Origin of the sequence: Thermoactinomyces vulgaris (assembly GCF_003688725.1) — a bacterium.
Lineage (GTDB): Bacteria > Bacillota > Bacilli > Thermoactinomycetales > Thermoactinomycetaceae > Thermoactinomyces > Thermoactinomyces vulgaris.
Map to the genome: position 1 here is coordinate 1 of NZ_REFP01000009.1, position 445564 is coordinate 445564.

A 445564-nucleotide genomic window follows, 5' to 3' on the forward strand; every position below is an offset into this window, starting at 1 on the left:
ATCCGCAAGTGACAGCCGAAGCCGCCTTTCCCCTTTTCCCCATGCGGGGAAAAGGACTATCCGGTATTAGCCCCGGTTTCCCGGAGTTATCCCGGTCTTGCGGGCAGGTTGCCCACGTGTTACTCACCCGTTCGCCGCTGGATCCTCATCCCGAAGGATGATTCTCCCGCTCGACTTGCATGTATTAGGCACGCCGCCAGCGTTCATCCTGAGCCAGGATCAAACTCTCCAAAAAAGTTTGATGTGAACTCTCAAGAATTAACGAGTCATGTCTTCACTCTTCAGTTTTCAAGGAACACTTCATTTCACTTTGTTTGTGCCGCTCTCTCGCGGCGACAAATATGATACTACCACCTTATTAGACATAAGTCAACACCTTTTTTCGATTTTTTTATAGCCCGATAAAAATTATTTTCACGGCCACCAGATAAGCGATTCCCGGAATCCCCAAACAGCCGGTGACAAACGCCGTCCAAAGATTAATCGGAATGTGGATTTGCACATATTGCCCCAGCAAGTTCAAAACAAACAAAACCAATGCCCCCACAGCGGTCGACAACACTCCTTTTCCCAACCACACCAGCGGCTTTTTCACCGACCGGTTGATCATCATAAAAAACACCACGCCCAACAAGCCGGCAGCCATCCACCATTGATATTCCAACAAACCCATCCCTCCCCGGATCATTTTTTTCGGAATCGGAATCAAGGCAAAAAGGCAAAACAGGAATGGAAACGGGAAACACATCCAAACGCAACCGGACATCCTTACAACCTCTGACACTCCTCCCCATGGATTCCGCTGAGACGCCTCCCAAAATAAAACCGGACACAATCTCCCCTTGATCGTTTTGACGTGGTCCGTTTCGTCCCATCCGGCATTTCGGCCTGCTTTTCTGGCAAAAATAAAAGCGACAGCTTCCCGGGAAGTGTCGCTTCCATTCTATGCACAAGGTTGTCTGTTTCATGACCAATTTTTATAACTCTTGTCTGCCTTCCAGCGCTTTGGCCAGGGTGACTTCATCCGCATATTCCAAATCCCCGCCGACCGGCAGTCCGTGGGCGATGCGCGTCACCTTCAACCCGAAAGGTTTGGTCAAACGGGACAAATACATTGCCGTCGCTTCCCCTTCAATGTTGGGATTGGTCGCCAGGATCAGCTCCTTGACTTTTTCGTCTTCCAACCGCTTCAACAGTCCGGGAATATTCAAATCATCAGGGCCGATTCCTTCAATGGGTGAAATCGCCCCGTTCAACACATGATACAAGCCATTATATTCACGAGTCCGTTCCATGGCGATCAAATCTTTGGTGTCCTGCACCACACAAATGGTGGACTGGTCCCGGTTTTTATCGGAACAGATATAACAAGGGTCCTGATCCGTGATATACCCGCATACGGAACAATGGCACAAATCCCGTTGTACCCGGACCAATGCTTTGGCCAAATCCAAAACGTCCTCTTCTTCCATGGTCAATACATAAAAAGCCAGCCGTTGAGCCGTTTTGGGGCCAATCCCCGGCAAGCGCATGAATCCCTCGATCAGTTTTGAGATTGGTTCAGGCACATACAACGTTCCCCACCTCTGGTCACTTTAAAATAGTCCGGGGATATTCAAACCGCCTGTGAATTTCCCTAAATCTTTGGCCACCAGCTCCTCGGCCTGTTTCATCGCTTCATTGATTGCGGCGGTGATCAAATCCTGCAACATTTCCACATCACCCGGATCCACAACTTCCGGGGAAATCTCAATCCCCAATAATTGCTTATGGCCGTTCATCCGCACTTTGACCACACCACCGCCGGCTGTTCCTTCCACTTCCTTTTTCTCCAGTTCTTGTTGGGCTTTCGCCATTTCCTGCTGCATTTTTTTCACTTGTTTCATCATCTGATTCATGTTCCGCATCCGTCATCGCCTCCTAAACTTTCGGTTCACTCTCATCGGAAACTTTGATGATTTCTTCGCCGAACAAATCCACGGCTTTTTTCACAATGTCTTCTTGCAAAGACTCCGGTTCCGGTTGCGGGCCGCTCTTGTTACCGGAAGCCGGAAGATTCTGTGCGGAAGCTTGTTTCTTCCAATCATCCAGCATCACGGTTTTCAGTTGCATCCGTTGCCCCGTCATCTGTGAAAGAATTCCTTCAATTAAAGACTTGTTGCTTTCCTTTTCCGTCGTTTCACGGTGAATTTTGCTTTTAAAAGCAACGATCACGGCATCATCGGTGGCTCCGACCGGTTCACCGTCAATCAACCAAGCATGAACCGTGATTTTTTCCTCTTTGACCCGTTGAAGCAATTCAGGCCAGATCTTTTTGATCCGGGCTCCTTGTTTCCCGGACAGCTTCTCCAACCATTGCCGGCTGAACGCCGGTTCGGAAGATTTGACAACCGGAGAAGACGGGCCTGGACGGTTCCCGGAGGCCGGGGAAGCTTCTTCCTTCACGGCCGCGGTGTTTTTTGCCTGGCGAATCCAACTTTCCAACTTTTCGATCCGCTCTTCCAGCCTTGCCACCAGATCCGGCTCCACATTTTTTGGATCGCTTCCAAAAACATCCGCCAAACGGACCAAGGCCATCTCCAATAACACGCGGGGATGGGTCACCCATTTCATCTGCTGTTCGGAATGAACCAACACATCCAGCATCCGGGAAAGACGTTGATGTGTCAACTCCCCTGCAACCTTTTCCACCGATTTCATCCACTGTGTTCTTCCTTCGTGCTCCATCAAAGAAGGTGCGGTTTTATACATCAACAAGTCCCGGCAAACATGGATGAAATCTTGAATCAACTTTTCCGGTTCCACGCCGCTTGCAATACACTCCTCCAGCTTTTGCAAGGCGGAAGGCATCTTCTGTCCGGCCAAATCAACGAAAATTGAAAGCACCATCTCCCTCGACGCACTTCCCGTCACGGCTTGCACCGCTTCAATGGTCAAGGAATCCCCACTGAAGGCCAGCGCTTGATCCAAGAGACTCAGCGCGTCCCGCAGTCCGCCGTCGGCGGTTTGCGCAATGGAGATCAAGGCTTCTTCATCAAAGGAAATATCCATCGACCGGCAGATCGTTTTTAAACGGTTCACGATCTTTTCAAAGGAAATGCGGCGAAAAGTAAATCGCTGACAGCGGGAAATGATCGTTGGAGGAAGTTTATGCGGCTCCGTGGTAGCCAGAATAAAAATCACGTGCTCCGGAGGTTCTTCCAATGTTTTCAACAGCGCATTAAATGCTTCTGTAGTCAACATATGAACCTCATCAATGATATACACCTTGTAACGGACTTCGGTCGGCGCATATTTCACCTTGTCGCGCAGATCACGGATCTCATCCACCCCCCGGTTGGATGCCGCGTCAATTTCGACCACATCCATCAGGGAACCTTCGGTGATGCGCCGGCAAGCTTCGCATTCATTGCAAGGCTCTTTGGCCGGACCGTGAACGCAGTTCACTGCTTTGGCCAAAATCTTTGCCGCGCTGGTCTTCCCCGTTCCGCGCGGTCCGTTAAACAAATAAGCATGGGAAAGGTGTTTTTCGCTTAATGCATTCATCAATGTTTTTGTCACATGTTCCTGACCGACTAAATCCTCAAAGCGTTGCGGTCTCCAAACGCGATACAATGCCCGATAGGACACACCCAACACTCCAACTTGTTCCCCCTCAACGGGGCATATTCATGGTCTTTACTATCATACTACACTGGAAACCTTTTTTCCAAAAGAAACAACCCACTGCCTGTGGGAAAAGATCCGTCGTCTTATCGGCAGTGGGTTTTATGTTTTGATAAGCGGCAAGCAGACTTTCACCTTGGTTCCTTTCGGTCCGGACTCAATTTTGATTTCTCCGTCAATCTCCCGCAAAATCTGACGGCAAATGGGAAGTCCCAGACCGGTTCCGTTCTCTTTGGTTGTAAAAAACGGTTCATATATTTTTTCCAAAACATGAGGTGGTATTCCGGGACCGGTATCCATGATCTCCACAACCACATGTTTTCTTTTTTCATATGTTTTGAGCCGAATCGTCAGCAGGCCGCCATCTTTCATTGCTTCAATCGCATTTTTGGAAATATTGAGAAAAACCTGTTTCAACAACTCCCCATCTGCTTCAATCATCGGAATCGTCGTCAGTTGCCGTTTGGTCACCACATCAATGTTATAAAGAAGTGCTTCGTTTTTGATGATGGGCAGGATATCGTTGAAGACCTTTGTCACATTCACGGATTGGACGTTTAAATGCCGTGGTTTGCTCAGCATCAAAAATTCCCCGACAAGGCTGCTGATCCGGCTGATCTCCCTTAACATGATATCGATATACCCGTGTTCTTTCTGCTGCCCGTTCTCCTTCATTTTGTGCCCGATCACCTGTAAAAAGCCCCGGATTGCCGTGAGGGGATTGCGTATTTCATGCGCGGTTCCGGCTGCAATCTGACCGATGGTCGCCAAACGGTTGTTTTGCTGAACCTGCTGCCTCAAAAGTTGCATCTCGGTTTGGTCCTCAATCATCAAAATTTGCCCTTTCAAGCCGCTTTCACTGTCTTCAAACGTGTGAAACCGCATCAGCAGGCACCGCGGTTCTTCCCCGTCCGGGCACCAGTCCAATTCCAGCTTCCGTTTCTCTTTGCGGGAATGCAAAATCGAAAACAACCGTTCCCTGTACTTTTTCGGCAACCCCAGCTGAATCACGGCATCCCGGAACGACCGGTACATCATCTTTGACTTTTCCAGCCCCAACAGCCTTGCTGCTGCTTGATTGATTTCCACGACATTCAACCGGTCATCAACCACGATAACTCCCAAGTGGATTTTTGAAATTAACTGGACGGCCAAACGCTCATAGGGTGTCACAGGATAAAATGTGTATAAATGGATTGACCCATCTCCATTTCCTGCTAACGCCTTTGTGTTCATATTCATCATCTTCGCACCGCCACATTAAAAGCTTCCCTTCTATCCTTCGTGCTTACTTTTTGCAACGAACGATTCATTGGAATCACATGAGATCAACAAGTGAACAACTTCTCCCATCACAACCGCAAACAACCGACATCAAAATGGGAAGTTCCCATCTTTTTTGACAACAACCTGCTGTGTACGGGCAACATGCCACAAATAATTCTACCTTTTTATTCGCTGTTTACCTTTTTCTTCCTTCTTTAAGAAAAAATTTTCCATTCAAAACCTAAAAAAAACACCTTGTGCCCAAGGTGCGTTTTTCAAAGATGTCTATGTACCGCGCACCTGTCTCCGACGTGTCTTGCCCGAGCGGCCCCTGAACCATCAGCTCAGACCAGGCACCCCTGCGGCACACGACCGGTCTCCCTTAGTGCTGCTTCCGTCAGGACCTGACACGGTTCGGAAGTGATCGTTGCGCAGGACCCGGTCATCAACACGGATGATCCAGACCAGCCTCGCACAAAGCACGCCTCGGACAGGCGTCAACCCCGTTATAGCGGATTACGGGTTACAGGGCACCGCTACCTCCCCGTCTAGCGCGGTGTATTCATCATAACACAAGCTTGGCGTCAGAATCAATGGCAGGATCAGGATTTCCCGGAACCTCCCTCCTCCATTGACAAACCTGTATAGACAGGAGTACAATTTGGTTAAATGAAAGGCTTTTCATTTTTTTATATTCCCTTTCCTGTATATACAGGCGACTGATTCCAACACGGGGATAGGAGGAAAATAATGGCGAAAGGTTTCTCTTTTGACTTTTTTCAACGTGTCGGCCGCTCCATGATGGCCGTGGTTCTCATTCTTCCGCTTGTTTCGATTTTGATGGGTCTGGGCGGTGTGATTTTAAATCCCAATGTTCAAGAATTGATTCCTTTCTTGAGCAGCAACGGCTGGCAAGTCACCGGGGAATTGATGCAACGGGCAGGACAAGCCGTTTTTAATAATCTTCCCGTCCTGTTCGCCGTGGCAATTGCCATCACTTGGACCGGCAAAGGAATGGCTGGTTTCTCGGCACTGATTTCGTTCTTCATCATGCATACCACCCTCGGGGCGTTGATTGATATCACCGGAATCAACCTGAACGAAAAACTGCTGGGAACCGAACTTGGCATCGAAACCATGCAAATCGGTGTGTTCGGCGGGATCTTAATCGGTTTTTTGACCGCCTATCTTTACAATCGCTTTCATAAAGTGGAATTGCCCGATTCGATTTCCTTGTTCAGCGGAGAACGGCTGGTTCCCATTGTTTCTTCGTTCGGGGCCATCTTGTCTGCGGTGGTTCTTTACTTCATCTGGCCGCCGGTCGGAAACGGGATTTTTGTTTTGGGGAACTATATTGCCACCCATACCAACCCGTTGATTGTGGGGTTGTACGGCGGGATTGAAAAACTGCTCATCCCGTTCGGTTTGCATCATATTTACAACACCCCCTTGCTGTTCACGGATATCGGCGGCGCTTACACTTCGTTGGACGGCGCCCGCATCGTGGGGGACCAAAACGTTTATATTTCCCAAGTCATCGACAAACTGCGTGACCCGTCGATTGCCATTACCGGAGGCACCTACATCGCTGGGAAATTCATCCCGGTGATGTTCGGACTGCCGGCTGCGGGACTGGCCATCATTCACACGGCAAAACCGGGCAAAAAAACAAAAACCAAATCCTTGATCGTGGCGGCTGCCGTCACCGCTTTGTTGACCGGAATCACGGAACCGCTTGAATTCACATTCCTGTTTGTTGCCCCGGTGTTATATGCCATTCATGCTGTTTTGACCGCCATCGCTTTCGGGCTTGTCAATGCTTTGGGCATGCACGGCGGTTTTGCCGGCGGATCCGGGCTGATTGACTTCATCTTGTTCAATGTACTGCCCAACCACTCCAATGCATGGCTTGTCACCATCGGACTCGGCCTTGTCTTTGCGGTTATTTACTATTTCACGTTCCGGATTTTGATCCAAAAAATGAACCTGAAAACACCGGGACGTGAAGATGATAACGAAGAAACCCGTCTCCGCACCAAAGACGAGTTCCGCGAAAAAATCGGCATCCAATCCGGAAGCAAAGAAAAAGAAAGCACAAGCAGCCAAGCCGCTCTCATTTTGGAAGCTTTGGGCGGCAAAGATAACATTGTCAAACTGGACGCGTGCATCTCCCGCCTCCGGGTCGGGGTCAAAGAAATTGACAAAGTGGATGAAAACCGTCTGAAAGCATTGGGCGCCGCCGGTGTCATCAAAAAAGGCGACGGGATTCAGGCGGTGTTTGGAACGAAATCATCCATTATCAAGGAAGAAATCCAAGAGTTGATGTAGCTTACAAGGAGGTTTTTTTGTTGGCGGAATGGTGGAAAAAAGCTGTTGTCTACCAGATCTATCCAAAAAGCTTTTATGACACGACAGGGAGCGGAACAGGAGATTTAAGAGGAATCATTCAGAAGCTGGACTACCTGAAAGAGCTGGGGGTCGATGTTTTGTGGCTGACGCCGGTTTATGAATCTCCGCAAAACGACAACGGGTATGATATCAGCAATTATCACAAAATCCATGAAGAATACGGAACGATGGAGGATTTTAAAGAACTTCTCCATCAAGTGCACCAACGCGGCATGCGATTGATCATGGATATGGTGGTCAACCATACTTCCACCGAGCATGAATGGTTTCAAGCGTCCCGATCTTCCAAAGAAAGTCCGTACCGTTCGTATTACATCTGGAAAGACGGAAAGGACGGAAAGGAACCGAACAATTGGCAATCCAAATTCGGGGGTTCCGCTTGGAAACGGGACGAAAAAACCGGCCAATACTACTTGCACTTATTTGATGAAACCCAAGCGGATTTAAACTGGGAAAATCCGGAGCTGAGACAAAAAATTTACGAAATGATGCGTTGGTGGCTGGATCTGGGCGTGGACGGATTCCGGTTGGACGTGATCAACCTGATCTCCAAAGATCAGCGGTTCCCCGATGACGACGGATCCGTCCCTCCCGGGGACGGCCGCAAATTTTACACCGACGGGCCGCGCATCCACGAATTTATGCAGGAGATGAACCGGGAAGTCTTTTCCCGCTATGATATCATGACCGTAGGCGAAATGTCGTCCACGACCATCCCGCACTGCATTCAATACACCCGTCCGGACAACCGCGAGTTAAACATGGTTTTTCAATTCCATCATTTGAAAGTGGATTATCCGGACGGGAAGAAGTGGGAAACAGGCCAAATGGATTTTGAAGCATTAAAACGAATCCTTTCTTCTTGGCAGACGGAAATGCAAAAAGGCGGCGGCTGGAACACCTTGTTTTGGTGCAACCATGATCAGCCGCGGGTGGTTTCCCGCTACGGCAATGACGGACCATACCACAAAGAATCGGCCAAAATGTTGGCCACCGCCATGTATTTGATGCATGGAACCCCGTTTATTTTCCAAGGGGAAGAAATCGGCATGACCAACCCGGATTTTACGTCCATCGACGAGTACCGGGATGTCGAAACAAGGAATATGTATCACATTTTGCGGGAGCAGGGGAAAACCGAGGAAGAAGTGATGCGGATCATCCGGCAAAAATCCCGTGACAACGCGCGCACCCCGATGCAATGGACAGCGGGGAAACACGGGGGCTTCACCCAAGGGACCCCTTGGATTCCCATTGCACCGAATTACCGGCAAATCAACGTGGAACAAGCCTTAAAGGACAACAACTCCATTTTTCATCATTACAAACGTCTCATTCAGCTGCGAAAAGAGCACGATGTCTTGATCAACGGCACTTTTGAACCCGTTCAATTGGATCACCCGGATGTCTTTTCTTATCTGAGGCACGGCCGGAATGAAAAATGGCTCGTCATCAATAATTTCTTTGCTCATTCCACCCGTTGGCATCTGCCGTCTTCCCATGTGCCGGAAGACTGGAAAGGAGAATTGGTGCTCTCCAACTATCCGGATGCGCCGGACCATTTCCGGGAAATGACATTGCGTCCTTACGAATCCCTTGTTTTCCGTTTAACGAAAACCAATCATTGAGGGGAAACAAAGTGGGAAACATTTATCTGACCATTTACCATGAACTTGCCGAACAAATCGAAAAAGGAAAGTTAAAACCCGGAGGGAAACTTCCCTCCGAACATGATCTTTCCAAACAATACCAAACCTCTCGTGAAACGGTGCGAAAGGCACTGAACTTGTTGTCCCAAAACGGCTATATCCAAAAAATCAAAGGCAAAGGATCTTTTGTGTTGGGAATTCACCGGTACGACTTTCCGGTTTCGGGATTGGTCGGTTTCAAAGAATTGTTCTCCAAATTAAATAAACAATGGAAGACCCATGTGAAGAAATTGGAATTAAAACCGGCGGATCCGACAATCCACGCGGAACTTGGGTTAAAGCGCAAGGAACCGGTTTGGGAAGTTGTCCGGATCCGTGAAGTGGACGGGGAAAAAATCATTTTGGACAAGGATTACTTCCGACAGGCTTATGTTCCCGAGTTGACCAAAGAAGTCTGCCAAGATTCCATTTATGAATATCTGGAAAAACAGTGCGGGCTTTCCATCAGCTTTGCCAAAAAAGTCATCACCATCGAACCCATTACGGAAGAAGACCGGAACTTCCTTGACCATCAAAAAGAGCCTTATGTGGCGGTGGTCCGAAATTATGTCTTTTTGGAGGACAACACGCTTTTTCAATACACGGAATCCCGCCATCTGCCGGAAAAATTCCGTTTTGTCGACTTTGCAAGGCGTCATTAAAAAATCTGCCCGCGAGGACAGAAAATCAAAAACGGGTCCGAATAATAATATGAGACCCGAGACCTTCTCGCATCCGTCTGTGCTGCAGCAGGCGGGTTCATTATAACCCAATCCCTTTTTCACAGCGTTTTCCTACGTGTTTAGCCACTCCTCACCGGAGTGGCTTTTTGTCATTTTCCATATCTTTTTTGGATCTTCGTCAACATTTCCCGAACCGGTCCTTCATACACCGGATCGTAATCATGTCTTTCCTTTTTCCGTCCGTCACCAACCACTTCTTTGACCCGCGATACAAACCGGTCAACGGTCAGATCCTGGTTCCATTCGGACAAGGCAGCCATTTTGCCGGGTTCCACTTTGGGGAAATCCGCGCTGAAATCGCCGCCTGACGCCAAATCATAAAATTGTTTCGCTTTCTTTCCTCTTTCCTTTCCGTTTCCTTCCACCAGAACAAATGCCTGAATCACAAAGGCCCGGATCTGTCTCCGCTGGGCAATGCCGCAAAACTTCCGCCCGTCAATGCTTAAATCATAATCCCCCGGGCAGTAGGATCCTTCGATTTCCCCTTTTTCAACGGGGGGAACCAAAGGTTTTAAACACTCCCGCATCAGCTGATACATGATTTCAAAGTCTTGTTTGATTTCCACTTTTCCCCTTGGTGAAGGCAAAATCAAAGAAAGATTGACCACCCCCGGATCCAAAGGAACAGCGGCTCCCCCGGAATTTCGGACTCCCACACGGGAACCAAGTGATTCCAACCAACCGATCGCTTTTTCAGCATGAGGCAATTTCCGGTCCCGGATTCCCAGGATAAAAGCATTTTGATGCCGCCAAATATGAAGCACCGGGGGAAGATGGCCGCTTCCCACTTCCTTGCAAAGAATTTCATCCACCGCAAATGGATATAAAGCCTGGCCGGTTAATAAACCGGCAGAGGTATCGATGATTTCCCGAACCTTTTTGTACGCATTTTGTCCCATTCGCTCGTACTCCTTTTTCTTTCAACCAAAATACCATGCTTCCCATTCATGCACAGCATTCCGGTTCCCTTCGGTTATCGTTCCATCCAAATCCAACCAGCCAAAAGTATAGCCCATTCCTCCTTCCGGCGCCATGGGAAGAATGACCATCCTGAATAATCCGCATGAAGTGCCCGTCCGTGAACCTCTTTTCAACCAAGGGATAAAACCGGCAACCGATGGGAACACTAATAAAAAACCACCCTGCATTTCACAGGGCGGTGCATTCCGGGACTTCGTTTACCGGTTGGATTCCTTATCTTGATTCAATTGCTTATGCATCGAACGAAGAACTTCCCGGTATTCTTGGTCACTGTACCGGTCGGGATCCCGGGGCGGCTCTTCTTTCGTTTCCGTATCTGTTTGTTTTTTCAAGCTTCTGCGCAAGGCTTCCCGATACTCATCATCGGTCATGGTGTATCCGGAGGAATCCGTTTCTTTCCCGGTCACTTTTTTCGCCGGAGATTCATTGTTTTGAGGCGCTTCTTTTTGGGACGGGACCTCCGCGGTTCCCGCCTGCTCTTCTTCCTCAACATTTTTCCCGGCACGGGAATTGATGGCATACAACACTATTCCGCCAAGAACAATGAGCGCCCCGTAAAAAAGAATCAAAAAAGTCAATCGACTCCCCCCTTTTGTTCCGGGTTTAAAGCATATCAACTTTTTACTTCAACTTTTTCGCAACGTTGGCCACACGGCGTCCCAATGCTCTTCCGAGTGACAAGTCATTTTCGCCCGGTGAATCTTCTTCCCCATCCGTGACCGGACAAGTCACAGACAATCCGTAATAAGAGCCCAACATGACATTTTCCGGCAAATTACTCGGCAGTCCGACAATAATCATTCCATTATGAAGCATCGGCGTAATCAAATTCCACAATGTCATTTCCGCACCGCCGTGCAGGGTTGCGGTCGTGCAGAAAACCGCTCCCACTTTTCCAATCAATTTTCCGTTCGCCCACAGATGTCCCAAACGGTCAATCCATGACTTCAATCCGGAACTGATTGTTCCGAAATGGCCGGGGCATCCCCAGATGATCGCATCCACATCGTTTAACTCCCGCACATCGGCTTCATTGACGTGACGGAGGATCACCTCCGCCCCTTCCACTTCGCGTGCGCCCTCTGCAATCGATGCGGCCACTTTTTCCGTATGTCCGCTTTCACTGTCATATACCACATAAATCTTCATGAATCACTTCTCTCCCTTCCACGACATTCCGAGTAATTTCAGGAACCATTCAACCGGATACTTTCTTGTCTTTCCGCACATCCCGCAAGAAGAAACTCAAAATCAAACCAATAAACGCAAAAACGGTGGCCCAAACAAAAGCATCATTGATTCCCAAAACTGAAGCATGTTGGGCAGCTTGCCCGTACAATGTGCTGGTCATCAAACTTTGTGCTTGTTCCGCCGGCAAGCCGACAGCTTGGGCAAAACCGCTCAGTGCCGAATAAAAATGATCGCTGTAAGCCGGATCCATCATATTGGCTTGATCCGCCAGTTTCCCTAAATGATATTGGGTGCGGATGGAAAAGATCGTCGTAAACACACTGATTCCAAGTGATCCGGCGATTTGCCGTGATGTGTTGGCCATCGCCGTGCCGTGACCGTTCATCTCTTCCGGCAATTGGTTCAAACCGGCCGTCATAATCGGCATCATCAACAGGGACATTCCGAAAGAACGGATCATATAGATGATCAAGATCCAAGTATAACTGGTTTCCAGGGTTAAATGCGTAAATTCATAAGTGGTCACCGTGGTGATCAACAGCCCGATCACCGCCAGAGGACGGGGACCCACTTTATCAAACAACACACCGGAAATCGGGGACATCAACCCCATGATAATCGCTCCCGGCAGCAGCAATAACCCGGATTCGAAAGCGGTAAAGCCGCGCAGGTTTTGCAAGTAAATCGGAATCAAAAACATGCCCGCAAACATGGCAATGGTGATAATCGCATTAATCACGCTCGACAGGGTAAACATATCAAATTTAAACACGGAAAAATCGAGCAACGGTTTTTTCGAACGAACTTGCAACAGCACAAACACATAAAGGAAGAACACACCCAGCACAAGGGTGGAAACCACCACCGGATCATCCCAGTCTTTGTTCCCGGCTTCACTCAATCCGTACAGCAACAGACCGACGCCGAGCGAAGAGGTGACGGCCCCCCAAAAATCAAATTGCGGCTTGGTCTCTTTTCTCAAACCATCTTTTAAAAGGAAGAATGCAAAACCAATGACGATCAGACCAAGCGGCACCATCCCGTTAAACAAAATGCGCCAATCGTAATGTTCAATGACCCATCCTGACAACGTGGGACCAATGGCCGGGGCAAAAATCATCCCGAGCCCGAACAGCCCCATTCCTTTTCCGCGCGCCTCCGGCGGGAAAATATGAAGGGTCACCACCATCACCAGCGGCATCAGGATTCCGGCACCAACCGCCTGAATCAGACGACCGATCAACATCATGGAAAACGTGGCGGCCAGCCCGCAGATGAGTGAACCTGCTGTGAAAAACACCATCGAAGCGATGAAAAGCCGCCGGATTCCGTAACGGTCAACCAAATAAGCGGAGAAGGGAATCAAAATCCCGTTGACCAACATATAACCAGTGAGCAACCATTGTGCCGTGCTTGCCGTCACATTGAATTCATTAATCAAACTGGGAATGGCCACATTGAGCAAAGTCTGGTTCAATACCGCCAAAAACATTCCCAGCATAATCACGATCATCAGCGGCAAATGCTGTCGGAATCCGCCGCCGTCCGCTGTATTTTGATTCGCACTCATTCTTTTCCTCCTTTCCTGACAAATCTGTTTAAATCAACTTATTTATGAATGAGGATCGTTGCATTCATACCCGGCACCACGGTATCCGGATAGCTTTCCATTTCAATGACCACCGGAATGCGTTGGACCACTTTGGTATAATCACCACTGGCGGTTTGTTGCGGCAACAGGGAGAAGACGGAGTTGGTCGCTTTTCCGATTTTCTTCACCGTTCCTTTGATTTTGGTGCCTTCTTCCGCATCGATCTTAATGTCCACTTCTTGTCCGACACTTACATCTTTAATCTCGGTTTCCTCGATGTTCGCTTCAATGTAAAGTTTGTTCAAATCCACCATTTGGACCAAGGTTTGGCCTGCGGCAACCATTTGCCCCTCAGAAAAATCGCTTTTCACGATGGTTCCGTCCATCGGAGCTTGAATGTCCACGGTTTGCTGTCCGGTGTTTACTTTCCCCAGAACCTGACCGCTTTTCACTTGTTGCCCTTCTTCAACCTTCCATTCTTCCAACTTTCCGTTTCCGACCGAAGCCACCGGAATCAAATCCCCTTTTACCCGGGCATCTTCGGTTTCAATATAATTGGATTTCATATAATAGAAGTAATAGCCGCCAATTCCCAATCCCATGATAATAAGGAACACAAGCGCATTCGTCAAAACAAGACGTCCTGTTTTCATGAGCCATCACCTTTCCCCTTGATTTAAGACTGTATTTTCACCTCAGCATTCATTCCGGGCATCAAATTCACGTTGATTTGGTCATCAAAGACGATTTGTACCGGAACACGCTGAACCTTTTTATTTTCATTTTGGCTGTCCGTGCTTGCCGATGGATTGGTGAAATCCCCGGCCGTCGAACCAATCTTTTGCACTTTTCCTTTAAAAATGCGGTCTTTGAAAGCATCCACCGTAATGTCCACTTTTTTGCCCGGTTTGACCCGGTCGATTTCTGTCTCATCAATGTAAGCAACGATGTATTTGTTCGATAAATCGGCAACCATCGCAACCGGTTGTCCCGGTCTGACCACCTTTCCGGGAACGGCATTGCTTTTGACAAGGACACCCGAATATGGCGAAGTAATGGATTGTGTCAACGGAGCATCGGATTCCTCGTCAGACGGCCGGCCGGACTGCAGAAGCGTCTCCGTTCCCAGGATCTGACCTTTTTCCACGGAATCCCCTTCTTCAACCGCCCACTCTTTCAGCACACCGGCCTGATCCGGATAAACCGGAACCATCTCTGCCGTCACTTGGGCAATTTCACTGGTCACATAAAGGGATTGATTGGTAAGATAGTATCCCGCACCGATAACCATCCCCAGCACAAAAAGGACCAAAATCAAGTTGTTCACCGCACGCTTCAATGCTTTGTCCCTCCTTTCTCCAACCGGTTTTCGTGTACCCCCTCGATAAACCTTTGCATATTTTCAATGAATCGCTCCATTTCCTCAGAAGAAAGATTCAACCTTTTGACATGCGCATAAATCTTGTTTCTCTGGGAGTCGGAGAGTTCATCAATCATCTCCCGGCTTTTGTCCGTCAGCCGGATCTGTACGATTCGCCGGTCTTTCTGATCCCGTTTCCTCAAAACCATACCCATCTCTTCCAAACGCCCGATCATTCCGCTCAGTGAACTCAGCGGTATATCCAGATGCTTGCTGATCTCCACCAGCGGGGAGGCTCCTTTGACATTGAGAAAATGAAGAACCAGCGCATGGGAAAAAGTTAAATGATGTTTTTTTAATTCTTCCCGCAGCAAGAGGTGACAGAGCGCCATTATTTGGTGAAACAGGCCAATCAAATTGTCCATTTGATCATCACGAATCACAATCACCTCCCCCAGGGAAATGATGTTTCGATTATCGAATGATTAATACAATAAAATATTAACCTGCATAAGTCAATATGCGTCACAAGATGTTCAACAACCTTCCAAAATTACTTCGATGACCGAATGATTCATATCATAAAATATCAACCTTTCAAAGTCAATCTCATCATCAAATGATTTGGATCTCTTTTTTCCGGTGCCACATAAAAGGAAAAACATGGATTGGAGGAATTGTTCTCTTTTGCAGGGTTTTGTTGGAAACCACGTTTAAATATTTATTTTCTATCGTGTAATAAAAACCCTCTTTTTTATTTCTTTTCTATCCTCTCGTTTGAATCCAGTCGTTTTCTGCTTTTTTCAAAAGGAAAAGAACGAAATTAATTCATATGGAAAATTATTCAGCCACCTTCCCATCCGCTTCAATTTGTTTTAATATGAATATGAATAATTTATTTTTTATTTAACAATTTATTTTGTTTATTGTATATATTCATAATGATAAGTGAATAATCTTTGTTTTTTCGGGATAATCCGAAAAAAGAGGGAGAAATAAACCATTTCCATCCATATCAAGCATATTTTGTGCGAAAAAAACCGCTTTATTAATGGATGATCTTGGAACCTAAAAACCGAACAGCTTTCCGGTTTCATCCTCTGTACGTTGGTTTTAATTTTTAGACATTTAAATATTTAAAACACGTATGAAATAATTGTGATATAATTAAAGAATCATTGTTATGGAAAGAAATTGAAAAGCTCGCCATTCCCTTTTTTGTAACCTGATCCCCTCTTGGATTACACACTGTCAAAAAGGGGTTGTGAATCATATGGAGTTATTAACTTCTTCCAATGAAATGGAACAAACGGAAAAGCCAAAAAAGTTGATTTGGTTAAATACTATCAAAAGAATTTTCTTTATCTTGGTCGGTGCCTTATTGTTTTCGCTCGGTTTGGAAGTTTTCCTCGTACCCAATCAGGTGATTGACGGCGGCATCGTCGGTATCTCCATCATCATTTCTCATTTAACGAATTGGAATCTTGGATTGTTATTGGTCATTTTTAACCTTCCGTTCCTCTTTTTGGGGTACAAACAAATCGGGAAAACCTTTGCTTTTTCCACCATGTTCGGGATTGTTGTGATGTCCGCGTTTACCAACATATTTCATCACGTTCCGGCTGTAACCAAAGATCCGCTTCTTGCCGCCGTGTTTGGCGGAATTATTCTGGGAGTCGGAGTCGGTCTGGTCATCCGGTACGGCGGTTCCTTGGACGGTACAGAAATCCTCGCCATCCTCATCAATAAGAAAGTTCCTTTTTCCGTCGGTCAAATCGTGATGTTTGCCAACCTGTTCATTTTAAGCAGTGCCGGCTTTGTCTTCAGCTGGGATCGTGCCATGTACTCTTTGATCACTTATTTCATCGCTTTTAAAATGATAGACGTCGTCATTGAAGGTTTTGAAGAAATGAAATCTGTTTGGATCATCAGTGACAAAACCGAAATCATCGGCCAGACGATTTCCAACCGTTTGGGACGGGGTGTCACTTATTTGGCCGGGGAAGGCGGCTACAGCGGAGAAAACAAAAAAGTGATTTTTTGTATCATCACACGGTTGGAGGAAGCAAAATTAAAATCCATTGTCGAGGATATTGATCCGAATGCATTTTTGGCCACCGGAAACATCCATGATGTGCAGGGCGGTTCCTTCAAAAAGAAAGATATTCACTAAGAGGAAAAAATTCAGAGGCGATCAGGTTATTGAAAAGCGGGATAAAGAGGCGTGTCCGAAGGCACGTCTCCATTTATACCCTCCGCGGTGGATGAGCCCGGGAACTCAGGTGGTAAATTTCCGGCCCTTCCGTTAAGATGATTTCAAACAAACCGATTGGCACCAAGGTGATGGCATGAATATCATCGAGTATTATTTGTTGCTCAGACTTCAATATCAAGAGTACCGTTGTCATCAATCGTTTTATGTCAGTTTGAACGAATTGGCCCGGGTCTTGTGTTGTTCCACCCGCAACGTAAAACGGTTGTTGCGAAAAATGGTGGATGACCAACTGATCTTCTTTAAACCGGGCGGCGGGCGCGGCAAACGCTCCAAGTTGCAATTCAGACGGCCGCTACACCATGTATTCCCTTTATACATACAATTTTTGATTCAACAAGGACAATTCCGGGAAGCCGTCCGCTGGATCAAAAGAGAAGGAATCCCGGCAAAAGTGCGCGAGCAGTGCTATCGCGAACTGCTCCGTCACTTGAGCTTTCCCGGAATTCCTCTTCATGAAATCAACGGGTTTCAACAACATCCCTTTCCGGTGACACCGACCATGATCGCTTCTTCCACCGGAAAATGGTATCTGGTGGAACGAAATGATTAATCCTTAAAAAGCGGGGCCATGCGATCAATCCGGTTTGTCCAGATCCACCGGTTGTAACCTTCGGGGAGACGGTATACATCTTCGGCTTGGTCAAATCCATCTGAAAAGCCGCCGCTTCCCTTCACCAGAATCACCCGGGTGTCCACCCGGTCCATCCTTTCCAGGAACCGGTCAGGCCATCCCCACAGCCAGGGAGCGATCTCATCCGGAATATGAATCTGGGTTTGCCGGCAACTTGCCGGGACATAACCGCTCCAACCCACGGCCAGATAAGAAAGCAGGCAACTTTTCAATGATGCTTTGCTCATCGTGCGGAGCTCCGGAAGCTGTTTTTGCAATTCTTCCACCGGTTGGTCTCCGCCATACACCGCCAATTGACGGAGGCGGTCTGCAGGGAGCGATTTAAGTTTTTCTGCAAGCACGATTCCCTCTTGGGGATCATTGCTTTTCACATGAATGAGCAGCATTTTTCCGGGGAAGGCCTGAAGCACTTCGTCCAGTGACGGCATCAAGCCGACGCCTTTCCCGCGAAAGGGATGCGTTTTTCCCCCATCGGCCGTATAACCATACCCCACATCCAATTTCTTCAGTTCATCCATAGTATAATCGCGTACTTTCCCCTTGGCATTGGTCCGGCATTCCAGCATATGATCATGGAACACGGCAAACTGATGGTCTTTGGTCAGCTGAATATCCAGTTCGACCATGTCCGCTCCGGCCTGAAAAGCCGCACGCATGGAAGGAAGCGTGTTTTCCAGATAAGAATGTTCCGGCGGATGGATCCGCTCGGCGGTGCAGGTGTCATTTTCCACCCCCTCCAAGTCAAAGGTTTGTGCCAGCCCGCGATGAGCCATGAGATACGGATCGCCAGAACGCGGTTTTGCCAAAAGAGAAGTGTTGTTGACATAAACCAAAGAGACGAACAGCAAAAGAACCACAAGAATCCAAATCCATTTGCGCTTGCTTTTTTTGATTCCTGCCAATTCCCTTTCACCCTTTCATGTGCATCGGTCGGTTGAATGATTCCTTTGTTTATCATAGCCGGCCGGCTGAATAAAAAAAGATCCTTCTTTCCCCGCTTTTGTCCCCTTTTTCAAGCAAAAAGCGGAAAGGTGTTTTCTCCTTTCCGCGCACCACCTTAATTTTTCTCTTGTCTTAAAGATTTGATCAGGGAAAAACTCATCAAAATCAAAATAATGGCAAAAGGAAGAGCTGAAATCAAGGCGGCGGTCTGCAATCCTTCCAAGCCGCTGCTGATGATGAGAACGGCCGTAATGGCGGCCATCAACGTTCCCCAGATGAAGCGGCGCAGGATGGAAGGATCGGAGTTCGCGCCGGATGTCATCATCCCCAGCACAAATGTTGCCGAATCAGCCAAACTTCCCGGGCCCTCAATTTGCACCGGCAATCCCTGGTGTACCGTCTGCGCAAAATTGAATCGTTGACCGGACGGTCCCTGGAAAATCCCGATGATCTGTTTCTGCTTGACCTGAGTATCAAACTGTGGACCACGGGAATGGTTTTGAATCAGAAATAAAAAAAAGCGGCCCGTTAGGGCCACGCCATCTGCCACTATTTGATTCCAAACGAAAAAACCGTTTTTTTGCGGTAAACTTCATCCCTCTTTAATAGCACGGACGGAAACCTCTGATCATGCAAGGAGGCAGGCGATGCTTGTGTTTCAAAACAAACTCCCAAATATTTTCTCGACCATCCCCCCGCCAGCATCCGGTCCTTTTTCATCTGATTGGATGTATACAAGACCATCCCCGGCTGGTTTGTAATGATTTGCATCATCCGGCCGCTTTTTATTTCTTCGACTGACACGCATCCCGGGTTGGAAGCAAAGAAAAAATAGTGGTCATATCCGCCGCCAACCATCCGGTTTTGCGGATGGCTGCCGGTAAAACCGTCTTTCAGATTTCGTCCCTGCCCAAAATCAAACGGGGTTTGGCGGACGGAAAGGATTCTTCCCGTCGGAAGCAACGCTTCGTCCAATTCCGCAAAACGGGAAGCATTCATCCGCACCCGGTGGTTTTCAACGGTATCCTTCAAGTTCCCCGACAAATTAAAATAGGAGTGGTTGGTCAAGGTAACCGGGGTCGTCCGGTCCGTGACAGCTTGATAATCCATGACCAACTCATTTTTCCGGTTCAGCCAATAGATCACCGTTACTTTGACGTTTCCGGGATATCCGCTTTCTCCGTCTTTGCTTTCATAACACAGCTTCACGCCGACACCCTCCGGTGTTTGAAGCGGTTCCGCTTCCCAAATCACTTGGTGAAACCCCTGCGATCCGCCGTGCAAATGATTGTTCCCCTCATTTTTTTCCAGTTTAAATGTTTGATCATTCCATTGAAATTCGGCCCCTTGGATCCGGCCTGCCACCGGCCCGATCAACGCCCCCAGATAATAAGGATCCGTCTCATAATCCTTCTCCTTTTCATATCCCAAAACAATATTTTCCACTTTGCCAAAGCGATCTGGGACCATGATTTTTTGGATGATCCCGCCATAATTTAATACATGGATTTCAATTCCTTCCCTGTTTTGGAGAATGAATTTTTTCCATTTTTCGTGGAGCCGGATGGTTTGAACATGCACCGGATTCCCTCCCTCAATGATTTCGGCTTTGAATTTCCTGTCTGATTTTCGGCATTTTTTTCTCATAATCCAACAACATGAGCACCCCGAGCATCAAGAGAATGACGAGGAACGGAAAATACATAAACATCGACTTGATCGCGAAAACGGCACTTTCCGACTGGACGCCGGCATTGGCCACGTACCCTCCGATTTGCAGGGCCCAACCGACCAGAGCGGAGGTGAGTCCTTGTCCGATTTTCATGCCGGCGCTGGTCAAGCTGAAGACCGAGCCTTGAACCGGCACGCCGGATTTCCAATAAACCAGATCCCCCACATCCGCCACGATGGCACTCAGCCCTGCCTGCAAGGGAACCAATCCGATGGCGTTGATCACAATGCCGATAATCAAGGCGATTAAATTTTCGGAAAACACCATCATGATCAAGGACCCGGCGGCTGAAATCAACAACCCGTAACAGGCGCTTTTTTTCATTCCGAATTTGCCTACCACATACGGGGCAAAAAAGAGTCCTGCCAGCAAAGGAATCAATCCGGCTGTGCTTAAGACGCCCATCAGATTCGGCTGATGGAAAATGTAAGACGCATAATAAATTCTTGCCCCTGTTTCCGTTTGGCGCAGATACCACAACAAGTACAAAATCAAAGCCAGAATAAAGTATTTGTTGGTAAACAGCACCTTCATGGTCGGGAAAAAAGAGGTTTTGGTTTCTGCTTTTTTCTTTTTGGCCACATTTCTTTCTTTGACAAACCAACCGGTGATCATCAGGGGAACGGCGCACAGCATCCCGTAAATGGCCGCGGTGACGGTCCAACCTTGCTGGCCGCCGCCGAATGTTCCGACCAACACGGTGGTGAACGTGGTGATAATCCATACCGCCGCATTGGCGAAAATAAACCGGATGCTTCCCAAAGCGACACGGTCTTTTTCACGGTTGGTCATGAATGAGGTCAACGAAGCATAAGCGACATTGTTCGCCGTGTAAAAAACCGCAGAAATTAAAAGATAAACCGTAAAAATATAAGCAATTTTCCAAATATCACTGATATCATCCGGCACATGAAACAACATGAATGTCAGGATTCCGAGAACCGGAGCCGTCCAAAACACCCACGGTTTGGCTTTCCCCATTTTTGTCCGGGTATGGTCAATGATGTTTCCCATGAACAGATCCGTGAAGCCGTCAAAAATCCGGGCAATCAAAATAATCGTTCCGATCACCCCGGCTTGAATCCCCACCGTATCCGTCATGTAAATCGTGATAAACGAAGCGATGAAGGTCCAACTGAAATTGGCACCGAAATCCCCGATCCCAAACGTCAGTTTCTCCAGCATTGTCAACTTCGGGGTTTCCCCGGCCTTCGGTTTGTACTCCCTGATGTGTTCCATACAAATCCCCCAAACACTTTAAATTTTGGTTGGGACACGGAAAAGACCCGTCCGGCCTTTTCCGCGCGCAAAAGAATCACAACGTGACCTTGCCTTTGATCAAATCCCGCTCATGGCTGCTGTTTCCGATATAGACTTCATACTCCATATGCTCCAGCTCCCACTGGCGGGTTTTGGGATTAAACCACTTCAGCTTATCAACGGGGCACCGGATCTCCACTTTTTTGGCCTCTCCCGGTTGAAGGCGGACGCGTTCAAACCCGCGCAACACTTTCACCGGCCGGTCCACTTTGGCCTGGCTGAATCCGACATACATCTGGATGACTTCATCCCCCGCCCGGTTTCCGGTGTTTTTGACCGTACAGCTGGCAGTGACCCACCCGTCGCCGGCGGAAAACCCGGCATCATACAGATCAAACGTGGTGTAAGACAAGCCAAACCCATACGGCAAAGACGGTTCGACCCCTTCTTTTTCCAATTTGACATAACCATGGTCATATCCATAGACAATCTCATCGGCTTCCCAATCGACCGGTGGGAGATGGCTCTCCTTTTTGGGGACAACAAACGGCAGCTTTCCGCCGGGATTCACATCGCCGAATAACGTTTTGGCAATCGCAGTTCCGCCTTCCATCCCCGGATAATAAGCCATCAGAATGGAGGAAACGAAATCTTTCCACTCCTCGATCATGATCATGTTCCCGCCGATCAAAACGACTGCAGAATTTTGATTCACCGGCCCCACGGCTTGAATCAACCGGATCTCTTCTTCATGGAGCCCCAAGGACCGGACCCGGTCTCCGCCCACCGCATCAAACCCGGCACCGATGGCGGACAATCCGCTGTCATCCTGAGCATTGTTGATATATTCACCTTCATCATCATGGTCATAGCCCACCGCAAAAATGACCGCATCCGCCGTGGCGGCCAATTTTCGGGCCCGCCCGATGTCTTGTCCGTCATCAAAAATCACTTCGGCACCGGGGACAATTCGCCGGATTCCTTCCACCGGTGTCACCACATATTCGGGATAAACCCGGCTGGAACCATGATCGCCCGTATTTTCTTTGCTCCCCAGCCGGCCGATTACTGCGATGCGCTTGCAACGTTCTTTGGAAAATGGAAGCGTCTCATGCTTGTTTTGTAGCAGGGTCATCGACTTTTCCGCCGCTTCCAGCGCCAAAGCAACATGTTCTTTGCAGCCGACAACCTCTTCGCCGTATTTTTTTTCATCCGCTTCCGAAAAAGCCAGAAGCGTCCGGACAATGCGCACGGCGGCTTCATCGATTTTCTTTTCGGGAACTTGGCCGTTTTTGACCGCTTCCACCAATTTTTCGCCAAAGTATTTCACAGCGTTCATTTCGATGTCCATCCCGCCGTTGGCCGCTTCAACCGTATCCCGGACTCCCCACAAGAAGTCGCTGATCACAAATCCGTCAAAGTCCCATTCGCCTTTGAGCACCTGATTCAGCAAATAATCATGATGTCCGCAATACGTTCCCCGGTATTTGTTGTAAGCACTCATCACACAAGCCGCCCCGGCGTCGATCACGTCTTTGAAATGGGCCAGATACACTTCCCGTTCCGTGCGCTCGTCCGCTTTCACATTGACCGTAAACCGGGCATTTTCCATGCTGTTAAATGCAAAATGCTTGACGCAGGCAATCACGTTTTCACTCTGGACTCCTTTGGCCAGGTGAGAGCCCATCACCCCCAGATGGAACGAATCCTCCCCGTACGTCTCCTGGCTCCTTCCCCATCCGGGATGGCGCGGAAGATTGATGCAAACTCCCCCGAACAAGTTCCCGCCAAGTGCTTTCACTTCTTTCCCGATCGCCTGTCCGATTCTTTCTTCCAAGTCTTTGTCAAAGGTCGCCCCTCTGGCCATGGAAACCGGGAAACAGGTGCTTCGATTTCCCGACACCGCCCCGCGCGGCCCGTCGACAAACTTGACGGCCGGCACGCCCAGGCGTCGGTTCCCACCCGCTTCATAAGGAACTTCATTGTAGCGGATGCCTTTTTTGTCTTCCTCAACCAAGTCTTCTCTCGTCAAATTCCCGCTCATCAGATACACTTTTTCTTCCAAGGTCATTTGGCTGACGATTTCCTTGGCCTTTTCGGTGAAAGATAACCGGTATGCTTTGTCTGCCTTCACCTACGCATCCTCCTCTTTAAAAGATCATCCTCCATGGCGGAACGCCTGCAATTGACGGCTCAGTCCGCTGGTAGCCGGATAAATTTCCCGGTAGATCCGAAACAGTTGCCGGTATTTTTTCACGTTTTCCGGAATCGGCTCGTAAACCCGTTCCTCTTTGACGAATTGCTCCGCACATTCTGATAACGATTCAAACCAGCCGCATCCGGCAGCCGCCAGCATGGCCGCTCCCATCCCCGGGCCTTGTTCGCTTTTCAGTTTCACGACTTTGGCCCCGAAAATATCCGCCTGCATTTGCAGCCATGTTTCATTTTTGGCCCCGCCGCCGATGGAGATCACCTGATCCACCTTTTTGCCGTTTGCACGAAACATTTCCACGGATTCATTCAGCGAAAAGGTGATTCCCTCCAACACGGAACGGACCAAATGCTCCTTTTGATGCGAACTGTCCAGTCCGATCCAACTTCCGCGAATCAAGGCATCGGCATGCGGTGTTCGTTCCCCGGCAATATAAGGGGTAAACAGCAGGCCGTCCGCCCCGGCGGGAATCCGGTCGATCCCGTTTAACAGTTCGTCAAAATCCCCGTCGTTGGCTAAGACCTCTTTCAACCAGGACAAACTGTACCCGGCGGCCAACGTGACGCCCATGGTGTAAAACGCATCGGGGGCGCCATGGTTAAAATAATGGACTTTTCCGCCAAAGTCTTTGGTTCCGTCTTTTTCATACGTTAAAACCACTCCGGAAGTCCCGATGCTGACAAGCGTTTTTCCTTCTTTTAAAATTCCGGCCCCAATCGCGCCGCAGGCATTATCCGCCCCTCCGGCAAAGACGCGGGTCGCCGGCGACAAGCCGGTCTCTTTTGTGATTTCCGGTGTGACCGTACCGACTTCATCTACCGAGTCAATAAGTGGCGGACACAGGCGCATGTCCACCCCGACCCGTTCCCCGATTTCCCGGCTCCATGTTTTTTCCGGCACATTCATCAAAAGGGTGCCCGCCGCATCGGAATAGTCCATATGAAGTTTCCCGGTGAGCTTAAAGCGCACATAATCTTTGGGCAGGACAAAAGCGCCGGCTTTTTGATACAAATGTGGTTCATGCTTTTTCACCCAGAGGAGTTTCGGCAAGGTGAACCCTTCCAAGGCCGGGTTTTTGGTGATTTCGAGCAACCTTTCTTTGCCCACCCGCTCTTCGATCTCCCGGCATTCTTCCGTCGTGCGCGTATCATTCCACAAAATGGCGTTTCTCAGCACTTCCAGGTTTTCATCCAGCAGCACCAAGCCGTGCATCTGCCCGGAAAAACTGATCCCCTCAATGTCTTCGGGATCCCCCGCAAATTGGTGCAAAAGCTCTTTTAATCCGCTGATGGTGGCCTTCACCCAATCATCCGGGTTTTGTTCGCTCCACCCAGACCTTTCCTGAATCAGCGGATAGGATTTGGAGACTTGTAATACCACTTCCCCCGGCTTGTTGACCAGAAGAAGCTTGACTGCACTCGTCCCCAAATCGACACCGATGACATATTTCATATTGAACCAGCTCCTGTCTCCATGTTGCCTGCAGGTTTCTTTCAACCGCAAATTTAGAAAGAATATTATGCCATTTGACGGAATTTCCTGACATCCCGGAAACCTTTCCAGCCCACACTCAGCGAAACTTTGTTTAATTGTTAAACTAAGATTAACACTTTGATGAAAGCGTTGTCAATAAAAATAAGAATATATCCAAATATATAATTTCTATATATAATAAAATACAAAATCCACGGCGGTTGGCAGCATAACTTTGTATAAACCATAAACAATCATTGCGCATGAACCGAACCATGGAGTATGATAAAATTTCAACAACAGAGGTTGCAGTAAGGAGAAAAAAGAAATGAAAGCACTCAGAACCGGTGATCAAAACCTGGTCAAACAGATCAATAAATCCGTTGTTTTCCACACCATCAAAAACAAAGGCCCGATCTCCCGGGCACAAATTTCCAAAGAAACCGGTTTGAATAAAGCCACGGTGTCCACCATGGTTGCCGAATTGTTGAAAGAATCCTTCGTCAAAGAAATCGGCGCCGGCCAATCCAGTGGCGGCCGGAAGCCTGTAATGCTTTATTTTCATCATCACGCCGGTTACGCCATCGGCATGGATGTCGGCGTGAACTATCTCTCGGGAATCTTAACGGATTTAAGCGGAAATATCGTCGAAAAAACCACGAGCAAATTAAAGTCAACCCGGCTGGAAACGGTCGTGGACCAAATGACGGCCGTCACGGAGAACCTTATCCAAAAAGCTCCCGACAGCCCGTATGGCATTGTCGGCATCGGCATCGGGGTCCCGGGACTGGTTGATTCCGGGGGACAAATTTTATTCGCCCCCAATCTGAAATGGAAAAACGTGGATTTAAAACAAGTGATGGAAGAAAAATTCCACATTCCGGTCAAAATCGAAAACGAAGCCAATGCCGGCGCCCACGGGGAACAGTTGTACGGATCCGGCAAACACATTGCCAATTCAGTGTATATCAGCATCGGCATCGGGATCGGAACGGGGATCGTGATCAACCATCAACTCTATCGGGGCTTTACGGGGATTGCCGGGGAAATGGGACATATGTCCATCGACTTTCAGGGCAGAAAATGCTCGTGCGGCAACCGCGGTTGCTGGGAATTATATGCATCGGAAAGCGCCCTTTTAAATGCGGCTTCCAAACGGAACCTCCCGGAAGGACATCCGGAAGCCGATTTGGATGTTCTTTACACCGAAGCCCAAAAAGGAAACGTTGAAGTCATTCAACTGTTGAACACTTTGGGAGAATACATCGGCATCGGCCTGACCAATGTCATGAATACGTTCAATCCCGAAGCCATGATCATCGGAAACCGGATCGCCCGCTTTGAACCCTGGATTAAAAACCCCATTGAACGCGTTTTGGAAGAGCGGCTGTCCAACCATCATCCCTTCCCAACCCGCCTTCGCTTTTCCAAGCTGAAAGATGATTCGACAGCCCTTGGCGCCGCTTCGTTTGCCATTTCAGCTTTCTTTTCCAATCAAAAGATCACGGAAATGGAATCCCTCTCCTTCACCTGAAAAGCATCAAAACCGGCTTTCCCCTTTTGATGAAAGCCGGTTGAAGTCGTGACAGCCCCTCTTTTCCTCTTCACGACATCGGAAACGGACCTTGCAGTTTCAATCCTCCCCGCCGGCTTTGACAGTCTGATCGAGGATCCGGATCAGTTCCCGGCTGTATGTTTCCAAATCCACTTTTTGCATGAGACCTGAATCCAGCATGTATTCTCCGATTGATCCCTGAATGACGTGAACCATCACATCCAAATGGAAGTCTCCAAAAACTCCTTCTTTCTGCCCTTCCCTAAAAAATCAAAAAGGAACATTCCAAACATGGATCCAAAAGATATTCAAAAGGATATTTGAATCTATGCCGCTTGGTGTTATCATATAATCAAACAATCATTTGAATATTTGATGGTAAAAACCGGCCTGTCCCCGATATTTCCAAAGAAACGAGGTGCCATCGTTGAGTAAAGACCGTTGTGAAATTTATTGTTTTGATGAAGAAAAAGTCGAAAGAGCCCGGTCTTCCCTGAAAGACACAAATTTCAGCGATACGTCACAAATGTTTAAAGCTTTGGCTGACCCGACCCGCTTGAAAATCGCTTATGCTTTATTAAAGGAAAGTGAACTATGCGTTTGTGATGTGGCCAATATCATCCGGTCTTCGCCGGCAACCGCCTCCCATCATTTACGCTTGTTGCGGAATATGGGCCTGGCCAAATACCGGAAGGAAGGAAAAATGGTTTTTTATTCACTGGATGATGATCACGTCAAAGACTTGATCCGGTTGGCCTTTGATCACAGTAAGGAGTTACGCGAAAATGGAAACCAATGAAGCGAAAAAAATTTACCGTATTCACGGGTTATCCTGCGCCCATTGCGCTGCACAATTTGAGAAAAATGTTTGCAATCTGCCCGGTGTAAAAGATGCCAAGGTAAATTTCGGGGCTTCCAAGATCACGGTGCTTGGCAATGCCACCATGGAAGAAATTGAAAAAGCCGGCGCCTTTGAAAACTTGAAAATCTCACCGGAGCATGAAATCCCGGGTGAAAACCGCCTTTCATTTTGGAAGAACAAAGCGAATTATCCCGTCTTTCTCTCTGCTTTCTTTCTGATTGCCGCCTGGATCTTGAGCCGGCAATCCGGCGAAAATCTTCCCGTCATCCTCTTGTATGCGGCTTCCATCCTCACGGGAGGATACCGGTTGTTTATCCACGGTTTGAAAAACCTCATCCGATTTGAATTTCAAATGAATACCCTGATGACCATTGCCATCGTCGGTGCCGTCGCCATCGGAGAGTGGGGGGAAGGCGCCATGGTCGTTATTTTGTTCGCCATCAGTGAAATGCTGGAATCATACTCCATGGATAAAGCGCGCACATCGATTCGCTCGCTCATGGATATCGCACCGAAACAGGCCTGGATTCGCCGCAACGGGGAAGAAAAACTCATTCCCGTCCAGGAAATTGAAACGGGCGACATTATGCTGGTCAAACCCGGGCAAAAAATAGCCATGGACGGGATGGTCATCAACGGAGCTTCCACGGTCAACCAGGCCGCCATCACCGGCGAATCCGTTCCCGTGGCCAAAAGCACCGGGGATGAAGTGTTTGCCGGAACCTTAAACGAAGAAGGATTCCTGGAAGTGCGGGTGACCAAACGGGTTGAAGACACCACCCTGGCCAAAATCATTCATTTAGTGGAAGAAGCCCAGGCCGGACGGGCTCCGGCGCAAGCCTTCATTGACCGGTTTGCACGGGTGTATACCCCGGCGATACTGGCTGCCGGCATTCTTTTGGCCATCCTCCCTCCCCTGATCTTCCGGGCAGACTGGAGCGAATGGATTTACCGGGGGTTGTCGCTGCTTGTTGTCGGATGTCCCTGTGCTTTGGTCATCTCCACCCCGGTTTCCATCGTCACGGCCATCGGCACGGCCGCACGGAACGGGGTGCTCATCAAAGGCGGAATTCACCTGGAATCCGCGGCCAAACTCAAAGCCATCGCTTTTGACAAAACCGGCACCCTGACCAAAGGGACACCGGCAGTCACGGATTTCGTGCCGCTTTGTTCAAGGTCCGCAGAAGAACTGCTTGCCATTGCGGCAGCGATCGAAAAAAACTCCCAACATCCGTTGTCGTCAGCCATTCTCAAAAAAGCGGAAGAATGGAATGTTCCTTTCGGCTCCCGCGTGGTGGAGGATTTTTCCTCGCTGACGGGAAAAGGCGTGCGGGCCAAAGTGGACGGCATCCTTTACGAAATTGGAAATCCAGGGTTATTCCGTGACCGGATGCCCGATGATCTCAAAGATCGGGTCCAATCGCAACAAGCCCAAGGCAAAACCGTCATGTTGATGGGGAACGAAGAAGAAATCCTGGCTTTGATCGCTGTTTCGGATGAAATCCGGGAGTCCGGGCAAAAAGTGATTCAAAAATTGCATTCCCTGGGAATCCAAAGAACCGTCATGTTAACGGGAGACAATGCTTCCACGGCACAAGCCATCAGCCAAAAACTGGGGGTCAGCGAAGTCCGGGCAGAGCTTCTGCCACAGGAAAAATTGAAATGGATCAAGCAGTTGCAACAAGAGACCGGATCCGTCGCCATGGTGGGAGACGGCATCAACGACGCCCCGGCGCTGGCTGCATCCACTGTCGGCATCGCCATGGGCGGAGCCGGGACTGACACGGCGCTGGAAACCGCAGATATTGCGCTGATGGGGGATGATCTGGAAAAACTCCCGTTCACCATCCGACTGAGCCGGAAAGCCCTAAACATCATCAAGCAAAATATCACGCTGGCCATCGCATTGAAATTAATCGCCCTTTTGCTGATCATTCCGGGATGGCTGACACTTTGGATGGCCATTTTCGCGGATACGGGAGCCACCTTGCTGGTCACGTTAAACGGGCTCCGTCTGCTTCGCAACCAAAAATGAATAAAAGAGGCCGGATGGTCACACCCTGATCTTATTGATAGATCAGGGTTTTCTTTATGAAACATTTGTTTCTTCCCACCAGACCGAAACCGTTTACAAACCAACCGTTTCCTGGTAGGATACTTGTATACAAGTATTCAAAACCAAAAGAGGTGATGATTTGAAAGGGCTTTATCCGGAAAAAAGACTCGCAAAGTCCTCGATCGGCCAACAAGTGGCTGCCGATTTGCGAATGAGGATCCTTTCCAGGGATCTTAAAAATGGAACCGTTTTATCAGAAAACCGGCTGTCTGAGGAATACAACGTCAGCCGCTCCCCCATCCGGGAAGCATTGAGGATACTGGAACGGGAAGATTTGGTGCAATTAAACCGGATGGGCGCCAAAGTGGCCGGCATCACGGAAAAAGACATTGATGAAATTTATGATGTCCGGCTGATGATGGAATCTTTTGTTTTTAAAAACTTATTGGAGCGGGAAAATAATGATTCTCTGCTCCGGGAACTAAATAAAATCCTGGAAATGATGAAGGTTGCCATCAAATACAAAGATGCCGATGAATTTTCGTTTCGGGATATCGAATTTCATGAAACAATCATCCGGTCCATCCAACACCGGTATCTTTTCATCCTCTGGTCCAATATCAAACCGGTGATGGAATGCCTCATTTTGCTGGACATGCGGCATCGGATGAAAAACAACGATGCGGATTTTGGCCGGATTATCCAAAACCACCAACTCCTGATCCAGTCCATCGAAGAAAAGGACATGCGATTGGTTGAAGAAGCTTTTTACAAAAACTTCAGAGACGTAAAGAGAAAATCGGACGGATTGTGGACAACCCCGGAATTTTTAAAGAAAGCGAATGAGCAATATGAATGAGAACAAATGGATGATGGGTGTGGATATCGGAACCACCAGTACGAAAGCGGTATTGTACAAGGAAAACGGAGAGATTGTCGCATCGGAAAACAACGGCTATCCATTGTACACACCGGACAGCCACACTGCCGAACAAGATCCGGAAGAAATCTTTGAAGCCGTTCTCCTGTCGGTTCGCCATGTCATGAAGAAGTCGGGAATCAACCCCGAGAATTTGTCGTTTATCGCCTTCAGCAGCGCGATGCACAGTGTCATTGCCGTCGATGCCAAGGGACACCCCCTGTCACGCTGCATCACTTGGGCCGACAACCGCAGTGCAAAATGGGCGGAAACCATCAAAACCGAACGGGACGGTCATGCCATTTACCAACGAACCGGAACCCCGGTCCATCCCATGTCCCCGTTATGCAAAATCGCCTGGCTGGAACATGATGTGCCGGAAATTGCCGTCAAAACCCATAAATACATCGGGATCAAGGAATATGTGTTTTTCCGTCTTTTCGGCGAATACGCCGTCGATGTTTCCATCGCCTCGTGCACCGGGTTGATGAACCTCGAATCAATGGACTGGGATCCGAAAGCGCTTCAAGTCGCGGGCATCACGGAAGAAAAATTATCTCGGATTGTCCCGACCGGGGAAGTGTTTACCGGATGCAACCCGTCTTTTGCCGAACAAATGGGAATCCTGCCTGAAACCCCGTTTGTCATCGGTGCAAGTGACGGCGTCCTGTCCAATCTGGGGGTTGGTGCCGTCAAAAAAGGGGAAGTGGCCGTCACCATCGGAACCAGCGGCGCCATCCGGACCGTGATCGACAAACCCCAAACCGATCCCAAAGGCCGCATCTTTTGTTATGCATTGACCGAGGATCACTGGGTCATCGGCGGCCCTGTCAACAACGGCGGCATTGTGCTTCGCTGGATCCGCGAAGAACTGGCCGCGGCGGAAGCGGAAACGGCAAAATCGTTCGGCATGGATCCTTACGATGCCTTGACCAAAATTGCCGGCCAGGTCCAACCGGGAGCAGACGGGCTGCTGTTTCTCCCCTACTTGTCCGGGGAAAGGGCGCCGCTGTGGAACGCGGATGTCCGGGGCTCCTTTGTGGGTCTCACCCTCAGCCACAAAAAAGAACACCTGATCCGCGCCGCCCTGGAAGGCGTGCTATACAACCTGTACTCCGTCTTTCTGGCTTTGGTGGAAGTCATGGATCATCCCGTCACTTCCATCAGGGCAACCGGCGGTTTTGCAAGATCCGAATTGTGGCGGCAGATGCTGGCAGACATCTTTGACCAGGAAGTGATCATCCCGGAAAGCCATGAGTCTTCGTGCCTGGGGGCCTGCCTGCTCGGGCTTTACGCTTTTGGAAAAATCGACTCCTTTGACGTGGTGACTGAATGGATCGGCAAAACCCATCAGCACAAACCCGTTCCTTCCCATGTCCGGGAGTACCGCAAATGGATCCCGGTCTTCATCCGCCTTTCCCGGGTTCTGGCACCAGAGTATAACCAATTTGCCACCCTCAAACCATAACGGATGGGAGTGAAAACCAATGCAAAACATGTTGCCGCTTTTGATTGTGGCACTCGGCATCATCTTTTTGCTTGTTTTGATCACCAAGTTCAAACTCAACACATTTATTTCTTTGATCATCACTGCCTTTGCCGTCGGGCTGGCGCTCGGTATTCCATTGGGTAAAATCGTCGAATCGATTGAAGGCGGAATGGGAGCAACCCTGGGCAGTATCGCTTTGATTTTCGGACTGGGAGCCATTCTCGGAAGATTGGTCGCCGATGCTGGCGGGGCCCGGCAAATCGCCGTGACGCTCATTGGCCGGTTTGGCCAAAAACGCATTCAATGGGCAGTGGTCATTTCATCCTTTATAATTGGAATTGCCCTGTTTTTTGAAGTGGGGTTGGTGCTGTTGGTGCCAATTGTATTTCAAATCGCCAAGGAATCCAAAGTTCCCGTTTTGTATTTGGGAATTCCGATGGCGGCGGCCCTTTCGGTCACCCACGGATTTTTGCCCCCGCATCCCGGCCCGACCGTGATTGCCCGGCAGTATGATGCAAATATCGGAATGGTGCTGCTTTATGGAACCATCATTGCCATTCCGGCCGTGATCCTTGCCGGACCGTTATTTGCCCGGTTGGTCAAAAAAATCAGCCCTGATTCTTTTCATAAATCGGAAGCGGAACAAATCGATTCCCTTGTCAGCAACAAAGAAATTCAACCGGAAAAGCTTCCCGGATTCGGAATCAGTGTTTTCACTTCCTTGTTGCCCGTGATTTTAATGGCCATTGCAACCTTGGTTGAACTCCTTCAGGATTTGGGGGTGGCAGGCGACAACCTGTTCTTTGACGCCATCCATTTGGTCGGAGAACCGACCACGGCTTTATTGATCTCCGTATTGCTCGCCGTCTATACCATGGGCATCAAGCGACACATTCCGATGAAACAAGTGATGCAATCGGCAGAGGAAGCCGTCCGTGCCATCGGGATGATGCTGCTGGTCATCGGCGGCGGCGGGGTCCTGAAACAAGTTTTGATCGATGGCGGTGTGGGAGACTCGGTATCCGCACTGTTTGCCGGCAGCCACATGTCGCCGCTTTTGCTGGCTTGGTTGATCGCCGCCATTTTGAGAATTGCGCTCGGTTCCGCAACGGTTTCTGCACTGACCACTGCCGGTCTGGTCATTCCCTTGATGCAAGGAGCCGATGTGGACCCGGCCCTGATGGTTCTGGCAACCGGCGCCGGCAGCCTGATCGCTTCCCACGTCAATGATGCCGGTTTTTGGATGTTTAAAGAATTCTTCAATCTGAACATAAAAGAAACATTTGCAACCTGGACTTTGCTGGAGACCGTCATCTCAGTCACCGGTCTGGCAGGAGTCCTGATTCTCAATCTGTTTGTCTAAAGGGTGGAATTCAATGAAGAACAGCATAGGTGTTTATGGTTTAGGTGTGATGGGGTCCAATTTGGCCAGAAACATGGCCAATCACGGCGAAAATGTCGCCGTCTACAACTACACGCCGGATCTGACCGACAAATTTGTCAGCCGACATGCACACAGCCGGATCGAGGCTTATTATGAACTGGAACCCTTTGTCCGTTCCTTAAAAAGCCCGCGCAAAATCTTTCTGATGGTATCCGCCGGGGCGGCAGTCGATTCCGTCATCGAATCCCTTCTGCCTCTTTTGGATCAAGGGGACATCATCATGGACGGCGGAAATTCCGACTTCCATGATTCCAACCGGAGATACCGGGCTTTAAAAGAACGGGGAATCCATTTCATCAGCGTGGGCGTCTCCGGCGGGGAAGAAGGTGCATTAAACGGTCCGGCGCTGATGCCAAGCGGCGACAAAGAAGCTTACCGCCAAGTGGCCCCGATCCTGGAAAAAATCGCTGCACAAGTCGACGGAAAACCCTGCTGCACCTACATCGGCCCTGAAGGTTCAGGGCATTATGTCAAAATGGTGCATAACGGAATCGAATATGCGGACATGCAATTGATTGCCGAAGCCTGGCAATTCCTCCATCAAATCGTCGGGCTTTCCATCCCGGAAACAGCTGATGTATTTAAGTCCTGGAATGAATCGGAACTCAAAAGCTACCTGATCGAAATCACCGCAGAAATCCTTTCCAAAACCGATCAGGAAACGGGAAAACCGATGGTGGAAGTGATACTGGACAAAGCCGGGCAAAAAGGAACGGGGAAATGGTCCAGCCAGGATGCGCTGAACCTCGGCGTTCCCACCACCATCATGACCGAATCGGTCTTTGCAAGATTTTTATCTTCCTTGAAAGAGGAAAGAATCCAAGCCGAATCCCTTTTGGAAGGACCTTCCCCGTCGGGAGAAGAAGCCGACAAGGCATACTGGATCGAACAAGTGAAGCAAGCACTTTTCATGGGGAAAATCTGCGCCTACGCCCAAGGGTTTCAGCAATACAAAACAGCTTCCGAACAATACGGCTGGTCGCTTGATTTGGGGGACATCGCTCTGATCTTCCGCGGCGGGTGCATTATCCGGGCCGACTTCTTAAACCGCATTTCCGAAGCCTACGAGGAAAACAAAGACTTGTCCAATCTGCTTTTGGCTCCTTATTTCTTGGAAAAAACCAACCGCTATCAGGCATCATTGCGGAAAGTGGTCATCAAAGGATTTGAAAACGGCCTGCCGCTGTCGTGTCTCAGTTCGGCCCTCGCCTTTTACGACGGATACCGGTCTTCCACCGGTTGTGCCAACCTGATCCAAGCCCAACGGGACTACTTTGGTGCACACGGCTTCGAACGCACCGATCAACAAGGAACCTTCCATGCCGGCTGGATGGAACCCGGAACCGTCATCCCATCCGTTAAAGTAAACAAATAGGACGCAAAAACCCCGACCGTTTTTTCACGGCCGGGGTTTTTTACAACAGAATTTTTATTCAAAATCCGGGAGTTGCAGCGCGTTCCGGTGAAGCCTTTTCCGTTTCGTTTTTTCGTACTTGCCACAGCTGTTCCGCCAGGGATGCCAGCTCTCCTTTGATTAAAATCGCTTCTTTATATTGCGGGGGAATGGATTCAAATCCCCAGTAAAGGCCGGCAAGACCGCCGGAAATAGCTGCGATGGTATCGGAATCTCCCCCCAGATTGGCCGCCTCTTGCACCACTTCTTCAAAAGAAGAGGCATGCCACAACAGGTACAACACCCATTTGAAGGTATTTTCCACATAGCCGTTGGGCGGAACTTGGGGTTTCTCTTTGACGGCCTCAGCATATCGGGTGTCTTGAATCTCCTCTTCCAACGCCGTTTTCAGGGATTCCCCGCAAAGAACCCGGTGAGCGATGCGATTGTACAGCACACAGGCTTCTGAAGCCAAATCATCATAATGCGTCATTTTCGATTGCAAGCGGCTGATTTCCGTGATTTTGGCCGGATCACCGTACACGAGGGCAACCGGCAAACAGCGCATCAAGGTTCCGTTCCCTGCACTTCTTCCGCTTAACACTTGATGGGCCTTTTCCGCTGCTTCAAACCAGTCCCCGTCGTAACAATCATATGTTGTGCGAATGATGTTCCCGATGTCCCGGGGATTCTTTTCAACCCACTTTTTGATCTCATCGCCAATCCATCCCAACGGATTGTCCGGGTTTTTCATCAACCCGTTGGCCACGGCAATGGTCAATTCCGTATCATCGGTCGTTTCCCCCGGTTTTAGATTCAGCCATCCTCCACCGGTGATTTCGGTCAAATATCCATATTGCTCCTCAATTTCCCCCCGGCTCATAAATTCGGTGGTCGCCCCCAATGCATCCCCGATTGCCACTCCGAATAAACCGCCTTTGATCTTATCCAGCATCTTCATAACTCCCTAAGCAAAACTTAAAAGTCTCATCATTCATTTTAGCGCAGAGCGGCCCCTTCCACATGTTCATTTAGCATGAGTCTTGTGACAAATCTTTTAAATCAAAATATCCTTTTTCATCCGGACCGTTCTTAGATCATGTCCGAAAAAAGGCTCTGTGTACACTTTCACCACCCGAAACCCCTTGGCTTGATAAAAGCAAAATCCCGTTTCATTGCCGGATTCCACATCCACGAGCCACGCTTTGGCCTGTTTCAGCTTCCCAAAAGCCGATTGGAACAGCCGGGTCCCCATCCCTTTTCCTTGGAATTCAGGCAACACATAAATCGCATCAATCACCGCCATCCTCCCTTTTTCCGTCACCTGAATAAAACCGGTTGCTTTTTCTCTTGCCACGGCCACCAAAAAAATGGATTCTCCGATTCGCCGCTTCAGCATTTCATCGGAATAAGCCACGGACAGAAACTGTTGCCGGACCGGTTCCGGAATCAGGTTTTCATACGTATGATGCCAGGTAATGCGGGCAATCTCACGAATCGCGCCGATATCGGAAAAAACAGCCGGACGAATTTGAACAGCCACACTGTCACCCCCCCTAAAATTTCACCTTGGCACCAACGATGCACACACCCTGTCAACTGCAAAACCGAATAAACTTATCCCACTGGTCATCACTTAAGTAAAAACCGTCCGCTCTTTGCTCAAACGTGATATTCTTTTTCTCCATGCATGGAACATGGGCCGACAAATCCCCCCGATTGGTCATTTTTTCTTCAGAACAACCTGCCACTCCCGTCAGCAGGAACGTACATACCAAGATCATCGATACTTTTTTCAACATCACATCGTTCCCCCATGTTGTTCTCGTGAAGCTGCTGTCATCCGTCACATGATAACATACCGACGCCGGGGGAACTCCCAAGCGATCGCTTTATACAGTCACAAAGCCGCTTTTTTTCATTATGTATTCGTGAAACTCCGTAAGCCCTTGGTAATCATCAACCGGCACTGGTATGCGCGGTTCCAAACCGATGCGGATATACATGCCGTCTTCTTTTGCTTCTTCGTACGGATACCTTTTAAGCAACCACAACGCATTTTCCTTGAAATCCGCGATATCCGAAGCAAACGAGCATCCGCTGTAAATCATACCGATTTTTCTGCTTTTCATTTGTTGATACGCTTGAGTGTTTCCTTTTCTTTTTTCCCTCATCATTTGGACATAAAAACCGACAGCTCGCGGCGGGAATCCCAAAGTCATCCCCAAAATGCGGTCTGTGTCCGCTAACGAAAAAGTGCTTTGTTTCAACTCTTCTTCAAACCGGTGACGCATGAAGTCGGTTTGAAAAAACAAATAAAACCGGTTACCGGACAATAAGTCGTAATCACGATGACTCACATGCGGATAGTTCGCCAATAAAAAATTCAAGTGCTTTGTCGTCTGTTTCAAGCCGAGTATTTCCAAAAATGCAGGCTTGTATCCCTTTAAAAAAGCATCTGCCGTTTTCAATGGACTTTGACTCCTTCAATGGATGTTGCTAATACTTATTCCACAGGATCATTCTTATTACCTTGGTATAAAAAGAAAACTCCCGCTGTGCGGGAACAACTCATCCCTCATATTCTTCATAATCACATTCGTCACAAACCACATATCCGTCTATGGTTTTATGCAGCTTCCCTTCTCCACAACGGGGACATGTTTTCAAACCGGGGCTTATCTCTTGAAAACGGCTCACGCCAACACACCTCCTCCTTTATTATATATAAAATTCAATCATTTCTGTATATTATTAATAAACTTGGAGAAGATTTGAATAAGACGCGACCCAATTATCAATCTGTAATTGGTATAAAAATAAGAATAACAATAAAAATCAAATTAAATATCATCTATATAAAACTCTTGAATATTTTTATAAATCTAGTGATAATAGAATTAATTAAGTGTAAAGGAGCTTAATATATGAAAAAAATTTTTATGTTATTCACATTACTAACACTAACAATTAGCTCTTTCATTCCTTCTTACAGCCATGCAGCAGGAATTAAAATGAGTGATGCAGAGCTGGACAGTACATATGAGGTAGTTGATGGAGATGAACTAGTAACAAACTTGCCGAGCACTGGGGAAAGCCTAACACTAGAACAACTCTTTCAAAAATACAATTTAGAACCCGCAACTAATATCCCTCAAGGAACAGAAGTCATTAAATTTGATAGTGTTGAGGCAGCTGATAAATTCTTTACAAAAATCAATAAGGACGCTGAAAACCCAATAATCGAAGACTCTTCATTTAGTACCCTTGCGTTAGGAACAACTCAAGTAAGATCTGTATCGTTTGGATTCTCAAAAATTAATCTTTATGCCGATATTACTTGGAATAGTAATAAAATAATTACAAGCTGCCGTGCTTGGACAACACATACAGGTGTGACTTTTTCTCTTGGGTGGGACCAAAAATATGCTTATTGTACTCCAACAAGCGGCTCAAGAACCACTATGGTAAAAGGTGGAGGAACAGGTAAATGGGTTGTATTTGTTCAGGGAGTCGGAACCGTTTACTCTAAAGACATCAATATTCACTATGGATATACTGTACCGTAAAATTTCAATATACTCCACCATAACAAAATCAACAGGAGTTGGTTAAAATATTTAGTATCGCTACTCTTCTGTACCAGACATTGATGTTTGTATTTGGCATTGTCATCATTGGGGCCATTATTTATTGGGTGAAGAAAAAAAACAAGTAATGCTGTGTAAAGGGGATTCGTCAGAAGGAATCCCCTTTACTTTTATATATTCACCAAAAAAAGAGGCGAGCCAAAGGTCACCTGAAAGGAGGAAATGAAATCACCTGTAAAAAATCGCACTCTATGTTAACAACTAAGAAAGTATCCTTCAATCCTATACTGTCTGTCTTGTCCATTTTGAAAGCAAAACAAAAAAAGAGCTCCGCTGTTGCGAAGCTCTTGGCGTTTGGCGGAGAGGGTGGGATTCGAACCCACGGTACGGGAAGCCCGTACAGCGGTTTTCGAGACCGCCTCCTTAAACCACTCGGACACCTCTCCAAGATGATATCCTGATCATACAGTTGTATATTGTACAGGAGAAATGGATGTCTGTCAAGGGAAAAAGAGAAAGAGGAATTGCCGTGAGTTTTGTGGATATGAGCGGCAATCAGGATTTTTCCTGCATTTTTTGTTCTTTTTTCCGGCGGCGGAGTTCTTTGAAGAAAGAAGTCAGGATGGTGCTGCATTCTTCTTTCATGACTCCGGTGATCATTTCGGTTTGGTGATTGAACCGCCCGTCCTGAAGGATGTTCATCAAGGTTCCGGCACATCCGGCTTTCGGATCTTCTGTCCCGTAGACCACGGTGTCGATGCGTGCTTGGATGATGGCGCCGGCACACATGGGGCACGGCTCCAGGGTGACGTACAAGGTGCAATCATTTAACCGCCAGCTTCCCGTTTTCGCGGCGGCCTCGCGAATGGCGATCATTTCCGCATGGGCGGTCGGGTCATTTCCCGTTTCCCTGAGATTGTATCCGCGTCCGATCACTTCCCCGTCTTTGACAATCACCGCCCCGATCGGGACTTCGCCAATTTCTCCCGCTTTTTTCGCTTCGGCCAGCGCTTCTTTCATATACGTTTCATGATCCATTCCGGACTTCACCTCCTTTGTGGACCGCCCTTGCAAAAAAGGACCTGCCTTTTCTTGCAAGTCCCAACCCATCCCATTTCTCTCTATTGTGTTGTCTGCTCTCCTCCGCAATCGGAACAAATCCCGTAAATCTCGAACTTGTGTCCGGTAATGGCGAAGTTTTCCGGCTCCCCCAAAATGGAATGCATCGGGCAAAGCTGGATGGCACGGGTCCGTCCGCACTCCGTGCAAATGATATGATGATGGTGTGAATCCCGGTCACAGTGAAAACGATACCGCCTTTCCCCGCCCCATTCCGTTCCTTCGATGATGCCCAACCGTTCAAAAAGGGAAAGGTTCCGGTACACGGTGTCAAAACTGAGCCCGGGAAAATCTTCCTGCATTTGGTCCAACACTTCTTTGGCTGTTAAATAGCGTCCTTCTTCCCAAAATATATGCATCATGGTTTCCCGCTTGCCGGTATATTTATATCCATTTTTTTTCAGCACTTCCAATGCTTGTTTTAAATCCATCCCTCTCTCTCCTATTTTCCACCATTACTTTCCCTTTATTTTATAATAAATTCTTCCCGTTTTCCTCGTCATTTTTTTGAAACACAAAATAAAAAGCCAAATGATCAGCGAAACGATGACAATGGTTCCTCCCGAAGCCCAGTCCAGATAATAAGCGGCAATCAGTCCGCTGAATACGGCCAACTCCGAAAAAAGCACCGACCAAAACAATGCTTCTTTAAAGCTTTTCGCCAGTTGCAACCCGGCCGCCACCGGAAGCGTCATGAGGGCGGAGACCAATAAAATCCCGACCACCCGGATGGAAGCCGTAATCACGAGCGCCACGATCACCAAAAACAAAAAGTGCAAGGTTTTGCGGGGAATGCCTGTTAAAACGGCATGTTCCTCATCAAAGGCAAGGGCAAACATCTCTTTGTAAAAGATCAGGATGAATAAGACCACGATTCCCCCGATGGCTGCCATAAAGCCCAATTCCTCACGGGTAACGGCCAGGATATTTCCGAACAAATACCCGGCGATATCGACATTGAAACCGTCCGCCGCACTGATGAGCACGACGCCCAATCCGATTCCGCCCGACAACAAGATCGGGATGGCGATTTCTTCAAAGGATTTGTACAAGCGGCGGATTTGTTCCACCAAAACCGAACCGGCGACGGCAAAAGCCATGCCGACATAAAGCGGGTTGACCGCATAAAAAAGCGGCAGCTCTTTTTGCAACAGCATTCCGGCCGCCACCCCCGACAGTGTGATATGGGACAACGCATCGGCAATCAAAGACATGCGCCGGACCACCAAAAATACGCCGACAAGCGGTGAAATGAACCCGATGATGATTCCGGCATAAAACGCGTTTTGCATCCATTCATATTGTAAGATCTCCATCATCATAGGAAAAAAGCTCTTCCCTCCCTGTCTTTCTCCGGTCAGACGCCCATCAGTTCATATTGATAGGCTTTGCTCAAAATTTCCTGCTGTCTTTGTTGAAACTCCCCGGGATCGCCGTGAAAGATCAAGCGCCGGTTGAGGCAGGCCACCTGATCCGCCAACCCGGACACCGCTTGAAGATCGTGATTCACCATCAGCAAGGTCAAACCCTCTTCCCGGTGAAGCCGGTTTAACAAATCATAAAACTGTCCGGTTGTTTTTTCGTCCACCCCCACGGTAGGCTCGTCCAATACAAGGAGCTCCGGTTCAGCCACCAATGCCCTGGCGATAAAAGCCCGTTGCTGCTGACCGCCGGACAGTTTGCCGATGCTCCTGTTTTGGACGGACGTCAAACCGACCAGATCGATGGCATTTTCCACCTGTTCGATATGTTCTTTTTTCAGCCGCCGAAATAACCCCAGTTTTCCATACAAGCCGGATTGAACCACTTCTTTCACCGTGGCAGGAAACATCGAATGGAAACTGTTCGCTTTTTGGGAAACGTAGCCGACATTCAGCCGGTCTTGCAGTTTGGAGACTTCCTCGCCTCTTACCCGGATGCGTCCTTGCCGGGTTTTTAAAAAGCCGAGCAGGCACCGGACCAAGGTCGATTTGCCCGATCCGTTTGGCCCCACGATCCCGAGGAATTCCCCTTCCTCCACAGTCAAATGGATATCTTCCAGTACGGGTTGTTCCGCATAGGCATAATGTAAATGCTCAATTTCAATCAGAGGCGTTTTCATCTGTAGAAGAAACCCCCAATGCTTTTGCAAGGTTTTCCTTATTTTCACGCATGACACTAAAATAATCCTTCCCTTGCTTCATTTCCTGTTCCGTCAATCCTTCCAGCGGGTTTAAAACCAGAACTTCGGCTCCGGCTTCCTTTTTCACCACATTGGCAATCCGGTTGCTGACCAGGGTTTCAAAGAAAATCACATCAATGTCATGGGATTTGACTTGTTCCACCACTTGTTGAAGTTCTTTGGGGCTCGGTTCGTCGGAAGGACTCAGTCCGGAAACGGCGATTTGCGTCAGTCCGTAACGCTTCGCCAGATAGGAAAAAGAGGCATGGGAAACGGCAAACTCTTTTTTGGCGGCTTTCTCCGTCATGTCCCGGTATTCCCGGTCCAGTTGATCCAGCCCGGCGGCCAACGCTTCATAATTTTTTTCATAGTCCTTTTGGTGTTGGGGATCCAGCTGAATGAGGGCATCCAAAATTGCCGATGCCTGCTTTTTCGCCAACATCGGATCCAGCCACACATGCGGATCGGTTTGTCCCCCGTGTTGATCATCACGGAGCAGGGATATCGGTTTGGATGCTTCGACGATTTTGGTTTTCTCCGGATTTAACATCCGGCTCACCCGCTCGATCCACGGTTCAAACCCGCCGCCGTTATAAACAAATAAATCCGCTTCACTCATTTTGCTCATATCACGCGCTGTGAATTCAAAGTCATGCGGCTCAACCCCCGGAGGCACCAGATTGGTCACCACCGCATGCTCGCCGCCGATTTTTTTCGCAAAGTCGTAGAGCGGGTATATACTGGTATACACTTGTATTTTATCCCCCGGCTGTTTGGCCTCCTTTTCCGGGGTTCCCGCCGAACAGCCCGTGAGCGCAAGGACCGTGAAAAGAATCCAGCACACGGCGCTTTTCAGGTGTTTCATGTTATGGATCACCTTCTCAAGACAAAATTCGTTCACAGATCTTTTTCATTATAACCCCCTTAGACATCTATGTAAATCGTAAATATTACGATTTAAATCTTTTTCGTTCCAAAGGAGAATTCTTTTCAAAATGGATAAGTATGCGAATTATAAAGAATTGTCGGCACATCAGCAAATCGGAAAAGACTATACGATTCACATTCAGTATGCCCTTCCCGACATCGTGATTTTAGCCATTCACGGCGGGAGGATTGAAGCCGGCACCAGCGAAATTGCCCGGGGCATCGCCGGCGAAAGGTGGAGCTTTTATGATTTCCGCGGGAAAAAAAAGAAAAATAACCGGGATCTCCACATTACTTCCACCTGTTTTGACGAACCGCGCGCCTTGAACCTGGTGGCCCATGCCTCCCGTGTGGTCACGGTTCACGGAACCAAAGGCGACAAACCGTTCGTTTATCTTGGCGGCCGGGATGAGGCGTTGTTGAAAAAAACCCGGCTTTACCTGTTGGATGCATCCTTTCCGGTCGGTGTCACCCCCGGCCGTCTTAAAGGAACAGACCCGAAAAACATCGTCAATCGCGGCGCCCGTGGCAAAGGACTGCAAATCGAACTGACCCGGGGCATGCGTTCGGAGCTTTTCAAGGATTTGAGCCGGCCCGGAGGAAGTGAGCCTTCCCCCCGCTTTCAACCGTTTGTGGAAGCGATCCGTTCCGCCATTCACAGTCTTCCCCAAAAAAAGCGTCCGGATTAATCCGGACGCTTTTTTTATGCTTTGCTCCATTTTAATTTGATTTGCTGCACGCCTTTTTTCAGCAACGGTTTTCCGATTTGAAGGTGGAACTGGGTGATCACAATCGCCGCGGTCATAAACGCGAGCAAAATATACATGCAGTGTTCCACGATCTCCATGTTTCCGCTGGACAAAATCGCACGCAATCCCTGAACGGTGTAAGTCATGGGCAAATAATCGTGGATCGTGCGGAAAAACGAAGGCAACAACTCCACCGGATATGTCCCGGCACTGGATGCCAGTTGCAGCATCAAAATCCCGATTGACAGGAAGCGGCCCACATTGCCCAAAAAGACATTTAACATATGGTTCAAAGCGATAAAGGTGATCGACATCACGATACTGAACAGATAGAGCCATCCCGGAAGTTCCGGCTCGATCTTCAGGCCCCAGATGATGGCCGTGATAAGCAACACTGCCTGCCCGATGCCGATCAATCCGGCGGCCGGCACGGAAAGCGGCTCTTTGCGGTGGGAAAACACTTGATACAAATCGACCACGGTAAACAGCAACATGGCGCCCACCCAGAGCGACAAAGAGATAAAATACGGGGCAAATCCGGTTGCATAGTTCGGTACATCATGATGAACATTTTCCTTTATCTGTACCGGATCGGAAATCACTTCTTCTTTTTGTTCCGAACCTTGAAGTTGGTCTTTGGCTTTATCCACCCCGTCACTCAAGCCTTGGGCCAACTCACTTTGTCCGGACTGGATTTTGCCCAATCCTTCCGACAGTTTTCCTGCTCCCGTTTCCAGCTGTCGGATGCCGCTGACCAGCTGTTGCTGTCCGTCAGACAGCTGGGAAGTCGCCTGAACCAACTGGCTCGCTTTTCCTTTTAACTCCTTGGCTTTCGCCACTGCCTGATCCACTTTTTGTGTCAACTGATTGGCATGGTCCGCCACTTTTTGTCTTTCGTTTAAAAACTCTTTCCAATGTTTTTCCCAGTCGGGGATTTTTTGGTCGATCTCGCGGAACCGGTTCATTCCCGATACGTTGCCCGCCTCCGCTTCTTTTAAAGACTCCTTCATGGAAAGAACCGACGGGTCTTGGGCCAGTTCCGGATGTTTTTCGATCAACCGGTTTAAATCCGCTTCGGTTTTTTGCAGATCCTCCGTGGCTTTTTTCACCGACCGTTGCCCTTCCGACAGCGGTGTTTTAAGATCCGGGGGATCCTCAGGCAGCGGAATCCTGGCAAGCTTTTGAATCTCATCATTCACTTGATGAATGATTTGTTGCGCCTTTTCCATATCCTCCATCGGAATCTTGTTGATTTCCTTCTCCGCTTGGGTTGCTTTTTGATTAAACAGTTGCAAATACCCGAGGATTTTGGAGGCGCCTTGATCCAACTTGGATAAGCTGCCGGTAATGGTTTCGGAACCGGATTGGGCATCCCCGGTTTTTTCCGCCAACAAGCCGGCCCCGTTTGCCGCTTTTTGCAATTCTTCCACTGAATCCGACAGTTGCGCAAAAATTTGTTCCACGTAAATTTTGCTTATCTTTTCATCCAGGTTCATCTCCAATTCCCGTTTGATGGAATCCCCGATCGTCCCGGACAAATAGTTGTTGCTCTTATCCACGTGATACTCCAACTGCCCTTTCAGCGGTTCCGGAGAATCCACGGAAACCACGGCTTGCGAGAAGTTCTTGGGGATGACGATTCCCATGTAATAGGTCCCTTTATCCAGACCTTCCTCCAGCTTGTTCCGGTCGGTCACTTCCCATTTCACCTTGGAATCCTTTTGCAGTTCCTCCACCAGTTCATTTCCGACATGCAAGTTCTCTCCGTCCCGAACGGCTCCCTGGTCTTCATTCACCAACGCCACCGGCAGGTACTCTAAATTTTCATAGGGATCATAAAACGCCGACAGGTAAATGACGCAGTAGATCAGGGGGATCAAAAGGATCCCGACCAAACCGAGGCGCATGGGCTTGGATGCCCATAACCGCTCCAAATCCTTAAAACCGGACAAAAACAAAAATTTGTTCTCTTTCCTCCTTTTCATCATTCCCCTCCTCACAGGGATCGCAAAAACTGACTGGTCAGTATAAATGATATTATACTACTCCTATTCGCATAAACAAGTATAATTTCCTTAAAAATATGGCGAATTTTTAATACTGCACAAAACAATGTGCTGGAGACTTTCAATCATTTGCGGAACATCTTTCTCGATTTGTTCGGAATCCAATTCTTCCAAACTATACAATTTTTGTAAAACCACCACGCTGGCCGCCCCAAAAAATGCACTGGCCGCTTCCGGAACATGCTTGACACAGAATTCACCGATCTGGTTTCCTTCCTCCATCACTTTCTCAATCAACTTCAAATATTCGCCAATTTTAATCCGGAACTGATGTTGCCTTGTTTTCGTTCCGAACGCTTCGCTCAACAACAGCTTGGCCAATTTTCCGTTTTGCACATAAAAATGAACCTGATTCTCCACCAATGCCAACAATTGATCCGTCGGCGACTCGTGTAAATCCACATTCCGCTGTGCACTGTCAATCAGCTTTTGGACGCCTTCATTCATCAAACCGACAAACAGTTCTTCTTTGCTTTTAAAGTGATAATAAATGGTTCCCTTCGCAACGCCGGCCGCTTTGGCGATATCATCCATTTTCGCCTGATCAAAACCGCTTTCCGCAAACACTTCAATGGCAGCTTTAAAAATCAAATCCACTTTTTCATGACGCATAAATAAGTCCTCCCAGTTTTCTGTCAATCCGATACAAACCCATTTAAAATCAGTATACGCTAAAACAATAATATATTGAAGTAATCAAACAGAAGTTTAGAAAAAAATAGAATCCCGTCTCCATTTGCGTTATACTACAAATAGATTTTCATTTTTTATTTACCAGCCAAATAAGCTATGTCTTTTCAGAAGACTACATAAGGCAAAAAGAGTCTGTCCCCCACAGACTCTTTTTCCTGCAATCAGGGACCTTTTCATCTTGTTCCAAATCGCAAGGAATAAGGATAGAATATTCTATATAAATCATTTATACAGAACCTTTTCACAGGAGGGTGGTTGCATGTTTGACATCGCCATCGTCGGAGCCGGTCCAACCGGTGCAAGCGCCGCGATTTTCGCAGCCAAAGCAGGAAAGAAAACCATACTGATCGATCATGAAAAAACCCCCATTGGAAGAGCTTTGTTAAAAAATTATCCCGGTATCAAGGAAATCAACGGGGCTGATTTGCTGAAAACCATTCAGGAACAAGCCGTTTCGTTTGGCGCGGAATGGGTGAAAGACAACGTGTCCGACATCCGCAGAGAATCGGAATATTTTGTCATCGAAACTGATAACAGAGAACCCATCCAAGCCAAGCAAGTCATTCTGGCCACCGGAATGGTTGCCAAACTTGCCGACAAAACCGGCATCCAAACCAAGCCGGGAACCGAACCATTCATCAAAACCATCTTTGAAGTGGATGAAAACGGAAAAACCAATATTGATGGGATCTGGGCGGCCGGAATCTGTGCCGGCGCGAGCTTCCACACCGTCATTGCCGCCGGGGACGGAGCCCGGGTCGCCATCAATGTAATCAGTGAATTAAACGGGGAAAGATATATGGATCATGATGCCCTCCCCAAAAAGTAAAAACGAAAGAAGGCATCTTCCCAACCTCCCGGAAGGTGCCCTCTTTTCTTCACTTGGCCAAGTATGACGTCAGCATCCAAATGTGTTTTTCAAGGTTTGTCCGTATGTCGGTCAACAAATCGGCACTGGAATCATCTTCGGCGCGTTCCGCTTCTTTGATGCCTTTTTTTGCCTCGTCCACCACCACTTGGAAATCTTGAATCAATTGCTCCACCATTTGTTCAGCGGTTTCGTTGCCCACCGCTTCTTGGATGGTGGCATGATCCAAATACTCTTTCATGGTGCTGAGCGGAATGCCTTTGATGGCCAAAATCCGTTCTGCAATTTCGTCAATGTAAGATGCCGCTTCTTTGTAAAATTCCTCGAATTTGGCATGGAGTTCAAAAAACTTTTCTCCTTTGACAAACCAATGATAATGATAAAGCTTAAAATAAAGAACGCCAAAATTGGCCAGTTGCTGATTCAAGGTCTTATGCAATTCTTGCATCATCATCCCTCTTTTCCATGCGAAGTCCACGTCCCTATTTTTTTCAAAACGCGTTTTATTATGCATGGATGAAGGAATTTCCGGCCAAATACACCTTTTTCGGCCATCCGCAATATCTGGACATTTTTATTCCCAAACGTTATAATGAAGATTGGATCATTAAACATTGAGCGCCCGTAGCTCAGCAGGATAGAGCAGCGGTTTCCTAAACCGCGTGTCGGAGGTTCGAGTCCTCTCGGGTGCACCAAGCCGGACAGGATGCAGGGTTTCACAGTTAACCGTGAAAATTCCTGATCCGTACGTACAGCCGCCACTTTACCATGCAATTGCCGGTAAAGAAAGGCGGCGTTTTATTTTATGAGAAGCCGGTAAGCCGACCGTCTGAAGAAGAACCGATGATTATTGAAGAAAATTCGATGATATGGTATATTTAGGGTATCGAAATATTTTAACCGTGTGATTGCGGATTTTCACCCGCGTGCCGGGGGTTCCAATCCTTCCGGTGCTCCAGGAAACGCGCTGACTCTGTTGTGGAGGGCGCATTTTATTTTGCTTTAAAAAGAAGTCGCCGATCGGGGCCGGCTTCTTTTTCATTACATGATAAAGGAGTGATGGTTTTATATGGAAAATGACAAGCTGTGGACGAAAAATTTCCTTTTTTTATTTTTGTCCAATTCTTTCGTGTCCCTAATTTTTTACTTATTGATGACCACCATGGCCGTTTATGCCGTGAAACAGTATCATGCCTCCGAAAGCTCGGCCGGACTGGCTGCGGGGATTTTTGTCATCGGGGCATTGGTTTCCCGGTTGTTTGCCGGAAAATACATTGAAGTGATCGGCCGAAGACGCCTGCTTTTGGGAGGATTGTTTTTTTACCTGATTGCCACCTTGTGCTATTTTCTTGCTGATCATTTGATTTTGTTGCTGTTGATCCGTTTTCTTCACGGAGCTGCTTTCGGGTGTGCTTCGACGGCCATGCAAACGGCGGTCATGGACATGATTCCTCATCATCGGAAAGGTGAAGGCATTGGTTATTTCACCTTGAGCACCACCGTGGCAACCGCCATCGGTCCGTTTCTCGGCCTTTTCATTTCCCAACACGCGGATTACCAAGTGATCTTTGAGTTTTGTGCACTCTTTTCATTCCTTTCCTTGCTCTTCGCTTTTTTTGCGGACATTCCTCAAGTCTCCGTCACCGAGGAACAGCTGCAGGCGATGAAAAGCGGATTCAGCTTCTGGGATTTTTTTGAAAAGAAGGCTCTTCCGATTTCTTTATACATGGTTCTCATCGGGATCACTTACTCCGGCATCGTTTCGTTTATCAATTCTTATGCCATCGAAGTGAATTTGACTGAGTCTGCCGGCTTCTTTTTTATCGTCTATGCCGTCATGCTTCTGATCTCGCGCCCTTTTGCCGGGAAACTGCTGGACTTGAAAGGGGAAAACATGGTTCTATATCCGGCCATCATTTTGCATGCGCTTTGTTTCCTGTTCCTCAGCCAAGCCCGGAGCGGATCCGTTCTGCTGTTGGCAGGTGCATTGCTTGCGCTTGGGTTCGGCGCCCTCATGTCCTGTTGCCAGGTGGTTGCCATTAAAGAATCCCCCAAGCACAAAGTCGGTTTGGCCACTTCCACCTTCTATTCTCTGGTGGATGGCGGCGTGGGCATCGGCCCTTACTTGATCGGGATCGTCATCCAGTACATGGACTTCCGGAGTATGTATTTGATGCTTTCATTCCTTGTTCTCCTGTCGATTTTCCTGTATTTCATCTTGCACGGCAAAAAAGCCGCCTTAAGAAAAAAACAGCAACAACGCTCCCAACAAGCGGCCTGATCCACCCGGGGGAAACCCCGGCTTTTTTCTGCCATGGGGCTGGATCCCCGGTTCCGGTAATACACGGCTGGAGAAATTCGGGCTATCAGGGATACAAAAAAAGTGTCGCCGGAGCTGAAATACCGGCGACACTTTTTTATTGATCCGCAAGTTTTTCTTTTCGTTTCATCCATCCGTAAAACGGCAAACCGGCCAAAGCAATGAGGATGGTGATCACGGCTCCTTCCAAGTCGTGGGTCAGCATACTGAAGACCACAAACAAAGAACCGATAATCGCCAGAACCGGAGTCACCGGATAAAGCGGCACCCGGTAATTCCCTTTTTCGCGAACCCATTCCGGGTCTCTTTTTCTCAGCAAGAATACGGCAATGAAAGCCTGGATGTAGAAAATAAAAATAGCAAAAATGGCGATTTCCGACAAACGATCCGGGTCACTCAACACCATGAACAGGACAGCCAGCAGGATTTGCAACAAAATCGCGCGGATCGGCGTGCCAAATTTGGGATGTACCTGCGACAAGAAGTTTCCTCCCGGCAGCAGGCGGTCATTGGCCATGGCAAACGCAAGCCGGGGATAGCTTAAAATTTTCCCGTTTAAACCGCCAAAAATAGAAATGATAATACCGATACTGATGATTTGTTGTCCGACCTCTCCAAACAAGAGACCGGCTGCCGTCCCCGCTGCATTTTCACCCAACGCTTGAATCTGGCCGGCCGGCATGACGGAAAGCAAAGCCAGATTGACCGCAAGATAAGCGACAATAATGACTACCAAACCGAGACTCAGCGCCTTGGGAAGGATTTTCGCCGGGTTTTTCATTTCCCCCGCCACTGATGAAGCCGCAATCCAACCGTCATAAGCAAACATGGCGGCAAGCATGGCAGCCCCCAGTCCTTCTTTGCTTCCCCCGAAGGTTGCGGAAGAAAAGATGTCGCCGGAACCTTGCCACAATCCAAATGTGGAAATCAGGACAATGGGCACCAATTTGGCAATCGTGGTGATCACTTGGATGATTCCGCCGTATTTCACGCCCAGACTGTTGACGATGGTCAGAAAAAGCACGGTTCCAATGCCAATCCACAGATGCCAGGATTCAGCCAAAGATAAATAATTCCCTGTCAACAATCCGAAGTAAAGCCCCATGGATCCGATCAGCGCCGGCTGATAAATCACCGTCTGCACCCAGCCGCTTAAAAAACCGGAAAACCTTCCGTATACGTTCTCCAAATAAATATAAAGCCCGCCGGTTTTGGGAATCCGGGCACTCAGCTCGGCAATGGTCAGGCCCGCGGCCAGCATCAATAAACCGCCCAATAACCAAGCCAATAAGGCCAGAGAGGAGTCCCCTCCCACATAATCCAGCACCGTACCGGGCTTGACGAAGATTCCCGAACCAATGACAACTCCCACCACCAAGGAAATCGCAGGCCAGAAACCGAGATCCTTTTTCAACTTTGTTTCTTGATTTTGCATCGTTTCTATCACCGTCCGATAAAGTACAATCATGCTCCATCCATTATAACGCCATTGCTTTAATGAAGTAAATTATTAATATAAAAAAGAACGGTGTTATTTTATGCCAAAAAACGCGGGATTGAATTCATTCCCGCGTTTATTGGATCACCACTTTATACCGTTTCATCCATTCATTGATTTGCCACCAGTAAGCCAACAAGGCCGGCACGTTCATCAATTGACCAAACCAAGGCAAATGCAACTGGGTCAAATCCTGATTCATGAAATTTTCGACTTCCTTTGGATCCAATAATTGAAATAACGGCGCCGACGGGTCATCCAGGATTTCGCGAATTTGTTTTTTCATCAGGCGCAAATAATCGGGATGATGGGTCTTGGGATAGGGGCTTTTTTTGCGCTCAACAATGGGTTGGGGGAGAACCTCTTTCATGGCATAACGCAGTAATCCTTTTTCCCGGTTTCCATGCTTTTTCATCGACCAGGGGATGTTCCACACATATTCCACCAAATGATGATCACAAAACGGCACGCGCACTTCCAAACCGAATGCCATGCTCATGCGGTCATTCCGGTCCAGCAAGGTGGGCATCCATCGGGTTAAATTCAAATAAAACATTTCCCGCATCCGTGCTTCCCGGGTGTGATCTTCACAAAAGCGCGGAACTTCCGACAAGGCTTCTTGATACCTTGCTTCCACATATTCCAACAGATTCACCCGTTCTTTTATTTCCGGGGAAATAAAAGGAAGCCGTTTTTCAACCAAGCGCGCCCAAGGGAACGTATCGGCATTCACCATCTCTTCCCGGTGAAACCACGGATACCCGCCGAACACTTCATCCGCGGATTCCCCGGAAAGAACCACGGACATTTCTTTCTTGATTTCTCTGGCAAAAAGGAGCATGGAAGCATCGACATCGGCCATCCCCGGCAAATCCCTTGCCTCCATCGCTTGGATGATACTGCGAAACAGTTCATGATTATCCAGTAAAATGGTATGGTGCTCAGACCCGATCTCTTCCGACATCATTTTGACCCAAGGGGGATCGGCATTGGGCTGAAATTCATTGACATGAAAGTATTTTTCATTATCAATATAATCCACCGAAAAAGTATGCAACGGCCCCCGGTTTTCTTCTTTATAAACCTGTGCCATGCATGTCGCGATGGCACTGGAATCCAATCCCCCCGACAGCATCGTGCCCACAGGAATATCCGAAACCAATTGCCTTTTCACCGCATCCCGGAAAAGTTCGCGCACTTTTTCGGCCGTGGTTTCCAGATCATCTTCATGCTCGCGGCTGGTCAGCTCCCAGTAAGTCCACGTTTTGAGGCCGTTCCGGTCATAACGGAGCATCTGTCCGGGACGCAATTCATGAATGTCTTTAAACACTCCGCATCCCGGGGTTCTTGCCGGGCCTATCACCAAAATTTCGGCCAACCCTTGATCATCCAATACCGGTTCCACTTCCGGATGGGCCAGAATGGCTTTCAACTCGGATCCGAACAGAAAAGCATCTTTTGTTTTGGTATAAAAGAACGGTTTTACCCCCAACCGGTCCCTGGCCGCAAAACAAGCCTGCTTTTTTCCGTCCCAAATGACAAAAGCGAAAATTCCATTTAAATGCTTGGGACAATCTTCCCCCCATTCCAAGTACGCCGTCAAGATCAATTCCACATCGGACCGGGTCTCAAAGGTATGCCCCAATGACCGGAGTTTGAGGCGGAGTTCCTCCATGTTGTAGATTTCGCCGTTATAATTAATGACAAATTCATACCCATCCACTTTTTTCACCATCGGTTGGTTTCCGCCTTCCGGGTCAATCACGATCAGCCGCCGGTGTCCCAAAGCGGCATGTTCGGAAAACCAAAACCCTTCTCCATCCGGTCCTCTGGATTGGAGCGTTTTATTCATCCGGCGTAAAATTTCCCGTTCCCGGGTCAAATCCCTCGTAAAATCTATCCATCCGGTAATTCCGCACATGGACATCCCCCATTTTTCTGATAAAGTGTCTTCTTCTCATACTATGTAGAAACCCCGGAAAAGTGCCCATAAAAAACAGAAAAATATTCAATATCGGGAAATGTCTTATTTTGTGTTATGATATAATTGGTCTTTTTAACCAAATTCTCGCCCAAAGGAGGGATACCTGTTGATTTTCAAATCATTAGCCAGCTTGGGAATCGGAGCCGCACAAGTGGACACCCGCCTGAACCAAGAAACTTTTTACGCCGGCGATTCAGTTCAAGGCGTTGTATTTATACAAGGCGGACAAGCCGAACAACAAATTGACGATATTTATTTGTATCTGGTGATTCATTATTTAAGATACAATAAAAAAGTCTCTTACATCCTGCAAGAATACCAGTTGTCCAAATCCTTTGTCATTCAAGCCAATGAGACCAAGGAAATTCCTTTTCAGATTCATCTGCCGATTGTCACACCGATGTCCACAGGCAGTTACCCCATTTACTTAAAAACCGGATTGGACATCAAAATGGCCATCGATCCCAGTGACGAAGACCTGATTGAGGTGCTTCCCCATCCAACCGTGCAAAATTGCCTGAAACAAATCGAGGAGTCGGAATTTATTTTGTATCAGATTTATAACCAATATGATCCGGAAGCCAAGCCTTTCGGTTTTCAACAAGTATTCCAATTCCGGCCCATCGGGCGTTACCACGGTTATATCGACGAGTTGAATGTGGTTTTCAATCTCTCTGACAGCGAAGTGTTGATGAACCTGGAAATGATCCGGGCCAATCAGTCTTTTTACACCACATTGTCCTGGAATCCTCACGAACTGGGACAGGTTTATGTCAACGGACAACAAACACTGACCAACCCCACCAACAAATTAAAGGAAATCCTGAGCCGAAAATTGGTTTAACCCGCAGGGCGATGCCCTTTTACCGGACTACATCGCCCTTTTTTTCGGCGGTGTTATGTTGTTCGACCAAGATGCGGGAAATGCGCCACTGGTCCATTTCTTTGACCGTGAACACAAATCCCTCAAACTCCACTTGATCCCCGACGCTCGGCACTTTTTCCAGCTTGGAAAACAACCAGCCCCCGATGGTGTCATTATCTTCGTCCTCAATATGGATGTTAAAATAATTGTTGATTTCTTCAATCAACAACCCGGAATCAATCAGGATGCCTTGTTTTTCTTTTTGGAAAAATGGCCTTTCATCATCAAATTCATCTTGAATCTCGCCGAAAATCTCTTCGATGATATCTTCCGTGGTAACCAGCCCGGATGTCCCGCCAAATTCATCGATAACAATCGCCATTCCTGTTTTCTTTTTCTGCAATTGGCGAAGCACATCCTTGATTTCCATCGTTTCCGGCACAACGACAACCGGGCGTACCAACGCCGTTAAATCGGGCTTTCTTCCTTCCACCAGTTGCTCATAAACATCCCGGATGTGAATCAGTCCCTGGATATTGTCTTTGTCATATTTGCACAAAGGAAAACGGGTGTGATGAAACTGCTTGATGATGTTCAGATTTTCTTCGAGCGGTTTTTCCACGTACATACAATGCATTCGCACACGGGGAACCATCACTTCCCTGGCGACGCGTTCGGTGAAATCAAACACATTGTCAAACAGCTTGAGTTCGGTCTGGTCAATGAAACCGCTGCGATGGCTTTGAGCAATCAACATGCGGATTTCTTCTTCGGTATGCGCTTGTTGCGTTTCGCTCGTTCCGACGCCAAATCTTTGGAGAAACCAATTAGCGGACTGGTTCAACAAAAAAATAAACGGGCGAAACAACCTGTAAAATCCGTGCAGAAAAACAGACGTCCATAAAGTGATCCGTTCCGACTGGCGAATGGCAAGCGATTTGGGGGCCATTTCCCCGATCACAATATGCAAAAAGGTGATCAAGGAAAAGGCAATCGCAAAAGAAATTGTATGAATCAGAAGTTCCGGAATCCCGACCCAACGAAAAAAGGGCTCCAAAGACCGTGCGATCGCCGGTTCCCCGATCCATCCAAGCCCCAAAGACGCCAAGGTGATTCCCAATTGAGTGGCCGATAAATATTCATCCAGATTGGACAAAACCTGTTGTGCAACTCTTCCCCGCTTGGTGTCAATCTGCGCGATCCGGCTGGAACGGACTTTCACAATGGCAAACTCGGAAGCCACAAAAAAACCGTTTAACAAGACAAAGATGAGGACCAACAAAAGATAAAAAAGATGGCTGATAAGCTCCTGCATAACAACTCCTCCACCTGAAGCGGACCACTTTTTCTTAGTATGTCCCGTCTTTTCATAAATAAATTTGCTATCATAACAAAAGAAACGAAACGATACGGAGGGTCATCATGCCATACCATATTTTGGTCATCGAGGACGACGCTGATATTCAGGAGCTGATTCGTGAATTTTTAACGGTTCAGGATTACTATGTCGATGTGGCCGGTGACGGAAAAGAAGGAATCCAAAAATTTATGGAAACGAATCCGGACCTGTTGATTTTGGATGTCATGCTCCCGGAGATGAACGGATATCAGGTATTGAAAGCCATCCGCCGACAATCCGGTGTTCCCGTGATCATGCTGACGGCTTTGGATGAGGAAGCCGACCAACTGAAAGGATTTGAGCTGGGGGTGGATGATTACATCACCAAACCGTTTTCTTTTCATATTTTGATCAAACGCGTCGAAGCCGTGCTGCGCAGAACCTATCAGACAGCAGAGTCAACGCGAAAATTAAAGTACCAGGAAATCACATTGGATTTGGACGGCTATAACGTTTATGTCGGCAAGCATCAAAAACACTTGACGACCAAGGAATTTGAAATTTTGCAAACCCTGATGAAACACAAAGGGAAAGTGTGTTCAAGAGAGCTTTTGCTCAACAAAGTTTGGGGATTTGATTATTACGGAGATCCCCGGGTTGTCGACACCCATATCAAAAACTTGCGCAAAAAATTGGGGGTCCCCTACATACAGACGGTAAAAGGAGTGGGCTACAAGCTTGATACAGCATAAAAAAAGCATTACCCTGAAAATTTTTTGGATCACCAGCCTGCTGATCGCTCTGACCACCAGCATCCTGTTTGCTGCCTTTTATTTTTTGTTGCCTTCTTTTTATTATGAATACAAGATCAATAAATTAAACCACGGCATCGACCAATTGTTGGCCGATGTTTCGGAGGTTCCCGTTTCCCAAGCACAAAACCTTTTATACGAATTCACCCATGACTACAACATCCATTTGCTGATCCGGGATCAACAGGGAAACATGATTTCGATTCCGTCTTCCTCTTCTCCTTTGGTTAAAATCCCGTACCGTAATAATTACGAAAAGGAAACAGATGGCATCCCGCCGATCCGGATCATCGAAAAACCCATCTCCTTTCAGGACGGCCGGTTTATCGCCATTTTTGTCGCCACCTTGCAGCCTATCGATGAGGCTTCCAATGCCATTTTGATGCTGATGCCGTACATGGGTTTTTTTGTCCTGTTGATCTCCATGGTTGGTGCATTTCTCTACACCAAACTGATCACCCAACCCCTGCTTAAAATTAATCAAGTGGCCAAGCGAATGGCCAAACTGGATTTCAGCCAGAGGTTGGAAAACCGGTCCGATGATGAAATCGGGGAATTGTCCCAGAGCCTGAATGAATTGTCGCAAAATCTCAAACAAACGATGTCCGAATTGCAACAAGCCAATGCGAAGTTAAAAAATGACATTCAACGCGAAAGGGAACAAGAAGCGAAGCGGAGGGAATGGATGGCGACCATTTCGCATGAATTGAAATCACCGATCACGGCCGTGATGGGGCAACTGGAAGGCATGATCCACCAAATCGGTGTGTACAAAGACCGGGATAAATATTTGCGCCGATCCTATTCGATTATCAAAAACATGGAACAACTGGTAAAAGAAATCCTGGAAGTCTCCAAACTGGAATCGGATGCATTTCATCCGCTGAAAAAAACCGTTTCTTTATCAGGCATGATTCAATCCGTCATCAAAAGGCTGGAATTTTTCCGCGAGGACAAACAAATCCGATTTGACGTGAACATCGAGCCGGACCTGTTTGTCACAGCCGATCCCGGCTATCTGCAAAAAGCGGTGGCAAACATCATCCACAATGCCATCAACTATGCTCCTTCCGGCGAAACCGTCCGGATTTCCCTTGCACAAAAAAACTCCCATATCGAATTTCACGTACTGAATACGGGAGCCTCCATCCCGGAAGCCGAACTGCAAAAAGTCTTCGAACCCTTTTACCGTTTGGAAAAATCCCGAAACCGAAACACCGGGGGAAGCGGTTTGGGGCTTTATATCGTGAAACAGATTTTGGATATCCATTCGTTCCCTTACCAGCTGACCAATGAAGAAAACGGCGTTTTGTTTACGATTCATTTTCCTTTTCCTGAACAAAATGAATAATTCCATTCTTTCTGCCGGACCGGGGCAATGCCAAACCCGGTTGTTTTCTGCCGGCAAAGTGAGACCGGTTCCACGGAAAAAAGCCGGATGATTACAACATCCTGTCAAACCAAAAACAGTTTCAAAAAAAGCTTTCAACCTTTGAATAAACCATCTTTTCCCTTGGTACAGATTTTTTAATGCATTTAAAACAGCTGATCCCGATGCCGGCCCATCAACATATCCACAACTTTATCCACATTATCCACAACATATAGTGCAATTTCGGAACAGCATGCTTTTCAACCCCAAAACAAGAACATACGTTCCTATTTCGCCGAATATATGATATAATAATAAAACAAAACCACTTCCAAAGGAGCCGATGGAATGCATAATCCATGGCTGATCTGGGCTGCCCGTATCATTGAAGAAACCCTTCCCTTGGTCCAAGAACAACTATCCCATAATCAAAGCGTGATCTTGAAAATGGAGAATATGTTTGAGGAATTAACCTTCAAAACTTCTTCTTCCAAAAACCATCATTCATAATTATGCATGTGTCTTTTTTATGACCCTTTCCATAATAATATTTCGAATCAACCGATGATTCGTTATAATGAAAATGTAAGATTTCAACGGGATTGAATCACGGGAAAAAACCGATACCCTCCGGTGAGTCGCGCTAAAAAGCCGGCTCTTTTTTTTCATTCAGTATGTTGTATAAAAATAAAATTTATCAACATATCCACAATTTTATCCACACTATCCACAACATCTTGTGCTAATATAAATGTTAAGATTGATAAAAAAAAGAGGAGGTTTCCCCCTCCCACTTTGATCATATTCAGCTTTTTGTCGGATTGTCTCAAACTTCAACCTGAACTTCTTTCCAATTGCTTTTGTCCGTACTGATATAGAAGCGGCTGGCTTCATGTTTTTTGGGAAACAAGCGAATCAGAGATTTTATGTATTCGTTGGCGGATTCTTCGGTCTCAAATCCGGCGGGGTATTCATGCGTTTTGATTTCCCCGTTTTTTTCAGTTTCAATTTTTAAGTAGAACATTCTTTACCCTCCTTGTTTTAAATGTTGAATGAGATTTTAACATTTGATCAAATCATTGTGAAAACTATATCTTTAATTCTGAATTTACATGAATCAGGCCGTTGGTTCAATCCTTTTATTTAAGAACCCCTGCTGATGAATGTCGATTCTCTTTCTATTTGATTAATTTTTTATGTTTTTTTAATGTTTTTTTCCATGAATGATATCTTTTGTGCATGAACAACCAGCAACAACATGGATCACACATCAAACGCATCCCGTAAAAATTTAACCTGGCAGTAAAGAAAAAGGTTTCGCTTTCCGCGAAACCTTTCTGTCCATTTGGCGGAGAGGGTGGGATTCGAACCCACGGAGGGCGTGAACCCTCGGCGGTTTTCAAGACCGCTGCCTTAAACCACTCGACCACCTCTCCACAATGTAAATATTCAATTACAAAGTTATATTATACTGATTTTTTGTGCGATGTCAACCAACCTCAAAAGATAAATCCCTGCAATATCTGCAGGGATTTATTTTATCCAATCTTCTCGATTCCGCCCATGTAAGGACGCAATGCTTCGGGAATCCGGATCGTTCCATCCGCTTGCTGGTGATTTTCCAAGATGGCGGCAACGGTCCGTCCCACGGCCAGTCCCGAACCATTGAGCGTATGGACATACTCCGGTTTACTTTTGGGACCGGGACGGAAGCGGATTTGTGCGCGGCGCGCTTGGAAATCTTCACAATTGCTGCAGGAAGAGATTTCCCGATAGCTTTGATTGCTGGGCATCCATACCTCCAGATCATAGGTTTTGGCGGCAGAAAACCCGAGATCTCCCGTACACAAAGCCACCACCCGATAGGGGAGTTCCAACAATTGCAAGACCTTTTCGGCATTCTCCACCATTTTTTCCAGCTCTTCATAGGATGATTCCGGATGGACCAATTTCAGCAATTCCACTTTGTTAAATTGATGAAGACGAATCAAACCGCGGGTATCCCGTCCGGCCGATCCCGCTTCCGAGCGGAAACAACTGCTGTAAGCCGTGTAATATTTGGGCAGGTCTTCCAAAGACAAAATCTCGCCGGCATGATAGTTTATGACCGGTACTTCGGAAGTGGGAATCAAGAAATAATCCGTATTTTCCGCCAGCTTAAAGGCATCGTTCTCAAATTTGGGCAATTGCCCTGTACCGGTCATGGTGCGGCGGTTCACAATATAAGGCGGAATAATTTCCGTATATCCATGCTCCCTGGTATGCAAATCCAGCATGAAATCGATCAACGCCCGCTCCAGACGCGCTCCCAGACCCTTATAAAAGACAAACCGGGAACCCGTTACTTTGGCGGCGCGTTCAAAATCAAGCAAATCCAATTCTTCCGCCAGTTCCCAGTGCGGCTTCTGCTCGAAGGAAGGAGCGGGAACTTCCCCCCATGTGCGAACCACTTCGTTCTCTTCTTCCGACTTTCCGACGGGAACGCTTTCATGAGGAATGTTAGGAAGTTGGAGCAGGATTTGATTCATTTCTTCTTCATACCGGCGCAATTCTTCATCCAACCGTTTGATTTCCTCTCCCACTTGGCGCATTTCCTTGATTTTGTCTTCTGCATCCTCATTGTTCTTTTTCTTTTGGGAGATTTCTTTGGATACCACGTTCCGTTTGTTTTTCAATTGCTCACTTTGCTGAATCAATGCGCGTCGCCGCTGATCCAATTCCGTGAAGGCGCGGAGTCCTTCCAATTCGTCATTTCTTGTCGATAATTTTTTCTTCACATCCTCCATTTGATTGCGAAGGATTTTCATATCCAGCACTCACACACACCTCCTATAAAATAATAAACCTTCCCCCCTCATACAAGGGACGGAAGGTTCCGCGTTGCCACCCTTCTTGGCCGTGGACGCATCCACCGGCCCGCTCTGACGAGATAACGGTTCGTTCACCGAAAACACTTATGCGAACCCGGTTCGCTTCGTGCCTCGCTCCAAGGTGGATTCACTGATCATTTTGGACGGTTCGCACCTTCCACCGCCTCTCTGGATGGCAAAACAATCAGCTACTCGCCTTTTCCTCGCGGCCTGCCATTTCAAATTTTACCTTTTATTATATCCGATTGTACACCCTTTGTAACCATCCCAACCAAAAAATCCTCCCCAAAACAGGGAGGATTCCGTCAAGAATGAAAATTTTCCGTTATACTGCTTTTTCTGCCATCGATTCACGAACCATTTCAGCAAAATAAGCGTGAACCCGCGGATCTTCGGTCAATTCCGGATGGAAAGACATCGCGAGCAAATTCCCTTGCTTGGCAGCGACAATTTTTCCGTCCACTTCGGCGAAGACCTCGACTCCCGGTTCCACCTTTTCGATGTAAGGAGCACGAATAAAGACCGCCGGGTAATCATCAGCAATGTTTTTTAACGCCAGCTCCGCTTCAAAACTTTCCCGCTGGCGTCCAAACCCATTCCGCTTCACCGTGATGTTCATGATGCCCAAATGGGGTTCTTCTTCCGGCCCGATATTTTTGGCAATCAGGATCATTCCGGCACAGGTTCCGAAAATGGGTTTCCCAGCACGATGAAGCGCGAGAATCGGTTCGGTCAGTTCATATTTTTTCACCAATTTGCCAATCGTTGTGGATTCCCCGCCCGGAATCACCAGACCGTCCAGATCCGACAACTCTTCCGCCCTCTTCACCGCCACGGCCATTGCCCCGGTTTGTTGAAGCAGGCGGATATGTTCACGGACTGCGCCTTGTAATGCCAATACTCCAATTTTCATCGGATCTGTCCTCCTTATGTCACCAACCGCGCTCTTGCATCCGTTCTTCCGCACTCAGTTTGGAAATTTCAATCCCGGTCATCGCCGAACCCAGATCTTTGGAGACTTCTGCAATCAAAGCAAAATCTTCATAATGGGTGGTCGCTTCCACAATCGCGCGCGCATATTTTTCCGGGTTTTCCGATTTAAAAATACCGGAGCCCACAAACACGCCATCGGATCCCAAGTGCATCATGAGTGCGGCATCCGCCGGGGTGGCGACGCCTCCTGCCGCAAAGTTGACCACCGGCAATCTTCCGGTCTCATGCACTTCCAGGAGCAGTTCATACGGAGCCCCCAGTTTTTTCGCTTCGGCCATCAATTCATCACGGGACATATTTTGCACTTGGCGAATTTGTGCCTGCATCTTACGCATATGGCGAACCGCTTCCACAATGTTTCCGGTACCGGGTTCCCCCTTGGTCCGGATCATGGATGCCCCTTCCCCGATGCGACGCAACGCTTCCCCCAAATCACGGGCACCGCATACAAATGGAACGGTGAATTGGGATTTGTCGATATGGAACAAATCATCCGCCGGGGTTAACACTTCACTCTCATCAATATAATCAACCCCCATGGATTCCAATACACGCGCTTCGACAAAATGGCCGATCCGTGCTTTGGCCATTACCGGAATGGAAACAGCGTTCATCACTTCTTCCACCACACGCGGATCAGCCATGCGGGCAACGCCTCCTGCCGCACGGATATCCGACGGAACGCGCTCCAGCGCCATCACTGCCACCGCGCCGGCTTGTTCGGCAATTTTGGCCTGCTCGGCGTTCACCACGTCCATGATGACGCCGCCTTTTTGCATTTCAGCCATCCCGCGTTTTACCCGGTCCGTTCCTGTTTTCCGTGTTTGACTCATCTTGCTGCCTCCTCTGTGATCTTATGGATGTCTTCAACTGTGATCGTCATGGAAGGGGGGTTTCATTTTGCAAGAGAGAAAATCCCCCTTTTCCTCCCTCTTTTATTATAATTGAATGGAAGCATTTGAAAAATAATCAATCAAACCAACTTGAAATTTCATCCCCCACCGAGCGGAAAAAGAGGCGAATCCAGCTCCCTTCTTCCACGGATTGAGAAGTGACCACATTGATTGGTTTGAAGCCTTCCATTTTCTTTCCATCATAAACGACATATGCTTTTCCGACAATGGTGCCTTTCTCCAGAGGGGCTTTCACGTTGGAATCAAACTCCACTTTGATGGAATATTTGCCTTGTTCTCCTTTTTGAACCGGCAGCGACACGGCTTTTTCCACTTCCACCGGGACGGTCCGTTCCACGCCGTTAGGCAATGTCAATGATTCTTGCCCTTTTACTTTTCCGTGTTCCGGGACCAAAGTGGTGAATGAAAATTGGTCAAATCCGTAATCCAAAAGTTTTTTCGTTTCAGAAAAACGCCTTTGATCATTCGCGGTTCCCATCACGACCGAAACCAAGCGGTATCCGTTCCGTTGCGCGGTTCCCGTGAAACAATAACCGGCGGCATTGGTATGTCCGGTCTTCATTCCGTCCACACCCGGATAGGCATACACAAAATCCGGAAGCATAAGGTTCCAGTTCGTCACCGTTTGTTCCCGGTTGGTTCCGGGCCGGACCTTATATTTCGCCGTCGCCGTTACCTTCAGAACTTCGGGGTGTCTTTGAATCAACGTCGAAGCAAGAATCGCCGTGTCCCGGGCCGACATCACGTGTTTCCCGGGCACCTTGGGCGGATCGGGATACAGATGCAGATCCAAACCGGAGGCTCCTTGAAAATGGGTGTTGTTCATCCCAATTTCTTTCGCTTTTTCATTCATCCGGTCGACAAATCCTTCTTCGCTTCCGCCCACATGTTCCGCCAAGGCCACGGTCGCATCATTGGCGGAATAAATCAACATCGCTTCAAAAAGTTCCTTGACCGTGATCTTTTCGCCTTCGGTTAAATAAATTTGTGCTTCTTCCACATCGGCCGCCCGTTTGCTGACCGTCACCACATCATCCCAATGCAATTTTCCGTCCTGAATGTCATCCAAAACCACCAGGGCCGTCATCATTTTGGTCATGCTGGCCGGGGGATAAGGGGTTTCTTCATCTTTCGCGGCCAAAACCACCCCGGAATAAAAATCCATCAAAAAATAAGAACGCGCTTCCACTGGAGGAAGCTCTGCCTGCTCAGCCTGCACCGGAACCGGAAACATCCATATGAAAAAAGCAAACGCGCTTAAAAACAACCAAACTTTTTTGTCATGAAAATGATTCATCGTCGCTCATTCCCTACTTCCCTGTCTCTGTTTTGAAATCGTCCTCTACAACAACATTCGAAAAGGATGAAAAGGATGAGAATCATTTTACAAAATTGCAATAAAAAAAGAAATGGACAAGAAAAGAAAAATTTCGCATCACGAAGAAAAGCTGTTGACCGAATCAACGATCAACAGCTTGCATTTTAACGGATGGATTATAAATGATAGTTGGGCGCTTCTTTGGTGATTTGGACATCATGCGGATGGCTTTCGCGCAAAGAGGCATTGGTGATCCGGATAAACCGGCTGTTTTCCTTCAGTTCTTTCAATGTGGCCGCACCGCAGTAACCCATTCCGGCACGGATGCCTCCGATCAATTGATACACGGTATCGGCCAAAGGCCCTTTGTACGGAACCCGTCCTTCGATGCCTTCCGGAACGAGTTTTTGCGCATCTTCCTGGAAGTAACGGTCTTTGCTCCCCTGTTGCATGGCGCCGATGGATCCCATTCCCCGGTACACCTTGAACCGGCGTCCTTGGTAAATTTCTGATTCCCCGGGAGATTCCTCCGTTCCGGCAAACAGGCTTCCCAACATGACTGCATCCGCACCCGCCGCCAAAGCTTTGACGATATCCCCGGAATAACGGATTCCTCCGTCAGCAATGATCGGCACACCGTACTGGCGGGCCACAGTCGCGCAATCATAGATCGCCGTGATTTGCGGAACGCCGATGCCGGCAACCACACGGGTTGTGCAAATGGATCCCGGGCCGATTCCAACTTTCACGATATTGGCACCTGCCTCGATGAGATCACGGGTGGCTTCACCGGTTGCGACATTTCCGGCCACAATGACCAAATCCGGATACTTCCGGCGAAGCGTGTGAATGGCATCCAAAACCCCTTTGGAGTGGCCGTGGGCCGTATCCACAACAATCAAGTCCACTTCGGCATCGATCAAGGCTTGAACCCGGCGTTCCATATTTTTGGACACCCCGACAGCCGCCCCGACCAAAAGACGTCCTTGTTTATCTTTGGCCGCGTCGGGAAACTGTGTCGCCTTTTCAATGTCTTTGATGGTGATGAGCCCTTTTAAAACCCCGTTTTCATCCACCAGCGGCAATTTCTCGATTTTATGCTTTTGCAGGATTTCTTCCGCTTGTTCGAGCGTGGTCCCGACCGGAGCCGTAACAAGCGGTTCGGTCGTCATCACTTCTTGAATCGGCATGGCATAATCCCGTACAAAGCGAAGGTCACGGTTGGTGATAATGCCAACCAGTTTCCGGTTTTCATCCACAATCGGCACACCGGAAATCCGGTATTTGGCCATCAGTTCTTCCGCGTCATGGACTTTGTGTTCGGGCGTCAGATAAAACGGATTGGTGATCACTCCGCTTTCGGAACGTTTGACGCGGTCGACTTCCTCGGCTTGTTCTTCCACTTTCATGTTTTTATGAATGATTCCGATTCCGCCTTGCCGGGCAATGGCAATCGCCAGTTTGGATTCGGTGACGGTGTCCATTCCCGCACTGATCAACGGAATATTCAATTCAATTCCTTCTGCCAGCTTGGTTCCCACATTGACTTCGCGAGGCAGTACCTCTGATTTTGCCGGCAATAGCAGTACATCATCAAAAGTCAATCCTTCTTTGGCGAATTTCTGTTCCCACATAGACGTTTTCCCCTTTTGGCCTAATAATTTTAAAGCAGTTTAACAGTCTCCTGCATAACTGTCAAGATTTTTCAAGATCCAGCCATGGCTGTATTGTATTTATCCATAGATTATCCACAAAAGCCTGTGGATAACTCACAAAGGCTTGTGGATAAATGTGTTTAAGGCAACAACTTGGATACAAATTCGGCAACCAGGGGGCTCTGGATCAACTGCAAATGGTTTAAATGCCAAAAAGTTTTCACATGGTAAGCGCCGGGAAGCGTGGCTTTTCCTTCTTCCACAACCCCGTCGCTGTCTGTATGATATTTCAGGGCCAGCAAGGTCCAACCGACGGCCAATTCCCCTTTCCATCCCCGGTCGCCCCAACCGTCCGCATCCCCGGCAATCGTGTACAGTTTTCCGTTTTGATAAAACGGGCTTTTTTCCACCGGAAAGCGCCGGTTAAACCGGGCCACTGCTTCCGGCGTGACATCTTTGATCCCTTCCTGTCCGTTGACAAACATCCCCAGCCATTCATATTCTTTCGCAAGCGGTGTCCCTTGATGCGGAGTCCCGAGCGTCACCAGGTCCGCCACTTCCCCGGGCCGCATGTAAACCAAACGCCGGGCAACGAGTCCACCCATGCTGTGAGCCAAAATGTAGTAGTTTTTCCCGAGTCCGTGCCTTTCTTGGAGAATCGAAATTTTCTCGGAAATCACCCGGGCCTGCTTCTCAATGGAATCATTCCCGGCCTGATGGTTTTTCGCCCCCATCATGATCACCCGTTTTCCTTGCACCGGCATCGACCAGACTTTCATGGACGAATTGGAATACACCACATAAACATTCCCGGAGCCCCAATTCCGGGCCAAACAGTTTAAAAATTCATACCCCCATTGATGGCGGTTGTTAAATCCGTGAATCAACACCAGATCATATTTTTTCGGAACCGTTGTCTTTCCGGAACCCGGAGGCGGCAACAGTCCAAACACAAAAACCGACAACAGACAAAGGCATATAACCTTTCTTTTCATGGATGCTGCCTCTCTCCCATTGCTCTTTCTTGTTATAGCCCTTTTTATTTTGTCAAACAATAAAAAAAAAAGAAAGAAAAATCGAGGTGACGGGTGTGCCGTTTTGCTCAGACCCTTCTTCCCGTGATGGCTTCCATGCACCGGATCTTTTTTTAAAACTGCAAAATGAAGAATGGGCACGCAAATTTCTGCAGCAAAAATATCAGGATGCTTCTTTCGGGGAACCGGGAGTTTTGGCTTACAAAAATGTCCAATCTTTTGCCGCTTACATTCGCCAAGCTTGCTCCCTGTTTCAAACAGCCCGGGCATGTGACAAATGGATGCAACCCCTTTTGCTCTATTATGGGATGATGGATTTTTTCAAAGCCTGGATTTTAACCAAAGACCCCGATTATCCAAAGAACACGGCCGTGTTGCGACACGGGCTGTCGACCCGCAAACGGAAAAGGGAACCCTTTCGCTTTTCGCAGGACGAAATCCGGATCCAAAAAGAGGGACTGTTTCCGTATCTGGCTGAAATGATGAACCTTCCGGTATCTGCCGGCGATTCCTATCGGATGAAGGAATTGCTCGGCTTTTTGCCTGAACTGCAGCCGACGTACTGGACGATCTTCGGTGAGTGCACTTGGTTTCCCGTGGATTGGATGCCTTCTTCCTCCCTTATGGTCATCCCTGAAAAAATTCTGGATCAATGCCACCTTGCTACCTCATCCTTTGTGGAAAAATTAAACGCACAAAGCAGGGAAATTCAGTTTTCATTGCACCATCAAGAGGAAGGAGCGCTTTACCTGAACTGTTCCGCCTCCGGCCCGCCGCACCGGCTTCATCCTTGGATTGAAAGAAACAAAAAGGGCGACCATTACCTGTATATCGGTAATCATCGCCCTGGTCCGCTTCCGCGGGTCATTTCCCTGATGATGCTGTGTTTTTCCATGAGTATGCTGTGCCGGTATGATCCCCCCTTGTGGGAAGAAATCATGCTGGCGTCCGTTCATCAGGAACAGCTGATGTTAATCCATCTGACTGATCTGATTCTTTACGGGTTCCCCGGCTTTATGGCCCCGTTTTGGGATTGGCCGGATTAAGCATCCGATTCTTTCTCTTCTTTTTCATCGTTTTCTTCCTCGGCATGCACCCGGGCCACCGCGGAAACTTCGTCTTCATCCACCCGAATCAGACGGACACCTTGGGCATACCGGCCCATGATGGAAATATCCGCGACTTTGATCCGGATCACAACACCCGATTGCGTGGCAATCATGAGATCTTCGTTTTCCGACACCACTTTGTGCGCAACCACTTCGCCTTTTTTCTCTGTCAGGCTTAACGTTTTAATCCCTTTGCCTCCACGCGATTGAATCCGGTACTCATCGATCGGCGTCCGTTTTCCGTAGCCGTTTTCAGTCACGATCATGACGTAGCTGTCCGGAACCACAATATCCATGTCAATGATGCGGTCTCCTTCGCCCAGGGTGATTCCTTTTACCCCGGTGGCGGAACGTCCCATTTCACGGACATCGGATTCATGGAAACGAATGGACATGCCGTGCCGTGTGCCCATGATCACTTCCTGGTCCCCGTCGGTCAGACGCACGCCCACCAGATCGTCCCCGTCACGTAGATTGATGGCGAACAATCCGTTGCGGCGGATGTTTTCAAACTCGCTTAATGCGGTTTTCTTCACCACCCCTTCCGCCGTGACAAAGAAGAGGAATTGGTTCGGGGTGAACTCTTTGACCGGAATGACGGCTTCGATCCGTTCCTCTTGATCAATTTGAATCAAATTGATCACCGGTGTCCCTTTCGCCGTCCGTCCCAGTTCCGGAACTTCATAAGCTTTCAGGCGATAAACCTTTCCTTTGTTTGAAAAGAAAAGCAGCGTGCTGTGTGAATGGGTGACAAACATGTGCTGAACGAGATCATCATCACGGGTTCCCATCCCCGTGATGCCTTTGCCGCCCCGTTTTTGCGCGCGGTAGGTGGAAAGCGGCACCCGCTTGATATACCCTCTTTGCGTCATCATGATGGAGACTTCATCTTCCGGGATCAGATCCTCAATGTCGATGTTGCCTTCTTCAATTTTGATCATTGTCCGGCGTTCGTCACCGTATTTTTCTTTGATTTCAATGATTTCCTTGCGCAACACACCCCGGATTTTGTTCTCATCGGCAAGAATGGCACGCAATTTGGAGATCAGCTGTTGCAGCTCTTTATATTCGCTCTCGATTTTTTCCCGTTCCAAACCGGTTAAACGGTGCAGCCGCATATCGAGGATGGCTTGGGCTTGTTTTTCGGACAGGCCGAACCGTTCCATCAGGCCGGTTCTCGCTTCCTGCGTGGTTTTCGAGGAGCGGATCAAATCAATCACTTCGTCAATCTGGTCCAAAGCGATTCGGAGCCCTTCCAAGATGTGCGCCCGGTCTTCCGCTTTGTTCAAATCATATTGAGTCCGGCGGCGAATCACTTCGATTTGATGGTCCACATAATGTTGGATCGTCTGCTTCAGATTTAACACGCGCGGTTGTCCGTCGACCAATGCCAGCATGTTGATGCCGAAACTGGTTTGTAAGTTGGTGAATTTGTACAGGTTGTTCAAAACCACCTGCGGATTCACATCTTTGCGGAGCTCAATCACCACACGCATTCCGTTGCGGTCGGATTCATCTCTTAAATCGGTGATTCCGTCGATCTTTTTATCCCGTACCAATTCGGCGATTTTTTCGATCAATTTCGCTTTATTGACTTGGAACGGAAGTTCGTCCACCACAATCCGCATTTTTCCGTTTCGGGCTTCTTCAATCCGCGTTTTAGCCCGGATTTGAATGCTTCCGCGACCGGTGCGGTACGCTTTGCGGATTCCGTCATAACCCAAAATAATGCCGCCGGTGGGGAAATCCGGCCCTTTGATCACTTTGATCAATTCCTCAACGGACACATCCTGATTTTCCAGCAACAACAGGATGCCGTCGATCACTTCCCTCAAATTATGCGGAGGGATGTTGGTGGCCATCCCGACCGCAATCCCCGAAGCCCCGTTGACAAGGAGGTTCGGAAAACGGGAAGGGAGCACCACCGGCTCCTCTTGTTGCCCGTCGTAGTTGGGTGTGAAATCGATGGTGTCTTTTTGGATGTCGCGAAGCATTTCCAGATTGATGGCAGCCATCCTTGCTTCGGTATAACGCATGGCCGCCGGCGGGTCCCCGTCCACGGATCCGAAGTTCCCGTGTCCGTCGACAAGCGGATAACGGTAAGTAAAGTCCTGTGCCATCCGCACCATGGAATCGTACACGGCCGCATCCCCGTGCGGGTGATAATTCGCCGTCACGTTTCCGACGAGACGGGAAGACTTTTTGTACGGCTTATCCGGGGTCATCCCCAACTCGTAAAAGGTGTACAAAATCCGCCGGTGAACCGGTTTTAACCCGTCGCGGACATCCGGCAACGCCCGGCTCACGATCACGCTCATCGCATAGTCCAGGAAAGAGGTTTTCATTTCCTTACTGATATTGACTTCTTGGATACGGTTCATTTCTTCCATTGTTCATCTCTCCGTTCTACACTCGCCTAAATATCAAGGTTCGCCTGTTGTGCATACTCCTTGATAAATTCCCGACGCGGTGCCACGCGGTCTCCCATCAACATTTCAAACACTTCATCGGCATCCATGGCATCTTGCAAAGAAACACGGAGCAAGGTGCGGCTTTCCGGATCCATGGTGGTTTCCCACAGCTGGGTGGCGTTCATTTCCCCCAACCCTTTGTACCGTTGGATCTCGATTTTCCCTTTCCCTTGGAGCTCGGCCACGATTTCATCTTTCATCTTGTCATTGAACGCATACCGGATCTTTTTGCCTTGCGTAATTTTATACAGAGGCGGTTGGGCAATATAGACATATCCATGTTCAATCAACGGACGCATGTACCGGTAAAAGAAGGTGAGCAGCAAAGTCCGGATGTGGGCACCGTCGACGTCGGCATCCGTCATAATGATGATTTTGTGATAACGGGCCTTTTCAATATTGAAATCATCGCCGATTCCGGTTCCCAATGCCGTAATGATGGTGCGAATCTCATCATTGGAAAGCGCCCGGTCCAGTCGTGCTTTCTCCACATTGATGATTTTTCCTTTCAATGGCAAAATGGCTTGGAACATCCGGTCCCGTCCTTGTTTTGCGGTACCGCCGGCAGAATCCCCCTCCACAATGAAAAGCTCGCTGTCCTGAGCGCTGCGGGAGGTGCAATCCGCCAGTTTCCCGGGCAATGCACTGACCTCCAACGCGTTTTTGCGCCGTGTCAATTCCCGGGCTTTGCGGGCGGCCTGGCGGGCACGGGACGCCATCACGGCTTTGTTAATAATCTTTTTCGCTTCCGCGGGATGCTCGTCCAAATAGGTTTGGAAATGATCGGCAAAGAGCTGCTCGGTTGCGGAACGGGCTTCGCTGTTCCCCAGTTTGGTTTTGGTTTGCCCTTCAAACTGAGGATCCATAATTTTCACGCTGATAATGGCGGTCAAGCCTTCCCGCACGTCGTCCCCGGTCAAATTGCTGTCATTATCCTTCAAAAGGTTGTTCCGGCGGGCATAATCATTGATCACGCGCGTCAGAGCCGATTTAAAGCCGGCTTCATGCGTACCGCCCTCGTGCGTGTGGATGTTATTGGCATAAGAATAGATGTTGGATGTAAAAGAGTCGTTGTATTGCAAAGCGATTTCAATCAGGATGGAATCCCGTTCCCCCTGAATGTATACCGGCGGTTGATTCAACACTTCGCGATTCCGGTCCAAATGCTCCACAAAAGACCGGATTCCGCCTTCAAACTGAAAAACCACTTCTTTTTCTTCTTCGCCGCGCAAATCCTTTAAAATGATCTTTACGCCGCCGTTTAAGAAAGCAAGTTCGCGCAGACGGTTTTGCAAAATGTTGAAATCAAACTCGGTGGTTTCCGTGAAGATCTCGGGATCCGGTTTAAAGGTGATTTTGGTCCCTGTTTCCTCTGTTTCTCCGATCACTTCCAAATCCGCATCCGGAACCCCTCGTTGATAACGTTGATGATAGATTTTCCCGTCACGCTTCACTTCGACCGACAGCCATATCGACAACGCATTGACAACAGAAACCCCCACACCGTGCAAACCGCCGGAAAATTTGTATCCGTCTCCGCCGAATTTACCCCCGGCATGAAGGACCGTCATCACAACCTCCACCGCCGGACGGCCCATTTTCGGGTGGATCCCGACAGGAATCCCGCTTCCGTTGTCAATCACGGTCACACTGTTGTCTTCATTGACAATCACCTGAATGGTATCACAACGGCCGGCCAGTGCTTCGTCGATACTGTTGTCCACCACTTCCCACACCAAATGATGGAGACCGCGGCTGGAAGTGGAACCAATATACATTCCCGGCCGCCTTCGTACGGCTTCCAGACCTTCTAACACCTGAATTTGTGTTTCATCATAATTTGTTTGTTGAATGGACACTCTCGGTCACCTGCTTCCTTCTTCCATAACTGATAAACTCGGTTCTATATCTTTTGAGTCAGATCGGCCCGTTTTTTCAATGTGGTTGAAGAAATGGGCGATGCATAGATGTGATGTGTGGTGATCACATACGATTTGATTTCGTCAGGAGACAAATGTTCAATTTTCTTTTTCTGATGGCAAGCGTTCAAAAACGGTGGCGTTGCACTCTTCGCAACATTGGCGTCCAATATGGCGATCACTTCGCGAATGCAAATCATCCGGCTTCCACCCAAGTGGATAAACACTTCTTTCACCCCGATTCCGTAATCTGTCCTTGCTTCACCTGATAGATTTTGGCTCCGGATAAGATATCCGGATGGATCCCGTCCAAACCGGTGGTGGTCACAAAAGTTTGGACACGTCCGGAAATGGCCTTCAATAAATGCGTTTTGCGCATGTCATCCAATTCGGACAACACATCATCCAATAATAATATGGGATAATAACCGATTTCCTGATGAATCAATTCGATTTCCGCCAGCTTGAGCGACAAGGCGGCGGTTCGTTGCTGTCCCTGGGAACCGTAATGATGAAGATCCATCTCTCCCAGAAACAACCGGATGTCATCCCGTTGCGGCCCGATGGCGGTACTTCCCCGCATCACTTCTTTTTGGCGGTTTTTTTTCAGTTCCGACCGCAAAATCTCCGCCCATTCATCCGGCCCGGATGGTTCGGGCAAAGGAAAAGAAGGGCGGTACTTGATTACCAGCTCCTCCGGCTGTTGCGTAATGGCCTGATGAATTTCACGCGCCCATCGGGTGAGGGATTTTAAAAACTGTTTTCTTTTTTTCCATAAATGGACGGACAAAGCGGCAAATTGTTCATCCAATACCTCCAATAAAGGGGAATCCTCCTGCTTTTGCCGGGAAAGTTGTTTCAACAGGCTGTTTCTCTGCACGAGCAATTTGTTTAATTGCGACAAATCATGCACATATTGAGGACTTACCTGGCCAATCTCCATATCTAAAAAACGGCGTCGAACCTGCGGGCTTCCTTTGACCAGCGCCAGATCCTCCGGCGCAAAGAGGACGGCAGGAAGCGAGCCGATATACTGACTCAACTTCCTTTGTTCAACCCCGTTCCGACTCACTTTTTTTCCTTTGTCCGATAAACTGATTTCCAGACGCTGGATCTCATTTCCTTTTTTTACTCTGCACTTGATGAACGATGCCTTTTGGCCGAAACGGATCAGTTCTTTATGAGTCCGTGTGCGGTGTGATTTGCCAAGCGCAAGGACATAAAGGGATTCGAGGATGTTGGTTTTCCCTTGGGCATTGGGGCCGACAAAGAAATGAAGCTCCTCCGGACAATGCAGATGAAGTTTCTCAATGTTTCGGTACTGTTTCAATTCCAGGGTTTGGACACGCAAAACGAAGATCCTCCCTTACCGGTCCGACACGACCACGGACCCGAACCCGGAGATATCCACTTGATCCCGGGGATAAATTTTTCTCCCCCGTCTCGTTTCCACTTCGCCGTTGACTTTTACCGTTTCCTCTTGCAAAAAGTACTTGGCTTGCCCGCCGCTGTCGATCACATCCAGGCGTTTTAAGAGTTGCCCCAATGTGATGTACGGTGTGTCAATCTTGATGGATTCCAATCCCAATCCTCCTTTTCGGGCGTCATCCGTGCCGGTCCGTCCTAACGGGTGCGGACCGGCACGATCAGATGGAGCGAGTCATCCCGGTCTGTCGGTTGGATCATAAACGGTGTCATCGCGCCTGTGAATTGAATCCGGATTTCATCGCTTTCAATGGAGCGGAGAGCTTCCATCATGTAACGCGCATTAAAAGAGATGCTCATTTCCGGCCCGTTCACCTTGGCATTCACTTCTTCAGAGACGCTTCCAATATCCTGGGCGGTGGAGTGAACTTCCACTTTTCCGTCTTTTATAGTCCATTTTATCACATTATCCCGGCCATCCCGACTGATTAGGGATGCACGATCAACGGATTGTAACAATTCCTTGGTGGAGGAAACGAGTTCCGTCTCACCACGTTCGGGAATCACCCGGTTGGTGTCGGGATAGGTCCCGTCCAACAAACGGGAATAAAACGAGAATTCATCGGTTTTTACCAGAATTTGATTTTCCGCGATCAGGATATCCACATATCCGGAATAATCCCCCAGGGTCTTGGCCAATTCCGACAAGCTTTTGCCCGGGACAATCACATTTTTCAGTGTCACTTCCGGGGAAGCTTCCACTTGGGCCTGTTGTTTGGACAAACGGTGGCTGTCCGTGGCGATGCAAGTCAACACCCCATTTTCAAGTTGGAACAGCACTCCGGTCAATACGCCCCGCGCTTCTTTGGCGGCCACGGCAAATCCAGTTTGCCGGATCAGGGATTTGAGTGCATCGGCGGAAATACTGAACATCTGCTCTGTGGATAAGTGCGGCAAGCGCGGATATTCCACCGGATCCAGTCCGTTCAGTTGAAATTCCGCCATATCCGATCGGATGGTGGTTTGGAATTGATCATTGGTGATCCATTCCACTTCATCTCCGGGCAATTTGCGGACAAGCTCGCCAAAGATGCGTCCGGGGAGTACGATACTACCTATTTTTTCCACGAACACCTGATCCAAGTCCTCTTTTTTGACGGGAACATGCACCTGAATGGTGATGTCCGAATTGCTTCCGGTCAGAGTGAGCCCATCTTCATCCACAGCAATTTTAATCCCGGTGAGAATGGGAATGGTTGTTTTGGAAGAAACCGCTTTGGATACTTGAGAAACAGCATCAACCAATGCTGATTTGATGACACGGAATTTCATATCGATCCTCCTTGATGGTGATAGAACCAAAAATTGTTTTGGGAAAAACATGACAGGCATGCATAAAGCAGGACGCTTGTACATATATTTATTTTTTAAAATTGCAGTAGCACTAGTAGTAGGGATTGTGGATAATGTGGAAAACCGGGTTTGGACCAGGTGTAAAGCGGATTGCCGGCTGTGGAGAAAGTGTGCATAAGCTTGTACACCTTATCCACAGTTTCCACAGGCGTTGCTTTTAAGCTTTGCGTTGAAGTTGTTGTTTCAACTGCTTGATCACTTCTTTGACTTGGGGGTCTTCTTCGATCATGCGGCTGATTTTCTCATGTGCATGAATCACGGTTGTATGATCGCGCCCTCCAAAATCTTCCCCGATTTTCGGCAAAGAGAACTCTGTCATTTCCCGGCACAGATACATAGCGATCTGTCTTGGAAATGCCACCGACTTTGTTCGCTTTTTACTTTTCAAATCCTCTATGCGGAGACGGTAATAATCACAGACCGTCTGTTGAATAATATGAATGCTGAGCATTCTTGGCTTTGAATCGGGCATGATATCCTTCAGTGCCTCCAGTGCCAGATCGGGAGTGATGGGTTGATTCAAGAGAGCTGAATAAGCCACAACCCGGATTAACGCACCTTCCAGTTCACGAATGTTTGTATCCACGCGATCCGCGATAAATGCAAGGACTTCACTTGGAACATCTAAATTATCAGCTATTGCTTTCTTTCGCAAGATCGCGATCCGCGTTTCCAAATCCGGCGGTTGCACATCGGTGATCAGACCCCATTCAAAGCGTGAGCGCAAACGGTCTTCCAGCGTGGGGATTTCCTTGGGCGGCCGGTCGCTGGAGATAATGATTTGTTTATTGGCGTCATGCAAAGCGTTAAAGGTGTGGAAAAACTCTTCCTGGGTCTGTTCTTTTCCCGCCAAAAACTGAATGTCGTCGATCAACAAGATATCCACGGAACGGTATTTGTTCCGGAATTGGATCGTTTTGTTATCCCGGATCGAATTGATAAATTCATTGGTGAATTTTTCGGATGAGATGTACACCACCCGGCTGGACGGATCATGTTTCAGTACATAATGACCGATGGCATGCATCAAGTGTGTTTTTCCAAGGCCGACGCCACCGTAGATGAACAAAGGGTTGTATGCTTTGGCAGGCGCTTCGGCCACAGCCAGGGAAGCCGCATGGGCAAACCGGTTCCCGGAACCGATGACAAATGTGTCAAAAGTGTACCTCGGATTCAGTTGGGAGCCGGGGTCTTTTTCGTCTTCCACGTTTTCCGCCGCCGGTTGTTGCGGTTCTTTTAAGGATTCATGATGGTTTTTTTCCTGGGTCTGGCTGACAAATTTCACGCCAATTTTTGAACCGCCGGTCACTTCTTTCAAGGTGTCCCGCACCAAATCGGCATAGCGCGATTCCAGCCAGTCCCGGGCAAAATCATTGGGGGCACAAACGATCAGGATGTCATTTTCCATGTTGATGGCTTCAGTCGCCTTGAGCCAGGTTTCAAAACTGGGCTTGCTGATTTTGTTTTGGATGGAATCCAACGTTTGGGACCATAATTCTTGGATGTGAATCACCCAAAGAACCTCCTTCCTGACAAAAAAATGAACAATACTTATCCACAGTCAAAAGCGACGATGCATCAGAGTCTATTGCATTTATTCACATTATCCACAGGCTGTGGATACTTTTTTCCACAACTTGTGGTTAAATGATCTCCCGGATTATCCACAACTGTGGATATTCACTGCTCCGCAACATATTTATCCACAGGAAAACAAGAATAGAATATCAAAATATACCAATATTTACAATGAAAAATAGTGAGTTATCCACAATTCACAAAGCGGAAAAAACCTTGTTATCCACACCAGGGGATTTGTGGATAAATCGTGGATAATTTTGGGATTACGGGTGGATAATGAAAAATTTATCCACATGTGGATAATCAGGAGTGGATCCGGCCGGATTCTTGACAGTGATTGCCGATGCTGTCTATAATGATAGAGATTGTCCATCGGTTATTCACGGACTTGATTGAAAGAAGGGAGGTATCCTGGAACGCGGTCCTCAGCCGGCAAATTTGCCGTGGCTGAGTGATGGGGAACCAGGGGAATGAAAATGAAACGCACATTTCAACCAAGTAACCGCAGACGTAAAAACAAGCACGGTTTTCGTGCACGCATGAGCACGAAAAACGGACGTCGTGTTCTTGCAAGACGCAGAAGAAAAGGAAGAAAAGTATTATCTGCTTAATAAATGCCGGCCACGTGTTTTGTGGCCTTTTTTCCTATTTAATTCACGTTGAAAGTGTTTAATCTGCTTCTTTTTGTTTTATAATGTGAAGAAAAAACGGGGATTTTAGCGAGGAAGGAGATTTTCATTGCAGCGGGAATACCGTCTGAAGAAGAGAAAAGATTTTCGGAGGGTTTTTCAGGCCGGTCAATCTTTTGCCAATCGGCAATTTGTCGTGATCCAGTATGGCCGTTCTCCTTCCGGGCCACCGCGTATCGGCATCTCCGTGAGCAAAAAGGTCGGGAATGCCGTGATACGCAACCGGTGCAAACGTTTGATCAAAGAGGTGGCGAGGCATTGGGTTTCCCATTTGAAACCCGGAACCGATTACGTTATCATCGCCCGAAACCCCGTTGCCCAAATGGATTACAAACAGGTGAAATCCAGCCTTTTTCACGTGTTTCGCAAGGGAAAATGTTTTGTGTCAAAGCCTTCGGAATAGGGGAGGAGGAGTGGAATGAAGTGGATTGCCATCGGTCTGATTCAATTTTATCGCTATGTCATCTCACCGCTTAAGCCCCCTGTCTGCCGCTTCGTTCCCACCTGCTCGGAATACGCTTTGATTGCCTTTCGGAGACACGGATTTGTTGTCGGGGGATGGTATACGTTGATCCGTCTGTTGAAATGCCATCCTTTTCATCCGGGCGGATTTGATGATGTGCCGGAAAAAAAGAAACCGCAAACAAATGGATTCAGAGACTGAAGAGAAGATGAGGAGGAGTTATCCTTGCAAAAACGGAGGCGCGGGATTGCTGTACTCTTGCTGATGATTATGGCTGTCACCATCCTTTCGGGGTGTGCCCCCGATCAAAACCGGTACAAGATCGATTACAACAATCCCAGCTTTTTTCAACAGATCTTGGTTATCCCGATGGTCAAATTGCTGGACATCTTTAAAGATGCTTTGGGAAATTACGGATTGTCGATTCTGGTGCTGACCTTTCTCGTCCGTCTGATCGTCTTTCCGCTTACCTGGAAACAGCAACAAAGCACCCAGCGGATGCAGGAAATTCAGCCGGAAATGATGAAGATCCGCAAAAAGTACGAGAAAAATCCGCAAAAAATGCAAGAAGAAACCATGAAGCTGTTTCAAAAGCACAACATCAACCCGATGGCCGGATGCTTGCCTTTATTGATTCAGATTCCCGTTTTGTTCGCTTTTTACCAAGCGATCATGGGAAATGAGCATATCAAGGAATCCAGTTTCCTTTACCTGCAATTGGGAAGTCCGGATCCTTATTTCATCCTGCCTTTGATCGCGGCGTTTACCACGTACTTGCAGTTTATTGTTACCGGAGCGCAAAGCAATCCGCAAATGAAAGTAATGGTCTGGATCATGCCGGTTATGATCTTTTTCCTGGCCTATCAGTTCCCGTCCGCACTTTCTTTATACTGGGTATACGGGAACATCTTCACCATAGCCCAATCTCTCATTTTGCAGAAGCTGAATAAAAAAAATGAAGTAAAGGGTGCAACTCGTTGAGCAAACGGATAGAGCGGGCCCGGTCCGTTGAATTGGCGATTGAAAAAGCATGTGATGCGTTACAGGTGTCACCCGGTGAAATTGGGTATGAAGTGATCCAACCGCCCAAAAAAGGATTCCTCGGTATTTTCGGGAGACGGGATGCCATCGTGGAAGTTTCCGTCATCCGGAAGGAAAGCCCCGGGGAATATGCCTGTCAATTTTTGAAGGGGATCGTGGAGCGGATTGGTTGGCCGTGCCAAGTCGAAATGAAGGAAGAGCCGGCGGAGATTTCCTTTGTGTTGAAAGGAGAGGACTTGTCTCTTCTGATCGGAAAACACGGCCGGACGTTAAATGCAATTCAAACGTTGGTGCAAACCGTTGTCTGGCGGAAATACAATAACGGCATTCGCGTGACGGTGGATGCGGGAGATTACCGCCGTCGCCGGAAGGAGTCGTTAAAGCACCTGGCGGCGAAGATGATGGAAAAAGTCCGTGAAACGAAAAAAGAGGTGACCTTGCATCCGATGTCCGCAAGCGAACGGAAAATGATTCATCGCTTGGTACAGCGGGAAAAAGATTTAACCACATACAGTGTCGGAAAAGAACCCCGGCGCTCTGTGGTGATTGATTTAAGAAAAAACCAATAGCAGACGGCGCCCGTAAACTCCCCGTTCAGGGGGGTTTTTTGTTTCGGCGATTTTTTTGATTGAATGAATCGGATTATGCTAAGATTAAGTATTAGGAATCATGTTGGAGTGTGAAAAAATGGAGACCGATACCATTGCAGCGATTTCCACCCCCGTGGGGGAAGGGGGCATTTCGGTGATCCGTGTCAGCGGACCCGATGCCATTTCGATTGCAGATCAGATATATCAAGGAAAAAAATCTCTGGACAAGGTGCCTTCGCATACCGTCCATTACGGATATATCGTGGATCCGGAAGCGGGAGAGCGGGTCGATGAAGTGCTGGTGACCGTGATGCGCGCACCACGAACATTCACCCGGGAAGATGTGGTTGAAATCAGTTGTCATGGCGGGATGATTCCCGTTCAAAAAACGTTGGAAATCCTGTTGGATCATGGAGCAAGATTGGCGGAGCCTGGCGAGTTTACCAAACGGGCTTTTTTAAATGGCCGGATTGATTTGTCCCAGGCCGAAGCTGTCATGGATTTGATCCGCGCCAAAACGGACCGTGCCGCAAAAGTGGCTCTGTCCCAACATGACGGGAAACTTTCCCGTTTGATTCAACGGCTGAGAAGCGAAATTTTGGAAACCCTTGCCCATCTTGCGGTCAATGTGGATTATCCGGAGTATGACGCCGAAGAGATGACGGCCGGATTTTTGCGTGAGCGCTGTGTTTACATTTCCGGTGAAATTGAACGGTTGCTTCAAACCGCCCGCCAAGGGAAAATTTACCGGGAGGGAATCAAAACGGCAATCGTGGGGCGTCCCAATGTCGGCAAGTCATCGCTGATGAATGCTTTGACCCATGAAAACAAGGCCATTGTGACCGACATCCCGGGAACCACACGGGATGTGATTGAGGAATTTGTCAATGTGCGGGGAATTCCCCTCAAACTGTTGGACACAGCCGGAATCCGCGAGACCGAGGATGTGGTGGAACGGATCGGGGTGGAACGTTCCCGCCAAGCATTGAAACAGGCGGATTTGGTGTTGCTTTTGTTAAATTACGCCGAACCCCTCACCCCGTTGGACCGGGAGCTGCTTTCGCTGATTAAGGAGCACAGTTCGATCATCATTGTGAACAAAACAGATTTGCCCCGGCAAATCGAATTGGATGAAGTGAAGCGCTTGGCCGGCGACGTTCCGATTATTTCCGCTTCCGTCAAAGAGGACCGGGGAATAGAGGATTTGGAAGAAGCCATTACCCGGCTGTTTCAGTTGGGAAAAGTGGAACTTGCCGATGCCACGTATGTCAGCAATTCCCGGCATATCCACTTGCTTCGCAGAGCTTTGACAAGTGTGAAAGATGTGATCGAAGGGATTGATTCGGGGGTTCCGCTGGATATGGTGGAGATTGATTTGAAAAATGCCTGGGAATCGTTGGGCGAAGTCATTGGGGACTCCGTCTCCGAAGATTTGATCGACCAGATTTTTTCGCAATTTTGCTTGGGCAAATAAAGAGAGGTGAGCAGGATGAGGGATGCATCCCAATCCCAAAAATTTGACGTGATTGTAATCGGTGCCGGTCATGCCGGATGCGAAGCGGCCTTGGCCGCGGCCCGGATGGGTTGTTCCACACTGCTGTTGACCCTGAGTTTGGATACCATCGCTTACATGCCATGCAACCCTTCGATCGGGGGCCCGGCCAAAGGCCATGTGGTGCGTGAGATTGATGCGCTGGGTGGAGAAATGGGGAGAAATATTGACAAAACCCATATCCAGATGCGGATGTTAAATACGGGGAAAGGGCCGGCTGTTTATGCGTTAAGGGCACAAGCCGACAAAGTGCTGTATCAGCAAGAAATGAAGAAAACCCTGGAATCAACGCCCAATCTCCGTTTGCAGCAAGGAATGGTGGAAAAGCTGATTGTGGAAGACGGCGTGTGCAAAGGCGTCATCACCCGGACCGGAACCCGCTATCTGTCCGAAACGGTGATTTTGACGACCGGAACCTATTTGCGCGGCAAAATCATCATCGGGGATATCAGTTATGAAAGCGGCCCGAATAACCAACAGCCTTCCATCCAACTGGCTTATCATTTGAAAGAACTCGGTTTTGAAATGGTCCGGTTTAAAACCGGCACCCCGCCCCGGGTGAATAAACGATCCATTGACACCGGCAAGATGACCATTCAGCCGGGAGATGAGGAACCACGGGCTTTCTCCTATGAAACGACGGAATACATCACTGATCAACTGCCTTGCTGGCTGACATACACCAATGAAGAGACGCACCGTTACATCCGGGAAAATTTGCACCGCGCCCCCATGTATTCCGGGATGATTGAAGGGCGGGGGCCCCGTTATTGTCCGTCGATTGAAGACAAGATCGTCCGGTTCGCCGACAAAGGGCGGCACCAGATTTTTATCGAACCGGAGGGACGGGACACGGAAGAAATGTATGTCCAAGGGCTTTCCACCAGCTTGCCGGAAGATGTCCAGTTAAAAGTGCTTCACACCATCAAAGGACTGGAAAAGGCAGAAATGCTCCGTACCGGCTATGCCATCGAATATGATGCCATCGTTCCGACGCAACTTTGGCCTTCGTTGGAGACAAAATTGGTGAAAAACTTGTTTACCGCGGGTCAATTGAACGGAACTTCCGGTTATGAAGAAGCGGCCGCACAAGGCATCATGGCCGGAATCAATGCCGCACGAAAAGTGCAAGGCAAGGAACCCGTGATTTTGGACCGTTCGCTAGCTTACATCGGTGTTTTGATTGATGACCTGGTCACCAAAGGGACCAATGAACCGTACCGGCTGTTGACATCACGGGCGGAATACCGCTTGTTGCTCCGGCATGACAATGCGGATTTGCGTTTGACGGAATTGGGCTATGAAATCGGGTTGATTCCGGAAGAGCGTTATCAGCGGTTTGTCAAAAAGAAAGAATTGATCCAAAAGGAAATTCAACGCCTGAGGGAAACCAAAGTCCGGCCGAAACCGGAAGTCCAAGCGATCCTGAAGGAAATGGGAACCTCGGAGATCAACAATGCGGTGGAACTGGCAAACTTAATCAAACGCCCCGAATTGGGATATAAAGAAATTGCCAGCATGTCCCCGCCGCCTGAGCCGCTCCCGGCGGATGTCATGGAGCAAGTGGAAATTCAATTGAAATATGAAGGTTATATCAAAAAAGCGCTCCAGCAAGTTGAAAAAATGCGCCGTATGGAAGAAAAACGGATTCCCGATTGGGTGGATTATGACAAAATCTCGGGAATTTCTTCGGAAGCACGGGAAAAATTAAAAGAAGTACAGCCGGTTTCTTTGGGCCAGGCTTCGCGAATTTCCGGGGTGAATCCTGCGGACATATCCATTTTGATGGTGCATATCGAGCAAGGCGGAAAAGCTTATGCCATATCGGAAAATCAAGCCTGACAAGTTTGTCAGGCTTTTTTAAAGGAGGTTTCAGGGGATGCATTGGGGGAGTTGGTTGCAACAAGAAACAGCGGAATGGGACATTTATCTGTCCCATGAACAGCTCCGGCAGTTCCACCGGTATTATGAGCTCTTGGTTGAAAAAAACAAAGTGATGAATTTAACGGCAATCACGGAAGAAAAGGAAGTCTACATCAAGCATTTTTATGATTCATTAACCTTGGCCCGCGTCATTCCGTTGAATCGTGTCCGGTCCGTGATCGATGTGGGGACTGGTGCCGGTTTCCCGGGATTGGCATTAAAGATTGCTTTTCCCCATTTGCAGGTGGTTTTGTTGGATTCGCTGAAAAAACGGGTCAACTTCTTAAACGAAATTGTGGGGGAATTGGGATTGACCCGGGTGGAATGCATTCATGGACGGGCTGAAGAGTTTGGAAAGAAAAAAGGATTCCGGCAAAGTTTTGATTTGGCCACGGCGCGTGCGGTCGCCCGGTTAAATGTATTGGCCGAATATTGCCTGCCGTTTGTCAAAGTGGGGGGGCATTTCATCGCCATGAAAGGGCCGGATGTGAGAGAGGAAATGGAAGAAGCGGGCAAGGCTTTGCACACCCTCGGGAAAACGACGCTGGATGTGAAGCAGTTTCGTTTGCCGGAAGAGATGGGGACGCGCAGTCTGCTGTGGATGAAAAAGCGGGATCATACGCCCAAAGCTTATCCGCGGAAAGCAGGGACACCGGCCAAACAACCATTGGTTTAAAAAGTCTGTTTCATATATAAAAAGAAAGCCGAATGCTCTTGGAGTCAGGGAGTGATTCGGCTTCTTTAATTAACCCATATTATTGATTAAATTGTGCAATCCACGCAAAGCGATTTTTCTCTTCTCAATTTTATCGATTTCTTGGCGCTTCCGGCTGTTTTGGGAATAAGGGGTCATGATTTCTTCCCACGAACTGTAGCCACCATAAGCATCTTCAAACTCAATGTCATCCCGTTTCAAACTGGATGCAGATTCTTCACTTTCATTCGTTTGAAAAGCGGAAACCGGTTGTTGCGCCTCGATCTTGTCTTCAATCCCGAAGGATTGGACACCGGATGAACCGTTGGGAAAGATGGGGTGCTTTTCATGGGTGGCGTGTTCTTCTGAAAACAGCATTGACTGGTTTCCTTGTTGTTGATGGTTTTCCGTCAATGATTGGTTTGTTTTTTCCGCAAGTGCTCCCCGCTTTTTTTGCAATCGGCTTCGCTTTCCCTGGCGGACCCGGCGGCGCGGCGAAAAAGGCTCAAACGGGACGAGTTCGTTTGACGGGTTGTCTTTGCTTTGTTCATTTGGTTTGAAATAATCCGATGGAAGGTTATTGTCGGACTCCGCATCGAATCCGTTCGAATAAAAATCAGGGAACGAGTCGGAAGAAAACGGGTCATCCGAAGTTCCGTACGTTTCCGGCGAAAAAGAGGAACGGTCTGATTGCATCGGCGATTCCTCGGCATCCTGGTTGAATGAATGGATCCACTGATTGTTTGTCCGTTTTTTGCGAAGTTTTGGTTCCCTTTCCAGAAGCATCTCTTCTTGTTTTTCCTGATCTTCGTCGATAAAAGGCGGATTCCAGGGATCTTCCCCGTGGTTGCTTGATTCTTCCTCTTCCCCCAACTGAACCCGTTCCAAGTGGTATACCGGATATTCATCCCCTGTTTCCGATGGTTCCTGGAAATTCAACTTTTGTTTACGGCGCAAAGTTTTTTTGCGTAAAGGGCCGCGATTGGTGAAAAAAGAATAGTGGGGAGGCGCATATTCCACTTTTTGAGCTTCGATGATCTCCATGTCTTTGGCGCTGGAGCTTTGGTCGGCCTGAGACGATTCATCATAAAAAGAGTCGGTTTGATAAGAAAAATCTTCAACCGGTTTGCTTTGGAATGTATATGTGTTGGTTTCAAGATGATTAGTATGTAAGGTTTGCTTTTGTACAAAGATTTCCCCGTTTCCATGCGTATCTGTTCGTGAGGAGGGGTCGCTTGATCCGGTGGATTGCCCGACTGCTTGTTGACTGATTAACGTTGCAATCATCTCGGGTTTCAATTCGATATACAGTGCGTTTTTCCCCTTTTCTTTGAGTGCATCGGCAGCCGCTTTTCCCGAATTGCCCGTACCGATAAGAATGCAATCGAATTGGGATTCAAATTGTGACATCTACTCCACCCTCCTTATAGTCGCCTGATCCCTTCCAACCTTCTTTCTCAATTATTATCTCTTTTTTCAGCGACAATCTCTATAATTTTTTTTGTTTATTTGACAAATTTCCTCAATGGAAAGCCCATGAAAAGTTTTCCCCCAAGGATTTCCTTGGGGGGTGAATCGCTTTTTTATTTTTTCCCGGATTTCCGATCTTTCTTTTGCTGGGTGTCCCCGAATTTATCAGGAACGTTAAACTCTTGGTGAATGGAGGCTGCCGCTTCCATCATTTCTTTGGATGATGCGGTGCGCGCTTTGGATTGGGCAAATTTGCACAATCCGAAGCCGTTGGCAAATTGGGCTTCGATTCCATAGTCTTCGGAGAAGATCAGTTTATCGCCGAAGCGTTCCCGGTAAAATGGTTTGAACGGAATCGAAGCTCCGCCGGTGAGGATGATATAAGTGATGTCGTCACCATAATCCAGGCGGTGCCAGACTTCATCCACCAAAGCTTCGCCCACTTCCTTGATCGATTCCTGAACGATGGCACTGACATCATATGATTTTCCTTTGAAACTGATTTCGCCGGAACGGACGATCCTAGGCAGGCTCCATAACGGATACTCTTTTCCGTTTCCGTCTTTATCCGCGTTCCGGGTGAATTCAAGCAAGCGCTTCGTCAGGTTTTGGTAAACGCCCAACATAGCATGGCGGGAGGTGAAGCTTTGGCGTTTGATGATCGTTTCCCCGTGCAGGGTTTCGATGTCCGAAGTACCAAAGCCCAAATCGTTGATGCTCACTTTTTGGATAAACAAGTCTTCATTGAGCAGTTTTCCTTCGCGGTCCAAGGCGATGTGGAACAAGGTTGCCATGGGTTGACTGATAACGAAAAGGTTTTCCTGTTTAATTTCAAACTCGATTTTGCGCCAAGGTAAGTTCCCTTGTTTCACTTCAAAACTGTGTTTCCCGATGAGACGGCGTTTCAATTCATCTTTGTAATCGATGTAGTTGTCCGTCGGCAGGGCCACCGCAACGACCGGTTCCGTCGATCCTTGCAGCATGAGGCCGGTGCTGACACGGAACATGATCAAGTATTCTTGTTCCCGGAACCAGGTCGGGCTGAAGAGACGACGTTTGTGTGAATCGAAAAGTTCGTCATCCCCGGCTTGCTCAATGGCCAGCTTTCCGCAGAACCATTCGCGGTCCCCTTCATGTTCCCGATACATGATGTTATGGGGATCGTTGTTATAGGTGATTTCTCCCACACGGTTTGGCACAACCATGTTCCGGATGAACATTTTATAAAACTTTCCATTCGCCCGGGTCACAACTTTGGTACCATAGTATCCTTGGTCATTTCCTATGTATACAGGTACGCTCATTTTTGAAATATCCTCCTCAAGTGATGAAATCCCCTTCTTCCCACGATTCTATCAATTGTGAAGGTAAAGGGTCAACAGAATAAAGTGAATCTTCATCAGCTTATAACGGGTTTTTTAGATTTGTAAATTCTTTTATATCGAAAGGCAGGGGGAGAAGGTTTGCGTCAATGTATCAGACCTTTCATTCCGTGATAAAGTTTCCGGATTCTCCCCTGTTTTTTAACCAAATGGTGAAAGGAACGGGTTGGCCATGATAAACTTCCCTCTCATATCATACAACGAAACCGGTCATGTTCCACGTGGAACATGTGAATCTTTTTCTATAATGTTTCGGCAAAGAAGGGGGTTGAACGATCAAAGCGAAAAGGTATATTAGGTGATTCCGTGACCTGAGTTGACCGTAAGGTGGTGTCTGTGTCCATGAGACAGTCTTTCACGAGATTATTCGGTCTGAAAGAGAAAGAACAAGAACAAGAGGTTCATCCGGATCAAGTCATGCAGATTCCCGTAAATGAAATTGAACCCAGTCCCTATCAACCCCGCACGATTTTTGATGAGGAACGAATTGATGAATTGTGCCAAACCATCCGTATGCACGGGGTTATTCAGCCTGTCGTGGTGCGCCGCACCGAACGCTGTTATGAGTTGGTTGCAGGCGAACGCAGATTGCGTGCGGTAAAAAAATTGGGGCTGGACCGGATTCCTGCAGTGATTCGGGAGATGGATGATCATCAAGCGGCGGCGGCTTCCCTCATTGAAAATTTGCAGCGTGAGGAATTGACAGCCATTGAAGAAGCACATGCATATCAACGGTTGATGGAGGTTCACCAGTTGACACAGGAAGGCCTCGCGCAAAAGTTGGGAAAAGGGCAGTCGACCATCGCCAACAAATTGAGGCTTTTGCAGTTGCCGGCCGAAGTGCAGGAAGCATTGCAGAAACGGATGATCACTGAACGTCATGCACGGGCGCTCCTTCCGTTAAAAGAGGGGTTTTTACAACAACAAGTCCTGGAAGAGATTTTGGCCAAAGGGTGGAATGTAAAGCAAACGGAAGAACGGGTCAAAAAGCTTCTGGTCAAAGAAACCAATAAACAGCAAGCCAAACGAAAGTCGGTCACGCGTGATTTTCGCATTGCCATGAACACCATCCGCCAATCGGTGGATCTGGTGAAGAAAACAGGCATGGATGTCATGGTGGATGAGCGGGAACATGAAAATTTTGTTGAAGTGATCATCCGCCTTCCCAAGTGACGGAAAACGGGTTTCTGAATTTGATTTTATCTTTTTTTCTTTCTTTTTTATCATTAAAATAAGAGGAGAAATGGATGGGTCTGTGAGGCAATGATTCGCCTCATTTTCTTTTCGTACATAGGCTGGTTCGGCGGTGTGGTTCGGAAAACAAAAAGTCCGAAAATGAGGTGGGATAATGGGCAAAGTAATTGCAATCGCAAACCAAAAGGGGGGCGTTGGGAAAACGACAACCTCAGTCAATCTGGCGGCAAGCCTTGCGGCGATGGGGAAAAAGGTTTTACTGGTGGATATTGATCCGCAGGGGAACTCGACCAGTGGACTCGGGATCAACAAAGCGGACGTGAAGCAGTGTGTATATGACATTTTGGTGGATGAAGTTCCGGCAGAAAAGGTGGTTTTGCCCACTGAGGTTGAGAATTTATCGATTATTCCCGCAACCATTCAGTTGGCAGGGGTTGAAATTGAACTGTCTCAGGCCATCTCACGGGAATTGCGGTTAAAAAGAGCATTGAAAAATGCAGCCCAACATTATCATTACATTTTTATTGATTGTCCTCCGTCGTTGGGGATCATTACGCTGAATGCGTTAACAGCTGCCAAATCTGTCCTGATTCCCATCCAATGCGAGTTTTATGCTTTGGAAGGATTGGGACAACTATTAAATACAATTCGCATCGTACAAAAACATTTGAACAAGGGACTGGAAATTGAAGGTGTGTTGTTGACCATGTTTGACGGGCGCACCAATCTGTCAGTCCAAGTGATGGAAGAAGTGAAAAAGTATTTTCAACAAAAAGTTTATGAAACGGTGATTCCGCGGAATGTCCGGCTGAGTGAGGCTCCCAGCCATGGCAAGCCGATCACGATTTATGATGCCCGCTCCCGGGGTGCGGAATGTTATAATCAACTGGCCAGAGAAGTGGTGATGAATAATGAGCAATTCTAAAGGTTTGGGACGGGGATTGGGTGCGCTGTTTCAACCGATTGATGTGGAGGACGGGGATGAAACCGTTCATGAAGCGGAGATTTCCGAGTTGCGCGCCAACCCTTATCAGCCTCGTAAAGAGTTTGATCCCGACTCCCTGCAGGAATTGGCAGAGTCCATTAAGCAACACGGGGTTGTCCAACCGTTAATCGTAAGAAAAAGCATTCGCGGATATGAAATTGTGGCGGGAGAGCGTCGTTTCCGGGCTGCCCAAGAAGTCGGGCTGGAACGGGTTCCGGTGGTGGTGCGCGATTTTACCGATGAACAGATGATGGAAATCGCTTTGGTTGAAAATGTTCAGAGGGAGGACTTGAATCCCATTGAGATGGCGCGTGCCTATCAAAAATTGATGGAGCATTTATCCATCACGCAGGAAGAGTTGGCGGCGCGGGTTGGAAAAAGCCGGCCTCATGTCGCGAATTTCCTTCGTTTGCTTCAACTGCCGCCGGAGATTCAGGAGGATGTTTCACGTGGAACATTGTCCATGGGGCATGCCCGGGCATTATTGGGGATCAAAGACCGTGATTTAATGAAGAAACTGGCGGAAAAAGCAAAAAAAGAAAAGCCCAGTGTCCGCCAACTGGAGGAATGGGTGCAGCAATTGAATCAATCCGTTCCGAAAAAGGAAAAGAAAAAGAAGAAAGCGGCAGATCCTTTTATCAAACAATATGAAAACATGTTACAGCAAGTGTTCAGCACGCCGGTGCGCATTAAACACGGAAAGAAAAAAGGAAAAATTGAAATCGAATATTATTCCGAACGGGAACTGGAACGTTTAATTGAAATGTTAAACCGGGATCAGGTGATGACGGATTAACAGTCAAAGGAGAAACGAACCATGATTTATTTTGACAATGCGGCTTCCAGCTGGCCGAAACCTCCGGAAGTGGCGGAAGCTGTGCAACAAGCGATCATGCATGCGGGAGCCAATCCCGGGCGCGGCGGGCATCAACTGGCCCGAAAAGCGGAAGACATCATTGAAGGGACGCGGGGACGATTGTCTGAATTGCTGGGGGTTCATGATCCACAGCATCTGTTGTTTTGTTTCAACACCACCCATGCCATCAATCTGGCGTTGAAAGGATTATTGAAAGAAGGGGACCATTTGGTGATCACGGGATGGGAACATAATGCCGTGGCACGCCCCGCCTTTTGGTTGCAGGATCATCACGGAATCGGTGTGAGTGTGGTGGATGTGGATGCCAATGGCGATTGGGTTTCGGCGATCAAACAAGAGATTCGTCCAAATACCCGCTTGTTGGTCACCATCCATGGATCCAATGTAACGGGAGAATGCCTGCCGGTGTTGGAAATCGGAGAGTTCGCCCGTGAACAGGGGATTTATTATCTGGTGGATGCAGCCCAAACCGCCGGTTTGTTTCCGTACCAACTCGATCAAATGCCCATTGACATGCTGGCATTTCCCGGACACAAAAGCTTATTGGGACCGCAAGGAACGGGAGGTTTATATGTGGCCCCGAATGTTCCGTTAACTCCCTGGATGCAAGGGGGAACCGGGACGAAATCGGAAGAGATGGAACAGCCGCAAATCCGTCCGACGGGTTTTGAAAGCGGCACTCCCAATACCCCCGGAGTTGCGGGATTGGGAAAAGGGGTTGATTTTTTATTAAAAACCGGTGTCGAGGCGGTCTGTGAGCATGAACAAGCTTTGACCCGGCAGCTTTGGGAAGGATTGAGGGGGATCGACGGGGTGGAACTGGTGACGGACGCCCCGCCCGCTTTGCCTGTGATTTCATTTAATGTTCAGGGTGTGGACAGTCATGAAGTGGCCATGATCTTGGATCAGCATTATCAAATGGCGGTGCGCGCGGGTTTTCATTGTGCGGCACTGAAACATCGCGGTCTGAAGACGAAAACAGGAACGGTACGGGTGAGCCCGGGGTATTTCAACACCGGGGATGAAGTGGATCAACTGCTTGCTGCGGTGCGGGACATCAGTAAGGCCTATTCCCTGTAAATCTCCAAAAGTTTTGCCGTCCTGCCGCAAGAGTGTTCCGGCTGTTTTGGGAAAGGACTTTCCCACGCGTCATGCGCCGAAAAAGGCGCCTTTTTTATGGTTGCAAATACACAGGTTTTTCTTCCGACAGATTGCACACGGCTCGTCTGATGGATGAGGAAATCAGCTCGGCCATTTTCATGACCAGATTCAGCCTCGTGTTCTGCAGGACAAAGTATTCCATAAATCCTGCCACGTTGACGATGCCGGTGATATGAATCTGGCCCACTTCCGGCAATTTTTTATGGACGCCGGCCCCGGGTTTCACAGGCCCCGGCCCCGCTTGAATCCAACCCACGTTTTTCATTTGTCCGAGACACGCATCGATGCCAATGATCAGTGCATGAGGGTGAGCGTCTTTAATCTTTGAAAGGGTTTGTTTCAAATTGAGTGCATGAACGGGCGCATCCAGTGTTCCGTACACCGAAAGTGAATCGGGAAGATCTTTCTCCAAAAGGGAGCCGACCAGCGGACCCAACGCATCCCCCGTGGAACGGTCCGTCCCGATGGAGACACAGACGACTTCTTCAAATGGAAAAAAAACAGACATTAATTTTTGCAATTGGCTTGAAAATTGATGTGGAGCATACGGATCACTGTATTCCACCCGAAAAAGGCCGGGGGGTTTCGCGCTGAACCGCGGAGGCATCGTTTCTCGCATTCGAGGGATCCCTTCCTTTACTCTGAAATCTCAAATTCAGTATACGGCTGGAGAGAAGAAAATATACATGCCGAAAAGTCCCACAGGCGTAAAATAAGGCGGATTCTTTTAAAATGAAATATAAATAGATTCAGAGGAAAAGAAGAATGGATCGCTGCAAGCTTCATCGCAAGCTTTTGTTTGCCGGTCCAGCGGCCGGTTCATTTGGGATCCGGTTCCGGGAAACCGGTCTTGTCAAAAGAGGCGGGGAGCCTCCGGAATGTCCGGTTGAATTTTAACGGGTCTCTTTCTATAATGAAGCAATAAAATAGTAAAGAGAGTGATTCCGATTGCAGAGGAAGGAATTTGGCTTAGGGGACATTGTGGAGATGAAAAAACCTCATCCATGCGGAACAAATGCCTGGAAAGTGATTCGCATGGGCGCAGATATCCGGATGAAATGCACCGGCTGTGACCATAGTGTCTTGTTGCCGCGCAGCCGGTTTGAAAGAAGAATGAAGCGGGTTTTGGTTTCGGCAAAAGACTCGGAATAAGAGAACCTCTCTCCCTGAATCGGCCCGGGAGGGAGGTTTTCTTTTTGCGGATGGAAGAGACCTCCCGTTTTACGCTATAATGGACGAGGATTGACGGGGCATAAAAATCCGGTGCGAAAAACCATTTTATAAATAGCAAGGAGGAGCCGATGTGGCGTTAGCAACAGGAATCGTCGGACTTCCCAATGTGGGGAAATCCACTCTATTTAATGCCATCACCCAAGCAGGGGCTGAATCAGCCAACTACCCGTTTTGCACCATTGACCCGAATGTGGGCGTGGTTGACGTTCCGGACGAACGACTGGAGAAAATCGCAGAAATTGTGGGTCCGCAAAAAGTCATACCCACCTCCTTTCAATTTGTCGACATTGCCGGGTTGGTCAAAGGAGCCAGCCGCGGGGAGGGATTGGGAAACAAGTTTTTGTCCCACATCCGCGAGGTGGATGCGATTATCCACGTGGTTCGCTGTTTTGAAAATGAAAACATCACGCATGTCGCGGGAAAAGTGGATCCGGCCGGTGACATTGAGACGATCAATCTGGAGCTGGTATTGGCGGATTTGGAAACCGTGGAAAAGCGGCTGGACCGCGTGGCACGCATCAAGAAAAGCGGAGATAAAGAAGCGGTTTTGGAATTTGACATCCTGACGCGTTTAAAAGAGGCGTTGGCAGAGGGAAAACCGGCCCGCACGGTGGAATTGGACGCGGATGAGAAAAAAATGATCAAAAGCTTAAACCTGCTGACCATGAAAAATATGCTGTATGCAGCCAACGTGAACGAGTCGGATATCGCCGATCCGGAGAATAACGAATATGTCCGGGTGGTCAAAGAGATTGCAGCTGCGGAAGGGGCTGAAGTGGTTCCGATCAGTGCGCAGGTGGAAGCAGAAATCGCCGAGTTGGATCAGGAAGAGCGGCAATTATTCCTGGAAGAGCTGGGACTCCGTTCTTCCGGAATGGACCGGTTGATTGCGGCGGCCTACCGCCTGTTGGGATTGATGACCTACTTTACGGCGGGGGAAAAAGAAGTGCGCGCCTGGACCATCCGCAAAGGAACGAAAGCGCCGCAAGCCGCCGGGGTGATCCACTCCGATTTTGAGCGCGGGTTTATCCGTGCGGAGGTTTTGTCCTATGAGGATTTGATCCGCTCCGGATCCCTGGCCAATGCCCGGGAGAAAGGATTGCTCCGGTTGGAAGGAAAAGATTATATCGTCCAGGACGGCGACATTATCACTTTCCGTTTTAATGTTTAAGGTTGAGAAAACCGGAAAGGGCAAAAATTTCAATGCCGGATGCGCATCCCCCGTATTGATTTATGACGGTGGCTTTGTTAGAATTAAATATCGTATTGTACATGGGCGATGATACGCTCCTTGCTCTGCCGGGAAGGCAGGGCCGAAAGTCCAGAAGGAGGTGGAAAGAGATGCAACACAGCTATGAAATGATGTATATTGTTCGTCCGGATGTGGATGAAGAAACATTGCAGGCAACCCGTGATAAAGTGGCGCAAACCATCAAAGCAAACAAAGGTGAAATCACCGATACCGATGACATGGGAAAACGCCGCTTTGCTTACGAGATCAATCACTATCGCGAAGGCTATTACACCGTTGTGAACTTCCAAGCGGATGCCGAAGTGATTGACGAGCTTGATTACACGATCCGGATCAATGACAACATTTTGCGTCATTTGATCATCAATGTGGACGAGAAAAAATAATTGGAACGTTGGAATAGATTCAAAGGTTGATCACGGGAAAGGGAGAGGTTTGTCATGATAAATCGGGTCATCCTGGTCGGGCGTTTGACGCGGGATCCGGAGCTTCGTTACACTCCGAGCGGTATCGCCGTGGTGCGATTCAATGTTGCGGTGAACCGGAATTACTTGAATCAGCGCGGCGAACGTGAAGCAGATTTTATCAATATTGTCGCTTGGCGGAATTTGGCGGAAAACTGTGCCAACTATTTGCGGAAAGGTTCGTTGGTAGGGATTGACGGACGTTTGCAAACCGGAAAATATGAGAACCAGGAAGGACGGACGGTCTATACAACCGATGTCGTCGCGGAAGATGTCCGGTTCTTGGAACCGCGCAACCGGAATGCGGAATCCGGCGGTGCTTTTGGAGCTTCTGACAACAGTCGGAACGGAAACAGTTACAGCCAGAACACGCCGTTGGATGACCCCTTTGCCGATGACGGACAACCGATTGATATCTCTGACGATGATCTTCCTTTCTGAGCACAAAAACGGTTTAAGGGAGGAGGGATGGTCTCATGGCACGCCGTCGTGGGAATAAGCGCCGTAAAGTTTGCTACTTTACAGCGAATAAAATCGAATACATCGATTACAAAGATGTTGATTTGCTGCGCAAGTTCATCAGCGAACGCGGCAAAATTTTACCCCGTCGTGTAACGGGAACCAGTTCTAAATATCAACGCCAGTTGACACGTGCGATCAAACGTGCACGTCAAATGGCTCTGTTGCCATATACCAATGATTGATCGAGAGCAGGGGTGGATGACGCCCCTGTTTTTCATATAAAAAGCAGGAAAACGCGAATCATCTGTGGAAACTTCTCCTAAATATGTTGGGTTTTGGAGGAGTGCAACCAATGAGTCGGCCTGAGCGGGGGTTACAATTCGCAAAGAGCATAAAGATTGTGGATTGGTTGAAGACAGAAATCCTGGATCAAATTGCCGCTTTGTTCCGGGCGATTTATTCAGCCAATCAGCATTTGATGATAGACAGTTTGTCCAGCTTGGTGATTTCGGTGTATGTATTGGCACGGAGAATGGGTTTTTCTTTCAGTGAATTGGATCAATCGGTTTCGCAAAAGTTGCGTGAACACGCCCGGGACGGGCACCAGCTGGAGAAATGGTATGGTGATTTGTCAAAACTGGACGAGTATCTAAACAAGAGGTGACGGATATTTGCCGCAAATGGACAAAGGTTGGATAAAAGACAGCTTCCTGTACACAGGGCTGTTTCTCTTCTTGCTGGCCTCCATTCACATTCCTTTTATCCAATGGCTTGCATTGTGGATCATTCCTTTTCCTTTTTTTATGTTGCGCGTGAAACAGCCGGTCAGTGCAATGGTTGTTCCGCTATTGGGCCTCTTCATCATGTTTCTCATCGGCATTCCGCTTTGGTACATCCTGCTCGGTGTTTCGGCCGGGTGCGTCGGCGTGGTGATGGGAAGCTTATACGCCCAAACCAGGATGACCGGAACCGATGTGGTATTGGGCGGATTGGTCAGCGGATTGATCGTCTCCGTCATGACCATGAGTGTGATGCAATGGGCCTTCGGGTTCTTTGACCGGTTAAATGCCCTGTGGTTGAATGAATGGCATCAGGCCCAAAAAATTTTGCAAGAATCGGGAGTGTCGGTGCCCGGGGAAATCATCCCGCCGTTGGAAGCTTTTGTGCTCATCTTTTTGTTGATGGCTTTATTGCCCATGGTATTGATAACGTTTGCGGTCGCCAAAAGACGGCTCGTATCCAAAGGATATGAAAGCAAATCGCTCCCTCCGTTTTATGAGTGGCGTTTGCCGAAGGTATTCTTTTATTTTTTTGTCATTGTGTTGCTGTTGCAGTGGCTTGCGGTCACGGAGGAGTACGGGGAAAATTTCCATTGGATCATCAGCGCCCTGCTGATTTTGCATGTCTTGTTTTTTATCCAAGGCTTGTCATTGATTGCGTTTTTGCTGAAACAAAAAAGAAAAAGCATGGTGTGGCTGGCACCGGCGGTTTTGTTGGCGTGGTTTCCCCCGGTTTCCTTTGTTATTTTGCTGATGGGGATGATTGATACAGGAACACCCTTGCGGAAAAGAATGCAGAAATGACAACAGGTACTTTATGGAACCGCGGATGTTTCACAAGGGGAGTTGCTCCTTGTGTCAACTAGGGTAAAATAAGAAGGAGAAACGGTTGCATATTGTGATGCATCGGATAGTTTGAGGGTGTATAGGATGCCGAAGTTTGTAATACAAAGATGGCATGGCTATCACATGGTTTTTGCCATGTGTTTCAGCCTGATTTTGATTGCGCTTTTATCGACGTACAAATGGATCTATGGAGTGATCGGTCTCGTTTTTTTTACGGTGTTGGCATGGGTCTTGTACCGGGCCGAGCGTGCCTTTCGCAAGGATTTTACCGAGTATGTGCTGACGCTTGGAAACCGGGTGAAGAACGCGGGACAGACGGCGGTGGATGAGTTGCCGCTGGGGATCCTGCTTTATGACCGGGACGGAAAAATCGAGTGGCATAACACCTTTGTCGAGCGCATGACAGGGCTTGACCGAATGGTGGGCAAGGAAATTGGTGAAGTGCTTCCCTCCTTGAAACAACATGCTTCGGAAAAAGAGGGGAGCTTTACCATGGAGCTGGGGGAGCATATCTATCAAGTCACTCCCCAGTCGGAAGAACGGTTGTACTTCTTCTGGGATGTCACCGAGTTGAGCCGTTTGAAAAAGCAGTTGCATGATGACAGGGCCGTTTTGGGATTTATTCACTTGGATAACTTTGATGAAGCCGGTCAAGGTTTGACGGATCAGGAAAGTACCTTGCTGTTGTCAAACGTGACGAGTGCGATCTCAAAATGGGCACTGGAATATGATATCGCCCTCAAACGAATTGAAACGGATAAAATGTTCTTTGTCACTCAACAGAAATCCTTGGAGAAGTTGATGAAATCCCGTTTTGGAATTTTGGATGTTGTCCGGGAAATGACCCGTCAAAATAAAATTCCGATTACGTTGAGCATTGGGGCAGCCAGTGTCGGCCAAACCATGGCGGAAAGAGTCCAGAATGCACAGGCGGCATTGGACATCACGCTGGCGCGGGGAGGCGATCAAGCAGCAGTCCACGCGGGAGAGCAGATTACCTTTTATGGAGGAAAGACCAATGCGGTTGAAAAACGGACCCGCGTCCGGGCAAGGGTGATTTCCCATGCCATGAGCAATTTGTTTCGCGACAGCAAACGGGTTCTGGTGATGGGACATAAGCGCCCGGATATGGATGTGCTCGGAGCGGCCGTCGGTGTGGTCAAATTTGCCACCCTCCATGATTGTGAAGCGGCGATCGTATTGGATGAGGATGAAGACAACCTTTCCATTCAACGCTTGCTGATGGCCTTGAAAAATCATGAGTACCTGAAAGATCATTTGATTTCTCCCGAAAAAGCGATGCATTGGCTGGATGATCCGGACACTTTGTTGATTCTGGTGGATACGCATAAACCTTCGCTCGTGATGGAACCCCGTTTGTTGGATAAGGCCAAACGGGTCGTGGTTATCGATCATCACCGGCGGGGGGAAGATTTTGTTTCGGATCCGGTGCTGGTGTATTTGGAACCCTATGCTTCTTCCACTTGTGAATTGGTGACGGAGCTGCTGCAATACCAAGATGGCCGCCTGCCCATGGATACGCTGGAAGCGACCGCTTTGTTGTCCGGTATTGTGGTGGATACGAAAAATTTTGCTTTTCGTGCCGGGTCCCGCACTTTTGAAGCGGCTTCGTTCTTGCGGCGCCACGGGGCGGACCTGATGATGGTGCAGTCTCTGCTCAAGGAAGATTTGGGGCATTATGTGAAAAGAGCGGAAATCATAAAAAACACCGAAATTTATTTTGAAAACATTGCCGTGGCTCTCGGAAAGGAAGATGAGGAATATCATCAATTGCTGATTGCCCAGGCGGCGGATACTTTGCTCAATATGCAGGGAATCCGCGCTTCATTTGTGATTGGCAAAAGAGAAGACGGATTGGTTTCCATCAGTGCACGGTCTCAAGGAGAAATCAATGTCCAGGTGGTCATGGAGAAAATGGGGGGCGGTGGCCATATGACCAATGCGGCTTGCCAACTGGAACAGGTCTCTTTGGCGGAAGCGAAAGAAAAGTTGCTGAATGTGTTGAATGAAATCTTGGAGAGTGGGGGAGTGAACAGATGAAAGTAATCTTGCTGAAAGATGTGAAAGGTACCGGAAAAAAAGGGGAAGTCAAAGAGGTTGCAGAAGGGTACGCCCGAAATTTCCTGATTCCGCGGAAAATGGCGGTGGCGGCCACACAGGGAAACATGAATGCATTGAAAGACCAAAAACAAAGAGAACAAAGGCGCAAAGAGGAAGAACGGAAAGAGGCAGAGGCTTTGGCAGAAAAGCTGAACAAGATGAAGGTTTCTATCTCCATGAAATTGGGGAAAGACGGAAGGACTTTCGGTTCCATCACTTCCAAACAAATCAGCGAGATATTGAAGAAACAGCATCAAATGAATGTGGATAAGAGAAAGATCCAATTGGATCAGCCCATCCGTTCGCTTGGAGTTACGAAAGTTCCCGTGAAACTTCATCCGGAAGTGACGGCGACACTCGCCGTGCATGTGGTTGAAGAATGAGCGGAAGCACTCCATTGATCTGGAGTGCTTTTTTATGGATCGGAGGGATGTATCATGAGTGATCTTTTCGCGGACCGGCTCCCCCCTCACAACCAGGAAGCGGAACAAGCCGTGTTGGGAGCGGTTTTACTGGACCCCTCTGTGTTAACAACCGTGAATGAGCGATTAAAGCCGGGGGACTTTTATCGCCAGGCTCATCAAAAACTGTTTCAAGTGATGAATGAACTGGACGAAAAAGGTGAACCGGTTGATCTGGTGACGTTAACGGCTGAATTGAATGACCGGAAACTGCTCGACGAAATCGGCGGCGTTCCTTATTTGAACGAATTGGCCAATGCCGTGCCCACCGCGGCGAATGTGGAGTATTACGCCAAAATCGTGGAAGAAAAGGCCATTTTGCGGCGGTTGATTCGCACAGCCACGCAAATTGCCGCGTCCGGTTATTCGGGCCAAGCCGAATTGACTCAAATTTTGAATGAAGCAGAGAGAAAGATTTTGGAGATTTCACAGCGGACGGTTCGTGGGGAGGATTTTGTTTCGATCCACGATGCCTTGATGGAATCCTATGAACAGATTGAGACGCTTCATTTCAACAAGGGCGGGATCAGCGGGATTCCGACCGGTTTTGTCGATTTTGACCGGATGACTTCCGGGCTGAAAGGTTCGGAGCTGATCATTCTGGCTGCGCGTCCCAGTATGGGAAAAACGGCATTTGCACTGAACCTGGCACAAAATGTGGGGGTGCGAAGCGGAAAGACCGTGGCGATTTTCAGCCTGGAGATGTCGGCTTCCCAACTGGTGACCCGGATGTTGGCGGCGGAAGGGAATATCGATGCCCAAGCATTTAGGACCGGTAATTTGAATGAGGAAGATTGGGAAAAACTAACCATGGCGATGAGCACGCTGAGCGAAGCACCGATTTTTATTGATGATACGCCGGGGGTGACGGTGTATGATATCCGGGCGAAACTCCGGCGGTTAAAAGCCGAACACGGTTTGGGGCTCGTGGTGATCGACTATCTGCAACTGATTTCCGGCCGGGGCGGAGACAGCCGCCAACAGGAAATTTCGGAGATCTCCCGTTCCTTGAAGTTGCTGGCCCGCGAGTTTGATGTTCCGGTGATCGCTTTGTCGCAATTATCCCGTGCCGTGGAACAACGTCAGGATAAAAGGCCGATGTTATCCGATCTTCGGGAATCCGGGTCGATTGAGCAGGATGCCGATGTGGTGACCTTTTTGTATCGCGATGATTACTACAACGAGGAATCCGAAAAGCAAAATATCGCAGAGCTGATCATCGGCAAACAGCGGAATGGTCCGGTCGGAAAAGTGGAGCTCTTGTTTTTGAAGAACTATAACAAGTTTTTAAGCTTGGAAATGAACAAAACGCCAATTCCCGAATGATATTTATTTTTTATTTATCAATGTTCGACTTTTGTTTGACTCTTTTTACAGGATATTGATAAAATGTGCTTGTGCTAAAGCGATACAAAACCTCGTTTCAGGAGGAACGATAAGATGTCTACAGTGGTTGTCGTAGGTACCCAATGGGGAGATGAAGGAAAAGGGAAAATCACCGACTATCTCGCGGAAAAAGCGGAAGTCGTAGCCCGTTATCAAGGTGGAAACAACGCGGGACACACCATTGTTTTCAACGGAACCCGCTATAAATTGCACCTGATTCCCTCCGGGATTTTTTACAAAGAAAAAATCTGTGTACTTGGAAACGGGATGGTGATTCATCCCCAGGCGCTTGTCGAAGAACTGGATTATTTACACCAACATGGTGTTTCTACCGATAATCTCAGAATTTCAGACCGTGCCCATGTAATCATGCCGTATCATCTGCGTTTGGATCTGGCGAGCGAGAAACTGAAAGGGAACGAAAAAATCGGAACCACCGGAAAAGGAATCGGACCGGCGTATATGGACAAAGCCGCACGGGTGGGAATCCGCATCAGCGATTTACTGGATCCGGAACAATTTAAACAAAAATTAAAAAGAAATTTGGAAGAGAAAAACCGTTTGTTGGAACAGATTTATCAAACGGATGGATTCACATTTGAGGAAATCTACGAGTCGTATTTGGCCTGTGCCGACCGTTTCCGTCAATATGTCACCGATACCTCAGTGGTGTTAAATGATGCGATCGATCAAGGAAAACGGGTATTATTTGAAGGGGCGCAAGGCGTCATGCTCGATATCGACCAAGGAACTTATCCGTTTGTCACTTCTTCCAATCCGGTGGCCGGAGGCGTTTGCATCGGGTCCGGAGTCGGCCCGACCAAAATCCATCATGTCATTGGGGTTGCAAAATCTTACACGACGCGGGTCGGAGACGGACCGTTCCCGACGGAATTGCATGATGAAATTGGTGACCAAATTCGCGAAATCGGGCGGGAATATGGAACCACCACCGGTCGTCCGAGACGGGTCGGATGGTTTGACTCCGTCGTGGTCCGGCATGCCCGCCGGGTCAGCGGCATCACGGGCTTGTCTTTGAATTCACTCGATGTGTTAACCGGGCTGGATACGGTCAAAATTTGTGTCGCCTATGAAGTGGATGGCAAACGGATTGAAAATTACCCGGCCAATTTGTCCCTTCTTGAAAGATGCAAACCAGTCTATGAAGAATTGCCCGGATGGAAACAAGACATCACCGGCGTTCGCAGCATTCATGAACTGCCGGAGGAAACGCGGCATTATATCGAACGGGTGTCCCAATTGACCGGGATTCCGGTGACCACTTTCTCTGTCGGACCCGGCAGGGATCAAACGGTTCAAGTCCGTCCGGTTTATGCTTAAAAGACGGATCTTTGTGAAGACAGGCATATGGAACAATCAAGGACATTACATCATGTAATGTCCTTTTTGCTTTTTTTGTATTTTACTTTGATATGATTTCTATTTTAAACCCGCTAGGTACTTTTACATAGAAAGTATATCCGTGGGATTTTACGGGAGGAGTCATTTTTCAAGCGCTCACGGATTTGGTCCACTTTTTCCCTGCTTTCTTGTGGAAACCCGATATGAAACGTTTTTGGATACCGGATCTCTTTTCCTTTCATCAATGTGAGGACAAATTGGTCATCATCGAACAATTGAGAGGATTATTTTCATACCATCCCTGTATGTCATTAAATTTCTCTTTTGTTTATTTGTGATAGGTTTCTCCCCGGTTGATTTTAAAGGCCCGGTAGATTTGTTCCAGCAAGAAGACGCGGATCAGCTGATGGGGAAAAGTCATCTTTGAAAAAGAAAGGGAAAGATCAGACCGTTTCAGCACCTCGGGCGACAAACCGTAGGATCCGCCGATCACAAAGAGGATGCGGCTTTTCCCGTAGGTGGCCAGCTGATCCAGTTTCCGGGCGAATTCGGTGGATGTAAAAGCTTTTCCTTCGATGGCCAGTGCGATGAGAAAGGCATCCGCCGGACAGTGGCGCAAGATCCGTTGCCCTTCCTTCTCCAAAATTTGCTCTTTTTGTGCCGGATGAACCGGGTCACTCGCCCTTTCCTCCGCCACTTCAATGATTTCCGTTTTGGCATAGGGGGTTAATCGTTTCAAGTATTCTTTGCAAGCTTGTTGTAAGTATTTTTCTTTCATCTTTCCCACTGTGATGATTTGAATTTTCATAAGATCTCCTGCTTTTGAATTTCAAACTGATATTTCGGTTTTTCCCCGCACCATTTGCATCGCGCCCCGGCTTGTTGCGTGTCGCATGGTTCCATGACCGGCGGGGCTTGGTAAGTATCGATGAAATCTTCCATGACGATCTCTGTGTGTTCTTCACAAGCATACCAGACGATTTTTTCTCCGTCCAAAACCTTTCCTCCTTTCGACCATCGGATGAAATGAAAAATGAAACGAGTGTTTCACCCGTTTCATTTAAACATCATGGTTGGAATGATTTCGGGGCTTCCCCCAGGGCAATGGATGCGGTTTGTTTTTCGCCGTGGCGATAGTAAGTAACGTTGACTTTTTGATGAATCTCTTTTTTCGTGTACAAATACTTCCGAAGCTCGGAACTGCTCGAGATTTCCTGGCCATCCAAAGCGACGATCACATCCCGCGGCTGGAGTCCGGCTTGGTCGGCTGGGCTGCTTGGAACCACTTCGGCCACAGCCACGCCTTCACGCACGGAACCGGGCAATCTCAATTCCTCAAGGACATAAACCGGAAGGTTGGAGAGGTCAATCAGACTGAGTCCCAAATAAGGGCGTTGGACTTTTCCGTCTTTGACCAGGCTTTCAATGACCGGACGTGCTTCATTGACGGGGATGGCAAATCCCAGTCCTTCCACACCCTGGTCGGAAATTTTCAACGTGTTGATTCCGATCACCTGGCCGGCAACATTGACCAGAGCACCGCCACTGTTCCCCGGATTGATGGCGGCATCCGTTTGAATGACATCGGTCGCCATATTTGAACTGACTTCGATCGTTCGTTTCGGGGAACTGATGACTCCGACGGTAATGGAACGCCCGAGTCCCAGCGGATTGCCGATGGCAATGGCGGGTTCCCCGGCTTTCAGCGAATCGGAGTTGCCGAATTCGGCCACTTTGGTGACATATTTATCATCAATCTCCAAAACGGCAAGATCTGTATATTGATCGCTGCCAAGCAGTTTGGCATCCACTTCATGATGGTCGCCGTCTTCGCTGGAGATGTTGACTTTAAAGCTGGATCCGCCTTCGATGACATGGTTGTTGGTTACAATGAGCGCTTTGCCGTTGGCTTTTTGAAAGATGATTCCCGATCCGGTTCCTTGTTGGACTTGTTCGGTACTGAAGAAATCTCCCGAAGTTTTTAAATTAATTACGGATACAACAGCCGGCCCCACTTTGTTGACGGCTTCCGTCACTTCGGAATTGACACGGTAACTGGCTGTTTTGGAGTCGCCAAATATAGGTTCCTGTTGTTTGGAATACTCGGGAATGATTCCTTTTCCCATCAAAAAAGTAGACAGGAACAATACAACGAGCCCGCCGATGATGGCCGAAACGAGCGGAACCCATATGGTTGACGGGGAAAATTTTTTCTTCGGCGGTGGATTTTGAACATCGGATTCATCATAAAATCCCATGGCGTTCCCTCCTGCAAGTTAATATACCCAAAATGTTCTTTTTTTTAAACGGCAGTTTGCAAGATTTTCCTGTGTTTCATGGTGTTTCTGTTTTCATTCTACCGGACTTGTGTGTAGTTCATGTGAAAAAGATCAATCAAATCTGGGAACATCAGGTTCCTTCCCACGCCTGGAATTCGCCAAAATCAAAGAGGAAAACGTATGGGATGAATGGAATAGGTTTGTAAAGATTAAAAAACATTCTAAAAGTGAAGGGGAGTGTTTGGATATTAAAAACCAACGGCTTTTCCGTCGGGCTGTCACAGGGTGGATCCTTTCACTTGTTTTGGTTTGCGGTTTCCCTGTCCCGCCCGTATTTTCCGAAGAGGAACCGATGGCTCCCGTCAGTACGAAACCGTTTGTTCTCACCCGCACCGCGACGAATTTACCCGGTGAGGTGAGTAAGCTGGAAGGGGAGCTCAAAAAAAGCGGCATTCAAAAATTGCTGGATGAGGCCAATCGTGAGGCAACGCGGGGATGCAGTTCCCCGGCGCTGAACCAAGTGTCGGGTATTCTGGACAACTGGTGCTTCAACAGCGGGGACAATCAGACGTCCGAATGGTATCCGCAAGGAGTGACGGGAACCGGCGATGCCCAAGCCGATGATTATCGGGGAAGCAAACAGGCGATTTTGGTCAGCTGGTACCATTCCCAAAAAGGGGTCCGGATCAGTTTTCTGGATACGGATACGGGAAAATACCGTCATGTCTTGTTGGTTGAACCTTACACCAACTCGTATGGAAATCCGAGCTACCGGGCAGTGAAAATTCATGCCGGCGGGATCGTATGGTATGGAAACTATTTGTATGTCGTGGATACGAAAAAAGGGTTTCGCGTTTTTGACATGAGGTATGTGTTTGATTTGGGGACCAGTTCAAACGGCGATACCTCCAACAAAGATTTAATCGGGCGGCAAAACGGGGTTTATTACGGCCACGGTTACCGGTATGTGATGCCCCAGATCGGTGCCTGGACAGTTTCCGGAGACCAAACAAAAGACAATTGTGAACCTTCGGGTCCTCCCCGGTTCAGTTTTGTCGGACTGGATCGCAGTACTGTGCCTGATTCGCTGATTACCGGTGAATATTGCAATCCTCCCAATCCGGAAGAGGACCGCACATTATACGGGCGGGTGGCAAGATGGCCGCTCGATGCCTCGACCGGGCAACTGAAAACGGCAGAGGACGGGAAAGTTTATGCAAGTGAAGCATATCGTCTGCCCAAAGCCCATGCACAAGGGGCCCTGGCTTTAAACGGCAATTGGTATGCGATGACCAGTGCCGGAGAGACCAAAAACGGGAAATTGTACAAAGGAACCCCGGGGAATGCACCTTCTTCCCGTGTTGCGGGGATCGGACCGGAAGATCTGTATTACTGGCCAAATCGCGATCAGCTATGGACGGTGACCGAGCATCCCGGAAAGCGCGTGTTGTATGCCGTCCGGCCTTAAAGGAGATACGTTGACCCCATCGGTATGAGGATGGGGTTTTTTGTATGACACAAAGCTCTTTAGGAACATTCACTTCCTGATCACAATTTTCTTACTTTGACTATATAAAATAGGAAAAAAGAGGAGATGAATAGAAAAAGTAAATATGCCAGGACAGATTAGGAGTTGAGAATATGGATCAACACAGACCCAAACGGGCGAAATTTTCAGGCTCGTTGGATTCGGTTGACAAATTGGACTTGGCAGGCCAGTTGGCAGAATTGAAATTAAGCTTTTACCAGCAAAGTGTGCTGTTATCCGCGATGATGGATTTGCTGATTGAAAAAGATTTACTGCAAAAAGAAGAAATAGCTCGTATGGCGATGAAAATAGATATGGAATTGGCAAAAGATCTGTATCCCCTGGAACAAAAGCCGACCGAAGAATAACAGGGCAGCCATTCACCGGCTGCCCTGTTTTGTTGCGCTTATTTCACTTCCCGTAAAGGGGTGGGACGATCATCGTAGGTTGTCCACAAATGGACATCCCGGCCGGTTTTGAGTCCGGTCTCTTCCAAAATGTTTTTTACGGTCAGATGGGCCAGTTCACTTAAATTGTTATCTTTGCTCAGATGAGCGAGATAAACATTTTCCCCCATCCCCTTTAAAATTTCCGCCAACGCTTCTCCGGCGTCTTCGTTGGACAAATGGCCGGTGTCGCTTAAAATGCGCCGTTTGACATTCCAAGGGTAAGAACCCATCCGGAGCATTTCCACATCGTGATTGCTTTCCCAAATCAATGTATCCACGCCTTGCAAAAAGTCGATGATGCGGGAGCTGACATAACCCAGATCCGTGACGGTTGCCAGCTTTTCCTTGCCGTGGTGAATCTGGTATCCCACGGGTTCGGCCGCATCGTGGGATACCGGGATGGATTCGATGAGCAGGTCTTTAAATTCCAAAGACGCTCCTGTTTCCATCACATTTTTTAAAGGCTCCGGAATTTCGCCCACACTGGACGGCAAATGTCGCCAGGTCGGTTCGTTCATATAAACGGGAATTTGCAGTCGGCGTGCCAACACGCCCAATCCTTTCACATGATCGATATGTTCATGGGTGACAAAAATCGCCTGGATGGTCGATGCGTCAACGTCCAGTTGTTGCAGGCGCATGGTCAGTTGTTTGGCGCTGATTCCGGCATCCACCAGAATCCTTGTTTGTTCCGACTCGATATATAAGGCATTGCCTGTGCTTCCGCTTGCGAGTACACTGAATTTCATGATTCATTCGTTCCCTTGCTTTATTGGTATTTTTTCAACCCCTTCATTTTGTCCGCGGTTGTTTGCCTGAATGAGGAGATAATCCGATCCCACTTCAAAGTACCAATAGGGAAGCAGGATATGTTCGTTGTTGACGCTGTTGTACAGTTTGGACCGGTAAGCGATGTTTGCGCCATTGATTGTCGCATTGTTGTTGAATTCCCAATTGGTGATCAGGCGGTACAAGGCCGTGCGCAGATTGACCGCGGAGATTGAAGACAGCTTTTCCAAGTGATTAAAATGCAGCACACGAATCGCTTCAATTTGTTTTCCGTTTAAATGGACTTCCACTTTTCCGTTGAAAAGTGGGATTTGGTTCACCACTTGGACATAGACACGCTTTTTGTCTGATGAAAATGCTTTGGAGTAACGGAAGTCCTGAAAAAACGGAATTTGTTGATTTAAAATCCGCTCCAAATCTTGTTCATTTTTAAACTCAAGCCCCGGGGAAAAGGTTTGGATGTAGCTTCCTTGTTTTTCTTTGACCCAGGGGTTCCCCAGTTCGGAAATCATCGCTTTGTACACCGTCAGTTGCCCGGGATAATCTTTTTGTTCCAGTTGGTCCAACTTTGCGTTTACATGGACCTGATCCAGCAACTGCTCAATCTGTTTGCGGTTGATTTGGTCTTCGCGGATGATTTTGGATTGTGTTTGCATCATTTGGCTTAATTGCAAGCCGAGAAAAAGATCGAGTATAAAAAAGGTGGCGATCAGGATACTTTTGGCCCGACTCCAATCCATTTGGGTTCCTCCCTGTCATGGAGAACTAATCCATACTTGCTGTCCGGATGTGGTTTTGACCACCCAGACGGGTGTCAACCGGACTTGTTGGTTGGTTGTGACAGCCTGATATCCCGGATGGATCCGTTTCACGTTGGAAAGGGAAAGATTCTGCCTGGACATTTGTTTGATCAGGGTCTCTTTATCCGGCAAGGCTGCCTGTTTTTGTTGCGGTTCTCCTGTGAGATAAAAGAGAGAACGCTCGTATTTATTGACATTGACTGCATTTTCAACCGGATTGGTTTGTAATTTGATTTCATCAGGGTGAATAAAATTCCTGTCTTTCCAATAAACCGGGTAGCCGTTCATGTAAAGACGGAATGTGAATTCGCTAAAAGCATTCTCTTTGTCTTCCACCTGATCGAGCAGATAATTGCCGGTCCATCCATGCGGCCGTTGCACAAAGTTGTTCACAGCCGACAAACGTTGTTCCACCGGCTGGATTTCTCCGGGGGACTCTTCCACGGCTTCGCTGTAGACCATAAACCGGTTGCTTTTGTTGACGGTCATCATTTGTTCGTCATACATGTACAGATCTTCATTTTTATTGATCGGGATCGGGCGAACCTCGGGATCTTTAAATAACCAGTCAATCATCGCATCCGCAGAGATGTCTTCCAACGGATAGGTTTTTTCGCTCAGAGAGACCGGTTGGGCCGGAAGGTAAAACATCCGCGGAAAAGGTTCGTCTTGATTGGCCGGATCCCACGGTGCTTTTCCGGTTGCAGGCACCGCCTCAAGAGACGGGGACAACGGATGTTTCATCTTTGAAAGCAGGTTTTCCAAGTCAATATCCGTTTTGGCTTGGATGATCTGCTGGTCTTGATCCGAAATAAACCAGACATAGTTTTGCTTTTTTTCCGGGTTGGAAAAGAACCAGATCCGGCTCACCGAGGAAAGGTGCGATATGGAATAATGTTGGGACAAAGATTCCTGGAAAAAGATGTCGGCGTATTCCAGGGAAACATCATCCGGAAAATAAAGTTCAACCCCCGTAAACCGGGTGAACATGTTTCTCCATGTGTCCGGGCTCACCTTCCCTATTTTTTCTATGTCACTGACAGACATGGATTGCATGGATCTTAATAATTGTTCATAACCGGCTTCCTCCGGCAGCAACCAATAATGGGCTCCCTTCCGGTGGACAATCATTTGGTTGGGAGCGGCCAGTTGATAAATTTTCCGGTCGTTGTATTTTTCGTCGTAAATCGGATTGATGGTGTAAGCATCGAGCGGATTGTAGGACCGCTTTTCCCCGGGTTGATTCAACCACAACAAGCCGGTCAGCAGGAAGCTGGCGAGGACCAGGGCAATGAGGAGCCCCGTTTTGATGTGCTCCACCCATTTTTCACTCATCGTTTTTCCCTCCTGTGACAGGGGGCAAGGTAAAGGTGACTAAAGTCCCTTTTTGGTAAACACTGTCAATCTCGATTTCGCCTTCGTGATGATGAACAATCTCTTGGGCGATGGCCAGTCCCAATCCCGTTCCCCCCAAGCTGCGGGAGCGCGCTTTGTCCACGCGATAAAACCGTTCAAAAATTCTTCCCAGGTCTTTTTTGGGAATCCCGATCCCCGTGTCGGCCACTCCGACTTCCACCATTCCTTGGCGGTTGGTTTGCAGCACCAAGGCGACCGATCCTCCGTCCGGTGTGTATTTCACGGCATTGGAGACCAGATTGTCCAAAACCTGATTCAGTTTGTCCTTGTCGGCGTAGACATTGGGAACCGGCGGATGAATGGACAAAGTGAAAGAAATGTTTCTTTCTTCGCATTGTAAACGGAAACGGTCGGCCACTTCCTCAAGCAAAGGTTCCAGAGAAATGGACTGTTTGTTGAAGGTCGCCTTTCTGGAATCCAAATGGGAAAGGTGCAACAGATCCTGAATCAGACGTGTCATCCGGTCGGCTTCCTGCAGGGACACTTTCAAGAAGCGACGGGCAAGTTCGGGCTCTTCCACCGCTCCATCTTCCAGTGCTTCCAGATAACTTTTGATCGTGGTCAAGGGTGTCCGCAGCTCGTGGGAAACATTGGCCACAAAATCTTTTCGTTGTTGATCCAGTCTTTTTTGCTCGGTGACGTCCCCCAAAACGGTCACCGTTCCGTACACGTTTTCTCCCTTCAGCTTGACCGGGGTGAAAGTGGCCCGCAAAATCACGGGATCTTCCGAATCCTGCTGACGGATCTCCAAATAAGTTTGCCACTCTTGGGCGAGCGGTTTGTCCAGGGGTTGATCCAGCGGGAGAATGTGATCGATTTTTTCCCCGATCGGAATCGGACGATCCAACAGTTTTTCCGCCCATTCGTTTTTCACAATCACTTTTCCTGCGCTGTCAAAAGCGATCACACCGTCGCTCATGTTGGAAAGGACCGATTCCAGCTTCTCTTTTTCTTCTTCTTTTTCAGCCAGAGCATTTCTGAGATGGGCTGCCAAATGATTGAAGGCGTGAGCCAGTTGCCCGATCTCGTCGTGACTGCGGACGTCCACTTTCCGGTCAAAATCCCCCGCTGCCATCAACGTGGCTTGTTCGGTGATCTCTTTCACCGGAGAGGTGATGGTGCGGGCCAGAATGACAATCAAAATGCAAGTGACCACCAGCGAGATCATGGTGATCTGAACCAGGATCACACTGATGTCTTTGATGTTTTCATAAGTTTGTTTTAAAGGCGCCTCAACATAAATCATTCCCACATAGTTGCCGGCATGGGACAGGCGTTCGGTGTAGAATTGATAATCCTGGTTTGTGGCCGGGTTGGTGCGTTTCAGCACTTCCGTGGGCTGTTGGGGCAAATTATAGGTGAACGGCCGCTTTTTCAGTTTGGATTGGTTGGGCTCCGTCGAAGCGATGATAAAATTGTTTTCGTCAATGATGTGAATGGTGATGTCGGATTGTTTCAATGACGGAGCCAGTTTGCCAAGCAACGTGTTCAGGTGATTGGAGCGCTCTTCGTCATTTTGTCCTTTCGCCAATTCTTCCGTGACGCCCATTTTCTTTAAGACCTCGGCTTGGGTGCGAAGGGTCTGATTTAAACTGCTCGTAAAATGATTTTCCAGCTGACGGAAGAAATAGACCCCGATCAGCTGCATGGCCATGATAATCATCAGCAAATAGATCACGACCAGTTTCCACTGGATACTGTTAGCAAGTTGTTTCCATCTTTTCAACATCCATCACCCGGCTACTGTTTCGAATAAGGATCCCGGATCGTGTAACCGATCCCGCGGCGCGTGATGATATATTGGGGAGCGCCCGGATCATCTTCAATCTTCTCCCTCAACCGCCGGATCGTCACATCCACCGTGCGTACATCCCCGAAGTAATCATATCCCCACACGGATTGCAAAAGATGCTCCCGGGTCAAAACCTGATTGACGTGTTTGGTCAGGTAAAGGAGCAACTCAAATTCCCGATGGGTCAAATCCACGGTTTGCCCTTTTTTGGTGACGACAAAGCTGTTGGGGTCAATCGAAATTTCCCCGACATTTAATGTGCCTTTCTTTTCTTCTTCGGCATTTGCCTGCTTCAGCGTTTGCGTCCGCCGCAAATTGGCTTTGATCCGGGCTAAAAGTTCCCGGTTGCTGAAAGGCTTGGTGACATAATCATCCGCGCCCATTTCCAGTCCGAGCACTTTGTCCAATTCCGAATCTTTGGCGGTGAGCATGATGATGGGAAATTGATAACGCTGTCGCACCTGCCGGCAAACTTCAATGCCGTCGGCGCCCGGCAGCATCAGATCCAAAAGCATGAGATCCGGAGGTGAGGACAAAGCTTTTTGAATGGCTTCACTGCCATCATGAATGCATTCCACGCTGTATCCTTCTTTTTCCAGATTGAACTGGATGATGTCTGCAATCGGTTTTTCATCTTCGACGACATAAATTTTGGCGCTCAAGCCCATCCCTCCCAAGGTTTTCAGGAATCGGAGAATTTATGGTCATCCACTGGTTTCAGAAACAAAAAAGAAAAAAGTTAAAACCATTTTCCCACAATTGCCTTCATGTGTACAATTTGTTTTTATGTCTTATTTTAACATCGGAATTCAGAGAAAACAGACGAAAAGATGGAAATCCACGGAACCTTAAAAAATCTCCCGGAGACCGGTTTTACGAAAATTGGGCTTTTTATTCCTGATCCATGCGACTTTCTTTGGAATAGGATACAAAAAAAAGGGGGGGAGCGCCATTGAAACCATTGCCGTATCAGCAAGTTGCCAGCAAAAGATTGAAGACCATGGTCCTGATGAAAAACCAACGGATCCGGCCCTACATTCCGGAAACAAGACTTTTCAGTCCCCGGAACCTGATCCGGATGCTCGGCCGCCACACTTCTTTGTTTCTCAAACCGGATAAAGGAGGAGGCGGTGCAGGGGCGGTCCGGTTGTTACAAAGAGGTTGGGGGCAAATTGAGATCCGCACTTTGAACCGCAAAAAAGTGATTGAGATCCGGAAGCTTTTCCATTATTTAAACCAATGCATGCACCCCGGGAAAAACTATATCATCCAACAGGGAATCGATCTGGGGGAAATCGGCGGACGCCCGTTTGATTTGCGGGTTCATCTGCAAAAGCCTTTTCATCGTTGGCACATCACCGGAGTTTGCGCCAAGGTGGCCGCTCCCGGCAAGATTGTCACCAACCATTGCAAGGGAGGATTGCCGGTGGAAGCAAAACATGCGTTGTGTCAGGTGGCGGGGCATCCAAGCCGGACGATTCATTTAATGAATGAGATCCAGGCGCTTTCCAAAGAGACGGCCCGCACATTAAATGCGGCTTTCCCCGGTTTAAAAGAGTTGGGCATTGATCTGGGGGTGGATAAAGATTTGCGGATCTGGATTTTTGAAGTCAACACCCGTCCGGACTTTAAAATGTTCCGATCTTTGAATAATCCCCGGATGTACCGTCGAATTTTGAAAAACCATGCCATGATCGTTTAAAAATTTAAGAAGAAAAATTATCACGCAAACCATTGCGGGTTAAATGATTTGTACATGCGCAAAGCATGTTTTTTTCGTTTTCGAAAATATATAACATGTTTCGACAAAGTCTTCCCGTTGACGTTCTTGTATAACACCTGTTACCATTAATATTAATTCTAGGTATTTAAAATTTTTTAACGATTTTTTGGAGGTGTATTTATGTCTTCCATTACGGTTGGCGTATATCTGGGGAAAAAGGACCGGTTGGTTCGTTATTGGTACGAAATTTTGCCGAAAGGCCAATTCCCGATGTTGGTCAAATACTGCATCCAGTCTTATCTGAGAAACAACTATTTCCCGTTGCAATCCATTTGTGATGCAAGACAGTTGAAAGAGCAAATCCAAAAAAGAAGCGAGTATGTTCCCACCCAGCGGAATGTCACGTTCACCCCGGAAGACGGTCCGGTTTATCAATGGATCAAAGGGCTGGAAAGCGGTTACCGCAGTGAGGAAATCAAAAACATTTTGAAGGAAACGGTGGTTCACACATTGCTGAATGAACAACCGCAATATCCGCAACGTATGATGGGACAAGTCCCTTACGGCGGCATGGAGGCCCATGAAGCCCAAGGCATGTACCGCCCTTATCCGGACGACACGCAAAAATTGACCCTGCTCAAACGGGAACAGATCGCGATGGAAGAACCGTACCCGACCGAAGGGGATGCAGAGGGGAAGGATAAAGCCACCAAAGGATTCAGCCATTTGGTCAACTATCTGGGATGACAAGCGGGTTTGATGACGGAAAGATAAATGCACACAAAGATGAACGACATCATGGGAAAAAGAGGAATGACAGTGTGGAGGAAAATCAGGCAGAAGGAATGAAAGAGTCCGTTTACTGTTGAGTGCGGGCTCTATTTTATTTGGCTTGATTTCAGACAGAGGATCGAAGTTTGACAATTTTTGTCGAATAAAACAAGGTTTGAAGGATTATTTTATTTGCAAGTGGAAGAAATCAACGAAGAATAATTGCACTGGATGTAGATAAAGAATGAATTTTGACAAAATATAGCAACTAAGGGAGTGCGGATCATCGTGTTGGATTATTATGCACTGGCAGAAAAGGGTTTTTTCTATTATGAAATCCAAAAATTATTTTCGGCCTACCCCTTTTTGCATTGGATGAGTGTCGGATTGGTCACGGGATTGTTGATCTTTTTGTTATTGATTCCGAAAAAAACGATGGAACGGTTTCCGCGCTACGGATATATGGCTTCCGTTTTGTTGACCATTGCATTATTGGATTTATTTACTTTATCCATCCCGATTTTAACTGTTTACCTGATTGTATTGGGATATGTCCTGTTTCGGTCCAATGAGGAAAAAAGCTATAAAGTGGCGGTTGCCTTTTTGTCTGTGTATTTGGTCATCTCGGCGTTGACGGTTTGGAACCGGTTGATGATCATTGAGCTGATCAGCCACGGGCTTTTATTTATATGGGTCACCTGGATGGCAAATCATGTGCGGGATATATTTTTTGAATTGCAAAAACAAAGGGAAAAAATCCGTTTCCTCGTTGATCAAAAGAATGAGGCAAATCAGCGTCTCCGGGATTTCCAGCGGGAACTGGATGAGACGTATCTCCGGGATTCGCTCACGGGACTGTATAACTTTCACGGTTTTCAGGAGCAGGTGATTCGCAGTTTGTCGCGGTTTTGGCCGGAAACGGCCTATCACGTGATTTGCATTGATTTGAATTCGTTCAGGCAAATCAACATTGAAGAAGGCATTGAGACGGGCGACCGCATTCTTGTGCAGATTGCCCGTCAACTGAAAAAACATCTTCCTCCTTCTGCCAAGCTGGCCCGCTATGACGGGGATCAGTATGCGATCGGATTGATGGGGGACGAATCGGTGTTGCGTCGTCTTTTGGAGACCATTGAAGCGATCATGGCCGGCATCCGCACCGAGCAAAGCATCATTCAATATTGCGTCGGGTTTGCCAGTTATCCGCGGGAAGCCAGCACCGGAGGGGAATTGATCCGCTTGGCTGAGGAAAGGTTGCGGATTGAACAGAACCGGATTCGCCACAAAGAGGAGGAGCAAAGAAGGCATATGGAAAAATTGTCGGCGGTCGGCCAACTGGCTGCGGGGCTGGCGCATGAAATCCGCAATCCGTTGACGTCGATCCGGGGATTTGTGCAGATATCGGCGGCGGAATCGGAAGCCGTGAAAAAATGGGAGTCCATCATTTTGCCGGAGATTGACCGGATCAACGATCTTTTGAAACAGTTTTTGAACCTGAGTGAATCCAAGCCGAAACAAGTGACGCGCTTTTCTTTAAATCAGTTGATGAGTGACGTGTTAAGCTTATTGGAACCCAAATCGTTGTTGATGGGGCATGAATTGAAACAAGATCCGCCGGAGGAAGACATGGAGATCGAGGCGGATCCGGAACAAATCAAACAAGTTTTGATCAACCTGATCCAAAACGGGTTGGAAGCCCTGAACGAAAAAGGAAGGGTGGAAGTGGGCTGGAAGCGGGTAAACCAGTATGTCCTGCTCACTGTCAAAGATAATGGAAACGGAATCAATCCGGAAGATTTCTCCCGGATTTTCGATCCTTTTTTCACCACCAAAGGCGATGGAACCGGCATGGGGCTTTCCATTTGTCAGCGCATTATTTCGGAGCATGGCGGGCAAATCACGGTGAACAGCCGTCCGGGCCGTGGGACCACTTTCCAGATTTATCTGCCACTTAAACAAGCAAGCTTGTGCCAAGAAGTTGATGAAGGCCAAAACCACCATCTGGAGGCGGATCCCGATCCGGGGGCACCGGAAAGAAACGTCGTTTCCGTTCAAAAGGCGGAACCGAGGAAAGAGGAGCAAAAACAGGGGGAAGTTGCCGTGTTACAGAAGCCGGCAGCCGGCGGAAAAAAAGTCTCGATCAGCCCGGAAGTGTCCCGGAAAATTGCCGCCATGATGCAAAAAGCGGAACGCACCATCGCCTTGAAATGGAAGGAGGAAGCAAAGGTAAGCCCGATCACCGGCCATAAGCGCCTGAAAGAAGAAAACAGGGCGGATCGAAAAGGGTTATCCGAAAAAAAGAAAACCGATTTTGCCCATCGGGCTGAACGTGCTGTAAAATAAAAGGAAGGAGGATGAAGAATGGCAGACAAAAAGAAGACGCAATTTCAGATTCTCGGTAACACATCCAACAGCATCCACGGCAGTTACTATACCGGAACTTTGAATCTCAGCAATTTGTCCTCACTTCTGATTGACGGGGATGAAGTAAAAATCGATTTGGGGCTTCTTCATGCCAAAAGTGCGGTGGAGCGCGGCATCAAATTTACGGCCAATCCGGAAGAAGTTCCGGAAGGAAAGGACTATTGGGTTATCTGGGTGGCCGCCGACCGGAGCGAAAAAGGGCCTTACTATGCAGGCGTTACCGCTTGTCCGATGCGCATTGACCGGGAAAAGCGGAAAGGGTGGAAAAATCTGGCCTTTCACGTGAACCGGATGGATGATGCCCTGAAGCGCAAAATCAAAATCAACGAGTTGGGCGGCCGGGAGAGAGAAGCCCTGAAGGAATTTTTGATCCGGCATAATAAGGAAATGTGGGAAAACAGTGGGGATGAGTTGAAGGAACAATTGTCCAAAAAGTGAACGGTTCGTGAACAAATCAACATATATCTTGCCGGGGTTGACCGGCAGGGGTACACTTGATTTGTGGTTTCGGAATCTTTTGCTAGGACACGGAAATGGCGAGCATACCCGCTCGCTGTTTTTTATTTGGAAATGGATGATATTTTCGTCTCCTTTGAGTCAACATAAATGGCAAAGGAGGCGTTTTTTCATGCGTGATTTCAATTCGGTCGATCTTTTTGCCAAACACGGGGGAGTCCATTACCGGGCCAATGTCCCCAAGCAACAAATCAACTTATATGTCCGGTCCTTGCCGGAACACAAAAGACAAAGCATGTTCCAAGTGATGCAAGAATTGGAATCAGCAGGGATGATCACCATCTACAATGACGGTTTGTTTGCCGATGGAGAGGGAGAAGTGGGAGGAAGCCAAGATTGTTGAAAATACGGGAACACCCCGGCATCCATAAAGCCGGGGTGTTTTTTTATCCGTGTTTCCACCAGCGGAGGAAACGTTCCAGCATGGAAGGCTTTTTCTTCCGGGGGATATGAGACGGAGTGCAGGACACGACCGGTTCGGTGCCGGCCACAAAATACTCCAAATATGCTTGTTTACCCATGCACCCGGGGGCGGCGATGTTCCCTTCTTCCGGATTCACATAGACGGCCTTTACACCGGACGGCATGGCGAAGATACGGGCCGGTTGCTTTCCGGTTGCCTTATTCATGTACTCGGCCCAAATGTTTTGAGCGAGACGCGCTTTGTGATAAGGAAGCTTTTTCCCTTGGTCATAACCCACCCACACTGTTGTGACCAAATTCGGTGTGTATCCGGACAACCATCCGTCCCAATCGGTGGTTCCGGTTTTTCCTGCCGCGGGCTGATGGAACAGATGTCCTGCCCGGTAACCGGTGCCACCCGGTTTCAACACATTTTCCAGCAGTTTTGTCAGCACAAAGGTGTGTGCCGGAGAAGCCACCCGCTCGGGTGCGGTCTTTTCTTCGACCAGGACCCGTCCAAACGGATCGACGATTTTGGTAATCCCGATTAGCGGTTTTTTGATGCCGCCGGCTGCCAGAGTGGCATATGCTTGCGCCATTTCAAACGGGGAAACGGGATAGCTTCCCAAGGCCAGCGAAGGGGTCGCTTGAATCGGGCTTTTGATCCCGAGCCGGCGGGCGGTTTCGATCACCGGTTCGGTGCCGATTTTGGCCAGCGTTCCAACGGCATAAACGTTATCCGAACGGGCAATCGCCTCTCTCAACGTGATCAGCCGGTTCGCATAGTGCTGATGAAAATTGCGGGGCGTGTAAGTGTCCCCGCCGAATTGAAAAATGGTGGGACGGCTCATGATTTTGGACAGGGGGGTAAAACCGTTTTCCAATGCACTTAAATAGACGACGGGTTTGAAGGACGAACCGGGTTGTCTCCGGGCAAAAACCCGGTTGTATTGAGATTGTTGATAATCCTTCCCCCCCACCATGGCTTTAATGTGACCGGTCGCCGGATCCACGGAGATCAGGGCTCCTTGCAGGTCTTTGTCATTTTGGGTATGGTTTTGCACCGCTTTTTCCGCCGCTTTTTGCATGTCTGCATTCAAGGTGGTGTAGATTTTAAGCCCGCCGCTTCTGACCAGCGATTCGTCCAGCCCGTACCGGGTGACCGCGGTTTGGATAATGTAATCGCGGAAATAACTGGCTTTGGCCGGCTTGGACCGGGACAAGGGATGCATGCTGACGGCCTGGTTCTTGGCAGCTTCGGCCTCTTCCGGAGAGATGAACCGGTTTTTCACCATGAGATCCAGGATGTGATGTTGCCGCTTTTTGGCCCGGTTGAGATGGCGGTAAGGGGAATAATAATAAGGCCCGCGGGGAATCCCTGCCAAGAGGGCGGATTCAGCCAAACTCAATTCTTCCGGCTTTTTGTTGAAATACATTTTGGAGGCCCGTCCGATTCCGTAAGCCCCGTGGCCGTAATAGATCTCATTGAAATACAGTTCCAGGATTTCATCTTTTGTGTAATGCAACTCCAATTGCAACGTATAGATCGCTTCTTTCAGTTTCCGGGTCCAGGTCCGGTCATGCGTCAAATAAAGGTTTCGGGCCAATTGTTGGGTGATGGTGCTGGCCCCTTGCACCACCCCGCCCGCTTTTAAGTTGGCGAGAACGGCCCGCACGATTCCGGAAACGGAAAATCCGTGATGGCGGTAAAAATCTTTATCCTCGGCCGCCAAGGTGGCATGGATCAAAGATTTGGGAAGTTGATTCAAACGGATGATGTCCCGGGGTTCCCCGTGATCCAAAGAGCCGATCACCCTTCCACGGTCATCCAGCATCATGGAACTGGCGTATGTATCGGGAGGAGGGAGCGGGCGCCCTTTCAGGTACAGTAAGGCAAGCCCGCAGAAAAGGGAAAAAAGGATGACGCTGATGAATGCCAATTTAATCATGCGTGCAAGACGCAGGATGATTTTCGCAAGGCGGGGGACATGCCCGGGTTGGACACCGGTTGGGAAATCCTGTTTATTCACAAATAGGCTCCTTCCTTCCAACAAGTTGACAAAGGGTATTATGCGGAGCCATCAGGAAAAATATACCTGAAAAAATTATGTTTGTATTTCCCGGGAAAAATGATTGTAACCACTTAAAACATGCATTATTCTTAGTATGTTATGGATCTGGTCAGTGTGGACAGGATGAAAGGAGATTGGATGGAAGATGGACATGGAATTGTGGTATACGGAAAAACAAACCAAAAACCACGGAATTACCACAAAAATTAAGCAAACCTTATATCACGACAAATCAGAGTATCAATCTTTGGATGTCATAGATACCATAGAATTCGGCAAGATGCTGGTTTTGGACGGAATGGTGATGACCACCGACCGCGATGAATTTGTTTATCATGAAATGATCAGCCATGTGGCCATGAACACGCATCCAAAGCCGAAACATGTTTTGATTGTCGGTGGCGGAGACGGAGGCGTCGTCCGCGAAGTTTTGCGCCATCCTTCCGTCGAAAAAGTGGTTTTGGCTGAGATCGACGGAAAAGTGATTGAAACCTCCAAAAAATATTTCCCGCAAATTGCCGGCAAGTTGAACGATGAGCGGGTGGACATCCAAGTGACGGACGGCGTGCGCCATATTCAGGAGAATAAAGGAAAATACGATGTGATTATTGTGGATTCCACCGAACCGGTCGGGCCGGCGGTGGGACTGTTCCAAAAACCGTTTTATGAAGGGATTTACGAAGCTTTGAAAGAAGATGGGATCATGGTTGCCCAAACGGAATCCCCGTGGTTTAACCGGCCGCTGATCCGCCAGGTGTTCCGGGACATTTCCCAAACGTTCCCGATCGCCCGCCTTTATACGGCCAGCATTCCCACCTATCCCAGCGGATTGTGGAGCTTTACCATCGGGTCCAAAAAATATGATCCGCTCGATGTGGATGAACAGTCCATTCGCGATTTGGACACCCGTTATTATCATCCGAAAATGCATCATGCTTTGTTCGATTTGCCCCGGTTTGTTGAGGAGCTGTTAGAGGATGGGGAGGAAAACGATGCGCTTTGACGAGAAGTATTCCGGAAACGTGTTTATCGGAGCAAGCGATGATTTTGACCGGGCTCAAGCCGTGATTTATGGCATGCCGATGGACTGGACCGTCAGCTTTCGCCCGGGTTCCCGCTTTGGCCCGGCGAGGATCCGGGAAAGCTCCCTGGTTCATGAGGAATACAGCCACTATTTAAAACGCGAGTTGTCGGAAGTGGTTTATTTTGATGCCGGGGACATTCCCCTTCCTTTCGGGAATGCGGAAAAAAGCTTGCAGTGTATCAGGCAGTTCGTGAGAAAAGTTCTGGATGCCGGGAAATTCCCCTTGGGGCTCGGAGGGGAACATTTGGTGACCTGGCCGGTGGTGGAGGAAGTTTATCGGGCTTATCCCGACCTGGCGGTGATCCATATCGATGCCCATGCCGATTTGCGTACCGATTATGAAGGGGAAATTTATTCCCATGCCACCCCTTTGCGCAAAATCGCCGAGCGGATCGGGGGAGAAAATCTTTATCAGTTTGGCATCCGCTCCATGACCAAAGAAGAAGTGATGTATACCGGGGAGGCCGGGATTCATTTTTATCCGTTTGATGTGGTGGAGCCGTTGAATCAATGCCTGCCGGAACTAAAAGGGCGTCCGGTGTATGTCACCATCGATATCGATGCGTTGGATCCTGCGCACGCTCCGGGAACGGGAACGCCGGAACCGGGGGGAATCACGACGCGGGAAATGTTGCAGGCCATCCATGCGATCGCCCGGTCGGAAGTGCGTGTGGTCGGTGCCGATTTGGTCGAAGTGGCGCCTTGCTACGATCACAGTGAGCAAACCCCCATTTTGGCGGCGAAACTGGTTCGCGAAATGCTGCTCGGTTTTGTAAAATCGTAAAAAAACGTCACGTCCGGTGCCGTTTCCCCCTTATAAAGGGGGTTTTTTCATATGCTGCCTTCAAGATTGGCAAACGGCAAAAACCAGTGATAAGATACTAATATTAGACAGAAAGGGGCAGGATGATGATTCCGGTCAAGATCTATATTGAATCGGTCATTCAATCGGAACCGGACCAGGAACCGGATGTGATCAAACAAGAAGTGAACGGCCGCTTTCAAGAAAAGGAAAACGGAGAGTGGATCCTGAAATACGAGGAAAACAGCGGAACCCGGGAGGAAGTGAAAACCTCCGTCAAGTCCATGCCGGAAAGAGTCACGATCATCCGGCAAGGCGCTGTTTCCTACCGGCAAAGTTACGAACCGGGGAAGACGTTGGGAAGCGTGGTTCACACACCTGCCGGGACCACGGAAATGGAAGTCACCACGTTGGCGTATGAGCGGAAACTTAAAGGGCAGGAAGGATGGATTGATTTTTCCTTTTTATTACATATGGGTCAACAAAATTTAGGAAAATACCAGTTGAGTTTACGGTGGATGGGAGGATCATGGAATGAGTCTGCTTGAGCAGAAAAAAGAGACGTTGAAACAGGAACTGAAACAAGCGGTGATTCAGTCCGGACTTGCTGAAGAAAAAGAGATTCCGGAGATTTTGCTGGAAGTGCCGAGGGAAAAAGAGCACGGGGATTGGGCCACCAACCTTGCCATGCAACTGACCAAAGTGGCACGCAGAAATCCGCGTGAAATCGCGGCCAAAATTGTGGAACACTTGGACAAAGAGAAGAATCACATTGAAAAAATCGAGATCGCAGGCCCCGGGTTCATCAATTTCTTCTTGGACCGCAGCTTTTTGGTCGATGTTTTGGATGAGATCGACCGCCAAAAAGAAAATTACGGACAATCCCCGGCCGGGAAGAACGAAAAAGTAAATGTCGAGTTTTGTTCCGCCAACCCGACCGGTTCCCTTCATTTGGGCCATGCCAGAGGCTCGGCGGTGGGCGATGCCTTGTGCAATCTGTTGGAAGCTGCCGGATATGATGTCACCCGTGAATATTACATCAATGATGCCGGAAACCAAATCCAAATGTTGGCTTTGTCGCTGGAAGCCCGTTATCTGGAACAGCTGGGGCAGCCCGTTTCCTTCCCGGAAAACGGTTATCGCGGGCAAGATATCGTCGACCTGGCCAAAGAGCTGGTGGAGAAAGAAGGCGACCGCCTGTTAAAGATCGACCGGGAAGAACGGATTCAAAAATTGCGTGAATACGGGAAAAAGCGCCTGCTTGACAAAATCCGGGAAGATTTGGCCAAATACCGTGTGGAATTTGACGTCTGGTTCAGCGAAACCTCGCTTTATGAATCGGGTGCCGTGGAAGAAACCCTGGAGGCGTTGAAGGAACGGGGTTACACCTATGAAAAGGACGGGGCTTTGTGGCTGAAGTCCACGGAATTTGGGGATGACAAAGACCGTGTCCTGATCAAAAAAGACGGTTCTTACACGTATTTAACCCCGGATATCGCTTATCACCGCAATAAATTCCACCGGGGATTCGACCGGTTGATCAATGTTTGGGGAGCCGACCACCATGGCTATATCGCCCGGATGAAAGCAGCGCTGGCTTCCTTGGGTTATAACCCGAATCAATTGGAAATCGTGATTACGCAAATGGTGAAATTGTTCCAAAACGGTGAACTGGTCAAGATGTCCAAACGGACCGGCAAAGCCGTGACACTTGTCGATTTGATGGAAGAAGTGGGAACGGACGCCGCCCGGTATTTCTTTGTCATGAGAAGTCCGGACACGCATTTGGATTTTGACATGGATTTGGCGGTTTCCAAGTCCAATGAAAACCCGGTTTACTATGTCCAATATGCCCATGCCCGGATGATGAGCGTGTTTCGCCAGGCGGAGGCAAAAGGCATCACTCCTTCCAGAGACCGCGAAGATTTGAAATTGCTCCGGGAGGAACAGGAATACGACTTGTTGGAGAAATTGGGAAGTTTTCCGGGCGAGATTGCTTCCTCGGCCGCACAGCTGGCCCCCCACAAGTTGGTTCGTTATCTGTATGAGTTGGCTTCCGACTTCCATCGTTATTACAACGCCCATCGCGTCATCAGCGATGATGTCAACCTGTCGCGGGCCAGACTGGCTTTGCTTCAAGGCATTGCCCAAGTGATCCGGAACGGATTAAATTTGATCGCAGTGGACGCACCGGAGCAAATGTAATGTTATACTAGCTAGAGGGGGAAATCCCTTCTGGCTTTTTTTATGCCATCATCACAGGGGTATTTTTCACATGTTGAATGAATGTTTGAAAAAATGTAACATTCTATCGCTGAAAACCGAGTTTTAATAGAGATGCTCAGACCTTTTTTCGTGGCTTGGGAATGAAAGAAATGATTTGGATAATAAACACTGCGATTAAGGAGATAGAATGATTATGGAAGGAATGAAGCTGGCGGAGAGATATGAGATCCTTCACTCTCTGGGCGGGGGCGGCATGGCGGTTGTATACAAGGCAAAGGACCTGGTGATTGACCGGTATGTTGCGATCAAAGTGATGAACAATTCGCTGATTCATGACCAGGATTTTGTCCGGCGCTTTATCCGGGAGGCGAAAGCGGCCGGCAGTTTGTCCCATCCCAATATTGTCAGTGTCTATGATGTGGGGCGGGAAGGTTCCATCTATTACATGGTGATGGAGTATGTGGACGGTCCGTCGTTGATTGACCTCATTAAAAAAGAAGGTCCTTTCCCGCCGGAAAAAGCGGTGAAAATTGCTTCACAGATATGTGACGGTTTGTCTCATGCCCATCGTCACGGGATTATTCACCGTGACATCAAACCGCACAATATTCTGGTCGGTTCCGACCAACGTTACAAGCTGACCGATTTCGGGATTTCGCATTTGCCCAGTGCCGCCACCGTCAAAACCAAAACTGGTTATGTCATGGGATCTGTTCATTATTTCTCCCCGGAACAAGCTTCAGGGAGAAAGGTGGACTACTCTTCGGATTTATATTCATTGGGAATCGTGATTTATGAGATGTTGACCAAAAAAGTTCCTTTTAACGGGGACAGTTCCATCTCCATTGCCTTGAAACATTTGCACGATCCGGTTCCGGACCCGACAACTTACAATCCGGATATTTCTGAATCGATGCGGCAAGTGCTGATGCGGGCGTTGGAAAAGGATCCGGAAAAACGGTACCAAACGGCAGTGGAATTGAAACACGCTTTGCAACAAGCCCTGGAAAAGCCGGATGCTTATATGTTGCCGGTGGACCGGCCGAAGAAGAAAAAATCAACCAAATTCAGCCCCAAAAAAATCGGGATCTTGTCCGGTGTGGCGGTTGTCGGACTTTTCCTGCTGACATTCGGCATCAAAATGATCGGGGAAACCAAGCAGGAAAAAAAGCCGGATCCTCCTTCATCCTCCCCGACGGTTTCGCAAACACCGGCAAACGAGTCGCGGCCTGAATGGAACCATAAATGGTGGAAGGAAATACCCAAAGAAGAAAAGACCGAAAGCAAAATGTTTCGTGATTTTGAGGTGAAGGGAGCCGACGGCGAGTACGAGGTGACCCTCAAAGTCAACAATGACCTTAAGGGACGGACTTTTTATTATGATATTTATGTGGTGGATGGATTCAGTTCTCGGTCGGTGTTAAACGGCCGTTCGGTCACCTTTCACAAAGACAAGGATCAAGATTTTACAACGGTGGATTTTGAAGTCAACATTCCCAAAGAAGCGATCATGCCCATATCGGGTGAGGGAATTGCCAAAATCACCATATACAGTCTCGACAAGAAATCAGAGAACCGGAAAGAAAAATACACCATCGACAATTTATTGCAGATGTGGGGAACGGTCCCCGAATCTGAAGGAGAGAAAAAATCCGATTGACAGGAGGGAAATCCCCTCCTGTTTTTTGTCCGGATAATGCGGTACAATGGATAGTGATGAATTTTAAGCACAATTCTGATTATTTTTAAGCACCAACCGCGGAAGGAGGAATTTGGTCTGATTCATACCCGCTTGTCCAAAAAAATGATTTGCCGGTTTCTGGATTGTTTGAATGAAGGGGTGCATATCGTGGATGCCCGGGGAATGACGGTCTTTTACAACAAAGCGGCTTCCAAGCTGGACGGGATGGAGATTGACGAAGTCATGGGCGTCCATGTGCTTGAGGCATTTCCCTCGTTGACACAGAAAACGAGTACACTTTTGAACGTGCTGCAAACGGGAAAATCCATCGAAGAAAAACAGCAGTCGTTTATGAACCGGAGAGGACAGAGGGTGCTGACCGTCAACCGCACCATTCCGCTCCGGGTCCGTGGGGAAGTGGTGGGAGCTGCTGAAATTTCGCGCGACATCACGCAGGTCAAGGAATTGTCCGACCAGGTGATTCACTTGCAAGAAAAAATGAACCCGACGCCTCGCCGCTTAACTTCAAAAAAACAATCCTTTTACCAGTTTGCCGATATTGTGACGCAAAACCCGGTTATGCTGAAGGAAATCGAGAAAGCCAAGCGGGCTGCGCAAACCAAATCTCCCGTTTTGGTGGTCGGTGAGACTGGAACCGGAAAGGAATTGTTTGTCCAATCGATTCACAGTGCCTCCGGTCGTGTGAAGGGGCCGTTCATTGTGCAAAATTGCGCGGCGATTCCGTCAACTTTGCTGGAGGGGATCTTATTTGGCACGGTGAAAGGAGCGTTTACAGGTTCCGAAGATCGCCCGGGATTATTCGAATTGGCAGATGGAGGAACGTTGTTCCTGGATGAAATCCAATCGATGCCGATTGAGTTGCAGGCCAAATTATTGCGGGCACTCGAGGAAGGCGGTGTCCGGCGCGTCGGGGATGCGAGATTCCGTTCGGTGGATGTGCGGATAATTGTGGCGACCAACGAAGATCTGCTCATCAGCATGCAAAAAGGAAAGTTGAGAAAAGACTTGTACTACCGCATCCATGTGGTGGGAATTCATCTTCCTCCTTTGCGGGAGCGAAAAGACGACATCCCATGTTTGACCCGTTATTTTTTCAGGAAGTTAAAGGCCGAAATCGATTCGCCGGCCGGAGAAATCGACGATGAAGTGTTCCGGCTGTTCCATCAGTACCATTGGCCCGGAAATGTCAGGGAGTTGGCACATACCATTGAAGGGGCTTTGACGTTGGCGACCGAAAAAAAACTGAGCGTCGACCATCTGCCCGCCCATTTCAAAAACAGAAAATCCGATGCCGGGATCCAATTATCAACTTTATTCAAAGAAAACAGCAAGTCGCTGCGGGAAGTGGTGAGAGAAGTGGAGACCCGGTTGATCCGGCAGGCGATGAAAGAAACCGGAGGCAATGTGTTAAAAGCAGCCCGCCGGTTGGGGATTCCGCGCCAGACCCTGCAATACAAATTGAAGAAAATCAACTCGGTTTAAAAAGTGCCCAAAAATGGGCTTTTTTTTATGTTAAAAAACCCGGGATGCCCCGTGTTTTCGGTTGGCACCGGATTTGCATGAATAAAGGGCGAGAGGAGGGAACGACTTGATTTATCCGAAAGGCCACCCCTATGGTTTGCATCGTGTGATGGAACCGGCCGGCGCGTTGCCGCAACCGGCTTGGAAGCTGAATGCGGATCCGATGGTTTATGACAATGAACTGCTGATTGAAGTGGATTGCTTAAACATTGATTCCGCTTCTTTTCAGCAATTGAAAGAAGAAGCACGCCATGACGCCGGCAAGGTGGAAGAACAGATTTTGTCCATTGTTTCCCGACGCGGTAAAATGCACAATCCGGTGACGGGATCCGGCGGCATGTTGATCGGCACGGTGCAAGAGGCCGGCCCCCGTTTTCCATCCCGTGACGTCAAAAAAGGGATGAAAATTGCCACCTTGGTATCCCTGACACTGACGCCGCTTCACATCGAAAAAATCAAAAAAATACACATGGATACCGGTCAAGTCGAAATCAAGGGGCGGGCCGTCCTGTTTGCAAGCGGACCATTTGCCCTTTTGCCGGATGACATCCCGGAAAAAGTGGCACTGGCTGTGTTGGATGTATGTGGTGCCCCTGCCCAAACGGCCCGTCTGGTCCGGCCGCAGGACCGGGTGGTGGTGCTGGGAGCCGGCGGAAAGTCGGGGATGCTCAGTTTGTATCAGGCATGGAAAAAAGCGGGCAAGTCCGGGCAAGTGATCGCCATTGAGGCCAGCGAAAAGGCATGTCGGGAAATCCGTTCCCTTGGGCTGGTCCATGAAGTGATCCGGTTGAATGCCACGGATCCGATGGCGGTTTATGAGGCGGTTCACAAAGCCACCTGCGGGAAGCTGGCTGATTTGACCATCAACTGTGTCAACGCTTGTGATACGGAGCTTTCCTCCATTTTGGCCACCCGGGATCAAGGATTGGTTTATTTCTTCAGCATGGCGGTACAGTTTACCAAAGCAGCTTTGGGAGCCGAAGGAATGGGCAAGGACGTGCAAATGATGATTGGAAACGGCTATGCTCCCGGGCACGCAACGTTGGCTTTTCAGTCTCTTCGGGAATGTGACCGGTTGTTTCAAGCTTTTGCCAAACGCTATCAATGAAAGGGGTCGGAGACAGATGAGAGATTGGCGTGAGATCGAACTGTGGAAAGATGTGACGGAGGAACAGTGGAATGACTGGCTGTGGCAACTGACGCACACCATCCGCACGTTTGAAGACTTAAGCAAGGTGATCCGTTTGACGCCGGAAGAGATCGAAGGGGTGAAGATCTCCAAACAGACCATTCCGCTGAATATCACGCCGTATTATGCACTGTTGATGGATCCCGATGATCCGCAAGATCCCATCCGGATGCAATCGGTGCCGGTTTCTGCCGAATTGGACCGCACTCCTTACGACATGGAAGATCCGCTGTTGGAAGATACCGATTCCCCCGTCCCCGGATTGACCCATCGTTATCCGGACCGGGTCCTGTTTTTGATCACCAACCAATGCTCCATGTATTGCCGCTATTGTACGCGCCGCCGCTTTTCCGGGCAAATCGGGATGGGCGTTCCCAAAAAACAGATGGATGCCTGCCTCGACTACATCCGAAACACACCCGAGGTCAGGGACGTGCTGTTATCCGGGGGAGACGGATTATTGGTCAACGACCGGATTTTGGAGTATTTGCTGAAAAACCTGCGCGAAATTCCCCATGTGGAAATCATCCGGATCGGAACCAGGGCCCCGGTTGTTTTCCCGCAACGGATCACTGAAAATTTGTGCAATATCTTAAAGAAATACCATCCGGTATGGCTGAACACGCATTTTAACCATCCGAAGGAAATCACGCCGGAAGCCAAACGGGCTTGTGAAATGTTGGCGGATGCAGGGGTGCCGCTGGGGAATCAGTCCGTGATTCTGGCCGGGGTCAATGACTGTCCGCATATCATGAAAAAATTGATGCATGAGTTGGTGAAAATCCGTGTCCGGCCTTATTACATTTACCAATGCGATTTATCGGAAGGCATCGGGCACTTCAGAACTCCTGTTTCCAAAGGATTGGAAATCATCGAGTATTTGCGGGGGCATACTTCCGGTTATGCCGTTCCCACGTTTGTGGTGGATGCCCCGGGAGGAGGAGGCAAAATTCCGCTCAGCCCGAATTATCTGATCTCGCAAAGCACCGAAAAAACCGTTTTGCGCAATTTTGAAGGAGTGATCACCAGTTATCCCGAGCCGACCCATTACCAACCACATAACAAAGAAGAATGTGAATACTGCAGAGCAGCCGGGGAGCAAGTGGGAATCGCCGCTTTGATGAACGATGAACGGATCAATCTGGAACCGAAACAATTGACACGGGAAGACCGGCGTGTCCATCCGTCTTAAGGAACCGGCCATGGGCTTAAAAATAGATATCTCCTCCTTGTCTGTCATCGGACTGTCCAAAAACGCCGGAAAAACAACCGTGTTGAATGCGTTGATCCGCGATGCCCCCAAGGCCGGTGTGCTTGGGATATTAAGCATGGGCGTGGACGGGGAGAAACATGATGCCATAAGCGGCAGGGAAAAGCCTTTGATCCGGGTGAGGGAGAATATGCTGGTGGCCACTTCCGCTCACTGGTTGAACCGTCAACCGGGGCACTGGGAAGTGATTCAATCCTGCGGAATCCAATCGGTGATGGGGGAAGTGTTCATTGCCCGCGCCAAACGGGAGGGACCGGTTCTGTTGGCAGGTCTTCCTTCCAAAAGCGGGGCGGAACGGGCGATGGAGTTTTTGAGGCAGGCCGGTGCACAAAAAATCCTGTTGGACGGGGCTTATGACCGAAGATCGCCGTCCAGTCCCCAACTGACCGATGCAACCATTCTCGTCATCGGGGCTTCCCTTGATCCAAATTTTGCAGAGGTCCTCCGCAAAGCCGGGGAATGGAGCCGCTTGCTGCGCTTGAAGGCATGCAGCCATTTTCCGGAACAAAAAGCCGGAGCCTTGGCTTTGGAAAAAAAGCGGGTGGTCGGAGTTCTCCGCAACCGCATCGAACTGCTTCCTTTCACCGGTTTGTTTTCCGTCCGGGAGGACGGAGAATGGTTGCAAAAAGAATGGCAGGCACTGGCGATCAGCGGAGCGTTGACCGATCGGATGTTGCAAACTTTTCTCCGCTCCCGGAGGGCCGTCCGCATCATCGTTCCGGACATTACGCATTTATTTGTCAGTATGCCGGTGCTTCGCCGTTTTTACAAGCAAGGAGGGGAGATTCGCGTCCTGAAACCGATCCGTCTCCTTCAGGTGGCCGTCAACCCGGAATCGCCGGACGGATATTCCTTTCCCCCCGGGGAAATGAAAGAAAAAATCGGCCGCCTTTTCTTTCCCGTCCCCGTGGTGGATGTGATGAGGGACCGGCATGAGCAGGGAGTGTGGTGTGATGTTTTGTGATGAGCGTACTGCCAAAGAAATCGGCCTCTCGGTTTGCCTGGACTTGTTTCAGCCGCTCACCCCTTACGGAAGAGAGCAAAAGGATTGCCGGCCGTTTTTGCCGGGAGAGGAAGAAGCCTGGCAGCAATGTTTACAAGAGCAAGCAGAGATCAAAAAGCAATTTGACGCTTTTTCCATACGGGAACCGGTTCATGCCCTTCTCACCGAAATCCCGGACATTTCCTCTGTATTACGGAAACTGGAGGAGTTCCGGTTATTGGACTTGACCGAATGGTTCCAACTGAAAACCTTTTTATACAGCACGCAGAAGCTCCATTCGCTGTTGAAACAAACCACGCTCTTCCGCATGATTCTCAAAAACAAAGCGATGGAAAAGCGGTGCGAAAAGGCTTTTCTCCTTTTAAATCCCGCCAAAACGCACACATCTTCTTTTTGGTTTGATGATGCCTATGATGACCGTTTGAGAGAAGCCAGAAAAACGCTCAGGAAATTGCAGGCAAAAGTCAAACGGGATCAGGAACAAAAGGCGGTAAGGATTGCGGAAAAAACCGGGCAAACTTGCAACCGGTTTGGAGAATGGGTGGTGCCCCGGGATACAGAAGGGGACCGGTTGTTAAAAGAAGAGGCGGAATTGATGCTGGTTCGGCAAACGTCCCATGAATCGGTTTACCGCTTAAAAAACGAGCATCCCTTGTCGTGTGAAATTGCCGCATGGGAAGAACAGATCGCCCGGATCGAACAGGAAATCAACTGGTGGTTGGTAAAAGAACTGGTCCCGTTGGTCCCGGATTTCCGTGAATGGATGGTTCACATCACCCGGCTTGATCTGCAATGGGCCCGGATCCGGGCGGCCGAACACTGGCAAGGAGTCCGCCCGCGCTGGTCCAAAAATCAATTCCGGGTGAAAGGCGCTTTCCATCCTGCCTTGGAGCAAAAGCTGAACGAACGCGGACAATCCATGACCCGTGTGGATTGTTCCATCCGGCGCGGGGTGACGGTGATCATCGGCCCCAATATGGGGGGGAAAACGGTCGGATTAAAAACATTCGGGTTGATTGCTGTCTTGGCGCAATACGGATTTTTTGTCCCGGCTGCCGCCTGTGACATGCCTTTGTTTTCCTGGGTTGCCGGTTTGATCGGTGACGGACAGGGAATCCGGCAAGGGCTAAGCCGTTTTGGTGCAGAAATGGTCCGGTTTCGTGAGTTTTTACAGCTTCCGGGAACGGGACTGTTGTTGTTGGATGAAACGGGAAGCGGAACCAATCCGGTGGAAGGAGGGGCATTGGCCCGGGCCGTCACGGCTTTTCTTGCCAAAGAGCGGCACTATTCCGTGCATGTGACGCATTATCAGGAGGTTCTGGAAGTCAAAGGCATCCGCCTGTACCAAGTGGCCGGGATTTCCGGGCGGATGGCCGAAGCCGGTGCATTTCTTCCCGATACTCTTGAAAAAAGGATGGATTACCGGCTGATCCCGGTCAAAGAGGGACGAAAAAGCATCCCGCATGAAGCCATCCGGATTGCTGAAGCCATTGGTCTGCCTCCCGAAATCATCCGGATGGCCAAACAACAAGCGGGGGAGAAAGCGGGGGAGGAACAGTGAATAAATTGAGGCTGGATCCTGAGAAAATCGCGCGTGCGCGTCAAGCGGCCAAAAAGATCGCCACCCAAGTGGACCGGTTGGTTTCCGATCACACCACGGTTGCGGTGGAACGGACGGTTTTGCGTTGTTTTGGAATCGACGGGGTGAATGAAGATGGAGTGCCGCTGGCCAATGTGGTTGTGGATCACTTGCTGGAAAGAGGACAATTGGAAACGGGTGCCGCTTATTGGGTTTTAAATGCGATGGTGATCAACGGGTGTTCGGCGCAGTATGTCGCGGAACAAGTGGCGGAGGGAAAATGGGATTTGGTGCAACTCCGCCGTGCCCCCTTGGCTGAGATTCAGGAAAAAGGAAAGCAAATGTCCGCTCTGGCTCTGGATGAGATTTGGAAAAACCGGATGGTGCGACAGCAGTGGACCGGGAAAACCGGGGAGAGAAAAAATCCTTATTTGTATGTGATCGTGGCAACCGGCGACATCTACGAAGATGTTGTGCAGGCCAAGTCTGCGGCCCGCCAGGGGGCGGATATTATCGCCGTGATCCGCAGCACGGGTCAGAGTTTGCTGGACTATGTGCCTTATGGCGCGACACGGGAAGGGTACGGGGGGACGTTTGCCACCCAGGAGAATTTCCGGATCATGCGGAAAGCGCTGGATGAAGTCAGCCGGGAAGAGGGGCGGTATATTTATCTGTGCAATTATTGCTCGGGGTTATGCATGCCGGAAATTGCCGCCATGGGAGCGTTTGAGCGGTTGGATGTTATGCTGAATGATGCCCTGTACGGGATTTTGTTCAGGGATATCAACATGCAGCGAACCCTGATCGACCAATCGTTTTCCCGCATGATCAACAGTTATGCCGGCATCATGATCAATACCGGGGAAGACAATTATTTGACAACAGCCGATGCCGTAAAAAGCGCGCATACCGTGCTGGCGTCGCAATTCATCAATGAACAGTTGGCGCTGTTGTCGGGACTTCCCCCGGAGCAAATGGGACTCGGCCATGCGTTTGAAATGAATCCGGATTTGGAAGACGGGTTGCTGTGGGAAATTGCCCAGGCCCAGATGGCAAGGCAAATCTTTCCCAATGCCCCCTTGAAGTATATGCCGCCGACCAAACACATGACCGGAAATATTTTTAAGGGCCATATCCAAAATGCACTGTTTAATTTGGTCGGCATCATGACGAACCAAGGGGTGCAATTGCTTGGCATGATGACCGAAGCCATGCATACACCACATATCCATGACCGGCAACTGGCCATCGAAAATGCCCGGTACATTTTCCGCAATGCCCGCCATTTGGGAGAAGAAATCTGCTTCCGGCCAGGGGGGCGCATCGAACAAAGAGCCCGCCATGTTTTGGAGGAAGCGATGAAACTATTGGAAGAAATTCGTGAAACCGGCTTGTTTTATGCTTTGGAAAAAGGCATGTTTGCCGATGTGAAACGGTCAAGGACCGGAGGAAAGGGGCTGGAAGGGGTTCTCAAAAAAAGCCGTGACTATTATAACCCGATTGAAGCGGAACTCCGGTTGCGTCTCGGATTGAAACCAAGGGAGGGGGTTGGACGTTGAAGGCGGATTTGACCCGTGTGAAACCGTATGGCGACACACTGAATGACGGCATGGTCCAGCTGAGTTTCAGCATGCCGGTTCCGTATGGTGAAGAAGCCCGGGAAGCAGCCAGACAACTGGCGATGAAAATGGGGCTGGATGAACCGCAAGTGTACCATATGAAAGACCTGACGGAAGGCTTCACTTTCTTCATCGTTTACGGAAAATGCCGCCATGCCGTTGATTTCACGGCCATCCGGGTTCCGAAAGTGGACAGTGTCCGCATGGATTTTGATCAGATCAATCAGTATATCCGGGAGAACATCGGAAGGAAAGTGGTTGTGGTCGGGGCGTGCACCGGAACGGACGCACACACGGTCGGCATTGACGCGATCATGAATATGAAAGGTTATCACGGGGAATACGGACTGGAACGGTATCCGGAAATCGAGGCTTACAATCTGGGAAGCCAGGTTGAAAACGAAGTGTTGATGGAAGAAGCTTTAAAGAAAAAGGCCGATGTGATTTTGGTTTCCCAAGTGGTGACCCAAAAAGGGGCCCACATCCAAACGCTTACCGGGTTGGTGGAATTGATGGAAGCGGAAGGGGTGCGGGACCGGTTTATCCTGATATGCGGAGGCCCCCGCATTCATCATGAACTGGCTTTGGAGTTGGGGTTTGATGCCGGTTTCGGCCCCGGCACATTGGCCCCGGATGTCGCTTCGTACTTTGTGCAGGAACTGGTTCGCCGCCAAAACCGGTCCCGGATGTTGTAAAAGGCTGACGCCAGCGCCAGCCTTTTTCTTTAAAACGAAAATTCGGGAGGAGACAAGGGGATTTCATTTTCCTGGTAAACTTTTCTTACATAGACCAGATAGTAGGATCGGAACTCCTTGTTGTTTAAGGGATGAATTTCAATCAATTCTTTTTTCTCCAACTGTTCCATGGCAAAGGAAACACGCGAATAGGGAAAATCCATTTCCTTGGCCAACCGGAAATGGTTGATAATCAGCCCCCGTGGCGGAATATTCACTCTGAAAATGGTATCTTTTTTAGCGACAGGAGAGGCCAAGCGGCTCAGTTCGTAGTAAACGAATCGTTCCATGGGAGGGAGTTTGTCAACGACAGAATACGGGATTTGAAAAGAATGAGGCTTCATATTCTCTCTCTCCTATTCTATATAAACTTAATAATCAAACGGGATGCCACTGGCTTTAATCTCTTGAAAAGAGGATGGAGGTACATTTTGACTCGACAGCATCCGGGAATTTTTCACGGGAGAAAGATCTTTGGCAGGTTGCAATTGGCCCATGCAATAGGCAAACAACAGGTTTTTGACAAGTCCGGAAAAGTTGATGTCTTCCCGGTCTGCCAACTTGAGCAGTTCCAGTTCCACCGCATCTTCGGTATTAAAGGAAACTTGTCTTCTTTCCCTCTTTTTATATTCCCTCATTCACCGAGCGTCTCCTTTCCCAGTGCATAATAACCGAGTGCATTGGCATATTGCGGATTGCCAAAACTGGTGGCGTGGATGAAACCCACATGTTTGAAGGGCTCCACCAATTCCGTTGCCTTTCCGCCGATCAACTCGACCACATCGGTCGTGGACCACATTCCTCCCAAATGTCCGACGATCATGGCCGCCATTTCCTCCGGATCGGCTTCCCGCACATTATCCCATCCTTTTGGCAACGTTCCGCTCTCCCGGTCAATAAAAATCCCGTCTTTAAACGTGGCATAGTTTGTCGTCCGGGCTCCCGGATCCACGATACGCACCGTTCCCATGCGCCGGTGCACCCAATAGGCCGCTCCTCCCTCAATGGTGATCGCGGCTTTGGTGATATTGATCTTTCGATATGTACCGTTTAAGACCACTTCGTGCTCTCCCTCCAACTTGGCACGAAGCCTCGCTCTTTCTTCCTCTTTATACATGTTGATCGGCACGCCGGTGACTAATTTTACATCCCCGATCGCTCCTGCTTTAAACAAAGCCGTCAGGATCAACAATACCGTTTCCACATTGACTTTGCTTTCGGTCATCATCTGTCTTGTGAAAGACCCTTCCCGCTCTGCCAGTTGCCCGATAAAATATTCCTTCCCTTGATACCGGAGCTCGATATCTTCCTCCAATGTCTGTACAAATGTTCTTTTTCTCGCTTTTGAAACTTTACTTGGAAATGAGAATTTTTGGTTTCCCGTTACTGTTTTTACAAAGGCACGTCCTGCATCCACCGCTATTAACATAAAAACGCCTCCTGCATCATTTTTGGCAAACGGAGACTGTCGTCATGACAAGTGTCATTCAATTCGTCTGTCCGGGGACTTCAGTCCGGACAAAAGTCAACGAAATGGAAAATCAGGTTGCCGTTTGTCATGACGACAGTCTGCATAAACGGAATAGAAATGTCCATAGTCCGGACCATGGTCTATTATAGCGCAAAAAAACGGCTTGGAGCATGAAAATATGCTAAAATTGAATAAATATCCATGGAAATGGATGAAGCTGGTTTTGATAAAAATTAATGAATGACTGCTCAGTTTATGATAGAATGTAAACAAACTGAATTTAAAGTAATTTTTGTGTGTTTGCAAAATCTTTTTTCTGAATTAACATAAATAATGGAAAGGAGAGAAAAGGATGTCGATGCTGCAAATTGTGAACCTCTTGGTCTTTTTAGGAGTTACCGCTTATGCCGTATACTTATTTGCCAGTGTTGTATATCGTCGGTATCAATATGTGAAATTGGGAAAGCCGGCCGATTTGGAGGTGGATTTAAAAACCGGAATCAATCAAGTGCTGGTAAACGTTTTTGGACAAAAGAAGCTGCTCAAGGATAAAAAAAGCGGGTTCATGCATGTATTGATGTTTTACGGTTTTATTATCATTCAATTTGGAGCGATTGATTTATTCATCAAAGGTTTGGCACCGGGACATCATCTTCCCGTGCCGGCATATCCGTTTTTTCTGTTCTTGCAGGAACTGACGACATTCATCGTCTTGTTGGCCACCCTTTATGCGTTCTACCGGCGTTATATTGAAAAATTGCCCCGGTTGAAAAGAGGTTTTAAATCCGGTCTTGTGATTATTTTTCTGACCTTATTGATGTCTTCCATTTTATTGTCCGCGGCCTTTGAAAAATTGTGGGCCGGCGAGGGGGTCACTTGGTACACCCCGTTTTCTTCCATCCTTGCCATGCCGTTTATGGATTGGATGAGTGCGGAGGCCGCCAAGGTGATGTTTTACGTTTTCTGGTGGATGCATGCCTTGGTCTTGCTGACTTTCTTGGTCTACGTTCCCCAATCCAAACACTTCCATTTGTTGGTGGCGCCGGTGAATGTTTTCTTGAAACAAAAACAGAAGCAGGCACCATCCAAGTTGTCTTTAATCGATTTTGAAGATGAATCCATCGAAGAATACGGGAAAGGAAAAATTGAAGACTTCAGCCAAAACCAATTGATCGATTTGTATGCCTGTGTTGAGTGCGGGCGTTGCACCAATATGTGTCCGGCTGCCGGAACGGGAAAAATGTTGTCTCCCATGGATTTGATCGTCAAAATGAGGGACCATTTGACCGCCAAAGGGGCAGCCATTACTTCCAAAAGCCCCTGGGTTCCGGGATTTGCCTTTGCCGGGGCGAATCAACAAGCTTTAAACACCGGGGAAGTCAATCTGATCGGGGATGTGATCACCGAGCAGGAATTATGGGCTTGCACCACTTGCCGCAACTGTGAAGACCAATGCCCGGTGATGAATGAGCATGTGGATAAAATTATTGACATGCGCCGTTACCTTGTGATGACGGAAGGGAAAATGAGCCCCGAAGTTTCACGGACTTTCTCGAACATTGAACGTCAGGGGAATCCTTGGGGAATCAGCCGGAAAGACCGGGCCAAATGGATTGAAAATTCGGATGTCCCCGTTCCGACCGTCAAAGAAGAAAAAGAATTCGAGTACCTCTTCTTTGTGGGTTCAATGGGGTCTTATGACAACCGCAGTCAGAAAATCAGCCGGGCTTTGGTGAAATTATTGAATCATGCAGGTGTGAAATTTGCCATTCTCGGGAATAAAGAGAAAAACTCGGGTGACACCCCCCGCCGTCTGGGAAATGAATTTTTGTTCCAACAATTGGCGATGGACAACATTGCTTTGTTCCAAAAGCATAAAGTGAAAAAAATTATTACGATTGATCCTCATGCCTATAATGCCTTTAAAAAAGAATATCCCGATCTTGGGTTGGAAGCGGAAGTATATCACCACACGGAAGTGTTGGCCGAACTCTTGAAACAAGGACGGATCAAGCCGACCAAAGAAGTGAAAGAACGTGTGACATACCATGATTCCTGCTATCTTGGAAGATATAACGGGGTGTTTGATCCCCCGCGTTATATCCTGAATCAAATCCCGGGCATCGAACTGGTGGAAATGAAACGAAACAGAGAAAACGGCATGTGCTGCGGAGCCGGCGGAGGATTGATGTGGCTGGAGGAAACCGAAGGGGTGCGCGTGAATGTCGCCCGTACCGAGCAGGCGCTTGAAGTGAACCCGACCGTGATCGGAAGTGCTTGCCCTTATTGCTTGACAATGTTGTCCGACGGAACCAAAGCCAAAGAAGTTGAAGACACAGTGCAAACCATGGATGTTGCTGAAATTTTGGCTCTTTCCATTGAGGATGAGCCGGGAGAAGTGGCAGAAGGCGTCCATTGATCAACAACGGGAAAGCGAATATGGGAAGAAAACTTCCTGTATTCGCTGTCTTCTTCTTTTGAGGAAAAAAAAGACAGGAAAGTGAAGCACAAATGCCAAAGATTTTGATCGTGGAGGACGAAGTGGAATTGGCCGGTCTGGTTGCAGGGGAACTGCGCCGCGACAGTTATGATACGTTGGTGGCCCACACGGCCGGCGAAGGATTGGAACTTTGGAAACAGGAGCAACCGGATCTGGTGATTTTGGATTGGGTTTTGCCGGATATGGAGGGAATCGAGGTCTGCAGAAAAATCCGGCAGAAATCGGTGGTGCCGATTTTGATGTTGACGGCCCGTGGCAGCGAGATGGAGAGGATTTGGGGACTGGATGTCGGTGCGGATGATTACATGATCAAACCTTTCAGCACCGGTGAATTGAGAGCCAGGGTTCGTGCCATGCTTCGCAGAATGGTTTTGATGGAACAGGAGAAGGGAAAACACGAACAGACCTGTATCGATTACGGGTTTATCCGCTTGAATGTGGAGACCCGTGAGGTTTTTTTGGAGGATTCCCTGCTGGAACTCACACCAAAGGAATATGAATTGTTGCACTTGTTTTTGGCCCACCCGGGCCGGGTGTTCAGCCGGAAATTTTTATTGGAACAAATCTGGGATTTGACGTATGATGGATTTGACCGGACGGTGGATACGCATGTATCGCGTTTGCGAAGAAAATTGGCGCCGTATTCAAAACATATTCTGACGGTGTGGGGAATGGGTTATAAGTTTGTGTTAAAAACGGCAAATAATGATTCATCACAGGAGTGAAAAGGTCTCTGCACAGCAGATGACCTTTTTTTAAAAGGGATTCGGGGGTCTCATTCATGCAGTTGAAAAGTTTCCAAAAAGCAGGAATCAAACGGGTATTGATTGAAACCTTTGCCCCGTTTTTGCTTTTATATGTGCTGATGCTCCTTTGGCAGGTCCGTACCTTTTATGAGTTGGTTTGGATGTATATATTGACGTTTATTCCCGAGTTTTGGATGAGTGTCTGGCCGGCTTATCGTTTCAAAAAAGGAGAAAATGCCAAAGAAAGTCTGGCTTTGTGGGCAAAGTTTTTGATCCCTTACCTGACGGGGGTTTTTTGTTTTGAATGGATCATGGAATGGCTGTTGAAACGGTTGCCCGTTTTCAAAGAATATCCGGTTCTTTTGCCGGACAATCAGGAAGTTTATATGGATTATGTCTGGATTTTGGCCATTGCGCTTTTCATCCTGGTTGCCTTCCGCCTGATCTTTTTCTTCCTGGGTGCCATTTGGGAATGGGCATCCGGCCGGTTGGTGCGCCAAATCACTTTATCACATGTCAATCTGTTTCTTTTTCTGGTGTTTTCCCTGGTTTCTTCTCTTGTTTTTTATACCGTCACCACCTATATCCCGAAAGTGGTCCGGGGCGAAAATGAAACGGTTCAAGTGGCCCGTTGGGCCTCCTACATGATGGAAAACCCACGGCTTCAGTCGTCGTTGCCCGAGTGGATCCGGCAGGTGGAATCCACGGCATGGAATGATTGGATTTTCCGGTGGTCTCCTTATCAGGTTGAACGGTATTGGACCATTTACAACCAAAAAGGCGAGTTGGTGGCCGACAGCACTTATCCGTTTTTGAAAGAAGCCCTGATCTCACAAGCGGCCCATCACGAAGAAAAAGCGTTTATCCGGGAGGTGCTGAAGACGCAAAAAATGATCAGCATCCCGTTAAAAAGCGGGAGCCGGTATATGACGGCCGCTCCGATTTACGGACACGACGGGCAAATTTTGGGCGTGGTCAATCAGATGATCCGCTTTGACGATTTCTTTTACGTGGATGCAGTGGTGTTGACCATGTTCTTTTCGTTTTTGTTATCCATTCCGCTGATCCTGTTGACGGTTTTGCTCGCGTTCGTCATTGCTCTTCCGTTTTCCTATCTTCATGCCCGCTTTGTCACCCGCCGGGTCGTCCAGGTGGGGGAAGCCGCCAAAGCCTGGTCCCGGGGAGATCTTGCTTTTCGGATTCGTGACGAACAAATTGATGAGCTGGGAATCTTGAGCCGCCAATTGAATCAGCTGGCCGGATCTTTGGAGGAAACGACGCAGAAGTTGCACAATGAAAAGAGACAAGTGGAGAGTTTATTGCGAAGCAAACAGGAGTTTGTCGCCAATGTTTCCCACGAATTGAGGAATCCCCTTGCCATTATCCAAGGGTATGTGGAACAACTGCACATGCATGACCCGTGGAAGGAGACGAAAGAGGTTCAAATCTTGAAACGGGAAGTCACCCGGTTGCAAAGGATGATTGATGACCTTTTTGTCATTGCCACCGAAGATGAAAAAAAATCGCTTGCTTCTTTTTTACAGCCGGAAACAACGCAGGTGGCCGGACTCATCAAACAAAGTCATGAAACTTTTTCCCAGATCGCATGGCAAAGCAAAAAAGTAAGTATTTTATTGGAGATCGAGCCCAAATTGCCCCTGATCCGGGTGGACCGGAAGAGGTTGTCGCAAATGCTGGACAATCTGATCCGCAATGCATTGCGTTTCACCCCGAGCGGATCGATGATCAAATTATCGGCAAGGCCGGCGGGGAACCACTGTGTCATTGAAGTGCAGGATACGGGGATGGGGATTTCCGAGGATGAACTTCCGTATATTTTCGAGAGATATTACCAGGGAAAAACCGGAGGGCGCGAACACGGGGCAGGGCTGGGGCTTGCGTTGGTCAAAGAATGGGTGGAGGCCATGGGCGGAAAAATTGAAGTGGAAAGCAAGGCCAATCAAGGCACTTTGGTTCGCCTTTGTTTTCCTGTGATGGATTCCAAATAACCGCACGCAACGTGCGGATTTTTTTATAGAAAATTTTATCTATACAGAATAAAGCATTTTATGGTAATAAATAAATTCGATTAACTATTGTTAAAAATAATAATTTCCGGTAAGCTAATGAATGAAGGCGTTTTCAACCGTATGCCAGCATATCGAACGAACGCTCGATAGAGTGCCTATTTACCGGAGGTGAAGAGATTTGTCCGAATCGGTGATTTTGGGTGGTGCACGAACTCCGATCGGGAAACTCGGAGGAGGATTAAAGGACAAAAAAGCAGTGGAATTGGGTGGCACGGCCATCCGGGCCGCTCTGGACAAAAGTGGTGTGCCGGATCAATCGGTGGACGAAGTCATCATGGGGATGGTTTTGCAAGGCGGAGCCGGACAAATTCCCTCCCGCCAGGCCGCCCGGCTTGCAGGGTTGAGCTGGGAAGTGGGAACGGAGACGATTAACAAAGTCTGCGCTTCCGGTCTTCGCAGTGTGACCTTGGCGGATCAGATTTTGCGGGCCGGCGATGCCGGATTGATGGTGGCAGGCGGCATGGAGAGCATGAGCAATGCGCCTTATGTTTTGCCCGGCGCGCGTTTTGGTCATCGGATGGGCGACGGGAGATTGGTGGATTTGATGGTGCATGACGGTTTGTGGTGTGCATTTCACGATGTTCACATGATCATCCATGGAAGCAATACGGCCAAAGAACAAAACATTTCGCGGGAAGAGCAGGATGAATGGGCTTTGAGAAGCCATGAACGGGCATTAAAAGCCATTCAATCCGGCCTCTTTGCGGAAGAGATTGTTCCGGTCACCGTCAAAACCAGAAAAAGTGAACATGTCGTGGATCAGGATGAATCGGTCCGGCCGGACACCACACTGGAGAAATTGGCTGCTTTAAAGCCCGCTTACCAAAAAGACGGCACCATTACAGCCGGAAATGCCCCCGGGGTGAATGACGGTGCTTGCGCATTGGTGGTTTCCACCGCCAAAAAAGCGGAGGAACTGGGCGTAAAACCATGGGCACGCATCTTGGGGCATGCATCCGTGGCGATGGAAGCCAAAGACTTTCCCATCACACCGGCATATGCCGTCCGGAAACTGTTAAACAAGCACCAGTTGTCGCCCCAAGACATTGATTTGTATGAAATCAACGAAGCTTTTGCCGCGGTGGCCCTGACCAATCAAAAACTTTTGGGAATCGATGCGGAAAAACTGAATGTCAACGGGGGTGCCGTGGCATTGGGGCATCCCATCGGAGCCAGCGGTGCACGCATTCTTCTCACCCTGATCATGGAATTAAAACGTCGTGGCGGAGGATTGGGGGTTGCCGCCATTTGCAGCGGAGCAGCCCAAGGAGATGCCGTCTTGGTCCGGGTGGATGGATAGAAAGGGAGTGGAATGATGGAAATTAAACGGATTGCAGTGATCGGTGCCGGGCAGATGGGGAGCGGAATTGCCCAAGTGGCTGCCCAATCCGGTTTTTCCGTTTCTTTGCATGACGTGGCTGAAGAGCAGGTGAAAAAAGGACTGGCGCGGATTGAAGGTCTCTTGGAAAAAGGAGTGGCCAAAGGGAAGTGGACCGGGGAAGAAAAAGAGGCGGTGTTGTCACGGATTCAAACCACCGCGGATTTGCAGGAAGCGGTCAAGGATGCGGATCTGGTGATTGAAGCCGTGGTGGAAAACATGGAAGTCAAAACCGATTTGTTCCGCCGGTTGGACCAATACAGTCCGAAGTATGCGATTTTGGCCAGCAACACTTCTTCCCTGCCCATTACAGAAATTGCCGCAGCGACTTCCCGCCCCGAATCGGTCATTGGCATGCATTTTATGAACCCGGTTCCGGTGATGAAATTGGTGGAAGTGATCCGGGGATTGGCCACATCGGATGAAGTGAATGAAACCGTGAGGAATTTGGCGGAAAAGATGGGGAAAGTTCCGGTGGAAGTCAACGATTTTCCAGGCTTTGTGTCCAACCGCATCCTGATGCCGATGATCAATGAAGCCATTTATGCCGTGCATGAAGGCGTGGCTTCGCCCGAAGATGTGGACACTGTCATGAAACTGGGGATGAACCATCCGATGGGGCCGCTGACGTTGGCGGATTTTATCGGATTGGATACCTGCCTGTATATCATGGAAACCTTGTATGAAGGGTTTGGCGACAGCAAATACCGCCCGTGCCCTCTGTTGAGAAAATATGTGAAAGCCGGCTGGCTCGGAAAGAAAAGCGGTCGCGGTTTTTATCAATATGACAATGAAAAATAGAGAAAAAGCATCCTGAACTTTCATTTTCACGGAGTGGAGTGATTCTCATGCGGCTTTCCTTTACGGCTGAGCAAGAAATGATGCGCAAGATGGTGCGGGACTTTGCAGAAACGGAAATCGCTCCGTTGGTAAACCGCATGGATGAAGAAGACCGGTTTCCGGGAGAAATTGTCAATAAAATGGCACAACTCGGTTTGATGGGAATTCCGATTCCCGAGGAGTGGGGAGGAGCAGGAGCGGATTTTATCTCCTACATCCTTGCACTGGAAGAGATCTCGAAAGTCAGTGCCACGGTTGGCGTGATTTTGTCGGTTCACACTTCCGTCGGCACGATGCCGATTTTGACATACGGGAATGAGGAACAGAAAAAGAAATACGTTTCCCGTCTGGCTGCCGGCGAGTATCTCGGGGCTTTTGCCCTGACCGAACCCCAAGCCGGCTCGGAGGCTTCCAATCTTCGGACCAGTGCCCGGAAAGCAGGAGACAAATATATTTTGAACGGGAACAAGATCTTCATCACCAACAGTGGGGAAGCGGATGTATATGTCACGTTTGCCGTAACCGATCCCGATCAGGGTTCCAAAGGGATTTCGGCCTTTATTGTGGAGAAAGACACGCCCGGCTTCCGTGTCGGTAAAAAAGAGAAAAAGATGGGTTTAAATGGTTCCAATACGTGCGAGCTAATTTTTGAAGACGCGGAAGTACCGGCAGAAAACCTGCTGGGAAGCGAAGGGCAGGGGTATGAAGTGGCTTTGTCCAACCTGGCGGGAGGACGGATCGGCATTGCCGCGCAAGCCATCGGAATTGCCCAAAGAGCGATGCAGGAGGCACTTTCCTATGCCAAAGAACGGAAACAGTTTGGCCGGCCGATTGCAAAGAAACAGGCCATTCAATTCAAACTGGCCGACATGGCCACGCAAATCGAGGCGGCCCGTCTCTTGATTTACCAGGCAGCGGAGAAAAGGCAAAAAGGAAAACCGTGCAAGAAAGAGGCATCCATGGCCAAGATGTTTGCATCGGATACGGCCATGAAGGTGACCACCGAAGCGGTCCAAATTTTCGGCGGGTATGGTTATACGCGCGAGTATCCGGTCGAAAGATTGTTTCGTGATGCGAAAATTACGCAAATTTACGAAGGCACCAATGAAATTCAACGGATTGTCATCGCCGGCGAACTGTTAAATGGTTAGAAAACGATGATGGATGGGAGTGAAACCCGATGGAGTTTCAGTTGAGTGAAGAGCATGAAATGATGCGCAAGATGGTGCGTGATTTTGCATTAAAAGAAGTGGCCCCGTCTGCAGCCGAACGGGATGAACAAGAGAGGTTCGACCGTACCATTTTCGAAAAAATGGCAACGCTCGGACTGACGGGCATTCCCTTTCCCGAAGAATACGGCGGAGGCGGAGCGGACTTTTTGAGTTATGTGATTGCCGTGGAAGAGTTGTCCCGGGTTTGCGCGTCCACCGGAGTGACCTTGTCGGCGCATATTTCCCTGGCCAGCTGGCCGATCTTTAAGTTCGGCACCCCGGAGCAGAAAGAACGGTTTTTGCGTCCGTTGGCCGAAGGAAAGAAGTTGGGCGCCTTCGGTTTGACCGAACCGGGATCCGGTTCCGATGCGGCGGCCATGAAAACCACCGCCGTCCGCGACGGGGACGACTATGTTTTAAACGGCAGTAAAATTTTTATCACCAACGGGGGAGAAGCAGAGATTTATGTCGTTTTTGCCTTGACGGATCCGTCGCTGAAACATAAGGGAACCACGGCATTCATTGTGGAAAAGGGAACTCCCGGCTTCTCCATCGGAAAAAAAGAAAAAAAATTGGGGATCCGGTCGTCCCCGACCACGGAAATTTTGTTTGAAGACTGCCGGATTCCGGCGAGCCAGCGCTTGGGGGAAGAAGGAGAAGGATTTAAAATCGCCATGATGACGCTGGACGGGGGCCGGAACGGGATTGCCGCCCAGGCGGTGGGAATTGCGCAGGGCGCTTTGGATGAGGCGCTTTCCTATGCCAAAGAACGGCATCAATTTGGGAAACCGATCGCGAAAAAGCAAGCCATTCAATTTAAACTGGCCGATATGGCCACCCAGATTGAAGCGGCCCGCCTTTTGACTTACCAGGCTGCTTGGAGGGAATCCGAAGGCATTCCTTACGGAAAGGCATCGGCCATGGCCAAATTGTTTGCCGGGGATGTTGCCATGCAAGTGACGACGGAAGCCGTTCAAATCTTCGGCGGCTATGGATACACCCGTGAATATCCGGTGGAGCGCATGATGCGTGATGCAAAAATCACACAAATTTATGAAGGAACGAATGAAATCCAACGTGTCGTGATCGCAAACCACTTGTTAAAAGAATAAACCGTCTCCGGGAGGGGGAGTGATGGAGAGTTGGATCCAAGCCATCAGGCAAAAAAACAAGCGGAAGATTGCCCGCCTGATCACACGGATTGAAAATCAAGATCCGGATGCGGACCAATGGATGGAAGCGATTTATTCCAACACCGGAAATGCATACATTGTCGGGATCACCGGTTCGCCGGGGGCCGGCAAAAGCACGTTGTTGGACGAAGCCATCTCTTATTTGCGTCGCCAAAACTTGACGGTCGGGGTCATCTCCATTGACCCCTCCAGCCCCTATACAGGTGGGGCCATTCTGGGGGACCGGGTGAGAATGACCCGCCATTCCCTGGATGAGGGGGTTTTTATTCGGAGCATGGGAAGCCGCGGATCTTTGGGCGGCATTTCCAAATCCGCCAGAGACGCCGTCAAAATTTTGGATGCGGCCGGCTATGACCTGATTTTATTGGAGACGGTGGGAGTCGGGCAGGCCGAACTGGATGTGATGCATGTGGCCGATACCGTGTGCCTGGTTCTCAATCCGACCGCCGGGGATGTTATTCAGGTGTTTAAAGCCGGAATCATGGAAATTGCCGATTTGTTTGTCATCAATAAAGCCGATTTACCGGGAGCCGGACGCTTGGAATCGGAGATCAATGATTTGCTCGATTTGTCGAAGCAAAAGGAAGGCTGCTGGCGCCCTCCCATTGTCCGGACGATTGCGACGCGGGGGGAAGGAATTGAGAAATGGTGGGAAGCGATTGAACGGCACCGCCGCTACTTGGAAGAAAACGGGGAATTAAAGAAGAAGCGGAAAAAACAGTTGGAGCTGGAAACCCGCCAAATCATCGAAGAATCTGTCCGGCGCCTTTTGGAGAGGGCATGGAGGAGTCCGGATTGGAAAAAAGATTTGCAAAATCTGGAATCCCGTGAGATCAGTCCGCGGAAGCTGGCTGAAAAATGGATCGGGGCATTGGGGAGGGGAGTCTGTGAAGAAACATTCCAAACTGATTCCTTCGATGATTAAGAATGAGCGTTTGATCGAACAAAGGCGGGAACAGATCATCGAAGGGGCGGTTCGGTTATTCGTGGAAAAAGGCTTTCACAAAACCACCACTCGTGAGATTGCCAGAGAATGCGGACTGTCCATCGGGACCATGTATGAATACATCCAGAGCAAAGAAGACGTTCTTTATCTGGTCTGCGAGCACATCCATTCCAAATTGGAGAGCCGGTTGCTGAAAGTCATGAACGAAGAAGACACCGGAATGGAATCATTGCAAAAAAGCTTGAAACAATTGTTCCGAGTCATGGATGAGATGCGCTCCTTGGTTCTTTTGATTTATCAAGAAACCAAATCATTGCCCAAAGACAAGATGAAATATGTATTAAAAAAAGAAGAAGAGATCACCAATTTATTTTCCCGAATTTTAGAAAAAGGAATGAACGACGGAACCATCCGAATCGATCCTTCCTCCATCAAGTTGATGGCCCACAATATCATGGTGATCGGCCAAATGTGGACGTTTCGCCACTGGGCGTTGGGGCGCGAGTATGATGTGGAAGAATACACAAAGCGGCAAATGGCTTTGTTGTTGGGAGAATTTACAGCAGGAGGCGATCGGGATGCAGGGGATTAAAACCAAGTATGCCATTCGGTTTGTGACCGCTGCGAGCTTGTTTGACGGACACGATGCTTCGATCAATTTATTCCGCCGCTTGTTGCAACAGGCCGGAGTGGAAGTGATTCATCTCGGACACAACCGGTCCGTGGATGAAATTGTGGAGGCCGCCATTCAGGAAGATGTGCAGGGGATCGCGGTTTCTTCGTACCAAGGCGGGCACATGGAATTTTTTAAATATATGATCGATTTGCTCAGAAAACGCGGCGCCGGCCATATTCAAGTGTTCGGCGGCGGGGGAGGCGTGATTGTCCCGCGGGAAATCAAGGAACTGGAAGAGTATGGCGTCAAAAAAATCTTTTCCCCGCAAGACGGGAGAAAGATGGGATTGGAAGGCATGATCCAAACCATGGTGGAGACGACGGATTTCCCCACGGTTCGCGACATTTCCCGGGAAATGAGTCGTGCCAAGAAAGGGGATAAACAAGCGATTTCCCGTTTGATCACTTGGGTGGAGGATGATCCTGACCAGCGGGCAAGGCTGGGGGAACAGTTATCCAAAGAATTGCAGGGATTTGTTCCGGTCATCGGGATCACCGGGACGGGGGGAGCCGGGAAAAGTTCATTGACCGATGAATTGGTCCGGCGTTTTATCCATGACTTTGAAGACAAAAAAATTGCGATTTTGTCCGTCGACCCCTCCAAGCAAAAAACGGGAGGCGCGTTGTTGGGGGACCGGATCCGCATGAATTCCGTCCATCATCCCAGGGTTTATCTGCGAAGCCTGGCCACCCGGAAAACCCGGTCGGAATTAAGCGGCGGAATCAAAGAAGCGATTCAAATCTTAAAAGTGGCCGGATATGATCTAGTGATTGTCGAAACCAGCGGAATCGGGCAGGGAAATGCCGATGTGGTCGAAGTAAGTGACTTTTCCGTTTATGTGATGACATCGGAATTCGGTGCGCCTTCCCAGCTGGAAAAAATCGAAATGCTGGATTACGCCGACATGGTGGCCATCAACAAATTTGACAGGAAAGGATCGCAAGATGCCCTCAGAGACGTGAAAAAACAATACCGCCGCAATCATCAGTTGTTTGACGCCGATGATGAGGAGATTCCGGTTTATGGCACGATGGCTTCCCGGTTTAATGATCCCGGAACCAACCGGTTTTACCAGGAAATGATCCGGAAATTGAATGAAAAGTTTGATCTCGGTTGGGAAACCAAAGTAAAAGCCCCGGTTTCGGAAATGGACATCCATCATATCATCCCTCCGGAAAGGAGCCATTATTTAAGGGAAATTGCGTCCACCGTGCGGAAATACCATCAAGAGACGGAAGCGCAGGCAAAGCTGGCCACAAGGCTTTATCAATTAAATGGAAGCCTGCAATGCATGAAGGAAGAAGCGGCCGGGGAAGAAAGCCTGACGGAACGTTTTAAAGAGACCATTCAAAAAATTGAGGAACGCCTCACCCCGGAGAACCGGAAATTGCTGGATGAATGGGGTTTGTTGGCCGATGCCTACCGGCAGGATCGATTCACCATCAAGGTGCGCAACAAGACAAAGGAGATTCCTCTTTATACCAAAACGTTGGCCGGAAGCAAAATCCCCAAGGTGGCCTTGCCCCGGTTTGAGGATTGGGGAGAACGTTTACGCTTTTTGCGCAAGGAAAATGTTCCGGGGAGATTCCCGTTTACGACCGGTGTGTTTCCGTTTAAAAGAACGGATGAAGACCCGAAACGGCAGTTTGCGGGAGAAGGAACGCCCGAACGCACCAACCGGCGGTTTCACTATTTGTCAAAAAATGATCAGGCCAAGCGGCTGTCCACCGCTTTTGACAGTGTGACCCTTTACGGGGAAGATCCGGACGAACGCCCGGACATTTACGGAAAAGTGGGTGAATCCGGCGTCAGTGTTTGTACCTTGGAAGATATGAAAAGGTTGTTTGAAGGCTTTGACCTTTGTGCTCCGAACACCAGTGTGTCCATGACGATCAACGGGCCGGCCCCCATTCTTTTGGCCATGTATTTCAATACGGCGATTGAGCAGCAGATGGTACAATTCCGCAAAAGGGAAGGACGGGAGCCCACGGCTGAAGAGGCGGAGGAAATCAAGAATCAGGCTCTGAAAAAGGTGCGCGGAACCGTTCAAGCCGATATCTTGAAAGAAGACCAAGGGCAAAACACCTGCATTTTCTCCACTGATTTTGCGCTGAAGATGATGGGGGACATCCAGGAGTACTTTATTAAAAAAGGCATCCGCAATTATTATTCGGTCAGCATCAGCGGTTATCACATTGCTGAAGCCGGCGCCAATCCCATTACCCAGCTGGCTTTCACTCTCGCCAATGCCTTTACCTATGTGGAGTATTATTTGAGCCGCGGAATGAAGATTGATGAATTTGCCCCGAATCTTTCCTTCTTCTTCAGTAACGGATTGGATGCGGAGTATGCCGTGATCGGCCGGGTGGCGCGCCGGATTTGGGCCATTGTGATGAAGCATTTGTACGGAGCCAATGAGCGGAGCCAGAAATTAAAGTATCATATTCAAACTTCGGGCCGTTCCCTGCATGCGCAAGAAATGGACTTTAATGACATCCGGACGACTCTGCAGGCATTGATGGCCATTTATGACCAATGCAATTCGTTGCACACCAATGCCTATGATGAAGCGATTACCACACCGACCGAGGAATCGGTTCGCAGGGCCATGGCCATTCAGTTGATCATCATGAAGGAACTGGGGCTTGCCAAAAATGAAAATCCTTTGCAAGGCTCCTACATCATTGATGAACTGACGGATTTGGTGGAAGAGGCCGTCCTCTGTGAATTTGAGCGGATCAGTGACCGCGGGGGCGTGCTGGGGGCCATGGAAACCCAGTATCAACGGGGGAAAATTCAAGAGGAATCCTTGTTGTATGAAACGAAAAAACATTCCGGCGAGTTGCCGATCATCGGCGTGAATACTTTTGAAAACCCCAATCCCCCGGAAGATGTGGAAGTTCCGCTCAGCAGGGCCACCAAAGAGGAAAAAGACCTGCAAATCCGCCGTCTCCGTGAATTCCAGGAAAAACACCGGGAAGAGGCGAAAGTTGCGCTGGAGCGTTTGAAAAAAACGGCCCGCGAAAATGGAAACATTTTTGCCGAGTTGATGGAAACCGTAAAAGTGGCAAGCTTGGGCCAAATCACCCGTGCTTTGTATGAGGTGGGAGGCCAGTACCGCCGGAATATGTAAAGGTTTTCATGTCCGGGATGGAGACGGTTGTTGCTCCATCCCTTTTTTTGAGCCGTCCGGCTTTGGATGTTTATGGTTGACTTCACCTGTTTTTTGGATAAAATAGTTGTACTAGAAACAGGATATACGGTCTTCACCTCTGGATGGAAGGATGTGTCCGAATTTGAGTGACAATCTCGCTGTGGAAAGAGTGCGAGAGACTGCCATGGTTGATTTGGCTTACGACCTTTTGAAACAAAAGGGAGAAGCAATGCTGTACCGGGATATCATGGACGAAGTTTCGAGCATGAAAGGGTTTACAAAGGAAGAAGCCGAGCATTACATCGCCCAGCTTTACACCGAAATCAACATTGACGGAAGGTTTGTCTGTGTCGGCCGCAATTTGTGGGGATTGAGGGAATGGTATCCGACGGACCAAGCGACGGATTCCGCGGTTGCAGCCAACGTCAAAGAAGACGACGAATATCATGACCTTGATGAAGAACTGTTTGATGAGGAAGAAGAAGAGTTGGGCGAGATCGAAAATACGGAAGATGAATTTGCAATGGATGAGGAAGAAAATGAATTTGACGACGGGGATGAAGTGATTTAGTTGCTTGACAATCGTCATTTCCTGCGATAAATTATTTTCTGGGCTCGTTATGAACGGAAATAAAAGAGCGCCCCTTGATTGGGGGCGCTCTTTTCTATTTTGCGAAAAGAAAGGGCATCCTTGTCTATAGGAGGAAGATAAAAATGGCGAAATATATTTTTGTTACCGGTGGTGTGGTTTCTTCTCTGGGGAAAGGGATTACCGCTTCTTCCCTGGGAAGATTGTTAAAAAACAGAGGACTGAAAATTACCATCCAAAAATTTGACCCTTATATCAACGTGGACCCGGGAACCATGAGTCCTTACCAGCACGGTGAGGTATTCGTCACGGACGACGGGGCGGAAACGGACTTGGATTTGGGCCACTATGAACGATTTATCGATATTAATTTGACAAAAAACAGCAATGTGACAACGGGAAAAATTTATTCATCCGTCATTAACAAAGAACGCCGCGGGGATTACTTAGGGGGGACGGTTCAGGTCATCCCTCACATTACCAATGAAATCAAGGACCGGGTCTTCCGTGCGGCCCGTGAGACGGGCGCCGACGTGGTGATCACGGAGATCGGCGGTACTGTCGGGGACATCGAAAGCTTGCCTTTTTTGGAAGCCATCCGTCAAATCAAAAGCGATGTCGGCCGGGAGCATGTCATGTATATCCACTGCACCTTGGTGCCAATGATGCGGGCCAGCGGCGAATTGAAAACGAAACCGACCCAGCACAGTGTGAAGGAACTGCGCAGTCTCGGCATTCAACCCGATGTGATTGTTTGCCGGACCGAATATCCTCTTTCGGAAGAACTAAAAAATAAAATCGCCTTGTTCTGTGACATTGATCGTGAAGCGGTGATTGAAGTGCGCGATGCCGAAACCCTTTATGAAGTCCCGCTGATGATCCAGGAGCAGGGGCTGGATGAAATTGTGGTCAAGCGGTTGGGCTTGGAATGCGGACCGGCGGAAATGTCCGAGTGGTTGGAGCTGGTCAACAAAGTGAAAAACCTGACCCATCAAACACGCATTGCCATCGTCGGAAAATACGTGGCTTTGCATGATGCTTATATGAGTGTGGTTGAAGCATTGCGTCATGCCGGCTTTGACCGGGATACGGAGATTGACCTCAAATGGGTCAATTCCGAAGACGTGTCCGATTCCAATGTCCATGTTCTTCTCGGGGATGTGGACGGCATTCTGGTCCCCGGCGGATTTGGCGACCGCGGAATTGAAGGAAAGATCTCGGCGATCCGGTACGCAAGGGAACAGCGGATTCCTTTCCTCGGCATCTGTTTGGGTATGCAGATGGTTTGTGTGGAAGGCGCCCGGAACCTCCTGAAACTGGAAGGGGCACACAGTGCGGAATTTGATGCATCGACGCCTCATCCGATTATTGATTTATTGCCGGAACAAAAAACGATCGAGGAAAAAGGCGGCACCATGCGCCGTGGCTTGTATCCGTGCAAGTTGGTTCCCGACAGCCTCGCACATCAGGCATACGGATCGGATTTGGTGTACGAACGCCATCGCCATCGTTACGAATTCAACAATGAATACCGGAAAGCGTTGGAGGAAGTGGGATACGTGTTCTCGGGAACTTCCCCGGACGGAAGACTGGTCGAGATTGTGGAGTACAAAGATCATCCGTGGTTTGTGGCTGCTCAGTTCCATCCGGAATTTGTATCACGTCCGACGCGTCCGCAACCGCTGTTCCGTGAATTTGTAAAAGCAGCACTTCAAATGCATTTAAAGCCGCAAGTGGAAGTTTGAGGCGAAAAACCCGGCTGATTTCAGAGCCGGGTTTTTTGTATAGGGATTCGCAAACATTGGCTATTTTCTGTATAATAAAAATAATCAGATTGAAAGAGCGGGGGTGCTTCCGGTTTGAAGACACAACTGCAAAACGAAGTGAAGCCGGTCAGGCAAAAAAGTGATACCGCTTTCAAACACGTGGTTTCTTTTTTATTCATGATTGTCCTGACGGCCGTTTCGTTTCTGGCCGTGATTAATCAATGGTTCAGTTTGCAGGGAACGCTCTTTGTGATTCTTTTTTTGGCGGCTGTTCAAGTGATTTTGCAGCTTTATATTTTCATGCATCTGGATCAAAAAGGGTACGGGATGATGAGGATTTTCATCTTTTTCGGTCTGTTGTGCGGAACGGTTTGTGCCGTGGGGATTCTCCTCATGTAATGGGGGAGAAGTGTTCATAAAATGGTTAAATAAGGATTTGATTCATCGTTGTATTCGCTTTGCAGCCTGGTATAATTTTGTGTTGGAGCTGTCATGTCATATGACAGCTCTTTTTTTTCGGGACTTTTATTATTGATTTTTTTGCGCAAATTAGTGACAACAGGAGGGACAGAAATGGAATTTGCAAAATCCGTACCATCACAAACCGATGAAGTTTTCCAAGTATACAAAGAAGCCACCAAAATCATGAATGCCAATAATATTTATCAGTGGTCTGAAAATTATCCGGTACGGGAGGATATTGAAAAGGATATCCAAAGCGGAAATTTATATGTGCTGATGAACGAAGGGGAAATCGTTGCTTGTGTTGTGTTGGATCAACATCAGGAACCGGAGTATGATCACATACCGTGGGAAGATTCATCCGGGCGGTTTTTAGTTGTTCACCGGCTTTGTGTGAACCCAAAGTACCAAGGAAAAGGAATTTCGCGCACTTTGCTGGCGGAAATCGAACGATTTGCCAAAAAAGAAGGGTATGCCAGCATCCGGCTGGATACCCAGATGATCAATGAAAAGGCCATGTATTTGTATGAATCTTGCGGTTACGAGAAAAGAGGAAAATTTTATTTTCCCCGTCATGATGAGCCGTATATGGCTTTTGAAAAACGGGTGACTTAGAAACAAGCAGGACAGCAGGTTTCACGAGGTGGAGCCTGCTTTTTCTATTGACTGGATTTCTCAAGTTCTTGCTGATAAATCGACAACCTGCTGTAGACCGCTTTTATGAGCGGCAGACGGGCATCTCCGGGTGCCATTTTGAGCAAGGCCCCGTGGAAATGGTCGGATTCCACCGGCTTTCCTTTTTCCATGTCCCTCAACATGGAAGATTTCATGCTTGGGGAAAGGGATTCCATGTTGTGGAGGATTTTTCCGGCCAGGGTGGTCGGGATTTCCGGTTCCTGATGATGGGCAACCGAGACAATCTCCTCCAGCAGCTGTTGGTACATTTCTTTTCCGTAAGGTGCGGAAAGGATCGGACCGATACTGCTGTTCATCAGGCAGGTCATTCCGCTCATGGCGCTGATGAAAATATATTTTTGCCACATTTCAATCCGGATTTTTTGGCTGTATCTCGCGTCAAAACCGGCACCATCGAACAACGCTTGGATGTCAAGGATCCGTTTTGTCACATCTCCGTTTAATTCGCCGTAAACGATTTCATGTTGCGGGCTGTATTGTTCAATCTCCCCTTTGTCATTCAAGGTGGATTCAATAAAGCATAATCCGCCCAGAATCTTTTCAGCGCCGAATTCGTTTTGTAACTGCTGAATGTGAATGATCCCGTTTAACAGGGGGAGAATGGTGGTGTTTTCCCCGACATACGGCTTCAAATCATTGAGAGTCTTCGTTAAGTGATAAGCTTTAACCGAGAGGATGATCAGGTCAAAAGCGGGGGCCGGTTGTCCGGCGGTCAGGGTTTTCACTTTTAATTCGGCATTGCCGTTGACGCTTTTGATCACCAACCCGTTCTGCTCCAATTGCTCTTGTCTTTTCTTTCGCACCAGGAAGGTGACATCTTCTCCTTTTTCAACAAGCCTTCCTCCGAAATATCCGCCTACCGCACCGGCGCCAACCATCAAAACGCGCATCGTATTCCTCCTTTTGTCAAACAAAGGTCCTCTTGTAAAGCTATTGTAACAAAGGACCGGGCGAGGAACCCAGACCTTTGTCTGCCGATTAATAATGATATGTATTTTGGTTATTTTTCATTAATTGCAGAAACTGGCTTTTGACACTGTGATAGCCGATTTGGTACCATCCGTTTTTCGGATCCCACTTGCCGTATACTTGGACGGCACGCTTGATTTTATTTGCATCCTGCGGAACCAGCAGTTTCATTGTATATTCTTTTTGTGTGGGTTTGTATTTTGTGAACCGTGTTTTGTAAATGGAAAGAAAATATAAAGTTTTTTCGCCCTGGATTTTGCCTTCTTTCTCAAATTCGCTCAGGACTTTTCCCAGCATCCTGTGATCCGGATGGTAATCCTCGATGCTCATCGTCCGGAAGTGGGCGTCCGGAAAACGTTGCAAAAGCTCGTCCACAATTTCGCGAATCTCTTGTTCCTGTTCTTCAAACCGGTCGTTTTCAAGATCATAGACATGGACGTGATCTTCAGGAATCCCCAAAAGCTTGGCAGACTCTTTGAATTCCCGGACCCGGGCTTCCCCCAGATCGTCCACGGTGAGATAGAGATCCTGGTAGTGTTCTTTTTCCGGATCATGATATCGCTTGTGCAGAGGGCAATAAACCGGCGTTTTAAAGAGGAAGGGCTCTTGGTCGGAGTCTTTGAATCCGTTGATCAAAAAGCGGGCGCGGGAGTGGCCGCCGGGACTCATCAAAACCAAATGCACATCATAGCGCAAGCGGATGTGGTTGACGATGTCGACACCCATGGACAACAATTCATCATCGGCATGAGGGACCAAATACACCACTTGCGGCTGGTGAGACAGGTCGGATCCGTCCCCGCTTAACGCATGCAGTTCTTGATCCTCCAGAGCGGATACTTTGTGAAAAATGAAAAAAGCGGAGAATAAAAGGACGGCCAGCCCTGTGATGATGGGAAACCATTTCCGTTTCATGAATGTCTGCACCTACTTTGTCCAAATAAAACTCTTTTGCAATGAATTTATTATACGATGAAAAGAGTCCCTCTTTTATAAGCTCATTTTAAAATTTAAAGGAATTTTCGTGGGAGAAGGGGGTGTCGCATTTTTCGCCAAGAAGCAGGAAATAAGTGAAGGAATCGATAAATATTAGTCATAAATCCCTTTTGATGTTCGAAGATGCAAAATGGAAGCGGGGTTTGCAGGGACGGATCTGAGAGGAGGCAAGAGGTGAAATGGATAAAAAAATACTTGTGGTGGATGATCAATACGGAATCCGACTTTTGCTTCAGGAAGTGTTCTCCAAGGAAAATGTACATATTTTTCAAGCTTCCAACGGAAAACAGGCACTTGAAATCATACAAGCGGAAAAGCCGGACCTCATATTATTGGATATGAAGATGCCGGGAATGGATGGTTTGGAACTGTTAAGGCGTTTGCGGAAGTTTAACACCGAATCGAAGGTGATTATGATGACGGCTTACGGCGAATTGGATATGGTTGCCGAAGCCAGCCGACTCGGGGCGCTCACCCATTTTACCAAGCCGTTTGACATTGAAGAGCTGCGTACGGAAGTGTTAAAGCAACTGGCATCATAATGAGAATAAAGGGGATCATCAGGATGGAAGCAAAAATTCGCTTGCGGATGAGTCAGTCGGATGCACATTACGGGGGCAATCTGGTGGATGGAGCCCGGGTGATGTCTTTGTTCGGGGATGCCGCGACGGAACTGTTGATACGCCATGATGGCGACGAAGGGTTGTTTGTGGCTTATGACCAAGTGGAATTTTTGGCTCCTGTTCATGCCGGCGATTTTATCGAAGTGACCGGACGGATCGTCAAAGTGGGAAACACGAGCCGGAAAATGACCTTTGAAGCGGTCAAGGTCATTGAAGGCGGCATTGACCCCGCTTGCCCGTCCCGTGCCCGGGTGCTCAAGGAGCCGGTGGTGGTTGCCAGAGCTTCCGGAACTTGTGTGGTTCCGAAAAAGAACCGGACCGGATCATCGGTTTGAAGGAGGGAGCCGGTTTGCAAAAGCTGATCATTACGGCGGCGTTGGTGGGGGCGGAAGTGATGAAAGAGGACACCCCCCATCTTCCGGTTACGGCGGATGAAATTGCCGCTCAAGCCGAAGAAGTGAGAGAGGCGGGCGCATCGGTTGTCCATCTTCATGTCCGTGACGAAAACGGCCGTCCCAGCCAAGATCGTTCGCTTTATCAGGAAGTGATCGAAAAAATTCAAAAACGGACCGATCTCATTGTGCAAGTTTCCACGGGCGGGGCGGTGGGGATGTCTCCGGATGAGAGGTTGCAGCCCCTTTCTTTGCGTCCGGAGATGGCCACGTTGACAACGGGAACCGTCAATTTCGGTCGGGAAGTGTTCATGAATTCTCCCGCGCATCTCACCCGATTTGCGGAAGAATTTGAACGGTACGGGGTCCGGCCTGAATTTGAAATCTTTGATGTGGGAATGATAGCTAATGCCTTGAAGCTTGTGAAAGAAGGCTATTTTACCGGTCATCTTCATTTTGATTTCGTGATGGGGGTTCCCGGTGCGATTCCGGCCACGGCGGAAAACCTGCTCCATTTGATCCGCCAGTTGCCGGAAGGGGCGACCTGGACGGTGGCGGGAATCGGGAGGCACCAATTGCCCATGGCTGCACTCGGCGTGATTTTGGGAGGGCATGTACGCGTCGGTTTGGAAGACAACATTTATTACCGGAAAGGGGAACTGGCAACCAATGTCCGGCTGGTCGAGCGCGTGGTCCGGATTGCCGGGGAACTGGAGCGGAAGGTGGCAACCCCGGATGACGCCAGACAAATATTGCATTTAACAAAGAGTCGGTTTTATTAAGGAAGTGCATCTCTTTCTACCCAATCCTCCGATCAAGTGTTATAATGTCAAAATGATGATTTTTTGAACTGAAGGAGGCTACATATCATGCCACTTGTATCGATGAATGCCTTTTTGCCGCAAGCCAAAAAAGAAGGTTTTGCTGTCGGGCAATTTAATGTAAACAACCTGGAATTCGTGCAAGCCATTATCGAAGCCGGGAAAGAAGAACGTTCCCCGCTCATTTTCGGAGCCAGTGAAGGTGCCATCCGCTACATGGGGTTGAACAACGTGGTGGCATTGGCCAAAGCCGCTGCGGAAGAAGCTGATGTACCCGTCGCCCTTCATCTGGACCACGGAAGCAGCTTTGAAGTGGTGATGAAATGTATCCGGGCCGGATTTTCTTCGGTGATGTTCGACGGTTCCCATTATCCGTTTGAAGAAAACATCCGCCTGACCAAAAAAGTGGTCGAAGCTGCCCATGCCGTGGGGGTATCTGTGGAAGGAGAATTGGGAACCATTGGTGGTGTGGAAGACGATTTGAACGTTTCCGAAGAAGATGCCGCATTGGCGGATCCGGAGCAAGCCATCCGCTTCTGGGAAGAAACCAAAGTGGACGCGATGGCGATTGCGGTGGGAACGGCTCATGGCATGTATAAAGGAGAGCCGAAAATCCGCTACGACATCATTGAAAAAGTTGCCAGCCAAATTGAAGCTCCGATTGTTCTGCACGGCGGTTCTGGCGTGCCGGACGAATCCATCCAAAAAGCCGTTTCCCTGGGTGTCGGAAAAATTAATGTGAATACGGAAAACCAAGTTGCCATGGTGAAAGTGGTTCGTGAGTTGCTGGATAAAAACCCGGATATGATCGATCCGCGCAAATACCTCGGGCCGGCCCGCGAAGCCATCAAAGAAACCGTTAAAGCAAAAATGCGTTTGTTTGGAAGCTCCGGCAAAGCGTAAGCGATTGAACAATTATGGTTAGAAGGTGGTTGCGATGAAATTTTTTTTAGATACGGCCATTGTTGATGAAATTCGCCAGGTTCATGAATGGGGACTGTTGTCCGGGGTAACCACCAATCCCAGCCTCATTGCCAAATCAGGACGGGATTTTGAAGAAGTGCTCAAAGAAATCACGGAGATCGTGGACGGTTCGGTCAGCGCGGAGGTCCTCAGCCGTGACGCGCAAGGGATGATTGAAGAAGGAGAGCGTCTCGCTTCGATTTCGGACCAGGTGACGATTAAAGTCCCGATGACCGTAGAAGGATTAAAAGCCGTCAATCATTTTGCCAAAAAAGGGATCCATACCAACGTCACTTTGATTTTTTCCGCCAACCAGGCCTTGATGGCTGCCCGGGCCGGAGCCACCTATGTCAGCCCCTTTATCGGCCGTCTGGATGATATCAGCCAGGACGGAATGCAATTGATCCGGCAAGTGGCTGAGATTTTCCGGATTCACGACATTTCCTCACAAATCATTGCGGCCAGCATCCGTCATCCGGTGCATGTGACGCAAGCGGCCCTGAACGGGGCACATATTGCCACCTTGCCGTATAAGGTGTTGGAACAAATGGTTCGTCACCCATTGACGGATCAAGGGATTGAAAAGTTTGAGGCCGATTGGGAAAAAGTGAAACAATCTTGATCGCAGACGGGTTTGGCCGGGAAGGAATCTCCCGGCCGGACTCCCCTTTTAACCGGTACATTCCTATTTTTGGGATTTTTCACTCTACTGTTTTTGATAGTCATGATTTATAAATATCTTCGTCGTTCCCTCGCATTTTCTGTGCACAACCACTTTGTGTTCTCGTGATTTTCTTCACCGAAAAGGCGTTTCCTCCATCGAGATATCAAAAAATTGATCCATCCCCGTACAATCGTGTAACATATATCATAAATATGTTACTCTGATTGGGAGTTTTGTTGTCATTTTGATGTTTATTTTAAACAGGTGAGGGGATCGATCATGGAAAGAAGTTTAACGATGGAACTGGTGCGTGTGACCGAGGCGGCCGCTATTGCTTCCGCACGGTGGATGGGCTGCGGCAAGAAAGACGAAGCGGATGAAGCGGCAACAGAAGCGATGCGCAAAGTGTTTGACACGATTCCGATGCGCGGGACGGTTGTCATCGGCGAGGGAGAAATGGATGAGGCCCCGATGCTATACATTGGAGAAAAAGTGGGCTTGGGTTATCTCCCGGAAGTGGATGTGGCGGTGGACCCGCTTGAGGGCACCAATATTGTCGCTAAAGGTTTGTGGAATGCGCTGTCGGTGGTGGCGATTTCCGACAGCGGCGGATTGTTGCATGCCCCCGACATGTATATGGATAAAATTGCCGTGGGGCCGCAAGCCGTTGGACAAGTTGATATTGATGCGCCGGTGGAGGATAATTTGAAGGCGGTTGCCAAAGCAACCGGCAAGGATGTCGAAGATTTGGTGGCGGTGGTGCTTGACCGCCCGCGACATGCGAAACTGATCGAGGATATCCGCAAAGCGGGGGCGCGGATCAAGTTGATTCCGGACGGGGACGTGGCTGCGGCGATTCATACCGGATTTCCCGACACCGGGGTGGATATTTTGTTCGGGGCCGGCGGTGCTCCGGAAGGGGTTTTGTCTGCCGTTGCATTAAAATGCTTGGGCGGGGAAATCCAAGGCCGGCTGTTGCCGGAAAATGAGGAGCAATATAACCGCTGTGTTCAAATGGGGATCAGTGATCCGGGCAAAGTCTTGCGAATGGAAGATTTGGTCAAGGGGGATGATGCGATTTTTGCAGCGACTGGGGTGACGGACGGCGAATTGTTGAAAGGCGTCCGTTACAAAGGAAACCTGGCCAAAACCCATTCGTTGGTGATGCGTGCAAAAACCGGAACCATCCGTTTCATGGACGGAACGCATAAACTTGAGAAAAAACCAAATCTTATTTTATAATTTTCTCCTCTTCCTCTTTCTGATCCGGAAAGAGGAAGAGAATTTCAATAGAATCGTGTGGTGATGCGACACATGGAGCTCACGTTAAGTGATTTGGAAAATCGCCGCTTGGTGGATTTGTATAAGCTGGCGAAAGAATATCAAATTCCGTACTATTCACAGATGAAAAAGAAAGAATTGATTTTTGCGATTTTAAAAGCCAAGGCGGAAAAAGACGGATATATGTTTATGGAGGGTGTGCTGGACATCCTTTCCGAGGGATACGGTTTTTTAAGGCCGATTAATTTCCTTCCGTCCTCCGAGGATATTTACATCTCCGCTTCACAAATCCGCCGCTTTGATTTGCGGTCCGGAGATCTGGTGTCCGGTAAAGTCCGGCCTCCGAAAGAAAATGAGCGTTATTTTGGATTGCTTCATGTAGAAGCAGTCAATGGCGAAGACCCCGACATTGCTGCGGAAAGGCTCCACTTTGCTGCGCTTACTCCTCTTTACCCGCAGAAACGTCTCTTTTTGGAAACCACCCCAGATCGGATTTCAACGCGGATGATGGATTTGATCGCCCCGGTCGGTTTGGGACAGCGCGGTTTGATCGTCGCTCAGCCCAAAGCCGGCAAAACGATGCTGTTAAAAGAAATTGCCAATAGTATTACCACCAATCACCCGGATATCGAATTGTTCGTCCTGTTGATTGACGAACGGCCCGAAGAAGTGACGGACATGCAGCGGTCCGTGGATGCGGAAGTGGTGAGTTCCACTTTTGATGAGTTGCCGGAAAACCATGTTAAAGTGGCGGAGCTGGTTTTGGAAAGAGCCCAACGTCTGGTGGAACACAAAAAAGATGTGGTCATTTTGCTGGATAGTATTACACGCTTGGCACGGGCCTATAACCTGGTGATTCCCCCGAGCGGACGGACTTTGTCCGGCGGAATCGATCCGGCTGCTTTGCACCGGCCGAAAAGATTTTTCGGTGCCGCTCGCAACGTGGAAGAAGGCGGCAGCTTGACCATTTTGGCGACGGCGCTGGTGGATACCGGGTCGCGGATGGATGATGTGATTTATGAGGAATTTAAGGGAACGGGGAACATGGAACTTCATTTGGACCGCCGTCTGGCCGAGCGCAGAATTTTCCCGGCCATTGACATCCGCCGCTCCGGAACGCGCCGTGAGGAATTGTTGCTCAGCAAGACCGAACTGGAAAAGTTGTGGATGATTCGCAAGTCATTGAATGATTCTTCTGATTATACAGAAGCTATGGTGAAACGGTTGAAAAACACCGAGTCGAATGAGGAATTCCTCGCTTCGATCGAGTTCAAGTCCCATCGCACCAAGACATCGGTCTCTTAACGCCGGCTTGTTGTCATATTAAAGAAATTCCTCACATAAAGATAAAACCGGGTGAACTTCACCCCATCCATTATCTTCTGTGAGGTGCTAAAATGTCTTCAAAACGTGCCTTATTGGCTTCTTCCTTAGCCATCTGTTCAACATCGGCTTCATGGATGATGGGGACGGATAAGCATCCGGTTTATGCCCGGGAATTGGCCGATGGAGCTGATCCGGAACCGGAGAAGGAGCAGATTGCACAGGAAGCAATGTACCAATTTTTAAGCCCCATTTCTCAGGTTGCCGAGGGGAATTTGGCTGCCACGGTGGAGACAAAGCCTCTCACTTATCGTGTGCAAAAGGGGGATACGCTGTCACAGATCGGCCGATTGTTCGGAATCCCTCATCAAGAGCTGGTCCGGTTCAACCGGTTGGAAAACCCGGACTTGTTATACATTGGTCAGGAGATCAAAATTCCTTTGGCGAAAAAATGGGTTCGCTTGGAGTCCGGGGATACCTTGTCGGCTTTGGCCGAGACGTACCATACATCCCGTGAACTGTTGCTTTATTTGAACCCGAAGCTGAAGGAGGCCCCGCTCACGTATGCCGGGCAACTCATTGCCGTTCCCGAGAAATGGAGGGAAAGCATTCCGGGGTCATGGCCGAAAAAAGCGGATGCGAACAAAAAGAAAAAGAATACGATCCGGTTGGCAGACCGTGAAGGGGCTTATGTGTTCCGGTGGCCGGTCAATGGGCAGATCACCAGCAATTTCGGCTGGCGAAACGGCCGTCAGCATAAAGGGATTGATATTTGGAACGCAAAGAAAGCCAAAGCTGAAATTTGTGCATCGTTAAGCGGAGTCGTGATCCAGGCGGGTTATTCCGGATCTTACGGAAATCTTGTGGTCATTGACCATGGCGGCGGATGGGTCACTTATTATGCACATCTCAGCCAAATTTTGGTCAGCAAAGGCCAGGAGATTGAAACAGGGAACGTTTTGGGGATGATGGGACAGACCGGTCGTGCCACGGGTTATCATTTGCATTTTGAGGTTCGCAAAAACGGGAAAGCGATTAATCCCTTGCGGGTTTTAAAATAACTTGCTCTCATATTGGTTTATTTTTATGGAAGGGCACACTCTCCTGAAACCGGAGAGTGTGCCTTTTTAAACGGCCGGTTGCGACGGGGGCTGGTCTCTTTTCTTGCTTTCTCATCATCAAACGTGCTATAATACACCAGTGGTTCTAAATGTACGTATGGAAGCGGCATTAGGAAAGAGGTGAGACGAATGAAACAAGGAATTCATCCGGAATACAAATTGACCAAAGTCACCTGTGCGTGTGGAAATACATTTGAAACCGGATCGACCGTTGAAAACTTGAGGGTGGATATTTGCTCAGAATGTCATCCGTTTTTCACCGGGAAACAAAAAATGGTCAGTGCAGGTGGGCGTATCGATCGCTTCAAAAAGAAATACAACCTCAAATAATATCCTGGCAAGTCAGGCAAGCAGAAAATCGGGCTTGCCTTTTTATTTTTCATTCAGCAAACTTGAGACTGTGTATGTTAAAATAAAGAGAGTTTGCTTGGGCATCCAGAAGGGCTGGGTGCTTTTTCTTTGTGTAAAGAAATGGATTGAGCATCAATTTTTCGGGAGTTGGAGGAACAACAATGAGAGATATTCATCCATTAAGTGGTGATCACAGCGGCTGGATTGAAGTGATTTGCGGCGGGATGTTTTCCGGAAAAAGCGAAGAGTTGATCCGCCGGATCCGCCGTGCCAAAATTGCCAGGCAGAAAGTGGCCGCCTTTAAACCGGCCATTGATGACCGCTACCATCAAGAAGCGATCGCATCACACAATGGTTTGATGGCGGATGCCCGTCCGGTGAAAAGTGCAAGTGAAATTCCCGGATTGCTGGAAGAAAATGTGGATGTGGTGGCCATTGACGAGATTCAGTTTTTTGAACCCGAAATCGTCGATATTTGCCAGCAGTTGGCCGATCAGGGAAAACGGGTGATTTGTGCCGGATTGGATCAGGATTTTCGGGGAAAGCCGTTTGGCCCGACTCCGGTGTTGTTGGCTGTGGCGGAATATGTGACAAAATTGCAGGCCATTTGTGTAAAATGCGGAGGTCCGGCAAGCCGCACCCAGAGGCTGATCGATGGACGTCCGGCTGCCATTGATGATCCGGTGATCCAAGTCGGGGCCAAAGAACAATATGAAGCCCGTTGCCGGCACTGCCATGAGGTGTTGAGACAGAAAGAAGGGATTCTTGAAATATAAAAAACCCGCCGTTTGGAGACGGGGGTTAACTGCCCAACAGGCTCACGGAGATGTTATACGTCGCATGAATGATCATACATACGGTGGTGTTATAACGGATCCGTGCCCAACCCAGTACCAAGGCAAGCAACAGAACAACAAGGGAATTGAAACTGAATCCGTAGTTAGCGTGGACCAATGTAAACAACAGACTGGTGTAGACGAAGCCGAACCGCGGGAGCAATGCCCCCCGGAAAATCATTTCTTCTCCAAGAGCCGCTGCCAGTCCGATGGTTAAAATGCCGGGAATGGATGAGAGTAACGGTCCGAGCATTTTGTCCGTCAACTCATTGGCATGCACGTTCTCGGACCAATTCAGGGTCTCTGCCACCGATTGTGCGATGATCGGGGCCAAAAGCATGATCAGTCCGATACTAATGCCGGCTGCCGCCTGCTTGAGGGTGATTTTTTTCAATCCCAAGCGGTCCAAAGATTCCTTGAATGATCGTCTGGACAGCCATCCCACCCCGACCAGTCCCAAAATGCCGAACAGGATGTCTTGCGACCAGATGGAGGAAAGCGTTCCGGCTTCATCTCCGGGAACCGTCTGTTCATTGATCGATTCCAACCCGAAGCTCTGAGTGACAAAAAACTGAATAAAAACCAGCATGGAAAGGGATAAGGCGACGGCATGGACCTTGCTCCCGGGGTGAATGCGGAGAAAACGGGCACAAAACCGGCGTACGGGCGGCAACAAAACCGACATGGCGATCAAGGACGGGATCCATAGTGACATACCGACGTTTTTAACCATGTTCACTGAATACGGATCGACATCGAAATTTTGTGTCCATGGCAAGAAAGCATGGCTGTAGAAAAAAAGCAAGAGACCGATGATGAAACTGGCAAGATAACCGATCCATACGATCAAGTAACACAGAAAACCCAAAATGTTTCCCTTTATATCGGAATCGGAGTATGTATTTTCGGAATGGTTTATCAGCCAAAATAAAACAATCAAAGGACCGATAAGCAACAGATTATTGATGATGTTAAAGATGACTTCGTTCATGATCGCTCTCCTTTTATATTTTTTAACCGGTCTTCTGCTTTTTTATCATACCATTCTTTCCAATCCATTTCCTTCGCTTTCTTTCAAGGCTTGTGGTAAAATCAATTGATGCCAATTCTTGATCAATCATCATACTTATATCTTATAGTTAGCCGATATGCATGGCAAAATGATCCGATTTTACGGGAGTGAGCACAGTGTTAGATCGTCTTGAGGCGATACATCAACGTTATGAAGAGTTAAGCCGCCTGCTTTGTGACCCGGAAGTGATCAATGATACCAAAAAGTTGCGTGAATACTCCAAGGAGCAGGCCGGGTTGGAAGAAAAAAATCAAGCCTATATTGAATATAAAGAGACGATTGAGCAATTGAATGATGCGAAATCGATGTTGGAAGATAAACTGGACGAAGAAATGCGTGAATTGGTGAAAGCCGAAATCGACGAACTGAGCCGCCGGAAAGAGGAGCTGGAGGAAAGGATCAAAGTCCTGTTGCTGCCCAAAGACCCGAATGACGAGAAAAGCGTGATCGTGGAAGTGCGCGGGGCGGCAGGAGGAGAAGAAGCTGCATTGTTTGCCGCGGATTTGTACCGCATGTATACGCGTTTTGCAGAAAGACAAGGATGGAAAGTGGAAGTCCTGGAGGCAAACACCACCGGGCTCGGCGGATTTAAAGAAGTGGTTTTCTCTGTGGATGGCAACGGGGCTTACAGCAAATTGAAGTATGAGAACGGGGCACACCGGGTACAACGGGTGCCGGAGACGGAGTCCGGCGGACGGATTCACACGTCAACGGCCACGGTTGCCGTTTTGCCGGAGGCCGAGGAAGTGGAAGTGGAGATTCATGATAAAGACATTCGCATCGACACTTTCTGCTCCAGCGGCCCCGGGGGGCAAAGCGTCAACACGACCCAGTCTGCCGTACGCGTTACCCATCTTCCGACGGGGATTGTTGTTTCCTGTCAGGATGAAAAATCACAAAACAGCAACAAAGAGAAAGCGATGAGGGTGCTTCGTGCCCGCTTGTTTGACTTGAAGCAGGAAGAAGAAATGGAAAAAATGGCAAACGCCCGAAGAATGGCCGTGGGATCCGGTGACCGAAGCGAACGGATCCGGACTTACAATTTTCCGCAAAGCCGGGTAACGGATCATCGCATCGGACTGACGTTGCACAAATTGGATCTGATTCTGAACGGAGAACTGGAAGAGATTATCGATGCGCTCATTTTGCATGAGCAAACCGAGTTGTTGAAGGAGCAGGAAACAAAGACTTCCTGATTCAAAGGGTGAGTTTGATGAAAAATAAAACGATCCGGGAAGCCTGGCAAAAGGCTTCTTCTTTTTTACAGCAAAGCGGAACCGACTCTCCGCAGTTTGAAGCGGAATACATGATGCGCCGGCTTCTCGGGGTGGAGCGGGCAGCGTTTTTTGCGAAAATGGCCGATCCTTGGCCAAAGCGTCTGGAACCCAAATTCCGGGAATGGCTGAAACGACGTGGCGAGGGGGAACCGCTGCAATATATCGTGGGGGATCAGGAGTTTTTTGGGCGGGTTTTTGAGGTGAAGCCCGGGGTGTTGATTCCCAGACCGGAAACCGAATTGCTGGTGGAAGCTGTATTGCGGGAAGGGGAAAAGCTGTTTGCCGGCCGTCCGGTACATGTGGTCGATGTCGGGACGGGAAGCGGGGCGATTGCTGTCTCGTTGGCACTGGAACATCCCCACTGGCAGGTCACCGCGATTGACATTTCAGAACAAGCATTGTCGGTGGCAAGGCAAAATGCCCGGAAATTCGGGGTGAAAGAGCGGATCCGGTGGGTTTTGGGAAGTTATTTAAAGCCGCTTGAAAAGGAGCATCCCCCCATCGACATTTTGGTTTCCAATCCGCCGTATATACGTTCCGGGGAGATTGCAAGCCTTGACAAAACCGTTTCTTGTTATGAGCCCCGCCTTGCATTGGACGGGGGAGCGGACGGCCTTGAACCGTACCGTCGGATCACCCGGCAACTTTCCGGTTGGCCAAAAAGCCCGCGGCTGGTTGCTTTTGAAATTGGCGCCGACCAAGGCGAAGAGGTTTGCGGGCTGGTTCGCCAAATGCCGCGCATCACCCGCGTGGAAGTGAGAAAAGATCTGGCGGGAAGAGACCGGATGGTTTTGGGATGGTTTCAGGACGGAGAATCAATTCTGAAAAAATAAGATTAAGTTTTCTCCTCTCTGTCCATACTGTGGGTAGGGATAAAGAGGAGGAATGGGCAATGCGTAAATGGACTTATTTCATTCTTGGTATCATCGTGCTTTCCGGAGGAATCTTTTTTTACCAACGGGTTTGGGAGGATACGACCCAAACGCAAATGGCGTCATCTTCGAACCGGATCCCGGATCAGGCCATCCGCCTCAGAATTTTGGCCAACAGCGACCAGCCGGAAGATCAGTGGTTAAAACGAAAAGTCCGCGACGAAGTAATTCACGAAATGAATACATGGGTGACTCAGCCCCGTACGATTGAAGAAGCGAGAAAACTGGTGAAAGAGCACTTGCCCCGTTTTGAGGAAATTGCGCGGAAAACGGTCAGAGAACAGGGGTATGATTACGCGGTCCGGGTGGACTATGGAATGGTTCCGTTCCCGACCAAATTATACGGAGACAAGGTTTATCCCGCCGGAGATTATGAGGCGCTTCGCATCCAGATCGGAAGCGGCAAAGGGGAGAATTGGTGGTGCGTGTTGTTTCCTCCCCTGTGTTTTGTGGATATGAGCAACGGGGATGCCGTCAAGGCCAAATCGCCCGAATCGTTCTCCACTTCCATGACATCGGCGCAACCGGTTTATGCTTCGGAAGCGAAAGCACAAAAAGAAGAACAGGACAAGAAGCCCGAAGTACGGTTTTTTCTCTTGGACCAGGCAAAGAAGTGGATGAATGACTGACTCTTTGGTTCTATGAAACCTTTTTCTTTCATACCGCTAATATCAAAGAGTTTCAGCGGAATGGGGGAAAGGTATGTTTATCATCCGTCAAGCGGAGAAAAAAGATTTGTTTCAGATTCGCAAATTGCTCAAAGAAGTCGGATTAAATGACCGGGGGATCGAGGAGCACCTGGATCACTTTTTTATCGCCGAACTTCCCGGCGGAGGGGAAGGGGATGTTTCCCAAATGGTGGGCATCGTTGGCATGGAAGTGTATCCTCCGTACGGGTTGATCCGGTCTTTTGTTTTGGAGCGGGCTCCCTGGAACAGCAAAGTGGGAGTCCATATGATTCAAGTCATTCTTTCTTATGCCGAACAGATGGGGTTGTCCCGGATTTATTTGCTGGCCGGTCAATCCACGCATTTTTTCACCCGGCTCGGTTTTGTCAAGACCGGCGAAGAACATTTGCCGGAAGAGTTGCATCAATCCGCCCATTTGAAACAGTCGATCCACCGGGGGCAGCCGATGGTATACACCTGTGAGAATCCGACCTCGTTGCCGCATTGAGAAAATGTGTTATCATAAGTGGATAAAACGTGGAAAAGAAGGGAGCCAATGTTGAAAAAGACAGAACGGTTTCAACTGGATTGCGGGATGGAGGAAAAACAGCTCATTCATTCGGAAGCCATCAAACGGGCGGCGGCTTATTTGCGCCAGGGGAAACTGGTCGCTTTTCCCACGGAAACCGTCTATGGTTTGGGAGCGATTGCCACATCCCGCGACAGTGTTGCACAGATTTATGAAGCCAAAGGAAGGCCTTCGGACAATCCGTTAATTATTCATATCGGAAAAAAAGAGCAGCTGGCCAAATGGGTCCGCCGGTTTCCGGAGAATGCGCAAAAGCTGGCGGAAAAATTTTGGCCAGGCCCTCTGACGATGGTATTGCCCCACCGTGATAACCTGGCGGAAAACGTGACGGCAGGACTTTCGACGGTGGCGGTCCGGATGCCGGATCATCCGGTTGCGCTGGCCTTGTTAAACGAGGTGGACATTCCGGTGGCGGCTCCCAGTGCCAATCGTTCCGGGAAGCCCAGTCCCACGACGGCCGAGCATGTTTTAAATGATCTGGACGGAAGAATTGACGGAATCTTGGATGGAGGTCCGACCGGCATCGGGGTGGAATCCACCGTGGTCGACGTCAGCGGGGAAATCCCCGTGTTGCTCCGGCCGGGAGGAATCACTTTGGAACAGTTGCAAGAAACACTGGGGGAAGTTCGCGTGGACCCCGGATTGATGGACGCAAGCCAAACGCCCCGTTCACCCGGCATGAAATACCGGCATTACGCCCCGCAGGGAGAAATGTGGCTGGTCAAAGGGAATCCGGAAGCGGTGATTTTGTACATACAACAACAAGTCCAAGAGGCCGTCAAAAACGGAAAACGGGTCGGGGTTCTCACCACGGAAGAGAACCAAGGAAAGTATGATCGGGCGGATTGTGTGATTGCAGCCGGATCCCGCCGCCATCCGGCCAGCGTTGCCCGCCATTTGTATGGTGCATTGCGCCGTTTTGACGAACAAAAGGTGGATGTGATTTTTGCGGAAGCTTTTCCGGAACAAGGGTTGTATGCTTCCGTGATGAATCGCATGAAAAAAGCGGCCTCCGGCAACATGGTGGAAGTGTGAGCCAATAGGCCCTGAAACCAAAAAACAGCTGCAATCTTCTGCAGCTGTTTTTTTCAGTTTATGTAAAATTCATCGTGATTTCCACGACTTCCGGCCGGTTTCCGATCCGAAGAGGCGGTCCCCATGTGCCGAACCCGCAGGAGACGACGGAATAAAAACCGCCTTTTTGCAAAAGTCCCCAGTCATTCTCGTAGATCATGGCGGTGATCCAGTTTCCGGGGAAAATTTGTCCGTGGTGGGTATGCCCGGAAAGCATCAGGTCAATGCCGTTTTTTTGTGCCTGTTCCAGCTCGATCGGTTGGTGATCCAGAAGAATCAAGGGTTGGGAAGAATCGGTTCCTTTCATCAAAGATGCCAGATCTTTGCGTCCCGGTTCCCGGATCAAATGAGGGTCATCCCGGCCGATCAGGGTGAAACGGTTTGGGAATACAACCTTCTCGTCTTTTAAAACCTTTATGCCGGCTTGTTGCAACGCCTGCATCAGTTCGCTTCCCCGTTCGGCAAGATCGCGGTCATGGTTTCCGGGAACGGCATAGACGCCATACGGTGCCTTGATATTTCCCAACGCGGTGGCCAATTTCCGGTCTTCCCCCGGCGGAAGAGGACCGTTGGTGATGTCACCGGCCAACAAAACCAAATCCGGTTTGATTTGATGAATCATCTGTTGCAAGGTTTTCAGTCTGTCCGTATCGATGACGGGACCGTAATGGATGTCGGATACCATGGCAATCCGGAGTTGTTTCATTTCGCCGGCATCTTTGTTGACGTGGACGTTGTATTTTTTGACCACCGGATGTTGTGCATTCCAACTGCCGTAAGCCACGGGAACCGTTGCGAGGAGAAAAACTGCCGCAGCCAGGGAATAAGGAGTGAAATGATGATTTTTAAAGGCGGGAGGAATGAATTTGGCCAGGCGGTCGATGAAGCGGACCACATCGAGCATCAGGATCAGAAAGAACAAATATAAAACGATGATCATGGAGTGTCCTCCCCAGATGCCCAACCAGGAACCGATGCGCTCAGGCAAAAGGTTTTTTCCCAGTTCGGACAGCGGGAAAGGGACGATCAGTGCCAACAGCGCCGCGATAAAAAGGACTTTGCTTACGGGGGAATCCTTACGGATCAAATATTTCCAACCTTTGCGGCCGATGTAATAACCCATCAGGCCATACAGTGTCAAAAAAATCAAAATAACCAGACCCCACATATGGCTCTCTCCTCTTAATTGATTGAAATGGTCTGTAGATGATTTTACTACAGATTCCGGTGGCCATGGCAAGCTTGGTTCTTTTTTTCGGGATCCGGCATATGATGGAATGTGACAAGCAGGCTCAGGGGGGGAACCAATGGAGCTTACACTCATTCAATGGGGTCAAGTGATGACTTTATCCATGATTGCGGTAGCACTCGGCATGGATGCTTTTTCCATGGGAATCGGGCTGGGATTGAAGCGGATTTCCGGTTCGCAAATGACGTTGATCAGCCTGTCCGTCGGCCTTTTTCATATCATCATGCCTCTTTTGGGAATGGGAATCGGGCACTTTTTAAGTGCTTTGTTGAAAGATATTGCCGTCATGCTGGGAGGCATCATGCTTTGCTTGTTGGGGTTGAATATGCTGTACCAGGTCGTCAAAGGGGATGATTCGGAGGAACTTCAAGTTCAATCGTTCTGGCAAACATTGATGCTTTCACTGAGTGTAAGCATGGATTCCCTTTCGGCCGGATTGAGTCTCGGCTTTTTTTCGACAGACATGGTGCTCGCGGTTTTGTTGTTTGGTTTCGCCGGACTGACCATGGCGGGAACGGGACTGATGCTCGGACGAATTTTCGGGGGATGGATTGGCCGCTACGGGGAAGTGATCGGAGGGTTTATTTTGCTTTTTTTGGGAGGAAAATTTCTGTTTTGACCGCTGGCGGCAGGAACAGAGAAGATGTGGAAGCCGCCGGGGATTTAGTGGTATGTTTTTAAAAGAAAGGGGGAAAGGGTATATCATCCATCTGTTCAACGGATACTGAAGAACAGGTGAAAATTGAGGTGAACATCATGAAAAGGGTGTTGTTTGTTTGCACGGGGAATACCTGCCGGAGTCCCATGGCAGAAGGATTGTTCCGTGAAACGGCCAGGAAAAGGAACATCCCGGTCGAGGTGAAGTCCGCCGGAATTGCTGCCATCGACGGGGTGAGGCCGTCCATGCAGGCGGTGGAGGTATTAAAAGAAAAAGGCATCAACTGCAATCATCGTTCCCGTTTATTGAATCAGCAACTCGTCGAATGGTCTGATTTGATTTTGGCGATGACGGAAGCGCATAAACAATTCATCGCACAAAACTTCTTGCAAAGCAGAGAAAAAATATACACTTTGAAAGAGTATGCTTTGTGGGGAGAAGAATCTGAGCAAATCCATAAAAAGCTGGATCAATTGTATCTGGAAGCGGAAAGCATCCGGGCAAAAATTCAGGCCCAGTTTTCCGTCAAAGCGGACGAGCCTTGGCCGGACGAAGCAAAGGCCGCCCTGGAAAAAGCCCTGAAGCCGCTGAGGGAACAGGAACAACAATATCTGGAAGAGATGAATGGGACAATGGATATTGAAGATCCGGTCGGCGGCAGCGTGGAGCGGTACCGGGAATGCGCCGCGGAATTGAAAAAATACATTAACCGGATTTTAGACCGGTGGGAGCAAGAATCATGACCCGGCGGGAAGGATTGATGATGTTATACTAAGATGGATCCAAGGAGGGAGATGAAGGGATGAAGCTGATCATCGGATCCGATCACGGTGGCAGAAATTTGAAAGAAGAGATTAAAGGACTGCTTGAGGAAATGAACATTGCTTATGAGGACGCAGGTTGTGATTGCGACACATCGGTGGATTATCCCGATTATGCCAAACCGGTGGCCAAACGCGTCGCCGAAGGGGAATTTGACCGGGGAATTTTAATTTGCGGAACCGGCATCGGGATGTCGATTGCCGCCAATAAAATCAAGGGAATCCGTTGTGCGGTCGTCAGCGATGAATACTCGGCGCGGATGAGCCGTGAACACAACAATGCCAATGTCCTGGCATTGGGCGAACGGGTCGTGGGGCCCGACCTGGCCAAATCCATTGTCCGCACCTGGCTGAAGGCCGAGTTTCAGGGAGACCGTCATCAGCGCCGTTTGGATAAGATCGAGCAATTGGAAAATGAAGGATGATCATGATGAAAGAGGAAGTGAAAAGGGCCTTACGTGATTTATTGGCGGCGATGCCCTTGGATGCCGGACATGTTTTGGTTGTAGGTACGAGCACCAGCGAAGTGGCCGGGAAACGGATCGGTTCCGGCGGCAGTGAGGAAATTGCGCGCGAATTGTATGAAGGAATTTCGGAAATTCAAAAGCAAGCTGGCTTTCATCTGGCATTTCAATGCTGTGAACATTTGAACCGGGCATTGGTGGTTGAACGAAAAACCGCCGAACGTTTTGGTTGGCCGGAAGTGACGGTGGTTCCCGTGAACAATGCCGGCGGAGCCATGGCCGCATATGCGTACAGACACATGAAGCAACCGGTGGTGGTCGAACAGATTCAGGCCGATGCGGGCATTGATATCGGGGATACACTGATCGGCATGCATTTAAAGCCCGTGGCCGTTCCCGTACGCTCTCAGCAAAAGACGATCGGACAAGCACATGTCACGTTGGCCAAGACCCGCCCCAAACTAATCGGGGGAGAGCGGGCCGTTTATGCGTTGGAAAAGTAATCCGAGTCCAAAAAAGAGAACTTGTTTGATAAAATAGAGAAAATTACCGAACAGGACAAGGAGGCAAATCATGAAGCAATTAATCACCAGCGATCCGCAAGTGGCTGAAGCCATCCAACAGGAACTGGGGCGTCAACGGGATAAAATCGAGTTGATTGCTTCGGAAAACTTCGTATCCCCGGCTGTGATGGAAGCGATGGGGACGGTCTTGACGAATAAGTATGCCGAAGGCTATCCGGGAAAGAGATATTACGGCGGCTGTGAGTATGTGGATGTGGTGGAAGACTTGGCAAGGGACCGTGCCAAGGAATTGTTTGGTGCAGAACACGCCAATGTTCAGCCTCACTCCGGCGCCCAAGCGAATATGGCCGTCTATTTTGCCGTTTTGGAACCGGGAGACACGGTATTGGGCATGAATCTTGCCCATGGGGGCCATTTGACCCATGGAAGCCCGGTGAATTTCTCCGGAAAAATGTACAATTTTGTCGCCTATGGGGTGGATCGTGAATCCCACCGGATCGATTATGAAGAAGTTCGCAAAGTTGCCTTGGAACATAAGCCGAAGATGATTGTGGCGGGAGCCAGCGCCTATCCCCGGATCATCGATTTCAAGCGGTTTCGGGAAATTGCCGATGAAGTCGGTGCATATCTGATGGTGGACATGGCTCACATTGCCGGACTGGTGGCGACGGGACTTCATCCCAATCCGGTTCCTTATGCCGATTTTGTCACCACCACCACACATAAGACGTTGCGCGGACCGCGGGGCGGCATGATCTTGTGCAAAGAAAAATATGCAAAGCAAATTGACAAATCCGTCTTCCCGGGGGTTCAAGGAGGACCGCTGATGCATGTGATCGCGGCCAAAGCCGTGGCGCTCGGGGAAGCCTTGACCGATGAATTTAAAACCTATACCCAAAACATTGTCGACAATGCCAAAAAGTTGGCGGAATCTTTGAAAGAGGAAGGGTTTAACCTGATTTCAGGCGGAACGGATAACCATCTGATCCTGATGGATGTCCGCAACTTCAACCTGACCGGCAAAAAAGCGGAACATCTGCTGGATGAAGTGGGGATCACGACCAATAAAAACGCGATTCCTTTTGATCCGGAAAAACCGTTTGTCACCAGCGGAGTCCGTATTGGCACGGCCGCTGTGACCAGCCGCGGCATGGACGGAAAAGCCATGGAGGAAATCGCGCAAATCATCGGATTGACTTTGAAAAATCCGGAAGACGAAAATGCACGGGAGGAAGCCAAAAAACGGGTGGCCCGGCTGACGGAAACGTATCCCTTGTATCCACAACTTTAACGGATTCATATGCCCGATCCGAGAGGGTCGGGTTTTTGGCAATAAGAAACATATATAAAAAAGTTGTGTACACAGGGTGAATTATGGTTATAATCAGTTGGATAAAAAATAGATGAGAAAGAGGTGAAGCAAGTGGGTCGTGTACATGTATTAGATCACCCGCTCATTCAACATAAGCTGACGTATATCCGGGACAAAAACACCGGCACGAAAGAGTTTCGCGAACTGGTGGACGAAGTCGCCGCTTTAATGGCTTATGAAATTACGAGAGACATGCCTTTGCGTGAAGTGGAAGTGGAAACGCCGCTGGCCAGGGCCAAATGTCAAGTGTTGGCCGGAAAAAAACTGGGCCTCGTTCCGATTTTGCGTGCGGGACTCGGCATGGTGGACGGAATTTTGAAATTGATCCCTGCCGCAAAGGTGGGGCATTTGGGAATGTACCGGGATCCGGAAACCTTAGAAGCGGTGAAATATTATTCCAAAATGCCTCCGGATATCGGAGAACGGGAATTGATTGTGATCGATCCCATGCTGGCAACGGGCGGGTCGGCCGCAGCGGGAATTTCCGTGCTGAAAGAAATGGGGGCCAAACAAATCAAACTGATGTGTTTGATTGCTGCTCAAGCCGGTATTGACCGCGTGCAAAAAGAACACGATGATGTGGATATTTATGTCGCGGCAGTCGATCCGGTTCTGAATGAAAAAAGTTATATCATTCCGGGACTGGGAGATGCAGGAGATCGACTCTTCGGTACAAAATAATTTTGAAAAAACCCGGTGTTTCAAGCGGAGTTTTTTAAATTGCGACAATTTGTTCATAAGTGTTTTTGAGAAAACGTTGACAAAAGATAGAACGCTTCGTTACTATAGGCAGGGGGAAGGATGGAAAACTGAGAAAACTTCACTCTTGTCAATCCGGCTCCCTACGGCGAAACTTCCCCTTTGAAAATGCCAAATGTTACGGGGGTTTTAAATTGAACGGAAATGCATGGCGGTTGTTTGCCGTGATCAGTTCCATGGGAATGGAAATCGTTCTTTTGACCTTGGGGGGAGCTTGGTTAGGGAAAAAACTGGATACGGTTTGGGGAACCCGGCCGTATCTTTTGATGGCTGGAGTGTTGCTGGGATTGGGAGTGGGTTTTTTCAGTGCCATTTACACCCTGAAAGCATTGTTAAAGGAATGAACCCTCATGGATACCGTGAAGACCATTCGGAAGCGAGTGGTATCCCTCACAACCGGACTCCTCACTCTGTTATTGATCATTTGGTTTATGACTCCGCACCAACGCATTGTTGCAGGCGTTTTCCTGGGTTTATGTGTAAGTTTGTACAATGTCTTAAACTTGTTGTGGAAAATAAAAATAGGTAGGGAAAGTGCCTTTCATGCAAAACCAAGATTTCGGGGAGTTGGAATGATTCATCGTTATCTCATGGTTGCCCTCGCTGTCATGATTGCTGTCAGATTTCCGGAATGGATTGAAGTCAAGGCAATTGTCGCAGGGTTACCAGTTTGCTATATATTGTTTTATTGCACTCAGTTTATCCAAGTGATTCGCTCTTCATCTTAAAGAGAAAGGAGTGAGGGAATGGAACTTACACCGAAGCTGGGATTTGAAGTGGCCGGGATTCCGATTCAATTTGACGTCACGGTCATGTTTACAACCACGGTCGCATGCATCCTGGTTTTTGTGATCGCCATGCTTGCTGCCCGTCGCCTTTCGCTTGTTCCGACCGGCATGCAGAATGTGGTTGAGATGGTGATCGAATTTACGCAGGGAATAGTCCGTGCCAGCATCTCGGGGAAAACGGCTGAACGTTTCTTCGGCTTTGCATTCACGCTTTTTCTGTTTATCTTTATCTCCAACCAGATGGGAGTCATGTTCAATGTCGTCGCCGAGTCGCATGTATCGATTCCGTTTTTGAAAATTTGGGCGGCCGATTCAGCCGGAGAAGGGGAACATTATGCGTATGCCCTGTGGAAATCGCCCACCGCCGACATCAATGTAACCATGGCCATGGCTTTGGCCATCACGCTGGCGGCTCATTTCCTGGGCTTCAAAAAATCTCCCAAGCATTATATTTCCCACTACTTCCAGCCTTTCTGGCCGATGGTCTTGATGCATGCGGTGGATGAAGTGGCGAAACCGTTGACACACGGCATGCGTTTATGGGCCAATATCTTTGCCGGTGAAGTGTTGATCATTGTGATGGTGAAAGGCAGCTGGTTCCTGACCGGGGCCCCGTTGATAGTCTGGCTGGGTTATTCCTTGTTCGTCGGAACCATTCAGGCCTATGTCTTCACCGTGTTGGCCATGGTTTACATGGCGCAAAAAATTGAATCATGACAATCAGAATGCAGTCTGAAGTCAGTCTTGTCTGATCCGCATATGGACTATCAAAAAAATTTTGAAACGAAAACAAATCAGAGGAGGAAATATCATGGATGTAAACATTTTGGCTGGTGCATTGTTGCTCGCAGTCGCAGCGATTGCCGGAGGATTTGGAAACGCAGTGGTATACAGCCGTTATTTGGAAGGGTCTGCCCGTCAACCCGAAATGGAAGGGAAACTTTTCACCCGGGCGTTTATCGGGATTGCGTTGGTTGAGGCATTGCCGGTTATTGCCGTGGCATTTGGTGTCATGTTGTTCTTCGGTGTAATTTAATGGATCGATCCGTATGATGGAGGCGGGGATTTGACTTTAAGTCCCCGTCTGGTCGTATTGAAGAAGAAACACGATCCCGAAGGGAGTGAGTTGGATTGCTGACCATCGAAATCGGTACGATGCTGTTTCAGCTGATTGCATTTATTATTTTAATGCTTCTTGTGTCCAAGTTTGCCCTTCGTCCGATGCTGCAGGTGATGAAACAACGCCAGGATCACATCGAAGGCCAGATCAAGGAAGCGGAAGAACGCAGAAAAGAAGCGGAAAAACTGCTTGAAGAGCAACGGCAGGAACTGAAAAAAGCGCGTCAGGAAGCCAAAGAGATCATTGAACGTGCCAAAGCGCAAAAAGACCGCGAAGCGGAAGCGATCATCAAGCAAGCACAGGAACGGGCAGGGCGCATTCTGGAAGAGGCGACGAACGAAATTCAGCGCGAAAAAGAAAAAGCGTTGGCCAGCTTGCGTGATGAAGTCGGCGGGCTTTCCGTTCAGTTGGCGTCCAAATTATTGGAAAAAGAATTGGACAAAAACCGGCATTCCGATTTGGTTTCCAGCTATCTTGACGAGGTAGGAAGATTGCAATGAGTAAGACGGTAGCGAGACGTTACGCCAAAGCGCTGTTTGAAGTTGCCTCTGAACAAAAGCAGATCGATGCCGTTGAGAAGGATTTGAAGCAAATCACCGATACATTGGAAGCTTTCCCGGAATTGACGGAATGGCTCAGCCATCCTTCAATCGGGAACGGACAAAAAAAGGAACTGCTCACCAAAATCTTTGATCAGTTGAATGCTTACACCAAGAATCTGATGTATCTGTTGGTGGATCGCCGGCGGGAAAACGTTCTCTTTGATCTGTATGAAGAATACAAAAAGCTGGCAAATGAATCCAGAGGGATTGTCGAAGCTGTTGTCACGACGGCATTTGAATTGACCGAAGAGGATAAAAAACAAGTCAAAGCAACCTTTGAGCCAATGATCGGGAAAACCATGGAACTGGTTGAGAGAGTGGATTCAGATATCCTGGGCGGCGTGGTTGTGCAAATCGGCGACCGTTTGTACGACGGAAGTTTGCGAACCAGGCTGAATCGTTTCCAAGAACAGCTGAAACAAAATCAAGTTGGATAGATCACAGACGGAAAGATTGGGGTGACATTTATGAGCATTAAACCGGAAGAGATCAGCTCTCTGATTAAAGAGCAGATCGAGAATTACCGTTCCGAAGTGGAAGTGACGGATGTCGGCACCGTCATTCAAGTAGGTGACGGGATCGCACAAGTTCATGGCCTTTCCAACGCAATGGCGGGTGAGCTGGTTGAGTTTAAAAACGGCGTCATGGGAATGGTTTTGAACTTGGAAGAACACCATGTGGGGGTTATTATTTTAGGACCTTATCAGGATATTCGTGAAGGGGATCAGGTCAAACGCACCGGCCGCTTGATGGAAGTTCCGGTGGGGAAATCGCTTCTTGGCCGTGTCGTCAACCCGTTGGGTCAACCGCTTGATGGAAAAGGCCCCATTGAAACCACCGAATTCCGTCCCGTCGAATCTCCTGCACCGGGTGTCATTGACCGGAAATCCGTCCATGAACCTCTGCAAACAGGAATCAAATCGATTGACTCCATGATCCCGATCGGACGCGGGCAGCGTGAGTTGATCATCGGGGACCGTCAAACCGGGAAAACCACGATTGCCATTGACACCATCATTAACCAAAAAGATGAAGACATGATCTGTGTTTATGTGGCAATCGGGCAAAAGCAATCGACTGTTGCACAAGTTGTTGAAAAGCTTCGCCGCTACGGTGCGATGGATTACACCATTGTGGTGGTTGCCAGCGCTTCGGATCCGGCACCGCTTTTGTACCTCGCTCCCTATGCCGGATGTGCAATGGGTGAATACTTCATGTACAATGGCGGTCATGTTCTCTGCGTTTATGACGACTTGACCAAACAAGCCGCTGCTTACCGCGAGCTTTCGCTCTTGCTCCGTCGTCCGCCAGGCCGTGAAGCTTATCCGGGGGACGTGTTCTATTTGCACTCCCGTTTGCTCGAGCGGGCTGCAAAATTGTCCGACGAACGCGGCGGCGGTTCCTTGACGGCACTTCCGTTTATTGAAACCCAAGCCGGGGACGTGTCCGCATACATTCCGACCAACGTGATCTCCATCACCGACGGGCAAATTTTCTTGGAATCCGATTTGTTCCACTCCGGTTTCCGTCCGGCGATCAGTGTGGGGACGTCGGTATCCCGTGTCGGTGGCGCGGCGCAAACCAAAGCCATTAAAAAACTTACGGGAACGTTGCGTTTGGATTTGTCCCAATACTATGAGCTGGCGGCTTTTGCCCAATTTGGTTCGGATTTGGACAAAGCCACCAAAGCAAAACTGGAGCGGGGAAAACGCACCGAGGAAATTTTGAAACAGGAGGAACACCATCCGCTTCCTGTTGAGAAACAAGCGGTTTCCTTGTATCTTGTCACTAAGGGGCACTTGGATGACATCCCGGTGGAAGATGTGCGCCGTTTTGAGAAAGAATTCCACAGCTATCTGGAAACCAATGAAGAAGGCATTCTGAAATCGATCCGGGAGAAAAAAGCGCTTGAAGACGAGACCGAAGAAAAACTGAAAAAAGCAATCGAAACCTTTAAAAAAGGGTTTGCGGTTACCGAGAAATAAGCCGTTTCAGATAAAGTAGAAAAGAGTCGCTGGTCGTCAGCGGCTCTTACGGGGAGACTGGCAGCGGAAAGGCGGTGAAAACATGGGTCAATCGATGCGTGAGATCAAAAGGCGCATTCGTTCGACGGAAAAAATGAGACAAATCACCAAAGCGATGAAGATGGTTGCAGCCGCGAACTTGCGCCGTGCACAGGAAAGAGCCGAAAAAGCGCGTCCTTATGCGGAAAAAATGCGTGAAGTGATCGTAAGCATTGCCCAAGGTACGACGAATGCAAAACATCCCATGCTGGTTTCGCGCCCCGTACGTAAAACAGGCTATCTTGTGATTACGTCGGATCGCGGCCTTGCGGGAGGATACAACAGCAACCTTTTGCGGATGTTGCTTCAGACTTTGAATGAACGGCATCAAAGCAAAGATGAGTACGTATTGTTTGTCATTGGCCGGAAAGGCCGGGACTTCTTGAAAAAACGCAATTATCCAGTCATTGATGAGATTACGGGACTTTCTGATTCACCTTCTTATGATGAAGTGCAAGAAATTGCGAAAAAAGCCGTTCGTTTTTATGCAGAAGAGAAATATGACGAGCTGTACATCGTTTACAACGAGTTTGTAAACCCGGTTGTTCAGCGGCCTTTGGACAAACGGTTATTGCCGCTTGCGAGCGAGGATTTGAGCGGGCAGAAACAAGGTCCGAAAACAGCTTACGAATATGAACCATCGCAGGAAGAAGTGTTATCCGTCTTGCTCCCCCGGTATGCTGAATCTCTGATTTACAGCGCCTTACTCGACGCGAAAGCAAGTGAATTTGCTTCCAAAATGACAGCGATGAGCAATGCAACGGATAATGCGACGGAGTTGATTGATCAATTGACGTTACAGTTGAACCGTGCGCGTCAGGCTGCAATTACTCAGGAAATCGCTGAAATTGTCGGCGGTGCATCTGCGCTAAACGGCTGAGCATGATCTTTTCACAAGTGAAGAAACCAGTGCATGGCAGTTTAAGGAGGGAATTCGATGAGTTCTGGACGTGTGCTTCAGGTTATGGGGCCGGTTGTGGACGTTGAGTTTGAACGCGGACATCTGCCTGAGATTAACAACGCGATTAAAGTCAAGCGGGCGGACGGAAGCGAGCTTGTTTTGGAAACAGCTTTACATTTGGGAGATAACACGGTGCGTACCGTAGCCATGGCATCCACCGACGGTTTGGTCCGGGGGATGGAAGCGATCGATACGGGAAGACCAATCTCCGTACCCGTCGGACGTCCGACATTGGGACGGGTGTTTAACGTATTGGGAGAGCCGATTGATGAGGCCGGAGAAGTAAAAGGAGCCGAAAGACACTCCATTCACCGTCCGGCACCGAGCTTTGAAGAACAATCGACTGAGCAGGAAATGCTGGAAACGGGAATCAAAGTGGTTGACTTGCTTTGCCCTTATGCCAAAGGTGGAAAAATCGGACTCTTTGGCGGTGCGGGAGTAGGAAAAACCGTTTTGATTCAAGAGTTGATCAACAACATCGCACAAGAGCACGGCGGATTGTCGGTGTTTGCGGGGGTTGGTGAACGTACCCGCGAGGGGAACGATCTTTATCATGAGATGAAAGACACCGGGGTCATCGACAAAACCGTCATGGTGTTCGGACAGATGAACGAGCCCCCGGGGGCGCGGATGCGTGTGGCTTTGAGCGGTTTGACCATGGCGGAGTATTTCCGTGATCAAGAAGGTCAAGACGTTTTGTTATTCATTGATAACATTTTCCGCTTCACCCAAGCCGGATCCGAGGTGTCCGCACTTTTGGGCCGGATGCCGTCTGCGGTGGGTTACCAACCCACATTGGCAACGGAAATGGGTCAATTGCAAGAACGGATCACCTCCACGAAGAAAGGTTCCGTCACCTCCATTCAGGCCATTTACGTGCCGGCTGACGACTACACCGATCCGGCTCCGGCGACCACCTTTGCCCACTTGGATGCGACCACCAACCTGGAACGTCGTTTGTCTCAAAAAGGGATTTATCCGGCGGTGGATCCGCTGGCATCCACTTCCCGCATCCTGACGCCGGAAGTGGTGGGAGAAGAACACTATCAGGTTGCCCGTGGCGTGCAGGAACTCCTGCAACGTTACCAAGAGTTGCAAGACATCATTGCCATCTTGGGAATGGATGAATTGTCCGAGGAAGATAAAATCGTGGTTGCCCGTGCACGGAAAGTGGAGAAGTTCTTGTCGCAAAACTTCCACGTTGCTGAGCAGTTCACCGGTAACCCGGGAGTATATGTGCCGGTGAAAGAAACGGTTCGCAGCTTCAAAGAAGTGCTGGAAGGAAAATATGACGACTTGCCGGAAGACGCTTTCTACATGGTCGGCGGCATTGACGAAGCCGTTGAAAAAGCGAAAAAACTGGGTTATACCCGCATGGTGTAGATCCCGGCATTTTTTGCGGCGGGTTTCCGGTTGAACCGGAATGCCGATCGATGGATACACGGCTCACTCCGCAGGACAAGGAGGTGAAGCCCTGCCACATCCCGTGGTTGTTCCCGGGATCAGCAGGTCATGATGGGGAATAAAGTGCAGTTGGATATTGTAACGCCTGAGCGGATTGTTTATTCCAAGCACATTGATATGGTGGTGACAAAGGCGGCCAATGGAGAGATTGGCGTGATGGCCAAGCATGTTCCGTTTGTGAGCCCGATTATCGGGGATACCGTTCGGGTGAAAAATGACGGATCGGAAGAGACGTTTAAAATCAGCGGCGGGTTCATTGAAGTGCGCCCTGATAAAGTCACCATTCTTGCTGAATCCGCAGAGGTATAAAAACGGATCTTCAAAAAGACACCTTTTCCGAAGGTGTCTTTTTTATTTTAAGGTTTGTGAAAAATATTTCCCGCTTTTGGTGAACCATCTCAGATAAGCGCTATTTTTCTCAAGGACACGATCCTTCTCACAATTGGGAAAGTAGTGTATAATCAAACAATAGAGGAGGGGATTGCCAACTTTTTAGCACTGCTTTAAAAAAGCATTTTATTACTGAAAAATTAGTATTTCATTTAAAGAATGTAAGCGTTTTATTTTTGTATAGATCAAGATGAAGGAGGGGTTTGTTTGTCTGCCGTCAGTCACGGGATCATTGCCATCTTTTTTATTCTCGGCATTGTTCTGCACATTGTGGCGCTTTCCATTGGAAAACTGCTTCGTCCCCATCAGCCCGCCCCGGATAAGGCCATTTCTTATGAAAGCGGTGTGGATCCGACCGGGGACAGTTGGATTCAGTTTAATGTCCGCTATTATTTGTTTGCGCTCTTGTTTGTCATCTTTGATGTGGAGGCGGTTTTTTTATACCCTTGGGCAGCCGGTTACGATGTTCTGCGCTCTGAGGTGGGGCTGTTCATTCTGGTGGAAATGGTTTTGTTTGTTTTCTTTCTGATCCTGGGTTTGCTTTATGCTTGGAAAAAGAAGGTGTTAGAATGGGAGTAAATTTTGAAAAATTGGCTCTGGTTGAGGAGCAGGAATTAAAGCGCAATGTGGTGACGACGAATTTGGAACAGATCAAAGCATGGGCGCGCAGCAGTTCTTTATGGCCCCTTACTTTCGGGTTGGCATGTTGCGCCATTGAAATGATGGGCACGGGGGCCCCGCATTATGATCTCGACCGGTTTGGCGTCATTTTTCGTGCGTCCCCGCGCCAGTCGGATGTCATGATTGTCGCAGGAACCGTGACCAAAAAAATGGCGCCTTTGTTGCGCAGATTATACGATCAAATGCCGGAACCCAAATGGGTGATTGCCATGGGGTCTTGTGCTACTGCCGGCGGACCGTATGTGAAATCTTATTCTGTTGTCAAAGGCGTTGATCAAATTGTGCCGGTCGATGTCTACATTCCGGGATGTCCTCCCAACCCGGCAGCCTTGATTTACGGAATCAACAAATTGCAGGAAAAAATCCGTTATGAAGCCAAACACGGGAAGAAGGTGACGAACCGGTGAGTTCTCATGAAGAGGATCGGAAAAAATCTGAAGAAAAAGAAAAAGGACTGGAAGAGAAAAACGCATCAACTGCTGGATCAAGTCCAAATGCTTTAGAACCGGAAAAACCGGCTCCCCAATCCCCGAAACCGAAAGACAAAGCAGTTCCCCGGCGGGCAAGGCCTGCTTCCGTCCGTTCCAAACCAGCCGACAAAGAGGAGAAAAAACCGGAAGAGCCGTCACCGCTTGAACCGGTTTTAAAACGTTTTAAGCAGGAAATCGTGGAAAAAGCAGGGGAAGACGCCGTGGTTGAAGATTATATCAACCGGGCCGGCGAACATATTCCCACGTTTGTCATCGCCAGGGAAAAGTGGCTTGAGGTGGCCCGGCTTTTGAAAGAAGATCCGTTGTTTTCCTTTGATTATCTGCGCAATTTATCGGCTGTGGATTACCAAAAAGAAATCGAAGTGGTATATCAGTTTTACTCTTTCAAAAAGAAACACCAGATTGCCATTCGCGTCAAAACAGACCGGGATGAAGCCAAAGTGCCGAGTGTGGCTCATTTATGGAAAGCAGCCGACTGGAATGAACGGGAAGCTTATGACCTGATGGGAGTGGTTTTTGAAGGGCACCCGAATCTGAAACGGATTTTGTTGCCGGATGAATGGGTGGGGCATCCGCTCCGGAAAGATTACGAACCACTGGATAAGGAGGTTTAATCCTTGTGCTTAGAACGGAAGAAATGTTGCTGAATGTCGGACCTCAACATCCCAGCACCCATGGCGTGCTCCGTTTGGTCGTGAAAATAGACGGGGAAATCATTGTGGATGCCGAGCCGGTGATTGGATACCTCCATCGGGGAACCGAAAAGCTGGCGGAGGATCTGAATTATACACAAATCATTCCCTATACGGACCGGATGGACTATCTGTCCGCCATGACCAACAACTATTCCATCGTCCATGCCACCGAAAAGCTGATGCAACTGGAAGTTCCGGAAAAAGCCCAATTTTTGCGGGTGATTGTGATGGAACTGAACCGGATTGCCAGCCATTTGGTTTGGATGGGAACTTATTTGTTGGATATCGGTGCTTTAAGCCCCTTTTTATATGCATTTCGGGACCGCGAAAAGATTTTGGATCTGTTTAATGAGTTGTGTGGTGCCCGGATCACGTTCAACTATATGCGCGTGGGCGGTGTCAAATGGGATGCGCCTCCGGGTTGGATTGACAAGGTCGGGCAATTCGCGGAGGACATGAAACGGCAAATGAAAGAATACCATGATCTCATCACCGGAAATGAAATCTTTATTCAACGGACCAAAGGAATCGGGGTGGTTTCGCCGTCGCTGGCCATTGAATACGGACTGTCGGGTGCCAATTTACGGGTGACCGGCGTGGATTGGGATTTGAGGAAGAACCAGCCGTATTCGATTTATGAACGGTTTGATTTTGATGTGCCGGTCGGGAAAACCGGAGATTTGTATGAAAAATATTTGTGTCGGATGAGGGAAATTGATGAATCCTTGAAAATCGTCGAACAAGCGGTTGCTCAGTTCCCCGAAAGCGGTCCGGTCATGGGAAAAGTTCCCCGGGTCCTACGGGTTCCGGAAGGAGAGATTTATTGCGGTATCGAATCTCCACGGGGAGAGCTGGGTTGCCATATTGTCAGCAATGGGAAAGACAAACCGTGGCGGTTGAAGTTCAGGCGTCCGTCTTTTTATAATTTACAGATACTCCCGACTTTATTAAAAGGAGAGAATATATCCAATTTGGTGGCGATTTTGGGCGGAATCGACATTGTGCTCGGGGAGGTGGATTGTTGATGAATCCGTGGATGATCATCGGACCGGTTCTGCTTTTGCTGATCGTACTCGGGTTTGTGACGTATGCCATTTTGTTTGAGCGGAAAGTGCTGGGCTGGATGCAGAACCGCATCGGCCCGAACCGGGTGGGGCCCCGGGGGATGTTTCAAACCGTGGCGGATGTTTTGAAGCTGCTCATCAAAGAAGATGTCATTCCCGCAAAAGCGGATGCCGGATTGTTTAAATTGGCGCCGGCGATTGCCTTTGTTCCCGCTTTTGCCGTGATGGCGGTGATTCCTTTCACCCCTTCCATTCAGTTTTCTGACTTTGCAGTCGGTTTGCTGTATTACATGGCAGTTTCCAGCATTACCATCATCGGAATCCTGGTGGGAGGCTGGGCTTCCAACAACAAATATGCATTGATCGGCGGGATGCGTTCGGCAGCGCAAATGATCAGTTATGAAATTCCGCTGGTGATGTCTGTCGTCGGGATTGCTTTGTCGGTCGGTTCATTAAATCTGGCCGAGATTGTGGAGGCCCAAAAAGAGGTTTGGTTTATTTTTCCGCAATTTATCGGTTTTGTGGTCTTTTTGATCGCGTCGGTTTCGGAATTGAACCGGACGCCGTTTGACCTGCCGGAAGCCGAATCGGAACTGGTGGCCGGTTACCATGTGGAATATACGGGTTTCCGGTTTGCGTTTTTTATGTTGGCGGAGTATACCTACATTTTTGCCATGGCATCCCTGACGACCGTGCTTTATCTGGGCGGATGGAATGCGCCATTCGGCTTCACGTGGGTTCCGCCGGTCCTTTGGTTTATATTGAAATTTTTGCTGGTCGTGTTTTTCCTGTTCTGGTTGAGAGCCACCATGCCGAGGATTCGTGTCGACCAACTGATGCAGTTTGCATGGAAGGTGTTGTTGCCGGTCGCTCTCCTCAATATTTTGCTGACTTGTCTTTTAAAAGAAGTGCCGGTGATCGGGACTTATTATTAACGGAAAAGGATTGGAGGGGAAAATGGTGCTTGGCTTGATCAAAGGGTTGGGAGTCACCCTCAAAAACATGACAAAGCCGAAGGTCACTTACCGGTATCCGGATGAGCCGCTCGAGATGCCGGACCGCTTTCGCGGAATCCAGCATTTCGATCCGGAAAAATGCATTGTCTGCAACCAATGTGTCCGCATCTGCCCGACCGATTGCATTTCACTGACGGGGAAAAAGCATCCGGAAAAGAAAGGGAAAGTGATTGACACTTACGATATTAACTTTGAAATTTGCATCTTATGCGATTTATGCACGGAAGTTTGCCCGACAGAAGCCATTGTCATGACCAATAACTATGAGCTCGCCGTTTACGGAAGGGATGAATTGTTTAAAGATTTGGAGTGGCTCAACCAAAATAATACAAAGATTCGAAAAGAAAACAGCACCAATCTCATCAAAAAACCGGGAGGAAAAAAATAATGCCCGTAAACGCTGAATTCATTGCATTTTTTATCCTTTCCGTCATGGCGATTGGCGGGGCCGTGTTTATGATCAACTTTACAAGGGTCATCCATATGGCTTTGGCGCTCGCATTCACTTTCTTCAGTATCGCAGGCATTTATTTGCTCTTAAACGCCGAGTTTTTGGCGGTGATCCAGGTGCTGATCTATACCGGGGCCGTTTCGATTCTCATGTTATTCGGGATCATGTTGACCAAACACCGGGATGAAGAGAAAAGTTCGATTGCGCCATGGCATGCCGTGCTCGGTTTTATCACTGTCGCTGCCTTTTTTGGCGTCATGATGTGGATCATTTATCAGGTGCCGGTATGGAGCGAACCGCATAACGGTGAAGGGTGGAACGTCGTCCGGTTGGGAGAGCGGGTCTTCACTGAATACGTGATCCCGTTTGAACTGGCATCGATCTTACTCTTGGTGGCACTGGTCGGGGCAGTCATTCTGGCAAAAAGGGAGGAGAAATGAGATGGTCATCACCTCATATCTTGCTTTGTCGGCCATCTTGTTCAGTATCGGTTTGTATGGCGTGTTGACGAAGAAAAACGCCGTGATGGTCCTGTTCTGCATTGAGTTGATGTTTAACGCCGCGAATATCAACTTTGTGGCATTTTCCAAATTTGGTCTGTTTCCCAATCTGGCGGGCCAGATCTTCACACTGTTTACGATTACGGTGGCAGCGGCGGAAGCGGCTGTGGGGATTGCCATTTTGATTGCCTTGTACCGGCAGGTGTCCACGGCGGAAGCCGACCGTTATCATTCGCTGAGAGATTAGCGGAAGCAATCAAACTTCTAAAAAGAAGGAAGGGTCAGAAATGGAAGCAAACATGGCTCTGTTGATTCCTCTTTTTCCTTTCATTGCATTTCTTTTGCTTCTGTCCGGCCGTGGATTCATCCAAAGGAAAATTGCGGCCGCAACAGGAGTGACGGCAACTTTTCTTTCTTTGTTGCTGTCCGTTTACGTTTGGTTGTCCGGGGAAACCGTCACATGGAACATTCCTTGGTTGAATCTGGGGGACGTTGTGGTTTCATTCAGCATCCATCTGGGTTCCCTGCAAATCTTGATGCTTTTGATCATCAGCATCGTCAGTTTTCTGGTTCATCTGTATTCGTACGGTTATATGGAACGGGATGACCGGATCCGGGTGTTTTATGCTTATTTGGCTTTGTTCACTTTTTCCATGTTTGGTCTGGTCATGGCGGCCAATCTGTTGTGGATCTATATCTTTTGGGAATTGGTCGGGGTTTGTTCCTTCTTGTTGATCGGGTTTTGGTACTTCAAACCGGAGGCCAGGGAAGCGGCACACAAAGCGTTTGTCGTTACAAGGATCGGGGATGTCGGCTTCTTCATTGCCATTCTCTTGGTGTTTTGGCATGTGGGAAGCTTTGAAGTTTCCGATTTGAAAACGGCTGTGGTTTCCGGGCAAATGTCCCCCGGCTTGATCACTTTGTTGGCAATTCTCATCTTTATCGGAGCGGTTGGAAAATCCGGACAGTTTCCATTACATACCTGGTTGCCGGATGCCATGGAAGGGCCGACGCCGGTCAGTGCCCTGATCCATGCGGCCACCATGGTAGCCGCCGGGGTTTATCTCGTTGCCAATCTGTTTTTCCTCTTTCAGGCATCTCCTCCGGCCATGGATGTGGTGGCTTATATCGGGGGGTTCACTGCGATTTTTGCCGCAACCATCGGATTGATGCAGCATGATGTCAAACGGGTGCTTGCTTATTCCACGGTGAGCCAGCTCGGCTTCATGATGTTGGCCCTGGGTTCGGCCGGATATGTGGCCGGGGTTTTTCATCTCTTTACCCACGCTTTTTTTAAAGCGTTGTTGTTTTTGGGAGCCGGCGCGGTCATTGTTTTGCTCGCCCATGAACAGGATTTGCGGAAGATGGGCGGGCTTTGGAAAACCCACCGCCAACTCGGTGTTTGGTTCTTGGCCGGTTGTTTGTCCATTGCGGGGATTCCGCCTTTCTCCGGGTTTTTCTCCAAGGATGAAATCTTGTTTTCCGTTTACCAGGATGGAAGGACGGGGCTTTTTGTCACCGGTTTGATTGCCTCCTTCTTCACGGCTCTTTATATGTTCCGCCTTTTCTTTCTGGTATTTGCCGGGGAACCGAGGGGTCCCAAGGCAGACCGTCCGGTGTCTGCCGTGATGATGATTCCGGTGGCCGTGCTCGGGATTCTTTCAATTGGAAGCGGATGGGTCGGTTTGCTTCCCGGCGGGGGGTTTGAAAACTGGTTGGCCGCCGGCAACGGATCCGTTTCGGATGCCGCATCGGTTCCGGTGTGGTTGGCGGTCGTGACGGTTGCGGTTTCCCTTGCCGGAATCGGATTGGCCTGGCTGTTTTACGGAAACGGTAAGTTCAGCGCCTGTCAGGCGGCACAAACCGTTCCTTGGCTCCATCGCCTGGTTTTGAACAAATATTATGTGGATGAATTGTATCAGTATTTGTTTGTCTGGACGATCAAAGGAATCGGCTGGTTTTTGTCCGGATGGGACCGGTTTGTGATTGGTGGGATTGTCCGGTTTGTCAGTTGGGTCGTCCAATGGATCGGGCGTTTGGGTTCCAGGATCCAAAACGGGCAGGCACAGACTTATGTGTTGGTGAGTGTGATTGGTTTTGTCCTTTTGATGGTAGGAATGACAGCGGGGAGGTTATTTAAATGAGTCGGTTTGATTGGATGCCTTCATTGGTCACGTTTCTCCCGCTTTTAGGGGCTTTGGTTCTCATTTTTCTTCCCCGTGAGAAAGTGCGCTGGCACCGGATTTGCGGGATTTTGTCCACACTTCCGCCGCTTTTGCTGTCCCTTGTGATGTATGCGCAATTTGATCAGGGGTTGAAAGGGTTACAGTGGGTGAAATCGGTTGTCTGGTTTCAAATCCCCCTCTTACAGGGAGAACCGTGGACTTTTCATTACAGCATGGGAGTGGACGGATTATCGCTTCCCTTCATCGTTTTGACCACCCTGATCAGTGCCGTGGCTGCCGCGGCATCCGGATTCATCAAGGAGGAGACCAAAGGGTTTTACCAGCTGTTTTTGCTCTTGGAGACAGGGATGATTGGTGTTTTTTCCGCATCCAATCTGTTTCTCTTTTTCATCTTCTTTGAAGTTACATTGATTGCCGCTTATTTTCTGATCGGAAAGTGGGGATTTTTGGGCAGGGAGAAAGCAGCCAACCAGTTTTTGTTGTTTAACGGGCTGGGATCCGGATTCCTTCTGTTTGCCATGGTGGGTTTGCTGCTTCTCTTTGGCACGTTGGATTATTCGGTGTTGCAAGACCGGATGGATCAGGTGATGGGGCAATTTGCGCTGTTGCCCCCGGTTTTGAAAACGATGTTGTGGGGAACGTTTGCGGCACTGGTAATCGCATTTTGCATTAAGTTGCCCGTGTTTCCTTTCCACAGCTGGATGTTAAAAACCCACGTCGAAGCTCCCATCCCGGTGGTGATGGTTCATGCCGGGGTTCTGCTGAAGATGGGGGCTTACGGTTTAATCCGGTTCGGGTTGGGGTTGTTCCCGGTGCAAATGAAGGAAATCTCCATCTATCTGGCTGTGTTCGGTTTGATAAACATCTTGTACGGAGCCTGTATTGCCATTGTGCAAAAAGAGTTGAAGCATGTGCTGGCTTATTCCAGTGTCAGCCATATGGGGATCATTTTGTTCGGGTTGGCCGCTTTAAATACGGCCGGACTAAACGGAGCGGTTTTCCAGGCGGTGTCCCACGGGATCATTTCGGCACTGCTTTTCTTCCTTGTCGGCAGCATTTATGACCGTGCCAAAACGACGGAATTGGATGATCTGGGCGGACTGGCCAAATCGGCACCGGTACTTTCGGGGATTTTCCTCACCGGTGGATTGGCGCTTTTGGGATTGCCGGGGCTGTCCGGTTTTATCAGCGAGTTTCTGGCCTATCTCGGCGTGTTCCAAAACCATCCGGTGATTGGGGCGGTCGGGGCACTCGGGTTGATTTTCACCGTGGTTTATGCATTGCGTGCTGTGTTGAAAACGACCTTCGGACCGTTGCCGGAACGTTTTCAGGCGGTTGGCGATCTGCATTTGCGCGAAAGCTTTCCGATGTTGGTGATGGTGCTGTTGATTGTCCTGATCGGTGTTTATCCGGCCGTTTTGAGTGCGCCGATGCAAGAAACGTTAGATCTTATTGTATCTCGGATCGGAGGGTAGGGGCATGATGCAAACATTGCTGGATTTTGACCTGAGGGTGATGGCCCCCGAGCTGACGATCGTCGTTGCCGCCGCTCTGTTGATGATTTTGGATTTGTTGTTGAAAGAAACGGTGTCAAAGAAATGGATGGGCATCTTCGGGCTCATGGCCATCTTGGCGGCAGGCGTTTTTGTCGGCATGGGTTGGGGGCATGAACCGTATCAGATTTTGGGGGATTCGTACCGGATTGATCATTTGAGCTTGACACTCAAAGGCATTTTGCTTGCCGGAACGGCTTTGGTTTTCTTGTTTTCCTTCCGGAAAGACGAAGAGTTAAAAGCGGAAAGCGAATATTATTCTTTGCTTCTTACCGCTTTGCTCGGTGCCATGATCATGGTGTCGTCGGCGGAGTTGATCACATTGTTCGTCGGTCTGGAGCTGTTGAGCCTCTCATCCTACATATTGACTGGGATTCGGAAAAAACGGACTGATGCGACCGAAGCGGCATGGAAATATGTCGTTTTGGGAGGGGTTTCTTCCGCTTTTATCCTGTACGGGATGTCCTTTCTCTATGGATTGACCGGAAGTACCCACTTGTTTGAGATACGGGACCGGGTTGCGGAAGTTTCGGCAACTGATTACCAGTTGTTCCTCTTTTTGTCGTTCTTTTTAATGATGGTCGGATTTGGTTTTAAAATTTCATCCGCGCCTTTCCACACCTGGGTTCCCGATGTTTACCAAGGCTCGTCAACCCCGGTGGCGGTGTTTTTGGCTGTGGTGTCCAAAACCGCGGCGTTTGCTCTGGTGCTCCGGATGTTGCTCGGGGCCTATATTCCGCTGGTGTCAAACGGTGTCTGGAATGAAGTGATTTCCTGGACATTGATGATCATGGCAGCAGCTTCCATGATTGTGGGAAACACGGTGGCATTGCGCCAAACCAATGCCAAGCGGCTGATGGCTTACTCCAGCATCGCCAATGCCGGTTATCTGCTGGTTCCTCCCGCAACGATGGGATTTGTGGGATATGATCTGTTTCCGAGTCTGGTGTATTACCTCATCGCCTACCTGTTCATGACGGCCGGGGCCTTTGTGGTGATTGAAGTCGTGGGAAAAGAGACGGGAACCTATGATTTGAAAGCTTTTTCCGGGTTGTACCAACGTTCGCCGGGGCTGGCGGTGATCATGACCCTGTTTCTTTTGTCTCTTGCCGGCCTTCCCGTGACGGCGGGGTTTGTAGGGAAATTTTACATTTTGATGAGCGCGGTGGCCAGTTCACACAACTGGCTGGCGCTCATCATGATCATCACAACGGTGATCTCTTATTACTACTATTTTCGCATCGCCCGGCACATCTATTTTAGAAGAGCCGGGGATGATGGGAAGCTGAACGTCCCTTGGACGGTGATGGCCGTCATCGGGATCGGATGTTTGGGCACCTTTTTGTTGGGATTGATGCCGGACTACTTCTTTCAAGCCTTGGGGGATCTGGATTGGATGTCTGCGTTCTCCCAAGCTGCCAATACTTCACCATAGGCGCTCTTTTCATCAAGCGGAATCTGAAAGCATACCCCTCTTCAGAAGGGGTATGCTTGTTTTGTTCATGCATTTGCAAAAATATCTTTTGCGCATTCGCCATTTTTTTTGTACCATGGTAGCATGTGAACATATGCCTGAGGGAGTGCATATTATGGATGGGACGACGCAGCTGGCCTTGTCGGGGCTGGTGAACATATTCCTCTCGATCTTAAGCATTGCCTTTGTCTGGTGGATCTTGCTGGGCGTGCGCATCGAGCAACTTTTCAAAAAGAATCACACGGCTCAGATCAGAGCCTTGATGATCGTCTTGTCGATCATTCTCGGGCATCAACTGGCGTCCTTTTTTATTGATTATCTCAGTTGGTCCAGGCTGATCAGCCAGCTGATTCACTGACCGGCTCCACGTATATCCTTTTCCCTGAATGTGAAGAATGGGAATAATAAGAATTCAGGGAGAGGGATGGAAAATGTGGGGGATTGTGAAAAAAGTGATTCTTTTTTGTGTTTTTTTGCCTTTTGTATTCATTGGATCACAGGAACAATCCCAACCCGAAGGGCAATTGATCAAAGCGTTCAAGAAAGTCGGGGTGGAACCGGAACGATATGTGTTGCATTATGGAAACCGGCTGCACCGGGCAATGAGCCAACAAGAGATCGAAGAGTGGACACAAGCATTGAGTCGTTCATTAAATATCGGGCCGTTGGAACGCAATGATGAATTTGCCGGAATAAAATTTTCGGCGGAAGGGATCATCGAGCGAAACATTTTGGTGAAAATGGCCGTGATCAATGATGAACCGTCTGAAGAATTCATCCATCCATATTTGTCCATTCAATTGGAAGGAAAAGGAAGTGACCGGGAAAACTGGCAAGCTGCCCGCGATCATGTGACGCGTGTTTTGTTAAATCATGGCATTACTCCATCTTATCATTATTCCGTTCAGGGAAGCAGGCCGGTGCAAAACGAACAGGAGGAACATTTACTCGCGGAGATTTTCCGGCTGTTGAAAGCGGAAGAGGTGGAAGCGATGCGTACGGATCATACCGTCAGCATCTCCGCACTTTCTCCGTTGTTGCCGGCAGGCATCAAGACAAGAGGCGGCATGATGAATATGCAAGCGGCCGTTCGGATGAATCAGGATGCCCATCGCATGGTTATCACTTTAGGCACGCCAATTATCACCATCGAATATTAGTTTTTGGGGGGAAAAGCTTTGGAAAAGATCATCGTTCAAGGCGGAACACGTTTAAAAGGAAGAGTGAAAGTACATGGCGCCAAAAATGCGGTACTTCCTTTGATTGCCGGATCCATTTTGGCATCCAGAGGGGACATCAGGATTACGGATGTTCCGCTTTTGGAAGATGTGAAAACCATCACTCAACTTTTGAAACGCTTGGGGATCCAAGCCGATCTGGGTGATGACCAAATTGTGATCAATGCAGAAAAAGTGGAATCCACCGAAGCGCCTTATGAACTGGTGCGCAAGATGAGAGCTTCTGTTTTGGTGATGGGACCCCTGCTTGCCAGGAAAAAACACGCACGGATTCCTCTCCCGGGAGGATGTGCCATCGGAAGCAGGCCGATTGATCTGCATTTAAAAGGACTGGAAGCCATGGGTGCCCGGTTTGACATCGGGCAAGGCTACATTGAAGGGACCATTGACGGGCGTCTTCATGGAGCGACGGTTTATCTGGATTTCCCAAGTGTCGGAGCAACCCAAAATATCATGATGGCAGCAACATTGGCTGAAGGCCGGACAGTGATTGAAAATGCCGCTTGTGAGCCGGAAATCGTGGATCTTGCCAACTTCCTCAATGCGATGGGTGCAAAAATCCGGGGAGCCGGTACCGATGAAATTCGCATCGATGGAGTGGATATTTTGCGGGGAACAGAATACACCGTGATTCCCGACCGGATCGAAGCCGGAACTTACATGGTGGCGGCTGCCATCACCCGCGGCGAAGTTTTTGTGGAAGGGGCCATTTCCGATCATTTGGTTCCGCTGATTGCCAAGATGCGTGAAATGGGAGTCCATGTGCTTGACGGCGAAAACGGGATTCACGTTCGTGCAGACGGGGATTTGAAACCCGTGGATGTCAAAACCTTGCCCTATCCAGGATTTCCGACGGATATGCAATCACAGATGATGGCTCTTTTGCTTACCGCAAACGGAAACAGCATGCTGACGGAAACCGTGTTTGAAAACCGGTTTATGCATGTGGAAGAGTTTAAGCGGATGGGGGCGCAGATTAAAATCGACCGGCGCACCGCATTGATTGAAGGTGGAAAACCGTTGTCGGGAGCTCAGGTGAAAGCCACGGATCTGCGTGCCGGTGCGGCCTTGATTTTGGCCGGATTGGCAGCGGAAGGAGTCACCGAAGTGACGGAGTTGCATCATGTGGATCGCGGTTATGTGGACATTGTCGGGAAATTGAGAGGCTTGGGAGCCAAAATTGAACGGGTGAGCGAGGAGAAAAGTTCCAGGACGGAACAAAAATCTTTTGCATGACCAAACGAAGGTCAAGCGGCTTCTTTGAAGGGAAGCCGCTTTTTTCTTTATCAGGGAATCTACGAATTCCGGTTCTAAAAAAAGGGGTTTTTTTCATAGCTTAGTAGTGAACGCTGTGATTCAAATGGAGGCGAAGAACAGATTGCACAAAGGATTGCTGATGGTATTGTTGGGGCTTGTGGGCGTTATTCTTTTGATTCCGGTGTTTCTGGTTGCTTGGGATTCCGATGTCCCACCGGAGGCATTGGCAAAAGAGAAAGCATTGCAAAGTGAAAATCAGGATATCCGGGTTAAAGTGTACCTGACAGAGTCGAAAAAAGTGATTCAATTGCCGTTGGAAGAGTACATTTACGGTGTCGTGGCGGCGGAAATGCCGGCGGATTTCCACAAGGAAGCCTTAAAAGCCCAGGCCTTGGCTGCCCGGACTTATATCGTGGACCGGTTGGAGCGAAAAGATTATTCGGATATGTCCAAATGGGGGGAAGAAGCAAAGAAAGCACATGTCACGGACACGGTGAACCATCAGGCTTTTAAAACGGATGAAATGTTGAAGCAGGAGTGGAAAGCCCAATATGAAACCCTCCGGAATTCCATCCGGGAGGCCGTGAGGGAAACCGACGGCCAGATCATTACCTATCAGGGAAAGCCCATTTATGCTGCGTTTTTCTCAACCAGCAACGGCTATACCGAGAATTCGGAGGAGTATTTCAAACAAAAGTATCCTTACTTGCGGAGTGTGTCTTCCCCATGGGATCGGATGTCCCCAAAATATATTCACCGGCATACGTTGTCATGGGACGAGTTTGTCAGCCGACTGGAAAAGAAAACCGGACAGGCAGTCAGCCTTCCCGCCACAACCGGTACGCGTTTGATCCAGGTGACCGAGCGTACAAAAGGAAAAAGAATCGCCAAAATCAAGATTGGCGATCAGACATTCACCGGCAGGGAAATCCGGGAAGCATTGGGATTGGCTTCAACCGATTTTGATGTGGCGGTACAGGGGAATCAACTTCAAATCACCACCCGCGGATACGGACACGGCGTCGGCATGAGCCAATGGGGCGCCAATTTGATGGCAAAGCAGGGAAAAAAGGTGGATGAAATTATTCAGCATTACTACCAGGGGGTAAAGATCGAGCCTTTCTCCCCCGATCAAGTGAAATAAAGAATTTCTGCCCGGGGAAAGTAAGTGGAAATGGTGCGGTGCATGAAATCTTTGATTTCGTCCATTTGCTCTTTGGGATAAACATACTTTATCCGTCCGTAAGGGCCCCATTTTTTTCTCCGCTTTTCATCGTCCATGTCCAGCTTGGTCTTGGGATAACGTTCTTCGATGACCCGTTTGGCGCTTTGCGTGTAACGGTGGGTGATGAGTTCAAAGGTCAAATCATCCACTTCGGGAAGGCGATTGGACAATTTTTTCAATAAGGCCTGGTATTGTTCTTTCCATCCGGAAAAAGACATGATGGGAGCGATGATGAATCCGAGCGGGTAGCCGGCTTCTGCCACTTTTCCGGCGGCTTCAATCCGGTCCGGCAACGGTGAGGTTCCCGGTTCAAAATGTTTGACCACATAATCGGCATTAATGCTGAAGCGAAAACGGGTATGTCCCTTGTGGTCGGCATTTAAAAGGGATTCCACATTGGCGTACTTGGTGACAAAGCGCAAACGGCCCAACGGCTGTTTTCCCATGAACTCGATGGTTTTGTAAAGCGACCCCGAAATATGTTCGATGCCCACCGGATCGGAAGTACATGCGGCTTCAAACCGGGTGATTTCCGGAGCACGTTCTTGGATGTATTTTTCGGCTTGGGAAAAAATTTCATCCAGGTTGACATAAATCCGGATATAAGGACGTTTTCCGAGCGTTGTTTGCAGATAACAGTAATGGCAATGCCCCATACAGCCGGTGGCCAGCGGAATGGCATATTCGGCTGAGGGCTTGGATTGTTCGAATTTTAATGATTTCTTCACTCCGATGACCAAGGTCCGCTTGGCAATCCGGTATTTATCCAACGGGGTCTCTCCCGGCAGGCCGGTCACCTGGTTGTGCGAGGTTGTTGGCCGGACCGGAATCTTCATGCTTTGAAACCTTGCCACCAATTCTTTTCCGAGTGGATAGTCCAAAGCTCCGGGCTCGTAGTAGACCAGATCAGGCTCAAAGGGTTTTATCACCGTTTCACCTCCTTCTGCCAAGCCTTTTCTAAAGTATGAGCCAAAGAAATGAAGATCATGTATGTCTCAGTTTTGACTTTGCTTCGAATTTACTAAAAGTTCCCATCTGTAGGTATAAAAAGAGAGAAGCTGGTCGACAATGGTTCCTGAGGTGATTTCCATGAAATCGAAGGAACCAAATGCAAATAACCAGATTTCTTCCTTTGAAAAAGCGAAGCGACGTTTGAAATGGAAAAAGTTAATGTCCAAAAAGTGGTTTTTCCCTGCTGTCTATCTCTTTGTGGCGGCACTGATTTTAAGTGTGGCATGGTGGTATCAGGATCATCAGGTGGAAAAAGCATCCAAAACCACCAGGGATTTGGTGGAACAAAATCTTCCCCAAGAGCCGATTCCGACCAATCCGACCGATGATGACATGATATTGCCTGTCGCCAAAAATGCCCATGCCGACAAAACCATGGGATTTTATAAGCAAGAAGATCCGGAAGCGAGCCGGGAATCCTCTTTGAACCAATATGCCAATACGTTCACGCCGCATTCGGGAGTTGACTTTGCGAAAAAAGATGGAGGAACCTTTGATGTGGTGGCGGCATTGGAAGGGAAAGTGGTGAAAGTCGAGGAAAACCCGGTTGTCGGATGGCAAGTGGTCATTCAGCATGAAAGCGGCATTCAAACGGTATACCAAAGTTTGGACGATGTCCGCGTCAAAAATGGACAAACCGTCAAGAAAGGACAAGTGATTGCCAAAGCAGGACGCAATCGTTTTGAAAAGGAAGCGGGTGTCCATCTGCATTTTGAAATCCGCGACCGGGATCAGAAAGCCATCAATCCGGATGTTTATTTAAGCGGGGAAAAATAAGGAAAAAGGCGTTTCCATCCAAGGGAACGCTTTTTTTTGTTCCCGAAAAAAGAAAAATTGCCAAACATGGCTTGTCATGGCTTGTTTAGAAAGAATAACCCGCCTCTTCCCTCAATATAATGTAGCAAATGGAGAAGAGAGGAGGTTTGGCGGGGTGCATGAATATATTAAGGAACGAACATTAAAAATCGGACATTATTTTGTGGAGACGCGAAATACGGTCCGGACGATTGCGAAAGAGTTTGGTGTTTCCAAGAGCACGGTTCATAAAGACCTTACGGAACGATTGCCGGAAATCAACCCGGAACTGGCTCGTCAAGTGAAAGAGATATTGGAATACCATAAATCGATTCGCCATATAAGAGGTGGAGAAGCGACAAAGATTAAATATAAGCAAAAAACCGGAAAAAAGAAGCAAGAAGTGTCCGTGTGACTGTGAAAATGAGACGGAAGCACCGGCAGTGTTTACATAAAAACAAGATCTCCGAATCATTGCCATAATATGTATCCTTTTTCCTTTCAACCCGGTGCTTCTACTGTATAAGAAACTTTCACACTCCTATAAGCTGTAAGTATAGACTTATGTTCATAGTTGCGATATATTCTATTATGAGTAGAATGGAGCTTATTTAAAAGTAAACTTGATTTTGTTGGACGAGCTTCATGAAATAGAGAGGATCGGTAATAGAAGTTAGCCTTGGAGAGGAATGCAGATGAGTTATTCTGATAAAGAAAAACACATGGACTACCAATCAGACGATGTGGAGTCTTCAGCAGAAAAATTCAATAATCCATCGGACCATTTGACAGTGGAAAATGAAAAAGTGGATGATATCTTGCCGGTAGGCCAATTGAAATGGCGAAGAGATGAAGAAGAAGAGCAAGACACCCTCGACAGTTTGGAGGATGCCCGGAAGTTTGAGCCTGCAAAGCAAGAAGGCGACAAAGAGAAAAAAGAGGAACAGACGGAGGAGAAGAAAGACTCCGGTAACCAGTTCCATTCCCATGAGTATGGCGCACCTCCAACCTTCGAAGTGGAACAACCTTCTTCCCCGCATGAAAAACGGCAGCTTTCATTAGAAGATACGTTAACTCCCATCGATTTTAAGGAATATTCCATTGATCCGGTCATCGGAGAGAACAGCGGCGACGAGAATTTCAAAGAAGAAGTGAAAAAACCGTCTTTTGTTGCAGAACAGCCAGTGAAACCGCGGGTGGAACAACTGGACTCCACCAAAGAAAAAAAGCAAAGTGCCGCTTCCCGTAGTGAAGATGATCCGCCGATTGATGAGAAAAAAGAGCAAATTCTAAAATGGGTTAAAATTCTTTGGCTGCCTGTTTCGCTCATTGTGGCTTTGTATGCGGGATTTGTCGTTGGTCATACCATCATTGGTGATCAACCGGCCGGCGATTTCTTGAATTTTGACATGTGGGTGCATATTTATCAGCTCATTTTTGGATCATAAGTCCCGTCTGTCACTTGGATGGAAGACGGGCTCTTTCCTTTTTTATTAACCATCCGTTCGGTAAACTGTAAGAAGGGGGGTCCTGAATGAATTTGCCCAATTTCTTGACCATGATTCGCCTTTTTTTGATTCCTGCGTATTTTGTTGCATTTTTTTCGGACACGCCATGGAATGTGTACTGGGCGTTTGGGATCATTCTTCTTGCGGGGTTAACCGATGTCATTGACGGGTATGTGGCCAGAAAGACAAAGCAAGTGACCCAGATTGGAATCATGCTGGATCCTTTGGCGGACAAATTAATGATGCTCTCTGTTTTTTTATCCCTGATGATCTCCGGAAAAATCGGAGTTTGGGCTGCCTTTATCATTGTCTTGCGCGATGTGTCCATGATCCTTTTTTCTGTTTTCCTGAAGCTGAGAGGCAAACGAACGGTCCCGGCAAACATTTTCGGCAAGCTGACAACCTTTTTGTTTTATGTCGCTTTATTTTTTATCATGTTTGAATTGCCGCTTGCACAAACTTTTTTATGGTCGGTCATTATTTTGTCCTACATCACGACACTTTCTTACCTGTTGCAATTGAAAACGGTGAACGAACGGGCTATGTAGGAAGAATCGGTGACCGGATCCGGTTCTTTTTTTCGATTTGACTTCAGACGGATTAGGGAGGTTAACGGATGGTACGGAATATGACACGCAGCATTATCGTGGAAACTCCTTCAAAGCCTGGCAACCTGGGAAAAGTGACCACAGCGATCGGACAAGCAGGAGGCGATATAGGGGACATCACCACCATCAAGATCGGCCCGTTTTCCACTCTCCGGGACATCACGGTCCAGTGTGAGAGTGAAGCACATCTGGATCAGGTGGTCACCAGCATTGAAGCGTTGGGGGGCGGCATTTACGTTCATTCCATATCGGACGAAGTGTTAAGTGCCCATGAAGGCGGAAAAATCCGCATGGTCAGCAAGATGGACATCCGGTCCTTGGCGGATTTGCGCCGTGTTTACACCCCGGGAGTGGCCAATGTATGCCTGGAGATCCGGGAGAATCCGGAAAAAGCCAATTATTATACAAGCATTGGAAACACCGTTGCCATTGTGACTGATGGCACCGCCATTTTGGGGCTTGGCAATATCGGTCCGTTGGCGGGAATGCCGGTGATGGAGGGAAAGGCCGCTTTGTTTGACCGCTTTGCCGGGATCAGCGGGATTCCGATTTTGTTGGATACAAGTGATCCGGATGAAGTGGTGAACATCTTGAAACACATTTATCAGGGATTTGGAGGCATTTTGTTGGAGGATATTGGTTCCCCGCATTGCTTTGAGATTGAAGAACGCCTCAAAGAAGAGTTGCCCATTCCGGTGATGCATGACGATCAGCACGGAACGGCGGTCGTGACACTGGCTGCCGTGATTTCGGCTTGCCGTTCCACCGGGATCAACCTGAAAGAAGCGTCAGTGGGACAAATCGGGCTTGGTGCCGCGGGTTTGGCTATTTGCCGCATGTTTAAAGCTTACGGGGTGCGGGAGATTTGCGGTGCCGACCGGCAAGAAAAAGCTTTGGAGCGTTTGGAGAATTACGGCGGCATACCGGTGGGCATGGAAGAATTGATGGAACGCTGCGACATTGTGGTGGCGACAACAGGGGTTCCCGGATTGATCAAACCGGAAATGATCCGGGAAGGTCAGGTGATTCTCGCCTTATCCAATCCCAAACCGGAAATCGACCCTGAATTGGCACTCAAATCCGGTGCTTCTTTTGCAGCAGACGGGCGTTCTGTCAATAATGTCCTCGGGTTTCCCGGGATCTTCCGCGGCGTGTTGAATGCCAATGCCAAGAAAATCACTCACCCGATGTTGGTGGCCGCCGCCGAAGCCATTGCAGATTGTACCAGTCCCGGGGAATTGGCGCCGCATCCCTTGGATCCCAAAGTCCATCGGGAAGTGGCCCGCGCGGTGGAAAGGGCTGCCGCTTTGTCGTGAAAAGTCACAGGGCGCAAGCATTGACACTTTGTTAAACGGACCGGAAAGTCCGTGTAACAAAGTGTTTTTTTATTCTCCAGATTGTTAAGAAACCGCCATTTTATGACGCCCGGATGTTTGGTAATTTAAATACGGTTTCGCTATAATGGTGACAAGTGATTTCAGAAGGTGAGACGGTTTTTTGAGAGGTGGATGACGATGTTAGATGCAAAACAGATTCAAGAAATTATTCCTCACCGGTATCCTTTTTTGTTGGTGGACCGGATCACGGAATTGGAACCGGCGAAAAAAGCGGTGGGAATCAAAAATGTGAGTGTGAATGAGCCGTTTTTCCAAGGGCATTTTCCGGACTATCCTGTTATGCCGGGCGTGCTGATTGTGGAGGCATTGGCGCAAGTGGGGGCCGTTGCCATTCTCAGTGTGGAAGAAAACCGGGGCAAAATCGCATTTTTTGCCGGACTGGATAAAGTCCGTTTCCGTCATCAGGTCAAACCCGGAGATGTCCTAACGCTGGAAGTGGAATTGACCCGGGTGAAAGGAAAAGTCGGGAAAGGCAAGGGTATTGCCCGTGTCGGGGAACATGTGGCGGTGGAAGCGGATCTGATGTTTGCGATCAATGATTAAAAAATACATAAAGCGGGAAGGTCCTTGGGGATGGACCTTCCTTGTCATGTATTTATTTCCATAAATGAAAAATGCGAAGTCCGAAATAAATCAGTCCCCAAAAAGGCAAGCTGATGAGAAAGGCATTCAACATGCCGAGGAATCCGTCATAGGAGTCGCTGGCGATTCTTTGTCTTTTCATGACAACGACCTCTCCTGTATGGTGTTGTACATAGTATCACCGGTTTGGAAAATGCTATTGACAGTAATCTTTCGGAAATGAAACCGGATAAAGGAAGTGGTTTCAATGAATGGGCGTATTTTGATCATTTCGCATATGTACCCGAATCCGGTCAATCCCATGGCGGGAATTTTTGTCCATAACCAGGCAAAAGCTTTAAAAAGAGAAGGGGCAGAGGTAAGCGTGGTGGTGCCCGTTCCTTCTTTCCCCTTTTACCCGAAGTGGAAAGGGTATCGTCAATTGCCGAAAAAGACAGAAAAGGATGGAATTGCCGTTTATTATGTTCCCACGCGAATGATTCCGGGGGGATTTTTTTTCCAACGCTATGGCAAGTATTATACAAAAGCCCTGCAAAAGGCAGTGGAGGAAGTACATAAAGCGTTTCCTTTTGATCTGATTCATTGTCACACCATCTATCCGGATGGTTATGCAGGAGGGGAACTGAAGAAAATTTGGAAGGTGCCGGTGTTAAGCACGATCCATGGCTCGGACATCATGTTGTATCCCAAACGAAAGCGTTCCGTTTATGAACAGACGCTTCGTGCATTAAAGGAAAATGACCTGGTCATCACGGTCAGCGACCGGCTGAAAGAAGAAGCGGAAAAAATGCATCCCGAGCTTGCGGCCAAAACGGTTTACAACGGTTTTGACCCGGAGAAATTCCGCCCCATGGACCGTCTGGAGGCAAGGAAACGTCTGGGGTTGAACAGGGAACAAAAAATTTTGCTTTTTGTCGGCAACTTGTATCCGGTCAAAGGCGTTTCTTATTTGTTGGAGGCTTTTTCCCGGATCCGCCAAGAAAGCCGGGACATTCATCTGTATTTGATCGGGGACGGGCCTTTGCGCCCCCGGCTTGAAAACCAGGCGGAAGAATCGGGATTAAGCGAAGCCGTCACCTTTTTGGGCAAAAAGCCGTACGCTGAGATTCCCGACTGGATCAACAGTGCCGATGTGATGGTTCTCACCAGTCTGAGCGAGGGGCTTCCCTCCATATTGCTGGAATCGATGGGGTGCGGCCGGCCCATGGTGGCGACGGATGTGGGCGGAATCAAGGAAATTCTTCAAGACGGGAAGACCGGATTTCTTGTGCCGGCCAAAGATGTGGACAAAATTGCCGGTTGCTTGCGCAAAATCCTGATCGATGATCCTTCCCTCATCGCCACTATGGGGAAAAATGCGTTGGATGCGTCCCGTGCATTGACTTGGAGCGAAAACGCGCGAACTACCTTACAAATTTATACATCTTTAATAGAACGGAAAAGTTTATGACTTTTTTGATGCAGGGTACTCAAGAGATTTCATCTATGTTACATTGAACATTAGATTTTGTAATGTTACTGTAATATAGATTGGATATGAATTGACTGACTGGGTAAAAGAAGAGAGGGAGATCTTTTGATACGCTATGGAATTGTAGGTTGTGGTCACATTGCGAAAAAGCACGTGGCAGCCATTAAAGCGGTGGAAGGAGCCGAGTTGGTTGCGGTTTGCGACACCAATGAAGAGCGTCTTTCCGAGTTTGCCGTCGACGGTGTCCGTGGGTATACCGATTTGAAAGACATGCTGGCTTCGGATGTGGATGTGGTTTGCATTTGCACACCGAGCGGGATTCATGCACCGCTGACCATTCAGGCAGCGGAAGCCAAAAAGCATGTGATCGTGGAAAAACCGATGGCACTGACCTTGGAAGATGCAGACCGGATGATCGATGCCTGTGAGAAAAACGGTGTGAAAATGGCGGTGGTTCACCCCAACCGTTTCCGTCCGGCTGTCGTGGAACTCAGAAAGCAGTTGGAACAAGGGGCTTTCGGCAAAATCGGGCATGCCAACGCAACGGTTCGTTGGAACCGAAACCAGGCTTACTATGACCAGGCTCCTTGGCGTGGCACGAAAGCAATGGACGGAGGCGTGTTGATGAATCAGGCAATTCACAACATGGATCTTTTGTTGTGGATGATGGGGGATATTGAAGAGATTTCCTCTTATCACGCGACCCGTATCCGGAACATTGAAGCTGAGGACACCTCGGTGTCGGTGATCCGCTTTAAAAACGGGGCACTCGGGGTGTTGGAAGCTGCGGTCACCATTTATCCGAAAAACTTGGAAGAATCATTAAGTATTTTTGGCGAAAAGGGGACCGCGGTGATTGGCGGGCCGACGGCCAACTGGATCAAAGAATGGAAATTTGAAGGCCTGCCGGATGAAGAGGCTCAAAACACAATCCGCCGGGTGGAACAAGATCCATTCGGAATTCCGGGACATCAGTGCATCATTCAAGATATGACCGAAGCGGTGTTAAAAGACCGGAAGCCGGTCGTTTCCGGCGAAGAAGGACGCAAGGCGTTGAGCTTTGTGATCGGATGCCAGTTGGCTGCCGAAAGAAACCGGCCGGTCCGGATGGACGAATTAAACCGAAAATAAATTGAAATGATTAAAGGAGTAGAAAGCGATGAAAAAGATTCCTTTATTGGATTTAACGGCACAGTTGCAACCGATTCGGGAAGAAGTTCTCCAAGCGGTGGAGCGGGTGATTGACAGCGGACAATATATTATGGGGCCCGAAGTCAAAGCTTTTGAAGAAGAAGTGGCCAACTATCTCGGGGTGAAACATGCCATCGGCGTTGGGAACGGCACGGATGCGTTGCTTCTGGCATTGGATGCGGCAGGAATCAAAGCTGGCGATGAAGTGATCACGACACCGTTTACATTTTTCGCCACTGCCGAAACGATTTCTCAAGTCGGGGCCACCCCGGTTTTTGTTGACATCGACCCGAAAACTTACAACATCGATGTGAACCAAATCAAGGAAAAAATCAATGAAAAAACCAAAGCGATCATTCCGGTTCACATTTTCGGCCAGCCTGCCAACATGGAAGAAATTATGGCATTGGCTGAAGAACATCAATTGTTTGTCTTGGAAGATGCGGCTCAAGGCATGGGTTCGGAATATAAAGGACGGAAAATCGGAAATTGGGGTCATGCGGCCACCTTCTCTTTCTTCCCCACCAAAAACCTGGGCGGCTATGGTGACGGGGGAATGGTTGTCACCAATGATGACCAACTGGCGGAGAAAATCCGGATCTTGCGGGTTCATGGTTCCAATCCGAAGTATTACCACAGCATGATCGGATACAACAGCCGCCTGGATGCTTTGCAAGCTGCTGTTTTGCGCATCAAACTGCGCCATTTGGATGCTTGGAATGACGGCCGTCGGAAAAAAGCGGCCCTGTACAACGAGCTTTTAAAAGATACACCGGTGGTTACTCCTCATGAAGCGGAAGACCGCAAACACATCTATCACTTGTATATCATTCAGGCAGAAGATCGCGACGAATTAATGGCTCATTTGAAAGAGCAGGGAATCTCCTGCGGAGTTTATTATCCGGTTCCCCTGCATCAGCAGGAAGTGTATAAAGACTTGGGATATGAAGAAGGAAGTTTGCCTGTTTCCGAATACATGGCCAAACGCACCTTTGCACTTCCTCTGTATGCAGAATTGGAGGATGAAAACATCCGTTTTATCGCAAATACCATTAAAAGTTTTTATGCCAACAAATCCAAGTGAAAGAAGGAATAACCGTGAGTGGTAAGACTTTATTGCAAAAAATCGATGACAAAACGGCTAAAATCGGTGTTGTCGGATTGGGATATGTCGGTTTGCCACTGGCTGTGGAGAAAGCCAAAGCCGGGTTCAAAGTGATCGGTTTTGATATTCTGCAAAACCGTGTGGACATGGTGAACCGGGGAGTGAACTATATCGGCGATGTGGTGGACGAAGAATTGAAACAATTGGTGGAAAGCGGACAAATGTCTGCGACCACGGACTACTCCTTGATTCGTGAAGTGGACGCGGTGGCTATTTGCGTTCCCACACCGCTTGACAAATATCAGCAGCCCAATGTTTCCTATGTTGAATCTTCAGCAGAAAGCATTGCAAAATATTTGCACCCGGGCATGCTGGTGGTTTTGGAAAGCACCACCTACCCCGGAACCACCGAAGAAGTGGTGAAACCGATTCTGGAAAAAACCGGCTTGAAAGCAGGCGAAGACTTTTACCTTGCTTATTCGCCGGAACGGGTGGATCCCGGCAATAAAGTGTTTAATACCAAAAACACTCCCAAAGTGGTGGGCGGTGTGACCGATCAATGCACGGAAGTCGCCGGTGCTTTGTACCGCGCGGTGTTGGACGGGGAAGTTCACCAAGTATCCAGCCCGAAAGTGGCCGAAATGGAAAAAATTCTTGAAAACACCTTCCGCAACATTAACATTGCCCTGGTGAACGAGATGGCCATTCTTTGCAACAAAATGGGAATCGATATTTGGGAAGTGATCGATGCCGCCAAAACCAAACCTTACGGTTATATGGCTTTTTATCCGGGGCCGGGTCTGGGCGGACATTGCATTCCCATTGATCCGTTCTATTTGACATGGAAAGCCCGCGAATATCATTATCATACGCGTTTGATTGAAGTGGCAGGCGAAATCAACAATGAAATGCCCGACTTTGTGGTGGATCGTTGCATGAAAATCTTGAACCGCTACGGCAAATCGTTGAATGGTTCCAAAGTGGCGGTACTCGGGGTGGCTTATAAAAAGGATATCGATGATTACCGCGAGTCCCCCGTGATTCAAATTGTCGAGCTGCTTGAGAAATATCAGGCAGAGTTCACGCTGGTTGATCCGCATGTGAAAACCTTCAAAGCCGGAGGCAAAGAATATGAAACGCAAGAGCTGACCACCGAACTTCTGGAGACGGCGGATCTTGTTTTGATCACCACGGATCACAGTGACTTTGATTATGAAGAAATTGCCGATAAAGCAAAAGTGATCTTTGACACGCGGAATGCTTTGAAAGATGTCCAAAACATCAAAGCGGATTACGAAAAATTATAAGAGGATGGGTTTTTCATGAAACAATCTTTCATTCATGATTCAGTCGAAATGGGAAAGAATGTCTCCGTCGGTTGTTTCTCTGTCATTGAAGAAGGCGTGGTTCTTGGCGACAATGTGACGATCGGCAACAATGTCACCATTAAAGCAGGAACCGTGATCGGTTCCGATGTATATATCTCTGACAACTGTGTGTTGGGCCGCTGGCCGAGACCGGCAAAGTCGTCCACCGTAAAGGTGGATGCCGACTTGCCGGTGCTGGAAATCGGCGACGGAACGACGATTGGTGCCAACACCGTTCTTTACCGGGGCAGCCGTTTCGGAAAAGAGGTGATGATCGGGGATCAGGCATCGGTCCGTGAAAAATGCGAGATCGGGGACCGTGTGGTGATCGGCCGTGGCGTTGCGGTGGAAAATCAGGTGAAAATCGGATCTTTTACAAAAATTCAAACCAATGCTTATATTACAGCTTATACCGTGTTGGAAGATCATGTCTTCATTGCCCCGACCGTCACGACCACGAACGACAACTTCATGGGGCGGACCAAAGAGCGTTTCAAATACGTGCGCGGTCCGGTTGTGAAAAGAGGAGCGCGTGTGGGCGGCGGATCCATCCTTTTGCCGGGGATCACGGTGGCCGAAGAAAGCTTCATTGCCGCCGGGGCATTGGTCAATCGGGACACGGAGCCGGGCAAAGTGTATATCGGGGTTCCGGCACGGGTTTTGCGCGATGTTCCTGACCGTGAGAAATTGGAAAATCAAGAGTAACAGCCTGCAGGCAGAAGGTGTTGTTTAATCATGAAACAACTCATTAAACGGCTTTTTTCTGATTCAGCCGCTTTTGCGATTGCAACGATGGGGAATAAGGTGGTTGCGGCCATGCTTGGCCCCATCTATGTTGCTTTTTTGACCGGAGAAGGGGAAATTGCAGAGTGGGGACTCACCAACACGCTGACTCTGATTTTGACTTATCTCAGCATTTTGGGAACGGATGCGGCCATGGCGTTCTATTTTTATGACGCCAAGGATGTGACGGAACGCCGCACCTATTTTACCAATGCGGTGGTTTTCAGTGCCGGGGTTTGCCTGATATTCACCGTCTTTGCATTTTTGTTTGGAGCCCCTTTGTCCGAATGGGTCTATGAAAGCACGCGGGATTATTCCAACTTGTTGCCGGTTGCTTTTATGGCCACGTTTGGGGCGATCATTATTCAGCATATTTTGGGATATGCCAGATACAGCCGCCGGGTATGGCTGTTTAATATTTTCAGCATGGCTTATGTGATTGGTTCCAATTTGTTGAGCATCTTTTTTGTCACTGTCTATGACATGCGGGTTATGGGAATTTTTTATGGACAATTAATCGGTCAATTGACAGTGGCATTGATTCTGATTATCCTATTTCGCAAGGAATTTGTTTTTCGTATTTCGCGTAAACATTTGATGGATTTGATTCGTTACGGTGCTCCGCTGTTGCCGACACTGCTGGCTTTTTGGGTGATGACATCTGTATCCCGGCCCATTTTGTATCACATGGATTCCCAACTGAGTGCGGATATTTACGAAACCTGCATCCGGATTGCAAGCATCATTGTTTTGATCACCTCACCGTTTCAACTCGCATGGCGCCCTTTTTCCATGTCCATCAAAGAGCGGGAAGATGCCCCGCAGTTGTTCGGGCTGGTCGGTCGCGCGTTGTTGGTGGTTGGAACGCTGGCTGTCATGATTCTGGCCTTCTTCATGAAACCACTGTATCATTTGTATATTATCGGTCGGGATGATCAGTCGCTTTCATCCGGTTATATCTATGTCTGGGCTTTATCTTTGGGAACTTTATTCAATGTGTTGCATAATGTTTTTGGTGTCGGTTTGTTGATCAAGAAAAAAACCCAGGTCATTTCCTACGGATTTATGATTGCCGCCGCCATTTACCTGATCGGCAATTTGATCCTGGTGCCGGTTTTCAGCATTTGGGGCACTGTTATCATGACCGTTGTGGCTTATCTTTTTGTCATTGTTTGGGTTTATTGGAAAAATCAAAAAGAATATCCGATTGATTTCCGGTTTCGTTCCATTCTCATCTATTTGGCTGTCTTTTTCATCTCAATGACCGGGGTTACCTGGGTCCAATTAAATGAGATGGAATATGCCTGGCTCTATTATGTGCTGGCTTTTGTTGTAACCTTCGGATCTGTGTTTGCGACAGGACTTTTTTCCATTTCTTCACTGAATCGGATCGGTCACTTGTTACCCAAACTAGGAGGAAAAGGGTGAGAGTTGGTGAGTGAACTGTTGTTTTCAAAGCAGAAGCGTTTGGATATATTGTTTTATTTGATGATTGTTTTTGCGCTGATCGGCCCCTCCTTGGGTGTACCGATATCCGATGGGTTTAATCTGACGTTTTTCCGCATCGCATTTCTGTTGGTGGCGGCGGGAATCGCGCTGAGATTTGCAGCGGAAAAGAAATTGGAAACTTCCTACATGTATCCGGTTCGGTGGTATGGAGCCTTCTTTTTGTTTTGGTTTGCATACGGAGTGATTGCGTTATCCTGGTCAGCCAGTCTTTCTGCCGGGGTGCGGTATCTCTTTTTATTGGGAATGATGTTGCCTCTTGCTTATTCGTTCCCGTTTTTCCTGAAATCAACCGATTATTTTTGGAAAACCCTGCGGATTTTATTTTGGGTTTTTGCAGCCATTATTTTGTTTGCGGTTTTTGAGTCCATCACTTTGATTCATTTGCCGCAATCACGTGCATTTGGTCGGTTATCGGCTTCGGTGACATCGGTGTTTCGCAACCAGAATGATTTGGCAACCTGCATCACACTCGGCCTTCCTTTCCTGGCCAGTTCCTTTTATATGCTGGATCTGAAACGTAAACACAAATGGTTTATCTATATTATCGGTATCCTGTCCATTTATACACTGATTGCGACCGGTTCGCGCAGCAACACCTTCTTTGCCCTGCCGCTTGCCGCTTTGCCATTGGTGGTGCTGTTGCCGCAGGTGATGGACCGGAGCAAAATCACGATGAAAAATGTATTTAAAGCCATTATTGCCGTTTTGGTGGCTTTCATACTGGCCAATGGTTTGAGCATGGTTTTCTTGAGCGCTGAAGCCAGGGAACAAGCCAAAACCAAACTGTCCAGCACTTTTGGCTTCTTGATGGATGTTCAAAACAGTCCGTGGACGGTGGAAGAAGGGGGAGAAGACCCCATTGATGCGGAAACCGGCCGGAGTGCCACGGTCCGGAAGTTTTTGATCATCAACGGACTCCGCTTCCTCCATCAAAGCCATTACATGGGAGTCGGTCCAGGAAACGTTGAAGTGTACATGGACGGCGCCCCCAAAGTGGATAAAGTCAATATGCACAATTGGTGGGGCGAAGTGTTGGTCAACTTTGGCGTGATTATCTTTATCCTGTATATGTCCCTTTACTTCCTTATGTTGTGGCGCTTGTGGAAATTGGCCAGCTTGAAACACTCGCCGGAATTGAACCCGGTTTTGCGTTGGGGCGCTTACGCCACCATAGCCGCATTGACCGGTTACTTCTTCGGGGGCATGGCACCAAGCACGGCCATTCACTATACGCCGATGTGGATTTGTTACGGAATCGGCTTGGCCATCATTGCCATCGGGGAAACTTTGAAAAAGAAACACTCCGGATCGGAGCGGGAAAAAGGGTCTCTGGAGGGAGTGTGAGGAGAAAGGAGTTGCTTGTGTGTCCGCTAAAGTAATGATCTTCAGTTCGGTTCATCCTTATGATGATTCGCGGATTTTCCACAAACAAGCAAAATCACTGGCGAAAAACGGATACCGGGTGGAGCTCCACGCCATCGCCGATTTTAAAGAAAAAGTGATCGATGGCGTAAAAATCCGGGGGGTAAAGCGCGTCAACAAAAAGTGGAAACGGCTTTGGACCGGATATGAGCTTTACCGGCGCGCTTTAAAATGCGGAGCGGATTTGTATCATTTTCATGATCCGGAGTTGTTGCCGTGGGGAGTGTTATTGGCTTGGCGGACCGGGTGCCCGGTGATTTATGATTCGCATGAGGATTTGCCCAAACAGATCCAAACCAAACCGTGGATTCCCGAAAAGCTCCGTGCCCCGCTGGCAAAAATCGTCCATAAAGTGGAAAAGGGATTGGCCCGCCGGCTGTCCGCGGTCATTACAGCGACGGAATCGATTCAAAGACAGTTCCATCAAGCCAAAAGAGTCGAAGTGATTAAAAACTATCCGTTGTCGATGCCGGAGATCGAAAAAGAAGAGGATGGAGTCAACCGGATTTTGTATGTCGGGGGCGTGTCGTATCTGCGCGGTTACCGGGAAATGATACAGATGATGGATTATTTGCCGGAATCCTTGCAAGCCGAACTTCACATCATTGGTCCCCTCCAGCATATCAAACCGGAAGACCGGGACAAGTCCGCACTGGAACAGAAGAGGGTTTATTTGCATGGCCGGATTCCGTTTGATGATGTGCAGAAGTGGTTGGGAAAAGGAAAAGTGGGATTGGTTTGCCTGCATCCGGTCGAGAATTACCGGGAATCCCTTCCCATCAAGATGTTTGAATACATGGCCGCCGGATTGCCCATGGTGGCGACGGATTTTCCGATGTGGAGGGAAATTGTGGAATCCAGCCATTCCGGGCTGGTGGCCGATGCTTTGAATCCCAAGGATATTGCGCAAAAAGTGGAACGGATCTTAAGCGATGACGAACTGCGCGGCCAAATGAGCACCGATGCGAGAAAAGCCCATGAAACCCGTTATAATTGGAAGGTTGAGGAAAGAAAAGTTTTTTCTTTATATCAGGAACTGCTTCAATGAAAAGGGATCCTGTGTCCATGATCAGGGCGATTCCCCTGTCCATGGCAGGATCCTTTTAATAAAGGGTGTCAGGAGGTCGGGAATAGTTCAGTTGTTCCGCCAGGATCCCCCGGATGCGTTCGATTTCTTCGGGTGACACCCGGAAATAATAAATGCCGTCAATGGTTGCATCTTCCCCTTTGAACCGGACCGTTTTGATATTTTCCCGTGAAAGATTGGCATAGCGGTTTTGCAGTTGCAAAAGCTGAAAGGGGGAAATGTCGGTTTTGACATTGGAGCCGAGTTTTTCCATGACCGTATCCAGTTTGGTGAATGTGGTCCAATCCGTTCCCTTGCGGACGATGGCCCGGATCACTTCTTGTTGCCGTTGAATCCGTCCGAAATCCCCCAGCGGGTCCTCTTTTCTCATTCGTGCAAAGGCAAGGGTTTCTTCTCCGTTTAAATGCATGGTCCCCTTTTTGAAAGTGTGTCCTCCATAGGAAAAGGTGAAAGGCACTTCGACATCAATTCCATCCAGCTCATCCACGATTTCTTTCAAGCCTTGCATATTGATTTGAACGTAACCATCGATGGGCAAATCCAAAAAATGCTCCACGGTCTTGCGGGTCAAATCCACTCCGCCGTAGGCATAGCTGTGGTTGATTTTGTCGCGGAAGTTTTTACCGGGGATTTCAACCCGGGTGTCCCGTGGAATATTGGTTAAGACAATGTCTTTTTCTTGCGGATTTAAAGCCGCAATCATAATGGTATCGGCACGTCCCTGATCTCCGTCCCGTTCATCCACGCCAAGCATCAAAATGGCGACAGGATCCTCATGCCATTTGATCGCTTCTTGACGTTTGTCCGATTTTTCCTGTTCAGGCGGGACATAGGACCGGTGAGCGGCGGACCAGATCAGGTACACATAATATCCAAATCCAAGCAGAACTGTTATAAACAAAAGCAGAAAAAAACGCAGGATCCATTTTTTCATTACGGAAAATCCCTCACAGGTGTTTGGTTTTATGTACTATATTATTCTTCTTTTCCATGGGAAAATACCTTCCAAAATATTGGGTGGGGAAGTGGGGGCCAAGGGGCTATTTTCGAAAAATATGGACAAAAAGTTTAAAACTTGTCTTTTGCTTCTGCCCGGCTGAATTGATAAGATAGACGGGAATACGTTGAAAATGGCCGACTCAATTGACAAAGTCCACTCGAGAGAGGAGTCTGTAACAATGAAGGTAATCGTGACAGGCGGAGCCGGTTTTATTGGTTCCCACATTGTCGATCTGTTGATTGCAAGAGGAGACCGGGTGGTGATCATCGATAATCTTTCTTCAGGCAAGAAAGAGCACATCCATCCGGAAGCGAAATGGATTGAAATGGATTTGACCAATCCGGAATTAAGTGATGTGTTCATGCGGGAAAAACCGGAAGCCGTCATCCATCAAGCGGCGCAAATCCGTGTGGATGTTTCCGTTGAAGATCCGGTTTTGGACGCAAACACCAACATTATTGGGACGATCAATCTGTTGGAAGCCTGCCGCAAAAGCGGGGTGAAGAAAGTGGTTTACGCTTCATCCGCCGCCGTCTACGGAGACCCGAAATATCTGCCGGTTGATGAAGAACATCCGGTGTCACCGCTTTCCGGATACGGAATTTCCAAACATACCGTGGAACATTATTTGGAAGTGTACGCCCATTTATACGGGTTGAAATACACCGTTTTGCGCTACGCCAATGTTTACGGGCTCAGGCAGGATCCCCGCGGGGAAGGGGGAGTCATTTCCATCTTGGTGGATAAGTACTTGAAAAAAGAGCCTTTCACCATTTTTGGCGACGGCGAACAAACGAGGGATTATATTTATGTGGAAGATGTGGCCAAAGCCAACGTCGCGGCACTCTCAAGAGGAGACGGGGAGATCCTGAATGTCGGAACCGGGGTGCAAACTTCGCTGAACCAATTGCTTTCCTTGTTTGATGAAATCGCTTCTTTTGAAAACGAAAAGGTTCACGGCCCGGACCGTCCGGGGGACATTAAACACAGTTATTTCAAGAATGACAAAGTTTGCCGCATATTGGACTGGAAACCGAAATACACTCTTATGGAAGGTTTACGCAAAACCTACGAATATTACCAAAACGAATATCGCAAAATGGACAAAGAAATGTAGAAAATAAGCATATGCTGTGATCGGTCAAGGATTTGACACGGTTTTCAAAAAAGAACCTATTGTCATTCCGTGGGTTCTGCAGTATACTGTTTTACAGTAATCGGTTTGAAATATTACTGTAATGTTACTGTTATTTTTGTAAACTTAGCGAAGAAACGGAAGGGATTCTGATTATTATACACAGCAGGGGTGGATAGCTGATGCGTTCCAAGTTAGCCTACGAGAGCAACAACACGGGTGCATTTTCCGGACAGACCATTTATCCGATTTTCAAGCGGGCTTTTGAGATTGTTTTTTCCGTTGCATTGCTGCTGTTTACATTGCCTGTGCTTGTACTGACCATGATCGCGATTAAACTGGAGTCTCCGGGGCCTGTTTTTTATAAACAGGAACGCGTGGGGTTGAACGGGAAACGGTTTGAGATTATCAAACTCAGATCCATGCGCACCGATGCTGAGAAAAATGGTCCGCAATGGGCGGCAAAAAATGACCCGCGTGTCACTCGAGTAGGTAAATTTATCCGTAAGACACGGATTGACGAGCTTCCACAGTTAATCAATATCCTACGTGGTGACATGAGTCTGATCGGTCCCCGTCCGGAGAGACCTGTCTTCACCGAGAAATTTGACAAGGAGATTCCTGGTTTTAAAAAGCGCTTGTTGGTGAAACCAGGTTTGACTGGGTGGGCTCAGGTAAACGGAGGATATGAGATGACACCTGCTGAAAAGTTTGAGTTGGATATGTTCTATATTCAAAACCAATCCTTTAAAATGGATATGCAGATTTTGTTTCGGACGGTTTGGGTGGTTGTTTCCGGAAATGGAGCCCGCTAAAGAGATGCTGCCAAAAAGGGTGGCATCTTTTTTATTTATCGGAAGGATGATGGATTTCATTTGGTGCGCTCATTCAGAAAATCATTTTTAAAAACAGGTACATGAGAAGCCACAGTGGCACACTCAAACAAGAAGCGTTCATGACTCCGATCCAGAAGGACTTGCCGACAACCGTGTGCTCCATATGCGCACCTCCAAAGGATGAATGTATTTTTATTATACGCCATCTTCATTTTGGATAGATCGAAGTAGCGGCTTTGTTAATGAAATGTAATCTGGGAGTAACAGTTGATAAGATGCTGAAAACAGGCATATTTTTCCATAAATCGAATGAAGTTATACATGACCTTAAAAAATCGTTTGCATTAGAACGCTAATTGTTGACTGGCATGATTTTATGTGATAATTTTAGAAAAGATCTTGAACAAAATTGTATACGGGAATGAAGTATTCTCTTATCCAGAGAGAGGGAGGGAACAGGCCTGATGATCTCTCGGCAACCCCCTGTTGGGTTTGAAGAACCCATGGGAAGGTGCCAATTCCTGCAGAGCTGTACACTGCTCTGACAGATGAGAGAAGGAGATTGAGCAAAGTGATCCTTTCTGCATCTGAACGAGCAGGAAGGTTTTTTTATGCTTAAAAAATGTTTGCAGATCGAAGGCGGTGAAGGAAATGATTCAGTTGAAAAATGTTGTCAAAACATTTCCGGCTGCAGGTAAAAACAAAGAAATTACGGCATTAAAAGAAATTTCCCTGGAAATCGAAAAAGGGGATATATTTGGAATTGTCGGTTACAGCGGGGCCGGGAAAAGCACGTTGCTCCGGTTGTTAAACGGATTGGAGACGCCGACAAGGGGAACGGTGCTGGTGGATGGAAAAGAAATTTCGCGGCTTAGTGAACGGGAATTGCGCTTTGCCCGGCAAAAGATTGGTATGATTTTTCAACATTTCCATCTGTTGTGGTCCCGGACGGTTGCGGAAAATGTGGCGTTTCCGCTGGAGATTGCCGGGGTTCCCAAAAAACAGATCAAGGAGAAGGTAAGCCGTTTGCTGGAACTGGTCGGGTTATCCGAACGCGCCGATGCTTATCCGGCACAGCTCAGTGGAGGACAGAAACAACGGGTCGGAATTGCCAGAGCCTTGGCCAATGATCCGGACGTGCTTTTGTGCGATGAGGCCACCTCGGCGTTGGATCCGGAGACCACGGCTTCGATTTTGCGGCTGTTAAAACAGATCCATCAAAAACTGGGGCTGACCCTTGTCTTGATTACGCACGAGATGAGTGTGGTACGTGCCATCTGCAACAAAATGGCGATCATGGAAAACGGCCGGATCATTGAAACGGGTCCGGTTACCGAAATTTTTCAAAATCCGAAGCATCCTTTGACGAAGAAATTTGTTCAGGATGCAGAACCCGGCCAGGATGGCATTTGGGTGCCGTGGTCCGGCCTTTCCAAACTGAATGAACTGGCCCGCCAATATAACGTGCATTTTCAACTGGTCGGCGGAGAAGTGAAAGGAAGCAACGATGAAGATGCAGTCCAAGTCAAAATCGGCGGAAATGAAGAAGCAGTGGAAAAAGTGCGGAAGGTGTTGGGAGGGGAACTTGAATGTGGGAGTCGGTAGATCTTGATCTGTTGCAAGAAGCAACCCTGGAAACTCTTCATATGGTGGGAATTTCCACCCTGATGACGGCGGTGCTGGGGATTCCGCTGGGGGTGCTTCTGGTGGTGACGGACCGCGGCTATTTCTGGGAAAATCTCGTTTTTCAACGTATCTTGGCCTTTGTGGTCAATATTTTCCGGGCCGTTCCTTTCATTATTTTGGTTTTGTTTTTGTTTCCGGTGGCCAAGCTCTTGGTGGGAACCACATTGGGGCCGACGGCAGCCACCATTCCGCTCATTGCAGGAGCCGCTCCTTTTTATGCGCGCATGGTGGAAACCGCCATCCGTGACATTGACAGAGGAGTGATTGAAGCCGCACAAGCAATGGGGGCCAGCCGGCTGACCATCATATGCAAAGTGCTGATTCCGGAGGCATTTCCTTCGATTGTCTCCGGACTGACCGTCACTTGTGTTTCGTTGATCAGTTTTTCCGCAATGGCCGGAATTGTCGGGGCCGGCGGTCTCGGGGACACGGCTTATCGTTTTGGTTTTCAGGCATTTAATGATGCGATGCTGTACAGTTGTGGAATTTTGTTGGTCGTATTGGTGCAATTGGTTCAAGCAGTGGGGGACTGGATTGCCCGTGCCCTGGATAAAAGATCTTAAGGAGGTCAAATGGGATGAAAAAGTTTTGGGTTTTGCTTGTCAGTGTGCTGGTTGCGGTATTGGGAGCCGCTTGCGGCAACCAAAGCAAGGAAAATACGCTTGTGGTCGGAGCCACGCAGGTTCCGCATGCGGAAATTTTGGAGCATGTCAAACCGCAATTGGAAAAACAAGGGGTAAACTTGGAAATCAGAGTGTTTACGGATTATGTTTTGCCCAATAAAGCATTGGAAGAAGGAGAAATTGACGCAAACTATTTCCAACACATTGTCTGGCTTCAAACCACCAATCAGGAAAAAGGATATCATTTGAGGGATGTGGCCCGGGTCCATCTGGAGCCGATGGGGGCTTATTCCAAAAAAATAAACTCGGTTGATCAATTAAAAAGCGGTGCCAAAGTCGCCATTCCCAATGGAACGAGTGAAATTACACGCGTTTTGCAGTTGTTGGAGAAAAACGGGTTGATCAAGTTGAATGGACATCAAGGGGAGATCACCCTGAAAAATATTGTGGAGAACCCGAAAAATTTGCAGTTTGAGCTGCTTGAGGCTTCTGCACTTCCACGGATGATCAATGAAGTGGATCTGGCTGTGATCAATACCAACTATGCGCTTCAAGCCGATTTGGATCCGCTCAAGGATGCACTGTTTATGGAAGAGAAAGACCAAAATCCTTATGTGAATGTTTTGGCGGTCAAACAAGGGAATGAAAATAACCAGGCGGTGAAAAAACTGGCGGAAGCCCTCACTTCACCGGAAGTGAAAAAGTTTATCGAGGAAAAATACAAAGGCGTAGTGGTTCCGGCGTTCTGAGGTGTAAAGAAATCCCCCTTTCCGGTCAGGAGGAAAGGGGGATTTCTTTATATTCTTTTTCTCCGCGTGTCACTTTCACTTGCCCGTGGGTCCAGTTGGTGACTTGTTGGATGAAGTCCTCTTCTTCCCCAACCGGGATCCACACCGGCCAAGACACCACCTCCTGATAGAGGGGTGTTTCCAAAAAGTAATCGGTTTGGCGGAATTCATGTTCCATTTTTCCCATAAAATGATAATCAAACGTAAAGGTGATTTTTTGGTGTAATTGGCAGCGGATGATCCCGGCTGCTTCAATTGCCGCGGAAGCCCCCTGGCTGTAAGCGCGTACGAGCCCGCCCGCTCCCAATTTAATTCCCCCGAAATAACGGGTTACAACAATGGCGGTTTTGACCAGCTTTTTGGCATGGATCACTTCCAGTATCGGACGTCCGGCGGTCCCGGCCGGTTCCCCGTCATCGGAGGATTTTTGAATGGTGTCGGACACCAGGTATGCATAACAGTTGTGTGTGGCATCCCAATGTTGTTTGCTGATTTTCTGGACGAATTGTTGCGCTTCTTCCTCCGTAGAAACCCGTTTGGCCCTGCAAATAAAGCGCGATTTCTGAATGACGATTTCCGTTTCCCCTTGAGGTCCGACGGTTAAATACTGTTTCTCAGACATCGTTTCACCTTCTTCCCTACTATCTTAATGAAAACGGCGGGGAAATACCAGCGGTTTGCCGGGGAATTCGATGGTAAAACGGAAAAGTGACGGCTTAATAGCTGCCGTCACTTTCTGTATCACCGTCATATGAATTGGTGTTTTCGGTATCCGACATGTCATCATCCGTTCCGGAGCCGGAGTCACCGTCTGTCTCCCCATTTTCAAGCGGAGGCAATTCCAATTGTTCCCGCAGGGCTTGTCGAATTTTTTTGCGGTCTTTTTCAGGCCAGATCAACACCGCACCTGCCCCTTTGATATTTTCGGGGTAGGTTTCAATATGCAGGGTTTCAATATTGCTCTTCGGTATTTTGGTGTAGATGTTCACCAATGCCGGGAAGTTGTCCAATTCAAGACTGTGTTCGAAGTTCTCGCCCACTGCATTCATCAGGTCGGAGAATTTGCCGACTCCTTTGAAACTGGCGATTTGGTCAATCAATTTGGCAACCACTTCTTGTTGCCGTTCGTTGCGGCCCAAATCCCCGCGGGGATCCTGCTTGCGCATCCTTACATAGGCCAGGGCTTCAGATCCGTTCAGTTTGGCCGGTCCCGGCTCAAAGTAAACCGTCTTGCCGCCGATGGCTTTTTGGTGGAACGCAAACGGTACATCCACTTCCACTCCGCCCAAGGCATCGACAATGTCTTCAAATCCTTGGAAGTTGATTCGTGCGTAATGATCGATGGGGACATGCAACAGATTTTCCAAAGTTTTACGGATATTTTCAACTTGCCCGACATCTTTCTTATATCCCCAATAAGCGGCGGCATTTAATTTTGTTTTTAAACCATCCGTGTTGGCGATCTCTGTATAGGTATCCCGGGGGATACTCAGGACTTTGGCCGTGTGTTTTTTTGGGTTGACGGCAACCAGAATCATGGTGTCCGCCCGCCAAACCGGATCCGAACGTTTCCGTTGGTCGGTTCCGAGAAGTAAAATGGTGAAGGGGTCGGATTCCATTTCCACTTGTTTATCCCGTAAATCGGATTTTCCGATATCGTTTTTCGTATTGGCAAAGACTCCCCATATTTCGGATCCTAAATAAAGACCGACACCTAAAAGAAGGATGAAGGCCAAAGAGATGGAACGGATGATCCATTTTTTCCGCTGGTTTTTTTTAACCCGATTTAATCGGCTTTGTTCTACTCTTCTCATCGAAATCCCCACTCGCGCTAAATGTTTTCATTCAATGGTAACATCGTGGTTTGGATTGGATCAAGTAAAGACCGGTTGGCAATGATCAAATTCACTGAAAATTAATATTTAGGAAAGAAAACATCAAATAGTGATTAAACAGATAATATTGACGCTTTGTTGAAATCTTTTTGAACCGGGAAGAAAGGCTCCCGTACAAACCATGGATCAAAATGGAAACAGAATTGAATGGAATCCTTTAAAGAGATTTACATATGTAGACGTAATCCGGTCAGGATGGTTGCGTAAAAATTTGTCGATTTTGAGAAAACGATGAAACGATGGGAACGGCGAAACGGACCTTTTCATCAGAATGGAGGAGTTTAGAAAAATCCGGAATAGCTTTCTTCAAAAATTGGAAAGCTGTGGAGTGTCAAGGAGTCCCCTTCTGTTTCCGCTTTCCCGACGTGTCTGAGACACTGTAATTCTTTCAAAAGAGCGGTGCAAAAGGTAGAGAAGCTTCAATAAAGAAAAAGAAAGATTCTATCTACAATTATTTATTTTATATAATAAATTCGTATGAATCTACAATCCAGCTTTATGTTTTTTGAAAATAATCGTACTTTTGGTGATTGACATGATAAATCGAAAGAGGGCCGTGGGGCTGTTTTTCCTGTTTTTTGTGTTTATTTTGTTGCTTTCAGCTGTAACCTTACCGATGATGTCCACCCCCGGATCGCTGATTGCAAGCCGCAAGTGGGTGGTGAAGTGGCGTCAGCCGGCCCCTTCTTCTTTCTGGATGGAAGCAGAGCTTTTGGAAGAAGGGGGAGAAGGTTTATATTTGGTGCAGACCAAACCGGGAACGGATGAAGAACGGTGGGTTGAAACGTGGAAAGAAGATCCGGGAATCGAATTCATCGGTCCCGATATCCGGTATGAACTGGGGAAAGAAAAAAACCGGAGACGTTCCCGGGTGGCGTTTGGCAAAAATTATTATTTGCAACAAATCCGTATCCCGAAGGCTTGGGATTATTTCCGAAAAAAGGCGGATCCCGACAAAATAAAGCCGGTGACGGTGGCGGTGGTGGATACCGGAGTCGATTTGTCCCATCCGGTACTCAAACCTTTTCTGACCGAAGGGGTGAACGTGAAAAATCCCGATCTTCCCCCGCAGGATCATTTCGGGCACGGAACCAAAGTGGCCGGGGTTATTGCTTCCACTTGGAGGGCCAGAGAGGGGAAGCCGGTTGGAAAGGGCAGGATCATGCCGGTCAAAGTGATGGAAAACGACGGGGATGGTGAAATTTTCTACACTGTGAAAGGAATCCGCGAAGCCATCCAAAGAGGTGCTGACATCATTGTATTGTCACAAGGGAGTTGGACTTATTCCAAGTTGATGGAGGACGCAGTGGAGGAAGCCGAAAGCCGGGGCGTGCTGGTGGTTGCGGCGGCGGGGAATGCGGAATTCGATGAAAAAGGGGAGCTTTTGTTCAGTCAACCTTTGTATTATCCGGCGGCATTCCCTTCGGTTTTGTCCGTGGGTGCCACGGATTTTCAAGGGAAACATGAGCCCTTTTCCAATACCGGTTTGGGTTTGGATATCGTGGCGCCCGGTGACATGATATATACCACGTCCAATGGACAGGATTATGCTTTTGATTCGGGAACATCCTTTTCCACACCGCAAGTTGCCGGAGTGGCGGCTTTGGTCTGGCAGCTTCGTCCCGATTACACGCCCGGGGACATCCGCATGTTGCTCCGGCAAACGGCTTCTTCTTCGCCGCATTGGAATGAAAAAACCGGGTTTGGGATGTTGGATGCGGATCGTGCGCTTCGGTCCCCGCTTGACCCCGATATTGGCGAACCAAATGACAGTGAACAAACAGCAACGCCTTTTTTTCTTTCCCAAGAAATCCGTCTGGTTCTGCAAAAAGGGGATCCGGATTGGTATGTCTTGGATTTAAACAAGGCCGGCCGGCTGCAAATTGATGTAGAAGTGCTCGATGGCCCGGGGAAGGATGTTATTTTGTCAATTATCCAGTCAACGACCGGTCAAACCCGTTCCCGTTCCCTTTTGGCCCAATCAGGCAAACAACGGATCATCACGCCGGTCTCCCAAGGGAAGATCTTGTTGAAATGGTCGGTGTCCCAAGCATCCAAACAAGAGGTTGCCTTGCGGTTTCATGCCGCTTATTTGCCGGAAGAGGATGAGTATGAAGCGAATGATTTGTTGTCCCAAGCCGCTTTGCTGCCTCTTTCGGAAACCAAAAACACATTTTCTGCAACCATTTCCCGTCCCGGCGATGCCGACTGGTACCAATTGTTGATTCCGAAAGAAGGAAGGCTGGTGGTGCAAGTTCAACCCCTGACCCCGCGTTTTGATCCGGTGATCTTTAAAATCCGGCAGGATGATTGGGATAAGATGCGACAAGATGAAGAGAGGGAAGGAAGAACCGAAACTTTGTCACTGGATGTGAAACCGGGGCCGTTTTATTTTCGCGTGACGGACTATGCAGGAAATTTGATTGAGGATCCGTATCATTTAATCGTTTCTTTTGAACCAAAGTGACAAGCGTATGCGTCAAAATGTGGAAGAAAAGAATACGGTTGTAATTCACGAATGATTAGGTTATTCTAATGTTAAATAAAAATAGGGGTTTTATGTATCTGGGTATCGAGGATTACGAAACAATAAAGCCTTTCCTCGAAGGAAGGGCTTTTTCTGTTTGCAGTTTCAGGGTAGATAGGGGGAGAATGAATGTCAGCAACAAAACGCAGCCTTTTCACCTCTGAATCCGTCACGGTAGGTCACCCGGACAAAATTTGCGATCAGATTTCCGATGCCATTTTGGATGCCATTTTGGAAAAAGATCCTAATGCGCGGGTTGCTTGCGAAACTTCAGTGACAACCGGTTTGGTGTTGGTCAGTGGTGAGATTACAACTTCTTGCTATGTCGATATTCCCAAAATTGTTCGCCAAACGATCAAAGATATCGGCTATACCCGGGCAAAATACGGTTTCGATTCCGAAACATGCGCTGTGCTCACCTCCATTGACGAGCAGTCGCCCGATATTGCCATGGGTGTCGATGTCGCCCTTGAAAAACGGGAAGGTTCCATGACCGAGGAAGAAATTGAAGCCATTGGGGCCGGCGACCAAGGGATCATGTTCGGGTTTGCCTGCAATGAAACGGAAGAATTGATGCCGCTGCCCATTTCGCTGGCACACAAACTGGCCCGTCGCTTGCATGAAGTCCGGGTGGATGGCACGCTTCCATACCTTCGTCCGGATGGAAAAACGCAAGTGACGATTGAGTATGAGGATGATAAACCGGTCTGGATCGATACCATTGTTGTATCCACACAACATGCGGATCATGTTTCATTGGAACAGATTAAGAAAGATCTGATGGAACATGTGATTCTTCCGGTTGTTCCGGGTGAAATGTTTGATGAGCGAACCAAAACCTTCATCAATCCGACCGGTCGTTTTGTCATCGGGGGTCCGCAAGGGGACGCCGGCCTGACGGGACGGAAGATTATCGTGGATACTTACGGCGGATATGCCCGGCACGGCGGCGGGGCATTTTCCGGTAAAGACCCGACAAAAGTGGACCGTTCCGGAGCTTATGCAGCACGTTACGTGGCGAAAAACATCGTTGCCGCCGGACTCGCCGACAAATGTGAAGTACAGCTGGCTTATGCCATCGGGGTGGCCCGTCCGGTTTCCATTCGTGTGGACACCTTCGGCACGGGAAAAGTGGATGAAGAAACGCTGGTGAAACTGGTGGAAAAACATTTCGACCTGCGCCCGGCCGGCATTATCCGGCAGCTTGATTTGCGTCGCCCGATTTACCGGCAGACAGCTGCATACGGCCATTTCGGGCGGAACGATGTCGACTTGCCTTGGGAGCGCACCGACCTGGCGGATGTGTTGAAGAAAGAAGCCGGATTATGATAAAGAATGGAAAAGAGTTTGTGACCGTCAGGCGCAAACTCTTTTCTTTATGGATTTTAAAAAACCGGCCGCTTTGGCTGTTTGGTTCCTGCATACAAGGAAACGTTCGGCCGGTGATGAAAAAGATGTGCGTTCTCTTTTGAAGTGAAGGATTGTCTTTAAATGATGGACATCTTATTTCATCTTGATTTTATTCATGGTAAAATTTAAATAGAGGCAATATTGCGAGAAAGAGGCGATTTCCTTGGAGAAACAGCGGGCTGAAGTAGAAGAAAATACGGAAATTTCACAACATCCTTCTCCGATCCGGATCATGATTGCCGATCAGGACACCCGATTTCGTGACCGGCTTAAAGAGGCCTTAAAGCGGGAAAGCGATATGCTGCTCGTTGGCGAAACATCCGAAGGGAACGAGGTTCCTTTGGCCTGTGGAACATTGAACCCGCATGTTGTCGTCATGAATTTATATTTGCCGCGGGTGGACGGAGTGGAGGTCACCTACCGGCTTTGGAAAATGAGCCCGCAGACAAAAATTATGATTTTATCCGATCACGCCGATCCCTATGTGTTGGAAACGATTCGTTCCGGAGCGTCCGGTTTCCTGTTGAAAGATACCGAAATCCGGACGATGGTCGATGCGATCCGTGTCATTGCCCACGGAGGCGTCTATATCCATCCCGTCATGATGGGAAGTCTGGTCAATGAATTTCGCAGATTGAGCCGTATGGAAGGGGCGATTTATTATCATTACATGACCGTCCCCAAGGTCTCTTGGAGAGAAGTTTTGACCGAAAGGGAAATGGAAGTTTTAAGACTATTGGCACAGGGAAAAAATAACCGGACGATCAGTGAGCATCTGTACATCAGCGAAAAGACGGTAAAAAACCATGTGAGTAATATTTTGTATAAATTGAATGTACAGGATCGGACGCAAGCGGTGTTGATGGCGATGAGATACGGATGGGTTCAATTGATATGACGAATATCCCGGCAATGGTCACAGTCCCTGCCTTTTTGCCATACGATGCTTTTTGAGGAGGGGCGTTTTGTATGGGAGAGTGGATTTTGTGGAGCGTTTTTTTGTACATTGCCCTCTATTTCCTGGTAAAGGGTCTTTCCCGCTATTTGGGCAACTATTACCATAACAAAGCCGTTCATCTGGTGATCATTACAAAAAACAGCCAACACGAAGTCGAGTGGATGATCCGTTCTTATTATGCATGGAACGGTTCACAGGGAAAGCCGGGGCAAATCACTTGCCTGGATGCCGGTTCCAAGGATGACACCCTGTTCATTTTAAACCGGTTGAAACAACGTTATCCCACATTGGAAGTGATTCGGCTTCATTCCGGTTTCGATGAAGATGAAGCGGTTTATCGCTGGCTTCAATCCCAAGAGAAAAACAGCGGAAAACTGATTGTGATGGACTTGAGAGAGGTGGATTCGTCGGATAAATCTGAAAAAGGATCCGCTTGATTTGATCAGGCCTTGATCCGGCCTGATTCATTTTTGGGAAGTGATGGAGTTGGAAATTTATTTTTATCGTCTGGAAGGGGAAAAACAGGGGCGGTTCAGCCTGGCAGTGGAAGTGGATTTCTGGTATTGGAAGAAGCGGGGGAAGACATTGGCGGAGGTGCATTGGACCCGTTCGATCCGGGAAGCCTGGTCCTTGGCCCGGGGAAGGAAAGAAAAATCACCGGAACCCGTTACCATGCCTGTTGGACATGAACTTCCGGCATGGATGGATCAAGCGGACCGGCTCTTTCCGGTTCTTGCCGGGAGAGCGTTGTTGTGGCAGGAAGTCCAAAACCTGGTGGAGAAACATATGTCGGGCATGGATTTGAAAACGATAAAAAGAGCCTTGCAAATCCTGATCCTGGAACAAAAATGTCAATTGAAACCGGGCGTGATCAAGCTGGGTTCGGTACGCAGATGGCGTTGTGAACGATGCCGTCATCAGGGGGAGGAAATCAAAGCGACGGTTTGTTCGTCATGCGGCGGCGAGTGTGCGGTTTGTGAACATTGCCTTTTGATGGGGCGCAGCCGTGCTTGCACCCCTTTTTTCTTGTTTGAACCGGAGGCAAATCAACCGGCAAAACCCGCATGCAAGGATCCGGCGTTTTCTTTGACCTTGAACCAGCAACGGGCTTCTTCCCGGATCGAAACCCTTCTTGAGAATCAGGAAAAAAAGGTATTGGTCTGGGCTGTCACCGGAGCCGGAAAGACCGAAATCATGTTTCCGGTGATTCAAAAATGGCTGGATCGCGGGAAAAGGATATTATGGGCGACGCCGCGCAAAGATGTCGTGTTGGAGTTGTACCCCCGGATGCGGGAATTTTTCCCGGCAACGGTTGCTTTGTACGGGGGATCCCCGCACCGGTGGCTTTCTTCCCCGCTTGTGCTGGCCACTTGCCATCAAATGTGGCGGTATCATCATGCGTTTGATTTGATGATCATTGATGAGGTGGATGCTTTTCCACTTGATGGCGATCCTGCGTTGGAAAGCGGATTGCACCGGGCGATGGCCCCGGATGGGCAACAAGTCTTGTTAACCGCAACACCGCCGGTTTATTGGCAGGACTCCGTCAAAAGAGGTCGTCTGGCCGCTGTGATGTTGCCGGCCCGGTATCATGGATGTCCACTTCCGCTTCCAAAGCTGTTTCTGGAGAGCCGGTTATGGACGAAAATCAGCAAAGGGAAACCGGTTGCCGTCTTGACCCGTTTTTTGCAACAACTGGATGAATGTCGGGGACAAGCTCTCATTTTTGTGCCCAGGGTTCGGGATGTCCGCTTGGTGCTTTTATGGTTAAAGAAAAACGCCCCTTCCTGTTTTGCCAGAGCCGGGGGCGTTCATGCCCGCGATCCTTTTCGTGAGCAAAAGATCCGGGAATTCCGCGAAGGAAAGTGGATCGTTTTGGTGACCACCACCATTTTGGAACGGGGCGTGACCGTTCCGCGTTGCCATGTGCTCGTCATGGGAGGAGATCATCCGGTTTTTGACGAAGCAACCCTCGTGCAAATCGCCGGCCGCGTCGGGAGAAATGCCGGGTACCAAAAGGGAGTGGTTTGGTTTTTGTCAGAGGAAAAAACCATGGCACAGAAACAAGCATTGAAAAAAATAAAGTGGCTGAATCATTTTGCTGAAAAAGAAGGATTTTGCTGAAAAAGGAGCGTATAATCAGAGGTGAAGTGGTGGTCATCTTTGTTTCCGGCTTTTCGTACTTGCTGGTTTTGCTCGTCTCCTGTGCAAAGGGCACTCCCCGTATCTGTATCGGATCATATCTGCCCGGTTTGTCTGGAGCAAGCGGAAGTGCTTCAAAAACCGTATTGTTCCATTTGCATGAGCCCCGGGGTATTCAACAGAAAGATTTGCGAAGATTGTCTGCGAATCCCCCCCGGTGAACGGGTCGTAAATCGCAGCGCTGTTTCCTATTCCCCTTTGGTCCGGGAATGGATGTGGACATTCAAATATGGCGGCAAGGAAAGCTTGGCGGTGCCGATGGGAAAGTGGATGGCGGAAGTGATCCGGGAACACTACGGGAGAAAAGCCGTTTCGGTGATCACTTATGTTCCGATGCATGGCGAAAGGCAAAAACAGCGAGGCTTTAATCAAGCGGAACGATTGGCTTTGACCATCGGGAAAAAATTGTGGATCCCGGTACATCCTTTATTGAAACGAGTAAAGGAAACCACTCCGCAAAGCAGGCGTACTCGCCGTGAGCGGCTTCATTCCATAAATGGCGTTTTTCAGTTGGCGGATCAAAGGCAAGCGCAAAAGGGCCGGAAACGGTCGGTATTGATCGTGGATGATGTTTACACCACCGGCGCCACGGTCAGAGAGTGTGCAAAAGTTTTGCGGAATGCGGGATTTCAAGAAGTTTTCTCTGTTACATTTGCCAGATAAAGTATTAGAATAGAAAAAAGTGGTCAACTCTTGTAGATAGCAGTGTAAATCAAGTAATCATGAAGGAGCGTTGAAAAATGAACAAAACGGAATTAGTGGAAAAAGTAGCTGAAAAAACGGGCAAAACGAAGAAAGAGGCAGGAATGATCGTCGACAGCGTTTTGCAAACCATTTCGGAAGCATTGAAAAACGGAGATAAAGTCACACTGATCGGATTTGGAAACTTTGAAGTCCGTGAATATGCGGCACGCAAAGGAAGAAACCCGCAAACCGGAGAAGAAATGTTTATCGAAGCAAGAAAAGCCCCGGCTTTTAAACCCGGAAAACAATTGAAAGAACTGATCAATCAGTAATTCGTCCCTATGGAATCACCTGAGGCGCTGAGCCCCGGGTGATTTTTTTTATTTCCGCCTTCCTGAATTTGCATTCATGCCAGGATTGAATAAATATACATAAATATGTATAATTAAATCGAATCTTTTCAAAGGAAATGATTAAATTTTATACGTTTTTAGCGGATAAAGGGTTTGGGAAGGGGTGTGGGAAAAATGCGCTTTTGCATGATTATACTTTCTTTGGTTTCTTCTTTGTTTCTATTGGCCGGTTGCGGCAGTCCGGCTGAAAAAGAAAATGACGTCAAAGTGGGAACCAATGCTGAATTTCCTCCGTTTGAAAAGTTGGAAGGGAACGGGAAGATCACCGGTTTTGATGCTGAAATTTTGTCGGCTGTGGCCGAAGCGGAAAACCTTTCACTGGACTTTCAACATGTCGGCTGGGATGTCATGTTAAACGGTGTGGCAAGAGGCCGGTTGGATGCAGGGATCTCTGCAATCACCATCACAAAGGAGCGCCAAAAGATTTATGATTTTACGGAACCTTACTTTGAAGCGAAACAAGTGATTTTGGTTCCGTCGGCTTCCCAGGTCAAAACATTGAAAGACTTAGAAGGGAAAAAGATCGGGGTGCAATCGTCCACAACCGGGGAACAAGTGGTGCAAAAAGCATTTGGAAACACTTATCCGGGATTGAAACGGTATGACGTGATTTCTTCAGCGGTGGAAGATTTGAAGCTCGGCCGCATTGATGCGGTGGTGGTGGATGAAGCGGTGAATGCGGAATATCTCAAAAAGCTGGGAAAAAGTCAATTCAAAACGGTTCAAGATCCGTCGATGCCGTCGGAATCTTACGGGATGATTGTGAAAAAAGGAAACCGGGAATTGTTGAACCAGTTGAATGCCGGGCTGAAAAAGATTAAACAAAACGGAACTTATGACAAAATTTATGCCAAATATTTTGGGGATAAGTGAAATAAATCTGTGGATAACTTGTGGGTAAGTTGTGAAAAGAGCCTGTTTTTAATTTTGTGGATAATGTGGATAACTATGTGAATAACTGTGGACAGGGAGAAGGAGACTGTGGATAAATGATGGATTGGGATTGGTCGGTTGTCATAGAATATAAAGATTTATTTATCCAGGGGTTGATCACGACCATCGAATTAACCACGGTGGCGGTGGCCATTGGATTGGTGATCGGGGTTTTGCTGGGGATGATGTTGATTTCCACGAAGAAATGGCTCAAGATTCCTGCCAGGGTTTATGTCCATCTGTTTCGCGGAACCCCGCTTTTTTTGCAGATTTTGTTTTTCCATTTTGCCGTTTTGCCCACGTTGGCGGAAATGTTTTTCATGGATCCGCCCGAAGCCGTCATTTCCGGATTCGTTGCTTTTTCCATGAATGCCGGAGCTTATATTGCGGAGATTTTTCGCGGCGGCATTCAGTCTGTGGATAAAGGGCAGTTGGAGGCGGCCCGTTCGCTGGGCATGACTTATCCACAAGCGATGCGGTTTGTGGTGTTGCCTCAGGCGTTTAAAAATATGTTGCCGCCGCTCGGAAATGAAATGATCACCCTTTTAAAAGACACCTCCTTGGTGACCGTGATTGCCGTCAATGATATTACGTATGCGGCATTCGTGACGGCCAAAAACACATTTGTCCGTTGGACCCCTTACATCACGGCCGGATTGGTGTACCTCGTGTTGACAACGCTTCTGACGCAATGGGTTTCTTATTTGGAAAAACGGTTTCGGACAAGCAAACGTTAATCCGTGGCACAAAAAAATTTATGATCGGTTCGTTTGCGCCGTTTCAAAGGCATGCATGTGATGCCTGACGGACTTCAACGGATAAGGGATGATGACAGGATGATCCGGACAGAAAAACTGGATAAATTTTATGGTCAGTATCATGTATTAAAAGAGATTGATTTGGAGATAAATGAAAAAGAACTTGTTTGTGTCATTGGTCCGAGCGGATCAGGCAAAAGCACGTTGTTGCGCTGTTTGAACCGGCTTGAAACCATTACTTCAGGCAAGTTGATTGTAAACGGACAAGATTTGACGCATCCCGGTACCGATGTGAACCGGGTGAGGGCTGAAGTGGGGATGGTGTTTCAGCATTTTGAGCTGTTTCCTCACCTGAGTGTGTTGGAAAACATCACTTTGGCTCCGATTCGTGTCCGGAAGATGAAAAAAGAAGAAATCGAGCCGAAAGCTTATGCGTTATTGGACAAAGTCGGATTAAAGGAAAAAGCGGGGAGTTACCCCGGTGAACTGTCAGGAGGGCAAAAACAACGGGTTGCCATTGCCCGGGCATTGGCCATGGAGCCCAAAGTCATGTTGTTTGATGAACCCACTTCCGCCTTGGATCCGGAAATGGTGAAAGAAGTTTTGGAAGTGATGAAAGGCTTGGCCCGTGAAGGGATGACGATGGTCGTCGTCACCCATGAGATGGGATTTGCCCGTGAAGTCAGCGACCGCATCGTCTTTATGGACGAAGGAAGAGTCTTGGAGACGGGCAGTCCGGAAGAGATCTTTTTTCATCCCCGGCACGAAAGATTAAAAAATTTTCTCAGCAAGGTTTTATGATTCAAAAAGGGTCTTCTTGACAGTATTTTTAGACAAATGATATAGTTAAATGGCGTAAGATGTATGTCTTGTGCAATCTGATTGAAGAAGGGAATGTATTTTTCATGCAAGGCAAAGTCAAGTGGTTCAACGCGGAGAAAGGTTACGGCTTCATCGAGCGTGAAGGCGGGGACGATGTGTTTGTCCATTATTCCGCGATTGAAATGGAAGGATTTAAAACATTGGAAGAAGGTCAATTGGTTGAATTTGAAATCGTGGAGGGTTCGCGTGGACCACAGGCTGCGAACGTTGTTAAATTAGGTTAACGTTTTATAAAATCGAAAATAAAGCTCCCTCGAGGTTTCCTCCGGGGAGCTTTTGTGTTTTCTGTGGCATGCGGCCGGATCTTTTCGAAAATTAAAAACATCCAATATTTACCTTATATTAATTGTAACAAATACTGGAGGAATTTTTTAAAAATCAGGGAATAGATAAAGTACAAAGCGGAAGGAGGATTTCCCCATGAAATGTATCGTTCGCGGTCACAACTTACAAGTTACAGACGCTTTGAGAGACTTTATCGAACGTAAGTTGAGCAAGTTGGAAAGGTACTTTGATCATTCCGCTGAAATCGAGGCACAAGTTTCCCTGAATGTTTTAAAAGATATGCACAAAGTCGAAGTGACGATCCCGTTTCCGGGACTTTTGGTCCGGGCCGAAGAACTGAGTGAAGATATGTATGCCTCTGTGGATCTGGTAATGGAAAAACTGGAAAGACAGATCCGGAAATACAAAACCAAAATCAACCGGCGTTCCCGCCGCGAGTCAGGCTTTCGTAACATGTTAAAAGAAAACGCTTTAGAAAAGGGAACCACCATGACCGCATTGACCGATGAAGAAGAAGGAGACGATGAAATCGTCCGGGTGAAAAGGTTTCAGTTGAAACCGATGGACACCGAAGAAGCGATTTTGCAAATGGAGCTGTTGGGACACAATTTCTTCGTCTATACCAATGCAGTCACGGATGAAATAAATGTGATCTATCGCCGAAAAGATGGAAAGGTCGGCTTGATTGAACCCGAATAAAAATCCAAACTGCGAAATCATCCCCCCTTGCTTGGGGGGATTGTTGCTTTTATGATGTTTTTATAAAAGAAGATTGAACTTGGACCATGCTGTGATATGATAACTTCATATTCCATGGGATCTCCCAAATTTCAGAGCACGCAGGGGGTTTATCCAATGAAAGTCTTGACAGTGGTTGGAGCAAGACCGCAATTTATCAAAGCAGCACCGGTTTCCCGTGTGATTCGTCGTCATGCCGAAGAAATTCTTGTACATACCGGTCAGCATTATGATCAGTCCATGTCGGATGTATTTTTTGATGAATTACATATTCCCGTGCCCGAATACCATTTGCATGTCGGTTCCAAATCGCATGGCCGGCAGACTGGTGAAATGCTGGGCAAAATCGAGGAAGTCCTTTTGTCTGAAAAGCCGGATTGCGTTTTGGTTTACGGAGACACCAATTCCACCCTGGCCGGGGCGCTGGCGGCTGCCAAGCTTCATATTCCGGTTGCTCATGTGGAAGCAGGGCTGAGAAGTTTTAACAAACGGATGCCGGAAGAGGTTAACCGGGTATTGACCGACCATGTTTCCAAATGGTTGTTTTGTCCCACGAAAACGGCGGTCAACCATTTGAAAACGGAAGGGATCACCGAAGGTGTCCATTTGATCGGCGATGTGATGTTGGATGCCGTGCTTTACAACCGCCGTCTGGCGGAGGAAAAAGCCGGTGCGCTCGAAAAACTCGGATTGGAACCCGGAAGCTATATTTTGATCACTTTGCACCGGGCGGAAAACACGGATGATCCCAAAAGGTTGCATGAAATTGTAAAAGCGATCAATGAATTGCCGGTGCCGGCGGTTCTCCCGCTTCACCCGAGAACGCGCGGAAAACTGAAAGAGTATGGTTTTGCCATTCAAAACGACCGCGTCCAATGCATTGAACCTGTCGGCTATCTGGATATGTTGCAGCTGGAAGTCAATGCGAAGAAAATTTTAACCGATTCGGGAGGCGTCCAAAAAGAAGCCATGTTTGCAAGGGTTCCCTGCATTACCATGCGCGATGAGACGGAATGGACCGAGACCGTTGAACTGGGAGCCAATCGATTGGTTGGTGCGGACTCCCGCAAGATTTTGGAAGCCGTTGAACAATTCGAAGTGGATTTTGACCAGGTGGAACCGGTTTTCGGAGACGGACATGCGGCGGAGAAAATTTTGGAACAGTTGGGCAAAGATATAGGATAAAGAAGGGATGAAGCCAGTTCTGAAAAAGGAACTGGCTCTTTTTATCAACGGTTTTAATCTTGACTATTTTGCGAAAAGGAATCGAAAGGATACCCAACGCAGAATGATTATGTTACATTGACGATAGTTTATTTCAGACTTTGTAATACAATGACGTTTATATTACAAAAGGAATTGATTTCCTTTTTTCATAAATTAAAAAAGTGAGAAACAAGGAAGTGAAGATCGTGCGGATATGGTTAGCGAATCATTATGCAGTTCCACCGAATATTGCAGGCATAACCCGCCACTATGAGCTGGCAAGAGAGTGGGCGGATGGCGAAGGGGCGGAAGTGACTCTGTTTTTGTCCAAGTTTGTGCACCCCCGCCGGACATTTATCACGGAGGAAGAAAAACGAAACATTGAACCGGTGAAAGGGCTGAACCTGGAGTGGCTGTGGTCCTTCCCGCATAAAACCAACGATTTCAAGCGGATTCTCAATATGGGAAGTTTTGCTGCCATTTTTTTTCTGGCCGGCTTTTTCAAAAAGAAGCCAGATGTGTTGATTGCATCTTCTCCCCATTTGTTCACGGCGTTTGCCGGATGGATGCTTTCAAAAGTAAAGCGTTGTCCGTTTGTTTTGGAAGTGCGTGATTTGTGGCCGGATTCGCTGATAAAAATGGGCGGTTTGAACAATAAATGGGTGGTCCGGATCTTGACTTGGATGGAATCGTTTTTGTATGAAAAAGCCGACCAGATTATCGTGTTGACGGAACATCAGCGCAAATTTATCGCAGACAAAGGGTTTGATCCCGATAAAATCCGGTTGATTCCCAATGGCATTGTGGTCGGCTCCTGGGAACCCGACCCGTCCAAACGGACTGAATTCCGCAGACGGATGGGTGTGAAGGAAGATGAGTTTGTTGCCATTTATACCGGGGCACACGGTCCGGCCAATGCACTGCAACATGTGGTGAAAGCAGGCCGCTATTTAAAACCGGGGGTTTCCATCGTTTTGATCGGAGACGGGCCGGAGAAGGAAAAATTGCTTCGATTAAAAGAAGAAGAAGGCTTGGATAACGTTCATTTGTTGGACCCGGTGCCCAAATCGGAGATCTTTGACTATACCCAGGCGGCTGACTGCGGAATCATTTCTTTGGCTGACAACGAGGTTTTCCGTGGCGCCCGGCCCAACAAATTGTTTGACTACACATTCATCGGCCTGCCGATCGTCACTACCGTTGACGGGGAAGTCCGGGAGATTGTGGAAAAGAATCAAGTCGGTTTCTTTGCGGGAGCGGAAAACCCGGAAGGGTTGGCTGAGGCCATTGAAAAAGTGCGTTCCCTGTCTCCTGAAGAGAGGGAAGCCATCCGGAAGCGGGGACGCGAATATATTGACCGGGAAGGGGACCGCAAGAAACTGGCCCGTCGTTTCTACGGATTCTTAAAAGAGCTGGTGAAGTAAAGCGCATACGCCGGATGTTTTTTTACTCTCCCCGGCGGTGAAAGCCAAATGAAAAAGGGGAAAAAATTTGTTAAACTATACAATATGGATTTGTTTGGATTTCGGCGAATATCTAATCCAGCTCAAGGTAGGAGATGATGAAGGTTGTTAAAAACCCTTCGCAAACTGTTTGACAATCAGGAAAGGCAACTGAAAAAGTTTTTTCAGATTGCCGATCAGATTGATGCTTTGGAACCGGATATGCAAAAACTGACCGATGCCCAATTGAGAGAGAAAACGGATGAGTTTAAACGGCGTCTCAAGGAAGGAGAAACATTGGACGACCTCCTGCCGGAGGCGTTTGCCGTGGTTCGCGAAGCCGCGCGCCGTGTCTTAAACATGCGTCATTTCCGTGTGCAGTTGGTCGGTGGAATGGTGCTTCATCAGGGCGATATTGCCGAGATGAAGACCGGGGAAGGAAAAACGCTCGTCTCCACGCTTCCTGCTTATTTGAATGCTTTGACGGAAAAAGGCGTTCATATTGTCACCGTGAATGATTACCTGGCCAAACGGGACCGTGAATGGATGGGGCAGGTGTTTGAATTTTTGGGCCTCACCGTCGGGCTGAATCTGCCGCACATGTCACCGGAAGAGAAGAGAGCCGCCTATCAGGCGGATATTACTTTTGGGACAAACAATGAATTCGGATTTGATTATTTGCGGGACAATATGGTGATGTATCCGGAGCAGTTGACGCAACGGGAACTGAATTATGCCATCATCGACGAGGTCGACAGCATTTTGATCGACGAAGCGAGAACGCCTTTGATTATCAGCGGGCAAGCCAATAAGGCCACCGATTTGTATTACGCGGCGGACAAAGTGGTGCGCCGCCTGAAACCGGAAGAAGACTTTACGGTGGATATCAAAACGAAGCAAGTGACGTTAACCGAAGACGGCGTGAAGAAAGTGGAGAACTTTCTCGGGATTGACAACCTTTATGACATGAAGCACATCATGTTGAACCACCACATTCAGCAAGCATTGAAAGCCCATGTTCTCATGAAACGGGACGAAGATTACGTGGTGAATGAAGACGGCGTGGTCATCGTGGATGAATTTACCGGCCGCTTGATGTACGGAAGGCGTTACAGTGACGGCCTGCACCAGGCGATTGAGGCCAAAGAAGGTTTGCAAGTTCAACGGGAGAGCATGACCCTGGCCACCATCACTTTGCAAAACTATTTCCGGATGTATGAAAAATTGTCGGGAATGACCGGTACGGCCAAAACCGAAGAAGAAGAGTTCCGCAAAATCTATAACATGGATGTTTTGCAAATTCCGACCAACCGTCCGATGATCCGGGAAGATTATTCTGATGTGCTGTACAAAACGGAAGAGGCGAAAATGAAGGCCGTGGTGGAGGAAATTGAACAATGCCACCAAAAAGGCCAGCCGGTGTTGGTGGGAACGGTGTCCATCGAAAAATCAGAGCGATTGTCCCGGATGTTGAAGCGAAAAGGGATTCCCCATCAAGTGCTGAATGCGAAAAACCATGAACGGGAAGCAGAAATCATTGCACAGGCCGGGCAAAAAGGAGCCGTCACCATTGCCACCAACATGGCCGGGCGCGGAACCGACATTGTTTTGGGAGAAGGTGTTGCCGAGCTGGGTGGTTTGCATGTGATCGGCACGGAACGCCATGAGAGCCGGCGGATTGACAACCAGCTCAGGGGACGTTCCGGACGTCAGGGCGATCCCGGTTCTTCCCGGTTCTTCCTGTCCCTGAATGACGATTTGATGCGCCGTTTTGGAGCGGAAAATCTGGAAGGAATGTTGAATAAACTGCCCGATGACGAACCGATCCGGGGGAAATTGTTTACCAAAGCAGTGGCCAATGCCCAGCGGAAAGTGGAGGCGAACAACTTCGATGCGCGCCGGTGGGTTTTGCAATATGACGATGTGTTGAACCAGCAACGGGAAATCATTTATAAACAACGCCGTGAAGTTTTAACCAGCCAGGATTTAAAAGATGTCGTTCTCGGCATGGCCAAATCAACCATCGAAAAAGTGGTTAAGGCCCATACGGCCGATGAACTGGAGGAAGAATGGGATTTGGATGCCATTGTTGATTTCGTCGAATCCAATCTGCTCCCGGAAGAAAGGATCTCCATCGATGAGTTGGAAAAATTGGATCCGGAAGAAATGATCGAATATATTTATGACGAAGTCGTAAGATATTATGAAGAGCGCAAGGAGGAAATGGGCGAAGAACGGCTCAATGAATTTGCGAAAGTCGTGACCTTGCGGACGGTTGACCGGAAATGGATGGATCACATTGACGCAATGGAACAATTGCGGCAAGGCATTCATTTGCGTGCGTACGGACAGGACAATCCTCTCCGGGCTTACCAATTTGAAGGTTTTGCCATGTTCGAGGAAATGGTGAGTGAAATACAGGAGGAAGTTGTCCGTTACGTGATGAAATCTGTCATCGACGAAAAAGAAGAAATTGAACGGGAAGAAGTCGCTGTCAACACCAAGGCGGTTTCCGGCCAGGAACAGAGCGAGACGGTATCGAAGAAGCAACCGGTTCGCCGGAGCGAAAAAGTGGGGCGGAATGACCCCTGCCCTTGCGGCAGCGGAAAGAAATACAAAAACTGTTGCTTAAAAAATGAAAAATCTGTTTCGGTTCAATGAAAGAAGCTCAGGGAACCCTGAGCCTTCCCTTTTCCAATCCGTTTTTTTGGAATAAGATATGTCATGAGGTGATAGGTATGGAAATCCATGAAATGAAACAAGCGTTGGAAAATACAGCCGGGAAACTGGCGGACATCAGGAGGTCTCTTTGACTTCGATCAGAAGAAATCGCGTTTGAAAGAGCTGGAAAGTGAGATGTCTCTTCCTGACTTTTGGGATGATCAGGAATCAGCCCAAAAAGTGATCGGTGAAATGAAACAATTGAAAGAACAGATCGAGAAGATGGAAGAGCTGGATGAAACCTTTGAGGAACAGAAATTGATGCTTGAACTGTTGCAAGAAGAAGGGGAAGACCCTTCCATGGAGAAGGAATTGGAAAGCGGAATCCGTTCCTTGCAAAAAGAGATCGACAATTTCGAGCTGACGGTCATGCTCAGTGAACCGTATGACCGCAACTCGGCGATTTTACAACTGCACCCGGGGGCAGGCGGAACCGAATCGCAAGATTGGGCGGACATGCTGCTCCGTATGTATACCCGTTGGGCGGAAGACCATGGATACAAAGTGGAAACATTGGATTATCTCGCAGGGGATGAAGCCGGCATAAAAAGTGTGACGTTGCTGATCAAAGGAAATTATGCTTACGGGTATTTGAAGGCGGAAAAAGGCATTCACCGTTTGGTGCGAATTTCGCCTTTTGATTCCTCCGGCCGCCGCCACACTTCGTTTGTATCGGTTGAAGTGATGCCGGAGATTGACAATGATATTGAAATTGAAATCCGGCAGGAAGACCTGAAAATTGACACCTACCGTTCCAGCGGCGCCGGGGGCCAGCATGTGAATACGACGGATTCAGCCGTCCGGATCACCCATATCCCAACCGGCATTGTGGTCACTTGCCAGTCGGAACGCTCTCAAATCAAAAACCGCGACCGGGCGATGAAAATTTTAAAAGCCCGCTTGTACGAGCGGCAATTGGAAGAGCAACAAAAAGAATTGCAGTCGCTAAAAGGGGAACAGAGCGAGATCGGATGGGGAAATCAGATCCGTTCTTATGTATTCCATCCTTACAGTATGGTGAAAGACCATCGGACGCAAGTGGAAGTAGGCAACGTGCAAGCCGTGATGGACGGGGAAATCGATTCGTTTATCGAAGCGTATTTACGTCAGCAGTTAAATCAAAAATCCTAGAGAAAAAATCAAAAACCAGGGAGGGCGGAAAATGTCCGACTGGAAATATTTAAACGTGGAGTTTGAGGGGAATACGGCGGTTCTGACGATTTCGCGGGAAAAAGTTTTAAATGCGCTGAATCAGGATCTGTTAAACGAATTGGAAGAAGCGGTTGCATCCATTGAACAATCGGAAGACGTCCGGGCATTGGTGATTACGGGAGCAGGGGGAAAAGCTTTTGTTGCGGGGGCCGACATCAAAGAGCTGCGCGAAATCTCCCGGCCGGATCAGGCTGAAGCCAAAGCCAAAAGAGGACAGGCCTTGTTCAACCGGATTGAAGATTTGAACATCCCGGTGATCATGGCCGTCAATGGATTTGCCTTGGGCGGAGGTTTGGAATTGGCACTCAGCGGGGATATGATCCTTGCATCGGAAAATGCGAAATTCGGGCAACCCGAAGTCAACCTGGGTGTCATCCCCGGTTACGGAGGAACGCAGCGCTTGGCCCGTTTGATCGGCAAGCAAGCTGCCAAATACCTTTGCATGACCGGGGAGATGATTTCCGCTGAGGAAGCCCGGCGGTTGGGAATTGTTTATCAAGTGTTCCCTTCCGACCAATTGTTACCCAAAGCAAAAGAGTTGGCTCAATTATTGGCCAAAAAGGCTCCGCTGGCCGTCCGTTTTGTGAAAAAAGCGATCAATCAGGGAGCAGAAGCAGATCTCCGATCCGGCTTGCAAATGGAAGCCGCGTACTTTGGTTTGTCCTTCGCCACCGAAGACCGTGTGGAAGGCATGGATGCTTTTCTTGAAAAAAGAGAGCCCCGGTTTAAAGGAAAATAAACATTGGCGGGCCGGCAAACAAAGCCGGCCTTCTCATTACATAGTCATGTTGGGGGAGCAGAGAAAAGAGGAGGTCGTCTTATGGATATGATCATGGAAAATCCCGTCTTATGGGGAACCGTTTTTGTTGTTGCATTGATTGTCATTATATTGGTCATCAGCATTATCGTTTCGAAAAAAAGAAAAAAAGAAGTGGAAGAAATCGAAAGAATGTTTCCGGATGGAAACATGTCCAGCGAAGATGTGCAGATTTCCATGGAACGATTTAAGCGGGAAAGGCAAAAAAGAAAACAAAAGCCCCGCATCCATCGTGAACGGCCGACGGAAGCACATCCGGATGAAGACAAAGAAATCATTGTGCGGAGTCCCGAGGAGTTACAAAAAAGAAAAGCCAACACCAAACCCGGTATCCAATCCAACACCAGCCGACCTGACGAGAAGAAGCGCGTCAATGCGAAGGCAAAACCGGCTGCATCCGAAGAAAAGATTCATTCCAAAAACGATGGTGCCGCTTCCATGACGTCAGAGAAGAAAGCAGAACAACCGAATGTCAACGGGAAACAAAGTTTGTTGAAATCTAAGCCGGAAGAGGTGTCCGGCCACAAATTGACATTAAACAAGAAGACACAAAAACCGGAAAAGAACCGTGGAGACGAAGAGAAGGCGACAGACGAAAAGCAACAGGAAGCATTGGATAAAAAAACAAACCGCCGTTTGTACAAAAGAAGTTTGTTAAAGCCGGAAAAAAGCGGGGAATCAACGAAAGATTCGGGGGAACACCCGAAAGCCAGCTTACTCGGCTCGCAAGCACCCGGCCATAATCAAGAGGAAGAGGAACAAGACCAAAAGAAAACGCCCTCCCGGGCCAAACATTATGCAGGGAAAAGTCTGTTTTCCAAAAAGAACAAGTAGGAGTGATACCATGAAAAGAACAGGTTGGTTTTTCGGAGCGCTTTGCGGACTGTTGCTCTTGGCCGGATGTAACTCCGGTGGAAATCCGAACACTTCGCAAAATCAAAACGGGACGACAACAGCTTCGGATCCCCAAACGGTTTATATGAACAACTGTTCTTCTTGTCATGGCGGAAACCGGCAAGGGGCCATGGGGCCGAGTTTGCAAAAGATCAGCGAGAAAATGAATAAAGATGAAATTCTTCAGGTTTTGGAGAATGGAAAAGGAAGCATGCCTGCTCAATCGCACATCCCCCAGGATCAGCGGGAAAAATTGGCTGACTGGTTGATTGGGCAGCCATAATCCGCACGTTCAAAAGCCAAGCGATCTGCTTGGCTTTTTTTGTTTCTCCTGAAATACGGTTGAATAAATATTATATTAAATGTATAATAATACATATCCAAAATGAAGGTGTGAGATTCTTTGAGAGTTTCAGTGATCGGTTCCACGGGCTATGGTGGCATGGAGTTGTTGCGAATTCTTCAGCGTCATCCGGAATTTCAAATTGCTTCTTATGTTTCCTCTTCCCAAGCCGGGCGGCCGTTAAACCGTTCTTTTCCGCATATGCCCCAATTGACGGAAACGTTTTGGGATCTGGATGTGAAACAAATTTGTGACTCGGCGGATCTTATTTTTTTTGCCACCCCGCCGGGCGTCAGTAAGGAGTACGCGTCTTTGTTTGTGGAAGAAGGAAAGATTGTGGTTGATTTGTCCGGGGATTTCAGGCTGAGGGATCCCGGCCGGTATGAAACGTGGTACCAAAAGCCGGCGGCGGACCGCAAATATCTGGACATGGCAGTTTACGGGTTGAGTGAATGGTTTTCCGAGGAGTTGAAAACGGCGCAACTCATCAGTAATCCGGGTTGTTATCCGACGGCCACGTTGCTTGCGCTTTTGCCGCTTTTAAAGGAAAAGTGCCTGGATCCGGCTTCGGTCATTATTGATGCCAAATCAGGTGTCACCGGTGCCGGACGGGCTGCCAGGCAGCAAAACTTGTTCAGCGAAATCAACGAAAATCTTCGTCCTTATAAAATAAGTCATCATCAACACATTCCCGAAATCGAGCAGGTGGCAAGCAGTCTTACCGGTTCGGATGTCCGGGTTCAATTTGTTCCCCATCTGGTTCCGATGAACCGGGGGATATTGGTCACGATCTATGCGCAGCCACTGAATAAATATACAAAGGCGGACCTTTTGCAACTTTATGAGGAAACTTATGCTTCGGAACCGTTTGTTCGTGTGTTAAAAGACAAATGGCCCGAAACCAAAGCAGTACAAGGAAGCAACTTTTGTGATATCGGGGTTCAAGTGGATGAACGGACAGGGAGATTCATCATCTTGGCGGCGATTGATAACTTAATGAAAGGAGCAGCGGGACAAGCCGTGCAAAATGCCAACATTCGCATGGGCTATCCGGTCACTGCCGGACTTGATATGGATCCGCTTTATCCTTAAACGGGGGGAGACGACATGATCACCGGAACGGATTGGTTTCAAATCGTTGAAAATCCTTCCATTGCATTGCCCGCAGGGTTTTCAGCCAAGGGAATCCATGCCGGATTGAAAAGAAAACGGAAGGATTTGGGGATGATTCAGTGCGAAGTGCCAGCTTCGGCGGCGGCGGTTTATACCGTGAATGCCTTTCAGGCGCCGCCGATCAAAGTGACGCAGGAAAGCATGGGCGTGGAAAGCAAGTTGCAAGCGATTGTGGTCAACAGTGCCATTGCCAATGCATGCACGGGGGAACGGGGATTGGAAGATGCAAGAAAAATGCGGGATCAAGCCGCTTCTTTATTAAATATTCCTTCGCATTTGGTCGCCGTGGCTTCCACGGGCGTGATTGGCGAGTATTTGCCCATGGACCGGGTCGCGGCCGGCTTAAAACGATTGGTGACGGAGACGGACAACCAACCTGCTGCATTTGCTGAAGCGATCCTGACGACGGATACATGCACCAAAGAAATTGCCGTCACCTTGGAAATTGACGGGAAGCCGGTAACCATTGCGGGAGTGGCCAAAGGTTCCGGCATGATTCATCCCAATATGGCGACCATGCTTTCTTTTATTACCACCGATGCCAAAATCGGGCCGGATCATTTGCAGAGATTGCTTTGGCAAACCACCGATGAAACATTCAACATGATCACGGTGGATGGCGATACCAGCACCAATGACATGGTGTTGGTGATGGCAAGCGGATATGCCGGTCACCGGCCCCTTACCCGTCAGCATCCGGAATGGGCACGGTTTCAAGCCGCATTCCAATACGTTTGCGGGGCATTGTCCAAAATGATTGCCCGCGACGGCGAAGGAGCCACCCGCTTGATTCAGGTCCGGGTTGAAGGAGCCCCGTCGAAGGAAGCAGCACGGAAGGTGGCCAAATCCGTGGTGGGATCCAACCTGGTGAAAACCGCTGTTTTCGGGGAGGATGCCAATTGGGGCCGGGTCATCTGCGCAGCCGGTTATGCCGATCCTTCGTTAAATCCGGAAAACATGGATATCTGGCTGGGACCGGTTCAGGTGGTGAAAAAAGGGATGGCTTCAGACTTTCGTGAAGAGCTGGCGGAGCAAGTGTTAAAACAGGATGTCGTGGAGATCCGGTTGGATCTGGGCGACGGAATGGAGGAAGCCGTTGCCTGGGGATGTGATTTGACCTATGAATATGTCCGCATCAATGCAAGCTACCGGACATAAACAAAGGAGGAACAGAAAGTCTCCAATGATTGTGTTCAAATTGGGGGGAAGCGTGCTGAAACGGCTTCACCCGGATTTTTTCCGGAAGTTGAGGGAGTTGTCAAAAGAAAACATTCCGTATGTGATCGTGCACGGCGGCGGTCCTTTTGTTTCAAACTGGATGAACAAACTGGGCCAAAAACCGGTGTTTATCGAGGGGAGACGGGTCACGGATGAAGGAACGCTGGATATCGTGCAAATGGTGTTGGCCGGCCAAGTGAACAAACAGCTCGTTTCGCGTTTGCTCCAAGAAGGGATTCCGGCGCTTGGTATAAGCGGAATCGATCTGAATTTGATCACGGTGAAACCCAAAGACGAAAAACTGGGTTTTGTCGGGGAAGTGACCGGACTGAACCGGAAAGTGCTTCATCAGATGTTGGAGACTGGCTGGGTTCCTGTCCTTTCATCCCTCGGAATCGGGGAAAAAGGGCAAGCGTTTAATGTCAATGCCGATGAAGCGGCCGCTTTGGTTGCACAAGGGATGGGAGCGAGACAATTGGTCATGGTCAGCGATGTGGACGGAATTTTCATAAAGGAAGGAAATGAAAAAAATCTGTTGCGCCATGCGACACCGGAAATGGTGGAGCAATTGATTTCAGATGGGCAGATCACCGGCGGTATGATCCCGAAAGTCCGGTCCGCGGTCCGTTGCTTGAACGGCGGGGTGGAGAAAGTGTGGATTATCAACGGGGAAAAAGGTCGCGACACAGATGAAAAAAGACCGGATTCCCCGGGAACATGCCTGATGAAGAAAGAGGTGAGCGAACGTGTCTCTGTTTCCAACATATAAGCGCCACCCCGTTCATTTTGTGGACGGCGAAAAGGCGGTGTTGACCGATGTACAGGGAAAACGGTATCTGGATTTTGGTTCCGGCATCGGGGTGACCAATTTGGGTCATAAACATCCCCGCGTGTTGGAAGCACTCATGGCGCAAGCCCGGGCGGTTTGGCATGTGTCCAACCTGTTTGAACAGCCGTTGCAGGAAAAAGTGGCGGAAAAGTTGTGCCAAATCACCGGGTTGGATGCCGTCTTCTTTTGTAACAGCGGGGCGGAAGCGAATGAAGCATTAATCAAATTGGCCCGGAAATGGGCGAAAGACGCAAAGATCATCCATGAGCCTGAAATCATCACATTCACCGGCTCTTTTCACGGCCGTACACTGGCCACTTTGACGGCCACGGGGCAAGAGAAAGTTAAAACGGGATTTGACCCTTTGCCTCCCGGATTCCGCACGGTCCCCTATGGAGACATGGAGGCGGTGAAAGGAGCAACCCGGACAACCACTGCGGGTGTTTTCTTGGAACTGGTGCAGGGGGAAGGCGGGGTCCGGCCGGCTGATCCGGCGTTTGTCCGGGAATTGGCGGATTGGTGTAAAGAAAAAGAGATTTTGCTGATGATCGATGAAGTGCAGACCGGAGTCGGAAGGACGGGTGAATGGTTTGCCTATCAGGCATATGGCATCAAGCCGGATGCAATCTCCGTTGCCAAAGGGTTGGGAAACGGGTATCCGGTCGGGGCTGTTGTGGCGGATTCCCGCTTGAAACCGGTGTTGGGCCCCGGCACACACGGGACGACATTTGGAGGTAATCCGTTGGCCATGGCCGTTTGTGATGCGGTTTTGACCGAAATCGAACAAACCGGATTGTTGGAACAGGTAAGGGAAAAAGCGGAGTATTTAAAGAAGAAGCTGGACGGTTTGATCCGATCCCTTCCTGCTGTCCGGGAAATCCGCCAAAAAGGATTGATGGTCGGCATTGAGCTGGATGAACCGGCTGCCCCGTTCATCCGTCAGCTGTTGGAAAACGGACTGGTTGTGCTTCCTGCCGGCGAAAAGGTTGTGCGCCTGTTGCCGCCTTTAATTGTAAGTGAAGAAGAAATAGACCAGGCGGCCTCCGTTTTGCACCAAACCTTGTCACAAACAAAAATCGGCATGTGAGGAGGGGCGATAGTGAAAGAGACTTTGGAAATGCCGTTATTAGCAGGGAAAAAAGGGAAGAGTTTTTTAACATTGATCGACTGGGAGCCGCATGAAATTGAAGCTTTGCTTCAATCAGCCCTCAAACTCAAATCACTGCGGAACAAGGGAGAACACTGTCAGCCGCTGAAAGGAAAAAGCCTGGCGATGCTGTTTGAAAAGCCGTCCACCCGGACCCGTGTCTCTTTTGAAGTCGGGATGAAGGAGTTGGGGGGATACACGGTCTTGCTCCGGAACGATGAGATGCAGTTGGGCAGGGGAGAAAGCATGGAGGACACGGCAGGTGTTCTTTCGCGGTTTGTGGATGCGATTTTGATCCGCACCCATGAACATGCAAGAATCGAGCGCCTGGCCGATGCCGCAACCATTCCGGTCATTAACGGGCTTTCCGATCAGGCCCATCCCTGCCAGGCGCTGGCCGATTTGTTGACCATATTGGAAAAGAAGGGATCGTTAAAAGGAGTGAAATTGACTTATGTCGGGGATGGTAACAATGTCCTTCACTCTCTGATCCAGGCTTCGGCGCTCACCGGCATCGATTTGCATGTTGCAACGCCGCCGGGTTATGAACCGGATCCCGCTGTTTGGGAATACTCGGAGCAAATCGCCGGACAAACGGGAGCCTCTCTCACTTTCCATTATGATCCGGCCGTTTCCGTGCAAGGGGCCGATGTGGTTTACACAGATGTCTGGGCGAGCATGGGACAAGAAGAAGAAAAAGAAGAACGAAACAAAACGTTTGCTTCTTATCAAGTGAATGCTTCGCTGATGGAAAAAGCGAAACCCGATGCCATCTTTATGCATTGCCTGCCTGCTTACCGCGGACTGGAAGTGACCGGAGAAGTTTTGGAGGGACCGCAATCCGTGGTTTTTGATCAGGCGGAAAATCGTCTTCATGCGCAAAAAGCACTTTTGGTAGCCATTTTGGCTGATGGTTGACCCGGATGAAAACCCCCGGTTTCTGAAATGAAAGAAACCGGGGTTTTTTTTTGCGTGGAGCGAATTTTGACAGGGATTTGATTTTATGTCAAAGTAAAAGGATTATGCGAATTAAAAATTAAAATAATAAATGTTATGATGTTGGTAAAAAGTGATAACCAGCCGTTGATCCGTGTGGTGTCGTCAGGATGATTTTGCAAAGGAGAACCGGTTATGGCTATACATGTTGGTGTTGAATTATCCTCTTCTTTTTTCAAATTGGTTGAAGTGAAGAAAAAGAGGAAGAACATGGAGCTTCTCCAATATGTGGTCCATCCGTTGCCCAGTGTGTGGGCGGAATCGGGCACGTTTTTGGATCGGGAGGAATTGATCCAAACCATCCAGGAGGCCTTGTTGGGGAGAAGACTCAATACAAAACGGGTGCATGTCAGCATCCATTGTCGTCATGTTTTGTTTAAACGGGTGATGTTGCCGGAAATGCGCAAAAGAAAATACCGGAGATGGATTGAAAAATATTTGATTCCCGTGTTGGACCTGCCTTTTTCCGATCCGGTGTTTGATTTCCGTTTGCTGGATCATGTCTGGGAAGACGGGGACCAGCAAGAGGTTTTTCTGGCGTTGATTTCTCAGTCATACATTGACTCTTTTGTCCGGTGTTTTCAATATTGCGGATTGGATCCGGTTCATATTGATCTGGCTCCTTTCGGTTTGTACCGATGGATCCATTATCACCGGAGCTTTCAGACGCCCCATACCCTGATGATTCAAATCTCCAAACAGGATGTGGAGGTCAGCCATTTTATCGATCGAAAACTGGAACGGGTTTATCATCTTCATCTGCCGATGGCTTCGTTTGCAGAACATGAGGACCGTCCGCATCCCGATCCGCTCCATCCCTTGTTGAAAGAGAAACAAGAGGTGGAGAGATACGGGAAAAGGTTGATGGAACAAATTTTTGAAAAAGTTTCGAACAAGGAGAGAAAATGGTTGAAAAGCTCCAGAGCGGAATGGTTTTTGTCCGGGGAAGGATTGGATTTTTATTTGTTGGAAAACTGGCTTCAGCAACATTTGGAGGCGTCTGTCAAACTTGCCCCTCCGGCAGAGATCATCATGCCCGAACCGTTGCGTGACCGCGCATCGAAATGGCTCGGAAATGCTTTGTCGATCCCGATCGGTCTGACGGTGGATGAGAAGGAAGGAATGGGACCATGAATTTTTTGCCGCCACAGCCGATATACAAACGGTTTTTTTACAGTTTTTTGTCCGGGATTTTGCTTTTGCTTTCAGGTTTGGGGGTGGGCATTCTATATGCCAAGAAGGTTGCCGGTGAACGCGTGTCGGCTTTGGAAGCGGAAGTGGCCCAAAAGCGAAAACAGTTGAATCAGGCCATTCAGCTTAAAAAAAACGAAGAGAAAATTTATGAGAGTCAGCAACCAGCCATGGATTATGAAAAAACGATCCAAAAAGTGGAGGCAAGTCAACAGCGTTGGAAAGAAGCGGCCTATCAAGTGCATCAAATGATACCCCGCGGCACGGACTTGTTTCGCCTGCAAGGAATAGGAAATCAATTGGAAGGTTGGGCCTATTTTTCTTCGATTCCGGAAGCGACGAAATTTCTTCAGGAACTGGTTGAAAAAAAGCCGGATTTGTATCAGGAAGCATGGATCGAGTGTGTCGGAGACCGCTGCATGAATGAAGTTTATGAAAAAAACGCCAATCAGGTATTGGTGCATTTCCGGCTGGATTTAAAAAGAGAGAAAGGAGTGGAAGAATCATCCGAAAACCAGTCAAGATCCGGCGATGGAAGTCCGGAAAGTTCTTAATCATGACCCTGGCGGCTGGATTCTTGCTCATCCTGACCCTCTATTTTTATCTGGTGCATCCCTTGGTTTTAAAACAAAAATGGCTGGAAAGGGAGAGGGAATCCCTGGCCCAAAACATTGAAAGGCATCAAAAATACCTGGCGCCTGATTACCAACCCCCGTCTGTGTTAACCCATATGGAGTTGAGACGGCTGGAGGAAAGAATTCCGCTGAACCGGCGGGATCCGGGCTATGTTGTCGATATTGAGCGGGCCGTCAAATCGTCCGGTGCCGATTTTTTGAAGCTGGAAAGCTTAGCAGATCTTCACCAAATTGCACGTCAGGACACTGCGGAGCAAAGTGAGGCCCGACCGGTCAGTGAAGAAGAGCTCATGCAACAATTGGGGATGGTGGTGCGCCCGGAATTGGTTCCTTCTTGGGTTCAGTTGGAAGTAAAGGCCAATCAAAAAGAGTTTGCTTCATTGTTGGACCAATTGCAAAAGAGTGATCGTCTGGTCAGCGTGATTGGTTGGGATTACCAATGGGCGGACGAGCACACGGAGGATAAGGGTGTGATTTATCTGGCGGTTTATTCTTATCATGATCAAGAGGTGAAAAAATGAGCTACTGTAAAATATTTATGAACTGGCAGAAAAATTATTGACGGAGGAACAAATTTTTATATAATGTTTGTATGAACTGAATAATTGAATCATTTTTTGTTCTTTGATTAAGGGGAGTAGCTATTTACAACAAAGTCGTCATTACGGGTTTATCCCCGGCTTTGTTGCAACATTTTTATGTTGTTGGCAAGACCTTTGCGTGATTTGTCATGCAAAGGTCTTGCCATTTTTTGTAATCCCCTGAATCCAATAACAAATGGAGGGAAAGAATTTGGACTTCTTGTCAGTTGAGTTTCTCACCGCTTTACTTTCCATTGTGATCATTGATTTGGTTTTGGCAGGAGATAATGCCATTGTTATCGGGCTTTCCGCCCGCAATTTACCGAAAAACAAGCAAAAACAAGTGATTTTTTGGGGGACTGTCGGTGCCGTTGTGATGCGGATCCTTTGTACGCTGGCGGTGGTCTGGTTGTTAAAGGTTCCGGGGCTTTTGTTGATCGGCGGGCTGCTTTTGATCTGGATTGCCATGAAATTGCTGATTGAAGAGAAAGGCGATGAAGATGTCGAAGCGGCCAGCAGTGTGATGTCCGCGATCCGCACGATTGTGATCGCCGACACCCTGATGGGCTTGGATAACGTCCTCGCCGTGGCCGGCGCTGCTCACGCAAGCTTCATGCTGGTGATTATCGGATTGTTGATCAGCGTTCCCATCATTGTTTGGGGCAGTACCTTGTTCCTTAAGCTGTTGGAAAAGTATCCGTCGATTATTTACATCGGATCGGGAGTTTTGGCCTTTACATCGGCAAAAATGATTGCAGATGACAAGTTCATCCGTCCCTTTTTCCAAGGAGCGGAATGGTTGCAATATGTTTTCTATCTCGTCATGATCGCGTTTGTTCTGTTATGCGGACGCTGGTTGAAACTGAAAAAAGCGAAAAAAGAGGTTCCCAACGCCTCCTGATGACAAGGAAAAGAAGCAGATGTTATCAATCTGCTTCTTTCTTCATGACAAAGAAGGGAAAACCCTTTCATATTATAGAACTATATTTTTGTTGAGTTGATTATTATTTGGAATTGAGGGTAAATATGGAGAAGCTGGAATATCATTTGATGGAAGACGGAGAGGAGATTTCCGTCTTGTATGAGTATCCGTCTGTTTCCAAGGAAGAAGTGATGATGCGTTTTGCGTGTGACTATTTTGTCAGGGGGAAAGACGTGTTTGAATGTGTTCACATCCAGGCGGACCCGCCCGTGCACAAGATTTATGTAAAACGAAGCGAAGAAGAAAAAGTGCTTGACGACCGCCTCCGTTTCAGCCCGACCTGGCAAGGAATCCGCATGGAAGTGCGCCATTTTGATGCACGGTGGTCCGGTTATCCTGTGGTTCATTGTTATCAATTTCATCATGCACAAGATGCTTTGCTCCGTTTGCTCAGCAGCCTGCACTACATTGACGGGCAATGGTGGAAAACGACATCAACGGAAGTGGATGAAAACCGGTATGTTTATGTGATCTATGCTGTTCCCGTTTTAAAGGAAGGAGGAGGAAACGGATGAAAAAGAGCCGCCATCTGGTGGGGTTGTTTACCCTGGCCATGCTGTCCGTCCCGCTGTCGGGATGCGATGACAAGAATGACTGGGAATTTTGCCGCGACCAGAATCATGATCTGTTATGCGATGATGACCAAAGCCGGGTGGATCCGGACAGTTACGTGGTGATCAACGGGAAGAAAATGTATTATATCAAAGAAAACTCGCTGGTTTCATCCGGTTACAAAAAAACGGGCAGCAGTTACAAATCAGGAATTGGCAAAATCCGTGGTTCAGGAGGATAAATTTTGAAAGATTTAAATTATGCCAAGCGCAGGGAACAGATTTACCATCTGCTGAGAGAAGAAAAGGTGTTTACCTGGGACGTCATGTACGGTCAGGAATATGCCCTCGCTTCGGTTTACCCTTTGGACCCGGCGCTTCATCATGAAATTCAACAAGCGACCGCGTGTTTGGGGAAAATCTATGAACGCACGGTCAAGGTTTTACAGCAGGCCGATGACCGGTTGTTGGAGGAGTTGGGAATTCCCGAAGCAGCCCGAAGAGCCGTCCGGCAACCTTTTCTGCTTGACTGGCCAACGGTGATCGGTCGTTTTGACTTTGCCTATACCCCGCAAGGATTGAAAATGCTGGAATTTAACAGTGACACCCCCACAGGCATTGTGGAAGCTTTTTATGTCAACGGGCGGGTTACGAAAGCGATGGGATATCAAGATCCGAATGAAGGCATGGAGCAAGATTTGACCGATGCCTTTCAAAACGTGGTGGAGGCATACCAGAAACGAGGCTTCCGAACCGATCACATCTGCTTCAGCGCGTTGGACTGGCATGAAGAAGATGCCGGGACGACCCGGTATTTAATGGAGAAATCAGGCCTTTGCGCCCGTTTTGTCCCGTTGTCGGCATTGGCCGTCCGGGGAGACCGGTTGTATGCCAAGCAGGATCATGCCGGCTATGGACCGGTGGACGTTTTATATCGTTTGCATGCCATTGAAATCATGGCCGAAGACACGGATGAGGATGGTTATCCGACCGGGGCGCATCTCCTTTCCCTCATGGCCGGTCAAAAGCTGGTTTCCATTAATCCCCCCTCTGCTCTTTTATCGCAAACCAAAGCTTTACAGGCACTGATTTGGAACTTATATGAAACAAATACTTTTTTTAATGAAGAAGAACGTGATGTGATCGCAACGTACATGTTGCCCACCTACTTGGAAAACAATTTTAAAGGTCATGCGGCTTATGTGAAAAAGCCATTCTTCGGCCGGGAGGGCGGCGCCGTTTCTTTGTATGACCAAAACGGGAATTTGATTGTCCGGGACAACCAGGATGCCTATTGGGATCAACCCATGATTTATCAACAATTGGTGTCCCTGCAAAAAGTGGAAGTGGAAACCCTCAAGGGAGCTTATCAGGGGGAATTGTTGTGGGGGTCTTTTTTGATTGGCGGAAAGCCTTCGGCCGTGATCGCGAGGGTGGATCGGAAAATCACCGGAAACCTTTCCTATTTTGTGCCGGTGGGAAGGAAAGATTGAGCCGTTCCATCCGGGGTGGATCATCGTTTCAGAGCAGAAACCGGAAAAAGGTTTCTGCTTTTTTTTAGCCGGTTCAAAAAATTGGGGGTGGATTTTTTATGCACAGGATGTATAATCATACATATAAATGAATTTTTATTAAAAGCGAGGGATACCCATGAGTAAGGAGAAAGTGGTCTTAGCTTATTCAGGTGGTTTAGATACATCAGTTGCGATTCCGTGGTTGAAAGAAAAATACGGCTATGATGTGATTGCGGTCGGATTGGACGTCGGGGAAGGCAAAGACATGGATTTTGTCAAGGACAAGGCGTTGAAAGTGGGAGCAGTCAAATCCGTTGTGGTCGATGCCAAAGCGTTGTTTGCTGAAGAATACCTGCTGCCGGCTTTGAAAGCCAATGCTTTATATGAAGGAAAGTATCCGATGCATTCGGCCTTGTCCCGTCCGTTGATTTCCAAAGTGCTGGTTGAAATCGCAAAAGAAGAAGGGGCCGTTGCCGTTGCCCACGGTTGCACGGGAAAAGGAAATGACCAAGTCCGGTTTGATGTTTCGGTTGCGGCATTGAATCCAAAGTTGAAAGTGGTGGCCCCGGTACGGGAATGGGGAATGACCCGGGATGAGGAAATTGCTTATGCAAAAAAACACGGGATTCCGATTCCGGTTGATTTGGACAATCCGTTCAGCATTGACCAAAACATGTGGGGAAGAAGTTGTGAATGCGGTGAATTGGAGAATCCGTGGCAGGCGCCTCCGGAAGCTGCTTATGAATGGACGTGTCCTTTGGTCGGCACCCCGGATCAACCGGACGAAATCGAGATCGCTTTTGAAAAAGGCGTTCCTGTATCCCTGAATGGAAACCGGCTTTCTTTCCCTGAGATTTTGGAGCAATTGAACAAGTTGGCCGGAAAACACGGGGTCGGACGGATCGATCATGTGGAGGACCGGCTGGTGGGAATTAAATCGCGTGAAGTTTATGAATGTCCGGGAGCGGTCACATTGATCAACGCACACCGGGAACTGGAATTTCTGACGCAGCCGAAAGATGTTTTGCAGTTCAAGGCCACGGTTGAGAAAAAGTGGTCGGAAATGGTTTATGACGGGCTTTGGTATTCGCCGCTGAAAAAAGCGCTGGATGCGTTCATTGAAGAAACGCAACAAGTGGTGACCGGAAAGGTTCGCGTAAACTTGTTCAAAGGCCATGCGACGGTGACGGGAAGAATTTCCCCTTATTCGTTATACAACGAAAAATTGGCCACCTACTCCAATGAAGACAGTTTTGATCATCAGGCGGCTGTCGGGTTTATTAAATTGTGGGGATTGCCGACGAATATTTATGCAAGCGTGCATAAAAAGGAGGAAGACCATGAAACTGTGGGGCGGGCGTTTCACCAAGACCACACACCAGTGGGTGGAAGCCTTTAATGCATCCATTGGATTTGATAAAGAATTGGCTGAAGAAGACATCGAAGGGAGCATGGCGCATGTGAAAATGCTGGGCGCATGCGGGATTATCACCGGGGAAGAAGCAAACCGGATACTGGAAGGTTTGTCAACCATCCGGCAAAAAGTCCGGGAAGGGAAAGCCGAATTTTCCATTGAACATGAAGACATTCACATGAACATCGAGAAGATGCTGATCGACGAAATCGGGGAAGTCGGCGGAAAATTGCACACCGGACGGAGCCGGAATGACCAGGTTGCCTTGGATATGCACCTTTATGTGCGCAAGGAGACGGTCGATCTGGCCGGAAAGATCCTGGAATTGCAGGAAGCTTTGCTCAAACAGGCCGAGAAACACGTGGATACCATATTGCCGGGATACACTCACTTGCAGCGCGCGCAACCCGTCCGGTTTGCCCATCATTTATTGGCTTATGTTTCGATGTTTGAACGGGATGTACAACGGTTCATCGACAGCTTCAAACGCGTCAACTGCTGTCCGTTGGGGGCCGGTGCCATTGCGGGAACGACATTTCCCATCGACCGGCAAATGGTTGCAAAAGCGTTGGGATTTTCCTCGCTTTACGATAACAGCATGGATGCGGTGAGTGACCGGGATTATTTGGTGGAGTTTCTCTCAGTCTGTTCCTTGGTGATGGTTCATTTGTCCCGGCTGTCGGAAGAACTGATTCTGTGGTCGAGCGAAGAGTTTCAATATGTCATCCTGGATGATGCGTTTTGCACCGGAAGCAGCATGATGCCGCAGAAAAAAAACCCGGATATCCCGGAGTTGATCCGCGGAAAAACCGGACGGGTGTTCGGGCATTTGATGGCTTTGTTGACCACGCTGAAAGCTTTGCCCCTCACCTACAACAAAGACTTGCAGGAAGACAAAGAGGGGGTTTTTGATACGGTCCGCACGTTAAAAGGTTCCCTTCGTTTGATGGCGGCCCTCATTGAAACGATGGAAGTCAACCAATCGAAAATGAAACGGCATGCCGGGCAAGGGTTTGCCAATGCAACGGATTTGGCCGATTATTTGGTGGGCAAAGGCATTCCTTTCCGCAAAGCGCATGAAATTGTCGGAAAGCTGGTTTTGTATGCCATTCACAAAGAAAAAACCTTGAGTGATTGCTCCTTGGAAGAGTTTCACCGTTTCTCCCCGGAAATCGGGGAAGATGTCTATTCCTGTTTGGAACTGGAAAATGTGGTGGATGCGCGCAAAAGCGAGGGAGGAACCGCAAAAGAACAAGTGTTGAAGACACTTTCAAACAAAATCGCCACGCTTAAAAAGCAGCGGGAAACCTTATCCAATATTTACTAGGAAGGAATTCTATGGTAAGATAATACCCCAAATCACCATCATTTGGGGTTTTTTGTATTTTTGAATAAAAAATGATTTTGCAAAATATTAACCCGGGAAATTGGTGAATGGTGTTATAATATTGAAGTAGTTTTTGAAGGAAAGTAAGCCATTTCTTTATTTGATATTTTTCTTCAAATTTAGGATGATAATGGGATGAAGTGGCGAACCATTTTTGTTACCATCAGTAAGCAGGAGAAAAAATGGAGAGAGATAAACTATATTGAAAATCATGTTTCCTGGGGTGAGTTTTCGTGATTGAAATGCATGATGTGTGGAAGGTTTATCCAAATGGGGTTGAAGCTCTCCGCGGAGTGGACGTACGGATCGACCAGGGAGAATTCGTGTATGTGGTCGGACCGAGCGGAGCGGGGAAAAGTTCATTTATCAAGCTGATGTACAGAGAAGAAAAACCCACGCACGGCGTTGTTCTGATCAACGGGGTCAACGTCAAACGGGTACGCGATTGGAAAATTCCGCATGTTCGCCGCAAAATCGGTGTCGTGTTCCAGGATTTCAAATTGCTTCCGCATATGACAGCTTTTGAAAATGTTGCTTTTGCGATGGAAGCGATCGAGGCTCCCAAACGCAAAATCAAACCGAGAGTCACCGAAGTCTTGGAGCTGGTTGGTCTGGCGGACCGGATGCATGCCTTGCCGTCGCAACTTTCCGGAGGGGAGCAGCAACGTGTGGCAATCGCTCGCGCAATTGTCAATAATCCAACTTTTGTGATAGCGGACGAGCCCACCGGAAACCTCGATCCGGAAAACTCTTGGGACATCATGTATCTGCTGGAAGAGATTAACCGGCGCGGAACCACCATCGTAATGGCGACACACAACAAAGAAATTGTAAACACACTCAGACAACGCGTCATTGCCATTGAACAAGGTGTGATTGTCCGGGACGAAATGGGAGGAGAATACGGCTATGAGGATTGAGACATTATCGCGACATTTTCGGGAAGCTTATCGCGGCGTGCGTCGCAATGCCTGGATGAGTTTTGCCGCGATCAGTGCTGTAGCCGTTACGCTGTTTATCTTCGGTATTTTCCTCATTTTTGCATTCAACGTCCGCTACATGGCGGTGGAGCTGGATAAACAGGTGGCGATTCGTGCAGCACTTGCCGAGCAGTTGACGGATGACCAGCAGCTCCAAGTATTGAAACAAATCGAATCGATGCCCGAAGTGAAAAGTGCGGAACTGGTGCCGAAGGAAGAAGGATTGCGTCAGCTGAAGGCCCAATGGGGAGAGGAAGGAACGGAAATTTTCCGCAGTTATGAAGGGGAAGGGAAAAACCCCTTGCCTGACGTCATCACGGTTGTACCCAAAGATCCCCATCAGATCAAAAGCCTGACCGAAAAGGTGAAATCGGTGACGGGAATTGACGAAGCGGATGACGGTGAATATGTGACCGAGCAATTGCTGACATTGTCCAGCTGGATTCGGAACATCATTTTGATTTTCGGATTGGGGCTGGCGACTCTTGCCGCCTTCTTGATTTCCAACACCATTAAGCTGACCATTATTGCCCGTCGGAAAGAGATTGAAATCCAACGGCTGGTGGGAGCCAGCAACTGGTTCATCCGGTGGCCGTTCTTTATTGAAGGGGCGTTTATCGGATGGGTTGGTGCCCTCGTTCCGACCATCCTGGTTTTGGTTCTCTATCAAGTGGCTTACACCATTTTGGGGGCCGGTGAAGCCCAATCCATTCTGAAAATGATGCCGATCCTCTCGCTGGGTACTTATGTGACCTTGTGCATTTTCGCTCTGGGAACAGCGATCGGGACACTGGGAAGCATTATTTCCGTGCGCCGTTTCTTGAAAGTGTAAAGAGGAGGAATCTAGTTCGAGGAGGAGCAAAGTGATTAGGAAAGAATTTGCAGGGATATTTTCTTTTTTGCTGGTTTTTTCTTTGATCCCCGTCAAAGACAGCTTTGCAATCACAGATTCCTCTTCCATCGATGAGAAAAAAGAGGAAATCCGACAACGGGATCAAGAAATATTGCAACTGGAAAAAAAGAAAGAACTAGCGCAAGAGGACATGAAACAAATTTTGGGTCAGATTGAAGCGAAAAAGAAGGAACTCAACCAGTTGGACATGCGTGTTTATGCACTGGAAAACCAAATAAAGGAAAAACGGGAAGAGCGCAAAAGCGTTGAGAGGGAATTGGATCTTTTGCGTCAAACTTACAAACATCGCATGCAGGATATTTATTTAAAAGGAAACAATTTTTACTTTGAGCTTTTGTTACAATCCGACTCCATCGGGGATTTCCTGAAACGGTACGATTATATCAGCATTTTGGCCCGGGCCGATCAGCGCGTGATCCAAAAATATACCGACAAACAAAAAGAATTGGCCGGAGTTGAGCAGGAATTACAAAAGGATTTGGCAAACTTACAAACAGCACAAAAAGAAGCCCAGGGCGTTTTTGCTCAACTCCAAAAAAAATACCAACAACATGAAGGAAAGTTGGCGGCGCTGGAGACGAACCTGGCGGAATTGGAGGACCAAAACATTCAGGCCCGGAAAGAATTGCGCAACTGGGTGGCCAAACGGGAAGAAGAAGCCCGCAAAAAAGAGCAACAAAACCATCCGGACGGCAATGTTCCGGCAAGCGACGGCTTTCTTTGGCCGGTAAACGGGACGGTGACTTCCCCGTTCGGCATGCGATATCACCCGGTTCACCGGGAATACCGGATGCATGAAGGGATGGATATCGCAGCGAAAATGGGGACCCCGATCCGTGCCGCGTCGTCCGGTGAAGTGATTGAAGCCCGTCCTTCAAATGGATACGGTTATGTCATTGTCATTTACCATGGGAACGGACTTTCCACGCTTTATGCCCACATGTATGCTCAAACGGTAAAAGTGGAAGTCGGCCAAAAGGTATCGGCGGGAGATGTCATCGCAGCTGTGGGAAGTAATGGATTTTCAACCGGACCTCACTTGCATTTTGAAGTACATAAAGGAAGTACACCTGTCGATCCCATCTCTTATTTGCCCCCGGAACAGGGCAAGTAAGCTGAATTGAAACGGGAGGAGTACGACCAAAGTGGTTCGAAAATGGTTTGTCACTACAATGATGCTTGTTCAGGCGGTCTTATTCAGCCTCGCAAGCCCGCTTTCGGTCAAAGCAAACAGTGAACACCAGAAGAACCCGGCATGGATCAAACTGGAAGAAGCCAAAAAACAGGTTATGGCCAGGGAGCGGCAAGTTGCGGGGTTAAATGAAGAAATCGCGCAAAAGAAAATGAACCTGTTGGAGAAACAAAAAAAACTGAGCATGCTGGAAGCGCGGTTTGAGGCGGTGCTGGTACATATATATAAGAGAAGTCACAAAAATCAATATCTCTATTATTTGTTGAGCGCGAATTCCGTTTCGGAGTTTTTGATGCGCCTGGATATTCTTTCTATGTTCGTGGAAAATGAAAGTGCCGTGATCAAGCAATATTTGAAAGAGAAAAAAGCTTTGGAAAATGAAGTGGCCATGATCGAGAAAAGCAAAAAAGAAAAAGAGGCTTTGCTGAAAGAAGCCCGGCAACATTTGACACGTTATACGGCGTTGTATCAGCAGCAAAGCCGGACGCTTCAGCATCCGGTACGGGAGCCGGAGCCCGAGAAAATGCAACCCGTTCGTCAGGAGGATAAAAACAGACAGGTTCGCAATTCCCATCCGCCGGCATCTTCTTCACCGGACCGGCATGAGAATGATACTTTGGCCTGGCCGCAACCGGGCGGAAAAGTCTCTTCTGAATTCGGGGAACGAAACGGAAGCCACGAAGGAATTGACATCAAAAATTCGATGGGCTCACCGATTGTGGCTGCGGCTTCAGGCATCGTTGTATTGACAAAATCGGACCCGGGCGGATACGGCTACTATATTGTGATTGATCATGGAAATGGATTCAAGACCCTTTATGCCCATATGTATCCAAGCACAGTGCAAGTTGAGGTCGGGGATCGTGTGGAAAAAGGGCAACAAATCGCTTCGGTCGGGAACTATCCCCAGTTGGTGCCCTACCTGCATTTTGAAATACATGAAAACGGGAAACCGGTGGATCCCTTGCAATATTACTAGAACAAATCATGGATAAAGTCGATCTAATCCTGGTGATTAGATCGACTTCCCATTTTCATTGACCCCATCAAGCAAATTGGATAAAAAGGATAAAATCGTCAAAATTTCTTTGTATGTTTCCATATAAAATAGAATTAAACTATATTCATATGTTTTGAGTGATATAAAAAAGAACAGAGAACAGGAAGGCGATGGGGAACTAGGAGAAAGACTGGGAGGCGCTTATATCAATGAGTAAGAAATGGTTAACCATGGCTTTGATTGCTTCATTGACGGCAATGATGACTCCTCCACAAACAGTGTCAGCCGAGTCGCTCCGGGAAAAAATCGACAGCGTCCGTGAGGACAAACAAGGAATCCTGGAGAAACAGCAAAGTTTGAAACAGAAGATGGAAGAGTTTAAAAGCAAGATGGACGAAGCAGATCAAAAGATTGAGTCCATCCAGAAGGAAATCGAGCCCATTGAGCAAAAGCGGCAGGAAGCGGAAAAAGATTTGCAAGAGATCCGGAAAGATTTTGATGTTCGCATCAGCCGGATGTATTTGCACGGAGAAAATAACTACTTGGCCCAGTTGCTGGCTGCAGAGGATTTTAATGAGTTTTTGAACCGCTTTGAAATCATTCGCCTTCTCGTCAAAGGAGATTATAAAATCGTGGCCGAATACCAAAAAGCGGTCGACGATCGCCAGAAAGCCATTGACGAAAAACAGGTGAAAATTGAGGAACAACAAAAGCTGATTGATCAAATTAACAAAGAATATCAAAAGTTGATGAAAGAACTCGAAGCGTCCGATGCCAGCCTGCAGCAGCTGGAAAGCATTCTGGAGGAACATAAAGACGAATTGATTCAGATCAACCTGGCGGAATGGCGTTCGGGCAAGCTTCGTTTTGCATACACCGGTCCGCTCATTAAACCGACCACTGTCACAAAGACTTCCAGTTACGGATACCGTGTGCATCCCATCTTTGGAACGAAAAAACTTCACGCGGGAGTGGATTACGGAGGACCGATCGGCACTCCGATCAAGGCCGCAGCTGACGGTGTCGTGGTGTCCAGCCGTGCGTCTTCCGGATATGGTTGGTTGATCACCATTTATCACGGACATTATAAAGGCATGCCTTTCTTTACCCGGTATGCTCACAGTTACCCCAACCAAGTCAAAGTGCAACCCGGGGAAGAAGTAAAAGCCGGGCAGGTCATTTCAGCGATTGGAAATAACGGAAACTCAACGGGACCGCACTTGCACTTTGAAGTACGGATCGGACAAGGGGCCCAACCGCCGTCTTATGACCCGGAACGGTATATGAACTAAAAATGTGATATAGTTAAAATAATATCCCGGACGACTATTTTGTCCGGGGTTGTCATACATTAAAGAGTATAAAGGGCTGATCCGGATCGCCTGCAAGGGGATCCAAAGGTGGGTGTTTACTGACAATGAATTTTAAAGGCAGGACCGTCGCGATCATTACGGTTGTGACAATGATTTTCAGCAGTTTGCTTACCGTGCTGGTTGTGGGTGACGGGGGGTTGATTGATCAACTGGAATCCGGAACCCTGTTTTCTTTTGACCGGTCTCAATCATTTGAAACACACGAGGGGAAATTAAAGCAAGCATATCAAACGATTACTTCTTCTTATTTACATAAAGTAAATGAAGAACAATTGATTGACGGGGCCATCAAAGGAATGATTGAATCCCTGGGGGATCCTTACTCCGCCTACATGAGTCCGAAAGAAGCAGCGCAATTTGAGGAAGATTTGCAGTCATCCTTTACGGGAATCGGTGCCGAAGTGACATTGACCAACGGCCAAGTGACCATTATTGCGCCGATCAAGGATTCGCCTGCGGAAAAAGCCGGATTGCGTGCAGGTGACCAAGTGTTAAAAGTCAACGGGCAAAGCTTGGAAGGAATGGACATTCAAGAGGCGGTCAGCAAAATCCGCGGTCCGAAGGGAAGCAAAGCCCAATTGCTCATTTCCCGTCCCGGCGTCAGCGAACCGCTAAACATTACGGTGGTGCGGGATGAAATTTCGCTTCAAACCGTGGAAGCAACGATGTTGCCTGACAAAATCGGACGGATCACATTGACGCAGTTTTCGGAAAATACAGCAGAAGATTTTGCCAAAGAGCTGAAAAAACTGGAGGATCAGGGGATCAACGGGCTTGTCATTGACGTCCGCGGAAACCCGGGTGGCCTTTTGCAGTCCGTATTGGAAATTTGTGACCAATTGGTGCCCGGCAAAAAACGCGTCTTGATGACGGAGGATAAGTCGGGAAGCCGCACGGAATATCATTCCAAACAGGAAACCAAAAAGCCTTATCCCATCACGGTTTTGATTGACAAAGGCAGTGCGAGTGCGTCTGAAATTCTCGCAGCCGCTTTAAAAGAATCCGGTGGATATCCGTTGGTCGGGGAAACCACCTTCGGAAAAGGAACGGTTCAGACCACCAAATCCTTTGATGACGGCAGCAACTTGAAACTGACCATCGCCAAATGGTTGACGCCGGAAGGAAACTGGATTGACCAGCATGGCGGAACCAAAGGGATCAAACCGGATGTTCCCGTGAAGAAACCCGCATATGCCAATGTGCTTCCTCCCCAGCCGGATGCACCGCTAAAAAAAGATGATAATTCAACCGAAGTCAAAAATATGCAGTTGATTTTGGATGCGCTGGGTTACCATCCGGGGCGCACGGACGGATATTTTGACGGTTCTACCGAACAGGCTGTCAAGTCCTTCCAAAAGAAAGAAGGAATTCCGGAGACAGGACAACTGGATGAGGTATCCTCCGATAAATTGCGACAAGCATTTATCAACTTTTTGCGCGACCCGAAAAATGATGTGACATTGCAGGTGGCAGTGGAGCTCTTGAAGAAAAAATAAAGGATTTGTCCCGGAAATATAGAAAATACCCCAATGATTTCCATTGGGGTATTTTTTATGATATGGAGGAAGGACAAATTGTGGTCTGTTTGGGAAGATCCGCTTTCTTTTTTGACCAAGTGGTTTTCAACGTTCATTCACCCGGCTTTTTGGCTGGGAACAGGGATGATTGTGGTATATGTGTGGGTGCGCAGGCGATATGAACTCAAAACGTTTCACAGTGTTTTGGAACCCAAGTGGGCTTTGTTGCTTCGGACAACTTGCTGGTCGTTGATTGTCGGTTTGGCCGGTTCCCTGTGTTTGTCCGGGGGCCGGTGGGAGATTCAACCCGGAGACTGGTTCATGGTTTGGAGCCTGACGCTCCTTTTGTCCGTCTTTGGACTGCGTTTTGCTTGTCTTGCTTATTCTGCCGGCATGTTATGCCTGGTTCACTATTGCGTGACGGAAACAACGTGGCTGGATCCTTTCCCGGTCCCCGAAATGGTGTATGCTTTCCCTGCCCGGGACTGGTTATGGCTGATTGCCGCCAGCCATTGGTTGGAATGGGCTTTGATCCGCTTGGATGGGGAAAACGGAGCTTATCCGGTCCAAGTCAATCAGGTGAGTGGTTTCATGCTGAAAAAAGGCTGGCCGGTTCCTTTGCTGTTGAGCGGTCCAAATGGTTGGATTCCGCTTCCGGTTTTTTTGAGTTTTGCGCGGATGAATCTGTCGGGAATGTTGAAAAAACAAAAAAGGCAGACATCCACCTTTACTTTTTTGTATGCCGTGATTTTAAGTTTGGGGCTGGCCTTTTTGGAAGGATGGGAGTCCGGCGGGTGGATCATGGCAGTTTTGGCGGTGCTGGGGCATGAAGGGATCTATCTTGGAACCAAGTGGATGGAAAAACGTTCAACGCCGTATTTTGTTTCCAACCATCAAGGTGTGAAGGTTCTGGCTGTGATTCCGGATTCCCCGGCAGAAGCGATGGGATTGAGAACTGGCGATGTTATTCAGCGCTGTAACGGACGGCCCGTCCGGAGCATGGAGGAGCTGACCCGGGTGGCGGAAACAGCGACCCATTGCAAGCTGGCAGTGTTGGATGAACATCAGAACCTGCACATCACCCAAAAAACTTTATTTGAGGATGATCCGGCTGATTTGGGAGTGATTCCCGCCCTTCCGGCGGACGAAAAAACCCGCGTCCGGTCCACGTCCTGACTTGGGCCGCAATTTAGAGATTCAGGCGCCCGTCGGGTGTCAGCCAAAAGCCTTTCCGGTCTGGAAAGGCTTTTTTTGGATTCGGAACGAATGTTCTTATAGGTCGTGTCCGTATGTTATAATACTTTCATGTGGAAATGAGGTGAGTCGGATGGGAAAACAATTCCAACTGGTGTCGGATTTTGAGCCGCGTGGGGATCAACCGCAGGCGATTGAGAAACTGGTCCGCCAAATTCAGGCGGGCAACAAGTACCAAACCCTTTTGGGAGCCACGGGGACGGGGAAAACGTTTACCATGGCCCAAACGATTGCCCGGGTCAACAAACCCACGCTGGTGATTGCGCACAACAAGACGTTGGCGGCGCAGTTGTGCGGGGAGTTGAAGGAATTCTTCCCCCATAATGCCGTCGAATATTTTGTCAGTTATTATGATTATTATCAACCTGAAGCTTATATTCCGGCAACGGATACTTATATAGAAAAAGATGCGTCCATCAATGATGAAATTGACAAGTTGCGCCACTCGGCAACCAGCGCTCTGTTTGAGCGGGAAGATGTGATTATTGTTTCGAGTGTTTCTTGTATTTACGGCTTGGGTTCACCGACGGAATACCGGGATCTGGTTCTTTCCTTGCGAGTGGGAATGGAAAGGGACCGGAACGAAGTGTTGCGTAAGTTGGTGGATATCCAATATGAACGAAACGATATCAATTTTGTGCGCGGAACGTTCCGGGTGCGGGGCGATGTGGTGGAGATTTTCCCTGCTTCCCGGAGTGAACAAGCGGTCCGGGTGGAGTTTTTTGGGGATGAGATTGACCGGATTCGCGAAATTGATGTCGTGACGGGAGAAATTATCGGGGAAAGGGAACATGTTGCCATCTTCCCGGCTTCTCACTATGTCACCCGTTCCGATGTGATGGAAAGGGCTTTGAAAGGGATTGAACAGGAGCTGGATGAACGGCTCAAGGAACTGAGGGAACAAGGCAAACTGCTGGAAGCACAACGCTTGGAGCAAAGGACGAGATATGATTTGGAAATGATGCGGGAAGTCGGATTTTGTTCCGGGATCGAGAACTATTCCCGCCACCTGGTCGGCAAAAAGCCGGGAGAACCGCCTTACACCTTGTTGGACTTTTTCCCGAAAGACTTCTTGATCATAGTGGATGAGTCCCATGTCACCATTCCGCAAATTCACGGGATGTACAACGGGGATCAGGCGCGAAAGGAGATGTTGGTGGAGCACGGTTTCCGGCTTCCGTCGGCCAAAGACAACCGGCCGCTCAGATTTAGCGAGTTTGAAGAAAAGATTAATCAGATCTTATTTGTTTCCGCGACACCGGGTCCGTATGAATTGGAGAAATCGCCGGAAGTGGTGGAACAGATTATCCGCCCGACAGGGTTGTTGGATCCGAAAATCCATATCCATCCGATCAAGGGGCAAATTGACCACCTGATCGGGCTGATTCATGACCGCATTGAACAGGATGAACGCGTGCTGGTGACGACCCTGACGAAAAAAATGGCGGAGGATTTGACGGATTATCTGAAAGAAATGGGGATCAAAGTCCGCTATTTGCATTCGGATATCAAAACCATTGAACGGATGAAAATCTTACGCGATCTGCGTCTGGGTGAATTTGACGTGTTGATTGGGATTAACCTGTTAAGGGAAGGATTGGATTTACCGGAAGTTTCCCTGGTGGCGATTTTGGATGCCGACAAAGAAGGATTTTTGCGTTCGGAGCGTTCTTTGATCCAAACCATCGGACGGGCTGCGCGGAATGCCCACGGAGAAGTGGTGATGTATGCGGACAAGATCACCGACTCCATGAAAAAAGCGATCGATGAAACAGAGCGCCGTCGGCAAATTCAAGCGGCCTACAATAAAAAACACGGAATTGTCCCCCAAACGATTCAAAAAGACGTGCGTGAAGTGATTGAGGCGACCAAAGTGGCGGAACAAACCGCTGAATATGTGACAGGAAAACAAACGAAGAAAATGAGCAAGTCTGAACGGAACAAGTTGATCCGCGACCTGGAAAAAGAAATGAAAGAAGCCGCCAAAGAGTTGAATTTTGAACGTGCTGCCGAATTGCGGGATTTGATTATCGAATTGAAAGCGGAGGTTTAAGACATGTCGCAAGAAAAGATTGTCGTTCGCGGTGCACGGGTGCATAATCTGAAAAACATTGATGTGACGATTCCGCGTGATCAGTTTGTTGTCATCACGGGGTTGAGCGGTTCCGGAAAGTCCTCACTTGCGTTTGACACCATTTATGCCGAAGGGCAACGTCGTTATGTCGAATCGCTTTCGGCTTATGCCCGCCAGTTTTTGGGGCAAATGGACAAGCCGGATGTCGATGGGATTGACGGGTTGTCCCCGGCGATCTCCATCGACCAGAAAACGACGAGCCGCAATCCCCGTTCCACGGTCGGAACCGTGACCGAGATTTACGATTACCTGCGCTTGCTCTATGCGCGGGTGGGACATGCTTATTGTCCGGTGCATGGAATCGAGATTAAATCGCAAACCGTTCAGCAAATGGTGGACCGGATCATGGAATTGCCGGAGCGTTCCCGGATTCAGGTTTTGGCACCGGTCGTCAAAGGGCGAAAAGGGGAGCATGTCAAGCTTTTAAAAGATATCAGCCGCCAAGGGTATGTGCGTGTCCGGATTGACGGGGAACTCCGGGATTTGTCCGAAGAGATCAAACTGGAGAAAAACAAAAAGCATACCATCGAAGTGGTGGTGGACCGGATCATCGTCAAACCGGGCGTGAACACGCGGCTTACGGATTCCGTCGAGACCGCTCTGGCAATCAGTGACGGTGAAGTGTTGGTGGATGTGATCGGCGGGGACGAGTTGTTGTTCAGTTCCAAGCTGGCTTGTCCGGAGTGCGGCTTCAGCATTGAGGAATTGTCTCCGCGCATGTTCTCTTTTAACAGCCCGTACGGCGCTTGTCCGGCTTGTGACGGACTGGGAAACCGGTTGGTGATCGACCCGCAGCTGGTGATTCCCGATCCGTCCCTTTCCCTGAATGAAGGAGCGATTGAACCCTGGTCTTCTTCCAACGGCAATCATTATTACGAGCAACTGTTGAAAGCCGCTTGCGACCATTTCCAAATTGACATGGATAAGCCGTTTCAGGATTTAAGCCAAAAGGAAAAGGATATTCTCCTTTACGGTTCCGATGAACGGTTTCCTTTCAGATATGTGAGAAACAGCGGTTTTGAACGGGAAGCCATGGCCCGGTTTGACGGGGTGGTGGGACATTTGAACCGCCGTTTTAAAGAAACCGGTTCCGACATGGTGCGCGAGTATTTGGAAACGTATATGACAACCAAGTCTTGCCCTTCCTGCAAGGGGGCCCGCCTGAAAAAAGAGATTCTTCATATCTACGTCGGCGGAAAAAACATCGATGAGGTCACTCGTCTTTCGATCAAAGAGGCACTGGAATTTTTCCAAAACCTGTCTTTGTCGGACAAGGAAAACCAAATCGCTTATCAAGTGTTAAAAGAAATTAAAAGCCGGCTCGGTTTTTTGGTCAATGTGGGACTCGGTTATCTGAGTTTGTCCCGCGCGGCCGGGACGTTGTCGGGAGGAGAAGCGCAACGGATTCGCCTGGCGACCCAGATCGGTTCCAAATTGATGGGGGTTTTGTATATTCTGGATGAGCCGAGCATCGGCCTCCATCAGAGAGATAACAACCGCTTGATTGCCACCCTCAAGGAGATGAGGGATTTGGGGAATACCCTGATTGTGGTGGAGCATGATGAAGACACGATGTTGGCTTGCGATTACATCATCGATATCGGTCCCGGTGCCGGAGCCCACGGGGGAAAAGTGGTTGCTGCCGGCACGCCGCAGGAATTGATGGAAAATGAAAAATCGTTGACAGGGGAATACTTAAGCGGCCGCCGTTTCATTCCCGTGCCACAGAAGCGGAGAGAGCCGAACGGCAAATGGATCAAAGTGTCGGGAGCACGGGAAAATAACTTGAAAAATATCGATGTTGCCTTTCCTCTCGGCGTATTCACCTGTGTGACGGGCGTTTCCGGTTCGGGAAAAAGTACACTGGTTAATGAAATTTTGTTAAAAGGTTTGGCGCGCCGGTTGGGCAAAGCCAAAACGGTGCCCGGCAAGCACAAAAAAATCGAAGGCGCCGAACATTTAAATAAAATCATTAACATCGACCAATCTCCGATCGGGAGAACACCGCGTTCCAATCCTGCAACGTACACCGGGGTGTTTGATGATATCCGCGAAGTGTTTGCATCCACGCCGGAAGCCAAGGTGAGAGGCTACAAGAAAGGGCGTTTCAGTTTCAATGTCAAAGGCGGACGGTGCGAGGCCTGCCGCGGGGACGGTATTATTAAAATTGAAATGCATTTTCTGCCGGATGTTTATGTACCGTGTGAACAATGCAAAGGGAAACGGTATAACCGGGAAACCTTGGAAGTGAAATACAAAGGAAAAAGCATTTCGGATGTCTTGGAAATGACGGTGGAGGAATCCTTGGATTTCTTTGCGAATATTCCCCGGATCCAACGGAAATTGCAAACCCTTTATGACGTGGGGCTGGGGTATATCAAACTGGGACAGCCGGCCACGCAATTGTCCGGGGGGGAAGCCCAACGGGTGAAATTGGCTTCGGAGTTGTATAAACGGAGTCAAGGGCGGACGTTATATGTGCTGGATGAACCCACCACCGGTCTTCACATCGATGATATCGCGCGGTTGCTCAAAGTGTTGGAGCGGCTGGTGGAAAACGGGGACACGGTGGTCGTCATTGAGCATAATCTGGATGTGATTAAAACAGCGGACTATCTGATTGACCTGGGACCGGAAGGCGGAAGCGGCGGGGGAACGATCGTTGCCAAAGGAACACCGGAAGAAGTGGCCAAGAGCAAAGGATCTTATACCGGACAATTCCTGGCGCCGATTTTGGAAAGAGACAAAAAACGCATGGAAACCCTGCTGGCAAAACGGGAAGAGACCGCAACCCCAAAGTAAGGAATCAATAATTGCACGGAATTGCGGACAAACTGAATAATGCAAGACGTTCATCACCACCTTACGACAAAGGAGTGATTCGAATGGCTAGAAGAAACAGGCTTGTTGTTCCGGGTGCCAGAGAATCATTGGAACAGATGAAGAATGAAATCGCTCAAGAATTCGGAGTCGAGTTGGGGGCTGACACCACAGCCCGTGCCAATGGGTCAGTAGGTGGAGAGATGACAAAACGTCTTGTGGCGCTGGGCTCGCAAGTCATGGAGCAACAGCGAAAAGGAAAAGCAGGGGAATGATTTCCCCTGCTTTTTTATGTCAACACCATCCCAAATCGCAATCGCTCACATACGAGTCAGGCGAAGGTTGGGATGGTGGGATGAGTGAAGAATGGATGTCTCCGTTTTTGAACTGATAGCCTTCTTCCAAATGAGGCAGCTTTTCGTCCAACGGAATATGGCCGATTTTTTTTCCAAGATGATATAAGACCACTTTACCATTTTCGATTTTTCCTACAACTTCGGATGTGATTTTTTGTTGGCAATCCATTTAGTCCATCCCCCTCCTTGCTGAAGAACCTAAAGATAAGTATACCCGTGGCATGATCCCTGAATGCAGGAAAGGGCTGATTCATTGTATTTTTACAATAGCACGGCTATATATTAAAGTCAATATCAATTTATAATAATTATAAAATGAGATTGATTATTAGTCAATTGAAGGGATCAAAGAGTGTGTTCGGTTTCATGATTCTATTCATTCATGAATACAGTGTATTAAAGATTGGAAAGAAATCATGATACAATAGGAAAAGAAGACCGGTTTGAAAAGAGGAGGAGAGAGATGTATTCATATGTCGTGGATGTGAAAGGCGCTTCGACGGAACAGGTGCTGAAGCGTTTGGAGGAAAAAATCGCCGAACATAAATTCCGATTATTATGGAAGTATGATATTTCCACAAAATTGTTTGAACAAGGAATCCGGTTCAATCAGCCTTATTACATTCTTGAGTTGTCTCACGCCGACTTGACGAAACAGCTGTTAACCGAACATCCCGACTGTGGATTTTTGCTTCCGGCCAAATGCATGGTTTATTGGGATCAAGAAAAAAATACCGTACGTCTCGGTGTTCTACGTCTGAGTGAACTTGCCAAGGAAGTGGAAAGTGAACGGGTGAAACGGATTGCCGGGCAACTGGAGAAAAGACTGGTCGAAATGGTGAACCAATGCACGGGAGAAGAAATGGCATCCTGAAGTTTGTGTGATACAGGAAAGCGGGACGCCGGCTTTTCCGGACGGCTTGATCCGTTTGCAAAAAAAGACAGCCATGGCGGTTGAATGGATTCCATAACTTTTGCTCCTTCTCATCCGGGACAGAGGGGGATTCAAGAAAAAGGTTGATTGTTCACAAAGCATTTTATATCTTTGAACAATCGGGTATGAATTAAGTAAGGAGGAGAATGTTTATGAGAATCCTGTTAAAAATCGTTGTGGGCGCCATTGCTGTCTTTCTTGCTTCCCATTTGGTTTCGGGAATTGAAGTGGAAAGCTGGAAAGCCGCTCTTTTCGCCTCGATTGCACTGAGCATCATCAATCTGATTGTCCGGCCGGTCATCAAGGTGTTGACTTTGCCCATCACCATTTTGACATTGGGCTTGTTTTCATTTGTGATTAATACGTTCATGTTTTGGATGGCCAGCTTCTTTGTGGACGGGTTTGAAGTGGAAGGATTTGTCGCCGCATTTTTGGGGGCGTTGATCATGACCGTGGCCAACTGGATTTTGGGTTGGTTTACGGATTAACCGGCAACATAAAAAGGCTTGTGGAAAACACAAGCCTTTTTATGAATGATGTTTGTAAAATTGGTATTGTCCGAAAAGCAGTTTGCAAACATGGATAAACATTTCTTTTCGTTTCACCTGGTTGTTGGTGAAGATGCCGACGGCTCCTTGATCCCGGCGAACCCCTTTTTGTTTGGAATATTCCTCCATGATCCATCCTAATTCCTTTCCCTGATTCAGCGGAGTCCTGAATGAATCCGGAAGCGGAATCCGGGCCCCTCCGGCCAGCTGCACACGGCCGTTTTCATCCACAAGGGCTCCCCAATTGCACAAAAACAAACCATTAGGCGTTTCGGTCACTCCGCCTTCCAAGCCGATTCCGATGGCTGCGTCCAAAGCTTTTTTGGCGCGGCGTGCACGGTGAATGGCCCCTTCGATGGTTTCCTCATCGGAAAAAGGCTGGTCTGAAACCCCGGAAGGAACGGAAGCGGATAAAACCGTTCCGGTCCGGTTAAATTCCTGCCACGCTTCTTCAACAGCCCCGACTTTAGCGGGATTGGTCGATCCGACTGCGATGATCATGTTTGTTTTCACCTTCTTGAATTTGAATCAATTCAGCCCGGATGATATACCGATCCGGGGCATCTCCCACGTAATCAAACGGATAACAAGTTGACAGGGTCAGAACCGGACGGGAAATGGGAACGATCACGGTCCGGTCATCGGCGTGGGTGATCCAAGATTTACGGATTTGATAAGTGAAGAGATAGTTCCCGTATTTTATGTATAACCGGTCTCCTTTTTTCAATTTGCCCAAATCCCGAAAAACAGTGTCCCGATGGCCGGACAGGACAACATGCCCGGTGTCCCCGGGGTAAACCGTGCCATGCCCTTGGTATAATCCGACCCCTTTTTTTAAGGAATCGGAATCCGTTCCTTTGACGATCGGGAGAATCCGGCCCAGTTTCGGAATCACCAATTCTCCCAGCTTTTCACCTTGGCGGACGGGAGGGGGCGGGACGGAGACTCCCTGTTTTAAAGAAGGCATCGTGGTTTGGACATGCCAGTCGGGGGCAATGGATGCCGCCAGTTGTTCATTCTGTTCCACGACCGATGCTTCTTTCTGCCAATGATACATATTGTAACAAAAGAAAATGCCGCCTGCCAGAATCAGGAGCCAAGCCACTATGCGCATCACGCGTTTCCTCCTTGACGGCTTCCATTTCCGTGTTTATGGTTTTTATTCGACAAGAAGCCGGATATTCCCTGTGTCACGCCGGGAGAGAAAATCTCTCCTTCCGTTTTGACAAAGAAACAGAAAAAAAGGTATTTTAGGATATGAAACAAGTCAAGCCGGCAGAGGAACGGCATCCGTGAGAATAAAAAACTGTCCGCCGGCAAAAAGGCAATCAAAGGCCGGTTGGATGTTAGGAGATACGGACGATGAGTAAAAAGGTTACACTGGAAAAGTTGATACAAGAGTTTCGCCTGGAAGTGATTTATGGTTGGGATCAATTGGACCGTGCCGTGACCGTCGCGGATTTGTACCGGCCGGGATTGGAGCTGGCAGGTTTTTTCACTTATCATCCGGTCGAACGTTTGCAGTTGCTTGGCAAAACGGAATTGTCCTTTATTGAAGGATTGACCAGGCAAAAAAGAGAGGAACGTTTGGAGCGGTTGTGCCACTCGGAAATCCCTTGTTTTATCGTAACGCGGCAGTTGGAAGTGCCGCCCGAATTGATCCAGGCGTCCAAGAAGAAAAAGGTGCCGATTTTGCGCACTTCCTTGGCAACCACCAAATTTGCCAGCAAATTGACCAATTACCTGGAAAAATACTTGGCCCCGGCCACAACGATGCACGGGGTGTTGGTGGATGTGTATGGAATCGGCGTGCTGATTACGGGTTCAAGCGGAATCGGCAAAAGTGAAACGGCATTGGAACTGGTGAAGCGCGGCCATCGGTTGGTTGCCGATGATGCGGTGGAAATCACCCAGTCCGAAGAAGGGACGCTGGTCGGACATGCCCCGGAATTGATCCGTTACCTCCTGGAGATCCGGGGACTCGGGATCATCAATGTCATGACGCTGTTTGGGGCCGGAGCCGTGCGCGATAAAAAGAAAATTTCGCTGGCCATTCATTTGGAGGCATGGAAGGAAGAACGCCAATACGATCGATTGGGTCTGGATGAAGAGAAAATCCGCATTATCGACACAGAAATCCCCAAGTTGACCATTCCGGTCCGCCCGGGGAGAAACCTGGCGGTGATTATTGAAGTGGCGGCCATGAACTACCGGTTGAAGCAAATGGGTTATCATGCCGCACAACAATTTATCCAGCAATTGGGTTCCGCGATTGATGACAGTGAGGAATTTGATTGATGGGGTTGAATCCGGGAGGAGGAGAAGAAAAATTTGATGAAAAATGAACATGCATGGATGAAAGAGGGTTTTTCCTTTTTGCAATGGGTGGTCTTCTTGTTGGCAAATGCCCTTTCGCTCCCCGTTGTCATCGGCCAGCTTTATCATCTCTCTGCTGCAGAAGTTGCCGGCTTGATGCAGCGGACTTTTTTTGTAATCGGATTGACTTCTTTTTTGCAGGGATGGCTGGGGCACCGTTATCCTTTGGCAGACGGTCCGGCGGGAATCTGGCTCGGCATGTTCACGGTGATGGGAACCATGGCCGGGGCCGGTGAAGCCGTGCTTTCGGAGACCTTACGGGTGTTGGAAGGGGCGATGATCTTGGCCGGAGTCATCATCATCGTTATTTCTGCCTTCCGCTTGCTTCCGAAAATCCTGTTTTTATTTACCCCTTTGGTGACCGGGTCCTTTTTAATGCTGTTGTCGCTCCAGTTAAGCGGTGTGTTCTTTCAGGGAATGTTCGGGATCGGGCAAGGCCGTGATGCTTTGGAGGGCAAATTGTTGCTCGTGTCGGTGGCGGTTTTTGTGTTGGTGTGGGTTCTTTCCGTTTGGGGAAAAGGCTGGATGAAAAATTATGCGGTTTTAATCGGCATTGCGGCAGGTTGGGCCGGTTTTGCAGGGTTGGGTTATGATGCGGCGCCGGTTTCTTTTTCTTCTTTTGTCACCCTTCCGTCCGTTTTTGCCTGGGGAACGCCGGTCTTTGATCCGAACATGATTTTAACCGTATTGGTGATTGTGTTGTTGCTTTTGTCCAATTTGATTGCAAGTGTGTCAGCCATGGAACAAGTGTTGTCCGGGAAGAATCGCTTGGAATCCGGGTTGTTGTCCCGTTCCGGAACGGTCAACGGGGTGGCGACGCTCGCTTCGTCTCTTTTTTCGACGGTCGGAATGGTTCCTTTGACGGTTTCCGCCGGCTTTGTCAGCATGACCGGCGAGAAGAGGAGACGTCCTTATCTGGCAGCCTGTATCGGGGTTGTCGCCATTTCATGCATCCCGCCTATCATCTCGTTTTTCGCCCAATTGCCGGGCCCGGTGGCCTATGCGGTATTGCTGGCTTCTTTCGGGCAAATGTTCGGCATCGGTTTGAAAGGCGTGTTAAAAGAAGCTCTGGATTCACGGAGATTTCAGATTTTAGGTATCACCATGTCGGCCGGGGTGGGAATGATGTTTCTTCCTGCCGAAGTGTTCCAAAACTTTCCCCCGGTGATTCAGTCCTTGATGAGCAACGGATTACTGGTGGGGATGTTGATCTGTCTGGTGCTGGAACAATGTTGGAGGCCGCGTGGGGAGGAATCGTTCAAAAAGGTGTCAAACCACGCATAAAGGCTGCTTCTTTTGTCAGGAGCAGCCGGCTGTGATCTATTATTCAAGCGTGATTTCGCGATCGGCGTGACAAGTTTTCGGCTTGCGCCAATGGGGAAGGTACACAAACTGGATGGGATCATTGGACAAACATCCGGGAGTGGAGCAAAATCCGCGATCTCCCATGATATACACACTTTGGCTGTTTCCGCATTCCATACAATCATAACGTTCTGCTTCTTCTCGGTGTAAATCGAACGCCAACAAAATAAATCCCTCCAATGATTTGTGTATACTATTTTAATGAATCAGACTTTTTATGTCCATAATAAATAATTCGATAAAAAAATGAAAAATACTGCACGGAAAGTCCGCCGGGATTTTTATGACGTTGCTTTGGACAGGCCAATCTGCTTTGAATGAAAACCGCTTGATCTGAAAGGGATTTTCTTTGTGAAAATTTTTAGGTTACAATGAAGACCAAATTTGTTCAAAATGGAAGGGTGGATCTGTGAAATTACTGTTTGGGGAAGAAGGGGGATGAAGGGAATGACGTTCATGGTGATTGATCCCGTGGCCTTTTCCATCGGCCCGATCCAGGTGCATTGGTACGGGATCATTATGGCGACGGCCGCCATGTTGGGTTTGTGGTTGGCGACAATGGAAGCAAAGCGCCAGGGGCTGGATCCGGATATTTTATTGGATATGATGATCTGGGTATTACCTTCGGCGATCGTGGGAGCCCGGCTTTATTATGTGCTCTTTGAGTGGGAGTATTATGCCATGCATCCCGGAGACATCATTGCCGTTTGGAAAGGCGGACTGGCGATTCACGGCGGATTGATCGGTGCTTTTACAGCCGGATACATATTTGTGCGCAAGCATGGTTTGTCATTTTTGCAAATGGCGGATATTGTAGCCCCGAGTATCATTTTGGGCCAGGCGATCGGACGTTGGGGAAATTTCGTCAATCAGGAAGCCCATGGTGGGGAAGTGTCGCGGGCTTTTTTGGAAAGCTTGCATTTGCCTTCATGGTTGATAGAGCAGATGAATATTTACGGTGTGTACTATCATCCGACGTTCCTGTATGAATCGATCTGGAATTTGGCCGGGTTCCTTTTGCTGATCGGTTTACGAAAGATACGCATCCGGCAAGGCGAGATTTTCTTCTCCTACTTGATCTGGTATTCATTGGGCCGCTTTTTCATTGAAGGCCTCCGGACAGACAGCCTTGCGTTTTCCGGCCCCGGCTTTTTGGAACAACTGCTGGCTGGGCTTTGGTCCCCGATGCAATTGTTGTTCGAACCGGGAATGTTAACCGGGGGGAACATCCGCATTGCGCAATTGGTGAGCCTGATCGGCGTCTTGGCGGGGCTGGTTCTCATCATTTGGCGTCGCATGAGCGGAACTGTCCCAAAGCAGGCCGGTGAAAGTAAAAAAGCTTAAATCCCGAAGGAGTGGAACAAGCGTGAAATATTCCGTCATCCTTTTTGATTTGGATGGAACGTTGATCAATACCAATTCGTTGATTCTTGCTTCTTTTATGCATACGCTCAGTCAGCATTGTCCGGGAAAGTACACTCGGGAAGATGTGCTGAAGATCATGGGGGAGCCTCTGCTCGACCAGATGCGCCGTTTTGATCCTGATCAGGCCGAAGCGATGGTGAAAACCTACCATGCCTATAATATCAAGCATCATGATGAATATGCCGAAGCGTTTCCCCATGTCCGGGAGGTTTTGCAAGCGTTGGATCAAGCCGGTGTGGTGATGGGGGTGGTTTCCAATAAACGGCGGGTCGTGGTGGAAAGAGGATTGGATCTGTTTCAACTGACCCCGTTTATGAAAACCATCGTTTGCATCGGGGACACTCCCGAGGCAAAACCGTCTCCGGACATGATTTTTCTGGCTTTGGAACAGTTAAAGGCGGCTCCGGAGGAGGCATTGATGGTTGGAGACAGCCGCTATGATTTGATGGCGGCCAAGCGCGCCGGGGTCGATGCGGCAGCGGTGGGTTGGAGCCTTCATGCGGAGGAACTGAAGAAGTATGAGCCAGCCTATTATTTGCATGATATGCGTGATTTGCTTCGCATTTTGGATACAGAGAAGGGGTAAGCGGACAACATGCGCAAGACGGAACGATTCAAAGTGAGCGGGCCTAATTCATTATGGCAGGTGTACCGGACGGTTCCCTTTTGGAAAGTGTTTAAAAACACCCTCGTGATCTTGGTTGCCCGTTATTTGCCGTGGATGGGGTTGAAAAGGTGGTTTTATCGCAAGCTGACCGGCATGGAAATCGGAGAATGCACGGCGGTTGCTTTCATGGTGATGATGGATATTTTGTATCCGGAGAAAATCCATATCGGGAAAAATACGATTATCGGATACAACACCACCATTTTGACGCATGAATATTTGATTGATGAGTACCGGTTGGGGGATGTGTATATCGGTGATCATGTGATGATTGGCGCCAATTCCACCATCCTTCCGGGAGTGACGATTGGAGACCGTGCGGTGGTCGGAGCCGGTTCCGTGGTCACCAAAGATGTGCCCCCCGGCACTTTTGTGGCAGGAAATCCGGTCAGGGTGATAAAAAGTACAAAACAATGAGGGATTGAACCAAAAACCGGAATCCGATTCCGGTTTTTGGTATTCATGGGATGAAAGATTGGAATTTATATGAACAACAGTGAGATACACTATTTTTCAATTTGCTTAGAAGTTATTATTTAATCAGATTAATTATTTATGGGTGATATGAAAGGGGAGTCAAGGTGAATTGGTTGACCCGTTTTTCACTGCGAAACGTTGCCGCAGTGTTGATTTTGATCATTTTGGTAACCGGTGGCGGTGTTTATACAGCAACCCAATTAAAAATGGAAGCCATGCCGGATATCAACTTTCCGGTGATTGTCGCAGTCACCCCGTATCCGGGGGCATCGCCTGAGGATATCGCCGAAGAGGTGACCAAGCCGATAGAAAGAGAAATCATGGGAGTCAAAGGGGTGGATAAGGTTACATCCATTTCGGCAGACAGTACTTCCGTGGTGGTTGCCCAATTTGATTTTGATGCGGATCTGGACAAGGCGCAGCAACAAATGAGGGACGCCCTGGACCGTTTGGATTTGCCGGACAATGTGATGGATACAATCTTTAACCGGTTTGGATTCAACACCTTCCCCATGATTAATTTTACGGTAAGCAGTGACAAGAAAAATGCCACTGAATTGGAGCAATGGGTAAAAGATGTGGTGAAACCCAAACTGGAGTCGATCGAAGGGGTCGGTGAAGTACAGGTAAAAGGAGAAGGGACCAAAGCGGTATACATTCGTTTGAATCCGGAAGCATTAAAGAAACATAATCTCACTATGCAGCAAGTTCAACAAGCTTTGGCCAGTGCCCAGATGTCTTTGCCGCTGGGGGATTTAAACACCGGCAATGTGGATATGCCTGTACGCATTCATCAGGAGATCACCTCAGTGGAAGACTTGAAAAATTTTGAGTTGACCGTTCCTGCCAATCCGACGGAAGGCATGCAGGATGCCTTCAACCAAATCGGTCAATCCATGGAGAGCTTGGGGCAGGCTGTAGGCGGCCTAGGTCAAGCTGTCGGAGGATTGAGCGAAGGGTTGGGGCAAATGAGCCAAGGACTGGGACAGGTGAGCCAAGGATTGGGGCAAGTCAGCCAAGGAACCCAGCAGTTGGCGAAAGTACAGGCCCATACGCAAAAAGTCCAAGCCGAAATGATCGGGATTCAGATTGAGTTAAATAAAGCGATGGAGCAACTGCAAAAAGATCCTGAAAATCCTGAGCTCAAACAACAAATCGCCATGTTGCAGGGACAGTTGAAGGCCAAACAAGCTGAACTGGTGGCGCTGAGCAAACAATTGCAAGCGATGCTGGCGAAGATGCCCAAATCTTCCGGAACTGTGCCGAAAGGAAACAGCCAATCGGTAAAAATGCCGGCTTCGCAAGGAAAAACTTCTGCCGGCACCGGCAAACCGGAAATGAAAGAACCAGAAATTAAAACCGTCAAACTTCAGGACATTGCCACCATTACGGAATCAGCAAAAGGTCAATCCATGATCACCCGGACCAACGGGAAACCCTCCATCAATGTGGAGGTCATCAAAAATCCGGATGATAACGTGGTGGAAACAGCAGATGCAGTGAATGCTGAACTGGATCAGCTGGCAAAAGCCAATAAAGACGTTCAATTCATGAAGTTGTTTGACCAGTCGGACAGTGTCAAAATGTCCATCCATTCCATGGTGCGGGAAGGATTGCTCGGGGCTCTGTTTGCTTCGGTTGTGATTCTTCTGTTCTTGCGGAATGTGCGCATGACATTGATTTCGATTGTTTCGATTCCGGTATCTGTTTTTGCAACCTTGATCTTGTTGAAACAAGCGGATGTGAGCCTCAATATCATGACCCTTGGCGGAATGACGGTGGCCATCGGTCGGGTGGTCGATGACAGCATTGTCGTGATCGAAAACATTTACCGCCACCTGATGAAAGGGATGGAACGCACGTCCGAATTGATTCTGTTGGCGACCAAAGAGGTTGCTTCAGCCATTACATCCTCCACATTGACGACGGTTGCGGTATTTGTTCCGCTCGGAATGATTGAAGGGATTATCGGTGAAGTCTTTTATCCCTTTGCACTGACGGTGACCATTTCGCTTTTGTGCTCGTTGGTGGTGGCTGTCACCATCGTTCCGGTCTTGGCGAAATTGCTGGCTTTGAACGGAAAGCCGTTGAAAAAAGACCGGACAAGGAGCCGGCTGGCGGAACAATACAAAAAAGCTCTCAATTGGTCTTTGAACCATAAAAAAATCGTTTTGGTCGGGTCGACTTTAATGTTGTTGGGAAGTTTTGCGCTCGTACCCTTTATCGGAACCATTTTCCTTCCTTCCGATAAAGAAAAAGCGATGAACATTGAATTGAAAATGCCTTCCGGCACGAATTTGGAAAAAACAAATCAAGTCGCCGAACAAATGGAGCAAAAGTTGAAACAGCACCCGGAAGTGAAAGTGATCAGCAGTTCGGTCGGGAACATGAGCAGCCAGATGACCAATGACGGTTCAACGGGCAGCAGCAACCGCGCTTCCATGTTTGTCACCTTGGCGGATGACACCGAAATGGACACCTTTTTGGAAAACATCCGCAAGGAATTAAATGCGGTGGATCAGGATGCCGTTGTGAATGTCAGTGAAGTCAACAGCATCAATCCCGCTTCCAATTCCATCGAAGTGGTGATTACCGGAGATTCGATGGACAAGATCCGGACATTGACCAATCAATTGACGGCAAAAATTCAAAAAGTGAACGGTCTTGCCAATGTGGAAAACAATTTGAGTGAACAGAAGAAAATCGTCACCATTGAAGTGGATGATGCCAAAGCTGCGAAGAAAGGTTTGGTGGCCCAACAAGTGGCCGCAAGTGTCCGCGGATTGTTGCAGGCGGATACGATCTTTGAAATTGAGAAAGGAAACGAATCGCAAGAAGTGAAATTGGGATTGAAACAAGATGAAGTCAATTCGGTGGATAAGGTGAAAGAAATCCGGATATTATCCTCCACCGGTGAACTGGTTCCGCTCAAAGATATTGCCAACGTCAAGGTGGAAGAAGGACCGGTCACCGTCAAAAGAGAAAACGGGCAGTTGGCTGCCACCGTTTCCGGGGATGTCACCATTAAGGACACCGGAGCCGTTTCCAAAGACATTCAAGCGCAAATTGACAGCACTCCGATCCCGCAAGGCGTTTCGGTCAAACTGGGCGGCGATATCGAACAAATGAACGAAAGCTTTGCTAATCTGGGGAAAGCCATGATCGTCGCGGTCTTTGCCGTTTATGTGGTCATGTTGATTGCATTTGGGGAAGCCACGGCACCCTTTACCATTTTGTTCTCTCTCCCGTATGCCGTCATCGGCGGTTTGCTCGGTCTGTGGATTGCCGGTCAGCCGATCAGTGCGCCTGCTTTGATCGGGGCATTGATGTTGATCGGGATCGTGGTCACCAATGCGATCGTCTTTGTGGATCGTGTGCAACAGATGAAAAAACGCGGGCACAATACCGTTGATGCTTTGTTGGAAGCAGGAGAAACCCGTCTGCGTCCCATTTTGATGACGGCTTTTGCAACGATTTTCGCTTTGTTGCCGCTGGCTCTCGGGTATGGAGAAGGTGCCGCCATGTCGCAAGGATTGGCGATTGTGGTGATCGGAGGACTTGCCTCGTCCACGTTATTGACTTTGTTTATTGTTCCGATCGTCTATCTTTTCCTCTCCCAATTGAAAGAAAGATGGCAGTCCAAAAGAAGTCGTCAAGCCGAAGCATAACCAAATCCCCCGGGGAAGACTTCCCGGGGGATTTTTATAACGGGTCCACCTCAATCAATTGATCAAAGGTGATTTTTTTCTTCCATTCGCCGTTGGCCATGATGAACCATTCTTCATACGGATGGATTTTTTTGATGCGTCCGTAAAACTGAAGGGGTGAATATTTCCCCGCATAGATCACGATGACAGGTTTTTGCAATTCATAAGATTCTTCCAGCAAAAAAGTCATGTATTGGCGCTCGTCTTCATCCCTTGCGGGGGGATGGTATGTTGCGGCCGGCCTGTTTGTGACCATGTTGTGCCGCTGGGTTTCATACCATTTGTGAAAAGAAGCTGCCAGCATCTTTCTCCGCCTCCTTGTCTATGATCATACACGAACACAAGTTCGCATTCAAGGAGGAACAGAGAAAAAATTATTGTTTAATCAGCTTGAAGGCATCAGCCACCACATAACCGGAACCGGATGACCATCTGGATACGGCAATTTTATAATCAGTGCCTTGCGACATGTGAAAACGGCCCAGATAGTTCCATTTGCCGCCGTTTTGTTGCTGATTGACATAAACTGTTTGGTTGCCGGAAGATGTTTTGATGATCACGGGCGTGTTGGAGTTATAGCCGCTGTTGGCTGGCCACCAGCCGTAAATATCATAGTATCCCGAGGAAGGAATGTTGATTTGGTACCAGAAAGGGTCGCTGGCAAGCACCGGTTCGGCAAAATGATAGTTGCTTCCGTATTTTTGGGAATTCCAGCTGCTGGTTCCCCATGCGTCGCTGGCCATTTTTGCGCCGGTGTTGTCAAAAACGAGTTCTTGAGACTCCTTGACCAAAGACATATAGTAGTTCCAATCCCAGTGGGAACCCGGATCAGTATGGGTTGCGCCCGGCACTTCATTGTGTCCGATAATATGGCTTCGGTCTTTGGGAATGCCGTACCGGTCACACAACCAGCGGGTCAGGTTGGCTGAAGCGCGGTACATGGCATCCGTGTACCAAGCCGGATCGCTGACGTATCCTTCATGTTCGATCCCGATGCTGTGGACGTTGTAGTTCCAGTTTCCCGCATGCCAAGCAATGTCCTTGTTTTGAACCATTTGGGTAATTTCTCCGTCACTGGAACGGATTACATAGTGGGCGCTGACACTGGCTGCCGGATTTTGGAACCAGCTGATCGTGCCGCTGTAAGAGCCCTGTGTCGTATGAATGATGACATAGTCGATGGAATTGCCGTCGCTTTCGCGATTGGCCGCTGTATAGTTGGAACTGGAAGCGGCCACCCATTTGGCACCAGGGTAATCGGGCGTTGCCTGTTTTTCCGGTTGCTTTTCCACTTGTTCATACTTTCCTGTATGAGGTGTTACCGGAGTCGGCTGAATGAAAACATCTTCCCCGTCAATCACCCGTTGTGCGCCTTCATTGATGATTTTGAAAACTTCATCGGCATACCATTTGGCAGCCAAGTCGGAGGATAACCCGCTGTAATCGGCCACGGTGGTATACCAGTCAGCCAAATTTTGCGGGATCTGGCCCTGATTGTTTTCCTTGGCCAGTTCGGCCAAAACGGCAGCGCCTCCCCGGATGTTTTGTTTGATATCTGTCTTCAATGTGGATTCGGGGAGATTCAACAGGCGGCTGGCTTCTTTCAATGATTGGTTGTACGGGTTGTCGGCCAGGTGCATCAACCCGTAGCCGTTGAGCTGGCTGGGTTGTCCGTGATGGTCTTGCCAGCGGGTTTCGGCATAACTGACAGCCAGTAAAATTTCATCGGGAACCTGAAATTCCTTGGCAGCCTGCTGGAACGTTTCATATAAAGTTCCCGGTTGAAAGTGATCGTCGGCTGCATAGCTGACCGGCGGACTGAAACTGAAAAAGACCATGCTGAAAAGAAGAAGCGAGATCCCCAAAATTCTCCTCAAACCGGATTCCCCCTTTTATGTCTGAAGTGGTTCTCTATCTTTAATTATATATCTATAGCATTTTTCATAACAATATTTTCATTTTAAAAATAAAGAATTTTCTATATAAAAAAGCAGCGGCCGGAGGAAGGATTTAAATACAAGAAAAAGAAACAAGGAAAGAGAAAGGGGAGTGACAGGGGATGAACCGAGAACAAGACCAAATATTAAGCCAATTAAAGGAAAAGGGGGATACCGTCAAAATATATTTGGTCAACGGATACCAATATCAAGGGAAAGTCAATGATTTTGACAAATACACCCTTTCCATCGAGGTGGACGGGGAAATGTTTGTCATCTCCAAGAAGATGGTCAGCACCATTGAAATGTCAAAGCCACCTGAAATGTTTTGACAGGAAAAAGACGGGCTTTTACAAGGGAACCCGTCTTTTTGTTTCCTGCAAGTGTTGGCCGATCCATTCGGTAAAATGGCTGATTTGTTCTTTTTCCATCTGTCTTATCAATTCCTGGTTGATTTGCTTGACGATCCCGGGTCCCTGATAAATCATGCCGGTATAGATTTGAACCAGATTGGCCCCCGCTTTCAGTTTCTCGATGACATGTTGTCCCGAAAAAATGCCTCCCGAACCGATGATGGGAATGCTGCCTTGTGTTACGGAATAAATGTGTCGGATCATTTCGGTTGATTTTTCCCGCAAAGGCTTTCCGCTCAAACCTCCGTTTTCATGTCGGGCCGAGGCGGTCAATCCTTTACGGGACAACGTGGTGTTGGTGGCGATGATGCCGTCAATCCGCAAGGAAACCGCCGTGGAGACAATCTCTTTTAATGTCTGGATTTCAAGATCCGGAGCGATCTTTAACAGAACGGGCTTTCTTTTTTGATCGATTTTTTCCAATTTCGTTCGTTGGTTCATTATTTCCGTCAATAACGACTGCAATGCCTCGATGTGCTGGAGGTCGCGAAGCCCTTTGGTGTTGGGGGAGCTGACATTGATTACAAAATAGTCGCCGTAGGGATACAGTTCTTGGAGACCGCGGGTATAATCCTCCACTGCTTTGTCATTGGGGGTGTCTTTGTTTTTACCCAAATTAATGCCGACCGGAATGGCGGGATGTCCCAATCGTTCAAAGGATTCTTTCGCCGCGGCAATCCCGTGATTGTTAAATCCCATCCGGTTGATCACGGCTTTATCTTCCGGAAGGCGGAACAACCGGGGACGGGGATTCCCGTTTTGCGGACGGGGAGTCAGGGTGCCGACTTCCACGAAGCCGAATCCCAAAGCGGCAAGTGCCGGATAAACATAGGCGTTTTTATCGAATCCGGCTGCCATTCCCACCGGGTTTGGAAAAGAAATACCCCATAATTCGGAGGCAAGGCGCGGATCTTGGATGGTGAATGGTTTGGAGACGGTCTTTTGAATCAAGGAAGCAGACTGCATCCATTTCAATCCCCGGACGGTCCAGTTGTGGGCGGTTTCCGGATCCATCCGAAACAACACTTTTCGAAATAACTGGTAGTTCATGGGTGTGACTTCTCCTTTACCGCAAATATCTGAAGGTAGCATACCACAAGGGGTGGACAAAAAAAAGCTGACTGGCTTGTACCGGCCAGTCAGCAGAATGTGTATCAAGAGTTTCCAAAACAGAGGGGATCGTCCGTCATATGTAATTAATAATTTAAATTGGTGAAAAGGTTCGCTCTGAAGACTTGTTCTTTCCCTACATAGGCCACCAGGTAATCGGCTGCATCGTTGATCCAGCTTTGGGCAACGGCTTGTCCTTCTTCGCTGGCTAAGACTTTTTGCAGGGCATCGGGGCTTGCGAAGTAAATTTCGCACATTAAAGCAAAATCGTTATCCGGTGTCACATCGGTCGGGCTGCTGTTGGAAACCATCAATTCCGTCACTTCCACTTTAATTACACCGTGGATTTTTAAGATTCTCGGGATCAATGTATTTTTTAATTCCTCTGCAAACTCTTCAATTCCATCTTTTCTTTTGTAGTAACCAATGATCTTATACATAAATAAAAACCCCTCTTTCCTTATATCTTTCTGGAAATATATTTGATCGGAAATAAGTAATTGATAATTAACAGATAAGTTCATTACTTAAACCCAATAATTCAATTTTAATACCTTTATTAATCATTGTGTAGAATTAATCGAATCTTTTCAAGATGATTTCATGGTTTTTATCACAAATTTGTTACAGCAAAAAGAAGAGATCGTTAAAATCCGCCGTTATTTGTAAACGTTTTCAAAAAAACACAAAAAAGCTTCGGGTTTTAAACGCCGGTTTTATATGGAAATCATTCCAACCAACAGGAAAACGAGGCCCATCATTATGGGTTCCAATGATTGGTTTTTTCCCCGATATACCAGAAAGATTCCGATCAGTTCCAGAACGATCCCGGTTGCCAGGAAAGAGAGTCCCAAGTAGCCCATTGCTTTCGCCTTCCTTGTTAAAGTCTCTAGTGTATTTATTCGCATTGAACCGATCGTTTATGTCTTTTTTGTAAAAATAATGCGGCTGGCAGTGTATTATTTATTTCTGATGCAAGAGAATTAGCGTTAAAATGAGAAAAAATCAAAGTCAGATCGAACCATCGGAGGGGAAAAAATGAAACTTTTTTTCGTGACTCAAAACAAAGCAAAAGTGGCAGAAGCCAAAGGAATCCTGGCGCCTTTCGGAATTGACGTGGAGCAGAAGACGGTTGCCTTTGTGGAACCGGATAAAGGAACGGTGGAAGAAACAGCCCGGGCCAAATTGAAACAAGTCCGTAAACAAGGGCTGGATCAATTCATGGTGGATGATGCCGGGATCTATTTTGCGGCTTACAAAGATTTCCCCGGGATTTTGTCCAAGCGGATTTATGAACGGATTGGCTACAAAGGAATCCGCAAACTTTTGCACGGGGAAAAGAGAGAAGCCTGGTTCCAGGGAGCGGTCGGCATCTGCTTCAACGGGGAAATGAAGATTTTCAGCGGAGAAACCAGAGGGCATATCGTTGAGCAAATCGAACAATCGGAAAGTCCCGTCACCGACTTCCCCTATGACCCGATTTTTATACCGGAAGGGGAGTCGAGGGTGCTGAGTGAGCTGTCCGAAGAAGAATGGCAGACTTATTCTTACCGCCGCAAAGCATTGATCGGTTTGGCCGAATGGTTGAAAGAAAAAACAAAACACTAGTCAATAAGAAGTGCTTCATGTTATACTACTTGAAACGATACTTTAACTCATTATCGATTTAATAAGATAAAGCGAAGCGGAGGGGAGTGCGATGACCAAACCGCAGACATTTGAAAAACCAATGGGTTTTCGGGACTTTCCGCCGCTCATTGCGGAAAAGAAACGTTTGTTGGAAGACCGGGTCCGGGATCATTTTGTCAAGTGGGGCTATCAGGAAGTCTGCACGCCGGCCTTGGAATTTTTTGATACAGTGGGACAATCCAGCCAGATTCCCGTTTCGCGGATGTTTAAATGCATGGACCGGGACGGGAATCTGTTGGTTTTGCGTCCCGACCAGACCGCTCCGATCGCGCGGTTGGTGACTTCGGTTTTAAAAAGGGAGCCTTTGCCGCTGCGCCTGTTTTATCACGGGACGGTTTTCCGCGCCCAAGAGAAGGAAGCAGGCCGAAACAGCGAAAAATTTCAGTCGGGGGTGGAACTGGTCGGACAAGCGGGGCCGGAAGCCGACGGGGAAGTGATCGCTTTGGCCGTGGAGTCGATCCAGGCTTGTGGCATCGGTGCTCCGACCATCGTACTCAGCCATGTCGGACTTTTGGAAGGATTTTTAAGGGAACGGATTCATCGGGATGAAGCGATTGAAAAGTTGAAAGAAACATTGGAAGTCAGGGATTTGGTTGCATTTCGCCGCATTCTGGAGGAGTTGGATCTTTCCCTTGAAGAACGGCAAGAAATCATGGAGCTGACAAAACCGGGACTGGAAGGGAAAGATTGGAAAAAACTGTCTGCGTCGGCCAAAACAGAAGAAGTGCGGGAAAAATTTTGTTATCTGAAACGGGTTTGGGACCAGTTGCAGATTTTTGGCTGTGTGTCGCAAGTGAAAGTGGATTTGAGCTTGGTGGGGAGTCTCGGTTATTATACCGGCGTTTATTTTGAGGGCTATGCAAAAGGGATGGGATTTCCCCTCGTCAGCGGAGGACGGTATGACCAGCTTTATCAATCTTTCCACACGGATCTTCCGGCAACCGGTTTTGCTTTAAAAACCGACCGCCTGTTGGAGGCCAGTCCGTTAAAACCGGCATCGCCGAAACGGATCGCAGTTTTTTATGAACCTCATTTGCAACAGGAAGCTTATCGGAAAGTGCGTTCCTTACGGGAGCAAGGTTGTGCGGTGATCATGCAGCCGGTGGGAAGCCGGGCAGACCGGACACCGGATGTGGATGAAGTTTTGACGATCGCCGGCGAAGGGGAGTGGTCCACGTGTTAACGATCGCCATGGCCAAAGGGCGGGTGATGGAGGAAGCTTTTGACCTGTTTCAACAAGCCGGCCTGCCGGTTCCGAAAGCGGATGATCTGGATTCGCGAAAACTGGTGGTGTCGGTACCGGAGAACGAAATGACCTTTTTTTTGGCCAAGCCGATGGATGTCCCGACCTATGTGGAATATGGAGTAGCAGACCTCGGTGTGGTCGGGAAAGATGTGCTGATGGAGCAATCCCGTGATGTTTATGAATTACTGGATTTGAAAATCAGTCCCTGCCGGATGTCTGTGGCCGGGAAGCCGGAATCCACCCTTTCCCCCCATCCGAAGGTGGCAACCAAATATCCGCGGATTGCAGAACAATATTTTAAGGAACAAGGACAGCAGGTTGAAATCATCAGCCTGCACGGATCAGTCGAACTGGCTCCGATCATCGGATTGGCTGAGCGGATTGTCGATATTGTCTCCACCGGCCGGACACTGAAGGAAAACGGTTTGGTGGAGTGGTGTTGTATTGCCGATATTACCTCGCGGTTGATTGCCAATAAAGGAAGTTACCGCTTGAAGAATGAACGGATCCAAAAAATTTTGGGTGATTTGGAACGCGTGATTGAAAAGGAGGGGCGTCTGTGATCAAAATTGTCTCGCGGGAGGATTTAAAACGTCTCCACCGGGCCGGGATTGAAACGGAAGAACCGTTGTCAGCGGTGCAAGAGATCATTGACCTGGTCCGGAAAAAAGGCGATGAAGCCCTGCGTACCTTCACACTTCAGTTTGACGGTGCCGACGTTCAAAAATGGGAAGTGAGTCCGGAAGAAATTGAAGAAGCCATGGAGCAGGCGGATCCGGAGTTGGTCCGGGTTTTGACCGAAGCGGCCGGACGCATCCGGAAGTTTCATGAACACCAACGGCAACAGTCGTGGTTTTTTACAGAGGAAGACGGAACCGTTTTGGGACAAAAAGTCATTCCTTTGGAAAAGGTCGGAGTTTACGTGCCGGGAGGAAAAGCAGCTTATCCCTCATCTGTGTTGATGAATGTGATTCCGGCCAAAACCGCCGGCGTCAACGAGGTGATCATGGTGACTCCCCCGCTTGAAAACGGGGAGGTGTATGTAACGACGCTGGTGGCGGCAAAAATTGCTGGTGCGGACCGCATCTTCCGGGTCGGAGGAGCTCAGGCGATTGCTGCCTTGGCCTATGGGACGGAAAGTATTCCCCGTGTGGACAAGATTGTGGGGCCCGGCAATGTCTATGTGGCGTTGGCGAAACGGGCGGTGTTCGGCCAAGTGGATATTGACAGCATCGCCGGTCCGAGTGAGATCGTGGCCCTTGCGGATGAATCGGCGGATCCGGTTTATGTGGCGGCCGATCTGCTTTCCCAGGCGGAACACGACCGGATGGCCTCCGCTGTGTGTATCACGCCTTCCCGCTTTTTGGCTGAACGCGTCGCGGAGGAAGTGGACAGACAATGCCGCCGGTTGCCGCGCCGCGAGATTGCGGAAGCATCCATCAAAAATTTCGGTGCCGTTTGTGTGGTGAAAGATATGGAAGAAGCGGTGTCAACCGCAAATCAGCTGGCGCCCGAACATCTGGAACTGATGGTTCGCGATCCTTGGCATTGGCTTGCCAAAATTAAACACGCGGGTGCCGTCTTCCTGGGTGAACACAGTCCGGAACCGTTGGGGGATTATTGGGCCGGGCCCAATCATGTGTTGCCGACCAGCGGAACGGCCCGCTTTTTTTCACCGCTGAGCGTGGATCAATTTGTGAAAAAGACCAGTGTCATTTCCTACAGTCCGGAGGCGCTTTACCGTGACGGGAACAAAGTGATGTACCTCGCGGAAGCGGAAGGACTGACGGCGCATGCCGAATCGGTCCGGGTACGGATGGCAAAGAAAAGGGAAGGTGAGGGAATTGGTGAAAACAGGGAAGCGGATGAGTAATATCTCCCGTCAAACCAGGGAAACCGAGATTTCTTTGGCATTGCAATTGGATGGGATGGGACAAACCAATTTGAAGACAGGCGTCCCGTTTTTGGAACACATGCTGGATCTGTTTGCAAAACACGGGAAATTTGATTTGTTTGTCGAAGCTAAAGGAGATACCCATATTGATGATCATCATACCGTGGAAGACATCGCCATCTGTCTGGGACAGGCGTTGAGGGAAGCGCTCGGGGACAAAAGGGGAATCCGCCGCTATGGCAATGCTTTTGTTCCGATGGATGAGGCGTTGGGCCAGGTGGTGGTCGATTTGTCCAACCGTCCCCATTTGGAATTCCGGGCGGAATTCCCGAGTGAGAAGGTGGGTCGTTTTGACACGGAGCTTGTCCATGAATTCTTTTGGAAATTGGCGCTTGAAGCGCGCATCACTTTGCATGTGATCCTTCACTATGGCCAAAACACCCATCATATGATCGAGGCTTGTTTCAAAGCATTGGGGAGAGCATTGGATGATGCGGTGCAGATGGATCCCCGCGTACAGGGAATCCCTTCATCGAAAGGAGTCTTGTGATGATTGTCATTGTCGATTACGGAATGGGAAATTTGCATAGTGTGTCCAAAGCATTGGAACGGATGGGCTATGACAGTGTCATCGCGTCTGACCGGGAAACAATTCTTGAAGCGGATGCGATTATCCTGCCGGGAGTCGGTGCGTTCGGAAAGGCGATGTATGAACTGACCCAAAGGGATCTGGCCGCGGTGATCAAGGAAGCGGCCCGCCGGAACAAACCGGTTTTGGGGATTTGTCTGGGAATGCAATTGTTGTTCACCAGCAGTGATGAACATGGCTATCATCAGGGATTAAATTTGCTGCCCGGCCACGTGGTCCGGTTTGAAGGGGAATACCGGATTCCGCATATGGGGTGGAATTGGCTGAGTTTTAAACATCCGCATCCGTTATTTAAGGGATTGGAAGAAGGACATGTTTATTTTGCCCATTCCTATCATATCCAAGCGGACAATCCCGAAGATGTGATTGCCACCACCGATTACCATCAGACGGTGGCGGCGGTGGTCACCCGCGGAAACATTTACGGCATGCAATTCCATCCGGAAAAAAGCGGCAAGCTGGGACTTGCCTTGTTGGAACGGTTTGCCAAGCTCAGTGAAAAGGTGGGGACATCATGAGTTTTGTCATCTATCCGGCCATCGATCTAAGGGGCGGCAAGTGTGTCCGGCTCAAACAAGGGGATTACGGTCAGGAAACGGTGTACAGCGAAGATCCGCTGAACGTGGCACAAACGTTTATCGAACAGGGAGCGGAATGGCTCCATATCGTGGATTTGGATGCGGCGCGTTCTGGAGGGATGGAAAATGCCTCCATCATTCAAAAGATTGTTGAATTCTCTCCGGTTCCGGTTCAAATCGGCGGGGGCGTCCGAAATATGGAGCGGTTGGAGCGGCTTTTAAAATGGGGTGTCCGCCGGGTGGTCATCGGTTCCGCAGCCATTGATGATCCGGCGTTTGTGAAAGAGGCATTGAAGCTTTATTCCGCGCATATCGCCATCGGTCTGGATGCCAGGGACGGATTTGTCGCCACCCATGGCTGGCTGAAGACATCCCGGGTGAAAGCGGGGGAATTGGCACAACAAATGAGTGACTGGGGTGCGGAAACGTTTATCTTTACAGACATCTCCAGAGACGGAATGCTGACTGGTCCGAATATCGGGGCCGTGCGGGACCTGGCGGGTGTATGCGGGAAAACGGTGATCGCGTCCGGGGGTGTTCATCGGGTGGCAGATCTGAAACAGTTGGCTTCTTATCAACATGAAGGCGTGAAAGGAGCCATTGTCGGAAAAGCGTTGTACACCGGAGCCATCGACTTTCCGTCAGCCATCCGTGCGACAAAGGAGGCGAATTTATGATAACCAAACGCATCATTCCTTGTTTAGATGTCAAAGACGGCCGTGTAGTCAAAGGGGTTTCTTTTGTTGATTTAAAGGATGCGGGCGATCCGGTGGAGCTGGCGGCTTATTATGACCGGAACCAGGCGGATGAACTCGTTTTTTTGGATATTTCCGCTTCCCACGAAGGGAGGAAAATCATGCTGGATGTGGTGAGAAGAGCCGCGGAGCAGCTGAGCATCCCTTTCACCGTGGGTGGGGGAATCCGTACGGAGGAAGACATGTATGACATTTTGCGGTCGGGAGCGGACAAAGTGTCGGTCAATACATCTGCTGTTTTGAATCCCGGATTGATTGAAGCAGGCGCCAAACGGTTTGGCCACCAATGCATCGTGATTGCCATTGATGCCAAGTATGACCCGGATGAAAAAGACTGGTTTGTTTATACACACGGCGGACGGAAACGAACGGACAAGCGGGCCGTGGACTGGGCCGTGGAAGCCGTTGGCAGAGGGGCCGGGGAGATTTTATTAACCAGTATGGACCGGGACGGGCACAAGAACGGTTATGATCTGCCACTGACCCGGCAAATTGCCCAAAAAGCGGGCGTTCCGGTGATTGCTTCCGGCGGGGCCGGCAAGGTGGAACATTTTGTGGAAGTGTTTCTGGAAACCGAAGCGGATGCGGCGTTGGCGGCTTCCATTTTTCATTTTCAAGAAGTCGGGATCGATCAAGTGAAAAAGGCTTTAAAAGAAAACGGGGTGAATGTGCGTTGATCCATCCGGATGATATTCAATTTGACGAAAAAGGGCTGGTGCCGGCAATACTGCAGGATGCGGCCAGCAAAGAAGTTTTGACCTTGGCTTATATGAACCGCGAAGCATTGGCATTGACGCTGAAGACAAAGGAAGCCTGGTTTTACAGCCGTTCCCGCAATCAACTTTGGCATAAAGGGGAAACTTCCGGAAATGTGCAGAAAGTGGTGTCCGTTCAGACGGACTGCGACCGGGATGCGATTTTGGTGAAGGTGCTTCCCGAGGGGCCGGCTTGCCACCAAGGAACCTACTCTTGTTTTAAGGAGCAACCGGAAGATACCGCCGGCCGCTTTCAGATGATCAATAAGTTGGAATCGGTGATTGCCAAAAAAGAAGCAGAACGGCCCGAAGGCTCTTATACGGCTTATTTGTTTGACAAAGGATTGGACAAGATCTTGAAAAAAGTCGGTGAAGAAGCTTCCGAGGTGATCATTGCCGCCAAAAACCGCAGCGCCGAAGAGCTGAGCAATGAAACGGCGGATCTCCTTTATCACTTGTTTGTTTTGCTGCGGGAACAAAAATTGCCTCTGGATGAGGTGCTCCGTGTATTAAAAGATCGGAATCAATAGCAAATCTTTAAAAATACAGACAAGGGATCATGTGTTCCCTTGTTTTTTATTTTGTTTGAGACTCTCCATATATTGATGTTTTGTTGTAATATTTAAATGGATCCATGTTAAAAAGATGGCTGTTAAAATTTGTTGGATCCTTTTAGAAATATTATCCATTTTTTTGCCAGGATTCTTGGTGATCCCCTTGTGTTTGCGCTATAATTGAATAAAATAATGAAACAACTTCATTCATGGCTTTCTTGTTCGGGTTTTGAAATTTATTTCTGTATTTGCATCATTTTATGTCAAATCGTTGACAATTACCCTGAGAATGTTACGAATTTGGTATACTACCAAAAAACCACACACCAGCCTGGCGAAAACATTGTGCTGGGTGGAGGGGAAATTCATGAGAAAATCACAGGCCGGAGCAGACCGCCAAAAAAATAAAAAAATCATCCGTTTGCGGATGGATGCCGGCTTTTTCTTTGAACGGGCCTTATATTACCTTGACCGCCACCGTTACGACAAAGCGGTCAAATATTTTCGTTTGGCGACGGAAAAGGAACCGGGAAATCCGGTGAATCACTGCAACCTGGCCGGCATTCTTTCGGAACTGGGGCGCTTTCAAGAGTCCAATCAAGTGCTGATGTCCGTTTTGGAAGAAGTGGATCCTGATTTATATGAATGCTGGTTTTATATGGCGAATAACGCGGCCAACATGGGCGATTTGGAACGGGCCGAAGAATATTTGTTGCAATATTTGAGCCGGGATCCTTACGGAGACTTTGCAGAAGAAGCAGAAGAAATGCTTTACATGATTGCCCAGGAGCTCGGACGTCCCCCAAAAGAATGGAAGCCGGTGAACCAGCCCGGCTATATTGAGGATCATGAAAGAGCACGCAGTTATTTGGAAGAAGGGAAGTTTCTCCAGGCCATACAACTGCTCGAAGAAATTTCCGAGGCGCATCCGGAGTTTTTGGCGGCGAAAAACAATCTGGCATTGGCTTATTATTACACGGGGGACTTGGAAAAGGCGACGGGATTGATCGAACATGTGCTGAAGATCGACCCCAATAATCTGCATGCATTGTGCAATCTGGCGGTTTTGTCCCGGAATCTCGGTGACGAAAAAAAGGAACGGGCCATTCTTGATATGTTGAAAAAACTGGTTCCGTTTCATCAGGAAAATACTTATAAATTGGCAACCACGCTGGGGATTTTGGGAGAACATGAAGTGGCGTACGCATTATTTTCCCGCCTTTTGAAAGTCGACGGAATTCAGGAACCCGGGTTTTACCATTACACGGCGGTTGCGGCTTGGAACTGCGGCCGCTTTGAAAGAGCCCGGCAATATTGGAAAAAGGCAATGAATCTCGAAGGCAGGGAAGCGATCGCGGCTTTCTATTACAAACATATGGACCAATGGGTGGAGTTGGATCAACCGCCGAAGCTCCCTTATCATTACCAGCTTCCGTTTGAAGAGCAATTAAACCGGATGGAACTGTTCGGCCCCAACGAGGAGATTGTCAAGCAATTACAGAGCAATCTGCTTTTGCGCTCTGCTTTTTTCTGGGCTTTGAGCCGGGGCGATCATCAAACGAAAAGGCAAGTCATCAAGTTTTTGACTTGGTTTTCGGATGATGAAGTGAAACAATTGTTGGAGCAGTTTGTGTCACAACCGGAAGAAGACGAGGAATTGAAACAGTTGGCGCAAATGGTGCTTCGCGAATTGAGCCGCACGGAAAGCGGGGAACCGGAAGATCCTCTTCCTTCGGTCATTGAAGTGAATCATAAGTGGAAAAAAGTGTTGGAATGCTGTCTGGAGCATGTTCAGGAAACATCCACCGCCCACCTCTGTAAGGAGATCGAACGGCTGTGGTTCGAATGGGCTGCAAGAAACCGTGACTTTTCGGTGGTTCGAAAAGTGGAGGGATGGGCGGCGGCTCTGGAATATTTGACGGCAAAATATCATGGGGTGGCCGTGACTCAGCGAGAACTGGCCAAAAAATACGAAGTATCCATGTCAACGGTATCCCGGCTTGCCAAACAGTTGGAAACCATCGCCAAAGAATGTTTTTCCTGAGGAAAGGGGAGGGATCGTTGTGAAAAAAGTGGACAAAGGAAACTTTCACGACTTTATTGCAGAAGGGGATAAAGTGGTCGAATTCAGTGCAAAGTGGTGTATTGATTGCAAACGGATCGCGCCTGATCTGCCTGAGATCACCGATCGCTTTTCCGGGCGGTTTGAATTTGCAGAGCTGGATGTGGATGAATCCAAGGAAATTGCCGATGAATACAATGTAAAAGGAATCCCGACCTTTATCGTTTATCGTGACGGAAAAGAAGTCGACCGGTTGCCGAGTCGCCATGCAAAGACAAAAGAACAAATCGAAAGCTTTTTGAGCCAGGTGTAAAGGCTTTGAATCCGAAACCGCCGGTGTTTGCCGGCGGTTTAGTTCTACATTGATGACATAAATTAATCATGATATTATAAAATGAATCAAAATATAGCTATTAAAACATTTTGAAAAAAGATTTAATCCAGCCGGAACGATGAGGGGTGTGGACGTGAAGCAGTATTTCGTCGGAATCGATCTGGGTGGAACCAATATGAAAATCGGATTGGTTCATCAGAACGGAAATGTGATCAAAGACATAGAAAAACCTACACTAAAAGAAGAAGGTCCGGACGGCGTGATTCGCCGGATGGTACGCCATACACAGGACTTGGCCAAAGAGGCCCGGGTGCCGTGGGAGGAAATCGGGGGAGTGGGTGTGGGATTGCCCGGCTTTCTCGATATTCCCGGCGGTGTTGTCAAGTATTTGACCAATCTGGGTTGGCGGGATGTCCCGATTCGTGATCAGCTGGAGTCGGCGTTTGAAGTACCTGTGAAGATTGATAATGATGCCAATGTTGCCGCGCTCGGAGAAGTATGGACCGGTGCCGGTGCCGGTGAGCAAAATGTGGTGTTGATCACACTCGGAACCGGTGTGGGCGGAGGCATTATTGCCGGCGGCAAACTTTTACACGGTGCCCGGGGCATTGCCGGGGAGATCGGGCATATTCCGATTGATCCGGACGGGGTGTTGTGTAACTGTGGACGAACCGGATGTTTGGAAACGATCGCATCGGCGACCGGAATGGTGCGGCTGGTTCGTGAAGCGGTGGAGGCAGGGGAAGAATCTTCGCTGGTACTTCCGGTTCAAAACGGAACGTTGTCAACCAAAGAAATTTTCGCCGAAGCGGAAAAAGGAGATTTCCTGGCCAAAAGAACAGTGGAAAGGGCCGTTGATGCGCTTGCCCGGGCGATGGCCATTCTTTCGGTCGTGGTAAATCCTTCGCTGTTCATTATAGGAGGCGGTGTTTCCAAGGCGGGGGATGCTTTGCTGAAGCCCTTGGAAAACCACTACCGGAAGCAGGTGCAACAAAATGCCGGCCAAGGTGTCCGGATCGAGTTGGCACGGTTGGGTAACCAAGCCGGATTCATCGGGGCTGCGGGTCTTTTAGCAAGGACGGGAAAATAATGTATAATAAGAGGAAATGGTTGCCTCAGAGGTGATGGCCGTGGAACAAAAACAAGAAGTGAATATGGTTGTCATCACCGGTATGTCCGGAGCTGGAAAGTCCGTAGCGATGCAAAGCTTGGAAGATCAAGGCTACTTTTGCATAGACAATTTGCCCCCGATCTTGCTGCCCAAATTTGCAGAGCTTCTGAAAGAATCAAAGAGCAAATACCATAAAGTGGCCGTGGTGATTGACTTAAGAGGCCGGGAGTTTTTTTCTTCTTTGCTTGATTCACTGGATCTGTTGGTTAAAAATCACGGGATTCACCCGCGGATTATCTTTTTAGATGCTGATGACAACACACTGGTTCGAAGGTTTAAGGAGACGAGGCGTCGCCATCCGCTTTATCCCGGCAGCACGCCGTTGGATGCCATTTTAAAAGAGCGCAGGTTGTTGGAAGAGATCAAAGGCCGTGCACACTATCTCATCGACACGAGCGATTTGAAGCCTTCCGATCTGAAGGAGAAAATCGCCGTCATGATTTCGGAGAAAGATTCGGCCAAAATGATGGTGACCTTTGTATCCTTTGGATTTAAACATGGCATCCCCATCGATGCCGATCTTATTTTCGATGTGCGCTTTTTGCCAAATCCCCATTATGTTGACTCCCTTCGTCCGCAAACCGGACGGGACCCCGAAGTGGCCGAATACGTCATGAAATGGACGGAAACCAAACAGTTTTTGGAGAAGTTGACCACTTTGTTGGAGTTTTTGATCCCCCGGTATGCACGGGAAGGAAAGTCGCAACTGGTGATCGGAATCGGATGCACGGGAGGAAAACATCGTTCCGTGGCCATTGCAGAGTATTTGTATCAGACTTTCAATAAACAGGAGCATTGTCGAATCGCACATCGAGACATGAAGAAAGGCGGATAGCATTGTCGGCAAAGAAGAACCTGAATTCGAATGTATTTAGGCGTCCGCGTGTGGTTTGCATTGGTGGCGGTACAGGATTGTCCGTTATTTTACGTGGTTTGAAAAAGTTGCCCATTGAGATCACGGCCATTGTGACCGTAGCAGACGACGGAGGCAGCTCGGGGCGGCTGCGCAATGATTTACGGATGCCTCCCCCCGGCGATATCCGAAATGTTTTGATTGCGCTTGCAGATACGGAACCTCTTTTGGAAAGTGTTTTGCAATACCGGTTCAAAAACGGGGATGGTTTGGCAGGGCACACATTGGGGAATTTAATGATCGCCGCGATGAAAGAAATCACAGGGGATTTCACGCAAGCGGTCAAAGAAATGAGCCGTGTTCTTGCGGTGCGCGGACGGGTTCTCCCTGCCAGTGAGCAGGATGTTGTGTTGATGGCGGAAATGAAGGACGGAAGCATTGTCGAGGGAGAGTCACAAATTCCGCAAACCGGAAAGCCGATTCGCCGTGTTTTTTTAAACCCGCCGGATCCGCATCCCCTTCCCGAGGCGTTGGAAGCCATCGAGGCGGCGGATGGCATCGTGGTCGGGCCGGGGAGTTTGTACACCAGCATTCTTCCCAACCTGTTGGTCAAAGACATGAGCCGGATGATTCGCAAGTCCGATGCCTGCAAGATTTATGTTTGCAATGTCATGACGCAACCCGGGGAGACCGACGGGTTTTCTGCCAGTGACCACATTCAAGCCATTTATGATCACGTTGGTGAACGCTTGTTTGATGTGGCCATCATCAATAATGAGGTCCCACCGCTTGCCATCCAACAGCAATATGCCGAACGGGGCCAAAAGATGGTTTTGCCGGACATGAAAGAGATTCACCGTCTCGGTTGCCATGTCGTTGCCGATAACTTGCTGTTGTATCAGTCTGTATTGCGCCATGACGCCGAACGGATCAGCGGACACATTTTCCGCTTGATACATGAGCGCATGAAAAAGCGGCAAAGTGGTTAAAAGAAGGGATGTTCTATGTCATTTACTGCGATGATCAAAAAAGAATTGACCCAGCTTCAGTCGGAGACTTGTTGCAAGACGGCTGAACTGTCGGCATTGGTCCGGATGAACGGCACGGTTCACATTATGCACAAGAAGCCCATGATCGATATTGTGACTGAAAACCCGTCGACCGCGCGATACATTTTTTCTTTGGTCAAAAATTTGTATCAGATTCATCCCGAGGTGTTGGTGCGCAAAAAAGTCCGCTTGAAGAAAAACAATGTTTATTTGATACGCTTGACTTCGGACACGAGCCGGATTTTGGAAGAACTGCACATCATGAAAAAAAATTCATGGGAAAGGGTCGAAGGAATCTCCCCTGACCTCATTGGCCGTCCTTGCTGCAAAAGAGCTTATTTAAGGGGAGCGTTTTTGGCCGCCGGTTCGGTCAACAACCCGGACAGCGCTTCTTATCATTTGGAAATTGTATCGACTTACCAAGACCATAGTCAATCACTTTGCGAAGTGATGAATCAGTTTCATTTGCATGCCAAAGTGATTGAGCGCAAAAAAGGCTTTGTGGTTTATATTAAAGAAGGGGACAAAATCGGGGAGTTTTTAAATATCATCGGCGCGCATCCTTCTTTGCTCGAATTTGAGAACGCACGCATCATGAAAGATATGAGAAATTCGGTGAATCGGCTGGTCAATTGTGAAACGGCGAATTTGAACAAAACGATTCAGGCTGCCATGCGCCAAATCGAAAACATCAAACGGATTGACCGGGAAATCGGTTTGGAACAATTGCCGAAAAAATTGCGGGAAGTCGCTGAAGCCCGTTTGAAATATCCGGAAGCCAACCTGGCGGAATTGGGCCAGTTGTTGCCGGAAGGAAAGATCAGCAAGTCGGCTATTAACCACCGTCTCCGCAAATTGGAGGAAATTGCGAAGAAATTGTGAAGTAAGGAGGATTGTGATGGTAGAAAAAAAAGTAACCGTTCAGTTGGAAACCGGACTTCATGCCCGACCGGCGGCTTTGTTTGTGCAAGAAGCGAACAAGTTTGCTTCGGATATTTTTGTGGTCAAAGGGAATAAAAAAGTGAATGCCAAAAGCATCATGGGAATTATGAGCCTGGCGGTCTCCCGCGGTACGGAAATCACCATCACCGCGGAAGGTTCCGATGAGGAAGAAGCGGTGGAAAAACTGGTGGAATTGGTCAGCAGACCGGAGTAAAAAAGGAAGCGGGCGTTTTCGGAAGAGAACAAGCCCGCTTTCATGAAGTGGAAAAGAATGTCAAAAACGACACGGAATCGTTGAAAGCATGTCACATTTCCCGGGTATGAATTGTTAAATTTTGACTATGATGGAATTAAATCTGGGGGGAACGTTTGGATAACCGACAAAGAAACCCTTGGATGGATACATATGATTGGAGGAAATTATGGATGCTTTCCTTTATCCGGTTTTGACAATTGGATATCTGGCTTTGTTTATCTGGAGTTTCCGTTCCTTTCGGGAATCTTTTTTTTGGGGGACTTCATGGATTTTATTCATCATTTTGGCATTCGTTTATGACAATTTGGTTTTGTCGCTCGGGATCTGGGTGGGGCAATCCGAATTATTTGAGATGCTGAGCATTGTCCGTTATTTGCTCCATGTTTTGCTGATTCCGACGCTGGTGTATGTATCCCTTGATATTATGCGGCGCATCCGTATTGAATGGTCGGAATACTTTGTGACCCATGTGGTGTATCACCTTTATACTTTTTTCTTGACGGTGCTCGGAATCTTCACCAATTTTTTGTGGGTGGAAATCGTCCCGAAAAAAGTGAGCGGAGTGGTGCAATATGTGCCGCAACAGATCCAATTTCCGGTTGTGTTGATGCTTGTGATGATCCCGCTTGTTATTTCCGGCTATTTGGTGTGGAAAAAGTTGCGCTGGCCCGTTTTGATATCAGGGATCGCATTGACCGTGATCGGAGGCGGATTGGCCTATGCACTGAAACTTCCGGGCATGGCCGCGCTGTTCCATTTTATCCTGATGGGAAGCCTGGTATTGACGGAACAAAGATTGAAAGCAGAGGATTATGAATAACAGGTCGAAGCCGTTGCTTCGGCTTTTTTGCGCATAAAGAACGCTTTCCTTCATCAAACTAGAAAGGGAGGTGTTCTTTGTGAAGCGGTTTTTTTGCCTTTTTCTTTGTCTTTTATCCGTCATGTTGTTTGCCTGCCAAAGGTTTGAAAAGCCCGCAGAACGGGAAGGGCTGGACAAAGACAGCCACTCTTTCACCAATATGGGTTTTCCGGAAAGCAAGATGAAGCAGGTGGCCAGAGATGTGGAAGGCGTGGAAGATGTCCGCGTGGAGTATAAACAACAAAAGATCATCATGTACATTTTGCCGGAAAAACACATTCCATCTTCAAAGTACCGGAATTTGGCCAACCGGGTTTATGAAAAAGTGAACGAGGCCACCCCGTCAAATCCGTTTCATGTGAAAATTGTCCCTCCTGAAAAGTGGATGGAGACGCCTTATTAATCCGTAGAAAGCATAAAAAGACCTTGGGAGGTCACCCAAGGTCTTTTGGCATCGAAGCTTATTTGTGTTTCATGACTTGGTCGATCAAACCGTATTTCAGTGCTTCTTCCGCACTCATAAAGTAATCGCGGTCGGTGTCCCGTTCAATTTTTTCCAACGGTTGCCCGGTGAATTCGGAGAGCAGCTTGTTCAAGCGGTCTCTGGTCCGCAAAATTCGTTTCGCCCGGATTTCTATGTCGGAAGCCTGGCCTTGCGCCCCGCCCAGTGGCTGATGGATCATGACCTCGCTGTTGGGAAGGGCAAACCGTTTTCCTTTTTTTCCGGCGGCCAGCAGGAATGCGCCCATGGATGCGGCCAATCCCACGCAGATGGTGGAGACATCCGGTTTGACGTATTGCATGGCATCATAAATGGCCATTCCCGCGGTGATGGAGCCGCCTGGCGAGTTGATGTACAGATGGATGTCCTTTTCCGGGTCTTCGGCTTCCAAAAAGAGAAGCTGGGCCACGATTAAGTTGGCGACTTCGTCGGTCACCGGGCTTCCCAGCAAAATAATCCGGTCTTTCAAAAGGCGGGAATAAATATCATAGGAACGTTCACCGCGATTGGTTTGTTCCACAACCATTGGGATTAGATTCATCTATCAGGGATGCACGGATCGTCCGGCACCCTTCCCTCCTTTCAAGGATCAAGGATGGTTTTCATTCGGTAAGGTTCATCTGTCCACATGGATGTTGCTTTACTTTTATGATACCCCAAAGGTCAAAAAAGGTCAAATCAATTTTGACGAATAAAAAAACAGGGCCTTCAAGGGCCCTGAAATAAAAGGGATTTATGTCATAAGGGGAATCCCATAAGAAAAAGAAGGGGGAGGACGAAGCTGGGACTTCGTCCATAAACAGAATTTAGAAACAGAGAAGGCCTTTTCTAACGTGACGAAAAAGCTTTGGGAACAAAATAGTCTGGTTAGGAGGACCATTTACTTAACAGACGCAAGGAACAGAAAAAGAGTTGCAGAGAAAAAATTTTTTTTCAAAAGTTTTTTATCGCTTTCATATTTGCAGAAATTCCGTCACGGTTTGGTCAATCTGCCGGACCAATTCATTGAATAACTTTTCCCCTTTTTCTTTGGAAGCACGGGTGGGATAACCGATGGTTCCCGTTTTGGTATATGCCTGCATTCCCAAAACTTCCAACAAGGGACGGTCGGAAACTTCCACATCTTCCGCTTTTTCCAATTGCACCGCTTGTTCCTGCAACAAATGGAGCAAGATGGAAGTTTCCCCTTCTCCGGCATGCATATCCTGAGAGGGGGTGGATGACAATCCCGCTTTTTGGTAAGCTTGTTCCCAGTGTTTCCGGCTCGGGGCGATCAAAAGTCTGCTTTTGCTTTGATTGAGCTCCTGGGCGAAGTTGGAAAGCAGTTTGTTTCCTCCGTGGCCGTTGATGATGACGCAACGCTTGACCCCGGATTGTTCCAGAGAAGAAAGCACATCTTTGACAATGGAGAACAGCGTCTCGATGCGGAGGGAGATGCTGCCGGGAAAGCCCGCATGCTCAAAGGAGCAAGAGTAAGGCAGAGTGGGAACGACAAATGCCTGATGTTTCATTGCCAGCTTTTGGGCGATGGCGGTCGCAATGAGGCTGTCCGTATTGGTGGGCAAATGGTATCCGTGCTGCTCGGTGGATCCGATCGGAAAAAATGCCAGCTCCATGTCTTTGAAATCTGGCCATGTTGGAAAATGGTTCATGTTTCGGCTCCCCTTTTCTTTTTTGAAATGTATTCTGGGTTTAGTGTAGAGCATCCTGCGGAAATTGGAAATAATTTTCCCAAAAACATCTTGCATGATTATTTTTTCCGTGATATAATTTCTTTCGTCAACTCGAAAAACGTGCGCCTATAGCTCAGGGGATAGAGCACTGGTCTCCGGAACCAGGTGCCCAGGTTCGAATCCTGGTAGGCGCACCATCAGAAGAAAAAGGTGCTTTTTATGCAAAAAGCACCTTTTTTTGTTTTTTTGCCCTTTTTTCAAGGAAGAGAGTGGTAAAAAAAGCGTAAAATGATGAATGGTATATTATGATAAAATATAATTGAAATTGTTTATTGAAGAAATTATTGAGCTGCATATATGATGAAGGCGGAGGTGGATGAGAGAATGGCTCTGCAAGTGGGTTTTGGCTTGATTCAGGAACAGCGGATGAAGATGGTGATGACCCCGGAACTGCGCCAAGCGATTCAGATTTTGCAATTCTCCGCAACCGATTTGCGAAAATATATAGAGGACCAAATGATGGAAAACCCGGTTTTGAATGTTTCCGAAGCAGAGAAAAAAGAGCCGGATTTGGACCGGTGGATGGAGTATATGCGTGACTTGCCCCGGCAAAGCAGGATCGGCTACCGGAAAGAACCGGACGAACCGTCGTTTGAGTCTTTTGTCACGGGACATCAAACGCTGGCCGATGAATTGGAAGCGCAACTTTGCGAGTATTCCCTGACTTTAAAAGAACGGAAGGTTTGTTTGTATTTGATTCACAATCTGGATGAAAAGGGATATTTGGATTTGGGTTCCGGTGAAGCATGTAAGCGCTTGCATATCGATGGCGGGATGTTTGCAAAGTGTTTGAAGGTGATTCAATCGATGGAGCCGGCTGGTGTGGGTGCCCGCTCGCTGGGAGAATGTGTGGAGCTGCAGTTGTGCCGGCGGGAGAGTGTCAATGAAACAGCCATCCGCATTGCCCGGGAGCATTTGCGGGATGTGGCGGATGCCAAATGGCGCAAGATCGCCGATGCCTTGCAAGTGGATCTGAGTGAAGTGTATCGTGCGGTGGAAGAGATTAAATCGTGCAATCCCAAACCCGGTCTTCAATTTCATTCATCTCCTCCCCGTTATGTGTCACCGGATGTGTATGTCGAGAAAATGGAGGATGAATACGTGATTCTCCTGAATGAAGGGGATATGCCGAATCTGACCGTGAACCGGTATTATCAGCAATTGTTGCGGCAAAAAGATGAGTTGGGCGAAGAGGTTAGCCGGTATCTGAAAAACTGGGTGCAGTCCGCTTTGTGGCTGATGAAGGGGATTGAGCAGCGCAGAGACACCATCTACCGTGTTGCCCAAGCCATTGTGAAGCGGCAGCGTGACTTTTTTGAGCTCGGGGTTGATCATTTGAAGCCGCTTACATTGAAGCAAATTGCCGAAGAAGTCGATCTCCATGAATCGACGGTCAGCCGGGCGACCCAGCATAAATACATGCAGACGCCAAACGGTTTGTTTCCGTTCCGTTTTTTCTTTCCTTCCGGCTTACAGACCGATACCGGAGTGGACATGGCGCAAAGTGCGGTGCAGAAAAAAATCCGGCAAATGATTGAAAACGAGGATAAAGCCAAGCCGTTATCCGATCAGAAGATTGCGGATCTGTTGAAGGCAGAGGGGGTTTCGATCTCCCGGCGCACCGTGGCCAAATACCGGGATGAAATGGGAATCGCATCATCTGCAAAACGAAAGCGTTTTCTGTGAATGTTCAATAAAATCAGGCCGGAGGAAACTTGTCAAAGACTGCCCTCTTAGGATAAAATAAAACTGATCCCAGCATCGGGGATTTTTTTTGGAGTGATTGGGACGATTTTTTCTACACGGGACATATCGCGTCCCAATGGTGGGGGTTTGATGAAAAATCTACTCAATTTGCAGAAACAATTATTGCCTGACTTGCTGAGGGTTATGCATAAGCGGTATGAGATACTGCGGCATATTCAATTGATGCAACCCGTGGGACGGCGGAGCCTTTCCGGCGTGTTGGATTTCACCGAACGCGTGCTTCGTGCCGAAGTCGATTTTTTAAGGACACAGGATTTGGTGGCTGTTGACTCCAGCGGCATGAGGCTGACCCAAAGCGGAGCCGATTTGTTGTCCGAGATGGAACCGATGATGAAAGAGCTGTTTGGACTCAATCAATTGGAGCGTGATTTGGAGTCCTGCCTCAACTTGAAAAAAGTCATCATTGTTCCCGGCGACTCGGATCAATCGGATTGGGTGAAAAAAGAAATGGGAAGGGCTTGTGCGCGATTCCTCCGGAAAATTGCAGAACCGGATCAGGTGATTGCCGTCTCCGGAGGGAGCACCATGTTGGCTGTCGCGGAAATGATGATGCCGTCTTCCGCTTTCAAATCCACCATGTTTGTTCCGGCCCGGGGAGGGGTCGGGGAAGCGGTGGAATTGGAAGCAAACTACATTGCTTCGCTCATGGCCAAAAAAACCAAAGGCCATTACCGCATGATGCATGTGCCGGACCAAGTCAGCGACCAGGCTTACCAAACGTTGCTTCGCGAACCGCATATTCAGGAAGTGCTGGAATCCCTTAAAAGAGCGCACATTGTCATTCACGGGATTGGCAATGCTATGACTATGGCAGTGCGGAGAAAATCAAGCCAAGCCGTCTTGGACAAGTTGCAGCGTGAACAGGCGGTTGGGGAATCTTTCGGATATTACTTCAACCGCAACGGGGAGATTGTTTACCGTGTGCAATCCTTGGGTTTGAAGTTGGATGATTTGGCCAATGCCAAAAATATCATTGCGGTGGCGGGCGGCTCGAGTAAGGCGGAAGCCATCCGGGCCATCAGCACCAAGGTTTCCAGAGATATTTTGATTACTGACGAGGGAGCCGCCAAAGCGATTTTGTCGCTGGAATGAGACCGCTTGGACGGTTCCGTCCTCAGTGATACTTTGCATAGATAACAAGGAGGAATTTTACCATGATCAAAGTGGGAATTAACGGATTTGGCCGTATCGGACGCAACGTTTTCCGGGCAATGATGAACCATCCGGAATTGGAAGTGGTGGCTGTCAATGATTTGACAGACTCCAAAACACTGGCCCATCTTCTGAAATATGATTCGGTTCATGGAAAATTCGACGGCGAAGTGGAAGCCACCGAAAACGGCTTCAGCGTCAACGGCCGGGAAATCAAAGTGTTGGCTGAACGCGATCCGGCCCAAATCAAATGGGCAGACTATGGTGTGGAAATTGTTGTTGAATCCACCGGGCGCTTCACCAACCGGGATGACGCCGCCAAACACCTGATCGGCGGAGCCAAAAAAGTGATTATTTCCGCTCCGGCCAAAGGGGAAGACATCACGATTGTGATGGGGGTTAACCATGAAAAATACGACCCTGCTTCCCATCACGTGATTTCCAATGCATCCTGCACCACCAACTGTCTTGCACCTTTTGCCAAAGTCTTGCATGAGAACTTCGGCATCCGCCGCGGTTTGATGACCACCGTCCATGCTTACACCAACGACCAACAAATTTTGGACCTGCCTCACAAAGACTTGCGCCGTGCACGTGCAGCGGGTCAATCAATCATTCCGACCACCACGGGGGCTGCCAAAGCCGTTTCCTTGGTACTGCCTGAATTGAAAGGGAAATTGAACGGTTTTGCCATGCGGGTTCCGACCAAAAACGTATCTGTTGTGGACTTGGTTGCCGAATTGGATCAGGAAGTCACCGCTGAACAAGTGAATGAAGCGTTGCGCAAAGCGGCAGAAGGAGAGTTGAAAGGCATCCTCAACTATTCCGAAGAACCGCTGGTGTCTGTCGACTACAACGGTGATCCTCATTCTTCCACCATTGATGCACTGTCCACGATGGTATTGGAAGGAAACATGGTGAAAGTCGTTTCCTGGTATGACAATGAATGGGGTTACTCCAACCGCGTGGTGGATCTGGCCAGCTACATTGCCAGCAAAGGTCTGTAAAGTTGAAAGATCAATAAGTTATACTAATTGAAAATATGCTATACTGATTTCGGAATTGAACCTGAAAAGAGGAGAACCATTCTCCTCTTTCTCATGCATTAAGGAGGGAGTCCCCTTGAACAAGAAATCAGTCAAAGATGTGGATGTACGCGGAATCCGCGTGTTTTGCCGCGTGGATTTCAACGTTCCGTTGCAAAACGGGAAAATTACTGATGACACCCGGATCCGTGCGGCCCTTCCCACCATCCGCCATTTGGTGGAACAAGGCGCCAAAGTCGTGCTCGCCAGCCATCTGGGACGGCCGAAAGGGAAAGTGGTGGAGGAGTTGCGTTTGAATCCGGTGGCCGAAAGGCTTTCGGAATACTTAAAGCAACCGGTGATCAAAGTTGATGAAGTGGCAGGTCCGGAAGTGGAAGAAAAAGTGTCAACGTTAAAGAACGGAGAAGTGTTGCTTTTGGAAAACGTCCGTTTCCATCCCGGTGAAGAAAAAAATGACCCGGAGCTTTCCAAAGCCTTCTCCCGTCTCGCTGATTTATATGTCAATGATGCCTTCGGCGCCGCTCACCGCGCCCATGCGTCCACAGCCGGAGTGGCTGAATATCTGCCGGCCGTTGCCGGGCTTTTGTTGCAAAAAGAAATTGAAACGTTAAGCAGTGCGCTCAACAATCCGAAACGTCCGTTCACGGCGATTATCGGTGGAGCCAAAGTGAAAGACAAGATCGGCGTCATTGAAAATTTGCTGGATAAAGTGGACCATTTGATCATCGGCGGAGGATTGGCTTATACATTTGTCCATGCCAAAGGATATGAAATCGGAAAATCGTTGTTCGATCCGGATAAAGTGGAATTGGCCAAATCATTCATGCAAAAAGCGGAAGAAAAAGGTGTCCGGTTTGAACTGCCGGTGGATGTGGTGGTTGTCGATGAATTCGGCCCCAATCCTTCCACGGTGAAAACAGTGGATATTGATCAGATTCCCGAAGACATGGAAGCGGTCGATATCGGCCCCAAAACAAGAGAACGGTACAAGGCGATTGTGAAAGAGTCCAAGCTGGTGATCTGGAATGGCCCCATGGGTGTTTTTGAATTTGATCAATTTGCCAAAGGAACCAATGCCGTGGCTGAAGCCGTCGCTGACAGCGAAGCCATGACCATTATCGGTGGCGGGGATTCGGCAGCAGCCATCAAAAAATCCGGATTGGCCGATCGGGTTGATCATATTTCCACCGGCGGTGGCGCATCCTTGGAGTTTTTGGAAGGAAAAGAATTACCGGGAGTGGCGGTGCTACAAGATCAATAACAGGAGGTTGCTTCGATGCGGAAGCCAGTGATTGCAGGAAACTGGAAAATGCACAAAACCATTGACGAAGCATTGCTTTTTGTCAAAGAGCTGAAGGAGACTGAGCTCCCTCAAGATGTGGAGACGGTTTTGTGCGCACCATTCCTGGCATTGCCTGCATTGGTGGAAGAGACCAAAAACAGCGGGATCGGAATCGGTGCGCAAAACGCCCATTATGAAGAACAAGGCGCATATACCGGTGAAGTGAGTTTGCCGATGTTAAAAGCTGCAGGCGTGCAGTACGTGATTTTGGGGCACTCGGAGCGGCGCGCTTATTACAATGAAACGGATGAAGACGTGAATAAGAAAACCAAAGCGGCTCACGCCCACGGCTTGATCCCGATCGTATGCGTCGGGGAAGTGTTGGAAGAAAGAGAAAGCGGCAAAACCATGGAAGTCGTTGCCGCACAAGTGAAATCTGCTTGTGAAGGGCTTTCTGCCGAAGAAATGAAAAAAACGATCATTGCCTATGAGCCGGTTTGGGCCATCGGCACCGGAAAAGCTTCCACGGCTGAAGATGCGGAGGAAGTTTGCTCTTTCATCCGGAGCACCATTTCCGACTTGTATGATGCATCTGTGGCCGAAGCGGTGCGGATTCAATACGGCGGCAGTGTGAAACCGGAAAACGTGGCTTCCTTCATGAAGCAGAAAAACATTGACGGAGCGTTGGTGGGCGGAGCCAGCTTGAAGCCGGATTCGTTTGCTTCGTTGGTAAGTCAGGCAAGTGAAGGTGAGAAACAATGAACCGACCCAAACCAGTGTTGTTGTGTATTTTGGATGGCTTTGCCCTTCGGGAGGCACGGGAAGGAAATGCCGTCAAGCAAGCCAACAAACCGAATTTTGACCGCTATTGGAACGAATATCCGCATGCAACGCTCGAGGCAAGCGGGGAAGCCGTCGGTCTTCCTGACGGACAAATGGGAAACTCCGAAGTGGGGCATTTGAATATCGGTGCCGGACGGATTGTGTATCAGGATCTGACCCGGGTGACCAAGGCAATTGAAGACAGCAGCTTCTTTGAAAACGAAGCGTTCCTTCAAGCGATTGAACACGTGAAAAAGAACCAAAGCCGCCTCCATTTGTTCGGACTGCTTTCCGACGGCGGGGTGCACAGCCACATCAACCATTTGTTTGCGCTTTTGGATCTGGCTGCCAAAGAAAAAGTGGAAGAAGTTTATGTGCATGCGTTTTTGGACGGGCGCGACGTGGCGCCGGACAGTGCCGTCCAATACATCCGGCAGTTACAGGAAAAAATGGATGAAGCCGGTGTCGGCAAGATTGCCACGGTTCAAGGACGTTATTATGCAATGGACCGTGACAAACGGTGGGATCGGGTGGAAAAATCCTATCGTGCCATGGTTTATGGAGAAGGTCCCCGGTACGGCGACCCGGTGGAAGCGGTACAAGCCTCCTACCAAGAGTCTGTCTATGACGAATTTGTGGTCCCGACGGTCATCGTGGATAAAAACGGAGAACCGGTCAGCCAAATCCGCGATCATGATGCAGTTATTTTTTACAATTTCCGTCCGGACCGGGCGATTCAACTTTCCCTCGCCTTTACCGATCCGGACTTTGACGGGTTTGACCGCGGTTCGGAGCATCCGCAAGACCTGGCTTATGTCTGCCTGACACATTACAGTGATGCGGTAAACGGCGAAGTGGCCTTTAAACCGACTGATCTCGCCCAAACGCTTGGGGAAGTGGTCAGCCGGCATCAACTGAAACAATTGCGGATTGCAGAAACTGAAAAATACCCGCATGTCACCTTTTTCTTCAGCGGCGGGCGGGAAGAGAAGTTTCCGGGTGAAGAACGGATTTTGATCAATTCGCCGAAAGTGGCGACTTACGACCTCAAGCCCGAGATGAGTGCCTATGAAGTGGCCGATGCGCTTTGCCGGGAAATCGAGGCGGAAAAACATGATGTGATTATCTTGAACTTCGCCAATCCGGACATGGTGGGCCACTCCGGAAAACTGGAACCGACGATCCGGGCGGTGGAAGCCGTTGACGAATGCCTGGGGAAAGTGGTCGACCTGACAATTGAAAAAGGCGGAGTGGCCGTGATTATCGCCGATCACGGAAACGCAGACATGGTGGTGAATGAAGACGGAAGTCCGCACACTGCCCATACCACCTTCCCGGTTCCTTTTATCGTGACGAAAAAAGGAGTGACCTTGCGGGAAAAAGGGATTTTGGCGGATGTATCTCCCACCTTGCTCCATCTGTTGAACATTGAACAACCTGAAGAAATGACAGGAAAATCGATGATCAAATCCAAATAAAAGTGAGGGATCAAGCAAATGACAACCATCATTGAAGTTTATGGCCGCGAGGTTTTGGACTCCCGCGGGAATCCGACGGTGGAAGTGGAAGTCGTATTGGAATCCGGTGCAACGGGACGCGCCATCGTACCGTCCGGTGCATCGACCGGTGCTTATGAAGCCGTTGAATTGCGTGACGGGGATGAAGAGCGTTTCTTGGGCAAAGGTGTGCTCAAAGCGGTTCAAAACGTAAATGACGTGATTGCCCCCCAACTCACGGGAATGGATGCACTGGACCAAGTGGCGATTGACCGTGCCCTGATCGAAATGGATGGCACCGAAAACAAAGGAAACCTGGGTGCCAATGCCATTTTGGGAGTATCCATGGCAGTTGCGCGCGCTGCCGCAGAGGCTTTGGGGGTTCCGTTATATACTTACTTGGGCGGATTTAACGCAAAAGTGCTGCCGGTTCCGATGATGAATATTTTAAACGGCGGCGCTCATGCCGATAACAATGTGGATATTCAAGAATTCATGATTATGCCCGTCGGTGCGGAAAGCATGCATGAAGCGGTCCGGATCGGCGCCGAAATCTTCCATAACCTGAAAAAAGTATTGAAAGAAAAAGGCTATGCGACCGGCGTGGGCGACGAAGGCGGATTCGCCCCGAACTTGAGTTCCAACGAAGAAGCTTTGTCCACGATCGTGACCGCCATTGAACGTGCCGGATACAAACCGGGAGAAGAAATCATGCTGGCGCTCGATGTGGCTTCCAGCGAAATCTATCGTGACGGCAAATATCACTTTGCCGGGGAAAACATCAGCCGCACTTCCGAGGAAATGATCGATTTCTATGAAGAATTGATTTCAAAATACCCGATCATCTCCATTGAGGATGGCTTGGCAGAAGACGATTGGGATGGATGGAAAAAAATGACCGAGCGTTTGGGTGACAAAGTGCAACTTGTCGGGGACGACTTGTTTGTCACCAACACCACCCGCCTCAAAGACGGAATTGAAAAAGGTGTTGGTAACTCCATTCTGATCAAAGTCAACCAAATCGGCACACTCACCGAAACCTTTGATGCGATTGAAATGGCAAAACGTGCCGGATATACCGCAGTGATTTCCCACCGCTCCGGGGAGACTGAAGACACCACCATTGCGGACATCGCCGTTGCAACCGGCGCCGGTCAAATCAAAACCGGGGCTCCTTCCCGCACGGATCGTGTGGCCAAATACAATCAATTGATCCGCATTGAAGATCAATTGGGCCATATCGCTCAATATCCGAAGCGTTCCGCATTTTACAACCTGCGCTCCATCGAAAAAGAATGACCGACATCTCATAAAGGGCACGGGGAAAATTCCCTGTGCCCTTTTTTGTTTGAATGTCCGACGGTCTTTTGTCTGTTGACGCCGGATTATTGAAATGCCGATTCGAATATGATAAAGTCATCTAGAGAGACGGCAAGGAGGTTGTGAACGTGGCGCTTGTTTCAAAATGGGTCCTTGCAATCATTTGCATCGGGTTGATTGTCGTTGTCCTGCTGCAACCTGGAAAAAGTGCAGGGTTGTCCGGTGCGATTGCAGGTGGAGCTGAACACCTGATGGGAAAAGCAAAAGCACGCGGTTTGGATGCGCTGTTGCACCGGTTAACCGTGGTGTTGGGAGCCTTGTTTATTATTGTTGCTTTGGTTGTTGCTTTCTTTTTGAAGTAATCTAAAGCTGGAATTCCTTAAGAGATATCTTTAAGGAATTCTATTTTATTTTTTTTAAAAAAAGACTTGCCAAGAGGATAAGGACATGCTATTATAATAAATGTCTGGTGACCATAGCGGAGGGGATCCACCCGTTCCCATCCCGAACACGGAAGTTAAGCCCTCCAGCGCCGATGGTACTTGGGGATGACCCCTGGGAGAGTAGGTCGTTGCCAGGCAAAAAAACCACGACGTTTGTACGTCGTGGTTTTTTTGTTGTTTTTACAAGGGTTGAAAAATGAAGCATTTATATGAATTTTCTATATGATATTCCGGTTTTTCTTCGTATAATGGAATCAGAAGGGGGCCATTCGCTGCCGGAAAGGAGAGGATTCCCGTGAAAAGAAGCTTTCGTCTTTTGTCTTTTGCATTGATAGCGGGGCTTCTTGCCGTTTTTGCGCTTCCCTTGTCATCTGCGGCGGCTTCCGCGAATAATGACGCAGGGGCGTACCTGGAACATATCATGTGGCTGGCGCAAGAAAAGAAAACCTTAAACAGCGGCCCTTTTCAGGTGGGCAGTTTGCTGGATGAGGTGAAGAAGTGGTGGGGCGAGCCGGATGACGACTCCGGTGTGGCGGCCAACTATTGGAACCGGAACATCCGCTTTATTTATGATCCCGATCAAAAGGGAAACCCCGTCACATGGGTGGAAGATTTTGATCCCGCCCTGCAAAAGATCACATTGGAAGAATTGCTTGACACATTGGGGGAAGCGGATCGGTTTGTGGAAGCGGAGGGAGATTATTATGTCACCTATTTGCTCAACGATGGCCATGAAATCACGTTTGTTTTAAATGTCCCCATGGAAGGGCAAACTTCGACAGTTCATCTGTATTATGTGACGGAACATACCCCATAATCCTTTGGTAAGTCCATCTTCGGATGGATTTTTTGTTTGGGAAGTTCCGGTCGGATTTCTTTCCATTTTTTCATCGGGTGTGCTATGGTTAGAATATTAAAAAATAAAATCCGAACCAAGGGGATGCACAATCATGAAAGTGGTACAACGTTCACCTGAACCTTTTTTTTATTCCGGGGGAAAAACGGGCATCCTATTGATACATGGCTTTACCGGGACGCCGTCTGAAATGCGGCCCATGGGGGACTTTTTCAAGGAGAAAGGTTACACCGTTTATGCGCCTCTGTTGGCCGGACATGGCAAAACACCCGAAGATTTGGAGCAAACCGGGTGGCGGGACTGGTGGCAAAGCGCGTTGGATGCTTATGATGAAATCCGCTCGAAAGCCGACTTGGATCACTTGTTTGTGGCCGGTTTATCGATGGGTGGCGTCCTGTCACTGCTTCTTGCCGCCGAAAAGCCGATGGATGGGGTCATTCCCATGTGCGCTCCAGTGTGGGTCCGGGACCGGCGGGCATTTTTGGCCGGGTTTGCCTATCGTTTTTACCGGTTTAAACCCAAAGGAAATCACCCCGATCCGGAAGTGGATGCCTATCTTGTCCCGTTTGACCGGACTCCCGTCAAAAGTGTCGGGGAACTGATGAAATTGCTTCGCCGGTTAAAACGAAATTTGCCCAAAGTGGAAGTTCCGGCACTGATTATTCAATCGCGGCAAGATGAAACCATCCGGTCCCGAAGTGCCAAATATATTTATGAGACCATTTCATCCAGGCACAAACATCTGTCTTGGTATGAAAAATCTTCCCATATCATTACGTTGGACAAAGAGAGAAAAAAATTATTTCATGAAGTGGATGACTTTATCAAGCACGTGTCTTTAACATCCATGAACGATAAGAAGTGAGGTGAAGCATCTGTCGCGGGGAATCTCCCCACAGCAGATGAGGTATGATCACAGAACAAGAGATTCGGCGTTTTATGTTGGAACAAGCTTATAAGCCGCTGATGCTGGAAGAACTGATCGAAGTCTTCGGCATTGGGGAAGAAGAGAGGGAAGCGTTTGTCAAACTGCTTCAGCAAATGGAAGAAGATGGAAAAATTGTGCAAACCCGGGCTAAACGGTACGGTGTCCCGGAGCGGTTCAACCTGGTGCGCGGCACTTTGCAGGGAACATCCAAAGGATTTGGCTTTGTCATTCCCGATGCGGCCCATCTAGATGATATTTATGTCCATCTGAACGATATGAACGGCGCGTTGGATGGCGATTTGGTGCTGGTGCGCATTCATAAAAGAAAATCGGAGCACCGGCGGCCGGAAGGGGAAATTGTCCGTGTGTTGAAACGGGGACGGGACCGCATTGTCGGAACGTTCCGCCGCTTGTCTTCCCATTTCGGCTTTGTGATTCCGGATGATAAACGGATTCCGGCCGATATTTTTATCGCTCACGAGTTGCAGATGAACGCCAGGGATGGGCAGAAGGTGGTCGTCAAACTGCACCAGATTGCCGGGCGCCACAGCGCGGAAGGGGAAATCATCGAGATCCTCGGGCATAAGGATGATCCGGGAGTCGACATTCTGTCGATCATCCGAAAACACGGATTGCCGGAAAAATTCCCCGAAGAGGTGCTGGCCGAAGCAGAGCAAATTCCCGGGGAAATCAGCGAAGAAGAAATCCAGGGAAGGCGCGACTTGCGCGAACGTACCATGGTCACCATTGACGGGGAAGATGCCAAGGATTTGGATGATGCCGTTTCGGTGGAACGTCTGGAAAACGGCAATGTCCGTCTGGGCGTTCATATTGCCGACGTGAGTTACTATGTCAAAGAAGGTTCCGCTTTGGACCGGGAAGCTTATGAACGGGGATGCAGTGTTTACCTGGTGGACCGGGTGATTCCCATGCTTCCCAAACGTTTGTCCAATGGCATCTGCAGTTTGAATCCCAAAGTGGACCGCCTGACCATGACGTGTGACATGGAGATTGACCCGGAAGGCAATGTGGTCGATTATGACATCTTCCCCAGCGTGATCCGTACCAATGAGCGCATGACTTACACCGATGTCAAAAAAATCGTCGTGGATGAAGACCCGGAACTGATCGAGCGGTACCGGCCTTTGGTGGAAGACTTCCGCCTGATGGCCGATCTTGCGAAAACCCTTCGCAGAAAACGTCTGCAACGGGGAGCCATCGATTTTAACTTTGCCGAAGCGAAAGTGGTCATCAATGAGAAAGGGGAGCCGGTGGACATTGTCAAACGTCCCCGGACCATCGCCGAACAACTGATCGAAGAATTCATGCTGAAGGCCAATGAAACCGTGGCCGAGCATTTTTACCGTTTGGAGGTTCCGTTCGTGTACCGGATTCACGAAAATCCGGATGCCGAGAAACTGAAAGCTTTCTATGAATTCATCACCAGCTTTGGCTACTCGGTCAAAGGGCGGCCGGATCAGGTCAAGCCGCACGCGCTCCAATCCTTGCTGGAGAAGATCCGGGGAAAACGGGAAGAGCATGTCATCAGCACCGTCATGTTGCGCTCGATGAAGCAGGCCAAGTATGCCGCAGATTGCATCGGCCACTTTGGTCTGGCGGCTCCTTTTTACAGTCATTTCACCTCGCCGATCCGCCGGTATCCGGACCTCATTATTCACCGGATCATCCGCGAAGTGTTGACAAAGGGCAGCTTGTCGGTGGAGCGGATTGATGAATTAAACGAAATCCTCCCGGATGCAGCTCAACAATCTTCCATCCGCGAACGCATTGCCGTGGATGCGGAGAGAGAAAGCCAGGATTTGAAAATCGCCGAGTTTATGATGGATAAGATCGGGGATGAGTACGAAGGAATCATCAGCAGCGTGACCTCGTTCGGGATCTTTGTGGAACTGCCCAACACCGTGGAAGGGCTGGTGCACGTCAGTTACCTGACGGATGATTACTACCATTATGATGAAAGTTCTTATTCCCTGATCGGCGAACGGACCGGCCGGATCATGCGCATCGGGGACAAAGTGCGGATCAAAGTGAGCGGGGTCAACATCGACGAGCGTAAAATCGACTTTGAACTGTTGGAACATTTCCCCGGAGAGGACGTGGTCTTGAAAAAGAAAGGGAAGAAAATCAAAGCCAAAAAAGCATCCGGGGAAAAAGAGAAAAAGCGCGGAAAAAAAGGCAAGTATTATGAAGTGGACCGTGAAGCTTTCCAATCAAAAACAAAAGAACAAAAGCAGCACAAGAAAAAGAAGAAGAAAAAGAAAAAATACCGCAATAAAGCAAAGAAAAAATAAAAAAATGCCCTCCGCCCAAAAGCGAAGGAGTTTTCCTTCGCTTTTGGAACGGACCGGAAATAATGATTGACTTGACAAAACATTTCTTGTTAGAATAAAATCTGCCATTCATTTCTACGGAGAACCGGGGCGAGGTGAAAACGATGAAAAACAAAGGCGTCAAGGTGATTGCCAAAAACAAAAAAGCATTTCATGATTATGAAATCAAAGAACAATATGAAGCTGGCATCGTTCTCACCGGAACAGAAATCAAGTCGGTCCGCAAAGGCAGTGTCAATTTGCGGGATGCCTATGCACGGATAGAAAACGGCGAAGCCTTTGTGATTGGCATGCACATCAGCCCGTTTGAGCAGGGAAACCGGTTTAATGTGGATCCCACCCGGACCCGGAAATTACTGATGCACAAAAAAGAGATTGACAAATTGTACGGCTTGATCAAGACGAAGGGGCTAACGTTGGTTCCGCTTGACATTCATCTGCGAAACGGTTTCGCCAAATTGCAGTTGGGACTCGCTCGCGGGAAAAAGCTGTACGATAAACGGGCAACCGCCGCCAAACGGGATGCAGAGCGCATGATCGAACGCAAACTCAAAGAACAAAATTATCGTTAAAAATGCTTGCATGATTTTCTATATGGTGTTATAATCTTGAACTGTAGCGAAAAGATTGCTCGATATTTCCTCAGAATCTCGGGGGCGTTCTTGGGATTCGACGGGGACAGATCGAGCGTCAGTAGCGAGCCGAGGGGTTGCGAACTCGTTAAAAACGCAAATGCCAAATGTAACTGGCAAACAAGAAAACTACGCTCTGGCTGCTTAATTAAACCAGCCAGGATCCGCCTCTCCATTGCCTGTGTGGAGTTGCCGGGTCTCATAACCAAGCAGGCTAGCTGACCGATCGGCCACTGGTCGGAAAGCGAAACTTGAGTGGCTAGTCTTTCATAACGCCTGTCACTGGGCAGTATGGAAGGCGAAGCTTCAATACAGTGACTGCGCTCGGAGAAGCTGGCGTGGCGATGTCTTCGGACAGCGGTTCGACTCCGCTCGCCTCCACCAAAAATGAAATACCATGCTGGAGTAGCTCAGCTGGCAGAGCACTTCACTCGTAATGAAGGGGTCGCAGGTTCGAATCCTGTCTCCAGCACCAAATCAAAACCTCTGCGGAATGCAGGGGTTTTTTGATTTTTAAATTCCAGCGATAAAATATGAATCCGTTTGATGAAATCGTGAGAATTTCTCCCGCTGCTTCCTGTTTCGAAAACAGATGATGAAATAAATTTATTGATAATGATATAATGTAAATGATTGTTGACGATGAAATAACAGTGGGAAAGAAGGTGTCCTTTATTATTCATAAAGAGCTTTTAAAATATTGGAATCTCAATCTGGAAGAAAACCGGTATATGGACATCAATGAAAGAAATATCAATCCCTTGCACAGCATTAGCAGAGAGGAATATTATTCGGGTAAAATTTCAGATTTTACGCAATTGGCTAAGCATTGCACTGATGAAAACAGTGAATTGTTTATATGCCCGAAGTTATACCGGAAAAAAGAATACCAAGAGAACGGGGAGTCGACATATGTCTATTCCGTTTGGTTGGTGATACCGGCCAAAGTGACATCAACAGGTGAATTGGTGGCCACACGTCAACCTTTTATCCCGAGAAAATATTTACGTCCTTCCAAAGGGGATTTAACATTTTCTTCTCTGGAACGAGTGGAAAGGTATTGGAAAGACCATCCTTTCCCGACAAATCCAAGCTGGAAGCGGACGTTGGAAATATGCGAGGATTTTTCCCGTCGTGTGTTGGATAATGTGATTTCGCTCATTACTTTAGGGACTTATCAGGAACTGAAAGAAGTCATTATATTTGATGCAAATGAATGTTTGGGATCGGCCACGGACCGTCATGTGAAAAATTTTTATGAAAATCATATTGTCAATAAGTACAGCAAAAAGAAATACACGGAGCTTTGTAAAAAAAGTCCGCTCGTTTCTAAATTGTTTCTCCCCAAAGAAGAATTGCAACAAGGAACATTGTCAAATCATGAAACCATGGCTTTAAAACATTTAGGGCAGATCAAAAACAAAGATCCGCTCACTGAATCCCAACGCAAGGCACTTCATCACTTTTTGGCGTTGCAGGATGGAGAGTTATTATCCATTGAGGGGCCGCCGGGAACAGGGAAAACGACCCTGTTGCAAAGTGTGTTTGCTTCGATGTGGGTTTGTTCCGCATTGGATCAAAGTGATGTTCCTCCGGTTCTGTTGGCTTCGGGCGGCACAAATCTTGCCATCACCAACATTTTAAAAACATTTGACGAGAACATTGAGCTGAAGAGAGACCAATTTCCAAGTGGAGACCATTTTCATAACATTGAACTATTGGCAAAACGATGGATTCCCGATGTAAAAAGTTTGGGGACATATTGCATCGCTCCGTCCAAACAGGGGGACCACCAAGATTACCAGTTAATTTTTTATGACAAAGAAAGTCTGAAAACAAACTGGATCCACTTCGAGGAGCTGGACGAACAAGATATAAAAAGATACGAAAAAGCTTTTTTGAATGCAACCTCCAGATACTTCGGATTCAGCATTCCTGATATTAAATCAGCGAGACAACTGTTGCATGCAAGGTTGCAAACAGCAGTCGGTGAAATAAACGAAGTGATGGGGGTTTTGACAGAGGATTATTTGACGGCAAAGCAAATCCACGAGTTACTGAAAGAATACAAGGCTGAAAGTTTGGACCAGGTTTTATCCCATTGGAGCAATCAGCTGAATGATTTGGAAAAAGAAAAACAGGCCATTGAAGCGAAAATGTATGCATGGGATAAACACAAAGGCATTCGAAAGCCATTGGAAAAATTTTTGTTGCGGCTACCGGTGGTAAACAAATTCTTCGAAAAATGGTTTGTTTATGCCAATCAACGGTTTGTGGACAGAGTTCTAAGCAGTGCTTCCATTCCTTCCTATGAAGATACAACCATTGAAACTTATTTGGAAGAATTGGAAAAAGAATGTAATCAAAAGATCTGTCAACTGACAGCCAAAAAGGCCAAAGCAGAAGAATTAAAACAGAGAAATGAGCAAGCACAAAATGAATTAACTCATTTGCAAGAGAAATATAAAAAATATAAAGAGATTCCCATGGATCTGTTTCGTGCACAGGAAGCGTTTGATAAAATGCACAGGGTGCTGGCCTTTCATCTTTCCACTCATTATTGGGAAGCAAGATGGATTGAACGGGCAAAAGAAAGAATCTTACAAAAGCAAGGAAAATTTAGTGATCGAAAAGATTTTTACCGGGAAGTGGCGATGTTGACTCCGTGTTTTGTATCGACCATGTATATGGCACCGGTATATTTCAATGAGAAGTACAATTATTTTTATGGGTTTGCTGATCTTTTGATAATTGATGAGGCAAGCCAGGTGTTGCCGCAATATATGTTTCCGGTTCTTTCGTTTGCCAAAAAAGGACTGGTGGTCGGCGATTCCAAACAATTACCACCGATTTCCAATTTGTCCCGCGAGCGATGCGAAGTGAATATCAAAGAGGCCGGTTTACATAAGACTTCGTTGGATATTGAAGCCATGGGGCTCCATCAACCGGATGGAAGTATGCTGAAACTTGCCAACTACTTGACACGTTATTTGGATGAAGACTTGAAACCGTTTATGTTAAAAGAGCATTTCCGTTGTCATCCTTCCATTGCAAAATATTTTAATCAGTTGTTCTATGGGAAAAACTTAATTGTTCGTTCGGGCCAGAATAGTCCATATTCCATTCCAAATCTCGGATTTGTCGATATTGAAGGACAGGAAGAACCCTCCGGCTCCAGTCGCATTAATCATATTGAAGCCGCAACCATTGCCTTGTGGATTCAGGATTTCTTTGACTTGTACAACATAAAGGAAGATAAACAAAAGGACACATTGGCCGTATTGACCCCGTTTGCCCAACAGGCGAGAGTCATTCGGAAATACTTAAAAGAATTGGGGATTGACCAAATTGTTGTGGGAACCGTCCACTCGCTGCAAGGGGCCGAGTTTGACGTGGTTGTTTTTTCCCCGACATATACTTCCAATACGGATCAACACTTTTTTGACCGGGAACCCTATATTTTAAATGTTGCCGCTTCAAGAGCAAAAAAAGCGTTTTTGACTTTTGGGGATTTGAGGTATATCGGTGTGAATCGGAATGAGCCTTCCGGCAAACTGAGAAAAATGAGTGTGTTGGCAACCGAAACAGCTTTTGCACCGGCACTTCCGGAAGAAGTAGAAGTGAATGATTTGCTTGAAAGGATGAAAAAAGATTTTTACCGGGAGTTGCCTGAGAAAACCCATCAGATTTATAAAATGAACATTGTGAATAGTATCATTGACCGCTCGCAATTTGGAATGAATGAAAATGCCACTTTATATACTTGAAAGGAGAAACGGATAATGGGAAACGGAAATTTTTCCTTAAATTTTAATAACAATGTGATGAATGGCACTCAAATCGGAGACAACCGCAATGCCACAATGGATAATAGAAATGCCAACATAAATATCAGCAATCATCTTGATCCCAAGGAAGAAAAAGTAGAGGAATTGAAACAAAAGCTAAATGAATTGATCCAGCGGATTGAAACGACAACCGAGCTTGATGAGGAAACAAAAGATGAATATCTGCTGAGTGTCAATGGAGCCAAAAGCCAGATTGAAAACGGGAAATGTACAAAAGGAGTATTGAAAGGGTTAAATAAGTCGTTAACGGAGTTTAGTGGCATCGTGGCCGGGATTTCTGCATTAGCCCCGGCTGTCAGCGCTGTGGTTGATGTGATAGAAGCCCTTTTAAAAAGTTCTTAAAAAGTCTGTGATTCAGACTCTTTTTTTAATCCGGGGAACTTACGGGAACGCCAGGTCAGGGATTGATGATATTATCAAGAAATTGAGATTATGACGATCAGGATGTGGAATCATGAAAAAAGGATTTGAAGATTACTTTTCAAAAAGGCAGAGGACGGAAGTGATTGGTGAACGTCTTGGATGTCCTGTAAATGATCTGGGGACTGCATTCATAAAGATTTATTGATGCGTGGAAATAAGGTGGTTTTTATGGAGATCCAAATTGGATGTGAATATGTCCCGGCTGAAATAACCGATTTGCTGAAAGGGATAGTCGGTGCCAAAGTAATGAAGTTAACAAGATTTAGTTGGTGGAAAGGGAGTAGGCTAAGGAGCAATTGCAGATTGAAGCAGATGCACGGATGATACGGTTGTCCGGGAACTGAGAGAGGCATTGGGGATGGATGAAGAGCTGGCGGGTTGGTACAGGGAAGAGCCCCGCGGATGGGTGAGCTGGATTTTGGCGGAAATCCAATTCAATTGTACGAGCCGGAGGAACTGATTGATTTGCAGATGAATTTCAGCCACGATTTGCAAAATATGAAAAGGGATCCGGAGTGGAAAGATGATTTGGATTGTGATTGCAGACAAAGGTCTCGATCCTTTGATCTACGACATGAAATCCAAAGGAATGTATTATGCGCGACACGGTCAAGGAGATATCACATTAAAAAGACTATCCCCCGATCTGGAAGGGTGGATCAAGGCGCTTGTTGTGCTGTGTGAGATTTGTTACTTAACCTATCATGGGCGGTTTATGGACGAAAACGGGGAATTTGTTCCGAGGATTTTGCAAGGAACCGAAGAAAAATTGGATGCATTCCTGCCCGGTGAGTGCATTCAAAATTGGCGGTGCCTTCTGGAGTAATTAAAAAGCAGGTCAAATCAAATAAAGATATTGCCTCTGTCCGTCAAGATGGATATCGGCGGAAGGGAGCAAGTCGGGCTCTTTGATCAGATCAAAAGAAGAGTTGATAGATATCGTAAGCAAGTTGCTCCACTTCCACTGAAAAAGAGGCGGAGGGGTTGTCCCTTATGGAGAGAACCGTCCCTAATTTCCAGAGTTCATGAGGTTGATTTATTGAAATGATCTGGAACTTTCTCTGGAAGAGATCGTGGAAAAAGCTTTGATCATTGAACCGGTTGTGACACCCGCTCCGGATAATGAAAAAGCATAAGCATAAGCACCAAAAATGCCTCCTCGATGGCAGGGGGTATTTTTTTATGCAGGAAGCAGATGACACAAGATTGTTAACATCATTGGATGGAGACATGTTAAAATGAATTTGTTTTAATAAATCTGTTATTTAAAAAATTTGAGGAGTGCATGGGAAAGGGATGAATAAGAGAGAAAGAGAGAATATGGGGAATGAAATTGATCCTGTGACTGTTGAGGAATTAGATGAAGCCAGACGAAGACGAAAGAAAAAGATTTTACGTCTGGTGTCTTCTTTTCTCAGCGTGATTTTGATTCCGGTGATCCTCACGGTTGTCCTCGCCGCTTATGAAGATGAGACGAATGAATGGGTGCGCAATTTGTTTGAAGGCGAAAAGAATGAAACCTACATGGAAAGCCTGAAGCGATTGGCTTCCGAAGGGAACATGCCTGAGTACGAATGCGGTGCGTTGGGTTCCGGCATTACCAATGTGATCAATCGTTGCGGGGAACCGATTGCGCGTAAAGATACATACGATGTCAGCTCGACCATGACAAGTTTGTACTATCAGTATGGGGATCACAAGTTGGTTCATTTGAACTTTGAGAATGATCGGTTAAAGGCGATCAAGGTGATGGATGAATCGAAGGAATCATTGTCTGTGGATGAAATGAAACGGGTCTTTGGGACTCCGGTTGAAACGGCGGAGAATCAAACAAATTTGAAATCGGATACGGTTTACTATCAATATCTTTTATCCGTATATGACTTGATGTTAAATTTTAGCAAGGACACAGGAAAATTGAAAGATATCAATCTGGAGATCAGAGAAAAGTTCGGCTATACCGGTTCTCCGCGAACACAATTTGAAACGGAAGTTCATCCGGTTGATCAAGCAAAGAGAATTTCCTCTGCCGGTGGCGTGAAGGCGGCCAAACAATTGCATGAATGGATCAGCCAAGGGGATTTGGGAAATTATGATTGCGGGCCGCTGGGAACCGCTTATCATGATGTTTTGTCCGGAAAATGCGGAACTTATCAGAATAATGTATCTCATAAAGAGGCGAATCAACAAAATAATGAAACGTTGTTGAAATATCAATTTAAAGACCGGGAAATAAAACTTAAATTTTTTAATGACGTTTTAACATCCATATCTATTCGGGAATTTGAAAATCTGTAACAAAAGATGACATTATTCAGGTTTTTGGCAAGCCGGCTCCGAAGAAAAGTCCGGCTGTCAACTTCGGGACTGAGATTGATAGTTTAACTTATCAAATCAACGGGAACAAAGTTCAAATGTTTTTCGATGAAGAAGGCAAAATCGACTATTTGTGGTTTTTTAAAGAGGGCTTGTATGATGAAGAATTCGGCTTTTTGTTGCCGCAAAAAAAATGATCAAACAAAAATCCCTGCACCGGACCGGATGCAGGGATTTTGTCGCGGCGGTGAAGCGGGGCCGTTTATTTGTTACAATACATATTAATGAAGGCAAATCGAGGATGCATCAGAGGGGGAACTTTGTTTGCGTTTAGTCGTTGGAATCACAGGTGCGACCGGAGCCATCTTTGGGATTCGATTGTTGGAATTTTTGCGGGAAACGGATACGGAAACCCATTTGATTTTATCCAAATGGGGGAGAGCGAACATTGAATTGGAAACGGATTACACGGTTCCGCAAGTGGAAGCGTTGGCGACGGTCTGCCATTCGTCACAAAATCTGGCCGCATCGGTTTCCAGCGGCTCTTTTCGTGTCGATGGGATGGTGATTGCACCTTGCAGTATGAAATCATTGGCCTCGATCCGGACCGGGCTTGCGGATAATCTGGTGACCCGGGCGGCGGATGTGGTTTTGAAGGAACGGAAGAAATTGGTCTTGTTAACCCGGGAAATGCCGCTGAATGACATTCACTTGGAAAACATGCTGGCTTTGTCGCGCATGGGTGCAACGATTTTGCCTCCGGTGCCGGCCTTTTACAATCATCCGCGAACAATCGATGATATTGTGGATCATGTGGTCGTGCGCACGTTGGATCAATTCGGGATCGAGGTGAGAAAGGCCAAACGCTGGCAGGGGATTGAAACGGGAAAAGACCGGAATTGAAGCCTGGAGGAAGACCGGGCTTTTTTATTTTCCCAAAATGGAAATCATTCATGGTAAAATGAAGAGAAACATCTTTATCCTTACAAACAGACCGGAGGTTTTTGAATGAAATTTTTTAAAATGAGGGAACCCGTCAATACTTGGACGCATTTTATTACGTTTTTGGCGGCTGTCATCGGGCTTTTTTTCCTGATCGGTTTCAGTTGGCCCGACCCCTCGACACTGGTCACGATGACGATTTACGGTGTGAGTGTGATTTTGCTGTATGGCGCAAGTTCTTTGTACCATTGGGTTGTGACGACTCCCGAAAAAGAATTGATCTTCAGGAAAATGGACCATTGTGCCATTTATTTGTTGATCGCCGGTTCGTACACTCCGGTCTTTTATTATGGCCTGAACGGAACCTTTCAATGGGTGATGCTCATCAGTGTATGGGGGTTATCGGTTCTCGGCATCGTGTTGAAGTTGTTTTTCATGCACATTCCGCGTTATGTTTCGACCGCATTTTACCTGACTTTGGGATGGATCGCCGTGGTTCCGTTTGTGCAATTGGTTCGTGCGCTTCCAACCGGTGCGATCTTGTTGATGGTTTTGGGAGGGGTGTTTTACACCGTCGGAGCCGTCATTTATGCGACCAAATGGCTGGATTTCTTTCCGGGTAAATTTGGTTTTCATGAAATTTTTCACTTGTTTATCATGGCCGGCACCGCTGTTCATTTTGCGATGATGGTGATATATATTTTGCCGATCGGATTGGGAAATGCATGATTCCGGTGGGGATGGCTGACCGGGAGGTCCTGTTCGGACTTGCCGGTCAGCTTTTATTTTCGGAAAGAGGCAAGTTCCTGCTTCAAAAACGCTAATATTTTTATATTATAATTGTATAGTAAAATAAAAGAATATATTATTTGTTTTAAATGTTAGTAAAGGAGGCGAAAAGACATGGTGATTGGAGACTTGCTGAACAGCCGGGCGGAACTGTCCCCACATTTGGAAGCGCTCATCTATAACGGCGAGCGCCTTACTTTCCGTGAATATAAACAGAAAGTGAACCAGCTGGCCAATTATTTGCTGAGTCTCAACGTGAAACATGGCGACCGTGTGGCCATGCTTTGCAAGAATACATACGCATTTCCGATCATATACTTAGCGGCAGCCAAAATCGGCGCGGTTACGGTTCCGGTGAATTGCCGGTTAAAACCAGTGGAGGTTCAGTATATTTTAAAAGACTGTCAAGCCAAAGTTTTATTATATGATGAGGATTTCAAGGACAGCCTGCAAGTGCTTCCGGATTGTGTGGAGAAAGTGATCTGTGTTTTTCAAGGAGAGCGGGTGTCGGAACAATTCAACAGCATTTTTTATACCGAATCGGATGAAGAACCCGATGTGGAAGTCCATGAAAACGATATGGCCACCATTATTTACACTTCCGGAACCACCGGAAATCCCAAAGGGGTGATCAGTACCCACGCCAATGTGTATGCGGCGGGATTGGCCAATGTGAACACGTTGGATCTTCGCAAGGCTGACCGTTTTTTGTTTGTGACGCCGCTTTTTCATATCAGCGGCATGATGTTTATCATCAACGCACTGATTCGGGGAATGGCCTTGGTGATCGCATCCAATTTCACTCCTTCCAAACTGTGGAATCTGATTGATGAAGAGAAGATCACCGGAATGATGTCGGTGCCGTCGATGTTGCCCTTTATGTTGGAAATGTTGAAGACCATTGATAAGGACATTTTTTCTTTGCGCGGAATTGTTTGCGGCGGTTCCCTGGTTCCGGAAAATTACATCAAGGCTTTTCACGATTTGGGATTTTCAGTGATCCAAGTTTACGGAGCTACCGAATTCACCGGTGCCGTCACTTATTTCTTGCCGGAAATGGACATCAACCGCTGTTATTCTGTCGGAAAAGGATTATATCTGACTGAAATCAAAATCATCGATCCGTTGACGGGTGTGGAGTGTGCTCCCGGAGAGATCGGAGAAATCCTGGTGCGCGGGGATCAGGTGTTTGCCGGTTATTGGAATAATCCGGAGGAAACGGCAAAGGTATTAAAGAACGGCTGGTATCACACGCAAGATTTGGGACGGGTGGATGAAGAAGGGTATTTGTATGTGATCGACCGTCTCCGTGACATGATCGTTTGTGGCGGGGAAAAAGTGTTCCCGGCCCAAGTGGAATCCGTGCTTCTGCAGATGGAAGGAATCGCTGAGGTGGCTGTCGTGGGTGTCAAGCATCCGGTTTGGGGAGAATTGCCCCGGGCATACATTGTGAAAGCGGATGGCCATGATATTACCAAAGAAGAAGTGATCCATCATGCGCGTGAAAATCTTGCGGATTATAAACTGATCGATGTGGAATTTATTAAGGAGCTTCCAAAAAACAGCATGGGGAAAGTTTTAAAATATGTATTGCGTGAGTATGCTTCCTGTGCCAATTAACTGCAAGGGACGGTTATCTGATCGGGTTAACCGTCCTTGCATGTTTTTTCAGGAGGGAAATGTCCTGCAAGGGGGCAATATTCAAAATAATGAATCTATTTATTAAAGGCAATAAATTTGAAGAAAAAGACTTTACAAACGTATGTTCGTATTTTAAAATATTATTGTCATCATCAGAAAAAGGGGAGCAATCATGAGCAAAAAAATCAATGAAAGAGACACAAAAGCGACCATTTTAAAAGCGCTTCGTGAAGCAGAAAAGAAAATTGCGGAACTGGAAAAAGGAAAATTGGATGCAGCCAAAGAGGCGAAAAAGAAGAAAGAAGCCGAAATCACCAACAAAGCCGATCAATTGATGGAAGGAAACATCGAAGGCAAAATCACCGATTTATCCAAATCTGTTGTTCAACTGCTGACGAAAATCGACAGTGATTTAAAAGAACAGACCAAGAACCTGCAGACGGTCAAAGAAGCCATTGCCATCAAAGAAGCCGAACTCAAAGAACTGTTTGATATCGAGAAACAAGCCCACACCCTTGCGGGATTGGTCAATGCTCATCAGGAATTGAAATTATCCCAAGAGAAAGAATTGGCTGAAGAGAAGGAAAAGGCGACCAATGAACTGGAAGAGATCAAAAAGCAAATTGAAATCGCCCGCAAAGAGTACCAAACCATGCTGAAAGAGCAAAAAGAAGCATTGGAATTGCAGAAAAAAAGAGGCGAAGAAGAGTTCAAATACGAATTCGCCCGCCAGAAAAAACAGTCTTATGACCAGTTGGAAGATGAACTGGCAAGCAAGCGGAAAGAATTTGAAGCGGAAGTCGAAAAAACCACGAAAGAACTGGATGCCTATAAAATGCAATTGGATGAACGCGAAGAAAAGCTCCTGAAGCGGGAAGAGAAAATGAAAGAGTTGGAAGAGGAAGTGGCTTCCATCCCGGACAAAATCGCGGAAGTGAAAAAAGAAGCGAAGGAAAAAGCGGACGCAGAGATGAAAAAAGTCTTGGCCATCCGCGAAGCCGCCTTCAAAAAAGAAGTGGAAGCGGACAAAAAGATCCTCGAAACCGAATGCGAAAACCTCAAAAAGCAACTGCAAGCATCCCACGAAACGATTACCGAACTGCAAAACAAGCTGGATGAAGCCTATAAGCGCATTCAGGAAATGGGGATCCAAATGGTTTCCAGTTCCAATGAGTCCAAAACCTTCGATAAAATCGCCGCACTCGTGTCAGAGAAAAATCATTCAAAATAAAACCGGATTCAAACCCATTCCTCCCCCAAAGGCAACACAAGTTGTTCATACAAATCGGAAGACGGCTCGACAAAATTGGACAGCGACACCCCGACCAACCGGACGCCGGCTGAATAATCAAAGGCATCAAGCAACTCCTCCAAAACTTTGGCCCAGTCGGCGCCCGGTATTGTTGTTCGTTGCTTGGAATGCATTGTAAAATCAGCGTATTTGATTTTCAGGGTGAGTGTTTGCGGCCTGATTTTTTTCTTGTTCAGTTTTTGCTCGGTCTCCGCGAGAAGATCGCGGGCGATCCGGGCGATTTCCTCCCTGTCATACAAGTCTGAGGGCAATGTGATTTCCCGGCCGTGGGATTTTGGGGAACGATCGGTGACAATATCGCGGTTATCCTGCCCGCGGGCACGATCATATAAATCATGACCAAACTTGCCAAACATCGCCGTCACTTCTTCCAAAGACAAGCGCCAGAAATCACGAACCGTTTCCACTCCCATGGCGTGCAAACGCTTTTGTGATTTTTTTCCGATGCCGTGCAAAGCGCCGATCGGCAAATTTTTTAACACCGCCATGGCTTGTCCGGGCCGTATGATGACAAAGGCATCCGGCTTTTTTAAATCACTGGCAATTTTGGCCATGGATTTGTTGTAGGAAAGCCCGATGCTGCATGTAAGCCCGGTTTCCTCCCGGATCCGCCGCTTGATTTCACGTGCGACGGGTACAGCATTGTCGTAATGGGAGACATCCAGATAGGCTTCATCCAATCCGACGGTTTCGAAGCGGTCGCTGTATTCGGTGTAGATGTTCCGTACTTCACGGGATTTTTCCCGGTAACGTTCATACCTTACCGGCAAAAAAATGCCTTTTGGACAGAGTTTCCGGGCCTTGGCGGTCGGCATGGCCGAGTGGATGCCGTACTTCCTGGCTTCATAGCTGCAGGTGGAGACCACACCGCGGTTTTTCAGTCCCCCGACAATGACGGGTTTTCCCCGCAGTTCGGGAAAATCGAGTTGTTCCACGCTGGCAAAAAATGCATCCAAATCCAGATGCAAGATTTTTTTCATGGTGCTTTCACCTTCTGTGCAAACCGCAGTGAATAAAATCAAACCGGTGTTTCGTCATGGATATTATACCAAAAGAAATGAGCGGTCATCATTTCAAAACAATGGGAGATTCGAAGCCATCTGACGGATAGATTTCTTGCGGCATTTGTGTGCGAATTTTAAAAATTCCGTTTGGAGGGCTTGAATGAGAAAATTCACTGCTGTGGCTTTTTCATTGATCACCGTGTTCAGCATGTCTTTTTTCAGTTTTCAGCGGGAAAACTATGCCTGGTCGGAGGATTGGACCGGAACCTGGCCGAATCAAACCGTATGTGCAAATAATGCGGTCACGGTTCAATCGGCAAGCATTGACGGTGATCATCGAATTGCGTTACAGTCCGTCCTGTGAGACGGTTTGGGCACGGATTACCGCCGACTATCCGCATGATCCGAACCGGGGGTTGGGCACAGCCAAAATTGTCCGCAACAGCGACGGGCGCACATACAGTTGTGATATTCCGAGAGGAGAGACGGTTTGCTTCACCCAACAGGTCAACGATCATCATGTGACGTCTTATGCGCATGGTATCCATGACAACGGGATCTATTTCCGGGGAGCAAGAACGGCTGCCTATTGACAGAAATCATGAGGGAGGGGAAAGCCTGTGTCCTTTTTTGGGGCACAGGCTTTTTCATTGGGAGGTGGTCAGGTCAAAGGTGGGAATTACTTCAAGGATTGCAGTTGCTTGGTCAGGATATCAGCGGAATGGTGTAATTTTTTTCGTTCTTCTTCCGTGAGATTAAGTTCGATAACTTCGCGAACCCCGGAGCGGTTAATGACAGCCGGGACTCCCAGACAGATGTCTTTCAGACCGTATTCTCCTTTCAGGAGCGTGGAGACGGTCAGGATTGCATTTTCATCGCGGAAGATGGCTTGCGTCAAACGCACCAGTCCCATGGCGATTGCATAGTAGGTGGCACCTTTCAAATCAATGATCTGGTAAGCGGCATCCCGCACTTGGGTGAACAGTTGATCCAACTGCTCTTTGTCCGGGCCTTTTCCTTCTTTCAAATAATCGGAAACCGGACGGGTGCCGATATAGGCATGGCTCCAGACCGGAAGTTCCGTATCGCCGTGTTCGCCTATGATATAAGCATGCACGTTTTGCGGGTTGATTTGGTAAGCTTCGCCGAGCAGATAGCGGAAGCGAGCCGTATCCAGAATGGTTCCCGAGCCGATGACGCGGTGAGCCGGGAAGCCGGAATACTTCATGGTGAGAAAGGACAAGATGTCAACGGGATTGGTGGCGACCAGAAACAGTCCGTCAAAACCGCTTTTCATCACTTCTGCAATGATGGTTTGAAAGATTTTCGCGTTCTTATTGACCAAGTCCAGACGGGTTTCTCCCGGCTTTTGATTGGCTCCGGCGGTTATGACGACCAAGTCTGCATCGTTACAGTCTTCATAATCTCCGGCCCGGACACAAATGCGTGATCCAAAGGGGGAAGCATGGTTTAAATCCATCGCATCCCCTTCTGCTTTTTTCTTGTTGATATCAATCAGGACCAGTTCATTGGCCAATCCTTGATTCAACACCGCAAAAGCATAGCTGGATCCGACAAATCCGGTTCCGATCAGAGCAATTTTTCTTTTCATCGTACAACACTCCCCACTTCTGTTTCAGCTTAGTGGAACAGAAAGCTCAAAAGGTAGGTAAAGATACAGGTCAGCAGCAGGAAGGAAAGGCTGACTTTTAACGTCTTGCGGAACAAACCGGATTCCTGTCCCGCTTTGCCGACAGCTGCTGTGGCAATGGCCACGGATTGCGGGCTTAACAGTTTTCCGATCACCCCCCCGCTGGTATTTGCGGCGACCAACCAAGCCGGGGATGCCCCGATTTGGTGTGCGGTCACCAGTTGCAAATTGGCAAACAGGGCATTGTTTGCGACGACCGACCCGGTCAGGAAAACGCCGAGCCACCCCAAAACCGGTGAGAAAAACGGAAAGAGTCCGCCGGTTTTGGCAAGGGTTAATCCCAAGGTGGAGGAAATGCCAGAGTAATTGGCGACATATGCAAAGGAAAGCACAAAACCTATTGTGATCACCGGTTTCCACAGTTCCGACCATGTTTCTTTGACCAGTTGAATTGTTGTTTTCAGATCCATCCGGAACAACCAAAGAGTCAAAAGGACGGAGAGGAAAATGGCGGTTCCGGTGGAAGAAACCCAATCCAGTTTTAAGATGGCATCATAAGGGGTCAATTTATCAGCAATGGGCGGAGCGATGAGAATTTTTTGATGCAACCCGGGGATTTTCAGATACGTGGTCAGAAAAGCCAGCGGTCCGCCGGGATCAAATAATTGCTTAAAGCCATGGCTGCTCCACAGTCCGATGATCCCTGTCAAGATGTAAAACGGTGACCATGCTTTGACCACTTCAAAAAGGGTGACTTGCTTCGGCGGTGCGGATGGCACGCCGTGTTGGAGTTGAAATATTTTTTTCGGTTTCCAGTATCTCGACAAGAGAACCAACGCCCCCATGCTGATGAGCGATGAAGTGATATTGGCCAGTTCTGGACCGATCCACGTCACGGTCAGATATTGTGTGAGTGTGTAGGAGCCGGCCACGGCCATCAGTGCCGGAAAGGTTTCTTTGATCCCCCGGAAGCGATCGATCATCCACACCATCAGGAACGGGACAAGGAAAGAGATGACAGGCAGTTGAATCCCGAGAATTTTGGAAAGCGTCATTTTGTCGATGCCGGACACCTGACCGGCGACAATCACCGGGATTCCGATGGCTCCATAAGCTCCGGAAGCCGCATTGGCAATCAGACAGAGAGAAGCGGCCTGCAAAGGCTTGAAACCGAGTTGCACCAACAGTGCAGCGGAAATGGCAATCGGAACCCCAAAGCCGGCGGCCCCTTCCAAAAAAGCGTTGAATGAAAAACCGATTAACAACAGTTGCAGACGATGGTCTTGGGAAATGGCGATGATACTGGACCGGATGACATCGAATTGTCCGGTCTTGACCGTGATTTTATACAGCAAGACGGCTGTGATGACGATCCAGGCAATCGGCCACAACCCGTATGCAAAGCCAAAACCGGCCGCGCCGGCAGCCATCGGGACAGGCATGTGATAGAAAAGGATTGCAATCGCCAAAGCAATCAAGGTGGTATATATAGCCGCGATGTGGCCTTTTAAGCGTAAGATTGTGAGGGATATCACAAAGAAGGCGATGGGAACGGCGGCAATCAGCGCCGACAGCCAAGAGCTTTCCAATGGATAATAAGTTTGGGTCCACAGATTCATGGGGAACACCTCGTTCCGGTCAAAGTGGCCTGGTTTTCCATACGCTAATGAATGGTTTCCAAAGAAAATCAATTTTATTCCAACGGCCTGCTGGTGACTGTTTCATGGAATGATGGATCCATCACCTACAGTATACTTCCGAAAGATGGGAAAAGAAATGGACATAATGTGAAATCTTTCACATTAAGGGTGCTTTTTTTGCTTATCACTATCAAAAAAACTAATATTTACAACGTTTATGACATGTTTAAACCAAGAGTTATTTGTGAATATATGAACATAAACTGTTTTATCCAAAGAAGTCAGAAGGGAAACCAAAAACGGCAACAACACGGAAATCGTCGGGGATTCCCAAATGTTTGCGGATATAATTTTCTCTTTTTTCGATCCCGCTTCGTTCTCGGATTGATAAACCGCTCCCCAAACCACCCCAGCCCGTGTCAAATTGAAGGACATTTGTGCCGGAATTGGTTTTTTGACAGATTGGTATAATAATTTGAAAACAGGAGGAGGCGGGAAATGGTTTATCAATTGAAATTGAAACGGATCTATGAACCACCTGTCCGCGAAGATGGGAAACGGATTTTGGTTGATCGCTTGTGGCCACGCGGAGTCAAAAAAGAGCAAACCCGTTTGGATGAATGGATGAAAGAGGTTGCGCCGAGTCCGGAGTTGCGCCGTTGGTTTGGCCACCGGCCGGATCGTTTTGAGAAGTTTCGCGTGCTTTACCGGAAGGAATTGGCCACTGATCCCGGATGCAGACAATGGGTCGACCGGATTTGCCGGTATTTGCAAGAGGATCATGTCACCCTCCTTTATGCAGCCAAAGATCCAATTCACAACCATGCCGCGGTTCTGCGGGAATGGGTGAAAAATCAATGCTTGGACAATCCATAACCCAAATTTGTACAAAGGGGTTGGACAAAAATTGGGATGAAAACGTTTTCTATATCCTGCGTTTTTTCCTTATACTGAAGAAAGAAAGGGATGATCCATGCAACTTGATGAACGCTGTATTCGATTGCTTCATGAAATTGCATCCCGCCCGGGCAGTTCATGGAAACAATTGCAGGAAAGGCTGGGGCTGTCCCGACGCCAGATCACCTATGATTTGGAGAAGATTAATTCCTGGTTGAAAGAAGAAAATCTCCCGGCGATTCGATATGTCCGGCAGCATGGATTTGTCATCCCTTCTTCATTGGAGGAATACTTGCAAAGATGGGATGCCGTCGAACAAAAAAATTATGTTTGGACCGGCACTGAACGAGTGAATATGCTCTTGCTTTCGCTTTTGATTGCAAGAGAACCGTGGTCGCTCGTCCATGTCACCAGTTTATTGGACGTAAGCCGGAACACGGCACTGGCCGATCTGAAAGAAGCGAGGAAAAAGGCTCGCAAAGCCGGAGTGAATTTGATCTATTCGCGGGCTGACGGGTACCGCTTTGCCGGCCCGGAGTGGAAGCAAAGGAACTTGTTAAGGTGGCTAGTGATCGAGTGCATTCGCTGGGATAACGGTGAAATGCTTTTAAACACCGTGTTGGATCAAGGCACGGGAATTTCCGCTGACCAAGTGTTGCATCAGTTGGAAGAGACCGAAAAACGGCTGGATATCCGTTATATGGATGAACATTTGAATCAGCTGAAATATTTGTTGATGTTTTTAATCCGGAGAATCGAAGAGGGGAACCGGGTCCGATGGCCGGAAAAGTGGGATGAAATTACGCGTACAAAAGCATTTGCGGCGGCCGGAAACCTGCTGAAAAGGCTGCTTCGTTTCCCGCTTTCCGATCCGGTTTTCAGTCGGGAACAAGCTTATATCGCCTTGCTTTTGCTGACGGGAAACATTTTTTCTCAGGCGGATCAGCCGATGCACGAATTGGCGGAAAAGATGATCGGGCGTTTTGAGCAAATCGGATGCCTTTATTTTTCGGAAAAGGAACAATTGGCTTCGATGATCGCCATGCATCTGGATCCGGCTTATTACCGGATTAAATACGGGCTGACACTGCCCAATCCTTTGAAGAACATCATTTTAGAGGAGCATGAAGCCCTCCATTTCCTGGTGAAAAAGTGTGCCGTTCCGTTTGAAGAAAAAGTAGGGAAACCCATTCCGGAAGACGAATTGGCTTATCTTACCATGCATTTTGGGGGATGGCTCCGACGACAAGGATTGGAATTGTCCAACCGGCCGAAAGCGGTGGTGGTTTGCCCCAACGGAATTGCCATTTCCAATTTGCTGACCCACGGGCTCAGGGATTTGTTTCCGGATATCCTGTTTTTGGATGCGGTAACGGTGAGGGAGTTCTTTTCCAAACGTTATCCGTGTGACTTGGTTTTTTCCACGGTGTTTTTGCGGACGCAAGCAAAATTATTTTTGATTCCTCCGATTTTGACCCAAGAAGAAAAAGTGCGTTTAAGAAGTGAAGTTTCCAGGGAAATTTACGGTTTTTCCACGAATGAGGAGCATATCTTGAACATCATTGAGCAGTACGCGGACATTCATGACCGGGCTGGTCTGTCCAAAGCGTTGGCTTCGCTGTTCGCGCAAAACCATTTCGCTCCTTCATCAATAAAGGAGAGTCAGAAACCGATGTTGAACGAATTAATCACCGAACAGACGATTCAACTGGCCAAGAAGGCTGATTCATGGGAAGACGCCATCCGGCTGGCTGCAAAGCCGCTGGTCCAAAAAGGATGTGTCAAAGAACAATATGTCCAAGCCATGATTGATTCGATCCATGAATTGGGACCCTATGTCGTGTTGGCACCGAAAGTGGCCATTCCTCATGCACGGCCGGATGACGGAGTTCATCAACTGTCGATGAGTTTTTTGCGATTGGAAGAAGGGGTGCTTTTTCCGCAACAGAAAAAGGTCCATTTACTCTTTGTGCTGGCGGCGGTGGACAGTGAATCCCATTTGCTGGCGCTTGCACAATTGTCGGAAATGTTATCCGATGAAGCGGAGATCGAGAAGCTCATCCAAGCACAAACCCCGGAAGAAGTTTTGCAGATGATTCACCAATATTCGAAAGGAGATGGCGTATCATGAAAATCTTGGTGGTATGCGGAAATGGACTGGGCAGCAGTTTTATCATGGAGCTGAACGTGAAAAAAGCATTGAATGAATTGGGCAAAGAAGCGGAAGTGGGGCATACCGATTTGGCGACAGCCCGTTCGGAAGAGGCGGATCTTTATATCGGAGCGCAAGATATTATTTCACAACTTGATGATGGAACCCGCAACATTGTCGCACTGGAAAATGTAATGAATCTTGAGGAAATCAAAACCAAAATCGCTCCTTATCTCGATTGACATAATGGACAGGAAGTTGGCGATGAAAATGGAACTTTTAAATGTTTTTCTCGATATTTTGGCAACGCCTGCGATCCTTGTGGGTGTTTTTGCCTTGATCGGTTTGCTGTTGCAGAAAAAAGAGGTTTCGCAAGTCATTTCGGGAACGTTGAAAACGGTACTCGGTTTTATTTTGATTACTGCCGGTGGCAATGTCATCATCAGTTCGCTGGATGTGTTCGGGCAAATGTTCAACCGTGCCTTTTCCATTACGGGGGTCATTCCGAACAATGAAGCCATTGTGGCTGTGGCTCAAAGCACATTTGGGACGCAAACGGCTTTGATCATGGTTTTCGGAATGGTCGTGAACCTGATTTTGGCCCGGTTTACCCCGCTCAAATTTGTCTTTCTCACCGGACACCATACCTTGTTTATGGCTTGCCTGATTGCGGTGATCTTGTCCACCGCCGGATTGAATGGGGCCCTGTTGGTGATTGTCGGTTCTGTGATTCTGGGGATTTTGATGGTGGTTTCCCCGGCGATTTTGTTCCCGTATGTCCGTAAAATCACGGGGTCTGACGATTTTGCCGTGGGTCACTTTGGTTCCGTGGGCTATTTGGTGGCAGGCGCCGTTGGAAAATGGACCGGGGATAAGTCAAAATCGACCGAATCGATCAAAGTGCCGAAGCAGCTGGGTTTTTTAAGGGATACGTCGGTTGCCGTTTCTCTGACGATGGCGATCCTGTTTATAGTGGTGGCGCTTTTTACCGGATCGGGGTATATTGAGTCGCAGCTTTCCGACGGACAAAACTATCTGGTGTATTCCCTGATTCAGGCCATTACCTTTGCAGCCGGTGTGTATGTGGTGTTGGCCGGGGTGCGGATGTTGATCGGCGAAATTGTCCCCGCTTTTAAAGGATTCGCGGAAAAACTGGTGCCCGATGCCAAGCCGGCGTTGGACTGTCCGACGGTGTTCCCGTTTGCTCCCAATGCCGTGATTATCGGCTTTTTATCCAGCTTTGTTGCGGGATTGGTCAGCATGTTTGTGTTGCCGCTATTCGGCCTGCGGGTGATTGTTCCGGGACTTGTCCCCCATTTCTTTACCGGGGCGACCGCAGGGGTGTTTGGCAATGCGACCGGCGGGCGCCGCGGGGCGATCTTGGGCGCGTTTGCCAACGGACTCATCATCAGCTTTTTGCCGGCTCTGTTGTTGCCGGCGTTGGGGGATTTGGGATTCCGGGAAACGACCTTTGGGGATGCCGACTTTGGCGTTGTCGGACTCATTTTGAGTTTCCTGGCAGATTTCTTTTCATAAAGGAAATATTTTAAAGGGATGCGGGCCGTTTTGGATCCGCATCCCTTTATTGTGCAAAAAAGAAGCAACGTGGGGAAAATTGCTTATTCACAAAATATACACGAGTTTTCCGTATTGATTATTATACATTTAATGATTAAAATTTATATTAATGGAATCCGGAGATTTTTCCTTTAAAAAATAAAAATTGTCATAGCAGGATGTTCATTCCTTGTGATTGGATGAAGGAAAGTATACATAATTTCATGATGGAGTCAAAAAGTGTGAAGTATTTGAAAATGTGGAAATTGATGCAAAAATGAGTCGATCGGTTTTTGAGGGGGAATCATTTCATTCCCCCCTTTCGGTTTCTTAAAAAGAAAGGAGGGAGCGGCGGTTGAGTGTGATTGTCACCGTGATTTACGGTTCCGACGAAAAAAAAGACTGGGTGGATTTGGAACTTCCCACCGATGTTCAAGTCGGAGAGTTGATTCCGATCATGGTTGAAACGCTTGAAGAACATCTGCAAAACATACAGGACCGGTTTGTCTTGGAGATCAAAAACAAAAACAGCAATTGGGAAAAAATGAATGAAAAAAAGACGCTTCAAAACTATGGAGTCATGGACGGGTTTTATCTCCGGATTCAAAGAAAGCCGTTGGAAGAAGAAAAACATGACGATCTGGCCGAACAGCTGGGCTTGATTGAAAAAGAAGAGATCAAGGGGATTCTTGAAACTTGGAAGACCGATGGTTAAACCGGTAAAGGAGAGAAAGTGATGAGCATTATTTTTCAGAGATCACCGAGGATCAAGGAAGAGATGCCCCGGGAAGTCATTGAGATCAGCGAACCGCCTCAAAAGCCGACGGCGCCGACTTTTTCTTACGTGCAATTGATCTTCCCCATTCTCATGACCTGTACCACCATCGGGTTGTATATTTACATGATTAAATCGGGGAAATTGGGGAATTCCAGTTGGTATATGTTTTCGATCATCTCTTCCGTTATGATGGCTTTTTCGTACATCCTTCCGTTTTTCACTTACTTATCAAACAAGAAGAAATATAAACAAGACTTGGTCGAACGGGAGAGAAAATACCGGAATCTCCTGAAAAAATACCAAGAAGATCTGGAACAAAAGGAAAACCGGCAAGCGGAACTGCTCCGGAAATGGAATCCCTCGCCGCATGAATGCCTGAGAAGAATGCAGCGGAGAGACAGTTCCTTGTGGGAACGTTCGCCGCATGACAGCGATTTTTTGTCCTTGCGGTTGGGAAATGGCGATGTGCCTTCAACGCTGACGATCGTGGCGCCGAAACAGGATGAATATGAGCGGGAACCGCTCATCGATGAGGCCAAAGAACTGGAGAAAGAATACGGTCTCTTGGAAGACGTCCCGGTGTTGCTCCCGTTGAACAAACGGCAAGTGGTGGGGGTTGTCGGAGACCGGGATTCGATTTTAAGCACCTTCCGCAATCTGATCATTCAAATCGTGACGCACCATTCGCCGGATGAAGTGAAAATCGTTTCTTTTTATAACGAGGAAGAAGCCGATCGCTGGGATTGGATCCGGTGGTTTCCCCATGTTTGGGATGACCAGCGCCGAGTGCGGTACTTGGCATCCAATTATGAAGAAGCCCGGGAATTGGTCGATCACTTGTATGAAGTTTTGCGCCGCCGGAAACGGAACAAAAACCGGGAAATGATGGGGATGGAACTCCCTTATTATGTTTTTCTCATTTCCGACCCCGGTTTGTTGGAAGATGAAGCGATCCTGCCTTTGATTTTGAAAGAGCCGGATTTAGTCGGTGCGCGTACCTTGTTGCTTGCCGACTCCAAAGAAGTTTTGCCCATGCAATGTCAGGCGGTGCTTGAAGTGCAAGAGGGAGGCGGCATCCTGAAAGAGACGAACTATACCAAGGTCGAAAAAGAAGAAGACAAGTGGGAATACAAGTTTTATCCGGACCATGTTTCGCTGGAAATTGCGGATTTGTCCGCACGGGCATTGGCTCCGGTCCGTTTGAAAGCCAACCGTTCCAATCAAATCCCGCAATTGCTGACTTTGTTCGACTTATTGGAAGTTGAGAAGATGGAGGAAATGGATGTCAAGCGCCTCTGGGAGCGGAACCGTTTCCCCAACACATTGCCGGTTGCGGTGGGAATGAGCGCCGGCGGGAAGAAAGTCCGCTTGAATATTCACGATAAAATCGAGCGGCAAGGACACGGTCCGCACGGGCTGATCGCCGGTACGACCGGTTCGGGGAAAAGTGAAGTGATTCAAGCCTTGATCGCGGCACAAGCGCTGAAATATCATCCGCATGATATCGCTTATTTGTTGATTGACTATAAAGGGGGCGGGATGTCCAATATTTTTGAAAACCTCCCGCATTTGGCCGGCGTGATTACCAACTTGGACGGAAATCTTATTGAAAGGGCCAAGATTTCGTTAAAAGCGGAATTGATGAGGCGTGAACGGATTTTTAAAGAGGCAGGAAACATTCAGCATATTGATGAATATTTCAGGTCGGGCCATGCCGAAGAAAATCCGCTTCCTCATTTGGTGATTATTATCGACGAATTTGCGGAGTTGAAAAAAGAGCAACCCGAATTCATGAATGAATTGATCTCGATTGCGGCCAAAGGAAGAACCTTGGGGGTTCACTTGATTTTGGCCACGCAAAAACCGGCAGGGGTTGTGGATGACAAGATTTGGAGTAACGCCCGTTTCCGAGTCTGCTTGCGCGTACAAGATGAAGCAGACAGCCGTGAAATGTTGAAAATCCCGGATGCTGCATGGATCACCAACCCGGGACGCGGTTATTTCCAAGTGGGTAGCAATGAACTGTTGGAGTTGGTTCAATTTGCATGGAGCGGTGCTCCTTACCGCCCGGATTCTTCGCAAAATCAAGAAGCATCCATCAAGGAAGTGCTCTTGACGGGAAGAAGAGTGGACCGGACGAAACGAACATCGTCCGTGAAGAAGAAAAAAGAAGGAAGAACCCAAAAACAATTGGATGTGCTGGTGGATTATTTGGCCGAACAAGCCAGAGAAATGGGGATCAAACCGGTTGGCGGCCCATGGCTCCCGCCTTTGCCCAAACAGCTCTTTTTGGAAGAGTTGCGTGGGGAAAACGCGCCCGGTTGGGACGGGGAAACCTGGCAGCCGACAGAAAACTGGCTGGAACCGGCAGTCGGTTTGTTTGACGACCCGGAAAACCAAAATCAGGATACGTTGCGCATTCCGTTGAACGAAGGCCATTTGCCGGTATACGGAATGCCGGGAACCGGTAAAACCACATTTGTACAAAATCTGCTGATGTCACTGGCTTTGGAACATTCACCGGATGATGTGCATATGTATGTCCTGGACTTTGGTCGCATGTTCCGTGATTTGGCAAATCTCCCGCATATGGGGGCAATCATTCAGGATGACGAGCCGGACCGGGTGAAACGCTTGTTCCGTTACCTGACGCAGGAAATGGAACGTAGGCGGGATAAAATCGTTGAGTCCGGAGCAAAAACCTTCCAGTCTTACCGCAAGTCGGCATCGGAAAAAATTCCGGCCATCATCGTGGTGCTGGACGGGTATGTCAGCTTCAAGTCGACGTATGAGGAAGAACATCATCAATTGGAGAAATTGCTCCGTACCGGCGTGGGCTTCGGAATCCACTTCATTGTCACCATGAACCAATTAAGTGACATGTTTGACCGGGTGAGAAACAACTTCTCCTTGGGGGTTTCCTTTGAGCTGGCAGATCCGAGCGATTATTATTACGCAGTGGGCCGTTTAAGGACACCGCCGGTAAGTTTGCCGGAAGGGCGCGGATTTGTCAAAGGACAGGTTCCGCCTTTGGAATTCCAGAGCGCACTTCCGTCCGAAGGTGCGGATGAAATCGAGCGGTCCCGGACATTGCGGGAGAAAGCGCAGCTTCTCGCGGATGCTTGGGCCGGAAAACGCCCGAAAGAAATCGGTTCTCTGCCGGAAGTGGTGGAACTGCAAGAGCTGATTGTCAAACATGAAGAAAACCAGGCTTCCTTGAATCATTTGGAAGCACCGGTCGCCATCTCCATGGATGATTTGACCCCGTTTTATGTCAGTTTGAAGGACGGTCCTTACTTTGTGGTCGGAAGCCCGGTGGAAGGTGGCAAAACGTCTTTCTTGCAAACATGGATGTTGTCCCTTTCCTATTTTTATTCACCGGATGAAATCGAATTTTATTTAGTGGACTTCCGCCTCGGGGATCAAGGGTTGGCCATGGTGACAGGACTTCCCCATGTGAAGGGATATGCCACCGACGAAGAGGAACTGAAGGAAGTTTTAAAGCAGATTGATGAGAAATTGAGCAAGCGCGTGAAACCGAAAGGGTTTGAAGCCGTTTTGGCTGCCGCCAATGAAAAGAAAAAGGAAGGCCCGGCGATTGTGCTGGTAATCGATGATGCCGATTACTTCAGCAAACGGATGAATAACTTTGATCTTCAAAATCAGCTGAACCAAATTGCAACGCAGGGGCGGAGTAAAAACTTCTACATGATCATCTCCGGAACCCCCTCGAACTTCCCGTACAGCAGTGATAACTGGCTGGCGGAAGTAAAAGCCATGGAAACCGGCTTTTTGTTTGCAAGTCTGGATCCGAATGATTTGTCGTTCTTCAAGATTCCAACATCGGAGTCGAGGGCTTACTCCATGGGGCCGATTCAGCAAAGTTTGCGGGCCGGTGAAGGGTATTTCGCAAAACGGCGTTACACCAAAGTGAAAGGAGCACTTCCTTATTCAGGGGATTGGACGCCGGTTACTTGGACGGAACGGATAAGACAGCGTTGGCCGTCTGTTGAAAAAAAACCGTCCGAAAGTGTTGATGAAGCATGATGAAACACTTTTCATATAAAATATAAAAGGAAGAATATTGCTATAACAATAATTTTTGTATATAATTTCAATGTATATATTTTGGCTTTTACGAAAGGAGTTATACGGAATGCCTCGTATTCAAATTGATCCGGCTCAGGTCGAGCAAGTAGCTAACCAATTCCAAGCAAAACGCCAAGAAAGTGAGCAAATCATCCAACACTTGAGAAGCCAAATCAACAGCCTCGAAGGTCAATGGGAAGGTATGACCAAACAACGTTTCTTTAATGATTTCCAAGAAGCAGAACAAAACATGAAAAACTTCACCTTGCTCTTGGAAAACATTTCAACCGCATTGAAACAAATCGCCACCAAATTCCGTCAAACCGACGAAGCTTAATGGGATTTGGGACAAGCAGATCCGACGCCAGACGGATCTGCTTTTTTTATGCAATTAAAAAAAACTCCTGATTTCCAGGAGGTTTTTATTCTTTCTTGGGAGAATCCGGCTGGTGATAGATGCCTTCCATCTCCCATAAGGATTCCATGTTTTTCAGGTGTCGGGTGATTTCGTTTTTGTTCATCCGTGCGACTGCCGTCAAAAGCGCGTTGATCAAGCTTAGCGGGGCAACAAATGAGTCCAAAAACGACGGCAGGTTACTCGCGGCCACCAGGCACACATCCGAGACGCCGGCCAATGGGGAGCTGTGTGCGTCCGTAATGGCCAAGACCGGCACGTTTCTTTTTCTGACGAATTGCATGGCTTGGATCGTCCGCGAGGTGTAACGGGGAAAACTGATGCCAATCACCAGGTCTTTTTCCGTCAGGGTGGATAATTTCTCAAACATGGTGTCCGATTCGGTAATCAACTCTGCATGCTTTTTTAACAATTGCAAGTAGAAGGTGAGAAAAAAGCCCAACGAGTGGGAACTGCGAAGAGCGACCACCGTGATGGTATCGGCATGATGAATTTGTTTGGCCGCCTCGCTGAAGTCTTTGGCATCCAGCATTTGAATCGTTTGGTTGAGATTGGCGATGTCGTCGTTCAGAATTTCGTAGGCAATCCGCTGTTCTTCCGGGTAAATGTCACCGGCCAGATCCAATCTCTCCACCGTGGTGATCCGTTTTCGCAGTTGTTCCTGTAAACTGTGCTGCATGTCGGTGAATCCGGAATAGCCGAGGAAAGTGGAAAAACGGATAATCGTGGCTTCCCCCACTCCCGCCCGTTCTGCCAACTTGGCCGTGGTCAGAAATGCAGCGGTATCCGGATTGTTTTCGATATAGCGGGCGATTTGGCGCTGGGCTTTGCTCATCTGACTGCTCTTCTGGCGAATTCTTTGAAAAATGTCCGGTTGTTTTGTCAAACCATCATCTCCTGTTTAATCAGTTTCAAAACCCCCTTTTCAAATTGTTCCAGGGTTTCATCAATGATTTCCGGAGTGTGTGCCACTGAGGTGGAAAAGCGGTTCAGCGGTTTTATATAAATCCCCTGTTCCAATAATAAAAAATCCAATTTTTTGCGTAAGTCACGATTGGAGTTCAATACATCGTAAACTTGTCGGATGGGGCGATTCGTAAACACCAGATTAAAGATGCTGCCCACTCCCACTGTTTTGCCGTCGAGACCGTGGCGGTTCAAGATTTCCTCGATTCCGTTCCGCAAGCGCATAGTATTCTTTTCCAAAGATGAATAAACATCCTTCTTTTCCAAGAGTTGCAGCGTGGCCCATCCTGCTGCAAGGGTTAAGGGATGACCATTGTGCGTCCCGCTGTGAAACAAAGGTTTTTCGCCGGCATTGCCCGATTCCATGGATAAGATGTCCGTTCCGCGGGTGGGGGAGCATAAATCCAGGATGTCTTTTCGTCCTCCGACCACACCGACCGGAAAACCGCCGCCCAACACTTTGCCCAGTGTGGTCAGATCGGGGGAGACCCCGTAATAGCCTTGCGCTCCCGCCAAGCTGATGCGGAAACCGGTTTTGATCTCATCAAAGATGAGTACCATGTTCCGCTCCCGGGTTACTTCCCGGAGTCCTTTTAAAAATTCCGGGTCCGGCGGGATGTACCCGGCTTGAACCGGTTCCAGGATCACGGCACCGATCTCCGCGTGATGCCTCCGGAGAAATTCGGCGGTTCGGTCCAAATCATTAAAAGGGAGAACCAGCGTGTTTGCCACGATGTCTTCAGACAATCCATAAGAATCGGAGGTGGCGACGGGCATGGCCCCGGAAACCGGGGATGAGGGATTGACATTGATCAAAACCTGGTCGAAACTGCCATGATAATGCCCGTCAAACTTGACGATTTTCTTTTTTCCGGTCCAGGCGGTTGCCAGCCGAATGGCCAAGAGGGTCGCTTCCATCCCGGAATGGGTATAGCGGACTTTCTCGATTCCGGGATACAGGCCTGCCAGGCGTTCGGCCATTTGTTGCTCCAAAGCGTGAGGAGTTCCAAACGAAGTGGTTCCCCATTCGTTCAACACCGTTTGGATCGCACGGTTGACAGCGAGATGGCCGTGTCCCAAGACAAGGGCTCCGTAACATAAGTTGTAGTCAATATAACGGTTTTTGTCTATATCCCATAAATAGGCCCCGTCAGCTTTTTCCATCATGATCGGATAAGGTGAAAAATATTTGATATTGGCGGTCACACCCCCGGGTAACCATTGGCAAGCCTCTTGGTAAGCTTGGGCGGAACCGGAAGTTTGTTTTGCAAAGGAAGAAGTGAACATCACGGGCACCTCGCTCAGAAATATTTACTCCATATAAATAAATAAACAGAGTATATACTCCATTTTTCACACAATGGAGCACTTGTAAAACCGGAAGAAGAACGAAAAGAAGCGGGAAATCCTGTGAAAACGGCGTTTTGATCCGGAAAACTCCGGCTCCCTTTGAATTCTGCACAAAAAAACATGTCTTTCCGACATGTGGAGTGATCACATTATTCAATTTGTCGGTTTAAATATTTCTGCAGAATGGCTTCCAGTTGTCTTCCGGCCGGCATCCGCCAGTCTCTTTGCATCCGGGCGGCGGTTTCCAATACGTTGGTCAGCAAAACTCCCGCAGATTGCAATTGCTGGCTGACCATCCATATTCCGCCGGCGGTGTGAGAGCAGGAAACGTCCATCAGGGCGTAAGAGGTGTAACCGTGTTGGACGGCAGTGGAGGCCGGCAGGGTTAAACTGATCTCTGCAATGGCTCCGGCCCAGAAAAGGTTTCTTCTTCCGGCTTGCCGGATGGTGCCGGAAAAGCAGGAGTCATCCCAGGGGTTGACGGTGGTGCGGGAAATGATGACGGGTTTGGAATGCAGTTTTCTCCATTCGGGGATGAGGGAGGCATCCGATAACCCCAAGCTGCCATAGGTCATGATGACGGGCAGATGGAAAAGGTTGATCACTTGGATCAAGGTTTTCAGATTGTCCCGGGTTTGCGTGTTTTCCGTAACCAAAGGTTCAAGATAGTCGTTTAAGATCACCAGACTGTTTTCCGGATCCGGCATTTCGGTTTGCCGGTTGTAACCGTTCCTGCTCACCGGCTGAGGCCTGCCCGTCCTGAAAAACGGCTGATTCTCATAGTGTACTTCATGATGAACTTCATGATGGACTTCGGTAAACCGGTTTCCTTCATGGGTGGAGGAAGTGGTTGAATGCTTCGGATACATAGAGATCCCCTTTGCCTTAGGATGTTAATTTATACGTATGCAACAGTCTGCAAAAAAGCGACGCATCAGATGGCCCCCGACGCAATCACCCGGATAAAAAATCATTTTTTTTATGTATTTTGACAAAAATGAAACATTTTTTCGGTATATTATATATTGTCCTATTGATACGAAAAGGAGGAATGATCATGAAACGTTATTGGTCTGTTGTGATGGCTTTTGTCTTCATTTTCTCCATTTCTTTGTCCCAACCGGTTTTTTCCGCGCCGGATTTGGCGGTCCATCCTTCCGCAACGTATGAAGCTGAAGCGGTGGACACCGTTGTTACGGTATCTGCAAAGATTGCGGAGATCCGCGGATATGATTCGGACTATGAACATCAACACATCCTGGTGAATAATATCAATGTGTTGGATATTGAAAATGGAAATGCCAGTGACATTCCCAGCCGGGCGTTTGTCGCGATTCGCATTGATAAATCGGGAATCGGCGGTGAAATCCCCAATCTTCGCGTCGGTGCTTCGATTGTGATCAAAGGGGAATTCATTCCGGAGGACGAAGCGTATAAAACGCCGCATAACTGCTGTGATGCCGTTATTCATTTCACCCATGACCCGGTCGGATATGTTCAATATGACGGGGTGACTTATCGCTAAACCTGAAAGAAGTTGCATATTCAAATAAACAAATCCGATTTACCGGGAGGATGGTATGTCCCGTTTCAGGGAATATTGTCCTCTCGTTTTTTACATACACGATACTCTGTATGATAAATATTTGAATTATGAACGGACAGAGGCCTTCCCGAAACAAAAAAGGACATAACACAGGTGTTGCATGCAATCTGTTATGTCCTTGCATTTGATTTTTTTGGCTGAGGGTGGTTTCTTTTTAAAAAATAAGGAGTTTAATAAACAAAATCGCGGCAAACGGAATAAAAAAGGGGAAGAAAAAAGAAGCTTTCAGTTGTGAATCTTTGTTTTTTCTGAGTGGTTTGAAGTGGATGCCGCCCTTGCTTACCCCTGTGATCACGCCGGTGATGGTGTGTCCGCTGATCAGTTTGATCCGCACGACTTTCCCCTTGTACAAACGGCTTTTCTTTAACCAATGTTTTTTGGCAGGCATGAAATCTCTCCTTTCTTTTCTTTATCATCATATGGAAAAAAGGAGAGACAGACAGGGCGTGTACCTTTGTGCAGGAAGAAAAAGGGATGCATCATTTTAACGAAGAATATCTTTTTTTAGAAACACAGCAGGATTTTTCGGGAAAGGATGACACACGTGCAAAATCCATATCAACTGAAACAGCTCCGGCTTTTTGCTTTTCCTTATGCAGGAGGTTCGTCGAATATTTATCACGACTTGAAATCATATTTGCCGGCGGAAGTCGACTTTTGTCCGGTGGAATTGCCGGGCCGCGGACGCCGGTTGACCGAACCGCTTTGTGAGAATATGGCTTGCTTGGTGGAAGATGTCAGTCAACAAATCAAGGGACAACTCGATCTCCCTTTTGCATTTTTTGGATATAGCATGGGTTCGTTGCTCGCTTATGAGTTGGCCGTCCGGTTTCAGAAAGAGGGGGAAACTCCGGTTGCGCTTTATGTTGCGGCCAGCCGCGCGCCGCATTTACCGCGCCGGGATCTGGACATCGGCGATTTGTCTGATGACGAAGCATTGATCACCAAACTTCGCCAATTAAACGGGACACCGGAAGAAGTCTGGCAAAATCCGGAGTTATTGGAGATTGTGCTTCCGATTTTGCGCGCTGATTTTTCGGTGGTCAGCCGCTATACTTATGAACCGGCAGCCCCGCTTTCATGTCCGGTCATTGCTTTTGGAGGCGAGCGGGACCTGGATGTTTCCGAAGAAGCGCTGCTTGAGTGGGAGCGTCATTCGAACGGTTCATTCCGCCATTACATCTACCCGGGAGACCATTTTTTTATCCATGGAAACAAAGATGACTTTTTCAAGACGTTGAGCCGGGAACTGAATCGTGTCATCAAAGAGAAAGTAAACGGATAAAGGAGCGGTTGTCGTTGCAAACGAAGGATTCATTAATCCCCGGCAGGGTCTGGATTTATCAAACGCCTCTATCAGCGGCGGTCCCGGAACTCGCCGCTCTGTTAAACCATACGGAATTAAAAAGATTTCGTTCATACCAAAAGGAAGAAGATCAAAAACGGTCGCTTTTGTCTTTTGCTTTGCTGCGTTTGTTGCTGTCCCGGTTTACTGGGAAAGATCCCCGAAAGATAAAAATTTCCCGAAATTGCCCTGCTTGCGGAAAGCCGCACGGCAAGCCGCGGGTGATGGATGAAGGACCCATCGAAGTGAACATTTCCCATTCAGGAAAATGGGTGCTGACCGCCATTGCCTGTCACACTCCGGTCGGCATTGACATTGAACAAATCAATCCTGATCTGGTTGAAGATGAAATGGTGAAAAGGGTGCTTTCCGCAGAGGAAATGAAAGAATGGGAGAAATTGCCCCCGGGGGAAAGAAAAGAGGCCTTTTACCGGTACTGGACATGGAAAGAAGCAATCTTGAAAGCGACCGGAGAAGGGTTGGCGGTTTCAATGCCCCGCTTGACGGTGACAAACCGGGATGGTTCTCCGCGATTGACCCGGTGGGAAGGCCGTGAAGACCGGGTCGGGCAAATCGGTTGTCACCCGCTGCAGGTGGATCCGCAATATGCTGCTTGTTTGGCCGTGATCGGACGGGCTGAAGAAATCCTCCTCAGGAAAGGGGAAGAAATTATACAAGCATGGACGAAAAATCAAAACATATGGAGGAGTGCCCGTTGATTTTTGCGGGCTTTTTTATCATGAAGAGAATTTCCCGGACACGGACATGGAGAAATCGCTGGATTGGCAGGGATGATGATGGAGTTCATTCAAATCGGGCCCATGTTGCTTCGCTTGGAGTGGTTTGTTTTTTTCGTGGGCGGAGGTTTGGGAATGGCATTGTCAAGATGGTTGGCGATCAAGAAGAAATTGGAGCCTGCTTGGGATTTGGATATTATCATCCAGGCGATTGCCATGGGAATGCTGGTTTGGAAATTAAGTGCGGTGATCTTTGAACCTTCATTGTTTTTGAAATATCACTGGACCATTGTTTACTTGCCTCCTTCCGGGAACGGGGATTGGTTGGGATTGTTGATTGCACTTTCCTATTTGGGGATTTATTTTTTCCGGTTAAAAAAACAGATGCGCCGCGGATGTTTGGACCTGTTCGGTGTTTTGATGGGGGTCGTGCTGGCGGTGAATCAATGGATCCGTGTTTTTTGGGATGGGGCTTGGAGCCTTCAGTGGATTCATTTGCCGGTGGCGGTTTTGCACAGCATGATTTTGTACTGGCTCTGGAGGCAGGGATTGAGAAAGATGGGAACGGGGGAAGTGTTTGCTGATTTTTTGGCTTTTTCCGGCTTGGTTTTGCTTGCCGGTTCCTTTCCGGTGTTTCACCCGGATCCCTTGATGTTTTTTGTGAAAACCGAATGGCTGGGCTTTTTCATGACCATTGCCGGACTCGTTTTGTACCTTATGCTTGATCAAGACAAAGGGAAAAACCGCTTCTAAGTCATTGGGCGGAAATGGCACGGCCTGGCCGGGTTATCCGGACCTTTGGGCATGAAGTGTTTATTGTCGGAAGCAGGGTAGCCATGGAATGGTTTTCACAATGAATGCTTTTATTTTAATTGTTGATAAAATAAAGTATTTATGTTATCCTTTTAAAAAAAGCATATTACGTTTTTCAGGGGGAGTCTGTCACTGGCAGGCTCCCTTTGTTCTTTTTGACCTAATTTTTAAAAAATTTGAGGGGTGAGGAGGAGAAACCATGTTTTTTGCACAATTACTGCTAATTTTGGTTGCAACAAAGTTGGCTGGCGATTTGAGCACCCGGATCGGACAGCCGGCTGTTTTGGGAAAATTGATTGTCGGTGTGATTTTGGGACCGGCGGTGCTGGGATGGATTGAAGAGAGCGACATCATCCATCAAATGAGCGAAATCGGTGTTCTCTTGTTAATGTTCTTGGCTGGTCTGGAGACCGATATACATGAGCTTAACAGAAATCGCACCTCTTCTCTTGCCGTGGCTGTGGGGGGAGTGATTCTCCCGTTGGTCGGAGGTTATCTGGTTGGGATCTGGTTCGGGATGGAACCGTTTACTGCCTGGTTTTTAGGTGCATTGCTTTCGGCCACTTCTGTCAGCATCACGGTTCAGACATTGCGGGATCTTGGCAAATTGCAAACCAAAGAAAGTGTCACCATTTTGGGTGCGGCCATTGCCGATGATGTCATTGTGGTGGTGTTGCTGGCCTTTTTGATGAGTTTTTCCGGATTGCAGGATGTCAGCCTCGGATTGGTGATCGGTCAAAAAATCTTGTTTTTTGCCCTGATTATCTTGTTGGGATGGAAAGTGGTTCCGTGGGCCATGAAATGGATGACCCGCATTCGCGCATCCGAAATTGTGGTCAGCTCTGCGTTGATGATTTGCTTTGCCTTTGCCTTTATGGCGGAAGAAATGGGCGTTGCAGGAATCATTGGCTCTTTTGCGGCCGGTCTTTCTCTGTCGCAAACCAAAGTGCGCCATGAGGTCGAAGAAAAGTTGAGTCCGATTGCTTATTCCGTTTTCGTTCCGATTTTCTTTGTAAGTATTGGGTTGTCTGTGTCTTTCGAAGGACTCGGCAGTCAAATTGGATTGATTGTTGTTCTTTCCATTCTTGCCATTTTCTCCAAATGGATCGGTTGCGGATTGGGAGCCCGTTTGACCGGATTTAACACCGCTTCATCTATCAGCATTGGCTCCGGCATGATTTCGCGTGGGGAAGTGGCCTTGATCATTGCTTCCCTTGGATTAAGTAAACATCTGTTGCCCGCCGAATGGTATACATCCACGATTTTGGTTGTGATTTTGACCACTATTATCACACCACCGTTGTTGAAAATCACCTTCCAGAAAATGAATCCTTCCAAAAAAGAGAAACCCCGACAAGAAGCAATTGCTTCCAAATAAAACCCATGTCAGGCCCCTTGATCCGGTAAGGAGCAAAGGGGCTTTTTTATGCGGGATGAATTAAATGATTTTTAAATAAATAATTTTCAAAAAAGTTAACTTTTTCATAAATTAATATGTTATATTTTTGAATATATATTATTTATATAATAATCAGATTAACATCTTTGGAGGAGGTTTATTCATTGTCAGAAAACAAGAAGGTTGACAGAATGGCCTCAACGCATCCGGATTGGGAGGAAATTTCCCGCTCACCGGAATTTCGCGAGCTGATGCAAAAGAAACGCCGGTTTATCATCTCAGCCACGTTCTTTTTCGCTCTCTATTATTTTGCCCTGCCTTTTTTCACCGGTTATTTTGAGTTTCTCAACACTCCGTTGATCGGATCCATCAATGGTGCCTATTTGTTTGCCATCTCCCAATTCTTTATGGCTTGGATCCTGGCGGTTTTATATGTTCGTCATGCCAACCAAACCGATCAATTGATTCAGCGTCTGATCGAGAAACAGAGGAGGGAAGCTTCGTGAACACAACTGCTTTTTCGCTGTTTTTGGTGATTGTGTTGCTGACGCTTTTGGTCACCTATTGGGCCGCCAAAAGGACGCAGACCACCACGGATTTTTATGCGGCGGGCCGGTCAATCAAGGGCTGGCAAAACGGGATTGCCATTGCCGGGGATTACATGAGTGCTGCCTCTTTCCTCGGAATAGCCGGGTTGATTGCTTTGGGAGGTTTTGACGGTTTTCTTTATTCCGTCGGCTGGCTGGTCGCTTATCTGGTCGTGTTGATCATCGTTGCTGAACCCCTCCGTAACTCCGGCCGGTATACGCTGGCGGACATGCTGGCCTACCGCATGAGGGCAAAGCCGGTCCGTTCCGCTGCGGCGCTGAGTACTTTGGCGATCTCCACCTTTTATATGATTGCCCAACTGGTCGGGGCAGGCGGGATCATCAAGTTATTGCTCGGGATCGATTTTGAGGTATCGATTGTAATGATCGGGATTTTGATGATTTTGTACGTGGCATTTGGCGGGATGCTGGCCACCACTTGGGTGCAGATCATCAAGGCGGTTTTGCTGATGGCGGGAACGGTTTTGCTCAGCTTCCTGGTGCTTGCCCGGTTTGATTTCAGCATGGTGGAGATGTTTAATCAAGTTTCGGACAAGCTCGGGCAAAGATTTCTCGAGCCGGGACTGTTGTACACCAATCCGCTGGACAACATTTCGTTGGGACTGGCCCTTCTGGCCGGGACGGCAGGCCTTCCCCACATATTGATCCGTTTTTATACGGTGCCGACTGCCAAAGAAGCGCGGACTTCCGTCGTCTGGGCCATGTTTATCATCGGGGCGTTTTATATCATGACCACGTTCCTCGGTTTTGGTTCGGCCATTCTGGTTGGCCAGGAAAAAATTATCGCCGCGGATCAAGCCGGAAACATGGCTGCCCCTCTGCTTGCCGAAGCATTGGGAGGAAATTTCTTTCTCGCCTTTATTTCCGCCGTGGCATTTGCAACCATCCTGGCGGTGATGGCCGGGCTTGTGATCTCGGCAGCCGGTGCCTTTGCCCATGATTTTTATTCCAATGTTTTGCGTGGGGGAAAAGCCACGGAAAAAGAGCAAATGCAGGTGGCCAAATGGGCTTCGGTGGGAGTCGGGATTGTGTCCATAATCCTGGCCATTCTTGCCAAGAACCAAAATGTCGCTTTTCTGGTTTCTCTCGCCTTTGCCGTGGCGGCCAGCGCCAACTTGCCGGTGATCCTCTTCAGTTTGTTTTGGAAGCGCTTTAATACAACGGGTGCGGTCACCGGGATCTTAACCGGACTGTTCAGCTCCATTTTCCTTGTTTTGATCAGCCCGAACCTGATGGATCCGGAAGATGCGCTTTTCCCTCTGGGGAACCCTGCCATTGTATCGGTTCCGCTCGGTTTTATCGGTGCCTGGTTGGGAACGGTGTTTTCCCGTGAACCGGAGGCGGAACAGAAATTTACGGAGCTCTATGTCCGGTCCAACACCGGAATCGGTTCCGAATAAACGAAAGAAGCCTGCTTCAAAAAGCAGGCTTTGCTTTTTGGAGGGCAGAAAATGCGGGAATTTTATTCAGGATTTCAAAGCAGGTTGACAGGAGGGAAGCTTTTTTCGTGGTTGCAGGGTTTGATACCACCTCCGGCAGAGGACGATGATGATCACCAAGTCGATCACGTCGCCCCCGTAGTACATCAGCATTCCTCCGGCTTCTGCCAGGTCCGTTGGAACTTCGCCAGGCGGATGGGCATAGATGAATTTGGCCAAAATTTGGTGCGCGGCAAGGGAGAGAACCAGGACAGCAGCCCGGAACGAAAAACGGTACCGGTCAGGGGAAGGTTCCAACTGCAAGAGGGAGGCGGTGTATACATAGCCGGCCAAAAAAATGTGAAGGTGGATCAAAAGATAAAAAAACGCATGTTGATGCATCATTTCCCAGAGGCGGGTGGTGTATAACACCCACATCCCGCCGATATTGAGGAGGGAAGCGGTGACGGGATGGTGGAGGGTCCGGATATACCGGGTTTTTAAAAAACGGACAAGCCTCCGGGCGTTTTGGATGCTCAGGGTGCGAAAAATGAGGGTGAACGGGCGGGCCGAGTGGATCAAAAGCGGGGACAGCATGCCCAGAATTAAATGGGTTCCCATATGAAACCGAAAATCGGCATGCGCAAGATGGGCCAAGGGTCCGGTCGCCGAAACGACGGCCATAAGAACCCCCACAATCCCAAAAACGGTACGGGATCGCGGCCATGCCTTTCCCCGACGGCGGGAATGGACGAAGGCACCATACAGATAGACAAAAAAAACCGTCCCGAACGGAAGGATGAACAGCAGGGTATAAACCGGATTCACGCTTCCCGCTCCTTCCGTTTCTTTTGTGAGCGGATGACCAGAAAGCCGGCGATGATCATGATCACGGCAAGCAAATTCCAAACCAGATCATAGATCAACACATTTTCCACATAACGAATCTGATGAATCCGCATCCACTTGTGCTGAATGATTCCGTCGTACAATTGAAACAGACCGGCTCCCAGCACAACGCTTCCCCACCATCTCTTTTTCCGCCAGGCATGGCGCCGGCGAAGATCGGCCAGCAAGAACAATGACCAGACCGTCGCAAACCAGCTGAAGGCATGAAACAGCCCGTCGGAGACAAGCCCGATGCTGCGGGTGGCCCGGTCATAAAAATGATGCCAGTGTAAAAGTTGGTGAAAGACCGCCTCATCGATAAAAGCAATCAATCCGATGCCAAACAACAAACCGGACCAGAAATTGCGCTTCCAAAAAACCGAATCCATGGATTCACGGGATAACGGACGACTTGTATCCATACGGATGCTCCTTTTTCTTTCGGGAATTTCGCAATTTATCCTCTAGGTTATCCCATGTGTATCCAAAGCAAACGTCTGAAGGATAATCAGGGTTGTCCACAATGTAATCTCTGATTTTCATTTATCTTCCGGTTATGGAACTGAGAGAGGAAATCGACGGTTTAACCAGCTTTCAGGGGGGGCCGTTCAGGATTTATTTTTGTTGACACAGATCAGCAAAACCCTGATGGCAAGGGTTAACAAGGAGATTGCCAAAATCCCGATTCCCAGTCCGGTCAGCGTGAGAGAGGTGATTTCAATTTCAAACAACGGATCGCACCCCACTTTCCTCTTTTAAATGAAATATTTCATCATAATAAAATTATGCTGAATATTTGATGGTTAAAATATAAAAAGATAAAGTCCCCCGAAAAAAATTGAAACATTTGGGGGACTGGATCATGGAATGAAACGTTTCAGCAGGCTGTTTTTGTTTTCTAATAAACGAGGTGTTTAAATTTTATGTTCTTGTCGTCCAAATAACTCTCCACTTTATACCGGATCTGATGCAATAAATCAGTCTTATCCACCTTTATATCAAACAAGTTCTCCCCGTAAAAACGCACAAAAATCTTACCGTCATTCAAATCCTCCACGTGATTTTCTCCGATTTCCCGGACAATCGTTTCCACAATGACTTCCCTGGGTAAGTGAGTTTCCAAAAGATCCAATAACTCTTGCCACTCTGGATGAGGTTCCAAAGAGGCCCGATAGTCATAGATTTTTTCCGGACGGTAAAGAAAATAGATATTTCCCATAAAACCAGCCCGCAAGTCGCCTAACCACAGTTCTTGAATCTCCCTGATCCGGGAAATGTCTTTCATCACCTGGATAAAATGACCGGTTAACGCTGGATTCTCCTTGAAATATTTCCCGCCATCATACTCGGAAATTGACAGGACCGAATCACTGATAAACATGCGGTGAACATATGGCTCCTCCTGTACCATTGGATTAAAAAAAACGACGTTAAAAGCGTCAAAGTTCTTTAACCGGGTCCCGGCGAGATGGATGAATTCAGATGAATATTTAATATCTCTTGCAATATCCCCCACCTTGTAATTGGTGATGGCTTTGATTCCTTCCCAATGCTTTAATAGTTTTTCACATATTTTGATTGCCGTGTTCCAATATCCATCCACCAGATATCTTCCCCAACCGGTATAAGCCAGATAAGTTTTTTCATCCATTTAGTCAATCCCCCTTATACCTTCACATTTTTACCCAAGAAATCAATATCTCATTTCCCGAATTTAACCTTGCGATATTTTACAACAATGCCAAGCTCTTTCTTAAAAGTATCCACAATCGTTTTCATATCTTTATCCTCTGCCCGGGAACCTTTATATAATATTCGACTATCTGCTCTATGAGTTATGCCAAGTTCCCGTGCTTTCTCTTGAATAATTAGGTCATCCAAGTGCTGATTTAGATAATCGATCGCATTTTTATGTTTATATAACTGAATAAAGGCATTAAATTCATTTCCTTTGCTATTTTTAACGAGAAGACCATCCTCTATAAATTGTTGAGGTTTATTCTCTGCTAACAGAGCTAAATCTTTGAGGGCATCTTTGGAATACAGTTTTGCTTCCTCTACAATAATGATTTTTCCGTTATCAACCACAATGTCATCAGGCAAACCAAAAATACCTTTTTTAGTTGGATCTTCTTTGTACGCTTTGTTGTAAACAGCTCGAAATAAGGAGTCTATTTTTCGTTTTCCTTCTTCTTCGCCAAATTTACTTCGGATACTGTTCTTTAACAAAGATTCCTCTTCAAAGCTAACACTGGCGTACTTTTTACCATTTGATTTGCTGGCAAACTTCTGTAACCACTGACCGAATGAGGTATCACCGATTGTCTTTGGTGCGGAAGCAGTTCCATCAGCAAATATTTCGAATGCCGTCGAAAGACTGAGTCCGTTAATTTTAGTTATAATGCCATCTAAATGGCTGCTTATGTACCAGCCGCCAAAGCTAAGGAAAAAACCGAATGCAGCGGCCACTATTGCTCGTTTTAAACTAAATATACCTGTTTTCAGGTAATCTGTTATGCTTTGGTCCGTTCCCGCAATCACTGCATTACCAAACATTTTGGGCGTAGCTCGGTTTAGCCAAGGAATTCTGGAACCGATCGAAGCTAGGATACTTGATTCACCGATCATGGCTATGAAGTAAGTGCACTGACGATTTCACCTAACACAATCCCAACACCTACAAAGGTGGCAATAGTAACCTCAAAAGCGAAAACAATGATGGCCACGATGATACCAGATCCTATTTCAATACCAATCCAATGTCTTTTTAGAATTTCGGCTGCGATATATGTTGTTACCGCTTCCACCAAATGGTTCAAATATCAAGTCACCTTCGTTTGTCGCAAACAAGCTAATGGTGTAAAGCCGATTAAACATGCATTTATTGAGAAGTTAAATCAGCTAGGTTGGGAAGATGAAAAGATTGTAAGTAAGAAGTCGATCAAAAATAGAAAGATTGACTCTTCCTTAGAATTAAGTGATGGAAAGTATTTTGGTGTTGAATGGGAAACAGGAAACATAGCTTCAAGTCATCGAGCAATAAACAGACTTAAACTTGGTATGTTAGAAGGTGATTTAGCTGGGGGATTCTTGGTATTACCTTCTCGTCAAATGTACTATTATTTAACTGAACGAGTTGGAAATTTCCAAGAGCTAGAGAAATATTTTCCTGTTATGTCGGATACTTCGAAAATTACCGGTTTTCTTGGTGTTATTGAAATAGAACATGACGGAGTAAGAGCTGATATACCTCCAATAAAGAAAGGAACAGACGGTAGAGCGCTAGTTTAAGGGTTAATCGATGTTGCATGATAAATCAAACGCTTGTATAAAGAGCTAAAAATGCTGAATACAAAAGCCAATTGTATACATAAGAAAGAAAAGACTAAAAAAAACTTTAGTCAAACTCCATAGATAACGTTAAGGGATGAACTCTAGCATAAAGTCCATCCCTTCTTGATCATAATCTCCCGTTATTTCATCAATAATAACTTTTCGAACTTAAAGTTTCATTTAAAGAAATATCCTAATTATTAGTGGTTGTATATCATGGTCTTGTATAAAGTGGAAAAAGGAGCAGTGATGTTTCAAGTCGTTGTTCCTTTTAACTTATTGTAAATAAAAACCCCCCGGAACATCCGAGGGTTTTCCTTTGGTGGAGCATAGCGGGCTCGAACCGCTGACCTCTACACTGCCAGTGTAGCGCTCTCCCAGCTGAGCTAATGCCCCGTGTTTTTCAGTTACATATTGTATTATAATCACCGGAGATCATTTTTGCAAGAAGAAAATTAAATTTTTTTCGTGTACTCGTTTACAAAAATTCTGTTCATTTCGTGATATACTCTTCCATATCCGAAAAACAACAAGAGAAAAAATGCCCTGACGGGGTGGAAAAGGCGGGAGGAACATGATTCGCAGGTTGACGGAAGAGGATCATGAAGCATGCATGAAGCTTTTGATGCCGAAAGCGGCGGAAAACTTGTTTATTCTCGGCGATATTGAGGCATATGGTTATGATCAGGCGTTCCAAAAGGTGTGGGGCGATTTTGATGATCATGGAAACTTGCGTGCGGTGCTTTTAAAATATTACCAAAATTACATCCCTTATGCGCCCGGTCATGATTTTGACCACGAAGGGTTGGCCAAGGTGATGGTTTCAGATCCGGAATTTCAAAACCTGAATGGCTTGGAGGATGTGGTTTCTTTTCTTATTCCGTGGATCGCTTCCAAGCCGTCTCAAATCCGGAAACTTTATTACGCCAAGTGCCGCGCGTTAAAGGAGTCTCAAGTAAATTGGCCGGTGAAAAAAGCAGGCGTTGAGGATGTCGGGAGAATCATGGAGTTATACCGGCACTTTTCATTCAGTAACAATCCGGAATCCATCAAAAGAAACATGGAAAAAGGTGTAGCCCGGACTTATTACATCGAAGTGGACGGACAGATGGTTTCTTCAGCTTCCAGTACGGCGGAAAATACGCTTTCTGCCATGGTGGTCGGGGTTTGCACTGTAAAAGAGCATCAAAAGAAGGGGATGGCTTCCGCCTGTCTGGTCCGGCTGTGCCAAGATCTGCTTCAAGAGGGAAAGGAACTTTGTTTGTTTTATGATAACCCGGACGCCGGGAGAATTTATGAACGTTTGGGATTTGTCCCGATCGGCCGGTGGATGATGGTTTCGTTTCAGTGAGTCCCGGTGAATGAACAGGAACCGGGGATGGGATTGGAAAGATTCTGCTTCAGGAATTAAAAGTTTGATGCCGGAAGGCTCCGAAGTGCACAAAGAACCCGGGGCTGTTGACGCTGTTGTCAACAGCCTGACCGATTTAAAACCACAAGGCCCCCGCGGAAAGTGCCAGAGACAGCAAAAACAGAATGGAAAAAAGAATCGTTTGCCGCTTTGATTTTTGTTGCCACATTTCTTCTTTTTCCAAAATGACTTTGTTCAATTGAGCCAGGTTTTCGGTCCATTTCTTTTGTTCCGCCTCGATGGTTTCCTTTAAGTTTTTCAATTTGTCATCCAGCTCTTCTTTTTTCTCTTCGTATTCTTTTTGCCGCTGATCCAGGGATTCCAATATTTTTTTGGCATGTTCATCCAGCTGTTTCTGCTTTTCTTCTTGTTTTTCATTCACCCAGTCGGTGAATTTTTCTTGATGTTGATCCAGTGCCCCGGCCATCTGTTTTTCGATTTCCTCTTGGATTTCCCCGGTTTTTTGATGCAGCTGTCCGATCAAATCTTCTATGTTTTTCCGTTGTTGGCGGATATAAGCGCAGGTTTCCTGATCATCCTTCTGGATGGATTTTTGGATCAGCTGTACATCCCGGTACGTTTCATTCAGTTTTTGTGAGATCATGACAGCCGATTGGTTGATCGTCGTGGCTTGTTTCAGCTTCTGGTCGATCTGGCGAAACGAGGATATTTCCCGCTTGATTCTTTCAATTTGGTGATACATGTTTCCGAGTTCTTCATAAATCTCTTGCAAAGCTTCGCCTGTGTTATTCGCGGAAAATCGGTTGAAAAAGCCCATATCACTCTCTCCTAGCTCTGGGTTGCTTAATCTCAAGTCACCAATACTATTCATCATATCAATAATTTAAATAGATCCATAATTATTTGTTTGTGAATCATTTATAAAATCTTTAAAGAACGTCCAACTATCAAGGATATGGTATGATGGAAAAACAGACAAGTGTTGAAGAAGGAGATTGAAAATGAAGCCAAAGCCGAGAACATACAAGGAGGGCGGTGCCAAGCGCCGGGTGCTGGTTGTGACCTCGGTACAGGCCGAACGGGAAGCTGTTTTACGGGGGCTGGAGCAGACCGAAGGGATTGAGGCCGAGGTCTTGGTGGCCGGAGTGGGATTGGCCCAAGCGGCTGCCTCCACAGCCATGGCTTTGTCTGCCGCCTCGTATGATTGGGTGATCAATGCCGGCATTGCCGGAGGGTTCCCGGGAAAGACGGACATTGGTTCGCTGGTGCTTTCCAGTGAAATCATTGCCGCCGACTTGGGCGCGGAAACCGGGGAAGGCTTTTGTTTTTTGGATCAATTGGATCTGGGAACCTCCCGGATCCCGGCGGATGCGGAATTTGTCTGTTGGATGGAACAAGCTTTGCAACATAAAGGGATATCCGTTACGACCGGACCGATCTTGACGGTGTCCACCGTCACCGGGACACAAGAAACGGCAGAGGAGCTGATCCGGCGTGTTCCGGAAGCGGCGGCGGAAGGGATGGAAGGTTTCGGTGTGGCCACCGCGGCCCGGTTGCAAGGCGTGCCGGTGCTTGAAATGCGGGCCGTGTCCAATTTTGTCGGCCCGCGAAACCGGGCGGCCTGGCGAATTAATGAAGCCTTGCAAACTTTGGAAAAAGCAAGCAGTGCATTGACGGAGGTGGTTCGATGAAAATCGCTTTTTCCCCTTGTCCCAATGATACGTTTGTATTCCATGCCTGGGTGCATGGATTGGTGCCCGGAGCGCCCAAACTGGATGTGACCTATGCCGATATTGATATCACCAACCATCTGGCGACACGGCCGGATGGACCGGATGTTTTAAAAATCTCATCCGCCGCTTTGCCGTGGGTATTGTCCGACTATGCACTTCTTCCCTGTGGAGGCGCGATGGGAAGGGGATGCGGGCCGCTCATCCTGACCAAGGATGCTTCCAAAGAAACGGACTTGAGCGGCAAACGCGTTGCCGTGCCCAGTGAACGCTCCACCGCTTATCTGTTGTTCCGTCTCTGGACCGCCCGGCATGTTTCAGGGGACTTGGATATCCAGGTGGTTCCTTTTGACAAAATCATGCCGGCTGTCCGGGAAGGTACCTTTGATGCCGGATTGGTGATCCATGAAGCCCGTTTCACCTATCCGTCTTATGGACTTCATTTGTTGGCGGATCTCGGGGAATGGTGGGAAGAGGACACCGGCTTGCCGATTCCGCTCGGTTCCATCATTGCCCGCCGCACCCTTGATGTGAAGTCCATTGCTGAATGGACACGTGCTTCGGTCGAATATGCCTGGAACCATCCGGAAGCATCCCGGGAATATGTGATGCAGCATGCCCAGGAAATGGATCCGGAAGTGGCCAAGAAACATATTGACCTTTATGTCAACGACTTTACCGCCGACCTCGGCAAAGAAGGGTATAACGCGATTTATGCACTACTCAGCCGGGCTGCCAAAGAAGGAATTGTTCCGGAAATCAAGCCCGAAATGTTGCGTTGAAAGATCCCAAAAGCAAAAAACGGATGGTTTGCAGGCCATCCGTTTTTTTGTTCTTTTTAATTTTTCTTTAATGGACCGACCGTAACCGATTCATCCCCAAACGGGATGGACCATACTTCCCGACCGCCGGTGATGGTAAATCGATCCTTGCTTACCATATTTAAGATTTCCTGATCCGAAAGGGAAGGGGCTGTTTTGATAATAGCCGTCAGATAAGTGGTGTACGATTCTCCTGATGGGATGTTTCGAGGAAACCATAATTGCTTTTCACTGACCACAAGCAGTTTCTTTGTATCTTCGGAGAAAAGTGGTTGAACTCTGTGGTGGACACTGTCATGAACACTGTCATTAATCCGGGATGCCGGCGATGTCGCACAACCGGTCCGCCAGCCGGCGCATGGGCATTTGTTTTAACGTCAGCCAAGCGTGACCGGTGACTTCTTCTTCCTGAATGATGACCTTTGCGGAAGATTTCAAACGGAAGGCAAACCGGAAATCGGCGTGCCAATGCGGAGGTTCGCCTTTTTCGGGATTTTCGGGGATCTCGTGCAAATCAATGTCAACGGGAACGTTTGGGGGCAGGACGGGTTGAAGTTGTTCCGGAGAGATTCCGGTTTCTTCACAGGCTTCCCGCAAGCTGGCTTCAATCAGTGAACGATCCTTCTTTTCACAATGTCCACCCGGAAGAAGCCAAGCGTTCAAGGTTTTATGCCTGATATGCAGAACTCTTTTTTGTTCATCCATGATGACGGCACTCGTTGTGACGTGACCGGGGAAAGTGGCGCGGGAAGTGATGTCCCGGGAATGATGAAGCACATCCATGAGAGGGTGGAGGGATTGCATGCCGGAGCCGGAAAACCGGTCGGCATAAGCGGCAATGGCCCGGGTGATTTCTGAATGCAAAATGGTCACCGGGATTCGCTCCTTTCCTTTTGAGGGTTCTATGAAACGTTCTCCAACCCGGCTTGAAAACCTTCCGGATCCGGACATTACAAAGGGCATCGATGGATGCCCTTAAACGATGATATAAAACGCTTTTAAGGGGCCGTGAACCCCGACGACCAGGTTCATCTCAATATCTGCCGAGTTGCTTGGTCCGGATATGAAATGGATGCTGGAGGGCGGGGTTTGGCCGTTTTCAATGGCCTGGTTGATGGCATGGACGGCCTGGGTCATCCGCGGGACGATGGTTTCTTTCGGGATGATGGCGATGTAATTCTCCGGCAGATAATGCAAAGCCCGGCCTTGATCATCCCGGGTTTGAAGAACCACGGTTCCGGATTCCGCCAGGGCATGGTCGCAGAAGACCACGCCGAATTTGGCTGACGCGGCCTGCCGGATGTTTTCTTCTTTTTTCCCTTCTTGCCATCGGTAAACGGAAATCCCCTGACCGGGCCAGGTTCCATGAAGCAGCTCGTGGAGCCCATATTCTTGAAAGCGCGGATCCCCGGAGATGACCACCGGGCCGCCCCCGTTTTCCGATACCAGCTTTTTCAGCGTTTCCGGCAGTTGTTCGCTTGTGGTTTCAATGACGGTTGTGTGGATGTTTCGGCATTGTTTTTTAAATATTTCCAGCAGTTGCTCTCTGCTTGCGTCTTTCAGCGTTTCCTGGTGAACCTCTGTTTTCCACTCCGGACGGGGAACCGGATCCGTCTTTTGTTTCCGTCCCAGCTTTCGGGCAATGTTTTTCAAAAAAGTGTCCCGGTTATGAATTGTTCCTTGCATCCGCTTTCCCTCTTTTCTGTTCCTGTTGATACCAATCACGGAAGCGCTCTTGGCTAGGGGCCGGAAATTCACGGGATGCCATCCACTGCTTTAACGGGCCGACGCCTTTTTTGAATTTTGCACCGGCAGTGAGTGGACGGGTTGCCGCAGAAGCCATTTTGGATCCCCACTGATACAGGGCACTGGAGGAAGCACCTATTTCAAACATTTTCATGGCCAGTTTCTCGGCCAGCGGGGCGCGCCCTTCTTGTTCCACAATCACTTGCCGGTGTTTGATCAACAATTCATGCAGGGGGATTTTTACCGGACAAGCCTCGGTGCATGCTCCGCACAAACTGGAGGCGTAAGGCAATTCCTGAAAGTCTTCGTACCCGGCCAACAAAGGGGTTAAAACCGCTCCGACCGGCCCGGGATAGACCGATCCGTAAGAAAGGCCGCCGATGTGGCGATAGACTGGGCAAACATTGATGCACGCCCCGCAGCGGATACATTGGAGGATGGAACGGAACTCAGAGCCTAAAATCTCCGACCGGCCGTTGTCGACGATCACAAGATGAAATTCTTCCGGCCCATCTCCTTCCCCTGACTGTTTGGGGCCGGCCACGGTGATATAGCTGGTTAACTTTTGCCCGACACTGCTCCGGCAAAGCAGGCTGACCAGAATATCCAGTTCTTCCATGGTCGGAACAATCCGTTCCATTCCCATCACGGCAATGTGGGTGTCCGGGATGGAAATGGTCAGGTCGGCATTTCCCTCATTGGTGACAAGACAAATGGAGCCGGTATTGGCCACCGCAAAATTGCACCCGGTGATGCCGATGTCCGCTTCCATGAATTTTTCGCGCAAAATCCGCCGGACAAATTTGGTCAATTCATACGGGTCGTCCGATTGGTCATAGCCGAGTTTGCTTTGAAAGGTTTCGCGAATTTGCGTTTTGTTTTTGTGAAGCGCGGGAGCGACGATATGGGAAGGGACATCGTCATTGATTTGCAGGATGTATTCCCCGAGATCGCTTTCCACAACTTCACAACCCGCTTGTTCAAGAGCCGGGTTCAAATGGATTTCCTCGGTCACCATGGATTTGGATTTGACGATTTTTTTGGCCTTTTTTTGCTTGGCCACGTCTTGGATGTATTGCACCGCTTCTTCCGCGGTTTGGGCAAAAAAGACATGGCCGCCCAGCTTGGCGACGTTTTCGCTGAGTTGCATCAGATAATGATCGAGGTTTTCCAGTGTGTGCTGGCGGATTTGCTCGCCCAAAAGCCGCCATTCTTCCCAGTTTCCCAATTCATCGGCGGCAAAAAGGCGGCGGTCTTGCAATCGTTCCTGGGCCGAGGCAACCGCCTGCCGCATCGTGACATTTTCCAATCCTTGTTGTACCCGGTGGCCAAATGGATTTTCACTGATTTTAATCGCCATTGTGATCTCTCCTTAACGGCTGTTTAAAACTTCCGCGATATGCATCACTTGAACGGGATGTCCCAGGCGTTCGAGCCGCCCCTTGATATTCATCAGGCATCCGCAATCCGCCCCGATCAGGTAGCCGGCTTTGGTTTGCAGGATGTTGTTGACTTTCTCATCGACCATTTCCGTGGAGACGGGGCTCATTTTCACGGAAAACGTGCCTCCGAAGCCACAGCAATTTTGGGCTTGGGGAAGCGGTTCGAGTTGCAATCCTCTGACATTGGAAAGAAGTGTGAAAGGCGCGTCTTTCACGCCAAGCAGACGGGTCATGTGGCAGGACGAATGATACGTGGCTCTCCCGTCCAGCCGGGCTCCGGTGTCCGTGATCCGGAGAACATCCACAATAAACTGGGTCAGCTCATACGTTTTGGCGGCCAAATGTTCAGCTCCCTCTTTCCACTCGGGATCATCTTCAAAAAGACGCGGATATTCTTTGAACATCGTGGCACAGGAACCGGAAGGCGTCACGATGTATTCCGCATGTTCAAAGGCTTGGATCATGTTTTTGGCGGCACTTTTGGCTTTCCGGACATAACCGCTGTTATAAGCCGGCTGTCCGCAGCACACTTGTTTTTCCGGAAATTCCACATCACAACCCAGGTGGTTAAGCAATTCAACGGTGGCTTTTCCGACATTCGGATAAAACATATCCACCAAACAAGTAACAAATAATGACACTTTCACCATCATCACCTGCCCGGTTCATCGAATGTTTTTTTGTTTTTCACGGTTTGCAAACAATTTTTCTTCCACGCCTGCCAAATGCATGAACATGGCATTTTCCGCTTCCTCGGCATTTTGGGCGGCAATGGCTTCACAAATCTTCTGATGTTCCTGAAGCAATTGATCCGGATAACCGGGAATCAAAAACAATTGTTGGCGGCTTTCTTTGAGGGATCTGGACAAGATGCCGTAAATGGATTCCATCATCCATTCCAACACCGGATTGTGGCTGGCGCGGGCGATGGCATAATGAAAAGCCAGATCCGCTTCATCTCCGAGTTCGCCTTTTGCCGCCGCGTTTTTCATGTCAAAAAGCGCCTTTTCCATTTGTTTTAAATCTTCCCCGGATCTTCTTTCGGAAGCGTACCGGGCCATTCCGGTTTCAATCACTTTGCGTGCCTCCAAAAGGGAAAGGAGATCTTGGCGGGTCACCGGCTGAAAAGGTTTGAATTCAGACAAAACCTTTTTGGGATCCAGCCGGGTGACGAAAGTTCCTTCTCCATGGCGAATCGACACAAGACCTATGGTTTTCAGCGAACTGACGGCTTCCCGGATGGTCGATTGGCCCACGCCCATTTGTTCGCTCAATTCCCGGAAGGAAGGCAACCGCTCGCCCGGTTGGTAGGTGCCGTTTAAAATGTGTTCTTTTAACAAGTCCGCCACTTCTTCATAGGATTTACGCACTCTTAAAGCAGATCTCATCTTCATTTTCTTTTCCATTTTTCACCTCATAAGGTCATCTGATGACTGGATGATTAAAAATTATCGTATGCCATTCATTCAGAGATGTCAATGTTTCGGTTTTTGCAGATTCATGCTTTTAAACGGCACTCACTGGCCGGCACCTTCAGACCGGTATGAAAAGAAAATCCCCCGAAGGGGGATCCCTGCGAGCAGGATGGAACCTGCAATTCCAGCGGGAAAGGCTGGCGTTTTCATTTAAACTATCGCAGGACACAGGAAGGATTGGTTACCTTCATCTCCTGCGTGGGGCAGGCGCTTTCATTAAGCGGCTGTGTGAAAAAATTCATCATGTGATATGATTTTTTTAAATATAAAATATTTTAATGGTGAGAGTTGAATGACGAATCCGCATCAACCGGCTTAGAGAGAAAAGAAACAAAAATGTTACATATGCAAAGAACGGATGGATTTCTCCCATCCCCGCTATTCCAAATTGTGTGGAATGCGGCAATTTCAACGAACAGAAGCGCCTTGCCCGCCATGATTTGACTTCTTATGTCGCATTGGTGACAGGCGGCAGGGTGAAAATCGGGTATCATACGGCATTGCGCCTGTTGCGCGAAGGCGCCCGGGTGATTGTCACCACACGGTTTCCTTATGATGCCATCCGGCGATACATTCAGGAGCCGGATTGGGAAGACTGGAAAGACCGGATTCACGTATACGGGTTGGATTTTCGGCGGATTGACCTCGTGGAGGCATTTGCTTTTTCTTTGAACAAGCAATTTCCCTATATTGACATCATTGTCAATAACGCAGCCCAGACGGTCCGGCTTCCGGATGAAGCGTACCAGGCCCTGTTGCAAAAAGAAAGGGAATGGAAAACGAATTGGTTGGGTTCCGGCGAAGAGCGGGGAAGGGAGTTGCCGGTTTATACATTTGCGCAAGGGACGGAACCGGATGATGAGAAAAATCTTCTCCTGCCCGTGGCCAGCCCGTCCCGGCATCCGGCGAATCTTCCTCCATTTGCCAACAATGCCTGGATTGCCAAACCGGATTAAATCTCGTTGACGGAAATGCTGGAAGTTCAACTGGTGAATGTCACGGCGCTCTTTTTGATCAGCACCCGGTTGAAACCGGCCATGCTGAGAAGTCCCCATCTGAACCGCTTTATCATCAATGTTTCTTCCAAGGAAGGGATCTTTCGGACCAAACGCAAAGGGCGCTACCATGTCCATACCAATATGGCCAAGGCTTCGCTGAATATGATGACATTGACGATGGCCAAAGATTACAAGCGGGATCGGATTTTTGTCAACAGTGTTGATCCGGGATGGGTGTCCAATCAACTCCCGGCCAAAGTCCGGGAACACATTCAACCCCCGCTCGACTGTGAAGATGCCGCGGCCCGGATTTGTGACCCGGTTTATCTCGGGATGGATGCTGAAAAACCGCCCAATGGACAGTTTTTCAAAGATTATCGCCCGGTGGACTGGTGATTTTTCTTCCTGTGTTCTGTCAATATTGAAACGGGCTGGACGCATTCGGGTTTGGCGGGGAATGGGGATGCAATAAACCGTTTAATCCTTTTAGACAGAAAGGGGATCGACAGATGGAAAGAAAGGTGACCATCGGGAAAACCGGTCTCACCGTCCATCCCATTGGTTTGGGGACCAATAAGGTCGGCAGCCAGGCGGGAAAAGAAGTGGTCCAAGCAGCCATTGAAAACGGGATCAATTTTTTGGACACCGCTTATCTGTATGGCCCCGAACGGTCGGAAGAGCTGGTTGGGGAGGCGGTGAAAGAAAGCGGCAAACGGACGGATGTGGTGATTGCCACCAAAATCGGCCCCAAATTTGTGAACAATCAGGTGGTGGCAGACAACACCCCGTCTTTTTTGAAACAGGAAGCCGAAAAAAGCTTGAAGCGTTTAAAAACCGATTACATCGACATTCTCTATATTCATGTTCCGGATCAGGATACGCCCAAAGAAGAGGCGGTCGGGGCGTTGCAGGAACTGAAGGAAGAAGGGAAGATCCGCGCCATCGGCGTATCCAATTTTTCTCTTGAACAGCTGAAAGAGGTCAATCAGGACGGATATGTGGATGTGTATCAGGGAGAATACAATCTGTTGAACCGGCAAGCAGAACGTATCCTGTTCCCTTATCTCCGTGAGCATCAGATTTCCTTTGTTCCATATTTTCCGCTGGCTTCCGGACTTTTGACCGGAAAATATGATGAAACGTCAACCATTCAGGGATACCGGGCCAATCTGCCTTATTTTCAAGGAGAAGCCTACCGCGAGAGTCTGGAAAAAGTGGAGAAATTAAAAGCAATGGCCAAATCCAAAGGGGTCAATACAGCCAATTTGGCGTTGGCCTGGTGTTTGCACCGGAAAGAAGTGGACGCAATCATCCCGGGGGCCAGAAACCCGGAACAGGTGCTCTCGAATTTGCGAACGTTGGATGTAATATTGACAGAGGAAGACATCAAGAAATTGGATACGATCTTTTAATCTGGATCGCGGAAAGTGGCAACCTCTCTTTCAAGAATGGAAAGATGGGTTGCCATTTTTTTATGGAACCGGGCGGAAAAGCTCCATCGCACCGTTTGGCACGGGTTTTGCATTTTATTTGCAATGAATGACGGAAAAGGGAGGAACCGAGATGGAAAAGAACAAATGGGGTTTTTCCACCCAGGCGATTCATGCCGGGGTGCGTCACGGGGAAATGGAAGGATCGTTGGCACCGCCCATTTTTCAAACTTCGACATTTGTGTTTCCCTCGGCGGAAACCGGCGGGAACCGTTTTGCCGGACGGGAGGACGGATTTATTTATACCCGGCTGGGCAACCCGACGGTCCGCCTGTTGGAAGAGAAAGTGGCGGTGTTGGAAAAAGCGGAAACGGCGTTGGCTTTTTCATCCGGGATGGGAGCGGTTGCCTCGGTTTTGTTGGGAATTTTAAAGGCCGGGGATCATGTGGTTTGTTCCAAAGGCTTGTACGGATGCACGTACAGTCTGTTTCATTGGTTGCAGGAGCGGTTTCAAATCCGTTTTTCCATGTGTTCGATGAAAGAAGAAGCCGCATTGGAAAAGTCGATCCGTCCCGAAACCCGTTGTTTTTATATTGAAACTCCCATGAATCCCACCCTTGAGCTGGTGGATCTGGAATGGGCCGCAACTGTGGCCCGCAGGCACGGGATCGTGACCATTGTGGACAATACCCTGATGTCTCCGTATTTGCAGCGTCCGTTGGAATGGGGCTGTGACATTGTGTTGCACAGCGCCACCAAATATATCGGCGGTCACGGGGATGTGATTGCCGGGATTGCGGCGGGCCCCCGCCATCTGCTGGAAAACGTGAAAAAAACCACCTTGAAAGATTTGGGGGCGGTTTTGTCGCCGATGGATGCCTACCTTTTGATCCGGGGATTGAAAACATTGGAGGTGCGCATGGACCGCCATTGTGAAAACGCGGGGAAGATCGCCCGTTTTTTGTCGGAACACCCCAAAGTGAAGCAGGTCTTTTACCCGGGGCTTTCTTCTTTCCCTCAGGTTGAGTTGGCCAAAAAACAAATGCGAAAGCCCGGCGGAGTCATCAGCTTTGAGATGAAGGGCGGATATGAAGCTGCCGTCCGGTTGTTGAATCATGTCTCGCTTTGTAAATTGGCCGTCAGTCTGGGAGAAACGGATACACTGATTCAGCATCCGGCTTCGATGACCCATGCGGTGGTTCCCCGGAAGGAGCGGCTGAAAATGGGCATTTCCGACGGCATGATCCGCCTGTCCGCGGGGATTGAAAACGCAGAGGACATTTTGGCGGATCTGGGGGAAGCGTTTTCATCTGTGTGATCGATCTTCCTCTTCCCTTCCGCTAAGATAAAAGTAAGAGGACGGGAAGGAGGAAACGAATGAAAACAATCGCCCTCTGCATTAAAACCATTGACCGGGTGGGCATGACGCATGAGGTGATTTCCTGTCTGTTGGCCGATCATGTCGACATTGAGCGGATGGAGGTGGAATCGGGAAGCATTCATCTGAAAATCCGGGCGGTCCCTTCCGGGGTGTTTAAAAAACTGACGGAACGGATCAAGCAAATCCCTGGTGTGAAGCAATTAGAACCCATTCAAATTCTTCCGTCCGAAATGCGCGAAGGACAAATGAACACCATTTTGGAAACGGTGTCCGAAGGCATGATCCTGGTGGACCAAAAGTTCAAAATTCAGGCGATGAACCGGGCGGCGGCCGAAATGCTGCGCCTTTTTCCGGAGGATTGGGAAGAAAAGGATCTTCCCGGACTTTGGGGAACGGACCTGAAATGTTGCCGGAAATGTTTTCAGTCGGGGAAAGAACAATTGAATGTCCCGGTAACCATCCGCCGCGGTCCGGACATGATTCAAGTGATGGCCAGTTTTATTCCGGTCCGTTCCGGTGAAAAACGGCAGTCCGGTTTGGTGATCGTCATTCGCGACATGAAACAAGTCCGCCAATTGCTGCAGTCTGTCAACCGGAAGGGAATGGTCCAGTTTCAGGATATTATCCATCAAAGTGAAACGATGAAAAGGTGCGTGGAAACGGCCAAAAAGGTGGCACAAATGGAAGCGACCGTTTTATTGCAGGGGGAAAGCGGAACGGGAAAAGAATTGTTTGCGCGGGCCATTCATTTTGAAAGCCGGCGGGCCAACGGCCCTTTTATTTCCATCAATTGTGCCGCCGTTCCGGAGTCATTGATGGAAAGCGAATGGTTCGGCTATGAGGAGGGGGCGTTCACCGGAGCGGGGAAAGGGGGAAAAAAAGGCTTGATGGAATTGGCGCAGGACGGGACGCTGTTTTTGGATGAAATCGGTGAGCTTCCGCTCAATTTGCAAGCCAAATTATTGAGGGTTTTGGAGGAAAGGGCTTTGAGGCGGGTCGGCGGAAACCGGTGGATTCCTCTCCGCGTGCGGATCATTGCCGCCACCAACCGGGATTTGGCGGATCTGGTGCACCGGGGCCGGTTCCGCAAAGACTTGTATTACCGCCTTCATGTGATCCCGATCACCATTCCCCCTTTAAGAGAACGCAAAGAAGACATCCCGCTTCTGGCTGCTCATTTTCTCCGGGAATTTTGCACCCGTTCCCGCCGTCCGCTTCTTTCTCTTTCATCCCAGGCTTTCCTTCGCCTGCAGGCACACTCCTGGCCGGGAAATGTCCGGGAACTGCAAAATGTGATGGAGCGGAGCGTTTACCTTTGTCCGGAAGGAGAAACCGAATTACAAGAAGTTTATCTGAGCGATGTATTGGATACGGATTGCTCATTTCCCCGGCGCAGTTTGAAAGAACATCTTGCGCAGTATGAAAAAGAACTGGTGCAGGCCGGGATCCGGCGGTTCAAAAGCATACGGAAAACCGCCCGCCATCTGGGGGTGAGCCATACCACCGTTTTGAACAAGATGAAGAAGTATGGAATTTCCAAAAAAGATATTTTTTATTGAAATCAGGGATGGATTGGTTACATCTTTCATACATTGTTCAATGCAACAGGAAAAAAAGCTGTTAAAATAACGTTGTCGCTGAAAACACCGTTAGAAAGGGAAACGACCGATGAAAAAAACCATTTTGTTTACAGGTGGCGGAACCGCCGGCCATGTCATGGTCAACTTGGCACTGATTCCTAAATTTTTGGAAGATGGCTGGAAAGTGATTTATGTCGGTTCCAAAGACGGAATAGAAAAACAATTAGTTTCCGAACTGAAAGATGTGGAATATTACAGTGTTTCGACCGGAAAACTGCGCCGGTACTTTGATTGGAACAACTTTAAAGATCCTTTTAAAGTCCTGAAAGGGATTTTTGAAGCATACCGGCTGATTCGCCGCCATAAACCGGGTTTGATCTTCTCCAAGGGAGGATTCGTGTCGGTTCCGGTGGTGCTGGGAGGATGGTTGAACCGGGTGCCTGCCATCATTCACGAATCCGACATGACGCCCGGGCTGGCCAATAAGATTGCCACTCCGTTTGCAACAAAAGTTTGCACCACGTTTCCGGAAACGGCCAAACATTTTTCCAAGGAGAAAGGAAAGTATGTCGGCGCCATCATCCGGGAAGAATTGAAACACGGGGACCCCGGACGGGGAAGGGAATTGTGCGGATTCACCCAAGAGAAGCCGGTGATCCTGGTCATGGGCGGAAGTTTGGGGTCTGGCGTTATCAATGAAGTGGTTCGCAACAACTTGGATACGCTTCTAAAGCGGTTTCAAATTGTTCATCTTTGTGGGCGGGGAAAGGTGGACGAGTCGATTCAAAAACCCGGCTATTGCCAGTTTGAATACTTGTCGGAAGAACTTCCCCATGTCTTGAACATGGCCGACTTTGTCGTGTCGCGTGCCGGATCCAACGCCATTTTTGAATTCTTGTCGCTGAAAAAACCGATGCTTTTGATTCCGCTTTCCAAAGCCGCCAGCCGCGGGGATCAAATTTTGAATGCGCGTTCTTTCGAAAAAATGGGCTATGCGGAAGTTTTGATGGAAGAAGACTTGACTGATGAAAGTTTCTTCCAACATCTGGAGAATTTGGTGGAAAATCAGGAAGCCTACCGCGAGAAAATGAGCCAAAATTCTCCCGAGCAAAACATGCAAGAAGTGATCCAATTAATCAAATTGACTGCCAAACCGATGTGAAAAGAAAAGGTCTCGTTCCCGGTTGTCACCAGAGGGAAGAGACCTTTTCAGGTTTAACGGATTTTCTTTTTGAAGAAACCGATCAGGACGGCCGTGACGAGCGAACCGGCCAGGATGGCGAGAAGATACAAAAGCGGTTGGTTGACCAACGGTATGACAAAAATTCCGCCATGCGGAGCCGGCAAGGTGATGCCGAACATCATGGTGACCGCACCGGCCACGGCAGATCCCACAATGCAAGAAGTCAGAACCCGCAGGGGATCGGCGGCGGCAAACGGAATTGCTCCTTCGGTGATGAAAGAAGCGCCCATCACGTAATTGGTCAATCCGGATTTGCGCTGTTCGTCAGTGAACTTGTTTTTGAAGAAAGTGGTTGCCAACGCAATGCCGAGCGGCGGAACCATTCCCCCGGCCATGACGGCGGCGTGGGGGGCGAGGTTGCCGGCTTCGATGGCGGCGATGCCGAAGGTGAAAGCGGCTTTGTTCACCGGACCGCCCATGTCGACCGCCATCATGCCGCCCAAGATCAATCCGAGGATGACGGCATTGGTGCCGCTCATCCCGTTCAGCCAATCCGTCAGCCACTGGTTCAGTGCGGCGACGGGGGTATTGATCACTAGCACCATCAACACTCCGGTGATCAGGATGCCGAAAACCGGGTAGAGCAACACCGGTTTAATTCCTTCTAAACTGTCCGGCAAAACGGAAAAAGCTTTTTTCAATAAAAGGACGACATAACCGGCAAGGAAACCGGCAATCAATCCGCCCAAAAACCCGGCTCCCGCGCTGGCGGCCAAATAGCCTCCGACCACCCCGGGGGCAAATCCGGGGCGGTCCGCCAGACTGCTGGCGATAAATCCGGCCAAAATCGGAACCAAGAAATGAAACGCTCCTTCGTCTCCTCCGATTTTCATCAAAAGTTCTGCCACAGGGCCCTTGGCATCAATGCCTCCAAAGACAAAGGACAACGCAATGAAGATACCGCCGCCCACCACAAAGGGCAGCATATTGCTGACCCCGTTCATTAAATGCTTGTAAAACCCGAAGGAAGAAGGCGCTTTCTTTTTCGCACCTCTTGTCTCTTGATGTCCCTGGTAGACCGGGGCGTCCTGTTTCAAAGCGCGCCGGATGAGGGTTTCGGCCTTGTGAATGCCGTCGGCCACCGGAACCTGAATCACGTGTTTTCCATGAAAGCGATCCATTTCCACTTGCTTGTCCGCTGCGACGATGATGGCGGTGGCCCGTTTGATTTCGTTTTCTGTCAAACGGTTTTTCACTCCGGTTGAACCATTGGTTTCCACCTTGAGGGAAACTCCCATTTCTTTCGCTTTGGCGGCCAAGGCATCGGCAGCCATGTAGGTGTGGGCGATGCCGGTGGGGCAAGCGGTGACAGCCAGGATCATAGCTCCGTCGTCACCGGGTTCTTTTTCGTCTTTCTTTTCTTCTCTGTCCTCATGCCCTTCTGCTTCCTGGCGGCGAACAATGTCCAGCAGTTCTTCTTCGGTTTCGGCCTCGAGCAAGCGTTTTCTAAAATCTTCATTCATCAGCAACGTGGACAAGCGGGATAACGTCTCCAAATGGGTCTCGTTGGCTCCTTCCGGCGCGGCAATCATGAAGAATAAGCGGGCCGGGTTGCCGTCCAGCGATTCATATTCGATCCCGGAACGGCTGCGGCCAAAACCAATCGCCGGTGTCCGGACCGCTTTGGTTTTGGCATGGGGAATCGCGATCCCCTCGCCGATGCCGGTGGATCCTTGCGATTCCCGTTCGAGGATGGCTTCTTTAAACAGATTTTTGTCGGATAAAACCCCGGCTTGATCCAGCTTGTCCACCAGCTCGTCGATCACGGCAGATTTGGTGGTTGCGCCGAGTTCCATCACGATCGTTTCTTTGGTTAACAAATCGGTGATCTTCATTGGATTTGCACCTCCTCAAAGCGCCTCAATGTCAATTTCCTGTCGTAATTGTTCAACCTGTTCTTTGGTGCACAAGTCGGGCGAAAACGCGGTTGCACTGCCGGCAGCCACGGCGGTTTTGAATGCGGAGACCGCATCGTTGGTTTTCTCATAGTCAGCGAGAAAGGCGGCAACCATCGAATCGCCCGCCCCGACCGGGTGAACCACGGTGCCTTTGGGAACGGTGGAGCGATATGTCGCATCCTCTGTAAACAAAAGCGCTCCTTGGCCGGCCATTGATACGATCACATGGGCTGCCCCCGCTTGTTGCAGCTTGCGTCCGTAAACAACCACCTCTTCCATGGTGTTTAAACGGACACCATACAATTGGCCCAGTTCATGGTGATTGGGCTTCAACAAAAAAACGGGACGGTTGGCCGCTCTTTTTAATGCCGGACCGGCAACGTCAACAGCGACACGGACGCCGCGGGCGCTAAGTATTGCGGCCCATTCCTCATAGACGGAAGGGGACAGCGACGGGGGAATGCTGCCGGACATCACCACGGTGTCTCCCGGCCGGACTTGTTCCAGCTGTTCGTTTAATTGCTGAAACGCTACCGGAGGGATCGCCGGCCCTTGGCCATTGATTTCCGTTTCCTCGTTTGCCCCGGTTTTGAGCTTGATGTTGATGCGCGTATCTTCGTTGACGCGGATCCACCGGGCAGAAATGCCTTCCCGTCGCAACGCTTCTTCAATAAACCTTCCGGTAAATCCGCCCACAAAGCCGAGAGCCGTGGTTTCGGCCCCCAGCCGGTGCAACACGCGAGCCACGTTGATCCCTTTGCCCCCGGGGTATTTTTGTTCTTTCTTCATCCGGTTGACTTGATGGAGTTGCAAGGTTTCCACTTCAACCACAAAATCGATGGAAGGATTCAATGTAATGGTATAAATCATGCCTGATCAACCTCAAATACATAAGTTTTTTGTGCAAGTTTTTCTTTGATCTCCGAGGAAAGAGGAAGTGTAATCAAGGAGGCTTCTTCCAAATCAGCGAATTTGGCAAAAGAAACTTCCGATAACTTGCTGGGATCGGCCAACACAAACGCCTGACTGGAAAGTTGAAGCGCTTTTTGTTTCAGGCAGGCTTCTTCGGGATCCGGCGTCGTGTATCCAAAATCCGGATGGATGCCGTTGGTTCCCAAAAAACACTGATCAAAGCGGTAACGTTCGATTCCTTGGAGTGCCACGGCTCCGATCAGCGCTTTGGTGGATGATTTCATTTTCCCGCCCAAAACATAGGCCTCGATGTCATATTCAACCAGCCGTTCCAAATGCGTCATTCCATTGGTGACCACTGTGACTTGTTTTCCGGCCAGCGCCGGGATCATTTCAAGCGTGGTGCTGCCGGCATCGAGATAGATGCAAGCTCCCTGATCGACAAAGGAACCGGCAAAGAGAGCGATTTCTTTTTTCTCGGGGGTGTGCCGAATCGCTTTTTCTTGAATGGGCATTTCCAAACCTTTGTTTTGAAGCAGCGCTGCACCGCCGTGAACCCGTTTTAAAAGATGTTGTTGCTGCAATTGATCCAGGTCGCGGCGGATGGTGGATTCGGAAGCGCCGGTTAAATGAACCAATTCCTGCACTTTTACGATACCTTGCCTTTTTAATAAACTCAGAATGAATTGGTGACGTTGGGGTGTAAGCGTGATCCATCACCTCGCTTCGGCCTTTTCTTGATTGTATCGAAAAAAGAGAGCAAAAACAATCATTTTAAATCATAACCAATCAAAAACAATCAAAAAACAGGATCAAAGAAGGAGATTGCGCTGTTAATTTACTGGGTAAAATAAGAAATACAGAGAAAAAAAAGATATAGAGACAATATTTGAAGGATGTTTGAGTAATAAACAAAGTATTTTAATTTAATACATAAAATATTTAATAAAGATGCGGAGCATGGGATTAAACATTGATTGTTATTTGTAAAATTCGAAAAAATATCCGACTCGAAATAAAGATGTGAAAGCGGTGTTTCGATTGTTTTTTTCAAGATGAAACCGGGGGCTTGTTTTTTGGGATGAAAGTTAAAAATAGAAATTGGTATAAATTACAATCCATAAAATGTTAATTTTTATATATTTATTTCTTTATAAAATAAAATGAATGAAGTAATATAGAGTTAACCAACAATCCGAAAGGAAAGATCGGCTATGAATATTTTGGAAATGAGTGAAATTGGCAAATTTATTCGTAAAGTCCGAAAAGAAAAAGGGTTAAGATTGGAAGATTTGGCAGATGAGCATATCTCCACGGCGACAATCAGTAATATTGAGCGCGGTGTTCCTCATGTCAACAAAGATAAAGTCTTGTATTTAATGAGCAAGCTGGAACTGGATTTAAATGAAATTCCGGAAATGATCGAAAAAGATACGGAAACTTTGGAAAGTATGCAAGTGCGGTTTGTCGCCATCGAAACCATGATCCAGATGGGAATGCCTGAACGGGCCCTTCATTTGCTTTCGGATATATCGGAAGAATCTTATTCCAGACATCAGGCTACGGTTCATTATTTGAAAGGGAAAGTGTACAGTCACCAGAAGGAATGGCGCAAAGCAGAACGTGAGTTGAGTGAAGCCATCCGTCTGGCTTATCAGGATCCCTATTCCCCGAAAAATCATTTGGAAGCTGCCGGTTATTGTGAACTGGCTTATTGCCGCTTTATGAACAAAGATTATGGACAAGCCCTCCGGTATGTGGAACGCGGGTTGGCGGCAATGGAGCAAGACAAATCCAATGAGTGTGATGACCGAACCTATTACTTGCTCTTGATTTCGCAAGTGGCTTACTTGGAAAAGTTGAACCGCACGGATGAAGCTTTCCGCCTGCTGGAAGAGTTGTGGGGGAAAATTCCCCGGATTCAAAGCAAAGACATCATCATTAAAATGTACTATTATCGCTCCAGGTTGTTACAGAGAATGAAACTTTACCATGATGCCATCCGCTATGCCAGAGAGGGGATTCAACGGTCGGTCGGCAGTAAAAACACGGAAGAAATGTTGAAGCTTTGGAGTGGATTGGGACTGTCTTACCTTGAAATTTCCCAATTGGATGATGCAGCGACCTGTTTCCAATTTGTCTTAGAACTGGCAGAACATGATGATAACTCCCAGGAAGTAGCACATGCCTATTGCCATCTGGGTAAAGTGTATATGTTGCAAGGCAAATACCACGAAGCTTATGATAAGCTGAAAAAAGCGCTGGAATGGGCGGAAAAAATTTATGATCCGCAACTGTTGAATGATGCCCTTTTCACCATGGGCAAACTGCTGAAGCAGATGAAGCATTACACTGAAGCGGTCGAATATTTGAAACGGTCTGCCCGTTTGGCAGCCAAAAACAAGCTGAAAACCAATGTTTACGACTGTTATTATGAACTGGCCGGCTGTTATGAAGCTTTGGATGATCAGGATGGCTTCAAATCGGCCACCGAGCAAATGTACCTGGCCCAAAAAGAACTCGAACAACAGCAACTGCGGCAAATTGGTTGACAACTTGCAAAAAGATTTATATATTATGAAGATAAACTGACATAATTTTTACAAGGATCTCTTATCAAGAGAGGCGGAGGGACTGGCCCGATGAAGCCCGGCAACCTGTTGGAACTTGCGTCCAATGTGGTGCCAATTCCAGCAGAGAGAGTTTCTCTCTCTGAAAGATGAGAGTGAGTCTGGCCGGGTAATCCACACCTTTTCATCTTTCAGAGATGAAAAGGTGTTTTTTATTTTGCGGACCTCTGCCTGGGAAAAAACGGTTAAAGGTGGCGATAGGTGTGGGGAAAAAACCGATTGAAGAATATTTGCGCGAAAAAATTGTCATTTTGGATGGCGCGATGGGCACGATGTTGCAGCAGGCACAACTGACGGCTGATGATTTTGGCGGAGAGCGGTATGAAGGTTGCAATGAAATCTTGAACCTGACCCGGCCGGATCTGATTCGAAACATTCATGAAAAGTATTACCAGGCCGGCGCCGATGTGGTGGAAACCAATACATTTGGAGCCACGCCGCTGGTTTTGGGGGAGTATCATTTGGCAGACAAAACCGAAGAAATTAACCGGGCAGCCGCCCGTTGTGCGGTTCAAGCAAGGGACAAATGGTCAACCGGTGACCGTCCCCGCTATGTGGCCGGCGCCATCGGGCCGACCACCAAGACATTGTCCGTCACCGGGGGGACGACCTTTGAAGCGTTGGCCGAGGGATACTATCGGCAGGCGAAAGCATTGATGGAGGGCGGGGTGGACTTTCTCCTGTTGGAAACTTCCCAAGACACGTTAAATGTGAAAGCTGGGGGGATCGGGATTGAAAGGGCTTTTCAGGACTTGGGCTTCCGTTTGCCTGTCATGATTTCCGGGACGATTGAGCCGATGGGAACGATGCTCGGAGGACAAACCATTGAAGCGTTTTATCTGTCCATCGAACATCTTCGCCCGTTTGCGGTCGGGCTGAATTGTGCGACCGGTCCCGAGTTCATGACGGATCACATCCGTTCGTTGTCCCGAATTGCCCGTTGCGGCGTCAGTTGTTATCCCAATGCCGGCTTGCCGGATGAAAACGGGGATTATCCGGAGACCCCCGAAGCCTTGGCGCAGAAATTGACCGACTTTGCGGATAAAGGATGGCTGAATTTGGCGGGAGGCTGTTGCGGAACCACACCGGAACACATCCGGGCCATTGCCCGGGCTTTGGAAGGGAAAAAACCCCGCCGGCCGGTTCAAAGCCATTTGCCAGGAATCTCGGGAATTGACCCGGTTTTCTTGGAAGAGGATGCCCGGCCGTTGCTTGTCGGGGAGCGCACCAACGTAATCGGGTCCCGCAAGTTTAAACGGCTCATCAGAGAAGGGAAATATGAGGAAGCCTCCGAGATTGCCCGCAAACAAGTGAAAGGCGGAGCCCAGATCATCGATGTTTGTCTGGCTGATCCGGACCGGGATGAACTGGCGGACATGGAAGCATTTTTGAAGCATGTGACCAAAATGGTGAAAGTTCCGCTGATGATTGATTCGACCGATGCCAGGGTGATTGAAAAGGCGCTTCAATATTCCCAAGGAAAAGCAGTGATCAATTCCATCAACCTGGAAAACGGGGAAGAACGTTTTCAAGAAGTGATCCCGCTGGTGAAAAAATACGGGGCGGCAATCGTGGTGGGATCGATTGATGAAGAGGGGATGGCGCAGACGGCCCGGCGGAAACTGGAAGTGGCGCTCAGAAGTTATGATTTGCTGGTTCATAAGTACGGCATTCCTGAAGAGGACATCATTTTTGACCCATTGGTTTTCCCCGTCGGGACGGGAGATGAACAGTACATCGGTTCCGCCCGTGAGACGGTGGAAGGCATCCGGCTCATCAAAAAAGCGTTGCCCCGGACATCAACCATTCTGGGTATCTCCAATGTTTCTTTCGGGCTTCCGCTGGCCGGGCGTGAAGTGTTAAATGCGGTGTTTCTCTATGCCTGCACCAAAGCAGGGTTGGATTATGCCATCGTCAATACGGAAAAACTGGAGCGCTACGCTTCCATCGGGGAAGAAGAGAGGGAGTTGGCGGAAACCTTCTTGTTTCACTCAGATCATCAAAACTATGACGATATCTTGATCCGGTTTACAAACTTTTACCGCCATAAAAAAGAAAAGAAAAAGCAAACCGGGGTTCGGATGACTTTGGAAGAGAGGCTTGCCAACTACATCCTGGAAGGAAGCAAAGACGGTTTGTACGAGGATTTGGATCAGGCGCTTGCCAAGTACAAACCGCTGGATATCATCAACGGGCCGTTGATGGCAGGCATGGATGAAGTGGGGCGTTTATTTAATGATAACCAGTTGATTGTGGCTGAAGTTTTGCAGAGTGCGGAAGTGATGAAAGCGGCCGTCCGGTATTTGGAACCCCACATGGACCGGGCGGAAAGCCATACACGGGGAAAAGTCGTTTTGGCCACCGTCAAGGGAGACGTCCATGACATCGGGAAAAATCTGGTGGAAATCATCTTGGCGAACAACGGCTATCAAGTGGTGAATTTGGGGATCAAAGTGCCCCCGGAACAATTGATTGAGACCGCCCGGAAAGAAAAGCCGGATATCATCGGGCTGTCCGGGCTTTTGGTGAAGTCGGCCCAACAGATGGTGGTGACGGCCCAAGATCTGAAAGAAGCGGAGATTGACATTCCCATCCTGGTGGGCGGGGCGGCTTTGACGAGAAAATTTACAGAAACACGCATTTCCGTGGAATACGACGGCCCCGTTTTATATGCCAAAGACGCGATGAACGGACTGGAACTGGCCAACAAGTTGATGAATCCGGAGCAGAGGGAGCAAATTGAGGCCGAAAAAAACGAAAAGAAAAAACAGCGGTCTCCCTTGCAAACAGACCGAAGGGAGGCGGGGCCCCCGGCGTCTTTGCTGGTGAAAAGCAAAGTGAACCGCAAGGCCCCTGTTTTTACTCCGCCGGATTTCAAAAAGCATGTTTACCGGGATTATCCGTTGGATTTGCTTCTTCCCTATATCAATTTGCAGATGTTGTTTGGAAAACATCTCGGGTTAAAGGGAAATGTGGAGCAATTGATCGAAGAGGGGGACGAAAAAGCGCTGGAAATGAAGGGATTGTTTAGCCAGTTTTTTGAAAAAGCCAAAAAAGAACGGTGGCTCACCCCTCACGGCATTTATCAATTTTTCCCCGCGCAAGCCGACGGGGATGACATTTTGATTTATGATCCTGAAGACCCCGGCGTGATATTGGAACGTTTTTCGTTTCCCCGTCAGCCTGAGGATCCGTATCTGTGCCTGGCAGATTTTGTGCGTCCGGTGGAATCCGGGGAAATGGATTATGTCGGTTTTCTTGCGGTGACAGCCGGGCAACACATCCGGGAATTGTCCCAAAAATGGAAAGAAAAAGGGGATTATCTCCATTCCCATTTCATTCAGGCCTTGGCATTGGAAACGGCGGAAGCCTTCGCCGAACAATTGCATCAACAGATGCGGAACCGTTGGGGATTTCCGGATCCGGCCGAAATGACCATGAAGGAGCGGTTCGGCGCAAGATATCAGGGAATTCGCGTTTCTTTCGGCTATCCGGCTTGTCCTGATCTGGAGGATCAGCAGAAGTTGTTTCGCCTGATTTCGCCGGAGGATATCGGCATTCAGTTAACCGACGGTTTCATGATGGATCCCGAAGCATCCGTGTCGGCAATGGTGTTTGCTCATCCGGAAGCTCGGTATTTTAATGCGATATAAGGGGGAAAGATTGATGGGCAAGCAAGGCTTGCTTCAATGCCTGCAACATTCTTTGCTGGTCGGAGACGGGGCGATTGCGACATTTTTGTATCAACAAGGCGTTTCCATCGGCCATTGTACGGAGGAATTGGTTTTGAGCAACCCGTCCCTGATCAGCGAGGTTCATGAAGCATATTATCGGGCCGGGGCGCGTGTGATTGAAACGCACACCTTTGGTGCCAACCGCGAGAGGCTGTCGCGTTACGGACTGGAGAGCAAGGTGACGCGGCTGAACCGGGAAGCCGTTCATATTGCCAAAGAATCGATTGGCAGCGATGCCTATGTTCTTGGGGTGATCGGTTCCATCTGTGCCGGGAAGGTGCCGGTGTACGATGAAGAGGAGTACCGGGTGATGTATGAAGAGCAAGCGGTGGCTCTTTTGCACGGAGGTGTTGACGGGATTTTGCTGGAGACTTTTTTGGATTTGAAAGAGCTGCAATTGGCGGTTGAAGTGATTCGCCCGTTGACGAAGCTTCCCGTCTTTGCCCAGCTGTCGATGATGGAAATCGGCCGGACCCGGGATGCCTTTACCGTCTCTGAAGCTTTTGAGAAGCTTGCATCGCTCGGGGTGAACGGGGTGGGAATCAATTGCCGTTTCGGTCCCGTGGAAGTATTGAGAACATTGGAAAAAACCATTGTTCCCGAGCAAATGATCCTCACGGCTTTTCCCAATGCCGGGCGGCTGGGGATGAGCAACGGGGAACTTCATTACAAGTCGGAGCCGGACTATTTTGAAGAAACAGCCGGTCTCTTGATTGATCAAGGAGTCCGCCTGCTTGGAGGGTGTTGCGGAACCACCCCCGGGCACATCGCCCGGATAGCCAAAGCATTGAAAGACAAATGTCCGGTTCAGCGGAAAAATCCTCCCCGGGATGGTTACAAACTGTCTTCCCATGAAACGATCGTCTTGCAAAAAAGAACGAAACCGACGGTCGTACAGAAAGTCCGCAACGGACAACGAACCATCATTTGTGAATTTGATCCGCCGAAAGATCTGGATACCATGCGGTTCTTGCAAGGGGCGAAAAAACTGAAACAAGCCGGTGTCGATGCGGTCACGATGGCGGACAATTCCCTGGCCACCGCCCGGATGAGCAATTTGGCGCTGGGCGCCATCTTAAAAAAATATGATATCGAGCCGTTGGTCCACGTGGCTTGCCGGGACCGGAATTTATTGGGACAGCAATCCCACCTGATGGGGCTTCACGCCTTGGGAATCGATCAAATTTTGGTGATTACCGGGGATCCCACCCGCATGGGGGATTTGCCCGGAGCCCATTCGATTTACGATGTCACTTCCTTTGAACTGATCCGGATGGCGAAACAGCTGAATGAAGGGATATCGTTCTCTGGAAGGAAATTAAAACAAAAAGCGCAGTTTGTGGTGGGCGCCGCCTTTAATCCGCATGTGCGAAAGCTGGATGCGGCGGTCAAACGTCTCGAGAAAAAAATTGAAGCCGGCGCGGATTTTGTCATGACTCAGCCGGTCTATGACCCGGACGGGGTGATTCGGATGCATGAGGCGACGAAATCGCTTGGCATCCCGGTGTTTATCGGTGTGATGCCGCTCACCGGGTATCGCAATGCATTGTTTTTGCATAATGAGGTGCCCGGAATTAAAATACCGGAAGACGTGTTAAAAAGAATGGAAAAAACGACCGACCGGCAGTCCGGAAAATCAGAAGGCGTCCAAGTGGCCAAGGAACTTTTGGAAGTGGCGATGGAAAAATTCGACGGAATTTATTTGATCACCCCGTTTTCCAACTGGCAGATGACAGAAGAATTGACGCATTTTATCCGGCGGCATGACAAAAAGATGCAAGCCTGTCTCAAGAGCCATACACATGCTTAAAGAACAAAAAAAGGCCCTCCTGTCGGTTCAGGAGGGCTGATTGTTTGATTACCCAAAACCAAATTCAAAAGAATAGAGAAACGAACCATTGGCCATTTGGGGGAATGATTCATCCGTTTGGAGAGGAAATGACGCCCTTTTGGAACGGGAGGGCTGTCATCCAATGCAAAATGCAAACCAAACAAAGGTGATTCACTTTTTAAAAGGCACATCCTTCGAAATATGGTCGAGAAACATATCTCTTGCCATTTTGAGTACCGTCCTTTTCACTGCGGGACGAACCCGCTTGTGAATGACACGGTACTTGTATCCCAGACGCTGGTCGGCAAAAGATTTCGAGGATCGATCACGTACGACCATATTCGCCCCCTCCTTTTTAACATTTATTAGACATCGGTAACCAACAATTCCTTCCTCGCGACATAAGTAGTCAAATCATTTAATTTTTTGACAAAAAAGGACATTGATGATAATGAGGATGATGGGGATTTTTTCGCATTCTTCCTTCTTTGAAAGGGGTTTGCCGGCTTGTTGACGAATGGATGATATAGTCAAAAATAACGAATTTTGCTTTTAAATATAAATAAAAAGATGCAGTGGATTGGTTTGTTCATGGAAAACGCGATTTTTTCAAAAGGGGAAATGGGTGAACAATGATGCAGGATCAAACAAAGAGAAAAAAAAGAGTGGAGCGTTTGGCGGACCAGATTGAAGCGGAGATATTAAATGCGATCCGGGAAGGCGGGCCTCAACCTTATTACACGGAAATGTATTTAAATTGCGCGATCTGTTATCAGGAAAAGAAGAGAACCGAATTGAGAATCGCCAAAGATCCCGACCAAATCTTTGATGAATTCGCCGTGTGCTTTGACTGTATTGCCCGGCGAAACCTGACGCTTTCCCATTCGGAACGGGCGCTTGATTTTGAAGCGAGAACGTTGGCCATCTTGCGAATCAAAAACGGTGTCATGAAACCCCAGAATTGGGAGGAAGAAGAGGAAGCTCTTTAAATCTGCACGAAATCACCCCTGTTTCATGGTTTTGTAATATTCCCATTCTGTACAAATTTATTTAAATGTAGTATACCTATTTACAGACGGACAAGATTCGGGGGGTTTTGATCATATGAATGGGAATATTCTGGATTCATCAGGAGTGATTATCCTTTTTTTGTTGTTTATTTCTTTTATTCTTGGTACCTTGTATGTCCGCGAAAGAATGAAAAATTAATCCGATACAGGTGCAATCAAGGCCATCCTTCCGGGAGAGAAATCAGGAAGGATGGCCTTTTTTCAGCAATGATGGTGAGAGCTTTCCCACCGGTGACGAGGGGATTCATGCGGATGACAGTGGTAAGGTCTTCTGCAGTGGGGATGGTGACGGTGAGGATGTCTGCAATCATGTTTGCTCTCACAATACCTCATATACCATTTAAGCATTTCCAATTCATACTTATGGCAAATTTTAAGGTGGTGATACATGTGCCGGAGCCATCTGGGATCACAGGGGATTTCATGCATGGGCGGCATGCAGGGCATGGGCATGGGGTGTTCCGGCATCGGCGGCATGGGATATTCCGGCATGACCGGCGGTTGCGGTTCGGGCCTCGGCATGGGTTTTGCTGGTTTTTCCATAATGCACACTCACTTCCTTCTGTTCATGATGACAGTGTATCTTATGAATGACCAAGGGTGGATGTTCCAGAAAAAATGCCTAAAAAATTGTGAAATCCTTTTGGACTTATCGGGAACAGGGAGGATTTGCATTTACCCGGAGCGGCCGTTGCGCTATAATGAGATGGACAAAAGCCTCGGATCCAACATCGGGGTCAGGAGGGAAAAACATGGAAGTCGTAAAAATCACACCGAGAGGATATTGTTACGGAGTGGTGGATGCCATGGTTTTGGCGCGCCAAGCCGCCCAAAACCTGGATCTGCCCCGTCCGATTTATATATTGGGAATGATTGTTCACAACAGCCATGTTGTGGAAGCATTTGAAGACGAAGGCATTATTACCCTGGACGGAGCAAACCGGTTGGAGATTCTGGAGAAAATTGACAAAGGGACGGTCATTTTCACCGCACACGGGGTTTCTCCCGAAGTCCGCCGTCGCGCCCGGGAAAAGGGTTTGACGGTGGTGGATGCAACTTGTCCGGATGTGACGCGGACGCACGATCTGATCAGGGAAAAGACGGCTGCCGGATATGAAGTGATTTATATCGGCAAACAAGGCCATCCCGAGCCTGAAGGGGCCATGGGAGTGGCTCCCGGGAAGGTTCACTTGATTGAAAAAGAGGAAGATATTGACCGGCTCCAACTCAAAACGGACCGGTTGCTCGTCACCAACCAAACCACCATGAGCCAATGGGACACCAAGCATTTGATGGAAAAGGTCAAAGAACGGTTCCCGACGGCAGAGATCCACAATGAAATTTGTCTCGCCACGCAATTGCGGCAAGAAGCCGTTGCGAAACAGGCGAAGGAAACGGATCTGGTTCTTGTTGTCGGAGATCCCCGCAGCAACAATTCCAACCGGCTGGCTCAGGTGGCCAAAGAGATCGCCGGCGTGGATGCGTACCGGATTGCGGATGTGACAGAAATCAATTTGGACTGGCTCAAAGGGAAAAAAGTGGTCGGCGTGACGGCGGGTGCGTCGACGCCAACACCGATCACCCGCGAAGTGATTCGCTTTTTGGAGCAGTTTGACGAAAATGATCCGAGTACCTGGGAACGCAAACAGGAAGTCAGCATGAACAAAATTTTGCCGCCGGTGCGAAAGAAAAAGTTACAACCGAAAAAATAACCGGAGACTTTCAAGTCCCGGTTTATTTTTCACTCATTTCTTTATACAATTCTGTCAATTTACAGACCTAAAAAAACATTATTTTCGGGGATAGTGTGCGGCCATAAAATCATAGCATTGATTCATGGTGCCGCGAAATTCAATGCGATGATCCTTTTTCATCGGATTATACCAAGCGAAATAGTTATCTTCATGAATGATCGATGGCGGGAGTTTTTCTGAATCGCGGACGACATAATACATTTTCGAACACACCTCCTAGTTGTATTATGTCCAATACAAATAAAAATTAACCATCATTTAACAGAACGGCGGGATACCGGTTTTTCCAACAAAGCCAAAGGAACGGCTGTTTTTTCACCGGAATGTTCCCAATTTCCCCAAGCCATCACTCCGTTCAGATATTCGACATAAAAAGGAATGTTTTTTCCTTCCACTTGATACCAACAGGAAGTTTGGACAGTTGAGGAATCGATCAGGTATGAACGCGCAAGATTGATTTTTTGTTCCAAAATGGCAAGTTGTGTATCCAAACCTTGGTCTTTTGCTTTTTGTTTTTCCCGGTTCAGGCGCTCAATTTCCATCTCAAGAGCATCTTTGGACATTTGGCTGAAACGTTGCATCGTATCCTCCTTTTTTGCAATACTCCTTTTTATTGTACCGGGAGGCCGGGATGAAAAACAACCTGGAGGACACAGACGGGGGGTGGGGAAGATCGCTGTTGTGCTGCTGTTTATTGACGGGGTGGGCTTGGGAGAGATGGCTGATCACAATCCCTGGGTGACGTATCCGACTCCTTGCATCCGTCAGTTGCTAGGCGGAATGCCGTTGGTGAGGGAAGCGGCCGGCCGCCATGGTCCGGATCTTCTTCTGCTCGAGACCGATGCCTGTCTGGGCGTGGAGGGGCTTCCGCAGAGTGCCACGGGCCAGGCGACGATCTTTACGGGAAAAAATGCAGCCCGTGAGATGGGAAAACACATGAGCGGGTTGCCGTTTCGAAGGTTGCGTGAATGGGTGAAAAAAGACAATATCTACTTACAGTTTGAAAAAAAAGGATGGAAAGCGACCTTTGCCAATGCGTACACCAAAGAGTATTTTGAACGTCCTGCCACCAAGCGCGGATGGGTGTCGGTCACCACGGCAACGATCCAATCCAGCGGGGAGCCGGTTCGGTTTTTCCCGGAATTGGTGGAAGGCAAAGCGGTGTATCATGACATTACCCGGACCATCCTGAAAAAATCAGGGACGGATGTGGAGGAAATCACGCCGGAGCAGGCTGCCCGCCACCTTTGGTCGATAGCCAGCGGTTATGATTTGGTTGTCCATGAGTTCTTCTTGAGTGACCGGGCCGGCCACAAACAGGATCCCTGGTTGCTTCAATATGTGACGCACCATTATGATCGTTTTTTGGGGGAACTTGCGCGGTTGAAAGGGCCGGAGGATACGATAGTATTGGTCAGCGATCATGGAAACAGCGAAGATTTGCGGGTGAAAACCCATACCGCCAACCCGGTCCCCACCCTGGTGATCGGGGATATTGACGCATTCTCGGAGGTTGACACGGGAGCGTGGGATTTAACGGGCATTGTTCCGCTGTTGCATCGGATCGTGTCCAGAAATAAAAATGAGGTAAAGGATCGGTGATTATGAGTTCAAGATATATACCACAGGTGACAGAAGCAGCCATTCCGGAGGACGGAGGATGGACCGAACTCCGTGCGGATGAAACGGATACGTTGGTGTTGTCCATTCCGGAGTGGGCCGGCGATGTCAAGCAATCGGAGGAAGCGGATGAATATGTCTGGATGTACGACCGCGGCAATGATGCTTACCTCTTTTGTTTCCGGTTGAAGGGGAAGCGGGAATATGCAGTTGCGTTTCCGAGGGAACATGCCGGGATCCTGCTGAAAGACAAACGTGCTTATGCGCCCTTTCATTTGTTGATCACCAGTCAACCTTTGTCGGGTTCCGATTCGTTGGATCCTTGCTTTTTGTTTCGGAATATCGAATTAAAAAGGCATCCCCAAGCCGGATGGTGAAGAAGACAAAAATCCCCTTTTTTTCTTTGAAAAGAAGGGGATTTTTTATGTTTCAGCCATCGTCCATGTTGTAGATGTATTCTTGCCGAAGATGGTCGTCGTCTTCCTTTTCTTGTTCGCTTTTGAGACGGTCCAATAATTTTTTATATTCATCGGCTCTTGTATAAGGCGGTTCGGTTTCCAACACCTTGGTTAGAGCCCGGATGACGATGCCGCGTTCTTTGGGTGTCAGGTACATAAAAGAAACCCCCTGGATTTAGGGTAATCAACATCTAAATTATATCCTACCCGCATTAAATAAAAATTACACGACGGATCTCCCTTTTTTGTGTTGATTTTATGTCCAATTGACATGAAACCGGGAAAAAGCCGTTTGTATTTCAGAAGACAGGGTAAAAGTTACTGATGATAATATCGGGCAGCTTGGCAAAAGCTAAGGACAGCGGAGTTGCAGAAAGAAAGATGATGGAGGAGAGTAGTTGAATGAAAACCACTCAAACCACTCCACATAATGTATCTTATGAAGTGGATGAATTTAATAGTCGCATTAAATTGATCCAATACAGCCGGTACGATGTGGAGTCCCTGTTGAAACACCTGGAAGAATTGGCCAAGGAAAAGGATATCGGTAAAGTGATGATTTATGCAAACCCTGAGGATATCTCCTTTTTTGAGAAGCTCGGGTTTCAAAGAGAAGGAGAAATCAGCGGTTTTTTCCAAGGAAATCCGGCTTGTATTTTGTCCCGCTTTCTGGAAGAGGACCGCGCGCATAAAAAAGATGAGGAGAAAAAAGATCAAATTGTGGAGATGGCAGAGCAGGCCGAAGCCATTAAAGAGCGTCCGCGTTTGGATCCAAAGTATCAATTGCGCCATGCCGTGAAAGAAGATGCCGAGGCTTTGGCGAAGTTGTATCAGCTGGTTTTTGAAACGTATCCCACCCCCATTCATGATCCGGATTTTATCCGCCAGTGCATGGACCAGGATGTCTACTTCACGGTGGTAACCGAAGGGGATCAGATTGTCAGCTCGGCATCGGCTGATGTTTTTCCGCATTTTCAATGTGCGGAAATCACTGATTGCGCCACTCACCCGGATCATCGGGGAAACGGACTGTTAAGTGCCATTATTTATGATCTGGAATTAAGAATGAAAGAAAAAGGGATCCCTCATCTGTTTTCATTGACCCGGGCGGTTTCGACGGGAATGAATATGGTGATCGCCAAGCTGGGTTTTGAATATAAAGGACGATTGATTCAAAACAGCCAGATCTCCGGGGATTTTGAAGATATGAATATCTGGGTGAAAAAGTTGTAAAAAGGCGGGCGTTGGCAAGAAGGAAATTAAAGCGGGACCGGATCCCGCTTTTTTTAACAAATGCTCCGGCAATGATTGGCCGTGGATGAGACACAGAAAACCTGGATGGACAGGTTCGTTGCAGGATGATTCGGATGATTCGAAATATTGGTTTTAAACTTTTTAAAAAGATCGCAGTGAAAGGGAATTTCGGTTAAAATAACTATTGAAGTTGTATACAGATTGTGTTAAGTTAATCACTGTGACATTGAGCTAGTAGGATCCAGGATTCACTTAAAGGGTTGGGACCTCACTGGACTAACCTTCCCCCGTGGTGAACAAGCAGATCCTAGCGGAATTTGGCTCACACCAACTTTTTGCTAGGAAGGGGGCCGAAAGAGATGGAATTTTCTACTTTCGGAAGACATGTAGCCATGGATGCATGGGGTGTTGATTTCGATCTGCTGAATGATGTCCAGCGTTTGGAGGAACACTTGAAAGATGCGGCAAAAGCCTGCGGAGCAACCGTTTTGTCCGTCCAATCGCATCAGTTTGAACCTCAAGGGGCCACTGTTTTAGTGTTGCTCTCAGAGAGTCATCTGTCCATTCACACGTATCCGGAAAAAGGGTTTGCCGCTTTGGATTGTTATACTTGCGGTCATACCGTTGATCCCATGATTGCCATTGAGCACATGTTCAATGTATTAAAACCCTCCCAAGCCTATCACAAAATGCTTCGGAGAGGTGTTAGGCCTATTGAGGTTGTCCAACCAGAACCAGCAATACGACCGATGAAAAAAATGACGGTTTAAATAAGGAACGGTGGGAATCCAAAAGCATGTTTTGGATTCCTTTTTCATTTAAAAAAAGCCGAAGAACATGTTCTTCGGCTTTTTTTCGTCTTTATGATTTTTGTTCTTGGATGAACCGGCGGACTTGATCCCCGTCTTTTTGGTTCAACAGTCCCGCCGCCAATTTTTTGGCTTTTTCCGAATCGGTTTGGCGGACTTTTTGTTTCACTTCCGGAATGGTTCCTGCACTCATGGACAATTCGTGCAGGCCGAGTCCGACCAACGCTTCTGTCATGGCGGTGTCACCTGCCAATTCCCCGCACATGCCGACAACGATTCCGGCTTTTTCCGCGGCGTCACAGGTCATTTTGACCAGGCGCAACACTGCCGGATGTGCGGCATCATACAAATGAGCCACTTTCTCGTTGCCCCGGTCTGCCGCCAGGGTGTATTGGGTGAGGTCGTTGGTTCCAATGCTCATGAAATCCACTTCCGGCGCAAGTAGATCCGCATTGATGGCGGCTGCCGGAATTTCCACCATGATGCCGACGGGAATGTTTTCTGCGAAGGAAATGCCTTCGTTTTTCAGTTCATTTTTGCACTCATCCAGCAGCGCTTTGGCTTGGCGGATTTCGGCGAGGTTTTCGATCATCGGGAACATGATCCACAGATTTCCGTGGGTGCTTGCCCGGAGCAGTGCACGCAATTGAGTTTTGAAGATGTCCGGGTTGGAAAGACAGAAACGGATCGCCCGGTGTCCCAAGAACGGGTTTTCTTCTTTGGGTAATTCGGCATAAGGCAAGTCTTTGTCGCCGCCGATATCCAAAGTCCGGATGACCACGGGGCGGTCGCCAAACGCTTTCAAAACTTTTGCATAAGCGTCATATTGTTCTTCCTCGTCAGGCCAGTGGTCATTTTCCAGATAAAGAAACTCGGTTCTGAACAAACCGACCCCTTCGGCATGGTTTTTCAGGGCGATTTCCACATCATTTAAACTTCCGATGTTGGCGAAAACCTGAATCCGTTTTCCATCAGCTGTATAAGCATCGGCTTTTGCTTCTTTCAATGCTTGCTCGCGTGCTTCGTTTTGTTTTTTGATCTGTTGGCGGATCGCTGCTTCGGTTTCTTTGTCCGGGTTGATTTGGATGGTTCCCTGATCCCCGTCCAACACAATGATGTCGCCGTCTTCAATTTGACGAATGGCCTCACCCAGTCCCAATACGGCCGGAATGCCCAAAGTCCGGGCCATGATGGCGGCATGGGCGGTTTTGCTTCCGCGTTCGGTCACCATCCCGCTGATTCCTTCCGGGAATTGGGCCGTGTCGGAAGGAGTCAATTCTTCCGCGATGACAACATGCCCCGGTTTTAACAAGGAAGGATCAAAAGGTTGTTTGCCGGATAAAATCAACAACAAACGGGTTCCGACATCACGAATGTCGTCGGCACGGGCTTGCATGTATTCGTCATCGAGCGAAGCCATTAACTGGCTCATTTCATCGGTGACTTCCTGGCAAATGGATTCCGCGTTTTGTTTTTTGCTTTGAATCCGGTTTTTCATTTCTCCCGTAAAACCGGGATCGTCCAAGAAGGCGAGGTGTGCATCAAAAACAGCGGCCTCTTCGTCACTCATCCGCCGGGAAGCGATCGAACGCAGCTCCTGGATTTGTTCCCTGGCTTGTTCAATCGCTTGATTTAACTTTTCCACTTCGGCATCGGTATCGGAGATGGAGCGTGTTTCCACAACCGGTTTTTCTTTGCGCCACCAAATGGCCTGTCCGATATTTAACCCCGGTGCAGCCCCCACTCCCTTGATGTGTTGGCTCAACATGAACCCTCCTTAAAGTTAAGCGTTGAGTTGTTCGATAAATTGTGCCAATTGGTTTACGGCTTCTTCAGCGTCTTCTCCTTCAGCCTGAATGACGATTTCATCATTTTGTTTGGCTGCGAGCGACATGACCCCCAATAAGCTTTTGGCATCCACTTCTTTTCCGTCTTTCACCAATTGGACTTTGCTGGAAAATTTTCCGGCTTCTTTCACCAAAAGTGCTGCCGGACGGGCATGCAAACCGCTTGGATTGGTAATGGTTACTTTCTTTTGAGCCATGTGACATGTTCCTTTCTTTTTATCATTTTGGATTTTGACTGGCATATCGTGTACAAGGTGGAAAGGATGACAACCTTTATTCTGTCCCATGCAATGAACGGTAAGTGGATAAAAGCAATGCCGCCTGTTTTAGCAACTGATCTCCGTTCATCGTGGCAAAAGCAACCGGGTCGACTTGCGCAAACGGTTTTCGATGGGCTTTTGCGACCGGTTCGATCTCGTTTCGGAGATGGCTGATTTGGGGTTCGATCATGATGAGATCTGCAGATTGGAGATGTTCGCTCCAATCTTTGACGCCGACTGCTTTTGCCCTTAAAGCAATCCCCTTTTGGGAAGCTGCTTCATTGATTTTCTGGCACAATACACTGGAAGTTGCCCCCCAGCTGCAAATGACGAGCAGGCGGATAGTGTGGTTCATTTCATTCCTCCGCTTCTGACAGAAACGATTTTCCACCTTGGTTTTAGTAATAAAAAATAATGCCATTTCATTTTAAATGCAAAAAGCATGCCAAACAATAAAACATACCGATTGGAAAGATTTTTCGCATCGGATGAGATTGGACACACCTGTGTGCAGCAAAATTACACACAAGGGTGGAACGGTTTAAACGGAAGACGCCGACAAACGGGTCATTTCTTGTGCCGTCATCGCCGGATATTGAACGGAAAAGACGGATTCCAGTTGGTGCAAAAGGTTTTTCCATAAATAGGATGGTTGTTCTGGCCGGGATTTATGCCCGCCGCCGTGATTTTGGCGGGACGTTTGATTGATTTGTTCTTTCAGCAGTTGATCGGTGTAAATCGCCAAATGCATCCAGATCCCCAGTTCGCGTTCGGGGGTCCACTGAAATGTTTCTTGAAACGGCGCGCGATGTTTTTGGATCAGGTCGATATATTTTTTGGGATTAAAGTGGGTGACCGTCTCCCGCAATCCTTGTTCCATTAACTGAAAGAGCCGGTTTTCGGGTTCCGGTTTCATGTCGCGTTTAAAAGATGAAGTGCCCGGGCGGCTATTGGATAACAGTTCCTTCAATTTGTCCCATCCGGCGGGTTGGTACAGTTCCCAAACCGGAATGTATGGAACATCTTTCATCTTGGGGGGAACCGTCCCGACCACGGCGACCAGATGACAGGATTTCGCCAGTTCTTCCAACTCCCCGGATTCGCGTTCAAGCGGATCGATCTGCACCGCACGGATCAACACGTCCTGGTCTTGCTCCGGCAAGTGTTGTTTCAGCCAAAGTTCCAATGAAACCGCCGCTCCTTCGCCAGTTAAACAAACCGTGGCAATCACCCGCGGCTTCGGATCGGATGAACGGGGTTGATACAACGAGAAAAAAAGGGAGATTAAATCCAATTCATCTTTCGGCAAACGGATACCCAACGCTTGTTCCAAAGCAGTTCCGATCTGACCGGCCAGTTCTCGGTAAACCGGTTCAATTTTCAACCCGTTCAACGTTTTTTTCGCACGGGGTCCGGGTTGTTCCAAATAAGACTGGATGTGCAGGGCCAGGGCGTTGATCTTCGTGCCGGATATCTTTTGGGCCAGAGGATGGTTCCAATGATCCACACATTGCCCGAGCACCTGCCGGATCGATTGGAACAGACGGGTTTCCTGATCCCCAGAGGGTTGTCGGTTTTTGGCTGAGTGCAAAAGACGGGTGATATATTCATTGACCGTTTCCTGCAGTTGCCGGTTTAATTCTGCAGGCGAAATGTTTTGTTTGCTTAATTGTTCTTTGGCTGCCAGCAGTTCACGGTAGATGTTGCCCGCTTCGTCTGTTGTTTTTGCTTTTGCCTCTATGGGTGCCGGTTGATCTTTCATTTTGGCTTCGATGGCGGCCGAGATCCAGCCTTGTTTGCGCAGATGGGCCGGCAAATCATGCAGTTGAATCACCACTTCTTGTCCGGAACGGTTCATGTGTCGGAGGAAAGCGCGGGCGCACGCAATCTGGATATCGCTTTTTAATTGGCCGATGTTTCCAAAACAAGGATAAGTCAAAAGCCGCGAGCGGCATTCGGGGGACAGGGAAACGGGAATGTTCATCTGTTTGGATTCATTGAGGAGAAATTTTTCGATCAATTGTTCCCTCACCTGAACCGGACGCTTTCTGAGCGGCGGAATTTCAATTTGCACGGAGAAACGGCGCTGTAAGGTCGGCAATAACGCCTGTTCAGGAGGTTCGGTGGTGGCGCCGATCAGCCGGATGCGGGCAGGGTGTTCCACGGAAGCTTCCCCCAGGCGACGGTAAAATCCTTGGTCCATCAGGTAAAAAAGCATTTCTTGTCCCGATGGGGGAAGACGGTGGATTTCATCCAAAAACAAAATGCCGCCATTGGCCCGCTCCACCAACCCGGCCCGGTTTTCCTGCGCACCGGTGTAGGCGCCTTTCTTCACGCCAAACAGTTGAGCCAGAAGCAATTCGGGGTTTTGGGCGTATTCCGCACAGTTAAAAGAGACAAACGGAGTGTTTGGCGGAAGGTAATTTTTTTCGATGGCCACTTCGACCAATTTTTTGGCCATATAGGTTTTTCCGACACCGGTTTCCCCGGTAAACAAAATGGGAAGCCCTTTGGGAGGATATAAAAGAGCTGCCAGGGCATCGTCCAGCAATCCGTCATCTTCAGCCGGTTTCTGGCGGGAGGTTGCCTGGATTTTGCCCGGGTCATCCGCAGGAAAATACCGCACCGGGCGTCCCGCCTGTTTCCGGGCGCGTCCCAGTTTGACCAATTCATTTAAATACCGGCTGGCGGTGGAACGGTTCAGGCCTGATATCTTTCCGACTTGTTGTGCCGTCATTCCTTCCGGGTTTTCCAGGCAGGATTGACGGAGAACTTGTTCGATCCAATCCCGCTTTTTCATGGTACCGCCTCTTTTTCTCATTCTTCTAAGTATCATACACACTTTGCACACTAATTGTCACCCGAGCGTGTAAAAAAGGCAAGAAAAAATGAAATCCAAATTTAACCGTACACCGGCAAAACCGATGATTTTCATTTTTTTCGGGCATCGCCTGGGATGTGATGTTTTGGTACAATAAACAAAGATTGACTGAATCTCCGGACTCTTTGCCCGGCAAACTGGAGGGAAATCGATTTTGCATGAAAAATGGGAAGCATTAAAAACGAAGTTGCGCGAAATATATGATTTGGAAGCAACGATGGCCATATTAAGCTGGGATCAAAATACATACATGCCCCCGGCTGCAGCGGAAGCAAGAGGACACCAACTGTCCCTGTTGGGGAAACTGGTGCATCAGAAAAAAACGGATCCACGGTTGGGCGAATTACTGGAGGATCTGGAAAAAGCGACGGCTTCTTCATCCTTGGATTCCGATCAGGCAGCCATCGTCCGGGTTGCCAAACGGCAGTATGAGGAAGCACAAAAAGTTTCGGCGGATTTCATGGCCCGTTTTTACAGGCATATCACCGAAACCAACCAGGCGTGGTTGGAAGCGCGGGAAGCCAATGATTTTGGCAAAGTGATTCCTTACCTGAAAAAGACGTTGGAACTCAGTTTGGAATATGCCGACTTTTTTCCGGAAAAAGAGCATGTGTCCGACCCGTTGATCAACCGTTCGGACTACGGGATGAAAGCGTCGATGCTCCGCAAGTTGTTTCATGAGTTGCGAAGGGAATTGGTTCCCTTTGTGGAAGCGGTGACGAAGAAGCCGGCTTCGGACCGTTCCTCTTTGGAGCAATCTTATCCGGTGCAAAAACAGCTGGATTTCAGCAAGGAAATTATCAAGCAGATGGGATTTGATTTCAACCGCGGGAGAGTGGATTTGTCGGCCCACCCATTTATGACGCGGTTTGCGGCAGGAGATGTTCGCATCACCACCCGCGTCAATGAACGGGATATCAGCGAAGCGTTGTTCAGTACGATCCATGAAGCCGGGCATGCGCTGTATGAATTGGGGATTCGCCCGGAATATGACGGAACCCCGCTTTATGACGGGACCTCTTCCGGGGTACACGAAAGCCAGTCGCGTCTGTGGGAAAATGTGATTGCCAGAAGCCGGGAGTTTTGGACCTATTTTTATCCGCAATTGCAGGCCACGTTCCCGACCCAGTTGGGAAGGGTGACACTGGATGAGTTTTACCGGGCCATCAATCATGTGGAGCGGTCGCTGATCCGTACGGAAGCGGATGAATTGACATACAACTTGCATGTGATTATCCGCTTTGATCTGGAACTGCACATGCTGGAAGGAAAACTCCGGGTGGAAGATTTGCGTGATGCATGGAATGAACGTTATCAGTCCGATCTTGGAATCACTCCTCCCGATGACCGTTCGGGCGTATTGCAGGATATCCATTGGTATGCGGATTTTATTGGCGGACAGTTTCAGGGCTATGCGCTTGGAAATATCTTAAGTTGCCAATTTTACGAAGCGGCATTAAAAGATGCCCCTCACATCCCGGATCAAATTGCACACGGGAGCTTTACCGCTCTTCATTCTTGGTTGAAAGAACAGATCTATCAGCATGGAAGCAAATATACAGCAGATGAATTGATCCGGCGGGCAACCGGATCGGAACTGACCATCCAACCCTATCTGGATTATTTAAGAAAAAAATACAGTGAATTATATTTATAGGAGATTCTGACAGCAAATGTCCCGGGGGCATTTGCTTTTTTCTATAGGAAAAAAGCCGGCTGTGGTATACTTATATTGTAAATGTAAACTATTTATTTCGATTTGGTTTACAATTGAATTGGCCCGACACCGGTTGATCCGGAGATTGGGTTCATGCATTTTTAAGGAGCAGGAGGTTTCTATGACACTTCATTCTTTCAGAAGCTTGTCCAAATGGGAAAAGTTGGCGGATAAGGCGCTTCAAGGAGAAACATTGAGCATGGAAGAGGGCCTTTCGGTGTTAAATGCACCGGATGATGAATTGCTGCCTTTGTTGCAAGCCAGCTTCCGTGTCCGGTGCCATTATTTCGGGAAAAAGGTCAAATTAAATATGATCATCAATGCCAAAAGCGGGCTTTGTCCGGAAGATTGCGGTTATTGTTCGCAATCGGTCGTTTCGCAGGCTCCGGTTGAGCGATACAGTTTATTGAAAAAAGAGGAATTGGTCGACGGGGCAAAAGAAGCCTTGGCACGAAAAGCCGGGACCTATTGCATTGTGGCAAGCGGGCGCGGACCGACCCGACGTGAACTGGATGAAGTGGTTCAAGCGGTTCGGGAAATCAAAGAAAAATATCCGCTAAAAATTTGCGCTTGTTTGGGGATCTTGAATGATGATCAAGTCAAACGGTTAAAAGAAGCCGGCGTGGACCGTTACAACCACAACCTGAATACCGGCGAAAAACACTATGAAAACATCACCACCACCCATACGTATCAAGACCGGGTGGAAACACTGCAATTGGTGAAGAAGGGGGGCATTTCCCCTTGCTCCGGCTATATTGTCGGCATGGGGGAAACCCAAGAACAAGTCGTGGAAATGGCTTTGGCCTTGCGTGAACTGGATGTTGATTCGATCCCGGTGAACTTCTTGAATCCCATCCCCGGAACGCCTTTGGAAGGGATGAATGAATTAAATCCGCGTTATTGTTTAAAAGTGCTTGCGTTGTTTCGTTTCATATGTCCGCAAAAGGAAATTCGGGTTTCGGGAGGAAGAGAAGTCAATTTGCGCCATTTGCAAGCATTGTCCCTCTATCCTGCCAATTCCATTTTTGTCGGGGATTACTTGACGACAGAAGGCCAATCGGCCTTGTTGGATCATCAAATGATACGGGATATGGGATTTGAGGTGGAAGAGGCAGAAGAAGATTGAACTTTTGCCTTGTGAAAACGGCCTGACAAAAATCCAAGAAAGCACATTGATTGATCCGCTCGCCGTGAGGAATGTATGGTAAGATGGGAGTAAATTAAATAATGATGAAAGGATGGAGCGGATTTGTTTAAGAAAATTCTAGCTTCTTTGGGAGTGGGAGCGGCCAAAATCGATTTGGTTTTGGATTCCGATGTGGTCACCATGGGTGAAGAGGTCACCGGAAAGGTGTATGTTGAGGGAGGCGAAGTCGAACAGCTAATCGAAGAGTTGGAAGTCCACTTCAATCTGGCGTCCTCTTTTAAAAAGGACGATGAAATCAAGTATGTCAATGAAACCATCGCAACCATTCCGGTGATGCAGGAAGAATTTGTGGTCCGGCCCGGGGAAAAAAGAGAATTTGATTTCTATTTTAAATGTCCTGAACTGCTCCCGGTTTCATCCGTCAACACCCGTTATTATTTCCAATCCAATTTGGAAATCATAAGCGGCATTGATGCCAAGGACCGGGACGTTGTCGATGTAAAGCCGTCGGGCCTTCTCAAAAACTTTTTGGGCGGTTTTGCAAAGCTGGGCTTTGTTCACTATGGAGAAGGGTATACCGGCCAACGGAACGGAGGCGTCCAAATCATCCAGTTTCATGCCACCGATTGGATGCGCGGCAAATTTGATGAAATCGTGTTTCAGTATAAACCGAAACAGGCGGTAAACAGCGTCAGAGGATTTTTTGAATTGGATAAGAAAACCAAAGGGTTGATCGGCATGCTGGCAGATGAGCTGGATTTGGATGAAAAAAAGGGAGCTTTTGAATTCCGTGCGGAAGAACTTTCCTCTGAAGAGGCGGCGGCAGAAACCATACGCAATTTCATCATCAAAAATTCTTCCGGATTAATTACCGGATAATTATGGAAATTAATGATTCCCTCGATCCCGATGGACGAGGGATATTTATTTACATAAAATAAACTTCTTGGAAACAAAGATTCAACCTGTAAAATCAAATTTTGTTTAATTTTAGTTGTAATTAAAATTACTGGTTAACAAAGACATGGAATTTTTAAATTTTCCCGGGAGGAAAGAATTATAAAAAGATATAAATATATATATAAAACTTTTTTATGACAAAGTTTTACGAAATAAAACAGAAAATCATCCAGGTCTTTGTGGGGGGAGGAGCAAACCGATGATATATATCTGTTTGCTGATACTGTCGTATTTGTTTATCAGCATCAACCGGGCGTTGTTGGGAATCCCGGGTTTTTTCTATTATTCCAGTGTCCGGCCGGTCTTGAAAATGTACTTCCGGGATAAGCTTTTTAAAGTGGAAGAAGTGTATTATTGGGAAATGGCCGAATCACTGGGAGACCGGGCTTTGTGGTCGATTTTGCCGGCGTATGTGTTGGCGTTTGACTTGTTGGATCTTCCGAATGTTTGGTTGAAAGCGGGGACTTTCCTTTTCATCAACTATTTGTGGTGCCTCTTTTATGCCGCGGCTTTGGTGAAAGAGTATATTCCCCAGACCCCCGCATTGAGACCGCGTGTGATGCGGGCAAGCAATCATTTATAAATTAAGGTGGAACGTTGCTCAGGCATCCGTCGGGGATGCACCGGGCAACTTTTTGCTTTCTAAAGGGATGTTTAAAATAACAAGGAATCCAACTGTTAATTAATAGATATTTTAAAACTATTTAGAAATATATGTTATAATGAATGTAACCATGAATGGAAAATTTCATGAAATCTGGGTTTTCTTTGGAAGGGAGGAAAGGGATGAAAAAGGGGTGGACCGCCTTTTTCGCTTTTTGGCTGGTTGTGGCGGCGCTTCCTTTATCACACAGCTTGGCTCAGGATGCCTATTCGATTCGGTGCAGTGTCGGTTTTGATGAACAAAGTGAACGGTATTATGTGTATGCGCGGCTCACGGTTGGATCCGGCGATCAAGTGGAAGGAAGCTGGTATTATTTTGACCGTGAACACAACCAATCGTTCCGCGAGATTGGCGATCGCGATGTCTCTTTTTTAAAGATCGGGAATGATGCCGGGAAAACCGCGGCACTCCTCAAGTTTGACGGGATTATCAACCGCAAGCCGTATATATTGGAAGAAAACTGCACGTTTACCCGGGAAGGCATTCGGTTGCAAGTGTCACCCTCCCAAGAGGGCATCCGCGCTTCCGGGGAAATTTTATATGGGAGTCAAGCGGCAGGAAAATGGCATTTTCAAATTTTTGATCAACAAGGACAAGAAAAAGCTTCCATTTGGCTCCGGCAAAACGGGGAGACCGCAAGCCACCGGTTTGAGGCGCTTCCTCCTGGCGCTTATCAGGCACAGCTCACCTTTGACGGGACGATCAACGGCGACCGGCGAATATTAAGAGATGCTTATTCGTTCCAAGTCTCTCCCGAAAGCTCTTCACCGGCTTCTGAAGACGAACCCGGCTTGCCGGATTCCGGTCCGAATCCTTCGCAAAGCAGCTCCACTCCGTTTTTCTTCACACCCGTTGCCATCTTTTCGGTTGTCGCATTGGGGGCGGGAATCATCATTTGGATCGTTATTTATCGAAAAATGTGACGAATCAAAAGGAACCGGATCGTTTTGAAAAAATATTTTTGTCAGAAGGAATTAAAAAGTCGATAAAAACCCTTGACGAAAATAAAAAACAGAGAAATAATATTATTGAAATTAATTATAAACAAAATAAAATTTGTTAAGTTATGAATTGGTGTCAATCCTCTTGTAGTCAAAGCCGATCCTTAGGGATAGGTTTTTTTCTATCCCTCAAGTGAATGACTGTTCATTCAGACGGGGTTTTTTAAAAGAAGAGAGGAGGAGAACTCTTGCGACGCATTCAAAAAGCAGCAGTGTTGGGCGCAGGTGTCATGGGGGCATCGATCGCCGGGCATCTTGCGAATGTAGGAATTCCCACTTTGTTACTGGACATTGTGCCGCGCGATTTGACGGAAAAGGAAAAGCAGAAAGGACTGACGCTTGAAGACCGGGCGGTTCGCAACCGTTTGGCTCAGGCCGGGAAAGACCGTTTGTTCAAGGAAAAGCCATCTCCGCTTTATACGAAGGAAGCGGCTGAACGGATAGAAATCGGAAACATGGAAGACGATTTTGACCGCTTGTCCGAGGTGGACTGGGTGATCGAAGTCGTTGTGGAAAATTTGGAAATTAAACAAGATTTGTTCAAGCGCCTGGAAAATGTTTGGAAACCGGGCATTGTGGTCAGTTCCAACACTTCGGGCATTTCCATCAATAAGATGGTGGAGGGCCGTTCCGAAGAGTTCCGGAAGCATTTTTTGGGGACGCACTTTTTTAACCCCCCGCGCTATATGAAATTGTTGGAGATTATTCCAAATGAAAAGACCGATCCTGCTATTGTCGAAGGCATGAAGTCTTTTGCCGAGGAGGTTCTGGGCAAAGGGGTGGTCATATGCAAGGATACCCCCAACTTTATTGCAAACCGCATCGGAACTTACGGGCTTCAAGTCACGTTAGAGGCGATGGAGGAAATGGATCTCGGACCGGCTGAAGTGGACGCGATCACCGGACGTGCCATGGGGCGGCCCAAAAGCGCCACCTTCCGTACCCTGGATCTGGTGGGATTGGATACGTTTGTCCATGTGGCAAACAATGTGAGAGAAAATGTGGATGATCCGGAGGAAAAAGCCGCTTTTGAGGTTTCTCCCCTCCTGAAAAAAATGGTGGAAAACGGGTGGCTCGGTGAAAAGAGCGGCCAAGGATTTTATAAACGGGTGAAAACGGAAAAAGGAAAAGAGATCTTGGTCTTAAATCCGAAAACGCTTACTTATGAACCGCGCCAAAAACTGAAAGCCCCTTCACTGGAAGCGAGCAAACGGGCAAAAGGGCTGCCGAAAAAATTGCGAGCTCTGGTTTATGCCGATGATGTTGCCGGAAAATTGGCTTGGACTATCACGAAAAAAGTGCTTCTTTATTCCGCTGCCCGTCTGGAAGAAATCGCCGATGACATCACCAGTGTGGATCGTGCGATGAAATGGGGATTCAACTGGGATTTGGGGCCGTTTGAAATGTGGGATGCCGTCGGGCTTGAAGAATCCGTCAACCGGATGCGCGAAGAAGGAGAAACCATCCCGCAATGGGTGGAAGAGATGCTTCAGTCCGGAAAAACCGCTTTCTATCAAACGGAAGACGGAAAAACCCGGGTGTTAGCGATTGGCGGCAAGTATGAAGAAGTAAAAGAGCATCAAAAAGCGATCTCTTTGGCCCGCTTGAAAGAACAAGGGAAGAAAATCTTCGGAAACCGGGGAGCCTCCCTGATTGACCTGGGCGATGACATTGCTTGTCTGGAAATCCATTCCCCCAAACAAGCACTGGGGCCGGAAGTGATCAGCATGATCAACAAATCGGTCAAAGAAGTGCGGAAGAATTACCGGGGACTCGTCATCAGTGCGGAAGCGCCCAACTTCTGTGTCGGCGCCAACCTGATGATGCTCTTAATGGAAGCCCAAGATTACAACTGGCCGGAAATCGATTTGATTGTTCATCAGTTCCAGCAAGCCATGGGCTCTTTGCGGACCCTTGAGAAACCGGTCGTTGCCGCACCTTATGGCATGGCGTTGGGCGGCGGCGTTGAGGTGTGCTTGCCGTGTGACCGGATTCAGGCAGCGGGAGAAACCTATATGGGGCTGGTTGAAGTCGGTGTCGGTTTGATTCCGGGCGGTGGCGGCAACAGCGAAATGTTGCTCCGCTTCACCGAAGGCGTGGATCCCAAAGACCGGATTTCTTTGCAGCCTCTGGTGAATCACATCTTTATGACCATCGGGCAAGCCAAGGTGTCAACCAGCGGTGAAGATGCCCGTAAATATAAATTCATCCGTCCGTATGACGGTATTACCGTCAACAAAGATCATTTGATTTACGATGCAAAACAAGTGGCGCTGGGACTTTACAACGCAGGTTATAAAGCGCCTCAACCGCGTAAAATCCCGGTGGTCGGGGAAACGGGATACAACACGCTGAAACTCGGGGCTTACGGTCTCTTGAAGTCGGGATATATCAGTGAGCATGACTACAAAATTGCAAGCAAACTGGCTTTTGTTCTGTCCGGAGGAAATGTGCCGGAAGGAACGCTGGTGGATCAGCAATATCTGTTGGATCTCGAACGGGAAGCCTTTTTGAGTTTGATCGGAGAACCCAAAACCCAACAAAGAATGCAACATATGTTGGCCAAAGGAAAGCCTCTTCGCAACTAACATTTGAAAAGGGGGAGAAAATATGCGCGAAGCAGTCATTGTGGCCGGCGCCCGTACTGCGGTGGGAAAAGCGGGAAAAGGGAGCTTGCGCAATTACCGGCCGGATGAAATGGCCGCAGCTGTTGTTTCGGATCTGATGCGGCGTGTTCCTCAGGTGGATCCCAAGGAAGTGGAAGATGTGATCTTGGGATGTGCGTTTCCTGAGGGAGAGCAAGGGATGAACCTTGCGAGAATCGTCGCTTTGAGGGCGGGACTTCCCACGGAGGTTCCGGGAATGACCGTGAATCGCTTCTGTTCTTCCGGCCTGCAAACCATTGCCATTGCGGCGGAAAAAATTATGTGCGGATTTGCCGACATCATGATCGCCGGCGGTGTCGAAAGCATGAGTATGGTGCCGATGGGCGGATATAAACCGGCGCCCAACCCCTATCTGATGGAACATTTGCCGGAAACCTACATGTCCATGGGGCATACGGCGGAAGAAGTGGCAAAGCGGTACAACGTGACAAGAGAAGATCAGGACCGTTTTGCCCTGGCCAGCCACCAAAAGGCGGCGGCAGCCATCAAAGCGGGGAAATTTAAAGATGAAATCGTTCCGTTGACCGTGAAGGAACATTTCTTTGATGAAAACGGAAAACTGCAAGTCAAAGAGCGGGTCTTTGACACTGATGAAGGCGTTCGTCCCGACACCAATCTGGAAGTGCTTGGGAAATTGCGTCCGGTTTTCCACGTGAACGGAACGGTGACCGCGGGGAACTCTTCGCAAACGAGTGACGGAGCGGCCGCTGTGATGATCATGTCCCGTGAAAAAGCCGAGGAACTGGGTGTGAAACCGCTGGCGATTTTCCGCGGATTCACCCTGGGCGGGGTGGATCCGGATGTCATGGGAATCGGTCCGGTGGCAGCCGTCCCCAAATTGCTTGAAAAAACGGGCATTCGCCTTGAGGACATCGATTTGATTGAGCTGAATGAAGCCTTTGCTTCCCAATCGGTGGCCGTGATCCGGGAGTTGGGACTGGATCACGAGAAGGTGAATGTCAATGGAGGCGCCATTGCCTTGGGCCATCCCCTGGGATGTTCCGGAGCGAAATTGACCGTTTCCATCTTGGGAGAACTGGAACGGCGCAATCTTCGTTACGGGCTTGTCACCATGTGTATCGGCGGCGGCATGGGAGCTGCGGGCATTGTGGAACGGGTAAGCTGACCCGGCCAATCCATCAGGTTTTAAATTAACGGGAGGGAAGAAAAATGACAGATACAAAAGCAAAAGGCGGAGCTTATTTACTGGAGCAAAGAGATCCGGAAACCGTGTTTACCCCGGAAGATTTTACAGAAGAACATAAGATGATCGCCAAAACGACCGAAGACTTTGTCAAAGACAAAGTATGGCCGGTTTTGCCGGAAATTGAGAATCATCAATTTGAACATACCGTGCGTTTGTTGAAAGAAGCAGGAGATTTGGGACTCCTTGGTGCCGACGTGCCGGAGAAATATGAAGGGCTGGGGCTGGACAAAGTCAGTTCCAGTTTGATCACGGAGAAAATTTCTCTTGCCCGTTCTTTTGGTTTGTCCCACGGGGCGCATGTGGGGATCGGATCCCTTCCGATTGTCTTTTTCGGAAATGAGGAACAAAAGAAAAAATATCTGCCGGATTTGGCCTCCGGACGGAAACTTTCCGCTTATGCCTTGACGGAACCCAGTTCCGGATCAGATGCCCTGGGGGCAAAAACGACGGCGAAATTAAGCGATGACGGCAAATATTACATCTTAAACGGGGAGAAACAATGGATTACCAACTCCGGCTTTGCCGATGTGTTTATCGTGTACGCCAAAGTGGATGGCGACAAGTTTACGGCGTTCATCGTGGAACGTGACTTCCCCGGTGTTTCTGTCGGGCCGGAAGAAAAGAAAATGGGGATCAAAGGTTCATCCACCCGCACCTTGATCCTGGAAGACGCCAAGGTTCCGGTGGAAAACCTGCTCGGAGAATTGGGTAAAGGGCACAAAATCGCCTTTAACATTTTGAATATCGGCCGTTACAAACTGGCCATCGGTACCGTGGGTTCCTCCAAACGGGCCATCGAGATCTCGGCGCAATACGCCAATGAACGGAAACAATTTAAAGTCCCGATTTCTAAATTTGGCCTCATTCGCGAAAAATTGGCCAACATGGCGACAAAAGTGTATGCTTCGGAAAGCTTGGCGTACCGGATTGCGGGAATGTTTGACGCCAACCTGGAAGGAGTGGAAAACGCGGAAGGTTCCGTGGTGGCCAATGCGATCGGAGATTTGGCGATCGAATGTTCCGTGTCGAAAGTGTTCGGTTCCGAAGTGCTCGATTATGTGGTGGATGAAGGGGTACAAATTCATGGCGGTTACGGTTTCATGAATGAGTACGAGATTGAAAACATGTATCGCGATTCCCGGATCAACCGCATTTTTGAAGGAACCAACGAAATTAACCGTTTGATCATTCCGGCCACCTTGATGCGGAAAGCATTGAAAGGGGAATTGCCTTTCTTGCAAGCCGCGCAAGACCTGCAAGAAGAATTGTTGACCATGATGCCGTACTTCCCGGATGAAGATGCTCCGGTCTTGGAAGCTGAAGAACATTATGTGGAAAATGCGAAGAAAATCTTCTTGATGGTCGCCGGACTGGCCACGCAAAAATACGGTGAGAAAATGCAGAAAGAACAAGAGTTGTTGCGTGACCTGGCGGATATCGCCATCGAAACCTTTGCCATGGAGAGTGCTTTGTTGCGCACGAAAAAAGCCATTCTTAAAAATGGTGAAGAAAATGAACAAGCCAAAATCGATTACACCGTGGCCTTCATCTATGATTCGATGCAAAAAGTGGATGCACTGGCCCGCCATGCTTTGGCAGCCATCGAAGAAGGCGATGTCCTGCGCACACAACTTTCGGTATTGAAAAAGCTGACCCGGATTCAACCGGTAAACGAAGTGGAACTGAAACGCCGGATTGCCGCCCGGATCATCGATGCCGAGAAATATGTGGTTTAATCGGCGTTTTCAGGCTGTTGACAAAATCGTCAACAGCCTTTTTTTATTGAAAAATTTCCTTTCATGTCTTTTCAATGACGGTTTCGTCCTGAAGCAGATGTTCGCTTTGCTCCGGGGAAGGCAGGTGAACGAGGAAACGTCTTCCGCCATGAACGTGCGTTTGAAATTCAGCGGCTTTCAGGAATTTTATATCCAAATATTTTTTATTATTTCTATATGATGAATCGGAATCAAATCCCCCTTTTGCATGTGTGAAGAAGAAAAGGGGAACGAAAGGGAAGGGTTAAAAAACCTCTTTTTTGCCAAGAAATTTAAAAAACCAGCGATGGTAAAACCATTCGATGACGGCATAGAGGATCCCGGCGGTCAAGGAAATTTGAAAAAGCGGCACTTGGTTGATTTTAAAGTTTTTGGTGCCGATATCCATATCAAAAAAGTAAGTCCCGATGAACCAAACAATGAGAAAACTTAACAAGGCATCCGACAGAGTGGTGAACATATTCCCCATTTTCGGCAGCAAAAAGAAATCCCCCAGATATCCGGCCAATGCAAGAACAATGCTGACAAACAGAATCGATTTATAATCAATGTCGTAAATCAATCCCAACGTAAGGTAGAGAAGCAAAGTGACATAGATAAACTTGATGATCAGATGGTAAGTATGATTCAACGCGCAAGCTCCTTTCCGGTTTTTTGTTATTATTTCACCGCCATAAACACCTATGCATGCGATGGATCAATCGGTGGTTTCATACAGCGCCAGCCACGCGCGGACGGCTTGATTGAGTTGCCGTGCAGCTCGGGTGATTAAGTGATGCGGCTTGTGGTTCAGCGGAAAATGAGTGGAATTGGGCAGGTTTTTGGTGAGAACTTCGGTATATTTGCGGAACCGGTCATTCCGGGTTCCCGAGAAAACCAAAACAGGTGCCTGAATGCCCGGCAGGAGCTTGGTGCCGTTAAATGTTTGGCTGTATTGAAAGTATTGCTTGATGTTTTCCGGGTTTCCCACGCGGGCTGCGGCATGGAGATAAGAAAACATTTTGCGGCTGCCGGCGTTGGCCATGCAAATGCCCCGTGACAAAAACGGAAAGCCGATGCGGTTGCACAAAGCCACAGCCAGATCCAATTCCGCTTGGATGATCGGATCGGATATTTCTGAAAGCGCACTGATTAAGATTCCGCCCAAAAATCGTTCGGGGTGGCGATGCAAGGCGTTTAACGCCACGCTTCCACCTGTGGAATACCCGGCCAGATAAGCTTTTTCGATTTGCAAGTGATCCATCAGGCGGCAAAGATCCTGGATGATTAACGGATAGGTCACCGGCTGGCGCGACGGGCCGCTGAATCCATGGCCGCGAACGTCAAAAAGGATCAGTTGATAACGGTGTTTCAAATCTTCTTTCTGATATCGGAAGACGCGGCTGGTGATCAGCGGAGGATGGATAAAAATGATGGCAGGGCCGTTTCCTTCCGATTCGTAGTAAAGCCGGGTTCCGCCGCAATCCAAAAAGGGCATTTTTTTTCGCCTCCTTCGCTTGTTGGCTTTATTTTGGCAAGAAGCTGGAAAAAGTATGAGAAAAATGCCCGCAATGGTGGCAGGATTTTGGGGGCGCCGGAGGGAAGATTAAGCAAAACCGGGTTTGCTTGTACAAGCCGGGAATGAAAGAAAACCGCAATTTTGATATTTTTGTCAAAATATCGACAAATTGCAGGGATATTTTTGACAAAAATTTCTATATAATGGAAGAAACAAAGGCAGAGTCAGAGATGGAGCTGATCGGCGATGGAAGAATTGCAATCTTTGTTGCATGCGGTGATGGAACGGATTGACATGCAGTCTGCAAGCATTGAACAGATCAAAACGGATATCTCGGATTTAAAAAAGAATTTGAACAAGGTGGAGCAAAAAGTCGACCGGATCGAATCGCACGTCAACGGAATGAAACAAATGGTGGGAATGATCAAAGAGGAACTTTCCTCTATCGACCGCTCAAAGGAGAGGCTGGATCAGGTTCTGATTGAGGAAGAAAATTGGCAGGAACAGATCACACAGGCTTTGGCCTTATGTTCCAAAGAAAAGAAGAATCAGCTTAAAAACATCATTGATCAGCATGTAGGGTAAGCCCGGACACGTTGTTTGGGTTTTTTCTTTGTTTTGAATCGGTGTTATAATGGATACGATCTGAAGTGCCCCTTGATAAAGGAGGAAGCAAAGTGAGCATCAATGGTGTGGAATGGCTGCTGATATTTGTGGTGGCACTCATTTTGTTTGGTCCGAAGAAACTGCCGGAATTGGGACGAGCCCTTGGGAAATCGCTTCGAGAATTTAAAAAGGCCACCAGCGGGGTTTTAAGCGAAGAAGATTCGGGACAAGGAGCAGAGGCCAAGCCGGATGCACCCAAAGCGGAAAATGCCAAGACCGAAAATCCGAAGGCGGAAACCCAAACCGTGAAAGACGAAACAAAAACACCCAGCCTCTAAAGACCAGAGGTGGGTGTTTTTTTGCTGTTTCCGTTCAGCAACAGCGGCGGATGTCGCCGCTTCCGTATCGTTCATCGATGGCCTGGCGGTAAAATTCGGCTCTTGTCATCGGGATTTGGTCCGGATGATGTTTTTTAAGGTGCTCAAGATATCGGTTGTAATTGGGGACACCGGCCATTTCATTTAAATAAAAAGCAATGGCCCGGCAGGATTTTTTGATCCATTTCACCATTCAAATTCACCCCTTCACGGTTTTGGGTTGATGCGGAACATACGGCGCTTCTTTTGCCGACAGGGGTTCGTGTTTGACCAGCACCTTGTACCAGATGCGGGCCGCATCCACAATAATCACAAGCACAAAAGCAATGAACAAGAAGGTTAAGACGGCATCAATCTGATTGTTCAAAACGATGCGTTTCATTTCTTCAATCGATTGCGCCGGACCCAGCAACTGGTTGTTGGCAATCGCTCCGGAATATTTGTTGGCCGCCGCGATAAATCCGATCGAAGGATCGGAATGGAACAACTTTTGCCATCCCGCTGTCATGGTGACGATGGTCAGCCATCCCAGCGGAATGAACGTTACCCAGGAGTAGGCGGCTTTTCCCATCTTGATCAAAATAGTGGTGCCGACAACCAGCGCAACGACCGCGAGCATTTGGTTGGCGATCCCAAACAGGGGCCATAACGTGTTAATGCCGCCCAACGGGTCGATGACGCCCTGGTATAAAAAGTATCCCCAGCCGGCAACGACCAGTGCGCTCGCCAGGATGTTTGCCGGATAAAACTTGGTGTCTCCCAGTTTCGGGACAACCCTTCCCATCAAGTCTTGCAAAATGAAGCGGCCCACTCGGGTACCGGCATCAATGGTGGTCAGAATGAACACGGCTTCAAACAAAATGGCAAAATGATACCAGAATGCCATCAACGATTGACCGCCGATCACTTCAGAAAAGATGACGGACATTCCGACGGCAAGGGTCGGAGCTCCGCCGGTGCGGGAAAGAATGGTGCTTTCACCGACCGATTCAGCCAGTTGCGACAAATCCTGTGGCGTTACGGTGAATCCCATCTCCGTCACGGCCCGGGCTGCCGAAATGACGTCATTTCCGATCACCGAAGCCGGACTGTTCATGGCAAAGTACACACCGGGGGTCAGGATGCATGCCGCGACCAATGCCATGATGGCGACGAAAGATTCGGTCAGCATTCCTCCGTATCCAATCATGGTGGCATGGGATTCCCGGGCGATCATTTTGGGAGTGGTGCCGGATGAAACCAAAGCGTGAAATCCGGAAATGGCACCACAAGCGATGGTGATAAAGACAAACGGGAACAAATCGCCGGAGAACACGGGACCGGTTCCGTCAATAAATTGGGTTAAGGCCGGCATTTGAAGATCCGGCAAGACAATGAGAATGCCGACAGCCAGTCCGAAAATGACCCCCACTTTCAAAAAGGTGCTTAAATAATCGCGTGGAGCGAGCAAAAGCCAAACCGGAAGAACCGAAGCGACAAAGCCGTAAATAATCATCATCCAGGCGATGGTGGTGCCTTCAAACGTGAAGTGGGAAGACAGGGCTGGATGAGCGGATACATATTGTCCCCCGTAAATGGACAAGAGCAACAAGGCAAACCCGATGATGGAGGCTTCCAGCACTCTCCCCGGCCGCAGATAGCGCATGTAAATGCCCATAAATATGGCGATGGGGATCGTCATCACAATGGTGAACATTCCCCACGGGCTGTGTGCGAGCGCTTGTACAACCACCAATGCCAAAACCGCCAGCAAAATAATCATAATTCCCAAAATGGCGATGGCAGCCGTGAATCCGCCGACCGGGCCGATTTCTTCGCGTGCCATGTCACCGAGCGACTTTCCGTTTCGCCGCATGGAGCCGAACAAAATGATAAAATCTTGCACGGCCCCGCCAAGCACCACGCCGACGATGATCCAAATCGTTCCCGGCAAATACCCCATTTGTGCCGCCAAAATGGGACCGACAAGGGGACCGGCGCCGGCAATGGCCGCAAAATGGTGGCCGAACAACACCCATTTGTTGGTGGGAACATAATCTTTGCCGTCGTTATGAATTTCTGCCGGAGTTTTCCGATTGTCATCCAATTCGAAAATTTTCCGCGCGATAAAACGGCTGTAAAAACGGTAAGCAACCGCATAGGTGCAGACGGCGGCGATAATCAGCCAAAATGAGTTCACCGATTCGCCGCGGTTTAAGGCCAAAACGGCCAAACCGGCGGCGCCTAATACGGATATTCCTCCCCATATGAGAATGGACAATAGTCGATTTTTCACTTTCAACCCTCCTGCTGATGAGAATTCGTCCGAACCGGTTGAATGGCGTTGCTTCATCGAATTCATCAAAATATTTATTGAATTTTATCATTATTATACTGGAGATTTTTCATGATTTCGACAAAAATATTTCCGGTTTTCGTCAAAAAATAAGGTCTCGGTTCCCACGGACCTGTATTTAAAAGGACGGAGCCAAAGAAAAACTAATGAAATTTACGGTTTTATGCTATACTGTGAGAAGTTAAAGTGGAAGAATAATAAGGCACGCGATTGTTTAGCGGAGGTGAACGAGATGGCGATTTCCAAAGAAGAGGTTTATAAAGTGGCTGAACTGGCCCGTTTGAAATTAAGTGAAGAGGAAGCGGAGCGGTTTACCAGCCAGTTAAATGATATTTTGGAGTTTGCCAATAAATTGAACGAATTGGACACAGATCATGTGGAACCGACCAGCCATGTTTTACCGATGATCAATGTGATGCGGGAAGATGAAGTGCGTCCGTCCCTGGACCGGGAAAAAGTATTGAAAAATGCACCGGAACATCAAGACGGAATGTTTCGTGTGCCGGCAGTTTTTGAAGAGTAAGGGGGAGAACGATGTCGCTGTTTAATGAATCCATAAAGAGCATACATAAACGCTTGGCAGATCGTGAAATTTCGGCCACAGATCTGGTGAATGAATCCTTGCGGCGCATTGAAGAAGTCGACGGACAAGTGAAAGCTTTTGTTCACGTGGATGCGGAAGGCGCCCGAAAGCGTGCGGAGGAGTTGGACAAGAAGCTTGCAAACGCTTCGGAAAAAGGTCTGCTCGCCGCTTTACCGGCAGGCATCAAGGACAATATTTGCACCGAAGGCATGACCACGACGTGTGCCAGCCAGCTTTTGTCCAATTACCAGCCGATCTATAACGCCACGGTGATGGATAAATTGGAACAGGCCGAAGCGGTGACGGTGGGAAAAATGAACATGGACGAATTTGCGATGGGTTCCTCCACGGAAAACTCCTCTCTCCACTTGACCCGCAATCCGTGGGATCTAAACCGGGTACCCGGAGGATCCAGCGGAGGTTCGGCCGCAGCGGTGGCCGCCCGCGAAGTCTATTTCTCACTGGGATCGGATACCGGCGGATCGATCCGCCAACCGGCAGCATATTGCGGCGTGGTTGGCATGAAGCCGACCTACGGGCGTGTTTCCCGTTATGGTTTGGTGGCTTTTGCCTCTTCGTTGGATCAAATCGGGCCGTTGACGAAAAACGTGGAAGACACCGCTTATGTCTTGCAAGCCATTTCCGGTCACGATCCTCATGACACCACCTCGGCCCCGGTAGAAGTGCCGGACTATCTGTCCGCTTTGACCGGAGAGATCAAAGGCATGAAGGTGGCCGTGGCCAAAGAAATGTTGGGAGAAGGTATTGATCCTTTCGTACGTGAAACGGTTCAAAAAGCGATTGACCAGCTGGAAAAAATGGGCGCACATGTGGAGGAAGTTTCCCTTCCCCATATGGAATATGCGGTAGCGGCCTACTACATCATTGCCCCGGCGGAAGCCTCTTCCAACCTGGCCCGCTTTGACGGCGTGCGGTACGGGGTTCGCAAAACCGGGAAAAACTTGTTGGATCTTTATCTGGAATCGCGCAGTCAGGGCTTCGGTCCCGAAGTGAAACGGCGGATCATGCTCGGAACTTATGCCCTCAGCTCCGGTTATTATGATGCTTACTACAAAAAGGCACAAAAAGTGAGAACATTGATCCGTCAGGATTTCGAGAACGTATTCAAGCAATTTGACGTGATTGTCGGACCGACCACGCCGACAACGGCCTTTAAAATCGGCGAACAGGCGGACGATCCGCTGACCATGTATATGAACGATATTTTGACCATTCCGGTCAATCTGGCAGGATTGCCGGCCATTAGTGTTCCGTGCGGTCTGGCAGACGGCATGCCGGTTGGTTTGCAGATCATTGGCCAGCCTTTTGCCGAATCGACGGTATTGCGCGTGGCTCATGCCTATGAACAACAAACTGAGTCATTGCCGGCTCCGATGGTGGGAGGGAACGCAGAATGAGTAAATATGAAACAGTCATCGGTTTGGAAGTTCACGTCGAACTGTCCACGAAATCCAAAATCTTTTGCGGTTGTTCGACTGAGTTCGGAGCTCCCCCCAACACGAATACCTGTCCGGTTTGCCTGGGGCATCCCGGCGTGCTTCCGGTATTGAACAAACAAGCAGTGAATTTCGCGATGAAAGCCGCCATGGCCCTGAATTGTGAGATTGCCGAATACAGCAAGTTTGACAGGAAAAACTATTTTTATCCGGACAGCCCGAAAGCTTACCAAATCTCTCAATATGATCAACCGATCGGCCAAAACGGATGGATTGAAATCGAAGTTGACGGAAAAAAGAAACGCATCGGAATCACGCGCTTGCATCTGGAAGAAGACGCCGGAAAGCTCAATCACAGCGATAACGGCGACGGTTCCCTGGTTGATTTCAACCGTGTGGGCGTGCCGCTGATTGAGATTGTATCCGAACCCGATCTCCGTTCACCGGCCGAAGCCCGGGCTTACTTGGAAAAATTAAAAACGATCATCCAGTACACGGGTGTATCCGATGTCCGGATGGAAGAAGGTTCGTTGCGTTGCGATGCCAATATCAGTTTGCGTCCGGTCGGCCAAAAAGAATTCGGCACCAAGACGGAAATGAAAAACTTAAACTCGTTCAAAAACGTGGAAAAAGCGCTGGAATATGAACAAAAACGGCAACAGGAAATTTTGGACCGCGGCGAAAAAGTGGTGCAACAAACCTTGCGCTGGCTGGAACAGGAAAACCGGACGAAAACCATGCGCAGCAAAGAGGAAGCGCACGATTACCGTTACTTCCCCGAACCGGATCTGGTTACGCTTCATATTGACGAAGCTTGGAAAGAAGAAATCCGCGCAAGCATCCCTGAATTGCCGGATCAGCGAAAAGAACGGTACCAAAAAGAGTTCGGGCTCAGTGATTATGATGCGGGAATTTTGACCAGCTCCAAAGCCGTTGCCGATTTTTATGAAGAGACAGTGACGAAAAAAGCGGATCCGAAACTGGCTTCCAACTGGATTATCACTGAACTGTTGGGATACCTGAACCGGGAAGGCATTGAAATCGAAGCCATCCGGATGACACCGGCTCATTTGGCTGAAATGATCTTATTGATCCAAAAAGGAACCATCAGCAGCAAAATCGCGAAAAAAGTGTTCAAGGAAATGCTGGATACCGGAAAAGACCCCGGCACCATCGTGAAAGAAAAAGGATGGGTCCAAATCAGTGACGAAGGGAAGCTGAAAGAGGAAGTCGCAAAAGTGATTGCCGCCAACCCGCAATCCGTTGAGGACTTTAAAAACGGAAAAGACCGGGCGCTTGGTTTCCTGGTTGGTCAGGTGATGAAAGCAACCCGGGGCCAAGCCAATCCGAAATTGGTGAATGAGTTGATCTTAAAACAAATTCAATCGTCCAATTAAAAAGCTCGCCTTTCGGCGGGCTTCTTTCTAATCAGAAGGAGGCTTGGTTGTGCTGCTTTTTCATCTTGTGATTATTGCGCTTCTGTTGGGGGCGGGGGTTTATTTTTTATTTTTGGTGCCGGCTCCTTATGAAGCGGTTACTTTTTTGATTTTTGCGTTGTACTTTTTGTTGACTTATTATGAACGGACGGCCCGGGCGTTTCCCAAACCGGTTTATTGGGTGACGGTTTTTTTGCTGGCTTTAAACGGAGTGGCTCAGGTCTTTTTTTATGCGGAAGGCCTGATGAATGGGATGATCAGCTTCTTTTTTGCTCTTTTGACATTTAAATCCATGCAGAAAGTGGCAGATCATTCAAAATAAGGGGATGTGTGATGGCGGAAAAAATCGGGGTGCTGGTGATTGCTCATGGTTCCAGAAGCAAACAGTGGGTCCGGTTGGTTGATGATGCCGCAAAACAGGTAAAAACGGACCATCCGCTTACGGTCGGTTTTTTGGAACTGGTGAAAGGGCGGAAGATTCAAGACGGAATTGATGCATTGGAAGCCCAAGGGGTAAACCGGATTTTCGCCATCCCTTTGTTTGCTTCTTCCGGCAGCAAACATATTGAAGAAATCCGGTTTATGTTGGGGCTGACCGGCCGTCTTCCGGCCGCATCCGATGCCGCACCGTTGAACGTGCATGCCAAAGTGGCGATGAGTCCCGCGATGGACGACCATCCGTACATTGCGGAAATGTTGGCCAAAAGAATCCAAGCTCTTATCCGGAAACCGGAGGAAGAGGCGGTTTTGCTGGTGGGACACGGAAATGGATTGCCTGGTTTCAAAGAGAAGTGGGAAGCCGGAGTGAACGGATTGGTGAAGCAGCTGCGGCGAAAGTTTCCTTTGGCCTGTATCACCTCTGCCTCCCTTTCATCGGACGAATTGCGAAAACGGGCTGATGCTTTGAGTCAGAAATACCGGGTGTTGGTTTTGCCTTTGTTTTTAAGCGAGGGGTACTTCACTGACCAACTGATTCCCTCCCGTTTGGAAGGATTGAAGGTGGAATACCTCAGGTCGGCATACTTGCCGGATCCGGGGGTTTCCCGTTGGATGGAGGCCATGGTGGAGGACCTGAAGAAAAAGACCAAGTCATAACAGATGACTTGGTCTTTTCTTTAAGATCCGGCAATTTGTTCAATCCTCCGGCAAACTTCTTCCGGGGTCAGGCCGCTTGCGCTGATGACCGGACAGTTTTCCACTTGGTCTTGCATGCCCATTAAATTCTGATCTTGTCCGGATATGACAATTGCGGCATAATTACCTTGATTTTGCAGTGATTCCGCTTGATATTCCTCCACTTGGAAACCTCTTTGGCTCAAGTAATCACGGACGGGCGATAATCCGGCTTCCACTGCAACGCGTTTCATGATTTAATCCCTCCTGTTTCTTGGTACGTTGTTAGTTTGATGGAAATGGCCCGGAATTATACGAAATGATGTGGGAGGAGAGAGGATGGAGAAAATCCGTTATTGGGGATGGATGGGATTTTTATTGTGGATGATCGTTTTTTTGCCTTTGTTGCCGGCAGAGGCCCATCCGTTGCATCTGGTGTCTACGGATCTTTCGGTCGAAGGCAATCAAATTCATGTCTCGATGCTGATCAATGAGCCCCTGTTGGAACAGGTGGCGGGGAAGCAGCTGGTGCTGAAGGAAAATAAAGTGCGTGAAGAACAGGAGAATCAAATCGAAAGCTATATAAAAACACGGTTTGTTGCAAAAAATAATAACCGTCCGATGCCATTCACATTGAAAGAAATCACCCGGCCGGAACCGGGGCACTACAGGGTGGAGGGAGTGTTTGTTTCCACGGAACCGGTTGGCAAAGTGGATTTGTCCTATCAAATGTTCTTTGAATTCAACAAAAGCCAACACCAAAACGTGGTCAAGATCCATAACGGGGATCAGGAAGGGCATTATGTTTTTCATGATGACAACCGGCATCTGACTTTTTCCAAACAAACGGATTTGTCGGTTTGGCTGACGGCCAAAGAGTTTGTTTATATGGGAATGACACACATTTGGTTTGGGTTTGATCACTTGGCTTTTTTGGCGGGTCTTCTGGTGGCCGCGGGAAACGCGAAAAACTTGTTGAAGGTGATTACTTGTTTCACCGTTGCCCATTCCATCACGTTGATTTTGGCCGTCATGGACATTATTGCAGCCCCCTCCAAGTGGGTGGAAGTGCTGATTGCACTGACCATTGTTTATGTTGCAGTGGAGAATTTCTTTTTCCGGACATACCCTCATCGACTGACGGTGACGTTTTTCTTCGGATTGATTCACGGTCTCGGGTTTGCCGGTTCGCTGGCGGATATCCACTTGCCCAAAACCAATTTTCTCACCGCCCTTTTTTCGTTTAATGCGGGGATTGAAATCGGGCAATTGCTGGTGGTTTCCCTTGTGTTCCCGTTGCTCCGGCGGATCCGCATGCAAAACGGGGCGCTTGAGCGCCGGGCCATCCGGTGGGTTTCGGCGGTGATGGCGGTGTTGGGAATTTTGTGGATGGTGGAGCGGGCTTTTGAGATTCAGATTCCGTTTTTCCCGATTTGAAGAAGAATGAATTTGTTTTTGTTATAATTAATTATTAAAGATGAACAATACTTTACATTTATAGAAGGATGTGTCGTTCATGGCAAAAAGTCATATCGGAGTAATCGGACTGGCAGTGATGGGCAAAAATCTGGCTTTGAATATGGAAAGCAAAGGTTATACCGTATCTGTCTTCAACCGTTCTCCGGAGCGGACGAAAAAGCTGACCGAAAAACACAGCGATTTGAATATCGTTGGTACATATACCATGGAAGAATTTGTTCAGTCTCTTCAAAGGCCGCGCCGGATCATGTTGATGGTCAAAGCCGGCCAACCGACGGATGACATGATTCAACAACTGAAAAAATACCTGGAACCCGGCGATATCGTGATTGACGGCGGCAATGCCTTTTACGAGGACACCATTCGCCGCAGCAAAGAATTGGAAGCCACCGGGATTCATTTTATCGGGGCCGGGGTGTCCGGAGGGGAAGAAGGAGCTCTGCACGGACCGGCCATTATGCCGGGAGGATCCAAAGAAGCCTATGAGCAGGTCCAACATATTTTGACCGACATTTCCGCCAAAGTAAACGGCGATCCCTGCTGCACCTATATTGGCCCGGACGGAGCCGGACATTATGTAAAAATGGTTCACAACGGCATCGAATACGGCGACATGCAATTGATCAGCGAAGCTTATCATTTGTTGAAACATCTGTTAAACATGAATGCCGAAGAATTGCATGAGGTCTTTAAAGAATGGAACCAAGGCGAGTTGAACAGTTACCTGATCGAAATCACGGCAGACATCTTTACCAAAGTCGATAAGGAAACCGGACAGCCGTTGGTTGAATTGATCCTGGATACCGCCGGGCAAAAAGGAACCGGAAAGTGGACGAGCCAAAGCTCCTTGGATCTCGGCGTCCCGCTCTCCATTATCACCCAGTCGGTTTATTCCCGCTTTTTGTCGGCCATGAAAGAAGAGCGGGTTAAAGCCAGCCAGGTCTTAAAAGGGCCGAAAACCGGCTGCCATACGGTGATCGAGGACCGGGAAGCATTGATCGAATCGATCCGCAAAGCCCTTTATGCCAGCAAGATCTGTTCGTATGCCCAAGGATTTGCCCAAATGAAAGCTGCATCCGATGCATTTGGCTGGGATTTAAAACCCGGGGAAATCGCGATGATTTTCCGTGGCGGATGCATTATCCGTGCCCAATTCCTGCAAAATATCAAAGAGGCATATGACCGGGATCCGAACTTGAGCAACTTGCTTTTGGACCCCTACTTTAAAGGGATTGTGGAAGAGTATCAGCAAGCTTGGCGGGAAGTGGTGGCAACGGCGGTGTTAAACGGCATTCCGGTGCCGGCTTTTGCCAGTGCCATCAACTACTATGACAGTTACCGCTCTGAGAAATTGCCGGCCAACCTGTTGCAAGCCCAGCGCGATTATTTTGGAGCTCATACTTACCGGCGCATTGACCGGGAAGGCGTGTTCCATACGGAGTGGACAAAAGAATAATTTGGAGACCCCGGGATATCATTTCCGGGGTTTTTTTCTTGCATTTTATACATAAAACGAATAATATATATCTGTGCTTCTAATAATATTCGTTTTTTGGGGGAGTTCATCCATGTTTCAATTGGAAAAACACGGATCTTCCGTTAAAAAAGAAATCATTGCAGGAATGACCACCTTTTTCACCATGTCTTATATTATGGTGGTGAACCCGATTATTTTGGCGGATGCCGGGGTTCCCTTTTCGTTGAGTTTCTTTGCCACCATCATTGCGACGGTGGTTGGAACGCTGGTCATGGGATTGTTCGCAAATTACCCGATTGCCATTGCTCCGGCGATGGGTTTAAATGCATATTTTGCCTATTCCGTGGTGAAAGCCCATCAAGGATTGGGATATGAAGAAGCGTTCGCGGCGGTCTTTGTCGCGGGGATTCTCTTTGTTCTGATTTCGTTGACGCCGCTTCGGACCAAGCTGATTGAAGTGATCCCTTCCAATTTGAAAAGCGCGATCACCGCAGGCATTGGATTGTTTATTGCTTTCATCGGTTTGCGAATGTCGGGATTGATTCAAGACCATCCCTCCAATTTGGTGGCGCTTGGCAATCTTCATTCTGCTTCGGCGCTGCTTACGCTGGCCGGATTGGCGATCACACTGGCTTGTATGGCCTTGAATCTTAATGGCGCTTTATTTATCGGGATGATCGGGACGGGAATCATTGCTTATTTGACGGGACAGCTTTCTTTTGACAGCGGCATTGTGTCGGCTCCCGAGATTCCAAACCGGCTCGTGGTGGACAATCCGGTTCATGCGTTTCAAATCGTGTTTGATTACGGTTTGTATGCAGTGGTCTTTTCCTTTTTGCTGGTCACTTTGTTTGACACCACCGGCACTGTCTTGGGGGTTGCCAAACAAGCCGGATTGATGAAGGAGGGAGTGCTTCCCCGGGGGGAAAGGACCCTGCTGGCCGATTCGGTCGCAACCTTGACGGGCTCCGTTTTTGGAACCAGTCCGACTTCGGCCTATATTGAATCGTCTTCCGGTGTGGCTTCTGGCGGGAGAACCGGGTTGACAGCCGTGGTGGTGGCCGTGTTGTTTGCCCTTTCCGCCTTTTTCAGCCCGTTGGTTCAATCCGTGTCTGGGATTGCGGCCATCACGGCCCCGGCTTTGATTGTGGTCGGCGCCCTGATGATGAGCCATGTCAGCCATATCCAATGGAACGAGATCGATGAGGCATTCCCGGCATTTATGGTGATTTTGAGCATGCCGCTGACGTCAAGCATCGCCACGGGAATTGCGCTGGGCTTTCTCACCTATCCGCTGATGAAAATCTTCCGCGGCAAGTGGAGAGAAGTTCACTGGCTGGTGTATCTCTTTGCTGTCCTGTTCTTTTTCCAACTGGTTTATCTGCCCCATTGACCCGGACATTGACAGGCTTGTGGGAATTTCCCGCAAGCCTTTTTCTATAACGAAATATTCACTTTGAAGTGGGCAGGGGTGTTGGGTAAACTAGTAACTAGGTGTTTGTTCCAACGGAATAAGGAAAAATGACGGCAATTTTTTTGAAAGTCCAAAGGAGCTGGCTCTATGAAACGGGCACGACTGATATATAATCCCACAGCCGGAAGGGAAATGATAGCCAGGAAGTTGCCGCAGTTGATCGCGGTATTGGAACAGGCCGGATATGAAACCTCCTGCCATGCCACCACGGGACGGGGTTATGCCACCCGGGAAGCCCGCATTGCCGCAAAACGGGGAGAGGACGTGGTGATTGCCGCCGGCGGGGACGGGACGATTCATGAAGTGGTCAACGGGTTGGCGGAGTTTCCAAACCCTCCCGCACTCGGCATTTTGCCCGGAGGAACCACAAATGATCTGGCCCGGGCTTTAAAACTTCCCCGGGATTTGGAAGAAGCTTGCAAAGTAATTGCCAAAGGAAACACCGTCGATGTGGATGTCGGTGTGTTTGGAGATAAATATTTCATCAATGTGGCGGCAGCCGGCCGGTTGACGGAAGTCACCTATGAGGCGCCCAGCCGTTTAAAGTCCATGGTGGGGCCGTTGGCTTATTACGCCAAAGCGATTGAAAAGCTGGGGAGCCTTCATCATCCTTTCCCGGTCGAGCTTCAAACGCCCCGTGGGAAATGGAAGTCGGAAATCTGGCTGATCATCATTGCCAACAGCGTCTCTGTCGGGGGATTTGAACGGCTCGCTCCCGAAGCCAGTCTGAATGACGGTTTGTTTGATGTGCTCATCATTCCCAAAGCCAATATCCCCGACTTGTTGCACTTGGCTGCCCTGGCCCGTAAAGGGGAACATATCCGGGATTCGAGAATCATTTATTTCCAAACGGATGAGCTCGAGATCAACACCCCGATTTCCCTGAAATTAAATTTGGACGGGGAGTGGGGAGGGGAGCTTTCCGGTAAGGTGAAAATGCTGCCGCGCCACTTGCAGATCTTTTGTCCATAGTCGCCGTTCATCCGGGTTGATGAACGTTTTTTTATGAAGGAGTTGTTCGGATGAAGAAAGCAAATCCGCCGGTAAAAACAGGCGATGTGATTGAAATGGAAATCACCGGCTTGTCCCATGACGGAGCCGGTGTCGGGAAATACCAGGGATTCACCATCTTTGTTCCGCAAACGGTTCCGGATGAGAAAGTCCGCGTCCGCGTTCAAGTGGTGAAAAAAACATACGGGAAGGGCGAGGCGATCCAAGTGTTGAAAAGCCATCCCCGCCGGACGGAGCCCCCTTGCCCGATTTACCATGAATGCGGGGGATGCCAGATCCAACATTTGCAATATCCTGCCCAACTGGAGTATAAACGGCAACAGGTGGCGGATCATTTTGAGCGGATCGGCGGCATGCAGGTGCCGGTTCTCCCCGTGTTGGGCATGGAAGACCCATGGCGGTACCGCAATAAAGCCCAGGTTCCTTTGGGATGGGAGGACGGGAAAGTGAAAGCCGGTTTTTATGCGGCCGGATCGCACCGGATCGTGGATATGGAGGCCTGCCTCATCCAGCATGAAGCCAATGATCAAGCTGTCCGGAAAGTCAAAGAACTGGCCCGGGAACTGAAAACCCCCGTTTATGACGAAACCAAACACCAGGGATGCTTGCGGCATGTGATGGTTCGCACCGGTTTTCACACCGGGGAAATGATGATTGTGCTGGTGACGAACGGCAAAAAACTGCCGCATCGTGACAAATGGGTGGAGGCGTTGCGAAAAGAGTTTCCCGCGCTCAAGTCATTGATCCAAAACATCAATTCCAAACGGACCAATGTGGTCTTGGGTCCGGAAAATGAAGTGTTGTGGGGCCGGGATTTCATTTACGACCGGATCGGGGAAGTGACCTTTGCCATTTCGCCGCATTCCTTTTTCCAGGTCAATCCCGTGCAGACCCAAGTGCTGTATGATCAAGTGGCCCGGTATGCCGGCCTGACCGGCCATGAAGTCGTGATCGATGCTTATTGCGGAATCGGAACCATTGCCTTGTACCTGGCGCAAAACGCCAAGCGGGTGTACGGGGTGGAGATTGTCCCCGCCGCTGTCCGGGATGCAAAAAGAAATGCGAAAATTAACGGCATGGATCATGTCACGTTTGAAACGGGAGCCGCGGAAGAAGTGTTGCCCCGATGGTACAAAGAAGGGATCCGCCCGGATGTCGTGGTGGTCGATCCGCCGCGAAAAGGCTGTGACCGGGTGCTGCTCGATACCCTCGTTTCCATGCAGCCTGAGCGGCTCGTCTATGTTTCCTGCAATTCATCCACGTTGGCCCGTGATGCAAAATACCTCGCAGAATGCGGGTACCGGGTGCAGGAAGTGCAACCGGTGGACATGTTTCCGCAGACCGGGCACATAGAAAATGTTGCAATGTTGAAATTAGAAAATTAACCAGAATAAAAAGATGTGAAGAAATAGGCCTTAACCTGTCCTTGGGGGGGGTCTATTTCTTTTAATATAGTGTCATTAGAGCAATAATTTCATTGACTCAAGCCGTAAATATCTTTTTATATTTGATAATTTGCCATATACCCATTACAAATTACAATAACTGTGCCTCCAGAAGGAGTCGAAACGGTCTGACTTTGTTCAGGGAGTTTCTGCTTTTGGCAGCGACTCAAAAAAATACATTCGTATTTTTCTGCGGTGTCATGCTCCGTAGCATATTCAAAGTCCTGCGGGAACAACACGATCCTAAAGACCTGAGCAAACGCGCTTGCGCGTTAACCTATACCCTTTGACAAAGGGTCGATATTTATATTAAAATTAAGAATATAAAGTTTATTTATTATATATTTTTTAAGGGAATAAAATGAATTCATATGTTAAGTTTTCAAATATAAACGGAAATAAATTAGTACAGTTGAAAACAGGAAAGAGCAAGAATGGCATTTATAATATCCAGTATATTAACAACTACCACAGATTACATTGAGGTCTGAAAAATGCAGTCAAATTCCAAGAGGCCAGCAATTCGTTCGTCTCATGGATTCAGATAAATAAGAATTTATTGAATGATATTGAAAGGAGATAATTATGGGAAATTCATTTCAGCGGGAAGATGTTGACTTTTATTCCAAGGGAACAAGATGCAGTGCATGGTTGTATTTACCAGCAAGCGATAAAAAATGCCCCATAATTGTAATGGCTCACGGATTGGGTGGAACTCGTGAAATGCGTTTATATGAATACGCTGAAAGATTTGCAGAAGCAGGATACGCTTGCTTTTTATTTGACTATCGTAACTTTGGGGCAAGTGACGGCAATAAAAGACAACTGATAAATGTAAAAATGCAGCTCGAAGATTGGAATAATGCCATCGAATATGTCAAAAAAGACAATCGCATTGACGGAGAGAATCTTTTGCTCTTTGGCACTTCATTCAGCGGTGGGCATGTAATATGGCTGTCGGCACACAGAAATGATATTAAAGCAACAGTAGCACAATGTCCATATACGGATACCATGGCCACAGTAAAAATGGTATCCCTGCCTTATATCCTGAAAAAAGTACCTTTTGTTATTGCTGACTTATTATCCTGTATAAGAGGATATCATCCCGTCATGCTGAAACTCTCCACATACAAGGGAGAAAATGCGTTTATGGAAGCCGATGAGGAAACCACAAAGAGATTTATTGGAGATGCAGAATTTAGAAATGAAGCACCAGCAAGAACATTACTTGAATTTGTCAAGTATTCTCCCGGCAAATATTTCAGTAAAATCAACAATCCGATTTATGTTGCGGTTTGTTCAAAAGATTCATTGGCTCCTGCAGAAAAAACCATACAACTTGCAGGAAACACGAAATACTCAACTTGTAAACAGTATGATTGCGGACACTTTGATATTTATTTAAATCCGTATTTTGAAGAAGCTATCAATGATTATATCAACTTTTATAATGAGATATTATTGTAAAACAAGACAGATCTGATTTTCGTATATGTCAGAACTAAGTTAAATGCACAAATCCCGGTTTGTAGAGGAAATAACGTCTCCTTTACAATTACACAAAAGATCAACCATATTTAGTAACAGAGCCTTTTTATTTTACATACTTTTCAAATCTCCATTGAGCTAAGGTATCATAAATTTCTTTTGTTTCTTTTATTGGTTCACCTCCACAATCGGATCCGTAACATAAAAGGTATTGAAAAGAAGTGATAATGCACCACTTCATCTCATTTTTTATAATTTGTCTGCCGTCAACACTCGAGATACGTGGAGTGCGTGGCATGGATGAAAAAAGATTGACAGAAAGACATTGGATCCGGATTTGATATAAAAGCACTGATCATTTCCGGATCTTTTTCAGTATCAATCCGGAGGAAATTTACAGGGAATGGATATGTGGAGCTAAAAAGAGTGGCTACAGGGATGGAGTTCGTCGAAGTCATCTTTCCTTTTGCGAATAAACGTTTCTGTTCTTCGCCCCGTTCTGAAAGAAGGGGTGGACAAGAAAACGGAATTCTTGCCCTTAAGTGGGAGGCGTCAAGCAAGATAAACCGGAAGCAATATTTCGTCCACCAGCCGTTCCAACCGTTTAGTGTCAATCGCATCCTTACGCAGAATATTTTCAATCCGGATCAGGTCAAAAGGCAAGGTCAGTGTCTCGTCGCTGACCTTTTTTATTTTTTCCCCCCGGTTTTTGGCGAACTCGAGCAGTTTCCGCATGACCTGGATGTTCTTATTGGTTGCGTTGATTTCAAGTTCAGCTGCGATTTCTTTGTTTTGCCCCATTTCAAATAAAATCGCATTCATGATTTCACGCTCACACCGGTCATAAATGCTTTGGTAAAGGGTGAGCAACTGCAACAAGTCCCCGCGCAAACTTCCGGTATCCTCAATTTTATCAATCAAAGCCCCGTCGAGTGCGTCGATTGCTTTATATGCCGCGATGTCACGGATCAATTCCAAGGGAGTTTTCCAACGGCGGTACAAGACCGAACGGCTGGTTTTGGCGGCCTGCGCGATTTGTTGAAAGGTCAGGTTGTTGTAGCCGACCTTTTTGATTAACTGAATCGTGGCTTCATAAATGCTTTCGGTCAGCGTGTCTCCTCTTCTGCGCGTATTCTTGTTTGGATCTTTCATTTCTTCACCTTCTTTCGGGAAACCTTAATCCCGGACCAAATTTTTCTAAAACATTATACCATATTGTTTTTGGAAATAAGGTACATATTGAATCTTATGGCGGCAGTGTGTATACTGATTAAAGTACAATGTGTATCCTAATAAGGTGGTGAGATGATGGAAAAAGATAAATTGCCCAAAGGATTGCTCAGCATTGCGTGGATTTTGGTACTTGGCGCACTGCCGCCGATGTTGGACTCCACGATCGTGAATATTGCGGTGAATGATTTGGCAAAAGTGTTTTCAGCCTCCTTCGTGGTTACGCAATGGGTTGTGACCGGATATGTTCTTGCGTTGGGGATGGCCGTCCCCTTCTCCGGATGGCTGATGCAAAAATATGACGGCAAGAAGGTGTATATGTACGCATTGGGACTGTTTTTGATCAGCTCTCTCCTTTCCGGATTTGCTTGGAACATTGAGAGTCTGATTGCATTTCGTGTGTTGCAGGGGATCGCTTCCGGGATCATCATTCCAACGCTGACGACCTTGGTTGCACAAGCTGCCGGCGGCGAAAACATCGGGCGTCTCATGTCTGTTGTCGGAATTCCGGTTGTTTTTGGCCCGATTGCCGGACCGGTGATCGGAGGGTTGATTTTGCAGCACTCCGAGTGGCAATGGTTGTTCTTTGTAAACCTTCCGGTCGGAGCCCTTGCACTCATCATTGCGCAATGGAAGCTTCCAAAATTTGAGCCGGTGAATCGATCAGCAAAACTGGACTGGATCGGTATTTTGTTGTTGGCGATGTTATCGGGAATGTTTATCTATGGCATCACAGAGATCCGGGCGGAAAGCAAGCATGCAGCCACAGGCATTCTGGCTTTGGGAATCGCTTTTCTGTCACTGATTTCCTACCTGCTTTATGCATGGAAGCAAAAGAGCGAAGCATTGATCCCGCTGGATCTGTTTCAATCCAAAAATTTCAGTGCCGTGTTCTTTTCCCTGTTCCTGGCCGGGTTTGCCACCAACGGACCCATGCTGCTTTTCCCGATGTTTTTTCAAAATGTACTTGGTCTGGACGTGATCACATCGGCGTTGTGGCTGATTCCCCAAGGCTTGGGGATGCTGGTGGCACGGCCGTTGATTGGAAACTTGACGGATAAGATCGGAGCCCGGTATGTTGTGCTGCCTTCGATTGCCATCACCATCATCGGGACGTTCCCGTTTATATTTTTTGATGTTGACTCGGCACAGTGGATCATCTGGATTGTACTGTTCATACGCGGAATCGGCGTTGGAGGGATCACAGTCCCTGTAATGAGCGACGCTTATGTGGGATTGGAAAAGTCACAGATGCCGGCAGCCAGCGTGGCCACTCGCATTATCCAAAACGTCGGGGCAGCTTCCGGTTCTGCCATTTTGGCAACCGTGGTGAGCCATGTCCTCGGGGGAGCTGCGGCAGCCAACTTGGCCGGAGCTTATCACTCCGGTTTTGTGACAAGCTTGATTTTCATGGGGATCAGCATCCTGCCGGCATTGTTTTTGACTGACAAACTGAAAAACCGGATACAAGGACCTCAGGTGCAAAATCAATAAGGAGATGAATTTGAAGCGAATTCAAGGAAGATCTTGTGAAGCCCGAGGTGGATTTGTCACTTCGGGCATTATTTTGGAAAAAGGCCGGCGGGGTGGGTTCCGGCATATTGAAACGCCTTCATGAATAGAATGACCTGACATATTCATGAAGGAGGAAAGCCATGGGTTACTATGTGAAGGCAAATCATATCAATATATATGTCGAAGATTTAAGGCCCGAATGCCAAAAGGTCATCTTGTTTTTGCACGGTTGGCCCGGCAATCATCATCTGTTTGAATACCAGTTCAACCGGCTTCCCAAATACGGGTATCGCTGTATCGGCATGGATATCCGGGGATTTGGCAAGTCTGACAAACCGTTTTCCGGCTATGATTACGATACGTTGGCCGATGATGTGAGAGGGGTGGTGGAGGCGCTCGGATTGCGTGATTTTACATTGGTCGGGCATTCCACCGGCGGTGCCATTGCGGCCAGATATATGGGACGGCATCAGGGTTACGGGGTGTCGAAGCTGGTTTTGGTCGCAGCTGCTGCCCCCAGTTTGATCCGCCGAACCAATTTTCCATACGGGGTTGAGAAAGAAACCATATTGCAGATCATCAAGGACACTTACCGGGACCGTCCCCGGATGCTTCGGGATTTCGGGGACCGTTTTTTTTACCAACATACATCGCAAGCATTTTCCGACTGGTTTTTCCAATTGGGGTTGGAGGCGGCGGGATGGGCCACGGCTGCCATTGCAAAAACCTGGATCCGGGAAGTGTTGTTTACCGATTTGGAAGCGATCCGGGTGCCGGTTTTAATCATTCACGGCATTCATGACCAAGTGGTTCCTTTTGAACTGGGAGAAATCCAACAAAGGATGATCCGGAATGCCAGGTTGGTCCCGTTTCAATTTTCCGGTCACGGATCTTTTTATGATGAGAAAGATGAATTTAACCATCAATTGGCGCGATTTATCGGTTGAGAAGAAAATTGAGGATCTGAGTAAGGTATGAAAACATTGTTGGTTTGGGATTGGCTGTCTCAATCGGTAAGCTTGCTGATTGGAGTGCGTTTCCAAGAAAAAGTGTGCCTCCGAAATGGAGGAGGCAAATTATGCGGGATGGGATTTACCGGAGATGGCGGACATCCCAATGATCAGGAACAAAAAAAGTTGCTCTACTTTAATTCAGTAGAGCAACTTTTTTCAATTAATTGCGGATCAGATAGTCAAATGCTCCCAATGCGGCGGTTGCACCGGAGCCCATGGAAATGATGATTTGTTTGTAGGCACTGTTGGTACAATCCCCTGCGGCAAAGATGCCCGGAACATTGGTGGCACCTTTGGAATCGACGATGATTTGGCCGCGATCCATTTCGACCGTGCCTTCCAACCATTCGGTATTCGGCACGAGACCGATTTGGACAAAGACACCTTGCAGTTTGATGTGATGTTCTTCACCAGTCTCACGATCGATATATTTGATTCCGTCCACTTTATCTGTGCCAGTGATTTCCTTGGTTTGGGCATTGGTAATCACGGTGACGTTGGGAAGGCTGTTCAGGCGTTTTTGCAGAACTTCGTCTGCTTTTAGTTCAGGCATAAATTCGAGGACGGTGACATGATTGGCGATCCCTGCCAGGTCGATGGCCGACTCGATGCCGGAATTTCCTCCGCCGATGACGGCCACGTCTTTTCCGGCGAATAACGGTGCGTCACAGTGTGTGCAGTTTGCCACACCTTTGTTCCGGAATTTATCTTCTCCGGGAACACCGACATTACGCCAACGGGCACCCGTTGCAATAATGACGGTTTTGCTTTTTAACACGGCACCGTTTTCCAGGAAGATGTCAATCATGTCGTCTTTCTTTTCGATCCGTTTAACCGTTTGTGAATCCATCACATCGACAGGGTAATCCCTGACATGCGCTTCCAGTTGGGAAGCCAGTTTTTCCCCGTCGGTTTGTTTGACGGAGATGAAGTTTTCAATGGTGGTGGTGTCCAAAATTTGGCCGCCAAACCGGTCGGCAATGATACCTGTGCGAACCCCTTTACGCGCTGCATAAATGGCCGCCGTTGCGCCGGCAGGCCCTCCGCCGATGACGAGGACATCGAACGGATCTTTTTTATTGAATTCCGACGGGTCGGATTCGCTTCCAAGTTTTTTGAGAATGTCGCCGATCGTCATCCGTCCGCTTTCGAAAAATTCGCCATTCAGGTAAACCGTGGGCACAGCCAGGATGTCTTTGCTTTCCACTTCTTCCTGATAGGCTTTTCCTTCGATCATGGTGTGTTTGATACCCGGATTCAAAACACTCATCATGTTCAAAGCCTGCACCACATCCGGGCAGTTGGTGCAACTCAGGCTGACATATGTTTCGAAGTGGTATTCGCCATCCAGATTTTTAATTTGGTCAATAATGCTTTGCTCCACTTTGGGCGGTCTGCCGCTGACTTGCAACAGAGCCAGCACAAAGGAAGAAAACTCGTGACCCAGAGGAATACCTGCAAAGACAATTCCTGAATCTTCTCCAACACGGTCCACGCTAAAGCTGGGCGTGCGCTCCAATGTGGTTTTTTCCACTTTGATTTTGGGGGACATGCCCGCAACTTCATCCACGAAGGCGAGCATGTCTTGGGATACTTTATCGGAGCCGGCGCTCACTTTAAGAACGATATCGTTTTCCAATAGTTGGAGATATTGTTCCAGTTGTGTTTTTATTTCTGCATCCAGCATGTATATCGCTCTCCTCAGATTTTTCCAACCAGGTCAAGGCTCGGCTTAAGGGTTTCTTCTCCTTCTTTCCATTTTGCCGGGCAAACTTCGCCAGGATGGTTGCGTACGTATTGAGCTGCTTTGATTTTGTCCACGATGGTGCTTGCGTCGCGTCCGATGCCGTCAGCGTTGATTTCGACAGCTTGGATCACGCCGTCCGGATCGATGATGAAGGTACCGCGGTCAGCCACACCTTCTTCTTCTCTCAATACATCGAACATGTTGATCAGCACATGAGCCGGGTCGCCGATCATGGTGTAGGTGATTTTGCTGATCGCTTCGGAATGATCATGCCATGCTTTGTGCACGAAGTGGGTGTCAGCGGAAACGGAGAATACTTCCGTGTCCAGTTTTTTCAGGGTTTCATATTGATCTTGCAAGTCTTCAAGCTCGGTCGGGCAAACAAAAGTAAAGTCTGCCGGGTAGAAGCAAACAACGCTCCAATGACCTTTGAAATCTTCTTCCGTCACTTCGACGAACTCACCATTTCTGTAAGCTTGCAATTTGAAAGGTTCAACTTTTTTACCGATTAAAGACATGGCTTGTTTCCTCCTGTTTTTAAGATATATGAAGCGCTTCGTGGGGATTGAAGGCTCGCTTCTTTAATTAATTCCTATTTAATAATAATTATAATTTATCTTGTTGTCAACGTTTAAGTAACTGAACCATTGAAACGGCTCCCGGCGCCGCCACATAAGCGGTTTTCCTGGTTCCATCCTCTTCCGGATGCAGGGCGGAGCTTCGGTTCCCCGTTGGTTGAAGCGTCTCCATTTTCATCTTTTATTTATTATTATCATAACTCATCATGAATAGTAATCATGCGCTTTTGATGAATAAAAAAATGCGGAATTTCTCTTGACCCTGACCTTGGGTAAGACTTTAGAGTGGATGGCGGGAGGTGAAGCGATGTGTCCTATACCGTGCAGGAAGTGGCGAAACTCTCCGGTGTGACCGTGAAGACGTTGCACCATTATCACAAAATCGGACTGTTGTTGCCAAAGAGGGTGGACGACAACGGATACCGTTATTATGGCGATCAGGAATTAAAACGGTTGCAGCAAATTTTATTTTATCGCGAGTTGGATTTTCCGTTGAAGAAAATCAAAGACTTGCTGGACCAGCAAACGGACCGGCTGAGCTGTTTGTTGGAACAGCATTCCCTCTTAAAAGAAAAAGAGCAGAGACTGGCCGGCATTTTGCGGACGTTGGAGGAAACCATCCGGCACGAAAAGGAGGAAATTCCGATGAGAAAGGATAAGATGTTTTCCGGGTTGAATGAAACCGAATGGAAAGAAGCGATGAAAGAGCAGAATGATTATTTGCAAAAAAACTACGGCTACGAAATTGGTTCAAGTGAAATCCATGCTGACGCGATGAATGAAAAGGCGAATGAAGCGGTTGAATTTATGTCGTTTATGGCCTCCGCCTTGAGAAACGGCATCGGTGTCAACGACAAGCGGGTACGGGATGCGATTGAAAAACACATCCGGTTCCTTCAAAAAGACATGGACATGGATGCAAAGGGTTTTTTGGCCCAAACCCGGTTTTTTATGATGGATGATTTTCACCGGAAGCAAATGGAATCGCAACAGACCGGCTTGAGTTATTATCTCTTCTGTGCGGCAGAGAATTATGCGTCGAATTAAACAATCCGACCGGGACCGCCGTCAAGATCCAATGCGAAAACGAGTGACAAAATATAGATCAGGTGATATATAAACATCTGCAAAAAAAGGGTTTTCCGTCCCTTGGCCGGAAAACCCTTATGTTTTACGTTCGTTTTTTGACCGGAATCCAAATCTCGCTGTAAGCATGGTCTTTTTGGTTTTGATCCCGTTTGGAAAAGGAAAAAGCAGGGGCATTGATGAGTTCATAATTGGAAGAGGGGAGCCATTCGGAATACACTTTGGCCATGGTTTCCTGCAGTGTGGAAGGGAAGGGACCTTCATTGGGGAAGACGGCCCAAGTGCATGCAGGCACCGTCACCTTTTCCAACCGGTCACTCACCTGATTTTTCGTCGTCAAAACCCCGATCATATGCGTTAATTCTCCTTCTTCTTTTAAGAAGTCAGCATCCGCTTCATAAGAAGCATTGACGACTTCATAAGGCTCGATGTTTTGAAGTGCATGCATTTCTTCTTTTTGCTCATCCGTGATGCTTTCTGCCAGTTTGACAATGTCTTGGTTGATTCCTTTGAATTGCATGGGAACCCGTTTCTTGACACCGACCAGATGAAAAGCCGGTTTGTCTTCGATCCGAAACTTCATGGAATGGCCTCCTTTGACTGTAATGACAAATGAAAGTTTGGGAAAAGATTGGCTGACGCCGTTCTTGATGACATCCGAGGGCAAATGACCGCTCCATTTTTTGAAAGCCCGGGTAAAGCCGTCGAGGGTATAACCGTATTTCAAAGCCACATCGGTCACGGTTTCTCCTTGCAACAGGTCCATGCCGGCTTCCGATAATCTTCGGTTTTTTATATATTCACTCAGAGGAAAGCCGGTAAGATAAAAAAATATCTTCCGAAAGTGGTAGTCCGAAACCCCGGCATATTCCGAAATCGATTCCAGAGTGAGTTCATCGGTCAAATGATCCTCAATATAGTTGATCACGTCATTCAATTCTTTTAACACATGGTTTCCCCCCTTCGGCATCGACATCATAACAAAACGCCATGCATTGCCGCTCGACTTTATTCATCCAAAAAAGATCGGATCATCAATCGGTATCTCATTGTCCGTTGTATACGTTTTCGATTGTTTTTAAAACCGATGGTGTGATGTCGGTCAAAGGGAGTTGTCATTGAGGAAGTTACAATGGAAATCAGCACCATGAAAAAGGGGAGGAGGAAGGAAACTGATCCAAAGATATATTGGCTGTTTTATGATAAAGGGTTTTCCGTCCCTTGGCCGGAAAACCCTTATTACGTTCGTTTTTTGACCGGAATCCAAATCCCGCTGTAAGCATGGTCTTTTGTTGGGAGTATTGCAGAGTTGATCATTGCCAGAAGGGGCAACCGGCATCCCTCATATTTACTTCACATGTAACAATCCTGTCAGTAACACGTTTAACCCGTACAGGAACTGCCGTTCAAAGTCCGGATCAAATGCATATTGCTTGCCAAAAAGCATTTCAAACTGCTTAAGTTCCTCTGAAGAAAGCTGCTTTGCCCGGATTTCATCGGCGACAAACGATAATATGTAATTATTGATGAGATTGGCTGCAGTCATACAATTTTTGTCAGATACCCCGAGCTTGGTCAGGGCAGATAAAACAAATTTGATGGCTTTGATTCTGCTCGGTGTCTTGGGGACAGATTGCGCAAAAATATCGACCGCATCCCGGGTATGAAGCAAAACCCTCCTGAATTCCAAAGCGATGGCTGTTAATGCTTCTTCAGGATGATCGACCGATTCGGGAAAAGATACATCCCGGGTGATGTGTTCTGCAATCAAATCATATAATTCCTGTTTATTTTTGATATGCCAGTACAAGGAAGCCGCCTTGATGTTTAACTCCTTTGCAAGTGCCCGCATTGTCAAATTCCCTATGCCATCCCGGTTTAAAAGATCCAGCGATGCTTGGATAATGGCTTCTTTGGTTATGGTCATCCAATCACTCCAAGAGAATATTTTCGAAACATTGACACTAACGGTGTTAGATTGTATACTGGCAGTATAAGCAGACTAACAATGTTAGGTGATTGCATTATAACCTGTTGCAACCGGATTATCAATACACCCAAGGCAGAGGAGCTTTGCCCCGGTGACTGGCAGATTGATTTCCGGTTGAAAAAGGATGGTGAAAAACATGATCAAGAACAGGAGAAAAAAGAAAGATGTCGGGATCTATGGTTTGGCGGCCAAATGGTATGACCGAAACACGCGTAAGAACCGGCTTGCGGAAATGCGGGAATATGCCAATGAAGTGGCATCGCATGTCGGCGAAAATGCAAAGATCTTGGAAGTCGCCCCCGGCCCGGGTTATTTGGCCATCGAGCTTGCCTTAAGAGGTTTTCATGTAACGGGTGTTGAGATCAGCCCCGATTTTGTGAAGATTGAAAAAGAAAATGCAAAGAAAGCCGGTGTATTTGTTGATTTTAAAGAAGGAAATGCATCCAGTTTGCCTTGTGACGACAATTTTTTCGATTTTGTTGTATGCAGTGCGGCATTCAAAAACTTCAAGGAGCCCTTAAAAGCATTGAATGAAATGCACAGAGTGCTGAAACCGGGCGGAACTGCACTGATCATTGACATGAATCACGAGGCCACCGCAGAAGATATAGAGAATGAAATCAAGAAGACAGGCATGAAAGGATTTGACAAATATTTTGTAAAATTCGCATTTAGAACTTTCCTGAGGGAAGGCGCATACACCAAATAAGGGTTTGAGGAATTAATCAACGAATCGTGTTTTGAAAATTACAAGATTAAAAAAGAAGGCATCAGTTTGTATGTCTATCTTTATAAGTAAATGAAACGGGTTGCTCTGGCGAATGCTGATTCACAAAATAAATGATTGTATCTGAAAAGTGGAAACGCCGATTCCATGCGCTCCGTTAAATTGCCTTGCCAATTCAGGGGATAAAAGCTGGCCTGATTGGCGTTTTTTTGTCTTCCATTTCACCATTCACCTCATTCAACTTCTCTCTGAATCCATCCTTGATGAAGATGTCCGCATGTCTTATCCTCACATCAAGAATCCGGCACCACTTTGCAACGGAAATCATGGATATGATCGCCGCAATTGAAGACAAGAGGATGCTCCCATTGACAAAAACAATGCTCCAAAGTATAATTTGTAATACAAGTAATACTAATTATACCAAACGTACCGAAGAAAAATATCTTGGATGAAGGAAAAGATCAAAGCGAAAGTACATCTGTCCGGTTACCACCGGTTCCAAAGGGGAAAGCATAATGACAAGTGTAAAGTCGGATGTCCATAAGGTTGGCAGAGTCCATTATTTGGACAATATCCGTTGGGCAACCGTGATTTTGGTCTTGATTTATCACGTGTTTTATCTGTTCAACACGGTCGGCGTGCCTTTTCCGGTTGCAGATGATGCCGGGGTACGCGCGTTTGATACGTTTTCTTATATCGTTTATCCGTGGTTTATGGTCATCCTTTTTTTAATCGCCGGGATCAGTGCCAGGTATGCGCTCTACAAGCGGACCCACCGGGAATTTTTAAAAGACAAAGTGAACAAGCTTTTGGTTCCGTCCACCCTGGGGTTGTTTGTCTTTCACTGGATCTCCGGGTACTTGAATATCAAGTGGGGAGGCGGGCTCGATTCCATTCCGGTTTGGATGCGTTATCCCGTTTTTGCCATGGCCGGAACCGGCCCTTTGTGGTTTATCCAAATGCTGTTTTTATTTTCAGTCTTCTTGGTGTTGATCCGCAAAATGGATAAAAACGATAAAATCTGGGCCTTTTGCGGGAAAATCAACATCGTCATGATCCTGTCGCTCGTTTTTGTCATCTGGGGGGCGGCACAGGTTTTGAATCCGCCTTTGATCACAACGTACCGGTTTGGGATCTATGGTGCCGCTTATCTGATCGGTTACTTTGTTTTTTCCCATGATGAGGTTCAAAACGCCGTCGAAAAGATCCGGATTCCCATGTTGTTTGCGGCCGTCATTCTGGGAGTGGCCTTTACCGTCTGTTACTTTGGGGAAAGTTTCGTCTCCACAAAGTGCCTGACAAGCTTTTTGACCAACTGTTATCTGTGGGCCGCCATCCTTGCGATCCTCGGCTGTGGCAAAGCCTGGTTTAATAAAACATCCGCTTTTGCATCCTATATGACCCGATCTAGCTTCGGTTTTTATGTGGTGCATTACTTGGTCGTTCAAGTGGTTTGTTTCTATGTTTACCATTTCAGTCCCTTGCCGAAGGCCCTGAATTACTTTTTGGCCTTGGCCATCGAACTGCCCGGCACGTTTCTCCTCTATGAGGGATTGCGGAGAATTCCTGTCATCCGCTATCTTGTGCTCGGGATGAAGAGGAAAAAAGTAAAACAACCGGCTCCCGTTTGATTCGAGGAGCCGGCTTCTTTTTTTAGATATGCTTCCAAAATGTTTCCTGTCCCTCTGATTTTCCGGATGAACCCGAAACAAAGTCAAATTAGTCCAAGGTTCCTGGTCATGTTCTCTGGAGGTACAAACTCTTTTCAAATAGTTGGTTGCCTGATTTCATCAAACTCCGTATCGCTGATATGAAATTTTTCGGGAAGTTAAACAGGATGAATGATGGACAGGGCAGTAGTAAAAGTAAACATAACTGAATCCTTCACTCACTTCCGCATACAAATAAACTTTCTCCCATTCTTCAGGAATCATTTCAACAATGGTTTCTCCAATCTGCTGATATATCTTTCCTAATTGATCTTCCATTGATTTTCCTCTGGCTCGTAGTTTATCGGCAAAAAAATTTATCATATTTTATAGTGAAAAACGTTATAAAAAATAAAGCCAGCTCCCTTTTTTTTGAGGGAGTCGGCTTTTTCATTTTCATCAGTCCGGATAAGTCCATACTTCGTTCACTAAATCACAGGCATCGCCTGAATAAGGATAGAACAGATAATAAGGGAGTGTCGATCTCTTTCCACCGGCTTGGTCAAAACACTCTTTAAAAAAAGGAAGTAAATATTCTTTTACATAATCATCCATATCACCTACGAGCTCGTCGTCTTCTACCATTTTCTCAAATTCCTCGGGGGGAAGCTCTTGCCTAATTTTTGTAAAAGCATCAAATCCGAAGCCTAATTCCGAATCGCCTCCATATACATCGATGGGGAGTTGTTTTCCCCATCCGTTCATGGGGGTAACCGATACACCAAAAATACCGCCATCCCCTCTGACTTCCAACAAGATAAAAGTGGCATCCGGATGAAACGGATATTGAAATAATTCCTGGAAATGCTGAATTACTTCATCTTTCTTCTCATCGATTGCCTCTTGGATAAGTAATTTAATTTTACAATCCATTATCTTCCCTACCTGTTTTTTTATTGACTACCGTCCACCCTCCCAAAATTTGGAGGAGTATAAAAATAAGAAATAGAAGGGGAAAGGGGAGATTTTACTTTTCTTCTTTATCCTTTTTTAAGTATTTTTCTAAAAATTTTCTGTCTTCTTGTTCCTCCGGGATCATTCCAAGGTATCGATACTTCCAAATAATTCGGCGATGCAGTGGACTGGCATCGGAAAGATCCTCGTAGTCGTAATCGATTTTAAACTTTCCGGATGAATCCATGAACAAAGTCAGATTGGTCCAAGGTTCTTGATCATGTTCTTTGAAGGTTTTCCACAGTTCTTCAAATTGATGAAATAATTTTAACGATTTTAATTTATACTCTCTTCGATCGATATAAAACCTCTCTGGTATATCCAAGTAATAGACAGGACATGCGTTGTCTTCAGGGTAATAGTAGAAATAAACATAACTGAGTCCTTCACTCACTTCCGCATATAAATATAATTTCTTCCATTCTTCGGGGATCAAATCATAAATGGTTTCTCCGATTTGCTGATAAAGTTTACCTAATTGGGCTTCGAATAAAAAAAGAAAACCGGATTCAATTCTACTATAGAAACCGGTTTTCTTGATCACGTTCATCAATAAGTGTCTAATCATAGAGAATTCTATTTCGAAAAGAAGAAATAGAAGTTTAAAAAATCTTGGGTTTATCTTACGACAAGGATTTTATTAATAATCTATTGGTTTAGATATTTACTCAGTAAGTTTAAAGTTATATACTGTATTTACAAATGAATGTCAAATATTAAATTTGACATTGCGAAGGGATGTATTATGAGGCTTGGTGAAATTGCCCAAATCAGAACAGGGCTTGTGTTAAGCAGGAAAAAGGCAGGGCTGGATACCACAAAAGTTACTTATCAATTGCTGACGCTTAAAAATATAAGTGAAGATGGAATGATAGTGAATAAAGATTTTGAAGTGTTTATCAGTCGTGATGAATTGGATGATCGTTATTTTACGGAAGAAGGCGATGTCCTGATGCGGTTAAGCCAGCCATATACAGCCATTTATATAGATCAGGAGTATCGCGGACTGTTGATTCCGTCATATTTTGCAATAATCAAAGTGGATCAGAATAAAGTGATGCCTCAATATATTGCATGGTATTTAAATACATTCAATGTGAAAAAGGATTTGGAACGATATCAATCAGGCAGCCGAATCCCAAGTACAAACAAAGATGTAATCAGGAAACTCCCTGTTATCATAACATCCATGTCTATGCAAAAAATATTAATCGAACTTTACAAAATTCATCAAACTGAAAAAAATCTTTACAAAAATTTAATAAAAGAAAAAGAGAAAAGGTTTCAAGGCATGACTCAATATATTATAAAAGGGCATTATCAGGAGGATTTATAATGGAAGAAAAAATAACTCAGGAAAAAGTTAATAGTGTCTTATGGCAAGCGGCTGATACTTTTAGGGGAAAAATTGACTCATCAACTTATAAAGACTACATTCTGACCATGTTGTTCATTAAATATTTAAGCGATACATATAAAGAGAACTTGGAAGAATATAAAAAGCGTTATGAAGGGGATGAACGACGCATCCAGCGGGCATTGGCAAGAGAACGGTTTGTGCTGGATGAAAAATCAACCTTTGACTATTTGTACAGTAAAAGAAACGATCCGGAAATCGGGGAAATCATCAACAAAGCATTGGAACATATTGAAAATGAAAACACTGGAAAACTTCGCGGCGTTTTCCGCAATATCGATTTTAACAGTGAGGCAATCCTTGGGAAGACCAAGGAACGAAACGCGATCCTTCGTGCCTTGTTGGAAGACTTCAATAAATTGTCTCTTCGCCCATCACAGTTAGGGGATGAAGATGTTGTCGGAAATGCCTATCAGTATATGATTGGCCTGTTTGCTTCCGATGCCGGGAAAAAGGGCGGAGAGTTTTATACGCCAGCCGAAGTCTCCGAACTGTTGGCGCGTTTGGTTAAACCCCGGGAAAATGACCGCATCTATGACCCGACATGCGGTTCCGGTTCCCTGTTGATCAAAGTGGCCAAACAAGTGCCAAGCGGAAAAGTGGCTATTTATGGGCAGGAACGGAACGGGGCTACCCACTCGCTCGCGCTGATGAATATGTATTTGCATGGGATCGATGATGCCAAGATTGAATGGGGCGATACTCTGGCCAATCCACTGCATCTGGAAGATGGGAAGTTAATGAAGTTTCAAGTCATTGTGGCCAATCCACCCTTTTCATTGGACAAATGGGCGATGGGCTTTGCAGGGGAAGGAACAAAAGATAAAAAGTTCAAAATGGAAGCCAGCCTGGATCCACACCGAAGATTTGAATGGGGCGTTCCGCCAAGCTCTAAAGGAGATTATGCCTTTGTCCAGCACATGCTGTATTCATTGTCGGGAAATGGCCGCATGGCAACGATTTTGCCGCATGGTGTCCTGTTTCGGGGAGCCAGTGAAGGAAAGATCCGCAAACAAATCATTGAAATGAATTTACTGGATGCAGTCATTGGGTTGCCGGAAAAACTTTTCTATGGCACGGGAATCCCGGCCTGTATCATGGTGTTCAAAAGAGACCGCAAACGGAAAGACGTTCTCTTTATCGATGCCTCGGGCGAAGAACATTACGAAAAAGGCAAAAACCAAAACAAATTGCGAGAACAGGATATCGAAAAAATTGTGGAAACGTATGAGAAACGGGAACCCATCGATAAATATGCCTATGTCGCAACATTGGATGAGATCAGGGAAAACGACTACAACCTGAACATCCTCCGCTATGTGGATACCTTTGAAGAAGAAGATCCTGTCGACATGGATGCGGTGAAAGAGAACATTCGACAGATCCAACAGGAGTTAAAAGAAGTGGAAACACAAATGGAACGGTATTTGAAAAAGCTGGGTATCTAAAATTGAAAGGAGGGAGTTATATATTGAATCAACAACAAATAAAAGAAAAAAACACAATAAAATATCCCACAGATTGGAAGGCTCAATTGCTTGGAGAAATAGGAGAGTTTATTAAAGGTAAAGGAATTTCTAAGCGAGAAATTAAGGTTAATGGAATCCCTTGTATTTTATATGGGGAGATATATACTGATCATCACGTGTTGGTAAGGAAATTCAAGTCATTTATAGATCAAAAGACTGCGTTAAAAAGTACGAGGATAAAAAAAGGGGATTTGTTGTTTACTGGATCAGGAGAAACTAAAGAAGAGATTGGTAAGGCAGTAGCTTTTCTTGGAGATGTAGAAGCATATGCAGGAGGAGATATAATAATACTAAGACCAAACAAAAGTGTTAACTCTCTGTATTTATCATATGCTCTTAATTCAGAGGAATTAATTAAAAAAAGAGCTAGATTGGGACAAGGACATTCAGTGGTTCACATATATCCAAAAGAACTTAAAAATATAAAGATATACCTTCCCCCCTTACCTGAGCAACAAAAGATTGCCTCAATTCTCTCCATTTGGGACAAGGCAATTGCTTTGAAAGAAAAGCTGATTGAACAGAAAAAAGAGCAGAAAAAAGGATTAATGCAAAAGTTGTTGACAGGTGAAGTGAGATTGCCCGGGTTTAAGAATGAGTGGAAAAGCATTAAACTTGGTAATTTGATAAAAGAAGTAAAAGAAAAAAGTACAGTGAATAATCAATTTCCAGTTTTATCTGTTACAAAGAATGGAATTGTTGCGCAAGAAGAACATTTTAATAAACAGGTTGCTAGTAAAAATAACATTGGTTACAAGATTGTGAGAAAAAATAACCTAGTTTTTAGTACAATGAACTTGTGGATGGGAAGTTTAGATGTTTTAACCACCTATAATATTGGTATTGTGTCACCTGCATATAAGGTTTTTGAGCTTAACTATCAAAGATTTCACCCTACTTTTGCAAAGTATTTTATGCAATCAGAATTTATGATTTGGTTATACAAGGTAAATTCTGAACAAGGTGCAAGTATTGTACGTAGAAATTTGGATTTAAAGGGATTATTAAACACTTTAGTTACTATCCCACCATTAAATGAGCAAATAGAAATTGCAAAGTTATTGATTAACTCTGATAGAGAAATTGATCTTCTTGTAAGTGAATATGAATTATTAAAACAACAAAAAAAGGGCCTTATGCAATTGCTTTTAACCGGAAAAGTACGGGTAAAGGTTTGATTGCCTTTACTCTTTTCCGTTCATTATAAGACAGAGGGTGGATCAAGTGGCAGAAGTGAACAGTTATGATGAACGGTTGATCAGTCAGGTACCTGCGATAGAAGTATTGCAAAAATTGGGTTATCAGTATCTCGATCCGGAACAGGCCGAACAGATGCGGGGAAACTTGTTTAATGTGCTCCTGAAGGAGATTCTTGAGGAGAAGTTGCAATCGCTCAATTCCTATGAATATAAGGGGCAAACCTTTTCATTCAGTGAGGCCAACATCCGGCAGGCCATGCGCGATCTGGATGAGCCCTTGACCAATGGTCTGGTGAAAACCAATGAAGCTATTTATGAAACATTGTTGTATGGCCGGAGTTATACAGAATTCTTGCCGGATGGGTCCAAAAAATCGTTTACGATCCAGTATATCGATTGGCAGCATGTCGAAAACAATGTTTTTCATATTGTCGAGGAATTTCGTGTTGAACGGATGGATGGACGGGAAACGATTCGCCCGGATCTGGTGTTGTTTGTCAATGGCATTCCTCTGGTGGTTATTGAATGCAAAAAGGCTTCCATCTCCATGGATCAGGGGATCAGCCAAATGATTCGCAACCAGGGGAAAAATTATGCTCCCCATTTGTTCAAGTATATTCAACTAGTGATGTCTACCAACAAAAATGAAACGAAGTATGCCACCTGCAGCACACCGAAACGGTTTTGGTCGATGTGGAAGGAAGAAGATGAAAAATGGCTGCAATCCTGGCTGGATAAAGCGGTAGAAAACAGACTGCCCACCATGCAGGATCGTAGTATCATTTCCTTGTTCCACCCTGAGCGGCTGCTGGAAATCATTCAGTACTTTACATTGTTTGACAAAGACGAAAAGAAAGTGGCTCGGTACCAGCAATACTTTGCGGTGAAAGAAATCACCAAAACCATCAAAGAACGTGATGAACATGGCAATCGCCAGTCGGGAGTAATTTGGCACACGCAGGGTTCTGGCAAATCTCTGACGATGGTGATGCTGGCCAGATATCTTCTTTCAGAATTGACAGATGTCCATCCAAAGGTAGTCGTGGTCACGGACAGAATCGATCTGGACAAACAAATCCACAGGACATTCAGAAATACACGGTTAAAAGCAAGCCGGGCTACCTCCGGCAATCATCTGGTCACTTTGATCAATGACCAGAACGCCGATATTGTCACCTCATTGGTACATAAATTTGATACCGCCTCCAAACAAAAAACAGCTGAATCCAGGGATATCTTTGTATTGGTGGATGAATCCCACCGCACACAATATGGCGAGTTGCACCTCAAAATGAGGAAAGTATTTCCCAATGCCTGTTATCTCGGTTTTACCGGAACCCCATTAATGAAAAAAGAAAAGAATACCATGATCAAGTTTGGAAAACTGATTCATACCTATACGATTGCCGATGGTGTCCGGGACAAGGCGATAGTTCCGTTATTGTATGAAGGAAAAATGGTTGAGCAAACAGTCAATCGGAAGGCCATTGACCATCGGTTGGGGATGATTACCCGCCATCTGAATAAGAAACAGAAAGAAGAAGTAATGAAAAAGTGGAGCCGGTTTGAAAAAATTGCCTCTTCGGATCAACGGCTCAGCATGATTGCCTTTGATATCAATGAACACTTCCTGAAAAACTATAAAACAGAGGGCAGCCAATTCAAGGCGATGTTGGCAACCAACAGCAAAATTGAAGCGATTCGTTATCTGGAGGCGTTTGAAGAACTGGGGGATTTGAATTGTGCTGTTGTCATTTCCCCGCCAGATGAACGTGAAGGACACGAAGCGGTTGATGCAGAATCAAAGGATAAAGTGCAACGTTTTTGGAAGCGGATGATGGATCGTTATGGCTCGCCGGAGGAGTATGAAGATGCGATCAAGGATGAGTTTGTCCATGGGGACGAACTGGATTTGCTGATTGTGGTGGATAAATTGCTCACCGGTTTTGATGCCCCGCGGGCGACAGTGCTCTATGTGGACAAGCCAATGAAAGAACATACACTTTTGCAGGCGATAGCGCGGGTGAATCGCTTGTATGATGGGAAGGATTATGGCTATATCATTGATTACAGAGGATTGTTGGAGAAATTGGATCAGGCGATGCAAATGTATTCGGGAGCAGGGTTGGAAAACTTTGATCCGGAAGACTTGAATGGAGCCATCTATGATGTGATCAGTGTGATCGGTTCTCTACGGCAGTACCATTCGGATCTGGTGCAAATATTTGCCCCGATCAGAAACAAACAGGATCTGGAAGAATATGAAGTCTGGCTGGCAGATGAAGAACGCAGAGAAGAATTTTACGGTGTGTTGAGCAAATTTGCCAGGAATCTTGCCATTGCCTTGCAATCCGAAAAAATCTATAATGCTTTGCCTGAGAAAGAACTGCAAAAGTATAAAAAGGATCTGAAATTTTTCCAGGAATTGCGCAGAAATGTAAAGCTCCGCTATTCTGATTCCATTGATCACAAGGAATATGAAGCAAAAATGCAGAAGTTGATGGATAATTATATTGCGGCGGAAGAAGTGATCCGTGTTACCAACCCGGTTGATATTTTAAATGAGCAAGCATTTGAAGAGGAACTGGAGCGGTTGGAGTCCAAACGGGCCAAAGCCGATGCGATTCGCACACGGTTAACCAAAAGTGTTCATGCCAAATGGGATGAAAATCCGGCGTATTACAGGAAGTTTTCGGAACGGGTTAAGGCGACGCTTCAAGCTTATAGAGATAAACGAATTTCAGAAGCAGAATACTTAAACCGCATGAAAGATATTATAAAGGATTATCGAAGAGGCCCATCCGATGATGAATTTCCGGATGCCATCAGGAAAAACAAAAATGCCCAGGCATTTTACGGAGTCACCAAAGATCTTGTGAGTCAATTAATGGAATCCTCAGCAACTTATCACACTGATCCGCTTGCAGAGTTGGCTTTGAAAATGGATGGAGTCATCAGAAAACACCAAAAAGTGGATTGGCACGATAATATGGAAATTCATAAACGGATTGACCAGGATCTGGATGATCTTCTGTTTGAGTTTAAAAAAGCGCATCAGATCGAACTCGACTATGATACAATTGATAAAATCATTGAACAGGTGAAAACAGTTGCCCTGAGGCGGTACTAAGGTTGTGAAAATGATGGAAAAGTATTCGATCCAGTATAAAAAGCAAACGATTGAGTTTACCGTTACACGAAAAAACGTAAAAAATGTCAACCTGAATATCAAACCGGATATGACCGTAGAAGTCTCCGCCCATCAACAAGTACCTCTTCCTTTTATTTGTGACTTTGTCAAGAGCAAAGGAGCATGGATTGAAAAACACATAAAAAGCTTTGCATCTGTCCAGCCTTATCAGCAAGGCAAAAGAGAGTATGTAAGCGGTGAGTCCTTCAAATATCTGGGCAAACAATACCGGCTGCGTGTGCGTAAGACGGAAGAGCGGGAAATGGTTAAATACTTTCGGGGGTTTATCTATCTTTATGTGAATGATCCCGCTCATTATCTACGGAAGGCCAAACTTATGGAGAATTGGTATCGCAGCAGAGCATATGAAATCTTTCATGCATCTCTTGACAAAATGTATCCGTTGGTGCGAAAGTACGGTGTTTCAAAACCTAAAATCGATTTGCGTATCATGAAAACTAGATGGGGCTCTGCATTGATCGATGCAAATACCCTGCTCCTCAATACAGAACTGATCAAGGCACCTAAATATTGCATCGATTATGTGATTCTGCATGAACTTATCCACTTTAAACATAATAATCATAGCAAAGACTTTTATAATCTGATGTACACCCTGATGCCTGATTGGGAAAAGAGAAAAGCGATCCTGGATGAAGAAGTGGTAAAAGACCTATAGGATGGAGATGCAGATGGGACGTTATAGGATTGAATAATGACTTGTAAGTGTTAGATCAAGACCCTCCGAATAACTGGGGGGTTCTTTTATTCATTGTTTAAAGATGTCCGGAACGCTGTTTAAATCGATTCCCCGAGCGACCCAAAGAAGGAAATAGATGATAAGTGAAACAATGAAAACAACGATCACGTTTAATGCGAAACCGGCACGAGTTATGTCTGGGATGCGCAGATATCCAGATCGAAACACGACGACAATCGGCGGGATAGCAACTGGTAGTATGAAAGAGTAAGATGTGCCACTACTGTGGTGATCATGAAGGAATATACTCCCAGTGCATCACTAAATTAAAGAGTTAATCCACCTTTCTGATATCAAGTCATAGACATCGCCATTGGTATAGCCAAGATAATAAGGGAGTTTTGAATTCTTTCCGCCGGCTTTGTTGAAGCATTCCTGAAAAAACGGAACAAAGGAATCTTTTACATAGTTGTCCATATCACCTACGAGTTCGTCGTCTTCTGTCAACTTTTCAAATTCTTCGGGAGAAAGCTTTTGTTCCAGTTTTTCAAAAGCATGAAATATAAATGGGGCTCCGCCTAATTTGAGCTCTTCTCCATTGGCGTCGATGGAAAGTTGTTTTTCGAATCCACTCATGGGGGAGATTGATATGCCAAAATCCCCGCCATCCCCACTGACTTCCAACAAAATAAAGGTGGTATCCGGATGAAACGGATACTGAAATAAATAAGGGAAATAAGCAATCACTTTTTCTTTTTTATCATTCATTGCCTCTTGTAAAAGTAACTTAATTTTTGGGTCCATTCGAATTCGCTCCTGTAATGCCTGTCTGTTAAAATTCGTCATTTCAAACTAATCGTGCCGGCTTCATTGCCAATGGGAAGCTGGCAAAAAAGCTTTGGGAGTTTTGTTATAAACTTGGAGTAAAACACGAGCATGATCAGTGAAAATAAGAGATAAAAGGGGAAATTTTACTTTTCTTCCTTTTCCTTTTTTAAGTATTCTTCCAGAAATTCTCTATCATCTTGGTCTATGGGTAAAATACCAAGATATTTATATTTCCATATGATTTTTCGATTATGAGGATTAGCATCCGAAAGATCCTCGTAGTCGTAATCGATTTTAAATTTTCCGGATGAATCCAAGAATAAAGTCAGGTTGGTCCAAGGTTCTTGATCATGTTCCTTGAAGGTTTCCCACAGTTCTACAAGATGATCAAATAATTGGCTTCTTAATTTTCGTTTTTGGGAACGTTTAATTTCTCTGTTACATCATAGAAATAAGCAGGAGAGATGCTGTTTTTTGGATAATAGTAGAAATAGGCATAACAGTATCCACCTCCTACTTCTCCATACAAATAGACTTTTTCCCATTCTTCAGGAATCATTTCATTAATGGTTTCTCCGATTTGCTGATAAAGTTTACCCAATTGGGTTTCGAATGGAGTATCCATGGATCTTCCCCCCGTAAAATAATAAAAAAGAAAACCGGTTTCAATTTTATAATAGAAACCGGTTTTTCGTGTTATTCAACCGAAAAGTCAATCCATTTTTCTGTTGACAAGTCATAGACATCGCCATTGGTATAGCCAAGATAATAAGGGAGTTTTGATTTCTTTCCGCCGGCTTTGTTGAAGCATTCCTGAAAAAACGTAACAAAGTAATCTTTTACATAGTCGTCCATATCACCTACGAGTTCGTCGTCTTCTGTCAACTTTTCAAATTCTTCGGGAGAAAGCTTTTGCTCCAGTTTTTCAAAAGCATGAAATATAAATGGGGCTCCTCCTAATTTGAGCTCTTCTCCATTGGCGTCGATGGAAAGTTGTCTTTCGAATCCGCTCATGGGGGAGATTGATATGCCAAAATCCCCGCCATCCCCTCTGACTTCCAACAAGATAAAGGTTGTATCCGGATGAAACGGATATTGTAATAAATACCGAAAATGCTGAATGACATTTTCTTTTTCTAAATTAATTCCTTCTTGGAGGAGTGATTTGATTTTACGATCCATTCGAATTCGCTCCCGTAATGCCAGTCTGTTAAAATTCGTCAAATTAATCATGCCGACTCCATTGCCAATGGGGAGCCGGCAAAAAACTTTGGGAGTTTTGTTATAAACCCGGAGTAAAACACGAGCATGATCAATGAAAATAAGAGATAAAAGGGGAGACTTTACTTTTCTTCCTTTTCTTTTTTTAAGTATTCTTCCAAAAATTCTCTGTCCTCTTGTTCTTCTGGGATCATTCCAAGGTATTGATACTTCCAAATGATTCGGCGATGCAGAGGATTGGCATCGGATAGATCTTCATAGTCGAAATGGATTTTTATTTTTCCGGATGAATCCAAGAATAAAGTCAGATTGGTCCAAGGCTCTTGATCATGTTCCTTGAAGGTTTCCCACAGTTCTACAAGATGATCAAATAATTGGCTTCTTAATTTGTGAAATTCGTTTTTGGGAACGTTTAATTTCTCTGTTATATCATAGAAATAAGCAGGAGAGGTGCTGTTTTTTGGATAATAGTAGAAATAGGCATAACAGTATCCATCTCCTACTTCTCCATATAAATAGACTTTCTCCCATTCTTCAGGAATCATTTCAACAATGGTTTCTCCAATCTGCTGATAAAGCTTTTCTAACTGGATTTCGAATGGTGTATCCATGAATTTTTCCCCCTGAAAAACAAAATAAAAAAGAAAACCGGTTTCAATTCTACTATAGAAACCGGTTTTCTTGATCACGTTCATCAAAAAGTTTCTAACCATTTTTCTGTTAACAAGTCATATGCTTCGGCTGAATTTGGATAGTACAGATAATAAGGGAGTTTCGATTTCTTTCCGCCAGCTTTGTTAAAGCATTCCTGAAAAAACGGAACAAAGTAATCTTTAACATGGGAATCCATTTCCTCCACGAGTTCTTCATCTTCTTCCAGCTTTTCGAATTCTTCTGATGAAAGTTCTTGCTCCAGTTTTTCATAGGCATAAAATCCAAAGGGAGCATTTCCAAATTTAAGCTCTTGTCCATTAGCATCGGTGAAAAGCTGGGTTCCCCACCCGTTCATGGGTGAAATCGTTACACCAAAAATGCCGCCATCCCCTCTGACTTCTAACAAGATAAAGGTGGTATCCGGATGAAACGGATACTGAAATAAATAAGGGAAATAAGCGATCACTTTTTCTTTGTTCTCATCTATTGCCTTTTGGAGGAGTAATTTGATTTTTTGATCCATTGTATTCCCTCCCTTGTTTTTATCTTTCGCCTCCACCCCAAATTACCCGTCCACCTGTATGCCTTATATTACCATGAATCCTTGTTTTGACTAATTGCATTTTTCCTTCGTCTTGATGATGATGCCATGTAAATCCAACCGGGTCATTGCCTTTTTCAATCCAGCTGATATTCGCTTCAAGAAATTTTTGTTTTAATTCAGGGTCTTTGTTTAGTTTCTCAATAATGGATGAACTTCCCTTTCCTGCAAGCAGATCCTCTATTTCTGTTTTGGTTAGATTTTTATTGATTACACTATTTTTCGAAATGAAGATTTTAAATTTCCTTTTTGCTGGCTCATTTTTCTCCCCAACACCTTTTTCTAATGTTTCCAAGAAGGTATCGTCAATATTATCTCTTAATTTTTGATTTTTTGTCATATCTTTGTACAATCTTTTGCTTAATAACTTAAACTGAGCTTTATCTCCTAAAAGATATTGATCCTGATTTAAGGTTGAAGCATAGGCTGTCCACTTTGTAAAATCAGGAAATCCGTTTTCATCAATAGGTACTTTATAATCTTCTCCATTCACAATTATAGAAACATCTTTGCCAGCATGTTCAGAGTGAATAATAGTCCTTTGTGTGCCATCATAAAGTGTTAAAACTCTTTTTCCATCTTCCCGAACCGTTATTTTACCCGTATCTTTGTGAGGGGAGTATGGTTTACGTGATTTACTTTCTTCCCCATACTTTTGAAAATTTTCTTCTTTGATTTTTTGTCTTATTTCATCGGTTAGCTGTTGAGTACGAACACAATTCGATACTTGAATAAAAGCCAAATAACTGTTTGATTGATATCGATAAGAAAAACAATCTGCGACTTGTTTTGCTGCGATTTCAACAGTTTCTGATTTTTTGAATGCAGTGGTTACTTTATCGATGATTGGGTCTAACTTGGGAACGATGAATGATCCTAATCCGACCAGTGCTGCGCCGCCTATTCCCGATAAGACTGCATTTTTCCAATTGATCTTCCGCCCATGCAGGATATCGTCTGCCACACTGGTGCCGGCACCCTCGGCTGCTCCGATGAATCCGCCTTTGGTAAACATTTTTTGAATGGGAGCAGGCATCTTGGAAACCAGTTTCTGTCCTCCGCGAAGAACAGGACCCAAGAATTTGGAATTTTTGGCACCCATGATCAGTTTTTGCCCGATGCCGCTGGCCAAGCCCCGGGAAGCTCCTGCCGTGATGCCTCCTCCGATCAATCCCAAGAGGCCGCCAATGGCTGCTTCAAGAAGGTCATTTTGTTAATTTCCCAACCATTCAGGGCCATACTGATCACAAATGACAAAGCCATACCACTGAGTACGGCAATCCCTAACGGTGTGGCAAAGATGCACAAGACAATGCCCAAAATCAG

The 445564-nt window shown here is 48.0% G+C and carries 429 protein-coding genes, 6 tRNA genes, 2 rRNA genes, 2 other RNA genes, 4 pseudogenes, 2 riboswitches and 1 other annotated feature; of the genes and pseudogenes, 305 read left to right on the forward strand and 138 right to left on the reverse strand.

Annotation, left to right across the window (positions count from 1 at the left end):
* From ATH33_RS07245 to ffs, 7 genes are all read right to left on the reverse strand, one after another.
* Positions 1-235: ribosomal RNA gene (locus ATH33_RS07245) — 16S ribosomal RNA — on the reverse strand; the annotation flags it as partial.
* 156 nt (positions 236-391) lie between these two features.
* Positions 392-667, reverse strand: coding sequence for a pro-sigmaK processing inhibitor BofA family protein (locus ATH33_RS07250; protein WP_165489722.1), 276 nt, complete (start codon positions 665-667; stop codon positions 392-394).
* Between the two features lie 310 nt (positions 668-977).
* Complete coding sequence (recR, locus tag ATH33_RS07255) at positions 978-1574, reverse strand: recombination mediator RecR (RefSeq protein WP_037996544.1); 597 nt, start codon at positions 1572-1574, stop codon at positions 978-980.
* A 21-nt stretch (positions 1575-1595) separates the two neighbouring features.
* Positions 1596-1907: a YbaB/EbfC family nucleoid-associated protein gene (locus ATH33_RS07260; protein WP_121874257.1), complete on the reverse strand. Its 312-nt coding sequence runs from the start codon at positions 1905-1907 to the stop codon at positions 1596-1598.
* A gap of 13 nt (positions 1908-1920) precedes the next feature.
* Complete coding sequence (dnaX, locus tag ATH33_RS07265) at positions 1921-3630, reverse strand: DNA polymerase III subunit gamma/tau (protein ID WP_121874326.1); 1710 nt, start codon at positions 3628-3630, stop codon at positions 1921-1923.
* A 138-nt stretch (positions 3631-3768) separates the two neighbouring features.
* Positions 3769-4911, reverse strand: a complete 1143-nt coding sequence (locus ATH33_RS07270) for a two-component system sensor histidine kinase NtrB (RefSeq protein WP_049720789.1) — start codon at positions 4909-4911, stop codon at positions 3769-3771.
* A gap of 313 nt (positions 4912-5224) precedes the next feature.
* An RNA gene (gene ffs, locus ATH33_RS07275) (signal recognition particle sRNA large type) lies at positions 5225-5489 on the reverse strand.
* 193 nt (positions 5490-5682) lie between these two features.
* On the opposite strand from ffs, the gene ATH33_RS07280 reads away from it, so the two are divergent.
* The 3 genes from ATH33_RS07280 to treR are packed head-to-tail and all read left to right on the forward strand — an operon-like array spanning position 5683 to position 9691.
* Complete coding sequence (locus ATH33_RS07280) at positions 5683-7260, forward strand: PTS transporter subunit EIIC (protein ID WP_049720788.1); 1578 nt, start codon at positions 5683-5685, stop codon at positions 7258-7260.
* Between the two features lie 17 nt (positions 7261-7277).
* A complete protein-coding gene (treC, locus tag ATH33_RS07285) occupies positions 7278-8969 on the forward strand; it encodes an alpha,alpha-phosphotrehalase (protein WP_121874258.1) in 1692 nt (563 codons plus the stop codon).
* Positions 8970-8980: 11 nt separating this feature from the next.
* On the forward strand, positions 8981-9691 hold the full coding sequence (gene treR / locus ATH33_RS07290) for a trehalose operon repressor (protein ID WP_121874259.1): 711 nt from the start codon (positions 8981-8983) through the stop codon (positions 9689-9691).
* 170 nt (positions 9692-9861) lie between these two features.
* Here the strand turns inward: treR and ATH33_RS07295 are convergent, their stop codons facing one another.
* The 7 genes from ATH33_RS07295 to ATH33_RS07330 all read right to left on the reverse strand — a co-directional run bounded on the left by ATH33_RS07295 (position 9862) and on the right by ATH33_RS07330 (position 15338).
* On the reverse strand, positions 9862-10671 hold the full coding sequence (locus tag ATH33_RS07295) for a lipoate--protein ligase family protein (RefSeq protein WP_121874260.1): 810 nt from the start codon (positions 10669-10671) through the stop codon (positions 9862-9864).
* Positions 10672-10950: 279 nt separating this feature from the next.
* Entirely contained in the window at positions 10951-11331 is a 381-nt protein-coding gene (locus ATH33_RS07305) for a hypothetical protein (RefSeq protein WP_037996534.1), read from the reverse strand.
* A 43-nt stretch (positions 11332-11374) separates the two neighbouring features.
* On the reverse strand, positions 11375-11902 hold the full coding sequence (locus tag ATH33_RS07310; protein ID WP_037996532.1) for an NAD(P)H-dependent oxidoreductase: 528 nt from the start codon (positions 11900-11902) through the stop codon (positions 11375-11377).
* Positions 11903-11951: 49 nt separating this feature from the next.
* Positions 11952-13514: a DHA2 family efflux MFS transporter permease subunit gene (locus tag ATH33_RS07315; RefSeq protein ID WP_049720783.1), complete on the reverse strand. Its 1563-nt coding sequence runs from the start codon at positions 13512-13514 to the stop codon at positions 11952-11954.
* A gap of 38 nt (positions 13515-13552) precedes the next feature.
* Positions 13553-14188, reverse strand: a complete 636-nt coding sequence (locus ATH33_RS07320) for an HlyD family secretion protein (RefSeq protein ID WP_037996530.1) — start codon at positions 14186-14188, stop codon at positions 13553-13555.
* A gap of 23 nt (positions 14189-14211) precedes the next feature.
* A complete protein-coding gene (locus ATH33_RS07325; protein ID WP_037996529.1) occupies positions 14212-14874 on the reverse strand; it encodes an HlyD family secretion protein in 663 nt (220 codons plus the stop codon).
* On the reverse strand, positions 14871-15338 hold the full coding sequence (locus tag ATH33_RS07330; protein ID WP_037996527.1) for a MarR family winged helix-turn-helix transcriptional regulator: 468 nt from the start codon (positions 15336-15338) through the stop codon (positions 14871-14873). The genes ATH33_RS07325 and ATH33_RS07330 overlap by 4 nt, the downstream gene beginning before the upstream one ends.
* 857 nt (positions 15339-16195) lie before the next feature.
* Between ATH33_RS07330 and ATH33_RS07335 the strand changes: the two genes are divergently transcribed.
* Both ATH33_RS07335 and ATH33_RS07340 read left to right on the forward strand, forming a co-directional pair.
* Positions 16196-17068: a YitT family protein gene (locus ATH33_RS07335; protein WP_121874327.1), complete on the forward strand. Its 873-nt coding sequence runs from the start codon at positions 16196-16198 to the stop codon at positions 17066-17068.
* A 175-nt stretch (positions 17069-17243) separates the two neighbouring features.
* Positions 17244-17720, forward strand: coding sequence for an SgrR family transcriptional regulator (locus ATH33_RS07340; protein WP_062843200.1), 477 nt, complete (start codon positions 17244-17246; stop codon positions 17718-17720).
* Here the strand turns inward: ATH33_RS07340 and ATH33_RS07345 are convergent.
* Positions 17717-18703, reverse strand: a complete 987-nt coding sequence (locus ATH33_RS07345) for a glycerophosphodiester phosphodiesterase family protein (protein ID WP_062843303.1) — start codon at positions 18701-18703, stop codon at positions 17717-17719. The genes ATH33_RS07340 and ATH33_RS07345 overlap by 4 nt on opposite strands.
* A 155-nt stretch (positions 18704-18858) precedes the next feature.
* A complete protein-coding gene (locus ATH33_RS07350) occupies positions 18859-19068 on the reverse strand; it encodes a BCCT family transporter (protein ID WP_121874328.1) in 210 nt (69 codons plus the stop codon).
* Between the two features lie 21 nt (positions 19069-19089).
* On the opposite strand from ATH33_RS07350, the pseudogene ATH33_RS07355 reads away from it, so the two are divergent.
* Positions 19090-19257: pseudogene (locus tag ATH33_RS07355) on the forward strand (helix-turn-helix domain-containing protein); the annotation flags it as partial.
* A 35-nt stretch (positions 19258-19292) separates the two neighbouring features.
* On the opposite strand, the gene ATH33_RS07360 reads toward ATH33_RS07355, so the two are convergent.
* The 4 genes from ATH33_RS07360 to xylB all read right to left on the reverse strand — a co-directional run bounded on the left by ATH33_RS07360 (position 19293) and on the right by xylB (position 25399).
* Complete coding sequence (locus tag ATH33_RS07360) at positions 19293-20324, reverse strand: aldose epimerase family protein (protein WP_049720778.1); 1032 nt, start codon at positions 20322-20324, stop codon at positions 19293-19295.
* 13 nt (positions 20325-20337) lie between these two features.
* Positions 20338-21714 (reverse strand): MFS transporter, encoded by a 1377-nt coding sequence (locus ATH33_RS07365; protein WP_037997743.1) that lies wholly within the window; start codon positions 21712-21714, stop codon positions 20338-20340.
* A 76-nt stretch (positions 21715-21790) separates the two neighbouring features.
* Positions 21791-23869: a beta-glucosidase family protein gene (locus ATH33_RS07370; RefSeq protein ID WP_198050913.1), complete on the reverse strand. Its 2079-nt coding sequence runs from the start codon at positions 23867-23869 to the stop codon at positions 21791-21793.
* A gap of 24 nt (positions 23870-23893) precedes the next feature.
* A complete protein-coding gene (xylB, locus tag ATH33_RS07375; protein WP_049720776.1) occupies positions 23894-25399 on the reverse strand; it encodes a xylulokinase in 1506 nt (501 codons plus the stop codon).
* 349 nt (positions 25400-25748) lie between these two features.
* Here xylB and ATH33_RS07380 point away from each other — a divergent pair, with 349 nt between their 5' ends.
* Positions 25749-26954 carry an ROK family transcriptional regulator gene (locus ATH33_RS07380; protein WP_049720775.1) on the forward strand — a complete coding sequence of 402 codons (1206 nt, stop codon included), beginning with the start codon at positions 25749-25751 and terminating at the stop codon, positions 26952-26954.
* A 99-nt stretch (positions 26955-27053) separates the two neighbouring features.
* On the opposite strand, the gene ATH33_RS13595 is transcribed toward ATH33_RS07380, so the two are convergent.
* A complete protein-coding gene (locus ATH33_RS13595) occupies positions 27054-27200 on the reverse strand; it encodes a hypothetical protein (RefSeq protein WP_156097769.1) in 147 nt (48 codons plus the stop codon).
* Positions 27201-27402: 202 nt separating this feature from the next.
* Here ATH33_RS13595 and ATH33_RS07385 point away from each other — a divergent pair, with 202 nt between their 5' ends.
* From ATH33_RS07385 to gndA (ATH33_RS07410), 6 genes are all read left to right on the forward strand, one after another.
* Positions 27403-27774, forward strand: a complete 372-nt coding sequence (locus ATH33_RS07385; RefSeq protein ID WP_037997750.1) for an ArsR/SmtB family transcription factor — start codon at positions 27403-27405, stop codon at positions 27772-27774.
* Positions 27761-29872, forward strand: a complete 2112-nt coding sequence (locus ATH33_RS07390) for a heavy metal translocating P-type ATPase (protein ID WP_049720772.1) — start codon at positions 27761-27763, stop codon at positions 29870-29872. Before ATH33_RS07385 ends, ATH33_RS07390 begins: the two co-directional genes overlap by 14 nt.
* A 160-nt stretch (positions 29873-30032) precedes the next feature.
* The gene (locus ATH33_RS07395; RefSeq protein ID WP_037996607.1) at positions 30033-30752 is read left to right on the forward strand and encodes a GntR family transcriptional regulator; all 720 of its coding nucleotides are present in this window, start codon (positions 30033-30035) and stop codon (positions 30750-30752) included.
* Entirely contained in the window at positions 30745-32280 is a 1536-nt protein-coding gene (gntK, locus tag ATH33_RS07400; protein ID WP_049720771.1) for a gluconokinase, read from the forward strand. The genes ATH33_RS07395 and gntK overlap by 8 nt, the downstream gene beginning before the upstream one ends.
* Before the next feature lie 31 nt (positions 32281-32311).
* Complete coding sequence (locus tag ATH33_RS07405; RefSeq protein ID WP_037996619.1) at positions 32312-33664, forward strand: GntP family permease; 1353 nt, start codon at positions 32312-32314, stop codon at positions 33662-33664.
* Between the two features lie 13 nt (positions 33665-33677).
* Positions 33678-35120, forward strand: a complete 1443-nt coding sequence (gene gndA / locus ATH33_RS07410; RefSeq protein ID WP_049720770.1) for an NADP-dependent phosphogluconate dehydrogenase — start codon at positions 33678-33680, stop codon at positions 35118-35120.
* 58 nt (positions 35121-35178) lie between these two features.
* Here the strand turns inward: gndA (ATH33_RS07410) and ATH33_RS07415 are convergent, their stop codons facing one another.
* From ATH33_RS07415 to ATH33_RS07430, 4 genes are all read right to left on the reverse strand, one after another.
* Complete coding sequence (locus ATH33_RS07415) at positions 35179-36093, reverse strand: ADP-ribosylglycohydrolase family protein (RefSeq protein ID WP_309485134.1); 915 nt, start codon at positions 36091-36093, stop codon at positions 35179-35181.
* 102 nt (positions 36094-36195) lie between these two features.
* Complete coding sequence (locus ATH33_RS07420) at positions 36196-36681, reverse strand: GNAT family N-acetyltransferase (RefSeq protein ID WP_037996603.1); 486 nt, start codon at positions 36679-36681, stop codon at positions 36196-36198.
* A gap of 52 nt (positions 36682-36733) precedes the next feature.
* Positions 36734-36940 (reverse strand): hypothetical protein, encoded by a 207-nt coding sequence (locus ATH33_RS07425; protein ID WP_121874261.1) that lies wholly within the window; start codon positions 36938-36940, stop codon positions 36734-36736.
* Between the two features lie 90 nt (positions 36941-37030).
* A complete protein-coding gene (locus ATH33_RS07430) occupies positions 37031-37609 on the reverse strand; it encodes a hypothetical protein (RefSeq protein ID WP_037996599.1) in 579 nt (192 codons plus the stop codon).
* 456 nt (positions 37610-38065) lie between these two features.
* Between ATH33_RS07430 and ATH33_RS07435 the strand changes: the two genes are divergently transcribed.
* Positions 38066-38707 (forward strand): RNA-binding protein, encoded by a 642-nt coding sequence (locus ATH33_RS07435; protein ID WP_037996597.1) that lies wholly within the window; start codon positions 38066-38068, stop codon positions 38705-38707.
* Positions 38708-39083: 376 nt separating this feature from the next.
* On the opposite strand, the gene ATH33_RS07440 is transcribed toward ATH33_RS07435, so the two are convergent.
* From ATH33_RS07440 to ATH33_RS07465, 6 genes are all read right to left on the reverse strand, one after another.
* Positions 39084-39174: transfer RNA gene (locus ATH33_RS07440), tRNA-Ser, on the reverse strand.
* Positions 39175-39283: 109 nt separating this feature from the next.
* Positions 39284-39766 (reverse strand): tRNA adenosine(34) deaminase TadA, encoded by a 483-nt coding sequence (gene tadA / locus ATH33_RS07445; RefSeq protein ID WP_037996612.1) that lies wholly within the window; start codon positions 39764-39766, stop codon positions 39284-39286.
* 83 nt (positions 39767-39849) lie between these two features.
* Positions 39850-40278 carry a Fur family transcriptional regulator gene (locus tag ATH33_RS07450; RefSeq protein WP_037996594.1) on the reverse strand — a complete coding sequence of 143 codons (429 nt, stop codon included), beginning with the start codon at positions 40276-40278 and terminating at the stop codon, positions 39850-39852.
* Positions 40279-40302: 24 nt separating this feature from the next.
* On the reverse strand, positions 40303-41169 hold the full coding sequence (locus ATH33_RS07455; protein WP_037996592.1) for a metal ABC transporter permease: 867 nt from the start codon (positions 41167-41169) through the stop codon (positions 40303-40305).
* A gap of 35 nt (positions 41170-41204) precedes the next feature.
* Positions 41205-41948, reverse strand: coding sequence for a metal ABC transporter ATP-binding protein (locus tag ATH33_RS07460; protein ID WP_037996590.1), 744 nt, complete (start codon positions 41946-41948; stop codon positions 41205-41207).
* Entirely contained in the window at positions 41929-42873 is a 945-nt protein-coding gene (locus ATH33_RS07465; protein ID WP_121874262.1) for a metal ABC transporter substrate-binding protein, read from the reverse strand. The genes ATH33_RS07460 and ATH33_RS07465 overlap by 20 nt, the downstream gene beginning before the upstream one ends.
* 130 nt (positions 42874-43003) lie before the next feature.
* On the opposite strand from ATH33_RS07465, the gene ATH33_RS07470 reads away from it, so the two are divergent.
* Positions 43004-43624, forward strand: coding sequence for a poly-gamma-glutamate hydrolase family protein (locus ATH33_RS07470; protein ID WP_052186801.1), 621 nt, complete (start codon positions 43004-43006; stop codon positions 43622-43624).
* A gap of 14 nt (positions 43625-43638) precedes the next feature.
* On the opposite strand, the gene ATH33_RS07475 is transcribed toward ATH33_RS07470, so the two are convergent.
* Together ATH33_RS07475 and ATH33_RS07480 are read right to left on the reverse strand one after the other, a co-directional pair.
* Positions 43639-45669: a YhgE/Pip domain-containing protein gene (locus ATH33_RS07475; protein WP_170151244.1), complete on the reverse strand. Its 2031-nt coding sequence runs from the start codon at positions 45667-45669 to the stop codon at positions 43639-43641.
* Positions 45670-45759: 90 nt separating this feature from the next.
* Positions 45760-46362 carry a TetR/AcrR family transcriptional regulator gene (locus ATH33_RS07480; protein ID WP_037996586.1) on the reverse strand — a complete coding sequence of 201 codons (603 nt, stop codon included), beginning with the start codon at positions 46360-46362 and terminating at the stop codon, positions 45760-45762.
* 340 nt (positions 46363-46702) lie between these two features.
* Here ATH33_RS07480 and ATH33_RS07485 point away from each other — a divergent pair, with 340 nt between their 5' ends.
* A complete protein-coding gene (locus tag ATH33_RS07485) occupies positions 46703-47272 on the forward strand; it encodes an NAD(P)/FAD-dependent oxidoreductase (RefSeq protein WP_037996583.1) in 570 nt (189 codons plus the stop codon).
* A 49-nt stretch (positions 47273-47321) separates the two neighbouring features.
* Here the strand turns inward: ATH33_RS07485 and ATH33_RS07490 are convergent, their stop codons facing one another.
* On the reverse strand, positions 47322-47762 hold the full coding sequence (locus tag ATH33_RS07490; protein ID WP_037996581.1) for a Dps family protein: 441 nt from the start codon (positions 47760-47762) through the stop codon (positions 47322-47324).
* A gap of 167 nt (positions 47763-47929) precedes the next feature.
* Between ATH33_RS07490 and ATH33_RS07495 the strand changes: the two genes are divergently transcribed.
* Both ATH33_RS07495 and ATH33_RS07500 read left to right on the forward strand, forming a co-directional pair.
* A tRNA-Arg gene (locus ATH33_RS07495) sits at positions 47930-48006 on the forward strand.
* 374 nt (positions 48007-48380) lie between these two features.
* Entirely contained in the window at positions 48381-49592 is a 1212-nt protein-coding gene (locus ATH33_RS07500) for an MFS transporter (protein WP_037996578.1), read from the forward strand.
* A gap of 136 nt (positions 49593-49728) precedes the next feature.
* On the opposite strand, the gene ATH33_RS07505 is transcribed toward ATH33_RS07500, so the two are convergent.
* A complete protein-coding gene (locus ATH33_RS07505; protein ID WP_037996576.1) occupies positions 49729-51066 on the reverse strand; it encodes an APC family permease in 1338 nt (445 codons plus the stop codon).
* Positions 51067-51205: 139 nt separating this feature from the next.
* Positions 51206-53050, reverse strand: coding sequence for an asparagine synthase (glutamine-hydrolyzing) (gene asnB / locus ATH33_RS07510; protein ID WP_037996573.1), 1845 nt, complete (start codon positions 53048-53050; stop codon positions 51206-51208).
* Positions 53051-53219: 169 nt separating this feature from the next.
* On the opposite strand from asnB, the gene ATH33_RS07515 reads away from it, so the two are divergent.
* The gene (locus ATH33_RS07515) at positions 53220-53957 is read left to right on the forward strand and encodes a sporulation protein (RefSeq protein WP_049720756.1); all 738 of its coding nucleotides are present in this window, start codon (positions 53220-53222) and stop codon (positions 53955-53957) included.
* Positions 53958-53976: 19 nt separating this feature from the next.
* On the opposite strand, the gene ATH33_RS07520 is transcribed toward ATH33_RS07515, so the two are convergent.
* Positions 53977-55293: a hemolysin family protein gene (locus tag ATH33_RS07520; protein WP_037996568.1), complete on the reverse strand. Its 1317-nt coding sequence runs from the start codon at positions 55291-55293 to the stop codon at positions 53977-53979.
* A 104-nt stretch (positions 55294-55397) separates the two neighbouring features.
* Between ATH33_RS07520 and ATH33_RS07525 the strand changes: the two genes are divergently transcribed.
* The 3 genes from ATH33_RS07525 to ATH33_RS13600 all read left to right on the forward strand — a co-directional run bounded on the left by ATH33_RS07525 (position 55398) and on the right by ATH33_RS13600 (position 58011).
* Positions 55398-56069, forward strand: coding sequence for a response regulator transcription factor (locus tag ATH33_RS07525; RefSeq protein ID WP_175413221.1), 672 nt, complete (start codon positions 55398-55400; stop codon positions 56067-56069).
* Entirely contained in the window at positions 56056-57480 is a 1425-nt protein-coding gene (locus tag ATH33_RS07530; protein WP_121874264.1) for a sensor histidine kinase, read from the forward strand. The genes ATH33_RS07525 and ATH33_RS07530 overlap by 14 nt, the downstream gene beginning before the upstream one ends.
* Positions 57481-57849: 369 nt before the next feature.
* Positions 57850-58011: a hypothetical protein gene (locus tag ATH33_RS13600; RefSeq protein WP_156473336.1), complete on the forward strand. Its 162-nt coding sequence runs from the start codon at positions 57850-57852 to the stop codon at positions 58009-58011.
* A gap of 316 nt (positions 58012-58327) precedes the next feature.
* On the opposite strand, the gene ATH33_RS07535 is transcribed toward ATH33_RS13600, so the two are convergent.
* The 8 genes from ATH33_RS07535 to ATH33_RS07570 all read right to left on the reverse strand — a co-directional run bounded on the left by ATH33_RS07535 (position 58328) and on the right by ATH33_RS07570 (position 66246).
* Positions 58328-58525: a hypothetical protein gene (locus ATH33_RS07535; RefSeq protein ID WP_037996561.1), complete on the reverse strand. Its 198-nt coding sequence runs from the start codon at positions 58523-58525 to the stop codon at positions 58328-58330.
* Between the two features lie 322 nt (positions 58526-58847).
* Positions 58848-58937, reverse strand: a tRNA-Ser gene (locus tag ATH33_RS07540).
* A gap of 102 nt (positions 58938-59039) precedes the next feature.
* The gene (gene serS / locus ATH33_RS07545) at positions 59040-60317 is read right to left on the reverse strand and encodes a serine--tRNA ligase (protein WP_037998261.1); all 1278 of its coding nucleotides are present in this window, start codon (positions 60315-60317) and stop codon (positions 59040-59042) included.
* Positions 60318-60359: 42 nt separating this feature from the next.
* Positions 60360-60584 (reverse strand) — a binding site (T-box leader).
* 112 nt (positions 60585-60696) lie between these two features.
* The gene (gene pdxT, locus ATH33_RS07550) at positions 60697-61284 is read right to left on the reverse strand and encodes a pyridoxal 5'-phosphate synthase glutaminase subunit PdxT (protein WP_037998259.1); all 588 of its coding nucleotides are present in this window, start codon (positions 61282-61284) and stop codon (positions 60697-60699) included.
* A gap of 19 nt (positions 61285-61303) precedes the next feature.
* Complete coding sequence (pdxS, locus tag ATH33_RS07555; protein WP_037998258.1) at positions 61304-62197, reverse strand: pyridoxal 5'-phosphate synthase lyase subunit PdxS; 894 nt, start codon at positions 62195-62197, stop codon at positions 61304-61306.
* 136 nt (positions 62198-62333) lie between these two features.
* A complete protein-coding gene (locus ATH33_RS07560; RefSeq protein WP_062843209.1) occupies positions 62334-63575 on the reverse strand; it encodes a D-alanyl-D-alanine carboxypeptidase family protein in 1242 nt (413 codons plus the stop codon).
* Positions 63576-63772: 197 nt separating this feature from the next.
* Complete coding sequence (gene guaB, locus ATH33_RS07565; protein WP_062843210.1) at positions 63773-65230, reverse strand: IMP dehydrogenase; 1458 nt, start codon at positions 65228-65230, stop codon at positions 63773-63775.
* Positions 65231-65391: 161 nt separating this feature from the next.
* Entirely contained in the window at positions 65392-66246 is an 855-nt protein-coding gene (locus ATH33_RS07570; protein WP_037998254.1) for an alpha/beta fold hydrolase, read from the reverse strand.
* Between the two features lie 95 nt (positions 66247-66341).
* On the opposite strand from ATH33_RS07570, the gene ATH33_RS07575 reads away from it, so the two are divergent.
* The gene (locus ATH33_RS07575; protein ID WP_049720750.1) at positions 66342-67331 is read left to right on the forward strand and encodes a YaaC family protein; all 990 of its coding nucleotides are present in this window, start codon (positions 66342-66344) and stop codon (positions 67329-67331) included.
* On the opposite strand, the gene gyrA is transcribed toward ATH33_RS07575, so the two are convergent.
* From gyrA to dnaA, 7 genes are all read right to left on the reverse strand, one after another.
* The gene (gene gyrA, locus ATH33_RS07580; RefSeq protein WP_037998250.1) at positions 67328-69784 is read right to left on the reverse strand and encodes a DNA gyrase subunit A; all 2457 of its coding nucleotides are present in this window, start codon (positions 69782-69784) and stop codon (positions 67328-67330) included. The two genes, ATH33_RS07575 and gyrA, sit on opposite strands and share 4 nt — an antisense overlap.
* A 26-nt stretch (positions 69785-69810) precedes the next feature.
* Entirely contained in the window at positions 69811-71724 is a 1914-nt protein-coding gene (gene gyrB / locus ATH33_RS07585) for a DNA topoisomerase (ATP-hydrolyzing) subunit B (RefSeq protein ID WP_121874265.1), read from the reverse strand.
* A 44-nt stretch (positions 71725-71768) separates the two neighbouring features.
* Positions 71769-72020 (reverse strand): extracellular matrix regulator RemB, encoded by a 252-nt coding sequence (gene remB, locus ATH33_RS07590; protein WP_062843211.1) that lies wholly within the window; start codon positions 72018-72020, stop codon positions 71769-71771.
* Positions 72017-73135, reverse strand: a complete 1119-nt coding sequence (gene recF / locus ATH33_RS07595) for a DNA replication/repair protein RecF (protein WP_037998245.1) — start codon at positions 73133-73135, stop codon at positions 72017-72019. Before recF ends, remB begins: the two co-directional genes overlap by 4 nt.
* A gap of 15 nt (positions 73136-73150) precedes the next feature.
* Positions 73151-73366, reverse strand: a complete 216-nt coding sequence (gene yaaA / locus ATH33_RS07600) for a S4 domain-containing protein YaaA (protein ID WP_049720748.1) — start codon at positions 73364-73366, stop codon at positions 73151-73153.
* A 41-nt stretch (positions 73367-73407) separates the two neighbouring features.
* On the reverse strand, positions 73408-74541 hold the full coding sequence (gene dnaN / locus ATH33_RS07605; protein ID WP_049720747.1) for a DNA polymerase III subunit beta: 1134 nt from the start codon (positions 74539-74541) through the stop codon (positions 73408-73410).
* 238 nt (positions 74542-74779) lie between these two features.
* The gene (gene dnaA / locus ATH33_RS07610; protein ID WP_037998240.1) at positions 74780-76135 is read right to left on the reverse strand and encodes a chromosomal replication initiator protein DnaA; all 1356 of its coding nucleotides are present in this window, start codon (positions 76133-76135) and stop codon (positions 74780-74782) included.
* Between the two features lie 544 nt (positions 76136-76679).
* Here dnaA and rpmH point away from each other — a divergent pair.
* The 8 genes from rpmH to rsmG all read left to right on the forward strand — a co-directional run bounded on the left by rpmH (position 76680) and on the right by rsmG (position 83137).
* Positions 76680-76814, forward strand: a complete 135-nt coding sequence (rpmH, locus tag ATH33_RS07615; RefSeq protein WP_082240799.1) for a 50S ribosomal protein L34 — start codon at positions 76680-76682, stop codon at positions 76812-76814.
* A gap of 127 nt (positions 76815-76941) precedes the next feature.
* A complete protein-coding gene (gene rnpA, locus ATH33_RS07620) occupies positions 76942-77295 on the forward strand; it encodes a ribonuclease P protein component (RefSeq protein ID WP_037998238.1) in 354 nt (117 codons plus the stop codon).
* 15 nt (positions 77296-77310) lie between these two features.
* Complete coding sequence (yidD, locus tag ATH33_RS07625; protein ID WP_037998237.1) at positions 77311-77556, forward strand: membrane protein insertion efficiency factor YidD; 246 nt, start codon at positions 77311-77313, stop codon at positions 77554-77556.
* 24 nt (positions 77557-77580) lie between these two features.
* A complete protein-coding gene (locus tag ATH33_RS07630) occupies positions 77581-78336 on the forward strand; it encodes a YidC/Oxa1 family membrane protein insertase (RefSeq protein WP_231564651.1) in 756 nt (251 codons plus the stop codon).
* Positions 78333-78965: an RNA-binding cell elongation regulator Jag/EloR gene (jag, locus tag ATH33_RS07635; protein WP_037998235.1), complete on the forward strand. Its 633-nt coding sequence runs from the start codon at positions 78333-78335 to the stop codon at positions 78963-78965. The genes ATH33_RS07630 and jag overlap by 4 nt, the downstream gene beginning before the upstream one ends.
* Before the next feature lie 118 nt (positions 78966-79083).
* On the forward strand, positions 79084-80460 hold the full coding sequence (gene mnmE / locus ATH33_RS07640; protein ID WP_049720745.1) for a tRNA uridine-5-carboxymethylaminomethyl(34) synthesis GTPase MnmE: 1377 nt from the start codon (positions 79084-79086) through the stop codon (positions 80458-80460).
* A 15-nt stretch (positions 80461-80475) separates the two neighbouring features.
* Entirely contained in the window at positions 80476-82380 is a 1905-nt protein-coding gene (gene mnmG, locus ATH33_RS07645) for a tRNA uridine-5-carboxymethylaminomethyl(34) synthesis enzyme MnmG (RefSeq protein WP_049720744.1), read from the forward strand.
* Between the two features lie 37 nt (positions 82381-82417).
* Positions 82418-83137, forward strand: coding sequence for a 16S rRNA (guanine(527)-N(7))-methyltransferase RsmG (gene rsmG / locus ATH33_RS07650; RefSeq protein ID WP_037998227.1), 720 nt, complete (start codon positions 82418-82420; stop codon positions 83135-83137).
* Positions 83138-83206: 69 nt separating this feature from the next.
* Here the strand turns inward: rsmG and ATH33_RS07655 are convergent, their stop codons facing one another.
* Positions 83207-84565 (reverse strand): hypothetical protein, encoded by a 1359-nt coding sequence (locus ATH33_RS07655; RefSeq protein ID WP_049720743.1) that lies wholly within the window; start codon positions 84563-84565, stop codon positions 83207-83209.
* 173 nt (positions 84566-84738) lie between these two features.
* Positions 84739-85929 carry a ParM/StbA family protein gene (locus tag ATH33_RS07660; protein ID WP_037998222.1) on the reverse strand — a complete coding sequence of 397 codons (1191 nt, stop codon included), beginning with the start codon at positions 85927-85929 and terminating at the stop codon, positions 84739-84741.
* A gap of 414 nt (positions 85930-86343) precedes the next feature.
* Between ATH33_RS07660 and noc the strand changes: the two genes are divergently transcribed.
* From noc to ATH33_RS07680, 4 genes are all read left to right on the forward strand, one after another.
* The gene (noc, locus tag ATH33_RS07665; protein WP_121874266.1) at positions 86344-87180 is read left to right on the forward strand and encodes a nucleoid occlusion protein; all 837 of its coding nucleotides are present in this window, start codon (positions 86344-86346) and stop codon (positions 87178-87180) included.
* Between the two features lie 175 nt (positions 87181-87355).
* Positions 87356-88126 (forward strand): ParA family protein, encoded by a 771-nt coding sequence (locus tag ATH33_RS07670; protein ID WP_049720741.1) that lies wholly within the window; start codon positions 87356-87358, stop codon positions 88124-88126.
* Entirely contained in the window at positions 88113-88982 is an 870-nt protein-coding gene (locus ATH33_RS07675; protein WP_037998216.1) for a ParB/RepB/Spo0J family partition protein, read from the forward strand. The genes ATH33_RS07670 and ATH33_RS07675 overlap by 14 nt, the downstream gene beginning before the upstream one ends.
* A gap of 21 nt (positions 88983-89003) precedes the next feature.
* Positions 89004-90143 carry an aminotransferase class V-fold PLP-dependent enzyme gene (locus ATH33_RS07680; RefSeq protein ID WP_062843214.1) on the forward strand — a complete coding sequence of 380 codons (1140 nt, stop codon included), beginning with the start codon at positions 89004-89006 and terminating at the stop codon, positions 90141-90143.
* A 94-nt stretch (positions 90144-90237) separates the two neighbouring features.
* Here ATH33_RS07680 and yyaC read toward each other — a convergent pair whose 3' ends face one another.
* Positions 90238-90843, reverse strand: a complete 606-nt coding sequence (yyaC, locus tag ATH33_RS07685; RefSeq protein WP_082240796.1) for a spore protease YyaC — start codon at positions 90841-90843, stop codon at positions 90238-90240.
* A 329-nt stretch (positions 90844-91172) separates the two neighbouring features.
* On the opposite strand from yyaC, the gene ATH33_RS07690 reads away from it, so the two are divergent.
* The 11 genes from ATH33_RS07690 (at position 91173) to ATH33_RS07740 (ending at position 100569) form a co-directional block, all read left to right on the forward strand.
* Positions 91173-91376 (forward strand): DUF951 domain-containing protein, encoded by a 204-nt coding sequence (locus tag ATH33_RS07690; RefSeq protein WP_037998213.1) that lies wholly within the window; start codon positions 91173-91175, stop codon positions 91374-91376.
* A 151-nt stretch (positions 91377-91527) separates the two neighbouring features.
* Positions 91528-92628: a redox-regulated ATPase YchF gene (gene ychF, locus ATH33_RS07695; RefSeq protein ID WP_037998211.1), complete on the forward strand. Its 1101-nt coding sequence runs from the start codon at positions 91528-91530 to the stop codon at positions 92626-92628.
* Between the two features lie 170 nt (positions 92629-92798).
* The gene (rpsF, locus tag ATH33_RS07700; RefSeq protein WP_037998208.1) at positions 92799-93095 is read left to right on the forward strand and encodes a 30S ribosomal protein S6; all 297 of its coding nucleotides are present in this window, start codon (positions 92799-92801) and stop codon (positions 93093-93095) included.
* Between the two features lie 54 nt (positions 93096-93149).
* Positions 93150-93614, forward strand: a complete 465-nt coding sequence (gene ssb, locus ATH33_RS07705) for a single-stranded DNA-binding protein (RefSeq protein ID WP_037998204.1) — start codon at positions 93150-93152, stop codon at positions 93612-93614.
* A 35-nt stretch (positions 93615-93649) separates the two neighbouring features.
* Positions 93650-93877, forward strand: coding sequence for a 30S ribosomal protein S18 (rpsR, locus tag ATH33_RS07710; protein ID WP_037998203.1), 228 nt, complete (start codon positions 93650-93652; stop codon positions 93875-93877).
* Positions 93878-93987: 110 nt separating this feature from the next.
* Positions 93988-94299 carry a MazG-like family protein gene (locus tag ATH33_RS07715; protein ID WP_037998200.1) on the forward strand — a complete coding sequence of 104 codons (312 nt, stop codon included), beginning with the start codon at positions 93988-93990 and terminating at the stop codon, positions 94297-94299.
* Positions 94300-94315: 16 nt separating this feature from the next.
* Entirely contained in the window at positions 94316-95218 is a 903-nt protein-coding gene (locus ATH33_RS07720; protein ID WP_181733413.1) for a DUF2232 domain-containing protein, read from the forward strand.
* A 126-nt stretch (positions 95219-95344) separates the two neighbouring features.
* Entirely contained in the window at positions 95345-97321 is a 1977-nt protein-coding gene (locus ATH33_RS07725) for a DHH family phosphoesterase (RefSeq protein WP_037998197.1), read from the forward strand.
* Positions 97318-97764, forward strand: coding sequence for a 50S ribosomal protein L9 (rplI, locus tag ATH33_RS07730; protein WP_037998194.1), 447 nt, complete (start codon positions 97318-97320; stop codon positions 97762-97764). Before ATH33_RS07725 ends, rplI begins: the two co-directional genes overlap by 4 nt.
* A 54-nt stretch (positions 97765-97818) precedes the next feature.
* Positions 97819-99168 (forward strand): replicative DNA helicase, encoded by a 1350-nt coding sequence (gene dnaB, locus ATH33_RS07735; RefSeq protein WP_037998192.1) that lies wholly within the window; start codon positions 97819-97821, stop codon positions 99166-99168.
* A gap of 114 nt (positions 99169-99282) precedes the next feature.
* Complete coding sequence (locus ATH33_RS07740; RefSeq protein ID WP_049720737.1) at positions 99283-100569, forward strand: adenylosuccinate synthase; 1287 nt, start codon at positions 99283-99285, stop codon at positions 100567-100569.
* Positions 100570-100651: 82 nt separating this feature from the next.
* Here the strand turns inward: ATH33_RS07740 and ATH33_RS13725 are convergent.
* The 4 genes and pseudogenes from ATH33_RS13725 to ATH33_RS07760 all read right to left on the reverse strand — a co-directional run.
* Positions 100652-100859, reverse strand: a pseudogene (locus tag ATH33_RS13725) (VOC family protein); the annotation flags it as partial.
* 59 nt (positions 100860-100918) lie between these two features.
* Positions 100919-101398: a 23S rRNA (pseudouridine(1915)-N(3))-methyltransferase RlmH gene (rlmH, locus tag ATH33_RS07750; RefSeq protein WP_037998190.1), complete on the reverse strand. Its 480-nt coding sequence runs from the start codon at positions 101396-101398 to the stop codon at positions 100919-100921.
* The gene (locus tag ATH33_RS07755; RefSeq protein WP_037998187.1) at positions 101395-101586 is read right to left on the reverse strand and encodes a CxxH/CxxC protein; all 192 of its coding nucleotides are present in this window, start codon (positions 101584-101586) and stop codon (positions 101395-101397) included. Before ATH33_RS07755 ends, rlmH begins: the two co-directional genes overlap by 4 nt.
* Positions 101587-101657: 71 nt before the next feature.
* On the reverse strand, positions 101658-102848 hold the full coding sequence (locus tag ATH33_RS07760; protein ID WP_037998185.1) for a S1C family serine protease: 1191 nt from the start codon (positions 102846-102848) through the stop codon (positions 101658-101660).
* Positions 102849-103221: 373 nt separating this feature from the next.
* On the opposite strand from ATH33_RS07760, the gene ATH33_RS07765 reads away from it, so the two are divergent.
* Positions 103222-104337 carry a hypothetical protein gene (locus ATH33_RS07765; RefSeq protein WP_147437068.1) on the forward strand — a complete coding sequence of 372 codons (1116 nt, stop codon included), beginning with the start codon at positions 103222-103224 and terminating at the stop codon, positions 104335-104337.
* A gap of 173 nt (positions 104338-104510) precedes the next feature.
* A complete protein-coding gene (locus tag ATH33_RS07770; protein WP_037998182.1) occupies positions 104511-104765 on the forward strand; it encodes a hypothetical protein in 255 nt (84 codons plus the stop codon).
* Between the two features lie 38 nt (positions 104766-104803).
* Here the strand turns inward: ATH33_RS07770 and ATH33_RS07775 are convergent, their stop codons facing one another.
* The 5 genes from ATH33_RS07775 to yycF are packed head-to-tail and all read right to left on the reverse strand — an operon-like array spanning position 104804 to position 110305.
* Positions 104804-105595: an MBL fold metallo-hydrolase gene (locus tag ATH33_RS07775; protein WP_037998180.1), complete on the reverse strand. Its 792-nt coding sequence runs from the start codon at positions 105593-105595 to the stop codon at positions 104804-104806.
* 3 nt (positions 105596-105598) lie between these two features.
* Positions 105599-106375 carry a two-component system regulatory protein YycI gene (gene yycI / locus ATH33_RS07780; RefSeq protein ID WP_062843217.1) on the reverse strand — a complete coding sequence of 259 codons (777 nt, stop codon included), beginning with the start codon at positions 106373-106375 and terminating at the stop codon, positions 105599-105601.
* Positions 106376-106390: 15 nt separating this feature from the next.
* Positions 106391-107770, reverse strand: a complete 1380-nt coding sequence (locus ATH33_RS07785) for a YycH family regulatory protein (RefSeq protein WP_049720734.1) — start codon at positions 107768-107770, stop codon at positions 106391-106393.
* Positions 107763-109577, reverse strand: a complete 1815-nt coding sequence (locus tag ATH33_RS07790) for an ATP-binding protein (RefSeq protein ID WP_170151245.1) — start codon at positions 109575-109577, stop codon at positions 107763-107765. The genes ATH33_RS07785 and ATH33_RS07790 overlap by 8 nt, the downstream gene beginning before the upstream one ends.
* 14 nt (positions 109578-109591) lie before the next feature.
* Positions 109592-110305: a response regulator YycF gene (gene yycF / locus ATH33_RS07795; protein ID WP_231855191.1), complete on the reverse strand. Its 714-nt coding sequence runs from the start codon at positions 110303-110305 to the stop codon at positions 109592-109594.
* Positions 110306-110595: 290 nt separating this feature from the next.
* Between yycF and ATH33_RS07805 the strand changes: the two genes are divergently transcribed.
* From ATH33_RS07805 to ATH33_RS07825, 5 genes are all read left to right on the forward strand, one after another.
* On the forward strand, positions 110596-111345 hold the full coding sequence (locus ATH33_RS07805) for a YheC/YheD family protein (RefSeq protein ID WP_037998165.1): 750 nt from the start codon (positions 110596-110598) through the stop codon (positions 111343-111345).
* Positions 111346-111546: 201 nt separating this feature from the next.
* Positions 111547-112113, forward strand: a complete 567-nt coding sequence (locus tag ATH33_RS07810; protein ID WP_037998162.1) for a hypothetical protein — start codon at positions 111547-111549, stop codon at positions 112111-112113.
* Between the two features lie 312 nt (positions 112114-112425).
* Positions 112426-114480 carry a sensor histidine kinase gene (locus ATH33_RS07815; RefSeq protein WP_037998160.1) on the forward strand — a complete coding sequence of 685 codons (2055 nt, stop codon included), beginning with the start codon at positions 112426-112428 and terminating at the stop codon, positions 114478-114480.
* An 18-nt stretch (positions 114481-114498) separates the two neighbouring features.
* Positions 114499-114999 (forward strand): YwhD family protein, encoded by a 501-nt coding sequence (locus ATH33_RS07820; protein WP_037998157.1) that lies wholly within the window; start codon positions 114499-114501, stop codon positions 114997-114999.
* A 190-nt stretch (positions 115000-115189) separates the two neighbouring features.
* Positions 115190-115420 carry a hypothetical protein gene (locus ATH33_RS07825; protein WP_049720732.1) on the forward strand — a complete coding sequence of 77 codons (231 nt, stop codon included), beginning with the start codon at positions 115190-115192 and terminating at the stop codon, positions 115418-115420.
* Between the two features lie 43 nt (positions 115421-115463).
* Here ATH33_RS07825 and ATH33_RS07830 read toward each other — a convergent pair whose 3' ends face one another.
* On the reverse strand, positions 115464-117509 hold the full coding sequence (locus tag ATH33_RS07830) for a transglycosylase domain-containing protein (protein ID WP_049720731.1): 2046 nt from the start codon (positions 117507-117509) through the stop codon (positions 115464-115466).
* A 193-nt stretch (positions 117510-117702) separates the two neighbouring features.
* Here ATH33_RS07830 and speE point away from each other — a divergent pair, with 193 nt between their 5' ends.
* From speE to kamE, 12 genes are all read left to right on the forward strand, one after another.
* Positions 117703-118554, forward strand: a complete 852-nt coding sequence (gene speE / locus ATH33_RS07835; protein WP_037996355.1) for a polyamine aminopropyltransferase — start codon at positions 117703-117705, stop codon at positions 118552-118554.
* Positions 118544-119419 carry an agmatinase gene (speB, locus tag ATH33_RS07840; RefSeq protein ID WP_037996353.1) on the forward strand — a complete coding sequence of 292 codons (876 nt, stop codon included), beginning with the start codon at positions 118544-118546 and terminating at the stop codon, positions 119417-119419. The genes speE and speB overlap by 11 nt, the downstream gene beginning before the upstream one ends.
* 125 nt (positions 119420-119544) lie before the next feature.
* A complete protein-coding gene (locus ATH33_RS07845; RefSeq protein WP_037996352.1) occupies positions 119545-119985 on the forward strand; it encodes a YwiB family protein in 441 nt (146 codons plus the stop codon).
* Entirely contained in the window at positions 119972-121642 is a 1671-nt protein-coding gene (argS, locus tag ATH33_RS07850) for an arginine--tRNA ligase (RefSeq protein ID WP_049720730.1), read from the forward strand. The genes ATH33_RS07845 and argS overlap by 14 nt, the downstream gene beginning before the upstream one ends.
* Positions 121643-121856: 214 nt before the next feature.
* Positions 121857-123323: a protein kinase domain-containing protein gene (locus ATH33_RS07855; protein ID WP_049720729.1), complete on the forward strand. Its 1467-nt coding sequence runs from the start codon at positions 121857-121859 to the stop codon at positions 123321-123323.
* A gap of 144 nt (positions 123324-123467) precedes the next feature.
* A complete protein-coding gene (locus ATH33_RS07860; protein ID WP_037995820.1) occupies positions 123468-124847 on the forward strand; it encodes a sigma-54 interaction domain-containing protein in 1380 nt (459 codons plus the stop codon).
* A gap of 106 nt (positions 124848-124953) precedes the next feature.
* Positions 124954-125994, forward strand: coding sequence for an L-erythro-3,5-diaminohexanoate dehydrogenase (gene kdd, locus ATH33_RS07865; RefSeq protein WP_231564603.1), 1041 nt, complete (start codon positions 124954-124956; stop codon positions 125992-125994).
* Positions 125995-126010: 16 nt separating this feature from the next.
* On the forward strand, positions 126011-127267 hold the full coding sequence (gene kamA, locus ATH33_RS07870; RefSeq protein WP_049720728.1) for a lysine 2,3-aminomutase: 1257 nt from the start codon (positions 126011-126013) through the stop codon (positions 127265-127267).
* Positions 127251-128309, forward strand: coding sequence for a lysine 5,6-aminomutase reactivase subunit KamB (kamB, locus tag ATH33_RS07875; protein WP_062843218.1), 1059 nt, complete (start codon positions 127251-127253; stop codon positions 128307-128309). The genes kamA and kamB overlap by 17 nt, the downstream gene beginning before the upstream one ends.
* Positions 128278-129909, forward strand: a complete 1632-nt coding sequence (gene kamC / locus ATH33_RS07880) for a lysine 5,6-aminomutase reactivase ATPase KamC (protein ID WP_084712956.1) — start codon at positions 128278-128280, stop codon at positions 129907-129909. The genes kamB and kamC overlap by 32 nt, the downstream gene beginning before the upstream one ends.
* Positions 129906-131486, forward strand: coding sequence for a lysine 5,6-aminomutase subunit alpha (gene kamD / locus ATH33_RS07885; RefSeq protein ID WP_049720725.1), 1581 nt, complete (start codon positions 129906-129908; stop codon positions 131484-131486). Before kamC ends, kamD begins: the two co-directional genes overlap by 4 nt.
* Positions 131483-132241: a lysine 5,6-aminomutase subunit beta gene (gene kamE, locus ATH33_RS07890; protein WP_121874268.1), complete on the forward strand. Its 759-nt coding sequence runs from the start codon at positions 131483-131485 to the stop codon at positions 132239-132241. Before kamD ends, kamE begins: the two co-directional genes overlap by 4 nt.
* Positions 132242-132270: 29 nt before the next feature.
* Here the strand turns inward: kamE and ATH33_RS07895 are convergent, their stop codons facing one another.
* The 3 genes from ATH33_RS07895 to ATH33_RS07905 are packed head-to-tail and all read right to left on the reverse strand — an operon-like array spanning position 132271 to position 133709.
* Positions 132271-132624 carry a hypothetical protein gene (locus ATH33_RS07895; protein WP_037995800.1) on the reverse strand — a complete coding sequence of 118 codons (354 nt, stop codon included), beginning with the start codon at positions 132622-132624 and terminating at the stop codon, positions 132271-132273.
* 27 nt (positions 132625-132651) lie between these two features.
* A complete protein-coding gene (locus ATH33_RS07900) occupies positions 132652-132918 on the reverse strand; it encodes a hypothetical protein (RefSeq protein WP_037995798.1) in 267 nt (88 codons plus the stop codon).
* A complete protein-coding gene (locus ATH33_RS07905; protein ID WP_037995795.1) occupies positions 132915-133709 on the reverse strand; it encodes a ParM/StbA family protein in 795 nt (264 codons plus the stop codon). Before ATH33_RS07905 ends, ATH33_RS07900 begins: the two co-directional genes overlap by 4 nt.
* Positions 133710-134103: 394 nt before the next feature.
* Between ATH33_RS07905 and ATH33_RS07910 the strand changes: the two genes are divergently transcribed.
* The 14 genes from ATH33_RS07910 to ATH33_RS07975 all read left to right on the forward strand — a co-directional run bounded on the left by ATH33_RS07910 (position 134104) and on the right by ATH33_RS07975 (position 151917).
* Positions 134104-136170: a (Fe-S)-binding protein gene (locus ATH33_RS07910; RefSeq protein ID WP_037995794.1), complete on the forward strand. Its 2067-nt coding sequence runs from the start codon at positions 134104-134106 to the stop codon at positions 136168-136170.
* Positions 136171-136262: 92 nt separating this feature from the next.
* Positions 136263-136976, forward strand: coding sequence for a response regulator transcription factor (locus ATH33_RS07915; protein WP_037995791.1), 714 nt, complete (start codon positions 136263-136265; stop codon positions 136974-136976).
* Between the two features lie 56 nt (positions 136977-137032).
* Positions 137033-139006, forward strand: a complete 1974-nt coding sequence (locus ATH33_RS07920) for a sensor histidine kinase (RefSeq protein ID WP_049720724.1) — start codon at positions 137033-137035, stop codon at positions 139004-139006.
* 199 nt (positions 139007-139205) lie between these two features.
* Positions 139206-140387: an acetyl-CoA C-acetyltransferase gene (locus ATH33_RS07925; RefSeq protein WP_049720723.1), complete on the forward strand. Its 1182-nt coding sequence runs from the start codon at positions 139206-139208 to the stop codon at positions 140385-140387.
* A gap of 15 nt (positions 140388-140402) precedes the next feature.
* Positions 140403-141266 carry a 3-hydroxybutyryl-CoA dehydrogenase gene (locus ATH33_RS07930; protein WP_062843221.1) on the forward strand — a complete coding sequence of 288 codons (864 nt, stop codon included), beginning with the start codon at positions 140403-140405 and terminating at the stop codon, positions 141264-141266.
* 47 nt (positions 141267-141313) lie between these two features.
* Positions 141314-142456 carry an acyl-CoA dehydrogenase gene (locus tag ATH33_RS07935; RefSeq protein ID WP_037995784.1) on the forward strand — a complete coding sequence of 381 codons (1143 nt, stop codon included), beginning with the start codon at positions 141314-141316 and terminating at the stop codon, positions 142454-142456.
* A gap of 29 nt (positions 142457-142485) precedes the next feature.
* Complete coding sequence (locus ATH33_RS07940; protein ID WP_037995782.1) at positions 142486-143628, forward strand: acyl-CoA dehydrogenase; 1143 nt, start codon at positions 142486-142488, stop codon at positions 143626-143628.
* 22 nt (positions 143629-143650) lie between these two features.
* On the forward strand, positions 143651-144634 hold the full coding sequence (meaB, locus tag ATH33_RS07945; RefSeq protein WP_049720721.1) for a methylmalonyl Co-A mutase-associated GTPase MeaB: 984 nt from the start codon (positions 143651-143653) through the stop codon (positions 144632-144634).
* The gene (locus tag ATH33_RS07950) at positions 144597-145247 is read left to right on the forward strand and encodes a TetR/AcrR family transcriptional regulator (RefSeq protein ID WP_037995778.1); all 651 of its coding nucleotides are present in this window, start codon (positions 144597-144599) and stop codon (positions 145245-145247) included. Before meaB ends, ATH33_RS07950 begins: the two co-directional genes overlap by 38 nt.
* Positions 145234-148464, forward strand: a complete 3231-nt coding sequence (gene icmF, locus ATH33_RS07955; protein ID WP_121874269.1) for a fused isobutyryl-CoA mutase/GTPase IcmF — start codon at positions 145234-145236, stop codon at positions 148462-148464. Before ATH33_RS07950 ends, icmF begins: the two co-directional genes overlap by 14 nt.
* A 163-nt stretch (positions 148465-148627) precedes the next feature.
* Entirely contained in the window at positions 148628-149056 is a 429-nt protein-coding gene (gene rpoE, locus ATH33_RS07960) for a DNA-directed RNA polymerase subunit delta (protein WP_052186706.1), read from the forward strand.
* Between the two features lie 143 nt (positions 149057-149199).
* Positions 149200-150819, forward strand: coding sequence for a CTP synthase (pyrG, locus tag ATH33_RS07965; RefSeq protein ID WP_037995773.1), 1620 nt, complete (start codon positions 149200-149202; stop codon positions 150817-150819).
* Positions 150820-150933: 114 nt separating this feature from the next.
* The gene (locus ATH33_RS07970) at positions 150934-151239 is read left to right on the forward strand and encodes a cytochrome C oxidase subunit IV family protein (protein WP_037995771.1); all 306 of its coding nucleotides are present in this window, start codon (positions 150934-150936) and stop codon (positions 151237-151239) included.
* A gap of 174 nt (positions 151240-151413) precedes the next feature.
* Entirely contained in the window at positions 151414-151917 is a 504-nt protein-coding gene (locus ATH33_RS07975) for a GNAT family N-acetyltransferase (protein ID WP_037995769.1), read from the forward strand.
* Positions 151918-151961: 44 nt separating this feature from the next.
* On the opposite strand, the gene ATH33_RS07980 is transcribed toward ATH33_RS07975, so the two are convergent.
* Together ATH33_RS07980 and ATH33_RS07985 are read right to left on the reverse strand one after the other, a co-directional pair.
* Positions 151962-152888: a ketopantoate reductase family protein gene (locus ATH33_RS07980; RefSeq protein ID WP_037995767.1), complete on the reverse strand. Its 927-nt coding sequence runs from the start codon at positions 152886-152888 to the stop codon at positions 151962-151964.
* Positions 152889-152976: 88 nt separating this feature from the next.
* Entirely contained in the window at positions 152977-153882 is a 906-nt protein-coding gene (locus tag ATH33_RS07985) for a PIG-L deacetylase family protein (RefSeq protein WP_062843224.1), read from the reverse strand.
* A 260-nt stretch (positions 153883-154142) separates the two neighbouring features.
* Between ATH33_RS07985 and ATH33_RS07990 the strand changes: the two genes are divergently transcribed.
* The 10 genes from ATH33_RS07990 (at position 154143) to ATH33_RS08035 (ending at position 162278) form a co-directional block, all read left to right on the forward strand.
* On the forward strand, positions 154143-154505 hold the full coding sequence (locus ATH33_RS07990; RefSeq protein WP_037995764.1) for a response regulator: 363 nt from the start codon (positions 154143-154145) through the stop codon (positions 154503-154505).
* Positions 154506-154528: 23 nt separating this feature from the next.
* Entirely contained in the window at positions 154529-154921 is a 393-nt protein-coding gene (gene kal, locus ATH33_RS07995) for a 3-aminobutyryl-CoA ammonia lyase (RefSeq protein WP_037995761.1), read from the forward strand.
* A 14-nt stretch (positions 154922-154935) separates the two neighbouring features.
* Positions 154936-155760, forward strand: a complete 825-nt coding sequence (gene kce, locus ATH33_RS08000; protein WP_037995817.1) for a 3-keto-5-aminohexanoate cleavage enzyme — start codon at positions 154936-154938, stop codon at positions 155758-155760.
* A gap of 87 nt (positions 155761-155847) precedes the next feature.
* Positions 155848-156702: a class II fructose-1,6-bisphosphate aldolase gene (locus tag ATH33_RS08005; protein ID WP_037995760.1), complete on the forward strand. Its 855-nt coding sequence runs from the start codon at positions 155848-155850 to the stop codon at positions 156700-156702.
* Positions 156703-156736: 34 nt separating this feature from the next.
* Positions 156737-157384 (forward strand): fructose-6-phosphate aldolase, encoded by a 648-nt coding sequence (gene fsa, locus ATH33_RS08010; RefSeq protein WP_037995757.1) that lies wholly within the window; start codon positions 156737-156739, stop codon positions 157382-157384.
* Between the two features lie 321 nt (positions 157385-157705).
* Entirely contained in the window at positions 157706-158668 is a 963-nt protein-coding gene (glpX, locus tag ATH33_RS08015; protein ID WP_037995754.1) for a class II fructose-bisphosphatase, read from the forward strand.
* Between the two features lie 72 nt (positions 158669-158740).
* Entirely contained in the window at positions 158741-160012 is a 1272-nt protein-coding gene (gene rho / locus ATH33_RS08020) for a transcription termination factor Rho (RefSeq protein WP_037995753.1), read from the forward strand.
* Positions 160013-160104: 92 nt separating this feature from the next.
* On the forward strand, positions 160105-161091 hold the full coding sequence (locus tag ATH33_RS08025; protein WP_052186705.1) for a M23 family metallopeptidase: 987 nt from the start codon (positions 160105-160107) through the stop codon (positions 161089-161091).
* 189 nt (positions 161092-161280) lie between these two features.
* Positions 161281-161481: a 50S ribosomal protein L31 gene (gene rpmE, locus ATH33_RS08030; protein WP_037995751.1), complete on the forward strand. Its 201-nt coding sequence runs from the start codon at positions 161281-161283 to the stop codon at positions 161479-161481.
* 182 nt (positions 161482-161663) lie between these two features.
* Entirely contained in the window at positions 161664-162278 is a 615-nt protein-coding gene (locus tag ATH33_RS08035; protein WP_037995750.1) for a thymidine kinase, read from the forward strand.
* A 25-nt stretch (positions 162279-162303) separates the two neighbouring features.
* Here ATH33_RS08035 and ATH33_RS08040 read toward each other — a convergent pair whose 3' ends face one another.
* Positions 162304-163329 (reverse strand): CPBP family intramembrane glutamic endopeptidase, encoded by a 1026-nt coding sequence (locus ATH33_RS08040; protein ID WP_037995747.1) that lies wholly within the window; start codon positions 163327-163329, stop codon positions 162304-162306.
* Between the two features lie 197 nt (positions 163330-163526).
* Between ATH33_RS08040 and prfA the strand changes: the two genes are divergently transcribed.
* From prfA to ATH33_RS08065, 5 genes are all read left to right on the forward strand, one after another.
* On the forward strand, positions 163527-164606 hold the full coding sequence (prfA, locus tag ATH33_RS08045) for a peptide chain release factor 1 (RefSeq protein WP_121874270.1): 1080 nt from the start codon (positions 163527-163529) through the stop codon (positions 164604-164606).
* Positions 164607-164623: 17 nt separating this feature from the next.
* Entirely contained in the window at positions 164624-165520 is an 897-nt protein-coding gene (gene prmC / locus ATH33_RS08050) for a peptide chain release factor N(5)-glutamine methyltransferase (protein ID WP_049720716.1), read from the forward strand.
* Between the two features lie 59 nt (positions 165521-165579).
* Positions 165580-166248 carry a stage II sporulation protein R gene (gene spoIIR / locus ATH33_RS08055; protein WP_062843225.1) on the forward strand — a complete coding sequence of 223 codons (669 nt, stop codon included), beginning with the start codon at positions 165580-165582 and terminating at the stop codon, positions 166246-166248.
* A 73-nt stretch (positions 166249-166321) separates the two neighbouring features.
* Entirely contained in the window at positions 166322-166795 is a 474-nt protein-coding gene (locus tag ATH33_RS08060; protein ID WP_037995837.1) for a GNAT family N-acetyltransferase, read from the forward strand.
* Positions 166796-166843: 48 nt separating this feature from the next.
* Positions 166844-167911, forward strand: coding sequence for an L-threonylcarbamoyladenylate synthase (locus ATH33_RS08065; protein ID WP_037995834.1), 1068 nt, complete (start codon positions 166844-166846; stop codon positions 167909-167911).
* A 58-nt stretch (positions 167912-167969) separates the two neighbouring features.
* On the opposite strand, the gene ATH33_RS08070 is transcribed toward ATH33_RS08065, so the two are convergent.
* Positions 167970-169118 (reverse strand): metallophosphoesterase, encoded by a 1149-nt coding sequence (locus tag ATH33_RS08070; RefSeq protein WP_037995833.1) that lies wholly within the window; start codon positions 169116-169118, stop codon positions 167970-167972.
* 139 nt (positions 169119-169257) lie between these two features.
* Between ATH33_RS08070 and ATH33_RS08075 the strand changes: the two genes are divergently transcribed.
* The 31 genes from ATH33_RS08075 (at position 169258) to spoIID (ending at position 194935) form a co-directional block, all read left to right on the forward strand.
* Complete coding sequence (locus tag ATH33_RS08075; RefSeq protein WP_037995831.1) at positions 169258-169818, forward strand: manganese efflux pump MntP; 561 nt, start codon at positions 169258-169260, stop codon at positions 169816-169818.
* Positions 169819-169955: 137 nt separating this feature from the next.
* On the forward strand, positions 169956-170600 hold the full coding sequence (locus ATH33_RS08080; protein ID WP_037995841.1) for a low molecular weight protein arginine phosphatase: 645 nt from the start codon (positions 169956-169958) through the stop codon (positions 170598-170600).
* A gap of 59 nt (positions 170601-170659) precedes the next feature.
* Entirely contained in the window at positions 170660-171103 is a 444-nt protein-coding gene (rpiB, locus tag ATH33_RS08085; RefSeq protein WP_037995829.1) for a ribose 5-phosphate isomerase B, read from the forward strand.
* A complete protein-coding gene (locus tag ATH33_RS08090) occupies positions 171100-171645 on the forward strand; it encodes a TIGR01440 family protein (RefSeq protein ID WP_037995827.1) in 546 nt (181 codons plus the stop codon). Before rpiB ends, ATH33_RS08090 begins: the two co-directional genes overlap by 4 nt.
* A gap of 70 nt (positions 171646-171715) precedes the next feature.
* A complete protein-coding gene (locus ATH33_RS08095; protein ID WP_062843226.1) occupies positions 171716-172957 on the forward strand; it encodes a serine hydroxymethyltransferase in 1242 nt (413 codons plus the stop codon).
* Between the two features lie 132 nt (positions 172958-173089).
* The gene (gene upp, locus ATH33_RS08100; RefSeq protein WP_037996622.1) at positions 173090-173719 is read left to right on the forward strand and encodes a uracil phosphoribosyltransferase; all 630 of its coding nucleotides are present in this window, start codon (positions 173090-173092) and stop codon (positions 173717-173719) included.
* Positions 173720-173931: 212 nt separating this feature from the next.
* A complete protein-coding gene (locus ATH33_RS08105) occupies positions 173932-174141 on the forward strand; it encodes an AtpZ/AtpI family protein (RefSeq protein ID WP_037996624.1) in 210 nt (69 codons plus the stop codon).
* 6 nt (positions 174142-174147) lie between these two features.
* On the forward strand, positions 174148-174525 hold the full coding sequence (locus tag ATH33_RS13970) for an ATP synthase subunit I (protein WP_037996626.1): 378 nt from the start codon (positions 174148-174150) through the stop codon (positions 174523-174525).
* A gap of 18 nt (positions 174526-174543) precedes the next feature.
* Positions 174544-175302 (forward strand): F0F1 ATP synthase subunit A, encoded by a 759-nt coding sequence (atpB, locus tag ATH33_RS08115; protein WP_049720708.1) that lies wholly within the window; start codon positions 174544-174546, stop codon positions 175300-175302.
* Between the two features lie 94 nt (positions 175303-175396).
* A complete protein-coding gene (atpE, locus tag ATH33_RS08120) occupies positions 175397-175621 on the forward strand; it encodes a F0F1 ATP synthase subunit C (RefSeq protein ID WP_037996628.1) in 225 nt (74 codons plus the stop codon).
* A gap of 95 nt (positions 175622-175716) precedes the next feature.
* On the forward strand, positions 175717-176205 hold the full coding sequence (gene atpF, locus ATH33_RS08125) for a F0F1 ATP synthase subunit B (RefSeq protein ID WP_037996629.1): 489 nt from the start codon (positions 175717-175719) through the stop codon (positions 176203-176205).
* Positions 176202-176744 (forward strand): F0F1 ATP synthase subunit delta, encoded by a 543-nt coding sequence (locus ATH33_RS08130; protein WP_037996632.1) that lies wholly within the window; start codon positions 176202-176204, stop codon positions 176742-176744. The genes atpF and ATH33_RS08130 overlap by 4 nt, the downstream gene beginning before the upstream one ends.
* A gap of 30 nt (positions 176745-176774) precedes the next feature.
* Complete coding sequence (atpA, locus tag ATH33_RS08135; RefSeq protein ID WP_037996634.1) at positions 176775-178292, forward strand: F0F1 ATP synthase subunit alpha; 1518 nt, start codon at positions 176775-176777, stop codon at positions 178290-178292.
* A gap of 82 nt (positions 178293-178374) precedes the next feature.
* On the forward strand, positions 178375-179250 hold the full coding sequence (gene atpG / locus ATH33_RS08140; RefSeq protein ID WP_037996636.1) for an ATP synthase F1 subunit gamma: 876 nt from the start codon (positions 178375-178377) through the stop codon (positions 179248-179250).
* 57 nt (positions 179251-179307) lie between these two features.
* On the forward strand, positions 179308-180714 hold the full coding sequence (gene atpD / locus ATH33_RS08145) for a F0F1 ATP synthase subunit beta (RefSeq protein WP_037996637.1): 1407 nt from the start codon (positions 179308-179310) through the stop codon (positions 180712-180714).
* Positions 180715-180846: 132 nt separating this feature from the next.
* Positions 180847-181104 (forward strand): ATP synthase F1 subunit epsilon, encoded by a 258-nt coding sequence (gene atpC, locus ATH33_RS08150; protein WP_037996704.1) that lies wholly within the window; start codon positions 180847-180849, stop codon positions 181102-181104.
* 288 nt (positions 181105-181392) lie between these two features.
* Complete coding sequence (locus tag ATH33_RS08155; protein WP_037996639.1) at positions 181393-181764, forward strand: NADH-quinone oxidoreductase subunit A; 372 nt, start codon at positions 181393-181395, stop codon at positions 181762-181764.
* Complete coding sequence (locus ATH33_RS08160; protein ID WP_037996642.1) at positions 181755-182273, forward strand: NuoB/complex I 20 kDa subunit family protein; 519 nt, start codon at positions 181755-181757, stop codon at positions 182271-182273. The genes ATH33_RS08155 and ATH33_RS08160 overlap by 10 nt, the downstream gene beginning before the upstream one ends.
* Complete coding sequence (locus ATH33_RS08165) at positions 182270-182971, forward strand: NADH-quinone oxidoreductase subunit C (protein WP_231855192.1); 702 nt, start codon at positions 182270-182272, stop codon at positions 182969-182971. Before ATH33_RS08160 ends, ATH33_RS08165 begins: the two co-directional genes overlap by 4 nt.
* A gap of 5 nt (positions 182972-182976) precedes the next feature.
* The gene (locus ATH33_RS08170; RefSeq protein ID WP_037996645.1) at positions 182977-184077 is read left to right on the forward strand and encodes an NADH-quinone oxidoreductase subunit D; all 1101 of its coding nucleotides are present in this window, start codon (positions 182977-182979) and stop codon (positions 184075-184077) included.
* On the forward strand, positions 184077-185051 hold the full coding sequence (gene nuoH / locus ATH33_RS08175) for an NADH-quinone oxidoreductase subunit NuoH (RefSeq protein WP_049720705.1): 975 nt from the start codon (positions 184077-184079) through the stop codon (positions 185049-185051). Before ATH33_RS08170 ends, nuoH begins: the two co-directional genes overlap by 1 nt.
* Positions 185052-185076: 25 nt before the next feature.
* Positions 185077-185520: an NADH-quinone oxidoreductase subunit NuoI gene (nuoI, locus tag ATH33_RS08180; protein WP_037996710.1), complete on the forward strand. Its 444-nt coding sequence runs from the start codon at positions 185077-185079 to the stop codon at positions 185518-185520.
* Complete coding sequence (locus ATH33_RS08185) at positions 185520-186023, forward strand: NADH-quinone oxidoreductase subunit J (RefSeq protein WP_037996647.1); 504 nt, start codon at positions 185520-185522, stop codon at positions 186021-186023. The genes nuoI and ATH33_RS08185 overlap by 1 nt, the downstream gene beginning before the upstream one ends.
* A 1-nt stretch (position 186024) precedes the next feature.
* On the forward strand, positions 186025-186330 hold the full coding sequence (nuoK, locus tag ATH33_RS08190) for an NADH-quinone oxidoreductase subunit NuoK (RefSeq protein ID WP_037996651.1): 306 nt from the start codon (positions 186025-186027) through the stop codon (positions 186328-186330).
* A gap of 40 nt (positions 186331-186370) precedes the next feature.
* On the forward strand, positions 186371-188227 hold the full coding sequence (nuoL, locus tag ATH33_RS08195; RefSeq protein ID WP_062843228.1) for an NADH-quinone oxidoreductase subunit L: 1857 nt from the start codon (positions 186371-186373) through the stop codon (positions 188225-188227).
* On the forward strand, positions 188224-189744 hold the full coding sequence (locus ATH33_RS08200; protein WP_121874272.1) for a complex I subunit 4 family protein: 1521 nt from the start codon (positions 188224-188226) through the stop codon (positions 189742-189744). Before nuoL ends, ATH33_RS08200 begins: the two co-directional genes overlap by 4 nt.
* Positions 189745-189748: 4 nt before the next feature.
* Positions 189749-191257 carry an NADH-quinone oxidoreductase subunit N gene (locus ATH33_RS08205; protein ID WP_121874273.1) on the forward strand — a complete coding sequence of 503 codons (1509 nt, stop codon included), beginning with the start codon at positions 189749-189751 and terminating at the stop codon, positions 191255-191257.
* 154 nt (positions 191258-191411) lie between these two features.
* Positions 191412-191654 carry a DUF1146 family protein gene (locus ATH33_RS08210; protein WP_170151246.1) on the forward strand — a complete coding sequence of 81 codons (243 nt, stop codon included), beginning with the start codon at positions 191412-191414 and terminating at the stop codon, positions 191652-191654.
* Positions 191655-191727: 73 nt separating this feature from the next.
* The gene (locus ATH33_RS08215; RefSeq protein WP_170151247.1) at positions 191728-192456 is read left to right on the forward strand and encodes a YwmB family TATA-box binding protein; all 729 of its coding nucleotides are present in this window, start codon (positions 191728-191730) and stop codon (positions 192454-192456) included.
* Between the two features lie 18 nt (positions 192457-192474).
* Positions 192475-193770, forward strand: a complete 1296-nt coding sequence (murA, locus tag ATH33_RS08220) for a UDP-N-acetylglucosamine 1-carboxyvinyltransferase (RefSeq protein ID WP_121874276.1) — start codon at positions 192475-192477, stop codon at positions 193768-193770.
* 142 nt (positions 193771-193912) lie between these two features.
* On the forward strand, positions 193913-194935 hold the full coding sequence (spoIID, locus tag ATH33_RS08225) for a stage II sporulation protein D (RefSeq protein ID WP_037996663.1): 1023 nt from the start codon (positions 193913-193915) through the stop codon (positions 194933-194935).
* Here the strand turns inward: spoIID and splB are convergent.
* Positions 194923-195942: a spore photoproduct lyase gene (gene splB / locus ATH33_RS08230; protein ID WP_037996717.1), complete on the reverse strand. Its 1020-nt coding sequence runs from the start codon at positions 195940-195942 to the stop codon at positions 194923-194925. The genes spoIID and splB overlap by 13 nt on opposite strands.
* Positions 195943-196105: 163 nt before the next feature.
* Here splB and ATH33_RS08235 point away from each other — a divergent pair, with 163 nt between their 5' ends.
* From ATH33_RS08235 to fabZ, 6 genes are all read left to right on the forward strand, one after another.
* A complete protein-coding gene (locus tag ATH33_RS08235) occupies positions 196106-196804 on the forward strand; it encodes a M23 family metallopeptidase (protein ID WP_037996720.1) in 699 nt (232 codons plus the stop codon).
* A 154-nt stretch (positions 196805-196958) separates the two neighbouring features.
* Entirely contained in the window at positions 196959-197237 is a 279-nt protein-coding gene (spoIIID, locus tag ATH33_RS08240) for a sporulation transcriptional regulator SpoIIID (protein WP_037996666.1), read from the forward strand.
* Positions 197238-197517: 280 nt separating this feature from the next.
* A complete protein-coding gene (locus ATH33_RS08245; RefSeq protein WP_037996669.1) occupies positions 197518-198270 on the forward strand; it encodes a DNA-directed RNA polymerase subunit beta in 753 nt (250 codons plus the stop codon).
* An 86-nt stretch (positions 198271-198356) separates the two neighbouring features.
* Positions 198357-198878, forward strand: a complete 522-nt coding sequence (pgsA, locus tag ATH33_RS08250) for a CDP-diacylglycerol--glycerol-3-phosphate 3-phosphatidyltransferase (RefSeq protein WP_037996672.1) — start codon at positions 198357-198359, stop codon at positions 198876-198878.
* 68 nt (positions 198879-198946) lie between these two features.
* Positions 198947-200254, forward strand: coding sequence for an NAD-dependent malic enzyme (locus ATH33_RS08255; protein WP_037996675.1), 1308 nt, complete (start codon positions 198947-198949; stop codon positions 200252-200254).
* A 198-nt stretch (positions 200255-200452) separates the two neighbouring features.
* Positions 200453-200878 (forward strand): 3-hydroxyacyl-ACP dehydratase FabZ, encoded by a 426-nt coding sequence (gene fabZ, locus ATH33_RS08260; protein WP_049720699.1) that lies wholly within the window; start codon positions 200453-200455, stop codon positions 200876-200878.
* Positions 200879-200930: 52 nt separating this feature from the next.
* Here the strand turns inward: fabZ and ATH33_RS13835 are convergent, their stop codons facing one another.
* Positions 200931-201059, reverse strand: coding sequence for a hypothetical protein (locus ATH33_RS13835; RefSeq protein WP_255347197.1), 129 nt, complete (start codon positions 201057-201059; stop codon positions 200931-200933).
* A 105-nt stretch (positions 201060-201164) separates the two neighbouring features.
* Between ATH33_RS13835 and ATH33_RS08265 the strand changes: the two genes are divergently transcribed.
* The 8 genes from ATH33_RS08265 (at position 201165) to ATH33_RS08300 (ending at position 210813) form a co-directional block, all read left to right on the forward strand.
* Positions 201165-202367 (forward strand): glycosyltransferase family 4 protein, encoded by a 1203-nt coding sequence (locus ATH33_RS08265; protein WP_037996681.1) that lies wholly within the window; start codon positions 201165-201167, stop codon positions 202365-202367.
* Positions 202368-202493: 126 nt separating this feature from the next.
* Entirely contained in the window at positions 202494-203519 is a 1026-nt protein-coding gene (locus tag ATH33_RS08270) for a Gfo/Idh/MocA family protein (protein WP_062843231.1), read from the forward strand.
* A 28-nt stretch (positions 203520-203547) separates the two neighbouring features.
* The gene (locus tag ATH33_RS08275; protein ID WP_037996686.1) at positions 203548-204663 is read left to right on the forward strand and encodes a DegT/DnrJ/EryC1/StrS family aminotransferase; all 1116 of its coding nucleotides are present in this window, start codon (positions 203548-203550) and stop codon (positions 204661-204663) included.
* Positions 204664-204677: 14 nt separating this feature from the next.
* On the forward strand, positions 204678-205991 hold the full coding sequence (locus tag ATH33_RS08280) for a nucleotide sugar dehydrogenase (RefSeq protein ID WP_049720698.1): 1314 nt from the start codon (positions 204678-204680) through the stop codon (positions 205989-205991).
* Positions 205992-206006: 15 nt separating this feature from the next.
* Positions 206007-206756, forward strand: coding sequence for an acyltransferase (locus ATH33_RS08285; protein ID WP_062843232.1), 750 nt, complete (start codon positions 206007-206009; stop codon positions 206754-206756).
* A gap of 30 nt (positions 206757-206786) precedes the next feature.
* Positions 206787-208262, forward strand: a complete 1476-nt coding sequence (locus ATH33_RS08290; RefSeq protein ID WP_049720696.1) for a lipopolysaccharide biosynthesis protein — start codon at positions 206787-206789, stop codon at positions 208260-208262.
* A 6-nt stretch (positions 208263-208268) separates the two neighbouring features.
* Positions 208269-209687 carry an O-antigen ligase family protein gene (locus tag ATH33_RS08295; protein WP_147437069.1) on the forward strand — a complete coding sequence of 473 codons (1419 nt, stop codon included), beginning with the start codon at positions 208269-208271 and terminating at the stop codon, positions 209685-209687.
* Positions 209688-209706: 19 nt separating this feature from the next.
* A complete protein-coding gene (locus tag ATH33_RS08300) occupies positions 209707-210813 on the forward strand; it encodes a glycosyltransferase family 4 protein (protein WP_131470894.1) in 1107 nt (368 codons plus the stop codon).
* Between the two features lie 55 nt (positions 210814-210868).
* Here the strand turns inward: ATH33_RS08300 and ATH33_RS08305 are convergent, their stop codons facing one another.
* Positions 210869-211786 carry an LCP family glycopolymer transferase gene (locus ATH33_RS08305; protein ID WP_037996698.1) on the reverse strand — a complete coding sequence of 306 codons (918 nt, stop codon included), beginning with the start codon at positions 211784-211786 and terminating at the stop codon, positions 210869-210871.
* Positions 211787-212030: 244 nt separating this feature from the next.
* Here ATH33_RS08305 and ATH33_RS08310 point away from each other — a divergent pair, with 244 nt between their 5' ends.
* The 5 genes from ATH33_RS08310 (at position 212031) to ATH33_RS08330 (ending at position 216881) form a co-directional block, all read left to right on the forward strand.
* Positions 212031-212969 carry an SDR family oxidoreductase gene (locus ATH33_RS08310; RefSeq protein WP_037996700.1) on the forward strand — a complete coding sequence of 313 codons (939 nt, stop codon included), beginning with the start codon at positions 212031-212033 and terminating at the stop codon, positions 212967-212969.
* A gap of 200 nt (positions 212970-213169) precedes the next feature.
* Entirely contained in the window at positions 213170-213802 is a 633-nt protein-coding gene (locus ATH33_RS08315) for a sugar transferase (RefSeq protein WP_049720694.1), read from the forward strand.
* Positions 213803-214254: 452 nt separating this feature from the next.
* Positions 214255-214378, forward strand: a riboswitch (SAM riboswitch).
* Positions 214379-214474: 96 nt separating this feature from the next.
* Positions 214475-215428 carry a methionine ABC transporter ATP-binding protein gene (locus ATH33_RS08320; protein ID WP_062843234.1) on the forward strand — a complete coding sequence of 318 codons (954 nt, stop codon included), beginning with the start codon at positions 214475-214477 and terminating at the stop codon, positions 215426-215428.
* Complete coding sequence (locus ATH33_RS08325; protein ID WP_037996731.1) at positions 215413-216072, forward strand: methionine ABC transporter permease; 660 nt, start codon at positions 215413-215415, stop codon at positions 216070-216072. The genes ATH33_RS08320 and ATH33_RS08325 overlap by 16 nt, the downstream gene beginning before the upstream one ends.
* A 14-nt stretch (positions 216073-216086) precedes the next feature.
* Complete coding sequence (locus ATH33_RS08330; RefSeq protein ID WP_049720693.1) at positions 216087-216881, forward strand: MetQ/NlpA family ABC transporter substrate-binding protein; 795 nt, start codon at positions 216087-216089, stop codon at positions 216879-216881.
* Between the two features lie 25 nt (positions 216882-216906).
* Here the strand turns inward: ATH33_RS08330 and ATH33_RS08335 are convergent, their stop codons facing one another.
* Positions 216907-217542, reverse strand: coding sequence for a YigZ family protein (locus ATH33_RS08335; protein ID WP_037996736.1), 636 nt, complete (start codon positions 217540-217542; stop codon positions 216907-216909).
* 94 nt (positions 217543-217636) lie between these two features.
* Positions 217637-218734 carry an LCP family protein gene (locus ATH33_RS08340; RefSeq protein ID WP_062843235.1) on the reverse strand — a complete coding sequence of 366 codons (1098 nt, stop codon included), beginning with the start codon at positions 218732-218734 and terminating at the stop codon, positions 217637-217639.
* Positions 218735-219350: 616 nt separating this feature from the next.
* Between ATH33_RS08340 and ATH33_RS08345 the strand changes: the two genes are divergently transcribed.
* From ATH33_RS08345 to ATH33_RS08555, 43 genes are all read left to right on the forward strand, one after another.
* Positions 219351-221282 (forward strand): S8 family peptidase, encoded by a 1932-nt coding sequence (locus ATH33_RS08345; RefSeq protein ID WP_121874279.1) that lies wholly within the window; start codon positions 219351-219353, stop codon positions 221280-221282.
* Positions 221283-221471: 189 nt separating this feature from the next.
* The gene (metK, locus tag ATH33_RS08350; protein WP_037996743.1) at positions 221472-222671 is read left to right on the forward strand and encodes a methionine adenosyltransferase; all 1200 of its coding nucleotides are present in this window, start codon (positions 221472-221474) and stop codon (positions 222669-222671) included.
* A 244-nt stretch (positions 222672-222915) separates the two neighbouring features.
* Positions 222916-223650 (forward strand): response regulator transcription factor, encoded by a 735-nt coding sequence (locus tag ATH33_RS08355; protein ID WP_049720688.1) that lies wholly within the window; start codon positions 222916-222918, stop codon positions 223648-223650.
* A gap of 71 nt (positions 223651-223721) precedes the next feature.
* Positions 223722-224147, forward strand: coding sequence for a glycosyltransferase family 2 protein (locus ATH33_RS08360; protein WP_037997684.1), 426 nt, complete (start codon positions 223722-223724; stop codon positions 224145-224147).
* 49 nt (positions 224148-224196) lie between these two features.
* Positions 224197-225834, forward strand: coding sequence for an ATP-dependent helicase ComFA (locus ATH33_RS08365; RefSeq protein ID WP_049720686.1), 1638 nt, complete (start codon positions 224197-224199; stop codon positions 225832-225834).
* Between the two features lie 21 nt (positions 225835-225855).
* Positions 225856-226575: a ComFC family protein gene (locus tag ATH33_RS08370; RefSeq protein WP_131470895.1), complete on the forward strand. Its 720-nt coding sequence runs from the start codon at positions 225856-225858 to the stop codon at positions 226573-226575.
* A 77-nt stretch (positions 226576-226652) separates the two neighbouring features.
* Positions 226653-226928: an HU family DNA-binding protein gene (locus tag ATH33_RS08375; RefSeq protein WP_037997689.1), complete on the forward strand. Its 276-nt coding sequence runs from the start codon at positions 226653-226655 to the stop codon at positions 226926-226928.
* 195 nt (positions 226929-227123) lie between these two features.
* Positions 227124-227882: a basic amino acid ABC transporter substrate-binding protein gene (locus ATH33_RS08380; protein WP_242062459.1), complete on the forward strand. Its 759-nt coding sequence runs from the start codon at positions 227124-227126 to the stop codon at positions 227880-227882.
* A 116-nt stretch (positions 227883-227998) separates the two neighbouring features.
* Positions 227999-228679 (forward strand): amino acid ABC transporter permease, encoded by a 681-nt coding sequence (locus ATH33_RS08385; RefSeq protein ID WP_037997694.1) that lies wholly within the window; start codon positions 227999-228001, stop codon positions 228677-228679.
* A gap of 99 nt (positions 228680-228778) precedes the next feature.
* Positions 228779-229501 carry an amino acid ABC transporter ATP-binding protein gene (locus ATH33_RS08390; RefSeq protein WP_037997697.1) on the forward strand — a complete coding sequence of 241 codons (723 nt, stop codon included), beginning with the start codon at positions 228779-228781 and terminating at the stop codon, positions 229499-229501.
* A gap of 104 nt (positions 229502-229605) precedes the next feature.
* Complete coding sequence (locus tag ATH33_RS08395; RefSeq protein ID WP_037997728.1) at positions 229606-229806, forward strand: cold shock domain-containing protein; 201 nt, start codon at positions 229606-229608, stop codon at positions 229804-229806.
* Positions 229807-230002: 196 nt separating this feature from the next.
* Positions 230003-230566 carry a ribosome hibernation-promoting factor, HPF/YfiA family gene (gene hpf / locus ATH33_RS08400; RefSeq protein WP_037997699.1) on the forward strand — a complete coding sequence of 188 codons (564 nt, stop codon included), beginning with the start codon at positions 230003-230005 and terminating at the stop codon, positions 230564-230566.
* A 156-nt stretch (positions 230567-230722) separates the two neighbouring features.
* Positions 230723-231790 carry a non-hydrolyzing UDP-N-acetylglucosamine 2-epimerase gene (gene wecB, locus ATH33_RS08405; RefSeq protein WP_037997700.1) on the forward strand — a complete coding sequence of 356 codons (1068 nt, stop codon included), beginning with the start codon at positions 230723-230725 and terminating at the stop codon, positions 231788-231790.
* Positions 231791-232017: 227 nt separating this feature from the next.
* Positions 232018-233235, forward strand: coding sequence for a glycosyltransferase family 4 protein (locus ATH33_RS08410; protein ID WP_147437070.1), 1218 nt, complete (start codon positions 232018-232020; stop codon positions 233233-233235).
* A 144-nt stretch (positions 233236-233379) separates the two neighbouring features.
* Positions 233380-235914: a preprotein translocase subunit SecA gene (gene secA / locus ATH33_RS08415; RefSeq protein WP_037997705.1), complete on the forward strand. Its 2535-nt coding sequence runs from the start codon at positions 233380-233382 to the stop codon at positions 235912-235914.
* A 77-nt stretch (positions 235915-235991) separates the two neighbouring features.
* A protein-coding gene (gene prfB / locus ATH33_RS08420; RefSeq protein WP_121874281.1) for a peptide chain release factor 2 occupies positions 235992-237105 on the forward strand; the annotation gives its coding sequence in 2 pieces (ribosomal slippage) (positions 235992-236063 and positions 236065-237105; 1113 coding nt in all).
* Between the two features lie 31 nt (positions 237106-237136).
* Positions 237137-237925, forward strand: coding sequence for an enoyl-CoA hydratase/isomerase family protein (locus ATH33_RS08425; protein ID WP_062843239.1), 789 nt, complete (start codon positions 237137-237139; stop codon positions 237923-237925).
* Between the two features lie 81 nt (positions 237926-238006).
* Positions 238007-238837 carry a hypothetical protein gene (locus tag ATH33_RS08430; protein ID WP_037997707.1) on the forward strand — a complete coding sequence of 277 codons (831 nt, stop codon included), beginning with the start codon at positions 238007-238009 and terminating at the stop codon, positions 238835-238837.
* A 10-nt stretch (positions 238838-238847) separates the two neighbouring features.
* Positions 238848-239180: a c-type cytochrome gene (locus ATH33_RS08435; protein ID WP_037997709.1), complete on the forward strand. Its 333-nt coding sequence runs from the start codon at positions 238848-238850 to the stop codon at positions 239178-239180.
* A gap of 120 nt (positions 239181-239300) precedes the next feature.
* A complete protein-coding gene (argC, locus tag ATH33_RS08440) occupies positions 239301-240332 on the forward strand; it encodes an N-acetyl-gamma-glutamyl-phosphate reductase (RefSeq protein ID WP_037997711.1) in 1032 nt (343 codons plus the stop codon).
* 15 nt (positions 240333-240347) lie between these two features.
* Positions 240348-241571 carry a bifunctional glutamate N-acetyltransferase/amino-acid acetyltransferase ArgJ gene (gene argJ / locus ATH33_RS08445; protein ID WP_049720680.1) on the forward strand — a complete coding sequence of 408 codons (1224 nt, stop codon included), beginning with the start codon at positions 240348-240350 and terminating at the stop codon, positions 241569-241571.
* A 25-nt stretch (positions 241572-241596) separates the two neighbouring features.
* Positions 241597-242400, forward strand: a complete 804-nt coding sequence (argB, locus tag ATH33_RS08450) for an acetylglutamate kinase (protein WP_170151248.1) — start codon at positions 241597-241599, stop codon at positions 242398-242400.
* Positions 242378-243547 (forward strand): acetylornithine transaminase, encoded by a 1170-nt coding sequence (argD, locus tag ATH33_RS08455; protein ID WP_121874283.1) that lies wholly within the window; start codon positions 242378-242380, stop codon positions 243545-243547. The genes argB and argD overlap by 23 nt, the downstream gene beginning before the upstream one ends.
* Positions 243548-243571: 24 nt before the next feature.
* A complete protein-coding gene (gene argF / locus ATH33_RS08460; protein WP_374057889.1) occupies positions 243572-244525 on the forward strand; it encodes an ornithine carbamoyltransferase in 954 nt (317 codons plus the stop codon).
* A 213-nt stretch (positions 244526-244738) separates the two neighbouring features.
* Positions 244739-245737, forward strand: coding sequence for a type IV pilus biogenesis protein PilM (gene pilM, locus ATH33_RS08465; RefSeq protein ID WP_049720677.1), 999 nt, complete (start codon positions 244739-244741; stop codon positions 245735-245737).
* Positions 245734-246348, forward strand: coding sequence for a hypothetical protein (locus ATH33_RS08470; RefSeq protein WP_037997757.1), 615 nt, complete (start codon positions 245734-245736; stop codon positions 246346-246348). Before pilM ends, ATH33_RS08470 begins: the two co-directional genes overlap by 4 nt.
* Positions 246349-246350: 2 nt before the next feature.
* Positions 246351-246950 carry a hypothetical protein gene (locus ATH33_RS08475; RefSeq protein ID WP_037997758.1) on the forward strand — a complete coding sequence of 200 codons (600 nt, stop codon included), beginning with the start codon at positions 246351-246353 and terminating at the stop codon, positions 246948-246950.
* A gap of 271 nt (positions 246951-247221) precedes the next feature.
* Positions 247222-247911, forward strand: a complete 690-nt coding sequence (locus tag ATH33_RS08480; protein ID WP_037997760.1) for a TerC family protein — start codon at positions 247222-247224, stop codon at positions 247909-247911.
* 125 nt (positions 247912-248036) lie between these two features.
* Positions 248037-248507: a hypothetical protein gene (locus ATH33_RS08485; protein ID WP_037997763.1), complete on the forward strand. Its 471-nt coding sequence runs from the start codon at positions 248037-248039 to the stop codon at positions 248505-248507.
* Positions 248504-248785 carry a hypothetical protein gene (locus tag ATH33_RS08490; RefSeq protein WP_037997764.1) on the forward strand — a complete coding sequence of 94 codons (282 nt, stop codon included), beginning with the start codon at positions 248504-248506 and terminating at the stop codon, positions 248783-248785. Before ATH33_RS08485 ends, ATH33_RS08490 begins: the two co-directional genes overlap by 4 nt.
* 3 nt (positions 248786-248788) lie before the next feature.
* Positions 248789-250036: a glutathionylspermidine synthase family protein gene (locus tag ATH33_RS08495; RefSeq protein ID WP_037997767.1), complete on the forward strand. Its 1248-nt coding sequence runs from the start codon at positions 248789-248791 to the stop codon at positions 250034-250036.
* Positions 250037-250193: 157 nt separating this feature from the next.
* Positions 250194-251456 (forward strand): argininosuccinate synthase, encoded by a 1263-nt coding sequence (locus ATH33_RS08500; protein WP_121874284.1) that lies wholly within the window; start codon positions 250194-250196, stop codon positions 251454-251456.
* Entirely contained in the window at positions 251398-252798 is a 1401-nt protein-coding gene (gene argH, locus ATH33_RS08505; protein WP_121874285.1) for an argininosuccinate lyase, read from the forward strand. Before ATH33_RS08500 ends, argH begins: the two co-directional genes overlap by 59 nt.
* Positions 252799-253091: 293 nt before the next feature.
* Positions 253092-253778 (forward strand): cell division ATP-binding protein FtsE, encoded by a 687-nt coding sequence (gene ftsE, locus ATH33_RS08510; protein ID WP_037997772.1) that lies wholly within the window; start codon positions 253092-253094, stop codon positions 253776-253778.
* A complete protein-coding gene (ftsX, locus tag ATH33_RS08515) occupies positions 253768-254670 on the forward strand; it encodes a permease-like cell division protein FtsX (protein ID WP_037997775.1) in 903 nt (300 codons plus the stop codon). Before ftsE ends, ftsX begins: the two co-directional genes overlap by 11 nt.
* A gap of 31 nt (positions 254671-254701) precedes the next feature.
* Positions 254702-255865: a murein hydrolase activator EnvC family protein gene (locus ATH33_RS08520; RefSeq protein WP_049720673.1), complete on the forward strand. Its 1164-nt coding sequence runs from the start codon at positions 254702-254704 to the stop codon at positions 255863-255865.
* A gap of 31 nt (positions 255866-255896) precedes the next feature.
* Complete coding sequence (locus tag ATH33_RS08525) at positions 255897-256922, forward strand: murein hydrolase activator EnvC family protein (RefSeq protein WP_049720672.1); 1026 nt, start codon at positions 255897-255899, stop codon at positions 256920-256922.
* A 230-nt stretch (positions 256923-257152) separates the two neighbouring features.
* Positions 257153-258235 carry a murein hydrolase activator EnvC family protein gene (locus ATH33_RS08530; protein WP_049720671.1) on the forward strand — a complete coding sequence of 361 codons (1083 nt, stop codon included), beginning with the start codon at positions 257153-257155 and terminating at the stop codon, positions 258233-258235.
* A 125-nt stretch (positions 258236-258360) separates the two neighbouring features.
* On the forward strand, positions 258361-259812 hold the full coding sequence (locus tag ATH33_RS08535) for a S41 family peptidase (protein WP_037997778.1): 1452 nt from the start codon (positions 258361-258363) through the stop codon (positions 259810-259812).
* Between the two features lie 78 nt (positions 259813-259890).
* The gene (locus tag ATH33_RS08540; RefSeq protein ID WP_037997781.1) at positions 259891-261009 is read left to right on the forward strand and encodes a PDZ domain-containing protein; all 1119 of its coding nucleotides are present in this window, start codon (positions 259891-259893) and stop codon (positions 261007-261009) included.
* 151 nt (positions 261010-261160) lie between these two features.
* The gene (uvrB, locus tag ATH33_RS08545; protein ID WP_037997783.1) at positions 261161-263140 is read left to right on the forward strand and encodes an excinuclease ABC subunit UvrB; all 1980 of its coding nucleotides are present in this window, start codon (positions 261161-261163) and stop codon (positions 263138-263140) included.
* Positions 263141-263143: 3 nt separating this feature from the next.
* Positions 263144-266023 carry an excinuclease ABC subunit UvrA gene (uvrA, locus tag ATH33_RS08550; protein ID WP_037997785.1) on the forward strand — a complete coding sequence of 960 codons (2880 nt, stop codon included), beginning with the start codon at positions 263144-263146 and terminating at the stop codon, positions 266021-266023.
* A gap of 83 nt (positions 266024-266106) precedes the next feature.
* Positions 266107-266316, forward strand: coding sequence for an alpha/beta-type small acid-soluble spore protein (locus ATH33_RS08555; protein WP_037997788.1), 210 nt, complete (start codon positions 266107-266109; stop codon positions 266314-266316).
* 19 nt (positions 266317-266335) lie between these two features.
* Here ATH33_RS08555 and ATH33_RS08560 read toward each other — a convergent pair whose 3' ends face one another.
* Positions 266336-266566, reverse strand: coding sequence for a DUF2553 family protein (locus ATH33_RS08560; protein WP_037993289.1), 231 nt, complete (start codon positions 266564-266566; stop codon positions 266336-266338).
* A gap of 294 nt (positions 266567-266860) precedes the next feature.
* On the opposite strand from ATH33_RS08560, the gene ATH33_RS08565 reads away from it, so the two are divergent.
* Entirely contained in the window at positions 266861-267271 is a 411-nt protein-coding gene (locus ATH33_RS08565; RefSeq protein ID WP_037993290.1) for a DUF302 domain-containing protein, read from the forward strand.
* A 212-nt stretch (positions 267272-267483) separates the two neighbouring features.
* Positions 267484-267819: a phage holin family protein gene (locus tag ATH33_RS08570; RefSeq protein ID WP_037993291.1), complete on the forward strand. Its 336-nt coding sequence runs from the start codon at positions 267484-267486 to the stop codon at positions 267817-267819.
* 39 nt (positions 267820-267858) lie between these two features.
* Here ATH33_RS08570 and ATH33_RS08575 read toward each other — a convergent pair whose 3' ends face one another.
* Positions 267859-268380: a DUF84 family protein gene (locus ATH33_RS08575; protein ID WP_037993292.1), complete on the reverse strand. Its 522-nt coding sequence runs from the start codon at positions 268378-268380 to the stop codon at positions 267859-267861.
* Positions 268346-268993: a class D sortase gene (locus ATH33_RS08580; protein ID WP_049720668.1), complete on the reverse strand. Its 648-nt coding sequence runs from the start codon at positions 268991-268993 to the stop codon at positions 268346-268348. Before ATH33_RS08580 ends, ATH33_RS08575 begins: the two co-directional genes overlap by 35 nt.
* Positions 268994-269241: 248 nt before the next feature.
* On the opposite strand from ATH33_RS08580, the gene hprK reads away from it, so the two are divergent.
* Both hprK and ATH33_RS08590 read left to right on the forward strand, forming a co-directional pair.
* Entirely contained in the window at positions 269242-270177 is a 936-nt protein-coding gene (gene hprK / locus ATH33_RS08585; protein WP_121874287.1) for an HPr(Ser) kinase/phosphatase, read from the forward strand.
* A 36-nt stretch (positions 270178-270213) separates the two neighbouring features.
* The gene (locus ATH33_RS08590; RefSeq protein ID WP_121874333.1) at positions 270214-271539 is read left to right on the forward strand and encodes a purine/pyrimidine permease; all 1326 of its coding nucleotides are present in this window, start codon (positions 270214-270216) and stop codon (positions 271537-271539) included.
* 39 nt (positions 271540-271578) lie between these two features.
* On the opposite strand, the gene ATH33_RS08595 is transcribed toward ATH33_RS08590, so the two are convergent.
* Entirely contained in the window at positions 271579-271782 is a 204-nt protein-coding gene (locus tag ATH33_RS08595; protein ID WP_131470896.1) for a hypothetical protein, read from the reverse strand.
* A 285-nt stretch (positions 271783-272067) separates the two neighbouring features.
* On the opposite strand from ATH33_RS08595, the gene lgt reads away from it, so the two are divergent.
* From lgt to ATH33_RS08615, 4 genes are all read left to right on the forward strand, one after another.
* Complete coding sequence (gene lgt, locus ATH33_RS08600; protein WP_049720667.1) at positions 272068-272964, forward strand: prolipoprotein diacylglyceryl transferase; 897 nt, start codon at positions 272068-272070, stop codon at positions 272962-272964.
* A gap of 22 nt (positions 272965-272986) precedes the next feature.
* The gene (gene ppaX, locus ATH33_RS08605) at positions 272987-273631 is read left to right on the forward strand and encodes a pyrophosphatase PpaX (protein ID WP_049720666.1); all 645 of its coding nucleotides are present in this window, start codon (positions 272987-272989) and stop codon (positions 273629-273631) included.
* Positions 273632-273640: 9 nt separating this feature from the next.
* Entirely contained in the window at positions 273641-274129 is a 489-nt protein-coding gene (locus ATH33_RS08610) for an acyltransferase (RefSeq protein WP_037993298.1), read from the forward strand.
* A 164-nt stretch (positions 274130-274293) separates the two neighbouring features.
* Positions 274294-277857 carry an efflux RND transporter permease subunit gene (locus ATH33_RS08615; RefSeq protein WP_049720665.1) on the forward strand — a complete coding sequence of 1188 codons (3564 nt, stop codon included), beginning with the start codon at positions 274294-274296 and terminating at the stop codon, positions 277855-277857.
* A gap of 34 nt (positions 277858-277891) precedes the next feature.
* Here the strand turns inward: ATH33_RS08615 and ATH33_RS08620 are convergent, their stop codons facing one another.
* Together ATH33_RS08620 and ATH33_RS08625 are read right to left on the reverse strand one after the other, a co-directional pair.
* Positions 277892-278200, reverse strand: coding sequence for a YolD-like family protein (locus ATH33_RS08620; RefSeq protein ID WP_037993300.1), 309 nt, complete (start codon positions 278198-278200; stop codon positions 277892-277894).
* 70 nt (positions 278201-278270) lie between these two features.
* Complete coding sequence (locus ATH33_RS08625) at positions 278271-279773, reverse strand: golvesin C-terminal-like domain-containing protein (protein ID WP_121874288.1); 1503 nt, start codon at positions 279771-279773, stop codon at positions 278271-278273.
* A 182-nt stretch (positions 279774-279955) separates the two neighbouring features.
* On the opposite strand from ATH33_RS08625, the gene ATH33_RS08630 reads away from it, so the two are divergent.
* Positions 279956-280165, forward strand: coding sequence for an RNA chaperone Hfq (locus ATH33_RS08630; RefSeq protein WP_037993303.1), 210 nt, complete (start codon positions 279956-279958; stop codon positions 280163-280165).
* An 18-nt stretch (positions 280166-280183) separates the two neighbouring features.
* Here ATH33_RS08630 and ATH33_RS08635 read toward each other — a convergent pair whose 3' ends face one another.
* On the reverse strand, positions 280184-281296 hold the full coding sequence (locus tag ATH33_RS08635; RefSeq protein WP_037993305.1) for a quinone-dependent dihydroorotate dehydrogenase: 1113 nt from the start codon (positions 281294-281296) through the stop codon (positions 280184-280186).
* A gap of 146 nt (positions 281297-281442) precedes the next feature.
* The gene (locus ATH33_RS08640; RefSeq protein WP_037993309.1) at positions 281443-281796 is read right to left on the reverse strand and encodes an EthD family reductase; all 354 of its coding nucleotides are present in this window, start codon (positions 281794-281796) and stop codon (positions 281443-281445) included.
* Between the two features lie 598 nt (positions 281797-282394).
* Between ATH33_RS08640 and ATH33_RS08645 the strand changes: the two genes are divergently transcribed.
* The 18 genes from ATH33_RS08645 (at position 282395) to ATH33_RS08730 (ending at position 297405) form a co-directional block, all read left to right on the forward strand.
* Positions 282395-282964: a non-canonical purine NTP pyrophosphatase gene (locus ATH33_RS08645; protein WP_037993311.1), complete on the forward strand. Its 570-nt coding sequence runs from the start codon at positions 282395-282397 to the stop codon at positions 282962-282964.
* 91 nt (positions 282965-283055) lie between these two features.
* The gene (hisZ, locus tag ATH33_RS08650; protein ID WP_037998083.1) at positions 283056-284228 is read left to right on the forward strand and encodes an ATP phosphoribosyltransferase regulatory subunit; all 1173 of its coding nucleotides are present in this window, start codon (positions 283056-283058) and stop codon (positions 284226-284228) included.
* Positions 284213-284854 (forward strand): ATP phosphoribosyltransferase, encoded by a 642-nt coding sequence (hisG, locus tag ATH33_RS08655; protein ID WP_121874289.1) that lies wholly within the window; start codon positions 284213-284215, stop codon positions 284852-284854. The genes hisZ and hisG overlap by 16 nt, the downstream gene beginning before the upstream one ends.
* Positions 284854-286164, forward strand: coding sequence for a histidinol dehydrogenase (gene hisD, locus ATH33_RS08660; protein WP_121874334.1), 1311 nt, complete (start codon positions 284854-284856; stop codon positions 286162-286164). Before hisG ends, hisD begins: the two co-directional genes overlap by 1 nt.
* Complete coding sequence (hisB, locus tag ATH33_RS08665) at positions 286157-286735, forward strand: imidazoleglycerol-phosphate dehydratase HisB (RefSeq protein WP_037998100.1); 579 nt, start codon at positions 286157-286159, stop codon at positions 286733-286735. Before hisD ends, hisB begins: the two co-directional genes overlap by 8 nt.
* Positions 286735-287352 carry an imidazole glycerol phosphate synthase subunit HisH gene (hisH, locus tag ATH33_RS08670; RefSeq protein WP_037998086.1) on the forward strand — a complete coding sequence of 206 codons (618 nt, stop codon included), beginning with the start codon at positions 286735-286737 and terminating at the stop codon, positions 287350-287352. The genes hisB and hisH overlap by 1 nt, the downstream gene beginning before the upstream one ends.
* Positions 287349-288089 (forward strand): 1-(5-phosphoribosyl)-5-[(5-phosphoribosylamino)methylideneamino]imidazole-4-carboxamide isomerase, encoded by a 741-nt coding sequence (gene hisA, locus ATH33_RS08675; RefSeq protein WP_037998088.1) that lies wholly within the window; start codon positions 287349-287351, stop codon positions 288087-288089. Before hisH ends, hisA begins: the two co-directional genes overlap by 4 nt.
* On the forward strand, positions 288086-288844 hold the full coding sequence (hisF, locus tag ATH33_RS08680) for an imidazole glycerol phosphate synthase subunit HisF (protein ID WP_062843244.1): 759 nt from the start codon (positions 288086-288088) through the stop codon (positions 288842-288844). The genes hisA and hisF overlap by 4 nt, the downstream gene beginning before the upstream one ends.
* Positions 288841-289452, forward strand: coding sequence for a bifunctional phosphoribosyl-AMP cyclohydrolase/phosphoribosyl-ATP diphosphatase HisIE (hisIE, locus tag ATH33_RS08685; protein ID WP_037997438.1), 612 nt, complete (start codon positions 288841-288843; stop codon positions 289450-289452). Before hisF ends, hisIE begins: the two co-directional genes overlap by 4 nt.
* Positions 289453-289843: 391 nt before the next feature.
* Positions 289844-291520, forward strand: coding sequence for a tetratricopeptide repeat protein (locus ATH33_RS08690; protein ID WP_242062460.1), 1677 nt, complete (start codon positions 289844-289846; stop codon positions 291518-291520).
* A 19-nt stretch (positions 291521-291539) separates the two neighbouring features.
* A complete protein-coding gene (locus ATH33_RS08695) occupies positions 291540-291851 on the forward strand; it encodes a thioredoxin family protein (protein ID WP_037997434.1) in 312 nt (103 codons plus the stop codon).
* Between the two features lie 154 nt (positions 291852-292005).
* A complete protein-coding gene (locus ATH33_RS08700; RefSeq protein WP_231564641.1) occupies positions 292006-292962 on the forward strand; it encodes an ROK family glucokinase in 957 nt (318 codons plus the stop codon).
* Positions 292963-292996: 34 nt separating this feature from the next.
* Complete coding sequence (rapZ, locus tag ATH33_RS08705; RefSeq protein ID WP_037997447.1) at positions 292997-293878, forward strand: RNase adapter RapZ; 882 nt, start codon at positions 292997-292999, stop codon at positions 293876-293878.
* Positions 293879-293880: 2 nt separating this feature from the next.
* Complete coding sequence (locus ATH33_RS08710; RefSeq protein WP_231564640.1) at positions 293881-294885, forward strand: gluconeogenesis factor YvcK family protein; 1005 nt, start codon at positions 293881-293883, stop codon at positions 294883-294885.
* Between the two features lie 15 nt (positions 294886-294900).
* Positions 294901-295827: a DNA-binding protein WhiA gene (gene whiA, locus ATH33_RS08715; RefSeq protein ID WP_121874291.1), complete on the forward strand. Its 927-nt coding sequence runs from the start codon at positions 294901-294903 to the stop codon at positions 295825-295827.
* Between the two features lie 16 nt (positions 295828-295843).
* Positions 295844-296101: an HPr family phosphocarrier protein gene (locus tag ATH33_RS08720; protein ID WP_037997428.1), complete on the forward strand. Its 258-nt coding sequence runs from the start codon at positions 295844-295846 to the stop codon at positions 296099-296101.
* Positions 296102-296309: 208 nt separating this feature from the next.
* The gene (locus ATH33_RS08725; protein WP_049720659.1) at positions 296310-296963 is read left to right on the forward strand and encodes a hypothetical protein; all 654 of its coding nucleotides are present in this window, start codon (positions 296310-296312) and stop codon (positions 296961-296963) included.
* A 79-nt stretch (positions 296964-297042) separates the two neighbouring features.
* Entirely contained in the window at positions 297043-297405 is a 363-nt protein-coding gene (locus tag ATH33_RS08730; RefSeq protein ID WP_121874292.1) for a hypothetical protein, read from the forward strand.
* A 58-nt stretch (positions 297406-297463) separates the two neighbouring features.
* Here the strand turns inward: ATH33_RS08730 and clpP are convergent, their stop codons facing one another.
* Together clpP and ATH33_RS08740 are read right to left on the reverse strand one after the other, a co-directional pair.
* Entirely contained in the window at positions 297464-298045 is a 582-nt protein-coding gene (gene clpP, locus ATH33_RS08735; protein ID WP_037997422.1) for an ATP-dependent Clp endopeptidase proteolytic subunit ClpP, read from the reverse strand.
* A 412-nt stretch (positions 298046-298457) separates the two neighbouring features.
* Positions 298458-299156 (reverse strand): creatininase family protein, encoded by a 699-nt coding sequence (locus ATH33_RS08740; RefSeq protein ID WP_049720658.1) that lies wholly within the window; start codon positions 299154-299156, stop codon positions 298458-298460.
* A 143-nt stretch (positions 299157-299299) separates the two neighbouring features.
* Here ATH33_RS08740 and ATH33_RS08745 point away from each other — a divergent pair.
* The 24 genes from ATH33_RS08745 to ATH33_RS08860 all read left to right on the forward strand — a co-directional run bounded on the left by ATH33_RS08745 (position 299300) and on the right by ATH33_RS08860 (position 324522).
* A tRNA-Arg gene (locus tag ATH33_RS08745) sits at positions 299300-299374 on the forward strand.
* A gap of 187 nt (positions 299375-299561) precedes the next feature.
* A complete protein-coding gene (gene rpoN / locus ATH33_RS08750; protein ID WP_049720657.1) occupies positions 299562-300923 on the forward strand; it encodes an RNA polymerase factor sigma-54 in 1362 nt (453 codons plus the stop codon).
* 150 nt (positions 300924-301073) lie between these two features.
* Positions 301074-302096, forward strand: coding sequence for a sugar-binding transcriptional regulator (locus tag ATH33_RS08755; RefSeq protein ID WP_037996115.1), 1023 nt, complete (start codon positions 301074-301076; stop codon positions 302094-302096).
* A 62-nt stretch (positions 302097-302158) separates the two neighbouring features.
* Positions 302159-303163: a type I glyceraldehyde-3-phosphate dehydrogenase gene (gene gap, locus ATH33_RS08760; RefSeq protein WP_037996116.1), complete on the forward strand. Its 1005-nt coding sequence runs from the start codon at positions 302159-302161 to the stop codon at positions 303161-303163.
* 115 nt (positions 303164-303278) lie between these two features.
* Positions 303279-304463 carry a phosphoglycerate kinase gene (locus ATH33_RS08765; protein WP_049720656.1) on the forward strand — a complete coding sequence of 395 codons (1185 nt, stop codon included), beginning with the start codon at positions 303279-303281 and terminating at the stop codon, positions 304461-304463.
* Positions 304464-304478: 15 nt separating this feature from the next.
* A complete protein-coding gene (tpiA, locus tag ATH33_RS08770; RefSeq protein ID WP_037996120.1) occupies positions 304479-305246 on the forward strand; it encodes a triose-phosphate isomerase in 768 nt (255 codons plus the stop codon).
* Entirely contained in the window at positions 305243-306784 is a 1542-nt protein-coding gene (gpmI, locus tag ATH33_RS08775) for a 2,3-bisphosphoglycerate-independent phosphoglycerate mutase (RefSeq protein ID WP_037996123.1), read from the forward strand. The genes tpiA and gpmI overlap by 4 nt, the downstream gene beginning before the upstream one ends.
* An 18-nt stretch (positions 306785-306802) precedes the next feature.
* Positions 306803-308101 (forward strand): phosphopyruvate hydratase, encoded by a 1299-nt coding sequence (eno, locus tag ATH33_RS08780; protein WP_037996125.1) that lies wholly within the window; start codon positions 306803-306805, stop codon positions 308099-308101.
* A 149-nt stretch (positions 308102-308250) separates the two neighbouring features.
* Entirely contained in the window at positions 308251-308484 is a 234-nt protein-coding gene (secG, locus tag ATH33_RS08785; protein ID WP_037996129.1) for a preprotein translocase subunit SecG, read from the forward strand.
* A 103-nt stretch (positions 308485-308587) separates the two neighbouring features.
* Positions 308588-308702 (forward strand): 5S ribosomal RNA (rrf, locus tag ATH33_RS08790).
* 158 nt (positions 308703-308860) lie between these two features.
* Entirely contained in the window at positions 308861-309382 is a 522-nt protein-coding gene (locus ATH33_RS08795) for a DUF4309 domain-containing protein (protein ID WP_037996132.1), read from the forward strand.
* Positions 309383-309515: 133 nt separating this feature from the next.
* The gene (locus ATH33_RS08800) at positions 309516-310286 is read left to right on the forward strand and encodes an alpha/beta hydrolase (RefSeq protein ID WP_049720649.1); all 771 of its coding nucleotides are present in this window, start codon (positions 309516-309518) and stop codon (positions 310284-310286) included.
* A 44-nt stretch (positions 310287-310330) separates the two neighbouring features.
* Complete coding sequence (gene rnr, locus ATH33_RS08805; protein WP_037996137.1) at positions 310331-312661, forward strand: ribonuclease R; 2331 nt, start codon at positions 310331-310333, stop codon at positions 312659-312661.
* Positions 312662-312804: 143 nt separating this feature from the next.
* Positions 312805-313272, forward strand: coding sequence for an SsrA-binding protein SmpB (gene smpB / locus ATH33_RS08810; RefSeq protein ID WP_037996146.1), 468 nt, complete (start codon positions 312805-312807; stop codon positions 313270-313272).
* An 80-nt stretch (positions 313273-313352) separates the two neighbouring features.
* Positions 313353-313716: a transfer-messenger RNA gene (gene ssrA, locus ATH33_RS08815) on the forward strand.
* A 15-nt stretch (positions 313717-313731) separates the two neighbouring features.
* Positions 313732-313807 (forward strand) — tRNA-Thr (locus ATH33_RS08820).
* A gap of 178 nt (positions 313808-313985) precedes the next feature.
* The gene (locus ATH33_RS08825; RefSeq protein ID WP_170151249.1) at positions 313986-317099 is read left to right on the forward strand and encodes an AAA domain-containing protein; all 3114 of its coding nucleotides are present in this window, start codon (positions 313986-313988) and stop codon (positions 317097-317099) included.
* Between the two features lie 15 nt (positions 317100-317114).
* Entirely contained in the window at positions 317115-317522 is a 408-nt protein-coding gene (locus tag ATH33_RS08830; protein WP_062843246.1) for a hypothetical protein, read from the forward strand.
* 604 nt (positions 317523-318126) lie between these two features.
* On the forward strand, positions 318127-318429 hold the full coding sequence (locus tag ATH33_RS08835; protein WP_121874295.1) for a hypothetical protein: 303 nt from the start codon (positions 318127-318129) through the stop codon (positions 318427-318429).
* Positions 318430-318899: 470 nt separating this feature from the next.
* Positions 318900-319901: a DUF4309 domain-containing protein gene (locus tag ATH33_RS08840; protein WP_121874296.1), complete on the forward strand. Its 1002-nt coding sequence runs from the start codon at positions 318900-318902 to the stop codon at positions 319899-319901.
* Between the two features lie 342 nt (positions 319902-320243).
* Entirely contained in the window at positions 320244-320822 is a 579-nt protein-coding gene (locus ATH33_RS08845; RefSeq protein WP_037997344.1) for a non-oxidative hydroxyarylic acid decarboxylases subunit B, read from the forward strand.
* Positions 320823-320927: 105 nt separating this feature from the next.
* Entirely contained in the window at positions 320928-321590 is a 663-nt protein-coding gene (gene trhA, locus ATH33_RS08850; protein WP_037997346.1) for a PAQR family membrane homeostasis protein TrhA, read from the forward strand.
* 174 nt (positions 321591-321764) lie between these two features.
* A complete protein-coding gene (locus ATH33_RS08855) occupies positions 321765-323270 on the forward strand; it encodes a class I adenylate-forming enzyme family protein (protein WP_121874297.1) in 1506 nt (501 codons plus the stop codon).
* 193 nt (positions 323271-323463) lie between these two features.
* Positions 323464-324522, forward strand: coding sequence for a coiled-coil domain-containing protein (locus ATH33_RS08860; protein ID WP_121874298.1), 1059 nt, complete (start codon positions 323464-323466; stop codon positions 324520-324522).
* An 8-nt stretch (positions 324523-324530) separates the two neighbouring features.
* On the opposite strand, the gene ATH33_RS08865 is transcribed toward ATH33_RS08860, so the two are convergent.
* A complete protein-coding gene (locus tag ATH33_RS08865) occupies positions 324531-325583 on the reverse strand; it encodes a DNA polymerase IV (RefSeq protein WP_049720643.1) in 1053 nt (350 codons plus the stop codon).
* A 184-nt stretch (positions 325584-325767) separates the two neighbouring features.
* On the opposite strand from ATH33_RS08865, the gene ATH33_RS13605 reads away from it, so the two are divergent.
* Entirely contained in the window at positions 325768-325971 is a 204-nt protein-coding gene (locus ATH33_RS13605; protein ID WP_049720642.1) for a hypothetical protein, read from the forward strand.
* The gene (locus tag ATH33_RS08870) at positions 325937-326200 is read left to right on the forward strand and encodes a DUF2690 domain-containing protein (protein WP_165489726.1); all 264 of its coding nucleotides are present in this window, start codon (positions 325937-325939) and stop codon (positions 326198-326200) included. Before ATH33_RS13605 ends, ATH33_RS08870 begins: the two co-directional genes overlap by 35 nt.
* 86 nt (positions 326201-326286) lie before the next feature.
* On the opposite strand, the gene ATH33_RS08875 is transcribed toward ATH33_RS08870, so the two are convergent.
* Positions 326287-327219, reverse strand: coding sequence for an L-lactate dehydrogenase (locus ATH33_RS08875; RefSeq protein WP_121874299.1), 933 nt, complete (start codon positions 327217-327219; stop codon positions 326287-326289).
* 29 nt (positions 327220-327248) lie between these two features.
* Positions 327249-328877: a lactate permease LctP family transporter gene (locus ATH33_RS08880; RefSeq protein WP_121874300.1), complete on the reverse strand. Its 1629-nt coding sequence runs from the start codon at positions 328875-328877 to the stop codon at positions 327249-327251.
* A 519-nt stretch (positions 328878-329396) separates the two neighbouring features.
* On the opposite strand from ATH33_RS08880, the gene ATH33_RS08890 reads away from it, so the two are divergent.
* The 7 genes from ATH33_RS08890 to ATH33_RS08920 all read left to right on the forward strand — a co-directional run bounded on the left by ATH33_RS08890 (position 329397) and on the right by ATH33_RS08920 (position 338708).
* Positions 329397-329774: a DUF488 domain-containing protein gene (locus ATH33_RS08890; protein ID WP_037993177.1), complete on the forward strand. Its 378-nt coding sequence runs from the start codon at positions 329397-329399 to the stop codon at positions 329772-329774.
* Between the two features lie 97 nt (positions 329775-329871).
* A complete protein-coding gene (locus ATH33_RS08895; RefSeq protein ID WP_121874302.1) occupies positions 329872-331926 on the forward strand; it encodes a BglG family transcription antiterminator in 2055 nt (684 codons plus the stop codon).
* A complete protein-coding gene (locus ATH33_RS08900) occupies positions 331923-332189 on the forward strand; it encodes a PTS sugar transporter subunit IIB (RefSeq protein ID WP_181729133.1) in 267 nt (88 codons plus the stop codon). The genes ATH33_RS08895 and ATH33_RS08900 overlap by 4 nt, the downstream gene beginning before the upstream one ends.
* Before the next feature lie 28 nt (positions 332190-332217).
* Complete coding sequence (ulaA, locus tag ATH33_RS08905; protein ID WP_370525412.1) at positions 332218-333483, forward strand: PTS ascorbate transporter subunit IIC; 1266 nt, start codon at positions 332218-332220, stop codon at positions 333481-333483.
* A 382-nt stretch (positions 333484-333865) separates the two neighbouring features.
* On the forward strand, positions 333866-334219 hold the full coding sequence (locus ATH33_RS08910; RefSeq protein ID WP_231564555.1) for an EsaB/YukD family protein: 354 nt from the start codon (positions 333866-333868) through the stop codon (positions 334217-334219).
* Between the two features lie 21 nt (positions 334220-334240).
* Positions 334241-338329 (forward strand): type VII secretion protein EssC, encoded by a 4089-nt coding sequence (gene essC / locus ATH33_RS08915; protein ID WP_121874305.1) that lies wholly within the window; start codon positions 334241-334243, stop codon positions 338327-338329.
* Positions 338330-338438: 109 nt separating this feature from the next.
* Positions 338439-338708, forward strand: a complete 270-nt coding sequence (locus ATH33_RS08920) for a WXG100 family type VII secretion target (protein WP_049720635.1) — start codon at positions 338439-338441, stop codon at positions 338706-338708.
* Positions 338709-338793: 85 nt separating this feature from the next.
* On the opposite strand, the gene ATH33_RS08925 is transcribed toward ATH33_RS08920, so the two are convergent.
* From ATH33_RS08925 to ATH33_RS08935, 3 genes are all read right to left on the reverse strand, one after another.
* Positions 338794-339672 (reverse strand): MurR/RpiR family transcriptional regulator, encoded by an 879-nt coding sequence (locus tag ATH33_RS08925; protein WP_037993167.1) that lies wholly within the window; start codon positions 339670-339672, stop codon positions 338794-338796.
* The gene (locus ATH33_RS08930; RefSeq protein WP_037993166.1) at positions 339669-341039 is read right to left on the reverse strand and encodes an aspartate aminotransferase family protein; all 1371 of its coding nucleotides are present in this window, start codon (positions 341037-341039) and stop codon (positions 339669-339671) included. The genes ATH33_RS08925 and ATH33_RS08930 overlap by 4 nt, the downstream gene beginning before the upstream one ends.
* Before the next feature lie 212 nt (positions 341040-341251).
* A complete protein-coding gene (locus ATH33_RS08935) occupies positions 341252-341971 on the reverse strand; it encodes a cysteine hydrolase family protein (protein WP_062843249.1) in 720 nt (239 codons plus the stop codon).
* Positions 341972-342159: 188 nt separating this feature from the next.
* On the opposite strand from ATH33_RS08935, the gene ATH33_RS08940 reads away from it, so the two are divergent.
* Complete coding sequence (locus ATH33_RS08940; protein ID WP_052186600.1) at positions 342160-342627, forward strand: hypothetical protein; 468 nt, start codon at positions 342160-342162, stop codon at positions 342625-342627.
* Positions 342628-342862: 235 nt separating this feature from the next.
* Here ATH33_RS08940 and ATH33_RS08945 read toward each other — a convergent pair whose 3' ends face one another.
* Entirely contained in the window at positions 342863-343096 is a 234-nt protein-coding gene (locus ATH33_RS08945) for a hypothetical protein (RefSeq protein ID WP_049720631.1), read from the reverse strand.
* Positions 343097-343252: 156 nt separating this feature from the next.
* Between ATH33_RS08945 and ATH33_RS08950 the strand changes: the two genes are divergently transcribed.
* The 6 genes from ATH33_RS08950 (at position 343253) to ATH33_RS08975 (ending at position 349010) form a co-directional block, all read left to right on the forward strand.
* Positions 343253-343993 carry a thioesterase II family protein gene (locus ATH33_RS08950; RefSeq protein WP_049720630.1) on the forward strand — a complete coding sequence of 247 codons (741 nt, stop codon included), beginning with the start codon at positions 343253-343255 and terminating at the stop codon, positions 343991-343993.
* A 14-nt stretch (positions 343994-344007) separates the two neighbouring features.
* Entirely contained in the window at positions 344008-344772 is a 765-nt protein-coding gene (locus ATH33_RS08955) for a 4'-phosphopantetheinyl transferase family protein (RefSeq protein WP_121874306.1), read from the forward strand.
* A 78-nt stretch (positions 344773-344850) separates the two neighbouring features.
* Positions 344851-345543 carry a hypothetical protein gene (locus tag ATH33_RS08960; RefSeq protein ID WP_131470900.1) on the forward strand — a complete coding sequence of 231 codons (693 nt, stop codon included), beginning with the start codon at positions 344851-344853 and terminating at the stop codon, positions 345541-345543.
* Between the two features lie 259 nt (positions 345544-345802).
* Positions 345803-346981 carry a cation:proton antiporter gene (locus ATH33_RS08965; protein WP_049720629.1) on the forward strand — a complete coding sequence of 393 codons (1179 nt, stop codon included), beginning with the start codon at positions 345803-345805 and terminating at the stop codon, positions 346979-346981.
* Between the two features lie 212 nt (positions 346982-347193).
* Positions 347194-347508 (forward strand): DUF485 domain-containing protein, encoded by a 315-nt coding sequence (locus tag ATH33_RS08970; protein WP_037993231.1) that lies wholly within the window; start codon positions 347194-347196, stop codon positions 347506-347508.
* Positions 347505-349010, forward strand: coding sequence for a solute symporter family protein (locus tag ATH33_RS08975; protein ID WP_049720628.1), 1506 nt, complete (start codon positions 347505-347507; stop codon positions 349008-349010). Before ATH33_RS08970 ends, ATH33_RS08975 begins: the two co-directional genes overlap by 4 nt.
* 66 nt (positions 349011-349076) lie before the next feature.
* Here ATH33_RS08975 and ATH33_RS08980 read toward each other — a convergent pair whose 3' ends face one another.
* The 5 genes from ATH33_RS08980 to ATH33_RS08995 all read right to left on the reverse strand — a co-directional run bounded on the left by ATH33_RS08980 (position 349077) and on the right by ATH33_RS08995 (position 352472).
* A complete protein-coding gene (locus tag ATH33_RS08980) occupies positions 349077-349856 on the reverse strand; it encodes a cytochrome c oxidase assembly protein (RefSeq protein WP_037993154.1) in 780 nt (259 codons plus the stop codon).
* Positions 349853-350338, reverse strand: a complete 486-nt coding sequence (locus tag ATH33_RS08985) for a DUF2243 domain-containing protein (protein WP_232335118.1) — start codon at positions 350336-350338, stop codon at positions 349853-349855. Before ATH33_RS08985 ends, ATH33_RS08980 begins: the two co-directional genes overlap by 4 nt.
* Positions 350339-350524: 186 nt before the next feature.
* Complete coding sequence (locus tag ATH33_RS13840; protein ID WP_255347143.1) at positions 350525-350647, reverse strand: hypothetical protein; 123 nt, start codon at positions 350645-350647, stop codon at positions 350525-350527.
* Positions 350648-350814: 167 nt separating this feature from the next.
* Entirely contained in the window at positions 350815-351567 is a 753-nt protein-coding gene (locus tag ATH33_RS08990) for a hypothetical protein (RefSeq protein WP_037993153.1), read from the reverse strand.
* A gap of 50 nt (positions 351568-351617) precedes the next feature.
* Positions 351618-352472: a hypothetical protein gene (locus tag ATH33_RS08995; RefSeq protein ID WP_131470901.1), complete on the reverse strand. Its 855-nt coding sequence runs from the start codon at positions 352470-352472 to the stop codon at positions 351618-351620.
* A 162-nt stretch (positions 352473-352634) separates the two neighbouring features.
* Here ATH33_RS08995 and ATH33_RS09000 point away from each other — a divergent pair, with 162 nt between their 5' ends.
* Positions 352635-353207 (forward strand): PDDEXK family nuclease, encoded by a 573-nt coding sequence (locus ATH33_RS09000; protein ID WP_165489727.1) that lies wholly within the window; start codon positions 352635-352637, stop codon positions 353205-353207.
* 362 nt (positions 353208-353569) lie between these two features.
* On the opposite strand, the gene ATH33_RS09005 is transcribed toward ATH33_RS09000, so the two are convergent.
* A tRNA-Ala gene (locus tag ATH33_RS09005) sits at positions 353570-353645 on the reverse strand.
* Positions 353646-353823: 178 nt separating this feature from the next.
* Between ATH33_RS09005 and ATH33_RS09010 the strand changes: the two genes are divergently transcribed.
* The gene (locus ATH33_RS09010; protein ID WP_121874307.1) at positions 353824-354600 is read left to right on the forward strand and encodes a GNAT family N-acetyltransferase; all 777 of its coding nucleotides are present in this window, start codon (positions 353824-353826) and stop codon (positions 354598-354600) included.
* Between the two features lie 136 nt (positions 354601-354736).
* Here ATH33_RS09010 and ATH33_RS09015 read toward each other — a convergent pair whose 3' ends face one another.
* The gene (locus ATH33_RS09015; RefSeq protein WP_037993149.1) at positions 354737-355438 is read right to left on the reverse strand and encodes a hypothetical protein; all 702 of its coding nucleotides are present in this window, start codon (positions 355436-355438) and stop codon (positions 354737-354739) included.
* Between the two features lie 184 nt (positions 355439-355622).
* Between ATH33_RS09015 and ATH33_RS09020 the strand changes: the two genes are divergently transcribed.
* Complete coding sequence (locus ATH33_RS09020; RefSeq protein WP_049720625.1) at positions 355623-356312, forward strand: futalosine hydrolase; 690 nt, start codon at positions 355623-355625, stop codon at positions 356310-356312.
* Positions 356309-357133, forward strand: coding sequence for a 1,4-dihydroxy-6-naphtoate synthase (locus ATH33_RS09025; RefSeq protein WP_049720624.1), 825 nt, complete (start codon positions 356309-356311; stop codon positions 357131-357133). The genes ATH33_RS09020 and ATH33_RS09025 overlap by 4 nt, the downstream gene beginning before the upstream one ends.
* A 348-nt stretch (positions 357134-357481) precedes the next feature.
* On the opposite strand, the gene ATH33_RS09030 is transcribed toward ATH33_RS09025, so the two are convergent.
* From ATH33_RS09030 to ATH33_RS09050, 5 genes are all read right to left on the reverse strand, one after another.
* Positions 357482-358045 carry an NUDIX hydrolase gene (locus ATH33_RS09030; protein ID WP_170151250.1) on the reverse strand — a complete coding sequence of 188 codons (564 nt, stop codon included), beginning with the start codon at positions 358043-358045 and terminating at the stop codon, positions 357482-357484.
* Between the two features lie 102 nt (positions 358046-358147).
* The gene (locus ATH33_RS09035) at positions 358148-358858 is read right to left on the reverse strand and encodes a LutC/YkgG family protein (RefSeq protein ID WP_121874309.1); all 711 of its coding nucleotides are present in this window, start codon (positions 358856-358858) and stop codon (positions 358148-358150) included.
* A complete protein-coding gene (locus ATH33_RS09040; protein ID WP_121874310.1) occupies positions 358839-360278 on the reverse strand; it encodes a LutB/LldF family L-lactate oxidation iron-sulfur protein in 1440 nt (479 codons plus the stop codon). The genes ATH33_RS09035 and ATH33_RS09040 overlap by 20 nt, the downstream gene beginning before the upstream one ends.
* A 12-nt stretch (positions 360279-360290) precedes the next feature.
* The gene (locus ATH33_RS09045; RefSeq protein WP_121874337.1) at positions 360291-361007 is read right to left on the reverse strand and encodes a (Fe-S)-binding protein; all 717 of its coding nucleotides are present in this window, start codon (positions 361005-361007) and stop codon (positions 360291-360293) included.
* Positions 361008-361025: 18 nt separating this feature from the next.
* Positions 361026-361766, reverse strand: coding sequence for a FadR/GntR family transcriptional regulator (locus tag ATH33_RS09050; RefSeq protein ID WP_121874311.1), 741 nt, complete (start codon positions 361764-361766; stop codon positions 361026-361028).
* Between the two features lie 461 nt (positions 361767-362227).
* Between ATH33_RS09050 and ATH33_RS13730 the strand changes: the two genes are divergently transcribed.
* The 6 genes from ATH33_RS13730 to ATH33_RS09075 all read left to right on the forward strand — a co-directional run bounded on the left by ATH33_RS13730 (position 362228) and on the right by ATH33_RS09075 (position 368386).
* Positions 362228-362791, forward strand: coding sequence for an SDR family NAD(P)-dependent oxidoreductase (locus ATH33_RS13730; RefSeq protein ID WP_249037510.1), 564 nt, complete (start codon positions 362228-362230; stop codon positions 362789-362791).
* A 15-nt stretch (positions 362792-362806) separates the two neighbouring features.
* Positions 362807-363229, forward strand: a complete 423-nt coding sequence (locus ATH33_RS13735; protein ID WP_236533805.1) for an SDR family NAD(P)-dependent oxidoreductase — start codon at positions 362807-362809, stop codon at positions 363227-363229.
* Positions 363230-363342: 113 nt separating this feature from the next.
* The gene (locus ATH33_RS09060) at positions 363343-364245 is read left to right on the forward strand and encodes an aldo/keto reductase (protein WP_049720621.1); all 903 of its coding nucleotides are present in this window, start codon (positions 363343-363345) and stop codon (positions 364243-364245) included.
* Positions 364246-364396: 151 nt separating this feature from the next.
* Positions 364397-365581, forward strand: coding sequence for a methionine gamma-lyase (megL, locus tag ATH33_RS09065; RefSeq protein ID WP_049720620.1), 1185 nt, complete (start codon positions 364397-364399; stop codon positions 365579-365581).
* Positions 365582-365640: 59 nt separating this feature from the next.
* A complete protein-coding gene (locus ATH33_RS09070) occupies positions 365641-367203 on the forward strand; it encodes a sigma 54-interacting transcriptional regulator (protein WP_121874312.1) in 1563 nt (520 codons plus the stop codon).
* A 109-nt stretch (positions 367204-367312) separates the two neighbouring features.
* Positions 367313-368386, forward strand: coding sequence for an undecaprenyldiphospho-muramoylpentapeptide beta-N-acetylglucosaminyltransferase (locus ATH33_RS09075; protein WP_121874313.1), 1074 nt, complete (start codon positions 367313-367315; stop codon positions 368384-368386).
* A 53-nt stretch (positions 368387-368439) separates the two neighbouring features.
* Here ATH33_RS09075 and ATH33_RS09080 read toward each other — a convergent pair whose 3' ends face one another.
* From ATH33_RS09080 to ATH33_RS09090, 3 genes are read right to left on the reverse strand one after another with little or no spacing between them, the layout of a single operon-like run.
* The gene (locus ATH33_RS09080) at positions 368440-370302 is read right to left on the reverse strand and encodes a PTS fructose transporter subunit IIABC (RefSeq protein WP_037993131.1); all 1863 of its coding nucleotides are present in this window, start codon (positions 370300-370302) and stop codon (positions 368440-368442) included.
* A 15-nt stretch (positions 370303-370317) separates the two neighbouring features.
* On the reverse strand, positions 370318-371235 hold the full coding sequence (pfkB, locus tag ATH33_RS09085) for a 1-phosphofructokinase (RefSeq protein ID WP_121874314.1): 918 nt from the start codon (positions 371233-371235) through the stop codon (positions 370318-370320).
* The gene (locus tag ATH33_RS09090; protein WP_037993128.1) at positions 371232-371990 is read right to left on the reverse strand and encodes a DeoR/GlpR family DNA-binding transcription regulator; all 759 of its coding nucleotides are present in this window, start codon (positions 371988-371990) and stop codon (positions 371232-371234) included. The genes pfkB and ATH33_RS09090 overlap by 4 nt, the downstream gene beginning before the upstream one ends.
* Positions 371991-372491: 501 nt before the next feature.
* Between ATH33_RS09090 and ATH33_RS09095 the strand changes: the two genes are divergently transcribed.
* The 3 genes from ATH33_RS09095 to ATH33_RS09105 all read left to right on the forward strand — a co-directional run bounded on the left by ATH33_RS09095 (position 372492) and on the right by ATH33_RS09105 (position 379451).
* Entirely contained in the window at positions 372492-373829 is a 1338-nt protein-coding gene (locus ATH33_RS09095; RefSeq protein WP_121874315.1) for a helix-turn-helix domain-containing protein, read from the forward strand.
* A 58-nt stretch (positions 373830-373887) separates the two neighbouring features.
* Positions 373888-374003: riboswitch (SAM riboswitch) on the forward strand.
* Positions 374004-374170: 167 nt separating this feature from the next.
* A complete protein-coding gene (gene metH, locus ATH33_RS09100; RefSeq protein WP_242062471.1) occupies positions 374171-377560 on the forward strand; it encodes a methionine synthase in 3390 nt (1129 codons plus the stop codon).
* A 13-nt stretch (positions 377561-377573) separates the two neighbouring features.
* The gene (locus tag ATH33_RS09105) at positions 377574-379451 is read left to right on the forward strand and encodes a bifunctional homocysteine S-methyltransferase/methylenetetrahydrofolate reductase (protein WP_037993125.1); all 1878 of its coding nucleotides are present in this window, start codon (positions 377574-377576) and stop codon (positions 379449-379451) included.
* Between the two features lie 192 nt (positions 379452-379643).
* On the opposite strand, the gene ATH33_RS13610 is transcribed toward ATH33_RS09105, so the two are convergent.
* Positions 379644-379811 carry a hypothetical protein gene (locus ATH33_RS13610; RefSeq protein WP_156097696.1) on the reverse strand — a complete coding sequence of 56 codons (168 nt, stop codon included), beginning with the start codon at positions 379809-379811 and terminating at the stop codon, positions 379644-379646.
* Between the two features lie 296 nt (positions 379812-380107).
* Here ATH33_RS13610 and ATH33_RS09110 point away from each other — a divergent pair, with 296 nt between their 5' ends.
* On the forward strand, positions 380108-380461 hold the full coding sequence (locus ATH33_RS09110; RefSeq protein WP_131470903.1) for a hypothetical protein: 354 nt from the start codon (positions 380108-380110) through the stop codon (positions 380459-380461).
* A 236-nt stretch (positions 380462-380697) separates the two neighbouring features.
* On the opposite strand, the gene ATH33_RS13615 is transcribed toward ATH33_RS09110, so the two are convergent.
* Complete coding sequence (locus ATH33_RS13615; RefSeq protein ID WP_156097695.1) at positions 380698-380853, reverse strand: hypothetical protein; 156 nt, start codon at positions 380851-380853, stop codon at positions 380698-380700.
* 110 nt (positions 380854-380963) lie between these two features.
* Complete coding sequence (locus ATH33_RS13845) at positions 380964-381092, reverse strand: hypothetical protein (RefSeq protein WP_255347142.1); 129 nt, start codon at positions 381090-381092, stop codon at positions 380964-380966.
* A 202-nt stretch (positions 381093-381294) separates the two neighbouring features.
* Between ATH33_RS13845 and ATH33_RS09115 the strand changes: the two genes are divergently transcribed.
* Positions 381295-382254 (forward strand): 4-hydroxy-3-methylbut-2-enyl diphosphate reductase, encoded by a 960-nt coding sequence (locus ATH33_RS09115; protein ID WP_037993122.1) that lies wholly within the window; start codon positions 381295-381297, stop codon positions 382252-382254.
* Between the two features lie 78 nt (positions 382255-382332).
* On the opposite strand, the gene ATH33_RS13620 is transcribed toward ATH33_RS09115, so the two are convergent.
* Complete coding sequence (locus ATH33_RS13620; RefSeq protein WP_156097694.1) at positions 382333-382497, reverse strand: hypothetical protein; 165 nt, start codon at positions 382495-382497, stop codon at positions 382333-382335.
* Between the two features lie 53 nt (positions 382498-382550).
* The gene (locus ATH33_RS09120) at positions 382551-382877 is read right to left on the reverse strand and encodes a DUF1811 family protein (protein WP_037993120.1); all 327 of its coding nucleotides are present in this window, start codon (positions 382875-382877) and stop codon (positions 382551-382553) included.
* Positions 382878-382959: 82 nt separating this feature from the next.
* Here ATH33_RS09120 and ATH33_RS09125 point away from each other — a divergent pair, with 82 nt between their 5' ends.
* Complete coding sequence (locus ATH33_RS09125; protein ID WP_049720612.1) at positions 382960-383898, forward strand: hypothetical protein; 939 nt, start codon at positions 382960-382962, stop codon at positions 383896-383898.
* A gap of 2 nt (positions 383899-383900) precedes the next feature.
* On the forward strand, positions 383901-384293 hold the full coding sequence (locus ATH33_RS09130) for a hypothetical protein (protein ID WP_131470904.1): 393 nt from the start codon (positions 383901-383903) through the stop codon (positions 384291-384293).
* A gap of 52 nt (positions 384294-384345) precedes the next feature.
* Here the strand turns inward: ATH33_RS09130 and ATH33_RS09135 are convergent, their stop codons facing one another.
* Positions 384346-384531 (reverse strand): hypothetical protein, encoded by a 186-nt coding sequence (locus ATH33_RS09135; protein WP_037993117.1) that lies wholly within the window; start codon positions 384529-384531, stop codon positions 384346-384348.
* Between the two features lie 245 nt (positions 384532-384776).
* Here ATH33_RS09135 and ablB point away from each other — a divergent pair, with 245 nt between their 5' ends.
* Positions 384777-385607, forward strand: coding sequence for a putative beta-lysine N-acetyltransferase (gene ablB / locus ATH33_RS09140; protein WP_121874318.1), 831 nt, complete (start codon positions 384777-384779; stop codon positions 385605-385607).
* Between the two features lie 380 nt (positions 385608-385987).
* Entirely contained in the window at positions 385988-386398 is a 411-nt protein-coding gene (speD, locus tag ATH33_RS09145) for an adenosylmethionine decarboxylase (protein ID WP_037993114.1), read from the forward strand.
* Between the two features lie 91 nt (positions 386399-386489).
* Here the strand turns inward: speD and ptsP are convergent, their stop codons facing one another.
* The 4 genes from ptsP to ATH33_RS09165 all read right to left on the reverse strand — a co-directional run bounded on the left by ptsP (position 386490) and on the right by ATH33_RS09165 (position 391344).
* The gene (gene ptsP, locus ATH33_RS09150; RefSeq protein WP_170151251.1) at positions 386490-388202 is read right to left on the reverse strand and encodes a phosphoenolpyruvate--protein phosphotransferase; all 1713 of its coding nucleotides are present in this window, start codon (positions 388200-388202) and stop codon (positions 386490-386492) included.
* An 18-nt stretch (positions 388203-388220) separates the two neighbouring features.
* The gene (locus ATH33_RS09155) at positions 388221-388481 is read right to left on the reverse strand and encodes an HPr family phosphocarrier protein (protein ID WP_037993221.1); all 261 of its coding nucleotides are present in this window, start codon (positions 388479-388481) and stop codon (positions 388221-388223) included.
* A gap of 76 nt (positions 388482-388557) precedes the next feature.
* Positions 388558-388899, reverse strand: coding sequence for a PTS sugar transporter subunit IIB (locus ATH33_RS09160; protein WP_037993111.1), 342 nt, complete (start codon positions 388897-388899; stop codon positions 388558-388560).
* Positions 388900-389085: 186 nt separating this feature from the next.
* A complete protein-coding gene (locus ATH33_RS09165; protein WP_170151252.1) occupies positions 389086-391344 on the reverse strand; it encodes a sigma 54-interacting transcriptional regulator in 2259 nt (752 codons plus the stop codon).
* Positions 391345-391579: 235 nt separating this feature from the next.
* Here ATH33_RS09165 and ATH33_RS09170 point away from each other — a divergent pair, with 235 nt between their 5' ends.
* From ATH33_RS09170 to ATH33_RS09205, 8 genes are all read left to right on the forward strand, one after another.
* On the forward strand, positions 391580-393082 hold the full coding sequence (locus ATH33_RS09170) for a carboxypeptidase M32 (protein ID WP_242062461.1): 1503 nt from the start codon (positions 391580-391582) through the stop codon (positions 393080-393082).
* Between the two features lie 181 nt (positions 393083-393263).
* Complete coding sequence (gene bioB, locus ATH33_RS09175) at positions 393264-394271, forward strand: biotin synthase BioB (RefSeq protein WP_049720594.1); 1008 nt, start codon at positions 393264-393266, stop codon at positions 394269-394271.
* Between the two features lie 123 nt (positions 394272-394394).
* Positions 394395-395171: a sporulation protein gene (locus ATH33_RS09180; RefSeq protein WP_037993110.1), complete on the forward strand. Its 777-nt coding sequence runs from the start codon at positions 394395-394397 to the stop codon at positions 395169-395171.
* A gap of 280 nt (positions 395172-395451) precedes the next feature.
* Positions 395452-395835: a hypothetical protein gene (locus tag ATH33_RS09185; RefSeq protein ID WP_037993108.1), complete on the forward strand. Its 384-nt coding sequence runs from the start codon at positions 395452-395454 to the stop codon at positions 395833-395835.
* 203 nt (positions 395836-396038) lie between these two features.
* Positions 396039-396839, forward strand: a complete 801-nt coding sequence (locus ATH33_RS09190; RefSeq protein ID WP_049720593.1) for a hypothetical protein — start codon at positions 396039-396041, stop codon at positions 396837-396839.
* Positions 396840-397105: 266 nt separating this feature from the next.
* Entirely contained in the window at positions 397106-399505 is a 2400-nt protein-coding gene (locus ATH33_RS09195) for a 3-hydroxyacyl-CoA dehydrogenase/enoyl-CoA hydratase family protein (protein ID WP_258558503.1), read from the forward strand.
* Between the two features lie 22 nt (positions 399506-399527).
* Positions 399528-400709, forward strand: coding sequence for an acetyl-CoA C-acyltransferase (locus ATH33_RS09200; RefSeq protein WP_037993103.1), 1182 nt, complete (start codon positions 399528-399530; stop codon positions 400707-400709).
* A gap of 44 nt (positions 400710-400753) precedes the next feature.
* Positions 400754-402526, forward strand: coding sequence for an acyl-CoA dehydrogenase family protein (locus tag ATH33_RS09205; RefSeq protein ID WP_037993102.1), 1773 nt, complete (start codon positions 400754-400756; stop codon positions 402524-402526).
* 283 nt (positions 402527-402809) lie between these two features.
* On the opposite strand, the gene ATH33_RS09215 is transcribed toward ATH33_RS09205, so the two are convergent.
* The gene (locus ATH33_RS09215; RefSeq protein WP_037993099.1) at positions 402810-403196 is read right to left on the reverse strand and encodes a DUF2512 family protein; all 387 of its coding nucleotides are present in this window, start codon (positions 403194-403196) and stop codon (positions 402810-402812) included.
* A gap of 66 nt (positions 403197-403262) precedes the next feature.
* Positions 403263-404042 carry an alpha/beta fold hydrolase gene (locus ATH33_RS09220; RefSeq protein ID WP_037993097.1) on the reverse strand — a complete coding sequence of 260 codons (780 nt, stop codon included), beginning with the start codon at positions 404040-404042 and terminating at the stop codon, positions 403263-403265.
* A gap of 267 nt (positions 404043-404309) precedes the next feature.
* Between ATH33_RS09220 and ATH33_RS09225 the strand changes: the two genes are divergently transcribed.
* On the forward strand, positions 404310-404648 hold the full coding sequence (locus ATH33_RS09225; RefSeq protein ID WP_037993096.1) for a hypothetical protein: 339 nt from the start codon (positions 404310-404312) through the stop codon (positions 404646-404648).
* A 92-nt stretch (positions 404649-404740) separates the two neighbouring features.
* The gene (locus ATH33_RS13850) at positions 404741-405007 is read left to right on the forward strand and encodes a Sec-independent protein translocase subunit TatA/TatB (protein WP_037993094.1); all 267 of its coding nucleotides are present in this window, start codon (positions 404741-404743) and stop codon (positions 405005-405007) included.
* Between the two features lie 34 nt (positions 405008-405041).
* On the opposite strand, the gene ATH33_RS09235 is transcribed toward ATH33_RS13850, so the two are convergent.
* Together ATH33_RS09235 and ATH33_RS09240 are read right to left on the reverse strand one after the other, a co-directional pair.
* Positions 405042-405239 (reverse strand): YbdD/YjiX family protein, encoded by a 198-nt coding sequence (locus ATH33_RS09235; RefSeq protein WP_037993093.1) that lies wholly within the window; start codon positions 405237-405239, stop codon positions 405042-405044.
* Positions 405240-405245: 6 nt separating this feature from the next.
* Positions 405246-407378, reverse strand: coding sequence for a carbon starvation CstA family protein (locus ATH33_RS09240; protein ID WP_082813549.1), 2133 nt, complete (start codon positions 407376-407378; stop codon positions 405246-405248).
* A gap of 235 nt (positions 407379-407613) precedes the next feature.
* Between ATH33_RS09240 and gatC the strand changes: the two genes are divergently transcribed.
* From gatC to ATH33_RS09265, 5 genes are read left to right on the forward strand one after another with little or no spacing between them, the layout of a single operon-like run.
* Complete coding sequence (gene gatC / locus ATH33_RS09245) at positions 407614-407904, forward strand: Asp-tRNA(Asn)/Glu-tRNA(Gln) amidotransferase subunit GatC (protein WP_037993091.1); 291 nt, start codon at positions 407614-407616, stop codon at positions 407902-407904.
* Between the two features lie 11 nt (positions 407905-407915).
* Positions 407916-409382 (forward strand): Asp-tRNA(Asn)/Glu-tRNA(Gln) amidotransferase subunit GatA, encoded by a 1467-nt coding sequence (gatA, locus tag ATH33_RS09250; protein ID WP_037993088.1) that lies wholly within the window; start codon positions 407916-407918, stop codon positions 409380-409382.
* A complete protein-coding gene (gene gatB / locus ATH33_RS09255; RefSeq protein ID WP_037993087.1) occupies positions 409379-410818 on the forward strand; it encodes an Asp-tRNA(Asn)/Glu-tRNA(Gln) amidotransferase subunit GatB in 1440 nt (479 codons plus the stop codon). The genes gatA and gatB overlap by 4 nt, the downstream gene beginning before the upstream one ends.
* A 49-nt stretch (positions 410819-410867) precedes the next feature.
* Positions 410868-411179: a hypothetical protein gene (locus ATH33_RS09260; protein WP_037993086.1), complete on the forward strand. Its 312-nt coding sequence runs from the start codon at positions 410868-410870 to the stop codon at positions 411177-411179.
* An 11-nt stretch (positions 411180-411190) separates the two neighbouring features.
* Positions 411191-411952: a sirohydrochlorin chelatase gene (locus tag ATH33_RS09265; RefSeq protein ID WP_037993085.1), complete on the forward strand. Its 762-nt coding sequence runs from the start codon at positions 411191-411193 to the stop codon at positions 411950-411952.
* Positions 411953-411972: 20 nt separating this feature from the next.
* Here ATH33_RS09265 and ATH33_RS09270 read toward each other — a convergent pair whose 3' ends face one another.
* A complete protein-coding gene (locus tag ATH33_RS09270) occupies positions 411973-412224 on the reverse strand; it encodes a YkuS family protein (protein ID WP_037993084.1) in 252 nt (83 codons plus the stop codon).
* Between the two features lie 85 nt (positions 412225-412309).
* On the opposite strand from ATH33_RS09270, the gene ATH33_RS09275 reads away from it, so the two are divergent.
* From ATH33_RS09275 to ATH33_RS09305, 7 genes and pseudogenes are all read left to right on the forward strand, one after another.
* On the forward strand, positions 412310-413407 hold the full coding sequence (locus ATH33_RS09275) for a HupE/UreJ family protein (RefSeq protein ID WP_049720588.1): 1098 nt from the start codon (positions 412310-412312) through the stop codon (positions 413405-413407).
* A 79-nt stretch (positions 413408-413486) separates the two neighbouring features.
* Positions 413487-414905, forward strand: a complete 1419-nt coding sequence (gene gndA, locus ATH33_RS09280; protein WP_037993082.1) for an NADP-dependent phosphogluconate dehydrogenase — start codon at positions 413487-413489, stop codon at positions 414903-414905.
* A 112-nt stretch (positions 414906-415017) separates the two neighbouring features.
* Positions 415018-416319, forward strand: a complete 1302-nt coding sequence (locus ATH33_RS09285; protein ID WP_037993081.1) for an NCS2 family permease — start codon at positions 415018-415020, stop codon at positions 416317-416319.
* Positions 416320-416487: 168 nt separating this feature from the next.
* Positions 416488-417372, forward strand: a complete 885-nt coding sequence (locus tag ATH33_RS09290) for a diacylglycerol kinase (RefSeq protein WP_037993079.1) — start codon at positions 416488-416490, stop codon at positions 417370-417372.
* A gap of 50 nt (positions 417373-417422) precedes the next feature.
* Positions 417423-418796, forward strand: coding sequence for a 23S rRNA (uracil(1939)-C(5))-methyltransferase RlmD (gene rlmD / locus ATH33_RS09295; protein WP_049720587.1), 1374 nt, complete (start codon positions 417423-417425; stop codon positions 418794-418796).
* Positions 418797-419211: 415 nt separating this feature from the next.
* Positions 419212-419328 (forward strand): annotated as a pseudogene (locus ATH33_RS09300) (IS1595 family transposase); the annotation flags it as partial.
* A gap of 113 nt (positions 419329-419441) precedes the next feature.
* A complete protein-coding gene (locus ATH33_RS09305) occupies positions 419442-420326 on the forward strand; it encodes an alpha/beta hydrolase (protein WP_037993075.1) in 885 nt (294 codons plus the stop codon).
* Positions 420327-420899: 573 nt separating this feature from the next.
* Here the strand turns inward: ATH33_RS09305 and ATH33_RS09310 are convergent.
* Positions 420900-421499 (reverse strand): TetR/AcrR family transcriptional regulator, encoded by a 600-nt coding sequence (locus tag ATH33_RS09310; RefSeq protein ID WP_037993074.1) that lies wholly within the window; start codon positions 421497-421499, stop codon positions 420900-420902.
* A 156-nt stretch (positions 421500-421655) separates the two neighbouring features.
* Between ATH33_RS09310 and ATH33_RS09315 the strand changes: the two genes are divergently transcribed.
* Both ATH33_RS09315 and ATH33_RS09320 read left to right on the forward strand, forming a co-directional pair.
* Positions 421656-423071 carry an MDR family MFS transporter gene (locus ATH33_RS09315; RefSeq protein ID WP_037993073.1) on the forward strand — a complete coding sequence of 472 codons (1416 nt, stop codon included), beginning with the start codon at positions 421656-421658 and terminating at the stop codon, positions 423069-423071.
* A gap of 161 nt (positions 423072-423232) precedes the next feature.
* Complete coding sequence (locus tag ATH33_RS09320; RefSeq protein ID WP_121874321.1) at positions 423233-424039, forward strand: alpha/beta fold hydrolase; 807 nt, start codon at positions 423233-423235, stop codon at positions 424037-424039.
* Positions 424040-424265: 226 nt separating this feature from the next.
* Here the strand turns inward: ATH33_RS09320 and ahpF are convergent, their stop codons facing one another.
* Together ahpF and ahpC are read right to left on the reverse strand one after the other, a co-directional pair.
* Complete coding sequence (gene ahpF, locus ATH33_RS09325) at positions 424266-425792, reverse strand: alkyl hydroperoxide reductase subunit F (protein WP_037993069.1); 1527 nt, start codon at positions 425790-425792, stop codon at positions 424266-424268.
* A gap of 14 nt (positions 425793-425806) precedes the next feature.
* Positions 425807-426370: an alkyl hydroperoxide reductase subunit C gene (gene ahpC / locus ATH33_RS09330; RefSeq protein WP_037993068.1), complete on the reverse strand. Its 564-nt coding sequence runs from the start codon at positions 426368-426370 to the stop codon at positions 425807-425809.
* A gap of 369 nt (positions 426371-426739) precedes the next feature.
* Between ahpC and ATH33_RS09335 the strand changes: the two genes are divergently transcribed.
* Positions 426740-427477 carry a MerR family transcriptional regulator gene (locus ATH33_RS09335; protein ID WP_037993065.1) on the forward strand — a complete coding sequence of 246 codons (738 nt, stop codon included), beginning with the start codon at positions 426740-426742 and terminating at the stop codon, positions 427475-427477.
* Between the two features lie 124 nt (positions 427478-427601).
* Here ATH33_RS09335 and ATH33_RS09340 read toward each other — a convergent pair whose 3' ends face one another.
* Both ATH33_RS09340 and ATH33_RS09345 read right to left on the reverse strand, forming a co-directional pair.
* A complete protein-coding gene (locus ATH33_RS09340) occupies positions 427602-428465 on the reverse strand; it encodes an AraC family transcriptional regulator (RefSeq protein WP_037993062.1) in 864 nt (287 codons plus the stop codon).
* Between the two features lie 399 nt (positions 428466-428864).
* Entirely contained in the window at positions 428865-429443 is a 579-nt protein-coding gene (locus ATH33_RS09345) for a TetR/AcrR family transcriptional regulator C-terminal domain-containing protein (RefSeq protein ID WP_049720582.1), read from the reverse strand.
* A 199-nt stretch (positions 429444-429642) separates the two neighbouring features.
* Between ATH33_RS09345 and ATH33_RS09350 the strand changes: the two genes are divergently transcribed.
* Both ATH33_RS09350 and ATH33_RS09360 read left to right on the forward strand, forming a co-directional pair.
* Entirely contained in the window at positions 429643-430215 is a 573-nt protein-coding gene (locus ATH33_RS09350) for a class I SAM-dependent methyltransferase (RefSeq protein WP_242062462.1), read from the forward strand.
* A gap of 536 nt (positions 430216-430751) precedes the next feature.
* A complete protein-coding gene (locus tag ATH33_RS09360) occupies positions 430752-431867 on the forward strand; it encodes an acyltransferase family protein (RefSeq protein ID WP_062843279.1) in 1116 nt (371 codons plus the stop codon).
* Between the two features lie 159 nt (positions 431868-432026).
* Here ATH33_RS09360 and ATH33_RS09365 read toward each other — a convergent pair whose 3' ends face one another.
* The 3 genes from ATH33_RS09365 to ATH33_RS09375 all read right to left on the reverse strand — a co-directional run bounded on the left by ATH33_RS09365 (position 432027) and on the right by ATH33_RS09375 (position 433449).
* On the reverse strand, positions 432027-432224 hold the full coding sequence (locus tag ATH33_RS09365) for an immunity protein YezG family protein (RefSeq protein WP_049720579.1): 198 nt from the start codon (positions 432222-432224) through the stop codon (positions 432027-432029).
* 120 nt (positions 432225-432344) lie between these two features.
* A complete protein-coding gene (locus tag ATH33_RS09370; RefSeq protein ID WP_049720578.1) occupies positions 432345-432818 on the reverse strand; it encodes a hypothetical protein in 474 nt (157 codons plus the stop codon).
* Positions 432819-432912: 94 nt separating this feature from the next.
* Positions 432913-433449, reverse strand: coding sequence for an immunity protein YezG family protein (locus tag ATH33_RS09375; RefSeq protein ID WP_049720609.1), 537 nt, complete (start codon positions 433447-433449; stop codon positions 432913-432915).
* 195 nt (positions 433450-433644) lie between these two features.
* Between ATH33_RS09375 and ATH33_RS09380 the strand changes: the two genes are divergently transcribed.
* The 5 genes from ATH33_RS09380 to ATH33_RS09400 are packed head-to-tail and all read left to right on the forward strand — an operon-like array spanning position 433645 to position 440913.
* Complete coding sequence (locus tag ATH33_RS09380; protein ID WP_049720577.1) at positions 433645-434235, forward strand: restriction endonuclease subunit S domain-containing protein; 591 nt, start codon at positions 433645-433647, stop codon at positions 434233-434235.
* Complete coding sequence (locus tag ATH33_RS09385) at positions 434235-435764, forward strand: type I restriction-modification system subunit M (RefSeq protein ID WP_121874322.1); 1530 nt, start codon at positions 434235-434237, stop codon at positions 435762-435764. Before ATH33_RS09380 ends, ATH33_RS09385 begins: the two co-directional genes overlap by 1 nt.
* 23 nt (positions 435765-435787) lie before the next feature.
* Positions 435788-437023 carry a restriction endonuclease subunit S gene (locus ATH33_RS09390; RefSeq protein ID WP_049720575.1) on the forward strand — a complete coding sequence of 412 codons (1236 nt, stop codon included), beginning with the start codon at positions 435788-435790 and terminating at the stop codon, positions 437021-437023.
* Between the two features lie 46 nt (positions 437024-437069).
* On the forward strand, positions 437070-440174 hold the full coding sequence (locus ATH33_RS09395) for a type I restriction endonuclease subunit R (RefSeq protein ID WP_049720574.1): 3105 nt from the start codon (positions 437070-437072) through the stop codon (positions 440172-440174).
* Between the two features lie 13 nt (positions 440175-440187).
* A complete protein-coding gene (locus ATH33_RS09400) occupies positions 440188-440913 on the forward strand; it encodes a M48 family metallopeptidase (RefSeq protein WP_049720608.1) in 726 nt (241 codons plus the stop codon).
* A gap of 342 nt (positions 440914-441255) precedes the next feature.
* On the opposite strand, the gene ATH33_RS09410 is transcribed toward ATH33_RS09400, so the two are convergent.
* The 6 genes and pseudogenes from ATH33_RS09410 to ATH33_RS13745 all read right to left on the reverse strand — a co-directional run bounded on the left by ATH33_RS09410 (position 441256) and on the right by ATH33_RS13745 (position 445370).
* Positions 441256-441738, reverse strand: coding sequence for a hypothetical protein (locus ATH33_RS09410; protein WP_049720573.1), 483 nt, complete (start codon positions 441736-441738; stop codon positions 441256-441258).
* A gap of 167 nt (positions 441739-441905) precedes the next feature.
* Positions 441906-442387 (reverse strand): annotated as a pseudogene (locus ATH33_RS09415) (immunity protein YezG family protein).
* A 71-nt stretch (positions 442388-442458) separates the two neighbouring features.
* Positions 442459-442995: a hypothetical protein gene (locus ATH33_RS09420; protein ID WP_147437071.1), complete on the reverse strand. Its 537-nt coding sequence runs from the start codon at positions 442993-442995 to the stop codon at positions 442459-442461.
* A 110-nt stretch (positions 442996-443105) separates the two neighbouring features.
* Positions 443106-443594: an immunity protein YezG family protein gene (locus ATH33_RS09425; protein WP_121874340.1), complete on the reverse strand. Its 489-nt coding sequence runs from the start codon at positions 443592-443594 to the stop codon at positions 443106-443108.
* A gap of 83 nt (positions 443595-443677) precedes the next feature.
* Positions 443678-444160, reverse strand: a complete 483-nt coding sequence (locus tag ATH33_RS09430) for a hypothetical protein (protein WP_121874325.1) — start codon at positions 444158-444160, stop codon at positions 443678-443680.
* A gap of 19 nt (positions 444161-444179) precedes the next feature.
* On the reverse strand, positions 444180-445370 hold the full coding sequence (locus tag ATH33_RS13745) for an HNH endonuclease (RefSeq protein WP_249037511.1): 1191 nt from the start codon (positions 445368-445370) through the stop codon (positions 444180-444182).
* Positions 445371-445564: the final 194 nt, after the last annotated feature.

Coding starts and splice junctions, on each gene's coding strand:
- ATH33_RS07260 (WP_121874257.1), bottom strand. CDS start 1,907: ATGCGGAACATGAATCAGATGATGAAACAAGTGAAAAAAATGCAGCAG.
- ATH33_RS07270 (WP_049720789.1), bottom strand. CDS start 4,911: ATGATGAATATGAACACAAAGGCGTTAGCAGGAAATGGAGATGGGTCA.
- ATH33_RS07280 (WP_049720788.1), top strand. CDS start 5,683: ATGGCGAAAGGTTTCTCTTTTGACTTTTTTCAACGTGTCGGCCGCTCC.
- ATH33_RS07295 (WP_121874260.1), bottom strand. CDS start 10,671: ATGGGACAAAATGCGTACAAAAAGGTTCGGGAAATCATCGATACCTCT.
- ATH33_RS07310 (WP_037996532.1), bottom strand. CDS start 11,902: ATGAAGATTTATGTGGTATATGACAGTGAAAGCGGACATACGGAAAAA.
- ATH33_RS07315 (WP_049720783.1), bottom strand. CDS start 13,514: ATGAGTGCGAATCAAAATACAGCGGACGGCGGCGGATTCCGACAGCAT.
- ATH33_RS07320 (WP_037996530.1), bottom strand. CDS start 14,188: ATGAAAACAGGACGTCTTGTTTTGACGAATGCGCTTGTGTTCCTTATT.
- ATH33_RS07335 (WP_121874327.1), top strand. CDS start 16,196: ATGGAACAAACGGAAAAGCCAAAAAAGTTGATTTGGTTAAATACTATC.
- ATH33_RS07340 (WP_062843200.1), top strand. CDS start 17,244: ATGAATATCATCGAGTATTATTTGTTGCTCAGACTTCAATATCAAGAG.
- ATH33_RS07350 (WP_121874328.1), bottom strand. CDS start 19,068: ATGATGACATCCGGCGCGAACTCCGATCCTTCCATCCTGCGCCGCTTC.
- ATH33_RS07365 (WP_037997743.1), bottom strand. CDS start 21,714: ATGGAACACATCAGGGAGTACAAACCGAAGGCCGGGGAAACCCCGAAG.
- xylB (WP_049720776.1), bottom strand. CDS start 25,399: ATGAAATATGTCATCGGTGTCGATTTGGGGACGAGTGCAGTCAAGCTT.
- ATH33_RS07380 (WP_049720775.1), top strand. CDS start 25,749: ATGAAAGCACTCAGAACCGGTGATCAAAACCTGGTCAAACAGATCAAT.
- ATH33_RS07390 (WP_049720772.1), top strand. CDS start 27,761: ATGGAAACCAATGAAGCGAAAAAAATTTACCGTATTCACGGGTTATCC.
- gntK (WP_049720771.1), top strand. CDS start 30,745: ATGAATGAGAACAAATGGATGATGGGTGTGGATATCGGAACCACCAGT.
- gndA (WP_049720770.1), top strand. CDS start 33,678: ATGAAGAACAGCATAGGTGTTTATGGTTTAGGTGTGATGGGGTCCAAT.
- ATH33_RS07415 (WP_309485134.1), bottom strand. CDS start 36,093: ATGCTGGATAAGATCAAAGGCGGTTTATTCGGAGTGGCAATCGGGGAT.
- ATH33_RS07425 (WP_121874261.1), bottom strand. CDS start 36,940: ATGTTGAAAAAAGTATCGATGATCTTGGTATGTACGTTCCTGCTGACG.
- ATH33_RS07435 (WP_037996597.1), top strand. CDS start 38,066: ATGAAAAAAATTTTTATGTTATTCACATTACTAACACTAACAATTAGC.
- tadA (WP_037996612.1), bottom strand. CDS start 39,766: ATGGATCATGAAACGTATATGAAAGAAGCGCTGGCCGAAGCGAAAAAA.
- ATH33_RS07450 (WP_037996594.1), bottom strand. CDS start 40,278: ATGGATTTAAAACAAGCATTGGAAGTGCTGAAAAAAAATGGATATAAA.
- ATH33_RS07455 (WP_037996592.1), bottom strand. CDS start 41,169: ATGATGATGGAGATCTTACAATATGAATGGATGCAAAACGCGTTTTAT.
- ATH33_RS07460 (WP_037996590.1), bottom strand. CDS start 41,948: ATGAAAACGCCTCTGATTGAAATTGAGCATTTACATTATGCCTATGCG.
- ATH33_RS07465 (WP_121874262.1), bottom strand. CDS start 42,873: ATGAAACACCTGAAAAGCGCCGTGTGCTGGATTCTTTTCACGGTCCTT.
- ATH33_RS07470 (WP_052186801.1), top strand. CDS start 43,004: ATGGATAAGTATGCGAATTATAAAGAATTGTCGGCACATCAGCAAATC.
- ATH33_RS07475 (WP_170151244.1), bottom strand. CDS start 45,669: ATGAAAAGGAGGAAAGAGAACAAATTTTTGTTTTTGTCCGGTTTTAAG.
- ATH33_RS07480 (WP_037996586.1), bottom strand. CDS start 46,362: ATGCGTCATGAAAAAGTGGATTTGATTTTTAAAGCTGCCATTGAAGTG.
- ATH33_RS07485 (WP_037996583.1), top strand. CDS start 46,703: ATGTTTGACATCGCCATCGTCGGAGCCGGTCCAACCGGTGCAAGCGCC.
- ATH33_RS07490 (WP_037996581.1), bottom strand. CDS start 47,762: ATGATGCAAGAATTGCATAAGACCTTGAATCAGCAACTGGCCAATTTT.
- ATH33_RS07500 (WP_037996578.1), top strand. CDS start 48,381: ATGGAAAATGACAAGCTGTGGACGAAAAATTTCCTTTTTTTATTTTTG.
- ATH33_RS07505 (WP_037996576.1), bottom strand. CDS start 51,066: ATGCAAAATCAAGAAACAAAGTTGAAAAAGGATCTCGGTTTCTGGCCT.
- asnB (WP_037996573.1), bottom strand. CDS start 53,050: ATGTGCGGAATTACCGGATGGATAGATTTTACGAGGGATTTGACCCGG.
- ATH33_RS07520 (WP_037996568.1), bottom strand. CDS start 55,293: ATGCAGGAGCTTATCAGCCATCTTTTTTATCTTTTGTTGGTCCTCATC.
- ATH33_RS13600 (WP_156473336.1), top strand. CDS start 57,850: ATGCATAATCCATGGCTGATCTGGGCTGCCCGTATCATTGAAGAAACC.
- ATH33_RS07535 (WP_037996561.1), bottom strand. CDS start 58,525: ATGTTCTACTTAAAAATTGAAACTGAAAAAAACGGGGAAATCAAAACG.
- pdxT (WP_037998259.1), bottom strand. CDS start 61,284: ATGAAAATTGGAGTATTGGCATTACAAGGCGCAGTCCGTGAACATATC.
- pdxS (WP_037998258.1), bottom strand. CDS start 62,197: ATGAGTCAAACACGGAAAACAGGAACGGACCGGGTAAAACGCGGGATG.
- ATH33_RS07560 (WP_062843209.1), bottom strand. CDS start 63,575: ATGAATCATTTTCATGACAAAAAAGTTTGGTTGTTTTTAAGCGCGTTT.
- guaB (WP_062843210.1), bottom strand. CDS start 65,230: ATGTGGGAACAGAAATTCGCCAAAGAAGGATTGACTTTTGATGATGTA.
- ATH33_RS07570 (WP_037998254.1), bottom strand. CDS start 66,246: ATGAAAAGAAAGGTTATATGCCTTTGTCTGTTGTCGGTTTTTGTGTTT.
- gyrA (WP_037998250.1), bottom strand. CDS start 69,784: ATGGAAGAAATGAACCGTATCCAAGAAGTCAATATCAGTAAGGAAATG.
- dnaN (WP_049720747.1), bottom strand. CDS start 74,541: ATGAAATTCCGTGTCATCAAATCAGCATTGGTTGATGCTGTTTCTCAA.
- rpmH (WP_082240799.1), top strand. CDS start 76,680: ATGAAACGCACATTTCAACCAAGTAACCGCAGACGTAAAAACAAGCAC.
- yidD (WP_037998237.1), top strand. CDS start 77,311: ATGAAGTGGATTGCCATCGGTCTGATTCAATTTTATCGCTATGTCATC.
- mnmE (WP_049720745.1), top strand. CDS start 79,084: ATGGAGACCGATACCATTGCAGCGATTTCCACCCCCGTGGGGGAAGGG.
- mnmG (WP_049720744.1), top strand. CDS start 80,476: ATGAGGGATGCATCCCAATCCCAAAAATTTGACGTGATTGTAATCGGT.
- rsmG (WP_037998227.1), top strand. CDS start 82,418: ATGCATTGGGGGAGTTGGTTGCAACAAGAAACAGCGGAATGGGACATT.
- ATH33_RS07655 (WP_049720743.1), bottom strand. CDS start 84,565: ATGTCACAATTTGAATCCCAATTCGATTGCATTCTTATCGGTACGGGC.
- ATH33_RS07660 (WP_037998222.1), bottom strand. CDS start 85,929: ATGAGCGTACCTGTATACATAGGAAATGACCAAGGATACTATGGTACC.
- ATH33_RS07670 (WP_049720741.1), top strand. CDS start 87,356: ATGGGCAAAGTAATTGCAATCGCAAACCAAAAGGGGGGCGTTGGGAAA.
- ATH33_RS07675 (WP_037998216.1), top strand. CDS start 88,113: ATGAGCAATTCTAAAGGTTTGGGACGGGGATTGGGTGCGCTGTTTCAA.
- ATH33_RS07680 (WP_062843214.1), top strand. CDS start 89,004: ATGATTTATTTTGACAATGCGGCTTCCAGCTGGCCGAAACCTCCGGAA.
- yyaC (WP_082240796.1), bottom strand. CDS start 90,843: ATGCGAGAAACGATGCCTCCGCGGTTCAGCGCGAAACCCCCCGGCCTT.
- rpsF (WP_037998208.1), top strand. CDS start 92,799: ATGCAACACAGCTATGAAATGATGTATATTGTTCGTCCGGATGTGGAT.
- ssb (WP_037998204.1), top strand. CDS start 93,150: ATGATAAATCGGGTCATCCTGGTCGGGCGTTTGACGCGGGATCCGGAG.
- rpsR (WP_037998203.1), top strand. CDS start 93,650: ATGGCACGCCGTCGTGGGAATAAGCGCCGTAAAGTTTGCTACTTTACA.
- ATH33_RS07715 (WP_037998200.1), top strand. CDS start 93,988: ATGAGTCGGCCTGAGCGGGGGTTACAATTCGCAAAGAGCATAAAGATT.
- ATH33_RS07720 (WP_181733413.1), top strand. CDS start 94,316: ATGGACAAAGGTTGGATAAAAGACAGCTTCCTGTACACAGGGCTGTTT.
- ATH33_RS07725 (WP_037998197.1), top strand. CDS start 95,345: ATGCCGAAGTTTGTAATACAAAGATGGCATGGCTATCACATGGTTTTT.
- rplI (WP_037998194.1), top strand. CDS start 97,318: ATGAAAGTAATCTTGCTGAAAGATGTGAAAGGTACCGGAAAAAAAGGG.
- dnaB (WP_037998192.1), top strand. CDS start 97,819: ATGAGTGATCTTTTCGCGGACCGGCTCCCCCCTCACAACCAGGAAGCG.
- ATH33_RS07740 (WP_049720737.1), top strand. CDS start 99,283: ATGTCTACAGTGGTTGTCGTAGGTACCCAATGGGGAGATGAAGGAAAA.
- rlmH (WP_037998190.1), bottom strand. CDS start 101,398: ATGAAAATTCAAATCATCACAGTGGGAAAGATGAAAGAAAAATACTTA.
- ATH33_RS07760 (WP_037998185.1), bottom strand. CDS start 102,848: ATGGGATTTTATGATGAATCCGATGTTCAAAATCCACCGCCGAAGAAA.
- ATH33_RS07765 (WP_147437068.1), top strand. CDS start 103,222: ATGGCTCCCGTCAGTACGAAACCGTTTGTTCTCACCCGCACCGCGACG.
- ATH33_RS07770 (WP_037998182.1), top strand. CDS start 104,511: ATGGATCAACACAGACCCAAACGGGCGAAATTTTCAGGCTCGTTGGAT.
- ATH33_RS07775 (WP_037998180.1), bottom strand. CDS start 105,595: ATGAAATTCAGTGTACTCGCAAGCGGAAGCACAGGCAATGCCTTATAT.
- yycI (WP_062843217.1), bottom strand. CDS start 106,375: ATGGATTGGAGTCGGGCCAAAAGTATCCTGATCGCCACCTTTTTTATA.
- ATH33_RS07785 (WP_049720734.1), bottom strand. CDS start 107,770: ATGAGTGAAAAATGGGTGGAGCACATCAAAACGGGGCTCCTCATTGCC.
- ATH33_RS07810 (WP_037998162.1), top strand. CDS start 111,547: ATGTCTTCCATTACGGTTGGCGTATATCTGGGGAAAAAGGACCGGTTG.
- ATH33_RS07820 (WP_037998157.1), top strand. CDS start 114,499: ATGGCAGACAAAAAGAAGACGCAATTTCAGATTCTCGGTAACACATCC.
- ATH33_RS07825 (WP_049720732.1), top strand. CDS start 115,190: ATGCGTGATTTCAATTCGGTCGATCTTTTTGCCAAACACGGGGGAGTC.
- speE (WP_037996355.1), top strand. CDS start 117,703: ATGGAATTGTGGTATACGGAAAAACAAACCAAAAACCACGGAATTACC.
- speB (WP_037996353.1), top strand. CDS start 118,544: ATGCGCTTTGACGAGAAGTATTCCGGAAACGTGTTTATCGGAGCAAGC.
- ATH33_RS07845 (WP_037996352.1), top strand. CDS start 119,545: ATGATTCCGGTCAAGATCTATATTGAATCGGTCATTCAATCGGAACCG.
- argS (WP_049720730.1), top strand. CDS start 119,972: ATGAGTCTGCTTGAGCAGAAAAAAGAGACGTTGAAACAGGAACTGAAA.
- ATH33_RS07855 (WP_049720729.1), top strand. CDS start 121,857: ATGGAAGGAATGAAGCTGGCGGAGAGATATGAGATCCTTCACTCTCTG.
- ATH33_RS07860 (WP_037995820.1), top strand. CDS start 123,468: ATGATTTGCCGGTTTCTGGATTGTTTGAATGAAGGGGTGCATATCGTG.
- kamA (WP_049720728.1), top strand. CDS start 126,011: ATGAGAGATTGGCGTGAGATCGAACTGTGGAAAGATGTGACGGAGGAA.
- kamC (WP_084712956.1), top strand. CDS start 128,278: ATGAGCAGGGAGTGTGGTGTGATGTTTTGTGATGAGCGTACTGCCAAA.
- ATH33_RS07895 (WP_037995800.1), bottom strand. CDS start 132,624: ATGAAGCCTCATTCTTTTCAAATCCCGTATTCTGTCGTTGACAAACTC.
- ATH33_RS07900 (WP_037995798.1), bottom strand. CDS start 132,918: ATGAGGGAATATAAAAAGAGGGAAAGAAGACAAGTTTCCTTTAATACC.
- ATH33_RS07905 (WP_037995795.1), bottom strand. CDS start 133,709: ATGTTAATAGCGGTGGATGCAGGACGTGCCTTTGTAAAAACAGTAACG.
- ATH33_RS07910 (WP_037995794.1), top strand. CDS start 134,104: ATGTCGATGCTGCAAATTGTGAACCTCTTGGTCTTTTTAGGAGTTACC.
- ATH33_RS07915 (WP_037995791.1), top strand. CDS start 136,263: ATGCCAAAGATTTTGATCGTGGAGGACGAAGTGGAATTGGCCGGTCTG.
- ATH33_RS07920 (WP_049720724.1), top strand. CDS start 137,033: ATGCAGTTGAAAAGTTTCCAAAAAGCAGGAATCAAACGGGTATTGATT.
- ATH33_RS07930 (WP_062843221.1), top strand. CDS start 140,403: ATGGAAATTAAACGGATTGCAGTGATCGGTGCCGGGCAGATGGGGAGC.
- ATH33_RS07935 (WP_037995784.1), top strand. CDS start 141,314: ATGCGGCTTTCCTTTACGGCTGAGCAAGAAATGATGCGCAAGATGGTG.
- ATH33_RS07940 (WP_037995782.1), top strand. CDS start 142,486: ATGGAGTTTCAGTTGAGTGAAGAGCATGAAATGATGCGCAAGATGGTG.
- meaB (WP_049720721.1), top strand. CDS start 143,651: ATGGAGAGTTGGATCCAAGCCATCAGGCAAAAAAACAAGCGGAAGATT.
- icmF (WP_121874269.1), top strand. CDS start 145,234: ATGCAGGGGATTAAAACCAAGTATGCCATTCGGTTTGTGACCGCTGCG.
- pyrG (WP_037995773.1), top strand. CDS start 149,200: ATGGCGAAATATATTTTTGTTACCGGTGGTGTGGTTTCTTCTCTGGGG.
- ATH33_RS07975 (WP_037995769.1), top strand. CDS start 151,414: ATGGAATTTGCAAAATCCGTACCATCACAAACCGATGAAGTTTTCCAA.
- ATH33_RS07980 (WP_037995767.1), bottom strand. CDS start 152,888: ATGCGCGTTTTGATGGTTGGCGCCGGTGCGGTAGGCGGATATTTCGGA.
- ATH33_RS07985 (WP_062843224.1), bottom strand. CDS start 153,882: ATGAAACGGAAATGGTTTCCCATCATCACAGGGCTGGCCGTCCTTTTA.
- ATH33_RS07990 (WP_037995764.1), top strand. CDS start 154,143: ATGGATAAAAAAATACTTGTGGTGGATGATCAATACGGAATCCGACTT.
- kal (WP_037995761.1), top strand. CDS start 154,529: ATGGAAGCAAAAATTCGCTTGCGGATGAGTCAGTCGGATGCACATTAC.
- ATH33_RS08005 (WP_037995760.1), top strand. CDS start 155,848: ATGCCACTTGTATCGATGAATGCCTTTTTGCCGCAAGCCAAAAAAGAA.
- fsa (WP_037995757.1), top strand. CDS start 156,737: ATGAAATTTTTTTTAGATACGGCCATTGTTGATGAAATTCGCCAGGTT.
- glpX (WP_037995754.1), top strand. CDS start 157,706: ATGGAAAGAAGTTTAACGATGGAACTGGTGCGTGTGACCGAGGCGGCC.
- rho (WP_037995753.1), top strand. CDS start 158,741: ATGGAGCTCACGTTAAGTGATTTGGAAAATCGCCGCTTGGTGGATTTG.
- ATH33_RS08025 (WP_052186705.1), top strand. CDS start 160,105: ATGTCTTCAAAACGTGCCTTATTGGCTTCTTCCTTAGCCATCTGTTCA.
- rpmE (WP_037995751.1), top strand. CDS start 161,281: ATGAAACAAGGAATTCATCCGGAATACAAATTGACCAAAGTCACCTGT.
- ATH33_RS08035 (WP_037995750.1), top strand. CDS start 161,664: ATGAGAGATATTCATCCATTAAGTGGTGATCACAGCGGCTGGATTGAA.
- ATH33_RS08040 (WP_037995747.1), bottom strand. CDS start 163,329: ATGAACGAAGTCATCTTTAACATCATCAATAATCTGTTGCTTATCGGT.
- prmC (WP_049720716.1), top strand. CDS start 164,624: ATGAAAAATAAAACGATCCGGGAAGCCTGGCAAAAGGCTTCTTCTTTT.
- spoIIR (WP_062843225.1), top strand. CDS start 165,580: ATGCGTAAATGGACTTATTTCATTCTTGGTATCATCGTGCTTTCCGGA.
- ATH33_RS08060 (WP_037995837.1), top strand. CDS start 166,322: ATGTTTATCATCCGTCAAGCGGAGAAAAAAGATTTGTTTCAGATTCGC.
- ATH33_RS08065 (WP_037995834.1), top strand. CDS start 166,844: ATGTTGAAAAAGACAGAACGGTTTCAACTGGATTGCGGGATGGAGGAA.
- ATH33_RS08070 (WP_037995833.1), bottom strand. CDS start 169,118: ATGTGGGGTCTGGTTATTTTGATTTTTTTGACACTGTATGGCCTGATG.
- ATH33_RS08075 (WP_037995831.1), top strand. CDS start 169,258: ATGGAGCTTACACTCATTCAATGGGGTCAAGTGATGACTTTATCCATG.
- ATH33_RS08080 (WP_037995841.1), top strand. CDS start 169,956: ATGAAAAGGGTGTTGTTTGTTTGCACGGGGAATACCTGCCGGAGTCCC.
- rpiB (WP_037995829.1), top strand. CDS start 170,660: ATGAAGCTGATCATCGGATCCGATCACGGTGGCAGAAATTTGAAAGAA.
- ATH33_RS08090 (WP_037995827.1), top strand. CDS start 171,100: ATGATCATGATGAAAGAGGAAGTGAAAAGGGCCTTACGTGATTTATTG.
- ATH33_RS08095 (WP_062843226.1), top strand. CDS start 171,716: ATGAAGCAATTAATCACCAGCGATCCGCAAGTGGCTGAAGCCATCCAA.
- ATH33_RS13970 (WP_037996626.1), top strand. CDS start 174,148: ATGGATACCGTGAAGACCATTCGGAAGCGAGTGGTATCCCTCACAACC.
- atpB (WP_049720708.1), top strand. CDS start 174,544: ATGGAACTTACACCGAAGCTGGGATTTGAAGTGGCCGGGATTCCGATT.
- atpE (WP_037996628.1), top strand. CDS start 175,397: ATGGATGTAAACATTTTGGCTGGTGCATTGTTGCTCGCAGTCGCAGCG.
- ATH33_RS08130 (WP_037996632.1), top strand. CDS start 176,202: ATGAGTAAGACGGTAGCGAGACGTTACGCCAAAGCGCTGTTTGAAGTT.
- atpA (WP_037996634.1), top strand. CDS start 176,775: ATGAGCATTAAACCGGAAGAGATCAGCTCTCTGATTAAAGAGCAGATC.
- atpG (WP_037996636.1), top strand. CDS start 178,375: ATGGGTCAATCGATGCGTGAGATCAAAAGGCGCATTCGTTCGACGGAA.
- atpD (WP_037996637.1), top strand. CDS start 179,308: ATGAGTTCTGGACGTGTGCTTCAGGTTATGGGGCCGGTTGTGGACGTT.
- atpC (WP_037996704.1), top strand. CDS start 180,847: ATGGGGAATAAAGTGCAGTTGGATATTGTAACGCCTGAGCGGATTGTT.
- ATH33_RS08160 (WP_037996642.1), top strand. CDS start 181,755: ATGGGAGTAAATTTTGAAAAATTGGCTCTGGTTGAGGAGCAGGAATTA.
- nuoH (WP_049720705.1), top strand. CDS start 184,077: ATGAATCCGTGGATGATCATCGGACCGGTTCTGCTTTTGCTGATCGTA.
- ATH33_RS08185 (WP_037996647.1), top strand. CDS start 185,520: ATGCCCGTAAACGCTGAATTCATTGCATTTTTTATCCTTTCCGTCATG.
- nuoK (WP_037996651.1), top strand. CDS start 186,025: ATGGTCATCACCTCATATCTTGCTTTGTCGGCCATCTTGTTCAGTATC.
- nuoL (WP_062843228.1), top strand. CDS start 186,371: ATGGAAGCAAACATGGCTCTGTTGATTCCTCTTTTTCCTTTCATTGCA.
- ATH33_RS08200 (WP_121874272.1), top strand. CDS start 188,224: ATGAGTCGGTTTGATTGGATGCCTTCATTGGTCACGTTTCTCCCGCTT.
- ATH33_RS08205 (WP_121874273.1), top strand. CDS start 189,749: ATGATGCAAACATTGCTGGATTTTGACCTGAGGGTGATGGCCCCCGAG.
- ATH33_RS08210 (WP_170151246.1), top strand. CDS start 191,412: ATGGATGGGACGACGCAGCTGGCCTTGTCGGGGCTGGTGAACATATTC.
- ATH33_RS08215 (WP_170151247.1), top strand. CDS start 191,728: ATGTGGGGGATTGTGAAAAAAGTGATTCTTTTTTGTGTTTTTTTGCCT.
- ATH33_RS08235 (WP_037996720.1), top strand. CDS start 196,106: ATGAAATCGAAGGAACCAAATGCAAATAACCAGATTTCTTCCTTTGAA.
- ATH33_RS08245 (WP_037996669.1), top strand. CDS start 197,518: ATGAGTTATTCTGATAAAGAAAAACACATGGACTACCAATCAGACGAT.
- pgsA (WP_037996672.1), top strand. CDS start 198,357: ATGAATTTGCCCAATTTCTTGACCATGATTCGCCTTTTTTTGATTCCT.
- ATH33_RS08255 (WP_037996675.1), top strand. CDS start 198,947: ATGGTACGGAATATGACACGCAGCATTATCGTGGAAACTCCTTCAAAG.
- fabZ (WP_049720699.1), top strand. CDS start 200,453: ATGTTAGATGCAAAACAGATTCAAGAAATTATTCCTCACCGGTATCCT.
- ATH33_RS13835 (WP_255347197.1), bottom strand. CDS start 201,059: ATGAAAAGACAAAGAATCGCCAGCGACTCCTATGACGGATTCCTCGGC.
- ATH33_RS08265 (WP_037996681.1), top strand. CDS start 201,165: ATGAATGGGCGTATTTTGATCATTTCGCATATGTACCCGAATCCGGTC.
- ATH33_RS08275 (WP_037996686.1), top strand. CDS start 203,548: ATGAAAAAGATTCCTTTATTGGATTTAACGGCACAGTTGCAACCGATT.
- ATH33_RS08285 (WP_062843232.1), top strand. CDS start 206,007: ATGAAACAATCTTTCATTCATGATTCAGTCGAAATGGGAAAGAATGTC.
- ATH33_RS08290 (WP_049720696.1), top strand. CDS start 206,787: ATGAAACAACTCATTAAACGGCTTTTTTCTGATTCAGCCGCTTTTGCG.
- ATH33_RS08305 (WP_037996698.1), bottom strand. CDS start 211,786: ATGAAAAAATGGATCCTGCGTTTTTTTCTGCTTTTGTTTATAACAGTT.
- ATH33_RS08310 (WP_037996700.1), top strand. CDS start 212,031: ATGAAGGTAATCGTGACAGGCGGAGCCGGTTTTATTGGTTCCCACATT.
- ATH33_RS08315 (WP_049720694.1), top strand. CDS start 213,170: ATGCGTTCCAAGTTAGCCTACGAGAGCAACAACACGGGTGCATTTTCC.
- ATH33_RS08320 (WP_062843234.1), top strand. CDS start 214,475: ATGATTCAGTTGAAAAATGTTGTCAAAACATTTCCGGCTGCAGGTAAA.
- ATH33_RS08325 (WP_037996731.1), top strand. CDS start 215,413: ATGTGGGAGTCGGTAGATCTTGATCTGTTGCAAGAAGCAACCCTGGAA.
- ATH33_RS08330 (WP_049720693.1), top strand. CDS start 216,087: ATGAAAAAGTTTTGGGTTTTGCTTGTCAGTGTGCTGGTTGCGGTATTG.
- ATH33_RS08335 (WP_037996736.1), bottom strand. CDS start 217,542: ATGTCTGAGAAACAGTATTTAACCGTCGGACCTCAAGGGGAAACGGAA.
- ATH33_RS08340 (WP_062843235.1), bottom strand. CDS start 218,734: ATGAGAAGAGTAGAACAAAGCCGATTAAATCGGGTTAAAAAAAACCAG.
- ATH33_RS08345 (WP_121874279.1), top strand. CDS start 219,351: ATGATAAATCGAAAGAGGGCCGTGGGGCTGTTTTTCCTGTTTTTTGTG.
- metK (WP_037996743.1), top strand. CDS start 221,472: ATGTCAGCAACAAAACGCAGCCTTTTCACCTCTGAATCCGTCACGGTA.
- ATH33_RS08360 (WP_037997684.1), top strand. CDS start 223,722: ATGGGAGAGTGGATTTTGTGGAGCGTTTTTTTGTACATTGCCCTCTAT.
- ATH33_RS08375 (WP_037997689.1), top strand. CDS start 226,653: ATGAACAAAACGGAATTAGTGGAAAAAGTAGCTGAAAAAACGGGCAAA.
- ATH33_RS08380 (WP_242062459.1), top strand. CDS start 227,124: ATGCGCTTTTGCATGATTATACTTTCTTTGGTTTCTTCTTTGTTTCTA.
- ATH33_RS08385 (WP_037997694.1), top strand. CDS start 227,999: ATGATGGATTGGGATTGGTCGGTTGTCATAGAATATAAAGATTTATTT.
- ATH33_RS08390 (WP_037997697.1), top strand. CDS start 228,779: ATGATCCGGACAGAAAAACTGGATAAATTTTATGGTCAGTATCATGTA.
- ATH33_RS08395 (WP_037997728.1), top strand. CDS start 229,606: ATGCAAGGCAAAGTCAAGTGGTTCAACGCGGAGAAAGGTTACGGCTTC.
- hpf (WP_037997699.1), top strand. CDS start 230,003: ATGAAATGTATCGTTCGCGGTCACAACTTACAAGTTACAGACGCTTTG.
- wecB (WP_037997700.1), top strand. CDS start 230,723: ATGAAAGTCTTGACAGTGGTTGGAGCAAGACCGCAATTTATCAAAGCA.
- ATH33_RS08425 (WP_062843239.1), top strand. CDS start 237,137: ATGTCCGACTGGAAATATTTAAACGTGGAGTTTGAGGGGAATACGGCG.
- ATH33_RS08430 (WP_037997707.1), top strand. CDS start 238,007: ATGGATATGATCATGGAAAATCCCGTCTTATGGGGAACCGTTTTTGTT.
- ATH33_RS08435 (WP_037997709.1), top strand. CDS start 238,848: ATGAAAAGAACAGGTTGGTTTTTCGGAGCGCTTTGCGGACTGTTGCTC.
- argJ (WP_049720680.1), top strand. CDS start 240,348: ATGATCACCGGAACGGATTGGTTTCAAATCGTTGAAAATCCTTCCATT.
- argB (WP_170151248.1), top strand. CDS start 241,597: ATGATTGTGTTCAAATTGGGGGGAAGCGTGCTGAAACGGCTTCACCCG.
- pilM (WP_049720677.1), top strand. CDS start 244,739: ATGGCTATACATGTTGGTGTTGAATTATCCTCTTCTTTTTTCAAATTG.
- ATH33_RS08470 (WP_037997757.1), top strand. CDS start 245,734: ATGAATTTTTTGCCGCCACAGCCGATATACAAACGGTTTTTTTACAGT.
- ATH33_RS08475 (WP_037997758.1), top strand. CDS start 246,351: ATGACCCTGGCGGCTGGATTCTTGCTCATCCTGACCCTCTATTTTTAT.
- ATH33_RS08485 (WP_037997763.1), top strand. CDS start 248,037: ATGGAGAAGCTGGAATATCATTTGATGGAAGACGGAGAGGAGATTTCC.
- ATH33_RS08490 (WP_037997764.1), top strand. CDS start 248,504: ATGAAAAAGAGCCGCCATCTGGTGGGGTTGTTTACCCTGGCCATGCTG.
- ATH33_RS08500 (WP_121874284.1), top strand. CDS start 250,194: ATGAGTAAGGAGAAAGTGGTCTTAGCTTATTCAGGTGGTTTAGATACA.
- argH (WP_121874285.1), top strand. CDS start 251,398: ATGAAACTGTGGGGCGGGCGTTTCACCAAGACCACACACCAGTGGGTG.
- ftsX (WP_037997775.1), top strand. CDS start 253,768: ATGAGGATTGAGACATTATCGCGACATTTTCGGGAAGCTTATCGCGGC.
- ATH33_RS08530 (WP_049720671.1), top strand. CDS start 257,153: ATGAGTAAGAAATGGTTAACCATGGCTTTGATTGCTTCATTGACGGCA.
- ATH33_RS08535 (WP_037997778.1), top strand. CDS start 258,361: ATGAATTTTAAAGGCAGGACCGTCGCGATCATTACGGTTGTGACAATG.
- uvrB (WP_037997783.1), top strand. CDS start 261,161: ATGGGAAAACAATTCCAACTGGTGTCGGATTTTGAGCCGCGTGGGGAT.
- uvrA (WP_037997785.1), top strand. CDS start 263,144: ATGTCGCAAGAAAAGATTGTCGTTCGCGGTGCACGGGTGCATAATCTG.
- ATH33_RS08555 (WP_037997788.1), top strand. CDS start 266,107: ATGGCTAGAAGAAACAGGCTTGTTGTTCCGGGTGCCAGAGAATCATTG.
- ATH33_RS08560 (WP_037993289.1), bottom strand. CDS start 266,566: ATGGATTGCCAACAAAAAATCACATCCGAAGTTGTAGGAAAAATCGAA.
- ATH33_RS08565 (WP_037993290.1), top strand. CDS start 266,861: ATGTATTCATATGTCGTGGATGTGAAAGGCGCTTCGACGGAACAGGTG.
- ATH33_RS08570 (WP_037993291.1), top strand. CDS start 267,484: ATGAGAATCCTGTTAAAAATCGTTGTGGGCGCCATTGCTGTCTTTCTT.
- ATH33_RS08575 (WP_037993292.1), bottom strand. CDS start 268,380: ATGATCATCGCAGTCGGATCGACCAATCCCGCTAAAGTCGGGGCTGTT.
- ATH33_RS08580 (WP_049720668.1), bottom strand. CDS start 268,993: ATGCGCATAGTGGCTTGGCTCCTGATTCTGGCAGGCGGCATTTTCTTT.
- hprK (WP_121874287.1), top strand. CDS start 269,242: ATGAGTAAAAAGGTTACACTGGAAAAGTTGATACAAGAGTTTCGCCTG.
- ATH33_RS08590 (WP_121874333.1), top strand. CDS start 270,214: ATGAAAAATGAACATGCATGGATGAAAGAGGGTTTTTCCTTTTTGCAA.
- lgt (WP_049720667.1), top strand. CDS start 272,068: ATGACGTTCATGGTGATTGATCCCGTGGCCTTTTCCATCGGCCCGATC.
- ATH33_RS08610 (WP_037993298.1), top strand. CDS start 273,641: ATGCGCAAGACGGAACGATTCAAAGTGAGCGGGCCTAATTCATTATGG.
- ATH33_RS08620 (WP_037993300.1), bottom strand. CDS start 278,200: ATGCTGGCAGCTTCTTTTCACAAATGGTATGAAACCCAGCGGCACAAC.
- ATH33_RS08630 (WP_037993303.1), top strand. CDS start 279,956: ATGAACCGAGAACAAGACCAAATATTAAGCCAATTAAAGGAAAAGGGG.
- ATH33_RS08635 (WP_037993305.1), bottom strand. CDS start 281,296: ATGAACTACCAGTTATTTCGAAAAGTGTTGTTTCGGATGGATCCGGAA.
- ATH33_RS08640 (WP_037993309.1), bottom strand. CDS start 281,796: ATGTATAAGATCATTGGTTACTACAAAAGAAAAGATGGAATTGAAGAG.
- ATH33_RS08645 (WP_037993311.1), top strand. CDS start 282,395: ATGAAACTTTTTTTCGTGACTCAAAACAAAGCAAAAGTGGCAGAAGCC.
- hisZ (WP_037998083.1), top strand. CDS start 283,056: ATGACCAAACCGCAGACATTTGAAAAACCAATGGGTTTTCGGGACTTT.
- hisB (WP_037998100.1), top strand. CDS start 286,157: ATGAGTAATATCTCCCGTCAAACCAGGGAAACCGAGATTTCTTTGGCA.
- hisH (WP_037998086.1), top strand. CDS start 286,735: ATGATTGTCATTGTCGATTACGGAATGGGAAATTTGCATAGTGTGTCC.
- hisA (WP_037998088.1), top strand. CDS start 287,349: ATGAGTTTTGTCATCTATCCGGCCATCGATCTAAGGGGCGGCAAGTGT.
- hisF (WP_062843244.1), top strand. CDS start 288,086: ATGATAACCAAACGCATCATTCCTTGTTTAGATGTCAAAGACGGCCGT.
- ATH33_RS08690 (WP_242062460.1), top strand. CDS start 289,844: ATGAGAAAATCACAGGCCGGAGCAGACCGCCAAAAAAATAAAAAAATC.
- rapZ (WP_037997447.1), top strand. CDS start 292,997: ATGGCCGTGGAACAAAAACAAGAAGTGAATATGGTTGTCATCACCGGT.
- whiA (WP_121874291.1), top strand. CDS start 294,901: ATGTCATTTACTGCGATGATCAAAAAAGAATTGACCCAGCTTCAGTCG.
- ATH33_RS08720 (WP_037997428.1), top strand. CDS start 295,844: ATGGTAGAAAAAAAAGTAACCGTTCAGTTGGAAACCGGACTTCATGCC.
- ATH33_RS08725 (WP_049720659.1), top strand. CDS start 296,310: ATGGATGCTTTCCTTTATCCGGTTTTGACAATTGGATATCTGGCTTTG.
- clpP (WP_037997422.1), bottom strand. CDS start 298,045: ATGAATCTAATCCCAATGGTTGTGGAACAAACCAATCGCGGTGAACGT.
- ATH33_RS08740 (WP_049720658.1), bottom strand. CDS start 299,156: ATGAACCATTTTCCAACATGGCCAGATTTCAAAGACATGGAGCTGGCA.
- rpoN (WP_049720657.1), top strand. CDS start 299,562: ATGGCTCTGCAAGTGGGTTTTGGCTTGATTCAGGAACAGCGGATGAAG.
- ATH33_RS08755 (WP_037996115.1), top strand. CDS start 301,074: ATGAAAAATCTACTCAATTTGCAGAAACAATTATTGCCTGACTTGCTG.
- gap (WP_037996116.1), top strand. CDS start 302,159: ATGATCAAAGTGGGAATTAACGGATTTGGCCGTATCGGACGCAACGTT.
- tpiA (WP_037996120.1), top strand. CDS start 304,479: ATGCGGAAGCCAGTGATTGCAGGAAACTGGAAAATGCACAAAACCATT.
- gpmI (WP_037996123.1), top strand. CDS start 305,243: ATGAACCGACCCAAACCAGTGTTGTTGTGTATTTTGGATGGCTTTGCC.
- eno (WP_037996125.1), top strand. CDS start 306,803: ATGACAACCATCATTGAAGTTTATGGCCGCGAGGTTTTGGACTCCCGC.
- ATH33_RS08800 (WP_049720649.1), top strand. CDS start 309,516: ATGAAAGTGGTACAACGTTCACCTGAACCTTTTTTTTATTCCGGGGGA.
- rnr (WP_037996137.1), top strand. CDS start 310,331: ATGATCACAGAACAAGAGATTCGGCGTTTTATGTTGGAACAAGCTTAT.
- smpB (WP_037996146.1), top strand. CDS start 312,805: ATGAAAAACAAAGGCGTCAAGGTGATTGCCAAAAACAAAAAAGCATTT.
- ATH33_RS08830 (WP_062843246.1), top strand. CDS start 317,115: ATGGGAAACGGAAATTTTTCCTTAAATTTTAATAACAATGTGATGAAT.
- ATH33_RS08835 (WP_121874295.1), top strand. CDS start 318,127: ATGATTTGGATTGTGATTGCAGACAAAGGTCTCGATCCTTTGATCTAC.
- ATH33_RS08840 (WP_121874296.1), top strand. CDS start 318,900: ATGAATAAGAGAGAAAGAGAGAATATGGGGAATGAAATTGATCCTGTG.
- trhA (WP_037997346.1), top strand. CDS start 320,928: ATGAAATTTTTTAAAATGAGGGAACCCGTCAATACTTGGACGCATTTT.
- ATH33_RS08855 (WP_121874297.1), top strand. CDS start 321,765: ATGGTGATTGGAGACTTGCTGAACAGCCGGGCGGAACTGTCCCCACAT.
- ATH33_RS08860 (WP_121874298.1), top strand. CDS start 323,464: ATGAGCAAAAAAATCAATGAAAGAGACACAAAAGCGACCATTTTAAAA.
- ATH33_RS08865 (WP_049720643.1), bottom strand. CDS start 325,583: ATGAAAAAAATCTTGCATCTGGATTTGGATGCATTTTTTGCCAGCGTG.
- ATH33_RS13605 (WP_049720642.1), top strand. CDS start 325,768: ATGAGAAAATTCACTGCTGTGGCTTTTTCATTGATCACCGTGTTCAGC.
- ATH33_RS08875 (WP_121874299.1), bottom strand. CDS start 327,219: ATGAAAAGAAAAATTGCTCTGATCGGAACCGGATTTGTCGGATCCAGC.
- ATH33_RS08880 (WP_121874300.1), bottom strand. CDS start 328,877: ATGAATCTGTGGACCCAAACTTATTATCCATTGGAAAGCTCTTGGCTG.
- ATH33_RS08890 (WP_037993177.1), top strand. CDS start 329,397: ATGGTTTATCAATTGAAATTGAAACGGATCTATGAACCACCTGTCCGC.
- ATH33_RS08895 (WP_121874302.1), top strand. CDS start 329,872: ATGCAACTTGATGAACGCTGTATTCGATTGCTTCATGAAATTGCATCC.
- ATH33_RS08900 (WP_181729133.1), top strand. CDS start 331,923: ATGAAAATCTTGGTGGTATGCGGAAATGGACTGGGCAGCAGTTTTATC.
- ulaA (WP_370525412.1), top strand. CDS start 332,218: ATGGAACTTTTAAATGTTTTTCTCGATATTTTGGCAACGCCTGCGATC.
- essC (WP_121874305.1), top strand. CDS start 334,241: ATGAGCATTATTTTTCAGAGATCACCGAGGATCAAGGAAGAGATGCCC.
- ATH33_RS08920 (WP_049720635.1), top strand. CDS start 338,439: ATGCCTCGTATTCAAATTGATCCGGCTCAGGTCGAGCAAGTAGCTAAC.
- ATH33_RS08930 (WP_037993166.1), bottom strand. CDS start 341,039: ATGTTCACTTCTTCCTTTGCAAAACAAACTTCCGGTTCCGCCCAAGCT.
- ATH33_RS08935 (WP_062843249.1), bottom strand. CDS start 341,971: ATGTATCCGAAGCATTCAACCACTTCCTCCACCCATGAAGGAAACCGG.
- ATH33_RS08940 (WP_052186600.1), top strand. CDS start 342,160: ATGAAACGTTATTGGTCTGTTGTGATGGCTTTTGTCTTCATTTTCTCC.
- ATH33_RS08945 (WP_049720631.1), bottom strand. CDS start 343,096: ATGCCTGCCAAAAAACATTGGTTAAAGAAAAGCCGTTTGTACAAGGGG.
- ATH33_RS08960 (WP_131470900.1), top strand. CDS start 344,851: ATGGAGTTCATTCAAATCGGGCCCATGTTGCTTCGCTTGGAGTGGTTT.
- ATH33_RS08965 (WP_049720629.1), top strand. CDS start 345,803: ATGTTTTTTGCACAATTACTGCTAATTTTGGTTGCAACAAAGTTGGCT.
- ATH33_RS08970 (WP_037993231.1), top strand. CDS start 347,194: ATGGCCTCAACGCATCCGGATTGGGAGGAAATTTCCCGCTCACCGGAA.
- ATH33_RS08985 (WP_232335118.1), bottom strand. CDS start 350,338: ATGGATACAAGTCGTCCGTTATCCCGTGAATCCATGGATTCGGTTTTT.
- ATH33_RS08990 (WP_037993153.1), bottom strand. CDS start 351,567: ATGGATGAAAAAACTTATCTGGCTTATACCGGTTGGGGAAGATATCTG.
- ATH33_RS08995 (WP_131470901.1), bottom strand. CDS start 352,472: ATGTTTGGTAATGCAGTGATTGCGGGAACGGACCAAAGCATAACAGAT.
- ATH33_RS09000 (WP_165489727.1), top strand. CDS start 352,635: ATGGCCACGATGATACCAGATCCTATTTCAATACCAATCCAATGTCTT.
- ATH33_RS09010 (WP_121874307.1), top strand. CDS start 353,824: ATGATTCGCAGGTTGACGGAAGAGGATCATGAAGCATGCATGAAGCTT.
- ATH33_RS09015 (WP_037993149.1), bottom strand. CDS start 355,438: ATGGGCTTTTTCAACCGATTTTCCGCGAATAACACAGGCGAAGCTTTG.
- ATH33_RS09020 (WP_049720625.1), top strand. CDS start 355,623: ATGAAGCCAAAGCCGAGAACATACAAGGAGGGCGGTGCCAAGCGCCGG.
- ATH33_RS09025 (WP_049720624.1), top strand. CDS start 356,309: ATGAAAATCGCTTTTTCCCCTTGTCCCAATGATACGTTTGTATTCCAT.
- ATH33_RS09035 (WP_121874309.1), bottom strand. CDS start 358,858: ATGCAAGGAACAATTCATAACCGGGACACTTTTTTGAAAAACATTGCC.
- ATH33_RS09040 (WP_121874310.1), bottom strand. CDS start 360,278: ATGGCGATTAAAATCAGTGAAAATCCATTTGGCCACCGGGTACAACAA.
- ATH33_RS09050 (WP_121874311.1), bottom strand. CDS start 361,766: ATGGAAAAGAAAATGAAGATGAGATCTGCTTTAAGAGTGCGTAAATCC.
- ATH33_RS13735 (WP_236533805.1), top strand. CDS start 362,807: ATGCTGGAAGTTCAACTGGTGAATGTCACGGCGCTCTTTTTGATCAGC.
- ATH33_RS09060 (WP_049720621.1), top strand. CDS start 363,343: ATGGAAAGAAAGGTGACCATCGGGAAAACCGGTCTCACCGTCCATCCC.
- megL (WP_049720620.1), top strand. CDS start 364,397: ATGGAAAAGAACAAATGGGGTTTTTCCACCCAGGCGATTCATGCCGGG.
- ATH33_RS09070 (WP_121874312.1), top strand. CDS start 365,641: ATGAAAACAATCGCCCTCTGCATTAAAACCATTGACCGGGTGGGCATG.
- ATH33_RS09075 (WP_121874313.1), top strand. CDS start 367,313: ATGAAAAAAACCATTTTGTTTACAGGTGGCGGAACCGCCGGCCATGTC.
- ATH33_RS09080 (WP_037993131.1), bottom strand. CDS start 370,302: ATGAAGATCACCGATTTGTTAACCAAAGAAACGATCGTGATGGAACTC.
- pfkB (WP_121874314.1), bottom strand. CDS start 371,235: ATGATTTATACCATTACATTGAATCCTTCCATCGATTTTGTGGTTGAA.
- ATH33_RS09095 (WP_121874315.1), top strand. CDS start 372,492: ATGAATATTTTGGAAATGAGTGAAATTGGCAAATTTATTCGTAAAGTC.
- metH (WP_242062471.1), top strand. CDS start 374,171: ATGGGCACGATGTTGCAGCAGGCACAACTGACGGCTGATGATTTTGGC.
- ATH33_RS09105 (WP_037993125.1), top strand. CDS start 377,574: ATGGGCAAGCAAGGCTTGCTTCAATGCCTGCAACATTCTTTGCTGGTC.
- ATH33_RS13610 (WP_156097696.1), bottom strand. CDS start 379,811: ATGGTCGTACGTGATCGATCCTCGAAATCTTTTGCCGACCAGCGTCTG.
- ATH33_RS09110 (WP_131470903.1), top strand. CDS start 380,108: ATGCAGGATCAAACAAAGAGAAAAAAAAGAGTGGAGCGTTTGGCGGAC.
- ATH33_RS13615 (WP_156097695.1), bottom strand. CDS start 380,853: ATGATTGCAGACATCCTCACCGTCACCATCCCCACTGCAGAAGACCTT.
- ATH33_RS09115 (WP_037993122.1), top strand. CDS start 381,295: ATGGAAGTCGTAAAAATCACACCGAGAGGATATTGTTACGGAGTGGTG.
- ATH33_RS13620 (WP_156097694.1), bottom strand. CDS start 382,497: ATGTATTATGTCGTCCGCGATTCAGAAAAACTCCCGCCATCGATCATT.
- ATH33_RS09120 (WP_037993120.1), bottom strand. CDS start 382,877: ATGCAACGTTTCAGCCAAATGTCCAAAGATGCTCTTGAGATGGAAATT.
- ATH33_RS09130 (WP_131470904.1), top strand. CDS start 383,901: ATGAGTTCAAGATATATACCACAGGTGACAGAAGCAGCCATTCCGGAG.
- ATH33_RS09135 (WP_037993117.1), bottom strand. CDS start 384,531: ATGTACCTGACACCCAAAGAACGCGGCATCGTCATCCGGGCTCTAACC.
- ablB (WP_121874318.1), top strand. CDS start 384,777: ATGAAAACCACTCAAACCACTCCACATAATGTATCTTATGAAGTGGAT.
- speD (WP_037993114.1), top strand. CDS start 385,988: ATGGAATTTTCTACTTTCGGAAGACATGTAGCCATGGATGCATGGGGT.
- ATH33_RS09155 (WP_037993221.1), bottom strand. CDS start 388,481: ATGGCTCAAAAGAAAGTAACCATTACCAATCCAAGCGGTTTGCATGCC.
- ATH33_RS09160 (WP_037993111.1), bottom strand. CDS start 388,899: ATGAACCACACTATCCGCCTGCTCGTCATTTGCAGCTGGGGGGCAACT.
- ATH33_RS09165 (WP_170151252.1), bottom strand. CDS start 391,344: ATGAAAAAGCGGGATTGGATCGAACAAGTTCTCCGTCAATCCTGCCTG.
- bioB (WP_049720594.1), top strand. CDS start 393,264: ATGACACTTCATTCTTTCAGAAGCTTGTCCAAATGGGAAAAGTTGGCG.
- ATH33_RS09185 (WP_037993108.1), top strand. CDS start 395,452: ATGATATATATCTGTTTGCTGATACTGTCGTATTTGTTTATCAGCATC.
- ATH33_RS09190 (WP_049720593.1), top strand. CDS start 396,039: ATGAAAAAGGGGTGGACCGCCTTTTTCGCTTTTTGGCTGGTTGTGGCG.
- ATH33_RS09200 (WP_037993103.1), top strand. CDS start 399,528: ATGCGCGAAGCAGTCATTGTGGCCGGCGCCCGTACTGCGGTGGGAAAA.
- ATH33_RS09205 (WP_037993102.1), top strand. CDS start 400,754: ATGACAGATACAAAAGCAAAAGGCGGAGCTTATTTACTGGAGCAAAGA.
- ATH33_RS09220 (WP_037993097.1), bottom strand. CDS start 404,042: ATGCCCTTTTTGGATTGCGGCGGAACCCGGCTTTACTACGAATCGGAA.
- ATH33_RS09225 (WP_037993096.1), top strand. CDS start 404,310: ATGGAAGAATTGCAATCTTTGTTGCATGCGGTGATGGAACGGATTGAC.
- ATH33_RS09235 (WP_037993093.1), bottom strand. CDS start 405,239: ATGGTGAAATGGATCAAAAAATCCTGCCGGGCCATTGCTTTTTATTTA.
- ATH33_RS09240 (WP_082813549.1), bottom strand. CDS start 407,378: ATGAAGCAACGCCATTCAACCGGTTCGGACGAATTCTCATCAGCAGGA.
- gatC (WP_037993091.1), top strand. CDS start 407,614: ATGGCGATTTCCAAAGAAGAGGTTTATAAAGTGGCTGAACTGGCCCGT.
- gatA (WP_037993088.1), top strand. CDS start 407,916: ATGTCGCTGTTTAATGAATCCATAAAGAGCATACATAAACGCTTGGCA.
- gatB (WP_037993087.1), top strand. CDS start 409,379: ATGAGTAAATATGAAACAGTCATCGGTTTGGAAGTTCACGTCGAACTG.
- ATH33_RS09265 (WP_037993085.1), top strand. CDS start 411,191: ATGGCGGAAAAAATCGGGGTGCTGGTGATTGCTCATGGTTCCAGAAGC.
- ATH33_RS09270 (WP_037993084.1), bottom strand. CDS start 412,224: ATGAAACGCGTTGCAGTGGAAGCCGGATTATCGCCCGTCCGTGATTAC.
- ATH33_RS09275 (WP_049720588.1), top strand. CDS start 412,310: ATGGAGAAAATCCGTTATTGGGGATGGATGGGATTTTTATTGTGGATG.
- gndA (WP_037993082.1), top strand. CDS start 413,487: ATGGCAAAAAGTCATATCGGAGTAATCGGACTGGCAGTGATGGGCAAA.
- ATH33_RS09285 (WP_037993081.1), top strand. CDS start 415,018: ATGTTTCAATTGGAAAAACACGGATCTTCCGTTAAAAAAGAAATCATT.
- ATH33_RS09290 (WP_037993079.1), top strand. CDS start 416,488: ATGAAACGGGCACGACTGATATATAATCCCACAGCCGGAAGGGAAATG.
- rlmD (WP_049720587.1), top strand. CDS start 417,423: ATGAAGAAAGCAAATCCGCCGGTAAAAACAGGCGATGTGATTGAAATG.
- ATH33_RS09305 (WP_037993075.1), top strand. CDS start 419,442: ATGGGAAATTCATTTCAGCGGGAAGATGTTGACTTTTATTCCAAGGGA.
- ATH33_RS09310 (WP_037993074.1), bottom strand. CDS start 421,499: ATGAAAGATCCAAACAAGAATACGCGCAGAAGAGGAGACACGCTGACC.
- ATH33_RS09315 (WP_037993073.1), top strand. CDS start 421,656: ATGGAAAAAGATAAATTGCCCAAAGGATTGCTCAGCATTGCGTGGATT.
- ATH33_RS09320 (WP_121874321.1), top strand. CDS start 423,233: ATGGGTTACTATGTGAAGGCAAATCATATCAATATATATGTCGAAGAT.
- ahpF (WP_037993069.1), bottom strand. CDS start 425,792: ATGCTGGATGCAGAAATAAAAACACAACTGGAACAATATCTCCAACTA.
- ahpC (WP_037993068.1), bottom strand. CDS start 426,370: ATGTCTTTAATCGGTAAAAAAGTTGAACCTTTCAAATTGCAAGCTTAC.
- ATH33_RS09345 (WP_049720582.1), bottom strand. CDS start 429,443: ATGACCATAACCAAAGAAGCCATTATCCAAGCATCGCTGGATCTTTTA.
- ATH33_RS09350 (WP_242062462.1), top strand. CDS start 429,643: ATGATCAAGAACAGGAGAAAAAAGAAAGATGTCGGGATCTATGGTTTG.
- ATH33_RS09360 (WP_062843279.1), top strand. CDS start 430,752: ATGACAAGTGTAAAGTCGGATGTCCATAAGGTTGGCAGAGTCCATTAT.
- ATH33_RS09365 (WP_049720579.1), bottom strand. CDS start 432,224: ATGGAAGATCAATTAGGAAAGATATATCAGCAGATTGGAGAAACCATT.
- ATH33_RS09370 (WP_049720578.1), bottom strand. CDS start 432,818: ATGGATTGTAAAATTAAATTACTTATCCAAGAGGCAATCGATGAGAAG.
- ATH33_RS09375 (WP_049720609.1), bottom strand. CDS start 433,449: ATGAACGTGATCAAGAAAACCGGTTTCTATAGTAGAATTGAATCCGGT.
- ATH33_RS09380 (WP_049720577.1), top strand. CDS start 433,645: ATGAGGCTTGGTGAAATTGCCCAAATCAGAACAGGGCTTGTGTTAAGC.
- ATH33_RS09385 (WP_121874322.1), top strand. CDS start 434,235: ATGGAAGAAAAAATAACTCAGGAAAAAGTTAATAGTGTCTTATGGCAA.
- ATH33_RS09400 (WP_049720608.1), top strand. CDS start 440,188: ATGGAAAAGTATTCGATCCAGTATAAAAAGCAAACGATTGAGTTTACC.
- ATH33_RS09410 (WP_049720573.1), bottom strand. CDS start 441,738: ATGGACCCAAAAATTAAGTTACTTTTACAAGAGGCAATGAATGATAAA.
- ATH33_RS09420 (WP_147437071.1), bottom strand. CDS start 442,995: ATGATTAATTTGACGAATTTTAACAGACTGGCATTACGGGAGCGAATT.
- ATH33_RS09425 (WP_121874340.1), bottom strand. CDS start 443,594: ATGGATACACCATTCGAAATCCAGTTAGAAAAGCTTTATCAGCAGATT.
- ATH33_RS09430 (WP_121874325.1), bottom strand. CDS start 444,160: ATGGATCAAAAAATCAAATTACTCCTCCAAAAGGCAATAGATGAGAAC.